Below are 461,373 nucleotides of genomic sequence, written 5' to 3'. Positions count from 1 at the left end.
CGAGATGGGCTAAGGTATGATAATATCTTTTTTTGTTCGTGTAGTTCTTCTCGATTTCAAGCCATAACTGCTCCCACTGTTCTTTGTCGCTCGTGTAGTTTGTGACAAGCGTTATGAATGTTTGTTTGAGGAGCATGCTTCGTGCCTGGTTAGATTATTTCAATCGCAATTTAACATTTTGCTCTCTTTGCTGTGTTGGATTTACCATTAAGAAGCCCGATCAAAGGGCCCGCGACCAGAGTTTTGTACCTTCTGATTATAGCCTTTAACCCTTATCTGCTCTTTGTCTCCCGATGGGAAGGAGGAGCATAGAGAAGTGCGAGATTTTTTCATAATCAGCGAGAGAAACAGATTTCAAAAAAGCAGCGTCTCTTTGGAGACGCTGCTTGGACAAAAAGATGGCAGTTAGTTATGAGAGTTTGCGTAAATTCTGTTTCAGCGCTGGATTCTTTTCTATCCGATCAACCATCAAACTGAATCTGTCATAATCTTTTTTATTCTTTATGACATAGTTAACCGAGACAGTTCTTCCTTTATGTTCGAACTCAATTTTATTATTACCACCATGGTGAATACCAAATAATTCTTTTGGCATACCTAAATACTCATCTACATAGATTACTAAATTGGTCAGTTCAGAAAATGGAATTCTTACATCTCTGACCTCTAAGTATTGTTCAGTAACTACCAGCGTAGCTTTCCTTTCTCCGTGAGCACTGATGCCCATATACTTATCATCATAAAGCTTGATGCCCAGCACAACAATTGAAAAGCCTATTGCGGTTTTAAAACCAATGAAAGGAAATCCTGTGAGGCACAAAACCCAAATGAGACCAATAGATCCGAAAATGCCAAGGTTATATAGTAAGCGCTTTCGACTCTTCTCTTTTGTTTTTTCAAAAATGCTGGCTCTAAACTCTTCCACAGTATATTGTTTTAATAAAGTTTTTTTGTCTGAGGCCACTCATCCAATTGAAGAGGAGCATATACCCACACACAATCTTTCCATTTCTAGAGTAAGAAACAGGTTTCAAAAAAGCAGCGTCCCTTCGGAGACGCTGCTTGGACAAGGACTATCGTTACAAATGATGCTTATAAAGAGATAAGACAAGAAGATCTTTGATTAGTGAATGACTATTTATTAAGTAGCTTCTCTAGCATAGCCACCTTTTCACGCTCAGATTGGAGCAGGGCTTCATATAGCTTTTTATTTTCTTCGAGTGCAGTCAACCATTTATCAACAGGGTTGAAATTTAGTGTGCAATTATTGTTATATGATCCGGCATTATCATGAAGCGTACTGGAGATAATGTTGATAACAGTTTCTTCAGTAAAATTTTTAATTGACTCAGCATTTACACCAAGGGCTTTGGAAACACGTTCCAGCGTTGCATCTTCCAACTGTTCACTTTGTTCCAGTTTACTGACTGCCTGCTGGGTTATACCAAGCTGTTCGGCCAAAGTCTCCTGTTTTACGCCCAGTAATTCTCGAATACGGCCGATCTTACGGCCTATGTGACGTGCCTGCTTTGTTTCCATTATTCAAATATAAAATTTTAGAGCTATGTAAAAAACAACAACTTCTCTCCCTCATAGTTACCCGAAGCAAACGCTGAGGAGGAAAAACTGAATTGTCAATTGAATCAATGCGCTTCCAGCCAATTCAGTCCTACACCTGCCTCCACTTCCATAGGCACTTCTAATTGTATGGCATGTTTCATCAGGCGTACTACGTTTTCTTTTACATGGTCTTTTTCTTCTTTGTGCAGGTCAAACACCAATTCATCGTGTACCTGCATAATCATGCGCGAGCGTACCTGCTCTTTTTTCATCCATTGTTGAATGTTTACCATGGCGATTTTTATAATGTCTGCTGCACTGCCTTGTATGGGTGCGTTGATGGCGTTGCGTTCTGCAAAGCCCCGGGTGGTTACGTTGCGTGAGTTGATGTCGCGCAGGTAGCGTCTTCGGCCTAATATCGTTTCTACATATTCTTTCTCGCGTGCCTGGTTAATCGACTCGTCCATGTAGCGCTTAATACCTGGGAATTCTTTGAAATAGGATTCAATGATTTCTGCGGCTTCCGTTCTTGAGATACCCAGGTTCTGTGACAAACCAAAGGCGGTGCTTCCGTATAAAATACCAAAGTTTACTTCCTTGGCCTTGCGTCTCATATCGGGCGTTACTTGTTCAAGGGGTACACCAAAAACTTTAGCAGCGGTAGTCGCGTGGATGTCACGTTTATTTTTGAACGCTTCAATCATGGTTTCATCTTTCGCAAAGGAGGCGGCTATGCGCAATTCAATTTGCGAGTAATCGGCCGACATGAACAAAAAGTTTTCATCGCGAGCGACAAAAGCTTTTCGGATGGCCCTGCCTTTCTCGGTACGTATGGGTATGTTCTGTAGATTAGGATTATTAGAGCTTAATCTTCCCGTAGCGGCTACAGCTTGTCGGTAGTCGGTATGTATTCTGCCATCACGAACTGAGATCAGTTTAGGCAAGGCATCCACGTAAGTAGAGCGTAATTTTTCATACTCGCGGTAATCGAGAATTTTTTTAGCAATCGGATGTTCATCTGCCAAGGTAGCTAACACTTCTTCGCCCGTGGCATATTGTCCGGTCTTGGTTTTTTTGGCTTTGTCAACGAGTTTCATCTTATCAAAAAGAATCTCGCCTAATTGTTTTGGTGAACCGATGTTGAATTCTGTTCCAGCCAGCTTAAAAATTTCTGCTTGCACTGCTTCAGAAGCCGCACGCAATTCTTCCGACATTTTTGCTAATACTGCTGTGTCAACTTTTACTCCTTCAAATTCCATATCAGCCAGCACACTGAGGAGGGGCATTTCTACATCACTCATCAAACGGGCATGGCCACGTTTTTCTAATTCGCGTTGCAGTTTTTGTTTTAGTTGCAGACTAATATCCACACGTTCGCAGATGCGCTCAGTGAAGTTGTGTGTTTCTTCCAGCAATTGGTACTGCAAATGTTGTCCGCTGAGTAGAGAAAGATCATGACCGATTTCAGGTTCAATCAAATAGTGGGCAATCATCGGATCAAACAGTTTTCCGTCAACTGCTAAGCCAAACTCTTTTAAAGCGAGGAGTGTAGATTTAATATTGTAACCGATTTTGCCAACGGCTTTATTGGACAATACTTCTTCAAAAATTTTCGGCAGTGTAGTATCTGCTTTTGTGAATGGTATATAATTCACTTCACCAGTCTGCATCGAAAAAGCAAGTGTGAATTTTTCGTCAGTCTCTTTACTTAATTCAAGCGAAAACTCTTTTTGCTTGCTAAGTTTATCAGCCAGGTTCTGACATTCATCTTCTCTGCTTACTGTTTTGTATGTTACCTTACTCGCATCAAAACTTTGTGATCCAGTATTCGTCTGTTGATCATTTGCTTCACCACCACCAAACATAGAAAGCTGGGAAGTTTCCGGAGCCTTAATGGTAGCCGGAGCATTACCATCAGTGAAGACACGCGCTGCTAATGTTTTAAATTCAAGATGATCAAAAATTGGTTTTAGTTTTTCTTTATCAGGTCCGGTGTAGACCAGGTCTTCTTCATTAAACTCAACAGGTACTTCTGTAAAAATAGTGGCCAGCTTTTTAGACAACAAAGCTTGTTCTCCATATTGTTCTACCAGTTCTTTTTTCTTGCCTTTTAATTCATGTGCGTTAGCAATGATATTTTCAATGGTGCCATATTTTTTAATCAACTCTGCCGCTGTCTTGGGGCCAAAACCCGGAATGCCTGGAATGTTATCAACACTATCACCCTGCAAGCCGAGTATTTCAATTACCTGCGATACATTAGCAATATCCCATCGCTCACAGATTTCTTTTTCCCCCATAATGTCAACGGTATTGCCGAGAAAAGCAGGCTTGTATAAAAAAATATTTTTGTCCACTAACTGCCCATAGTCTTTGTCGGGTGTCATCATGTATACTTCAAAACCCTGGGCTGCAGCTTTTTTGGATATAGTGCCGATCACATCATCAGCCTCGTAGCCATCTAACTCCAGAATAGGAATATTGAAGCCACGAATAATTTCTTTAACGGTGGGTACACCACTGCGGATGTCTTCGGGTGTTTCCTGGCGATTGGCTTTATATTCTGTAAAAATCTCATCACGAAAAGTAGGTGCCGAAGTATCGAAGGCAATGCCAATGTGTGTTGGTTTCTGTTTAAACAACACCTCCAGCAGCGTATTGGTAAAACCAAAGGGTACAGAGGTATTAATGCCCTTGGAATTGATGCGAGGCGTTTTCACAAAAGCAAAATGTGCTCTGTAGATCAGGGCGTAGGCATCCAACAGGAATAGTTTCTTTTCGCTCATAACTTGTATGGAAATGGATCAGAAAATTATCACAATTAATTCACAATCCGAACAAACAAGACTTATAGTTTAGTATAAGTTACTACTAAAATGTAGATTATCTTCAAGCACTAGATTTTCTTGATATTTGCTTATTGGCCTCACTCCTTCCTCTCTCCATCAGAGAGAGACAATTGAATCAAGAAATCAAGTGCTTGCTTTAAGGTGTTAAATTTCAGTCGGACAATAGTATAGTTTATCTTAGCGGCAAGATGAAGCTGGTAAAGTTTTACAGATTGCTGAATACTTTGAGTATAGACGTTATGTTGGGCTCAGTGTGTGGTGCATTAATGTTTGCCAACATGCTACAGGTAACATTGCTGCCTTATGGTATTGCAGCACTGGCGCTCAGTGTTTGGATCATCTACACCACAGATCATTTGCTTGACGCAAAAGAGGTAAGAGGCTCAGCAGCTACAACGCGGCATCGCTTTCATCAACTACATTTCAATAGACTATTGTCTGCGGTGCTACTCGCAATTGTTGTCGTGATTGTATTATTGTTTTTTATACGTGTACAGGTATTGTATGGAGGCTTGTTGTTGATGGGTGCGGTGGCGCTTTATTTGTTGTTACATCGTTACCTGAAAATCCCGAAGGAAATCTTAATCAGTATCTTGTACACCTGTGGCGTATTGCTACCCTCGTTTATGGTAACAAGTTTATCGTGGCAGGCAATTCCACTGGCTAGTATCACAATGTTTATGCTGAGTGCACTTGCTAATTTGCTGGTTTTCTCCTGGTACGATTATGAGAAGGATCAGCAGGATGGCTTTAAGTCAATAGCCATTACGCTTGGCAAAAACAGGATTAAAATTGTAGTATGGTTAATTGGCCATGTTGGTTTTGGATTGTGCTGGATGGAAAATGACAAGACTGCAGCGTTACTGATTTTCTTTATGATTGCCGTACAGTTGATACTGATCAGTTTCCCCGTGTTTTTTATCAAGCATGAACGTTATCGTTTGTTTGGCGATGCAGCCTTTATGCTTCCACTGCTTTATTTTCTTTTGTAAGTTCTTTCTCCACCTGTTGAACCAGCTCGGCTCGCTCTTCCATTAAAGCAATAATTTTTTTCAAATAGCTGATCTCCTTTGTGGCCAGGTTTAAGTCATCGTTCAGTTTGGTAAGCTGCAAATCCTTTAATGAGTCCTGCTCACCTTCCTGACAATAGTATTGGAAAAAGTTATGCTCCAGCACCTGCGATATGCGCAGCAATAAGCCCGTGTCGAGGTGACGCTTCTTAAAAATCCTGTAAACATTCTGGCGTACAGTGCCTAATTGCTCTGCGAAATCAGAGAGTTTACTGCCTTTTTGCTCGAAAACCTGCTGAATGAGCTCGCCAATATGAACTGATTTAGATTGATTAAGGTTAACACTCATGTGACACTTGTAAATTAAAAGGTTACAAATAAACACAAAAATGTAATAAAATGTAAACATTAGGTTTACTTTTTCGTTACAAAAGCGATTCATCGGCAGAAAGGTCGGAGGTGGCTTTGATTAAGTATTCATTCATGTACAATTCGTTAACCAGGGAAAATGCTTCCCTAAACATTGAAAAGGACAAATCCCTTTTTAACATTTTAAGAGGCTTTGAAGAGTTTATTCTCAATAAAGAAGGGCTAATTATCAGCAGCAACCTGGAGGTGGTTAACATCACTGGCTATGAAGAGTGGGAGGTTATCGGCAATCATATTTCACTTTTTTATAGTTCCGAAGACCGGGAGTTAGCAAAGCCGGAAGCAGAACTGGCCCTGGCAGCAGCACAAGGTCAATTGGTGCTTAGCGATTGGCGCGTTAAAAAACGCAATGCCAGGTTTTGGGCCAAAATGAAAATCAACAGACTGCAAGATGACAACGGTATCCATACTGGTTTTCGTGTGGTTTTAAAAGACACCACCCATAAAGCACTCTACAACCACCGTGTTAAAAGAATTAAAGACGAGTACCTGAATCTTTTCAACAATGCCTACACAGGCATTTTTAAGTTTAGGATGAAGGACCTTCGCATTTTACTGCTAAATGAAAAAGCAGTTGAAATTTTAGAAAGAGACGAATCAGGTGATCTTAGTTTTCAGGATTTGTTTATAGAGGCCGATCGTTGCGCTGTACTATGCCAGACTTTATATGACCAGGCAAAGGTTGAGAATTTTGAATTCCAGATTTCAAATACAGATCGTAATGAAAAATGGGTGGGCATCAGCTGTCGCTATTTTGCTGAGCAGGGTTTTGTAGAGGGCATTCTGATTGATATAACCGAGAGCAAACGTCAGGTAACGGAATTGCAGAAACTTAACCATGAGTTGGATCAATTCATCTACCATGCCTCGCATGATTTACGTTCACCATTAACCACAATTTTAGGATTGGTGAACCTGATTCACTTAGATGAGCCATCACCCCTGATTAAAAACTATGCACAACTGATTAATGAGCGGGTACATCATTTGGATGGTTTGTTGAAGGACCTTGTATCGATTACTTATAACAATAAAACAGAACCTACAGCTGAGAGCATACACATTGAAACAGAAGTGCGTGCCTTGCTTAAAGAGTTTCATCATCAGTACAACCAGGTGCATGCTTACCTGGATGTAAGTGGTGATGCTGTATTTACTACAGATGTAGTGCGTTTCAGAACGATTTTAAGAAATATTATTTCTAACGCACTCAAGTATCACAATCCACAAGCAACTCCTCCGTTTGTAAAAATCAGTGTAGCAGCCGATGCACAGCAAATGTTGCTAACCGTAGAAGACAATGGTTTAGGTATTGATCAGGCTTATATCGATCAGATTTTTGGTATGTTCTTCAGAGCTACGATTCAGGCGAAGGGTACGAGACTTGGTTTGTTTATTACCAAGGCCATGGTAGATAAATTAGGAGGCAAGATCAGTGTGAAATCGCAGATAAAAATGGGGACAACCTTTTTTGTAGAGCTACCAACGTTGATGAGTTGATGTGCTGATGAGTTGATGTGCTGATTCGTTTATTCGGTGATGTGCTGATTGATTTGAGGATTTGATAATAAAGAAATCTGTCATTGCGATGAACGAAGCAGGGGCAGAGCGTTTGGGTGAGGAAGCAATCTGTGCTGATAAGGTGATTCGTTTGTATGTTGATGGATTTGAGAAGAGGATAAGAACACATCGCCAATTTTAAATATTGAGTTTGAAATTTGAAATGATAATATGAACGTAGTATTTGACGAGGACTTTGCTAAGGTATGGAGCGATGGCTACTCACCTTGCATTTTTGCTACCATGTATCACATCCCTTCTTTAACACGCTTTAAAGAAATGAGTGAGGCATATCTTAAATTGGTAAAAAAACTTTCGGGCGAATATCGAGAGGTTTACGGTATCTCCAACCTCTCAGAATCACAACCTATATCGATTGAAGCCCTGTACTTGTACTATAATAGTTACCTGCCCAAGCAGTTTCAAAACGGACTACAGTATAAGGCTTATGTAAAACCGAAAAACCTTTTCTCGCAATTTTCGTTGGAAGAAGTCTTAAAAGGCCTTGATCCCCAAAAAGTGGGTGTATTCAATACGTTTGAGGAGGCTTTACAGGCCGTAAATAATAAAAGATCCGAAAAAAATAAGCGTTTCTATGGTGAAACAGTTTTATAGGGACGATTACGTTACTATTGAATTAGATGATGAGGTTCCCTGTGTAAAAGCTACCGCACAGGGTTTGCCCAAGTTTAGTGAACATTTTCAGCTGGTACAGGTAAAAAGGCTGGAGTTACTCCATCAGGAAATAAAAAACTTTGATCTACTCCATTTATTAACAGACAGCCGGCAAGCTGGCCCGATTTTGGATATTGATGTTGAGTTCTTTAAACAAAGTGTGCTTCCAGAAATTGAAAGCATGGGGGTGAAGTTTTGGGCGATTGTATTACCCAAAAGTAAGTTTACCCGTTTTGCTGTAAGAGAAATGATATCGCAGTCGGATCAGATTGAATTCTCTACCTTCGAGGACATGCGCGAGGCGCGTACCTGGCTGAAAAGCAAATCTGTGCTGGCACTTTAATTAGTTTTCAACTCTCTCAATAAAAAAACCTGTACAGTGCGAATTGTACAGGTTTCCTTTTTTATTGCCCCGCCTTTGCCGAAACGGCTACGTGTAAGCGGTCTCTTTAATCATCCTCTCCTTTGGAGAGAACTGGAGGTGTGGGGCCAGTAAGTTCAGTTTATTTCCTGCTATAGTTCGGTGCTTCGCGTGTAATGGTTACATCATGCGGATGGCTTTCTGTAACACCAGCTGATGTAATTTTAATAAACTTGGCTTGTTTCAACTTTTCAATGTTTTTGGCACCACAGTAGCCCATACCTGCTTTAAGTCCGCCAACCATCTGATACAAGATTTCGGAAGCTTGTCCTTTATAGGCTACGCGTCCGGAGATTCCTTCAGGTACCAACTTCTTAATATCATCTTCCACATCCTGGAAGTAACGGTCTTTCGATCCATCGTCCATGGCTTCCAAAGAACCCATACCACGATAAGCCTTAAACTTACGACCTTCAAAAATGATCATCTCACCCGGTGCTTCTTCTGTACCAGCAAGTAAAGAGCCAACCATAATGCTATTGGCACCAGCAGCAATGGCTTTTACTAAATCACCAGAGAAACGTATACCACCATCAGCAATCACGGGTACATCAGAGCCCTTTAATGCTTTTGCAGCTTCGTATACAGCCGATAACTGAGGAAGACCCACACCAGCAACAATGCGTGTTGTACAAATACTACCTGGGCCCACGCCAACTTTTACAGCATCTGCGCCAGCTTTTACTAAAGCTTTTGCTGCTTCACCCGTGGCAATGTTACCTACGATAAGATCCAGTTCAGGATATTTTTTCTTTACACGCTTGGCTGCGTCCATCACACCTTTAGAATGTCCGTGTGCTGTATCAATACTGATAATATCTACTCCGGAATTTTTAAGTGCTTCAATTCTATCTAATACATCAGCAGTGGCGCCCACCGCTGCCCCTACACGCAAACGACCAAATTTATCTTTGCAGGCATTGGGTTTATTTTTCTTTTTAAGAATGTCTTTATAAGTAACAAGACCTGTCAGTTTGCCCTTCTTATTAACCACAGGAAGTTTTTCGATTTTGTATTGCTGAAGAATCACTTCAGCCTTTTCGAGTGTAATCCCTTCCGGAGCGGTGATCAGGTTCTCTTTAGTCATGATCTGTTCAACAGGAATGCTCATGTCCTTTTGAAAACGCAGGTCGCGGTTTGTAATAATGCCTAACAGCTTTCCATTACCATCAATAACAGGAATGCCCCCGATTTTATACTCACGCATAATTTTTTCAGCATCACGTACAGTCGAGTTGATCAGCAGTGTGATCGGATCGAGGATCATACCACTCTGCGAACGTTTTACTTTTCGTACTTGATCAGCCTGTGCTTCTATACTCATATTTTTATGAATGAAGCCAAGTCCTCCCTCCAAAGCCATGGCAATGGCCATCTCGGCCTCCGTTACCGTATCCATAGCAGCAGATACAATGGGTATGTTCAGCTGAATGTTGCGGCTAAGTTTGGTGGTGGTGTCTGTTTCGCGCGGCAGTACTTCGGAGTAGGCCGGAACAAGAAGCACGTCATCGTATGTGAGGGCTTCAAAAAGGAATTTGGTGCTGTCTAGCGCCATAGCAAATAATATTTACGATCTGTTATTTGCAGGGCAAAAGTAGACTTAATTCTGCAATAAGCCAATGAAGCAACAAATCAATGCTTATTTTTACTCAACAAATCTTGTTTTATGAAAAAAACAGCTTTTTCTATTGTATTATCTTTAGTTGCATCGATTTTATTTGCACAGGTTCAAACCGGCAAGGCATCTTTTTATGCCGATAAGTTTGAAGGCCGCCCTACAGCCAGTGGTGAAAAGTATAAGCACAACAAGCTAACCGCTGCGCACAAGACTTTGCCCTTTGGTACGAAAGTGCGTGTTACCAATACCAGTAACAATAAAAGTGTAGAGGTGGTGATCAACGACCGGGGACCTTACGTAGAGGATCGCGTTATTGACTTGTCTAAGTCTGCAGCAGAAAAACTCGGCTTTATCAACCAGGGTCTTGCCGAAGTTAAGGTTGAAGTGATTGATGCAGGGGATGGCAAAACAAGTGATACCCCAAGGCCCATTGGTAATGTAGTGGTGGAGGAAAAGGAGTTTTACACTTTTGAAGTGGAACGAAGCAAACCATCAGGTTTTGGTGTGCAGATTGCCACTTACCAGGAGTTGGTTAATCTGATGCGACTGACAGATAATTTAAAGAAGTCGTATCAGAAAAAAGTAACGGTACAGGTAAAGGTGCTTAATGGTGTAAAATATTATGGCCTCGTACTCGGTCAGTTTCCTTCTCGTGCCAAGGCTGAGCAATTCAGGGCCAGCGTAAAAGGTAAATTTCCAGATGCATTTATTGTAGATTTTGGGAGATTGTAATTGATGTGCTGATTCGTTAATTCGTTGATGTGCTGATATGCTGATTGATTTGAAAATTTGATGATTTGATAATTTGAAACCAGTGTACTGTCATTGCGAAGAAACAGCAGCGTGCATGGGAAGCGTTGACGAAGCAATCTGAACTGATATGGTGGTGTAATAATTCGTTGATGTGCTGATTGATTTGAAAATTTGATAATATTAAAATCCGTCAGACAGCTGTTCATTTCTGCTTTCAGCTGTCTGACGGATAATCTCTTTTATAGAAGCACTACTTTTTTGAAACTACTAATATCCAAACCGATTAGCGCTTATTAGATGTTCAGCTTAGACCATTGTGTGGCATAAGTAGATGCATCTTACTCCGATCTCAATCCCTTTATCGGGTTCTCCACCACAGCACGCATACCATGTATACTAACCGTTAGTAAAGCAATCAGGAGTGTAGCCATACCCGCTGCGGCAAAGAGCCAAGCTTCTAAACCGATTTTATACACAAACCCATCCAGCCATTGTTTCATCAAGAGGTAAGCGAGTGGTGTAGCAATGACGATAGCAAGTAAAACCAGTCGAACAAAGTTGTTGGATAGAATACTCAATAAGTTCCATGTAGAGGCACCCAATACTTTTCGAACGCTTATTTCTTTGCTGCGTTGTTGTATCATAAAAGAAGATAGACCAAACAAACCAAGACAAGCAAGAATGATGGCTATGCTGGCAAACAAATTCATCATTTTGCCCAGCTGTACTTCGCTGCGATACATTTTTTCATACTCCTGATCCAGAAAGCCGTAATCAAAAGGTCTGTTAGGCAACAATTGTTTCCACTTTGTTTGCAGAAATGCAAGTGTACCCGCCATGTCATCGCCCTTTACTTTTACCATAAAACGATTACCCCACGAGGCCGTAAATAAAACCAGAGGCTGTATGTTTGTGCGCAGGGACTGAAAATTGAAATCTTTGATAACCCCAACAATTTTTCCAGGACTGTTGAGTATCATTTCTCTTCCTATTGCCTCTTCAGGCGAGTTAAATCCCAAACGTTTTACAGCACTTTCGTTGAGGATATAATAGAACTGAGTTTTTTCCCAGTCCATATCAATCGTACCCGCCACTTGCTCTTCAGTAAAATCCGTTCCGGCAATTAATTGCAAGCCTGTTGTTTTAATATAACCCTCATCTACGGGATTGGCATTGGTGGCGATAATTTCATTTTCAGGCATGGATGGTAATCGCATGCTGTAACCACTGGAAATATTGACTGGTGTGCTGGCACAGCGTGAGACATGTATAATGTTGGCGTTAGTTTTTAGTTCGTTCTTCAAGGTCACCATTTGATTATGCGAAGTATTCCACCCAACCGAAAGTGTAACTACATGTTCGCGATCATAGCCCAATTTTTGATTTTGAATAAAACTGAGTTGCCCTTGAATAATACCAGTGGCGATGATAAGAAATACAGAAATAGCAAACTGAAAAACAGTAAGTGATTGCTGTAATATTTTAGCGGAAGAAGAATTTTTAAAAACGCCTTTTAGTACGCGTGCCGGCTGCATTTTTGATAAAATTATGGCAGGGTAACATCCGGCAACAAGACTCAGCAAGAATGTAGCAGCCAGTATGCCTGCCAGAAATGATGGCGTGAAGAGATGGGCAAGGTCAAGCTCTTTATTAATAAGTTCGTTAAATGCAGGTAGTAAAGTAGTGGCTAGTGCTATACTAACCAGTACAGCGAGGCCGCTCAATACAAAAGCTTCACCAATAAATTGCCAGAATAACTGTGAACGCACTGCACCCGAAACTTTACGAATGCCTACTTCACGTGCACGCTCTATTGATTTTGCTGTACTTAGATTGATATAGGTAAAACATACAATAACCATAATCAGTAGGGCCACACCACCGAGTGTGTATAAATAAGTGATGCTGATACTGCCTGTAAAGTCAGGATAAGGAGAACGCAGGTGAACTTCTGTGAAGGGCTCTAGGTAGAAACGAATAAAGGCTCCACTACCCTTCATTTCATTTTCCATAAAGGGATGCAGTTTTTCCTGCAAGGGAGCAAAAGCACGTTCGTTGTTCAGTAGCAGGTAGGTTGTGTAATTGGCATTGAAATATGTTTCTTCCTGATTGGCTTTTAATGAGGAGAAAGAGGCGAGGAAATCAAATTTAATTTGTGAGGTGGAGGGATAATCACGTAAGACTCCGGTTACTTCGTAGGGGGTACTTTTATTACCGACCAATAAAGTTTTTCCTACAGCGGATTCATTCCCAAAGTATTTAAATGCGGTAGACGCAGTAAGTACAACTTTTTCGGGTCCGTTTAATGCCGTGGCAGGATTACCCTCCAGCATATCATAAGCAAAAGCCTGAAAGAAGGACGAATCTGCAAACATGAAATTGCTTTCCAGCATCGGCTCATTATTCAGCTTCACAATCATATCAGCATCTGTCATGCGTATACCCTTTTCCACCTCAGGGAAGGTTCGTGAAAATACAGGCGCTACTTTTGTGCTGGTAAATGTACCCCTGGATTTATCAGTACTGCCTTCAAAACCGTATTCCATAACTACGCGTGCAATTCTATCCTTATTCGGCTGAAAGGCATCAAAGCTCATTTCATGATAAATAAATAAGGTAATTAGCAAGGCAGAGGTAATGCCTGCAGTTAAACCAAATACATTAATAATGGTGGCAACCTTATTTTTCCAAAGATTGCGTACGGCTAGTTTTAAATTATTCTTGAGCATAATACTGTGATAAAATTTTGGAGACTGATCCATTGAACGAATGATGCCAGGGCGAAAAAGCAATAACACATCAACAATGAAAAGTAAATCTGCTTTTAGCTTACTGTAATTTTTGATACGTCTTTCATATACCTCCATCAAATCGCCTTCGATATAATCTGCCAGCTCCGGCTGGCAATACCATTGGAAAAAGCGAAGTGCAAATAAGGGGGGTCTTGCTTTCATAAAGGATTTTAAGCAAGCACTGCCTTCGTAAGTTTTGAATCCAGGATAACAGTAGGAATGGCGTTCCAGAGTTCATCTCTGGTTTGCTTGCTATAACGCATCGCTTTTTTTCCTAAAGCCGTAATTTCAAAATAACGTCTTGGACGGCCAGCCCTGTCCTCCGTGCTCTCGCCTGCAAATGATTTCAAGTAACCCTTTTCTTCAAGTCTTTTCAGTGCAGTATGGAGTGCGCCCATACTTACCGTTCTTGCCAGTCTGGATTCAATTTCATCTTTAATGGCCACGCTGTAGGCCTCACTATTTAATATGCAAACAGTAAGTATGACGATCTCTTCAAACTCGCCCAGTTGATAATTTTTCATATTATCTAAATGTAGGAATAATAATCATGCCAAAACTTTAATCATTAAAATTTTGCATTTAGCAGAATATAAGCTGGTGTAATGTGTTCGCATCCGTACAAAATGGATCGCTGGCGTGCAAAATTTTAAAGTAATTTAAGAACCTGACTTTACAAATATCATCATCTGTAAAGCCAGGTTTTCAATTACACATTTGTATGTAAAGTGTTATGGTAAATTTTACTGCTCTCAGGCAAATCATTCAAGTGTGGCATCTTTCCCCGGTGGTATTCGGTGTAGAGCCTTTTAATATCATCCTGAGTATTACCTATAAATGGTCCATGACTAACTATAGGTGCATGGTGTGGCGTTCCTGCATATAAAATAAATCGAGCACCCTCGTCTTTAGTGTTAAAAGTAATTTCATGGCGATCATCAATCACAGATTTTTCCATCCAGGCAGATTGACCAGCTACTACTTTTGTATCTCCAACCCATAAACTACCGCTAAGCACATAGATGAAAGCTGTTGCATAAGTAAGTGGTTGTACCGCACTTACATCGTCCTTTAAATTAAAATCTACCAGCGTAAAAGGTGTGTAGTTTTGTAGGGGAGACGTTAACCCATGACTACTGCCACTATACACACGAATTTCACTTTTATCTGTTTTCAGGGTAGGCACATTTTCAAGCAACAGCTGTTGAAGCCTGGGTTCAGCCCAACGTTGATCGGGTGGTAAGGCTAACCACAGCTGAAGAATGCGCATCTGAGTTTTTGTTTTGATTTCCTCTGTGTGGATTATTCCTTTTCCGGCAGTCATTAATTCCAGACTTCCCGTTTTCCATTCTTTATCATTTCCCTGCAATACGAGTGTAACGGTTTCGAAACCAGCATGTGGATGTGGCCCGCCCGCAGGTTCATGCCCGGGTAAATCTAATTGATCATCCATGAGCAATATAAAAGGATCGGTTTCCGAAAAATGCTGACCATCTATAATGGCTGCTGCCTGATGCCCTTCACCTAAAAAGCCCTGATGAAAACTACTTGTTTTTATTTTTGATATAAATCTGTTTTTCATCGCTGTAATTTAGTTGCGTTGCATACTTACTCCTCCGGATAACAGACGTTGTAATAACTCAGGAAAGCGCAGCGCCACGGTTATCCAAATGAGTATTTGTACAGTAAGCGCCACAACGATAGGCTGCTGGTGTTCAAGATGGGTTACGATGGCACCGCCCATATAGGCAATCAGTAATAACGAACCCAGTACGCCTGTTCGGGGTATAATGAAGAGCACTACTGAAATAAGTTCGATCAATCCTATAAACCGATAGGTGCCAGCGTCAAGACCTATCGATGCGGCTTGTGCCAGTGCCGATTCATTTTGACTTAATTTAAGGTAAGCACTAAAAGTGAATAGCAGGGCTAATACAATAGTCAATACCCAACCACTTGTTTTGATTATTTTTTGTGTCATGATTATAGTTTTTTAGTAAAATGTAAACTCCTATCCGAACGATATGCTTTTGTAATCTGTTCCTTAAAACATAGCAGTTACCCAAAGGATAGCGGTTACAAAAAGGATACTATGCATACAAAAGAATCTTGCAACAAAGCCATGCTCGCCATACGCGACACATTAGATGTAGTGGGGGGCAAATGGAAATTGGTACTGATTAGAATTCTGTTTAGCGGTAAAAGGCGCTTCAGAGAATTGTCAAGAGAGGCAGGTATAACACCACGCATACTGTCGAAGGAGTTACAGGAAATGGAAATGAATGGTTTGATTACGCGCACTGTCTGTGATACGAAACCAGTAACCGTGGAGTATGCCCTTACACCTTACAGCGAAACATTAAAGGACGTATTAATTGCCATGGAGAAATGGGGACAAGAACACCGGAATAAAATTTTTGCGGAATAAAACCTACCTTATTGCATTTCTACTAAGCTGCATTTATTTACTTGTTGAACAAAGTATGCTGCGAAGCAGTGTAGAAATTTCGCCATACACGATTCATTTCAGAGTCGGAAGTTGCAGCTTTTAATCCGCCATAAGGATAGAGTATATGCATGCAGGACTTCGCTGTTTGTACCAAATCATGGCTTACACGACTGATATCCTTTAAGAGATCTATTTGAATTATTTTCTTTGCTTCCAGTATTTCCCAGGATGCGATTACGGTTTCAAAAAAAACGCTCCTCGACTGATTGATTGAATGATGCAGTTCCTGTAAAGCATGTTCTCTTTTTAAATCACCTGCAGGCGATTTAAAATTTTTTAGCGCAATTTCATGTTCAATTAATTCAATAAAGCGACACGCCATACCTGACATGTTTACGGCAAGGGTTGTTTCTGCAAGTTGTAGAAAAGGATATTGATATACGGGACTATCTAATACAAGATGATCAGTATCAATGATGAATGAACGATTAACAGGTACTGTCAGATCAGTAACTTTAAAAGCATGACTTCCGGTAGCCAGCATTCCCATGGTCTTCCAGGTTTTCATTAATGCCACTTCACTGCTGTGCAGAATGAAAGTAGCTATTTGTGGTGTGCCGTCTCCATGGTAAACTTGCTCATTATTTTTTCGGATGAAGCAATTAACCGTAAAAGCGGTTGCATGCAAGGCACCCGAAGCATAAGGCCATGAACCATTTAAAACAAAACCGTTTTCAGTCAAGTCTGCATAACCATTTATTGCGCCACTACCGGCAATGCATAGCTCTTCGTTTTTAAAAAGCGATTCGGCAATAGACTGTGGTATAAAACCAATAAACCACCCGGCACCTGCACAAAGGGTAACTACCCATCCCAGACTTCCGTCTACCCAGCTTAAGGCCTCTTCAAGTTTTAATGCTTCCGGTAAGGATCGCTGGAGTCCTTCAAATTCAGAAGGCACAAATAATTTGAACCATTGGTGCTCGTATATAATATTGAGTTGTGCCGGATGTAGCATAGCCATTTGTTCGGCATCAGGTGCAAGTGTGCGCAGTATTGTAATGAGTTGCTTATCTATAATGGAAGATGGATGGTGTATGTTATATGCCATGGAGTCTTGATTGTTTACGAGCCGTTGCAGTCCAATCTAAATAACCTTTACAGGCTACAACAAAAAGTATGAGTGTAAGCACTGCAAAAAGTGTAAGCCCTTTTGTAAATAATAATGGTATAGCAAAAGCATTTGAAATGTTAAGTAAAAGCCAGTTTTCGACTTTACGCCTGGCGAGTAACCACATGCCAGCCCAACCTGTTGCACTTACCCACGAATCCCAAATGGGATTTTCAGATGCCGTAAAATGAATAAGAAAAAAGTAAAGCAACAGCCAGCCAAAAGCAACAATACCTATAGTGATGTACCAGTCTTTATGTGTATTGAAAGTAATGTTTACCCTGTTGCCTTGCTGTTTTGCCTGCCAGTAATACCAGCCGTACACACTCATCACCAGGTAGTACATGTGCAGTAAGCATTCTGCATAAAGCTTTACCTGATATAAGCTGTAGATAGAAAGCGTGGTGGCAATTATACCTGCGGGATAAAGCCACACATTATTGGCCCGTGCAAGCAAGACTTCAGTTACACCAAAAACCAATACCGCCAATTGAATGGCATCAATTTTAAGATAGCTCAATAGTTCATTGATCAATTTCATAAGGCAATAATTAAGTTATTGCCCAAGAAGTACAGAACATACTTACTGGTAATCTCTTTCCCTACGCTGGCATTATCCAGATCAGGTTTACAGGAGCTTGTGGTCTCCAAAAGGGTATAATCTCAGCCTTTATTTCAGTTGATTGCTGAACCAACCAGGCACCCCTTGAGCAATGGGTCGAAGGTAAGCACAAATTTTTTATTTGTTAACAAGAACGAGAAGTAGGTTTAACTTTTTGTTATTAATGTTAAGTATTGAGGAAGAAATGTGTTGAAATAGGAATGCTGATGGATAGATGACCATTTCCACTAACTCAAGAATGTAATGATATTTGTTACATTTGGGATAGTATTATACTTGCCCGATGATTCTTACATTGTAAGATCACCCTTTGCAAGCCATTGAAATTCGCCTATGAAAAGACTATTTTATTTTCTCTGCATCGTTTCTGTTTTCTCTCTTACCAGTTGCATCACCATTATTGAAGAAATCTTTTTAAACAAAGATGGATCTGGGAAATTTTTATTGACAATGGATTTAAGCGCAGTAATGGATATGAAGGAAATGCTTATTGGCAGACTGGACGCTGCAAATCAGGATTCATCTAGTTTTTTGCAAGAGAAGTTTGATTCCATCATCTATTTTAGTGACATGAAGGATTCCGTCAGAGCAACGTTGCGGTATCCACATTTAGTAGAGAAGGCTCACTTGCAGCTTAAAGGAGATGAGGAGGCTGGAATATTTCAAGTAACACTTCATTTCCCCTTTGCCAACCTGGAAGAGATAAGTCAGTTTCAAGAGGACATTCAGCGTTATGGAAAGGGTGGTGTGAATAAAGAAATGACTTCGGGTTTTTTAGGATACCAGACTACTTTTAGCAAAACAAAAAAATCTATACAGAGAACTACAGTTTTCATTGAGCCTAAAGAAGTCAAAGAAGAACACAAATTGGCGGAGAGCATGAGCAAGATGATGTTCGCCACAGCCCGTGTTAAAACTATTTACCACCTACCTGGCAAAGTTAAAAGTACCACCATACCCGGAGCAATTATCAAAGGCAATCTATGCGAACTTGAATTACCTTACCCTGATTTCATCAACAGAAAAAAGTCCTTGGACGGGATTATTGTTTATAAGTGATTTTCAGGTCAGCTTATTATTTCTTTTACTAAAGAATCAAGCAAACGGGATTCCGCCCTTTTCAAATTCTTTTTTCACTTTGCTCCTGCAGGTGTATGTTGGCGCGGATCACATTTTGGTGAATGACTTCCTCAAGTTTGGCAGCTGTTTCTTCTAACAACTTGATAATTTCTTTATTTTCTGTGGTCATTGATTCTTTGTCAAGAATACTGACGAGCCCAAGCAGACTGGCCAGCGGTTGCCTGGTTTCGTGAGATTGCGACCAGGCTATGCGCCTGAGCTGAATCTGCTTTTCTTCATTGAGGATTTCGATTTCCTTTCGGTCGCTGATGTTATGAACATTGAGCAACACGCCAATCAACTTACCATCGTCTGCGTATACAGGTGTATATTCCGATCGTACCCAAAAACTCATCTGTGCGTAATGCATTTCACGCTCGCTGATGATGGGTTCTTTTGAATGAATAGTTTGTTCGAAATTTGTTTTGAATGCTTCAAAAATAGCTTCATCTCCTTCTTGCCTGTAATTCAACAGGCTATCGCCAATCACCATGTCGCGATTATACAAGAGCTTGCTGCCATCGCGAGCCCATTTATTAAAAAAGATTATCCGATAATCATCGGCAACTAAAAATATTGAAGACTTGATGCTATCGAAGATAGCTTTCAATATTTGGCGGGACGTCAGTAGTTCTTCGTGTATTTTTTTTAGGGCAATATCGGGTTCTGTACAATGGTCATTGTTCATGGGGTGGATGGGCTTGGATATCTAAAGATAAACATAATCTGATTTGCCTTTTTGATCGAGCGCAATTATTTCGCGGCTTGTATCTTCATTTACAGAAGTGGTCGCAATTTATGTTGAGATATGGAAATAGTATGACGATCTGCCATATACTTCTTCTTTGAAGAGCAACTCCTTATCAGCTGCCAATCTTTGAAAGATTATTTTTTCATCATCTTAAACCATGATAGACTAGTGTTGTCTAAGACTGGCTATGAAAATCTACTTATCGTTCAGTTTACTGTATGTCTGTTTTATTATTGTCGGCTGTGCAGTAGAAACAGGAGCTCAACCTGGCTTGGTATCGAGTAACATTATTGTTGACAACCGGAATAGAACCTATTTGATTAAGCTGCCAGTAAAACCTAATGATGCACCAAAAGCCTTATTAATCGCACTGCATGGCGGTGGAGGAAGTGCTGCACAATGCGAACGCGATTATGGTTGGACAGAAAAATCGCTCTCAGAAAATTTTATTGTAGTCTATCCTGACGGTGTGCCCAGCGACAGACCACTGAAGTTAAGAACCTGGAATGCTGGTAATTGCTGCCACTATGCCAGCGAAACTAATGTTGATGATGTCAAATTCATTTCAACCCTCATCGATCATCTTGCTTCAAAATATACGATCAATAAGAAAAGAGTATATGTTACAGGGATGTCGAATGGCGCCATGATGGCTTATCGGCTCGCCTGCGAGATTCCTGAAAAGATTACAGCAATAGCGACTGTTAGTGGTACCTTAATGACACAATCATGTAGTCCTTCACGTTCGCTCCCCATCCTGCACATACATTCAGTAAACGATGAAAAAGTACCTTACGCAGGAGGCAACGGTATTTTCGATTATAAATTTAACAGCGTTGATTCTACCCTGAACACCTGGACTTCCCTCAACCACTGCAACGATCCATTGCCTTCGGTAACCAGGAAAGAACTTTATACACTTTACGAGTGGACCTCCTGCGACCAGGTGATTAAAAGTTATGTTACAAACGATGGAGGGCATGCCTGGCCGGGTGCTGTAAAATCAAGGTACAGGGCCGATAACCCATCGCAGGCCTTCCAAGCAACGGACATGATATGGGATTTCTTTAAAGAGTTTCAATTGCCATAATTATTATACTATCCACTTTTATGAAAAAAACAGGAACCGTACTTTTTGTTGCACTGCTTACTTTAGGCAACATGGCATTTTCTCAAGACAGCAAAACACAGGCACAGAAAATGACCGATAAGATGAAGACGAACTTAAGCCTGACTGATGAGCAGGCCAAAGAAGTTTTGCCAGTCAATGAAAGCTTTACCGAAACAATGGCAGCACTACGTGTGAGCAATGAAGGCAAACTCGCGAAATATCAAAAGTTTAAAGCAGCGGATGACGAAAGAGATAATGCACTGAAAAAAATATTAAGCAAGGAACAGTATCTGCTCTTTAAAGAACAAAAAGAAGAGAACAGGGAAGCCATGCGGGAGGCAAGGAAGAAAAAAGGAAATTGATCAATACCCTGTTGAAGTAAATTTCCTTAAAAAACCCTTTTTAACAGCGTGGCTCGCATCATAAGCCAGATAAGCTGAAAATATGCTTGTCTCTTAAATCCAAAGCCGGAGCAATACTCGTAAGTATTGAAAATTCAGGAGTATGAATAAGCATAAGAGTATACAGGCCGCCTTTTTGAGTGCTATAAGGAATAACCGTAAAAACAACGCCATGATGATTTTGCGTGCCTATGCAAGAACCTGGGTTTTGCAGGAAGAGAATAAAGGAGTGTAAGATTTAATACCAAGCCTGTTTACAGGCAGCTTATATTATTTTGTAAGTGATTTAAAGTCTAAGGAGATCTCCTTAGACTTTTTTAATTATCAGGTTAAAATCAGTTAAAGCCTTCGCTGAAAAATTTCATAGGCCTTGTATCGATTGCCTTGATAAAAAATATGATTATCTCTTAAATCTTTTTTCAAGACAGAATTTCAAATAAAAAGCTACTTATTAGATCCTACTTAATAGGGGTAACGAATGACGCTGGCATTGATTTGTTTTACCCCATTATAAAAAAACTAAAATGCCAACCGTTATGAGACCCGAATTGGAAAGCAAACAATTTCTAAAGGCTGTGGGGAATAAACTGCAGTCCTTACGGGAAGAGCAAAAGAAAGAACCTGAAGCCGTTGCCAAAGCGCTTAAAATTACGCCCGTGTTGCTCATGCGCATTGAACAGGGCGACTATGACCTACCCCTTGATTTACTAGTAGCGCTCTGTGAGGTTTATAAAATTACTCCCTACCATTTTTTTGAGGATGTAATAAACAACCTTCGTTTGTGATCCGCACGGGAGCCATGGTAAGAATCGAACAGATTGTCAGCAACGATGATGCTGATACCATTAACATATTAAGTCGTTAAGCGGTATAAGACTGAACCTGAAATGCTTCTGCGCCTGTTATGATTGAAGTATCACCTTTTTTAGTTTCCCCTGTCTTGTCTTGGTCAAGAATTGTCTTTGTTGAATAAAAGTTTTTTTATCTGGTATAAGATGCGATAAGAGTTCATAAACATACTTAAGGTTTTCCTTCAGCTGAGGATTACAATTACCAACCTCGACTTTGCTTAATACACCCATAAGTCCATTTTGGTATTTGGCTAATTCTTCCATGTCTGAGATCGGAATCACTATGCGGAAGCTTGAATTTTTAACTTCTTCGATCATGATTTTTACCAGTTTTAGATACTAATTTACCATAAGTAGGTAAATATGCCAATTACTTTTACCAGTTTTATTACTTTTTTTACCAATAACATATATTTATATACCTAAAGTAGATATATGGGACTAACTAAGCTCGGAGAATACTTTGAGAAGAAGTCGATAAACAAGTCAGGGATAACCCGAAAAACTGGCATTGGTAAGAATAGACTAACCAGGCTTTCTAATGATCAAAGTACTCGTTTACTTGCTGATGAACTTTACCTAATTGCATTGGCTCTTGACATAAAGCCAACTGAATTGTTGGAGTATGTATGTGGAGAATTAAAGCTTAAGAAGGGGAAATGATACCACATGCTCAAGGATGTCTTAATAGAAAATTTGGATGTGGTCTTTTGCGGTACAGCAAAAGGTAAAGCATCCACACAACTTGGATACTACTATGCTGGCCCTAATAACAAGTTCTATACAATTTTAAATAAAGCCGGTTTTACTCCGAAAAGATTATTGCCTAGTGAGTGTTATGAAATCAATAAATACAAGATCGGTCTAACTGATCTTGTTCATACACAATCAGGTAACGACAATCAAATTGATGACGAAAGCTACGAAGTTGAGGGCTTCATATCTAAAATGGAAAAGTATAACCCAAAATTCATCGCCTTCACAAGTAAAAAAGCAGCATCTTTTGCTCTTGGATTTCGAGGCGTAACAAGTTTAATCGACTATGGACTGCAGAAAACACAAATAGGTAATTCCAAGGTTTTTGTCCTTACATCTACTTCAGGAAATGCCAGAAGATATTGGGACGAGGCCTATTGGCTGGAATTAAGGGGAATGTTAAAGTGCTGATTATCTGTAGTTTATTATTAATGTAACCTCAAAGCATATATAGTATCAAGTAAAACGAACAAGTGAACTATCAAAAAGTAATATCAGGATTTCAGACTAGTACCAATGAGGGGCTCAAAACCCTTTTTGAGGGGTATGGACAAAAGCTTTTCGGTTTTTCGGTAACCCATTTTCATATTAATGAAGATGAAGGGTATGATGTTCTCTATAAAACAATAGAAACGGTAGGCAAGGTAATTACGCGATATGATTTTAGTTCAGAAAATCATTTTGCCAATTGGCTTTTCAAAATCCATAAGAACAATATCCTTCAATTACTGAGAAGTAAAAAAAGTAAAGAACAAGAATTTCAAACTGTTGACTTGAGTGATTGGGAAAACGAAGTAAGGGAGCTAGAGGATATGGATTTCCAGCTTGATATTTTCAAGCCTGTAATCGAACAAATTTCATCTATCAACCCCTACGATAGTTCTTCGAAAAACAACAAGCTTTTCTTAGCAATGCAGAAAGCATTACAACAACTAAGCGAGGTAGAAAGAGAGTTGCTTTTGTTAAGAATGATTAACTACAGCTACGATGAAATTGCAGCAATGCTGAATATTGAAAATAATCAGCTAAAAGTAAAGTTCATCCGGGCAAAGGCCAAATTGCAAAAGAAAACATTGGAATTACTAAACGACACATACAATGAAACAAAATAAGGAAACAAAACCATTCGAGAATTTGCTGATGGCATACATCACAAAAGAAGGTCAGGAAAACTTTGTTTCAAATACCTCAGACAAAGAAGCGGAGATCGTCTTTGCAAAGCAATTCAGCTCAGCACTCTCTCAAGATAGAGTAAACACTTTGATTTCATCTTTAACTGAATCTTTATCGAAAGATACCTTGGGTTCGTTAATTCAAAATGCATTGGCAAGCAGTGATACAAATATTAGCGAATTACAAGCCAATACTGGCTTAACAACTTCGCTTTTAGAGGACATAAAATCTGATATGGTCTTTACTAACAGTGTGCCGGTGAAGTCTCTTGTGAAGTTATTGAAACTTTTAAATGTTTCGTTAGAAAAGGCACAGTTAGCCATTGACGCCACTTTTGAAAGATTGAGTGCAGAGAGTAAGATGTTTTTGACAATTCCTACGAAGGCACAACCATCTTTCCGAAAAGGGATGTCTAACAACACTGGGGCCTTTGATATGGTAAGATTGAAATCTGATGAGAGTTATTTATATCAGAACAAAGAAGCTTTGGACAAATACACTAAACGTCTATCGGAATTATACAAAGAAATCTAAAGGACAGTAAAATGGATTGGAGCATATCAAAATTATCAGCCCTCAGACAATGTCATAGGAAATTCTACTTCGCCTATGAGTTATCTGATTTCCATTTCACTCATCCTATTAGAAGGAAGGCGTTTGAGTTGGCTCAATCAAAAAACCTAAGAATGTGGCAAGGCACTTTGATTGATAATTTTTTCAGTAAAAAAATAATTCCCCTGTACAAGGATAAAAAAAATATCAATTTCCAAGCCCTAGCAGATGAACTTGTAGCAATAGCAAAAACGCAATTTGCCTTTTCGGAGCAACATCTTTATAGAGATAAATCGGTTACCAAAACGAAAGCTGGAGACGCATTTCAGATATTAGATGTTCATGAATGTGGAGTTCCTTATGAAGAGGAAGATGTACTCAGCGTATATTCTACAATCAAGGAAATAATCTTACAAATACCACAATACCCAAGTCCAGAGGAAGGAAAAACATTGCATGAGTATCTAGTGTCGTCAAACTATTTACAAACCGACATTAAGTATTGGAGCTATGAATTCGAAGGAGTAAAGTTAAACCCTCAAATTGACTTGGTGAGGCATAAGAACAAGGCAATTCATGTAATTGATTGGAAAGTGTCAGATAGCAACACCAGCGATTACTCAAAGCAATTATACCTTGCCGGAATAGTTGCGTTTCACAACATCAAGAAAAGTAATCTTGAAAAACAATGGGCACCGCCCAAATTGGAAGACTTTTCATTGTTTGAAATTAATTTAATGAATGGCAATAAAAGACAACATCCATTTACAAAAGAAAGCGCAGCCGGGGCATTGGATTATGTCTATCAATTTAAAGATGAACAAGAGCAGCTTTCAGGAAGTAAAAAATGGGATGAACTAAATATTGAAGATTACATCACAACGGATAAAAGGGAAACGTGCATGTTCTGTAAGTTCAAGCCGTTGTGCATTCACTTAATTAAAAACAATTTCAAATACGATGAAAACGAATATTATAAATTGGTTTCGCGTCAGCAACTGGTCTGAGTTTAACTTTCAATATCGCTTAGTCGATGTTAAAATTGAAGGAGTAGGCAATGATACAAAATTGTTGAACAAGGCATTTTATAATGCCCTTAATCACCTTGCATATTCCACAAAAGGAGTTGTCGCTACAGCTTACCACGAAAACAAAAGATATGTTGCCGTGAAGGGCGATGCCATATTAAAGCAAGAGACTATTACTGGTAGTCCTATGAATGTCATATTGACACCGTTAGAAGGCGTATTTCAGTTGAACGCCAAAACTATAGATGATCAGAATCTTGACTTGGCTTTAAAGTTTTTAGATAGTGCTATCAACTGGCAACTGAACAAGAATAGAAATCTTTGGGATGCCGGAATAAATACCTTTTTAAAGAAAACGCCTCTACCTCTTTCCAATGAAATTGAAACCGATATTTATCAAGGTTTCAAGTTTAAGATTGTTGCAGCAGATAAAGACAACGTATTTATCTGTCTTGACTTAGCATACCGATATGCTGATAAGAAAACGCTATCTGAGCTTTTGAAAATAATACCTAAGGAAAGACACAATGATTTAGTATCTAATAAAAATTTCCTGTATTTAAATGGTGACGATTGGTACACTGTTAAAGGAAAATCAATTGGCGGTTCTATTTCAGAACACATGATGACCATTAATCAAAAGAATATATCGGTCTATGATTATATAGCCAATGATGGTAAATATGCTAACGCGAAATTTAAAGCGCCACTAAATAAAAACTCAGAAACCCTATTTTATTCTTATGCATCAAATGCAGCAAGTACTTTTGCTAGTGCTGCTTGCTTAGCGAAGCGAATTCGTTTTGCAGAAGACGATTTACACAGAAATTCAATCAACGATCCCAACAAAAGGTTTTACAAAGCGGAACTTTGCATTTCGAACTATTTTCAACATCTCAAATTCAATGGCGTTGAAATAAAAATTGACACTAAACCATATAAAAAGGATTGCAAGGTGTTTGGCCTTCCGGCATTAAAATATGGTAGAGGAGCGGTGCTTAATCCCTATGAAGGCACGGTTAAGTATGGCAAACCAATAGATACATTTCCAAAGCGCAGGCGAGAATTTGTTTTTAGGAATGGAATATTGTCAGAAACACCATTTACAAACCAATACTTATTCATTCCAGATAATGTATCTCTTCCCTTTGGTAAAACACTAAAGTATTATTTTGACAAAGGGATGAAAAATATTGCTCCACACTTTCCGGGCTTTATTATCCATGAATACTCAACCAAGAATGCGCCATTTGCTCACAAAGTCTTTTCTGATTTAAAAAAATATATTGAGCAAAACCGCTTGGCAGGTGGTAGCGCTATTTTTGTGCTCCCTGAAAGTTCCGGTGATGAGGGCACATTCATAAGATCGCTCCACAAGATTATAAAGAAGGAGTTATTTGATACCATTAAAATCAAATGTGTCAGCGCCACGAGCTTAAAACGATATTTAAAATTAGGTGTAAATGAAAGGTATCCTCTTTCCTACGCTGTTCCGGATGGATTAATGCGAAACTTTATTTCGTATCAAACAAATACTTTGTTTGAACATCTTATTATCAATAAGAAGTGGGCTTTTGCATTAGCACAAAATCTCAATCATGATTTGTACATAGGAATTGACGCTCATGAATTTTATGCCGGATTTTGTTTCTTTTTCGGAAACGGTGAAAAGATAGTATTTGAAGTTGATAAGGTTTCTAAAGGCACTGGTACATTCCGCAATGAAAAAATAAATTACAAAGTTATTGCTGATAAGATTTATGCTGTTCTATCCAGGCATTTGTCGGTGGAGGAACACAACCCAAAAAGTATTGTAATTCTTCGTGACGGGGTAAGCTACGGAGAAGAAGAAAAAGCACTATGTGATGCGATGCAGAGACTTTCTGACGCTAAGTTATTGGATAAGGATACCGTTCAAACTGGTGTCATTGACGTAGCAAAGTCTACCGCTGTGCCAGTCAGAGCTGCGGGATTTAACGGAAATTACCGATCTCTGGCAAATCCGGATTGCGGCACCTATTTCATGATGAATAAGAAGGATGCTTTTATTTTCAATACAGGCACGCCATACACTGTTCCTGGATCATCAAAACCAATTCATGTGTCGTTCACTTCCGGTAATATTGACTTCGAAAAGGCTCTCGAAGATATTTTCCGTTTAACTCAGATTACCTTTTCATCACCTGACAGGCCAACCTCATTGCCCTTGCCTCTGAAGCTAATTGACACTTTGATTAGAGATGTAGCTCACGAATATGATTTTGCATTTACGCAAGAGAAGGAGATCAAAGCTTTAGAACCAGTATTAAACTGAAAAAGAAATGAGCGACTTTAGTTTATTGTATAAAAAGTACAATTCTGTATCAAATCTCACAAATGATTTGAATAACTCAGTCATTACACTGAAGCGGAGAAAGGTTTCAACCATCAAAGCGAACAACGAGAAACATCCCCAACTTGCTGTTACGGAAGATGAAGTAGCGAAGGCTAACTCATTGCTCTTAGCTATTCTTTCTCTTTTGGATAGCTTCTACAAAGAGCAGGACACAAAGAACGAGTTGTACGAATTGATGGACAATGCCATGTTTCAAAATCAAATTTTAAAGAATGTTATCTTCAAGAGCGACATCAGCAACACTTTAGTAAAACTTAAATCAAATAAAGATTTAACTGAAAAGGATCTAATAAACATTGATAAATTCATTTCAATACTTGACAATGAAGCAGCGGTTCTTTTTAGAAAATTACGAACCAGCAGAGGATGAATAATTTTATAAAGGCATTGTATGCAGACCTTTTGCATCGGATTGATGTCGTTGCTAGCGACATCAAGAGCATGGAACATCATCAAGATATCAAGGATAGATTTATTGATGATACACTAAACCAATTCACACTTATTCGTAACGAGTTGCAAAGTGCCTTAGATACTGGTGTTTTGGAATTAGATATTTTTTCAGGAAATAATCTTTTTAGATTCAATAGAGTTCATAGAGAATTTAAGGCAATTCATTCTTATCGTTATCTAGCAATAAAGAACTATAAGGGACCGGAGATTTTTTTCTATCAGGTTATTTCTCAAATTTATTCAGAGCATCGAATAAGTGCATTACCGCCAATTGTTTCAACAATTAGTAATCATGACTATTATTATTGGGCAGTACCTTACTTCGAAATTATTGCATTGCCTTCAGGTGAAGAGCATAGCTTGTTGAACCTACCCGATATGTATCATGAGATTGGCCATCTTCTTCATTCAATGTTTGGAGGAAAAAGCTGTGAAGTTTCAGCTTCTGTCATAGACAAGCACTTTGCAAAAGAAATAGTTAGAGTGATTGATGACGGAACAGCCATCCATTTTCAAGAAACATTAGAACTCGCGAAATACTTGTGGCAAGCATCTTGGTTGGAGGAATTTAGCTGCGATTTGGTTGGAACCTATATGACTGGAGCATCTTATGCGTGGACAAATTTAAAGCTACTATCCACAGGACACGGTTCAACAAAGATTTTTGAATACTCGCAATCCCATCCAGCAGATGAAGCTAGAATGAGGATAATAATTTTAATGCTTGAAAAATTGGGGTTAACTGAAGACAAAAATCGTGTAGAAGTTGCCTGGAAAGTCTTCTTGAAAGATACTGAGGTTTTTAAGCCGACAGACTATGCCTTGTTATATCCGCAGAAACTATTACAACACATAGTTGATGAATTCTTTACGTTCTATCAGAATGCGGATTTAGCATCTCACCCCGAACTTCTTCATAAAGGAATTAATTCAATTTCTTGCCTATTAAATAATGCGTGGAACAACGCGCAGACCAATCCTGCTCAATACTTCACCTTTGAAATAGATTCCATAAATCAACTGAGGTCTAATTTTGGACTTCCAAAGATTTAGAATCTGTGAATCGTAATTAGAAAATGTCATACGTTGATTTCGCAAAGCATGGTGGAGTGACCCAGAATAATACCTAGCTGGAAAGGTGAATGATTACATCTGCATCAACGAGAATAAGTTTTTCATGCTTTTCCATTTTCATCGTCCGCACTTTGTTCTAATGGATTAAAACCGATAGCACCCATTAGCTCCAAATAATGGGACTCTGAAATCTTATCTGCTTCTAACAGACTGTTAGCCAATACTCCGTAGTCACCAATTACCTCATTGGCATTTCCGCGCTCGTACAAATAAGTAGAATAGCCATTTTGCGATGCCCCCCGCTTAACACCCACAGTAAGTTCATCGTAGGTAGTTTGCGATATGAATTCCAAGTTGAGCATACGGTAGAGCAAGGCTCTTCGTGATACACTATAAAATTGTTCTATTTTAAGAATGGTCTGCAATGAAATTGTTGCTCCCCTTTTTAATTCCTCATCTGGAATCATCTGCTTGATTCCTTCTTCTGGCAACAATAAAAATGCGGCAAACAAATCGGCTCTATACTCTTCGTGATCTTTGGTTCCATCAAAAGCGCCTACCGAACATTTTTGTGCGGTGAAGTTTTCCTGAATGAAAAGATGGTATAGTTCATGACCTATTGTAAAGTGTTGCTTGCCCAGACTCTGCTCGCAGTTCACCAGCATAAAACGGTTTTGCTCACCAAGTTTTATGGCCATGCCTGAAAAGGATTCAGACAAGGGCTTGAATAAGGTGAGTACATTGTATTTTAGCAATAGGCTTTTCAAGCGAATAGGCTCTGCACTGCTGAGCCCATTCTGTTGCCTGAAAGCAAATGCCTTTTTCTCTATCTCAACTTCTACGGCTCTGTTCCTCCTCATGGCTTAGTCGTTTCAGTTTGAGATAATTTTTTACAACCTTCTGAAAGCTGCCTATGCTTTGAAGGTCTGCTGCTGAAAGCCCATCGGTGCGGAACGCAAAGGCAAACGATGCCTGTTGCTCGGGAGTGGGTTCTTCGGCAGTTAAATCAGCCACTTCTACACAAAACAGATCAGCGAGTTTTTCCAGATGCAATAGTGGTATTTCGCGCTCGGCTGTTTCGTAGTAGCTGATTACCGGTCTCTTTACATCCAGATACAAAGCGACTTCTTCTTGCGAGAGGCCTCGCTTTTCGCGCAATGCAGCTAGATTTTTGCCGATAATTTCATTGAGGTTCATGCCTGCTGGTTAGGTAAGTTTGTTACAAAAAAACACCAATTTTATGTTTTAGTCAATATTTGTAACGTTTAATTCCAATGAAAAGTTGCTTAAAGTGCTGATTTTCAGCATAAATGATCTTTTTAATAAAAAACATTATATCAATCATACTCTTTTGTCTTTAACCAATTCTCCAGAAGCGATCAAATCACCATAAGCTTGATAGCAAAAAATTCCTACTGGCTGCGGGGAGTAAACTACAGTCGTTAAGGCAAGAGCAAAAGAAAGAATGCGAAGCCGTTGCCAAGACACTGCTTATACGCATCGAGCAGGGCGACTATGACCTGCCCCTTGATGTATTAATAGCACTCTGTGAGGTTTATGAAATTACGCCCTATCATTTTTTGAAGATGGAACAAACGATCTAAAGATTTGATCCGCATGTAAGCCATGTTAAAAGTTGAACAGATGATGTAATTTCGTCCACTGTTCTATATGTTATTATAGCACATCTCGAATTACGAATAATGCCAGATTTTAAATTCGGTGGAATAAATTTGCAGATACCATCCAGACAGCTGAGGAAGTACAAAATATAGAACAATGGCAATCACACTTTAAATGATGTAACCAGAACTAACCTGTACAATGCAAATTCAAAAGATCACCACCCGCTTTCTTGCGTATAACCTTTGGGCAAATGAGCGGCTTACATCCTGGCTTTTAACACTGCCAGGAGAAACGCTTTACGAAGTGACCAGCTCAAGCTTTGGAACAATCGATCGTACACTCCAACACATACTGGCAGCTGAAACGTACTGGCATCCTGTTATTGTGAAAGAAGAAATCAATGCGTTCAATCAGGATGTAAGAGAAAACGCTGTGGAGGAAGTGATCGTTGATCTTCTTGCAAGTTCACAAAAGTTGTTAAGCGACTTGTCATCCTTCAATGAGGAGCAGTTGTTGAAAGTTATTTCAGCTGCCGACAGCCAACAAAGTCGCTATGAGTACATCCTGCACCTGGTTAACCACGGCTCTTACCATCGCGGTCAGATTATCAGCCTGTGTCGGATACTGGGTGTAACAGCAGAAGTGCCCGTGACTGACTATGACGGCTATCTTTGGTGGATCGAGAATAGGTAATTTTGCTGGCAACTAGCCCTTCTTCACATAAATAGACTTAAGTGCCATCGCGCCAAAGCCGTCTATCTTACAATCAATGTTATGATCTCCGCTGGTGAGTTTTATGTTTTTTACTTTGGTGCCAGCCTTAATAGGTTTAGGCGCACCTTTCACCGGCAAGTCTTTGATCAGTACAACCGTGTCCCCATCCTGCAATACATTACCATTGGCATCTTTTACCGTTAATGAATCAGCATCTTCAGCAGTCGATACTGTTTCGGTAAGGTTTTCAACACTCCATTCGTGTCCACACTCTGGGCACATCATAGACGTACCGGTAGGGTAACCGTACGGAGACTGGCATTTGGGGCATTGTGCTGATTCTGGCATACGATAATTTTTCGCAAAGATACTCAAAGTGGTATCGGAAAAATCACGTGCAATCATTACCTATCGATTTAACTAATGAGGTCGAGCTTTGAGAAGGACGATAAGTAGACAGCGCTGTAGAGACTGAAAATCTTATTAGAGAAATGTTGAAAAGAAGAATTGACTGAAGCGCTGCCAAATAAAAAACCCTGAAACCATTATGATTCCAGGGTTTTTATTTTTGATGCAGAGGAGGAGGGTGTTTTTTTACTTTTACAACCACCTCACTTATAATGGTTTATTCGCTTCTTAATATCATAGTACCTATTTGGTACCGGGGTGACTAAATCAAAACCGATTCGAAATCCCTTTGATGTATCAAACATACAAAAAGCGAACCGAATTCTGAAATTCAAAATTCAATTCGCTTTTACAACGTGTGAGTTAATACTTAAATGATATGTATCAGACTACCCTTGCCAGGATGATAGGAGGGTTCGTATTTCACATAATTTAGTGTGGCAAGTTCGCTAATCACCTTATGATATGTAGTGATTGATTTAATTTTTGCAGCAGTCATCAATCGCTTTCGCGATACATTAAATGGATTACTTAAATCGCTTTTAATCCAGATGGAAATTAATGCAGTGCATAGACCAATGTGCGATGTTGTAAGGTTAGCATCTGAAGTAATGCGATCAATAAAATTCCCTAACTGTTCAGCGTTGTTCATTGCTTTCAATCAGTTTAGCAATTTGATCGTAGTCGTAGAAGATGATACCACCTACTTTACTATAAGATAATGACCCATTGATTCGCAAGTTCTGCAACGTTCCAGTAGATATTCCTAACAGCTTCTTTACTTCGGATGACTTAAGCCACTTTTTGGCGGGTGTGGCAGTTGCTCCCTTCAAGAGATTTTTAATCTCATTAAGCAGGTCTCGCTTTAAATTTTCAAAATCACCAGCTGTAAGAAGTTGGTCTCTATGTAAACGCTGTCCTTGTTCTTCTCTATTTGTTTTGTTTCCTCCCTCCATAAACTCAGTTCGTTAATAGCCTAAAGATGTAACCACTTATTACGTGAGGTTAATTGTTTTGAACGAATGTTAACGATAGTGAACTATTGTTAATGATTTTGAAAGAATATGTAATTTTAGTATTTTAGCACTTGCTTAAATGCTTTACAATGATTGCTAACACATGTATTCGGGTTCTTGCTGATGTTAACCAGATCAAGGAATGTCGGGAGAAGGTCAAAAAAGTTGATGAGTCTGTTGAGGTTCTTTCTAATGCCCTGGCACTTGCTGGAAATGAAGTCCGCCTTAAAATATTGTTCCTCTTGCAAGAAGAAGGACAGCTCTGTCCTTGTGACCTAAGCGATATTCTTGGAATGACGGTATCAGCTATTTCGCAGCACTTGCGAAAGCTAAAAGACGGACGATTGATTGAATACAAAAAAACTGGTCAGACTATCTTTTACTCGGTAAACCCTGATTACTCGGAAATCCTCAAACCCATGTTCAAACTCATTACGAATAATAAAATTTTAGAGTTGGTATGAAAACACAAATTGTATTAAGTGTCTTTACCGCATTGGGAGCATCTCTTTGCTGTATAACTCCAGTACTTACTATCGCAGCAGGTACGAGCAGTATCGCATCTACGTTTACATGGGTCGAACCCTTGAGGCCATATCTTGTCTCATCAACAGTTTTGATTCTTGGATTCGCGTGGTTTCAGGCCATTAACTCTAAGAAAGAAGATGATTGCGGATGTGAGCAAAAGGTATCATTTTTTCAGTCAAAGAAATTTCTGGGAATCATTACAATTTTCTCTTTGCTACTGATCACTTTTCCTAGCTACTCCAAGTTCTTTTTTAATAACGAGTCTCCGCTTATTATACAAGACCAGAAGAAGAAGAGAGTAGAGTTCGCTGTAAAGGGGATGACTTGCGCAAGCTGTGAATTGCATATAGAAAGTGAAGTGAAAAAACTTTCGGGGGTATCCTCTGTAAAGGCTTCTTATGACCAGGGTTCTGCTATGGTTGAATACGATGAGAAGAAGGTTGACAAGGATAAGATTATTGCCGCCATTAACAGTACAGGCTATAAAGTAGAAGGGGTTCCTTTCAGCACGTTGTTGCAAGGAAGGGAAAACTGTAGCGCAAGCTCATGTCAAATTCCTATGGGAGATCTCCCTAAAGAGGAAAATAGGGATTTAATTGATTTGAAAGATTTAAGTCAAATACAAAAGGCTTTCAATCAGTATCCCGAAAAAACAAAATTTATTGCCATACTTTCCTCTACATGTATGTGGTGCCTGAAAGGAGCTGAGTCTGTTCAAAAGACGATCATTGACAATATGGAAAAGAAGAACTTGTCGGTAATAATCGTATGGACTAACATGCTTCAAAGTGATGGAGAAAAAACTGCATTCCGTGCGGCTTCGCTTTTTAAGAATAAGAGCATTGTTCAGTTCTTTGATGAAGAAAACAAATTTGGAGATATCGCTGCTAAGTCAATTAACCCTGCTGGCGAACAAGCGTGGGATATTTATATGTTCTTCGATAAGGATACTAAATGGACTAAAAGCCTGCCTCGTCCTTTTGAATATGTCCACCAACTAGGGCCAACGAGAACTTGGGTAGATCAGACAAAATATTTCTGCGGGAGCAAGCTGACTGAGCGACTCGAGACGATAACCGCTTCACTATAATGAAACAAAAAAATGAGTACGACAATAGAACTTCAATCTGTAATTAATTGTCCAGTCTGTGGGCACAAGAAGGAGGAAACCATGCCGACTGACGCATGTCAATATTTTTATGAATGTGAAAACTGCAAGACACTCCTAAAGCCCCTGAAGGGAGACTGTTGTGTGTTTTGTTCTTATGGAACGGTTAAGTGTCCACCAATTCAAAAGGGTGTGTCATGCTGTTCATAAACTAAATTACAGCTTTGTGTATGTGAGAATATTCACAGCCTCTCCATCATGCCCCGATTTATAAGTCGGGATGCATCTGATCCAATACCTTGTTCCTGTTTGTTCATTTCCGGAGATGTTAGCATTAATCCAGTTCTGTAATGCGCTTACATTTAAGTGATATGCCCAAGTGCTTGATGTATCAATTCGTGTTTTATAGGATACTGCCGATAGGGCATTTGTAAAGTCGTTAGCTAAGTCTGTAATTTTTCCACGCATAACAAAGCGGTCTCTTCTCAAACTTTGGTTGTGATCGTCATCCCATTGGCTATCGGGAAAGTAAAATTGAAAATTTCGTTGTTTAAGATTAAGTGCTACTAGGGCATCTGCTAAATCTTGGATACGAACAAGGTCTGCATCTGAGAGAATGGCATTTAACTCTTCTAAAGTATCAATGTCTTCTCTTTTGAGTGACTGCATACCTTGAATGATGTTATAAAGCTTCTCCAGTGTATTCGCACTTACAGGAACATTCCCACGCAAAGCCATAATTGTATCGTTGAACTGACTTTGACTAATAAGTTCTCCATCCTCAAGAATGGCATTAAGTTTGGAAAGTGTATTAATATCGTTTGCTGTTAGTCCAGGCATACTTCCTCCCTGAAGCTTTAAATAGATTTTATAAAGCAGCTCATCGGTTCTCGAATAAAATGGTGGAGTAAGTCCTTCCATTAACTATTACTGTTTGGTTTAAAAACCCAGCCCAAAGCGATGGCAGCGAAAACAGTTGTCGCTGTTATTACTCGCTTAAGTGTAATTCTTCTGAGCGATCTAAAATCAATCAGTGTGTAGCTGAATTTATTTCCATAAAGCTTAGCGTGGTTTTTACAAAGCTCCATGAACACCAGAAAGTCATCTGCGCTTTTAAACACCTGGCATCCGGCAGAATATTGGTCAATGGATTTCGTTGTGCCTGAAACAGATGCTCTGTGAATGTTGATACCAAAATGCCCTGTTTGTTTTTCGCCATTGTTAAAGTCCAGAATAGCATCGCGGTCATAATCGCGTATTACGGTAACTGGTTTTTGCTGAACAAGAGCTTCATACTTTCCTCTATGTTTTCCAATGGAATACGCATCCACATTCTGACCCTGTGCAAGAATGGCTGTGCCTTGTGGATAGGCAGGATTATTTAGCCAGAATGTTCCTGGATCAGTTGTGGCCGGATAGATGTGATAATTCCATTTGCCATTGGGCAAAGTGTAAAACACATGAATCTCATCATCAAAGGAATTTGATTCTACGCTTTTACTTCTTAGTCCAACGATGTTAAGCTCATAAGGCCTTGTGTATAACACAAAACCGTACTCTTTCAAAATTCCCTTTATTCTTGATAGCATGTGTTTTACTCTTTACTTGTTAGTGCTTTATGCAGCTTGCTTAAATCGGAATGAATTCACGCGATTCATCCATCCATCGTAGAAGACAATTTGGTCAGGTCTTCTCTTGATGATGTTGTTCAAGAATACCTGACGTTCAATCTTGAGTAGATTGAACAAACGCTCCTGGTCGGCACAGTTGATTGCGCTAAGTGTTTTTGCGCCTACAATTCCATCAACGTCTACCTTAATGACACGCTGCACAATCTTGGCCACTGTCTTCCTTCCTGAATTGTAACCCCAATCGACAATGAACTGAGCTACTGATTCATTTAAGATGAAGTCTCCCTGGAAGTAATCCCAAAAGATTTTCTTTGCAATCCACTTCGCATCTTCTTCACTGAGTTTCTTGATGTCTTCGGCATCAATGTCGCCATCACCATCTTTGTCATGGCCGTGTTCCTTCCACACGGAAAGAATGACTCCGTACTTAGTCGGGCCTCCTTTATCCAATGGATGATTCACATACCCTCCCTCTAATCGCAGGAGCTTCCCTGCGAAGTTTTCAAACTTTGCCATTGTTATTAATTGTTTGTTTTAATTTCCTTTAGGTGTACTTCACGTCCTGCGTTGGGACTTTGAGAATGCTGTTATCAATTGACTTGAACCATGTCATTCCATTAGCGACTTCCAATTCATCTCCAAGTATTGTATTCCTGCGCACAGGTATCCGGTTATTCCTGGCATCCGTTACCACTGTTTCGCGGATAGTGACGAGGTCTTTGTAGAGTCGGATTCCTTGTAGGCTCCATGTTCCCGCAGAGCTTACTTTCAAACCTATGCGCAGGAATTCATTTCGTATCTGCACCTTGGCAGCTTCATTGCTTTTGAAAGCATATTCCAAGAGGTCTGTTACAATGGTCTTTGAGATAAAGCTTTGCTTCTTGTAGTACTCATTCACCGCTGAATATTCTGTCACAGATTTTAGCTGTTTTAAAATATCCATCACTTGAGCAAGATTCTTGGCTTGCGCACCTTTGTAAAGACTCTCAGCTAATGCCGATGGATTGAATACCACCTGGACAGAACCTTTAGTCGATCTGGTGATTTTGTTGAAGAGTGTTTCATCTACAATTTCAGGATACCCCGCTGTCTTTAATGCTCCCGCTGTTTGTGGTCCGAATTGTCCATCAATCATAATGGATGGAGTAGTCTTCGATAAGGCCTGTTGAAGCATGGTAACTCGCGTACCTCTGCTTCCTCTCTTCAAAGGGAAACTGTCACTGGCTGAACTCAGAATTCTTGATGTGATGGTGCTAAACGAAGCTGGTAGTGTGTTATTGATAATGATAGTATCGTTGTTGTCTGAAGGCAACTGATTTTGTTCAGCCAACTTCTTTCTTTTAATCCTATCATATACAAGATACCCACCACCGCCAAGGGCAGCTAGAGCCAATGCGTAGATAAATACCTTCGCAGGTTTAACAGCACTCTTCTTGCCTTGACTCTTTTTTGGTGTTGCTGTCTTTTTTGCTTTCGGCTTTTTCGCTTGTGCTTTCGTCTTCCCCTTCAATGCCTTCTTCGCCATTAGTTCTTCGCGTTTAAAATCCTTATCAGCTCGTTATACTCTTCACTGCTCAACTCGTCTTCCAGGTCTGCATTCAGACTTTTACCATAAAGGTTGGCGTACTCCTTTTGCACTTTTGAGTACATGCTCTTGGATGGTATATCGTTAAATACTTGTATCACCATCTTTTCATTCGTTCCCCAACCTGCGTAATTGTCATTATCAAAGGCCATCTTCAATTGCTTGGCAAATGTTGCCGGATCGCCTACCTCTAAACTTCGCTTTTGAGATACATTCGCTCTTGTCTTTTTGTAAAAGTGACGCGCCAGAAAAAACAGTCCGGTAGCAGTGCCAAGTCCTAGTGTCGAATAGATCACTACGGTCTTGAGATTTTGAACCTTCTGTGCGTCTGCGTTCATGTCTTACTTATCCCTACTTTAATTCTCTATAACCCCAAGGCTTTTTTAGCCAGGGATGTTTTCATTGGGTCATTCTTGACCACATCGGCAAGCTTTGCTATTTCGCGTGCCTTTAACTTCTGCATCAAGATGGATGCTGCTGACAGTTTTACTTCTGCCTCACCTTGCGTTTGCGCCTCAATGCTCACTTCAAAACTGTACTTGTTCATTGTTATGATTGTTTAATGTTTACATGATTTAAGATTAGGTCAATCTTACTCTTGTCATCGGCAAGGGTTTGAAGAATGAGAAGTACTCGCTCAAACTCTTCTTTGCTAAACTGTGACTTAAGCTGATTGACAAACTGGATAGCAGCCTGGTCTTCTTCAGTGAGAGAAGAAGCAGAAGAACTTACCTTTGGTTTGAAGCTGACTTCTGAATCAGGTATTGGTTCTTCGCTTGTTTCTTCATTGTTTGATTGCAATAAACCTGCAAGTGCCTCACCACCTGGAAAGGCTGCCATGAGTTTTGGATTACGCTTGATGAAGCTCTCCACCAGACTTGACCCAACATCACCTAAGAAACTATTCAAAGGAGATTGCTTCATTTCAAGTCGGGCATTGTGCTTCTCTAATTCCTCGACTTCACTCTCCAGGTCTGCGATGTGTTGTTGTAATTTTTTATTGGCGTCTTTCAGCTCATCAAACTCTTTCTCTCGCAGTTTTCGTTGAACTTCTTCATCAACGATATTTTTTACATCAACTCCAGATAAGCCTTCCTTGGGTTGTTCACCAAAATAAAAAATACGCTTTTCGTTGTTATTGCTACTGCCAGTGAAAAGTAGAATTTCAATTGATCGCGTATCCGCAGTTACGAAGTTTTCAAACATCGTAAACATATCAGGGTCACTTGTTCTACGTACCGCCTTGAATCCATCAACCAAGATTTCATAATCAATGGGTTGACCTTTCTCATGGTATAAGCGCAGGTAGTGCAAAAGACTATCAATCTTTTTCTGTTCGTATTTTTCTTTATTCGGTAGTGCCATAACTAATTCACTATGATTGCTTGTATAAATTTTATTCTTCGCTTCGCAGCTCCTGGATTCGTTATCTTGATTTCACCTCGATGAATGTGAATGCTCTCCGGTATAGGATCTTCTGTTGAGTCGTACATTCCATATTCAGAATCAACCACAAGCCCAGGAGGTTCATCAATGATGAAGAACATTTCATTGTAGGCCGGAATGGTCACTGTTGTTCCTGCCTCGATGATGAAGTCCCTGTGACGGAGATGATACTTCGAATAGCCTTGCTGTTTTAATCGCAAGGGCGCAAACTCTAAAATGAATTGCTCGGTCATAAGTGTATCTCTGTTGGTTCAAGAAAATCTGCTTTATCATTCTTGCTCTGTTCTAATCCTTCATCCGCAGTAACTTCCTCAAGCTCTTCAGCCGTTTCACATTCCACATAGACTGTGATGACAAATGGGTGGTCAAACGACTCACCTTTGAACCAAGCATTGATGATGGAAGTATCACCCTCAACATGCACGGGTTTTATCTTCGGTACATTTCCAGTAACCCAAGCCTTGTCACTCTCAAACTGTGAGTCTTCGACTTGAATTATCGATTCGTCTGACGACTCAATACCTTCTTCTTTTAGTCGTGCCACATAAAAGACATCCATCTTGTCATTAGCTTGAAAGCTTACGGTCCCGGTTCCCATGTTGCTGATGTTGTTACGAGTATCCCTGTTACTTTCTTCACATTAGCCGGAAGCCTGATTTCGAATGGCTTGAACCGCTCAAGCTTATTCACTTCAAGTTTGGCTATGATGATTCTCCGTTTGGTCTTTGTGATTATCATTACTTCATCTCACATAAAAGACTGATGATAACTTTGTAAGCCGCAAAGGGAGCGTTTGGATTGGCCGTATCCTTGTACTGGATTTTTAACTCACCGTTTCCGGATACTACTCCATTACCCAACGACTTGTATTTGTTGTCAGGGGCTACTGCCATTCCACTCATGAACATTTTGCTCTCAAAGTCTTCTGGGAAAAGTTCTTCTCCCGAAAGTTCAATCCGTTGAGAGCCTCGGTAGAACAAGAGGTTCGGTCTGTCTGAACTCATCATGATACCGTGTACCACTTTGACGTTCTTATCTAGGTCAAACTTCTTGCTCACCGGCTGCCCTTCCGCGTCCACCAGGAAGGTGTAGATTTTATCCACCAAACGCTTCTCCATGACCTACTAAGGAATGGTTGCAGTTCCTTCAAGGCCTACATACAAAACTGAGTTTGCATCCAGCCCCTTGATGGTTCCAAGTTCAATTTCAAACTCGATGTCCACATCGTCATGAATCAGACGAGGATTTGCAAGCTTGTAAAAACTCTTTGGCACCATGTCAAACTGTGTGGTCACGAACTTCCTGTTAGAAGTATCGCTCACCAGTTGTTTTTTGTTGGCCTTGAGTTTGAACTCACCGTTGGCAAGTGCTCCAATGTTTTCGATGGAATCAAACTTGGTTGTTTTGATGTCATCAATGTCCAATGAATCGGCAACACCATGTAGCAAATAAATTCCAGACACGAGCAAGGCCATATTCTTTGGAAGTTTGGCGTTACTGATGTTACGCAGGTTCACTTCCTTTACGTCCTGACTCTCAAACATCTTGATCGTCTTTGCCCCTTTGATCGGCTTGATGGTATAAATCAATTGATCAGCCAGGCGCAACTTACCTTGAAGCAATTGCTCTTTAATGTGCTTGGGTAGTTCTACAAAGAACTTCTCAAACTCTGCACGTGACCCTTGAGAAGGAATGTGCCGCTTCACAATCTTACTCATCGCCTTTGCCCGTTGCACAGGGTTCAGCGCATTCAGATACCCCATTAACTCAGTATCCATCTCTCCATTCAGACCCAACAACTCCGTTGGGTTTGTGTACTCACTCTCCATGAGTTGTCCTAATGCTCCCAGCATAATTTTACTTTGTGTTTAATTGTTACTCTTTGATTTAAAACTCTCTTTCAGTTTCTTCCACTGCATTCATTCCATTCATGTTCGCGATCTGTTCCTGGATTCTATCAATGGCTGACATATCCAATTCCTTTGAATTGTTGTATGGATTGACGAAGTAGGTTACTTGCTCTTCACCAGCAAGTCCGTTGGTTGCACTTGGTTCTGCTTTGCTGATGTAAAGCTTTTCTGAGAAATTCTTGAAGAATGTTCCCACACGATCTTTTGCCTGTTCAGCAATTTGTTTCATATCAAATCCATCTACACCCTGCACTGTTGTAGTCTTGTTTTGATTTTGAAATCCGTTGCTTAGTGTAAGCCCAAGACCTGCTGCGATGATGTAGGGATTCTTCTTATGGAAACCCACCAATGTCACTGGAATTCCTGCAAGCAGCGAGTGCTTGCCAAGTGCCGCGCCAGCACCGCCTGCTGCGATGGCTGCGAGTAGCACAAGCCCACCTTTAGTTACCGTCTGCGCTATCGGATGTTCCATTACTGGAGCGGTTCCAAAGAGTGCATTCCCTTGTTTGTTTTTCTTCTGCTTAGCCATGCTTATAATAGATTTTGTGCTTTTACTTTTTCTTTTTTGTTCTTGCTATCAGGTTTAGTCTTGCTCTTCGTCTTTTTCTTTTTTGGAGGAACGCCTTCCAATCCATTCGTTCCTGATCCACCCCTCATTGCTCTTATCAAAAGAACTCCTCCTGTGATAATTCCTCCAGCGACAAGCAGAGACTTACCAGGATTTGCTTTTACCCATGTCGTAGTCTTCTGTAAGAAGCCAGCCTTCTCTGAACTATCCTGAGTTTGTAGCGCACTGTCTGATGATGCACTTTCATTTGGTAGAAGCATAGCTCTACTGGCGGTAGATTCATTTGATAGTACAGGCTGAGTAGGCGAAGCAGGTGCTGAATATATTTTTGTTGCTTCATTGGTTTTTAGAGTTGTTGGTGTGTAGGAAGAAGGGATTGATGCACTTGCAATGATTGCCTCTTCATCTTCTGAAATAGTTGCAGGCAATGGTTCTCCACCTCCGTCTGATTCACTTTGAAAGGATTGCTCATCGCCACCACCTTTAGTGAATAAACCTTTGACTTGTTTTAACGCGCCTGCAATAGCTGCCACCGCTGAACTTGCTGCTGCCAATGCTGTACCCGTAGCGATTTCACCTAAGCCCTCAACACCATTGCTATGAATGATATTGTACTCGTCTTCATCTGCATAGACATCATGCGCACCAAAAAATCCTTCGAAGCCACTCAAGGGTACTTTTTTATCCCTGTTACCTTTTCCACCAAGAATCGCTTTTTTTAGATTTTCCTTTTTACCACCTGCTTGCCAGTAAACCGTCTCAGCTCTGTCTTTGATGGATCGCAGTTTCTTTAACTCACTTAGGTTGATTCCCTTTGCCTGTGCTTGCGCATCTGTCATGTAAGCGTAGCGAAGTTTCCCGCCTACATTCATCATGTTATTTTTCATAGCTAATAGGAAACCGTTGCGAAGCAGGAGCGTAGCAGGATTTACATAGCGATTAATAAACCTGATACCATCACCAACTTTATCGCCCACCTTTTGCGCTACTGTGCCCACTTTCTTTGCAACAGTTTTTACTTTGCTTCCAATTTTTTTGAAGATGTTTCCCATTTCATCTTCATCGTAGAGTGAAGCAAGATCAGAGAGGTCAACATTTTCATGTTCTATGAATTGGATTTCCTCTTGTCCTTCATCTTCAACTCCGTCTAAATAATCCAGTCTCATATCGTAGTCTTTACATTCTAAATAAGGTTGTTCATCATTAAACCTGTCCTTCACACAATCAATCACGATGTAACAGTCACGTTCATCAATGTAATCCTCCAGGTGACCAGGCTTCGGCACAATAGGATATACATGCTGCCATCGCGGAACTTCCGGATACCGTTTCGGGTATTTGGTTATTCTAGCCAGGCAAGGAATATTAAGAGAGCGGAGGATGGAGAGAATAAATACGGTGTAACAGTCACAGTCTACTCCCGTCTTCCTATCGCTCCATGCGCGTCTGGGACTTCGTACTTGTTCAACCCCTTCCTCGTCTCTTTTGTATTGAATATGCTGGTACACAAAGTGCCAGATGTTCGAGCACGTTTCTTCCAGCGTTCGCCCTTTCAATACTTTTGCAATCTTTTCCGTTTGCCACAACGTTTGTGGCAATGCCTTGCGAATGAGCTTCATTGTATCTTCTACATCCGCACTCTTTTTTATTGTGGTGTCTCTATCACCTGGTGGAGGAAAGAGATGATCGAACTCCCTCCCATCTTTCAACCTCCTCTTTATGTCTGCTACCATACGCCTCTACCTTTCTTCATCATCTCTCTCCTTGCTGCCATCAGGCAGGTTTCCCTCCACCCAAAGTGATGTTGTCTGTTTTCGTGTAAGGCAAGCTGTCATTGATTGTGGTTATCGTATGAACAATCAGGTTGAGCTTACCAGTTTCCCTGTACTCTTTAATCAATGTCGGCACTGTAGTTGCCAGGCTCAGGAATCCAAGCTTGATTCGGATTGGCTCAAGGTTAACCTCACTATATTTTGGGATAGTGATGTTTGAATCTTTGACCTGTGATGATGCTACCGTTTTGTCACTGTAGATCATTTTCACAAAAGGATGCTTTACAATGATGCTTCCTCCGCTTGGATTCTTAAGCTTCACATTGATCGTTAGCTCGATGCCGCTCAGATTCACATTATGAATAGAAACTTTTGTTTTGGATTCTAATTCATTGGATAATCTGTTTAGCTTCAACAGGTAGCTACCTCCAAAGTAGAATGCTGCCACCGCACCTGCTCCGATCAATATGTGGCTAGTCCTGATCATTGCGCTTCTTTCTTCTGAGCTTAATGCCTTTGATCTTCCTGATCTTTGTGAAATCCTTCACCTTCTCTTTGTGTTTTTCCCAGAGCGGGCTTAGCACATCACCAATTATCTTGAAGGCAAGACAGATGATACCGCCTACAACAGCTTGCAGCGCATATTCCAGAATGAATAAAAGTTTTACATTACCAAGCAGGTTGAATGCTGCCCCGAAAAGGAAGGCAATCCAATTGCCCGACCCATGATTTTGATTTATCTCCGCGTTCATGAATCAAATATGCAGCGATTCAAAGGGGAGAGTTAACGATTGTGAACGTTAGTGAATGAGTGTGTAACTTTATGAAGGATTGTAAAAGGTTGTGAAGGATTGTAAACGATTATGAATGAATGTTCCTTGTGGAACGGCTGATGTTCAGAGTTTTGATTTGCGACCCACTGACTCTTTGAACGGATACCAAAACTGTTTCCAATAAGTGCGTGGAAAATTTGGTTCTTCTTTGATTCCAATTTCGCCAATACCCTCGGTGTGATAGATTTTTGGATTGTCGTATGCGGTCTTAAAAATATGATCCCACACTGTTAGCCATGCGCCATAATTTACTTGCGCATCTTTATAGTCTGCACGGTGATGCCAGCGGTGGAGTTCAGCTACGCAAAAGAACTTTTTCAGAATGCCAGCCTTGTAGTCCAGATTGGTATGTTGCATCATCATGTTGATGGCAAGAATGGCCAAAGCTGCGACCACTACCGGTTGGGGCGTGCCGATTACAAGGCACAAGATTATTCCTGGACTACCTTCCAGAATTTGATGCAAGGCATGCCGCTTTTCTCCATTCAGAAAGTACAAGCGTTCGGAACTGTGGTGAATGGCGTGAAGTTTCCACAACCACCCATAGCGATGGCTCTGCCAATGAACAAAGAATAGAAAGAAGTCGATAATTGTGAGTGCCAATAGTACCTGCATCCAAAATGGCAATGTGGTAGGGAACCATTGTGGAAAGGGTATCCAAACCGCAAGCCAGATGAGTGTAAATTGGGCAGAAACTTTGATGAGGTAATTGACGATGTAATACGTAAAGTCGAGGTTCCAGTCAGTTCCATTTACCCAATTTTTTTCGAATGGCATCCAGCGCTCAATCAGAAGGGCTGCCAAGCCGTACACTGCAATAATGGGTACAGTAGCCAGGTATTGATTAGTGCCGCTTTTCATTAGCCAGATGATAGAGAAGAAGGCGGATAGCATAAAAACAGGGTATATTGAATACTGGAAAAAATTTTTCATAGCCGAAGAATTTGTTGTGCAAAGTCTCCAGAAAGAAATGCCTATGCTTGAATAAACTGGCTATTGTTTCAAAACCGTAGAGGGGTTCACCCCGAACATATCCATAAAAGTGCGGCTCAGATGGGCGGTGTCAGAAAAACCTGCTTCGTGTGCGGCCTGGGTAAGAGTCATGCCCGAAAGCACTGAGGTAACAGCTACGCGCATCCGGCACCAAAGAATAAAAGGGCGTATCGGAATGCCGACTTGGGCTTTGAACAAATGTGTGAAGCGACTGGTGGAAAGGCAGGCTATCTCCGCCAGCATTTCCAGGCTAAACTCATGTGTGGTGATATGAGAGCGAATAAAGTCTGTAGCTGTCTGAATACGGTCGTCAATCAGGTTAAGAGATTTGATTGTTTTTATAAATTTCGAAGGTATGTGGCCCTCGGTAAACGTTTTTCTATCTGCTTCTGATATTCTGTTCACAATGGACTGAACAGATTGAGTAGGTTTAAATGCCGTCAGAATTGCGTTTGCCAAATCGGATTCCGGTTCAATAAAAATAAAGGCTGCTTCGCCCGTGGTTATGGTTTGATGGAGTTGGTCGGGTAATACTACTGCGGCCTGCGAAGTGAAGGTATTTCCAAAAGCGTCTGCGATTTGTATTTCACCTTTCATACTTACAATTACCTCCAGGGCGTGGTGTTTGTGCCTATCAGTATGGATAGCAGGACTGATGAAGGTTGCATGGTCGTCAAAAATCTGAATGTGTATCATGGTATAGGCAGGACTACACCTTCAACATCCGCGCATTGATAGCAACTACTACCGTACTCACGCTCATTAACACGGCACCCATTGCAGGACTGAGCATGACTCCAAAGTTATATAAAACACCTGCGGCCAGTGGTAAGGCAATCACGTTGTAGCCAGTTGCCCAAATAAGATTTTGAATCATTTTCTTGTAGGTAGTTTTTCCAAACAAAATAAGATTCACCACATCTTTGGGGTTGCTGTTCACCAACACAATACCAGCCGTTTCGGCAGCAATGTCGGAACCAGAGCCTACGGCAATGCCAATATTGGCTTGCGCAAGTGCGGGCGCATCGTTTACTCCATCACCCGTCATAGCTACAAATTCACCTTTCTCCTGAAGCTCTTTAATCTTTTCCAGCTTTTGATGTGGAAGTACTTCGGCCATAAAGCCGTCCATGCCCAGCGATTCGCTTACTTTTCTGGCCACCTCTTTGTTGTCACCCGTGAGCAAAAACGTTTTGATACCGTTGGCACGAAGTATTTTAATGGCTTCCGGAGATTCTTTTCTAATTTCGTCAGCCAGAGCAATCACTCCAGCGACCCGATTTTCAATCACTATATATACAACAGTTTCGGCTTCGGAGGATGCCGGTGGCTGAATGTTCATATCATGCTCTTTCAGGTAACCGGGGCTTACTACCCTAACCTGTTTTCCACTCCAGTTGGCCCGTATGCCTTTTCCAGTTATCGCATTAAAGTCGGAAATGGCAGGCAACGAAAGTTTGAGTTCCTTCGCTTTTTCCACAATACCGGTTGCAATAGGATGTTCGGAGTTTTGTTCGAGTGCTGCCGCGATAGCCAATACCTCATCACTATTGTAAGATTCACTTAATGAGTCAAACCTCACCACACTAAATTTACCAAGTGTCAGCGTACCGGTCTTATCAAATACCAAGACTGTAATCTTTCTGGAATTCTCAAAGGCCGTTCTGTTTTTGATTAATAACCCACTCTGAGCACTAATGGCAGTTGAGCGCGCAACAACCAACGGAACAGCCAGGCCCAACGCGTGAGGACAGCAAATTACAATTACCGTAACCATACGTTCCATCGCGAAGGCTAAATCTTTGCCTAGACTCAGCCAGACAATAAACGTTAACGCACCCGATACCAATGCAATGATGGTAAGCCAACCCGCTGCTTTATCAGCCAGCAGTTGCGTTTTGGATTGACTTTGTTGTGCATCCTGTACCAACTTAATTACCTGTGCGAGATAAGAGTCTTTACTTCCATGCGATACCTCTACTCTAAGTGATCCGTTACCGTTGATAGATCCAGCAATTACTTTATCGCCTTTTGATTTCTCTACTGGCTTTGATTCGCCTGTGAGCATGGATTCATTCAGGTAGCTATTACCCTCAGTGATGATTCCATCAGCAGCAATTTTTTCACCCGGTTTAATGAGAATAATATCCCCTGTTTTCAGGTCTTCTGTTTTCACTTCCGTGATGTGCTCGTCATGAATGAGGTGCGCTTCCGAGGGCATAAGCTGCACCAACAGTTCCAATTCACGCGATGCACTCATAATGGATTTCATTTCGATCCAGTGCCCCAACAGCATGATGAGAATTAACGTGGCCAACTCCCAGAAAAAATCCATGCCGGGTAAACCCATGACGATGGCCACGCTATATACATAGGCAACCGTAATCGCGACCGCTACCAGTGTCATCATGCCCAGCGATTTTGATTTCACTTCATCCTTTAAGCCGTTGAGAAATGGCCATCCGCCATAGAAGTAAACGATGGACGAAAGCAACATGAGTACATTCGAAGACCCGGTAAACATCCAATCTACCCCCAACCAATGTTGAATCATAGGTGAAAGTGCCACGATAGGTAGGGTCAGCGACAAGACGATATAGAATCGTCTTTTGTAGTCGTCAATCATTCCGGCATGGTGGCCGTGGCCTGAATGACCCGAGTGTTGATGCTCATGCTGCGAATGCTTTTCAACCTTCATGTGCGGATGTGCGTGTTCACTTTCATGTTGTACATGATGTTGATGATCCACATGTTCCTCTTTTGAATTTGAAAGCGGAACCAAGTCCATTCCGCATTTCGGACATTTGCCGGGTGCGTCCTTCACTACTTCCGGATGCATAGGGCAAGCAAACTGCTGATTTCCGTGTTGATGTTCCATGTACTTTATATTATGGATGGCTTATCATTATCGTTCCTTTTTTAAATCGTACCTCATCCAGGTGTCCCATCTTTTGTCTGTCGGATGTGATCAGGTGCATGTGTAGGTAAGTATCGTGGTGTGTGAAAATGCCTTTATGCGCTGTTGAAAAGAATCCTACTATCTCAACAAGCTGGTGTGCTAATACAAAATTCCTTTGCCCCTGGTGAGCCTCGTCCGGAGAAGTTACCGTTGATCCTTTTGGCAGATTGACGACATGGATGGTAGCTTGTTCAATCTCCCCTGTAAATCGGAACAGAAATGGACGGTTTTGTTTTTTGGTAGTGCGCTCAAGAAATTGCTCCAACTGTTGAGTTGACTGAATACTGTCGGGTAGCATTACTTGTGTCCAGTTCATAATATTTGCGTACGCAAAAAATGGGGCTTTTATCGCATAGGTTTCTTCTACGTTCATAGTGGAGTCGGTTAGCACCGTTGATCTATAAGCCTTTCCATCAATAATCAAGATTTCCCCTGCTAAATACTCAACCGGCCCAAGTCCGAATAAATGTTGTTTGTTCGATAAGGTATCAAGATCAATCGTGCCTGAAAGCTTGCCTTTCCACATGACTTCTTTCATAGCGCCCACAACCTTTACATTGCTTACCACTTCTTGAGCTGATGCATTGCTCCAGAAGAAAAATAACACAGATGCCCAAAGAGTTCTTGAACTAGCACTCATCATATTGCTACTTAGTAAGTAATACCAACTTTACAGTCATATCCACATCATCGTAGACAAGCTTGTCGCCCAGGTTTTCGAAGAACGATTGTGAACCAAACTTCACGTCATACTTACTTCGGTCAAACACCAATGTAGCTTCGGCAATAGTTTGATTACTCATCGTATTGATCTTTGCTGTAAACGTAATCGGATTTGCCTTTCCTTTTATAGTGAGATCTCCGGTTACCAGGTATTCGGTTGCTGATTTGGACTCTGCTTTGGTAATTATAAATGTTGACTTTGGAAAACGTTCCACGGAAAAGAAGTCTTCCGACTTCAAATGATCCACCAACCGCTTGTTTGATTTCGCATCTGTAATATCAACACAGTTAATGCTGGCCATGTCCATTTCAAAAGTACCACCTACCAATTTGTTTTTACTAAACGTAAGGTGACCGGAAGACAGTTGTATGTTACCATAATGTTCTCCGCCTAATTTTTTACCTGTCCACTCCAGTTTGCTTTGCATCAGGTCAATATCAATCTTTTCAGCAACATTTTTTTGCGCCACCGAAGCAAATGACACAGCGGTAATCAGGGTAATCAATACAAATTTCATCGTTCTACTTTTTAGATTTAGTTGCCCATTCAGCGCTCAGTTTTTCGTTTGCCGCAATAATCTGATCAAGTTTTTTGGTTACTGCCAAGTCAGTAGATGCTTTCAACGTTTTCAAAGCCGATGCATAATCATTCATAGCGGCTTCAATCTTAGCTTGCAGTTGTAGATATGAGGCATCCTGCGCTTTACTGTTAGCCACTTGCACCCAGGCATAAGCCTGCTTCAAATCCTTGTTGTTGTTGAAATAGTAGGCGCTCGATTGATAGAAAAGACTTGCACGATCTTCTTTCTTTACATTGATCCGATCATTGATTTCAGCCATCACCTTTTCGTCCACATTCATTTTGATGGTGATCTTCACCTGGGTGTTCTCCCATAATAGAAACAATCCGGCTTCGTCTTTTGAAAGATCATTTACTTCAATGGTGAAGGTCTCATAATAGCGAGCAGATTTTTCCGGCTTGACTGCAAAACGAACGAGGTCTTGCTCTTGCGCATAATCGGAGGTGCCATGCATTTCAGCAATCTTGTTGATTATGATTGTCCACTCATTTTGATTGGGAATGGTGAAGAGAGAATAGGTGCCAGCAGGAATGTCGTTGCCGTTCAATTTTACAGCTTCCGAAAATCGAATGGTGGTGGCATCATGCGCACCGGTTCGCCACATCTGACCGTACGGTTCAAGACCACCAAAGATTACTCTGCCTCGTGCGCTGGGGCGGGAATATTTTATCTCTACTTCTCCAAAACCAATCTGCTGCTTAAACTCGGCATCCGGACTGACCGGTGGGATATTAAGCTGAGCATTCACTGTAGCGGAATGTAGAATTGCAATCGTGAGCACTATGATAATTCTTTTCATGTTGGTTAGTTAAATTTATTTAGCAAAAATCTTTTTAAGCGTGCGTGATGAAATGGTGTACAATACAAAGCCTGACAGCACCGTAAGTAGACCGAATACCGAAAGTATCTTTAATAACCAGTTATTAAAGTTGTCACGTCCAGCATAATCCATCGTGTGGAACATCCAAAGAAAATCAAATGCGCGCCATTGGTCGTGACGAATAGATTGAAACGTTCCTAACTCTGCACTTACATATACAGTGCAATCAGGGTTCTTGAAACTTACTGCCCAGGCAGGTAATGGCTTCTCGCGGTATTCGTGATGACCATCGGTCTGCTGTAAGTATTCCACTTCGCTCACTTCGCTCACTTCTGCACCCTGCACCACTTGTTCTTTGGCTACAGCAATTCCTTCCTCTTTAGTCAATGCTTGTTTCAGTTCACCTGTGGCCGCATCGGCCAGAGCATAATGAAGGTGATGATGCATTCCCGCACCCACATGGCCGGAGAAATAGGCAATCTGGTAAACGGGTTTGTCGAGAACGCGAATGAGGTGAATGGAGTGAATTGAATCAACGGTTTGTGCTTGCTTGAGTTTGTTAATGGCGTCAGTGGGCGCTACTGTCGAAACATTAGCAGAAAGAAACGCAGGTGATTTTCGCAGGTGATCGCCATGTACACTGTCAATGTCGCTCCAGCTAAAAAAAAGTCCGCTGATTGTCCAGCCCAGGAACTGAATGCCAATGAATAAACCAAGGTAACGGTGAATTCTGCGGATGAACAGATTTTTATTTTTGATCATAAATATGTTGAGGTTTAATGATGATGCTCCATTTCCAAAAACTTGCCTTGTGGTCCTATACCTTCAATGTGTACAAGCTGTGCACCATAATGACCAGCATGTGCAACGCAGTAGGCTGAGCTAGCCATTACCAAAGCCACAACCGCTAACGCCCATCGCTTTCCAGAGAACAAAAAGAGATTAAGAGCTTGAAGAATGAATGCAATTATTCCGAGGTTGATTGTCCAATCCGCCCAAAGATCATGTTGTTCCAAGACCAACTTGGCGTGTTCGCTTATGCCGTGTGTATGCGGATGAAAATTTTTACTTGCCAACCAGGCGGTTAAAACTCCGGCAAAGAGAATACCGGTAACAATCCAAGAGATTTCGCGCTTCATCATGAAAACATTCACCAACTGAATAGCCGCTGCTATAATGATAAGAGCAATGGCGAAATGAACGATCAGCGGGTGAATGGACGGGAAGTCTTCAAGGTCGGCTGTTACTTTCTTTTCATCGTGCGCCATGCCCTCGTCATGATGATGAACCGTGTCTCCGACAACATGTTGCTTTGCCATAGCTATGGAGTCGGCTGTTTTAACAGAGTCTTTTTTGTGCTTCTTGCCGCCATGTGCCAGTGCAACTGACAATGACAGCAACAGAATTACGGTACTTAAAAGGATGGTTTTCATAGGTAATTGGTTAGGTGTGGTGGTTTACAGTCTTAGCAATCTTTTCTAAAATGTGATGACTATCACCAAACTTGCAGAGGGCATCACAATGCTCGCGTAAGTCGGAGAACAAAATGTATTTTATTTGAATGTTGGAGTTCTTAATGGAAGGTCGATTCAATTGAATCACCACTTCCTTTTCCCTACTATTAGGCAGGATAATAAATAACGAAGTTTGATGATTAGTGAACGAGAAGGCCAAGTCGCTCAACCGCAGGATGCCTGAATAGATAGACGTGCTCTTTTCTACTTCAAACGCACAAACAGGTTTGTTGGTACTTTTTTCAAACCAGATAACGTCTATAAGTTGAACCGTGCCAAGCGTTTCCTTGTCCAGAGGAAGTTTCGGAAATTCATTGAGACTGATGAACGAGAAGTTTACTTCTCCATAACATTTTCCTCTATCGTTGGCGGCAGCGATGGCATCGTAACCCAATGCTTTACCTACCTTCAGCAGGTGATACTGCATTTCGGTATGCAGGTCTTTTTCATGCTTTTCGCTTAATACTTCTTTATGGCGCTTATCGTATTGCTTCAACAGTTTGGCCTTCTCCTCTTCCAACAACACCTGCCCTTCGATGATGATATTCTTAGAACCGATTTCGAACAACAATCCAGCTATTGCTCCGAGGTCGTTTGACAACTGCGCCTTGTTTTCAGCATTGGCTTTCATAATAACCTCGCGCATTTTCAGGTACTCAGGCCAACTTCCCAGTTTCTTATTATCGCGAAACAGGTAATTGAAACCGTTCACGATAGCAGTGTTAAAAGGTGGAATGATGGTGGGATGCAGGAAATAAAGAATGCTGGCAACAGCCGGGCCAAGTCCTTTTATTTTTAGTTCATCGAGTTTGATAATTTCCCGGATGAGTTGCTCCTCTTTAGTTGCATATAAGCAGTTTTCCAAAAATTGTCCGAATGCTCTCTTGTTTTGTTGGTTCTCATAAATATCCGGTATGCGCATTTTTGGTTTCCAATAAAAAGGATGCGCAGCGCCTTCGAACACCTGCTTTTGTTCAGTGATGGCTGTGAGTACAAACTCAAGGGAAGAGCCCTTGAAGTCATTTCCAAACTTTTCATTTTTAATATCATCAATCACCTGCAACACGCCCCGCCTGATGGCACGAAAGGCTTTCAATCGTTCTTCATTCCCAACAAACCACGTGTTATAGACCGAAGCGGGGTCGTCTTTGTATTGGCGAATAATGCTATTGAAAAGTTTTTGTGTTTCCATCATGTATGCTGGTTCGTTACACTACTTTGGCTTTACTCGTGTCCAAATCTCTGAATCGCTAATCCACCGAAGACCTTTATAGCCTGTTACCTTAAGAGTGTTCGCATCTTTCAATATGAGATAACCTGATGACTTGTGGCCATGCCGTGGCTCAAACACGGTGCCGTTGTTCCATTCCTGTTCTTTTGCATCGAAAACAAAATCTGTAAGAATTAGCGTGTTTAGTTGCGCAGATTGCTTACTATCTTTTATCCAAATGATTTTTCCAAAGTATTTTCCCTGCTCTGTGTAAATCGTTAGACGGGCTTCACCGTTTTGGGTGAGCCACTCACCAACTATCGCTTCACCACTTTGAGCGAAAAGGTCGAAAGAAGCAGTCGTTATTAAGGCAATTAAAAAATACTTTATCATGGTGTGTAGAGTTTAATAAATGCAAGGTGATTCTCCTTCGATTCGAAGTAGCACACCTTGCCGGATTTGTCGGGGTGCAGGCAGATAAAGGCCGTTGCCTTGTTGATACGCTTTTTGCTGATGGGGTCAATGGCATAGCGTTCGCCTTCGTTTGACTGAAGGGCTGCTATGCATTGATGACTACAAGCATAGTATGTGCCACCCAGATTGGGCACCACCATTTGTATATTCCCGTCCATAAATGCATCGGTAGACATACAAACCTTGTTGGGTTCAATCAGTTCATCAGTATCTGGCAGCGATGCTTCATAACCCTTTTTTATCTCAGTATCTTCTTTCTCATAGTTATAAATGGCAACCACTGCCCAGGTTAAAGGAAAGGCTAATGCCACCGCGCCAAGAGAATTGAGAAGAGTGTTTATCCTTTTTTCCTTCTGGCGTTTACTGTTCGTTGCCTTCTGTTTGTCTGGTTTAGCCTTCATTTACTTTTAGTAATGGTTACGGTTTGCGCGATGAGTTGTGCATGTGCACAATTTTCCACACGCCATTTTCTTTTTTCAGAAAGGACGAAGCCACACCTTTTCGTTTGATTTCGGAGTTGTCCTTTTTCAACACAATCGTGTAGTTATAGATCTCCACGGCAAAAGCATAATCACCAGTAACTGTTACAGTCACACTGTAAGGATCAAATTTGAAGGACGCAAAGTCGCCTAACTCAGGGCCGATATGATGGGCGAGATAATCCTGATACGTGCCCTCTACTTTTCCGGATTCAATAATCTGGCTGTTGGCGACAAACAACACGTCTGTCCCTTTTACATCCAATTTTTCAAGAGCGTTTTTATAAGATGATAAAACTTCTTTTACTTTTTGCTCATCGGTCTGCGCGAAGACGAATCCAGAAAACAAAAGCAAGACAAGTGATACAAATAGCTTTCTCATAGTTGATTCTTTACGGTTATTGAATCGTTTCCTTCACACTGCCGCACTTTAACATCTTATCACCGAAGTAGGGATTCTTGATCTGCTTTTCGTTTGATAGCCAGTAAGCGCCTTCGTTACCATTGGCCATTGGGCAGTATTCTAAATACAATGCACCTGTCGAGAGTTGACCGCCTTTAACCAGTGTGGCCATTTCGTTACTTACCGTACTAAATATCTGACGCTGTTCGTCTATAGCATTTGTACTTGCCAGCTTTGTTGTTGCTGCGAGTGCGTCATTAGAGCCTTTAACGTCTCTTAGTGACTTCTGAAGTTCGCCAGCTGCTTTTTTTGCCTCATCGGCATTGGAGGCCACCAAAGCATCTTTCACTTTTAAATACAGTGTGTATGCAGTACCGAGTTTAGCATCCTTGAAAGTTGCTGTTGTTGTTTGTGCTTTGCTCTGATCGTGACCAGCATGGTCGTGTTGTGCGAAAGCCATTGTACAGCCTAGTACAAGTGCGAGTGTTATCATTTTAGTTTTCATAGTTGTATTGTTTAAGTTGTTTTAAATGATTTCAAAATTCAGCATCATACCATCATCCTCATGTTCCAGGTTATGACAATGAAAAACAAAGACTCCGGTGTAAGCGGGAAAGGTCATAATTACACGAACCTTTTCTCCTGGCATTAACAGTACTGTATCTTTCCAGCCCTTTTCAGTCGCGATCAGATTTCCTCTGCCACCCGTCCGTTCCAATATTTGAAATTGTACGCCATGTACGTGCATGGGGTGAATTTCATCACCCATCCGGTTATCGAATTCCCATATCTCTGTCGTGTTGGCCTGAACAGTTTCATCAATTCTATCCATCTCAAAAGTTTTGCCTCCGATGGAATGCCTGCCCATACCTCCATGCCCTCCCATGCCACCGACCAGCGCAGCAATATCGAATGTGCGGGTTGTAACTGCCGAGGCAATAGGAATGTCGGTTATTGTTGAAAGATTTGTAGGAAGAGTAAATGCTGGTACAGTCGCTTGCTTCACCACAAACTTCATAATGTTGTATTGTTGTCTGCCTTGTGCATTATATTGACTGAACTTTTTACTCAGCAGGTATACCGATTGACCGAGTGCTAACCCCGAAAAATCAATCAACACATCGGCACGTTCTCCAGGTGCCAGCATGAGAGTGTTTACACTTTCAGGTCTAGTAAGCAATCCTCCATCGGCACCAATCACATGGAAAGACATTCCGTTAGAAAGGGCAAGGTTAAAGACACGAGCAGTTGACCCATTTAGCACCCTTAATCGGTGCCAACCCTTTGCTACATTTGTATATGGCGCATGAATTCCATTAACAATTATTTGTTCACCCAAATACCCTGTCATGATTTCATCTTGACTTGGTGAATAATCAAGGGAAGAACCAGAGAAACGTTTATCCTGAATAATAAGAGGAATTTCAAAATCGCCAGTCGGAAGATTGAGTGCAGCTTCTTCACTGTCCGTCACAATAAACATTCCGGCCAACCCCATGAACACTTGCCGTGCAGTAGCTTCGTGTGGATGTGGATGATACCAATACGTTCCAGCACGTTGATTAATGGGAAGGGCATAGGTGAATGAACCACCTGCTGCAATCAAATCCTTTGGGTGGCCATCCATATCCTCTGGCACAATCAATCCATGCCAATGAATATTCGTCTCTTCTCCCAAATTGTTTTGCACCTGAACGCTCACTGTTTCGCCACGTGTAGCTTTTATGGTGTTACCCAACAAGCCATTTCGATAAGAGAGGATGGAGGAAGAAGAACCATTAAGTATCTGTCCAGTTGTTGTCTGCACAATTAATTGTGTATTACCTTCTACAGCTACTGGTTTGAATAAGGGTTGAGTAAAACTACCTTCGACAATCCAGTTAGCCTCACCCATCATATCTTCTTCGGTATGGCAGGCACTAAGTAATAACGATGAACCCGCCCATGCTGTCACGACTGAAAGTCCGGTCTGTTTGATGAATTCTCTTCTTTTCATAGAATAGATTGATTGGGTTTTTGTGCACTGAAAATTCGTACAGTACCCACCATTGTTTTGAATACTCCTACTTCGTCTACTTTTGGAAAGCCTGTTTCGCGAAGAGTAGCAGGCAATACATTTTTTACACTGTCTTGCGTAGTCTCGAAACCATCTAAAAGCTGAATTGTATAAAAGCCAGTTCGCTGCAATACATTAGCGGGCTTGGCAAAATCTGCAATGTTCACTGTGCCTGAAGGTTTAAGTACTCGAAAAATCTCTTTCAAGGCACTGTATTTTTGTATTAAGGTGAGGTGATGAAAAACTAGGCTTGACATAACTTTATCAAAAAAGTTATCAGGGTAGGGTAGCCTACCTCCATCGTAAAGTTTCGCTTCAATGGTTAGTCCGGCTCCCGTTACTTTCTTCTTTGCTATTGAGAGAATTTTCTCATCGATGTCTACACCATAAAACTCTGAACGGGTATGTTTTAGAGCAGCCATAATGGATAGTGTTAACGATCCGCAGCCAAAGTCAAGCACTTTATCATTTGCTTGAAGATTCATCTGGTTGATCAATGCGTTTTTAAACTTTCGTTCCGGCATGGTTAGTTGAAGTACAGGATCGTAAATTCGAGTCAGCCAATCATACTTGAGAGCAGGTATATAGTTTTTACTATCGGGCATACCAGGTTGTTTTAATGTTACTTCAACTTTTCTTTCACTTCTCCACACGTAAGCATTTTGTCACCAAAATACGGGTTGCGGATTTTGTCGTCATTACTCAACCAAAACGCACCCTGGTTGTTGAACGCCATCGGGCAAAACTCATAATAGGCATTAGTGCCACCTAAACCGTACGCCTTAATGCTCTTGTACAGATTATCAGAGAGTGCGCTAAATCCTTCTCGCTGAACTTCAATGTCATCTGTTGCCTGAATAGACTGTAGTGATGCGTTAAGTCCGTTTACGAAGTTCATCCAGTCGTTATGTGCAGCACCGGTCAGTAATTTCATATCAACCTTACCAATAGTGGCTAGTGTAGTACCTGCTTCTACTTTTATCTTGTTAACATCAGATGAAACTAGGGCTTCCTTTAGTGTGATATAGGATGTAAACACGCCAGCTAATTGCTGCTGAAAAGCGACATCTACTGTAAACGTTGGTTCGGCTGCTTCTGCATAGTTTGATGTGCTGGATACGTGTTGTGTGCTGTCTTGGTGTTCATGCGCATCGTGATTGTGTGCATCGGCTGATTCTTTTTTACTGCCGCAATTGATTAAGATAAATGAACCAGCAGCAAATAGAAGTGAAGTGAGAATTGAATTTGTTTTCATAGTTGTTGGTTTGTTAAATGATTAATTAAGGTTTAAAAATTTAAATTGACTTAGAGCGGTGATAAGGATAATGACGGAAATGATGAAATAAATGCCACGCCTCGCCCATTTGGCAATGCGGTTAGGTCTATTTTCATATGCTGGTTTACAACACTCCTTCATATTATTATCTAATGCGTATGACCAGCCATCGGGTCTGTGCCTTTTTTTAAAATCAATTCTGAATACAGCAAGTATGCACCACTAACGGCAACAATTTCATTTTCCTCAAGACCAAATGTGATTTCCACTTGCTCAAAATTCTCCACACCAATTTTTACCATTCGCGGCACGAAGGTGTTTTGTTCGGATTGTACATATACATGTGTTCCATTAGCGTCTCGTATAATGGCGTCCACCGGAATGGTTAGTGCTTTACGAGATGAGTGCGTGAAGAGTACCTGTGCCTGCATACCTGGTTTGAAGTGTAAATCTGAATTACTCAAAGAAGCACGCATTACTGTGATTTGTGAATTTGCATTGTACTCTGGACTCAAGAAATTTACTGTTGCTATTATTGATTCTGATTCAAATCCACTAACACGAATACTGATTTTGTCACCAATTTTAATGAAGCGTGTTTCGTTTGGATAGAGTTCCGCTTCAAGCCACAAAGAAGTAAAGTTCTCAATACGGTAGAGTCGGTCACCTTCATTTACATACTGACCTTCGGCCACAGCAATCTCTTCCACGACTCCACTTGTTGGTGCAAGAAACGTGATGCGTTGCTGCACGGATTTGGTTGTTGTCAGTTGTTCCACCTGTTTCTTAGTGAGACCGTAAAGAAAGAGCTTGCTTTCGGCTGCTTTTAAGAAACCTTCGTAACGCTTTTCCACTTTGCCGAGTGTTTCATATTGTTCTAAGGCCAAAAGGTATTCTCGCTGAAGAGTCAGTAAGGTTTCGCTGTAAATCTCATAAAGTGGTTCACCTTGCTTTATTACACGGCCAGTCTCTTTGATAAAAAGCTTTTCGATTCTACCTGTTGTGCGGCTGCTGGCAATGGTTGTCTTATCTTCATCTACTTTAAGGGTGGCATTTACGACTAACGTTTGACCAATGGGCTTAACAGACACTTTTTGTGTGGTGATGTTGGCAAGTTTTATCTGACTTTCGGTTAACATCAAACTATTATCATCTCCGGTACTGGACGTCATTGGAACTAAGTCCATGCCGCATACCGGGCATGACCCTGGCCCCTCTTGCACTACGTTAGGATGCATTGGGCAGGTGTATTTTGTTTCAGTACTTTCCTCCGCGACAGTATGATTTTTGTGGTCTTCTTTTTTCTCGCTCGTACAAGCAGAGAGAATAGCGCCAGTCAAAAAAATATATACTCCAATCTTTGTCATGGCTATTTCGATTTTATAAAACTTTCACTGTCTATCATATACTGTGCATTTACTGCTACTTCATCTGATGAAGCAAGCCCCTGCTTCACTTCGATTAAATCATTGGTGCGAATGCCTGTAATGATTTTCTTTGGCTTAAACACCCCCCGCTCTTTTACAAAGGCAATTTTTTCCATACCCATATCAAGTATGGCTTCTTTTGGCAACCACAAGGTTTCACTGGTTTGAAATTGTAGTGTGGCTGAAACCAACTGACCGATGCTTAGTTCTTCGGTATTTCGTACATACACTCTCACTTTTACAAAGTCCTCACCGTCCGAAAAGAATGGCTGAACAAAATCCACTTTTGCTTCTTCGATTTTGTCATGACCCATATCAAGCAAAATTTTGTCGCCCGATTTTACAGAGCCTGCCTTCGAGATAGCTATGTTAAGTTCTACACGAAGGGCTGATGTATTGACAACATTAAACAAAACCTGACCTGTGGTTACATAGCTGCCTTCCCGAATCAAGTCACCATTAAGCTGTGGGCTGGATGGCGCTGTAGCCTGTGGAGTGGAGCCCATACCAGCATCGCCCATGCCCCCGCCCATTGACGATACTGCTGAGGTAGATGCCGTGCTTATTGCTGGCGCCTGTTGATTTATACTGATTACATAACCATCATAGCCACTGAAAATGGAGAACGTATATACCGCTTCTTTTCTGGCAATAATTTCATTCACTTGATTTTCGGAAGCTCCCAATAGAAGCAACTTGTTCTTGGCTGATCGAATCAATTCTTCATTGTTTTTATCGTTTTCCGTCAGGTACAGAAGCTCACGTTGTGCAGTCAGCAGTTCGGGACTATAGATGTCAGCAACTTTTTGACCTTTTCGAACAGATTGAAACGGATACTTCAAATAGACTTTCTCTAACCGGCCACCGATACGTGCCGGAATGTTATACACGTAGCGTGTGTCGTAGGTAACAACACCCTGTGCCTGTACAGTGGCTGCCACTGACTTATACTCAGCTTTCACTGTTTTGATAGATGCTACAACCACTTCGTTGGGCGATTTTATTAAACGCGCCAGGTCTTCGGTTATCTCTACCTCTTCGCCAGGTCTTGCTTTACGCACCAAATCCATACCACACACAGGGCATGTGCTTGGTCTGTCAGACACTACTGTCGGGTGCATAGGGCAGATGTAAGTATCTGCATTCTCTGCTTGCTTATCACTTGAACAGGCTGTCGCAAGCAACAGCAACATAATTGACAATTGACAAATGATAACTGTCAATCTATTTCTCAAGTTCTTTTTCATAGGCTACTATCATGTTATAGTACTCTTCCATTTTTTCAAGGTATTGCATCTGCGCCATGTTCAACGCCTCCCAAGCATCGATTACAATAGGCAGTTGTTCACGGTTTTCTTCGTAGGCAAGCATCAGGGTTTCATAGTTCCTTCGAAGTGCCGGTATGATCTTAGTATTGTAATTAGTCAACTGTTCCTGCATCCTGTTCAATTGTGCGGCCATGCCAGCTAACATTCCTTGTGCCTCAATCAATATGGCCTCACGACCGCGCTTCATCGCTTCGATGTCATATTGCATTCCGCGTGTTTCCGACTTATACATTTTGGATGACCACGGAGCAATGGGTATAGATACCATTGCCATTGCCGTGAACTGCGTTGGCATGTTGCCCAATGGTTGCATGTGATCGAAGCGAATTTTAAAATCAGGCTTCGCTTGTGATTGTTGCACCTTTTGATTGAACCTCATGGCGTCAATCGTTTTATTGATTTGCATTACATCACTTCGTTGATTACCAAGCGCAGCAGTATCATACATAATCTGATCAGCGTTAAATGAAATTTGGGTAGCCGTATCTACTTGGATGGGAGTATCATGTGGTATACTCATGAGTCCTTTCAACCGAAAACGCTTTTCCTCAATCTCACCAAGTGTCATGGTTTGCATGTTCTTCACTTCATATAAGCGACCTTCTGCTTTATAGATGTTTCCCAAACTTCCTTGGTTATATGGATAGCGGATTCGCGAAATCTTTACCATTAATTCCATGATGCGCTCATTCTCCTTTAGGATACTCATTTTCTTTTCGGAGACTATCCATTGGTAGTAGAGCGATTTTGCTTCTGACCTAAGCATGTTGAATTGCTTTGCCCGACCCTGTTCTTCCACCGAAGCCCGCGATGCGAAATAGTTTTTGTTTGCATTCAATTTGGCCGGGTTAGGGATGTCTTGTTCAAAAGAAATCATCACCGAGCCTTTATCACGTTCGTCCATTAACAACTGGCCTGGATAAGGTGTCATAAACGTACCCGCACCTACCATTGGTGCCATCCAACTTTTTGCACCTTCCGTGTACGTGTTTAATGCTTTCACCTTGTTGTCATACTCCTGGAGCATGGGGTTGCGTAGGTCGATGGTACGCAATACACTGTCCAGGCTAATCACCTGAGCATTGCCCGTGGTGACTAACCCGAAACAGAGCCCTGTAAACAGTTTTGCTATTTTAGTGATGGACTTCATAGACTTCCATTTTTCCGAATTTTCTGAGTTCATATTCTTTAGTCATCAAAAAGATGAGTGGGGTTACGAGCAAAATGTGGGTAGAGGATGTGAGCACACCGCCAATCATGGGTAACACGATGGGTTGCATTACATCACTGCCCACACCCGTTGCCCATAGTACAGGCACCAGGCCAAACAAGGCCACGCATACGGTCATTATTTTTGGACGAAGGCGCTTTGCGGCACCAGCAATTACATACTCCTTCAATTCTTCCATTGAAATGGTTTCGCTAGAGTTACCCCGAAGTTTCACCAATTGTTGCATAGCATCGTTTAGATAGATCACCATCACCACACCTGTCTCCACTGCAATACCAAATAGGGCAATGAACCCAACGGCCACGGCCACAGACAAATTCACACCGTAGAAGTAAACCATATAAGCTCCACCAATCAAAGCAAAGGGCACGGTAATCAAACTGAAGAATGCCTCGCGAATGGATTTGAAGGCGAGGTAAAGCGAAACAAAAATGATAAGTAGCACGATGGGTAAAATCATCATTAATGTTTGTTGCCCCCGAATCAGGTTTTCATATTGACCACTCCATTCTACATAGTAGCCATTTGGCATAGTCCCCATTTTTGAATTTAGGGTTTCAACAGCCTCCTTCACTGTGCTGCCCAAATCACGGTCACGTACATTAAAAAGCACAGCCCCGCGAAGCATGGCGTTTTCGGAGGTAATCATCGGTGGGCCATTTTCAAATTTTAGGGTAGCAACAGAAGAAAGTGGAATGGTTCCTAAAGCAGGCGTTTTAATAGGTATTCTATTGAATTGCTCAATGCTGTTTCGATAATCTTGCGCAAGTCTTACGCTAATGGAAAATCGTTGGCGACCCTCAATAGTTTGGCCGATGGGAGAACCGCCAATGGCAGATTCTACAATCATGTTTACATCGTTCACGCTTAATCCGTAACGACCAAGTGCTTCGCGATTAACGTCAATCGTCAAGTACTTTCCGCCTGTTATAGGATCAACATATAAATCTTTTACTCCTGGAATTCCTTCTAACGCAGTTTTTACTCGCTCTGATAAAACATAGATGCTGTCAAGATTTTGGCCGTATACCTTCACTCCTACATCGGTACGAATGCCCGTAGCGAGCATATTAATGCGATTGATGATAGGCTGTGTCCAGCCGTTTACAACCCCTGGTATTTGCATCTTGGCATCAAGCTCATTAACAATATCCTTTTTGGTTATACCCTCACGCCATTCTGATTTTGGCTTAAGCATGATAATGGTTTCGATCATGCTGATGGGTGAGTTATCAGTCGCAGTGCTGGCACGCCCTGCTTTGCCCAGAACCTTGTCAACTTCAGGCACGGATTTGATAATCTTATCCTGCACCTGAAGAATTCGTTTAGCTTCTTCATTTGAAACATCGGGTAATGTTACAGGCATGAACAATATGGATTGCTCATCCAAAGGAGGCATGAATTCTGAACCGAGGCTCATCAACAGCGGAACACTTACCAACAAGGCAAGTATGTTGATCCCAATCGTTGTCTTGCGCCATTTCATACAGGCACGTATGATGGGTTCGTATATTCTTTCGAGAAAGCGGTTAATGGGATTCTTACTTTCATCTGCGAACTTCCCTTTCATAAAAAAGGAAATGATAACAGGTGCCAATGTTACTACCAGCAGCGCATCTACTAACATGATAAATGTTTTGGTATAGGCGAGTGGATGGAATAATTTACCCTCCTGGCCAGTGAGCATGAATACCGGAAGAAAAGATGTAATGATGATAATGGTTGAATAGAACACCCCGCGAGAAACCTGTTTGCTTGACTTTTCTATTATGTCAAGCCGTTCCTGCTCATCAATTTTATTATAGTTGCGTGAAAATAATTTTTTAATCATAGCTTATTTCTTTTCTTCTGGGTTCAGTTCAGCAAAGCGATGCGATAGGTTTTTGTAGGAGTTTTCGGCCATGATAATTCCATTATCTACAATAACACCAATAGCCAACGCGATACCCGTTAAGGACATGATGTTGGAGGTAATGCCAAAAGCATTCAGCAGAATGAAACTCGTAGCAATTGTAATGGGAATCTGGATGATGATGCTGGCAGCACTCCGCCAATGGAATAAGAAGATGATAACTACCAAAGACACTACAATCATTTCTTCAATGAGTGTGGTTTTGATTGATGAAATTGATTCTTCAATTAGCTCACTGCGATCATACACAATATTGAACTTCATACCGTTTGGGAGTCCTTTCGCCACTTCGTCCATCTTTTTCTTCACTGCTTTAATCACCTCATCGGCATTTTCGCCATAGCGCATAACCACAATGCCCCCAACTACCTCTCCCTCTCCATCTTCATCAAAAATACCGAGACGTGTTTCACCTGTCATTTGTACAGTAGCTACATCTCGTACTTTTATTGGTGTTGCGTTAACTGTTTTGAGCGATATGTTTTCAATCTCCTCTACAGACTTGAGGTAGCCTGTGGTTTTGATGATGTAACCGATGTCATTGATTTCGAATTTACGTCCACCCGCTTCGTTGTTATTATTGCGCACTGCCTGAATAACCTCAGGTACTGAAAGATTGTAGTAGATGAGTTTGTTAGGATTGAGCGTTACCTGATATTGTTTTTGAAACCCACCGAAGGAGGCTATCTCGCTGACACCCGGCACATTCTGCAATCCGAATTTTATGTACCAATCTTGTAGCGCGCGTTGTTCGCCTAAATCCAAACCTGGTGCATCTAGTGTGTACCATAGTATATGGCCAACGCCAGTTCCATCTGGACCAAGCGTGGGTGTTACTCCTTGTGGTAACAAGCGGGTAGCATAATTCAGTCTTTCCAACACCCTCTCTCGTGCCCAATACACATCGGTTTCGTCATTGAAAATCACATAGACAAAACTCATCCCGAACATGGATGAACCGCGTACATATTTAACCTGTGGCAGACCTTGTAGATTGGTGACCAGCGGATACGTAATCTGGTCTTCCATAATCTGGGGGCTGCGTCCCATCCATTCGGTGAAGACAATCACCTGGTTTTCGGACAAGTCAGGAATAGCATCAATTTTATTGACGCGCACTGAATAAATTCCCCAGGCAAACAAGCCAATGGCAACCAACAATACGAGAAAGCGGTTGCGAAGGGAGAATGAGATTAATCCTTCAATCATGATGTAGAAACTTAAGAGAAATTGAAAATCAGGAGCCGCTTAGTTAAAAGACGGACATAGAAAGAGCAGATAGCTCTTAAAAGGGAGAGAAAATCAAATCAGGAAAACCTGGTGCGCAACCGTCAGGTCACACGCTCGCAATGGAGTGTCGTAATTGAAGTGTTTTACCTTCGATAAGTAATTAACAGGGATAATCTCTGAAAGAATGATAGCAGGGGAAGCAAGAGCTACAAAAGAAATTGAAGGGACGCTTACTTCTGAGTAAGAAGCATTGAAATCCTCGCCTTCGTGAACGATTGCTTCATCATCGCAGCAAGGAGCTTTTTCATGACGGTGGCAAGGAGGAAGGTTTCTTTCTTTTTCGCAGCCTTCCGCTTTAGAGAACAACGCAATGTTCTCAATCTTGCCACTGCAAACATGCATACCCACCATAAAACTGGTGGACGAAATGAACACCAGTAAGGTAAGTGAAACAGATGCTATGGAGCGAATGCTTTTCATGGCTTGCCAAATGTAACGGATTTTTCTTGGATTTGGGTTTATATAATGCTGGTAAAGAGTTATACAATTTCTTCCCACGTCTACAACTTTACCAAAAAAGTTTAAAAGCAGTTTAATTTCCGGCTTTTTACTACTAAAAAGTATTCCTATCAACCCCCTTTAACTTAATCCAACAATATTCAACTAAAATCCAACTCTATTTCAAGAATGTCCCACCGAAAAGCCTATAAGGCAGCAGGGAGTTAAATCGTATATAATCATTCACAATGTTTCACAATCCTTTAAAAGCCTTAAGGGTGATTATTGTCGCTGTCGATATTGCTCCCAAAACAGAAGAAATGAAAGTGAAGGAGGCAAGCGAGACTAAAAAAGAGGAGGTGTTTATTTTAAGACCCCTTAACCACAAGCAGTTAGCACAAATGTATGGTGTGAGTTGGTTGACCTTCCAGAATTGGATTAAGAAGGTGGAAAAGGAAGTGGGAAAGAAAACAGGGCACTTTTACCATGTGCCCCAAGTGCGAAAAATCCTTCAACTTTTCGGGATACCAAAGAAAATCAACGTTTCCGTTAATGATGTGGAGGACTTATTTAAGTCAGATAACTAAGATTTCTTGAGTTGTTCCTTTAGCAGCACCATGTCGCCCTCCAGTGCATTAATTCTTTCATACAATCCGGAAGGTTCTGGTGCTTGGCGGGTGAGTTTGATTTTGAATTTCCAAACCTCCTTAATATTCTCAACAGGTAGGGGAAACGTTGGATACTGTGGGTCTTTGTTATCCGATTTACAAATAATCACGCCTCCTTTATCTAGGTAGTTCAGACAACGTTTCAGTACTATATTATCAACCTCCTGGGCATTGTTTACCAAAATGTAAACGAAGCCGTCTTTAATTTCTTCCAGTCTCTCAACATATTCACCAACCACAATATCTCCAGGAAAAAATCCTGTACGATCAGCTAACATGCTGTATCCGCTTACCTCAAAAGCACGGTACGTTCCATGATTCAGACCAGGAAGCCAGAAGGTTGGAAGATGCTCAATGTATTCAGGTTGCTGCGCTCCTTGCAGGTATCCGGCCTGTGCTTTAATTGGAACCAGCACGATGTTATCCCTTCCAGTTTTATCTACAGTAGTAACTAAAGTTCTGACGGTAGATACAGTCATTTCTGCCGACCTTTTTCCCTTTGCATGTCCTACTAGGTTGTCCCAACTTGTTGAGTAATACTTAACTATCTTATCAATTGACTCAAGGGAGGGGTACATTTGGCCACTTTCGATCTGCGATACTGCTGAACGGCTCAAATCTACCGGAGCTCCAAATTCTTCCTGAGAAAGGCCTTTTTCAAGTCTTAAAGCTTTAATTTGGTTTCCTACGACACTCTTTGTCAACATATATTTATTTGTTTAGCATCTCTTGACAATATTAGTAAGTATTACTTAACATTGCAAAAGCAGCAAGGAAAAATAGAAACAAAGTATATGAAGCGAGAGATTACAAAAACCGAGGAAACCGGACACAAACCAGAAATTTTCGTCTTGAGACCATACAATCACAAGCAACTGGCCGACTTCTACGGGGTATGTTGGTTGACGTTTCAGAGATGGGTGAAAAAGAATGAAGACCAGATCGGAAAGAAGACGGGTCACTTTTACAGTATTAACCAGGTACTTATTATCTTCAAGATATTTGGTATGCCTAAGCGATTCAAAGTCTCGTTGTCAGAGGTAGAGGAGATGTTTAAGGCTGCGTGAAATTATGGAGCATGATTGCAACCCTATTGCACTGTTTTTTCGTTTAGATTTGCACTGTGAGAGTAATACGCTTTCTTTTCGCCATGTACCTTATTGCGCTGTCGGTTTATCCGTGCAGCGATAAGGAAACGTGTGCAGATGAGTTAAAGACAAGCAGTATCGCTGTAAATGTGGCCGACCATAATCATAGTGATAGTGAAATGGATTATTGTACGCCATTCTGCATTTGCTCCTGTTGTGCTGCCAATATTCAGCTCAATCACTCTTCTGAAATTACTTTTGCAAACCTGGTTCATAACACACAGTTAGCAACGCTGTACTTCGATAAGGCTTTTCTTAATAATGCAAAAGCAATCTGGCAACCGCCTAAACTTGCATAATACTTCCCTTACGGAATGACGTCCCCGTTATTCTGACAATCTGATTTTTACATTTTAAAGTTTGCGCTATACGCAAGACAAGGCATCGTTCACTATTCTGAACGACAATAGACATTTTAGAATTTAATCAGGCATTTCATCCTTTATCAATTCTAATAGCATTTATGTTAGACAAGATCATTCTATACTCAATAAAAAATAAACTGGTGATTGGTTTACTCACACTGGCATTGGCTGGATGGGGAACGTATTCACTCACGCAGTTGCCCATTGATGCCGTACCAGATATTACGAATAATCAGGTGCAGGTTATCACGCTAAGTCCTTCACTGGCTGCACAGGAAGTAGAGCGGCTTATCAGTTTTCCGGTAGAGCAAACAATGGCCACAATACCGGAGATAAAAGAAATCCGAAGCATGTCACGTTTCGGACTCTCCGTGGTCACGATTGTTTTCCATGACGAGATTGATGTGTATTGGTCAAGGCAGCAGGTAAACGAACGCTTGGCAGAAGCACAAAACCAAATACCCACAGGAATTGGAAATCCAGAAATGGCTCCCATCACAACCGGCCTTGGTGAAATATATCAATACCTCATTCGCACAGAGAAAGGGTACGAAGAAAAGTACGATGCTGCTGAACTCCGAACCATTCAGGATTGGATTGTTAGAAGGCAATTGATCGGTACACCTGGTGTTGCAGATGTTAGTAGCTTCGGTGGCTTTTTAAAGCAATATGAAGTAGCCTTAGACCCCGATAAACTAAGAAGCTATAATCTAAGTATCACAGATGTATTTACCGCTCTTGAAAGGAACAATCAGAATACAGGTGGAGCTTATATTGATAAGAAGCCAAACGCCTGGTTTATTCGCAGTGAAGGGTTGATAAGTTCTATTGAAGACATTGGGAAGATTGTTGTAAAGAATACATCAGCAGGTCTGCCTATTTTGATTCGTAATGTTGCAGAAGTTCGTTACGGAGCCGCAAATCGTTATGGAGCCATGACTTACAATAATGAGGGTGAAGTGGTAGGCGCACTTGTCTTAATGTTGAAAGGCGAAAACTCCAATGCAGTTGTTACACGTGTAAAGGAGCGAATGGAGCAAATCAAAAAAACATTACCAGAAGGTATTGTTATTGAACCCTTTTTAGATCGAAGTAATCTGGTTGATCGTGCCATAGGCACAGTCGAGAAAAACCTGATTGAAGGTGCCTTGATTGTCATTTTTGTTTTGGTGCTTTTCCTGGGTAACCTGAGAGCTGGATTGATTGTGGCCTCCGTTATTCCACTGGCCATGTTGTTTGCAGTTTCGCTTATGCACGCATTTGGTGTTTCTGGAAATTTGATGAGCCTTGGAGCCATTGATTTTGGTTTGATTGTAGATGGAGCTGTGATTATTGTAGAAGCAACCATGCACCAACTTGGTCTGAGAAGTATATCGCGCAGGATGACGCAAGCTGAAATGGATATTGAGGTATATGATTCTGCTTCCAAGATTAGAAACTCAGCCGCCTTTGGTGAAATTATCATTCTGATCGTTTACCTACCCATACTTGCGCTCGTGGGCGTTGAGGGGAAGATGTTCAAGCCAATGGCGCAAACCGTAAGCTTTGCCATACTCGGTGCTTTCATCTTTTCTTTAACCTATGTGCCCATGATGTCGGCACTCTTCCTGAGCAAGAATCCACAGCACAAGCGTAATTTTTCTGACAGAATGATGGACTTCTTTCAGCGTCTGTATCACCCCATTATAAATGGAGCCTTGAAAAGAAAAATGTTGGTGATTGCCATAGCCATTGTACTCTTCATTGGAAGTTTGCTTCTATTTGCGAACATGGGAGGGGAATTTATTCCTACGTTAGAAGAGGGCGACTTCGCTGTCGAAACCCGTGTGCTTACCGGAAGTAGTCTTACACATACGGTTGATGCTTCATTAAAAGCAGGAGAAATTTTGATGCGTGAATTCCCGGATGAGGTGAAGGAGGTAGTAGGCAAAATTGGTGCAGGAGAAATTCCAACTGACCCTATGCCTATTGAAGCGTGTGATTTGATGGTGATTCTGAAAGATAAGAGCGAATGGAAAAAGGCTGATAATCGTGAAGAGCTAGCTGAGAAGATGGGGGAAGCACTGGAGGCAATACCTGGCGTGACATTTGGATTTCAGCAACCTATACAAATGCGTTTCAATGAATTAATCTCCGGAGTGCGGCAGGATGTAGCGGTAAAAATATTTGGTGAAGATCTTGACGTGCTAACAGATTTATCAAAACAAGTTGCAGGCATTGCCGCAGGTATTGAAGGTGCGCGTGACTTGTATGTTGAAGAAGTTACAGGTCTACCTCAAATTGTTGTGCATATTGACCGCGATGAGGTGGCCAGATTTGGACTGGACATCGAAACCATTAACCAAGCCATTAGCACTGCGTTTGCTGGACAGAGTGCGGGCGTGGTGTACGAAGGCGAGAGGCGTTTTGATCTCGTAGTTCGGCTGACAAAAGAAAATCGTCAGGGCATCGAGAACGTACAGAATCTTTTTATTACGACACCAACAGGTAATCAAGTTCCGCTTGATCAAGTTGCCAGTGTTGAATTTAAACTTGGCCCCAATCAGATACAACGCGAAGATGCCAAGCGCAGAATCATAGTAGGGTTCAATGTTCGTGGTCGAGATGTGGCCAGCATTGTAGAGGAGCTTCAGCAAAAAATAGAAAAGCAAATTGATTTTCCTCCAGGATACTATCCAACGTATGGAGGACAATTTGAGAATCTGAAAGAAGCACAGGCAAGGCTTTCGATCGCTGTACCCGTTGCTCTTCTGCTGATTTTAACCTTACTGTTTTTCACGTTCGGTTCATTGAAACAATCCATTCTCATTTTCATGGCTATACCAATGGCAGCCATTGGAGGAGTGTTTGCTTTGTTGTTGCGTGGAATGCCGTTTAGTATTTCGGCAGGTATCGGGTTCATCGCATTGTTTGGTGTAGCGGTACTTAATGGAATTGTGCTTATAGCCGAATTCAATCGGCTGAAGAAAGAAGGGCTTACTGACTTATACGACATCGTAAGAAAGGGCACTCAAATTCGTCTTCGCCCTGTGTTAATGACGGCTGCTGTTGCATCCCTTGGCTTTTTGCCAATGGCATTGGCCACCAGCGCGGGTGCCGAGGTACAGAAGCCACTGGCTACTGTTGTCATCGGAGGATTGATCAGTTCAACTGTGTTGACATTGATCGTACTTCCATGCCTTTATATCTATTTCGAAAAAATTAATATTTCTATGAAAACAATCAGATTGATTTTAATCCCTGTATTGCTTTCTGTGGGTATTTCCACTCAGGCACAAGAGGGAATCAAAGAAGTAAAATTGTATTCAACACACGAAGCCTTTGTTAAGGATAAGCCTTATAAAGTTGTTCGGGTAAAAGATTGTAAAGATGCTTTGAAAGAAACACCGAATGCTAAGCTGACGATTAGTGGAATTGATGAAACGCTAACGATTCAGTATGGATCACTTGCCGGATACAGTATTGGATCAGACCGCTACAGGGCTTTTGGAAACAAGGGTTTTTTCAAATCGTATGGTTACTACAAAATACTGGACGATTCATGTCTGGTGACATACTCAAAGCGGGTCTATCATTACAAAACCGGACGTGGGCTAAATTACTACTATAGTAGGGATTTGGATTCTCCCATTCAGCATCTTTGGATGAAACCCATTCGGGAGGATTTTACCGACAAGCCTAAGTTTGTTCAAAGTGTAAAGACCGTTTTTAAATCTTACTATCCCTCACTCTATTTAAGCGATAAGTCGTCAGGAATGGTACTGTTCAATAAACTCTATTGCGACTCCAATCTTTAAGTTATGAAGAAATATTTTTTAGCAACACTATTCCTGCTTATGACCCTGATAGGGAAGTCGCAGCAATTGCTTACACTCGAACAGGCTATAGAATCAGCACTGCAAAAAAATGAAGGTGTTCAGGCAGCAAGCTACAACATAGAGTCACAAAAAGCCTTGAAAAAAACGGGGTTTGATCTTCCGAAAACAAATGTGTCTTTGCTCTATGGCCAATACAACAGTTATGCAAAAAATGACAATAACCTGACGGTTACACAAACTATTCCTTTTACTGCCTTTGGTAGTCAGGGTGCGTTGAACAGATCCCTTGTGGCATCCAGTGAATTGAAAAAAGCTGCTACGGAGAACGAACTGATTTTTCAGGTGAAGCAGGTCTATTACCAGTTAGCTTTTCTGAGAGCTAAACAAAAATTGCTAGAGCAACAGGATAGTATCTACGGGGGTTTTCTGAAAGCTGCATCACTTAGATATAAAACAGGCGAAGCTAATTTGCTGGAACAAGCTACTGCGGAATCACAACGCAATGAAGTTAGAAACTTGCTGTCAAAAAATCAGGCTGATCAGTTGGTGATTCGTAACCAATTGAAAACACTCATCAATAGCGAAGAGTTGCCAGACATAACCGATGCTGAGTTGAACCAAATTTCGTTTAGCAATGCACCGGATAGTGTAGCCGTTCAAGCCAATCCTTCGGCAAGGTACATGCAACAGCAAATGCAGGTCGCAAAGGATGAGAAGAAAGTAGAGGCTGCTAAGGCTGCTCCTGAAGTCATGCTTGGTTTCTTTACGCAAACGCTAATTGGCATACAGGACACGGAATCTGGTTCAGGGGCAATAGCCTCTTCCAGCGATCGATTCACCGGCTTTCAAGTTGGGCTCTTTATTCCATTATGGTTTGTTCCGCAGCAGGGGCGTGTCAAGGCTGCTGAGTACAACCGACAAGCAGCAGAGAGTAATTACCATTACTATCATAAAACACTGCAAGGACAATACCAGCAAGCCATGCAGGAGTACACTAAAAACAAAAACAGTCTGGAATACTACACTACTTCGGCATTACCCAACGCAGAACTTATTCTAAAGCAAACATTACTTGCCTTTAGCAATGGGGAGATTGGGTATGCTGAATATTTGTTAGGTGTTCAAAAGGCTATCGCCATAAAAGAAGGTCACCTCCAAACACTGAACGATTACAATCAGTCCATTATTTACATTGAATTTTTGTCGGGCAATAAATAACAGAACAAAATGAAAACCATTTATAAATTACTAAGTCTTTTACTATTATTCTATATATCAACCTTGCTGATCTCGTGTGGTAACAATGCCACGGAAGCGGCAGTCGAGGAGCATCATGATGAAGAGGAGAATACCGTAGAACTCACACCTGAACAGATAAAGACCGCAGGTATTCAATTCGGTAAAGTTGACCAAAAACAAATCAGTGGAACCATTAAGGTTAATGGTGTACTCGATGTTCCTCCACAACAACTGGTAAGTGTTTCAGCTCCATTAGGTGGGTTTCTTAAAAGCACAGTGCTGCTCCAAGGTTCAAGAGTTATCAAGGGGCAATTGATTGCAGTAATTGAAAATCCTGAATACATTCAACTACAACAAGACTACTTGGAAGCTAAGAATCAGTTTGATTTTGCGCTGGCTGACTATGAACGGCAGCAAGAACTTGCTAAGGAAAATGTGAATGCGCAAAAAACCTTGCAACAAGCAAAGACAACCTATCAAAGTTGGTTAGCTAAAAAGAACGGTTTATTAGCCAAACTCAAACTAATCAATATTGATATTGTGACCCTTGAAACAGGAACTATCTCCAGCACATCAAATATTTATTCAACAATTACAGGCTACGTTACAGAGGTAAATGTAAACATTGGCATGTTTGTGAATCCCAGCGATATACTCTTTGAGATTGTGGATACAGAGCATTTGCATGCTGAGTTGATAATTTTTGAGAAGGATGTTCGTAAGATTAAAATCGGACAAAAGGTAAGGTTTACGCTTGCCAATGAAATTACGGAACGCATGGCTACTGTGTACTTGATCGGAAGGGAGATTAGTTCTGACAGAACCATTCGTATTCACTGTCATATCGATAAGGAAGATAAAGATTTGTTGCCAGGCATGTACCTAAAGGCTATTGTAGAAACAGGTGGCGCTGCGGTATCTGCGTTGCCGAATGAAGCTATCATCGATTACCAGGGGAAGAAATATATTTTCATTAAAACCAAAGAAGGTCATGAGCATGAAGAAGAAACAAGTACAAACGAATCGCAAGAAGGTGCTGAGCACAAAGAAGAAGGTCAGCACTTTTTAATGCAGGAGATAACCGTTGGCAATAGTGAATTAGGATATACCGAAGTAATCGTATCAGAAGGATGGAATTCTGAAAATGAGGTTGTTGTGAAAGGGGCTTATGCCATCCTTTCAAAAATGAAAAATAGTGAAGAAGAAGGACACGCCCATTAATATGAAGATCAGATTACAATATTGTTTAGATATGCCTCTGGATGAAGTCTGGAGCCGTGTAAAGAAGGTGTCCACGCTCCATTATGTTGCCAACCCAATTTTAAAGTTTGAGGCAGTGAATCCTAAGATTCTTTCGGAGGAATGGATAGATGGAGATTACGAGACATCGTTGTTTCTATTCGGGCACATTCCCTTCGGACGTCAACACATTGTAATTGAAATTCCAAGCACAACATCGAATAATACAAAAGTATTGATTGATCATGGATATGGTTCGATGGTTCGAATCTGGAAGCACACTATTACCCTTACTAAAAAAACAGATGTACAAACGAACTACCAAGATGAAGTAATTATTCAAACTGGAGTGCTGACACCATTCGTATGGGCGTTTGCCTGGATTTTCTATCGTTGGAGAAGACGTAACTGGTTTAGATTAATAAAATCAAAGCAATGAAACTGTATTGGAAAATGCCTGATGGTTTGAAGGTTCATTATCATCAGGAGCTTAACGACTACAAGAGAGAATTATCTAAAGGAAATTTGCAAGTAGCTTGGCGGCACTTGGAACGGGCGCACATTCTTGGGCAACCCTGGCCAATGGAGCATTCCGAAGTACATTGGATCATGCTCAAGTTTGGAATTCGGATAAAAGACACAAGAGAGATCATTGGGCAAATACCAAGGCTTCTGGTTGGTGGGGTAAAATCATTTGTAGGGACTATTCCAGTGGGTAACACAGGTGGTGCCGATGTGCCACCCTTGCGACCTATGGAAATATCGGAAGACTTGCAGGTTATTTTGAAACCCTATCGCACGGATAAATGATAACACTCATTGCAGGAAGTTTAACACTGAGTTTGCTCCATGCACTTATACCTAACCATTGGTTACCAGTACTCGCCATTGCCAGAAAGGAAAACTGGTCGGTAAATAAGGCAACGAAGGTTACATTCATTGCTGGACTGGCACATGCGTTAAGTACCGTACTTATCGGGTTTATTATTGGTGTTGCGGGTATTCAGTTAGCAGCCAATATGAATTACTTCACTGCATACATTGCACCTTCTGTATTAATCGCATTAGGAGTCTTTTTTATTTATCAGCATCACACCCATAAACACTTTCACCTGCACCGTCATAAAGAGATTGTTTCAGACAAAAAAGTAATAGTCAGTTTAGTCGTAGCCATGTTCTTTTCACCCTGCTTTGAAATTGAAGCATATTTTCTAATGGCTGGTGCTCGTGGATTGTGGCTGGTGTCATTGATTGCTTTACTGTACACCGTTGTAACTGTTGGTGGTATGGTTATTTGGGTGAGTATAACCTATAGAGGATTGCTGAAACTTAACTGGCATACCCTTGAACACAATGCAGGAATTATAACAGGTATCACATTGGTGTTAACGGGTATCCTTTCATTCTTCATTCATTAAAATTTTATTTATGGCTGAACATCAACACACAAATATTCAATCGGATGATGGTTGCTGCACCCCCGAACAAAAAACTGTGCTGCAAAACAAACAATCCAACCAAACAGAAAATGAGAAGGACATCAATAAAGAATGGCTGTCGGCCATCGCGAGTTTTATTCTACTAGCCACAGGTCTGCTACTGGACAATTGGATACAACCCTCATGGTTCGAAAATATGTTTCGGTTTATATGGTATGCCCTTGCTTACCTTCCTGTAGGGCTTCCGGTTTTAATAAAAGGAATCAAATATGCATTTCGGGGCGAAGTATTCACGGAGTTTATTCTGATGAGTATTGCGACTATTGGAGCTTTCTATATTGGTGAGTATCCGGAAGGTGTTGCAGTCATGGTTTTCTATGCTATAGGAGAACTATTTCAAAGTGCGGCAGTAAACCGTGCGAAGCGTAGTATCAAGGCGCTCATGGATGTGAGACCGGATGTAGCTTCTGTCTATCGAAATGGTAATGTTGTGAATGTCGACCCAACTGAAGTGAAGGTTGGTGAAACTATTTTTATAAAGGTTGGCGAACGTGTACCGCTCGATGGAGAAATGTTGAGTGAGAGAAGTTCATTTAACACTGCTGCCCTAACGGGCGAAAGCAAACCTACTACGTTAGAAAGAGGTGAAACGGTGCTGGCAGGAATGATCAACGAATCAAAAGTAGTTGATTTAAAAGTCACAAAACTCTTCAACGAAAGTTCCCTTGCCCGAATCCTTGAGTTGGTGCAGAATGCAACAGGCCGGAAAGCAAAAACGGAATTGTTTATTCGAAGATTTGCCAATGTCTATACACCCATTGTTGTATTCCTTGCGGTAGCACTAACACTTTTACCTTTCTTCTTCGTGCAGGAATATGTGTTTGATCAATGGCTTTATCGCGCACTAATTTTTCTGGTTATCTCTTGTCCGTGTGCGCTAGTTGTTGCTATACCTCTGGGCTACTTCGGAGGTATTGGAGCTGGTTCCCGCAATGGAATATTGTTCAAGGGTTCCAACTATCTTGACCTGATGACACGTGTAGATACGGTAGTCATGGACAAAACCGGAACACTTACCAAAGGTGTTTTCAAAGTGCAGCAAGTTGTGAACAAGGGCATGAGTGAAAAAGAATGGATTCCGCTCGTGGCAGCATTGGAATCCAACTCAAATCATCCGGTTGCAAAAGCAGTTGTCGAGTATGCGAATGGGAAATTCGATAAGGTCGGTGTTGATAGCCTTGAAGAAATAAAAGGGCATGGTCTGAAAGGAAATGTACAGGGTAAGGAGGTTCTTGCTGGTAACGTTAGGCTCTTGTCTATGTTTGGTGTTCAAGTAGATCAAGATACTAGTGCCGTAACAGATACAATTGTTGCAGTGGCGGTAGACAAATCGTTTGCCGGATATTTAACAATCGCTGATGAAGTAAAGGAAGATAGCCCAGGTGCAATTAAGCTTATGCACTCTTTGGGGATAAAGACCATTATGCTCAGTGGCGACAAGCAAACAGTAGCTGACAAGGTAGCCAAATCATTAGGCATAGACCAAGCCTATGGCGATCTCCTTCCTCAACACAAGGTTGAAAAAGTCGAAGCAATAAAGAAAGGTAAGAAAGAAGCTGTGGCATTTGTTGGTGATGGGATTAACGATGCTCCTGTCCTTGCTTTAAGCGATGTAGGTATAGCAATGGGTGGCCTGGGTAGTGATGCAGCCATTGAAACCGCTGATATTGTCATACAAACCGATCAACCTTCGAAGATTGTAACCGCTATTAAAATCGGAAAAGCAACTAATCAAATCGTTTGGCAAAACATCGCCTTAGCTTTTGGAGTAAAGGTAATTGTAATGGCACTTGGCGCAGGAGGATTGGCCACCATGTGGGAAGCTGTATTTGCTGATGTGGGTGTCGCATTATTAGCAATTTTGAATGCGGTGAGAATTCAGCGAATGAAATTTTAATGAATATCAAATAGAACTCACAAGTATTTCTTAATTGGGTAAAATTCATTTAAAATCCTTAATTATTGTTTACTATCATTAACAATCCTTAACCCTCACTTTTTCCGCACTCTACATTTGGTGGAGTGAGGGATAATTCAATCATAAAGACACAATTTCTTCAGTACGTTCGAAATGAACTGGATGCAAAGAATAAGCACAATAGGAAATCTATTGAGCGCATTGCCTCGTCTTACGGGATCACTGATAAATCAGAAGTAAAAGAATACACTGAACTTGCAATCGTACTGAAAGCAAGAAGCATTTCGCTTTCATCATTGTCCATTGAAGATAAGTATTGGAGTATTGTTGAGCTTTACAAAAGCCAGGTAAATATTTCTCACCGTACAAGCCAGAGTATCTTATTGCAACAATACAGTACTCCGGCTCCCATTTCATTTCTTGCCGGAATTTTCACTAACGCAGAACAGAATATTTCTGTGTTTGAACCGTCCGCAGGAAATGGTCTGCTTACGATTGCCGCTAATCCTTCCAGAGTTATTGTCAATGAAATTGATGAGCTAAGAAGATCGAACTTAGCTGACCAGGGTTTCAAACAAATATTAAATCAAGATGCCACAAATCCATTCAAAGGTTTTGAAAAGAAGTTTGATGCAGTCATCACGAATCCTCCCTTCGGACTTTTAGATAAGGAAATTAAGTACGAGACCTTTACTATTGAAGTGCTCGATCACTTAATGGCCTTACGTGCCTTGGACTGCATGAAAGATAATGGGAAAGCTGCCATCATTATTGGAGGTCATACACGCTACGATAAGAAAGGAAGAGTTCAAAAGGGGAAAAACCGATTCTTCTTTAATTACCTCTTCAGCAGATATAATGTAGTCGATGTCATTCCCATTGATGGCTCCAAACTCTATTCACGTCAGGGAACTTCGTTCGACACCAGGCTAATGCTGATTGATGGACGAAAATCTCAAACCTCTGGTGCAGCTCCTTTAAAAAATGAAGAACGCGATGCAGTAGTCGATTCTTTTGAAGAGTTGTATGAACGTGTAATGAGCGTAACCCACCTCCGTCAAGACTCAGGTCGGCAGGCAACACATGCCTACGCTGAAGCTTCGGCAGATAAACCAAGACAAGAATTTACAATGACAAAACTTGAATTAGAAGCTCAGGCTCTTGCCCTGGAGCTTGAATTAATGGGCTTCGATGAACTCGGTATGCCATATACCCCTGCATCAAGCAGTTGCTTTGTTCTCAATACGGTAGTACCTGATTCAATGGGCTTCGAGACGCACAGTGCATTGCAGAGAATTAAAGAAGCTGTGGGTGGTGATATAGATGAGTATGTTCGAATCAAGCTTAACTACCGGAGTAATGTAGAACTGTGCAAAGCATTATCAGCCGAGCAAATTGATGCAGTAGCGATGTCAATCTACAACATCGAAGAGAGAGGTGTTGGTATGATCATCGGAGACCAAACCGGAATTGGTAAAGGTCGAATTGCCGCATCTATTATTCGTTATGCAATTGAGCAAGGAGTTCAACCCATCTTTATTACTGAAAAGGCAAATTTGTTCTCTGACATTTATCGTGATTTGTCAGCGATAGGTTCTTCGAACCTTGTTCCTTTCATTGTCAATGGTCGAGAGAGTAAGACCGACATCAAGGATGAAGACGGAAACATCATCTACCAGGCACTTCCTGCCGCAGACCAAAACAGAATATTCGAGGGTCAGCGCATACCGCGAAACTTTCATTTTGTAGTAGCCACTTACTCACAGTTCAATTCGCCAGATAAGAAGCCAATAAAACCTGCATTCTTAAATGCTATTGCAGAAGATAACATTGTCATCATGGATGAAGCTCACAACTCATCCGGCTCTGGCAACACCGGAAACTTCATGCAGTCAGCGTTGTCCAAAACAAGAGGCGTAGTATTCCTTTCGGCTACGTTTGCCAAGCGTCCTGATAACATGCCAATCTATGCGATGAAGACCTCTATTCGCGATGCGAGTATGACCAGGGATGCACTAATCGAAGCTATAACAAAAGGTGGTGTAGCCTTGCAAGAAATTTTGGCAAGCCAGCTTGTGGCAGAAGGTCAGATGATGCGTAGAGAACGCTCATTTGAAGGTGTAGAAGTGAACTACATTACTTTGGAGGATAAAGAGCAAGAGCATAAAGCCATTGCCGACAATATCACTTCAATCATTCGTGACATCATCAAGTTTCAAACTACCTATGTGGATGAGATTGTGGAAGAGTTGGATGACATTGCAGTAGCCGAGGGGAAGCAAGTAGAAATTCGGGAAGGAACCTCCCAAGCAGGAGTTGATAACCTACCATACTTTTCCAAAGTCTTCAATGTGATTAATCAAATGCTTTTTAGCATCAAGGCAGAGGCAGTTGCAGAACGAGCCATAGCGCGATTGAAGGAAGGCAAAAAACCTGTTATCGCTTTTGCCAGCACAATGGGAAGCTTCATTGAACAGATGGAGAATGACGCAGGTCTCGCAGTTACGGATGGAGATACCATAAATGCTGATTTTTCAGTAGTTCTTCAAAAAGGATTAGATGGAATTTTGCGCTACACGGAAACCGACACGGATGGTCAGAAGGTTTTCAAAAAATTTGAAATCTCTGAATTCCCCTTGGAAGCTCAGGCAGAGTATTTCAGAATAAGTGAGCGAATCAAAGAGGCATCTACAGGAATTACCATTTCTCCCATTGATGTGATTGTCCGAAAAATCACCGAAGCTGGATTCAAAGTGGCCGAGGTTACTGGTCGTAAGTATGAGCTTCAGATAAACTCCAGGACAAACAAAGCATTGGTGATGACACGGAAGCGTGTAAATACCAATGATGCTTTCCGACAATTCAATAATAATGAAGTCGATGTTCTCTTAATCAATCAGTCCGGAAGTACTGGAGCTTCCGCTCATGCTATTGTTACTCCAAAAGTTTCGAAGGATAAAGTGAAGCAACGGGTCATGATTGTATTGCAAGCAGAGCTTGACATAAACACAGAGGTTCAGAAACGTGGACGGATAAACCGCACCGGACAAATTTTTAAACCTATCTACGATTACGTTAACTCTGCCATTCCCGCTGAGAAGCGATTGATGATGATGCTCCAGAAGAAATTGAAATCCCTGGATGCTAACACGACCTCAAACCAAAAGTCATCTACGAAAATTCTGGATGTTCCGGACTTCCTGAATAAGTACGGGGACAGGATAGTAGCTGAATACCTAAAGGAGAATGTAGAGGTAAATATGCTCCTCGATGATCCATTGGGACTATCAACACGTGAAGTAGATGGAGCAGAATTGGAAGATGCCGCACACAGAGTTTCTGGAAGAGTGGCAGTGCTTTCAACACTCATGCAGCAAGACTTCTATAATGAAATTGCTAACCGTTACAGTGAGTATGTAGAGTATCTCAAACAGATCGGTGATTACGACCTTGAAGTGGAGGCGATGGATCTTCAGGCAGAAACACAATCTTCCAGAACCGTGATTGTTGGTAAGGGTGGAACAAGTGAGTTTGGGGATGATAGCATTTTGGAGACAGTGATGGCTAACGTTCTCAAGAAACCATTCTCTATGCAGGAGTTAAGCAACTTACTTGCAGAGTCCCTCCAGGGAAAAAATGGAAGAGAATTGCAAAAGGAAGTGAAGCTGGAGTATGAAGGCTACATGGAGTCGCAGCTTCAAAAGGAAATCGCAGATAATGTGGCATACTATGAAGACCTCATGCAAAAGGTTCCTCAAGAGAAGAAGATTCAAAAACTTGTTGAGAAAGGTAATGCTGCTGAAGCACAAGAGGCGATTAAAGCCAGAACTACTGAGCTTCAAAAAGCGATGACCGATTCAGAGGAAAAGATCAAGCGTTCATTCAACAACAGAAGACAATACCTGGAATCCATTTTCACCTCCTTCTATGTAGGGAGAAATCTGAACTATCCTGTAAGCAGTTATGAGGGAGGTCAGGAACTTGTACCTGCTGTATTCTTGGGTTTCATCATTGATAAGAAAAAGAAGAACCCGTATGCGCCAAGTTCTATGCGCCTTCGCTTTGCATTGGCAAGTAGTAACAAGTACATCGCCATTCCTGCAAGCTACGCACAGGACGTAAGAGCAATCATTGGTGCAAGTGTCGGATTACCGCACCTTGAAAAAGAATCACTATTGGCAAAGTGGGAAGCCTCCATTAAAGAGAGTACGGTTGATAGAAAGATACGGCACATCATTACCGGAAATGTGCTTCAAGCTTTCAGTGCTTACAAAGGGAAGCTTGTGAGTTATACTACGATTGATGGAGGAATCAAGAAAGGAATCCTCATGCCGGAATATTGGGAGCCAGGAAATGATGTCGGGCAAAAAACAGTGGTTCCTATTTCCAGAGCAATGAAGATCATCAGGTCTTTAACTATTGGTGCAAGTATCACAACAAAGAATGGAGTATCCATCTTCCGGCAGCCTGGCAAATTCAAGATTGTAGTTTCGTCCTCACGGTCGAAGGGTGGTGATACATACCTTGATCCAGACCTCTTAAAGATTGTTGAGGGGAACAACTTTGAAAAGATTTCTGATAGAATGACGGCATCATTAGGTGAGGGAAGAATAGATGAGTTTGTCCAAGTGCTTCAGGAGAAGTTCAACGATAGCGTTTCGCTTAGTCCTCCACAGTATGATATAATCAAAGGAGAGATTCCGAAAAAGGAACCAAGGACAAAGCCTACCATCGTGATGCTCCCAAAACAATCGCAATCTGAAATGGAGCAACTGGAGCTTGAAGCTCTTGCTCTGGAACTCGAATTAGAACTATTAAACTTTGCAGCGTAATGATAACGGCTAGTAATTATTTTATTGAAGTGGAGCGGATCGGTATAGAGACTTTGCCGGAAACGCTAAAGAAAGGACATGACCTGGTTGTGAAGAGTACATCCAATGGAACAAATTGGGCGAACTATCAAAGCAGCGAAGGCATTAAGAAAGTGATAGACCTGTATTTTCAAAAGTTGAATGAGTATGCAAAAACCGCCAGCCCGAAAAGCATAACCCCTGAGCCATCCAAGGCGAAAAAATCTCCAGTCAAAAAGGCTGAACAAAAAACGAAGGCGAAAGCGGTTAAAGAGACCAAAGAGCCAAAGAATGTAAAACACGTTGAGCATATCCGTGAAGAGGTGAAGTACATTAAAAGGTATGTCGGGTTACACAACAAGGTTAAGTCACCCAATACCATACTTGCTTTCATCAAAGCCTTGCAACGTTCCATCGTTCAAAAGCTCATCCGCAAAACCTCACCATTGTCGGAAGAAATTGAAATGATTCAGAACAAACTTGTTCAGGCATATAACAAGATGAAGGGCGATGAATCTTTTGCTATCAATGATAAAGACCTTAATCATTTGGTAGCAATCGCAGGGGGAGAAAAAGTGTACCAGTCGATTACCGCCATTAAACGCTACATCGGTTTACAAGGAAAGGATGACCAGAAGAAGATTAATGATTTCATTAAGTACCTGGAGAATCTGGTTGATAAGAAGAAGCTTACTAAAGATGACCCGTATGCCGATAAAGTAAATGCTATCTACAAAAGCCTACGACAACGGTCGAGTACTAAAGTATCAATTTCAAAAGCTGAACTGAATGGATTGGAAGGAATCGTAAAGGCTTGTGGATGCAAAAATGAGGTCGGCAGAATCTATGACACTGGCGGTAAGAAGCTAAGGCCATGCAAGAGTAAAACCTACTCGGATGCAAGTCGTGGAGCTTGTTCGCATAACAGGGGACTCAATGGAGTTTTGACTGCTGAAGAAATGGCAACCCGTAAACTTGACTTGCTCAATTTCTTTTCATTCTGGCATTCCCTATTTGGAAATCCGGCAAGGAACTTCACTATGATGTTTCATGGCGAACCTCATAATGGGAAGACCATCTTTCTGCTAAAGCTTGCGCAATACCTTGCTGAGAATTTCGGTGATGTGCTTTACGTGTCATCGGAGGAATTTGCTTCTCCAACCATGACCAAGAAGGTGAACGAATTCTTGAATCCTTTGCCATCAAGGTTGCACTTCGCTGAAAACTTGCAAGACCCTGACCTTTCGGATTATCAGTTTATCATTCTCGATTCAGTGAATGACCTTGGATTGAAAATCAATGAATACAAAGAGCTTCGAAAGGAGCATCCGGACAAAGCATTCATCTTTATCCTTCAGCATACCAAAGCTGGAGATTTCAAAGGTGGAAAGGATTGGGAGCATATCGCAGAGATAGCTGGAGAGGTTCATAGAGGTGTGGTAAACATTACCAAGAATAGGTATGCACCTAAGAGCACTTTGGATTTCTTCCGACAATTCGGCATCCAGTGGCAAGAGCCAATGGCCAAGCAAAAATTAAAACCTTATCCGATCAATGGTGACATGACTACTAAGGATAGTCAGCATTACTAAACAGAATTATCTAACAATTAAACAAACAAACATGGAGGCAAGTGAAGTTGGTAAAAAACCAGCTATTGGAGGATTTTTGTCTAAAATTCTCGGAGCTGGTGTAAAAGAGACAGTCGATTCCATAGGAAATGCAATCGACAAAATCGACAAGTCAGATGAGAAGCTTGAGCTTCAATTGAAGTACAAGGAACTTCTCATGAACATGGAAGGAGCTTGTATTGATTATGAAAGCAAGCTCCTGGAAACGAAATCAAAAATCATTGAATCAGAAACAAAAGGTGAAAGCTGGTTGCAACGAAACTGGAGGCCGATACTTATGTGCATCTGCATGTTTATAGTTTTCAATAACTATGTGCTTGTGCCATACTTCAACCTTCCGGTAACTACTCTTGATGACCACATCTGGACTTTGATGGACTTGGGTGTTGGAGGTTATGTAGCAGGAAGGTCACTTGAGAAGATTAGTGAGAACCTGGGGCCAGTACTTTACAATGTGGGAAAGAAAAAACGCTGAGATGGTGAATCTCAGCGTCCATAATAGTTGAGGTTATAAACTGATACCATTCAAATGGGTTTTGGAATTCTTACCGTTTTCCAAAATCCGTTTGTAGTATTTATGTGCTTTAGAAATATGACCTTCCATTGACCTTTTATTTGGAAACGGTCCTGCTTCACACTCCGGACACCAATACTCAACAACCTTCTCTTTGTCTGCCTTCAATCTCTTGTAGAACAGTTCACTTAACTGCCACACCGCGAGGGAGTGGCAGAAGCATATTAGAAAACTGATCGTTGCTAATTTGATGTTCAGCATTGATGGCTCCTGAATCGCAAGGAACCAATGGTCATAGTAGAAGGCATTTATAAAAAAGCTAACAACTGCATAGAACTTTCCAGTTGTTCTATAACCGTTGATAATGAAAACTAGAATTATGAATTCAATTATACTGGCTAACGCAATTCCATAAACCCAGTTCAAAATTGAGAAACCAAAAATGGTCATATCTAAGTGTTCAAGATTCTTAAAAAGGTGACCAGCATGTGGGACGTAAAGAATGATGAGCATAAGTGCTCCGTGAAAAACAACTTCTTTGCTTTCAAGGTATGTGACAATCTTATTCATTGGAGTAATGGATTAAAGTTGAGGTTTGGAATTTTGAGTTATTGCAGGAGCTACTGATTTTGTATTGAGCCTGTTTCGAAGATTCTTCATGTCTTCGCTCACTTTCAAATCAAGGATTTTTGCATAGTGTTGAGTAGTCTTTAGGTTTCTGTGGCCTAGCATCTTACCCACTGTTTCAATCGGTACACCATTCGAAAGCGTAACAGTAGTAGCAAAGGTGTGTCGAGCTGTGTGGAAGGTCATTTTCTTAGTGATGTCACACGCATCTGCAATCTCTTTCAGATAGGTATTCATCTTTTGATTACTCAAGACAGGTAGCAGTCTTCCTTTGATGACGCATTGAGGATCATCTTTGTATCGTTCAAGAATTTCAAGAGCTTGAGATAGTAGGGGAATTCTGGTCGCAGTGTCAGTCTTTTGTCTGCTTGTCCAAATCCATTTCTCACCATCAATTCCAGTGGTGATTTCTTCGCGGGTTAGTTTTTCAACGTCTGCGTATGCTAATCCGGTATAGCAGCAGAAGATGAAAATATCGCGCACCTGGTTCATGCGTGGTGCTACGAATTGTTTGGCTATAATTCGTTTTAGTTCTTCATCCACCAGAAAGGGACGTTCTACCTCCCGTTTTGTCATTTTAAATCCTACAAACGGATCGCGGTCAAGCCAAGCGTTTTTCATGCAGATGTGGACAATCTTCTTGAAATTAGATAGGTACTTGACTGAAGTATTGTGATCGCACTTTCTCTTCGACTTTAGCCAAAACTCATAATCTGCAATAAATTCATAGTTGAGCTTCTTAATATCGATGTCGTCAATTTTGAACTTCCATTTAAGATAAGCCTCAGTATGTCGGTACGAGGTTTCATAACGTTCCAGTGTTAGCGGTGAGAACTCACGATTGACAAGAGCTTTCATTTGCTCATTGTGTTGTTTGAAAACCTCCATCAGCATTCGTGGCTTTTCGAAAGAAAGGCCATACCATTTTGCCTTGATGTTGTCCAGTGTGACTTCCTTTCCTTCAGTCATCAGTTCGCGCTGATAGTCGAAGGCCTTGAACTTGAATCCTTCAAGTATCTTATTTACTCTCCGCGAGTCCTCCGAGTTGGTTTTTAATTTGGAATTTTGGACAGACCACTCGCTGAGTTTTACCTGAATTTTTGTGGCGATGCTGATTCGCTTTTCACCAATTCCAATTCTCATGAAAACTGGTGCAAATCCCTCATCCGTTGCTCTTCCTTTTCGAGCGAAAAACTTTACTGCAATCGACTTTCTCATATCCCTTAGTATTAAATGGTTAATGTATTCACTACACGGTGCCGAAATCAAGTCGTCCATTATATGAACATCTTGATTATCAGCTATTTAACCTCTTTTTGGTACCAACTTCCCGTCTGGAAGTTTGGTACCAGCTCTGGTACCAAGGGATTGCGATTTTTCGGTTGATTTTGGTATGCCCTAAAAACAAAAAACCCCGAAATCGTGAAGATTTCAGGGTTTTGATTGTCTTTGATTATTAATCAGCAGAGGAGGAGGGATTCGAACCCCCGGACGCTTTCACGTCTCCGGTTTTCAAGACCGGTGCAATAAACCGCTCTACCACTCCTCTGTGTTATTTCCGTGGCCTAAAACCACGAAACGGTCGGTTCACCGATTTTTAAGGAGTGCAAAGGTAGAATTTCAGATGATTCATGCAAAATTCTGAGTGAAGATTCTTACCCAGGACGCCAATTATTCCTCACTAAAATCAATAAAAACTTTGCGTAAGGCTTGTGTATCAACACGGGGCTGATTTTTTTGAAAAGCATCGATCTCCAAAAGCACCAGTTTTTGGTCATTCATAGCAGTGCGCAGCTTATCAATGTCTTTTTCAAATTCTGCATTTCTCCGCGCTGACTTCAGGGCGTACTTCTTGGCGAACTCATCTCCGGCCGCTTGCACCTTATTTCTGATTTCAATAGTTATTTTAATTTTTTCCAGAATAGCCTCCTTAGAACGACCAATAACTTCAGTGGCTTCAAGCGTACCTAAAGTCAACACGGTAGTACCGCCAACGCCCGACACAATTTTTGAATTATCAGGTTCCAACGCCAAAGGCGATAAACCGGTAACACCACCCAAGGTTGCGTTAATAATAGAGCGGTGCTTTTTGCCCTTTCTTGCTTTCTTATAATCCTGATTGAGCTGCTTCTGGTTTGCATCCAGCATATTAATCAGTTGCATGGCCGACAACATATTGTTATAGTACTTCTGATACTGAAGCGCATCCTTCTGAACCAGATTTTCAGCATCATTAATGCGCACACGGATTTTACGTTGCGAACGATTATTAGACTTGTCCAGTGTAAAGAAAATGATCTCGTTAATTAATTGCTTCTGATCTTCGTCTACAAAATCATAACCAGGCGACCATGTAAATTCATACTGCAAGGGTGTATTCTCTTTCAGGCAATTTTCAGGCACGCGCAAATCTTTCGATAAAAAGCCGGCACTCCGAATGTTGTCATCACCATTGGGATCTGAGATGTACAGTTTCAAATTGAGGGTCTCATCTTCTTTTAAAGTAAAAACAGAATCTCCAGGAACAATTAGGATTTCCGGGGGTAAATCTTGTTGCGTCTGTGCAATTTTTAACCTGCCTTTTGTTTCGGCCTTCTCTGGTTGATCTTGTACAATAAACTCTACGAACAAGGGATTCACTTTCAATGCATTGAATTGACCACGCGAAGGTTTCCACAAAAACTGTCCCTGCGATGATAATGAAGACTCCTCGGGCATTTGTGAAGGAATCGCTTTGAAAACCAGTGGATCACCATCGGGGTCATAGGCGTAATCACCGGAAATCTGATAGGTATTATTTGAGGCTTGCTTTACATAAAAAGCGGGCAACTCTTCCACTACTGGCGGGCGGTTAACGTGATTAATGGTGAAGGTAATGGCCTTACGCAAGCGCTGGCCATCTGCTATAGTGGCATGGAAAATAATTGTCAGCTCTTTTGTTTTGGCAATACGATCCACAAGATCGAAAGAAGGCTTCCACCTGAAGTTGCCAGCTGAGTCTAACTGAATGTCTGTAGTCTCCGCATTTTCAAGGGAAAAGCGTGTGGGTAAATTGGCATTGGTTTTAATTACATAATTGAGCTCTTCGCCCTCGTTCACATTCGTCCAGCTTTCGTTAGAGGGGAAAATCCACTCGTGAGTCTGTGCCTGACAGAGATGGACACAGAGAACGAGCAGTAAAGCGAAGCTTAATTTTTTCAAGGCTATAGGTCTCGGTTAAAAATGAGCTGTAAATTTAGCAAGTTGTAAACGTATGAAAAGCACACAACAACAAAAGAAACCACAAGCGTACAATTTCTTCGAGGATGTGTACGAAGTGGTGAAACTGATCCCAAAAGGAAGGGTGAGCAGCTATGGTGCCATTGCCAACTACTTGGGCACCAAAATGAGTGCCCGCATGGTGGGGTGGGCCATGCATGGTGCACCCAAGGGGGTGCCTGCACACCGTGTGTTGAATCGTAACGGTATGCTTACAGGTAAACACCATTTTAAGACTCCAGATGCCATGCAAAAGCTGCTAGAAAAGGAGGGTATAAAGGTTGTAAAAGACAAAGTGCAAGACTTTTCTGAGAAATTCTGGGACCCTGCCAAAGAGTTGGCCTGACGTTTTTGGAATGAAAATTCCCAAAAAAGGAAGAAAATCTTACCAAAAGCTCCAAAACACCTCAATTGAGGCCATTTAGTACATGGCACACTGTTCGTATTATAAAGATTAGGAGTCAACATAAGCTTCGCTTTGGGGAGCGAAGCCAGAAGATATGTGGGGTTGGTTTTAATCGAGAGAGAGGTCGCCTTGAAAAAGGCGGCTTTTCTTTTTTAGGGCCAGAAAATTTAAACAACCACCTTTTTCTCTTCAGACGAAATAAGCCACAAACCCAGGAAGGTAATCAGTCCATTAACAATGAGTATTTCAATTCCGAAGTTATAGCCATTGAATAAGGCTTTTGAGTTAGCGCTGATCAGATAAGAAAACAGGGGCGACAAAACACAAATCAAGGGAACGAGCTTGCCCTGAACATGCCTTTTGTTGGATAGACCAAAAGCAAACAGGCCAAGCAGTGGGCCGTAAGTATAACCTGCTACATTGAGGACTGCATCAATGACAGAGCGTTCATTTATTTCTTTGAACACAAGGATGATGATGAGAAATAACACGGAGAAAGAAACGTGCACAATAAATTTTTCTCTGCGTTTCTGATTTTCGTTTTTGTTTTTAAAGTTGAGAAAATCAATGCAGAAAGAAGTGGTAAGACCCGCCAAGGCAGAGTCGGCACTGGCATAGGAAGAGGCAATGATGCCCAGTAAGAAAAACACACCTGCTACTAATCCAAATTCAGTAAGCGCCAGTTGGGGAAACAATTCATCGGATGCTGCCGGTATGGCAATGCCTTGTTGTGCACTGTATAGATAAAGCAAGGCACCCAGCGTAAGAAAAAGTAAGTTCACCACTACTAAAGTCAGGCTGAACCAAAACATATTTTTCTGTGCTTCACCTACATTTTTACAGGTCAGGTTTTTCTGCATAATCTCCTGGTCCATGCCCGTCATGGTGATGGCAATGAAGGCGCCTCCAAAAAATTGTTTGGGAAAGAAAAGCGTGCTGTTGACATCATCAAAATAAAATATTCTGGAGTAGTTACTCTGTTCAATAAGGGCAACCATTCCACTGAATGAGAGCCCCATACGACTGGCAATAATGTAAACACAAATAGCAACAGCAGAAATCAGAAACAAGGTTTGAAAAGTATCCGTCCACACGATGGTTTTAATGCCACCCTTAAATGTATAGAGCCATATCAACACAATGGTTGTGGCCACTGTAAAAGCAAAGGGCACACCCCAGGCATCAAAAAGAAAAAGCTGTAATACAGTAGCAGCAAGATAGAGGCGCAACGATGAGCCTATGGTTCGTGAAACAAGAAAAAAGAAAGCACCGGTTTTATAGGCATATTGGTCAAATCTTTGCTCCAGGTAAGTGTAAATGGAAATAAGATTGAGTCGGTAATAAAGTGGCATCAACACAAACATGATTACCCAGTAACCAACCAGATAGCCCAGTACAATCTGAAAATAGCCAAAACCAATTTTACCGACATTGCCGGGCACTGAAATAAAGGTGACACCCGACAAGCTGGCACCAATCATACCAAAGGCCACCAGATACCAGGGAGACTTTCTGTTGGCGGTGAAAAAGGTGGTTGTATCCGCTCCTTTCGAGGTAATTAGCGAAATGCCAATCAAAACTGCGAAATACAGCACCATAATGGTGGCTACTAAACCTGGAGTCATAACTCAAATTTGCCCCAAACAATTAGTAAAAAAGGGGAAATCCAAATCTCTTTTTATTTGTTAATACCTTTGTTATTATTTTTGTAGTTATGAAGCCAGATGTTTTGACAGAAGAAGAAGTGGAGCTGTTGGAGGTGATCGAGATCACCGAACAGATGGAGTTGGTTGTTTTCAATGACGACTTCAACACTTTTGAGCATGTAATCCGAACGCTTATTAAGGTTTGCAAGCATACGCCCGAACAGGCGGAGCAGTGCACATGGCTTATTCACCACAAAGGTCGTTGCACAGTTAAGCTTGGTACATTCGATTTTCTAAAACCATACCGCGATGCTATTTGTGAAGAAGGCATCGATGCAAAAATTCTTTAAGTCTAAGACTTTAGACATAAGACACAAGATTTTAGACTTAAGATTTATTATTTAACCCCCTAATGGAATTCCCCTCCAAACTAATTGAAGAAGCTGTCAACCAGGTATCCAAACTTCCGGGTATAGGCAAAAAAACTGCCCTGCGTCTGGTGCTTCACTTAGTAAAAGAGAAACAGGAAAATACTTTTGCTCTTACAGAAGCGCTGTCTAACCTGAGAGCCAACATTCGTTACTGTAACAAATGCCACAATATCTCCGATGCTGAAATATGTGGCATTTGCCTTAGCCACAGACGCGATCCATCGCTGGTTTGTGTGGTAGAGGATACGAAAGATGTAATGGCTATCGAGAACACAGCGCAGTTTAATGGACAGTACCATGTATTGGGTGGTGTTATTTCACCGATTAATGGTGTAGGTCCGGGTGAGTTAAAAATTGAATCGCTCGTAAAGCGAATTACAGATCCTGCCAATGATGTGAAGGAAGTTATTTTAGCCTTGAGCCCGACCATGGAAGGGGACACCACTTCTTTCTACATCCACAAAAAGATTAAGGACCTTCCTATTAAGATCAGTGTAATTTCCCGAGGTGTGCCCATTGGTGGCGACCTTGAATATGCCGATGAAATAACATTGGGCAGAAGTATTTCAGGAAGAACACTTTTTAGTTAAGCAATATTTTTACTTCCCCCTTCTTTGCTCTAACTTACCCCCTTCAATTTTTATTATGAAGAAACTTTCTAACCGCATCGAAGCTATTCAGGAATCGGCTACACTGGCCATGGCTGCCAAAGCACGCGAGTTTAAATCAAGAGGTATTGATGTAATCAACCTTAGCTTGGGTGAGCCGGATTTTAAAACGCCTGCACATATTTGTGAGGCTGCAAAAAATGCAATCGATGACGGTCGCTATTTCTCCTATCCTCCGGTAGCGGGCTACCAGGATTTGCGTGAAGCTTTAGCTGCTAAGTATCAGAAAGAAAACAACGTGCCCTATAAGGCAGAAAATATTGTAGTATCGAATGGCGCCAAGCAATCTATAGCCAATACTATGATTGCCTTGTTAAATCCTGGTGATGAAGTAATTGTTTTTTCTCCGTATTGGGTGAGTTACGATGCCTTAGTACGACTTGCTGAAGGTACACCTGTGCTCGTAAGTGGTAGCATTGAAAACGATTTTAAAGTAACGGCTGCGCAACTTGAAAAAGCCATCACACCTAAAACAAAGGCTGTTATTTTTTCCTCACCATGCAATCCTACCGGATCTGTATTTACTAAAAAAGAATTGCAGGACATCGCCAATGTGGTATTGAAACATGAAAATTTACTAGTCATTGCCGATGAGATTTATGAACACATAGATTTTAGCGGAGAGCAAACCAGTATTGCTTCTTTCCCGGGCATGTTTGACCGCACCATTACGGTGAATGGTTTTGCCAAAGGCTTTGCCATGACGGGCTGGCGTGTGGGCTACATAGCAGCACCAAAATGGATTGCCGATGGTTGTAACAAGGTTCAGGGCCAGATTACATCAGCTAACTGCTCTATTGCACAGCGTGCGGCATTGGCTGCTATTGCTGGCGATATAACCCCTACAAAAAAAATGGTGGAGGAATATCGCAGAAGAAGAGAAGTGGTCTACAATCTATTAAAAGATATACCGGGGGTAAAATCTAACTATCCACAAGGTGCTTTTTATTTCTTTCCGGATGTAAGTTCTTTCTTCGGTAAAACAGATGGTACCACCAAAGTGAAAAATGCTGATGACCTCTGCATTTATCTGCTGGAAAAAGCAAACGTGTCTTTAGTATCGGGTGGTGCTTTTGGCGATGAAAATTGCGTGCGCCTGTCTTATGCTGCTTCAGAGAGTGATTTACGAACAGCACTGCAAAGAATTAAGGATGCATTGGCTTTGCTCAAGTAGTTAAAGTTGAGAATGGTCAATAGTCCATGGTCGGTTGACCATTGTCAATTATCTAGAATTTATAGCTGGAAACTAATCAGCTATTCCGCTTCTTACTTTTCTGAATTTGCAATTTAGATTTTAAAATTTTGGAAATAAGCCGCTCGAATGGCTAATATTTGAGCAGTGACGATGAGCGTCAAATGTTTGTATAAATAGTATAGTAAGAGATCAAGAGATACAAGTTTCGAATTGTGAATTTGGAAGAATTTGCTTTGATATTAATCACCACCCCTTCCCCCGCCTCGCTGGCGGGGGACAAGGCTACGAATAATATTTCACGTTGATTGAATAAATGGTTCTATTATCCATCAACCATCGACTATTGTCCATTGACCATTGATAATTGTCCATTATCAACAATGCTATAAAGCGTTAACTAATTTAGTTTTCCTCAAACTGCTTCTCCAAGGGGCCTGCCTTTTCAAGGTCGGCAATAATTTGTGAATCGAGTGGCGTGCGTTTGATCACGTTATAGCTATCCCAAAAAGCTTTGTTATAGTTAAAATGCTGAAACTGTAAGCCATAGCGTTTCATACTTTCAGTGGCTCCGATTCTGGCTACAGGGTTTGTGTCGATTTTATTAATTAGCAGTTGTTGAAACAATTCAGTTTTAAACTTGAGCTCATCTTTCTCCATGTCGTACCAGTTAATAGCGGAAGTCATCTTCATAAAACTGATATACATTTTCCCCTCATAACGTTTAAACTCCACTACTTTATCGGTACCTGCAAAACGTCCTTCCAGACCTTTTCTTCTACCTACTACATCTTTGGTGTCATTGGTAGTACTGAACTCAAAACGTATAATGGCATAATCCTCTTTATCAATAAAAAAGCGCAAGGTATACTCACCAGCGTAAGCCACTACAAAAATTTCATGCCCGTTATAATAAGAATCTTTTTCTCGACTCATTACGGCAAAGAGCTCCTCTCTCGCTTCAATTTGTCTGTATCGAATATTATTGTTGAGTAATAGATCCTCCAGTAAATTATCCTGATCAAAATAAGTAGTGAACTTGCTTTCATAGCCAAGACTTTGCCTCATTTCTACCAGCTTAACACGCTCTTTTAGTTTATGCTTGTTTCTGGGCTCTTTCGAGTCTTCATCATAAATCTGCACAGCAGCCTCCATGAGTGAAATATAAGTGCCGCCAACCCGCTTGATGTCGCGGTAAAAACCATCCAGTAAAAATGGCTTTTGCGGGAGGTTATCATCCGCCCGGGCGAGCGCTATCCGTAATACATCTCCACCTTTCAGCGAGTCCTGCACGATAAGCTCCTGCAGGTAGGTAGTGGAGCGTTCCATTTCTATACTAACTGAGGGGCTACCGGTAATTGACCAGATCGGAGCTTCGTAGCTTTTATAGCCAAGCATACTTACAACCAAAATCTCGTTTCTGAACTCATTGGGGATATAAAAGTCAAATTCTCCCTGCAGGTTACTGATAACACCCAAAGATTTGCCTTTTATGCCGATTGAAGCAAAGGCAAGTGGCTCCTGAGAGATTTTATCCACCACTCTACCCGACAAGGTAATGGTTTGAGCCTGTCCAAGATTAAAGCAGACAACGAAAAGAATGATCAGGAACCTTCGCATTTTAATTATTGACCTTAAATATGGTGAAGGGCGGTAGTTTTTCAAATGTAACGTAAGATAAACCCTAATATTGAACGTTTATCGCTTTATAGAAAACTTTAACCGGGTTTGCTTTTCCATGACTAACTTTAGTCTCAATTTGTGATTTCTTGGGCTTATTAGACAACATACCGAATATCTGGAAAAGGGCATATGTCCTGTTATGCCTTTGGTATGCCCTTAATTTTGGTGTCAGCACTATTCTGCAATACGAGTTTGAAACGCCTCATGCCTTCATTTTTTGGAATGCGCTATACTTATTTGAGGCCTTGTGTGTACTCATCATCATGATATTTTTGTACGCACGGTTTCTGTTTCAATTCAGTGTCTATGTCCAGGTTGCAGGTCATATTTTTGGCACAACCGTATACTTTTTTTTGATGGGTTCATTGTCCTATTACCTACAAGATTATGTAGAGGGCTATGTTTATTTTGATCATTGGAAAGAACACCTGCTAGGTTTGTTAAAATGGGAGGGTGTCGATTTTCATAATCAGTATGTAATTTCATTAGCAGTTTTTTACATTATTCAGTATTTCTACAACGTACAGAAAAAAGAGCAGGAGAAAAGTGAGCTCACTCTGAAGAACAGGGAGATGCAACTTTCTTTATTGAAATCGCAGATAAACCCTCATTTCCTCTTCAATACTCTTAACTCGATTAATACCCTGGTGGGCTCAAGCAAAGAGCAGGCACGAAAAGTAATTACACAGTTGTCTGATATTTTTCGCTATGCGCTCGACTCACATGGCGACCAAATGGTTAAGCTATTACACGAAATTGATTTCATTGATAACTACATGCGTATTCAGCAAGTACGCTTTGGTGAGCGTTTACGCTTTGTAAAAAATGTTGATTTTACCTGTCTGGGGGTTTCTATTCCCCCCATGATTCTTCAACCCCTTGTTGAGAATTCAGTTAAATACGGTATTGCGCCAAAAGATGAGGGGGGGACCATTGTACTGACGGTTAAGCGTAGCGAGAAAACAATTTTTTTCGAAGTAAAAGACGATGGCCTAGGCTCCAAGGCAAAAAAAGTGATGGACAGCTACACCGGATCTGGTGTAGGCTTAAGCAACACCGATCAACGACTCCGGAGTATTTTCGGACCTGGCTCGGGTTTACGAATACGCTCAAATGAAAATGGATACTCAGTAAGTTTTTTTATACCTGCTGAAATTGATGTGCCAAACACAACAACACACTTGATAAACGAAGAATTAAATAAAGCTGTATGAAAATTAATTGCTTAATAATAGATGATGAACCGCTGGCAAGAGAACTCCTGAAAGAGTTCCTAGAACAGCATCCTGATTTGACCTTAATGGGCGAATGCTCAAAGGGAACCGAAGCAGTTGATAAAATTGATGAACTGAAACCCGATTTGATTTTTCTGGATGTGCAAATGCCAGGCATGAACGGTTTTGATGTACTCGATGAAATTACGCATGATCCCTTTGTTATTTTTACAACGGCCTACGATCAATATGCCATCAAAGCTTTTGAAAAAAATGCTGTTGATTATTTATTGAAGCCAATCGATCATGAGCGATTTAAGCTGGCTGTTGACCGGGCGATCGGACGCATGAACACCGATAACAATGTAGGTGAGCTCTTACGCAATATGAAAACGGAGAACCGTTCGTCATATGACTCGCATATCTTTGTTCAGAAGTCCGAAAAACTCATTAACCTCTCTGTGGAAGAAATTGAGCACCTGGAAGCTTCAGGTGATTACACAATTCTAACAACTAAAAACGATCAATTCGTAAGTTCTTCCGGTATTGGTAAACTCGAAGAAATTTTAAATCCGGATATTTTTATTCGGGTTCACCGAAGCACCATCATTAACATCAATTCGCTTAAAGAAATTGAAAAACATTTTAACGGAGGCATGATTGTGAAAATGAATAATGGCAAAAGCTTTCCGGTGAGTCGCACGTATGCAAAACTGATCAGAAAGAAAGTAGTTTGATGAATGGACAAATTTCAGATTCAAAATTTCAAATTGAGTAAGTAGTTTGAAATTTTGAATTTTGAATTTTGAATTTTGAATTATTTCCCCGGTATCTGAAAATTTAACCTCACCCTTGCTTTGTCACGAATGGCTTGATTATCTTTTTTTGTAGCCACCCAGGCGGGGCCTTGTCTGATCAGACGAATCAGCTCTTCATCACAACCATTGCCAATTCCTTTTACAACCGTGAAATTGCTAAGGCTTCCATCTGTTTCCACGAAAAATTCAACCGTTACTCGTCCTTCTGTTTTATTGTCAAGCGCACTTGGTGGATAAACCAGGTTTTCTTCCAGGTACTTTCGATAAGCTCTGCTACCAATTGCCGGATGTGCCAGATCAACAGTTGGCGTTGTTTCGTTCCTGTCGTTATAGCCATATCCTGTTACCACCACCTCGCTTAGCTGTGTTACATCCGGATCTAAGGCCACATTCAAAGGATTAAAATTGGTGACATTTACCTCTTTGGTTTTCAGACCAATGAAAGAGTAGACCAAGGTGGAGGCAAGGGTGGCACTATCGAGTATAAATCTCCCCTCTACATCAGTAATGGTGCCAACAGTAGTTCCTTTCAATGTAACGTTTACTCCGGGCAAGGGTGTTCCATCTTGCGCAGAAGTTACTACACCACGAATGGGTGATGCTGGTAACGGTGCATTCGGACTTTGATCAGCAAGGCTTCTCTTTGCTTTTTCAGTTGTGGAGGCGCCCCTTACACCAACAGGTATTGATGACTCAGCCTCTTTACTAGCCTCGCTCACAGCAACTGGATCTGTCTTTTTTTCTTGAATTTCAGCAGCACTGCTTACAACAGGTGGCGTTAACTCAGTTTTATTTTCTTCTGTTTGTACTTCAGCTTTGGGAACATCAGCCATCGGTGCGGCAGCTTTTTCAGCTTCCACTACTGGTGTTACTGTAAGATTCTTTTTTCTTTCGATGTCTTTTAATCTACTCTTCTCCTCTTTTTCCTCTTCCCTTTTGTCTTCAACCAGCGCCAATTGATTATTTGATTTTTCACTTGTGGCGGTATCGGTTTTTAATTCATTGGGCGTGGCTTTTTGAAGTTGTTGACTATCGCTCAACTTTGGTACAGAAGTAATCTCTTCACCTAAATTAATAATGAGATAAGTGGCAATAAATAGTATGATCAAGCCTGCAGCAATACGCAGACTCCAGACCAAAACAGTATTGTTCTTTTTGGTTTTTGAATTAATATTCTCATAAAGTGCTTTAATATCTTGTTCAAATTCAGCGGCATTAATTTGTTCTGCTCCTTCCAGGGCTTCCGCAAGAAAAGGATCAGACAAGGACTTCTTTTCCAAGGCATGCCGCTCTGCAGGAGTCATTTCTCCGTTCAGGTAACGTTCAATATCTTTTGAATAATCAGTCATTGCGCTCCATGCAGATTTTAAGATTTCGCTTGCCGTTTTGTATATAGCTTTTCACTTTTAACAAATCATAACCTGTTTGCAAAGACACCTCCTGATAGCATTTCTCTTGCAGGTAAAACAATTGCACACAATTTTTTTGTTCCGTATTCAGTGTTTCCAGACACTTTTCTAATTTACTGATATTACTTTCTAGTTCCTCACCATCTTCCAGATGCGGTTCCTCCACCTTTTCCATAATAAAAGAAGAGATTTCCTGGCTTGATTTGCCTTTGACGCTCCTTAAATACATTAAACAATGATTTCGGGCCGAAACATAAAGCCAGCTTTTGAAATGATTTACCTCGTGGCTTAACAAACTGGTGAGCAGTTTTTCGAAAAGTTGCATAACAGCGTCCTTTGCCAATTCCCTGTCTTTCAGGTATTTCAGACTAAGGCCATATACAAGGTGCGTATAACGTTTATAAAGTTCACCCACCAATTCCTTATTCTGCGAGGTTTTATATGCCTCAATCAGGTCAGAATCGCTCATTTCATGGATGGCTTTGCCTAAAAACATTTTTTAAGATACAATTTTTTAAATGTCGTATGGAATTTCTGAATGTACTGCATCTCAATAGCAAAACAACAAAATAAAGCGTATGAAAATAAAATTGATCACACTCGCCATGGTTTTGTTTTGCTTTTCGGCATTACAAGCCCAACAAAGAAGTATCAGCGGATTAGTTACATCTGCTGAAGATGGTTCTGCACTGCCAGGTGTAAATGTTGTTCTCAAAGGAACAGCCATCGGAACGGTTACTGATCTTGCCGGTCATTACAGCATCAAGGTTCCATCCACAGGGGGTACTTTGGTGTTTTCCTTTATAGGTATTCAGACAAAGGAAGTTAAAATTGGTACTGGAAATACCCTTAACGTTACTATGTCTTTAGACGTAACCCAACTAAGTGAGGTAGTAACAACTGGTAATGGTAAAGAATTAAGACGTAGTAAGAAATTCGACACCGCAGCGCCAAGCAGTACGCATTATAATATGCATATACCTTATCAGGATTATGTACAACAAGAAGTGAATACGGAAGAATATGATGGCGTAACGGAGAATATTTTTAAAGATGTTTTTAAAGATCCGCTTTCAACTTTTTCCATAGATGTTGACGAGGCATCCTATAGCAATGTTCGTAGGTTTATTAACAACGGCCAACAACCGCCCAAAGATGCCGTAAGAATTGAAGAACTGATTAACTACTTTGATTATAACTATGCGCAGCCATCTGCTGAGCATCCTTTCAATATTATTACGGAAATATCCACAGCGCCCTGGAATGAAAAGCATAAGCTGGTACATATTGGCTTGCAGGGTAAAAGTATACCTACAGACAATTTACCATCCTCTAACCTGGTGTTTCTAATTGATGTGTCCGGTTCCATGAGTGATGTAAATAAATTGCCTTTGTTAAAATCATCTTTTAAAATGTTGGTAAATGAGCTTAGGCCACAAGATTATGTGTCTATAGTAGTATATGCAGGTGCTGCTGGCGTAGTGTTAGAACCAACCTCAGGTAAAGACAAAGAAAAAATTATTGGCGCACTAGATAATTTGCAAGCTGGTGGTTCTACGGCCGGTGGTGCGGGTATACAGTTGGCCTATAGTCTTGCCGAAAAACATTTTAAGAAGGAAGGAAACAACAGAGTAATTTTAGCTACTGATGGTGATTTCAATGTAGGCGAATCGAGTAATGAGAGCATGGAAAAACTGATTGAGCAAAAAAGAAAGAGCGGAGTTTTCTTAACAGTGCTTGGTTTTGGCATGGGAAATTACAAAGATTCCAAAATGGAGATACTGGCCGACAAAGGTAATGGTAACTATGCTTACATCGACAATATCACAGAAGCAAAAAAAGTATTGGTAAATGAATTTGGGGGCACCCTGTTCACCATTGCCAAAGATGTGAAGTTGCAAGTTGAGTTTAATCCAGCCAAGGTAGCAGCGTACCGATTGATAGGGTATGAAAACAGAATGTTGAAGAACGAAGATTTTAATAACGATAAGAAAGATGCTGGTGAGTTAGGTTCAGGGCACACCGTTACAGCTTTATATGAAGTAATACCCGTTGGTGTAAAAAGTGAATTCTTCAGTGTTGATGAATTGAAGTATCAAAAAAATGATGTAACCAAGACAGCGCAGGGTTCTGATGAGTTAATGACTGTTAAATTCAGATACAAACAACCTGATGGTGATGTAAGCAAACTCATCGTTCATCCGATGAAGGATAAACAAATCAGCCTGTCGAATACGTCAGATAATTTCAGATGGTCAGCCGCTGTAGCAGCCTTTGGTATGTTACTGCGCGAATCGGAATATGCCAATAGCTATAACTACGAGAAAGTTGTGCAGTTAGCGCAAAGTGCAAGAGGTAAGGATGAGGAGGGCTACAGGGTCGAGTTTATCAACATGGTGAAATCCATGGGCTTGATGGCTAAAAAATAGGGGATTGGTTTTATAAAAATGTAATAGTCAGTTGGGCTGACTATTACATTTTAATCGATACTGTATTGCATGACTTCCCTGTAAACCAGTCTGGTTTTAGCAGCTGTTGTTTCTTTTGAGAAAGTAAGTACAGTTGCATATGCGTTATCGATCACTGTACTGCGCAGTTCTGCTGAACTGATTAATCGTTCAATACAGGCGGCCAAGCCTGCCGAATCTTTTGGTTTTACAATGAGTCCGGTTTTTTCATGTTTAACCATTTCAGGTATACCACCCGCGTAGGTAGCCACTACGGGTACTTTAGAAGCAAAGGCATCTAATACGCTGGTTCCTAAACCTTCTTCTGTTGAGGTAATTAAGAAGATATCAAGACAGGGCAGAATTTCTGTAATATTATCGCGGAATCCTGTAAAAATTATAGTGTCTTTCAGGCCTTTTTGAGCTGCATAATTTTTGAGTTCTTTCTCAAGAGGTCCCTTTCCAATAATAAAAGCAATTACAGGGAGAGACTTTTTCGCCAACACTTCAATGGTGTCAATAAAAGTGAAATAATCCTTATGCCCTGCCAAAGCAGATGTATTTCCGATCAAGATTTTATTCTTTTCAATTTTAAACTCTTCACGTAACAGGTTAATATTACTCTTTACCTTGAATTTTACAATATCTACCCCGCTATGTACTGTTATACATTTCTCCGGATCACGGAGGTGCGGTTTAACGATATTGGCGATTGCATCTGATACACAAAGTATTTTTTTGATCTGAGGATGGTTGTATTTCCAATCTGAGAATAGAGAATTACTAAGCTCAAAGTCAACCCTTCTGCTTAAGATAAGCGGCTTGCGCAGACCAAAGAGTGTTGCTAATACAGCAAGGCTATGTGATTTGGAACTATGTATATGTACAAGGCTTGCTTTTTCTTTTCGTGCAATCCAGCAAAGTTTAAAAACGGTTACAAGGTCTATCGAATTCTGAAAAAGTGACTTATAATAACGAATACCATTCTTTTTGCAGTAATCCTCAAAGCTTGATCCATTTTTTACAAATGCAATAGATTCGATATTATGCTTTTTAAGTTCGCCAATCAGATAAGCAATTTGTTGCTCCCCTCCGCGCCAGGTTGCCTCTGAGCTAAGCTGAATAACTTTAATAGGTTTCTCTGCCTCAATATTTTTATATAGCTCCTTGAGTTTTACATAACGAAGAAAACGCTCGAATGAAGCCATGCGGGCAATAACAAATCCCTTATAGCCATCCAAAAATCCCCGCTGTAGTATGAAGTTTTTGAAAAAGTGAAAACTGGGTTTAGCAATACCGTGAAAAAATATAGAAGGTTTTACACCATTTTGAAAATCCTTTTGAGCTGTGAGTTTACTGTAGAGAAAAATTTTCTGTACGTGATGCTCCAGGCTGAGAATAGAGTAATGCAATAAGTCACCCATAACGATCAGCTGATTGGGTTTTGTTTTGAATTCCAATCGCTCATGGATCTCGCCTACCCATATTGCATCACCCTTTTTAAATAGCCTGATCTTATACTCGGGGTACCACCCACTATGTTTTATCCATGTGCCACAATAATTATTAATCCTTGTAAAAATATAAGCATCCTCTTTTATCGATGGTTTTATTTTCAAGAGGTTGCTGCGAAGCTCAGGGGAAAGCTCTTCATCAGCATCAATAGATAAAATATAGTCGCCCTTCGTGAGTTCATTTGCCTTATTCTTTGCGATGGAATAACCTTCCCAGACAGATTGATAAACAATTGCCCCAAGCTCCTCGCAAATCTCTTTGGTACGATCTGTTGAGTTTGAATCCCAAACAACAACTTCATCTACAACACCGAGTAATGACTTTATACACCGCTCAATGTTTTTTTCTTCATTAAGGGTAATGATAACAGCAGAGATTTTTACCTGAGTTGAGGACATAGTGTTAAAATACCGGACAAAGGTATGGCAAGGACTTTACTATTCATCTATATGGCACCGATATTTTAATTGTAATTAATACATTCCAACTATTATATTTGACTTACATGAAATATATTCCGGAGAACACCTCGAAGAATACCCATAACACTGTTGCTGCGTTACTGCTTGCTGATGGCGATAAGCTGCGTGTACTTGATATCCCCAGCGGAGCAGGGGCATTTACACAACGCCTGCTCACAAAAAATATTGAGGTGCATTCAGGGGACATTGAAAATTTTATGGAAGTTGATAATCCCAACTTCAGAGAGGGCAATATGAATGAACGTCTCCCGTATGACGATGCCTTCTTTGATGCAGTTGTATGCATCGATGGCATTGAACACCTTGAGCGTCCCTTTGACTTTATTACTGAATGTAGTCGGGTGGTAAAAAAGGGCGGGAACGTAATTATTTCAACACCTAATATTAACGCATTGCGTTCGCGCTGGCGTTGGTTTTGGACTAGCCACCACAACAAAAACAAAGTACCACTTAACGAGAATAATCCAACGCCACTGCATCATATTAATATGATGGCTTATCAAAGATTACGTTATATACTGCATACGCGTAATTTTAGAATAACTGCCGTTACTACCAATAGAATAAAGTGGATAAGCTGGTTGTATATCATTTTTGTGCCCTTTGCTTACCTTGTTACAACCTTTGTTTATAGGAGGGAAGAAAAAGATTCAGGACAACGTGCCGTTAACGAGGAAATTAAAAAACACTTATTTTCAAAAGCCTTGTTATTCGGAGAAACAATGATAATAAAGGCACAAAGAATCTAATCTCTTTTTTGAAGCTCTAACAACTTTGAGTACTTCATGAAACGATAATAGGCTCCACTAACAGCAACCTGGAAACCGGTTAGCCCATCCAAAAAACCTAGTTTTAGAAAATAGCTTTTACAAAAAGTCATTAGTGGGTTTAAAATGAGGTGCAACAATATCGAAGTTCGCTTCCCTTTTTTATAAGCTTCTTGTGCGGCAATGCCAGAGAATTTATTAATCTGATTGAGATGATCTGATAAAGTTTTGTAAGTGTAATGCAGCAGATCTCCTTTTAGCTTTTTAACCACAGCTGTAGACTCCATGATAATGCGATCATGGGGATTTACACCACCCCATTTCCCCTTTGTTCTATTCCACAACCTGATCTTGGTGTCGGGGTACCAGCCGCCATGGTGAACAAATTCGCCACAGTAATTATTTAGACGATTGAATTTATAGGCATCTGCTCCGGGGGCTGCCTTTATGTTAAGTATTGATTTTGTAAGTTCTGCACTAAGTTCCTCATCGGCATCTAACGACAAAACAAAGTCATTTTCCGCCAACGCCATAGCATAATTCTTTTGTTCGATGTGCCCTCTGAATTTCTCTTTAGTGAAACGTACATTAAATCGCTTACATATTTCCTCGGTGGTATCTGTTGAGTAAGAATCGACTACAACAATTTCGTCAGCAACAGGCAACACAGATTGCAAACATCGTTCAATATTTTTCTCTTCGTTAAAGGTAATAATGGCTACAGATAACTTCATGAATTTTAAGAGAAGAAACGGTCTAAAGGACCAAGAGGTTTCTGCATGGCTACAGTATTCTCGCCAATATAGGTGATGGCGTAGTTATTCTTGATCAGATGTTGCTTGCAGTCATCCCGATCCTGTACCGATAAATGAGAGTGCTCAAAGGCTATAACATCGGGTTTGGTTTTTTCGATGTTAAACATCTTAATAATCTCATAATCATAACCCTCAGCATCAATTTGAAGCCAGTTTAATTTTTGAACTCTATATTGATGGCAGAGCGTTGGCACGCTGATACATTGGATTTTTTCTTCAGCGATATAGGCATCAAGGTTTGCAGGCAACTTCTCTCCATACCTTTTAGCGCATCGCGCCACATGACCTGATGCGATGGCCTCTTCAATCACATCCTTTTTAAAGGAAGTTAATCCTGTAGCCCAGCGTGACTTAGAAAAGGCAATTTTATAAATGGTTTTTTCTCCGTCAGCAGTATCCAGGGCCGCATTGAGGGGGCATACATTGGGGGTATTTTGGTGTAATCTTTTAAGGAAGGTATTAAAAACATATGTTTGCGGCTCAAGCATTACACCTCTCCATTTATCCCGGATAATGAATTTATAAAGAGGGTCGTGAAAAAAACCATCATTAGCACCCACTTGAACAAAGACAACCTCGGAATGAATACGCGAATAAGCATCCAGTAATTCGGCAAGGGAACCCTTTTTGGGTTTATAAAAATTCTTGTAAAAGAACCTGTTAATTAAACTGGCATTGGCGCTCAAATTGAAAATAAGCTTCTTATAGCCACTTTTTAGGTTAGCAGTTAGCATAGGTAAGGATTGCAACAAAAATACAGTAATTTGCCATCAAAATTTAGTCATTAGTCCTTTCATGGCCATTAAAGTCTTAGTCATCTCCAATTACAGATCCACCGTAACCGTACGCCCTGAGGCAGAAATTTTTATCGGACTTAAGAAACAATTTGACTACGATGTAACGGTAATGACTTTTGGCGATGGTGAATATGTTCCCAAATTTGAGGAAGCAGGTATCCGTGTAATTGACTTTCATCCAGTTAAAAAATTCAGTTGGGCGCAGGTCAGACGCATTAGAAAGGAATTGAAAGAAGGTGGTTATCAAATCATGCATTTGTTTAATAACAAAGCCATGGTGAATGGTATTTTGGCGGCTATGGGTTTGCCCGTGAAAGTGGCTATCTATAGGGGGTACACCGGCAATATTCATTGGTGGGATCCTTTCATGTATCTGAAATATTTAAGCCCCCGTGTTGATAGAATTGTGTGTCTTGTTGAAGCGATTCGGGTATTAATGCGGAAGAACCTTTTATTCAATAAAGACAAGGCTATAACAATAAACAAAGGGCATGATGTTAATTGGTACAACGATGTTACTCCAATTGATTTGAAGGAGCAAGGTGTTCCTGATGATGCTTTTAAAATTGTTTGTGTCGCCAATGTTCGTCCTATGAAAGGGATGAAATATTTATTGGAAGCTACCCATTATTTGCCTGCCGATTCTAACATTCACTTGTTGCTCCTGGGTAATGGCATGGATGCTCCGAAATTCAAAAAAATAATAGATAAAAGCCCTATCAAAAAGCAAATTATAAACCTTGGTTTTCGTAAAGATGCCCTTCGCGTTGTTAAAGCATCGCATGTGTTTGCTTTGGCTTCCATTTATGGTGAGGCCATTACCAAATCCGTTATTGAAGCAATGTCATTAGGCGTTACACCCCTTATAACAGATATAGCGGGCAATGTTGGCCTAGCAATTAACGGAGAAAGCGGCCTGGTGGTGCCTGCACACAATGCTAAAGCTTTGGCAGAAGCCATGATAAAACTGAGCCAGGATCGAGATTTAACTGCCCTTTTGGGTAAAAATGCCCGAAAACATATTGAGAAAAACCTCAACACTAGCAATACCGTAAAGGCTTTTGATGTAATGTATAGGGATTTGGTAAACAGCTAAACATTTTTGCCAGTATATTCGCCTTGTAATGGAAGAAGAATTCATTAAAAATAATTATACAGACGCTCAAAAACAGGAAATTTTTGACAAGGAGTTTATGCCCCAGATAAACGCCATGTACAATTTTGCCTACAGGCTTACCCTGGAGCGCGATGATGCCAAAGATCTTTTGCAGGACACCTATTTAAAGGCATATCGTTTCATCGATTCTTTTCAGCAAGGAACTAATGCAAAGGCATGGCTGTTTCGGATTTTGAAGAACAGCTTCATTAACGATTACCGAAAGAAGAGCAAAGAGCCCTCCAAGGTAGATTATCAGGAAGTTGAAACGTATTACAACTCAGAGGAGGTAGACCGGCAAATTACCCCTGACCTGCGTGTGGAATCTCTCGGTAATATGATTGGCGATGAGATTTCTAATGCATTAAACGCATTGGATGTAGATTTTCGGACTGTAATTATATTGTGCGATCTGGAGGGCTTTAAGTATGAGGAGATGGCTAAAATTCTGGACATCCCCATTGGTACTGTTAGAAGCCGCCTGCATCGTGCCCGCAATCTGCTAAAAGAAAAGTTAAGTGAATACGCTAAATCCATGGGATATAAAACAGCCTAAGCCTCTGAGTTTATGAATACACCTGATAAGAAAAATATGAAACATGAATGCCCTCATCAGCAGGAGTGTTTACAACTACTTCAGTCAATACTGGATGGCGAGGCAACACCTGAGCAAAAGGACAGGTTTATGGGCCACCACCTGGAAGAATGTATGCCCTGCTATCAGAATTACCATTTAGAGGTAGCCATTCGCGACTTACTAAAAAAGAAGTGCTCTAATGAAGCGCCTCAGGATTTAGTAGACAGCATTAAACAAAAGGTTATTCAAAACCTTTCAAAATAATGGCGGGCAAAGCGTTAATTTTTTCTGCACCCTCGGGTTCAGGTAAAACCACCATTGTACGGCATCTGCTACAAAACAATGCTGATCTTGGTTTTTCCATCTCTGCTTCTACCCGCGATAAACGTGGGCGTACAGAGCAGCATGGTAAAGATTATTATTTTCTTTCTCCCGAAGAATTTAAGCAGAAAATAGACGCTAATCAGTTTATAGAGTGGGAAGAAGTATATGAAGGTAACTTCTACGGAACCCTGAAATCTGAAATTGAAAGACTTTGGAATGAGGGTAAGAATGTAATTTTTGATGTTGACGTAAAAGGCGGATTAAGTCTTAAAAAATATTTTGGTGACAAAGCATTGGCCGTATTCGTAAAAGTGCCTTCCATTGAAGTACTCAAAGAAAGACTGAAAGACAGGGGTACAGAATCTGAGGAAAGTCTATCAAGGCGCTTGTTCAAGGCTAAATTTGAAATGGGCTTTGAAGATAAATTTGATGTGGTGTTGGTGAACGAAGACAGGGAACGCTCCTTGCAAGAAGCACAAAAGCTTTACGATGAATTTAAAAAACGAAGCTGAAATTTTTAACAAATGAAAATCGGCCTCTTCTTTGGTTCCTTTAACCCCATCCACACCGGCCACTTAATTATTGCTAACGTAATGGTAGAAACTACCGATCTTGAGAAGATATGGTTTGTTGTTTCTCCACAAAACCCTTTCAAACCCAGTAAAGGTTTATTGCACGAGTTCGATCGTTACGACATGGTTCGAGCCGCCATACACGACAATTATAAATTTGAAGTATCGAACATTGAGTTTAACCTGCCTAAGCCAAGTTATACAATACATACTCTGGTTCATTTAACCGAAAAATATCCAGATAAGGAATTTAAAGTAATCGTGGGTGAGGATAACCTGGAGCGCTTTTCAAATTGGAAGAACCACGAGTTAATTCTTAAAAACTACGGATTATATGTTTATCCACGACCCAACGCGCAACCCTCCGACCTAAAAATGCATCCTAATGTGCGTATGGTCGAAGCCCCGCTGCTGGATATTTCTGCAACCTTCATCCGTAACAATATCCGTTTGGGGAAGTCTGTACGTTATCTAGTACCCGATCCTGTTAATGAGCAAATTCTAGCCAAAAAATTTTATCATTAAGTGAAATTTTTAAGCTGGAACAAGCACTAATGCAGAAGGATAAACCCAACGCTACATGAAGTTATTTTTTTCGTTCCTGCTTTTATTGTTTTCTGTTCAGTTTGCGGCAGCTGGCGGTTTACGTGGAAATATAAAGGCAGATGATGGGTCCAATCTTGGCTATGCCACCATTTATGTTAAACAAACAGGAAGTGGCACAACTACTAATGAAAATGGTGTTTATGACATCTCATTACCAGCCGGCCAATATGAAATTGTTTTTCAATACGTAGGCTATGAAACACAGACCCATGCAGTAACAATAGGTGAGGGCTATTCTGAACTGAACATTGTTATGAAATCGCAAACAGTGGTATTGCAAAATATTACCGTGCGTGCCGGCAAAGAAGATCCCGCCTATACCATAATGCGTAAAGCCATCGCGAAGGCTAAGTACCACTCACAACAATTAGATTTTTACTCGGCACAAGTATACATTAAAGGAACCGGACAGCTAAAGGATTATCCATGGTTGTTGAAGAAAGAAATGCAGAAAGAAGGTGTTGAGAAAGACAGGGTATATATAAGTGAATCGGTAAGCGAAATTGAATACAGAAGACCTAATACATTTAAAGAGAAAACCATTTCAGTATACAGTGATGGTAAAGACAACAATACATCACCCAATGGTTATATTTTTGGAAGTTTCTACTCGCCAGAAATTGTAGAGACTGTTTCTCCTCTTTCTCCGAAAGCTTTTTCTTATTATCGTTTTGAATATGAGGGAACCTTTAAGGATCGAAATTACGAGGTAAGTCGCATTAAGGTTACACCACGATCGAGAGGTGATAATGTTTTTGAAGGTATGCTTTTTATCGTAGAGGATGCGTGGAGTATTCACAGCCTTGATTTTACGACTACCAAGTTGGGTATTGAATTCCATATGAAACAAGTTTATGCTCCTATAGAAGACAAGGCCTGGCTGCCTGTGTCTCATCGCTATCAGGTAGATGCTAAAGTTTTTGGTTTCGAGTTTGAAGCAAATTATCTGGCAACGTTGAGTAATTATAAAATTGAACTCAACAAAGAGCTCTTTGTGGAGAACATGGAAGTGATTGATGAAAAGCTGGAGAAGGCAAAAGCAAAAGAAGTAGAGAGTCGCTTTAGCAAAGAAGCACAAGATTTGCAAAAGCGTATGGAAGGAGGTAAGGAGATTACGCGTAAAGAATTAAAGACGCTTGTAAAAGAGTATGAAAAACAGGAGGCTAAAGCACAGAAGGAGCCTGAAGTAGTGTCAAACTATACACAAGAGCGAGATAGTATCAGTTTTAAGAAAGATACGGCTTATTGGAATGCCATACGTCCGGTCCCATTGACTAAAGCTGAAATTAAAGGCTATATAAAAGTTGACAGTCTGGCTGTTATAGAACAGAAAAAAGAAGCAGGAGACACCACCAAGCAACGCAAACACAAAGGTTTTCAGCCCTGGGATTTGATTACAGGCGATAGCTATAAAGTATCCAAGCATTCTAATTTTAGCATAGAAACGCCTACTGGAGGATTTAATACGGTTGAAGGTTTTAACTTAATCTACAAAGTTCGTTTTGGTACAATCCTGCAAGACACCAATAAGACAAGACTGATGATTACCCCAACCTTTCGCTATGCTTTTTCAAGAGAACGTGCTGCGGGAAAATTGAATTTTTCATTGCGAAATAAAAACTATCGATTCAATGTAGAAGGAGGTCGTTACATCAAGCAATTTAATGCTGACGAAGCTATTCTACCGCCAATCAACACAATCTCTACACTTTTCTTCGAACGTAATTTTATGAAGATATACCAGCGTGATTTTATAGAAGCGCGGTTTAGAAAAAACATTACACCTAAAGTTTCTCTTGATGCAACAGTAGAATGGGCACAACGGAGTGCTATGATCAATACCTCTGATTATAAAATAGTGGATAGAGACCATATTGAAGGCTACACTTCGAATAATCCATTTTCGGCAGAGTTAAATAGTGAAATATTCACGCCTGATCACAATGCACTTGTGGGCACAATCAATTTTTCAGCAAAGCCCTGGCTGAAATACCGTATCCGTAACGGAAGAAAATCGGCAATTGACAATTCATCACCAGTATTACGTCTAAAGTACTCCAAAGGCATAGATGCATTAAGCAGTGATGTAGACTTCGATCACCTTGAAACAGGCATCAGGCATTCTTTTGATATTGGTGTGCGTGGCCGTCTTGATTTTGATCTTAGCGCTGGTATGTTTTTGAATGATCGAAGTTTATACTTCATGGACTATAAACATTTTGCGGGCAATCTCACATTCATTACCACGGCCAGTCCAGTGGGTAGCTATCGTTTGCTGGACTATTATAAGTACAGCACAAGTGATAAGTATTTCACAGGAAGTGTTCATTATCAATTCAGACGATTTATTGCGACAGCGCTACCTTATGCGCGTATGTTAGGTATACGTGAAAATGTTTTTGTCAACCACTTAGCTACACCGAGTTCTCGGCATTACACGGAATTGGGTTATAGCGTTGATGGTATTCTGAGGATATTCAGGGTGGAGGCAGCTGCAGCTTTTGAAAATGGCAAATATATAGATTGGGGTATACGTGTTGGTATTGCAACTAATCTCAGTATTCGTTTTTCTGATAACGATTAGAAAAACAGACAAACCGCGGAGTGCGCAAAGGTTCACAGGGCTCTGCGGACCTCTGCGTTCTTGCAGTTAGAAATTTACAATGTGTATAATCAAGCCAGAACTTTTCGCTTTCTCAATAGAATAAAAATCAGCGTACTAATACCCAATAAGTACGGATAGTATAAGTGCTTCAGTATTTCAAATGGCGATAAGGCTACTGAAGCTGCTGCAAGGGCAGCTAGAATTTGTGCGCCATAAGGCAGAAAGCCTTGTACAAAGCAGGACATAGTATCGAGTATACTGGCACTTCTTTTCGGATCTACATTATTCTTATCTGCGATATCTTTAGCCAAAGGACCGACAATAAGTATCGTGATGGTATTATTAGCCAGCGCTGCATTTACCAGCACAGTTAAAGAAGCAATACCCAATTCTGCACCACGGCTGCTTTTAATCAAGCGGGAAACTTGATAGAGTATATAGTCGATTCCGCCAAAATATTTAATCAGTCCAACAATGCCGCCAATAATTATACAAATCAAACTCAATTCAAACATCGAAGCCATGCCATCATTCATGGCTTGTAATCCTGACCAAAGATCGGTGCTTTGTGTGCCAAGACCAACGATAAATGTTAATACAATACCCAATACCAAGACCCAGATAACGTGCAATCCTGTAAGCGCAGCAATTAAGATGAATAAGTAGGGTGCTATCTTGATTAATGAATATTCAGAAGACATACCCATATTCATTCCGTTGTTGATGGGTGTAAGGATGATGTAAAGAAAAAATGTGATTAATGCCGGAGGTAAGGCAATCCAGAAGTTTATCTTGAACTTATCGCGCATCTCCACTTTTTGAGTACGTGTTGCGGCTATTGTTGTATCGGAAATCATCGAGAGATTGTCACCAAACATACTGCCACCCACAACGGCTGCCAAGGCAATACCCAAAGTACCGGGCACACTTTCGCTAACGCCTACTGCAATGGGCGCCAATGCTACAACGGTACCTACTGAAGTACCTAGTGAAATAGAAATAAAACAAGCGGTAAGAAAGAGCCCGGCTATTAATAAACTGGGTGAGGTATACGATAGGGCGAAGTTAACTGTGGATTGAACAGCGCCAATACTTTTACCCAAACCTGCAAAGGCGCCTGCCAGCAAGAAAATCAGTATCATCAGCATGATCCCTGAATCGCCAGCACCTTTGGAGAATTCATCAATTTTTCTGTGAAAATTTAAGGAAGGAAAAAGCAAAAAACCAGAAAGTGCGGCTACCATAAAGGCTACCAGCATAGGCATCTTATAAAAATCATTAAGAATTAATGACGTTATAAAGTAGACAATGATGAAAATTAGCAAAGGCAATAGTGCCCAGAAGTTACCGCGTTTTAGTTCCATAGCTTGCTTAGTGCCGTGAATATAGAAGACTGGATTGAAATTATTTCTTGATTAATGATAAAAGATGTGGCGACAAGAGTAAACCTGTGATCACGCCTGCGCTATCAGCCAGTAAATCATATACCTCAAAGCTGCGGGCTTCTACAAATAATTGAAAAAGTTCTGTAAGTATACCGAAGAATAATCCTACTAATAAAAGAAGCCATTTTTTCAAAAATGAAAAATCATAGCGTACAGCCACCATCCAGGTAAAGAACATAGTGAAATGTACAATTTTATCGAGCCCAACAATTTTGGGATTAGGTATAGACGATCCAGGCAGGAGTACAACAACAAGAATGCCTAAACTTACTATGGTGGTCAGCCAATATTTCAATGTGTAATTTTTATAGTTTTTGTTTCAATATTACGCATCCTGCCAAAAGGCTTAAGCACAAGGTTGTGGTCCAGGCAAAGTCTTTCAAATGCGTGCTGTGCTTCAGGTTCAACACAAACCAATAAACCTCCACTGGTTTGTGGATCGGAAAGTGTTAAAAATGATTCAGATCCAATGCCCTCAATTTTATCCTGATAGCTGCTCCAGTTGCGCATAGTATTATCCGGATAAATCATATTGCTGGCATAATGAGAAATGTTTTTAAGCAAGGGTATGTTGGCATAATTAACCTCTGCACTGAGGCCACTGCCTTCACATACTTCCACTAAGTGCCCGAGCAAACCAAAACCGGTAATGTCAGTCATGGCATGAATGTAGCCCTGCTTGCCGAAAACTTCGCCCATCATATTAAGCTCTAACATGCTTTGCACGGCCTCATCGAAATCAGCCGCTAAGGCAAGCCCACGCTTATGCGCAGTGCTGATCATACCCACCCCAAGTGGTTTGGTCAGGTACAATAAGTCTCCCGCTTTAGCTGTATTATTTTTTTTCAGGTTGTTTTTTTCAACGAGCCCGCTAACGGCTAAACCAAAAATGGGTTCGGGACTATCAATGCTATGTCCACCCGCCAACGGTATGCCAGCTTTGGCACAAATGCTGCGGCTACCATCAAGCACTTGTTGAGCCAGTTCTGCTGATAATTTTTCTACCGGCCAACCTAATATGGCCAATGCCATTATAGGCTTTCCCCCCATGGCATATACATCGCTGATGGCATTGACAGAGGCGATAGCACCAAAAGTAAATGCATCATCAACAATTGGCATGAAGAAATCTGTTGTGCTGATTAAACAATTGCCATTACCTAAATCCATTACCGCGGCATCATCCTTGCTTTCATTGCCAACCAATAATGAAGAGAAAGCAGTTTTAGGAAAAGAAGTATGCAGGATTTTGTCCAGTACAGCCGGGGCAATTTTACAACCACAACCAGAACCGTGCGAGTATTGAGTTAGTTTAATATTTTCAGCAGACATTGACTTTACTTAAGGAATAGAACATAATTTATCTTTGACAAAAGCTTCAGGATTTTGCCAGTCAAAATCAAGCTGTGCCAATATTTGATTCTGCCGGTTTATAATTGCCTTGTCGTAGGCTTTATCGTAATACGTAAGCAATATAGAAGCCGTTGTGCTTAAATCATTTTGTAAAAGACTTTCTTTGGCCGCTTTAAAATGCTGTCCACCTAGCTTTGTGGTAATTTTTTGTGTGGCTTCAAGTAAATCGGTTGTACTAACATTGCCATAATCAGCAACCAAACGTTTAACGCGAACTTCAGCAGGCACATTTATTTTTACCAACGGACTACTTCTTAGTTTTCTCCATAAAGGTTGTGGCAAAAATATTTTACCGATTGCAATAGACTCGTCCTCAATCCAGATTCTTTTGTTGAGATCAAGTTTTATAATCTCCTCGTAAAGATTGTTTTCGAATTGTTCAGTGCTGGGTTGTTCACCTAAGCCCAATCCACCAAAAGCAGAGCCTTTATGGTTGGCCAGTGTTTCCAGACAGATGATTTGCTCGCCCTGGTTTTTCAATGCCTGCAGTATGTCTGTTTTACCGCTACCAGTACTGCCAGAAACAACCAGAAATCTAAAAGCGTGCTCGAAAGATTTGAGCACTTCAGCACGGTAAGCTTTATAGCCACCTTGTAACGGTTTGGCATTAATACCCAATCTGCTTACCAGCCAGCAGAAATTATTGGAACGCATGCCACCGCGCCAGCAATGCACCAGTACCTCCTGCCCGGCAGAAGCTATTTCAGCTTGTTCAATGATATCATGGAGCCTTGGTCCAACCAGTTTAATGCCCTCTTTAATGGCTTCCTTAGGCCCTTGTTGCTTGTATAGTGTGCCAACAATTTTCCTTTCTTCATCATTGAGGATGGGTATATTAATAGCGCCAGGCACATGCCCCTTAGCAAATTCACTCTCAGAGCGCACATCCAGTACTGGAAGTTTTTTGCGCTGAATAAGGAAATCCTGGACTGAAAGCATGCTGCGAAGATACAGGTTTATGCCTTGTTACTGAGTAGTTTAGAAAATGATTTGTACTTCGATGTTGTTTAGTTAATCTTCCATATTCATCCTCTCCTTTGGAGAGGATTGGAGGTGAGGCTATAAAAAAGATTAACTAAACAACATTGATTTGCAATTGTAGATTTTCTATGTATAACTTTGCCCTGTGCTGGCGAGAGTCAGCACAAGGGGTGCCTTTAATATTTCGGGCTGAGATTATACCCAACGAACCTGATGCCGGTAATGCGGACGAAGGGATAGGCAATTCCGATGGCCATCGGATAAACGTAAGCAAGAGTGCATTCCCCGATGTACTCATATGCATCACGTTAAATTATTTTAAACAATGTTAAACATGTTAAAAGTGGCAGCCTTACTGTTAGTGCTCACCACCAGCGCTTATGCGCAAAGTTTTCGCGGCCTTGTGCGCGATGCAAAAACCAAGCAAGTACTGATTGGAGCAACCATTCAGCTGCAAGACAGCAAACGCTATTTTGTAACCAATGAACAAGGTTATTTCTGGGTAGACAAACTGCCGGAAGGACAGCATACCTTTATTGTTAAGTTTCTTGGATACGAAGATCTTACCAGACAGGTTGATTACAAAAATGGCAGTACCGAAGTATTTGATCTCAAAGAAAGTTTTGTACTTACCGATGAAGTGGTCATTCGGTCAACCCGCGCGGATGAAAATTCCCCGACTACCTTCACCAACATCGACAAGCGTAGCCTTGAAAAACAAAACTTCGGACAAGACATCCCCTTTGTTTTGAACTGGACTCCTTCATTGGTCACTACTTCCGATGCAGGAGCAGGTGTGGGTTACACAGGTGTTCGCATCCGTGGAAGCGATGGAACACGCATCAATGTAACCATCAATGGTATCCCGTATAACGACAGCGAATCGCAGGGAACTTTTTGGGTAAATTTACCCGACATTGCTTCTTCAACACAAAGCGTGCAGATACAACGTGGTGTAGGCACTTCGACCAATGGAGGCAGTGCTTTTGGTGCCTCTATTAATTTAGAGACTAATGGCAAACAGGAAGCTGCGCATGCAGAACTGCTGAATTCATTTGGTTCATTTGGTACCCGCAGACATACACTGGGTTTTGGCACGGGCTTACTCAACAATAAATTTTCTTTTGATGGTCGCCTGTCGCAAATTGTTTCAGACGGATTTATTGACCGTGCCAGTTCAGATTTAAAATCGTACTATTTCTCAGGCGCTTTCTATGCTGATAAAACCATTGTTAGAGCCTTGGCTTTTGGTGGTAATGAAAGAACATACCAAAGCTGGTATGGTGTGCCGGAGTCGCGTTTGAATAATGATGCGGATGCGATGGAAACAACCGTGAGTAATGAAGGATGGAATGCTGAACAACGCGACAACCTCTTCAGCTCCAATAGCCGGACTTTCAACCCCTACACGTACGAGAATCAAGTTGATGATTACTCCCAATACCATCATCAATTGCACGTGTCACAACAATTGTCAGCTGCATTAACCGGAAATATTTCTTTTCACTATACAAGGGGAAAAGGCTTTTATGAAGAGTACCGCTATGACGAAGATTTTACCGATTATGGTTTAAGTCCGGCCATTGTCAATGGAAACCCTGTGGAATCATCCGACATCATCCGCAGACGTTGGTTAGACAATCATTTTTATGGCGCAACGTACTCACTAAGCTACGATGTAGACAGGTTAAGCCTTGTATGGGGCGGTGCCTGGAATCGTTACGTGGGTGATCACTTCGGAGAAATTCTTTCATCAGCTGTGCCTAATGTTCCTGCCGGGTATAGGTACTACTTTAATGTGGGTGACAAGCATGATTTTAACTCTTTTGTTAAAGCGAATTATCAGTTAACTGAGAAAGTAAATGCCTATATAGATTTGCAATACCGAGGTGTAAGCTACAAAACCAGTGGTAAGGAAAATGATCAGTTTGATTTTGTAGTCGATGAAGATTTCAACTTCTTTAATCCAAAAGCCGGATTCCAAATTTCACTGCGTGATAGGGAAGAAGTATATGCCTCATTAGCCATAGCAAACAAGGAACCTGTGCGCAACGATTTTGTAGATAATTTAGGCGCTACACCTAAACACGAAAATTTAAAGAACATCGAATTGGGTTATCGCTACGCCAATGATAAACTGATGCTGAATGTTAATTATTACTACATGCACTACAGAGATCAATTAGTATTAACTGGTGCGCTTAACGATGTGGGTGCTGGAATCCGCACTAATGTAGACAGAAGTTACAGAACAGGTATTGAGTTAGAATTTGGTTATCAGCTGAGTAATAAATTCAGGTGGAATGCCAACACAACTTTTAGCCAGAACAAAATTCTGGATTTCAATGAAGTGTTATACGATTACGGTGTAAACTACGATGAATACATTGAGATAGTAAACACCTACAGCGATACGGATATATCTTTTTCACCAAACGTCATAGCGGGTTCAGTTTTTACGTATACACCGTTTACTGATGTAGAGGTCTCACTACTGACCAAATATGTGGGTAAGCAATATCTTGACAACACCAGCAATGAGCAACGCAGTATTGATGCTTTTCTGGTAAACGATGTTCGCCTTATCTATACATGGCGACCTGCTTTTGTAAAGGAGATCGGTTTCAGTTTACTGATCAACAATATCCTGAACGAGGAATACGAATCTAACGGCTATACCTATGGTTATTTTGGTGGAGGGCAAACCTTTCGCGAGAACTACTTTTATCCGCAGGTTGGAACCAACTTTTTAGCCATGCTAAGCATTAAACTGTAAAAATTTATCCCGTAAAAGGTTATTGAGACCCAATTATGTTCAAAATTGGGTTATGTGGTTAGAAAGCAGGGTGCTATCTTTGACGGATGGCATCCTTCTTTCAATCGCTCTTGCGACTGACACGATTTACTAATCTTTTGATAATTGGCTTAGCGCAGTATTTTACTGCGTATTTTTTAGTGGACACAAGCACACTAACAGACCTCCGTCTTTTAATACTTACATCATCAACTGTTTTAATCGCTGCGGCCGGCTATATCATTAATGATTATTACGATATAAAAATCGATTACATCAATAAACCGGAGCGCGTTGTTATTGGCAAAGGCATTCCAAGAAGATTTGCTATTCTGTTTCATACCCTGTTTTCCTTTATCGGAATTGTATTGGGCTATTTTCTAGGTTGGCAAATTGCGCTGATTAATTTTTTATCGGCCTTCTTGTTATGGTGGTACTCTAACAATTTGAAAAGATTACCTTTTGTTGGAAACTTCTCTATAGCCTTACTAACAGGAACCTCAATTTATATTGTGGCACTTCTTTATCGGGGTGATGATACCCTGATCATTATTTATTCATGCTTTGCATTTTTTATGACATTGGTACGCGAAATCATAAAAGATATGGAAGACCTGAAGGGTGATAGCACCTTTGGCTGTAAGACCCTGCCCATTGTTTGGGGTTTTAGAAAAACAAAGCAGTTTTTATATGCTGTTGTTTTCATTTTCTGCATGACCGTTTTAGTACTTGATTTATTATTTACAGTACTGCCAAGTGTATATTTTGTATTTTTTCTGTTTGCACCGCTGGTGTGGATGGTGTTGCGACTTTACCGTGCCGATACAGTAAAAGAATTTGAATGGCTTAGTACTTTTTGCAAAGTGATTATGCTCTTAGGTATTCTCAGTATGTCATTATTGTGAGTGTAGTGCACATGAAAAAATTCAGACTGGCAATTTTTGCATCAGGTAGCGGGAGTAATGCTGAACGTATTTGTCGGCATTTTTTAAATCATGAAACAATTGAAGTAGTCCTTGTTCTAAGTAACAATGAGAAAGCAGCTGTTTTGGAAAAGGCGCAGAAGTTGAATATTGAGGCTGTTCATTTTACCAAAGACGAATTTAAAGCGGGTGAGCGTGTTGAGAAGTTATTAATTGACAATGAGATCACGCATATAGTACTTGCGGGCTTTCTATGGCTTGTACCGGCCTTCCTTATTCAACGCTTTCCCAATAGAATAATTAACATCCACCCGGCTTTATTGCCGAAGTATGGTGGAAAAGGTATGTATGGACGCCATGTGCATGAGGCAGTACAGAAAGCCGGAGACCACGAAACAGGCATTACCATACATCTGGTCAATGAAAAATTTGACGATGGCAAACATTTGTTCCAGGCTAGCTGTAATGTTGAGTTAACAGATAGCGCAGATACCATTGCCACCAAGGTACAAGTGCTTGAACACAAACACTACCCGGAAGTTATTGAGCAATGGCTTCAAAACGCCTGATTTTTTTAAAATCTCATCCTTAAGTCCTTCAAAATATCAGGTCACTTTTTCATATCTTGCACTAATGTGGAAGGAATCAATCTTAAAACTATTAAAGCTTGATGGCTTTGTGGGGAACCTTACGGGCTACGTGGAGACCCGTATTGAGTTGATGAAACTTGAGATCAAAGAAGAAATAGCGAAATCGCTGGCCAAGGTTAGTGTATTGGTTATTGTCATCGCCTCACTCTCTTTATTCGTTTTGTTTTTCAGTGTGTCTATTGCATTACTCATTGGAGAGCACTTGGGTTTCTTTGAGGGCTTTTTAATTGTGTCTGGTTTCTACTTTTTAATTGCAGTATTGGTACTAATGATGCGCAAGAGCCTGAGCGAAACCATGGAGAAAAAATTAATGGAAAAAATTAAAAAATAGTATGGAATTGCTGGAGTCAGACGATCCTAAGGCACAATTGCTGCGCAAAGCACAACGACAAAAGGATGCCCTTCATGGTGATGTAAAAATAATTTCGGAAAAAACAGAGAAAGTTGTTAAAACAGCACTCATTGTAGGCGGTGCATTGGCTGCCACTTACCTCATTTATAAATTACTTTCTAATGATGGTGGCTCCAAAAAGAAAAAGAAAGTAAAGTTCATCCGCGCTACTACAAATGAAGAGGATGACCATGAAGAAGTAGTGGTAAGGTCCTCACCTTTTACGGGCATCATTAACAAACTGGGTGTTGTGTTGGCCACACAAGCTTCAGCATTTCTGCTTTCATTGGCCAAAGAGAAGATAGGCGAGTACATGGAGAAAAGGGAAGAAGAAAAAGCTAAAGATGCCAACAATCTTTGATTCATTTATAGAGAAACAACAAGCAGGACGTAAATCCATTGCTGTACTCATCGATCCTGATAAGATCGATGATGGTGCTAAATTGCAGCACCTGATTAACCTGGCTACTGAAAATCTTGTTGACTATTTTTTCGTGGGCGGCAGTTTGATTACCACCAATAATCTAGCGGAGGTTGTCAGACAAATAAAGAAGAGTGTTACTATACCTGTGGTATTATTTCCGGGCAACAGTATTCAGGTAGAACCTACGGCAGATGCCATCCTTTTTTTATCACTGATCTCAGGTAGAAATCCGGAGTTATTAATCGGGCAACACGTAATTGCCGCACCCATTATTAAAAACACAAAATTAGAAGTGCTGCCTACTGGCTACATGCTTATCAACTCCGGGCGAATTACATCTGTGGCTTATGTGAGCAACACCATTCCCTTACCCGAAGATAAATATTCATTAGCGGCTTGCACGGCCATGGCAGGAGAAATGCTCGGCTTAAAGCTGATGTATTTAGATGCAGGCAGTGGTGCTGAAAATCCCATTTCACCACGCATGATTACAGCCGTGCGCAAGGCCATCAAGGCGCCTTTACTAGTGGGAGGAGGAATTAACACGAGTCATAAAGCATTGGCTGCTTTGGAAGCCGGTGCAGATACCATTGTTATTGGCAACGCTTTAGAGAAAGATCCGGCACTTTTAACCGAACTGGCTGATAAAGTGTACGAATGGAATCAAGGCTTAGCTAAAAAGTAGGACGCCTCACCCTACTCTCTCCAGAGGAGAGGGTAAATTGAGTTTTATTAAAAGACACTCAGAGTAACTGTGAAAGTGGATGGGCATAAGGGTAAGGACTTGTTACAATAGTCTCAAAGTTCCTTGTGGGTAACTCATAAAGCGTTATTCATAATATCTAGAAGGGAACTCAAAAACACTTCGAAACAAAAATCCTTGTCATTGCGATGAACGAAGCGTTGAATGTGCGCTGGGGTGAGGAAGCAATCTATTTACAAGGATATAGAGCAATGAATGCTTCTCTTATTTTTGAAATTGTCTGTATCAGGATTTTTTGGATTTAAGGATTTACAGAATTGTGTGATGTGCTTGAGAATTTTAGTGAATTCATGTGATTCAATACTGATCCTTGCACTTTTCAATATTACAATGGTATCGTTTGCGTTTGCTTCTAATGGAATAATAAAAGGAGCCTCTAGTAAATCTGTCGAAGTAGAAAGTAAGAACGTATCACGTGCTATATAATCCAAAGCATCCGCCACCTCAAGCCAATATTGCAAGAACGTTTAATAGATTTAACTTCAAAATCGAGTTAGTATGTTGTAGTCAGTTCAATGTGTAAAATTTTTAGTTTAAAAAATATAAAACATTAATTCTGAAGTTGACAAAGTCGGAATCATCATTCATATTTAGGTTAATAAATTTAAAAATTAAGCATTATGAAAACATTAACAAACGGACAAATGGAAAAGATAGAAGGTGGTATTCCATCACTTGATCAAGGATGCCAAATGTACGCAATGGCATTTGCTTCTGATAATGGCGCTACTATTGGTTCTGTAGAATTTGCAATATTGGCAAGTGTTGCATACTCTGTCTGCTGGGAAGGTCTACTAGGTATTTAGTCATTACTTAAACATGAGGATGTTAAGATATACAAAATGCTTACTTAGTAGATTGTTCTTCCAATACACCCTCATGTTCCACTTATGCTTGTAGCTATGAAATTACTTTTTTTAAATATTACTATTTATCTCCTTTCAATCACATCATATGCTCAGAGTGAAGTTGATTTTATAACCAGTTATAACAAGCATATCGATCCAACTGACAAATTAAATGAAATAGCTCTTGTATCTATGCAGGTGAAGACTGATATAAATTATATTCTAAATTCTACCACTAGACAATTAAAAAAACTACAAAACTGTAATTACTATTCTGATGGTAGAACGAAGTGTAGTGATATTGATAATAACTACCAGAATTTTGAGTTTCCAAATATACCTGAAGAGGATGGGGGAAATGCTGTTAGAACACAGCTAAATTTTTTAAAAATAAAAGAAAATGATGTCTTGTCTTTTAAGTTGCAAAACGACTCCATTACAGTTGTCGAAAGAGAAATAACTCCAGTACACAAATACTTGTATACCTTCGATAGCAAAACAAAAGACTTGCTTCAAATCAAAAGGGTGAATCAAGTTGTCGGGAAAGAAATATATATTAGCTATACTGATTTTAAAAGTTATCAAAAAATAGACGGAATTCTTGTGCCAAAAAATATTACCTTCTCAAATAGCTTTAGCCTGGCGAATCTTGAGTATTCCTCCATAGAATTTAAGTAACAAGACGTTCAAAAAAAGCATTAAACTTTGTCACTCAAGCCATTTATGAGATTCTATTCGTTATTACCTTGGATAGCGACAAAAGAACCTTCAGCCAGTCCCATCGAAATGAAGGATGGTTCACAAAGCACATTACAAACGTTTTTAGTAATATGTGGCTTATACTTTTTATTAAGTTTTCTATCAGATCTGTTGTTATTTTCGGATGATTTAGTTTATAATTATCTAAGCGAAAAACTGCCATATAATCAAATAGAAGATTTGATAGAAACTATCAAAAATAGGAAATGGTTGGCTTGGGGGTTGATCCCAATCTTATTGACAAAGAATTTCTTCTTAATTGCAATGTGTTTTACAACAGGAGCATTACTTTATGGATACGAAAGTAATTTCAAGCAATTTTTTCTTATTGCTATAAATGCAGAATTCATTTTTTTAATACCAATATTTTTAAAAATAGTATGGTTTTCATTGTTTGAAACAGATTTCGACCTCGTTGATCTAAGGAATTTTTTACCACTGTCAGTTATTAATCTTGCAAATCTGGAAACTTTAGAGCCCTGGTATGTTTATCCGCTCCGATTACTTAACGTTTTCGAGCTGCTTTATTGGCTTATACTTGCAATTCAACTTAAGAGAATGTTTAACAAGTCATTTGCGAAAAGTTTTGTTTTCGTTGCCACAACATACGGAACGGGTTTATTATTATGGGTGTTGATGGTCATGTTCTTAATAGTGAGTGTTTCTTAATGATTTCTTACAATTATTCTATATTAATATTTTTTAATGATGAAAAGGAGGCTGTTTCTTATTATTGGGCTATCGATATTAGCTGCGAGCATCGTTTATGTAGGATTGAAAACATATCAAAGAATTCAATACAAGAAGTTGGCTCAGTCACAAATGTCTAAAATGCATGAGTTACCACTAGTCGATCTTGATAGCTTATCATATAAGTTTAATAAACATAATCCAACTATTCTTATTTTTTTTAACTCTGCTTGTGATCATTGTCAACACCAGGCCTATAGTATACAAGATACCTTACAAGCATTTAAGGGTATTGATATTGTTTGGGTTTCTTCTGAAAAGATTAGCTTAATTCAGGAATTTTCTAGTACATATAGACTAGCTGGAAAGTATGGTGTATATTTTACAAAAATTGACGAGCGAAAAGTTTTTGAAACATTTGGATCCCTTTCAATACCACATATATTTATTTACAAAAATGGCTTCTTGATCCAAGAATTTAAAGGTGCAGCTACATCTATGGAACTTTTAAATTTTTGTAAGTGACCAAAAAAATTTCAAGGTGTTTTGTTTTGCAACAAGATCAAGCAGATTGCGGAATTGCCTGCCTATTATCAATTATCAAGTATCATGGAGGTAACGGAAGCTTTGATGAATTAAGACGGCTTAGTGGTACGACAAAGCAAGGAACTACGTTACTTGGTCTTAAGCAGGCTGCTGAAACGATAGGCTTTGAAGCTGTAGGAATGGAAGCTGAGCATGTTTCTAATTTAAAAGAGATTAAAAACCCAGCGATTTTACATGTGACACTCCAAAATAAACTTCAACATTACTTGGTGTATTGGCCAGGTCAATTCAGAAGTGGAAATCAGATGTTGACTTTAACAGATCCATCTAAAGGCATTGTTGAAGTTTCTAAAGAAGAATTAGAAAAGATATGGATAACAAAAGCATTATTAGACATCACACCGAATGGAAATTTTAAAGCATCAGTCAGTCAAATAAATAAAAAACGAAAATGGATTCTTGATTTAATTAAAGATGACTTTCATGTCTTAGTTGTATCACTTTTCCTGGGTTTAATTATTGCAGGCCTGAACTTGACAACAGCTCTTTTTTCACAAAATCTAATTGATAATATTTTACCTGAGAAGAATGAAAAAAAACTCCTACTTAGCTTAGTATCGGTATGTCTGCTATTATTTGCTCGTACAGGAATAGGATACTTGCGTGGGTTGCTAATTCTTAGACAAGGAGTAGATTTTAATAATCGTGTTATTAATTGGTTTTACGGCAAGCTTCTTCAACTTCCAAAATCATTTTTTGATACACGGAAAACGGGTGATCTCATTGCTCGCATGCATGATACAAGACGCATTCAAATAGTGCTTAGCCTGGTTTCTGGCAGCATTGCGATTGATATACTAATGATTTTGGTTGCCATAATATTTATTTCGACTTATTCATGGATTTTTACAGTAATGCTCCTCATAGCAATTTTCGTCTACTCAGTAATATCATGGTTATTCCATAGCCCAATAGTTACTGCTCAAAAAGATTTCATGGTTGGGTATGCTCTTGCAGAAAGTAATTTTGTTGATACAGTTCAAGGTGTGGCGGATATTAAGTTGTTTAATCGTCAGCAAGTCTTTGAAAACAGAAACGCAAATATTTATGGGCAGTTTCAGGAGCGATCCAGAAAGCTCGGACACATAAACATACGATTCGGGGTTTCTTCTGAAATCATTTCAACTGCATTTATACTGGCAATATTTGGTGTGGCGTCTAGTCTAGTGTTGTCTAATAAATTGAAAGTTGGTGAACTCGTTGGTCTTTTAGGTATAAGCGGAATATTTTTTCCAACTCTTTCCAGACTAGTTGTTTCTAACATACAATTACAAGAGGCTCTAGTGGCCTTTGATAGAATGTTTGAATTTACCTTCATTGATCCTGAAAACACAACTGCCATTAATGAAAAATCTAAAATTCAAATACATACTGTCAAAGCTGAAAAAATTTCATTTAGATTCCCAGGACGAAAGCAAATCCTTTCGAATGTTTCATTCATACTTCAACGAGGCGAAATAGCATGCCTATTAGGGGAAAGTGGTCGTGGGAAAAGCACATTACTCCAGATTCTTCAAAAGTTTTATAGACCCGAGTCAGGTAATATATTTATAAATGGAGAAGATTTTGAACTAATAAATACTTCGTTGTGGAGAACGACAATGGCTTCGGTCGCTCAATCACCAAAAATATTCAATGGGTCTCTCATCTATAACATTACTTTAAGCGATGAAGTGGACCAGATAAAATCTGCTATTGATTTTTGTGAAACAAATGGATTTGGTAAATATTTTAATGAATTACCGCAAAGCTATAATTGTCTTGTAGGTGAAGAAGGAATCAACTTGTCTGGAGGTCAAAGGCAACTAGTCGCTGTAGTACGTGCGCTGTTTCAAAATCCTCAGCTATTGTTGTTAGACGAAGCAACTACTGCCATGGACAAACAAATGGAAAATTTTATCCTCAACAAACTGAATTCCGAAAAACAAAAAAGAATTACTATGTTAGTTACCCACCGAAAATCGATTGCGGAGTGGTGCGATCGGATAATTGAAATCTAATATAAACATGTCTTGTAGAATGTTTAAAATATACTTCAACCACTCAAATGTCTCAAAGCTCGTAGCTAGCAACTAACCCTACCTATTCAATAGACACTACTTATTCCGTCACTTCTTCCGTCTGATTTTGCTTTTCATACAAATCACGGTACATACCGTTTTTTTCTAAGAGACTTTCGTGTGTACCTTCCTCAACAACATTACCATCAACCAACACAATTATTTTGTTGGCTAGTTTGGCAGAAGAAACACGGTGAGAAATGATAATGGTCGTGCGACCCACCATGATGCGTTTCAGGCTGTTGAGAATTGTGTTTTCAGTTTTTGTATCTACCGCACTAAGGGCATCATCCAACATTAATATTTTGGGCTCGCGCACAATAGCACGGGCAATAGATACACGTTGCTTCTGTCCGCCAGAAAGGGTAATGCCACGTTCACCTACACGCGTGGCAAATCCTGTAGGGAAAGCCATAATGTTGTCATATACATCAGCATCTTTAGCTGCTTGATGAATTCTGTCTTCACTAACATCATCCAGTGCAAAACCAATATTATTTTGAATGGTATCGCTGAAAAGAAAAACATCTTGTGGTACATAACCAATCTGGCTGCGCAGGCTTGTCAAATTGTAATCTTGTATTGCAACATCGTCAATGCGTATTTCTCCTTCACGCACATCGTACATACGTGAAATAAGATTTGATACAGTGCTTTTTCCTGAGCCCGTAGTACCGATAATGGCTAAACTTTCGCCAGGGTTAACGGTGAACGAAATATCTTTTAGTGCCTTAATACCAGTATCCGGATAGGTAAAACCAACTTTTTTAAATTCTATTTTCCCTTGGAGCTCACGTTCAATGTTCTTCTCTGAAACAATGTTGGTGCTGGTGTTTAAAAATTCATTGATACGCTTCTGAGAAGCCTCAGCACGCTGAACCAAACTGGTAGTCCAACCTAAAGAAGTAACCGGCCAGGTAAGTAAGTTTACATAGATGATAAACTCAGCAATATTGCCAAAAGTAAGTGTGCCTTTAATTACTTCCACACTACCGGCATAAACCGTTAACAAAGTGCTCAAACCAATTAAGCCCATAATGAGTGGATAGAACAATGATTGCACTTTAGTGAGCTTGAGTGATTGATTTTTATAATCATCGCTCTCTTTGGTAAAGTTTTTAATTGATTCGTTTTCTCGATTAAAAGATTTCAACACGCGAATACCACTGAAGGCTTCTTGCACAAAGGTGGAAAGTTTCGATTGGTGCTTTTGAATTTGCTCCGACCTGCGTTCGATCTTATTGTTAACTAAAAAAATGCTGAGCGATAAAAGCGGTAAGGGGCTTAAGGCATACCAGGTAAGTGTGCTGCTAATGCTAAACATTACCGGAATTAACATCACAAACAAGGTTACCAATTGTAAACCGTACATAATGGCCGGGCCGAGGTACATACGCACACGGCTCACATCTTCACTGATGCGGTTCATGATGTCACCAGTATTGTTTCTTCTGTAAAAACTTAAGGGTAGTGCCTGGTAGTGCTCGTAGATTTCATTCTTTAAATCATACTCTACCAATCGCGACATTACAATAAGTGTTTGTCTGACAAAATAAAGGAACAAACCACGCAGCAAAGCCATTAATACAATCAGGCCTGCATAGATGAGTATGCCATGTGCAAACACTTCGAAGAAAGTATTCTGTGCACTAACACCATTCAATGATTTGTATACCCGAATATTTTCAACCACAAGATCCAGGGCGCTTCTTACCAATTGCGCAGGAACAATCTGAAATACGTTAGAAATAATAACGAACACCGTGCCCAGGATCAGATGCCACTTGTACTTGAAGAGATATTTGTTGAGATATTTAAGTTCTTTCATGCTTTATCAGTCATTCTTAAGTCAATTTTGGCCTTCCAGCCTTTCCCGCTTTCCCCACATAAAAACGCTGCCAAAGGGCTGTTTCTGGTAAGAAAATTCGGAGCTACCTCACTACAACGAAATATTGTTTTTTATGTTCATGCAAACGTTTGAATTACCCTAACTTTGCATAAATTTCAACATGCTTCGGCATTAGAAAGGTTGTAAAACTAAACATAAATCAAACGCAAAAATTCCATGCAGGTTAAAGAACTTGAAAAGGTGGAGGCTGCCGGCATCTTCGGCACACTTACACAAATGGGTCATGAACAAGTGGTGTTTTGTAATGATGAGGCCACTGGCCTGAAAGCCATCATTGGTATCCACAATACAGTGTTAGGCCCTGCATTGGGTGGTACACGTATGTGGAATTATGCGAGTGAGCAAGAAGCGATTACAGATGTATTGCGTCTTTCTCGTGGTATGACCTTCAAAGCGGCTATCAGCGGCTTGAACTTAGGTGGTGGTAAAGCCGTCATTATTGGTGATGCCAAAACACAAAAGACCGAAGCTTTCATGAGACGTTTTGGTAAGTTCGTAAACAGCTTGGGGGGTAAATACATTACTGCTGAAGATGTGAATATGAAAACAGCCGATATGGAATACATCGGCATGGAGACTAAACACGTAACAGGTTTGCCTGAAAGTATGGGCGGTAGTGGTGATCCTTCACCGGTAACGGCTTATGGGGTATACTTGGGCATGAAATCAACTGCGAAAAAAGTTTATGGCAGCGACTCGCTTGCCGGTAAAAAAATAACAGTACAAGGTGTAGGTCAGGTAGGTATGTACCTGGTTGAGCATTTAGTAAAAGAAGGTGCCAAAGTCACCATCAACGATATTTCTGAAGAAAAAGTAAAAGCACTGGTTGAAAAATTCGGTGTTGCCGTTGTAGATGCTGAAGGGCTCTACGACCTGGATATGGACATCTACGCACCTTGTGCTTTGGGTGCTACCTTAAATGATAACACCATTCCTCGTCTGAAATGTGCCATTGTTGCTGGTGCTGCCAATAACCAGTTAAAAGAGGAGCTGAAGCATGGTTATATGTTGGGAGACAAGAGCATTACCTATGCACCTGACTTTTTAATTAATGCCGGTGGCCTGATTAATGTTTATAACGAGCATCTTGGGAACTATAACCGCAAACGTGCTTTAGAACAGGCAGAGAAAATCTATACAACTAATTTGAGCATCCTCAATTTAGCTGAAAATGAAAAGATCAGCAGTCAGGAGGCGGCCATCAAATTGTGTGAAAAACGCATTGAAGAGGTAGGAAGAGTACGAATTCCGCGTTAAGCGCTTTTCAGCTTTATATAACGTCATTTCGATAGAAGGGAGAAATACTCAGGTAATTCTCTGTCAAGCTTCTGCCGAAATGACGTTTTTATTTTTAATTTTGCACCATTATTTCGTTAAAGTCGTTCTTACCACATGCTTAACCGCCACAGTCTACGCATTAAAACCATGCAGAGCCTTTTCGCTCTACATCAGTGCAAAGAGGCCAATCACGGCCTATGTCTAACCCTTATCACCCAACGTTTTGCTCCTGACCTGAACTCTATGGAAGTTCAGAACAAAGAATTGTTGAAAGAACAGCGCCAGATAGCATTTAAAGTTTTTGAGAAGGCCTTTGCAGCTGAGCACGGCAAAATTGAGCACGAAGAACCCAAAATTGAAAAGGTTGTAAACGAGGCATTAGAATATTATGCCAAGCAAACCAAGCGCGATGTTGAAAACCAGCGTAAGAATCTGGTGCAAGATGCTGAGCGTATTTACGATTACTATATTTCTGTATTAAGTCTGGGCGTGGCCATTGCTGAGGCAGCCGCAACGGATAAAAAATTAACACACACAGGCTTTCTCAATAACCTTTGGGTTAAGGGCTTGCAGAACAGTGAGTCATTGAAAAAAGATTCGCTGAAACTGAACAGACATTGGAACGATAAAATGGATCGCGTACGTGTCTGGTTCCGCGATGTTATTCGTACGGATGATAATTACCTGGAGTCGCTCGACAGAAAAACGCCTACCCTTGAAGAGCAGCGTAAAGTAGTAAGCCATATTTTCAAAAAACTGATTTTGGGTAAGACCATCATCAACGATTACTTTGAAGAAGAAGTATTGCATTGGGCTGAAGACAAAGAAATTGTAAAAGGCATGGTAGAGAAAACCATCAAGACCTATGACCCACAAAAGTCGGATCAATTAGGTTTAATGACGCTTTCGCTGGATTGGAATGATGACAAAGCCTTTGTAGAAAAATTATATAACTATGCCTCAGATCTGCCAGAAGAGCAGAGCAAGCTGATAGCAGATAACACCCGCAATTGGGAAGTTGACCGTTTGCCATTAACTGACCGTGTTATATTAGAAATGGCCATTGCCGAATTGATTACCTTCCCGGGTATTCCGGTTAAAGTTACTATTAACGAATACATAGAATTAGCAAAAGGATACAGTACACCGAAAAGCCGCCAGTTTGTAAATGGTATTTTGGATGTAATTGCTAAAACACTTCAAGAAACGGGCACGCTGAAGAAGAGCGGAAGAGGTTTGATTGATAATAAGTAATACTGCGCATAAGCCGCGTAATCATATTTGATAAAAATAGAAATCAGCGAGAGTATCGCTGATTTTTTGTTTTATATAACACCATTTAACGATAAGCTTTTATCGGATCAGCGTCCTCAACTTGTACACAATCTTCTTTGTTTAAACCATTAGAGCACAGGTTTAATATCAACGACAGGTGTGCCATCTAACAATTCAAGTTGTGATACTTGAATAAGGCAATCATCGACAGCAACTACTTTTACGATGTGCATACCGATGGGATTGGGCCTTGCAGGAGAACGTGTTGAAAATACACCTGTTAATTTAGCAGATTCTTCGTTGCGGGGTTTTGTCTTCAGCACGGTTCTGTCAGCTTGATGAAGCCATGAAAAAACAATTAACTCATCTCCTTTTTCAATATCTGAAATTCCATCTTTGAAATCAGTAAAAATTTCTAAGGTAGCTGCGGGTGCATTTTCATTTTCTTGCAATGGACAATCTTTGATGTCTTTGAGTGATGAATGAATTATGCCGATGGGTTTTATTTTTCGATCCATACATTGAAGGTGTTTCTTGATAATCTCTTTCCCGATTGAAATTTTGGTTGTCTCTAACTTAATCTATTGACAATTTGATTAAGCCAAAAGCTATATAAATCGATCAAGCTTGAATATAGTTTCATTTAATGATGCCCTTTCTTGCAAAGAGAGTAATAACACTTAATAAATCTAAGCGTAAAAGATTAAAAGAGCAAAATCAAAATATAGGCAAAAATGAAGTAGTCATATGAAAGATAAAATTATTGAACAACTGCATGAAGAAACTAAACTCCTTATACAGCAATGTGTAACGAGTAATGACTATATTAAAATCTTTTACGCACTCGAAAACCTACGTAAAACCAGAGATGATGATTTCAAGTCTAAAATTAAATCCTTCAAGTGGGAAATGTTCAAGCCAACGCATCGAATGATCGAATTGTCCATGGAGGACTTATACCGGAAAGCTGCTTTAGCAGCGCGCTCAAAACCTGAATTAATAATACCACTGAGAGATTTTTTCCTTTGCCCCTACACAGACTCACGGGCGCGATATGATTTAATAGCAGCTTTACATGATCAGAAATCAATAGAGCTCGTATTTAAAATAGTGGATGATCAATTCAAACTGGATATTGATGATGACATTGACAAGTTAAGCTTTTATGGACTGGTTGAAATTGCAGAAGTCGCTGGTTTAAAAGAACGCGTATTAAAATTAGTAAGGAATGGCTTTAAGCGTGCTGTCAAGATAAAAGAAGATGATATGGTAAACGATACTATTTTTAATCTTCTTGGCCAGCTTTGCGTAATGCTTAATGATAAAGATGCTAGTCCTGCATTATACAAAGCTTTTAAATTCGCGGGTGATGAAAATCAGGACTATGAAATGAACACGGTAGCTTCGAGGTTAGCCATATACCTGACGGCATTGGATTACAGTGGATCCGTTAAGGAAATAAAAGATTATATTGATTATTTCATGGATTCATATGAAGATGAGGAATTTGTTATTAGGGCATGCTATGCATACTGGTGGTTTAAGAAGGAAACAAATGAAGGATTAGCTTTTCTGAATAATCCAGAGAAAAAGAAAAGTTTGGGGCTGGTGGCTGCACTATTAGCTGACCTCGATGAAAAAAGAGCAATACCCATTTTGGAAAACCGTTTAGATGATTTATCAAATCCAGTAACAAAAGAAGTATTTAAGGAAGCAATTGCCCGGCTGAAATCACAAAATCAAATCCCTACCAATTCGGAAAGAATGATTTGGATGTTTGGTTTTATTTCACAAACTCAGATAGCCCTCGGTGACGAAACAGATAATATTTTTATACAACGAGCAAATACCGCTACATTGCAAGATCATGGTAGGGTATATGAAGTTGACGATGCAACCAAATCGGATATGTAATCATAAAATTGAATCTGTCTGAAATTCTTTTTTCTGATCAGCGTCTCCTCAGGACGCTGATTTTTTATTTCATTCTAGTCCATTATAATTTTCGGTATAAATACTAGTGCTATGGATTGTACGAACATGCCGGGTAAATAAATAAAATTGGTGTAGGATTAACCCAACCGCAGCTTGATTTGTTAATTAATTAAATACTAATGTTACCTTAGATTCAGGATTAACCACGATCAAATGCCAAAAGGTCTTGTATTACTGGGGTGCTGCCTGCTTCCTCTTCTATCTTTTAGTCAGAGTAACATTGATAGCCTCATGACTATTCCGGGGCGACATACTAACTCCGTATTGCTTCAGGAAATTGGTGATTACTACCAGACCGATAATATAGATTCTGTAAAAAAGTACTCGGATCTTTTAAAAGATATTGGGATAAAAAAACAAGACCTGACGCTGGAGCAACTTGCATCATTGAAATGGGCCAGGGCGCTTGCCTATTTTAATCATTCAGATAGTGCGGAACATATTTTATCAACGTTGAGTCTTAAGAAGAATCCATTGTTGTCTATTGAGTACAACCTTGTTCAGGGATTGCTCAACAGGAATAACCGAAAGTATGATATCTCTTTAACAAATTTCTATGAGGCCCTGGCTGCAATTAAACAACAAGGCGTGGATAGAATGCTCCCCTTTGTATATGCAGAAATTGCACACATCCTAACCCAGAATAATGACCTGGAAAACACTAAAAAATATTATTTATATTCCTTTGCCGAGGCACAAAGGAATCGAGATTTCAAGTTACAAGTAAATATTTGTTATCGCTTATGCAGAATTTATAACGGGGGAATTATTGTTAACCTTGACTCATCCATCCGCTATGGCGAACTGGGTATGCGTATAGCCAAAGAAGCTAACTATGAACGGGGCTATGCAGATATGATTAATATTGTAGCGGCCCCCATTATCCGAAACGGTCAGTATCGAAAAGGATTGAAGTTGTCGCAAGAAGCACTCAGCTTTGCAGATACTTATGACTTCTCGCTTCAGACAAAATACTATTTGATTTTAAATCAGGGCTTTGCCTATGAAAGATTGGGTATATATGATTCGGCATGGCAAAAGATGCAAGAAGGATGGAACATGCGACCGATGGGTATTGATCACCATCGACTGAAGTACCTTATTCATAAGGCTAGAAAAGAAAATTATGATGCATTAATAGCGCTGGAGATTTATAAATTCAAAAGCGATTCTGTCATTCAAACACGACATGAAACAAAGCTTTCTTCCCTACAAGCAAGATTAGAGGCCGGAATAAAGGAGGAGGAAATTGAATCGCTAACAGGAAAGGCCGAGCTACAAGCACTTCAGATTACGCAACAACGCTATTTTCTGTTTGTTATTGGTTTAATTGCCCTTTTCACAGTTGGAGGTGTATTTATTCTGTATCGCCAACGCCAACTCAAGCAAGCACAAGCTATCACTAAAATGGAGCTGGAAGAAACACGTAAGCGACTGGAGATAGAAAAGCAGTATCGTGCTTCTGAGTTAAAGGCGATCCGTTCGCAAATGAATCCTCACTTCATCTTTAATGCACTTAATTCTATTCAGGATTTAGTGTTAAAGGGCAATATTGAAAATTCCTATTCTTACATAACTATGTTTTCAAATCTCGTTCGACAAACACTCACCTACTCCGAAAATGAATTTATTGAGTTTGAACAGGAAATTAAGTTATTAGAACTATATCTTTCATTGGAAAAATTAAGGTTTAAGAAGGAATTCAATTTTGAGATAAGTGCAAATAATATAGATGATATTATGCTCCCGCCTTTCTTAATACAACCCTTTATTGAAAATTCACTTGTGCATGGCTTGCTGCATAAAGAGGGTGAGAAAAAACTGAAAATTACTTTTGAATTAAATGAAGATTTGATCTGTACCATAGAGGATAACGGGGTGGGGCGTGAGCGGGCTAAAGCAATTCAGGAACGACAGCGAAAGACTCATGATTCCTTTTCCACCAAGGCCATTCAGAAACGTTTTGAAATACTGAGCAACGTATTTAATGGCAAATTTGGCTATACTTATCAGGATTTATATGAAAATGATGAGCCATCGGGCACACGAATTGTTTTGGTAATTCCGGTGAAACACCAGTTCTGATCCATTGCTGAAGTAAATCAGGTGATTGCTAAAAAAATCGTAAACAACTAACTGCGAATTTCAACATTTGTATTTTGTGAATAAGCTGAAGGCCATTATAGTAGATGATGAAGAAAGTGCAAGAGATGTGCTTCAAAGCCTCTTGATGCGTTTTTGTCCTGAGGTAACGGTTGTTGCCAAATGCGATAACCTGCCAGATGCAGTAAGTATTATAGAGCAAGCGCAACCAGATTTAGTATTTCTGGATATTGAAATGCCCAATTATGCAGGATATGAAATTGTCAATTTTTTTAAATCCATAACATTCGAAATTATTTTTGTTACCGCCTACGACCAATATGCTATCCGTGCTTTTGAGGTTGCGGCAATTGATTACCTGTTGAAGCCTATAGATATTGAACGGCTAAAGAAAACAATTTTACGTGTCCGCGATCATCGCAGCATTGAACAACAAGCTAAACGGCTTTCCTTATTGGGAAACACTCTTGAAAATAAGCAGCTAAAAAATATAGTGGTAAGTGATAAGGGGAATCAACACATTGTTCCTATTGAGAGTATTGTAGCCGTTGAAGCGCAGGAGTCGTACTGTACTATTCATACGACTGAAAAAAAATATACAGCCAGTAAAAATCTTAAGCACTTCGAAACAATTTTTGAAGGACTTCCGCAAATCATCAGAGTCCATAAATCCTGGATTATCAATCTGACTTGCATGCAATCTTACTCAAAATCTGAGATGACTATTCAAATGAATAATGGAATAGTCGCCAAACTATCTAAATACAAAAAGGTAGAATTTGAAGCATCTGTTGGCTAATTCTCTTTAGTCAAGTAAAAGTTTATACACAGATATAACCTGAATCTGCGAAATTCATTTCACCGCTGTCCATTCCTATAGTTAATCTGGCTGTTGCTGAAGAAAAATAATAAGCGTAGGGTGAACTGACTAGTTTTGATCATCAACTAAGAACAGCCCAGATGAAAACCCTAAGCTTGCTCATCCTATTCGGCATTACTGGTTATGCTTATGCACAAGAGAATCAGAATATTGAAATTGCTAAACTTGAATCAGGAAATTTTCCTGTCTATAAAATTATAGATAAGGGGTATCAGGATTATAAAATTGAGGCTGCCACTAAGCCCTGGCCTGTTGAATTTATAAAAGAAGGAACCACCGTTTCAGGCCTGATGCTGAAACGAGCTGGCATTATTGAAGAAAAGTACGAAGCAGATCTCCCTGGTTTTCCAGCCTATTATCAAGCCAGCACAAGCAATATTGTACTTACAGTTATTAACAAAAAAATTTACTACTACAGTTGGTCGGTAAAGACAGGTTCAAAGATTGAATATATACTCACGGCCGATAAGCCGAAAAATTATGCAGATGAGAAAGCAGTTTTAGACGCGTACAGGAATGCTATTAAAGAAAAACAGACCAGTGCCCGTAGTGAACGCATTGAAGAAAATGCTGCACGCGAAGCACGTGAACTTCTTGAGAACACATTAGAAGGTAAAGAAATTAAATCTATTAAAGTGCAAGGCATTAACCTGCCAGCCAATGTGGGTATGCTTACTGTTGTGGCCATTGGTATAGAAGTAGAGCTTACGAATGGTATTATTCTCAAAACAAAAAACCTGGGCGGTAAAACACCCTATACCGATTTTGAAAGCAGTGTAAAAGGTGGCGACTTTGCCGGTGGCGATTTTAAAGTGGCTAATGATGCCAGACAAATTCCTAACGATAAAATTGAGATCAGTGTATGGTCAAAGTTTGACAAGAAGAAAGTTACGGGAACTTTTACACACACCCTCAATTACAAAAGCGACTTATTTTATAATTATCAAGGCGCTTCAGGTTCAATTGGTCGTGCGGCTGTGGTGGGTATTTCACAACATGGTGGTGATGGGAAGGATGGAAAAAGTATTTCCATGCGTGTCGACTCTTACAAACTCGAAGGAAATGTAATTCTGAAGTTGAGCATTACCGATGCAAATTCAGGTCAATTACTTAACGAAGCCAAAATTAACTCGCTTAATAAAATTACCCTCAACGTAAGTGGTGGAAATGGTGGTGACGGTGTAAGCGGCAGAGATGCCTACGAAGGTAATGGCGGAAATGGTGGTAACGGAGGTAATGGCGGTGATGTGTCACTATCAGGAGGTGGTGTGGCTCTGCTGAACATAAACGTACAAAACAATGGTGGACGAGCGGGCAATGGAGGTATAGCTAAAGTAGCAAACATTAATAGCAGAGGCGCGAATGGCTCAGCGGGACAACAAGGAACCTTACTAAAATAACCTAAATAAAAATGCACATGAAAAAAACAACAATCATTTTGGCTATAGTGGCGCTTATGCTCAGTGCTGCGGGTGCCGAAGCACAATTGGCAAAATTAAAGGATAAAGTTGGTGGTAAATCATCATCCAATGCAGGTGGTGGACCATTCGCAGATTTTAATGCAGAGACAGACGACATGGGGGTGACTGGCCAGTACTTTGGCTTAGTAGACAAGAAACCTTTTGGATTACGATTTGTGAAAGAAGAAGGAGGTAAAGTAGTAAACAGCCTTCATTATTTTGAGAAGAAGGGAAGCGAGCCTCAATTAAAACTGAGTTTGAAAGAGAGCTATTACACTAAAAATCAAGTGAAACTTTTCTTTGCCTGGGTAACTGCCAGCGCCAGTGGTTATGTAGAGATAATTGAAGTAGCTCCTGGTGTGCTTGCCCAGATCACTTCCGACAGAAGTATGAACGATGGCCCTGTAGCCCTTGACGCTATGCGTAAAGTAAAAGATGTGTACGCAAAAGATAAAGCAAATTTTGAAACCTGGGATATGGAAACAGCACAAGCTAAAGTTGACATGCTGATTTCATCATTAAATACAGAGGCTATGGAAAAAGAAACAGCCCTGTGGATGAAGAACGAAGTGTTTTCAAAAAATGTGGGTAAGATTATTTTTGCTGATCAGCACTACCATTTGATGAAACAAGGTTATTCAAATAAACCGCCAATGGTGAGTGCAGATAATTTTAAGGCAGAATTAGACATGAGCAGAAATATGAACTACATGGCTTTTTTCAAATATCCACCAAAGGTTAAATACCCTGGTCAAGAGATCAATATTGAATACGCTATGGGTGGACAAATAACCAACCGTGCCGAACTTAGAAAGAAGTCGGCAGCATGGAGTAATATGGTGAAAATTTTAGAAACGAAAGATTTTGATGACAGACAGCATAATCCACGCGCTTTACGCGAATACAATAACTATGCTGGTCAATATGTGCAGGACTATGCCTTCATTAATCTTTTGTATTTGAATAAAGATAAATTCATGATTGGAAAGTCTTACGACCTCACAGTAAAGATGTATGCACACCGCGATGGCGAGAACGGTGAAGTTATTGCCGAGGGCGTTGTGAAATTGAAATATACACCAGAAGCTCATGCCATGTTTAATGGGGATCCTTCAAAGCCTGGAGAAAAAAGTGTTTGGCAACAATTTGAAGAGTTCTTAGAGGAATAATAAATTCTAAACACTTCACAAGAAACCGACTTGGATAAAAATTATCCAAGTCGGTTTTTTTTTGGTAAATACTGTGAAATGAATATTTTTTGAACCTGTTACAATACATGAGACAACAAGTGATAAGTAATATTCAAGTGTGCATTTATATTTTATCTGAGGTTTTGTATCTTAGTTAAGACTTAAACCTTAACCAACTCCACTATGCAAGAATTAGGACTCAGCTATACAGCCATCATTTTGGCTACGATAGCAAATTTTTTTGTCGGATTTTTATGGTACAGCGTAATATTCAGGAATGCCTGGATGAAAGAAATGAAAATACCGATGGACACGAAACCACCTGCCGGCATGATGATTAAAAGCCTTGTCATGAATCTCGTGGGCTGCTTTTTTTTAGCTTATGTATTTGCCCATAATACAGCAGCCTGGTCATTTGTCCCGGGCATTGACCAATTGGGAACGGTCGGTTCCATTGCCAATGCAGCTATTTTTACATGGCTGGGCTTCTTTGTTATTGTGGATCTTAACACAGTTGCCTTCGAGGGTAAATCCTGGAGGCTGTTCTTCATCAATGCTTCTTATCACTTCATGATGGTGCTGGTTTCAGCCATTATACTTCACACACTATAACAACTTCGCTTATTATTCTCATCAACCTCACTTGTCTTCTGGTAAAGCCGATGAGTGGGGTATTACTATGTCGACAAAACATAGGCCTAACGTCTATTTGCTAAGTTCTCAGACTAAATACTATCTTTATCTTTAAAGGATATTCATTTGCAAACTGAAACTTTGAACTCGACCTCCAAGCCTTCAATTAAAGAACTAGGAACTGACCTTCTTAAGCTTTCCAAGTTTAAATTATTTCTTACCATAGTAATGCCTTTATTGTTTTTTGCGCTTTTTTTTGTTTTTGCATTCTATGCTTATTGGCTCTTGGCGATATTTTGCGCCATGGCACTGAGCTTTAGTACTTACGGATCCACGTCTCATGATCTTGTTCACGAGAATTTAAAAATCAATCGAATGCTTAATCTATTTTTACTTTCTTTCACAGAGGCAATATGTTTTAGGAGTGGACATGCTTATAAGCTTAGTCATTTATATCACCATAAAAGATATCCTCACGAAGATGATGTAGAAGGGTCTGCATCCCGTATGACTTTTTTTAGAGCGTTGCTTGAAGGTGTGATTTTCCAGTTCAAAATATACAAATGGTCTGTTAAACAATCCAAAGGGATGGTAAAGTATCGTACCCTAATACTTATTGAAGGTATTATCATAATTTTTCTTATCGTGCTTTGCCTTTATACCCTACAATTCACACATGTTCCTTTTGTATATCTGTGCCTTATGATTTCAGGTAGCTGGATAATACCATTAATAACCTCTTATGCAGTTCATACACCTCATGGTTCAGGAGAGCTACAGCAGACACGATTGTTTCGAGGCACTTTCTTCTCTTTGCTTGCATTTGATCACTTGTATCATTTAGAGCATCATTTGTATCCGATGGTTCCACATAAAAATTGGCCTAAACTGGCTAATCGACTAAATGATTATTTTAAAAGACAGGGAGTAAAGCCCCTTGAATTGAAAATTGAATTAAAGTGAAGGATCAAAACATTAATATAGACCGAAGAACACTTTGGGAAGCAATTTTAGCTGATGGCAGATTTCTCTTGATTTTCAACGCTATCATATTGATTCTTTCTGGATTACTGGTGATCGTTCAGTCAATTACTGGCCATTTTTTACCACACGATGTATCATACCTTGGCCTTGATGCGGCAGAGCTATCAGTATTTAATAATGGTACGATCACTAAATTCATGTTTCATGATCGGGTCTCTTTCGGAGGATCCATTGTTGCTGTCGGCTTTCTGTATATGTGGTTAGCAGAGTTTCCACTAAAGAACAAAGAGTCGTGGGCTTGGTTTCTCTTTTTGTTTTCAGGCATCTTAGGTTTTGGTAGTTTTCTCACATACTTGGGTTATGGTTATCTTGATAGTTGGCATGGCATAGCTACCCTTTTACTTTTACCCTTTTACATAACAGGACTCGTTAAGTCATACTCCCTTATTAAAGATAATGCCTCTGTTAGGGATATTTTCCATCAGAAGGAAAAGGTGAGCATTAAAACCACCTATGGTATAGGAAAACTATTTCTTTTATTCTCCTCTATCGGAATGCTCTTGGCAGGAATAACTATTATGGTTGTAGGAATGACCACTATTTTTGTTCCGCAGGATCTGACATACATGGACATTACTGTTTGTGGTATTGAAAAGATTAATAGTAGACTTAAACCACTAATAGCACATGATCGTGCTGCCTTTGGAGGTGGCCTTGCCACAATTGGATTACTTTATTTTTTTATTATTAGAAGAGCGAGCCCAACTATTAATCTTTGGCAGATTCTTTTGCTGTCTATGACCATAGGATTTTCTACAGCAATTGGTGTTCATTTTATAATTGGATATACAGATTTTACGCACTTACTGCCTGCTTATTTTGGCGTTGTAACAACCTCAATTGGTTTAATTCTTACGCATAAAAAAATGACACAATTGTAGCAGGTAATACAGTAAATAGTGGTGGATACTTTAAACTGCGAACTGTTGTAAATGATTCTCTGGATAAAATTTTGGTTTTATTTATTTTTTGTTCGCACTCATTCTGCTTGTGAATAATGGCAATGAGAACACCTGCAATATTTCCATAATTATCCTTTAAATAGCGCACTATGATTTTCAGTTGCAGACGCTACTGAATTCATCTGGATTTGATTATTTCCTTTTTACAATTTTACCTTCTCTCTTTGCAAGAAAATAGAGGCTCACACCAATAAACAATAAGAAGATTGCTGTAAAAATTGAACCCTCAACACCTACAGCACCACCTGTAAGTAATTCAGGGCCATTCAACTGAGATTGTATGATACTGCCCATATCACTAAGACCGGTAAGATTGGAACCATAAAAGGGTTGAGCAAAATTCCATCCTAAGTGAAAGAAAAATGGAAGCCAAATTCTTTTAGTATAGACAAATAACATGGACATTGTGAAGCCCCAAATCAAAACAAAAAATAAACTAAACAGATTGGCATTAGGATTAAACAAGTGGTCAGTTTCAAATAACATTCCGATGATTAGTGTTGCATTGGTACCCAACCAATTTTCGCACTCCCGTATTATTATACCTCGGAAGAACAGATCCTCAATAAATGCAGCAATCATTAAAAGCGTGAATAACCTTAAAGAATAATGATCTGTCGTAATACTAACCGCTTCGTAATAGCCTAAAAAATATAAAATTGAGATTGATAATGAGATTGTTATAAACCCCAGAAGAAAACCTCCAAGCATTTCTTTTGGTAAATGTTTCAGTGACAATTCTGTTATTTTTCTCCTATCGTATAGACGAAACAGAAGATAATATACAAGTAATAATGTCATTAAAGAGATACAATGAATAATTGGGTCAACAATACGCTTGTCTTGTGTTATACTATAAAGAAACGGTTTTGATACAAAGTTTTGAATTGTAACAAATAAGGAAAAGCAAATGCCGATTCCTACAATAATTTTAGTAATGGGAAAGTACAAGACTTTTTTGAGTGAAGCATTCATAAATTCTTCAGGTTGTTGTAATCTTTTGATTAGACACTATAGAGATATAGTTGGTTACAACCCGACATGTTTTTGATCCTTCACTCGCCTTCGTTGTAATGGGGGAACGATTAGAGAGTACTTCTTCGCTTAACTTTTCACAAGATGTCTTTCAATTCAAAATGAGTGTTGTTTACAGGCTCAGGTTTCCTTAGGCTGTTTTACTGTTTCTCTTTGATAGAAGTGTACTCGTTGTGCTGTAGCATATTCCAGCAAAAAAACTCCACAATAGTCAGTTGTACAGGGCTTTTAAATTGAGCAGTAAAAGTTTAACCCCCTCAGAAAGTATACCGCATGGTTAACCCAAAATTGAATTTTTTAAAATCATCCGTCAGATAAAATTCCGGAACAACGTTTATACGACTACCCCCAATTTCATTGAAGAAATAAAGTTTCATGGTTTTTCCTTTATATATGTTGCCGCTATTACGCACAAGATAAGCAGCACCTATACCTGTCCAGCTTGGGCTTCCCTTTCCCTGACTAAAATTCATTCCATAGCTTAATGAAAGAAAAGAATTGATATTGCCACTATATCCTCCTTCCGTATTGACTTGTGCAAAAAACTGATTCTGATAACCTAATTCAAGACGATGGAGTGGGCGATTATATCGATCGTTGAATTGAAAGCCAGCCGTAACTGTAAGCTCAGGGTACAAGCGCTCTTGCACTAAACCAAGTCCACCATGTAAATTCAACGCCAGCATATCCAGTGGGTGTACAAAACTTATTGATTCGTTCACAATCTCTCCATCCTTGAGTACTACACGTGCGCGCATGAATTTTCTGCCTGGCGATAGGGCTCTCGGATTTTTATTCAGATTTTCAATTACCTTTTCAAAATCTTCAGTGGATACGCCATTTAATCCAGCGAGATGTGCAGCATAAAGTGTTGCGGTATATGTTTTTGTTTTGATGAAAACTTCCCAGCCAGGTGGTTTAAGTTCAACGATCTCGCCTGCTTTTACACGTACGTTTGTCTCTGGCGCAGGTTGTGTAATTTTAATCTCTGTTTTTTCACCAATGGGCCGATAGTTATAGTTCATGGCTCCAAGAAGCATAGCTTCGTCCTCGTGGGTGATGTTAGCGTCAATCTGGTAAGGACCAGTTTCTGAAAATCCGGATGGCATACTCTTTTGCACTTGCTGCAACAGATTCGCCAGGAGTTTAGGGAAATCCCTTACCTGTTGATTACTTCTGGAATAATTTTTCATTTCCATTACTACAATACATTCATGTGTAGGAAATTCAATTCGGATTGAATCTGGTAAATAATCAATTCGGTTTCCTTGCGCACTCACCTTTTTAGTAAGGAACAGTGTTAATAATAGTATCAATATTGTTAATGTTTTTTTAATCATTTTCTTATACTGTTTAATGTTTAAAAATAAGTTCACCAGTTCGCGATTTGCGCTCCAGTGTTTCCTGTTCACTTTCTGTGAACTGAACTTTCAACACCATGCGTTTATCTGCGGAAGAGGGAATAATCATGGTGTTTTTTTCAGAGCCAATGATTGCCGCCACACGCGGGACTGCCGGAGTGGATTGACTTTCCAGTATTATTGGTTCCTTGTGTGCTGCTTCAACAGTCTCTTGTTGCTCAGGTTCAATTTCGGTCAGAAAAATTTCTTCCTTTTTATCTTGAGTTTCAACCGCTTGATCCGGTAACCCTTTTTTCTTTTCTCTTACTTTGACACCGGGTGCTTCTGTTGTACATTTTTCTTCCGGTTTTCTTGATGTCTGATCTCTGTACACAAAAAGCGGCTGGTTACCTTCTTTCATAATGGCCAATTCAAGTTGTGCTAATTGAACATCAAGTTCTCGCTGGTGGGTGCGTTCCAAAGAAAATATAACCAAGGCCGTTGCTAAAAGAACGGATGCAGCTGCATAATAGAATAAAAGTGTGCGTGAGCTGGAGGCTGGTTTCTTGTCAATGGCCTGCCATACGAATTCCTTATTCCAGGCAATCGGTCTGGCATCGGCCAGCTGAATTTTTTTACGGATTTTTTCTTCATCATGTTCCATAGCCGAATCCTTCTTGTGTTAACATTTTTTTTAGCATGGCTTTCGCCTTGAATAATTGTGTGCGCGAAGTGCTCTCTGTTATTGAAAGCAAATCAGCAATTTCCTGATGCGCATAGCCTTCTACCACATGTAGATTAAACACCGTACGGTAACCGGTCGGCAATTGCGTAATCATCTGGTAAATGTCTTCTGCATCCATACTCGACAATGTTTCAAGACTTTCCTCTTCCGTTAGTTCATGTACACTGTCCATCATGGTAAAACTGTGTCTGCGCCTGAGCCACATCAGCGCTTCATTGATCACAACTTTCTTCATCCATCCTTGCAAACTTCCATCGCCCTGATATGAGAAGGAATCAATGCGATTAAAAATTTTGGTGAAGGCTGTAATCAATACATCTTCCGCGTCCTCCCGATTCTTCACATACCGCATGACCATCCTGTAAAAGGTTTCCGCATGTTGCCCATAAATCCACTCCTGGGCCTTAGGGTCAGCCTGTTTACAGCGTTTGATTAATTCGGTTTCGTTCAAGGTACCGGTGTTTACGGATTTATCAGTTAAATGCTTAAGTGTAAGCATTCGTTGCCTGAGCTTCTGATAATTTTTAAGAATAATTAGTTTTAAGCGCATCTAAAACAATTATTAAACTCTCAAAAGGGTCGATTTTGTGTATTCTTCGCTGGTATTACGGTTCACTACACCGATTCTCCCGTTCAGTACAGCCCTTTTGTTTAGCCTGTATCTGTTTACCAGCTTTACACCGTATACGCATACAAATACCATTGTTTATGAAAACTCTACGTTTTTTATCCCTTGCGCTTCTTGTTACGCTTAGCAGCTATAGCGTTATAGCACAGTCTTTGTCAGTATCGGTGTCGTCTTCCAACGATCATAGTAAGATCAGGTATCGCAGCGATAATCCTATGCAAAGCTTTAATGTGGAAACCCGTGGTAAAATTGAATTAACAGATGACGACAAAGACATTAAGAGTATGTCGTCTGACGGCTACCTGGAAATTGAGAAGACTGTATTTGGCAGCAAGCGCAAAATTGTGATTACAGCGGAAGGTAATGTGCTAAAGCGCGAATACTATGAGGGACGCACCTCTTCACCTTTTGAACCCGAAGGCCGCAAGTGGTTGGGAGAGATTTTACCTGAGTTAGTGCGCACAACAACACTTGGCGCAGAAGGCCGCGTGAAAAGGTTTTTTGCCAAGGGTGGTACATCAGCCGTGTTGAGTGAAATAAATTCAATGAGTAGTGATTATGTGATGAGCCACTATGCTGGCCTGTTAATGAAACAAGCAGTATCGGCAAAAGACTATCCGGTAATTATTAAAAGTATTGTTGATGCTGTTGATTCAGATCATTATCGCGCCCAGTTTCTGGAAAATAGCATGGACAAGTTTATGGGCGATCAGGCAGCTATTGATGCCGTATGTCTGGCCAGTGGCCGTATGGAGTCCGATCATTACAAAACACAAGTGATTAAGCGTGCGCTGCGCGATAAAAATGTTTCACCACAAGCAATGAAGTCAATTCTGGCGGCTACAACAAAGATGAGTTCAGACCATTATATTACGGAAGTAATTACAACACTGTTGAAACAAGATGTGAGCGATGTTGTAGTAACGGAGGCAATCAACGCCAGCAAATCCATGAACTCTGATCATTACCGCAGTGTGGTGTTGAGTACAGCACTGAGCAAACCAAATTTGTCGGCAGTATCGTATCAGCAAACCTTAGAGGCGGTTAAGGGAATCAACTCAGACCATTATAAAACAGAAGTGCTTAAACAATTGATGCGTGGCAATTTAGGTAATCAACAGCTTTTTACCTTGGTTGATTTAAGCGCGTCTATCAACTCAGATCATTACCTGACAGAGGTATTTAATGAAGTGCTACAAACGCAACAACTATCCGATGAGGCATTTAAACGTTTGATGGACCGTGTGGGGGATGTTAACAGTGATCACTATGCTTCCGTGATACTTCGTTCAGCCTTGAACAAACCTGGTTTAAACGATGCAAAACTCATCAGTATTTTGGAGAATGCAGGTAATATAAACTCGGATCATTACATAACCGAAGTTCTTACTGCTGCTGCACCTAAAGTGAAAGCGGGATCCTCAGTTGTGAAAGAGAATTACCGTGCTACAGCCAAACGTATCAGTTCTGAGACTTACTACGGCAGGGCATTGAGGGCTATAGAATAATAGCCTCTCCACAGACAATGGATAAATTAAAAAGCAAGTATAGGCATGTACAGTATATATTAAATAATATGATGTGCTTGCCAATGCTGGCTACCTGCATAAAATGTATTGTAGTTCTGGCTGCCTATCCTTATTTCACATCTTTTTCATTTTAAAAATGCCTCACTATATAGCACTGCTTGATGTTACCCATTAAAAATAGTAGCTTGAAACCCAGATGCGACATATTTCAACCTCTTTTACAAACACTACTATGCGCAGGTATGTGATTCTGGTTGTTGTGTGTACTGTGCTGAGTGTACTTTTTTACTTGTACTCACACTATAGCGAAACAGGTATGCTGCCCGTACTGCAGCAACATGCGCAACGTATGGCAGTAGCGGCTCTGCTTACGAATTTGCTTGGTCTTATTCTTTCCCAAGCTGACAGGTTACTTGATAAATTTATTTCGTGGCGCACAGTATTTATGTTGCGCTTTATGACGGGATTTGTTACAAATGTAGCGCTGGCCGTTGGTTTTATCTTTTTCTGCAAACTGTATTTGTTTGAACTTGAGCGGGATGAAATAATTAAACTGAGCGTATTGCTTACCATCAGTATTTTTATTTATGAAATTTTCTATGGATGGTTTTACTCATATCGGTATTATGCCATTACACAGGTAGAACAATTACGTACAGAGCGCTGGCAATTAGAATTACAATTTGAATTGTTAAAAAATCAAATCAGTCCGCATTACCTGTTCAACTGTTTGAATACCATTTCCTCCCTACTCTATAAAGACAGTCATACGGCCGAAAAATTTATCAGACGTATGGCAGACACATTCAGGTATGTGTTGGCTAATCAAAAGAAGAAGTTAGTTACGTTACAGCAAGAAGTAGATTTTATCAAAGCATATTATTTTTTATTACAAGTCCGCTTTGAGCATCATCTGCAATTGGAGATTAACCTGCCTAAAAATATTTTAGATACGCCTATTCCCCCGCTTACGCTACAGCTATTAGTCGAGAATGCTGTGAAGCACAACCAGATTACAAAAGATATGCCGCTGTTAGTTTATATTACTGCCAAAGATAATACGCACATCGTTGTAACGAACACAAAAACTGCCACTCAGCAGCCTGTCTCAAGTTTTAAAGTAGGTATTGAAAATATCAGACAACGCTATCGTTTCTTTTCAGAAGAGGAAATATCAATTCGTGATGAGGATAAGTTTAGTGTGCAATTACCGGTTTTAAAGTTGAACACAAAAAACGCTGATCTGGTTTAGCTTATGACACGCATTTTTGTTCATAGCATTATCTTTCGCATTTGTTCAGCACCATTATTTGGTGTGCTCATTTATTTGCTTATCCTGCTTATCAACAATACGCTACAAGCAGCAGAAGAAATATTCAGCAACCAGGAATTGTATATATGCATTCTTTTAAGCTACATCAGCTTTGAATCCATGCGTATTGTTATTCGTGTGTTGGAATATAAAAGCAAGCCTGACACTTCTTTACAGAGGCGATTGATAGTTCAACTTATATTGTCACTTACACTATCCGTGAGCCTGGTGGGGCTTGCGATCGCGGCATACTTTGAATTTGTAATTGGTTTCAGCATAGCGGTGCGTGAGTTATACGTTTTCCTCTTGATTTTTGGAACGACAGGTCTGTTGTACAATCTCCTGTACTTTAGTCATTATTATTTGCTTCGTGAAAACCGTCAGCGCCTGGAAGAAGAACGGAAAATGCGCGAAAAAGTAGAGGCTGACTTTTCTTCGTTTAAAAATGAAATCAATCCAGATTTATTATATGAAAGTCTGGAGAATTTGATCTTAACACTTCATTATAATGCTGAAGAGGCAGAAGAACAAATCGATTATCTGGCAAGTATTTATCGTTACGGATTAGTAAATCGTCAGAAAGAATTGGTGAGCCTGGAAGAAGAGCTGCAAATTGCGAACAATCTTATCGCTTTGCTAAATGTACCACACCAGGGAGCTATTAGCTTGTTTACTGAAATAAACAATCCTGATGAAATTTATTTAATTCCTGGTTCATTATTGGTCACTATTGATACGGTTGTACGTAACACTTTATTGAGCAAACGATCGCCATTACAATTTCGTCTGTATCAGGAAGACGATGATTATGTGGTCTTTCAACACAATATGAATGATCGCTTGCAGCAACATCAGGAAAGTTTGCATGCTTTTTCCCGCTTGCAGCGCTCTTATAGTTTTTTTAGTGAAAAATCCTTTGTGCAAGTAAAGGCTGGTTTAGAGAATTACATTAAATTTCCACTGGTGTATATAGCCAAAGTGAAAAATTTTACAGAAACAACATGAGCGCGTTGGCTTTAAAGGTACTTATTGTAGAAGATGAAAAACCCGCAGCAGAAAAGCTGGAACGCTATCTGAAGAAATACAGCACAGCCATTAACGTGCTGGGCATGGCCGGATCGGTAAAAGAAGCTGTGCAATGGTTAAGTGAAAATCAATCCACGGTTGATTTGATTTTCATGGATATTCAGTTAACGGATGGCTTAAGCTTTCAGATATTTCAGCAAGTGAAAGTTGAGAAGCCTGTAATTTTTATTACTGCTTATAACGAGTTTGCCTTGGATGCTTTTAAAGTAAACAGTATCGATTATTTACTTAAACCTGTTACGTTTACCGACCTCTCAGCAAGTTTAAAAAAACTTGAATCACTGAGTGTACAACTTCGCTGGAGTGATTCCAAAGCTGAGAAAATTGTAAGTACTTTTGCGGAGAGCACAGCCCGCGTCTATAAAAACCGATTCATGGTAAAGTTGGGTGATCATATCCGCTCACTGACAACAGATCAAATTAGTTTATTTTTTGCTGACGGACGTGATGTTTATCTGGTGACGGATCAGCTCCGTAAATTTATTATTGATTATACATTGGAGAGCCTGGAGGAAGTTTTAGATCCAAGGCAATTTCACCGTATTAACCGCTCGTACATTATCAGTATTCATGCTATTCAGGACGTAGTAGTGTACTCCAGCAGTCGCTTAAAAATTACACCACACATAAAATGGGATGCTGAAGTTATTGTAAGTCGCGAAAAAGTGAATGAATTTAAAGAATGGTTTGATGGCGTACATTAAGACATTTTTTCAAAGGCGTTTAAACCTAAGTGTACCTACAGAACAAAACGGTAAGTAAACTTCAGCAGAAAAATATTATGAGCTTTCTGATTGAAATCAAAATTGTATTGCTTGTGTAAAGGCCCGCCCTGATCAAAAAATTCTCCATTCATTTCCTGTGTCCATACCAGAAAGAAGGTAGACCCGGGAATATATTCCCAGCGAATCACCATGTTGGATCGGAACTGACCAAAATTGAAATCAGGCTTACCAAAGGAATAATCAGTAGTGCCATCTACATTTTCATCTACACCATATTCATTATCATTGAGTGAAATTCCATTGCTTGGAATATGTGCAAAACGCTGTGCATATTCTGCGGCCCCGGGATTGGTGGTGTATTTAAAATTAGAATACTTGCCAGAAGCTCCAAAAGGCTGACCCCAATATTGAATTGAAAGATTGGGCGTAACCATGTAGGTGAGTCGCATGGAAACGCGTGCTACAGTTTGTTCTATTTCTCCGAGTACATATCGTTCACCTCCCTGTGTTGTGCTGGTGCTTACATATTGTAACTGATTAGTTTCTTTGTAAATATTAGGCTGCACTGACAAACGTAAGGCATTAATGGGAGTGTAGTTAAAGGTGATGCCAAGAAAAGTGCTTTTTATAAAATTATTCTCACTCCATTGCCATTCCGGATTAACCTGCACAGAGAATTTTTTACGCGAATCTGAACCCAACCAAAACCAATAATAAAGATTGCCCGAATATCGTATAGAAGGTCCGCCACGCAAATCGGCATTGGATACGTTGTATCTCTGATGAGACGCCCCCATTTCTAAGGACCAGAAATTTTTGAACTCGGCATATCCGTTGATATTATAATTCTGTGAAGTACTCTTTAAATCGAAATCCCAGCTTTGCGATTGATTCAGGTTATATCGCTGCGCTCTGAAGATGCTGACAGGTTTTAAAATACGATATCCTAACCATGTCCACTGTCGCATCTGATCAGTTTGTGAAAGGAAGCCGATATCATTTAATTCAAGCTCAGGAGAAAGCCAATTGTAGCCGAAATCAAAAACAAAATTACCACTGCGTTTGCCTACAATGATGGTTCCCCCTGTTCCAGTAAGCGACTTGCGTGTAGGGTCTACATCGGAGTGCTTGTTATCGGGTCGTTGAAAGTAACGTTCCGATGATTGTTGAGAAGCTGTAATTGCTTCAGGGTTTCCGGCAACATGACTTATTAATGTTTTGGCACTTACATAATAAGTACGCTCTTTCCAGTTGTGGGTCATATCCACACCGCCAGAATAAGCTTTGTCATGTAAAAAATTCAGTCTGGGGTCTTCTATGTTGCGGTTAGTAGCAGTAAACATACCACCAATCAGCGTGTTGCCTTTATTAATATCTTGCTGGGCCCGTGCAACAAAGTAGTTTGTCATAGGCTCTACTACCTGTGTTCTGCGTACTCCGGCACTGTCAATCTTGGCACGTTCTAATCCGGTAACGGTTTCTAAGATCCCCCACGAAAAACCTTTTTTGTTTTTACCTGTAAGTTTTACCGCACCCAGTATCGTGCTTTGATTGTTCACTTTTACATATTCGTTCACATCATCATCTCTACTTTCATCAGTATCCACATAGCCCTGAGGTCTTCTGCCAATGCGTCTCGAGTAAAATAAATTATTGCTGCTGTAATCGTTTACCGGAAAATTAAGTGTGTTACTCCCTTCAATAAAAAAGGGACGCTGCTCTCGAAAGAAAAGTTCGAAGGCAGTGAGATTTACTTGCGATGGATCAGCCTCTACCTGGCCAAAGTCTGGATTAACAGTAAGGTCTAAGGTAACATCGCTTGTAATACCAATCTTGGCATCTAAGCCAAACTCTGCACTGCTTGATTGTCCTGTTACAAAAGGGTTGCCTTCTTCTTTTTCAAAGGTTTCAGTTTTTGCCACCACATAAGGTTGTATCTCTACCTGCTTTTGTGGCTTTATACCTTTTATGCCTTTTAACTCTCCGAATAAATGCACCCAGCCTGGTGAGTTGGGTGGTATGTATTGCCAGTTAGACCGTTCGCCATTACGGAAAAAGCGTCTGGTGATTTGAATACCCCATGTTAGTTCAGGCTTTTCTGCAAAGCGCAACTGGCTTAGGGGTATACGCATCTCGGCTATCCAGCCTTCTGCATTAATACTTGTTTTCATATACCAGATAGGATCCCAGCTTGCATCCCAGTTGTCGCCATTGTTGGAAACATATTCATCACCTTTTACACCCGACACCGATGAGGTAAAAGAGAATGCAGTACGTTTATCATAGTAACTATCAATGTTAATTTCTACCCAGTCACCTTCAAAACCATCTCTGCGCGACATGCGACTTACAATTTTTGAAGGATCGGGATCCAGGTTTTTAAATAAGATGTAAAGATTTTTAGAATCGTATAAAATTTTAAAGAGTGTTTGTACGGTAGCGGGTGCACCTGCATCAGGACTGTTCTGTCGGAAATCGCCTCCACCCCAGGGAACCTGTTCCCAGGCTGCATCATTTAATAGTCCATCAATTTGCGGAGCTTCCCCCACAAGTCGAGCTGTTGTGTAGGTTTTAAGCGAATCACTTTGACCATATGCAATTGTGCAGATGCCAAAGATGGGGATAAGGAATAACTTCACTGGGCTAAGGGTTGCTCAAAGGGTATACTAATTCTGTTATTAAAGGTTACGAAGGGAATTGTTAATTGTTGCCACTGGTTAATAAACGTGATGGCTAGCATGAAATTATACCTTGTTCACCAAGTGTATACTTGTTACGCGGATTTATTGGTATTGAAATGCAGCCCTGGGTAAATACCATCAACAAGCATGTTGTTTCTTCACGCAATCATGCTTACCATGAAAAATGCAGGAGGTAGTCTTAGGTGTTGCAGATATATAGCCTTATCAACTTTTGATTAAAGGGTTTCATTACGAATAAAGCGCACAGAACCATGGACTTGAAGATCTGTTTGATGCATGAAACATAAAAAATGGATACCTTTACAATTATTTGAATTTTGCAAACATGGAAAATCTAAGTATTAAAGCATTTTATAAATCAATCTGTGGCGATAATGCTTCATTGCTTGAGCATTTCTTAGAGCAAAAAAATTCAAATGACCTGGGGCATTTTAATGTATTTGATATTGCCAAGTTCTATTTCAGTGGAAATAAAAGATCTGAAATGACTTATAACCGAAGGCTGTATTATAAAATCAGTTTGATTAAGGGCAAAAACCTGGTAGAATATGCTGATAAAACAGTGTTTATGGATAAGCAAGGAATATTATTTGCTACACCTAAAGTTCCTTACCGATATACACCACAAACGAAAGAGCAGTCAGGATTTTTTTGTGTATTTACAAAAGAGTTTATGTCCAAATCAAAAATAGGTTTACTTATTGATGAATTACCCATCTACCAACCCAATAGCGATTTTGTTTATCAGTTAAATGATGAACAGTATCGGGAAATAGAAGGCATATTCAAGAAAATGGACACAGAATTGTCTTCTGATTATGCATTTAAGTATGACCTACTCCGTAACTATGCACTGGAACTGATTCACACCGGACAGAAGTTAAAGCCGATAGAAAGTACAGCCAACCCCACCAATGCAGCCAGCAGGATTACCTCATTGTTTATTGAGTTATTAGAAAGACAATTCCCAATTGAAAGTGATGCACAAGTGATGAAACTCAAGACGCCCCTCGACTTTGCCACTGCATTGGGCATACATGTTAATCACCTGAATAAAGTCTTAAAAGAAACCACGGGCAGGAGCACCACAGATATTATTAATGGCAGAATCACCGAAGAGGCTAAGATACTGCTGAAGCAAACGCAGTGGAATGTATCTGAAATAGCTTTTGCTCTGGGATTTGACGAAGTAGCGCATTTTTCTAATTTTTTCAAGAAACACGCGGCACTATCCCCACTGAAGTATCGGAATTGATTGAATTTTGTAAATAGTGGATTGTCATTTACAAAGAACTTTTTGTTGAGCCACTGATCTTTGTGTCTCAAAAAAAAGTAAAAATGACAAGTAACTCAAACAAAGTAGCCTTAGTAACGGGCGGTAGTCGTGGACTGGGCAGAGATATGGCCATACAATTGGCCAAGAAAGATTTCGATGTAATCATCACTTATAATAGCAACAAGGAAGCTGCAGCCAGGGTGATAGAAGAAGTAAATGCGTTGGGTAAGAAGGCCATCGCTATGCCACTTGATGTAGCAAAATCCAAAAGTTATGACGCTTTTGTAAACGAGGTGAAGGCAAAATTGACAAGTGATTTTGATGGAAATCAACTTCACGCCTTGGTTAATAATGCAGGTACAGGACTTTATGCTCCTTTTGATGGTACAACTGAAGAGCAGTTTGATGACATGGTGAATGTTCACCTAAAGGCTGCATATTTTCTGACGCAAAAAATGCTTCCTGTGTTATCGGATGGTGGGAGCATTGTTAATATTTCTTCTGGTTTGGCACGCTTCAGTAATCCTAACTATTCTGCTTATGGTATAATGAAAGCGGGTATTGAAAGCTTGACTAGATACCAGGCACTTGAATTGGGTAAAAGAAAAATAAGAGTGAACACCGTAGCACCAGGCGCTATTGAAACTGATTTTGGTGGTGGTATTGTAAGAGATACAAAGGAAGTAAACAATATGATTGCCGGGGCTACAGCCTTGGGTAGAGTAGGCTTGCCTGATGATGTTGGTAGTGTGGTCGCTTTTCTTTGCAGTACGGATGCAAAGTGGGTAAATGCGCAGCGCATTGAAGTGTCGGGTGGTTATTATATTTAAGACTAATGTATTTCGATACCCTTACAATTGAAATAGTAAAAAATTTGAGCGAACACTTGTAGTATTGAAATTCAAAAATGCCGGTCTCATCGATTAACTCCGGTGAGACCGGCTCTTTGTTATGAATGCTTGATTATTTAAGATGATTGACACTCTCAAACAAATCGCTTATCACATGTTGAGAAGCCTCGGGCGTTACTTCTCTGAAATACTCAAGCAAATCAGCGGTGCTTGCATAACGCATTGGTTTTTTTGGATTATTAAAAGAGTGCCAGTCTTTAAGAAAATTCCTCAAGGCCAGATTAACATTCTCTTCACCAATATGACGCTGTAATTCGTATATATTAAGCGCACCTTTGTTATAATAAATGTGCTTTTCATTTTCAACGAAGGCTAAAGGGGGCTCTTCCTTTTTTAATTTTGCATTGGCCTCAAGGTATTCATCCAGTTGAAACTTCAGAAATTGCTGCATTTTTTCTTTCGGATATTTTTCTTTGAGCACCATCATAGCCGAGTATTGTGCGAGTGTTTCCAAAATCATGTCCTGACCTTGCACATTCGCAGCTTCCAGTTGCATGCCCCACCACTGGTGAGCCACCTCATGTGCTGTAATATAAAATGCCATATCAACATCTTTTTCATCATTGATATTCATTATAAAACCAATGGCTTCTGAAAAAGGAATAATGCCTGGCAGGGACTGCGCAAATGAGCGATACCGGGGGAACTCCGCAATACGAAGATGTTTGTACGGATACGGGCTAAAATTTGTGCTATAATAATCCAACGACATTTTCATGGATTCCATCATGCGGGTCAGATTGTATTCATGCCCTTTCTGGTAGTAGATCTCCAGTGCAACAGAGGCATCAGTACCGTTCCCTGAGGGTACATACTTATCACGCCTTACTTCATATTCAGCGGAAAGGAATGGGTAGAAATGAATAATCTTTTGATCTGTTTTATAATGAAAATAATTTCGACCATTCTCATTCCATTGATCCACTAAATCACCTGCGCTTAGCGCTGTTTGTGGCGCTTCAGTGCTGATCAAAACATCTACGGTCAAGCCATTCGAATCGCTACCACTTCGTGCATTTACCAATTCTCTTGCATCATCACGTCTGGCTTTTTGCAAGCGTGGTGCCAGATCAAAATCTTTCCGTTTGTCCTCATCTTCCAGTTCGTATTTTCTCTGGTAGCCAAAACTCGGTAAGACTGCATTATCAAAAAAAGTACCGTTATAGACCACATCCGTATCGGGCTGACCGGTTTCAAATCCCTCTGGTTGTAATGTTTGCACGAAATTCATTTTCATAGTATCGCCAGGTGCCAGCGGCTTACTTAATGCATAGATAGTGTAGTGATATTTTTCAAAGGTATTGTTTATAGTCACAGTTCGATCAAAGACTACATCTTTGAGTCTTACTTTTGATGCGATCAGTTTTTGAATATGAATTTCATCAATTGATGCGTCAGTTGTATTTGTAAGCAAATAAGCACCATTTATTTCATAGCCCCTCTTTGATGGGAATAAATCAACTTTCAAGGTAGCATCAATAATTTTTGGCTGCGGTAAATATTCATACTCTTTCAAAGATTGTTCATATGTTGCTCTGAAATTATCTTGTTCATGCTTTGTCCAGAATTCATTGACAACATTGGTGTTGTAAAAAATGTAGGTACCTATACCAATAAACAGACTTAAGCAGGCTAAACTGAAAGTACGTAACGATTCTCCCATTTGATTAAGTCCGTTTGTCCATCGTTTTCTCAATCCATGCTCCACACCATTCACCATGACAATGCTGGCTAAAATCAAGAGCAGCACACCGAACAACAACCAATATGCTTTCACCCAGAGATAGCCCTTCAGAAAATGCCCGTAACCATTCATATCAGAGTAGGTCGCGAGTGTTTCTCCACCGAAATTGATTAAGGCATGTTCGATACCAAATGTGCTAATGGCTACATTGATGATGGCAAATGCAATGGTCGAGAGCATTCCCATAAACTTGCTACCAGTAAGCGCCTGAAAGAATAAAGCTGCGAAAGTGTATAAGGCCAGGAAGGGGAAAAGCTCAAGGAAAAAGCCAGCGAAATAAGTGCCTGATTCGTAGTGATAATAACCATTGGCTGTTTGAAATGCAATGCCCGCTACAATCAGGGAAAGCATTACAATTGCATACACAAGTAACAAGCCAAGCATTCGGCTACTCATATTTACAAAACGATGGAGAGGTGTGGCATCATATATCAGATCAAACTTTACATCTTTTTCTTTCCACATAATTTCACCTGAATAGAAGACTAAAATGATCATGAAAAAGTAGATTGACATTTCTTGTAATTCCTCTATGATCAGATACGTAGTGGGATAACTATCCACGCCAAAGGAAGTGCCTAAACTCACTGAGTTGATAAGCATCACAATAAAACAACAAACAATAATCGCCCAAAAAGAAGTGAGCTTTAGAATCGATAAACTATGAAACCAGGTATTGAGTAGTAATTGAATGCATTGTGACTGAATACCATATGCGGGTTTAACAGCAGGCAAATGGGTAAGAGAATGATGTGGTAGTACATTAATCCTTTGTTCTTTCTTTTTGTGGAAAGCCTTTTCTGTGACAACGACCAACTGAAACCTGACATAACCGATGATGAGTGCGATAAATCCTAATGATGTCCAGAACAATTTGTTCATCAGCATAATACCAGACAGTGGAATAAGCTGAAGATTTCTATCTTCTACCGTCCAGCCCTTGCTTGCCTGGGTTAGGGTGGTGAGCGAGAAAGGATCCAGAAGCGCTTGAAAAGTTTCATTCGTAATTCCCTTCGTAATCATGAACAAAACAAAGATGACAAGCCCTTGTGTGTATACAACCATTAGCTTTTTGCTTAGTGCGCCCGTTACAAAAAATACAGCAGCACCAAAAAACAAAGTTGGCAATACAACCCAGAGAAAGGGTTGCAGGTAGTTGATAAACCGAAAGGGTAGAAATTCTTTTGGATCATTCCATGGCATAAGTTCTCCCACCATCATGCCCCAGAGCAAGGCACTAAAAATAAAAAGTAAGACAACAAAAGATCCCAAGAAGCGACCGAGTAAGTATTGCTTTTTTGAGATGGGATTAACATAAATAAGCGAACTAATGTCGTATTGAAAGTCGCGCAATACAGGCACCCCCATAATCATCGATGCAATAATCATGGACAAGCCCGTAATGGCTCCCATGGTTTTGGCAATGACAAAGGCTGAGTTTTTCTTGACCAAACCTAAATCAATGCCGTTAAAAATAAATTCAACACCAACAACGGAGAACAGGAAGAGCAGCAGAAAGAAAAAATACGTTTCAGGTCGCTTTAAGCGGTATTTAAGTTCGAATATGAAAAATTCGTTTAGCATGATATATGGAGATTAGGCGTTAAGAATTTGAGACATATACACATCCTCCAGGTTGGCTTCAATAGCTATGAAATTCGATCCCGGATGTTTGTCATGCAGTACATGGATAATTTGCTTCCCTAAATACAAGCGATCGCTGATTACCTGATATTCTTTTTTGTATTGCTCCAGTTCGCTTTTGTGTATCACTTTCTCATACAATTTGCCCTCAAGGTTTTCTATGATTTGTATGGGATTTCCCTGCATAACCACTCGACCTTTGTTAATGATGGCCATCTGAGTGCATAATTCTTTCACGTCATCAACAATATGGGTAGAGAGAATTACAATGGTTTGTTCCCCCACTTCACTGAGCAGATTATAAAATCGGTTGCGCTCAACAGGATCTAGTCCTGCGGTAGGTTCGTCTACAATCAAGAGCTTCGGGTTATTTAGTAGTGCCTGCGCAATGCCAAAACGTTGCTTCATTCCTCCGGAGAATTCACCCAGCCTTTGCTTTCGCACATCGTAAAGATTTACTCTGTGAAGGAGTGCCTGTATAATTTCTTTACGTTCTTTTCGATTTACAATGCCCTTTAAAACGGCCAGGTGATTCAACAACATCTCGGCCGATAGCGCAGGATATACGCCAAATTGCTGAGGCAGATAACCCAGTACTTTTCTTAGTTCGTTGGGTTGTTCTACGATATTAAGATTCCCCAATTGAATGCTGCCCGTATCAACCGCTTGCAGGGTTGCGATGGTGCGCATGAGTGTAGATTTACCAGCTCCATTTGGCCCCAGCAGACCAAACATGCCTTTGGGTATTTGTAAAGAAACATCTTGGAGTGCCTTCACTCCGTTATTGTAGGTCTTGGAAAGGTTTGTTATGATCAGATCATCCATGAGTAATATATTTTGATCCAATACTATGCTACTTGAAAGGTGTAAAAAAAGAATAGGGACGAATGGTACTCGTGCGGGGGTGGATGACCTATCTTCAACAAGAAAAATTTCTGCACCTATAAACTATACATTCGTCCCATGCATAGCTACATCTGCAACAAACTGTTTATTCAGATAAAATTTTGGGTAGTTTTGTGCGATGACTTTTTTTCAACACCGTTCCACGAAGCAGGGCCTTCAAAAGCTGGCACCCTATTTTTTTATAGTCACAACCATTTTGATTATGGTATTCAACGATGTCTTCGGAGACGAAGATGGATTTGTTGTTTTCAGTCTGCTATTCTTTACAGCAATGGCAATCTGGGTGGTGCGTTGGCTTATTACTCAGATTAAATCCATACTAAAACTGAAAAAAGAAAAGGCCCAGGCTGAATTAATGCATTTGAAAAGTCAGGTCAATCCGCATTTCTTTTTCAACACATTAAATAACTTATATGGATTGGTGGAAAAAGATCCCGCTAAAGCACAACAATTAATACTTAAGTTATCTGACATGATGCGTTACAGTATCTATGAAGGACAAAAGGATTGGGTGACCTTAGCAGATGAAATAAGCTACCTTGAGAATTATATGGACCTGCATCGCATGCGGTACCATAAAGAAATTACCATTCGCTTTGATGTAGAAGCAGAAGACCGCAGCATCAAGATCATGCCCTTGCTCTTTATTATTTTGGTAGAGAATGCCTTTAAGCATGGTGTAGAAAAACTTAGAAAAGATGCATTCGTACACATTCGTTTAATGGCCACAAAACAGCTGATTGATTTCGAAATAGAGAATAACTTTGATACGGAGGATACACAACATATCGGTGGCATTGGCCTTAACAACCTGAAGCAGCGATTGGCATTGGTTTATTTAAACAGGCATGAAGTTAACATATCATCACAAGCTGATATTTATAAGATTCGATTAAGACTTAACGTATGAGTATTAAATACATAATTGTAGATGATGAGTCTGTGGCACATGACATTATTAAGAAGTACTGTGCCATGTTGCCCAATATGCAGCTAATGCAGGATTGCTACGATGCGATTGAAGCCATCGAATACCTTAATGGGCATGCGGTAGATTTAATTTTTCTGGATTTGAACATGCCTAAGTTACAAGGCTTTGACTTTTTAAAAACATTGCCCCAGCCGCCCAAGGTAATTGTAACCACTGCCTATAGTGAACATGCCTTGGAAGGTTATGAATTGAATATTGTGGATTACCTGTTGAAGCCTTTTTCATTTGAACGTTTTTTGAAGGCCATCAATAAAACCTTTATAGATAACCCCAAAGCAATAAGCAGTGCTTCACCTGAAGTTGTGGAGGCAAAACCTGAGAGAATTTTTTTACGCGCAAATAACAAACACATCCAGGTGACATTGGATGATATTTTGTTTGTAGAGGCTTCGGGTAATTATGTTAAGGTTGTCTTGAAGGATGATAGTATTATGCTGCGTGGTACTTTATCTTCTATTATGGAGTTGATCTCGACAGAAGGATTTATACAAGTGCATCGATCGTTTATGGTGGTTAAAAAGCAAATCAGGCGTGTAGAAGGAAACCAGATCATACTTGATAAGTACACAGTGCCCGTTGGAAAATTGTTCAGGGCACAGTTAGATCAGCTTTTGAAGTAGATAAGGGATGGACCTGGCATTGGTTTATTAGCATGTAGGTTAGCACTTCGCTACCCAGATTATTACTTCATGGTGTTGCAATGCTTGATAAGTTTTGAATATACAAGTTGCGTATGTTCAGCTAAAGAAGAAGGGTCGTTGATACTTTCCGCGTGATTTTCGAAAAGCTGGTAACAGAAATCGTAGGCCTGGTCTGACTCCAAATCAAAGCCAAGCAGTTTTATAATGAGTTCGTCTACGTGGGGTTGGTATGGGCATCCATCCAAACCCAGATTACGAAGGGTATTAAATACCTTGCGAGACTTTAGTTCTTCTTGGATCAGAGAAAGTATTAATTCAGAGGGCAATTGAACATTTTTAAATGCAGACTCCATGGCTATTACAATTTGTTAAACTTTCGATTACTAGTTTTAAAAATAATGTATTTGGTATTAAAAATAACCATTTACATCAATAAATTGCTTTATATGGTTATTAATACGCTCAAAATCAGCAACTTAAGATATTTATATTTGTTGAACTCTATTTCAACAAATGGCAAAGAAAGTTTTTAACAGGATTAAGGCTGTATTGGCAGAGGAGGGCAGAACTAATAAAGAGTTGGCTGATCAACTGAATGTTGCAGAACCTACAGTTTCCCGGTGGTGTACAAATACCCAGCAACCTTCAATAGAAATGTTGTATGCCATTGCCAAAGTTCTTAAAAGAGATGTAAGAGATTTTTTGATTGGATTGAAGTAGAATTCTCAACCAGCGCATGCGTGCCTCGTGTGCTGAATATTATAAGCCTGTCATTACAGATAATCCATCTCAAGTAATCCTTTTTTATCTAAACAATAGTCAACAGCGCTACTGTATTTCCAATGCCAAGGTTCAGCAACAAATCCGGCAACTACGGGGTTATTATGTATGTAGTTCAGCTTTTGGTCAATAATCTTCGGACCCCAAAGTTCAATTGGTTTGTTGTTATGTTGCCACAATTGTCGGTGCTTCACATTACTACTCTTCATGCCAGCTCTTTCCATCATCCATAACAGCCATTCCCTTCGACTTTCTCGCATATTATTCTCTATTTCATGTTGCAATTTTTTAGAAGTAAATTCTTTGAATCTACCCAGCACAATTTCTGGATTATTGTCTTTGGCTCTTATAATTAAATGAACATGATTAGACATAATACACCAACAGTATATTTCTAGACCTTTATGCTTTCTGCAATAGTCCAGACTGTTAATTATTATTTCGAAATATTGTTCACGAACGAAAATGTCAATCCAGTAAACAGTAGCAAAACTGACAAAGTACAGACCGCCCTTGTCATGAAATTTATACTTCCTACTCATGGTTACAATTAACTAAACCGGATGAGCTTAGTTATTCTTATTAAGATCAATCTATCTATTAACAAGCTCAATTATTTGCAGGTGATTTAAGAACGAATCAGAATACTCTTAATGACTATCACACTTTCAATGTTTGGTTATCCTATTAAGAATATACTGTTTTTATTCGTTAGCACACGCGGCACGCGCACGCTAGGGAAGGATAATTCTGATTTGACTGGTTTATAAAATTTAAAACACAATCACCTCATCCTCTTTTACACTTGTTAAATAAGAGCTGATTAGATTGTGGATGGTGGGAGTTTCAACGCCCGGGCGTACTAATTTCTGCACATCAGTAAAAGTTTCAATGGCTTGTTTGCGTTCTGCAAAACCATGACCGTAGTAACTGCCTTCTTTTACCAACACCAATGATTTTTCATACTGTGTTCTTCCCTTGCCGATTATTACCAGGGACTCACCTTTTTGCTGAAGTGTATCCAGCATTTTTGAAACACGCTTATTATATTTTTTAGCAGTTTCTATTTCCTGGCAGGCACCATGACACTCACCCGTCTGGTGTTGAAAACACAAACCTTTTGTCACTTGCAGGCCGCATAGTTTAGGACACAATTCATAGGCATGTACTTTCTCCCACAAAAAATTCCAGGCATCACCTTTAGTACTGAGGCGCACCAGGGGTTGCGAGCCACGCATCACCGTGTTGACAGAAAAACGCAAATAACCATTTCTGTCTTCGTATGCATAAATGCCCCATTCTTCCACACGGTATTTTTGTGCCTGGTTATATTTAGGCCATAGTCTTCTGATCTCCTGCGATTCGAAAATGAGTGCCAGCATTTCATTGCCAGTTAGCTCATAGCGGATGCGGTGTATTTCGTTGCGAATATTTTGTCGGCTCCACTCGCGTGCATCCCCGGAAAAATGCCCGGCAATTCTTTTCTTAATGTTGGCAGCTTTGCCTACGTAAATAACACTGCCCCGTGCATTCAGAAAATAATACACACCGGCTTTGGCAGGTAGTGAATCAAAATCTTGCTTAGGTAAATTGGGAGGCAAAATAGTTTCACCGCTGTTGCGCTTCAGGGCTTTGGCTATCTGCCCGTCTTTGTCGCGTTGTATCAACACATCAAAAACCTTAACAGTAGCGTCTGCATCACCACTCGCGCGGTGCCTGTTGCTGATTTTTATGCCAAGACTTTCAGCGATGCTGCCTAAACTATAGGAGCGGAGGCCGGGAATAATTTTACGGCTAAGCCTGACGGTGCAAAGTTTTTTCGTTTGCCAGGTAATGCCCGCTTGTTCAAATTCTTTTTTTAGAAAAGAATAATCGAAGTGTGCATTGTGGGCAACAAATACTTTGCCCTCCAGCATGTCCAGAATATCCTGAGCCACTTCTTCAAAGCGTGGGGCGGTAAGCACCATTTCGTTAGTAATGCCCGTAAGCCCTGTTATATAAGAAGGAATGTTCCGCCCGGGGTTTACCAGCGTGCGAAAGCTTTTACCAACCTGGAGTCCATCATGGTGTACGATAGCAATTTCAGTAATGCGATGGTTCTCGGCATAGCCCCCGGTAGTCTCAATATCCACAATCGCATACATGGCGCTAATTTATGGTCAAAGCTGTATTGAAACATTGTTCGGGAGAAAGAAATGCAACATATTTATTGTATGAACTGGATTGTTAAATTTTTGCTGAGTGGTTTAGCTGTTTTGCTGACTGCTTATTTATTGCCCGGTGTAAGTGTTGAGGATTATTGGACAGCCTTATTGGTGGCATTGGTGTTAAGTCTAGTCAATATTTTTGTTAAGCCCTTCTTAATCGTGCTCACCATCCCTATCACTTTTGTTACGCTAGGTCTTTTTCTATTGGTGATAAATGCGTTGATGATTTTGCTAGCCGACTATTTTGTGGATGGTTTTTTAGTGGATGGATTCTGGTGGGCCCTACTTTTTAGCCTTATCCTGTCACTTTTTAACAGTCTTTTTGCCGATTTGACCAAAGATGGACAAAAATCGTAGCAAATTTCCTTCTGCCGACCGCTTGTCAACGACCCCCATACACGCGTTTGGGGCATGTCACAAGTTCGGTTACAAAATTTAATTCTTTTTTAGGAGGTTTTCATGAAATCTATACCTGAAATTTAAGGTGTAAACAGTATAATATTGGTTTGAATTACTATTTTGCCGCCACTAAACCTAAATACATACAAAACCTATGATGAAAAAAGTACTATCTGTAGCAGCGCTCGCAGCAGCGATTGTTATGGTATCCTGCCAGCAGGATGAAAGTTTAATTTCTCAGGAAGTTTCTCAAGTTACACTTGACAGAATTTCTGCCCTGGGATTTGGTACTCAAGATGTTCAACGTGTTGATGGTGGCTACCTGGTTGAAGGTGACATTATCCTTCACGAACATGACCTCGAAGGAGCTGCAGTAAAGAAGCACCTTAATGTCGGTAAGGCAGAACAGTACCGAACCACCAACCTGGTTTCAGGACCAAGAAACATCACTGTAAGCGTGAGTGGTAATAACATACCTGCAGCTTTTTCTACTGCTGTTAACAATGCCCTTGCCCGCTACAATGCTGAAAACATTGGCCTTACTTTTACACGTGTGGCAAGTGGTGGTAACATTGTGATCCGTTTGGTGAACACCAGACAGTACATTGCTTCTGCTGGTTTCCCTAGCGGTGGTAATCCTTACAACCAGATTAGTTACTCAAGAACGTATGCTTCTGGTTACAGCGATGGTTTCATGACAACAGTTGTTGCGCACGAAATTGGTCATTGCATTGGTTTCCGTCATACAGATTACATGGATCGTAGCTATAGCTGCGGTGGTGCAACTGCCAATGAAGGTGCTTCAACTGTAGGTGCTATCCATATCCCTGGTACGCCTACTACAGCTGATCCAGGTTCATGGATGTTGGCTTGCTTAGGTGCATCTACAAACCGTCCTTTCAACAACAACGACAAAACTGCATTGAGCTATTTATATTAATAGTTTTTCAAAAAAATAAAAAGGAGGGTAATGCCCTCCTTTTTTATTTAAGCCTTATGAGTTTGGAGCTTGACCAGAACTTTTTATTCTTAACCAGCGACATTAATTGTTTGGGTGTCGGATCGATGCGATAGTACTTTTCGTTTTCACTCAGCTCAATTACCTGCACGGGTAATTCCTTCTCCAGTTCAGATAATGATTTAACTTTCTCAGAATCATTAATAGCCATCATCATAAAAGTGAGATTACCTTTCTTATCTCTTTTAAGAACGCGTAGCAACCATTCGTTATTTTCTTTAAAACTGATAAAGTACAGCTCTTTATATTTTTTCACTACCAACGAATCGCTTATCTCGGCAGCATCAAGCCAGCTTTTCTCGCTACTGGTTTTACCATTGAGCGTTCTATAACTTTTCTCCTCAATAAGCAGGGTATCTTGAATACTATCCCCCTCTGTTGTCAGATAATAGGCCCTGAGCTCTTTAGGAAATGCTTTGAGTGGTTCTATACCTTTTGGTTGATGCGTTGGAAAGGAAACCTCATTGCAGGAAGTCAAACACAATATTGAAAAAATGCAAAGCAGTGTTTTCATATTTGTTGAGTTAATGTGGTGATTCGGTTATGAGTTGATTCGCTAATGACCGACTATGAAAAGTGAATTTGAACCGACTCAACCGCTTTACAGGTGCGATGAAACCTTACTTGACCAAAAATATAAAGATACCAAGCCCCAACTCTATGTAAATCTGTGCCAGCGGTGGCTGCTAAAGAATAGAGTAGGAAAACGTTACAAAATATTAAAACTCAATCAACACCTGATTCTTTTCAACTGAATCACCTTTCTTCACTTTTATTTTTTTAACAACGCCATCTCCGGGAGATTTTAAAATGTTCTCCATCTTCATCGCCTCCAGAATCAGTAGCTGATCGCCTGCTTTTACGGAGTCGCCTTCTGCTACTTTTAAATTGATAATAAGACCGGGCATGGGTGCCTTCACGTTGTTTACCTTATTGGCAGCGGCATTGCTAATCCCCATTTTTTCCAATAACAGATCAAACTTGTCTTTCACCTCAACAGTGTAGCGATTGTTGTTGATCTTTAAGGTTACACTTTTGGTGGTAGTATCTGTTTTAATCACTTCAGCCTGATAGCTTCTGCCTTCATGTAAAATATGAAAGTGGCCGTTGTTAAGATTTACAACGTCCCAATTAAGCACATTTCCATTCACAAAAAGTTTGTCATCCTGCTGCTCGATTGTAAAGTCTTTCTTGTTAACTGTAGCCTTTTGCATATGATTATTCTGTTACAACAAAGGTGCAAAAATTATAAATAGGTAATGCTAAAATTTCAGGAATCAGCGCTTTCTGCCAACTGGCGCATGCTTCTCACCATATCGGCATCTACCGTTCTGAGTAGAAATTCACTTCCTCCTGCCGAGCCCATACCTGTAATATTACTATTTTGATATTGCATATTACTAGGTACCTGCCTCATGGCTCCAAAGTGTACTTCTTTCACTTTAGTGGTAGAAATTATCTTTACTACATTTTGTTCATTCACACCAGAGCCAGCCATAATGCTGATTCCCCCTTGCGCTTGCTTAACCAGGCGTGCTATGGTATCTATACCCATCTCGGCCTTCAGTTGATGCCCCGAAGTGAGAATGCGATCGAAGCCCAGTGCTATGCAGTCTTCCAGGCTTTGCGAAGGATCTTTAGTCATGTCGAATGCACGATGACAAGTTACCTGCATAGGTCTGGCTAGTTTGATGAGTTCAGCACATCGTAACTTATCAAGTTGACCTTCGGGGGTCAATATGCCAAACACAACTCCGGGTATATTCAGCGTCTTGCATAGTGCAATATCGTGTTTCATGCTTTCAAACTCCTGGTCTGAGTAACAGAAATCACCACCACGTGGACGTATCATTACAAAAACCGGAATGGTCAGAAGTTTTTGTACCTGCTGAATAACCCCCGCTGATGGAGTTGTTCCGCCTTCACCCGGATTGTCGCAGAGTTCAATGCGATCCGCCCCGCCCTCCTGCGCTTTCAGTGCAGCATCTATCGTGTATACTACAACTTCCAATGTCATGTTCAATAAAAACTTTTGGCTTCAAATACTTTGTTGGGTACTTCATTTGAATAAAGCGCATAGGTAAATCCTTTATGCAAAGCATAGGCACCATACTCACCATTTTTATTAATGGCTAAAAAACCAACTTGTATTTGTTTGGATTTTTCGGGTTGCTTTTTCACGATCCTTTTCACGGCTAACTCGCAAGCGCGTTGCGGACTATTTCCTTGCCGCATCAACTCAACAACTAAATGCGAACCCACAATGCGGATTACTTCTTCACCCAAACCCGAAGAGGTTGCTGCACCAATTTCATTATCTACGTACAAACCGGCTCCAATAATTGGGGAGTCACCCAAACGCCCATGCATTTTATAAGCCATACCACTGGTGGTACAAGCGCCAGATAAATTCTGATTAGCATCTAAAGCGAGCATGCCAATGGTGTCATGGTTTTCGATGTTGACGATCGGTTTATATTCCGCTGTTTTCAACCACTCTTTCCAGGCTTTTTCAGAAGATGGTGTTAATAAATTTTCTTTAGTGAAACCATTTGCTAACGCAAATTGAAGGGCACCTTCTCCCACTAACATCACATGCGGTGTAAGTTCCATTACTTTACGGGCAACAGAAATAGGATGTACGATATGTTCCAGACAAGCAACAGCACCACAATTAGCAAACTCATCCATGATGCAGGCATCTAAGGTAACACGCCCGTCACGATCGGGTAAGCCACCGAGGCCTACCGAACTTTCATTTGGATCTGCTTCAGGCACGTGTACACCCTTCTCAACAGCATCCAGGGCGCGGCCATTGGTACTCAAAATCTTCCAGGCCTCTGCATTAGCGCCTACACCGAAGTTCCAGGTGGAAATAACGAGGGGTTTTGTAACGCGTTTTGAAGGGGAGGATACAAAAGATTGTAATGGTAATAGAGAAGCAAGCGCTCCGCTTACCTTAAGAAACTGTCTGCGCGATGTTTTCATAAAAAAATCTTGATTTCAAGGTAAGGCAAAATAAGATCAGGAAAAACGATAATTATATACATAGTGCAATCCACCTATCACCTGCATTCCGTATATAGCAGCATAAAACGAGATTATGAAACTGGAAACAAACGTTGGTGCGCCTCATTTTAAGTTAATGGACATCTACGACAGAGAGATAGACCTGAATAATTATAAGGATAAGCGACTTTTTATTGGCTTCTTCCGCCATGCCGGATGCCCTTTTTGCAATTTGCGTGTGCATGCCCTTACAAAAATTCACGAAGAGTTGAAGAGTAAAGGCATGGAAATGATTTTCTTTTTTGAATCGAAAAAAGAAGTTTTGTTGAGGAGTATTTTCCACAAAGAGGTTTCTCCTATTCCATTGATTTCAGACCCTCAAAAATTAATGTATGCAGCCTATGGTCTGGAGCCCTCTGCGGCTATTGCTACTAAAAGTCATCTTACCTCTTTTGTACAAACGGCCTTTAAAGCCAGTATGGCGGGAGTACCCATTCACTTAATGGCCGATGGTGAATCCATCAATACCATTCCTGCAGAATTTTTAATTGATAAGGGACTTGTTGTCAAGAAAGTACATTACGCAAAAGGCTTAAATGACCGCATTAGTATTGATATTATTAAAGATTTTGCTGATAAAGGCGAACAAGCATTAGATGAATGGAAAATGAGTCAGGGTGTAAAACCTGCTGCCATAACCTTGTCATAACCCCAAAGTAATTTTATCCGTAATTATCGGGTAATGACCACGTATACATCAGTTGATGACATAATTCTTACACTTTCTCAAGATGAACAATTGATTGTTAAAAAATTGCGGTCAATTGTTCTGGATTGCTTACCAAAGGCTCAAGAGAAATTGAATTATGGCGCCCCTTACTATGTACGTAACAGAATGATCTGTTTTATTTGGCCCCCGTCCAATAATTGGGGTGTTCAGACCAAACCCGGTAAGCATGCTGACAAAGGTGTTAGTTTTGGTTTTTGTCAGGGTAATTTAATGGCCAACAAAGATGGCGCGCTTCTAAAAGAAAACCGTAAACAGGTTTATTGCATGTATTTTAAAAAGCTAAGCGAAATTAATGAGCAACAAATCAGGACTTTGCTGTTTGAGGCAGACTTAATCGATCAGACTTTTTCGAAGAAGAAAAAAGCTAAAATTTAAATGCAGCGTATCCCTTTAATTGATAAGTGCTTACCGTTGTCAGCATTGAAGTAGCAATCTTTATTTCAGGCAATAGTTTTTTGCTATCTATTTGCCGGGCAATAAGCGATTGCCCGCAAACAAAGAGTTGCACACCAGCTTCATCCAACGCTTTGTAGAGTGCAATATTAGGATTATCAGTTTTATATTTTGCTTTATATTGATCGTTTTGCATAAGGGTGTAAGCAGCTTCACCATGAATGGCCACTACTACTTTTATTTTTTCTTTAGGTACACCCCCAACAGCATGTAAATTAATAAGACGGGCTACGTTGTTTAGCGCATAATTGAGTTCACCGGCTTTTTCAGATCCTGAGAAAACCTCAATAACGATGTTGTAATTCAGGGAAGGATCGGGTTTTTCTGCAGCATTGGGTATTTCAAAAATACCGCCATAATTTTTTATAATAGGGAATACACGCTCTTGTGCCTGAAGCGAGCTGCATAAGAAAAGTATTACAGTAATGGTCAGCAGATTTTTCATAGGATATTATTTTTCGTCAGTACGAGTTGTTGTTTCTATTTGAAGAATGAAATCCGCACCAAAATATTGGGCAGGGGTAAAATAACCAGCGCGTGGATTTTCCTGTAGTAATCGATGGGCAATAAGTACAGAAGTTTTGGCAGTAAGGCTGTAACCATTGATGGTCTCTAACCGGCACACCTTCGCCTCACCTTTCTCATTCCACACTTTCCCCCACAAATAACTGCGTCCTTGATTTCTTCTTTCTTCAGTCGGGCCGGCAGGCTTTTTATCCACTTGTTTCAGTAAATATTTTTTTAACCATGTGCTACGCAATAACCAATTCAAATACTTACTCCCCTTTGCGCTACGCATCGCAGTTTTGGACACACCACTGTATACTTCAATGTTGGGAATTTTTGTGCTTATCCAGGCTGTGGCGATATCACCCCAAGGAATACACAATGTTTGTCTGCTAAATGTACCAAAGTTGATATCCAAAGTTCTCTCACCTAAATCAATGCTTTTTAATTTACCATTTTCACGGATACAGCTGCCATATCCCATGCCCTCAATCATCGTTTTACTGGTGCCGCGTGAAAGTCCGCCTTTGCCCATGGTAAAAGCAAGTTGTAAGTGTGTGGCGTCCGGCAAGGCATTTTTTAAATACAAGGCCAGACAATCAGAAGGCACAACATCAAAGCCAGCACCGGGCATTACAAGAATATTGGCTTGCTGGGCCTCATTATTTAATGCGGCCAGCTTCTCAAATATTTCATATTCCCCACTAATGTCGGTGTAATGCGTTTGTGCTTCAACACATGCTTTAAACATCGCCAAAGCTGTATGTCGAAAGGGACCAGCGCAATGGATAACTAAGTTGGCTCGCTTGAGTAGTTTAACCAAGGCAGCGTGATCATAGCTTTCAACTACCTGAAATGGATAATTATATTTTTCAGATTGGGCTCTTAATTTTTGCGCATTTCTGCCAGCCAGTAAAACTGTTAAGCCTTTTCGTCTACACTCCTCAGTAATAAGCTCACCGGTGTAACCATACGAGCCATAAATAATGCACTGAAATTCCCTCACGTGTTTTTGGTTTACACGTCAAGGTAAGCTATTTCGAAAAAAGATGTTACTCCTGACCTTTTTCTTTCATGAGCTGAAATTCGCGGTACCTGCGCAGCATGGCGATTGTAAAGCCTGCCATTAACACAAGTGTTCCTATCCAAAGAACGTTGATGAGTGGTTTTTCGAGAGATTTTATTACGACCCAATCTTTTTGACGTGTGTTGGTGCCGATGGTAAATTCGTTGGTTTCTGGATGAATATTAACTAAAGTGAACAGCACACCCAGTTGAGGAATTTCTGCACTGATGCGTCCTACCATTTTGTCGCGGATGAGGAAGTAGGGCTCAGCGATGTACTCTTCTCTGGCGCCCTTTACTTTTATGGTCGCTTTTACCGCTACATCATCTTGCGATAAGATTGTTCCAGGTACTTCGTTTACTTTAACTACGCTGGTTACAGTGCTCACATAATCATTTGCGAAGAAATCTTTATTGATGGCTGTTCTTAACTCCTGCATTTCACTCCATTCTTTTTCTTCATCAGGTTTCATGATAGAAGAAGTGTAGGTATAGAAGTCGGACTTAAGCGTTCTGTGTATATCGGGCGAAGAAAGTATTCCCCCCATATCCGGATTGATCTGTGCTCTTGGATAGAGTTTGTAAACCTTGCCATCTTTTCTGAATTCAATTTCATAGTAAGTATTTTCACCAAACACCTGTAAAGTGTCTTTGGCTTTATAGCCATTACCATCTTTGAGCGCAACCACTTTATCCTCATCGGGTGTAAGTTGTACATCGTATTTATCAATGTAGCTATCACCGTTTCTCAATTCAAGTTTCTGACTGATGTATTCAATATCATAACCCGCCATGGTGCGGGGCTCGTGTAAAAATAAAAGTAAGTTGTCGCGGTTAAATTCTTCACCGGCATCACGCGAATAAAGTAAACCGGTATTGTTTAGTGACACTACAGTTGAGTAGCCTGAGGAGAACAAGATGCCGAGCAACATCATACCCATACCAATGTGGGCAATGGCTCCACCAGATAAGGCGGGACTATTTTTGAGAATAGATAGCAGGATTTTACTGTTGCCAACAATTGTAAAGACAGCAGCGATAATGAGTAAGAGATAAGCCGGCTGTGTTACTTTACCAATGGTGATAATGATAACCGATATCAGCAGGGCAATAAGTACAGGTACTTGTAATTCCTTTTTAAGTTCAGCCTTGTCAATTTTTTTCCACCAGAAAAACTGACCCACGGCAGAGAGTAAACCAATTACGATGGCAAACCAAATTTGAAATTTGGAATAGTAAGCAATCTGGTCTGGTGGAGGTGCCATGTTAGAGCTTGCACCAAAAAGTGTTACAAACTTATTCCAGACAGGAATGGAAGTAGGTAACAATACCTGGAAACCCATAAGGCAAAGCGTAGTAGCACCCATGAAGATCCAGAACTCACGTGAGTAAACCGAAGCTTCTTTATCACTGCTTGGAATTTCTTTCCAGCGAATAACAGCCAGTACAATGGCGCCAAAAAGAAACACCAATAGATAGACAAGCAACTGACCAGACAAACCTAAATCGGTGAAGGAGTGAACAGAGGCATCGCCCAATACCCCACTTCGTGTAAGAAAAGTTGAATACAGAATGAGAATGAAAGTGGCAATTACTAAAATGATTGAAGCCTTTAAAGCAGTCTCGCTATTTTTATACGTGATCATCGTGTGAATAGAAGCCACCAGAATCAACCAGGGTACATAGACAGCATTTTCTACCGGATCCCAGTTCCAATAACCACCGAAGTTCAGTGTTTCATAAGCCCAGTATCCACCCATTAAAATACCAAGACCTAAAACGGCACCAGAGAACAAGGCCCATGGTAATGCTGGCCGCACCCAGTCGCGGTATTTCTTTAACCATAAACCAGCCATGCAGAAGGAGAATGGGATAAGTGTAGACGCAAATCCTAAAAACAAAGTAGGTGGGTGTATCACCATCCAGTAATTTTGGAGGAGCGGATTTAGTCCAGTGCCATCTTCAGGAATAAACTCCGGTTGCATCTTAAATATTGGAGCATCAGCCATCGACTCGCGCAATAAAATAAATGGCGAACTGCCGATTTTGAAATCGATGATAGGTAAAACTACACCCAGAATCATGGAAGCAAGAAAAGCCTGCACTAATGAGAAGATTGTCATGACAGGACCTTGCCAAAACTTATTGGTGTGAATGAGCACAATACCCAATATAGCCTGCCAGAACATCCACAATAAAAAACTACCCTCCTGGCCATTCCAGAAAGTAGAAATCAAATAATGTGTGGGTAATTTTTTATCGGAGTGGCTATACGCATAATGATATTCGAAGTAATGCTTGGCAAGAATGGTAAATAGGGTAATAGAAATACCAAGTACAGCTAAAGCGTGTATATAGAAGCTTATTTTACCATTCAGTAACCAGGCCTCTTTTTCGTTAATGTCTTCCTTGCCTGTTGCTTTAAAGTAAGCAAAAAATGCAGCCAGCGAAGAAATGAAAGTAAGTATAACTAAGAAATGACCAAGGTTACCAATGAAATAATGCATGTTATGTTTTAGAAATTAAAGCGCCATCAGCGTCATGAAAGTTTAACCACAAGCCGAGCGTAGTTTTAAACGTTAACTGTTTCTTCCTGATACTTGGAAGGACATTTGAGAAGAATTTTTTCGGCAACAAAATTGTCGCCCTTGTAGCCGCCAATTACTACCACCTTTTCTGACTTGGTAAAATCGGCAGGCATGGGTTGGTTGTATTGTACTATTTGTTCCTTTTGCTGGTCGTCAATCATGATAAAGGTGAAAGAAACCTTATCAGCACCTTCATAAATACCAACCACATTGCCCAGGTTATCTTTTTTCAATTCACCCACTACATGTATCTGCGAGGTGTTGCCGTTAGAGGCCATTTGGTAGGCATCTTTAAAAGTAACGTAAGTGCTGGCATCATTACCTGTGCTAATAACAATGGCAATGGCTACTGCAATAACAAGGATCAGAAATATGTGTGATTTTTTCATAAGCTTATTAGACTAATTATGGAGACCAAACAACTACACAAAATGGTCAGTTTCTGAAGCCATTTCACCGGTATAAAATCAGTGTCAAAATTACAGTAAAACACTGAAGGCTGGTGTGATTTTTATCACTAAACAAGGCCGATCTTAACAAGTTTTAACAAGCTGAAAACCGCTTACTTCTTAAATTCTTTTTCGAGCCTGTCCAGCTTGCGATCCAGCACAAATAAGTAGGCAATAAAGCCAAGCAGCACGATAAGGATAATGCCAACAACAACATAGATTTTGCCATTGGCACGCATGGTATCAGCCATTTCAACTTCCGCGGCCTGGGCATAAGCTGCAAGGCTGCATAATGACAAGATAGTAAGTATCAGAAATTTTTTCATAAGGTATTATGTAAGGTCACTACTCCAGTTAACAAGCTACTAAGGTGCTTCATTGCCCGTTTGCGCTTATTTTTCTGTTAAATGATTTTGTAAGGTTCTGTAACGTATGCGGATGGAAACTATCCACAGCCCAATTAAAAACCAGGCCGCAACGGCCGGGTAAAAAATAAGCCTCATGCGACTATCCAGGTCGTAAGCATTGAAGCCTGGGTTGCCACCATTACCCGGATGCATAGAGTCGGTAAGACGTGGAATAATGAAAATGAGAGGAATCATAGCAGCAAATGCAAATATGTTATAAACAGCACTGAGTCTGGCCTTTTGTTCCTCATTTTCAATAGATCCCCTTAATACGAAGTAAGCCAGGTAAACCAGGAGGGCGATGGCAGCACCATTTTGTTTAGGGTCGCCATGCCAGGGAGAGCCCCAGGTGTAATTTGCCCATAGCATACCCGTTAGAATACCCAAAATGCCAAAAGCAGTACCAACATGGGCATATTCCACCGATTTTATGTCGGCATCAGATAAGGGATTGCGTAAAAATTTAACAGCATAATAGACTGAAACCATATACAGTAGCACCATACCAAACCACATAGGTACATGGAAATAAAGTGCCCTTACCGTTTCGTTAAGAATGTTTAAACGAGGCGCTTCTAGTAAAAGCCCACCCAAATGGACATAAAGCAAGAGTATAACGGCCAGGTATTTCCACCAGTCTTTTTTCATCGGCACAATTTCAAATTTCAAACAGCTGATTAGCTGCGCCAAATATACGGGAAGAGTAAATAAGCGAGGGCTGTTGCAATACAATTTATTGCAAGCAGGTTGAGTAACTCGTCATAACTGGCGGCAAGATCAATTCCATCGAGGGCATTTTTAGTAATGCGAATAGCCATGAGTAGAATCGAAATTAACACCGGGAAGCTGAGCACAGCCATTAAAATATTACTGTTATTGGCTTTAGAAGCAATGCCGGAGATCAGGCTGAGCGAACTTGAAAAACCAATACTAGTCAACAATAAGGTTACAATAAATAATTTTAGGTCGTGAATAGGATTGCCAATAAGCAGACTAAACAAAAGCAGACCAGCCAGCGACAGGAGAAGCGCCAGTAAGGTATTGTAAATTATTTTTGATAGAATGATAGCTTGAGGAGAGGCAAGACTGTAATAGTATATAGTGAGACCCCTTTTTTCACCAATAAAACTTTTGGCCAGACTGTTAACTACACTGAATAAAACCACCAACCAGAAAAGTGCCGACCAAGTGGCAGCATTGATAGTGTTTTGGCGTAGTGCAAAAGTGATGTAGCAAATAAAAGTGAGGCTAAAAAGATAAAGTCCGATACCAGCGATAACGGACTTTTTTCTTAGTTCGAGCGTAAGTTCCTTTTTAAGGAGCGCTATAATCATGATTGCGCTTCAGCTTTTTTGGATAATGCAGACAAGTAGCGATCAAACTTAAACATACCAAGAATCAGATATCCCAAAATCCAAGAGGCTAAAAATGAGATGGCAAGAATTTTTGGCAAACTAGCACTATCCGGCTCTTTAAAAGATGTCAAACCATCCACAACCTCAAAATCAGGCTTTACCGACAATTGATAATCAATATTTTGAATTTGACTATGCACTTCTAAATCCTGTTTGAATACATCTAAGGGATTGGTTAGATACTTATCACTGAGAATAACATTATTAGAGCCAGGTCGATTGTTTTCTTTTGCCATGGAGGCGAAGTTTTCAAATAGTACAGCCTTTAAACTATCAAGCTTTCTAGACTCCCTTTGAAGTTTGGCCTTGCGTTCAAGTAGGGTTCGCTCATTGGCAGCAATTCTATTTTGAATAAAAGAATTGTCTTTAATATAATTAACTAGCGCTTGCTCCAGATTTTTAATGATTTCCGGGTCAAGTACTTTAACTTCAATTAAAAAAGCATTTTTATTTTCCACTTCTATTTTTGTAATGATCTTATTTACAAGATCTTTTTTCTCCTCAGCTACGTTATTTAGCTGTTCCTTAAGAACTTCTATTTCAACAAGATCTTTCTCAGAGACGAAGGCTCTAGCGTCAAATTCTTGTATGTTTTTAGCTGTTGTAATGTCAATTTTTAACTCTGTAGCTAAGCCGGTCCTCTCTTTTTCATCGCAAAGAAGATTAAGTTTCTCAATTGTATTATCAAGAATGCGATTGTTAAGGTAATCGCAACTTATAATCATTGAGGATGCGTACCTTTTCTCTATGAAAACTTCAGACATTAAAGCACTAATGATTAATCCTGTAGTTATTACCACGCTAAAGAAAAGCTTATTTTGAAAAAACAACAATCTTAGGTCGGCAAGTGCATTAAGGATGCCTTGTCCGAAGTTGCTAAAGCCTTTCCCGATCCATCGAAAAAGCTGAGACAGATCAATTTCATCAGAGCTTGTGCTTTTCACCTTATTATCTTCCATAAGTTCAATTTGGTGCAAATCTAACACAAGAAAACCAGCTTAAAATCAGCTTTTTTTGATAATTTTGCACAATTTTTAATATGAAGATTCAAAATAGGGTTTTAGTAACAGGTGCAGCAGGTTTTATTGGTTTCCACCTCACTCAAAAATTGACTTTATTGGGCTACCATGTGGTGGGGTATGATAACCTTAACGACTATTACGATGTCAACCTTAAGCGGAGTCGTTTAGCAATTTTACAGTCCATTCCCAGTTTTCATTTTGTAGAAGGAGACCTTACAGACCGTGCTAAACTCAACGAACTTTTTACTAAACATGCGTTTGACTTTGTGGTGAATCTGGCCGCACAAGCTGGTGTTCGCTATTCATTGACTAACCCACATGCTTATTTAGAAAGCAATCTTCACGGCTTCTTAAATATCCTGGAAGCCTGCAGGCATAATAAGATTAAACATTTGGTGTATGCTTCATCAAGCTCCGTTTATGGTGCTAATAAGAAGATGCCCTTCTCTGTTCATAATAATGTAGATCATCCCATTTCTTTATATGCTGCATCCAAGAAGTCGAATGAGTTAATGGCCCATACTTATTCTGCGCTGTATAATCTTCCAACTACAGGTCTGCGCTTCTTTACAGTCTACGGCCCTTATGGAAGACCAGATATGGCATTGTTCATCTTTACAAAGGCTATACTGGAAGGTAAACCAATCGATATTTACAATTATGGTAAAATGAAGCGCGACTTTACCTATGTAGATGACATTGTAGAGGGGATAGCCAGGCTTATCCCAACCATCCCGGTACCTGATAAAAACTGGGATGGGTTTACGCCAGATCCGGCATCGAGCTTTGCACCTTACAGGATTTACAACATAGGCAATAATCAACCAGTGGAGTTAATGGCCTTTGTTGAAGCCATAGAGGATAAGCTTGGTATAAAAGCCTTGAAAAATCTACTTCCCCTCCAGGAAGGGGATGTGCCAGAGACCTATGCTGACGTTCAAGCTTTAATGGATGCAGTTGATTTTAAACCGGATACTTCGATCAAACAAGGCATTAGTAATTTCATTGATTGGTATAAGCAGTATTATAAAATTAAATAGTGTATTGTGAAGAAAATTGGAATCATTGGGCTAGGATATGTGGGGTTGCCCTTAGCAGTAGAGTTTGGAAAGGTAATTGAAACGCTCGGCTTTGATATAAATACACAACGTATTGATGAACTTAAAAGTGGTCATGATCGAACACTTGAAGTTGATGTTGTAGAATTAAAGGCCTCATCAAAACTTAGCTATTCTTCTAATGCAGAAGATCTCAAATCAGTGCAATATTTCGTAGTAACTGTTCCAACACCTGTTGACGAATATAAAAAACCTGATTTATCACCACTTGTAAGCGCCAGCAAAACAGTAGGTGCTGTTTTAAAGAAGGGGGATATCGTTATTTACGAATCTACTGTTTATCCGGGCTGTACGGAAGAGGTTTGTGTGCCAGTACTTGAAAAAGTAAGTGGGTTAAAATTCAATGTTGATTTCTTTTGTGGCTACTCACCAGAGCGTATTAATCCAGGAGATAAACTGCATAGAGTAACATCGATAAAAAAAGTAACCAGCGGTAGCACACCTGAAGTGGCAGAGGAGGTTGATGCACTTTACCGAAAAATCATTGTAGCAGGAACACACAAAGCCTCATCGATAAAAGTGGCTGAGGCGGCTAAAGTAATAGAGAACTCACAACGAGACATCAATATTGCTTTTGTTAATGAATTATCGATGATTTTTGAGCGAATAGGCATTGATACTAGTGAAGTATTAGAAGCGGCAGGGACTAAGTGGAATTTTCTACCCTTCAAACCAGGCTTGGTAGGTGGACACTGTATTGGTGTCGACCCCTATTACCTTACCTATAAAGCAGAAAGTCTGGGTTATCATCCAGAAGTTATCTTAGCTGGCCGCAGGATTAATGACAACATGGGAGCGCATATTGCATCAAGGGTTATAAAACTAATGGCGCAACATAAACTACCAATATACAATGCGGATATCCTTGTGCTAGGTATAACTTTTAAGGAAAACTGCCCCGATATCAGAAACAGTAAAGTAGTAGATGTAATTAATGAGTTGAAGAGTTTCGGTACAAATGTAGATGTTTACGATCCGCAGGCAGATGCCGCTGAAGTCAGGCATGAATACGGATTACAGCTTGTCGAGAAGCTATCAAAGAAGTATCACGCGATTGTGTTAGCCGTTTCTCATCATGATTTTCTTAACATAGACTTAAGTAATTTTAAGCAGGCCAACGCAGTACTCTTTGATGTAAAGGGTGTTTGGAAGGGCGAAGAAATAGCTGGAAGATTATGAAAAAACCTGATTCAGTAATTGCCGTAACCGGTGGAGCAGGCTACATTGGTTCGCATACAGTTGTTGAGCTATTAAAAGCAGGCCACAAAGTTATCATCATCGATAATTTGTCGCGCAGTGATAGAACATTATTGTTAGCTATAAAAGAAATTACCGGAATAGAAGTGCCATTTTATCAGGTCGACTGTACTAATGAAAATGATTTAAATATGGTTTTTGCTGAAAACAAAATAGATGCAGTCATTCACTTTGCTGCATATAAAGCCGTAGGAGAATCAGTAGCGAAGCCACTTGATTATTATGAGAATAATTTATTCTCGTTAACGACACTCCTTCGCGTTATGCAAAAGGCGGGAGTAAAAAATCTGATTTTTTCTTCTTCATGCACAGTTTACGGAGAACCTGATAGTGTACCTGTTACTGAGCAGTCGCCAACCAAGCCAGCTAACTCCCCCTACGGTGCAACCAAACAAATGTGCGAGCGAATATTAGAAGATGTAGTGGCTCTGGGCATCAATGCTGTATCACTACGCTATTTCAATCCCATTGGGGCACATCCTTCCGGGTTAATTGGCGAACTGCCTTTAGGGACACCCAATAATTTAGTGCCATTTATTACGCAATCGGCAGCGGGTGTAAGAGGCGCACTAACAATCTTTGGCAATGACTATAATACACCAGACAAAACCTGTGTAAGAGATTATATACACGTCTCGGACCTTGCTGACGCTCATGTTAAAGCACTTGAGTTTATTGGCCCAAATGAAAATCATGGCCTTCATTTTTTTAATGTTGGCACAGGCATTGGTTGCTCAGTACTTGAGGTTATTCAAACTTTTGAAAGTGTGAATGGAACAGAGATCAACTATACATTTGGCGAACGTAGACCAGGTGATGTTGAGAAGGTATATGCAGATCCAACCTTGGCATTTGAAAAACTTAAGTGGAGACCTAAATATAGCCTGAGAGACGCTTTGCAACATGCCTGGCAATGGGAAGTCAATTTTAGAAAGAGTAAAAAAACTAATCATGAATCTTAATAAATAATCAGAGTATAAATCTTTGATTTTCGGAAATAACGTTAGAATAATTTCCCGCATGTATAAAATAAGAAATAGAGCTACGAGAAACACATGAATAAAATTGTAATGGTCGATTTGCATACGCAATACCAGCGTATAAAAGAAGAAATTGATCAGGCTATTCAAGAAGTATTAAATAGCGCTGCTTTTATTCAGGGAGAGCAGGTACAGCAGTTTGCTCAACTATTGGCAAAGTACAATGCCGTTGAACATGTTATACCATGCGCCAACGGGACAGATGCCTTGCAAATAGCGATGATGGCACTGGACTATAAACCGGGCGATGAAGTTATTTTACCTGTCCACACCTATGTGGCCACAGCTGAAGTGATTGCGTTATTGGGTTTAACGCCAGTGTTTACAGAAGTAAACGGGGATACCTTTAACATTGATGTAGCTCAAGTTGAAAATAAAATAACACCTCGCACCAAAGCCATTGTACCGGTGCACCTTTATGGTCAGTGTGCAGATATGGAGCCTCTATTAAATATAGCCGAGCAACACCAGTTGGATGTTATTGAAGATGTAGCTCAGGCCTTGGGAGCAGTATATACTTTCAGTAATGGAAAACAAGCACATGCAGGTACAATGGGCACCATTGGCACAACATCATTTTTTCCCTCTAAAAATCTTGGTTGCTATGGAGATGGAGGAGCTTTATTCACACGTGATGAGCAGCTTGCAAAAAAAATTAGGATGATTGCTAATCATGGACAAAGCATAAAATACCAACACGACATTATCGGGGTTAACAGTCGCCTGGATACCCTGCAGGCAGCCGTACTTAAGGTTAAACTCCAGTACTTAGATCAGTATACTGAGGCAAGAAATAAAGCTGCTGATTTCTATTGCGAACAATTAAAGAATATTAGGGGATTACAAACCCCTGTAAGAGTAAAAAACTCAACACATGTATTTCATCAATATACACTGAAGATTAGCGATGGCAAGCGTGACTTTTTAAAAAAACACCTGGAGGACAAAGGTGTGCCCACCATGATCTACTATCCTATACCTTTGCATTTGCAGAAAGCCTATAAGAAGGAAGGGTTTGGAGTAGGTTCATTTCCACTTACCGAGTCCCTCTCAAAAGAAGTACTCTCCCTACCAATTCATACAGAAATGAAAGAGGAGCAACTAAATTATATAGCGAATAGCATTAAGGAATTTTTTAGCTAATGGAGACCAAGCCTTTTGAAGCACATGCAACTGCAGTAATAGACGAAGGTTGTGAAATAGGATCAGGTACAAAGATCTGGCATTTTTCTCACATCATGCCCAATTGCAAGATTGGCATGAATTGTAATATTGGACAAAATGTAGTCATTTCACCAGAAGTTGTACTGGGTAATAACGTAAAGGTTCAAAACAATGTTTCCATTTACACCGGTGTAATTTGTGAAGATGATGTTTTTCTGGGGCCTTCTATGGTGTTTACAAATGTGATAAACCCACGCAGTGCCATCAACAGAAGAGGTCAGTATGCAAAAACAATAGTAAAAAGGGGGGCCTCAATTGGTGCTAACGCCACTATTGTATGCGGCCATGACATTGGGAGTTTTGCTTTTATTGGTGCGGGAGCCGTAGTAACTAAAAATGTTCCTGATTATGCACTGGTGGTTGGAAATCCCGCTAAGCAAATTGGTTGGATGAGTGAATACGGCACTAAATTGAGATTCGATAAAAACGGAGAAGCTACTTGTGAAGAAAGTGGTGAACGTTATAAGTTAGAAGCTGGCCAAGTAAAGAAAATAGTAAAATGAAAAAATTTGCATTGATAGGCGCTGCCGGTTACATCGCCCCCAGACATCTTCAAGCCATAAGAGACACTGGTAACCTGTTGGTGGCAGCTTTGGATAAATCCGACACCGTGGGTATTATGGATTCATACTTTCCAGAAGCAGATTTTTTTACAGAGTATGAGCGATTTGATAGGCACTTAGACAAATTAAGAAGACAAGGTAACGGAGTTGATTATGTAAGTATCTGTTCGCCAAATTATCTGCATGATTCACATATTCGATTTGCTTTGAAAAACAGTGCACATGCGATTTGTGAAAAGCCATTGGTGCTAAATCCCTGGAATGTAGATGCGCTGGCTGAGATTGAAAAAGAGACAGGAAAAAAAGTTTATACCATTTTACAATTAAGACTTCATCCGGCCATTATCGCATTACGCGAACGCATAGCGAATGGACCAAAGGATAAGATTTATAATGTGAAATTGAACTACGTAACATCCAGAGGGCATTGGTACCACACCAGTTGGAAGGGCGATATTTCAAAATCAGGTGGTATTGCTACGAATATAGGGATACATTTTTTTGATATGCTTATCTGGGTTTTTGGAAACGTAAAAAATATAGAAGTAAGTAAACTGAGCAATGATACGGGTGTAGGCTATCTTGAATTAGAGCGTGCCCATGTACATTGGCATCTCAGCATTAATTATGAAAATGTACCAGATGAGTTAAAAACAAAGGGTAAGAGAACTTACAGGTCACTAGTAATGGAAGGCGAAGAAATTGAATTCAGCGATGGCTTTACAGACTTACATACCCGTAGCTACGAGCAAATTCTGGCAGGTCAAGGTTTTGATCTTGAGGAGGCCAGACCTTCAATAGAATTAGTGCAAAAGATTAGAAATTATGCGCACTAAGAGGATTCATGAATGCTCACAATAAGTGATATAAATTTCAGTGTAAATAATTAAACCAACTATCTTTGCAAGATGAAGGGCATAATTTTAGCAGGTGGATCAGGCACAAGACTTTATCCATTAACCAAGGCAGTTTCCAAGCAAATTTTACCGATTTACGATAAACCAATGATTTATTACCCTCTATCGGTTTTGATGTTGGCAGATATTAAGGAGATTTTGATCATCTCAACACCTACAGATATCGGGTCGTTCCAAACATTGTTAGGAGATGGTGCTGACTTAGGTTTAAAATTGAGTTATAAAGTGCAGCCCTCACCCGATGGACTTGCTCAGGCCTTTTTGTTGGGAGAGGAATTCATTGGCAATGATTCTTGCTGCCTGGTGCTGGGTGATAACATTTTTTATGGTTACAATTTCTCGACATTATTGGAGGAATCCAGCAAATTAAAAGAGGGTGCTATCGTTTTTGGTTATTATGTAAATGATCCTGAGCGTTATGGCGTTGCTGAATTTGATGATAAAGGTAAGGTGCTCTCCATCGAAGAAAAGCCTAAACAACCTAAATCAAACTATGCGGTAACCGGTCTTTATTTCTATGATAACTCCGTTGTTAAAAAAGCTAAGCAAGTAAAGCCCTCACCGAGGGGAGAGCTGGAAATCACAGATTTAAATAAACTTTACTTAGAAGAGGGTTCGCTTCAGGTTAAATTATTGGGAAGAGGTATGGCATGGCTGGATACAGGGACTCACCATTCTATGTTACAAGCATCGAATTTTGTTGAATCGATAGAAGAACGACAAGGTCTTAAAATTGCTTGTCTTGAAGAGATAGCTTTTAGAAAAGGGTATATTTCTAAAGATAAATTACTCGACCTTGCAAAGCCCTTACTTAAAAACCAATATGGTCAATATTTAGTAAAGGTGGCAAACGAAAAGATGCTAATTAAATAACAATGAAGATAACACAAACTGGATTTCAAGATTTGTTATTACTAGAGCCTTCCATCTTTACCGATGAGAGAGGTTACTTCATGGAGTCTTATAATAAACAGACACTAGAGAATCTTGGCGTTAATCTAAATTTTGTTCAGGATAACCAGTCCTACTCACGAAAAGGTGTATTAAGAGGACTGCATTTTCAAAAAAATCCATACGGACAAACCAAGTTGGTAAGAGCCCTTGCTGGTACCATACTGGATGTTGTCGTTGATCTGCGTGCAAACCAACCTACCTACAAGAAAGTGTATATGGTTGAACTTTCAGGTGAAAATCAAAAGCAATTATTAGTGCCAATTGGTTTTGCTCACGCTTTCATCGTTTTGTCTGAAAACGCCTCGGTGCTTTACAAATGTGATAATTATTACAATAAATCAGCTGAAGGAGGATTGCACTTCAACGATCCTGAATTGAATATTGATTGGGGGCTTCCCAAAGATCAGCTTATCATCTCCACAAAGGATTTAGAGTTACCCTTTCTTACTAATTTAAATTATCAGTTTTGAGAAAGCCCGCGGTTTTAGTTACAGGTAGCAAAGGTCAGTTAGGTAGTGAGATTTCCTCAATTGCCTCTAACTATACCTCACTTTCATTTCTTTTTATTGACAAAGACGAAGTTGATATTTCAGATGAGGAGAAGCTTAATCAATACTTGACTCAATTTAAAATTGATTATATAATTAATTGTGCGGCCTATACAGCCGTTGACTTGGCAGAGACGGAACAAGAGCTATCTAAAAATGTTAATGAATTGGCGCCCTTTTTTCTTGCAAAATTTTGCAAGAAAAATAATGCACGACTCATCCACATTTCTACGGATTATGTTTTTGACGGTGAGTCGAACACACCTATAAATGAAAACGCAAACCCGAACCCATTGTCGGTATACGGAAGAACAAAGTTGGCCGGGGAAAAGCGAATACAAGAGTTGCTTTCCAATGCTTACATTTTCAGAACAGCATGGGTTTATTCTGTTTTTGGAAAAAATTTCGTTAAAACAATGCTTAATATTGGTAAGCAAACAGACCAGCTTAATGTAGTTGTGGATCAAATAGGCAGCCCCACAAATGCCCGGGATTTGGGTATAGCTATTTTGGCAGTTATAGAAAATATTGAGAAAGGAAATGATACTCCGGGGATTTATCATTATACAAATGAAGGAGTAACATCCTGGTATGATTTTGCAACGGCTATATTTGAGTTAGCGGGTATTAATTGCAAAGTAAATGCTATACCGAGCGTAGCTTACCCTACTCCCGCCAAAAGGCCGACCTTTTCAGTGCTGGATAAATCTAAAATAAAACAAACCTTTAAACTTGATATTCCTCATTGGCGGGTTAGCCTCTCTAAGACTTTAAAAGAATTAACTAAATGAAAACAATATTAGTGACAGGTGGAGCTGGATTTATTGGCTCAAATTTCGTTCCTTATTTCATTAGTAAATATGAGGACTACCATGTAGTAAATCTTGATCTTCTTACTTATGCAGGCGATCTTAAGAATCTGGCAGAGGTAGAAGCACATCCACGTTATACTTTTGTGAAAGGAGACATTTGTGACAGAGCTTTAGTGGAGTCGTTATTTGATAAATACAATTTTACAGGGGTCATTCACTTTGCAGCTGAATCGCATGTAGACAATTCAATTTCAGGACCTGAGGCATTTGTCAGGACAAATGTTTTTGGAACTTTTACCTTATTAGATGTCGCCAGAAAGAAATGGATGATAGAGCCATTTCGAGTTAATGATGGATACGAATCAAGTAGATTCTTGCATGTTTCTACAGATGAAGTATATGGTACCTTAGGAGAAACAGGTTTGTTTACGGAACACACACCTTATGCCCCTAACAGTCCTTACTCTGCTTCAAAAGCATCTAGTGACATGTTGGTAAGAAGTTATTTTCATACATATGGTCTAAACGTTGTCACCACTAACTGTTCCAACAATTATGGACCAAAGCAACATAGGGAGAAATTGATCCCTACAATTATACGTAAAGCATTAGCAGGTGAACCAATTCCCATTTATGGCGATGGAAAAAATGTAAGAGATTGGTTATATGTTCTTGATCATGGTAAAGGAATTGACCTGGTTTTTCATAAGGGTAATAAAGGAGAAACATATAATATCGGTGGAAGAAACGAAAGAACCAATAATCAAATTGTATCAGCTATTTGTGAAATACTTGATAAAGAAAAACCAAGAACTGATAAAAGATCCTACAAAGAACAAATCAGCTTTGTTAAAGACAGGGCAGGTCATGACAGGCGCTACGCAATAGATGCAACAAAAATTGAAAAAGAATTAAATTGGCTTGCTGAAGAAAATTTTGAGAGCGGTATAATAAAGACTGTAAAATGGTATCTACTCCTTTTAAAATCCCAATAGTATAATAGTACTTCTCATTTCTCTGCTAATTTGTGAAACTTGAAAAAGAAAACTATATCCGTTAATGTTGTAAGCAGTGCTGCCCAGGTTGTTATAACGGGTTTAGTTTACTTTCTTCTATACAAGTTTTTAATTCTAAGTCTGGGTGTTGAAGTACTCGGTGTTTGGTCTGTAGTACTCTCAACTACATCTATGGCCAATCTTGCCAATGTGGGTATATCAACCTCCGTAGTCAGATTTGTTGCACTTTACTCTGAAGAAATTGATAATGAGAAAGTGAAAGATTTGATTTTTACAGCATTCCTTATCCTTCTTATTTTGTTTACGGCAATAGGGGTTTTTATCTTTTTCTTTTCAACCTTTCTTTTAAATCTTGTAATTGATGCAAAATATATTGATCAGGCACTTGAAATATTACCGTACTCAATTGGTTGTTTAATAGTTAATGCCATGGCTGGAGTATACGCTTCAACTCTAGATGGCGTACAAAAAAACTATGTTAGAAATATTATTTTTGCTTTGTCCTCTGTTTTATTTCTGCTACTTACCTACTTCCTTGTGCCGATACATGGTTTATTGGGAGTAGCCCTTGCCCAAGTTTATCAGTCCATATTTTTATTGGCTTCGTGCACCATAATGGTGATGACCTTCTTACCACATAACCCCCTTCAATGGAGGTGGAATCAATCTATTTTTAAAGATATATTCTCATATGGTTTAAAATTTCAATTCTCTTCTTTAATAGGAATGATAAACGATCCGTTAACAAAAATCCTGATTACCAGATTTAGTGGATTGGAGTTTACTGGTTACTACGAAATAGCAAGTAGAATAGCCTCGCAACTAAGGGCGGTTATAGTAAATGCAAATCAAAGCCTTACCCCTGTCATTGTAAAGATAGGCTTGAAATCAGAGGAAGGGTTGATTTTTTATAAGAGAACTTTTACTTATATTTTTATTGCTGCAGTTATTAGTATGACGTTCTTGTCAATATCAGGTCCAACGCTTTCAATTTTATTCATAGACAAAGTTGACCAATTATTTCTGGACTTAACTGTATTATTAGCTTTAGCCTCATGCATTAATTTGCTTACTGGCCCTGCTTACTATTCTTATGTTGCAAACGGGGATTTGAATAGTATTGTCTTTTACAATTTTTATCTTTGTATCACTAATGCAATCTTCGGTTTTGTACTTGGCTATTATTTTGAGGGCATTGGGGTAATCATCGGTTGGATATTGGGCTTAGTGATAAGCTCTGTGATTATGATTACCAGGTTTCATAGACAGTATGACATTAAATTTCCCGAAAATCTCCCATTAAGATATGTGGCCCTGATTCTAATGGCTGTTGTTATAGTGTATTGCTATAACCACACTTTTAACTCAGTAAGCGAAACAGGGCTCAACGCTAACATTATAAGGCTGTTGTTGTGGAGTACACTGTTTTCTTTCGGGGCATTATTTTTACTTAGCAAAGATCTAAAAACATTATTAAAAAAAACCGACATAAACTTTAAACCATGAAGAAAATTTTAATTACAGGAGGAGCTGGGTTCATAGGTTCATCCCTAGCTAAACTACTAATCGATAAAAATTATACTGTAACAGTACTAGATAATCTTTCACCGCAAATACATGGTCAAGATCCAGAAACTAGCTCACCTCTATATAATGCAATTAAGAATAAAGTGAGATTTATTAAGGGTTCAGTCACTAATCAAGCTGATCTGGAGTTAGCGATACAAGAACAAGATGTGATTGTTCATCTGGCTGCTGAAACCGGAACAGGACAATCAATGTATAAGATTAGACATTATACTGAAGTTAATATTGGAGGAACAGCACTATTGTTGGACATACTGACAAACACAAAACACTCTGTAAAGAAGATGATAATTGCATCTTCAAGATCAATTTATGGAGAAGGCCGATACTATTCCAAAGATCTTAACTCATTTGTTTATCCAGAGCATAGAGCAGATACTGATATGAAAAGAGGTGACTTCGAAGTAAAGTATCCTGGGTGTAAGACTCCGCTAGAATTGATCGCCACTGATGAAGAGTCTAAAATTCATCCCTCTTCAGTTTATGGTATCACTAAACAGAATCAGGAGCAAATGATTATGACTGTATGTCCAACTATCAATATTGCCCCTGTAGCATTTAGATATCAAAATGTGTACGGCCCTGGTCAGTCTTTAACAAATCCGTACACAGGTATACTATCTATATTTTCGTCCTTAATTAAGAATGAAAAGGAAATAAATATTTTTGAAGATGGTAAAGAAAGCAGAGATTTTGTATTCATAGATGATGTGATCGAAGCAACTTATCAGGGAATTGTTAGTGATGCTGCTAATGGAAACGTTTTTAATGTAGGCACTGGGGTGCCAACGGATGTTCTTACTGTGGCCAATACTTTAGTTAAATATTATGGTATAAATGTACCCATAAAAGTTTCTGGTAATTACAGGTTAGGAGATATTCGTCATAACTTCGCAGATTTGTCAAAAATTAATAAGTATTTGAATTTTAGTCCAAAGTATTCATTTGATGAAGGAATAAAACTTTTTACTACTTGGGTAAACACACAAGAAGTAAAGCAAGGGAAATACGAAGAATCACTTAATGAGATGAAACAAAAAGGATTATTTAAGTAAGAAATCAAATTCCATTAATTTTAAATTGGTTAAAGCGATTAAAATGTTCGACTTATATAGAAGATATGGGTTTTGGGGGTTACTTAAACTTATAAGGAGTAAAATTTATACGATTTTGTTCTACCCTAAAGCAAGGTTAATCAGGCTTCCGGTGGACATAAGAAACTCCAATAACATAGATTTTGGAACGGAATTAACCACAGGGCCTCATTGCAGAATAGAGGCACACCCATCAAATAAAGGAGACACAAGAAAGCTACTTAAGTTTGGTAACAATGTTCAGATAAACGATTTTGTGCACATTGTTGCAATAGAGTCCGTTACTATTGGTAACAATGTGCTGATAGCAAGTAAGATATTCATATCTGATTCAAATCATGGTGATTATAATGGCGCTCAACAATCTTCTCCACTTGAAGCCCCTTCTGAAAGAAAGCTTAATTCTAAACCAGTTGTAATTGAGGATAATGTTTGGTTGGGCGAGTTTGTAACAGTTCTTCAGGGAGTAACTATAGGCAAAGGATCTGTTATCGGTGCGATGAGTGTAGTTTCACGAGATGTTCCTCCATTCTGCATTGCCGTTGGTAGCCCTGCTAAGGTAATTAAAAAGTTTAACTTCGAAACAAAGCGTTGGGAAAAGTATGAAGCTGATACTTGATAACATTATTTTTTATTTACAGAAATCCGGTGGTGGATCTGTTTATTGGTCAGAGAATATAATAAGGGTTGACAAAATGCCCTTAGATATTAATTACTGTGAACCCAAAAATGAATTCAACAACATCTTCTACACTGACATTCAAAAGAACTTAAAGCATTCAACAATTAAAGAAAACTATAGTGCTAAGATCTTATCATTTTTACCATTTACAAAAAGACTTGGCACAAAATATATATTCCATTCCAGTTATTACAGAATTTCTAGGGAAAAAAATGCAATTAACATTGTAACGATTCACGACTTTATGCCTGAACTTTTTTTTAAGGGCGTGAAAAGAATGGTACATGCCTTTAGAAAGAAAGTTGCTATTAAAAAAGCAGATGCAATTATTTGTGTTTCTGAAAATACTAAAAGGGATTTGCTAAAATTTTACCCTGAAGTAGGTATAAAATCAATTAAGACGATTCATTTGGGTATAGCAAATGATTTTAAACAACTTACGCACAGTGTATCTAAATACGAACATTTAGGAAAGTTTATCTTATTTGTTGGTCGAAGAGGACACTACAAAAATTTTAGCTTCGCAATATCTGTTATGAAAAAGCTTCCCCAATATCAATTAGTCGTTGTGGGTGAAGAATTTTCTGAAGAGGAGAGTGATTTATTAAAACAGATGTCCAATAAGGTAACCCTCATACCTAATCCCAGCAATGAGACACTAAATTTACTTTATAATTGTGCTTTTTGTCTATTATATCCATCGTCTTATGAAGGATTTGGCATACCAGTTATAGAAGCTATGCGTTGTGGTTGCCCTATTGTTGCTTTTAACGCCAGCTCCATACCAGAGATAGCAGGCGATGCCGGAATTTTGATAGACTCATTAGATGCCGTGGATTTTTCAAAGGCTATCATTGACCTTGAGGACACTTTGTATAGAAATTCAGTAATCCAAAAAGGAATAGAAAACTCATTACGGTTTAACTGGGACGCATCTACAGCCTCTCTCGTTTCATTTTATGAAACTATATGGAACGAAATAAACTAAAGTTACTTTACCAGTGAATAGCACCATCCAAAATATAAGTGCAGAATCGTCAGTGATTAATAAGATAGGTCTATTCTTTATTTTGTTAGATAATGTCTATGTACCAATTGATGTAGGATTTGATTTCAGGGTTCAGTATTTGTTATACACATTGTTTGTTTTATTTTATATAACCTATTACAGAAAAGTAAAACTTAGCGCTGAAACCTTTATTCAAATAGTAACATTATTTTTCTTACTGGCTTCGATCCCTATTATTAAAGGTGGAGGTTATGTCCCATTCGTAAAACAGTCAGTATTGATCTTCTTTAATTTAATCTTTGCTTTTCTATTAATTAATGCTTACCGATTCGATATAAGAAAACTATTTCTTGATTACATTGACTTAATTTTTATAGCCTCTGTTGTTGGGGCCGTACAGATGATTTCCCTAGTTATAGGTTTTAAATATGGGGCTGATTTTTCTTATCTCGGATTTGATATGTTCACCTTCAGGATGTACAACTGGAAAATTCAATCTTGGTTTCAGGAGCCATCCTTTTTGGCGTACGCATTTATGCCTGTAATTTTTGTTTGTGTAGCACGCCTGTTTAGCATTACAAATATAATCTCCAGAGGTAAGGCCGTTTTTATTATTTCAGTCCTAATACTTTCTCTTTCTTCTGTTGGTTTAGTTGGCCTATTAATTTGCCTTATAATAGTTATTAATGCGAAATACCCGATTTTCAGAAAACCACATATAGCGACTATACTCTTTGCTGTTGTTGTACTAACTAGTTGGATGTTTTATTCTATACCACAGGTCAAGCCCAGAATCGATGACTCTGCAAAGCTTTTCTTTGATAATCAGATAACAAAAGACGATATAAATAAAGCTAACCTAAGCACCTATGCATTATTCACCAATTTTAGAGTAACCGTTGCGTCCTTTATTGATAATCCTATGGTTGGCACAGGTTTGGGTACTTATGAATCAAACTATGACACTTACATAACTGAGGTTATACCCAAGGGTGATGTGCGAAAAAAATATGAAATGAATAAGAAGGATGCTAACAGTATGCTTCTCAGACTAATATCAGAGGTTGGGCTTTTGGGACTCTTTTTATTAGGTTTATTTTTGGTTAAGAATCGAATTTCAATTAATCTGAAGCGGTCCGAGTATTTTCAAGTCGAATATTGGATGATTAACAATGGAATTTTGGTATTATTCTTTACAAGACTATTAAGACAAGGTCATTATACAATGTTAGGGTTTGCAGTGTTTGTTATATTGTATGTATTATCAAAAACAGAATCTGATAAATTGAGTAAATCAAAGTTGACTGTAAATGTTATAGATTAAAATATTTTATAGGTTTTAAAATGCAAAAATTAACAACTTGGGTTAAAGAGTCGCTAAGGTTAAGAGAGCTTTCAAATCTGCTCCTTATTCTTATTGCAGGATTTCCTGTCTATAAATCAGGAGTGACAACAACACTTCTTATTCTCTTTTCAATTTTATCTATATATAACTGGTTCGTTTCGGACAGACATGGAATAAACCCTTTTAATGTTATTAGGTTAAAATACTTCTTTATCACACTAGGATTTTATTTCGCAATGGTATTTAGCTTAACCTACTCTAGTAATACTAATGCAGGCTTGTCACTAATAATACGAACACTGCCTATTCTAATTTTCCCCTTAACCCTTTTTTTTTTCACAGATAAAATCTCAAATCAATTATTTAATAGGATTCTTTATGCATTCCTTTCTGGATGTTTAATTTATCTTTTTTACCTGCATTGCGAATTCTATAGTGCTGGCTTATATACAGAGTTTAGACCCGCTCAATTTTATGATTTACCATTTAGAGATGTAATATTGAATTTAGAATATGCGCCCACTCATCCTACCTATGCTTCAATTTGGTTTTTATTTGCTGCACTGTTTTTGATTACTAAGCTTTTGAAAAGACTAGAATTTAGTGTTACAAATGTTATATATCTGCTTATTATTACGTTTTTGGTAATTTCTTCAGTTTTACTTTCCTCAAAGATCGCCATACTTGGCTTTTTCGCATCATTAGTAGTACTTATCTTATTCTATATAAAAGGCAGAACTATTAAGCTATTAACCTTTTCGGCAGTCACCGTGTTATTCCTGATTGCTATTTTTAATGTTTCCTTTCTTAAGTCAAGATTTATAGATGAGTATAATGCAACTGAATTAAAGCCACCAGTTGGATTAGCAACAAACTCCTTGAATATACGAGTAGGAATTTATCAGTGTGTGTTACAAATTTATCAGGACAACTGGCTTTTTGGTGTTGGTTTAGGTGATGTCCAGGATGAACTCAATAAATGTTATGAACAATTTGATACCAATGTTTATAAAGAGATTACATTTAATACTCATAATGAGTACCTAAACATTGGTATTTCATGTGGAGTATTAGGGTTGATTTTATTTTTGTTTATGCTCATATTCCATATAGTTGATTCTTTAAAGAATGGTAATTTAATATTCTTAGCTTTTCTAGTTGCACTTATCATTTGGCTCTTTCCAGAAAATTTACTAGTTAGACACCACGGCATTATCTTTTATTCACTTTTCAGCTCATTATTCATAAAACAAAATTTGCAAAACACTGAGAAATATGAATCAATTAGAAAATAAACGCATACTCCTTATTTCTGCTAAGTTTTTTGGCTATGAAGTAGAGATAAAGGAAAAGCTAAGTAAAATGGGTGCAATAGTTGATTATTTTGATCAGCGTCCCTCAAATTCATTTATTGCTAAGGTGTTGATTAGGATAAATAATAAATTATTGGCAAAAAAAATAGAGACCTATTATTTAGATATATTCGAGAGGACAAAGTCTAATCACTATGACTTTATTTTGTTCATTAGTCCTGAAACGATAACAAAAGACTTGCTTGTAAAACTTAAAGATTTACAACGAGGAGCCCAATTCCTCTTGTATATGTGGGATTCTTTCAGAAATAAAAGCAAATCAATTACCGAACTGATTCCACTCTTTGATTCAAGATTTTCGTTTGACAAGGATGATTGTAAAATTGAACAATTCGAACTTAAATACAGGCCTCTCTTTTTTTTGAATGATTACAGGCAAATAGATCTAGATCATAAAAGAAATTTTGATTTATTATTTATTGGCACCATTCATAGCGATCGATTCAAAATTCTAAGCAAAATTCGACATGAGGCCACTGGACTAACAAGTTTTTTTTACATGTATTTTCCAAGTAAACTTCTTTTCTACGCAAAGTTTTTCATGGACAGATCTTTTTGGAATTCAAAAAGAGCAGACTTTCAATTTTCACCACTCAGTAAAAGAGAAGTAGTTGATTATATTTCTAGTAGTAAAATTGTAATTGATATTCAACATCCTAACCAAAAGGGTCTTACTATGAGAACTATTGAGGTTCTAGGTGCAAGGCGTAAATTAATAACTACAAATGCCGACATTCTGAACTACGATTTCTATCATCCTGACAATATTTTACTAATTGACAGAGATAAGCCTAAACTTGATCTTGCATTTCTGCAAAGAACTCAATGCCAGTTGAGCGAATCCATATATGAAAAATACTCTATTGATGGCTGGATTCAAGATATATTTCTTAATGAAGAAGAGAAAGTTAATTAATCCATACTAAATTGCTAAGCAGTCTATTCTTTTTTAGAACATTAAGTGTAAAAAGGAAGACGTAAAAATCGATTTTATGAGAACATTACTTACCGGGGGATCAGGATTTATTGGAAGCCATTTCCACAATAAACTTGATAATAAAAATGTGATAAACCTTGATTTGAATGAACCACTGTTCCCAAACAGTTCTGAATTCATAAAGGGAGATATTCGTAAATTTGAAGATGTTGATAAAGCAATTGCTGGCAGGAATGTAACAAGGATTATTTCTCTTGCAGCAAAACATCATGATTTTGGAATTGGGCATGAAGAATATTTTGACACAAACGAAGCTGGTACGCAGGTGATTTGTGATGTTGCAACAAAATATGGTATAAAGGAGATTGTATTTTATTCCTCAGTTGCTGTTTATGGTAGTAGCGATGAAGTTTCAAATGAAGAGCAGGAGCCAATTCCTGATTCTTCTTATGGAAAGTCTAAACTTGCGGGTGAGAAAGTTCTCTATAAATGGATAATTGAGGATCCTTCGAGAAAGATTCTTATAATTCGACCTGCTCTAGTTTTTGGAGCCAATAACGTGGCAAATATGTTTAAGCTAATACGCCAGATAGATTCTGGTTTATATTTTCATATTGGAAAGGCTGATAATATAAAGTCCATTGCGTATGTTGAAAATTTGGTTAAAGCAACTCTTTTTCAGTCACAGGTACTTAAACCAGGAATTACAATTTTCAATTATGCTGACGAGCCTCAACTCACTTCAAGGGAAATTGCAGAAATAATTTCCGAAGGGTTACAAACAAAGATAAGGCTAAGTCTTCCAAGACCTTTGGCAATTATGATGGGGCTCCCATTTGATTTATTCATTTTCGTGACCGGTAAAAATCTATCAATATCTAGCGCAAGGATTAGAAAACTCAGCACTCAAACCCTTCACTCAGCAAAAAAAATATTTGGTACAGAGTTTAAACCAGATTATACCACCAAAGAAGGTTTACAAAAAATGGTTGAATGGTATAAACAAAACAGGCATTTAAAACCCCTTTAGTGTATTTACAGGGGGTGTTTTGAATTTTTATTAAGAGTAATTTAGTTTAATGTTTCGTATATGGCAATATTTAAAAATATCAGTCAAAAAATCACAAGATTTAAAAGTCATTTATTTCAAACTTTAAGACATTTTAGAGATGAAACAGAACTCTTAGCCCTAGGCCAAATGCTCTCCCAGCAGCAAAATCTCTTAAACCTAGAGAAATTAAGTGACTATGAATTCAAAATTTTCAGTCAGTGGGGTGATGATGGTATTATCCAATATTTAGTTAAGCACGTTGCAATTAAAAATAATGTTTTTATTGAATTTGGTGTTGAGGATTTCGCAGAATCAAATTCAAGGTTTTTAATGATGAATAATAACTGGAGCGGCTTTGTTATGGATGGTTCGGCAGATGCTATGAATAGACTGCGAAACCGTAGTTGGTTTTGGAAGTATGACCTTTCATACAAGACCGTTTTTATAGACAAGGAGAATATAAACTCATTGCTAAGTGAAACTGGTCTATCTGATATTGGGATATTGAGTGTTGATCTAGATGGAAATGATTATTTCATATTTGACGAAATTAACCTCTCAAGATTAAATCCTTCCATAATAATTATGGAATATAATGCAGTCTTCGGAAAAGATCGATTCATATCTGTACCTTACAGAAAAGATTTTATGCGCGGCAAGGCTCATTATTCTTATCTTTTTTTTGGGGCTTCTCTCCCAGCTTTAAACTACGCGGCTAACAAGAAGGGTTATACATTGGTGGGCTGCACATCTGCAGGAAATAATGCCTACTTTGTTAGGAATGATCTTTTGAATAATAAAGTAAAAGCTGTTGACGTACAAACAGCTTTTGTTGATAGTAAATTTAGAGAAGGACGTAATAAAGATTATTCATTGTCATTTATTTCTGGGAACAGAAGGCTGGATGTAATAAGGAATCTTGACGTAGTGAATGTGAAGACAAATATGATTGAGAAATTGTAATTTATTATGATCTAGTAATCATTAACTTAGCGTTTTAGTTTAGTAAGGCGACTACTTTTTTTTTGCATAGTTCAGTTTGAAAGAATGAAGTAAGGCACAAACTTATCTGAATAAAAGTCTCTATCAATTTTTTTTGAAAAAGGCGGCATGTGATCACCAATCACTAATACTTTTGACCAGGTTTCATTATTTGAGTTACGTATAAAGTGTTTAAGAAGCTGTAAAATCCTAGAAATTTGATTTGTTGCCTCCGGTGTTAAGTTTTTGTAAAATTCAATATTGATTGAATCTCTTTTAGCTTCCAGTCTTTCAAGATATGGTAAATGACTGTTTTCTGTAAGCAAGTATGCAAATTTTTTACCTTGCTTATGATTAGCAATTTCCTGCATGTATGAGAAAGAGTCCTCATCATTTAGAGAGATAAAAGGTGTTGCATAATTTAAGCCGTCTCGCTGAATTTTATTTAAAGTTAAGGCATCTTCAAGAAAAAATACTGAATCTAAGCCTATGTTTGGCCACCAAATCGATCGCTCAAACATTTTTTCGGAAAAAGAATGAACTGCCAGCGTGAAGTACCCAGCGCGTTTTTTGTTAGTAAAAATTGTTTCAATCTCTTTAGCTTTTTTTGGATTTAGTAGATATCTATAATCACCCTTTAAATTACAGAGCTCACGCAATTCTGCAGCTGTAGTACTGCCTGTAAATTTACTAGAACCAAAATTTATTCGCCACCCTTCGTGTAGCGCTTCATCAGATAATTCTTTTTGAATAATTTTCCACATTGACTGGTTTACAGGTAGGCCCCATGACTCTACTAAGATTAACAGTTGATTTCCAGATTGATCTTTACTAAAAGTTTCGAAAGTTATTGATTCTGTTATTAAGAGGGGGCGCTCAACGGTCCACATCAAATCAACAATCGTAGAAGAAAGTGTTTTCATGGCTGAGCCGCCAATATTAAGTTTTGTGAATTTGGTTTTGTCAACTCCATCATTAACACCCCATGTATTAAACTGATCTAAACTTACAGCAATCACTAAAATGGATAAGTATGTGATTATCGTTGTGCTTTTCTTAGTCTCACTGATAATTGCTAAGCGATTTATAAAGATCTTATTTAGGTAAATAAAAATAATTAATCCAAACAATGTAAGGTAATGGGGAAACGAAAAATTATATAGAAATGAAAACTCCAGATTGGCAATAAATTCTGGGACACTAAAAAGATACACCAATGATATTTGGTTCAGTACATCAGCCGTAAAAACACAGAGCCAAAACAGCCAAACAATATTCTTTGATATTCTGAACGATAATAATATTGGGATAAGCAAATAGTCATAAATAATTATTGGTCTCAGCACCACCATTCCACTTAGGTGTATTGCGATAAATATTATATTAATCAGATTTGCTTGTAAAAAGCTATAGATTAATAATTGATCGTATCTACATGATATTTTCATAAAATATTATCAATATAATAGTGTAAAGTGCTGCAATGATATCATCTCCTAAATTTCTAATTGTAGCTGAAATATTTGGGAGTTTCTCAACTTTCTTTATACCCAGCGGTTTTAGAATATCAAAGAATCTGAAAAGGATAAAGGCAACAATGAAATGTTGATGAATATTAACAAAACAATTAATGAGTAAAACAGCACAAGTCTCATCCAAAGTATATATCGAGGGATCTTCAAGTTTAAGCTTTTTAACAAAGTAAGGAAAGCAAAAGAAATGCGTAATTGTGGCTAAAACAAATGCCAATAGTTTAATTTCAATTTTGATATCAGACACAAAATATAATATGCTAAAAACCACCAAAGATGTGGATGTTCCAGGTGCTTTTCTTAAAAAATAAGCAGTATACAAAGATGTGCCAAGAAAGAATTTCATTCACTAATCTCCTTTTTGAGGTTGAGCGATAGTATTAAGGAGTAGTAGGTCATAATTATTAAAGAAACTTCAAATAGTATAACCGTACCATCAAAAACGTGATTGCTAAGAAGGTTGAAATTCATCTCAAGAATGACAACAATAATAAACACATATGCCACTGCAGTTTTGACTTTTCCTAGAAAGTTAGAATGTGACACCGATAGATTATAATGACGGAGTGCTAGAATAGCAACTTCTCGACCCAAAAAGAGCGTTGCAAATGTCAAATGGATTACACTTAGACTCCAAAGCCAATAAAGTAGACAAAACTGAAATATCTTATCTGCTATTTGATCAAGTTGAGCGCCAAATTTTGATGTAAGATTATAAGCTCTAGCTAAATACCCATCTAAAAAGTCTGAAACAGCGGCCCAAAGTGTAATGCCCAGCATCCAAATTGGCACATCAGTGATAAATACCGATAAAGCCAATAGAATTCTGGAAATTGTTATTGCATTGATTAGTATGTTCATTTACAAGCTTGTACTTTCAGTTTTATGAGTTTAATATTGTAATTGACTCAAATTCCCTGTTTCGATTGATCAAAGTTACGGTTATTGTTTTGAAGAATGTAACTTAATCTAGGCATATAGAATGACAAAATATTTAATTAAATAAACTTTCTTTCTATCTTTTGCTTGTAACTAACCTCCTTGTGAAGAATTTTAGTAGCGAATCGGTTTTATCAAATACATCTATAGCGCCATTGGCACTAATTATTTTCACAATTCCATGGCCTATTAAATTTCACAACTTGGCAATAATAGGGTATTTTTTCTATGCTGGATTTACTTACATGGTGCATAACCGCCCTTTTTTGAAACCAAGCCTTCAAATTTTACCAATATTAGTTCTTGCCCAGTTCACTTTACAAGTGCTAGGTAGCGTGCACGTTAGTAGCTTTGATGTGGCACTGCAAGACCTCGAGCGTTGTGTTTACCCTATAGTTTTACTGCTGGTTTTTCATCATGCTAAACAATCTAATATTTCATACAATGATCTGATCTTCCCATTCATAATAAGCTGTATGGCTTTAGTACTCTATGGATTCATCCATATTATTTTTACTGACGGCTTCAATACTCTTTTTGGGATTTTCAAAGGAACAATAGATTTCAAGCGACACATTTATATTCAGCCACTTTATTTGGCTATTTACATGATTTTTGCAATTTTTTTTAGCCTTGAATTTTTACGCTTGCACTGGATTACTTTAAGCAGAACGAAGCGCACAAGCCTTTTTGTCTTAATAGTACTGGGAACAGCATTAGTTTTTTTGATGCGTTCAAAAATAGCCTTGGTTCTACTCCCTGTTCTCTTAATATTTTATACCGTGATCGTATTGAAAAAGCGGGGATGGATAGTTGCATTCTCTTTTCTTCTAGTGGCAATGTTAACTTTCCTCTTAGATGAGAGTGAGTTCCCTTTCCAGCTTGAAGACTACGGCTCTACTGTTTCTAAGGCATTTGAGCAACGTTTATCTATCTGGGGTGGAACCGTAGAGGGCATAAAGGAGGCGCCAATATTAGGCGCGGGTACTGGGGAGGCACAGACGCTTATTAACAATGGTTTTAGTAAAATTGGTTTTGAAGAGGGCATAAAAAATGAGTTTAATGCACATAATCAATATCTCCAGTTTCTTGCCAGAAATGGTGTAGTAGAGCTATTGATTTTTTTAGTTCTCTTAACCTATTCGTTTTGGGTGTCTGCAAAATCCAGTAACTACACTTTCCTAATGTTTAATATTTTAGTAGCTTTTGTAATGTTGACAGAATCTTTATTAAGTGTTCAAAAGGGTATTGCTTTCTTTTACTTTTTACTTTTTGCTTTCATCTATCTGCCCGATAAAAAAACAGATCCGTGGTAATTTTTTTAGAAAGTTTGTTTTTATGTAGATTGCATTAAAATGCGCCTATGGCCAATCTTGTAGCATCAGCAGTAACAGCCTTTGTATTCTCTTTTTTGATTCTTCCAGTAGTAATCAAGTATTCACTGAGTAAAAATCTTGTCGATATTCCCGGTAGGAGGAAGATTCATAAAAAGATAACCCCCTCTCTTGGAGGCATTGCTATATTTCTGGGTTTCTTTTGTTCAACCTTTATCTGGAATGATCTTAATGAACTATCAACGATAAAGTATCTATTGGTCCCCCTTTTTATTGTATTCGTGATTGGGGTAAGGGATGATTTGGTGCCACTGAAGGCTACCGTCAAATTAATGGGCCAAATAATTGCTATTGCTATTCTTATATTATTTTTTGATATACGACTAACAGGTCTTTATGGTTTATTCACCATACACGAATTCCCGTTATGGGCGAGTTATTTATTAACCTTGGTGTCCATTGTTGTCATAACAAACGCTTTTAACCTGATAGATGGTTTGGATGGGCTGGCAGGAACGATATCTAGCATCGCTCTGATGTTTTTTGGAATCTGGTTCTACCTGGCGGGTGACCTTATCTTTTCTTTATTAGCTTTCTCGATGTTTGGCGCGCTACTGGCATTTTTAATTTTTAATTGGGAACCCTCTGAGATTTTTATGGGAGATACAGGCGCCTTGGTTATTGGGCTTACCCTATCAGTTTTCGTTATTCATTTCATTAACCTTAACCAAGCCACTCCTGTTGATGCCTATTACAAATTTAAAGCCTCAGTGGCCACTGGTGCTTGCATTATTATAATTCCACTTATCGATACAGCTCGTATTATTATACTCCGTCTTTCTAAAGGTCAATCACCTCTAAAACCGGATAAGAGTCACATTCATCACGCCATCATGCGTTTAGGTATGTCGCATAGTCAAACGACCATAATTTTGGCCATCGTCCATGTTTCATATATTGTATTAGCTATTTTGGCCATGAACTTTGGGGAGAATTGGGTGCTTTTAGGCTTGCTCATTTTTTCAATAATCTTAAGCGTCTTTTTGGATAGACTTATACTGAAGCGCAAGGCCATTAAAGACATTTAAATCAATGGAACAATTAATAACAGCGATAAAGGAAGAGGTTGAGAACTATCAAGTGGCTTCTGCCGAACAATTGGAAGCTTACAGGTTAGCTTTTATTAGTAAAAAGGGTAAGGTTTCCGAACTCTTCGAAACCCTTAAAACCCTCCCCAAAGAAGACAAGCAACGCTTTGGCAAGCCTTTAAACGAGCTTAAACAACTCGCAGAGGGTAAGTTTGCCGAATGGCAGGAAAATCTTCAATCAAGCGCTTCTAAAGCAACGCTGGATATTGACTTCACACTGCCACCTGTACCAGAAAAGTTGGGGAACCAGCATCCCCTTACCCTTACCCGCAACCGAATTATAGAAATTTTCGAACGTCTTGGTTTTTCTGTGGCCGATGGCCCTGAAATAGAGGACGACTGGCATAATTTCTCTGCCCTTAACTTCCCTGAAAACCACCCTGCGCGTGAAATGCAGGATACTTTTTTCGTGGAGAAGAAAGGACAAAACGGAGCTGACCAAGACTTGTTATTGCGCACACACACCAGCAACGTGCAGGTACGCCTGATGAAGGATCAAAAGCCTCCCATCCGTGCCATCATGCCCGGTCGTGTTTACCGCAATGAAGCTATTTCAGCCAGAGCACACTGCTTCTTCCATCAGGTAGAGGGTCTATATGTGGATAAAAACGTAGGTTTTGCAGACCTAAAACAAACACTCTATCATTTCGCGAAGGAGATGTATGGACAGGATACTAAGATCCGTTTCCGTCCATCATTCTTCCCTTTTACGGAACCCAGCGCTGAAATAGATATCTCCTGCCTTATCTGCAAAGGCAAAGGCTGTAACGTGTGTAAACACAGTGGCTGGGTAGAAATTGCCGGCTCTGGCATGGTACACCCTAATGTGTTAAAAAATTGTGGGGTAGACCCTGAAGAGTATACCGGTTTTGCTTTCGGTATGGGTATTGAGCGGATCACTATGTTGCGCTATCAGGTTAACGACCTTCGACTCTATTCTGAAAACGACCTCAGATTTTTACGCCAGTTCAGCACCGTAGTTTAACGGCCCGTTATGAAGGTGCCTTTTGTTGATCTCACCGCTCAGTATAAAAGCATACAACAGGAACTTGATGTCGTGGTGGCAGATGTTATGGCTTCGGGCTATTACATCAAACACAAGTATGTAGATAAGTTCGAAAAAGCTTTTGCTCAGCAACTTAACATGGCAAATTGTATCGGTGTAGGTAACGGTACAGATGCACTGTTACTCTCATTAAAGGCTTTAGGTATCAAATCCGGTGATGAAGTATTGACTCCAGCACTCAGCTGGATTTCTACAGCAGAGGTTATTTCTCAATTGGGTGCAAAACCTGTATTTGTTGATGTTGACCCTGACTATCTTACTATTGACCTGGTCAAAGCAAAGAAGGAATTAAATGCAAAAACTAGAGCGATCATCGCTGTTCACCTCTATGGTCAACCTTGTGACTTGCATGCACTCAGGGATTTTTGTGAAATACATCAGCTTTTTTTAATTGAAGATTGTGCACAGGCACATTTTTCAACTTTTGATGAATCCATAGCAGGATCTGTTGGAGACGTTGCCGCTTTTAGCTTTTATCCAACAAAAAACCTGGGAGCTATGGGTGATGCCGGTTGTGTGGTGAGCAATAACCAGGTATTGGCGGACAAGGTAAGAAGACTGGCCAACCATGGAGGTTTTACAAAAAACGAGCATCTTTTTGAAGGAATGAACAGCAGGTTGGATGAACTACAGGCAGCTATTCTTTCAGTTAAATTGAAGTACATTGATCAGTGGAACTCAGCAAGAATTGAACATGCTGAACAGTATTATGAGGAACTAGTTACCGTTAAAGAAATTCGGTTACCAAAGAAACTTCCAACAGCTAAACACACCTACCATCAATTTGTGATAAAGGCAAACTATCGTAATGCTTTGCAACAATACTTATCGAAGAAGGAAATAGTAACGGACATACACTATGCATTAGCCTTGCCTTTTGAGCCAGCATACAGCTATCTTCAACACAGTGATAAAGATTTTCCAATAGCCTGTCAGTTGCAAAACGAAATACTTTCCTTACCCATATATCCTGAATTGCAGCACGCGCAAATAAATTATGTGTGCGAATCGATTAAAGAATTTTATAGCCTTGAAAATGAAAAACATTAAAACAATTTTAGTAGCAGGTGCCGGCACTATGGGGCAGGGCATAGCTCAGGTTTGTGCGCAAGCTGGTTATTCTGTTTATCTCTTCGATGTGCAACCGGAATTCATACAGCGTGGCTTACTCAACATAGACAAAAGCCTCTCCGTACTTGTTGGCAAGAATAAACTAACACAGGAAGAATCAGTCGCCATTGCAGGCCGTATTAAAGGAACAGAAACAGTTGACGTACCCGCTGATTTAGTGGTTGAGGCCATTGTGGAAGATGCAGAAGCCAAGCGAAAACTATTTGCCGCCATAGAAAAGGTGGTGTCGCCTTCCGCAATTTTAACATCCAACACCTCATCAATTCCAATTACGCAACTGGCAGCTTCTTTGCGCCATCCTGAGCGTTTAGCGGGTCTTCACTTCTTCAATCCTGCTCCGGTGATGAAGCTGGTAGAAATTATCAGTGGTGCCGCAACAGATAGAACTGTAGTAGAAAAACTAGAGGAGTTTGTAAAGGGCATTGGTAAGGTGTCTGTTATTGCCAATGATGCGCCTGGCTTTATTGTAAACCGTGTAGCCAGGCACTTTTATGTTGAAGCTCTAAAACTTGTCGAAGAAGGTGTTGCCAGCCATCAGCAAATTGATGAATTATTGCGCGCCTCTGGTTTTAAAATGGGAGCATTCGAATTGATGGATTTAATTGGGATTGACATCAATTTTTCTGTCACTTCTTCGTTATACAACGGATTCCACCAGGAGCCCCGCTTCCGGCCAAGCCGTGTGCAACAACAAAAAGTATTGGCAGGGCATTTGGGTAAGAAAAGTGGTAAAGGATTTTATGATTATTCGAAGCCTTAAAGAATATCAGATTCTATTAATTGTGCTGTCATTATTTTCTTGCCAGACGCAATTGAGTGATGATCAAATCCCCTTGGTTCCCTTTGAACCAATCATTATTAATATCGCCTTACCTAGTTATTCTACCCTACAATCTGTTGGTGGTTATAAAGAGCTAAGTTCCGGTGGCACCCGGGGTATCATTTTGTACAGACTTAATGCTTCTACAATATTGGCGTTTGAAAGGAATTGCTCTTTTCGCCCACAAGATGCTTGCGCCACGGTTAACGTTCATCCTTCAGGGCTTTATATGAATGATGCCTGTTGTGGATCTACTTTTCGATTTGACAACGGTAACCCTAGTGGCGGCTCTGCCTGGAGGCCCTTAGCGCAATACAGCACTACCCTGATTGGCAATACACTCACCATTACTGATCAAGCAATCAACTAGTTTATTCTGGCAGGTAATCGAACAGTAAAGGTAGATCCTATACCCAATGATGATTCAAGGTGTATCGATCCGGAAAGTTTATCTAATGTTTCTTTCACTATGTACAAACCAAGTCCAGAACCTTGTGACTTCTCGTTGGCTCGATAAAACATATCGAAAACGCGCTGGTGATACTCAGGCGAAATACCCTGACCGTTATCTTCAACTTTTAAATAAAAGCCAAAATCTGTAATCAACACCTGTAAACGGATGAAGCATTGCGCTTTACTTTTATCATGGTAGCGGATGGCATTTGAAATCAAGTTGGATAATATAATTGTCAGTCTGCTTCTGTCTGATAAAACTTCTAAGTCTGCGGGTATCGCTGATTCGAAATGAATGTTTTGTGCTTCAGGGGCATAATGTAAGGTCTCCCATACCTCATTAACCAGATTTGATAAATTGATATTCTCTTTGCCTATATGAAGGCGGTTGTTTCTGGAGTAATCGGTAATGTCTTTAATAAATTTATCAAGGGAAGAAACGCGGTCGCGCATCATACCCAGGTAACGTGAGGCCTCTGCCTTATCATGCGTGTTATCTATAATATTGATCAAACCTAATAATGAAGTAAGCGGAGCACGAAGGTCGTGCGAAGTGCTGTAAACAAATCGGTCTAATTCGTTATTGGCCTTCATAAGCAGCTTATTATTTTGCACCAGCTGCATATCATTATAGTAGTTGAGATTAATAAGTAGATAAACCATCATAGCCCCTGTTGGCAAGCCAATAGAAAAGTTGATGATTACACTAAGCAACAATTCGTCCTGGCTATAATCTCTTTTAGGAAGAAATGAAAAATCAATAAAGTAAGCGAATACAAAAAGTGTATAAGTAAAAGCTGCAAAAAGTATTGACCATAAACGCATGTTATAATCGAACACAACAAAAGAGGCCATACTGGTTAAAAGAAAGAAAATGAAGGCACCAGAGTTAGGAGATTCGCTGGAAGCCAGTAAGTATACTACAATATTTATGGTAGGTAACAGAAAATAGTTGGCTGTGCAATGCTCTCCCTTACGATGATAGTGAATGGAGTAACCCAAAAAAAACAAGGGCACTATGTAAACGAATGCGACAAGTAAACTGACATGACGAAAGCTGATTTCGATGATCAGGTATAAAAGCAAAATAAGCATAGCCATTAACGCAAACTGGCCGGAAAGCATGGCTCTTTTATACTGCCCCCTGGATTCTATGTAATTACCCTCACCAATAATCAGGTTACGAATGGTCTTTTTGAAGTTCACGCGGCTCAATTTCACAATGCAAAGGTATTCAGCCACCGGTGCCGCCTTTCTCCATTTTCGCAGCTCCTAAAATGCATGCAAGGTTTTGTGTAAAAAGCGAATATTGATCCATGCAATCGTTGACTATTCGTTTAATTACAGGATTTTTACTTATTTGTGTTTGATGTCATTTACAAAAATCAGGAAGATTGGACTGGCACTTGCCTTTTCACCACGCATGGAGGCCATTATGGCTGAAGCCATGCGTTTGGTACATCTCTACAATAGCTTTTTGGTGTTAGTCCATGTAGGCGATAAAACCAATGAAGCCGAGGACAAAGTAGCTCAGCTACTTGTAAACTATAATTTGGACAAAGAACGAATTAAAATTCTGTGGAAGAAGGGAGATCCCGCAGAAAGTATTTTGAAAGCATGCCATGAGGAGGGCGTTGATTTGCTCATAGCGGGTGCTTTAAAAAAAGAAAACCTGATGCAGCATTACCTGGGTTCAGTGGCTCGCAAAATTCTAAGGAAGGCAAATTGCTCAGTGCTTATGCTTACAAATCCTGCATCGGCACCTAAACCATTCAAGCATATTGTTGTCAATGCAGAAGATAGTGCCTATGTACTTGAAGCCTTGAATATGGCTTGTAGCATTGCACAGCATGATGATGCTATGTGGGTGCATATTGTACGCGAAGTAAAATTGTATGGATTAAGTATGGCTTCGGTTGATGATTGCACAGAAGAAGAATACAACGAAGTACGCAATGGTTTACTCAAAGCTGAAATTGAAAATGTAGAACAACTGCTGCATAAAATTCCGCACCAGGGTGTAAGAACTAATATTAAATTACTTTCAGGCAAGTCAGGATTCGAGCTTTCGAAGTTTGCACAACGCAAACAGGCTGATTTATTGGTAGTGGGTGCCTCACCGCGTAAATTCTTTTTATTTGATCGTGTTTTTACGCACGACCTTGAATATATTTTTCAAGATTTACCTTGCAATTTACTAGTTGTAAATTCATCGAGCAGAAAGGAGGCAAGCAATGGTTAGATTAGCACATGCTGATGTTGTACAGCTGTTGGTACAACTTGGAGTAATGCTTATAGCTGGCAGATTGTTTGCAGAGATTGCGCGAAGGTTTGGTCAACCGGCCGTGATCGGTGAAATAGTAGCAGGTATATTGCTTGGTCCGACAATTTTGGGCATGCTTGAGCCTGCCTGGTTTGAATCCTTATTTCCGACACCTAGTGGTGCGGGTGTGGTGTTGTCAGGCATAGTCCAGATTTCTGTTGTTATGCTTTTGTTTATTGCCGGACTTGAGGTTGACCTTCATATTGTTTGGCAGCAAGGCAAACAAGCTATTGCGACAAGCTTTATGGGTTTAATTATCCCATTCGGAATAGGTTTTATTTTTCCATATTTCTTTCCTGAATTTTTTGGAATAGCTACTGCTCAAGATCGAATTGTTTTTGCGCTGTTTATGGGTACGGCCATGGCAATCTCTGCACTACCGGTCATTGTTCGTATTCTCATGGATCTTAATATGTTTAAGACTCGCATGGGTATGTTGGTTGTGGCCTCAGCAATGGTAGATGATGTAATCGGTTGGATGATTTTTTCTGTAATACTTGGCATGATTGGTAAAGAGAACAGCATGCCACTGATCAATACCATATTGCTAACTGCAGGATTTACAGCATTCATGCTTACAATCGGAAGAGGACTTTTAAATAGGTTTTTGCCTTGGGTAAATAAAAAACTGGCCTGGCCTGGAGGGGTGTTATCTCTCTCGCTGGCTTTATGTTTTTTAGCAGCGGCATTTACTGAATACATTGGAATACATGCCATATTCGGTGCGTTTATTATGGGTGTGGCACTGGGTGATTCTGTTCATTTTAGTGAGCGAGCTAAAGAAATTGTTCACCAGTTTATTAATAATATTTTCGCGCCATTATTTTTTGTGTCAATAGGTTTGAGGGTTAACTTCATTACAAATTTTGATTTGTTACTTACGGTAATAATCATATTCATTGCCTTTACCGGAAAAATCACTGGCGCAGGTTTAGGTACGCGTTTGGGAGGTTTTAGCTGGAAAGAATCTTTAGCAGCCGGATTCGGATTAAACGCCAGAGGCGCTATGGAAATTATATTGGGCCTGATTGCTTTGGAGAATGGTTTGATCAATGAGAAAGTCTTTGTCTCATTAGTGATTATGGCACTCGTCACCAGCATGACGAGCGGACCATTGATGAAGTGGAGTTTAAGCCGTAAATGGAAAGATTAGCCTATAAAGCAGCATTAAAATTTTTTTAGAGAGGCTGTATCTTTTTTGCAATCTGCCGTTTTGATGGTTGAATGCTTGTATGATACGGACTTTAAAAACACTTGAAAACGAACCAGACCTGATTGAGCAGGCTAAGCTAAGTGCCGAAGCGTTTCGTCCGCTCTATGATCATTATTATAAAACCATTTTCTTATTTATTATTCACCGTGTTGGTGAAAAAGAACTCTGTGCTGACCTCACCTCTCAGGTCTTTTTAAAAGCGCTTCAAAATATAAAACGATACCAGTATAAAGGGCTGCCATTTTCGGCCTGGTTGTATCGTATTGCCATAAACGAAATAAACGATTTTTTCAGAAGTCAGGCAAAACAGCGTTACGTGGCTATTGAAGAAACGCAGTTGCAGGCACTGCACGCTGAGTTGACAGAAGAATTTTCTGTAGAGCATTTACAGATTAGACTTGAAGAGCTTTTACAAAGACTTGAGCCTGACGAACTTCATTTGCTCGAGTTACGCTTTTTTGAAAGCAGGCCATTTAAAGAAGTCGCGGCCATTTTAAATATCTCCGAAGTATATGCGAAAGTAAAAACCTATAGAACGCTGGAGAAACTAAAGAAATATTTTATCAGGAGAACATGAAAACAAAAGTAACAATAATGAATAAGCGTCAGGGATTAGCCGATGAAGAGATAGATCGCTTCAAGAATTTTGATGCTTTGCTTTCAAAGTATAAAACAGCGCCTAGCAGCACTGGAAAAATGCAAGGAGTAAAGTTGATTATGTCAATGGTGATTATAGGAGGAATAGCTTTCTCTGTTTTTTATCTGACTAAAGATAATGCAGAACAAATAACTACTGATAAACAAGCTAATGAGGTAATCAAGGCTGAAGAAAAAGGTAATAATAAGGCTTTAACAGATACGATAACTACCAGTATACAAAATCAAACAGGTAGCGAACAAAAATTTGTACAAAAACAAACATTAAAACAAAATTCAGAGGTAAAGAAAGAAACACCAATACCCTCTACAACACCTGTTTATATTCAAGCTGAACCTGTAGAGGGCTACGCTCATTTATATGAATACTTTAATAAGGAACTTATTTATCCTGCTACAGCACTAAAAGATTCCATTCAGGGTGTGCTCACAGTAAGTTTTACCATTAATAAAGCTGGGCTACCGGAAAATTTGCAATTCACAAACTCCCTTGGACAGCCCTTTGAAGAAGAAGCAACACGTTTAATCCTTAGCATGCCTGCATGGAAGCCTGCAACCTTAAATAATCAACCAGTAACCAGCAGATTATCCCTGCCCTTAACTTTTCAAATCCAAAATATTAAAAAAAATAACTAAAGCGTATGAGATACTTATTTATACTTATGACTTTACTCGTATGTTACCGGGTGCAGGGTCAGCGTTTTGAGCTAATGCAAAATCTACCCTTACCCGATTCTATTCAATCTACCGTAGTTGATTTGGCAGATTTTGATAATGATGGTCTGTTAGATGTATTCATGCTTGCCTCTACAAATAATGATTCACGTTATGTTCTTTTTATTAAGGGTGATACTGTTAACACACCGGGCATAACAGCCAACACAATTGCTGTAGATGATTTCGTGAGTTATACATTAAGAGACTATGACAGTGATAATGATATTGATATTATATTATTTGGATCGCCCACGCGACTTTTACGCAAGTCAGGAAGTTTTTTATTTGTAACAGAAGAAATTGGCCTCCCTCCGTTTACAAAATCAATATTTACTGATCTGAATAATGACGGCAAAAGTGAACTTATTGGAAACACACAGATTTCAGGAGGCATGCACTTGGTTTTTCTGAAAGAAAGTCAGGTAAATACCTGGGAAGCCATAGGTGATACATTAAAATTGGATGCATCATCAATAGATGCATTCGATGCAAACCATGATGGCAACACAGATATTTTTGTTAGTGGCAGGTTTGATCCGGATTCTATTTTTACCGGTTTCTTGATTAATGCTGGGGATTATAAATTTACATCAACAAGTGGTCAGGACTGGATAGGTACTTCTTCTTCAGGAGATTTGAATGGGGATGGTTTTTTTGATATTTCTTTTTCTGGAATTGACAAAACCGGAAATTACATTAACAGGCTCTTACTGAGTAAGAATGGAGCTTACGCTGTAAAGGATAGTATTCTACAACTTTCGGACGCACGCACTTTTATAGCAGACTTTGATTCGGATGGTTTGTCTGACATTCATATAATTGGAAAAAACTTTTCAGGCGAAAACTTAAACCTAATACAGACAAACGGAACTTATGATACACTGCTTTACGACAGTATTATTGAGCAACATTTTGCAGACATGGATCTCGATGGCGATCTTGATGTGGTTCAATTGCTTGAATCAGTTTCACCGGCACTAAGAATACTTCGTAATAATGCAAGTGTAAATGAGGGGCCTCTACCGCCATCAAAAGGTTGGGCCATTCCGATCTTCGATAGATTCTTTCTTTATTGGAATGTAGCCGCAGATGATCATACCGTAAACTCATCGCTAACATATGATATAATGCTTGAGGGCTCGGTGGCACTTCAAATGGGGGAGTTCGATGTATTAAATGAGCGTAGACTAAAAGTTTCGCATGGAAATGCAGGCACTCAAAACTTTAAACTTTACAATAACCTTTCTTCGATACCGCTTTCCTTTGCTATTCAGGCTATCGATAATTCCTTTACCACTTTTTCAAATGATGGTGGACTATGTATATCAGGGGCCTCAATTTGCAGTGATAGTGAAACTGAAATCCTGCAGGCTTGTACGAATGAACAGGTAAGACTCTCCTCACCGCCTCAATCTGTTTGGTTTTCATTCGCACAAGGTTTTTTAGGATTAAAAGATGCTCATGAATTTCTGGCACAAGAGCCTGACACTTTATTTTACTTTGATCCAACTGCTGTTGGTTGTGCAGCCCTTAAAATATTTGTATTAGAAATAGTAAATACAACTAAGAAAGAGTTCTACACCCGTTACGCATGTGAAGGCCAAACAATAAAATTTGGTGCTGAAACTGACTGGGAGTCAGTTGCCTGGAGTAGTTTGTTAAGAGGAGACTTAAGTGGCTAGGATAGTATTGATTATTTAGTTACTACACCAGATAGTCTATTTGCAACTGTACAAAACGATTTAGGTTGTGCGATTTCAAGAAGAACAGCGATTCGTATAAGTAAACCGGTGCTGTCTGTTGCTGAAAATGAGTTTATCATTTTAAAAGGACAAGACGTTCAATTGAATGTATCGGGTGCAGAAAGATGGCAGTGGATACCAGCAGATCGTTTAACGGATGCCACACTTCCTGATCCGGTAGCATCACCAATAGTAACTACAAATTACATCGTAACCGGATATGACTCCTTAAACTGTAGTGCACAGGCATCAATAAAAGTTTTAGTGGAGGATACAGGATTCGTGCCGAGCTTATTTACACCGAATGGTGATGGTAAAAATGATGCGCTTAAAATTTATGGGCTGTCAACAATCTCTTCATTTACCTTTTCAATTCATAACAGAGAAGGTAAGCTCATGTACGAAACAAGTAACATGCAACAAGTTACACAACAAGGTTGGGATGGAACGCGCAATGAGTTACAACAACCCCCTGGTGTGTATTTTTGGAAAGTGACTGGATCAATGGCTTCCGGAGAAAAAGTTAAGCTAAATGGTAAAACTGAAGGGTCAATTGTATTGGTACGATGAGAATGCTGATACAAACATTATGGATTGCTTTGCTATGTTGTTTATTGAATCAAGGGTATGCACAATATTTTCAATTCAGTCAATACAACTTTACCAAGCAGCGAATTAACCCTGCTCTAGTTGCCAATAGTAATTACGCTTCTGCAAGTGTTGATTTTCGCCATCAGCCTACAGCTGCAGGATTTAATTTAAATAGCAATTTTCTAGATGTTTCTTACCCTATCCTTGCCAGAAATGGGAAGCGTTGGTCGGGCGTTGGTCTATCGTTCATGGATGACCGTACAGGACAACAAGCCTTATTTCAAACACAAGAAACAGCTTTATCTTATGCTGTCAATGCAACACTTTCAAAATGGCAAACACTATCTTTAGGAGCAAAAGTCCTGTATCAAAGCAAGCGATTAAATTTAGATGGGCTTTTTACAGGCGCTCAGTTTATACCTGATCGCGGTTTTGACGAATCTGTCTTTAATGGTGAAGACAATGCTACCTTGCGAACCAGCTATGTTTCTTTAAACCTGGGTTTGTATTGGCAGCAAGTTGATAGAAGAGGTAATGTGCAATCATACTTTGGCATATCATTTTTTGATTTTAATAAACCAAACGACTCATTTCTTGAAGAAACCAATACATTAAGCAGTACAGCTGTAGGTACTCTTGGCTTCAGGGCTTATAAAAAAGGGCAACTTAGTGTTATTCCTGAGTTGCTTGTTACCCTAAACGCCAACACCGTTCTGTTTAACACTGGAGCAATTACACGCTATGAGTTAACAACAAAGTCGAAAGGGTTTAATGACCATGTAAACTTTTTAACAAAGTTTATACCCGGAAGATCTGTGATAACAGGAGTGCAGTTTCAACGTGAGACATTGGCTTTAGGTCTAAGTTATGATTTCCCAGCAGGGCGTGGTAGTACAGCCAATACTGGCGCTGTAGAAATTGGTGTAGAATTGAGACGACTGGTACTAAGTAAGGGTAAGCGAAAATCTGTAAACAAAAAATCAGTTACAAAAGCAGCACCAAAAAGCACCGCTCCAAAATTGGTTAAGGCACCTGTTGTTAAAAAGGATTCGACAACACAAAAGCCTGCGAACAAGCCCACTATAGTTGAGTCAGGGCAGAGTCAGGTAGAAACAATGAGTGCACGGTTAAAGCATAAACAAGATTCTCTGGCAGCTTTGGCTCAGGCGGGTTCGCTTAAACATGAACCATACATAATTGAAAAAACTACCTTGCACTTTAATTTTGAATTTAATAGTGCTGACCTGGACGATGAATCTTCGCAATATTTAAAAGATTTATCAAAAGCCTTGCTGGATAATCCTCAATTAAAAATAAAATTGGTGGGGCATACAGATAATGTTGGCTCTGATAAATTCAATTTGAAGCTTTCTATTTATCGTGCTGAAATGATAAGGAATTTCATTGTTGAACAAGGTGTAGCACCCGACCGTATTTTGGCAGATGGTAAAGGTATGCGTGATCCACTGAATGCAAACAAAAATGAAGACGAAAGAGCTTTGAACAGAAGAGTAGAGTTAACGATTATGTACGAAGAGTAGTCTTTGACTTAAAAAATTCTGGTCCATCTGCTCTCTAATAATTCGATGTATTTTAGCCTAAGCTCTTCAGAAAGAAAGCTTGTATGGATGTAATCTTTCCATATTGGAAGAAGTGACTTGAATTTATTAATGGAATTTTCTCGCGCTCGTACAGATATATTCAGTTTAGTTGCAGCCTCTTCAAAATCAGCTTTTTTAATTTTATTTCTCTTACCGTTAAGGGTCAGCGCCAAATCCTCATCATCTTCAGGCATGAGTAGTTTTGTGGCAACATGATCATAAGCAGGGGATAATGTATAGCCGATACCGGGTGCATTCAACAACGAAAAATTCTTTAAATGCATATCTGCATTGCCAGTAAGGAAGCTAAATAGTACTTGTTCAAAAAAGTTGATCGTATCCAATCCTGGATTTTTTGAATAACGTAAAATAGCCTTCCCAACTTGTTCATAGGAACCATGATATTTATGTTCTGTTAATCTTTCGGTTAACTGACACATATCCTCCATGTGCAGTTTACTTTTCTTATCACGATCAATTCTTTTTGTTAAATATGCGAGGTTCCCTGAGCTTAGGCGAATTAGCGTATGTGGCACTGTTCCAATGCCAGTTAATTCAGCTAAGTGCATCGTTAAATCTTCTATCTCGGGTAGAGAAGGAAATTTATTGGTAGGTGGTTTAAGTATATAGTTCCCCCACAATCCAACTATGGTAAATCGAGCAACGGCATCTTTGCGATTCTTTTCTATTTCAAGAGAAAGTTTAGGTTGTACCCCAGTAAGCGCAAACTGACTTCTTACAATCTTTTCTGCTAGCCCTTGCATTTCACTTTCACCAAAATCCAATGTGGGAACAACGGTTCCTCCAAAGATTTTTCGAGCGCAAGCCTTATGAAAATCCACCTCTGAAGAGGTAAGTGTTTTATAGCAGTATAGGCATCGTGCACTCATACTTCTTCTATTATACTTACGGCTCCGATGCAATCGCGACAACATGCTAAAAGAAGGCCCATCCTATCTCGCGATTGTATCTTCCAATTTCTCTCTGCAATTTCAAGTAGCCATCCTTCTGGAATCAAGCCATCAAAAAATGGGAAAAGAATTTTGCTGTAATAAGGTTCACTTGTTATAGGTAAAGTCAGACTAACGGGTATACTAGTTTGATCGGCTAGATAATTAGCATCATAGGTAAAAGTGTAGCCTTCTTCATTTTCAAGGAGTACTCCCGCTAGTTCATTATGCATAAAAACTTTTGCCTTACGCATTGTATTAATGAGATGATTGGTCTATATGAATTGGACCTAATTCATGACCAAATAACTTTAAAACTTCATTTACCTTATCCATTCGCAACGTTGACTTCCCCTGCTCAATCTCTCTTATAAAACGAAGCCCAACTCCTGCTTTTATTGCAAGCTCAGTCTGTGTAAGACCCAAAACTTTGCGTCTTTTTTTAATAAATTCTGAAACCTTATTGACCTCCATTTTATACCTGATGAGGTATAAATATAATTATAATTCATATTTTATACCTTTTAGGGTATAATAATAGTTTGTAGTTATATATTTATACCCTTAAGGGTATAAATATTATAACTTTTTAGCCCTATTCCAGTATTCATCCATCTCGGCCAGGCTCATTTCACCCATTTTCTTGCCGTCTTTAGCTGATTCGATTTCCAGGTACTGAAAACGTTTAATGAATTTTTTGTTGGTGCGTTCCAATGCTTCCTCAGGGTCTATGTCAATAAAGCGGGCATAGTTCACCAACGAAAACAATAAATCGCCAAATTCAGCCATGGCCTTTTCTTTATTAATGGCTTCATTAGTAGCAGCATTAAATTCTTGCTTAAACTCCTGCATCTCCTCTTCAACCTTTTCCCATACCTGTTCTTTCTTCTCCCAGTCAAAACCTACCCCTCTGGCTTTGTCTTGTATGCGAATGGCTTTTACCAAAGCAGGGAGTGATTTAGGCACACCTTCCAGTACCGACTTGTTCCCGCTTTTCAACTTGATTTTCTCCCAGTTGGCTTTTACGGTAGCCTCGTCATTGGCAATCACATCACTATAAATATGGGGGTGGCGCTCAATCAGTTTATCGCAGATGCTGTTAAGCACATCGGCTATATCAAACTTGTTTTGCTCTGAGGCAATGCGTGCATAAAACACATTATGCAACATTAAATCACCCAGCTCTTTTTTTACTTCAGTTAAGTCGCCCTCAAGAATGGCATCGGATAGTTCGTAGGTTTCCTCTATGGTTAAATGCCTTAAACTTTCCAGTGTTTGCTTTTTATCCCAGGGGCAGTTCTCGCGTAACTCATTCATGACGGTGAGTAGGCGATCAAAAGCCTTTAATTTTTCTTCGCGGTTAGGATCTGGAGCTGAATAAGGTTTTTTCATAGGAGATAAACTAATTGAATAAGGCTTTGGTTGTATCTTTACAACGGCTGTAAAATTCGTTATTCAAGTTTCGTAAACCGCTATTATCATGACTGTTTTTCTGCTTACACTCGGGGTTTTTGCTCTCTTTTTCGCTTTAATGTCGGTGAGGCTGTTTTTTGTAAAGAATGGCGAGTTCCGTGGTACTTGTGCCTCGCAAAGCCCCTGGTTAAATAAGGAGGGTGTACAATGCGGATTTTGTGGTAAAACCGTTAATGCAGGCGATGCTTGTGCCAGCCCCTCAGGCCCTCCAGTAGAGATGCCCAAGATCGGGAAGTAATATTTTCATATTGCCCGGCTTATTCACAGTTGTCAATTGAATCTTGTCAACTGTCAACTATTCTTACCCTATCAATTCTATATACTATATACTGTATTCTATACGCTGTATTCTTACTGCTTTATTCTTGCTATTTTTGCGTACAATTTTAACTGACTTTCTGTGACCCTTATTAAATCGATTTCAGGCATCCGCGGCACCATTGGTGGTAAACCTGGTGATAATCTAACACCCATTGACGCAGTAAAATTTGCAGCTGCTTTTGGCACCTGGATAAAATCGCGTAATGGTAAAAAAGTAGTGATTGGTCGCGATGCCCGAATTTCCGGTGAGATGATCAGTGCATTGGTAAGCTCTACCTTACAAGGCTTAGGTTTAGATGTGATTGACCTTGGTCTATCAACCACACCTACCGTAGAAATTGCAGTGCCATTAGAAAAAGCAGGGGGTGGAATTATTCTGACAGCCAGTCATAATCCGATTCAGTGGAATGCTTTAAAGCTATTGAATGAAAAGGGGGAGTTTATATCAGGTGATGATGGTGCTGCTGTATTAAAACTAGCAGAACAGGAAGCTTTTGATTTTGCTGAAGTAACCAAACTCGGTAAGTACACTCAGAATGACACTTACATTAAAAAACACATTGCACTGATTTTAAAAAATAAATTGGTTGATGTTAAGGCCATTCAAAATGCAAAATTTAAAATAGCGGTTGATGCTGTTAACTCAACCGGTGGTATTGCAGTGCCGCTATTATTGAAAGCCCTAGGTGTGAAAAAGATTGTAGGGATGTATACCGAGCCCAATGGTAAATTCCCGCACAATCCGGAACCATTACCTGAAAATATAAAAGCAATTTGTAAGAAAGTAAAAGCTGAGAAATGTCACTTAGGTATCATTGTTGATCCGGATGTTGATCGTCTGGCTTTGGTGCAGGAAGATGGTAAGCCTTTTGGCGAAGAATATACTTTAGTTGCGGTGGCTGATTACATCTTAAGTAAGCGCAAAGGCAATACCGTTTCTAACTTATCCTCTACACGTGCCTTGCGCGATGTAACGGAAAAACATGGAGGAACTTACAAAGCAGCTGCCGTTGGTGAAGTAAATGTGGTAAACGCCATGAAAGAAACGAATGCTGTGATTGGCGGTGAAGGAAATGGTGGTGTCATTTTTGGCGATTTACATTATGGAAGAGATGCCCTGATGGGTATTGCTTTATTCTTAACACATTTGGCTAAGTCAAAGATGAAGGCTTCTGAACTTCGCAAGACTTATCCGGCCTACTTTATTTCTAAAAATAAAATTGAATTAACGCCTCAGATCAATGTAGACAAAGTACTGGAGGAGGTGAAGAAAAAATACGCTGCTGAAAAAGTGAATACCATTGATGGTGTTAAAATTGATTTTGAAGCAGAGAAAGAATGGGTACACTTGCGTAAAAGTAATACCGAACCCATCATCCGCATTTATGCGGAATCGCAAAATGAGAAAAAAGCAGATGCCTTGGCTCAACGTATTATTGACGACATTAAGCGCATCGCCAATTTATAATTTGAAGTTTGAAATATTGAATTCCGGAACATGAGAATCTATCTCGACAACGCTGCCACTACTGCCCTCGATCCTGAAGTATTTGAGGCTATGAAGCCTTTCATGCTGGAGGATTTCGGTAATCCATCATCTACGCATGCCCATGGCAGAAAAGTAAGAGCAGCTATTGAATCGAGTAGAAAGAAAATTGCTGAACTTTTGAATTGCACACCCGGGGAAATTATTTTCACCTCTGGAGGTACAGAAGCAGACAACGCATTAATTGTAAGTGGTGCACAAACCTATGGCATCAAACACGCCATCTCTACACCCATAGAACATCATGCCGTTACACATACTTTAGAAATTTTAGCTAAGAAGGGAATCGTTCAATTGCACCATGTTCAATTGGATGAGAAAGGTCATGTAGACCTGACACACCTTGAAACACTTTTAAAACAATACCCTAACGCACTTATTTCTCTGATGCATGCCAATAATGAAATTGGTAATCTCCTCGATCTAAAACGAGTAGGCGAAATGGCAAAAGAGTACAAAGCTTTCTTCCATTCTGACACGGTGCAAACCATGGGGCATTATGCGCACAACATGAAAGAACTGCATGTGTGTGGCCTGACTGCTGCTGCTCATAAATTTCATGGGCCAAAAGGTATAGGCTTCATGTACATTCAGAAAGATCATAAGATCGAACAGTTTATTCATGGTGGTGCACAGGAGCGCAACATGCGTGGAGGTACTGAAAATGTTTATGGCATAATCGGTATCGCTAAAGCATTGGAAATCGCTTACCGCGAAATGCACGAACATGAGCAATACATTACAAAACTGAAGTCGCGCATGATTGAAAAATTGAAGGCGAATATTCCTGGTGTGTTGTTTAATGGAGACTCCGATAATCTGAATAAGAGTTTATACACTGTACTGAATGTAAGCTTGCCTGAGTCTGAAGAAAACGATATGCTGCTCTTCAACCTCGATCTCCAAGGCATTTCTGCTTCAGGAGGCAGTGCCTGCTCAAGTGGTGCTACAACAGGTTCGCATGTATTAGGTGCACTTTATCCTAATTCAAAGCGTGGCGCTATTCGTTTCTCGTTCAGTAAATACAATACTGTAGAACACATTGACACAGCTGTTGAAAAGCTCACCTCATTCATTAACGTAGCTGTATAAAACGTCCGTATCCGGTCATTTTTGTTCGAATTTGAATTGTTTGAACACAGATTTATACCGTTAGTGCGTAAGAATTTCAATTTTTTGAATTGGCTTTATTCTTGGAATCTGCATACTGCTTTATAGATTAGCATATGCTTAAGAATTACTTTTCAGTTGCCATCAGGAGTTTTTTACGACAAGGCTTTTTCTCCTTTTTAAATGTTGCTGGTCTTGCGGTAGGCCTGGCTTGCACTTTTGTAATCTATTTATGGATTTCTGATGAAATCGGTAAAGACAAATTTCACGCTGACATTGATCGTATTCAGCATGTAGTTTTGAATTTAAACAATCCTGAAGGCACTATTACCTGGCACTCAACACCAGGGCCTTTAGCCGAAGCAATAAAAACCGGTATCCCTGAGGTTGAATATGTAGCACATGTAGCCAATGATGGTCCTCGTTTATTTCAATACAAGGATCTTACCTTTTTACCAGGTGGCTATTTTACTGATCCTGATTTTTTTAAAATTTTCAGTTATAAAATAATAGCGGGAGATGCAAATAACCCATTACCTAACCCGTCTTCAATTGTATTGACCAATAGCCTGGCCAAAAAAATATTTGGTAACGAAGATCCTATTGGTAAAGTAGTGAAGGTTCGATCAGAGAACGACTTGATGGTTACTGCTGTGATGGAGGACGTAACAGATCAATCCAGTATGCAGTTTGAGTTTATTGCACACTTTGACGTACATAAAAAGTACAGACCACAAGACTGGGGAAACAGCGATTATCCCCTTTATTTCAAATTTAGAAGCACTGAGTTCAATATTAAAGAAACACAACAAAAGATAAATGACCATGTGGCCAAAATACTGGAGCTGAAAGATGAAGATAAAAAGAGGCTGACTTACTATGTACAACCCTTTGCCGACAGGTATCTATATAGCTCATTCGAGAACGGATTTCCTGTAAGTGGCAGAATCAAGTATGTACAAATATTTAGTGTAGTAGCTGTATTTATTTTACTGGTTGCTTGTATCAATTTTATGAACATGGCTACTGCGCGGGCTGCTGTACGCCATAAAGAAATTGGCGTACGTAAATCCATTGGTGCACAACGCTGGTCACTCACATTTCAATTCATTGGCGAGTCTGTTTTAGTAGCTGCCTTATCTATGTTGCTTGCATTAGGTATAGCTGAAATTGCATTACCATTTTTTAATTCGCTGGTGAATAAACAAATTGGTATTCATTATTTGCAACCCGAATATTTTATTCCAATTATATCCATTATACTCCTCACCGGCATATTGGCCGGCACCTATCCCGCACTCATACTTTCTGGTGTTAATCCTATTGGTGCTTTAAAGGGAGCATCGGGATCTGCAGCGAGAGGAAGTTCCTTGCGTAAGACATTGGTTGTTTTTCAGTTTGCGATTTCTGTCGTGCTCATTGTTAGCTCACTGGTAATGTATAAACAGATTGATTTTATACAATCTAAAAATCTGGGATACAATAAAGAAAATGTTATTACTTTTTCAGGCAGGGGTGTAAAGGATTTTACATTACTAAAAAATCAGCTTGAAAAAATTCCAGGTGTAAGCGGTGCCGCTACCTCCAATCAAAGCCTGGTTGAAATACCAAATCAGAATAGCTCTTTTTCTTGGCCCGGCAAAAGCGAAGACAGTCGCTTGTATGTGAGAACACTGGTTGTAGGCTACGACTTTATGGAAACCATGAACTTTACGCTGGCAGAAGGGCGCTTCTTTTCTGAAGCACTTAATGATACCGCCAATGTAATTATTAACAAAAAGCTTGCCTCACTCATGAATGTTGAAAATCCTATCGGACTTTCAATCAATCAATGGGGTATAGAGGGAAAAATTGTCGGCATTGTTGAAGATTTCCATGGTCGCTCCTTAAGTGAAGCCATGGATCCGATGGTTTTACTTTGCTACCCCGAATGGACCGGTACTTATTATGTAAGGGTTGAACCGGGCAGAACGCAGGAAGTTTTGGCTTCAATGGAAGGCGTATGGAAGACAGCCAGTCCGCAATTTCCTTTTGAATATACTTTCCTGGATAGTCAATACGAAAAGCTGTACAGACAAGAACAAGTAATAGGCAAACTCTCTGCAGGCTTTACCGTAATGGCCATCTTTATTTCATCACTGGGTTTATTAGGCTTAGCCGCCTACGCAACCGAGCGCAAGAAGAAGGAGATCAGTATCCGCAAAGTATTGGGTGCCACCGTACCAAACCTGATAGCCATGATGAGTAAGGAATTTATACTGCTCACCAGTGTAGCATTGTTGCTTGGATGTCCTGCTGCATACTACCTCATGCAAAATTTTCTGCAAGGCTATGCGTATCATGTAGAGATCGGGTATATGATTTTTGTACTGACGGGTGTTGGATTACTACTGGTAACCCTTTCAGTTATACTGCTTCAGGTTACCAGAGCAGCCGTTGCCAACCCAACCAATAATCTGCGTAGCGAATAATTAACCCATACGGTATTGGTTACTGCCAAAGCGAGCGATAATTTCTTTCTCTAACATTTCCTGATTGGCAGGATGAGCGATCTTCATCAACTCCAGCGCACGTTGGTGAAGATTCTTTCCATAGAGATAGGCAACACCATATTCTGTTACTACATAATGAACGTGAGCCCTTGTTGAGACCACACCAGCACCTGTTTTCAGATGGGGAACAATTTTAGATTCGCCCCTCTTAGTAGCAGAGCATAAAGCAATGATTGGTTTACCATTATCGGATAACGAAGCACCTCTGATAAAATCCATCTGACCACCTACGCCAGAGAATTGATATGTACCAATAGAGTCTGCGCATACCTGTCCGGTTAAATCTATTTCAATAGCACTATTGATTGCCACTACATTTGGGTTTGCCCGAATAACGCGTGTATCATTTACATAATCGGCTTCCAAAAATGCAAAGCTAGGGTTATCATCTATAAAGTGATAAAGTTTGTCGGTGCCTATGGCAAAAGCAGCAACGGTTTTTCCTCTGTGTTTCTTTTTATAGGCATTGGTAACAACACCTTTTTTTACAAGGTCAATTACGCCATCCGAAAACATTTCAGTATGTACGCCCAGGTCTTTGCAATGTGTCAGTGATTGCAGTACGGCATCAGGAATGGCACCAATACCCAATTGCAAGGTGGAACGATCAGCCACCAATTCTGCAATCTTAGCGCCTATAATTTTTTCAGATTCAGAAATGCGATCACTGTAACGAACCTGAGGAAGCACATCATTACATTCTACCATAGCAGCAAACTGATTAATGTGTACAAAACCATCCCCCAAAGTTCTCGGCATGTTCGGATTAATTTGAGCAATAATTTTTTTGGCATGCTTCACTGCCGATTTAGCAACATCCACTGAAGTACCCAAAGAACAGAAACCGTGCTTGTCTGGCAATGATACATGAATCATGGCTACATCTATGGGTAGTATACCTTTTTCAAACAATCTTGATATTTCACTCAAAAAAATCGGGATGTATTCACCATTGGTACCATTAACAGCTTCCCTGATGTTTTCAGATACAAAGAGTGAGTTAAAATAGAAGCGATCCTTAAAAGCTGGCTTGGCAATTTCTAATTCACCTAAAGTACTTACAGCAATTATCTCCACCTGCCTAAGCTGTTCACAATTGGATGCCAGCGCTTTTAACAAGCATTGGGGTGTGGCTGCGCTGCCGTGTACAAATACGCGGTCGCCAGATTGAATATGTTTTACAGCCTCAGCTGCCGAAACGTAGGGAAGTGTATTATTCATAAGACTCAATTTACACACGAAAGATAGGTGCAGCAATTAAATGATAAACTTGACTTTAATCAGTTGACAGCATGCTTTATAACAAGCAATCGATTGTGTAGTGCAATTTGTTACTGAAATTGTATTTTTAAGCCATGCAATCAACTACTTCAGTTTCTTTTGTTGGCGCGGGCAATCTGGCCTGGCATCTGGCCCCGGCTTTAGACAATGCGGGTTACGCTGTACGTGAGGTATATAGCCGCTCTAAAAAAAATGCCCTGGCATTGGTTAATAAATTATATCAGGCCGAAGTAAAAGATGACCTGGATTTTTCTGATAGTGATGCGACCATCTTTATTTTAGCAGTTACCGATGATGCATTACAAGAAGTGCTGCAGGAAATTATACTCCCCGATAATGCTATCCTCGTGCACACATCGGGCAGTCAGCCCTTACTCATTTTATCTACAGCGGCTACTTTAAACACCGGTGTATTTTACCCTTTACAAACATTTAGCAAACAGAAGAAAGTTGATTTTGCAGAGATACCCCTGTTCATCGAATGTATGAATCAGGATGTAGAGAAGCGTTTGTTAAAAATGGGTAAAGCCATTAGTAAAAAAGTGTTAGCGATAGACTCCTCTAAAAGAATGGCCTTGCATGTAGCCGCTGTCTTCGCTTCAAACTTTACTAATCACATGCTCACCATTTCTAAATCGATTATGGATGTAAGTGAGCTTCCTTACGAATGGCTTAAGCCACTGGTGAGTGAGACGATTAATAAATCATTGGCCATTGGTCCGGAGGCCGCGCAGACCGGACCAGCTGTAAGGGGCGATCTGGAAACCCTCGACAGGCACATGGCCTTGCTTCAGGAAGATGAACAAATTGCTGAGCTGTATCAGCTTATTAGTCAACACATTATAGACAGCCACGATCAAGAAGATTGATTTTTGATAAATATTTATTGATTATCAATAAATATTTACTTTAATTCGTGTCATAAATCTTATGATATGAAAACACTCAGTTATAAAATCTTGCTGTGGATTATCAATATTTCCCTCTTTCTATATGCAGTTGGTGGTATCGTAATCCTTTGTCTTTACTTATTTGGTAAACTCGACAGCACACATTTTTTTCTTGGCCTCGATGCCAGACGAAACTATCCACTCAGTCAGGAATTGTCTCTCATTTCATCAAACAACCCTTCTATCATAGCGCCATCGTTAGTGGCAACAGATGTAGCAATAAGCTTTAATACTTCTAGTCCGGTATTACGCACATTGTTTTTGGGGATGACCATCTTTCAAATGCTTTATACAGGTTTGATAATAATCGTGATAAGACGCATAGTGATATCCTTACAAATCAAGAATCCGTTTTCTGCGAAAACAATCCGGGAATTACGCTTGGTGGGTATTCTTCTTTTATTGATTGAGCCACTTCATTGGATTGGTGATTGGATGAAGTATTATGTTATTGACGAGCACTTCACCCATTCAATTGTTGATTCTGGAAGCTCCTTTTACGCTGCCGGATACTGGGTGGGTTTAAATGTTGGGCAAGGTTCTTTGGCATCTTCATGGATAGCGGCAGGCTTAATTGTACTTATACTGGTAGAAGTCTTTAAACAAGGACTTCAAATAAAAGAAGAACAAGACTTAACTATTTAGTGATATGCCAATCATTGTAAACCTCGATGTTATGCTTGCTAAGCGCAAAATGCAATCGAAAGAACTGGCTGAGAAAATAGATTTGTCACTAGCTAACCTCTCTATTTTAAAGACAGGTAAAGCAAAAGCCATACGCTTCTCAACCCTGGAAGCTATTTGCAAGGAACTGGATTGCCAACCCGGTGATATACTGGAATTTCTTAAAGATTAATTCATGGTGGCTGCCGGCATGTGCCTAGAAAGGGGAAATCTTTTCTTACTTTTGTTTCATAACCATGCCCCATGAAAAAGATTTTTGCCCCTATCTTTTTTTGCCTGTTTGTATATGTAACCTCAGCTCAAAGCCAGGATGACGTCTACAAAATTATAGCAAAAGAAACTTGTGAATGTGTAACTAAACGCAATATCGATCTGAGCAAGCGCAAAGAGGTAGAGATGGCCTTGGGACTTTGCATGATTGAAAGTGCACAGCGCAACAACCTGGAGCTTGAAATGACGGATGGTGAGGCAATGGAGAAGCTTGGAGAAAAAGTGGGTTTACAGATGGCGCCTATTTGCCCTGATCTTTTTCGCGCTTTTATAGATGATGAAGAAGTAGAAGCACTGTCTATAACAGGAAAAGTAAAATCCATTGAAACTGGCGATTTTTTGTATATAAATATTAAAGAAGAAGGCGGGAAAGAACATAAATTAATCTGGTTGCGTTACTTTCCTGGTTCGGATGAATTTGTTGATGATCCCAAAAAGTTAATAGGCAAAAACGTAACCATCAGCTATCAAAATATGGAATGTTATTTGCCTAAAGCCAAAGTGTATTATAACAATAAAGAAATCACTGAACTTCAGATTAATTAACTGATATATGTCCGTTCAATCAGATTTTTTACAAAGCAGACCACGTAGAAACAGAAAGAGTGCAGCGATTCGTGATTTGGTAGAAGAAACTAAAGTTACAACGGATGACCTGCTGTTTCCCTTATTTCTGATTGATGGTGTTAATAAAAAAATAGAAGTAGCCTCCATGCCGGGTATCTACAGATACTCGCTGGATTTACTATTGAAGGAAATTGAAGAATGCTTGAAACTAGGGATTAAAGCATTCGATGTATTTCCCGCTGTTGAAGATTCGCTGAAAGATAAGACGGCTACAAAAAGCTATGACCCTGATTTTTTTTATTTACGAGCCCTGCGCGAAATAAAAAAGCAATTTCCGGAAGCCTGCATCATGACGGATGTAGCCATGGATCCGTACAGCAGCGATGGTCATGATGGCTTGGTGAAAGATGGAAAAATTCTTAATGATGAAACACTGGAGATTTTAGGGAAGATGGCAGTGGCCCAGGCAGAAACGGGTATCGACATCATCGGTCCGTCAGACATGATGGATGGAAGAGTGGGTTACATCCGCGAAGTGCTAGATGATCATGGCTTTACCGATGTGTCCATCATGAGCTACACAGCAAAGTATGCAAGTGCTTTTTACAACCCATTCAGAGACGCATTGGATTCAGCGCCAAAATTTGGTGATAAAAAAACATATCAGATGAATCCGGCCAATAAGAACGAAGCCTTAATTGAGGCGGAGCTTGATTTTATTGAAGGTGCTGATTTTTTAATGGTAAAGCCTGCACTCGCTTACCTGGATATCATACAATTACTTAAACAAAATTTTAATCTGCCTATAGCTGCCTATAATGTAAGTGGCGAATATGCCATGGTAAAGGCAGCTGCACAGAGAGGCTGGCTGGATGGTGATCGTGTAATGAAGGAGACACTCTTGAGCATGAAACGTGCCGGTGCCGATATAATCTTAACGTATTTTGCTAAAGAGTTTGCTCAACAAGTGAAGCGATAATTTTTTGAATGCGTTGCATAAATCTGTTAATCGCACTCTGTCTAGGTAGTGCCCTTAAAGCACAACACCTTGCACTGCCGGAATCAGGTCAGTTAGAGGTGAAGGGAAACTTATTGTATCTCGTTGACAGCACCAATGCAATTTCTTTTGATAATATCAGAACAAAGACCTTCACGCCTATTCCTGTGGCAGAGGCTCCCAATTTTGGTTTTAACAGGAACGTTCATTGGTTTAAACTTACAGTAAGCAACTCAACAGATAAAGATCAGTTTCTGCTTGAAGTAGCGTACTCAGTCATTGATTCCATTGATTTTTTCTTTGAGCGTGATGGCAGGTGGCTCAAGAAAACAGCAGGAGACATGCTGCCCATTTCTTCCCGGGATATTGAACACCGTCACCCCACCTTCGAGTTTTCACTTCAGCCAGAACATGAAGCAACATTCTACTTACGGGTAAAAACGATTTCTTCGGTTCAGGTACCCATTCTGCTATGGTCTCGTGATGATTTTTTCACCAGTGCCTTTCATATGCAAATGATTAATGGGCTATTCTTTGGTGCCGTGCTTATCATGATGCTGTATCAATTCTTTTTGTATTTGTCTACCCGCGACAGACTGGCACTTTATTATGCCATTGCGCTAATCACTATGGCCAACATTGTTTCACTTTTTCAGGGTTACGGTTTTCTTTACCTCTATCCAGAAAAACCTTTTCTAAATGATTGGTTTGCTATGTTTAGCGGACCTGCGCTGGTAACAGCTACAACCATTTTAACAAGAGCCTTTCTTAACCTGAGGCGGATAAGTCGTAACCTTGATAATCTCTTGCTGAGTATCATGATAACAAACCTTTTTGCGGCTTTGCTCATGGTTATATTCTTCAGGCAGTTGTCTTATGGCGTACATCATATTTTTATAATCATCCATTGTATTGTCGAGTTAATAAGTGCTGCCTATTGTCTTCATAAAAAGTACAGACCAGCCCGTTTCTATTTGATTGCCTGGTTTGCTATTTTATTAGCCACTGTGCTTTTTACGCTAAGCAACTTGGGTATAGTGCCAGGTTATTTCAGTACAAACTATAGCGGTTTAATGATTGGATTTATTTTGCAAATGCTTTTCATTTCATTTGCCCTTGGCGATCGTATTAATCTTTTGGAACGAGAGTATAAGTCAGCCAAGGAATTGGAGAACGAAAGACTGGAGAAAGAGGTACAAAGCAGAACGGAAGAAATTCAGCAGAAGAGCGAAAGACTGGAGGAAGTAAACCGTGTGAAGGATAAATTATTCTCTGTGGTATCTCACGATATCAAGGGGCCGCTGGGTTCTTTGCAATTAGCATTGGCATTAGTAAAGTCAGGTAAGGTAAGCCAGGAAGAGTTTAAGAAAATATCAGCCTCACTTGAAGTGCGCTTTAATGAGACAACAGAGTTTGTAGAAAATCTTTTGCAATGGGCAACGCTGCAGTTAAAAGGTACTGTCTTTCAGCCAAAACCTGTGGACTTATCAGAACTTGCCAGAGAAACTATTCGCTTGCTGGAACCAGAGTTAGAGAAGAAACAAATTCAACTCACTATGGAACTCCAGAATTTATTGCAGGTACATACTGATTTAAATATGATGAGATCGGTGTTGAGGAACTTGCTCACCAATGCTATTAAATTCACAGATGCTGGTGGAATTATAAGTTTACGCGCAACAGAAGCCTCCGAAAAGGAGGTTATCTTTTCTGTAGCGGATAATGGCACAGGTATTCCGGAAGAAAACCGCGATAAGCTCTTTACCCTGGGCACAATCTCTACACAAGGTACGGAGGCGGAGAAGGGAACAGGTTTGGGGCTAATGCTTTGCCGAGAATTTATTGAGAAAAGTGGCGGGCGTATCTGGTTCGAATCGGCTGAGGGGAAAGGAACCACTTTCTTTTTTACGCTCCCCATTTATCAGCACGATAAACTATCTGCCTAAGTGTTATCTTAGCAGCCATGCCATACCGCATTGATTTATTCGCCATCTTCATTTTTCTAGGCATTGTACAGGCCTTATTTCTTTCGGTTTTCTTTTTCTCTAAGGAAAACAGACGTCAGGCTTTTAATTTATTCCAGGGCTTTTTTCTATTATCAGTAGCGTGTTGCCTGCTCGAGGTTTTTTTGATGTACAGCGGTTATATCAAACATGTTTTATTTCTGGTAGATTTCTCTGAACCCATGGCTTTACTGCTGGGGCCATTCTTCTACTTATTTGTTTTGGCTTTGAAATATGGTAGTGTACCGCGAAAAGTTATTTTTTTACATGTGCTATTTCCTCTTATTTACACACTGGCACTTATACCATTTCTAATTGCACCTAACGATGTTAAGTATAATGCCTGGATGGTGGCTTATCACCCAGGCATGCCTTTGCTGGATTGGAATTTATCCTACGATCCGTGGATGTTTAAATTAACCGAATGGCATACAGGTCTGGTACTCATAAGTTTTCTGTTCTATGTGTTGTTATCAGGTATAGAAATAATAAAATCTTTTAAAGAAAAGAATAACAACTTCTGGAAACCCGAAACCTATACCTTACGCGTGATGCGTGATGGAGTATTCCAGATTTTTACACTGGCTATTTCTATCGTGCTGGTTAAAATTTTCAATAAGAATGATACGGGTGATCACTTGTCTGCAGCATATGGGGCAGTATTGGTTTATGTAACAAGTTTTTTAGTTATAAAACATTCGCATTTCTTTCGTCAAATACCAATAACGGAAGATAAAAAATACAAGGGATCGAGTATGGAGCCCGAGGTGGTAATACAACTTACTGCTTTATTGAAGCAGGTTATGAATGAGCAAAAACCATATTTGCAAATGAGTTTTAGTTTGCCTGTACTGGCGCAATTATGTAAGTCAAATGTGCATCATGTGTCACAAGTGATTAATGAAAGCTTTAATAAGAATTTCTTTGAGTGGGTAGCTGAATACAGAATTGAGGAGGCTAAAAAGCTTTTAAAAGAACAAGCACATTTAAAAATAGAAGAGATTGCCGAGCAGGTAGGGTATAATGCGAAATCATCCTTCAACACTGCCTTCAAACGAATTACGGGCACGACACCTTCTGAATTTAGAAATAGCGTAAAATAACGATTGAATAAATTAACCTTACCTGAACGTAGTCCTTATGAAAAGGATGCAAAACAGAGACATTATTTTTTGAGGCTAAATATTGGGCAACAAAAGTGACAAGCCGATCGTGTAAGCTTTGTTTAGGAGATTCATAATCAATTGCCTTTAAAGAAATATACAAAGCATGCCCCGCTTCTTTTTTTCGTCTTTTCGAGTAGCTGGCTCGTTGTTACTCATAGCGCTAAACACAGTAGCCTTTTCGCAAGACAATTGGTTAATCATTCCCGCTTTTCCAGGTAACGTAAAAACTGCTTTTGCAGGATTGGAGGATTCTATTCTTTTTACAGGAACAAGTAATGGTGTGTGGAGGACTGGTGATGCCGGATTTACCTGGAATAGATCACTTAAATCAGGCACCATTTATTCAGTGCATGCATCCAAATCTGGAAAAGTACTGGCGGGGGGTGAAGGGAAAATATACTATTCATACAACAAAGGCCAAGACTGGGATTCAGTTAAGGTTGATACTGACTATCCGCTTTCTAAAATTGCAGAGATCAGTACTGGAGAATTTTTTTTCATTACAGGCGTAAGCACCTTAGATGGTTACGTGGGTGATGGAATTTTTTATAATAATGGGGATTTGACAGGATGGACAGCACGCAATCAGGGCCTGAATAATAGTGCATTGTATTGCGAACAGATTGCGGTGGATGCATATGACCGCATTTACCTGGGTTTAGGCGATGAGAATGTTAACGGTAGTGGGGGATTATTTATATCAGATAACAAAGGCTTAAGTTGGCAAAAAATAAGTTTAGAAGCAGAAAATTTAGGCACCGTTAAAACAAGCAATGTCTATGGCATCAGTATTACACCAGATGATTCAGTTATCTTCAGTCTGTCTGGTGTAGTAACCAACTTTGCTGTTACGCTTAATATGGTTAAACACCGTGACGATCTTGTTCAACAATCACCCTGGGGATTAATCCGGGCAGGTGCTTCAAATACTTGGTGGTTAACCGGCATACTCAATTCTATACACTTTGCCGCGAATGGTGAATGGTATAGCTCTATTTCTGCTTCTGTATCAAACGGAGGTTCCTATGTTTCAACAGACAAAGGAGCAACGTGGATAAAATTTAATACTGGCCTGGGCATAAGTCAGACATTGCTGTATGAAAATCAAACTTTTTATGAGACTTCTTATGGGAGAATCTTCATGTCGCAGTTTTTAGATGAAAGAATTTATGGTACCAACAGAAGTATGCTGGATCCGGTTTACGTTTCAGGTAAAATTACCGATGATCTTGGTAAGCCATTGATGGCGACACTACACAGTGAGCTATATCAATGCTATAGCAATATGGAAGGAAACTATTCAATTAAACTGCCCAAGAATTTTTCAGGAAGTATACGCCCGCAATATGGTCAGCACACATTTGAACCTCAGACCTTAGTACTTGAGAATATTGCAGAGAATAAAACGGATCAGGATTTTGTAGGAACCTATATTGGTAAACATGCAGTATGGGGCTTTGTAAATGATGTTAATGGCTTTCCTATTGTTAATGCGGAGATAAGAGGCTTTGAAGAAATTTTACATACTAACCAATACGGTGTTTTTGTTGCCGCAGTATCGCATCGCTGGTCTGGCGAAATTCAAGTTGTAGCAGAAGGCATGGATATTAGCCCAGCAAAAAAACAAATACCACCAGTCACTACCAGCATTTATGCCTATCAGTTTACAGCACGTAATGCAGGCACTTTATTAATTCAAGGCGAATTTCTTATTCAACACAATGAACCAATCGTGGTGGATTTACAAGGTTTTCCTGAAACAGTAAGAATGCGTGAAGACAGAAAGTTTGTGGCGCAAATACAACCGGGCTGGTCAGGTACGATCACACCCATAGCTGAAGGTTTTACTTTTACCCCCGCAAGCATCAGTATCACAAATCTGCAAAAAGATTCAGTTGACATATTGTTTGTAGCAAGTATTGCTGAAGATCCTGTTGAATACCATCAGGTAAGTGGTACTATAGTTGAGAATAACCAGCCACTGGCGGAAGTTCAACTCATGGGCTTTCCTGAAAATGTGATTACAAATGCTAATGGTTTTTTCAATATTACGCTTCCTGTTAATTGGCAAGGTACAGTTACACCACAGGCAGTTGGTTACACTTTCACACCTGCTTCAATAGTGATCAATCCGCTCGCAGCAGATATCGAAAATCTTAACTTCATCGCTACATTGATTACAGATATTGATGATGAAGAAAAAATAGGCATGCATGTATATCCTAACCCAAGTGCTGATGGGAGCTTTAAGTTAGCTCTCCCGCCTGACAGTAAAGCTGCGCAAATAACAATAGTGGATAGCAAAGGCAAAACCGTTTGTGAGCGATTGGCTGCTGATGGTGATGATTATCAACTCCACCAACCCGGTCTTTATCTTGTTAGAATTGCAACAGTCGATAAGGTTCAGGTGCTGAAACTATTGGTCGGTCAATAACTACTCCGTTTAACAGAGATTTCTCTCCTTATTACAAAGATTGCAGTAACACATGCTTCGGTTCAACAGCAACTAACCAAAAACGATATGCGTTACAATTCTTTTAATAAAGTGCATAAAGCCTTAAGAACTTTTTTATACGATACGGCTTTAAAGCTTCAACAGACGGATTTCACCAATAAGGAGGCTGGATAAAACCTACTAGTACAGATTGAACAATTACTCGTGCTTTTCGAAAGTCACACGCACAACGAAGATCATTTCTTTAACGAACCCCGGGAAGAGATAAATAAAGAGGTAGCCATGCTTTTTGAAAAAGAACGTGAAGAAGATTATCGCCTGGCAATTGTTCTGAAAATGGCAATAAAAGATTGGAGAGCTGCGAACATAAATCATGATCGCTCAATAGCAGACGATAATTTATTTTATGCCTTCAACGAATTTATTGTTTTAAACCCACGACCTGTATTGTAGAAAAAATCTGGTTGTACAAACGCACAACCAGATTTTCTTAATCTATTGCTTTTTCTCAATTATTTTTTCGATTGGAGGAAGTACGAAGTCATCTAATGCACTAGGTTGTTTCATCAATGCCTCCACCTCATCTGCTTTACGTGGAGCAGAAATTGACAAGTGCTCGTAGCCATCTTTCGTAATTAAATAGTCATCTTCAATGCGAACGGCAATTCCCCACCAACGTTTGTCGCAATTAGCATTCTCCGGAATATAAATACCGGGCTCAATTGTAATTACCATATTCTCGCGAAGCATATCGTATTCGCCATTGTCATGCACATCAAGTCCGATGTGATGACAGCAACCATGCGGATAGTAGAGATGTCTTTCATCTTCACTTTTAATAATACCTAAATCGGCAAGACCCTTATTAATGACTTTACGCGTAGCCAAGGTTAATTCCTGAAAAGTGGCACCTGCTTTAGTCACTTTCATGGCTTCTTCCTGTGCTGCTAATACTAATTCATAAATTTGCTTTTGCTCTGGAGAAAATTTTCCGTTAACCGGAATGGTACGTGTAATGTCGGCTGTATAACCTCTGTACTCTGCACCAAGATCCATCAGAATTAATTCCTTACTGGTAATGTTGGGTTTATAGTTATCTATATAATGAAGAATGCAGCCGTTGTGGCCTGCTCCTACAATACTTGGGTAGCCCAAATCTTCAGCCTGATATTTTTTAAATACAAATTCATGTATACCCTGAATTTCACGCTCTGACATACCAGGCTTCATGGCCTTCATTACCTCGCGTTGCCCCATGCAGGAAATGCTCACAGCCTTTCTGATCATTTCTAACTCTTCTGTGGTTTTAATACCGCGCAAACTGGCCATAATACCATCAAGTGCTTTTGTATTAAGATTATTTTTTACAGGCTCTGTTTTAACAACTAATTTATCTTTTGAAGGATAGTTAGTCTTCATTTTAAATTGCTCAATTAAGCTATATAAATCGGAAGAGTCTCTTGGGTTGTCGCGAACATCGTTTTTGAAATCGAAGAAGAGTACTTCACTGAATTTGCTGAAGTCAACATTATATTTCTTAAACTCTTTATTATTGAAAGCATTTTCGAAACCCAGCTTTACTTTTGTGCCTTCATCGCCCAGCCTCCGGCCAGTCCACATCTCGGCTTGTTCACTTCTGGGCTGAACAAAAATAATTTCGTCATACTGTTTTCCATTGCTTGATGTCTGTTTGTCTTTAAAAATAAGTAATACAGCATCCGGTTCTTTATAACCACTTAAATAGTAGAAGTCAGGATCCTGATGATATACATAGTCAACATCATTACTACGATTTCGTACAGCATTGGCAAAGAAAACAGCTACTGAATTGGCGGGCAGCTTCTCACGTAATTTTTCTCTGCGTGTTTTGTGCCATTCTTTACTCAGAAAGTCTTCTGGTAAGTCGCTATTCTGTGCCGCAACGCATAGCACCAGACATAGGTTTAGAAACAGGATCAGACGTATTCTCATAAAATTATTTAGTAGTTATTTATTTGTAAGTTTCTTCTCTAAGACTAAAAATTCAAGTTTCGATTTGGGCTTACCCCAGCGCTCGTCAGGCACAATAAAGGGTTTACTTTCTCCAGTTAACACATAGCCATGACGTTGGTACCAGTTCAATAGTTCTTCACGAACAGAAATGACCGTCATAAAAATAGAAGCACATCTTTTTTCCTGTGCATATGCTTCTGCGGCCGTCATCAGTTTTTTGCCAATACCCTTGTTTTGACTTAATGGACTTACTGACAGCATACCCAGATATAATTTATAGCCTTCTTTTCTCAGTTCCACACAGCCGAGCAGTTTTTTATCTTCTCTATAAAGTAGCACCGAAGTGTCCTCTCTGTTAATGAGATTGGTAAGAATAGTTTCGTCAATCCGTGTGCCATCAATAAGGTCAGCCTCCGTAGTCCAGCCTTGCCGGCCGCTATCGCCACGATAAGCACCATTTACGAGTGCGTTGATTTCAGGTATATCCGCCAGGGTGGCGGCAAGTATAGATGAGCTCATAACTCAAATATACACTTAGAAGGCGTTCGACTTTATAAAATCGACCTTCTAGACTATAAAAACAGTCTTAATCTGGCTTCCGGCACATCTTTCTTTGTCAAAAGAAATTTTATGAACGCAGAAAGTCTTACAAGTACGCGCAGATATGACCTCGATTGGCTGCGCTTTATTGCCATCTTTATTTTGCTTTTTTTTCATACCGGCATGTGGTTTAACCCGTGGGACTGGCATGTGAAGAACAACGAATTGAGCGGAAGTTTCAGGTATTGGATGATTTGGTCTCATTTCTGGCGCATGCCACTGTTACTCTTTATTGCCGGAGCCAGTACCTACCTGGCGATGGGCAAACGTACTGCACGCATGTTTGCGGTCGAGCGCATTAAACGTTTATTGGTGCCGGTTATCTTTGGTATGTTTGTAGTGGTGCCACCCCAGATTTATTTCGAGCATATTAAGGACTATGTTAATTATTGGGATTTCTATAAAACGGTATTCAACTTCGTTCCATATCCCAATGGAAGCTTCAGCTGGCACCACCTCTGGTTTGTTGTGTATCTTTTGATTTATTCACTGGTAACAATACCCTTACTGGTTTTTCTTAGATCGGCCAAATCCCAACAATTTAAAGAACGCTTGTATATATTATTATCAAGTCCTGCTGGTATTTTATTCGTTCCTGGCATTTTAATATTGATTACTCAAATTATACTCCGCCCTTATTTCCCTGAGGAAACACATGACCTGAAAGACCTAGGATACATGGTATTTTATGGAGCTTTCTTTTTATTCGGTATGCTCTGTTATTCAAATCAGCATATATGGGCAGCCATTGGAGCGAGCAGAAAGTATTTGCTGGTAGCCGCATTACTTATCCTCATTCCTTTTTATGGTACTTACTTTCATTTTCGGGAGATCTATCAACTACCCTGGACAGACAGAACAGTAGAAATCATTTTTGATGTTACTGGTATTTTCCTGAGCTGGTTTACAGTAATTACAATCATTGCCTATGGGCAGCATTATTTAAACAGACCACACCCCTGGCTCGCCAGGATTAACGAGGGGCTTTATCCTTTTTATATTCTTCATCAGACTGTAATTATCTGGATAGGTTATTACATCTGTCAACTGGATTGGAGCATCGCTGGAAAATACTGGAGTATCTGCTTCCTAACCTTAGTAAGTTGTATAAGCTTTTACCTCTTACTGATTCGTCCATTCAAGGTAATGCGATTCTTTTTTGGTATGAAAATGAAATAAGGTTGACGATCGGGTTTATAATTGAAGCATCTAAAAGCAACCAGATAAATATAGAAAATCCGTCAGGCCGCTGAATGCGGAAGTAAACAGCGGTCTGACGGATTTGATGTAAAGACACTTTTTAGTATATTCACCCACCAACCAATTTTATGAAATATTTTCTCACGCCCATCTTAGCACTAGCCATGATTGCCTGTAAAGATTACTCAAATAAGCGAGGCGAGGTAACATGGCAGAGCATAGAAAAAAATCTGCAAACCCAGTTAATCACCCTCGAAGATGGTGACACGATTGATCTGCCCGAAGGTTATTTCATGTTTACAAAAAGTTTGAGCATGGACGGCAAGTCAAACATATTGATTAGGGGCAAGGGTATAGATAAAACTATCTTGTCGTGGAAAAACCAAACGGAAGGAGCTGAAGGTTTAAAAATAAGCAATGGTAAAAATATTGCCTTGCAGGATTTCGCAATAGAAGATGCAAAAGGAGATAATGTTAAAGTAAGCGATGTGAATGGCATTACTTTTTTGCGTATCTCTTCTTCGTGGGCAGATGGCCCTAAAACAGAAAATGGTGCTTATGCACTTTACCCGGTGCTTTGCAAAAATGTATTGATCGATGAATGCATCGCCATGGGCTCTTCTGATGCGGGTATTTATGTTGGTCAATCGGATTCAGTGATCATCCGAAACAGTAAAGCCTATTGGAATGTAGCAGGTATTGAAAGTGAGAATTCAAGATGGGTTGAAATTTATGGAAATGAAGCTTATGAAAACACAGGCGGCATTTTAGTTTTTGATTTACCAGGACTAACACAATACGGTTACAATACAAAAGTGTATAATAACAATGTACATGATAACAACCATGAAAACTTTGCTGCTAAAGGAAATATTGTAGCGAGCATACCGCCCGGCACCGGCTTTATGGTGTTAGCCACGCATGACTTAGAAATAACAGATAACGATATAAAAGATAATACAACCATTGGCATAGGTATTGTAAGTTATGATTTAGTAGCAGCCATGAACGAAGGCGAAGTACAACAGGAAGAAAATATTGGTGGTGTACAAACTGTGGATAACAACTATAAATTAGATACACTATACAATGGTTATCCTTATAAAATAAAAATACATAACAACCGTTTCGCTAACAGCAACTGGTTTCCTGATATGAGCAGTGATTTTGGAAAACTGTTTATGTTAAAATCCTTCATGAGTCCTCCAGACATTGCTTTTGATGGCATAGCCGATCCTAACAATGCCAACCGGGAAATTTGTATCAACGAAAGTGGAGAAATTGTTTTCATGGATTTAGATGCAGCCAATGACTTTGCCAATCTTTCAAAAGATGTAAAGAAATATGCTTGTCAGTAAAATGAAAGATCATTGCTTTCACTTTGCATGTCTCATTTTATTAATCGTAGCATGTTCGCCAAAGAAAGATAAAGAAGTGGTAGCGGTTGTAGAGGAGCAGGTGGATTTATCGCATATAGGTAAAGCAACGCTTTCTGAATACGGTTTTTTTAAAGGTCCTCTAAAAGAATTAAACCCGTCAGAAGGCATAACACCTTATCAATTAAACTCGGCCCTTTTTTCTGATTATGCCTTTAAAGCGCGCTTTGTAAAATTACCTGCAGGAGCCAAGGTGGTGTACAATGCAGACGATGTACTTGATTTTCCAATAGGCACTACGTTAATTAAAAACTTTTATTATCCGGCAGATTTCAGAAAGCCACAAGAAAACATCAGGATTCTCGAGACGAGACTACTTTTACATGAAGCCGATGGTTGGAAAGCACTTCCTTACATCTGGAATGATGAACAAACAGAAGCGTATTTAGACATTGCTGGAAAAAATATTCCAGTAAGCTGGGCGCATTACAATGGAGAATTGAAGAGTATCAGCTATTCAGTGCCTAATATGAATCAATGTAAGGGCTGCCACTTGCGTGGCGATAAAGTAATGCCTATCGGCCCTTCTGCACGACAGCTCAATGGTGAATACACTTATGCAACAGGTGAAGAGAATCAATTGATCTACTGGCAAACACATGATATGATCGATGGTCTTCCTGACTTGTCTTCTATAAAGTTCTTAACAGCTTATGAAGATGAAAAAGCATCTGTCGAATTGAGAGCGAGGGCCTGGTTGGAAATCAATTGTGCCCATTGCCATCGTAGAGATGGCCCTGCTAAAAACAGCGGCTTGTATTTATTGGCCAGTGAAAAAGATACACGTGTGTTGGGTGTAGGCAAGGCACCCGTAGCCGCTGGCAAAGGATCGGGGGGAAGATTGTATAGCATTGTGCCCGGTCAACCCGATCAATCCATTTTACAATTCAGAATTGAATCAACACATCCTGGTATTATGATGCCCGAACTCGGTCGACAACTTACCCATACGGAAGGAGTGGAGTTAGTAAGAAAGTGGATTGCTGAGATGAAGTAATTGATTCGTTGATGTGCTGATGAGTTGATTCGTTGATGTGCTAATTCTTTAATTTAATGCACGTCATTGCGATGAACGAAGGGTTGGTGATGCGTAGGGTGAGGAAGCAATCTGTTTTGATGTGCTGATGTGCTAATGAAGTAATCAATACAGATTGAACAGATGAAGTCTAAGTTATATTTTGGTTGACTATATCCATGACCATTATTATCAAACTCTAACTTCCAATCTCCAGCCTCCAACCTCTAGCTTCTAGATTAAATCTTCCTTAAAATCTCCCCCGCCTTCTCCATAGTCTCATCTTGTTTTGCAAAACAGAAGCGCAATAATTTATCGTCACGCTTATCCTGGTAAAAAACAGAAACAGGAATAGAGGCTACTTTGTGTTTGATGGTTAATTCTTCAGCCATAGCCATGTCGCCTTGTTTCGAAATACCTTCATAAGAAAGCAATTGAAAATAAGATCCGTAACAATTGAGTGGCTGCAGGCTGCTACCTTTGATAAAACTTAAGAACTGATCGCGTTTTTGCTGATAGAATTTACCCAGGCTATTATAATGCTCAGGCGTTTTCATATACTCAGCTAAGGCCACCTGTATAGGAGTGTTCACACTGAACACAATAAACTGATGTGCCTTTCTGATTTCCTTGGTCAGGGCTGGAGGTGCTACAACATAACCAGTTTTCCAGCCTGTAGCATGAAAGGTTTTACCAAAAGAGAATACAGCGATGCTATTATTCGCTAAAGCAGGTCTTGCTAAAACGCTGTAATGTTTTTTATCATCAAAGATGATGCGTTCGTACACTTCATCACTTAATACAATCAAATTGTATTTGAGCGCAATACGCTCCAACTCTTGAATATCTCTTTCGCTAAACACAGCCCCACTAGGGTTGTGGGGTGTATTCACCATGATGATTTTAGTACGGGCATTTATTTTTGTTTCTACTTCCTGCCAGTCAATGCTGAACGATGGTGCCTTTAAATTAAGATGAACAGGCACACCACCACTTAAACGGATAGCAGGGTTATAGGAGTCGTAAGCTGGATCGAAAACAATGACTTCATCACCCGGATGCACCAAGGCTTGCAGAATAGAAAACAGCGCTTGCGTACCACCAGCAGTAATGGTTATTTCACTATCCGCATCAACTGATTTCTGATAGGTGTTTTGTATAACCTGCGCAATCACTTGGCGTAGTGCAGGCAAGCCAGGCATAGGCGCATATTGATTATGACCCTCCTGCATGGCTTTGCTTACCAGGTTAACGAGTTTGCTGTCGAGCGGAAAGTCGGGAAAGCCCTGCGACAGATTGATTGCATTATTTTCTACCGCCATTTTTGACATGACTGCAAAAATGGTAGTGCCTACATCGGGGAGTTTAGAGTGCATCACAGATTGCTTAAGTCTTATTACTTATGTCTTTTACTTTGGGATAGCAATTCTATACTCCGCATTTACCTTACCCTTGGTAATATCAGCCAGCTTGCCTTTCAACAAACGCTTTTTAAAAGGTGACAAATAATCAATAAACAGCTTACCCTCGATATGATCGTACTCATGTTGAATGATGCGCGCCTTCATACCATCATAGGTTTCTTCTTTCAGATTCCATTGCTCATCGTAATAACGTATGCGCACTGTTTCCTGCCTGAAAACCCCTTCGCGTAAATTAGGTATACTTAAACAACCCTCTTCAAACTCCCATTCTTCTCCTTCTTCATCCAGAATCTGGGCATTAATGAAAGCCATTTTAAAATTACCCATGTCTTCATCTTCTTCATCCTCCTTCTCAATGCCGGTTGCATCAACAACAAACAAACGAATGCTCTTGCCGATCTGAGGAGCAGCCAGACCAATACCATTGGCAGCCTCCATGGTTTCGTACATGTCAGCAATAAGCTGTTTCATATCCGTTCCTTTCTCGATGTCCTTAGCCTTCTGGCGCAACACAGGATCTCCGTAAACAACAATAGGGTAAATCATGGGGCAAATTTAATGGTTCTGCTAGACATTAGTAATAAGACTTTAGACATAAGACTTTAGTAGCAAGATCAGAAATTACATCTAATGTCTAAAGTCTCTTAACGTTTGATCGTGTCCATAAACGCCTGTAAAATAATCGTAGCGCTTATTTTATCGACATTACCCTTTACCTGGCGGTCTTTTTTCTTCATACCTCCGTCAATCATGCTTTGCAGTGCCATGGATGATGTAAAGCGTTCGTCAGCCAGATGCACGGTTTTATCAGGGAAAGTCTTTTTCAAATTTTCTACGAATTTGCGCACGAGTGGGGCTATTTCAGAGTCTTCATTACTTAGTGTTTTGGGCATGCCCACCACAAATTCATCCACCACCTCTTTTTGGGTATAAGTTTGAATGAATTTTAACAATTCATGAGAAGCCACTGTTTCCAAGGGGGTAGCAATAATGCGGTTGCTATCGCTTACTGCAATGCCTGTACGTTTGGTACCATAATCTATGGCCATGACTCTTCCCATAATAATTCAAAATTGCACATTTAAAGTTAAAATGATATAAAAAGAAAAGACTGCTCATTTTTTGAGCAGCCTTTCAATTAAGCAGCTTTGCTTTCCAAGCTTTCCCAGAGCTTTAAGAAATATTCTGCCTCAGCATTCATTAAATCTGTGATTTCAGGAGATTTAGTTTTTAGATAATGCAATTTCCCCCTTTCAACATCAAGTATAGCACATTTGTAGCCAGTATGAATACCAGACCCTAAAGTATTTTCCATCATTGATAGGATTAGCTTAACACTGTCTCTTTTAATAGGTGTTTCTTTGAAGTATAACTTAATTAGGTAACTATCTCCGTTCACCGTGATACCAATCTCTGGATTTACCTTCACTGATAAATTTTGATAAGACCAATAAGCAGTTTGTGGGGTGAACCAAGTAGTTCTTTTTCTGCCTACAAATTTTAGATAACCATCGAGTAGAGACTTGTACCTCTTGAATTTCTTTGACCCACTGTAGCCGTTTAAGAATTCAAGTAGTTTCTCCTTACCCAAATTTTTGAAATTAACCTCAATAATTTCTTCTCTAAGATCCTTATAGAAGTCAAATGCGGGATTATAGGATGGCCTTTGAAAAATTGATTTTACTTTACTCGCTTTTGAAAATGAAGATCGACTAATACAATCGATATAATCTGTTAATGAAATGTTTGGCATGTTGATTAATTTGAAGTTTTAAAAAAAATGACAAAAAATATCCTGCCTTCCTTGAAGGGATGGATTAGCTGTTGAAAACAGACATTAAAAAATTGCTTACTAAGCTTTTTAAAAAATTTAAGTAGAGGATTAAACCACAATCCCCAATATTCGACCGATTTTACTCCCAAGAGTTTGTGGAGTTGAAAGAATTCATAACTTTAAATCGCTAAACCAAAAGTTACTGAGGTGCTTAACCTCGGTGATCTTTCAATCACAAACCAGACTGGAGTAATCTTGTCTGGTTTTTTTATAAAAAAACCCCGTCAAAACTGTTTTCACAGCTACTGAGGGGGTTGGTTATTTTTTAAAAGAAGAGGAGATTTCGAGCCTCCAACTTCTAAATTCTAGCTTCTAAATTCTTGCTTCTTAAGATCCACACGCCTCGCATCCATCCGGATCATCCAGTGAGCAGGCCATGTCAGATTTCTTTTGTTCGTAGTCAGCTACGCGTGCTTCGTAGTCGATGCTCTTCTGCATCTGGCCAACAAGTGCAGCTTCAGCCATTACAGGAGCAGCCACACCAGCATCCGCTGTAACCGTTTGCTGACTTGCTGTTTTATCGTGCGTAAACTTAATGGCATCCGCGGCAGAAGTAGAACGCAAGTAGTACATACCTGTCTTCAAGCCTTTCTTCCATGCATAGAAATGCATAGAGGTAAGCTTACCGAAATTAGGGTCTGTAATGTGTATGTTCAAGCTCTGCGACTGACAGATGTAAGCACCCCGCTCAGCAGACATATCAATAATTACTTTCTGAGAAATCTCCCAAACAGTTTTATAAATGTCTTTCAGGTTTTGAGGAATTTCAGGAATGCTCTGAACAGAACCATTAGCACCAATTAATTTCTGGCGCATGGTTTCATTCCAAAGACCTTGTTCAATCAAATCCTTCATCAGGTATTTATTCACTAGGATGAAATCACCAGAAAGTGTTCTGCGTGTGTACAGGTTTGAAGTATACGGCTCGAAGCACTCGTTATTGCCCAGAATCTGTGAAGTAGAGGCGGTAGGCATCGGTGCTAATAACAAAGAATTACGCACACCGTTTTGTTTTACTTCACGCTTCAGGGCATCCCAATCCCAACGATTGCTCTTCGGTGTTACACCCCACATATCAAATTGGAAAATACCTTTTGATACAGGAGAGCCTTTAAAGGTTTCATAAGCACCATCTTTCTTCGCCAATTCCATAGAAGCTTCCATGGCTCCGTAGTAAATGGTTTCGAAAATATCTTCGTTCAGTCTCTTCGCTTCATCTGAATCGAAAGGCATGCGCAACATAATGAAAGCATCAGCCAAACCTTGTACGCCAATACCAATAGGACGGTGACGCAAGTTAGAATAGCGCGCTTCCTCTACAGGGTAATAATTAACATCAATTACCTTGTTCAAATTGCGTGTAATCACTTTCGTGATTTCATATAAACGCTGATGATCGAAAACACCCTCTTCAGTTACAAACTTAGGTAGTGCAATAGAAGCCAGGTTACATACCGCTACTTCATCAGGAGAAGTGTACTCCATTATTTCTGTACATAAGTTACTGCTCTTGATCGTACCCAGGTTCTTCTGGTTCGATTTCTTGTTAGCAGCATCTTTATATAAGATGTAAGGCGTTCCGGTTTCTATCTGTGATTCAAGGATCTCGAACCAAAGGTCTTGTGCTTTTATTTGTCTGCGGGCTTTGCCTTCTTTTTCGTATTTCTCGTAAAGTCTTTCAAACTCATCTCCGTATACATCGGCAAGACCGGGTGCTTCATTAGGATCGAAGAGCGACCACATTTCGTTGCTCTCCACGCGCTTCATGAAAAGATCTGAGATCCACATGGCATAGAATAGATCGCGTGCGCGCATCTCTTCTTTACCGTGGTTTTTCTTTAAGTCAAGGAAATCGAAAATATCAGCATGCCATGGCTCAAGGTAAATTGCAAAGCTTCCTTTGCGCTTACCACCGCCCTGATCAACATAACGTGCTGTCATGTCGAAATTGCGGAGCATGGGTACAATACCGTTAGAGGTTCCGCCAGTTCCTTTAATATAAGAACCCTTCGCGCGGATGTTGTGTATGCTTAATCCGATACCACCTGCTGATTGCGAAATTTTTGCACACTGCTTTAAAGTATCATAAATACCATCAATGCTGTCGTCCTTCATGGTTAACAAGAAACATGAAGAAAGCTGAGGCTTAGGCGTACCCGCGTTGAATAGGGTAGGCGTTGCGTGGGTAAACCACTTCTCAGACATGAGGTGATAAGTTTCAATAGCAGCAGGAATATCTTCTCCGTGAATACCAACGGCCACACGCATAATTAAATGTTGTGGACGTTCGATGACTTTGCCATCGATTTTCATCAGGTAAGATTTCTCCAGGGTTTTAAAGCCGAAATAGTCGTAACCGAAATCGCGGTCGTAGATGATGGCCTCATCCAGTTCGGCAGCATTAGCCTGCACAATGCGCCAGGTTTCTTTAGAAACTAATGGAGCATTTTCACCAGTCTTGGGATCTACATACGTGTAAAGTCTCTTCATCGTGTTGGAGAAAGACTTACTTGTTACTTTATGCAGATTCGAAACAGCGATACGAGCCGCAAGCTTTGCGAAATCCGGGTGCTTTGTCGTCAGGGTGGCGGCAATTTCAGCAGCGAGGTTATCCAACTCTTGGGTGGTAACACCATCATACAGGCCATTGATTACTTTCATGGCCACTTCCACAGGATTTACATAGCGCTGATCTAAACCGTAGCAAAGCTTCTCTATGCGTGCTGTGATCTTGTCAAACTTTACGGACTCGCGGTGTCCGTCTCTTTTGATGACGAGCATGGTTGTTGTTGGGTTGTTAAAAGTTTAAAAAATGATTTAGGTGTTTGAAGATATTAAAAATCTTCGTTCAACGAAAACTTAGGCGCACTTTCTTTATCGGCACTGTTCTTCACGCCTGCTTTTTGGTATTCGCCCACTCTTCTTTCGAAGAAGTTGGTTTTGCCACGAAGCGAGATCATGTCCATGAAGTCGAATGGGTTAGTTGCGTTATAAATTTTCTTGCCGATGAGCTCGATTAACAAGCGATCGGCCACAAATTCAATGTATTGGCGCATTTGCTCGGCATTCATACCAATTAGATTTACCGGCAGTGCGTCCGTTACAAATTCTTTTTCAATCTCTACAGCATCTTTAATGATGTCGATCACCGTTTGTTCCGGCAATTTATTCACTACATGTTGCATGTATAAATGACAAGCAAAGTCACAGTGTAAACCTTCATCGCGGGAAATTAATTCATTGGAGAAGGCAAGCCCCGGCATTAAACCACGCTTCTTCAGCCAGAAGATAGAGCAGAAAGAGCCAGAGAAGAAAATACCCTCAACGGCAGCAAAAGCGATCAAGCGCTCCTGGAAGCTGCCTTTATCGATCCAACGCAAAGCCCATTCTGCTTTTTTCTTCACGCAGTCCATGGTTTCAATGCCATTAAAAAGCTTGTCTTTCTCGCGAGGATCTTTAACGTATGTGTCTATTAAGAGGGAATAAGTCTCAGAGTGTATGTTTTCGATGGCAATTTGAAAGCCATAGAAAAACTTAGCTTCAGTATACTGAACTTCAGATACAAAGTGTTCTGCCAGGTTTTCGTTAACGATACCATCACTGGCGGCAAAAAAGGCTAATACATGTGTAATGAAGTGGCGTTCGCCATCATTAAGGTTGGCCCAATCTTTTAAATCGTGGCTCAGATCAATTTCTTCGGCCGTCCAAAAGCTGGCCTCTGCCTGTTTATAAAATTTCCAGATGTCGTGTTGTTGAATAGGGAAGAGAACGAAACGGTCCTTGTTCTCCTTTAAGATGGGTTCTTCCCGTAATGCTTGACTCATGGCTCTTAAAATGGGTTTTAGATTAAAAAACTAAATATTAATACGTTTGACAGCTGCAGCTTTGCTGCTCCGCCAAACAAAATTTTCCAATAAATTTTTTCTTGTTGACTAGTGATGAAGCACAATCAGGGGAGTGGATGGTACTTCGAAAAGCGTCAAGTCTGCAAAGATGAAAAACGAGCGCCTTTTAGACAACCTTTACTTTAGTGGTGGAGGTAGTGAAAATCATGTAAGGTCGAGGTGCTTTTTGATAGATAAGTAGCTGTTAAATAATCGGTTATTGGCTATTGATGGAGGGTTGTTTGAGGTACTTATCCACAATGAAAATTAACATTGATTTTTTTAAGTGCCTATTAATCAGATTTTTAATTTTTGATGAATTGAAAATACCTTAAAAATAAAGTGACATTTTATGTCGTAAACGTGCCAAACAACTTTCAAAGCGTAAAGTAAGCTGCATTCTTACAGACAAACGTGGTCACATCCTTATGTGTAGTCAACTACTCACCCTAACCTAAATCAGTAAGAAGGGTATCAGTATTTCAGTTAAGATATGGCAAGTCGTGGGTTAACTTCAAGGCCTTATATTTCAATGAATTGTACTAAACCCATATTGTTAAGTAGCTTTATTATAACGGGTTAACAATCTCCGTTTACAGTTTTTGGAATGATTTAATGATAAAAAAGTATGCTGAATTAGTATAAAACAACGTTTTTTGGCATTAAAACGGCATTTTTATAATATTCTGAACTCTATACTCACCATTTTCAATTCTTTTCCTACCTTTGCAGTCCAATTTTTGGAAAAATATGTACGCAATTGTAGACATCGCAGGAAAGCAGTTTAAGGTGGCTAAAGACCAGTTCATCTATGCACCCAAGATGGAAGGCGAAGCCGGAGCTAATGTTAGCTTCGACAAAGTTCTTCTTATCGATAACGGAGGCAAGATTGAAGTTGGCGCCCCAACTGTGAACGGAGCTAAGGTTTCTGGGAGAATCCTTGAGCACGTGAAAGGTGATAAAGTTATCGTCTTTAAAAAGAAGAGAAGAAAAGGGTATACGCTGAAGAACGGACACCGTCAGCAATACACGAAAGTTCAAATCGAGAATATTGGCTAAGCCTCATCCTAACCCTTTCCGGGGGGAGAGGGAACTTAAGATTTGAAATCTGAAATTTGAAATTTGAAATTTAGAATTACAAAGATATGGCACACAAAAAAGGTGAAGGTAAAGTAAAGAACGGCCGTGAATCGGAAAGCAAACGCTTAGGTATTAAAGTGTTTGGCGGTCAGGGTGTAATTGCTGGCAACATCATCGTTCGCCAACGCGGCACCAAACACCACCCTGGTAAAAATGTAGGTATGGGCAAAGACCATACGTTGTTTGCATTAACCAATGGTGTAGTAGTATTTAAAAAAGGCAGAGAAAACAAGTCAACTGTAATAGTTGAGCCTGCTGCTCAAGCATAAGTTAAGCAAAACGAAATTTTGGAAAGCCAACCTTGAAAAAGGTTGGCTTTTTTATTGCAACTAAATTAGTTACACGGTTTAGGTAATGATATGCAGGTTGCTGTAAATCAAATAAATACAGTAAAATTCTTCTTATGTAAGAAAAAGCCCAATAATATTTTAACGTATTAGATTGACGGGGTATTTTGTTTTGTCTCTACATAACGTAAATTGGTGGAAGTTAAACCTAAACTTAAATCTATGAAGAAGTTTCTACTGCTATGTAGTGCAGTGGTCTTTGCGCTTTCTGGCGTAATGGCCCAGGAACGAACCGTGTCAGGGCGAGTAACCTCTACGGAGGATGGCTCATCCTTACCGGGCGTAAACGTGGTGATTAAAGGCACCACAAACGGTACAGTTACCGACTCCGATGGAAATTACAAACTTAATGTTCCAGCGGGAGGCGGCTCACTGATATTCTCATTTATTGGTCTCCAAAGTCAGGAGATTGTTATCGGAGATCGTTCAGTTGTTGATATTTCTCTTGCCCTTGATGTCACCCAACTCTCAGAAGTTGTTGTAACAGCGCTTGGTATAGAGAGGGAGTCAAAAACACTAGGATTCTCAGTTAAGGAAGTAAAGGCTGAAGAACTTACTGTCGGTAGAACAACCAACGTAGTAAACGCATTAAGTGGTAAGGTTGCGGGTGTTCGTGTTGCCGGTTCAAACGGTATGACAGGTTCATCTTCTGCTATCTTTATCCGTGGCTTTACAACCTTTACAGGAAGCAATCAACCCCTATTTGTTGTAGATGGTATTCCGATCAATAACGGTGGTGGTGGAACAGCACTTCAAAATGGTGTATCCAATTCAAACAGAGCCATTGATATTAACCAGGATGACATCGCCTCTTTAACTGTGTTGAAAGGCCCTGCTGCAGCAGCGCTTTACGGTTCTCGTGCGGCCTCTGGTGTTATACTAATTACTACCAAGAGTGGTAAGGGCCAGGGTAAAAACAAAAATATGGTTGAGTACGCGGGTTCATATAACATCAATGAGCCAAACCGTTTACCAGATTACCAAAATACTTATGCATCGGGTACATCACTAAGTGCTGCAGGTGTGCCTATTGCACCGGTTTATCAACCTAATGCTGACCAATCTAACTGGGGCCCAATCATTGCGGGCCAGGATGTACCAAGTGCCTACTCTGCCGCAGATCAAGCACTATTTGGATTGCCTGCAACACATCCTCTTGTTGCCTATCCCGATAACGTAAAGGATTTGTTCGAAACTGGTTACAATGCACAGCACAATATCTCCTTTAAAGGTGCGACCGATAAGTCAAACTTCTTTGTTTCTTATAACAACCTAAGAGATCGTGGCTTTTTGCGTGGTAATTTATTGGAGAGAAACAGTTTCCGATTCAATGGCTCCACTCAAATGACTCCAAAATTCAACGTGGGTGTACAGGCCAACTATGTTAACAGCTCATCAGAAAGAAGTCAGATTGGTAATCAACTTTCTAACCCTCTTTTCCGAGGTTGGTTCATTCCAAGAAATTACAACTTGCAAGGAGATCCATACATAAGACCAGACCGCTCACAGGTATACTTTAACGCAAATACAGATAATCCTTATTGGACATTAGAGCAAAACAAATGGTCTGATGAAGTAAACCGTTTCTTAGGAACTATAAGCATGGCTTATGATTTCAATGATTGGTTATCTGCATCTTATAAAATTGGTACAGATGCCTTTATTCAACGCATTAAAACAGTAGATGCTGTTGGTGCAAGAGGTCAAGTAAATCACTCTGTACAAGGCATTGGTGCCATTGGCGATAGAATGATTTATAACCAGGAAACATCTTCTTACCTTAATGTAAGTGCCAAGCAGGAGTTTGGTGACATCAAGTTAAATGCAGTTGTTGGTAATGAAATCAACTTACGCGTAGGCCAGGATAATGGTTTCTTTGGTAGTGGTACAAATACCCCAGGTTTTGACATTATCACAGATGCAACAACGTATAACCCAATAGCTGGTAGCCGTTTCAGAAGAAACCTAGTAGGTTTTTATGCTGATGTGCAGGCTAACTATAAAGATTGGTTGTTCTTAGGTGTAACTGGCAGAAATGATATTTCTTCTACATTTAAGAAAGGAAGCAACTCTTACTTCTACCCTTCTGTAACAAGTAGCTTTATCTTAACAGAAGCAGTTCCGAGTCTGAAGAATGACATCATTACTTTTGCAAAAGTTAAAGCTAACTGGGCAAAAGTTGGTCGTGAGGCAGATATCTATTCAACAGATACATACTATGGTACCGCTAACCCTGGAGATGGTTTTGGCCCTCAAATCCTTTTCCCATTCAGAGGACGTATTGGTAGAACTTATGGCAATACTGCCGGTAACTCTAAGTTAAGCCCTGAGTTTACAAGCAGCTTTGAAGTAGGTACTGAGGTAGGTTTGTTCAATGACCGTATACGCATTGATGCAACGTACTTCTCAACTCGATCTACAGACATTATTCTGGATGTTCCAGTGGCCTCGGCTTCTGGATTTACATCTCAAACAAAGAATGCTGGTACACTGGAGTCAAACGGTATAGAATTGTCAGCAACGGCTGTACCTGTTAAGGTAAGTGGTTTTACCTGGGCAATTGATGCTAACTGGACACGTGTTAGGAATAATGTAATAGAGCTTGCGCCAGGTGTGCAAAATATTGCTATTGGTGGTTTTACAACTGCTCAGACACGCATTGAAGCGGGTCAGGAGTATGGTGTGATCTATGCTAACTCTTTACTACGTGATGCACAAGGAAGATTGATCATTAACCCTGCCACTGGCAGACCTTCTTCTGCTCCCAATGCTATATTAAGAGGTAACCCGAACCCACGCTGGACTGGTGGTATAACAAATACTTTCTCTTATAAGGGTATTACGGCTTCCTTCTTGTTAGACTTCCGCTATGGTGGTGATATCTTATCTCGTGTAATCAACGACTTACGCAGAACTGGTACAGCGGCAGAAACAGCTGCACAACCTCGCTTTGGTTCTGATGGCTTACCACTGGTTACATATGTAATTGATGGTGTATATCCTGACGGATCAACTAACACTACTCCGGTATCAGCACAAACATACTGGCAAGACCTTTACTCTTTTGCCGTACCTGGCGAAGGTGTATTCGATGCCTCTTGGACAAGATTGCGTGAAGCAAGTATTTTCTACTCTTTGCCTAAAGCATTGTTAGATAAGACTCCTTTCGGCAGAGTGGAGATTGGTGTAAACGGAAGAAACCTATGGTTGAAGACAGATGTGCCACACATCGATCCAGAAACCAACTTAACTGGTGCGACAAACTCGCAAGGTTTAGAGTTTAACACCATGCCAAATGCACGCTCTTATGGTGCTGTATTAAAATTAACGTTCTAACCTTTAAGATGAAGAATATGAAAACAAATCAATATTTAAAGGCTGGGCTATTGGCAGTGATTTTTTCAGTTGCGTCTTCCTGTGATAATTTCATAGACGATAATATTAGCCCTAACCTAACTTCAAGTAACCCGCCTCAGCTCATTATGCCTGCGGTTACGGCCTCACTTGGCTTTACTATGGCCAGCGATTTGCATCGCTACTCAGCATTGTGGTCTCAGCAGTTGGCTGCTCAGAATGGTCGCCAGACAGAGAACTATGATAAGTACGTATTAGCGTCAACAGAAATTAATGGTGTTTGGAGAAATAACCTGTATAGCGGCATTCTTGCTGATATAGAGGAAATTTTGAAAAAACCAGCTTCTGATGTACATCCGCATTATTTTGGTATGGCTAAAGTAATGAAGGCATTCACTTACAGTATTATTGTTGATTACTGGGGTGATGCACCTTTTTCGGAGGCCTTAAAAGGGGAATCTAATCTTCAGCCAGCTATTGATGATGATGCTACAATTTATCCAGCATTAATTACCCTGCTGAATGAAGCCATCGTTGATTTAAATACTACTTCAAGCTTGGCCGCTGTGGGTACTGATGATCTTTTTTATGGTGGATCAGGAAATGTTGTGCGCTGGATCAGACTAGCCAACACATTAAAGCTAAGATTGTATTTGCACATGGCAAATGTTCCTGGTTTCGACACAAACGTGATTACAACTTTTGTGAATGACCCGGCAACTGTTTTTATGGCATCTACAGCAGATGATTTTCAAATGACTTTTGAAACTACATCAGGTCGTCAAAACCCTAATCATCAGTTTATTTTATCCAGAACAGATGATATTTGCACAAGCTCTACGCTTATTAACCTAATGAATTCAAGAGCTGACTTGCGCAGATCAAGGTATTTTACACCATCTCCATTCAGCCCTGCCTTATACGCAGCACCGCCAACAGGTACCACTGGTTATGTGGGTCTGCAGAACGGCTTCGGAAATGGCAGTGTTACTAACGCAATCTCACGTGTGCATACTTTTGTAAGAGGTGCAGTAACCTCTACAACAATCCCAGCAGGTCCAACACTGCCAGTGAGTAATACAACTGGCTTGGCATATAATGGGAATACACCTGTAAACATTCTTACTTTTGCTGAATACAATTTTATTCGTGCAGAGTTAGCTTTACGATACGGTGTTCCAGGGGTTGCTCAAACTTTCTTCCAAGCAGGCATTACTGCCTCTTTTGTTGATACTGGTTTGACAGCGGCTGATGCAACAGCTTACATGGCGGCTGATCCAGATGGTGATCTAGTCACCAACGGAACCTTAGTAGGTACAACAGATGAGCAGTTGAGAAGAATAATTGAAGAGAAGTATATTGCTAACTACCATGTGACTGGTGAGCCTTGGTCAGACTGGAGAAGAACAGGTTATCCTCTTCTTCAACTTCTTCCAGGTACATTGAGCCCTGGAAATGGTGGACGTGTTCCAAGAGTATTATTTTATCCTCAACAAGAGGTTGATGCCAATCCTAATCTGGCAGCAATTCAAAGAACAGATTTGAGTGATAGAAGAGTATTCTGGGATACCAGAACCACAGGTCAAGAGTAATTTAAAAAGAGCCCACGCAAGTGGGCTCTTTTTTTGCTGCTAATCCATAGTAAATTTGCCCTATGAATAGTAATAGTTTGTTCTTAAGGGCAGCAAAAGCGGAATCCGTTAATCAAACCCCCGTATGGCTTATGCGTCAGGCAGGCCGCATTCTTCCCGAATATAGAAAGGTCAGAGAATCAGCCGGTGACTTTAAAACATTGGTAACTACCCCAGCACTGGCAGCAGAGGTAACCATTCAACCTGTTGATATACTGGGGGTTGATGCCGCCATTATATTTTCGGATATCCTGGTTATCCCTGAAGCAATGGGCTTGACCTATGAAATGGAAGAGAAAAAAGGGCCGGTTTTCCCCAAAGTCATCCAATCGGCAGCAGATGTTCATCATCTAAGAATTGCTCAGGCTGGAGACCTGCAATATGTGCTTGATGCCATTAAAATAACCAAGCAAGAGCTTAATGGACGCGTTCCCTTAATCGGTTTTGCTGGCGCCCCCTGGACTATCTTCTCGTATATGATTGAAGGCGGAGGCAGCAAAACATTCAGTAAGGCAAAAAAAATGCTTTACACGAATCCAATGCTAGCCCATCAGTTGCTCGACAAGATTACCCAAAGCACCATCAACTACCTGAAAGGACAAATCGCGGCCGGTGCCGACCTGATTCAGATATTTGACTCATGGGCGGGAATACTTAGTCCAGATCAATACAATGAGTTTTCTCTACACTACATTCGACAAATCTGTGATGCCATTAACGAGGTGCCAGTAACCGTATTTGCAAAAGGAGCATTTTTTGCGAGAAAAGAGATGAACTTACTCCCTTGTCAGGTTGTAGGTTTGGATTGGAATATGGATATTCAAGAGTCAATCACAATGCTGCCCAATAAGGTTCTACAAGGCAATCTTGATCCATGTGCACTTTATGGAAGCCTTGATGATGTGCGCAGAGAAACAAAGAGGATGCTGGATGCATTTGGAACACATCCACACATTGCCAACCTGGGTCATGGTCTATACCCAGATACGGAAGTTGATAAAGTGAAGTGTTTTATTGACACTGTGAAAGAATATAGTGTAACATTGAGAGCAGGAAAATAACAAAGTATAAAACAGTCTTTATGAAAAGTGTTGGCATCTTCATACTATTTCTACTCAGTGCAATAACACTTCCTGCACAACAGGAATTAAAAACACCTGAAGATTTGAAAGCATGGTTGCCTGCCGAAATTGCGGGTTACCGCGAGGACGCAGACAATCATTCATCCGAACAACAGCTTCAGGGTAGCGTTTACTTTATTGCTGCTAAACAATATAAGAAAGCCCAGGAGGCAATCAGTATAGTGGTAATCGATTATCGCAAAAGTGCTGCTGCCATCACTTCAGTAACATCTGTTTGGGAAGAGGGTAAGGAGGTTAACAATGATTTAATTCAGTCAAAAAATACCGCCATTGCTAATAATAAAGCCAAAGAAGTTTACGACAAGAAAAATAATACTAGCCAGGTCTACGTATATCATGCAGACAGATACCTGATTACCGTTTCAATGAAAGGTAACGATTTTGGTTTACTGAAGGAAATGATAACAAATTTGCCATTTAGCCGTTTACCTTAGCACATAAGCAAGGTGATAAAGCTAACAGTCTTAGTGGTTTTAATAGTATTGTCAGTACAAACACTGTCAGCACAAAAACTATTACAGCCCGAAGCACTCTCTAAACTCATACCCAATAAAATCCTCGGCTTTCATGAAGATGGGGATATGCGTGGTTCGCAAAAAGCAATCGGAGATGTTCGTTACTCTGTTTGCGAGCGCAGATTTTCTAAAGGCAAACAAAAAGTAAAGATTCTACTCTTCGATTATAAAGATGCTCAAATCATGTTTAAGCAAGCGATGAGGGGTGGGAGAAATGATGCTGTATTAGAAACCGATTCATTAATCTCCAGGAATATTGAGGCAGCCAATTATGTTGGATGGGAAACCTATAGCAGCAGTTCTGCATCCTCTCAAATTTTTTTAGGTATTGCTGATCGTTTCTTTTTAATGTTGTCTGCCGAGAATGTTGACCTTGTAAGCTTACAGAATTTCCTTTCCAATTTCAATTTCGAAAATTTTTCGGAGCAGACCGGGCGCTGATCTGTAGTGCCCTAATCCCCTAATACATTTTCACTAATTCACTCTTTACATTTTGTATGCATAAGACGTGAATTGCTTTCATCAGAAAGTATTTCTATTGTGTGCAGCTCTATTATTATTCACTAAAGTCTATTTACGTCTTTCAACTCATTCTCAAAAAGATTTTAAAACCTTATCTTCTTCACCGCCAGTTCTGCTTCCAGCATAACTGCTTTATCTATAGCCTCTCTTTGTTCAGTAATATCTCTGCTCACCACAGCACATCCAATTACTTCTTGTTTATCATCTAAGATTGGTTCTACAAAAACTTCCAGATACAGAGTTTTTTCACCTGTTCTGCTCTCTTCTGTAAAGTGTTGTCGTTCTCCGGAAAGTCCTTTGTCGTAGCGAAGCTGCCATATTTTTAAGTCATCTGCCGAAAGCACTTCTGTAATTTTTGTGCCTTCACTCAATTCAATGCCAGATGCTTTAAAACGATTCTTCAACGTATTATTTGCAATCAGAATTTTATATTCCTTGTCAATGGCAAAATATGAATCGCTAGTAAAATTGATCAATGCATTAATAATAAAACCTCTCCGCTGTGTCTCGCCCTCGGCTTTATGTCTTTGTGTTGCATCACGCGAAACAACTGATAAGCCAAACACAGCCCCTTTCGCATCAATCATCGGATTGATAAAATACTCTCTAAATGAATCCTCTCCTTTCACAGAACTCTTCAGTACAAACTGTAAATGTTCTCCAGCCAAGGCACGGTCATAATGCGCTTTCCACTCATCACGTACTGCCCCTAAAGTTTGTAAGGCATCCGCACCAACATCCAATCCCTCGTACTGTGTGCCTTTATAGCGTTTGCGCAGGGTGTCGTTCATCACAATAATTCGATAATGCTTATCCATCGCAATAATTGAATCACTGGTTGCGTTAATCAGGGCATTTAAATTATTCTGCTTTTCATTGACCTCGCGTGCCTGCTCAGCAAGCATGCGCTGTGCGCGCTCCATCTCTTCCTGTGTAGCCTGCATCTCCTCCATATTCTGGCGCATCTCCTCCTCTTGTGCCTTCATCTGCTCCGTCATCATACCAGACTGTTCGAGCAATTCTTTGTTGCGTTCATTGCTGCGTGAGTTTAAAATAGTTGAAGCAATGCTTTCTCCTACCTTCTCTAAAAACGCAATCTCATAACTTTCAAATTTTTTAAATGAGGCTAATTCCAACACGCCAACAACACGCTCTTCATTTTTCAGCGGTACAATAATGATGGAACGAGGATTTGCTTCTCCCAATCCTGAGGTAATAACCACGTAGTTTTCTGGAACATCGGTCATGTAAATAGTAGATTTTTCTATGGCCGCCTGCCCAATAAGTCCCTGACCGATTTCAATTCTTTTCTGTTGAAACTTTTTTCTGTTCCAGGCACGTGAGCTCATTAACAAGAGATGTTCGTTAGACGTACCCTCATGCTCAAGTGTAAAAATACTACCCTGATTGGCTTTCATGTAATCAATAATTTCAGCCAACACAGTATCGCAAAGTGTTTGCAATTCATTAACATGGGTACGGAGCAGCTCGCCAATGTTAGCTAGTCCGAGTGTAGTAAATTTTTCCTTTTCTTCACGTTCGTTTGCCTGCAACAAACTTTTACGCATCGCCAGCAACGATAAGCCTAAACTATCGGGATTATCAGAAGGGTATGCTGCACTTAATTTGCCCTCACTGATACTTTCTGCAAATTGTTGATTGCTCTCAATCAAGGCCAGTTGTTTTTGCATTTGTGCTGCTTGTCGCGCAGACTCTCCTGTTTGGCGATGCTGTAGCTCAGACCACATGGCACAAAGTACTGTGTAGGCAGCTACAATCAAGACATGTAAAGTAAAATCGCCTATACTTAAAGTACCGCTTTGTAGCACAAAAGGTTGTACCCAGGTATGATCACTTTTAAAGTGTAAAAGCGATACAAAGATTAAGTGCAATAAAGCAGCTGGTATCAGCACTTTCCAGTCTTCGTAAAAGAGTAGAATGGTTAGCACAACAAAGTAAAAGAAGTGCGAAGCCTGCAAACCCTGCAACTGATAATGAAACTGAATGGTAAAGCCAGCAAGAATGAAACTATTCAAAAAGCGATTGTAGGCGCCCATAGCCAGGGGGACAAAGAATAATGCCAACAGTACAACACCACCAAAAAATGCGGCAGACCAGGTATTATAAAATGCAGCGAGTAATATACCGATTAGAAAAAAGGAGAAAGTCGCTCGTTTGGCAATGGCGTTGGCCTGATCCGTTACTTTCTGATGATAAGGAGCAAGCTCAACTCCTGTGAGTTGGTTCATGGTTGGTCTGGGCTAATTTACAAATGAAAAGAAAGATCAAATGACATGAAAGCCATCGATCAAAAAAGTTAGTCCACCCTAGTCCAATTTTTGTAGTTTCCGGAGACTCGGTGCTTTCCAGGCGGTTATGCCCACGGTTAGTAAAGTCATACACCCACCAAAGATGACGGAAGGCACCAGACCGATCAAACGGGCAGCAAGGCCAGACTCAAACATGCCAATTTCATTTGATGAACCAATAAAGATATTGTTTACGGCTGAAACACGTCCCTTCATATTCTCCGGAGTAAGCGTCTGTAACAGCGTGCTTCTGATGATAACACTCACACCATCAAAGCAGCCGCTAAGCATTAATATAGCAAGTGAAAACCAAAAACTGGTTGAGAGTGAAAAGGCAATCATACAGATGCCAAAGCCGGCTACGGACCACAATAGTTTTTTCCCCATATTACTATTGATGGGATGATGTGCAAAATAGAAAGCGACAAGCAAAGCACCTACCGGGGGCGCAGAACGCAATAGACCAAGAGCCTCAGCACCGGCATGTAATACTTCCTTGGCAAAGATGGGAAGCAGCGCCACAGCGCCACCAAATAATACAGCAAAAAGGTCGAGTGAAATGGCGCCTAAAATTATTTTGTTGCCAAAAACAAATTTTAAACCGGCTTGTATTTTCTCTTTAGTGCCTTGCTCGCTCGTGGCTGGTGGTAATGGTTTATATGAAACAAAAGCAATGAGCAACAGTGCTAAGCAAGTAAGGCTTACATCAACGATGTATGCAGTTTGTAATCCAAAAAAACCATAGACAAATCCACCCAAAGCAGGTCCGGCAATCAAGGCTGTTTGCCAGAAGCTGCTATTCCAGGTAATTGCATTTTTGAAAATTTCTCGGGGCACTAATTGTGGCATGTAGGCAAAGTTGGCTGGCGTTAAAAAACCGCGTGCGATGCCACTCAGAAAAATTACTGCATAGATGGGTATAACACCATATTGAATAGTGAGTGCATTGGCGTTTAAACTGAAAAGTAGGAGTGCGATTGAACAAAGAACCAGTATGGAAATGCAAATCAGTATGATTTTTTTGCGCTGCACCATGTCAGCTACGTGTCCGGCATATAAGGAAACAGCAATGGAGGGTAGGGCTTCCGCAAGACCAATCAAGCCAAGTGACAAAGGGTCGTGGGTGATGTCGTACACCTGCCAGCCAACAATTACGGCCTGCAGATTAATGGCCAGGGTTATAAAAAACCGGGCTGACACAAACAACCGGAAGTCTTTTACTTTTAAAGCTGCATAAGCATCATGTTTAGTCATGCTACATTTCTTTTATAGCGGCCATTGCTTTTTCAATGCGCGTTTCCTCATTACCTGAAAGTTGTATATATTTTACCTTCATGTCGGTTAGTGCCTTTTTATATAAACCGAAAAGCTCCTCACGTTGTTCAGGATTTTCTCTCTGAGGATCTTCCTCCCACGGCATGTCAATATCTGTTAAAAAATATAAATCGTAATTCCGATTCACAACATTCTCTGATATCCATGGATGGCAGGTGTTATATTTAAATTCACTCCATATTTTTATCACTAGGAGATTAGTATCACAGATCAGCCAATGATTGGCATTCTGTGCCAGGCTGTCTTCCAGATCTGCCTGCCCTTTTGCAATATCCAACAAATCTGTAATAACATAAGGTCTTCCGAGGGTTTCCAGATAAGTGCGGGCAAACTCGGGTACCCAGGTAGTTTTACAGATAGTGGCCAGTTGCGTGGCTAAAGAAGTCTTGCCGGTGCATTCCGGGCCTACGATCGCTATTCGCTTTAACTTTGTTACTTGAAGGGAATGATCGACATTCATGGAGCGAAAATGCTTGTAATTTCTTTAAAACTATAACGTTCTTTATCTTTCCATTAAATATTTACACGTGAATCGAAGATCAGCACTTAAACAACTTGGTTTTGGTATGTCAGCAGGACTTCTCCTGCCAAGTATGTTGTCTTCTTGTGTTAATAACGACCCAGGGCCGGAAATAAAGTATGATGGCGTGGTGGCTATTATTGGCGCAGGGGCGGCAGGGCTATTTGCTGCGGATATTTTAAGAAGCAAGGGTGTTAAGGTCAGGGTTTTTGAAGCGAATAATCGCGTGGGTGGCCGTATTTACTCTATTCGTGCCTTTAACACAGAGTTTAATGCTTTTCCACGACAAGATTTTCCCGTTGAGATTGGTGCAGAGCGAGTATTGGGTACTAATGGTGCCTGGGCGGAAGCAATTGATTTATTGCGTGTACCTACGCTTCCGTATCAAAGCCAATCTATAAAAAAATATATTATAGATGGTGCGTTGCGCAGTGAAGCTGAAGCAGTGTTGGATAGTGAATTTCTGGCAGCACAGAATTTCTATAACAATTTATCAAGTGCCTCAGGCAGCACAGTGCAAAGTGCCATCAGTGCCCAGGGCATCACCAGCCGGATGCAAACCATTCTTAATTCACAGATCGGTAATGCCTATGGCACTAGCAATGCAACGCTAGGTGCGGACGCTGTAGCAGAGGCACTTTCTAAGCGGGAAAGAAATGATGAAGAACTGATCATGCTTAACAATCCGATGCAGGATATATTAATTTCACGCTTTGCACAAACAGTAGATCTTGTTGAGTTAAATAGTAAAGTAACCAGAATTGATAATCAGGGTGAAACGATCGACTTAACAATTACCAACACACTAGATCAAAGTCAGGAGGTAGTAACTGTTAATAAAGTAATTGTAGCTGTTCCGATTTCTATTTTGAAAGGCGGAGATATTCAGTTTAATCCGGCATTACCTGCTGAAAAAACCACAGCCATGTCTAAGATAGGAATGGATGCCAGTTTAAGAATGGTACTCGATTTCAGACAAAATTTATGGGGCGATGACACTTCATTTATTCTAGGAGGAAGCGATGGCCCTCTTTACTTCAATGCTGGTGTTGGCAGAAGTGAGTTTAACAAAATCTTGTCAGTAACGATTAATGGACCAAAGGCTATTGAATTGGGAGCGTTAGGGAACAATGCCATTAATGAAGTAGTGCTTGAATTGGATGGTATTCTTGATAACAGGGCATCAGCAACGGTTAAGGATGCTTTTATCATTAAAGACTGGGCGGCCGATCAATTCATAAAAGGGGGTTACTCTTACCCCTTGCCTGGAGGAAGTGAAGCGGACAGGGTTGCTTTAGCTGAGGCAGTGAATGATAACTTGTTTTTTGCAGGTGAGGCAACTGACTTAATGGGCGATTGGGGAACAGTAAATGGAGCGTTGAATTCAGGCGAGCGTGTTGCCTTAGAGGTGATTGAAACAATAGTCAATCCTGTAGTTTAAAGGTCACATTAATCAAAAGGTAATAACTCCGGCTCCAGGTATTCGCCTTTGGCTTTCTCTGATTTAAAGATATCAGTTTTATAATGACTGAAGAGTAAATCCTTAAACTGATGCTTAAGCCTTGGATTTTCTTCTATAAACTCCTGGAAAGAATTTGTGTTTGATTTTAGCATAAAGTGATAGACTGCCCTAATTGCAGCAGTAGTTACTGTCTTATTAAATTTATCACCTGCCCCCAGTGCATTGACAAAATAAAACAACTGCTTATTGATGGTATCTATTGCTTTTTCCACACCCGATTGACGGATGTGAATCCAGGCCAATCGCAGGTGTGCTTCATGGGTAAAAAGTTTTGGGTCGAGTGTACACTGTGCAAATTGTGTTGAAAACGCAGTATCACTGAATTGAAAATGATGCTCCATAATCTAAGCTTTTGTTTTCCAAACGCATAACCTGTAAAAGGGTTGCGATTTACAAGTAGAAGACTTTATGGTACTTAGCGAACATCCTTATTTTTTACGAAGTTCAATGTAAGCCACCACAGGATTAATCTTTTTTGCCAGATCCGAATCGCTCATAATTTCCATATCACCTTCTATGTCTGGTATTCGATTTTTTTCAGGAACTCTTAAACTTACATATATTCCCTTTGCATGCCTTTCAGGATTAGTCCAGATCACCTGTCCTTCAAAATCCCATGAAAAGCCGTAGAAACTGAAGGGACCGTTATTGAGTTTTTCAAGCTCAGCCAGCGAGGTACCCAAACGAATGCCCTCAGTGGTTTTCCAATCTGAGACATATTTATGATTAGCTGAGCCGATGTGATAAACTTTATTCAAAGTTTCAAAGTTTTGAGCATCGGACCATAAAAATATGACTTCGTTTTTTTTGCCAGCCCATAAAACAGAAACCCACCATGATCCTTCTACTTCAGCACTGAATTCTTCAACTCTTGTTACATTAGATTTACCAAATGCTTTAATTAAATCTTCTTCAGAATCGAATGCAAAAAGATCGTCTAGTAGAAAGCTATCGCGCATTAATTCACTAGTAATAACGCTATCCTTACTTTTTTCTATTGTATTATCGAGGCTATCAGTTGGTGTTGGTTGCAGGCTGGATTTTTTGTCACTTTTTGTTGAGCACATTGTTAAAAATACGAACAGCACAGAAAGAAATAAGTATAGAAAGCATTGTCGCATAGCAAGTTATTTAACCGAAGATCCTTCAAATTGAATTCGCTTATCGTTAACGCTTACTAATTCATTTAGCTCATAAATATTGTGATAACCATAACCATATAGATTGATGTATGTAGGGATGTTAAGTGCTAACATAATTGGTTTTCTGTTGGACAGAATTTGTGTCTCCATATTTCTTATTGGATTTGCTACTTTGGAAGCAAAATCAATTTGATCTCCATCAAAGTTATTGTTACAATAAATTAATATGGTCGTGTTTGTATCCGGAATTAATTTTCCGAGATTCTCCTGTGTGTAGTCAGTAAAGTCTAAATGAACGGCTCCTTTCAAGTGTTTTCTTTCAAATCGATAATCAGAACGGCTATCCAGTACAATAACGTTTTCTTTTTTACTCATTGCTAAAAAAGTATTCAGATCAATCAAGCGTTCTTCTCTGTGCTTCTCGACTACTTCAACCAGGTTTTTAAAATCCTCAAAACTTACTAATGCTTTTGGATACACCTCTTTTGAATTCACACCATTTTCTATTATCTGCGAAAAGCAAAACTGAAATGAGCTGCATAGTACGCATATCAAAATTATTCTTTTCATAATAGTTGTTTTTATTCCCTAAATATAAAGATAGAATAAATCTATTGCCCTTTTATTGACTTAAAAGAACAATAGATGAACTACATAAAACATCTTCTGGAAATAATAGCGTTAAAGGATAAACAGAAAATTAGATTAAATAGCCTGTTTACAAACCGAGCTTATATTTTACTTCTCAAAACCGAGTTGACTTACTCCGGCTGACCAATAGAGCAATGCTTTACTTTTTTCGTATTCGCTCAGCATTTTTAAAAATTTGGCCTGCGCATTGATTAATTTTTCTTGCTGAATGTTTATTTTAAATAGGTCACTCTCACCATTTTCGAGATTCATAAATTCTGCCGCAAGCAAGCGCTCATAGTTTTCAACCATGAAAGAGAGTTGAGCAATCATACTGCCTGTAACATCTAAAGTGTTGTAGGCAGTTTCTATTTGATTGATTACATCCCGCTCTGCTAGACCTCGTTCGAATGTTGTAGACGAAATCTTAATCTTGGTCTGCGCCAATTTGGCTCTTTCTTTTCTTAGAAAAATTGGAAATGAAAAGTCGAGACCAAGTTTGTAGTTTTCTCCCACATTAAAAGAAGAATTCCATCTCGGGTCAAAAGGTTGATTTAAAAAGGTATAGCTTGCATCAAGCGTTGGTTTTAAAAATTCTACTGCCAGTTTTCTCTCAACTTCTAATTGGTCCAGTTTAACAGTTAATTTTTTTAACTCAGGATGGTTCGCCCTGGCTTGATTCTTTAATTCTTCCAGCGCACCTTTTGTTAAGCTCCAATTTTCGCCTGGTCTTACTGGTGCAAAGTTGAGCGAAAGTACCAATGGGTTACCAAGACTGTCCCATAAATAAGTGGAAAGCTGTATACCTGAATTTCTAAAATCAAGTAATGCCTCTTGTTGCTGTACTAAGCGTTCTTGTAATGTTATTTGTGCTTGTACGGTATCAATGGTTGCAGCTTCACCTTGCAATGCATTTATCTTTACCCTTCTGAATACTTCTTCAGCCAAACGCACGCCATTATTCTGTATTCTGTAATTGTAGTAAGCAAAATACCACTGCCAGTATTCTTTTGTTGCTTCTAATAACAATTTATTGATGAGCTTTACTTGCTCAGCCTCTGTCATGTCATTGAATAATTCGGCCTGACGAAGAGCCGCTCTTCGCTCATCGGTGATTAAACCACGGCCAAGCGGAATACTTAGGCCTGCATAAAATTGCTGAAAGTTAAACTCATCTGATATGTAATTTTCTGGATTGACATACTGTCCCTCATTGCGTTGTATACCTAACTTAGGGTCTACTGGAAAGATGGTTGGGAATTTGATTGACCCATCCAGTAAGTCGTAATACTCTGTATTGTTTAGATTTTTTTGTTGATATGACAGCTCTAGTTTAGGATCAAAATTGCCGCGGGCTAAACGTATTTCCTGCCTGGCCAGATCCGTTAGTAAATAGGTTTGTTTTGCTGTAGGATGGTTTTCTAAAATCAGATAGTAGAAATTCTCCAATGTGAAAGCCTTAACTGTATCGGGTAAAACAAAAAGAGAATCTTGCTGTGCCTGCACCGTAGTTGTGCAGAGCACAGCTAAAGTGAGTGACACAGTGCGCATTAAATTCAATAAAGCATTTTTACTACACCTCATCTTCAGTTTGCTTTTTCGTGGTATTATCTTTCTTCTCAATGACCTCGTCTAGCGGTTCTTCATATAAGCTTGGCGGGAAGCCGTTGAGCTGTCGCCATAATTCATACCAGACCGGCACATCATTGAGCATCACCCAGGCTTTAATGCCGGAACCCACCCGCAGCTGCTTAGGCCATTGTTCATCTTTATCATCAGGGAGCACAATCAGACGAAATTCTCCAGGCTTTGAACTTACATAGTCAATTACTTTTACTGTACCTCCAAAGGTACCCACAGACACACTGGGCCAGCCTGAAAATTGAAGTGCCGGCCAGCCATCAAATTGAATACGAACATTTCTTCCTTTTTCAACCAAGGGGACATCCATCGCTTTTACATAAAGCTCAACAGCGAGATCGGATACATCAGGCATAATGGTGCAAATCGGATCGCCTTCTTTTACGGTTTCGCCAATACCGGCCTGCAGTGTTTTAACAATAAATCCACTCTGAGGGGCGAGAATCTGGTAGCGTTCATTTCTGATCTGCATGTTAGCATACTCATTTCTTAATTTTGATATCTCCCCTTCAGTATCAAATAAATCAGCACGTGTTGAACTCAAATCTGATTCTGCTTTGCTGATTTTATCCAGGTACTCTGCTTCAACCCTGTCTAATTCAATTTGTGCATTCAGGTAATCGGATTGAGCACCTTGATATTTATATTCTATATCCTGAAACTTGGTAAGGGCAATATTACCTGCTTCAAAAAGTTTCTTGTTACGTTGATATTGATTTTCTGCATTTTGAAAACGAACTTTTTCAGCATCGCGTTTGGCTTTGCTCTGCTCAAGTTTGTTTGAAAGCGTTGAACGCAATGCCTGAATCTGTCTTTGAAGTGCCTTTGCTTTACTCTCTTTAGAATCCAAACTGCTCACCTTCGCATCGAGTTGCTCCTGAAGTCTTTGTAATAACTGTGGATCAAAATATTTTTCTTTCACTTCTCGTATGGTAATGATCGTATCACCTTTTACTACGAATTCACCTTCGCGTACATGCCAGGCCTGTATTTGTCCGGCAATAACAGACTCAATGGTTTGTGGGCGATTAGCAGGATTAAATGCAGTAACCTTGCCAGTACCTCTTACATTTTGTTGCCAAGGCAAAAACAAAATGATGAAACCAATAATACCTAACCCTGCCAGTATCTGGGCTAAGGTCTTTCCTGTGTTGGGAGTTTTTAACGCTCGTAATGAATACAAGCGGTCTTGCATAATAACTTTCTCAACTCTGTTTTTTGATAGATTCAGCATATACTTACTCTATATAATTTCCTAACAAACCCTGTTGCATTAACTCATCAAACTTTCCTTCACCTAACAAACTGCCTTCTCTTATCACAACAACACGATCGCAGGAAGCCATCACGAGTGGATCATTGGAGACAACAATGAATGTCCATTTATTTTCTTTGCTCACCAAGCGCTCTATTAACTGCACCTTATCAGATTTCTTCATAAAGTTGAAGTAATCATTTAATATGATCATCTCCGGTTTTTTGGCAATACAACGCGCCAGGATTAATCTTTGATTGACAGAGCTTGAAAAGCCCTTACCGCCACTGAGTATGTGCGTGTTGAGACCTTCGGGTAAGCTATTTACGAAATCACTCAACCCTACTTTTTCAATGGCATCAATAGCGTCTTCTATACCCTCCGTTGGTTTGCCCACAGTGATATTTTCCAGAAGGGTACCATCAAAAATATCGTCTAGTGAAATATTCTTGGCGATCTTATCGCGCAAGTGCGTTAAATCAAGATCGCGTATTGAATAGTTGTTGATGGTGACGATACCGGTAAACCCACCCTGAAGCCCAGCGATAATATTGGTGAGTGTAGTCTTGCCACTTCCGCCAGGGCCCGAAATGCAAACTCTTTCACCGGCTTCAATGGATAAATTCAATTTATTCAAACCATGATCCCCACTTGGATATTTGTAAATCACATCCTTTAAGTTGACAGCATAACCCTTTACTAATTTTTTGGGAAGATCAATACCACCAACTTTTTCTAACGGAAGATCTGTTACCGTAGCCACCTTATCAACAGCCGTTAATAAATCATACACTACATCCATGTAGGTAATAATTTTTTCAACTGAGTTCAAAATTAAAATGATGATGACTTCTGACGCCACAAATTGGCCTAGTGTAATTTGCCTGTCTACGACCAGAATTGTACCCATAATCAACAGACCACCTGTTACTGCTGCTTTAAACAGGATAATAAATGACAGTTGACTGATTAAAACATTAAAGTGGGTTTTTCTATATTTTAAATAGTTGTTTACGTTAATGTCTGTCCGCTTGATGGGCAGATCGGTATTTCCAGCCAGCTTAAATGAGTTAAGCGCTCTCGCCAATTCTTCTAACCACTGCGCTACTTTGTATTTATACTTCGATTCATTAATGGATGACTCCAGACCGCGAGGCCCTGTGAAATAAAAAATCATGACTAACACTGTAACCAGCACCATGCTGAAGAAAACGAAGAAGGGGTGATACAATGAAAGGAGTAGAAGACCAAAAAATATTTGGATGGCAGCAGATGATAAATCAATGAGCAACTTTGGAAGGCCTTTCTGAATGGTCATGATATCAAAGAAACGATTGACCAATTCAGGCGCATAATTACCCATGATGCTTTCAGTCTTAATACGCGGTATGCGATAAGCAAATTCAAGAGAGGCTTTAGCAAATAACCTTCTTTGTAAATACTCTACAAGACTAATCTGAACCAGTTGCAACCCTCCGGTAAGTAATACAGCTAAGATGAGTAAAGCGATTAATACATAAATAGAACTAAAAAATACACCACCCGATACTAATTCTATAGTAGTTTGAATACCCAAAGGCAAGACTAAACCCAAACCACCGACTACCAGTGCATAGAAGAAAATATAGTATATGTCTTTTCTTTCCGTTGAGAGTAGACGTAAGAATCTGCGCACAGGACTCATCTTTTCGCCAGACAAATCCTGATCGTAACCGTATTCACTTACTAAACCCCGGTATGGAACGACTACAAAAAATGTTATTTCTCCATCATTGTTTAAGAAAAGTCTGGAGGCATCATCCGTATTAAATTGAGTTTGCGTTGATTCTTCATTGCCGATGATGATTTGTGTAAGCTTCCTTTTTTGTTTACGGATAATCCAGGGCATCAAAGTATCACCACTGTCATCAAACACAATAACAGAGTCCTCTTCCTTAGTAATAAATTGCTTGAAGTCCTCAACAGGAAGACTGTATTCCAGTAGCATCAGCCGTACCTTGCTGCCAGCTTCAACTAGGTCTCTTTTAAATTCCTGGAAATCTACATCAGAATAGGTACGCTTGTTTGCTTCGGCAAAGCGCAAGTCCATTGGGTTGAAATCATGCTTCATCAACAAAGCAGACTCCCGAAGTATACGTACGAGTTGATCGTTATTTAACATATCCGACTTACTTTATTGAATTGAAAATGAGTGCTTCACAGAATTCATACAACTTTTGATAAGGCACCTGCTTTTCGCCTTTGATATCAGTCAGGGAAGGCAGGTGCTTTGCATAAAAAACCTGGTGGTTTGCCGACAACATCGTGGTGCTGATCAGGGTGTGGGGATGCGGATAGGCAGGATTTATTTTTTGTACCTCACAAGCCAGTTTGTTGCATACCGTTTTATATGGCAGGAATAATCCTTCCTTATTATCTACATCAACTTGCTTGGTTAAATAAGTTTTGTCGAATTCGGCCATCACAATTCTTTGAAGTGCCTGTTCGTCTACAAAACCAAAACTGGGGTCCATTTTTTTCTCCTCAACAATTATTTTTAAACCTGCGCGCAAGCGCTCTTCTGGTGTTGATAAGTTTTGCATAGCAAAATCCATTTTGTAATCTAGCCAGGTCCAATACCAGTCGATTAGGTAAACTAGTAAGCGGTGTTTGTTTTCGAAATAGCGGTACACCGAAGCCTCGGCTGAATCAATTTTTTCAGCCAGCTTTTTGAAGGTAAATTGTTCAAAACCGATTTCATCGATCAAGTTGATGCTGAAGCGAATGATGTTTTGCCCCAGCTCTGAGTTCTGGGGATCCCTTAAAAAGAGGTTTTCGTTTAAACGAAAGGATATAATAGCCATTGCTCGCAAATGATAGTAATACTATCAAAAACGAAAGTGATCATAAAATGTTTAGAAGTTTTACTTAAAAAACTTCAAAAAGCTGTTTTTAACCCTCTACGTAGCCTTTTAGGTAGTCAAAATAAGGGCTTAAGCTGCCATTTTGGGCAATAGTGGCTCTTTCAATAACACCCTCAGCGTCTTCTCCGAAAAGGGGCTTTAGGATTCTGTCAATGAGATCTCTGCCAAATTCTTCAGATGCACTGCGGGGTAGCTCGCAAGGTAGATTGTCTATCGCCATTACCGTAATGTGCTTGGTGTTACTTAAGGCTGGTTTTTCTGAATGCGTAAAGGGATCGTAATCATACAAGGGATCATCTATGCTGGTAGCACGCAAAGTACTAGGCACAGAACCATTAATGTCGCAAGTAATATCAGCAATGACCTGAATCTTAAAGGCAGTAGATTGCATGTCTTCTTTAGTAAAGAGTACCGGAGCTTTAGGATTCCAGTAGGCACCAGCCATCAGGATGTCGGCAACTTTTGTGTAAAGTAAAAAATGCGATTCGTAGCGTTCTGGATTTTTATGAAACTCATCACGAATGAAATGTCCACCCTCTTTTCTGGTGTGATAATCGCCACTGCCTAATTGCACATAAACAGGCTCATCAAATTGTTTTGTTAAAAAATCATGTGGATTTACTTTACGAATGCCCGCAGTATCCAATGTTTCCATAGAGCCCTTACCCACACGGCCGCCACCTGTTAAAATTATTTTAACGGGTGGTAGTTTTACTTTGCGCAATTCAAGCTTTAAATCGTTAATGTCAAAGCACTCGTGCGCTCTGCGCATTGTAAAAAGATTAGTGCGTTTACCGTAAGTCCACAAGCCATTGTAGGCACCCACAATACCGGCAAATCTCCCAAAGGCGACCAAACGATTTCCCAGGCGATCGCGCAATACCTCGTAATCAATGAGCCTGATTTTTTTTTGAAGAATGGCCTGCAGTAATTTTTTATTATAGGGTTGTTTCTTAATGGTATGTGAAAAAAAGAGATATGTTTTATTGGCAATTAATTTATCGACAGGTACTTCTTTAATACCCATTAATACATCGCAATTGCTCATGTCATCAGCCAACTCAACACCAACTTTAGCATATTCGTCATCCTGATAGCAACGAATAGGACTACGCTCGCAAATAACTTTAACTGTTGGGAACAGATCGCCAATTTCTTCGGCCTGCTTCGGAGTAAAAGGAACGCGTTTATCAGGAGGATTTTTACCTTCGCGAATGATGCCTAGTTTCATGAATTGCTATTAAAAATAAAATTCATCTTAAGAATTCGGTCATCAGATCTTTTCACCTTGTATTAGTAAGTGAAAAGTATTGATCCGAAACTATTTTTTCTTTTTGGTTTTGGGCTTTTTTATCTCCTCGTAATCATCCCGCTCCGCTAGTTTCTTATCATCAACATTTTTATCCAGAAAGGCATTCAGCTTCTCAATGTCGAGACTAGAATTAATTTCTCCGAAGGAATTGATAGACATTTCAAAGCCTTCAAGTTCTTTGTGAACCTTGGGCTTTTTTTTCGATGACGACTTTTCTGACTTAGCCATAGGCCTAAGCTACTTTAACTTTTAATGTTTGCAAAGCAAAATCGAGACGTTTTACAACTTCCTCCTTGCCTACAATCTCCATCACCATCATTAAATCAGGCCCTGCACCTGCACCTGTAATGCTTAAACGGAGTGCCTGAAGAATTTTACCGGTACCAATGCTCAGTGCAGCAGTTACGCTTTCCAGTGTTGTTTTGGCAATAGTGGCATCAAAAGAAGGTAAAGCAGCAATACTATCGCGATACGCAGTAAGTACGGTAACGGCTTCGTTATTCCATTTTTTGTCGGCTACACCTTGATCGAACTGTGTAGGAGTAAAGAACAGAAACTTACCATGTTCCCAAATATCTTTAGGAAAGGTGATGCGTTCTTTCATGATGGAACAAATCTTGATGGCTGTCTCTAAAGAACAAGTTACATTTTCCTTCTTAAGGAGAGTGAGTAAATACTCAGCCAAATCTTCATTGCTTTTGGCTTTTAAATATTGCTGGTTAAACCACTGCGCTTTTTGTATATCAAAACGAGCACCAGCTTTACCAATACGTTCAATGGAGAATGCCTGAATCAGTTCTTCCATTGAAAATATTTCCTGTGTTGTACCCGGATTCCAACCTAAAAAAGCAAGGAAGTTCACCAAGGCATCGGGCAGGTAACCCGACTCTCTGTAGCCTGGTGCTTTTTCATTTGTGTTTGGATCTATCCAGTCAAGTGGGAAAATTGGAAAACCCATTTGATCAGCATCGCGCTTGGAAAGTTTTCCATCGCCACTTGGCTTCAGCAGTAAGGGCAAGTGGGCAAACTGTGGCATGGCTTCTTCCCAACCTAAAAACTTATATAAGAGTACATGCAAGGGCGCTGATGGCAACCATTCTTCACCCCGTATTACATGTGAGATTTCCATTAAATAATCATCGACAACATTTGCCAAATGATAAGTAGGCATGCCATCAGATTTCATCAATACTTTGTCATCAATCTGTGATGAGTGCACCATCACCCAACCCCTGATCAAATCGTTTAGTCTTACCTCTTCTTTACGCGGTACTTTTAAACGGATCACGTAAGGCGTCCCCTGATCCATCAAGGCTTTCACTTCTTCTTCAGTAAGCGTGAGTGAGTTGCGCATTTGCATGCGGGTAATGCTGTTGTACTGTTGCTGATCTACTCCTGCAGCTTTTAGGCGTTCGCGCATTTGCTCCAGCTCTTCTTCTGTATCGAAGGCATAGTAGGCATGACCGTTGTCGATGAGTTGCTTGGCGTATTTAGCATAAATATCTTTTCGCTCCGATTGACGATAGGGTGCATGAGGTCCGCCTACCCCCACACCTTCATCTATTTTTATCCCAACCCATTCTAATGATTTAACAATGTATTCTTCTGCACCAGGTACATAGCGTGTCTGGTCAGTATCTTCAATTCTTAATATCATGGTGCCGCCCTGCTGGCGAGCCAGTAAAAAATTATAAAGGGCTGTGCGAACACCTCCGATATGGAGTGCTCCTGTGGGACTGGGTGCAAAACGTACTCTAACTGCTTTCATCGCTAAAAAATAGGACTGCAAAGTTAAAGCTTTTAAAGCTTAATCAGGCCAATAATTTGAAAAGTGCAGTGCGCATTGGCTTTAGCTGCTGCTTAAAATTGGCCCAGGCGATCAAATGAAAAAGCAGCATAATCCCTAGTGCAACCAGGATCGGCCAATAGTTCGTTTTTACGAAGCTCATGACTGTACCAGCGATGAGTAAAAAAAATGACCAAAAGATGAGTAAGGCCCTTGTTAAGACAAAGAGCTTGAAATTCAGAAAAACAATACTACCACTGGCAGCACCTTCAATTTTGCCATACATCATGGGTGTGAAGGCAAGCAAACGCATGTTGCGCAGTGCCAATTGAAAATTGCCATTGTGCACAAAGCCGTAGAAAACTTTGTCGCTGGCAATTTTATATTCCTGATCCCAAACAACAGTATTGGCTGTGCTTTTAGTTAAGCGCGCATTGATCTCATCCATCTCCAGACTGGTTACTATGGTTTCAGAAGAAGAGGGCAGGAGATTTATCACTTCACAGCTATACAGGAAATTTCGATATTCACATCTTTTGGCAAGCGGCTTACTTCTACCGTCTCACGTGCTGGTGGTGCTGTTGTAAAACGTTTTCCATAGATTTCGTTCACCTTAAAAAGGTCGTTAAAATCTTTTAAAAAGATGGTACACTTTACTACATGACTAAAATCCATGTCGGCAGCCTTTAATACATCAACAATATTTTACAACACTTGTTCGGTTTCTACTTCAATGGAATTGGTAATAAGTTTACCTGTTGATTTTTGTATAGCAATTTGTCCGCTTACAAAAAGCATATTTCCGGCTTGTATTGCCTGGCTATAAGGACCAATCGGTTCGGGTGCAGTAGAAGAATAAACAACAGTTTTAGACATACAAATTAATTTAGCATTTTCGTGGTCTAAATATCTGCAAACTATCCGACTTTTCGAATGAACCTCATTGTAATTGGCACCGAACAGAACTTAACTGAGTGCAAGGCCAAATTTGGCGATAATCATACATATTCAGGGGCCGATACTTACAGAGAGGCAGGAAGGCTTATAGAGACAAATACAGTTATTTTCGATTTTTTGATTGATGAGATTCCCACAGAGATAAGCTTCTATGAGGATTTAAACATTGTGGCTTTTCTAAACACAGCTAAGCGTTCCTTGCTCGATTTAACGTACGGTCTACTGAAAAGCCCCAAAGCAACGCTATTCGGATTTAACGGTTTGCCCACTTTTCTGAATAGATCTTTATTAGAGGTTGCTGTATTGCATGTTGATGATAAAAGTGTTTTAGAAAAAACCTGCCAAGAATTAAACACTGCCTTTACACTGGTGGAGGATCGCGCAGGCTTAGTGACACCACGCATTATCTGCATGATTATTAACGAAGCTTATTTCACCGTACAGGAAGGCACTGCCACCCGCGAGGATATTGATATGGCGATGAAGCTGGGAACCAATTATCCTTACGGACCTTTTGAATGGTGTAAAAGAATAGGCATCAAAAACGTGTATGAGTTGCTTGAAGCGGTGTATGAAGACACAAAAGACGAGCGCTATAAAATTTGCCCGTTGTTGAAGAGGGAATATCTGCAACAATAAAAAAACCGGAGCGATGCTCCGGTTTTTATGGTTACCTTAAATTCTAGTCTCAATAAATTGCTTCCTCACCCCATCACACATTCAACGATTCGTTCATCGCAAAAATAAGATTATTTTGTTTGAAGTATTTTGAGATGGCTTCTGTTTTTTTACTGAAGCATTTTCAATAAAGTTGTCAGTCTGCTTTTGATGCTTCTTCTGTCAACAATAAAATCAAGGAAGCCGTGATCCAGTACAAACTCTGCACTTTGGAATCCTTTTGGCAAATCTTTTCCGATTGTTTCGCGAATAACACGTGGCCCCGCAAATCCGATCAGTGCTCCTGGTTCCGCTATGTTGAAATCGCCTAACATGGCGTAGGAAGCAGTAACACCACCCGTTGTCGGGTCTGTCATCAAAGATATGTAAGGCACTTTTGCCTGATCGAGTTGAGCGATTTTAGCAGAAGTTTTTGCCATTTGCATCAATGATAAACCAGCTTCCATCATACGCGCACCACCGGAGCGTGAAATCATCAGGAATGGTTTTTTGTGTTTTAAGCTGTGATCCATAGCACGGGCAATTTTTTCACCTACTACAGAACCCATAGAGCCTCCAATAAAAGCAAAGTCCATACAGGCTACCACAATATCCAGTCCGTTCATTTTACCATAGGCAGAACGGCAAGCATCTTTTAACTCAGTTTTAGCCTGCGTTTCTTTAATGCGTTTTGGATACGCTTTAGTATCAACAAACTTCAATGGATCACCGGATTCCATATTCGGATCTAATTCGGTGAACTCATTGTTGTCGAAGAGTACTTCAAAATATTCTGCAGAACCGATGCGCACATGGTAATCCTCTTCAGGCACTACGTAAGCATTGTTTTTTAATTCACGGGTGTGAACAATTTTACCGGCAGGTGATTTGAACCAAAGTCCATCAGGCACTTCGCGTTTCGCTTCTGTCGGAGTAAGAATTCCTTTGTCGCTACGTTTAAACCAAGCCATAATTTGATTTGATGATTTGATAATTTGAAAATTAGCCGATGCTTATGCTCCGGCTAATTTTAAGATTTAGGCTAAGTCAACAGACTTATCCAGATACACATCCTGAATAGCATTCAGAATTTCGATACCATCTTTTAACGGTTTTTGGAAAGCCTTACGACCAGAGATTAAGCCCATACCTCCCGCACGCTTATTGATAACGGCTGTACGTACAGCATCTGCCAAATCGCTTGCACCTTTCGACTCACCACCTGAGTTGATAAGCCCCGCACGGCCCATGAAGCAGTTAGCTACCTGGTAGCGGCATAAATCAATAGGGTGTTCTGAAGTAAGGTCAGTATAAATTTTTTCATCGAGCTTACCGTAGCTGCTTCCACCTGTGTTCAAGGCTTTGTAACCACCGTTGTTCTCGGCTAATTTTTGCTTAATAATATCCGCCTGAATAGTTACACCCAGGTGGTTGGCCTGCCCAGTTAAGTCAGCCGATACGTGGTAATCAACACCATCTTTTTTGAAGGCACTATTACGTGTATAGCACCAAAGAATGGTAGCCATACCTAATTGGTGAGCACGTTCGAAAGCTTTGGCAACCTCTACGATTTGTCTGGTAGCATCGGCAGAACCAAAATAAATGGTAGCACCCACAGCCATGGCACCTAAGTTCCAGGCATCGTCTACTGAACCGAACATAATTTGTTCAGCCTTATTGGGGTAAGTAAGTAATTCGTTGTGGTTAATTTTTACAATGAATGGAATTCTGTGTGCGTATTTGCGCGACATCATGCCCAATACGCCAAAAGTAGTAGCCACACCGTTGCAACCGCCTTCAATGGCAAGTTTTACAATGTTTTCGGGATCGAAGTAAGCAGGATTTTTAGCGAAAGAAGCACCAGCGCTGTGCTCAATACCCTGATCTATAGGAAGAATTGAAACGAAACCAGTGCCACCTAAGCGACCTGTGTCCATCAACTGCTGTAAGCTGCGAAGTACTTGCGGACTTCTGTTGCTCTGGGTAAACACCTGGTCCACAAAATTCGGGTTGGGCGTGTGAAGTTGATCTTTAGAAATGGTTTTGCTTTTGTGGCCGAGCAGATATTCTGCGTCTTTGCCAAGAAGTTCTGAAATGTTTCTTGCCATGATTTTAGTTTCTGAAAGGTGACAAAGTTATCAATTATTCGATAAGACGGATGGTGATTTGCCGGTAATTGCAACAACCGTTTGCAATGTTGATGAATGGTCAGTAAACAAAAAAATCCGCCTTTTGAGCGGATTTTAAAGTTTTTATAGAAAGATTATAATTTCTCTTTGATACGAGCAGACTTACCTTGACGACCTTTCAGGTAGTTCAACTTGGCTCTGCGCACTTTACCAAACTTTACAACTTCAATCTTGTCGATAGTAGGAGCGGTAATAGGGAACACACGCTCAACACCAACACCGTTAGAAATTTTACGTACTGTAAAAGTTTCTCCGTTGCTGTTTGTGCCTCTGCGCTGCATAACAACGCCTTGGAACTGCTGAATACGCTCCTTGTTACCTTCTTTTATTTTCACGTGAACGTTCACGGTATCGCCTGCTTTGAAAGACGGCATAGACTCACGAACCTTCGCGAATTCCTGCTCTACAAGTTTGATAAGATCTGCCATAACTCGATGGTGTTTTGAAAATGGACTGCAAATGTAGGGAAAGAATCGGGATTTCGATTCGAAGACACCAAAAAATGTCATCAAATTTATGCTTTGTGTACGAATTTTGTATTTTCGTGTGTATAGAGAATTAAAATGAGGACAAATATTGACATTGACGATGATTTACTGGCCAATGTGATGGAAAGAAGCGAGGCCAAAACCAAGAAGGAAGCAGTAGAAATGGCGCTTCAACTGTTCAGACGTATGCTTGCCCAACGCGATTTGCTTGAGTTGAGGGGTAAGGTGAAATGGAATGGTGACCTGGATGAATTAAGAAACACGAACACTAAATAATATGCTGCCCATTTTAGTGGATTCGTCAGTTTGGATAGCATTTTTCAATAATCTGGAGAGCCGAGAAACAGCATTACTGACTGACTTGATGACCGAAGAAAATACCATAAGCACCTGTCCGCTCATTTTTCAGGAAGTGCTGAATGGTATTGCAGACGACAAGAATTTTGAACGGATCAAAAAGAATTTGGAAACTTTTGATTTGTTGTATGCAGAGCCATTTACTGCGGCTATAGAGGCTGCCAATATTTACAGGTTACTAAGAAAGAACGGAGTGCCTATTCGTAAATCGAATGATTGTCTTATCGCGTATTATGCGCTGTTTAATAATGCCTATATACTTCATCAGGATCGCGACTTCGAGCACATCGCGAATTACTTTCCACTGAAATTACTCTAATAAGCCAGGTCTTCTTTTTCGGGTTCGTTCAATTGCCTGTTCCTGTTTCCAAGTGTTAATTTTTGCTTCGTGCCCGGACAAAAGTACATCCGGAACATTCCAACCCTTGTAGGTTGCTGGTCTGGAGTAGACAGGAGGCGCTACCAATCCATCCTGAAAGGAATCACTTAAGGCAGAGGTTTCATCATTGAGCACACCGGGTAAAAGTCTGATGACGGAATCGGCTACGACTGCGGCTGCCAACTCACCCCCTGAAAGCACATAATCGCCAATGCTGATCTCACGCGTGATTAAATGCTCGCGCACTCTTTCATCAACACCTTTGTAATGCCCACACAACAAAATCAAATTCTCTTTCAGGCTTAATTCATTACTCACTTTTTGGGTAAGCAATTCTCCATCCGGACTCATGTAAATGATGTCGTCATATTGACGCTTACTTTTTAAATCACTAATGCAGCGATCAACTGGTTCAATCATCAACACCATACCTGCGCCACCACCATAGGCGTAATCATCAACTGACTTATGCTTATCAGTCGCGTAGTTGCGCAGATCAATGATATCCACCGTTACCAAACCCTTTTGCTGCGCACGCTTTAGGATGGAGTCGTTAAAAGGACTTTCGATCAGTTTGGGTAGACAAGTGATGATATCAATGTGCATGAGATTAATTTAAAATTTAAAATTTAAAATCTCTGTAATTCTATTGCTTACAAGTTGAGGTGTGATGCGCGTCATACAGGCAAAGTCACCTCGTGCACAAGTTTCCTTTCCATACACTGAGCAAGGGCGGCAAGTCAATTCTTCACGATTTATCTGGATAATGAAATTTTCGTCACGTTGAAAAGGGCCAAAGCCAACATCAGGGTGTGTACCTCCCCAAATAGATAAAATCGGGGTTCCTGCTAAAGTCGCGAAGTGCATGTTGGAAGAATCTACACAAAGCATCAAATCAAGCTTTTGCATCAGAGCAATTTCTTTATTGAGTTTAAGCACACCCGCTACTATTGTGACTTGACTTGGAAACTCATTTTTCAAGGTATTGAAAAAATCAATTTCTTTTGGCCCGCCACCAAAGAGGAAGAAGCGGCAGTTTTTTTGCTCGAGTATGAGTCGAAATAATTGAGCATAATTTTCAACTGGCCAGATTTTGGAACGGTGCATGGCGAAGGGTGCTACACCAATCCAGGGTTCGCTTTTTGTCAAATCTTCCGCTTGCAGCCACTGTGCTACTTCATTTCTGACATCAGGTTCGCTAATCAAATGCGGGCCATGCAAAAGTGAAAAGTGGAAACCAGCTTTTTTAAAAGCATCACTGTAACGTTCAACAGTATGCGGTAAAGGTTTTGTTATCTTGTTTTCAGTTCGTGTAAATTTCTTTTTATCGCTTCTGCCTTTATCGAAAACAAGTGTTGGTGTGCCTGCTAAGAAAAACAGCGTACGTAAAAATTTTGTCCGTAGGTGATCATGCTCGTCAATCACCAAATCGAATTTCTCTGTCTTTAGTTTTTTGAACAAACGCCATAATCCACCAAAGCCTTTGAATTCTTTATCAACATCAGCAGCAATTACTTTTACATTAGATAAATGGTGGAAGAAAGAAGTAAACTTTGGTCTTGTAACTACACTGATTTGCAGCTCAGGATATTCGGCCAACACCGAGCGTAGCACAGGTACTATCAGCACCACATCGCCCATGGCCGAGAACCGAAGTATCAATATTTTTTTTGGAAGCATCTTCTCTAAAAATCTTACCCTTGGTCTGTGTCCCTACAGACCATATTTGTCTCTTTATTTCTTATATAGCCAATACCAAATACCTTGGTTCTTGTCTTCGCAAACTACATTTTATTCAAATTTTCGATCTGCGGGGACACAGACCGAGGAGGACCTAATCAATGTCTTTACAATTTCAAATTTCAAATTTGAAATTTCTATTTTTTCTGATAAAGCATAGGGTTCAATGAAGCATCATTGTACATCTTCATCTGCCTGTAAACTTTAAATCTACGATTACCACTTCCGATATCCTCCATCAGCTCATCAAAAGCCAATTGCATATCTGTTTTTTGCTCCATTAAAATATTCAGCTTTAACTGACATTTAGTGATATGCTCTGCACTGGCATCCTTACGTTCCGTCTGCTCCTGCATGTGGTATATCTTCAACATGAGAATACTCATGCGGTCTAATAGCCAGGCAGGTGTCTCAGAGTTAATGCGTGTACCTGCTTTGGGCGTTACATTTTTAAATGCTTCCAGAAAAAAGTCATCGATTTGTTCCACACGATCCGTGCGGTCCTGATTGCTCTTATCAATCCTCCTTTTAATAGCCAGGGCTTCTGTTGGATTAATGTCTGGCAAACGAATAATGTCTTCCAAATGCCATTGTACAGTATCAATCCAGTTTTTGTGATAGAGTAAGGCTTCAAAAGAATTTGCCGGATATGGATTTTCAATAGGTGTATCTACATGATCCTTCTTATGGTAATCGTCAATACTTTTATTGAAGATGGTGTAACACTGGTTGGCACTTAGCATAAAAAAATTTTTGGCAAGTTAAGCAAAGAATTCGTTGAGTGTTTGACTGAGCAATGTCAAATTTACGCGTTCAATCATGTGTGGTGTTTCCTTTATGATCTTAAAAGAAGCATTCGTCAATAATTTGGAGACTTCCTCACTATGAAAACGATTCACCATATCGTCAGCATCACCAACGGCTATGCAGGTTTTTGTATTAATGGAACACAAAACTTCCTGGTGAAGCAAGGGCTCGCGCCCTAATTCGCGCATCAAGTCGGCAGTGTTTAGCATCACTGCTTTCCAGTCAAGGGGTTTATGACGTTCATCCAGCACTTTAGCAAAGGCAGGAACCTTCTCTAGTATTTTATCAGGATTGAGTTTCTTGGTTTCTTGTGCTGCACCCGCTTCACTCCAGTCGAATTTTGTACCTAGTGTAAAAATTCTATTAATTTTTTCCGGATGATGAGCGGCTAACCATAAAGCGACATAACCCCCCATGCTATAGCCAAAAATGTCTACTTGTGATAAAGCGTTTTGTTCCAGAAACTCAAAAACCTCATCAGCAAATACCGGAATGTTGAATCCCTTGTCAGAGACAGGTTTACCACCATGACCACTGAAATTTATAGTATATACTTTTTTTCCTTGTGCCTCCAGTATCTGCTGAAGGGAATCAAATTGCGAAGCCGCCCCAAGGGCTCCGTGCAGTAATAATAAAGGCTTACTCATCTGCTGGCGGTTACTATTCTTTCTTTGCCAAAAAGGTCTTTAACAATACTGGTTTTTGTATAACCGAAACTTTCAAACATTTCGCACATCATGTTGCCGAGCTGCTCATTGATTTCAACAAAAATTTTTCCATCAGGGACTAAGGCTTCTAATCCCTGTCTCGCAATTTCTTTATAGAAAATTAAAGGATCAGTATCCGGTACAAACATGGCTACATGTGGTTCGTATTTAAGTACATTATTGCGCATCAGGTTTTTTTCTGAATGCATGATGTAAGGCGGATTGCTGACAATGGCTGATAAACTTTTATGTTGCGTTTTCTGCTCTAGAAAATTCACGCGATCAAAGTAAACAGTTGCCTCTAACTTATCAGCATTTTTTCGTGCAGTGTTCAGGGCTTCTTCGCTTACATCGATGGCAAATACTTCTGCCCCAGGCATTTCTTTAGCCAGCGTAACGGCTATGCAGCCACTGCCGGTGCCTACATCTAAAATGGACACATTTTTTTTATGTGCGTATTCGGCCACCACCAATTCAATCAGTAATTCTGTTTCGGTGCGGGGTATTAATACAGAGGCATCTACAAAAAAAGTGCGTCCATAAAAATATGCTTCATTTAAAATGTATTGAACAGGCTCTTCAGTGTTTACACGTTTAAGGATGGCATCTAAAACACTTTTTTGAGGATCGTTGATCTCCTGTTGTGCAAGAATGCGTGTTCTGTCTGTTCTGTAAAGCTTTTCCATAATCAAGAATGCAATACTTTGTATCTCATCCGGAGACTCAGGAATGGTAATTTCCTTTACAATGTTGTCGAATAATACTTTGGCGTTCATTAGTTTTGCAATACTAACGATTGTCCATGACATCTCCCGAAGTCTACATGCAACGCGCCCTGGAATTAGCCCAATTGGGTCAGGGAAGGGTGAGTCCTAACCCCATGGTGGGTTGTGTTATTGTGCATGGAGGAAAGATAATCGGTGAAGGCTGGCATCATCAATTTGGCGGACCGCATGCCGAAGTAAACGCCATCCATGCTGTAGCGGACAAAAGTTTGTTGTCAGAAAGTACGGTCTATGTTACACTGGAACCATGTTCGCACTTTGGCAAGACCCCACCTTGCGTTGATTTACTACTTGAACATCGTGTAAAGCGTGTAATTGTTTGCAATAAAGACACACATAGTTTGGTTGCAGGTAAAGGCATAGAAAAACTCAGGGCTGCCGGTGTTGAAGTAACTGTGGGTGTTGAAGGTGAAAAAGGGCTTCGCTTAAACAAACGTTTTTTTCATGCCATTGAAAAGGAAAGACCTTATATCATTTTAAAATGGGCAGAGACCGCTGATGGCTTTGTTGCCAAAGAGAATTATGATTCTAAATGGATCAGCAATGAATATTCCAGACAGCTTGTACATAAATGGCGAGCCGAGGAGGATGGCATTTTAGTAGGACGCAATACGGCTGCCCACGACAACCCGCAACTGAATGTGCGCGATTGGACTGGTAAGAATCCTGTACGAATTGTTATCGATCGCTTTCTGAAGCTTTCAGAGAGATTACATATTATGGATGGTACACAACCGACTATTATTTATAATGTATTAAAACATGAGGAGCATCCTAACCTTACGCTAATGCGCATTGAAGAACAGGGTTTCTTATGGCATTTATTGAAGGACCTGCATAAAAGGGGCATTCACTCACTTTTTGTTGAAGGGGGTGCGCATACTTTACAGTCCTTTATCAACGAGGGGCTATGGGAGGAGCTCAGGATTTTTAAATCACCCAAATTATTTAACAAAGGCATCAAAGCACCTCACTTTCACGGGAACCTTCTGCACACAGAAAACGTAATGGGTGATAACCTGTTTACGTATAAAAGACCAGATACTTAAATCAGTAGTTTTAAATTAACATCCAGACATGGCAGAAGAACTCATTATCGCACAAAGTGCTGATAAAGCTGAAAGATATAGAACACTTGTTCCTCAAATCGAGGCCTTGGTGCAAGGTGAAAATGATGTTGTCGCCAACCTTTCTAACGTAACGGCAGCATTAAAACAGACCATGAATTTTTTCTGGGTTGGTTTTTATCTGGTGAAAGATAATCAATTGGTGTTGGGGCCATTTCAGGGGCCAATCGCCTGTACACGTATCAATTTTGGCAAGGGTGTTTGTGGCGCCTCCTGGAAAGAGAAGAAAACAATTCTTGTTCCGAATGTAGATGAATTTCCAGGGCACATTGCCTGTAGCTCGGCCAGCAAATCAGAAATTGTATTGCCTGCTTTTAAGAATGGCGAAGTAGCTTTGGTGCTGGATGTCGACAGCGATCAGCTTAACGACTTTGATGAAACCGATGCAAAGGCATTAGAGCAAGTGATGCGTATCATTGAGAAATTTCTTTAATTTTTTTAAATCAAATTCTTTCCTGTTTTTCATGCGTCTGACCGATGATTGCTAAAGAATAAATCGGTCTGACGCATTTGTCTTTTAAATATGAGAGAACGTGTTAGCTAATTAATTTTTCATGACAGCTTACGAGAGACTGCCTATCTACGAGCAGCGTAAAAAAGATTTCTTTGTTCAACTGGCTAAGCAAGAAAAAGAAATTGCCCGCATTGCCGTGTTCAGGCTACTGGCTGGCCTTGCCATAGCGGCTTGCGTTTATTTATCTTTTAAAGATCAGTGGTTTGTAGCGGCCACTTTAGGTGTGGTGTTTATTTTTGCCTGGCTGGTAAGACTCCATAGCAAACTTTTTAATGAAAAGGTGATCACCACCAATTTGCTGCAGATCAATGAACACGAATTATCAGCTGCAAAAGGTGATTTCAGTAAACAAGAAACGGGAGCTGCTTTTATAGATACCCATCATGTGTATGCTTACGATTTGGATATTTTTGGAGAAGGTTCTCTTTTTCAATTCATCAATCGGGCAGCAACCCATTCAGGTAAAAAACAATTGGCCACACACTTAAAAAATCCCTTAACGTCAATTGGTGACATTATAAAGCATCAGGAAAGCGGTAAGGAGTTAAGTGAACGCATTGACTTGCGACAAATGCTCCAGGCTGTTGCCATGAACTCGCTAGAGACGGCAGAAAGCAGAACGCAACTACTGGATTGGTTGCAACACAAGCCCATGTTGCCTAATAAAAAAGCGTGGCGTGCTGTCCTGGTGCTTGTACCAGCACTGACCCTTGCCTTGGTTACTGCTGCTTATTTTTCTCCGGTCTTCAAACCTTTCGCCAGTCTATTTGTATTCGGACAACTCGCACTTATTGGTAGTTATTTTAAACGCACTACCGCTTTTCATGATTATGTAAGCAGAAAGCATACAATCCTTAAACAATATGCCTCTTTGCTAAAGGTTTTTAATCTTGAAAAATACAAATCAGATCACTTAAAAGATTTGTCGAGTATAACACATGAAGCTGAAGTGAAGATCACGAAGCTTGCTTCACTTCTATCTGCATTGGATGCACGCCTAAATTTCATGACCAACCTTGTAGTGAATGGCTTGCTGCTGTACGATTTGCAATGTGTGTATCGGTTAGAAAAGTGGCGGGAAGAAAATGGTGAATTGTTAGAAGAATGGTTGGATGCCCTGGCTGAAATAGAAGTAACAAATAGTCTAGCCACCTTTACCTACAACCATCCGAACTATACTTTTCCTGTTTTTAGTGAAAAACAACATATTAAAGCCGAAGCTTTGGGACATCCTTTGCTTGCTGAAGGCGTTTGTGTCAGCAACGATTTTCGTGCAGGTGATCCGCAAAGTGTTTTACTGATTACCGGTGCTAACATGGCTGGTAAAAGTACTTTCCTGCGCACCTTGGGCATTGCTATGGTACTGGCTTACAACGGGGCTCCTGTTTGTGCCAAAAGTTTTTCATGTTCTGTTATGCACTTGCGCACAGGTATGCGTACTGCCGATTCGTTGAAAGATCAGCAATCTTATTTTTATGCTGAACTCAACCGACTCAAATCCATTACCGAGGAACTCAGAACTAAAAAGCCTCTACTGATTTTGCTCGATGAAATTCTTAAGGGCACCAACTCAACAGATAAGCAGGCAGGTTCTATGGCGCTTGTAAAACAGCTTATTGACCAACCTTGTCTTGCCCTGGTGGCCACGCATGACCTGGCGCTGGGTGTATTGGAAGAAAACTTCCCGCAACAAATAAAAAATTATCACTTTGAACCGACCATCGAAAATGATGAACTCACTTTCGATTACAAGTTGAAAGAAGGTATAGCCGAAAAGATGAATGCTACTTTTTTAATGAAGAAGATGGGCATTATTCCTTCCTAACCGAACAGATAATTCCACTTGTGTTTATTTAGTACAAAGTGTACCTTCCTTATGAAATGTATCGGTATGGAAAATGTATCACGCAGAAATTGGTTTAAATCAGCAGCAGGTTTAACAGTAGGTTTTGTCTCACTTCCTTCGCTCGTGGACCAATTAATGGCTGCTCCTGTCAGCGAAGCTGAGCGCTTACATACTTCATCAATTGTAAAAGACCGTCTTATCAGGTTGGGATCAAACGAAAATCCCTATGGCCCATCACCCAAGGCACGTGAGGCTGTTGTTGCCTCGCTGAGTGAGGGCAACCGATACGCTTTTGATGCCACCACTTCATTCAAGAAATTTTTGGCCGAAAAGGAAGGGGTAACTCCTGACCATATTATGATTGGTAATGGTTCGAGTGAGCTGCTTTGTGTTGCTGGTATGGGTGTTGGTTTAGAGGGCAAGCGTGTGGTATCACCCTTTCCAACTTTCCGTCTGCTCATGGATTTTGCTGAGAGAATGGGTGCTACCTGGGATCGTGTTGACGTAAACGAAAAACTGGAACTTGATTTAGAAAAAATTGCCACTGCAGTACGTACAGATACAAAAATGATTTTCCTGGTTAACCCGAATAATCCAACGGGAACCCTCATCGATTTTACTGCTTACCAGAACTTTTGTGAAGAGATGGCTAAGAAGACTACGGTGTATTCAGATGAAGCTTACCTTGAATTTGTGGAGCCATCGCAACAGCGTAGCATGGTCGACTTAATAAAAAAAGGGAGTGATGTAATTGTATCACGCACCTTTTCAAAAATATATGGTTTGGCAGGTTTGCGTTTAGGCTATGTTATTGCACAACCCGATCGCATTAAGCAAATGAGTAAGTATCACATGGGTGGGGGAGTAAATATTAATCAGGCGGTATTGGCTGCCGCTAAGGCTTGTGTTGATGATACTGCGTTTATGAAAATGACCAGAGAAAAAAATGCCGCTTCAAGAAAAGTACTGGAAGATTATTTGACGAAGAAAAATATCTCTTTCGGAAAGTCGCACATTAACTTACTATTCTTTCCGGCCCCTGTTGATGGTAAAACTATCTTAGCCAAAACAGAAGAAGCGGGTTATCAAATCAGGGTATGGGATTATGCTGGAAAAGAATGGTGTCGGGTAAGTATAGGCACACAGGAGGAGATGCAGGGCTTTGTGAAGGCGTTTGATAAAATTAGTTAGAAGTTAATTGTACATATACTAAAAAGCCCGACAGTTGAATAGCTGCCGGGCTTTTGAATTTTGAACTTGAAATATTGAATTACTTAAGCAATTCTCTTGAGATTACCATTTTCTGAATCTCAGTAGTGCCCTCGTAAATCTGTGTGATTTTTGCATCGCGCATTAAACGTTCTACATGGTACTCTTTAACATATCCATAACCTCCATGTATCTGAACCGCTTCCGTGGTTACCTCTTGTGCAATTTGTGAAGCAAATAATTTGGCCATGGAAGCGGCCTTCACAAAATCTTTCTTCTCATCTTTCAAGTAGGCAGCTTGCCATAAAAGTAAACGTGCTGCATCAATTTTAGTAGCCATCTCTGCTAACTTAAATTGTATAGCCTGGTGCTCAGATAATTTTTTATTGAATGCTTTTCTTTCTTTAGCATATTTTAAAGCTAATTCATAAGCACCAGAGGCAATGCCCAAAGCTTGCGCAGCAATACCAATACGTCCTCCGTTAAGGGTCGTCATGGCGAAGGTAAAACCAAAGCCATCTGCGCCTATCCGATTTGCTTTGGGCACTTTCACATCTGTAAACATCAACGAATGGGTATCAGAACCACGAATACCCATTTTGTCTTCTTTCTTACCGACTACAAAACCTGGCATTCCTTTTTCAACAATCAAGGCATTGATACCCTTATGTCTTTTTTCAGCATCTGTTTGTGCGATAACAATGTATACGCTCGCTGTACCACCATTTGTGATCCAGTTTTTAGTACCATTCAATAAATAGTAATCGCCCTTATCTTCTGCTGTTGTGCGTTGACTGGTTGCGTCCGAACCGGCTTCTGGTTCTGATAAGCAGAATGCGCCATGAATCTGACCTGCAGCCATCGGCTTTAAATACTTTTCTTTTTGTTCTTCCGTACCAAAGGTTTCAATGCCCCAGCATACCAATGAATTATTGACTGACATCACTACTGAAGCAGAGGCATCCACCTTAGAGATTTCCTCCATGGCCAGCACATAAGAGATGGTATCCATACCGCCACCGCTGTATTTTGGATCCACCATCATACCCATAAATCCGAGTTCACCCATTTTTTTGATTTGGGCGGCTGGAAATTTTTGATGCGTATCGCGCTCAATCACTTCAGGCAATAGTTCAGTTTGGGCGAAATCGCGGGCGGCCTGCTGCACGGCTATTTGCTCTTCGGTCAGTTCAAAATTCATAGCATTCTCAATTTTGTCTCTTTAACAACAATTTTCCGTTTCGGTTTTCTTTACTGTTTTGGCTGAGGAGACCATGAGCAGCAAAAAAAGAGGCCCCGACATTGCTGTCGAGGCCGCAAAAATAAACAGTATTTTCAGGTTACAAACGTTAGCATAACGTTTGAGGCGAATTATTCATCGCGATTTGCACCTAAAAACATCATAACATAGTAAAGCAGGGTAGTTACCGCACCTACGGCTGCAACCACATAAGTCATGGCAGCCCACTTTAAAGCATCTTTGGCCATATCGTGTTCCTGGCGGGTAACAATGCCACGGGCATCCACCCAGGCCAAAGCACGCTTGCTGGCATCAAATTCTACCGGTAAAGTGATCAATGCGAAAAGCGCAAATACTGCATAACACACAATGATGATTAACAAAGCTGTCTTCATTGGCAAAAAGCTGGAAGCCGTAAAGGCACCAAACATCATCGCCATCATCACAAAGTTAATCACCTTGCCACTTACGTTTTGCACTGGCACCATTGCTGAACGCAATTGCAAAAAGCTGTATGCTGTTGCATGTTGCACCGCATGGCCGCATTCGTGAGCCGCAACGGCAGTAGCTGCTGCGTTACGTCCGTGGTACACATCCTGGCTTAGGTTAACTGTTTTGTCCATTGGATTGTAGTGGTCAGTCAGTTGCCCATCCACACAAATCACCTTCACATCCTGAATACCACTATCGGCTAACATCAGGCGCGCGATTTCCGCACCGGTTAAGTTTTTTGTTAGCTGAATCTGTGAATATTGCTGAAACTTACTTTTTAAACGGCTGCTTACGATCATGCCTATGACCATAAAGAACACCCCGATAATTAATGCGCCAAATCCCATAGTTGTTTGTTGATTTTCTGTAAATCTCTTAAGAAACAATCAACGCACCAAATCTTTAAAAGTGACAAAAAGACATGATTTATTTTATGTATCTCAATGCCATTTGATAAGCTTCCATATCCACACCCCTTTTGAAAAGGATTGGAGGTAAACTCAGGATCATAAAGCTCCTTCGGCAAAGGCGATGCTACAGCGCTTTACTAAACCGCACTAAGGCGTGATTTACAGTTTTTTGGCCAAAAAAGAGCTGTGCATTAAGGCGATGGCTCCTGCCACAATCATAATAAGGGTTTGCCAGGCATGAAAGACAAAAACAAAGGCTGTGGCGTCATTGATGGAAAGGGCATATAAAAATGTAATACCAGCGGGAACCAATGTATGATAGGCACCTGCCCCACCAGGCAGGGGCGCTGCCATGGCTATAGCACCCAAGGCAAAAATGCTTAAGACTGCTCCGAGACCTAACGTATGGGTCGCAGGGAAAGCAAGCATCACTGTATAGCTCATGATAAAATACAAAATCCAGATGGCAATTGAGTAGATGATAAAGAACCCCGGACGTTTCAGTTTCAAGACAGAGAGCAAGCCTTCTTTAAATCCAATAAATATTTTTTGAAGCCATGCCTTTACCTTGGGCATTCTCCAAAGGAACCATGCCAGAACGCCAAAAAAAATGGCAGCAATAGTCAGTACAACGAATAATTTCCCAACATTGGAGTTGCCACCACCTAAAGGCAGTGAGTTAATAAAGGCGAAGAGTCTGTCGGCTTGAAGCAAAAAAGTAATGGTGAGTACAACCAGCAGGCACAACACATCAATAATGCGTTCCATCACTACTGTGCCTAACGAAACCTCAATTGAGGTTTTATTGAGTTGCTGAATATTATAGCAGCGACTGATTTCTCCTCCACGTGGAATGACGAGGTTAACCAAATAACCGATTAATAATGACAAAAAAGATTGATGCAAAGTAGTATTACTTCCGGCAGAGACGAGCAACATGCGCCAACGCTCAGCACGAATTAAGTGACTGATCATGGAAAGACCAGCCATCAACAACAACCAACCTTTATCAGACAGTTGCCATGTTTTATATAAGTACGACCATTTATCTGTTAAGGTATTCTCAGTGCCGGCTACACGAATACCACGCAAGGAAAACCAAACTAAGAAAACGGTTGCTCCCAGCAGTAGCGCATATTGAAGTACAGACCGGAAGCGTTTCGTCATGATAGCCTAGGCTAGTTTATTATCGGGTGTTGGGAAAACAAGCGTTGGTTTAAATTGCTTAGCTTTTTCAAACTCCATTTGGGCATAAGAGAAAATAATCACTAAATCACCAACGGCAGCTTTGCGCGCAGCAGGACCGTTTAGACAAATTTGCCCGGAGCCACGCTCGCCTTTGATAACATAGGTCTCTAAACGTTCACCATTGTTTACATTCACTACCGTTACCTTTTCTCCTTCAATGAAGTTGGCGGCATTCATCAGGTCTTCATCAATGGTAATGCTACCAACATAGTGAAGTTCCGCCTGTGTAAGTTTGGCCCGGTGAATTTTAGATTTTAAAACTTCTATTAACATACAAGAAAAATCATTTTGTTTTAAAGCAAGATGTTGTCAATTAAGCGGACATCACCCACAAAACCAGCAATGCAAAGCACAGCGCGGTTTGGTTCTTCAACGCTATTTAAGGAAGATAAGTTTTCGCGATTGGCTAATTGTAAATATTCGAGGCGCAACTCTGCATCCTGCTCAATTTTATTTTTGATTGACGGAAGGATCTTATCAAGCTTTTCACCATCTCCCAATCTTGACTGGCAATCCAGTAAAGCTTCGTAGAAGATTATTGCCTTAGTTCTTTGTGCTTCTGTGAGACGTTGGTTGCGTGAAGACATGGCCAGTCCGTCATGCTCTCTGAGTGTTGGAATAGGATGAAGCTGAATGTTGAAATTCAGATCCTTTACCAATTGGTTGATAATGGTAAATTGTTGCCAATCCTTTTGACCAAAAAAGGCGTGATCAGGTTCTACAATATGAAAGAGTTTAGAAACTACTAATGCTACCCCGCTGAAGTGTCCCGGTCTGAACTCACCTTCCATAGTAGTACCTAATGATCCAAAATCGAAGTGCGTATTGCTTTTGTGTGGATAGACTTCCTCCGCAGTTGGTGAGAACAACACATCACATTTAACCTCTTTCAGTAATTTAACATCCTCTTCAATGGTGCGCGGATACTTTTTCAAGTCATCGGCATTATTGAATTGAGCGGGATTAACAAAAATAGAACAGACTGTAAAACAGCCTGCTTTTTTCGAAGCTTCAATAAGGGAAAGGTGTCCTTGGTGTAAAGCACCCATGGTTGGCACAAAACCGATAAGAAAACCGGCTTTATTCTTTTCGCGTAAAAAGGCCCTCAGTGGCTTTATTTCGCGGAAAATGTCCATATGGGGCTGGTTTTAAAGGCCGCAAATATAGGCTTATTTAGAACTTATCTTGAACGAGGGGCCCTTTTTTTGTACTTTTGTACCTCAATTTCCCGTTCTGGTACGTGTTGTAATTAAATAGTGTAGTATGTCAAAAATTCGAATCCTTTATGTGGCTAGTGAGATTAATCCTTTTTTGCAGACCTCAGAGGTTGCTGACTTTGTCCGCAAATTACCTCAGGCTATGCAAGAGAAGGGTATGGAGATCAGGATTCTGGTGCCTCGTTTCGGCATCATTAATGAACGTAAGAACAGACTTCACGAAGTTGTACGTTTGTCAGGTATAAATATTCCGGTGGGCGATGAAGAAAAACCCCTTATTATCAAGGTGGCTTCTATTCCTAATGCCAAGCTGCAGGTTTACTTTATTGATAATGAAGATTACTTCCATCGCAAATCTGTTTTCCACGATAAGGAAAACAAGTTTTATGCAGATAACGATGAGCGTGCCATCTTCTTTTGTAAGGGCGCCATTGAAACCGTGCGTAAATTAGGATGGTCACCAGACATTGTTCATTGCAATGACTGGATTACCAGCTTTATTCCATTGTATTTAAAAACAACCTATAAAAATGATCCGTTGTTTAAAAATGCAAAAACAGTTTTCACCATATACAATAATAGCTTCACCCATAAGTTTAATGAAGATATTATGGACAAAGTGAAAATGCTCGACATTGAAGATGCTATGTTGGGTTCGCTTAAATCAGCGGACTTTGAAGGATTCATTAAAATGGGTGTTGAGTTTTCGGATGCAGTTATTGTAGCCGGAGAAAACAAAAAACTCGATGATCTCTTCAAAAAAATGAAAGAGAAGAAAGTAGAAACAATAGGTAAAGATCAAGATTACACCGAATCATACTTCAATTTATATAATGAACTTGTGGGTTAAACGTATAGCGCTGGGACTGTCTGCAGTCGTGGCGCTATTTCTTTTTGCGTGCCTGGATGACGACAGCATACTGGGTTTCCGAAATCAAAATCAAAAATTTAAAGTCGCTTATATTGAAATTCCCATTGAATCGAGTGTAGTGCTCTTCGATTCATTACGGACTTCTAATTATGCCAGCGATCCAACCAATCGCCTGCTCGTGGGAAGTTATGAAGATCCTGTTTTTGGTCGGATTACGGCAGAAGCGTATGCACAAATAAGACCCTCAAGCACCGCTACAGTAAAGCCAACGGGGGCCGTGTATGATTCTGTCACCTTACATCTTCGACTGGATTTATATCACTATGGAAGTGCTTCTTCCAGCACAGAATCATTTTCAGTGCATAGATTAACGGAAGTTATGACCTTTCGTAATGGTAACGATTATTATACAGTATCATCCGTGGCATATGATCCGACACCATTAGGCGTTGGTAGCGAAATTATAAAACCTGCCTTGTTCAATGAAGAACTTGATGATCCCTTCACCGCAGATACGATTATTACAGCGGATGTCAGGATTGATCAGAATTTTGGACTTGAACTTTTTAATAATTGGGATGTCACCAATAGTAATTTCACTGATTTCGATGACTTCTCTAAAATATTCAAAGGCCTGGCAATCATAGGTAACAACAACAGTAAGGTATTCGGTATATCCCTATCTGATTCTACTCGTATAGCCTTACACTATCACACCACCACAGATACACTGGTTTATAATTACTACATCAACAGCACAGCTGCTCTTGGGCTTGCCTCTGCCAGTAGAGTTATGGCAGATCGTAGCTCATCTTCTCTTGCGGGATTAACGACTCCTTATACTGAGTTTGTGCCATCGAACCCTAGTAAATTATTCATTCAATCGGGCGTTCCTGTAGTTACTAAACTTGATATTTCTAAATTTTTAGAATTCAGTGATACCATTGAAAACCTGGTTATCAACTCTGCAGAATTATCTATCGGAAGCATTGATGAGCCTCAGTCTTTCAGGCCTCCACAATCGCTTTATCTTCAGGCTTTAAACGATGTCAACAGATTGAAGACATATGATCAATCAAAACAGGATAGTCTCGATCTGGTGTTCTATAATAACAAGGTAAGGTCGTTATCCACCGCTATTTCAGCAGATGAGATTACTTCTAAAATAAGCAAAGCCAATGCCCTTGGCATAGTGGATGACAGGCAAGATCGCTTTGCTCAACTAACGTATAACAGTACCACAAAAAGCTACAGTAGCTTTATAACATTGTTTATGCAGGAGTTGGCCGAACAAGAATCGAATACAGATCTTAACATAACTAAATCAAGATTTGTAAATTTTGTTCTTTACCCCGGGAATCCATTTGCTGCAAAAAGTGTTAACAGACTTTCCTTCAATAAGGAAAACCTTAAGCTTAAAATTTTCTACACGATTCCAACCCAAAACGAATAATTTATGTGCGGCATAGTTGCATATGTAGGCCAGCGTCAAGCGGCAGAAATAATTATAAAAGGTTTAAAAAGACTGGAGTATCGCGGCTATGACAGCACAGGTATAGCTTTGCTGAACAAGGGTCTTAACGTATATAAGAAAAAGGGAAAAGTTGCTGAGTTAGAGTCTTTTTTAAAAGACAAAAATCTGAACAGTACCATCGGTATGGGACATACACGTTGGGCTACCCATGGTGAACCCAATGATGAAAATGCTCACCCGCATTATTCTGCAACCAAGAAGCTGGCCATTATTCACAATGGCATTATAGAGAATTACAGCTCACTAAAACAAGAGCTCATCAGAAAAGGCCATGTTTTCGAAAGTGAAACTGACACAGAGGTTTTCATTCACTTCATTGAAGATATTAAAGAAAATGAAAAGTGCTCTTTAGATGAAGCCGTGCGACTTGCTTTAACCAAAGTAGTAGGAGCTTATGCAATTGTTGTAATGTCACTTGAAGATCCGGATCTGCTAATTGCTGCTCGTAAAGGAAGCCCCTTAGTTATTGGTGTTGGTAAGGATGAATTCTTCATGGCTTCTGATGCAACTCCTATTATTGAATATACCAATGAGGTTATCTATTTGAATGATCAGGAAATTGCCATCATCAACAATGGCAAGTTAACAGTAAAGAACACTGCCAATCTTCCGCTGACACCTTATGTGCAAACAGTTGATTTAGAACTGGAAGCAATTGAGAAGGGTGGCTATGATCACTTCATGATCAAGGAGATTTTTGAACAGCCACGCTCTATTCATGACTGTATGCGTGGAAGATTAGACTCTACCTCTGGTCGTCTCATCCTAGGCGGTTTGCGTGAGTACATCAATAAGCTGGTTAATGCAGACAGAATTCTGATTGTAGCCTGTGGTACTTCATGGCATGCTGGGCTAGTAGCAGAATATTTCTTCGAAGAATTCTGCAGGATACCTGTTGAAGTTGAGTATGCATCCGAATTTCGCTACAGAAATCCGGTTATTCGCGAGGGTGATGTAGTGATTGCTATTTCTCAATCAGGGGAAACAGCCGATACCTTAGCAGCAATCGAATTAGCTAAATCCAAAGGCGCCATCATTTTTGGGGTATGTAATGTCGTGGGTTCTTCTATACCGCGTGCTACACATGCTGGTGCCTACACACACGCAGGGCCTGAGATTGGTGTAGCCAGCACCAAGGCATTTACTGCGCAGCTTACTGTGTTGAATATGATCGCACTTAGTGTAGCACATAAGAAAGGAACCATCACTGAACAGAAGTATCACGAGATGCTTACTGAGATGGAGAATATTCCATCTAAAGTTGAAACTGCCTTAAAGCTCAACGAACAGATTAAAACAATTGCTGAAGCATTTAAAGACTCTACCAACTTCCTGTACTTAGGTCGTGGGTACAATTTCCCTGTTGCACTGGAAGGTGCATTAAAATTAAAAGAGATTTCGTACATACACGCAGAAGGCTATCCGGCTGCAGAAATGAAACACGGCCCGATCGCTTTGATTGATGCCGAAATGCCTGTTGTATTTATTGCCACCAAAGACAGTTCTTACGAGAAAGTTGTTTCAAATATTCAGGAAGTGAAAGCAAGAAAGGGAAGGGTAATTTCTGTAGTGACAGAAGGTGACACCCTTATTCCTAAAATGTCTGATTATGTAATTGAGGTTCCGGCTACTTTAGATCCATTAATGCCACTGGTATCAGTAGTGCCGCTACAGTTACTTTCTTACCACATTGCTGTTATGCGTGGTTGCAATGTTGATCAACCAAGAAACCTGGCAAAGAGTGTAACGGTAGAATAATTTGAAGATGATCTTGATTCGTTGATCTGATGATGAGTTAATTCATTGATTACAAACGCTGAAATAAAAAATGCTTCTTCCGATAAATCGGGAGAAGCATTTTTCGTTTAGTAAATAGTTAGATATCTGCTTAGGTTAAAGTTTCTTAACAAGTAGCTATTCTCTCGGATGTACTACAAAAAATCTTCTTCAAACTCACCCTGTTCAATGGAGAAATCATCACCATCCAGGTAAGCAGGAAATTTATCGCGGAAAGATAATAGTGCATTCGCGCTCAACTCTATGGTCTTCTCGGCTTCAACACCGTCAATAGAAAAAATCGTATCGCCTTTAGGACCAATCACAGCTGAGTTACCGTTGTACTCCATGCCATCAGCATCTGTACCTACGCGGTTTACACCTACTACATAACTCAGGTTTTCAATAGCACGTGCTCTCAATAAAGTTTCCCAGGCATTGATGCGGATTTGCGGCCAGTTGGCTACATACAGTAGCACATCGTAATTTAATTTTTGTGTTTCATGATCGAAACGATTGCGACTCCACACAGGGAAACGCAGATCGTAACAGATTTGCGGACAAATTCTCCAACCCTTCCAGGTAGCCACCAGGGTACTCTCTCCAGGAGAATATACTTTGTGTTCATTCGCCATTCTGAAAAGGTGGCGCTTATCGTAACTCTTATGCTGGCCGTTGGGTTCCATCCACAACAGGCGGTTGTAATAACGATCGTGTACGTTGCAAATGTAACTGCCTAAAATTAAGGCCCCCGTTTGTTCAGCCATCTGGCGCATCCATTTGGAGGTACGCATGTTCATCATTTCTGCATGCTTAGCGGCATTCATGGTGAAGCCAGTGGTAAACATTTCAGGAAGCACAATAATGTCTGTTGGACCGGAAATTCTCCAGATTTTCTCTTCAAACATGGCCAGGTTAGCACCAACGTCTTCCCAATTAATATCGGACTGAATAAGTGAAATCTTTAAATCCTGCATAATTATCTTGTTTTAAGCGCACCGATTGGTGAAAAGAGACGCAAAGAAACGAAAGCAAGGGCAAAAAGTCTAACAAAAATTGCCTGCCGGCCTATTCAATTTTGCACTGGTGTGCCAAATCAGCAATCTAATTCCCGTATCTCGAAATCAGGCCCTTTGCCGTAGCGGATTAAATCTTTAAGCAAGTAGCGCTCCAGGGTGTGAATATCTTTTACCCGAAAATCACCATTGGATAAAATATCTTCAATGATAAAATCGTGGCGCTCTCCATAATTGATCAGCTTATACTTTTTAGCCGTGCGCAAAACATCGAATGACAAACCTTTCATTTTACTACAGGTCTTCTTCGCGTTCTAACATGAGGATAGAGGCTTGTGGTACAATGAAGTATTTCTCCTCTTCATACATAACCTCAATGGCACCTTTTTGTAAGAAAATAGCCAGGTCACCTTCCTGTGCTTGCAAGGGCAAATATTTTATCTGATCCTCTTTGCCTTTCCAAAGATCGTCATCGTCTGCCGGCAAAGGAAGCGGATAGCCGGGGCCGACTTTAATAACATAACCGCTTTGGATTTTTTCTTTTTCTTGTACGCTGGGTGGCAGGTATAAGCCACTGGCTGTTCTCTCGGCATTTTTTGCCGGCTTGATCAGCACACGATCGCCAACAACAATTAATTTTTTAAGCTTTATGTCAGGAGTGAGTTTCATGTCAGCACAAAATTATTGATCTCTTTGAAAACCAATAAAAAAATATTTTGTTCCCAGCGTATTAATCTTTTGCTCCATACAACTGGAGTGCTCCGCGGTAAAAGACATAAGCCGCAAGCGCCATTAGCGTATGACTGATATCGAGGTGGTTGAACCAGGTGTGCAGAGCAATTTTATTCATAAAAACCAACGCGGCTACTGAAGCAATGGCAACTGCAATGATGATGGTGCGACTACCTGTATTTTTTGTTTTGTAATACACATATGCATGAAAAGGAAAAACAATGGCGAGCAAGCCATAACCAGAATGAAACTCAACCCACTTAAAATTAAGTGTGTAAAGTGTTATAGACATGATGGTGATCAGTTCTGCAATATTTAAGTTGAGAAAGAACTTACCCACTTTTTCAGGCACATGCGTTTTCGCATAATCGATTGCCGAGCGCTCGATAAGTGCAACCGAAAACATACTCACAATCCAACCCGGTAATTTCCAGCTGAAACTGAAGGCATACAAAAAAGCATGACCAATTAAACCACCGAGCAGTGTGGCCAGGGCCATCAATAAAAAATAATAGCGAAAGTAAATCAGGCTTTTTGTTTTAGCGGTATGCTTACCTAGTTTGTACCAGGCATAAAAGCAAACGGCACTCACTAGCAAGTCTGTCAGTGTTGTGATGGGTTCATCGATGCGTAAGCCCAGCCAGTATATGGAAGGTTGTGGATCAACCATTATGTTGCATTTATCTCCTGCTAAGATAAGCCATTGCTGAATGAACATTAGCAAGTTTTCGGTTGAGAAGATGCTAAAATCTCATGATTTTTGATGCCATAATTGTATAGCTTTAAGTATGGCTACCCAGGAAGAAGTAAATTATCAGCGCATAGAAAAGGCCATTGTATACCTGGAAGAAAACTTCCTGAAACAGCCCAGTTTGCTTGAAGTGGCCGAGGAGGCCGCGGTGAGCCCTTACCATTTTCAGCGTTTGTTCAGCGAGTGGGCGGGCATTAGTCCGAAACGCTTCATGCAATTTTTAACGGTTGATTTTTTAAAAGCAAAACTAACTGAGTCGCGTAATTTAATTGAACTCGCTGAAGAGGCCGGACTCTCCGGACAGGCGCGTATCTACGATCTCTTCACTTCTTTAGAAGCGGTAACGCCCCAGGAATATAAACAGAGCGGAGCAGGGTTGCAGATTGACTATGGATTTCATGAAACCACTTTTGGCCTGGCACTGATTGGCGTAACCAAACGCGGTGTGTGCTGGCTTTCTTTTGTGGAGGCAGATGCCGATCGTTCAGTGGCCATAGCAAGCATGCAGGCACACTGGCATCAGTCCGTGTTGGTAGAAAACAGGAATGCCACACAGATTTTTGCAGATACTATTTTTGCACAAAACAGAAATGAACAAAAGCTGCACATGCTGGTAAAAGGCACCAACTTTCAGGTAAAAGTGTGGGAGGCTTTGTTGCGCATTCCAGTGGGTGCGGTAACCACGTATCAGCAAGTAGCAGCAAGTGTGGGCAATCCAAATGCTTTGCAGGCAGTTGGTTCTGCAGTAGGGGCAAATCACATTGCCTACTTAATTCCCTGCCACCGTGTTATTCGCAAGGATGGTATTTTAGGAGAATACCGCTGGCAGCCTGTGCGTAAGAAGAGCATGATTGGTTTAGAAATGGCGCGTTATGCAAATCACTCACTCACCGAGAGATAAGGTTTCATCTTGTCGAAAGCATTCTGATCAATCACTTTTATGTTGAGCAGTTCTTCCACACTTGTAAAACTTTTGTGCTGGTAACGATACGCTACAATCGCTTTGGCATTTTTGTATTTGATGTAGGGATGTTTGGCCAGCACTTCTTCACTGGCCGTGTTAATATTGATTTTGTTAGGCTCAACTGCATCGGGTACAAAAAAGTGTTGCAGTATTCTGTCTACTACTACACTATCCAGCCCGTAAACTTCGCGCAGCTGACTTACTTGTATAAAACCACCCAGGCTATTTCGGTAATTAATAATACGAAGCGATAGTTTTTCACCGATGCCATATACTTTTTTAAGCGCACTGGTATCTGCCTGGTTCAAATCACTTTTTACTTTTTCGATTCTAGCAGTGCTTTTCTTTTCAGCGATAAACTTTTCCGGCTTCGCCAGGCTTTCGGGTAGAAGCACATAAGGCTGTAGTTGCAGGTATAAAGTGCTGTCCATGCCGTAAAGCCTGAGCAAGTCTTTTTTTACACGGAATTCACCGCCCTTATTCCGATAGTTTTCGATGCGGGCTGCCAGTGTTTTACCAAACCCGAGGGCAAGCAACTCGGCTTGTGTGGCCTTGTTCGGGTCGAATGAAAATAGCGTAGGGGATACCTTGCGTGTAGCTTCCGTTTTTGTCATAGCCATCAGCTGTACCAGGCTGTCAAGCTTGTAGGTTTCGTCTTTCAGGTCGAGTGGTGCGCGTGCACGCCAGTTTCGGTAGAGCGGTTCGGAGAAAATGACAAAGATCATGAGCGGCATCAGCACCAGAAAGCCATTGGTTTCGGCCCGGGAAAAGCCGAAGAAGTTGCGCACGATTTTCTGAATTTTCATAGTGTAAAGTATCCCACCCGACAACTAAAATAACAAGCCCGCATTGCTATACAAAATCTTCATTTTCAGCTTGTTTAAACTAATTCTAAATAATGTTTCTTGTGATTTTCGTCACGCTGAATAGCGTCACAGACCTTACTTTTGTGCTTCGATGAACGGGAATTTTAAATCTTTAGTGCTGACTTACAAGACTGCCCCGGTGGCAGTCAGGGAATTGGTGTCGTTGAATGAGGCTGGCGTAAAGCAATTATTGAAATTTGTACGCGAATTCACCACCGCCAGCGATGTTTTGGTGGTTTCTACCTGCAACCGTACGGAGATCTATTATAATTCTGAGAAAGACCATGCCACTGAAATTTTTAGTGGCTTAAGCCTGATTAAAGGCCTGGCAATTGATTTGGCTCCATACTTTCAAAAATTAAGCGATAAGGAAGCGGTTCAGCACCTTTTTGAGGTGTCTATCGGCCTGGACGCCCAGGTAGTGGGTGACTTGCAGATTTCTGGTCAGGTAAAAAATGCCTACCAGTGGACAGCTGATGAAAACATGGCAGGGCCGTTTTTACACAGGCTTATGCACACCATATTTTTTGCCAACAAGCGCGTGGTGCAAGAGACTGCTTTCCGCGATGGGGCAGCTTCAATTTCCTATGCAGCCAAAGAACTGGCAGAAGATGTTACCACGGGCTACCGCGATCCGAAAGTATTGGTAGTAGGTGTGGGTGAAATTGGTCAGGATGTGTGCCTGAACCTGCAGGAGTCGAGCTTTAAAAATGTGACTGTACTTAATCGCACGATTGATAAGGCTGAAAAGCTGGCAACGAAGTGTGGTTTTAAATTTGGTGGCCTTGAAAACCTGCTGACTGAAATTCAACAGGCCGATGTGATCGTTAGCTCGGTATCAGGCGAAAGCCCGCTGATTAATAAAGAATTGTTGAAGCAAGTGAATATTGTTTCGCACAAGTTCTTCATCGATTTATCGATGCCCCGCAGTGTGGAGGCAACGCTGGAAGAAATTCCGGGTGTGATTGTCTATAACCTTGACGACATTCAGGAGAAAACCAACGAGACGGTAGAGCGCAGAAAAGCTTCTATTCCTATGGTACAGGGCATCATTGCCCAGGCAATGGCCGACTTCGAAGACTGGTCAAGAGAAATGGTAGTATCGCCTACTATTCAGAAGCTTAAGCAAACACTGGAGCAAATCCGCAAAGAAGAAATTGCCCGCTTCTTAAAAAATGCCAAACCTGAAGAAGCAGAGAAGCTCGAAGAAATGAGCCGCTCGCTGATGCAGAAAATATTGAAGTACCCTGTGCTTCAACTCAAGGCTGCCTGCAAGCGTGGCGATGCCGAATCGCTTACCGAAGTGCTGAACGACCTGTTCAACCTGGAACGCGTAGAAGAGAAAAAGCATTAAGCCCCAATCCAAAAATTCTCAATTGTACATTGTCAATTGTCAATTATAAGGATCACTGTAATTTTCTTTAGTATCTTTCGACATATCAACTTGAATCGCATAGCTGCGTGGTCGAAACAGAAAAACCTTTCGTAAATCTTATTAACGAAAATCAGGGTCTTATCCATAAGGTCTGCATGATGTATGCGAACGACCGTGATGCGCGCAACGATCTCTTTCAGGAAATTGTACTGCAATTGTGGCGCTCTTTCCCAACATTCAGGGGTGAAGCGAAGATTACCACCTGGATGTATCGCATTGCCCTGAACACCGCCATTTCAGGTTTACGCAAGCAAGGCAGGTCTATTAAAACAGAAGATATCCGCGAGAGGCATTTTAACTTTTCGGATGATAGTGACGATACGCTTGAAGAGAATTATCAAAAACTGCAGTGGGCCATACGCCAGCTTACTGAAATAGAGCGTGCCATGATTATGATGGCGCTGGACGAAATACCCTACGAAGAAATTGCTGAAACGATAGGGATAACGCAGAACAATGTACGCGTGCGCATGAACCGCATACGCGAAAAAATAAAAAAATTGATGACTCCGTAAAATGGAACTGGATGATTTAAAATCGATATGGCAGAAAACGCAAAGCTATCCCGCCAAGGAGGCTGATGAAATTGCGTCCATGATTAAGGGTAGCAGTAATTCTATTGTAGCCAAATTGAAACGGAGCGTTTGGTTTGAGTTAACCATCACCATTGTATTTGGGGTGATCATGCTTTACTTTTCTTTTACACTGAAAAGTGGTGCCATGAAGTGGTCCATTGTTTCTTTATTGCTTTTGTTTTTAGCGTACCTGGTGTATTACGTTAAAAAAATTCAGTTACTCAACCATTTTGATCCCTCGCAACAAAACATCCGCGAAAATCTGGAGAACCTGATCAAGGACTTAAAAGCCTACCTGCAATTTTATAAAAGCAGCTATCTCGTATTGTATCCGGTTTATTTAGCACTGGGTATTTTATTTGCAGCCATTGAAAGAGGCTTCGATAATTTTCTGCATCGCTTAACAGAACCTGAAATTATTATTCGGCTTTTGATTGCCACAGCCGTTATCATGACCACCTCCCTGCTGTTTACCAAATGGTACCTCAAAAAATTATACGGGAATCATTTAGTAAAGCTACAAGACTTATTGCGCGATCTTAAAGACTCAGCTGCGCAGGAGAGTTAAGGCTTTGCTCAGTTGTTCTGTAAGCACCAACAAATTTTCATGCGTGCTTAGCAGCGGATGAACCACCAAAGTAATACCTGCATAAGCCTCATCATCAAAGCGGGTGCGCAGGTATTGTACAAAACCTGCATCAGTAAGACCGGCTACATCCTGAAAAGCGAAGGGAATATTTTGCGGTGCATGTTGTAAAGCTTCCATCAGTATCTCAACAGCTTCCCTTTCCAGCAATCGCTCACTGTTAAAAACAATCACCACATCAGCACCTTGAATTGCCGAAGTATGCATGGAAACATGCAGCAAAGGCTTGTCGCTCATGGCAACGGTATTTTCTATGCGCAGGCGATAGGGAAAATAATAGCGTTCCAAAATACTTTGCCTGTCAGCATCGCCCAGCAATGAAGTACTCAAACCAAATAAAGACTCACTGCCCAGCGACAGATCAACGTCTACCAATAAACGCGAAGTCTGGTGTGTAAAGCAGGGCACATCCATGTTTTCAGCAAGTGAAAGTGCAAGGTCCAGTGCACCTTCATCCCAGGCATTATTTTTTTGTAAACTGCTTTCATCAAAAAGCGTGCGGTAGCGTACAGGCATCTGGTTGCCCCCATGCTCGCAGGTAATCATTATGTTTTTAATGATGGCCATTAAAATAAGTGAAGTACTTTACTGATGATCAGATCGAACACTTCAAATAAAATCAGGATGATGATGATCCACTCCAGGCGACTGCTTTCTTTCTGGTTATAGATTTCTCTGAATACAGTCAGGTTATCTTCTATAATGCGCAGCGTGTATTCCAGTTCGGAGAAACGCATGCGCAAATCAAAATGCTTGGTGAGACCCTGATTTAATTTATCCAGGTACTCATCGTCCCACACCAGTTCGGGGGCATCAAAAATGTAAATGTTTTCGGCAATGTCGTTTTGGGTGTTGAGGGCACGCCCTAAAAAACGCAGCATGTTTTTTCTGCCGATTTTTAAAGTACCTGTTTGCTCCAGCTGGGTGGCAAAGCCCTTCACTTCGCGCAATAAATTTTCGGCAACAATGTGGTGATGGTCTATGGCCAGCGATTGTGCCAGGTTAAACATGGCAATGCGAATAACCTGATCGTCAATGCGGCTCACCGTCATCTTGTCGAACTCAAACTTGGTGGTGCCTGCTGTTTCTACTTCAATCAGAAAATCATCGCGCAGTGAAGACGCCAGGGGTGTGCGCTGAAAAGCATGAATGGTTTTAACGGCATACTTCATTTCCTCTTCGGCAAATCCGCAGAAAAGCACTACACCGAAATTGAAATAGTATTGGTATTTGTGCTCGCTCAGTTTATAAAAAAGTTCTGAGGAACTGTCTGAATTAGGCTTTACTTCCAAAAAAGCTTTAATACCCTTTATGTCCAACTGGTTGGCCACAAGAAAGGCACTGAGTTTAATGGTTTGCGACATAACTATATTGTTTATGAAATGCCCCTATAAATAGTATTCACCAGCAAATCTTAGTCGGGCCTTGCGCCCGTTCTTAAGGTAAGATGATAAACACATGAAATATAAGTTAATTTATGTGGAGTGGTTTTGCATTACTGACTTTTAGTAGAAATTTGCATGATGAAACCGGGTAAAGCAGCGTTCTGACCTAGTGTATAACGATGCGGAGGTTCCGGTTGCTCTTACCGCTAAATTGATTTACCGATGAAAATGTGTATGCGTATTCTCCTTTTGGTCTTCGTTTCCCTGCAGGCTTTTGGCTGGGGACAAACGGGGCATCGTGCTATGGGCTTGCTGGCTGAAAGGCACCTTTCTAAAAAAGCAAAGAAAGAACTTAACCGGATTTTAAAGGGCGAGTCATTAGCCATGACCAGCACCTGGATGGACGAGATCAGGTCGGATACCTCTTTCCGCTACGCCAACGACTGGCATTGGGTAACAGTGCCCGATGGACAAAGCTATGAGCAAAGTGAGAAAAACCCTAAGGGGGACGTTATCGCTGCCATAGAACAAATTATTGCTGAGCTGAAGTCGGGCAAGTTTAGTGGTAAAGAAGAAACGATACGCGTAAAAATGCTCGTGCATTTAGTAGGTGACATACACCAGCCTTTGCATGTGGGTATTGGCCCCGACCGTGGAGGCAATAATGTAAAAGTAATGTGGTTCCGTGCCGACAGCAATTTGCACCGCGTGTGGGACAGCGATATGATTGACGACAAAAGCCTGAGCTACTCTGAACTGGCCAACTGGATAGGTTCACCGGCAGCCAACGATTTAAGCAAGTGGCAGGCCGCCAGCGTGCGCGATTGGGCGAAAGAAAGCATCAGTTACCGCAAGCAGGTTTACGATTATGGCGATGGCAAAATGGGTTACGAATATGCCTACAAGTATTTTGATATAGTAAAGCTACGCCTGCAACAAAGCGGTGTACGTTTAGCCAAAGTGCTTAACGAGATCTACGGATAAGATTGATTGAAGATTTATAGAAAGGCGTTTTATGCGAAAGCATAAAGCGCTTTTGTTTTTTGTGGCTATGCCTGAATTAAAAGTTACAGATTTGCAGAAGTGAATAAAAGTTGGCGATATTAGTAGTACAACAAGCAGGTGGGCTCGGGAGGCAGTGTTGAATAAAAGGTTTTGATGGTGTTGTGTATGTATACCTTTTGGAGTTGAGATAAGTGAAATATGTATAACAGTTGAGTATATATGGGCGTTGTGTGCCATTTACCAGAACGACACAGAACTAAGAACAAGAAAAGTGACCAATGACTGAATATATTAGTATTTCGTGGGTGGTACGACTAGGGAATTGGATATTCAGTCCGTTAATAGACTTTTATTTCAGTCGCCCGAAACTATATATTTATTTGGATAAAGTAGCACTTAAAACGATTGTTCCTAAAATTCCGAATGCAATTGACGAAATTGCATGGAGAGGAGAACTTGTTATTAAAAATAACTCAAAGCACGATTCATACAATTTAGTCATTGACTACCCAAAAGGTGTTGTTTTTGATGCAGTAGAAAAACTCCCCCAGCATAACAATCTCTCAGCTAAACAGGAAATCCGACTAAAATTTTCTTGGTTAAGAGAATATGTTAACGAACCAACGGGACTACAATTTAGAAGAGGAGAAATTGATACACAGTATCCATTAGATAAAAGAGAATTCATTTTGATATTGGAGTATCGAAACGAAAAAGGAAAGAAGTTTTATTCGATATTCAATAAAAATGAGGCCAACTTACAAAACGCTTTGTTTATTTTCAGACCAAAGATTAAGTAGTGTAACTAACACCAATAAAAGCTATAATCAATAAAAGCTGATTAGTAAGTATAAATTTTTATCTTCGCAATCACGTTTAGTAATGCTGGACAATTACAATTTCTAAAGCCGCCACTACAAATTGCTAAACGTTAGGCACAATACAAACAAACATATGCAAAATGAATGTATTTGGACTAAATGAACAATTGACTTCTGAAGAAGCAAAAAAATTAAGGAAAAATGATTTGAAAAACCTACTTACCTCTTACGCAGATGAAGCAGACGTTTTTTCAGAGATTATTCAAAATGCATTTGATGCCACTCTTACGGCTATTAGCTCTAAGAAATACACAAATAAAGATCAACCAATAATCAAAATATTTATTGGTAGACGTATAAACGATACGCATTACTTTGCAGTGAATGACAATGGAATTGGAATGAACCCAGTTACAATGTCAAAATTTACAATCCCAGGATTTTCCCATTTAAAACAGATGGGAAAATCAATTGGCTATAAAGGTGTTGGCGCTTCCTTTTTTTTCGCGAGTTCAGAGAGAATATCTGTAAAATCAAAAGATGCAACTGGTCAGACATCCTCATTTTCTGTCAAGGGTAGTTATTCCTGGATTATGAATGAGACAGAACCAGAACCAGTCGTTTCTAATAAAGTAGATTTTCCAGAGAATGTTCTTTCAAATATTGTAGACGAGCAAGGAACAACAGTTTGTTATTACTTGCATAATTCTCTAAAACCAAAATCTCTAAACAATATTGTAATTGTTGGGGAGTCATACGAAAATGAATTAAGTAATTGGGTAAACTTTTTCTGCATAAAGACTGCAATCGGTCAAATAAAGGACATTTCGCACTTAAATATTAAAGTAAAGTTTATTTTAGATACTGGAAGGGAGACCTATGAAACTGAATGCACTTTTGGTGACTTTAATAGGGAGGCTAAAACGCTTGGATATCCTTTTCCTTGGAAAGTTTTTGCCGTTCAGCAGGAAGTATCAGTTATAGACTCTACTTCACCAAGTCAATCATTTAAGCATAAAAGCAAATACCAGGCTCTTCACACTACGTGGAGTAAGAACGATATTCAAGCAATGGAGATCGATTTTAATGAGGAAGAGAGTGAACTAATTAACGCTCACCTTGATTTTGTTGATTTATTTTTTTCATATTCAACGGAAGTCCTTAAAGAAGTTCATCGAAGACTTGGAACTAGAACAGCTCTCTTACGATACGGAATCAGAATAGTTGTTGATAATGTCCCTCAGGGTAGAATGATGGATTTTGATTTAACAAGTTTACAAGGACTGAATAGACAGACTCACGCTGTGATAGCCTTTAAGGGTTTAGAATTAGACACTGGCCGAAAAATTCCCTCAAATGAAATCATAACAGAAGTAATCAGAAAAATCGGGGTTAGGATAATGAATAAAATATCCGACTACAGGTGGTGCTTACGAAAGAAAGATAGACCTCCAATCTCGTCTGATCTTGATGAATGGCGAAATTCTGTAAGAAGTAAAACAACTACTTCTACTGTACGAAAATTATTTGAGAATAAGGGATTAATACCACCAATTTTCATTGATCCTGAAAGTGAAAATGATGTGATTGCCCTATTCACATCTTGCGTTTGTAATAAAATGTTGAAGGGATATAAGTTGTTCGCTCTTTCTGGTTTCGCACGATATGATGGCTTAGTTGATATTGAGAAGGATGACCTTAAACTTAAAGATATTAAGGACATTTTTAGTTTCAGAGATAACGAAAGAATGCAGGCAGGACAATTAAAAGTTATAGAGTTTAAGCACCAATTTGCTGATTTAATAGATGACTTTGAGCAACGAAAGAAGAACCCAACAGAGATCGATTTATTGGTTTGCTGGACATTACCTGCAATGAACGTTAATAGGGGTGAAATCACCTATTGCTACAACGATCGTAAGGACCACAGACCTTTGTACGGTGTAACTCACATATGGACGGATGAAAATGAAACTAGCACTATCCCTATTATTTCTCTTAGGCATTTTGTTGCTGAGTTTCTAAAGGAGATTGAATCCGAACCTGGATTGGGAGTGGCCACCTTTAATACCCTTCTTCAGCAAGATAAAGACAGTACTATTTAAATAAATGTACTGTGCCTAACTCCAGCCATAACCAATGACGGGTTGAAGTTTAAGTATAAGTTTTTCTCTCCTTCTCAGCGTCAATTGGTAAGTGTGGAGGAGGAGCGTAAGGACTCTGAGAACCATATCTAGAGCATATCAAGCTCAGCGTTCCCTGCGGGTAACGCTGAGTAGGATTAAGTAATTTTTTAACTGATAAAGGCAACGGTTCATAGCCAAGTGTTGTAGGCAATAATCAATTATGACAATTAGGAATACATATCATGTGATGGAAGTTTCTGACGAGAGTGCCGCTGAGTTTCCTCAGACATATGATTGGGACAGCGAAAGATCACAAAGCTACTTCAGAAAACACATTGAAGAAAATAAATCATTCCCAGACAACGAGCCGTTTTTGGAGCAAGAACTATCTCATAATAATGAATTCAACAAACGTAATGATTTTGTTTTTGGGCCTATAGATAAATATTGTGTTTCCGAAAGAACAAAACGACTTCTTGAGGAATTTAACCTTCCAGTACACAGATTTTATAAAGTGACTTTGTACAGAACTTTTGGGATTCTATGGATGAAACTGTTCCGGATAAAGTTGAATAAAAAATACTACGCTTTTTCTTATGATTTTATTAAACTGAACGACAGTCTAGATTGGATTGATTTCGAAAAAACAGAAATCTATGCAAAAATAGGATTTGATGAAAAGATTAAATTAAACATTCGAAGTGCAGAAGAATTCAAACAAATACTCATAAAGAATAGACAGATAAATCAACGACTGACAGAGATAACTGATTACAATGATCCGAGTTTTAAACCAATAAAAGGTTTTGAGTCGGAATATGGTGAGTTACAAAAATCTCAAATTGGACACTTTGAATCGGAACAAATTTTCTTCAATAACAATTTTGATCACTCACTTGACGTCTTCGAAATTCCATCCCTTTCTTGGATGACATATATTTCTGATCGCCTTGTAGAGAAGTTTAAGGCTAATAATATTACGGGACTGATAATTTCAAAGCCTGGAGAAAGACAATATAAAGTAAAGAGACCCAATCCGAAATTGAGTTGGTAGAATTCTCTTATTCTCGGAGTCACTTGGTAAGTTTGGAGGATGCGTATAAGGATAAGGAGAGCATATCAAGCTGAGAGTTCCCTACGGGTAACGCTGAGTGGGAGTAATCCACAACGGTGACGGAAAAAATAAAGTGGAGAAAATAAGCATACATAAACCTTGTAAGGAATTGCATGAGCATATGAGATCTGAAATCAAAACATGGGTTATTATTACAAATCTTCTTTGTGTTGTATGTGGGCTATTTTTAGGTCTGGTAAGTGTCGGGTTTGTGGTGGCGCTTACAATAGATTTTAGTGGACTTGGATTCTTTGGATTAATCTTTATTGGAGCTTTGGCCATTCTTACATTGTCTATTGGTCTGACCCTATTTAAAATTGTCTCAATTGACGAAGCCAAAGGGAATATCGGACTTACTTACTTTGGGCTCTATACAAGATACTGGAAGATCAACGACATTAAAGGCTACAAAACTTATTCCTTGTGGACTCACTATGGGACATTTGAACAGACTTTTGTGGTAACTAATGACGGAAAACAAATCAGCATATCTGAAGGAGCCCTGAAAAACTACCATGAAATGCGCGATCGGATTCAAATACTCTGTAAAGAAAACAATGATCTAATCAGGAATGAATGGTCAGTAATTAATAAAACGCTATTCTTATTTGGAGCTGTGTGTTTGTTAGTTGCTATAACTACTAAAATACTGAGTTAATGCAACTACCTGCACCAACCGCTACTTTCTCCTTCTCAGCGTCACTTAGCAAGTGTGGAGGATGAGCGTAAGGACTCTGAGAATTATAGGGAGGCCATATCAAGCTCAGAGTTCCCTGCGGGTAACTCTGAGTAGGAGTAAACCTACATTCTTAGTTATTGGGATTCTTTGCTTTTTTATTTTTATTTATCTTTTAATAAAGGCCATTTGACATATGTTATATCGAATGGACAATTTCCTCTTCTTCTCCTTCTCAGAGTCACTTGGCAAGTGTGGAGGATGAGCGTAAGGACTCTGAGAACCATAGGGAGCGCATATCAAGCTCAGGGTTCCCTGCGGGTAACGCTGAGTAGGAGTAAAAATGCTTCATAATCAAGCGTTAGCAGCCATTTTTTTGACGACATCCAAATCCTTCAACACGTGAGACGATTAACTTTTACCGTTATTAATGCATTGATTCTTTTTTCATCATGTAAAGAGACTGACGATTTCTACGGCACAAATCGATATTTTACTTTGAATAAATCAGAATACTGTCCTAACGATACAATTGAATTGACCGTTAACATAACAAGTCAGAAGGAGAAAAAAATTAAGCTTTATTCAAACTACAGAAACCTGGCAATTTGGTCAAGACTAAAGATGCCATGTAAAAGCGATTCAATAGAATTTTGTGCCGAACTACTAGCTGAAAATATCGGCAGACGTGAAGAGAAAGAAATAGTAGAAATAATTATTAAACCTAACAGACCATTCAAAAAAACTTTCAACGGATATCTTAAACTGGAAGAAGGTTATTATACGGTTTCTTTTCCAGAGATAAATTACAATGTGGTAATCCCAACAGACAAGCTTCTAAACGATTCGACAAAGCTTGAAATACATGGACATTGTAACCCTATAAATCCCGAATTTGGAGCATCATTAGAGGAATTTATTTTACCGAAAGAATTAAAAATTAAAAAGGACTGCCTATAAATAAATTGTGATGAAAGAACGACTACTGTCAACGCCTTCCATGAATAATTCCTACTTCTAATTATTAACGAATTTTTCTCAGCGTCACTTGGCAAGTGTGGAGGATGAGCGTAAGGATCGAGAGCATGTCAAGCTCAGCGTTCCCTGCAGGTAAGGCTGAGTAGGAGTATTAACAGAGTATTTATATTTGACACAAACTAACTGAAACGAATGAAAGCGAAATCCTTACTAACAACACTGACCGTGATTTCAATATTAGCCGCTTGCAATACCTACAAGGAGTATAACAAAGAATCCTTCCCTAACTATACTTGGGACTATGGACAAGAAATTGTATTTAAACCAGTTATTGAAAATATTGACAAATCTTACAATGTAAGTCTTGGAATAAGACATATTTATGGATTTCGTTTAAGCAATTTACTTGTAACAGTTAAGTCAATTTCTCCGTCTGGTAAAGAGGAAATAAAGGAGTATGATTTAAAAATCATGGACGAACCCGGAAAATATGTTGGGAGCTGTGCTGGTGATATGTGCGACCTTGAGACACTAGTGAATGAGAACATAAAGTTTACTGAGGCAGGAGAATATAAGTTTATAGTAACTCATAATGTGCAAATAGACAGAATTCCGGGAGTAATGGAGTTTGGACTTATCATTGACGAAAATTGAGAGAATACTGTTGGCAACTAACATCACTGTTACCTAATTAACTGAGATTAAAAGAATGTTTTCCGTTTCATCCTTCGTAGCCTTGCTTGGCAAGAGTGGTGAATTTCTCCTTCTCAGAGTCACTTGGCACGTGTGTAGGATGAGCGTAAGGACTCTGAGAACTATAATGAGAGTATATCAATCTCAACGTTCACTGCGGGTAACATTGAGTGGTCAGTGGCCAGGTGAAGACCAAAAATAAAGCTTTATCTTCGCTATTACATTTGGTTACAATAGACAATAATGGCTCAAAAGCGGCCAAAGCATCAAAATAAACGTTGATGACTTTGTAACAAACAGCAGTAAAACAAAACAATGGAAAATCTACTATTTGACTTTATATCAAAATACGTTTCTCTGACAGATGAAGAGAAAAATGCACTCGTTTCTTTGGACTTGTTTCACTCAGTAAAGAAAGGGACGATCTTACTTAAAGAAGGACAAAAATCGAAAGAAAGCTACTTCGTTTTGCAAGGCTGCATTCGTACCTATTATGTTGTAGATAGCGAAGAAAAAACTACAGCCTTCTACACAGAAATGGAAGCATTAACACCTCCTTGTGTGGTAAAGAAAACTCCCTCTGATTATTATGTAAGCACCATAGAAGACAGCATACTTTTAATCTCCAATGCAGATATGGAAGAAGAAGTAAACAGTAAATTTCCAAAGTTCGACATCATGTGTAGAAAATTTTCGGAAGAATTGCTAGCCAAGGAGCGAATAGACTTTGACGAATTTAAAACTTCTTCTCCTGAGCAACGATATTTGAACTTACTACAAAAAAGACCTGACCTTATTCAACGCGTGCCCCAACACCAGTTAGCGAGCTATCTGGGTATAACACCACAATCCTTAAGCAGGTTAAGGGGAAGGATCACAGAGAAAGATCGCGGTTAAGATTCCTTACTTAACTTTAGTGAACAAGTTATAGCATTTCGCCAATCTACTTTTGCATTATCGTTTCACAAAAAAGAAAAGAAATGCAAAAGAAATTTTTATGGATTGGACTTGCCTGCGTGTGGGCATGCAGTTTACAGGTGAATGCACAAGATCACAGACAGGACAGCACCTTTAAAAGGTGGTATGTCGGAAGTTCGTTGTTGATGCTTGGAAATTTTTCCAAAGTAAACAACCCTGAGTATATACAATTAAATGTTGGATACAGGATAACACCTAAGGATGTTGTTTCCTTCGAGTTTAAAAGATCCATTTATTCCTGGCCCATCGGTATCCCTTTTGGACCATCCTTTGATGCACCGGGCAAAAACTATCCTGGCCACGCACGCATACTGGCACCAACGGTAGGCTATCAGCGTTTTTGGTGGAAAGGAGTTTATACCTCCCTTCACGCATTAAATGCTTTTGAAAAATATATAGATGAGAATAAAAAGAAGATTGGAAATGGATACACCTTGTATCTGAACTTCCATTTGGGTTACCAGTTTAGGTTTTTTGAAAACCGCTTCTTTTTTGAACCCGCTATTGGGTGTAGTTACTGGCCTGTAAGAACGAATGTTCCGGAATCATTTAAATCGTTAGAAACAAAATGGCCTAACTACTTTATTCAGCCAGGGCTTCATTTTGGGTATAACTTTTAAAACGACAACGATTGTTTTTGCACTAACCCGCCTTGTGGTATAAAGCCACAAAACCTGCATAGTATAAGGATACATACTTTGGAAAAAAGCCAAAGCGCAAACCGTTTATTAACTTAAGTGAACGATGTTAAATCTATGGCCAATCTACTTTTGCTGTATCGTTTAACATAACAAGTAAGGAAATGCAAAAGAAAATTTTATTGTTAGCTTTTACCGTAATGATGGCAAGTGCGCTCCAGGTCAAGGCACAATATGCCAAACAGGACAGTACATACAAAAAGTGGTTTGTCGGTAGCACGCTGTTTTTATTAGGTAATTTTGACAAAACAAATCCTCCCGGCTTCGCTCAGCTTAATGCAGGCTATCGGATTACAGGAAAGGATGTGATTTCACTTGAACTCATAACCTGGAAACATGCCTGGCCCCTTGGTATCAACCCTTTTTATAATAAGGCATATGGAAAACCGGACGAGAAATTTCCTGGTTACATAAGAGAGTATGGAATTGGCCTGGCTTATCAACGGTATTTTTGGAAAGGTCTTTACGCAGCAGTACACGCAACGCCTATGTGGCAAACATATAAAAATGAAGGCGGTAACAAGGTGGGTGATGGTTTCATTATTTTCAACACTTATCGCGTGGGCTATCACGTTAAACTTTTTAAAGACAAGTTTTTTATAGAACCATCTCTTGGGGTTGCCGGCCGCCCTTACTTCACTAAAATGCCCGATGGTTTTAAAGAAAAAGATGATAAATGGCCAAAATGGACACCTGAACCAGGCCTGCATTTCGGATATAATTTTTAGCACTAAGCTGTTTCTTTAACACTAAGTTGAAAGCATTAAAATTTCAACTAACCATACGATCCGTCAGGCCGCTGTTTCGAAGTAAACATCGGTCGGATGGATTTTAGGTAAAGACACGAATTAACGCTTAATTTTTAGTCGATAATTTATGAGTACACAAAAAATACCAAAAAATGCACTGGAAGATATTAAAGTCAGTGTGAAACTAAAGCTTGCAGCGCTATGGGCGAGCTTAATGTTTCTTATTATCTATCTTGATTATTTCCACTTATACATGCCAGGTAAGATAGCGGATATTCAGACAGGGAGGGTGTTTGTATTTGATATTACGCAAGGATTTCTTTTGGCAGCACTCACCGTAGTGACAATACCGGCACTGATGATTTTCCTCTCTGTTGCACTCCCGGCTAGTGTAAATCGTTGGACTAATATCATTATTGCTGCGGTGAATATTCCCTTGATACTGTTTAATTTGGCAGGAGAGGCCTGGATACACATGGTATTTGGCGCTGTTGTAGAAGTTCTGCTTCTTTGTCTGATTATCTATTATGCATGGAAGTGGCCTCGCATGGTAACATGAAAAGGTATGAGTGTAAAATTTTGATGCGTGGGGACACGAATCAAGGTGGCTTTAGCAATGAGAGAAATATATTTATTAAGCGGACTTGGTGCTGACAAAAGAGTATTTGACTTTGTTGACTTTTCTTATGTCAGTGTAAATCATATTGAATGGATTCCACCTATTCATAACGAATCATTAGCGAGTTATTCAAAAAGACTATCGGTACAAATTAAAACAAATCGACCCATTCTACTTGGGGTTTCATTCGGTGGTATCGTAGCTGTAGAAATTGCAAAGCTAATTGATACAGAAAAAGTAATATTAGTATCATCAGCAAAGAATAAGTTTGATATTCCCTTTTATTTTAGAATTGCAGGACTATTGGGGTTAAACAAAGTAGTACCCAAAAGTATTTTTAAAAGCACAAACCTGTTGACTTATTGGTTCTTTGGAACAACAACTGATCAGGAAAAGAAATTGTTGAAAGAGATAATAAAGGATACAGATGGCCAATTTTTATATTGGGCCATTGATAAGATTGTGAACTGGAAAAACACAAGGGTACTAGCTAATTTGATTCATATTCATGGAACGGACGATAAAATATTGCCTGTCAGGACTTGTGACTTTGAAGTTGAAAAGGGAGGACACCTTATGATTGTGAATAAAGGGATGGAGATTAGTGAAATTTTAAAAAGAATATTAAGCTGACAAATGACTGTTGTCGTCAGTCGTGGCTCTCCATTCTTGGTTCGATCCTTCACAAACCAGCATTATAAAAAAACAGTATAAACAATTGCCTCCAAATTGATAATTTTACAAAATGTATTATAAAATAACATGTACAGAATACTTCATCTCTGGATTTTAGGTCTTTAATTCCGTTTTTGGCAATATTATTCAAGTCACATTTAAATAAAAAAGAAGTTAACTATATGAATAAACTACAATTTGCTTTTTTAATTCTATTTTTCATCACCAGCAATAGTTGGGCTCAGGAACCAAGCAATGGCGTAGTAAATCAGGATAAGTACATAATAAATGCAGCAGTTTACAAAAAGGGCGTATACACAACTTTTGAAGAGTTTAAGTTAAATGAACCATCTCTTACCAATGACTTTACCTTTACAAAAAATAAGCTGAGTGTATTGGATAATAAGACAGGTGTCTACAAAAAATTGAAGAATAGAAATGTGTGGGGATTTTGTGATGGTGAAAAGATATTTGTAAAAAGGAGTAAATACAATGAAATTGTAGTGTTGGGGAGGTACTGTTACTTTAAAGAAGAGGGTGTCAGAGTCGGATCTGTACTGACTTCATTTCCAGTCATGCTTTTGCCTATACCGCGTCCCTACAAAGATGAATTAATTATAAACTTTAACACTGGCAAAATCTATTTGTTAACGAAGGACATAATGAATACAATCTTAAAGACAGATGATCCTGAATTGTTAGTGGAATTTGAGAATGAAAAACAGAAAAAAGAAAAGTACCTCGATTACATAGTTAAGTACAATCAAAGAAACACAAAAAAAATTAAATGATTGCCAGCCTGATTCGTGGAGACACAAACCAAGCCGTAACTTTACATAAATCTATCCACAAAAAATTGACCTGACCATCGCTCTATTATTTTACGCCAAAGAATACACCAATCCATCTAACTCTTCGGATAATCAGCTCGTATAGTAACATTGTAAAAGCGAAGGTCCCTGTTACAATGAGTAAATATTTGGTTGGTATGCTCCATTCAGTTTTAATCACATAAAACCCAAGCACTATCAGAACAGTCTGATGAAGAATGTAAAATGGATATACCGCTTTACTGGTGTATTGCAGGCTACGGTTATTGTGCGAAAGGTAATGTCTGGCATAACCCAGTAGACAAAATATCCAACATACGATATTAAGGCATTTGAATAAATCAAAAATGTAGCTGCCCAGGGCAAATGTTTCTAGAAAATTTATTCCTGGTTGATGCCACCCGAAGTAAATCAGGCAAAACGAAAACAAGCCCAACACCAGGTAAATGCTCCGGTTGTTCTCTAAGGTGATCCAAAACAGTTTGGCGCTGGCAAAAAAGTAACCATAGATTAACAGTAAAAAATAGAAGGCAAAGTTGTACCAGTCACTCACAAGGTTGCGATTGTCGGGCCAGCCATCGCGAAGAAAAATCTCAATAAGAAAAAGTGGTAAAGCGAATAAAATCAGGGTTCGGCTTTTTATAAGACGCGATGAAAAAGAGGCGATGGCAGCCGTTGCGCTTTCACTGCGGAGATATAAAAACAAGGGCAAGGCCAGAAGGCTGAATGCAAATAAATAGGTAAGAAACCAGAGATGATTCCAGGTAATGTTGCTGAAGTATAAGGGATAGAAGTCGAGATAAGTGCCTGTGAACGTTTCGTGGTGTAACCACTCAAAGTACACCTGAGGGGGAATGACTACAAACATGCCGAATACCAGCGGAATAAAAATGCGCACAAATCGCTCCTTGGCAAATACACCTGCAGTTCTATTTCCCAGCGCAAAATAGATGCCTGCACCCGACACAAAAAATAATAAAGGCAACCGCCACTGGTTTACAAATAACATCGGCAATTTTAACCACTCACTCAGGTCATGGTTCTGAATATGAAAGCCCCAGTCTATGAAAATAAGCCCTGCATGGTAAAACACTAAGAGTGAAAAAGCCAGGACACGCAACCAATCCAAAAAGTAAATTCGGGGTTTTAAAGATGCTTCGTTCATTAATCAAGTTTAAAATAGGAAACAATGTTTAAGAGTAGGGCTGCATTGTTAGCTTGTGGCTTGTGAGGCACGCGCGTCAATCCTCTATCCAGTTGCTAAAACGGTAAATGTAGTGTATTAATATATGGTTAAAGACAACAGCGCACTTTATAATTGAACAGCAGCGACAAGCGCTATTTAAGCAAGAAGGTGCATGCATAAAGTACATGGCAGATACTTGAATTTAAGTATACTGTGTAACTGAATTGGCAACAACATATCAGTACGGATGTCACCACGCGATACTGACACCCGCAGTAGATGATCTGAGGAATGGCTAACCAAAGTGTGTGAAAACATAAGTAAATTTTTATACTTGTTAGCTATATTTGACCTGAGCATCCTGGCCATGAAAGCACAAGGTAAAACTGTTAAGGAGATTTTATTAAACCTGCCAGCGGATAGACTTGAGCCGTTTAATAAACTACACGAAGTAATTGTAAAAAACCTTCCTAAAGGATTTGAACCTGCCATCAGCTACGGTGGACTAGGCTATGTGGTGCCCCATAAAATTTACCCCGCTGGTTATCATTGTAAGCCAGAAGAGCCACTACCTTTTGCTGGTATTGCCTCGCAAAAGGGATCCATTAATTTTTACCACATGGGAATTTATGCTGACCCCAAATTGTTGAAATGGTTTGTGAGCGAATACCCTAAACACAGCAAGCAAAAACTCGATATGGGTAAAAGTTGTGTTCGGTTTAAAAAGATGGAAGAGATTCCTTACAAACTCATTGGTGAATTAATGAAAAAAATATCGGTTAAAGAATGGATTGAATCCTATGAGAGAAGATTCCTTTTAAAAGCGAAGCAGTGAAAATATGCACCCATCAATGGGTTGATTGACAAAAAGTAAATTGCAAACAAACAGACAAATCGAAATGTCCATAACAAAAGAATCAGAATTAGTCGGTATGCAGAAAGCGAGTGAAGCTGTTGCGTACACCTTGAAGGAGATGAGAAACTATGCGCAAGCCGGTATAACAACGAAACAATTAGACAAGTATGGTGCAACGATACTGGCGGATTTTGGTGCGAAGTCGGCTCCCCATGAAACCTATGGTTTCCCAGGTTGGACGTGCATCAGTGTGAATCATGAGTTTTGCCATGGTATTCCTTCTGAGAACAGAACCCTTCAAGACGGTGACTTGATTAATATTGATGTCTCAGCTGAGTTGAATGGTTTTTGGTCTGACAACGGAGGCTCTTTTGTGTTAGGAGAAGATATTCACCAGCGACAAAAACTTGTTGACGCTTCAAAGCAAATTTTACACAAAGCAATCTTCAATATAAAAAGTGGTGTGCGCATTGCCGATATCGGGCATTTGATAGAAACAGAAGCAAAAAAACGTGGCTATAAAGTAATCAAAAACCTTACCGGGCACGGCATAGGCAGGAGCCTGCACGAAGAGCCGAGTGAGATAGCGAATTACAGAGATCGATTTAATCAGACCAGGTTCAGGAAAAATACGGTTGTGGCCATTGAAACCTTTATATCAACTACCTCTACTTATGCTGAAACGCAGGAGGATGGCTGGACGATGGTTGGCAATAAGGGTGGTTTTATGGCACAACATGAACATACCATTGTAGTAACTGACGGCCAACCGATGATACTGACTGCAATGAATGAGATCTGGAATTAACGCCCAGGTATTGCCTTATAAAGGATAGTTGTAGACTGCATTTAGTGATGGCTGGCATGTAAGCATAGGCTTTGATTGATCTGCTCATACCAACACAGAGCTTATTTTTAATTGAACTTGTTTGTGGTTTGTAAAAACACGAACGACACATGTGATAAATTCAACCCGCATAGTAAATGAATATAATTGAAATAGGTGGTGACTGGATAGGCTATTACACTTTTGGTGAGGGCTATACGGAAGAACAACAACAAACGAAGGTGCCTTTTCGGTTAACCATTAAAAGAGGAATAAACGAATTTGTTGGACAAATTTTTGAGGAAGTTGCCTATGGCGGAATTGATGATGAAATCCTGATCAAAGGAAATCAGAATGGTGACGAAATAGAATTCACCAAGTATTATAGCATGGAACATTATGTAGATGAGAACAATGAATCGTTTTCGATTGAAAGTGAAACACCAACCATTGTTTATTATAAAGGTAAGTTTGACGCTTTGGATAATAAAATTAAAGGTGAATGGGAGATACCCATGCTACTGGAAGATGAGGACGGTGTACTCCATGCTGAGAATTCTTCAGGCACCTGGGCAATTTGGAGAGAAGAATAGCCAGACAAGTTCGATGACAATTCATCAGCTGCTGAAGCAAGGCATGGTTATATCATTGCCTCTTTATTGTACTTACTCCTATAGACAAGCGGTGGCATCCCGGTAATTCTTTTAAATACTTCGCGAAATGCTTTAACATCAGCGTAGCCGACTGCATACATAACTTCATTTACAGTTTTTCTGCTGCTTTCAAAAGCTTTTTTAGCCGCTTCAATTTTTACCCGCTGTGCGTATTCAATGGGTGTGTTGCCGGTAGCTTTAATAAATCTTCTGTCAAAGCTTCTTCTTCCTACTGCAAATTTTGAAGACAGTTCCTCCACGGATATTTTTTCATGCAGTTTGCTTTCAATAAAACTTTGCGCCTCTTTTATCAACTCATCACCATGTGTTTTCTGACCTGTAAAAATGGCAAACTCAGATTGACTATTCCTGTCCATTTCAATCTGAAACACTTTTGAACAAAAAATGGCCGTTTGCCTGTCATAATATTTTTCAACCAGGTAGATAATCAAATTCAGAAAAGAATAAGCCCCTCCATTAGTGTAAAGGCCATGTTCATCAGTAATTAACTTATCGGCTTGTAAATTTATTTGAGGGAACATTTCTCTCAGGTTCTCAGCGGCAGACCAATGCGTAGAACAACTTTTGCCATCTAATAGACCACTGGCAGCTAATAAAAAAGCTCCTGTACAGATAGAGGCGATTTCAGCACCTTGCTTATGCTGTTTCACAATCCAGGCAATAAGTTTTTTGTTTTCTTTAACGGCTTGCAGGTAGTTGTGATTAAGTGAAGGAATAATAATGAGATCCGTTTTGGCAACAGCAGTAATGTGAATATGCGGCTTAACACTAAACAGTCCATCGTAGAAATCAATTTTTTTAGAAGTGCCCGCGATCTGTATTTTAAAAATCGTTTGCTTGTTATGTTGTTTCCAATATGTATTAGCTCTTGAAAATATTTTGTAGGCACCAACAATACTACTCAGGTTATTGCCCTCACCTTCAGGTACAAGTATGGTAATGTGTTTCATTGGGTAAATTTTTAACAAAGGTATAGCAGCATTATGTCCAAATCAACCCACTATAATGTCTATTTTGCCACCTCTTAAAATGGAATTTCAGTCATAATTTTGTATTCCACAATCTCGGAAGGCATACTGTTCAGGCAGTAATCTAACAATAAGAAAAAACACTATGACATCTCAACACTTCACCCTTGTACTATCAACAAAGCAATCACCACAAAACGTTTTTAAGGCAATTACCAATGTTCGCACCTGGTGGCACGGTTATTTTGCTGAGGAAATTGAAGGCGCTTCAGAAAAACTAAATGACGAATTTACTTTTCGTGCTGGTGAAGGCGCTCATTACTCTAAGCATAAACTGGTAGAGGTAATACCCGAGAAGAAAATCGTGTGGCTGACAACAGAGAGTGATTTTAACTTTATAGAGAAAAGAAACGAATGGACGGGGAGCAAAGTGATTTTCGACATTACGAAAAAGGGAGCAGAGACCCTGCTCACTTTTACACACGAAGGGCTGACGCCTGAGGTTGAGTGTTATCATGCCTGTTCTCCTGCCTGGACAGCCTATTTGGAGAATAAATTATTACCCTTAATCAATACAGGTAAAGTATAATAAATAATTCAAGAGAATGAAAAGTACCTTGTTTTTAGCAAGCATCGTATCAATGCTTGCGCTTAGTTGCCAGCAGAAGGCCAATAACGATTCCCTGCAAATTGATTTAGCCAATACAACCAAAACAAATAGTAAAATCATGGATAATAAAAGTTTTACCACGGTGATCTGGGTCGAACAAAGCCCGGCAGTAGCATTTAATGCTATTAAAAATTTTCGTGCCTGGTGGTCTGAAGAAATTGAAGGTAATACAGATCGACTTAACGAAACCTTCTTTTATCACTATAAGAACATTCATTTGTGTAAGATGAAACTTATAACACTTGTTCCTGATCAGAAATTGGTTTACAGGGTATTGGAGAACGAGTTTAATTTTGTAGAAGATAAAACTGAATGGATAAACACAGAGCTGATTTTTGAAATTAGTACTGAAAGTAATAAAACAAAAATTCAGTTTACTCACAAAGGCTTAGTTCCTGAGTATGCCTGTTATAACGTTTGTCATGATGCCTGGAGTGGATATATAAACAAGAGTCTTTACAACCTGATAACTACTGGTAAAGGAGAGCCCAACCCAAAAGATAAAGACGGCTTCAATGCTGCTTTAGCAGAGAAATGGAAGTTGAAATCTGGAGAATAGATTTGTAAAAGCCTTGTAATAGTTCATTGACTGCCGGAGGGCTTTCAAAAGGAATTTTCAGTATTCAAAATTCCTTTTTTTATTTAATAAGCATTGCATGAATGCCTGTTTAGTTATGAAAAAGTCTTTATTGTGTGTATTGCTCTTGTTTGTTTCATCCAGTATAGTGGCATGTACATGCGGCACTAAGCCAGCCCTTCGCTCAAAAGCAGATTTGGCTGAATTCAGTTTCATAGCTTTAGTGCACATTTTAGCAATAGACAGCGTTAGTTGAGATACTTCTTTGAATCGTTCAGTTCATAAAACCACCTTTGAAATGCTTGAAACATTTAAAGGAGAAAAAGAGACCTCGGTTTTAGTCGATGGTGGTCATGCTTCACTCAAGGGAATAAGAACTTCTTGGAATCTTGGCGAAAGTGTAGATGAAGTGTGAGTAATATTTGCTTATATCGATTCAGCATCCAAAAAAACTGTTTGCACACAGTTGTATCAGAACTTTTTGCTATAAAAAGATTAATGGTTATCGGTATAAAGGTTATGGCGATGAACAAACAAGTCTTGAGAAACTGCAATTTATTTTTGATCCCAAAAAGCAAGCAAATAAAACGGATGAAGGCATGCAATGCACTATAATTATGATGCCAAAGGCAGGCAGATAAAATCCATAATACTGTTAAATGATTAAGCCATGTGGTATTTATCCTGCGTGTCCGCATATTGATATTCGCACATCGCTTTAATATAGAGCAGCCGCGTTTGCACAATAGTTTATAAAAAACACAGACGCTTTGCATTGAATGAGATTTCTGTTGAGGGACGCCACAAGCAGTACCTTAATAATAAGGTATATATTAGAGTTAACTTGGTTGATCAGGAATAAGTCTGTGCAAACACCTGCAGGGGTATCCTTTTTGAGAGCCGAGAAAAACATATCATAAGTACTTTTCATACGCTGTGCCCAATAAGCTCACAGCATCTATCAACAAATAGTACTCCTTCATGTGAAATTAAGGGCTTTGCATTAGTTTTGCGGACTATTTTTTTATACCTTAATTCAGCACAACGAGAGCAAATGAACCGATTATTAACCGGTTGCCTTTTATTTATCATCTCTGTCAATAGTTACTGTCAACATCAAAGGAAAACCCTTGATAGTCTGATCCAACTGTTTCCGACAGTGACTGCGCGGGAAAAACAAGAAAGCATATTTGAAAAGTTGAACCATGAGCTGACTTCACGCGAAAAGGAGGAGGCGTTTGAGTGGGCGTTCAAAATCCGAAAGCTTGCAGAGGAAAGTAAGGTACCTTATGCTTATTTCTTTGCGTCTCAGAATCTGGCAAAGCTGAGTAATCGTTTTCAGGATCAGGACAACACCCTGCGCTATATGTTAACGGGTATTTCCTATACCATTAACAACGAAGACCCTACTGTAACCTCTCATGTTTACTATTATGCTGCTGAATATTTTCGATACCTTAACATGTTGCCGCTGGCACTCGAGCATTGCTTAAAAGCGGCAGGCGCCTTTGCTGAATTAGAAAACTACACCTTCGCTTCCAGAAGCCATTCATTAGCCTCCCATTTGTATCACAGTGTTCGTAATTATAGCCAGTCAGTAGAAGAAGGCTTGGCTGCATTAGAGCAGATCAAAAAGGCACCTTATAATGAACTAACATTTCTAGACAAGTTTACCCTGATGTCTACGCACAATACTATTGGCCTCAGTTCATATAAAACAAAAAACTATGAACAATCTTTGTTTCATTATGACCAGGCTGAAAGAATGGCAAAAGAATTGGGCGATGAATTTTGGGTGGCATTGGTAAATGGAAACCGTGCCAGTGTTTATATCGAGCTGAAGCAATATGAAAAAGCTTTGGCGGGACTTAAACTTGATTTGAAAACCAGTAAGTTGCATAAAGAATACGAGAGTGCTGCCAGGGCCAGTATTCTAATCGCTTCCATCTATATTGAATTACAAAACCTGAATGCGGCCACTTCATATTTTGACTCAGTCAGGTATTTGATTAAGGATCCACATGCTTTTCGTTTTTCAACCTATTGGTTGATTCAGGCTAAGTTGAGACAAGCCAAAGGTGATTTACTGGGTGCACTGGAGTCGCAGGAAATTCATTTAAAAATGATAGACTCTATCAATTACCAGAAAGAAGCACTCAACCTGGCAAGTGTTAAATCATCGTATGAACTGCAGAAAAAGCAAAAGGAAATTGAGTTGCTTGCTGCCAAGGAAGAACAAAATCAAGCTCAGATTAAAACACAAGGAATTATCATTCTCTCCTCTATCATTATTCTGATTCTTCTGCTGTCGTTGATATTCGTATATGTACGTTATGTAAACCGGTTAAAAAATAACAATCATATCATCATGCAACAACGCGATGAAATTGAGAGCAAAAATGAAGAGTTGGAAATGCAGAGTAAAAACCTGAAAGAAATTAATGATTTAATGCTGGCACTTAATAACCAGTTAGAACTAAAAGTAAGTGAACGCACCCATGAATTAGAAAAGACCATGGAAGAACTGGATACTTTCTTATACAGATCTTCTCATGACATGCGCAGGCCGCTCTCTACTTTATTAGGGCTTGAGAACATTGCTAAAATTGAAGTGAAGGAAGAAAGTGGCTTAAAACTCTTTCATATGGTAGCCGAAACTGCCTTGCAAATGGATAGAATGCTACTGAAGATGCAAATGGCACATGAGCTTGATCAAATGGAAGATAAGACAGAGCTTGTTACACTTTCCTTTTTGATAAAAGATCTTATTAAAAGAGCACAGCAGCTGGGCACAAATACAACAATTCTTTATGAAGGGCCACAGCACTTAGAGATTTTCTCTAATGCACGTTTATTACACATCATTTTTTACAACCTCTTCGAGAATGCTATCAATTTCAGAAGGCCAGATAATCAGGATCAGCCGCTAATCAACGTACAATTGAAAGAAACAGAGAAATGGATTGTTGTTACTATCGAAGATAACGGTATTGGGATTGAAGCCGATTTTCTGGACAAAATTTTCGATCAATATTTTAAAGGAACACAGATTTCAAAGGGAAATGGTCTGGGTCTTTACCTTGTCAAAAAGGCCGTTGCTAAATTGCGTGGAAAAATTGAAGTAAAAAGTACGCTGAATGTCGGTACAAGCTTTACAGTTTTCTTGAGAAAAAAAGCATAAATCAACTTGTAGATATAAAGGAACTCTTATCTGTTTTGAATGGAGCTTAACGCAATTTTGTTCAACAGAGAAAGTTAATTAAGCTGATAAAATGAGGGGTGAAGAAATTTGTAAGAGAAAGGGTAGCAAAGATTCTTGAGCTAGCAGTAAATATTGAGCGTAAAATTAATCTTAGAAATTTCGCTCCTTTAATTCCGCTTCAATTTTATTAAAATCCACAGCTGTACACTTATTGCAGCCACTGGCACAAGCTGATTTTACCTGAAATTGCTTATAGAACAGACGGCCGATGTATGCGAGCGCCCCTGTAAAAAGGAAGAGTATGATAATTTCCTGGATCATGTTGCAAATTACTATGCTTTAGCTAAAACCCAATTGTCAGGGCTAAAGTTCGATAATAGCCGTCCATTTACGGACAAATTCTTGCATATCTGCACACCAAATGCTCCATAAACGGCCAATTCAAGCCAATTTCCATGTGGCGTGGATTATGCAACCAAGCATGTTTTAAGGAAACTTATGCTTAAAAATATACTGACCATCGCCCTTCGTAACATTTACCGCAACCGAACTTTTTCGCTTATTAACCTCATCGGGCTTTCGGTAAGCATGTCCTTGAGTATGCTGATTATCCTGATTGTTAAAGAACAATACACTTACGATAATTTCCATTCAGACAGCGAACGCATCTATCGTGTAAACACCCGCGCCCTGCGTGTAGACGGTGGCATAGAACCTTATGCTTCTACACCCATGCCGCTTGGCCAAGTGATGAAGGAAGACTACACCTTTGCCGAAAGTGTGGTGCGTATCAATAGAAGATTTAATGGTGATGCAACGTATGGCAATGTGAATGTACCAGTAAATGGTTTGTTTGTTGATCCTTCTTTTTTAACAGTTTTTAATTTCCCGTTTGCAAAAGGCAATCTCGCCACGGCACTTAAGGAACCAAACAGTTTAGTGCTTACACAACAAACAGCCGAGAGAATTTTTGGAACAACAGAACCATTAGGGCAAACAATCTCCATCAACGGCTATGGTGACTATACGATAACAGGCGTGCTGGAGGATTTTGTAAGTAAAACACATTTCGAATTTCAAATACTGGGCTCACTCACAGCACTGCCTGCCTTAGAGCAAGCAGGCGTACTCAGCCCTACAATAGACAACTGGAATAACTATTATGGGAACTATCTTTATTTTAAACTGAAAGATGGGAGTACTGTGCAGGAAGTAGAAGAGGCTTTGGCCACCATTAGTAAAAAATACTATGCCGGATTAAAATTAGAAACGCGCGATAAAGGATATGAGTTTTATTTGCACCCCTTAAGCGAGATCACACCTGGGCCAGAGCTCTCCAATCAAATGGGGCAAGGAATGCCCACCTTCTTTTTACTATTCTTAGGCACACTGGCAGCTGTAGTATTGCTCATGTCTGTGTTTAACTTCACCAACCTGATGATTGCTAAATCACTTTCGCGTGCACGTGATATAGGTGTAAGAAAAGTGATTGGCGCCCAACGCTATCAATTGTTCGTTCAATTTGTAAGTGAAACAGTTGTGTTCTCACTTATTGCATTGGTATTTTCCTATGTATTACTTCAATTTTTAAAAACAGGATATTTACAACTTCCGCTGAATGAAGAGTTTGCCATGGAGTTAAAAGAAGATGGATTTCTTTATTTTATTTTTATAGGCTTCGCCATAGCGGTTGGAATAATAGCAGGACTTTTACCTGCTGGATATCTTTCGGCTTTTCGCCCTGCCCGCGTGTTAAAAGATGCGGGAAATTTAAAAATATATTCACGACTTACCCTCCGTAAGGTGTTGATGGTAACGCAATTCTCCCTATCAGTTGTTTTTGTTATAGTCGTATTAGTGATCTATACACAAATTGATTTTATGCTCTCATCAGATTACGGATTTGATCAAAAAAATAAAATAAATGTACGACTGCAAGGTGTGCCTTTTGAAAAAATGGCGAACGAAGTCCGTAATTTATCCGGTGTGGTGAGTGTCGGTGGAGTATCTCATAAATTAGGCACATGGAGTGATCGCTCAAGCGATTACAAGCGCTATCAAAGCGATGAACCTTTTGTGATGCGTGATTTCTTAGTTGACGATAATTATATCAATAACCTAAACTTAATTTTTCTGGCTGGTAGAAACTTTGCAGCCAACGAACAGGGTGAAAAAGAGAAGCATATAATCTTGAATGAAACTGCATTAACCAGCTTCGGATTGACAAATCCTGTAAATGCCATCGGACAAAGTATTTATGTAGATGATTCTGTTATGCTTACCGTGATTGGTGTGGTAAAAGATTTCCACTTCCGGCCAATGAATAATAAGATTGGCCCCCTGGCACTTCGTTATACTGCGAACAACTTTGGTTACCTGACTGCACAAATCGTCCCCTCACAAAAAGAAGAAGTAATGGCGTCAATAGCAGCCATCTGGAAAAAGCTGGATCCAATCCATACAATTGATTACATGACAATGGAAGAGGAAATTGACGATGCATACCGCCAGGCAGGGATGCATGACATTTTAGTAATTGTTGGATACATTACATTTTTGGCAGTAACACTCGCATGTTTAGGTATGTTGGGGATGGCAATGTACGCAACACAAATACGTGTAAAAGAAGTAGGCGTTCGTAAAGTGATGGGCGCCTCTGTATCAGCGCTCGTATTGCTGCTGAGTAAATCTTTTATGATGTTAATCGGTATAGCATTACTCATAGGCACACCAGTGAGCATACTGCTGAGCGGGTTATTCCTTGATTTGTATGCATATAAAATTGAGATTACGCCTTTACTTGTCGGTACAGGAGCAGTAATCATTAGTGGATTAGGATTACTGATTATTTGTTCACAAACAATGAAGGCCGCCATAACAAACCCTGTTAACTCTTTGCGTTACGAATAAATATTTTACACAACTTTTTGAATTCTTCAGACATCTATAAAACTTAAAAAATTAATTATCATGCTTAAAAATTACCTGATCACTGCCATTCGCACTTTGCTACGCCAGCGAAATACGGCAGTTATTAACATTTTAGGATTAACCATTGGTACAGCAGCCAGTTTTATTCTTTTTGTGCTGATCCAGTACCACTATAGTTTTGATAAATTTCAAAGCAACTACGACAGAATCTACAGAGTAGTAACCACTTCTGACGGCAATACAGGAAGTTTCCACACACCCGGTATTCCAACGCCTCTACCACCGGCTTTTAAATTGGATTTTCCGGAGGCAGAAGAAGTATTATTCACCCAATATCAGTCGGGTGCACTTATCCTCATTCCACAGGCAAATGGCGAAAGTAAAAAGTTTGAGGAAGAGCGAGGTGTAGTTTTTACAGACCCTGCGGTATTTAAAATTTTTGATCGGTCTGTATTAATTGGTGATGCAGAAAAAGGATTGGATGAACCAAACGAAGCAGTCATCAGTGTTTCGCTCGCTAAAAAATATTTTGATAAAGAGGATGCAGTAGGTGAAGTAATAAAGTTTGACAGTAAGGAATTTAAAATCGCAGCAGTAGTAGCAGATCCGCCCAATAATACGGATATGCCATTTACATTATACTTGTCCTATGAGACCATACGTAAGGAAAATGAAGAAAAAGGATGGGGTGGAATCTGGAGTGATGAGCAATGTTACTTTTTGTTGAAGGAGGATGAACCTGTTGGGAAAATAGAAAGCAGAATGGATGCTTTCTATAAGAAATACAATCCAGAAGAAAATTATGATAACCAGCGTTTTGTTATTCAGCCGCTAGCGGAAATTCATTTTGACGAACGCTATGGCAATTATAATTACGATACTGTTCCGAAGGTGGTACTCATCGCCCTGGGCGTAATAGCTTTGCTATTGATTATAACTGCGAGCATTAACTTTATCAATTTAACAACAGCAGAAGCAATCAAACGTTCTAAAGAAGTTGGTATTCGTAAAACATTGGGTAGCTCAAGAAAACAATTAATGTTTCAATTCCTGGGCGAAACTGGAATTGTAACTGCTATGGCTATTCTGATCGGCTTTGGTATTGCCCAGATCGCTTTGAGTTTTTTGAATCCCTTTCTTGAATTGGAATTAACACTCAATCCTTTAACCAATATACCTTTCGTGATATATGGTATATCGTTGTTTGTTGGTGTATCGCTATTCTCTGGTTTATATCCTGCATTTGTTATTTCAGCCTTTAAACCTGCACTCGCACTGAAAAACTCCATGGGAAACAAGAACTCTTCAGGCTTCTTTCTACGAAAGGGTTTAGTAGTTACACAGTTCTTCATTTCACAGTTTCTGATTATCGGTACCATAACACTGATTACCCAAATGAATTATTTTAAGGATAAAGATTTGGGTTTTCAACGCGATGCGATTGTAACCATACCCATCCCGGAGCGTGAAGGACCCGCGACTGATAGTACTAAATCAAGCAAAATGAGAACGTTGGCAGACAGAATTTCCAAACTTTCGGGTATTGAGAAATATTCACTGTCCAACACCGCACCTTCTTCAGGTAATGTAAACGGAACCGGTTTTCTCTTTGAAGGACAAACAGATGATCAAAGAAAAGACACACAACTTAAACTGGTGGATGGAAACTACATTGATCTCTATGGTTTGAAAATACTGGCAGGTGAAAATCTTGATGATCTGGATACGGCACGCAGTTTCGTGGTGAACAGACGACTTACCGAAATAGCAGGCTTCACCAACCCAAGCGAGATTATAGGTAAGCGTATGCTTGTGTGGGGAAGAACACTTCCAGTAGTGGGCGTAGTGGAGGATTTTCATACTACATCATTGGAAAGTGAAATCGAGCCAACAATATTGATGAATAGAATTTCTAATTATCGTACACTTTCCCTAAAAGTAAATGCGCAATCATTTCAAAACACATTACCGCAGTTGCAACAGATGTGGGAAGACACTTACCCCGAACATTTATTCTCCTATGAATTTTTAGATGAATCCATCCGTGGTTTTTACGAAGGTCAGGAGAGAACATCAATTTTACTTACTGTATTTACTTCCATTGCCATTTTTATTGGATGTCTTGGACTGTTTGGCCTTGCCACTTTTATGATCAACCAGAAGAACAAAGAAATTGGTGTTCGCAAGGTACTAGGCGCTTCAGTAGAAGGCATTGTGTTTCTATTCTCAAAGGAATATGTGAAGCTGATCGGTATTGGTTTTGCGTTGGCAGCACCCTTTGCCTGGTTTGTAATGAATCAGTGGCTTGATGGTTTTGCTTATCGCATCAGCATATCAGCGTGGATTTTCCTGTCAGGACTTGGACTTACACTCTTGGTCGCAGTGTTTACTGTAGGTTACCGTTCTTTAAGGGCCGCCACAGCAAATCCGGTAAAGTCATTGAGGTATGAGTAAAATACAATAAATCAGGATCAGAATTTAAGAAATTGCTGGATGAACAGGATTTGCCAAAGTTAATTTATGTCAGATCTTGTTCATCCTTAAATCCTGACCATCTTGATACCGACAGTATTGTGCTTATTTCACCATCGCTCTTGTATTACCTGAAGCATTTCAGCATGGATGCGGTGCGTAGCACAACACAACTCGCCACCAAACAGAAAATTATCACCACCTTTAAAATCGGTAACAATCCCACCGGCTTGCTGAACAATGAAGGTGCCTGCCGCCACATCCCAGGGGTTTAAGTTATATTCAAAGAAACCATCAAGTCTTCCACAGGCTACATAAGCAAGGTCAATGGCGGCACTGCCTAGCCTTCTGATGCCATGTGTTTTATCAAGAAAAGTTTTGATGATATTGAGGTAGGCCTCCATTTTTTCAAATTGATAATATGGAAAACCCGTTGCCAGTAAACTCTCATTAAGACCCTTGGCAGTTGAAACACGTATAATCTTATCGTTGCAATAGGCAGCCTCGTTTTCTATGGCATGAAAACATTCCTTACGTGTTACTTCATACACTACACCAAGTATAGGCTTGTTATTTTTAACCAGACCAATACTAATGGCATACACTGGCAAGCCATGCATAAAATTAGTGGTGCCATCCAGCGGATCGATTATCCAATTGTATTCGTGTGACTTACTTTGTTCTACAGTGCCTTCTTCTGTAATAAAGCCTGCTTGCGGGAGCAGCTTTTGCAAAACCTTAACAATTTTTCTTTCTGCTTCTTTGTCAACATAAGAAACCAGGTTGTTGAATTTACCCTTCTCTTCAATGTGACTCAAATCGAAATTCTCACATTCGTGTTGAATAAAACTACCAACTTCAGCTGATATGCCAATTACTTCTTGTTGAATTGTCTGCAGATTCATGTTCGCTAAGATACAAATCAATCCTCCTCTTCCGAATGATATTTTGATGACTTTTCACCAGCCGCATGCTTACTTTTTCCGGCTACAATAAGAACAATTTCCCCCTTCACTTCTTTTTGACTGAAGTGTTGGAGTACTTGCTGTAAAGTGCCATTAAAAGTTTCTTCAAATTTTTTGGTAAGTTCCCGTGAGACAGAAGCCTGTCTGTCATCACCAAAATATTCGCAAAATTGTTCAAGTGTTTTTGTCAGGCGGTAAGGCGACTCATAGAATACAAGTGTGCGTTCTTCGTCTACTAAAGATTTTAGCAGCGTTTGCCTCCCTTTTTTAACGGGAAGGAAACCTTCAAAAACAAAACGGTCGCAGGGTAAGCCTGATTTTACCAATGCCGGAACAAATGCAGTGGCGCCTGGTAAGCATTCAATCTTTAATCCGGCCTGTACGGCAGCGCGACTGATCAGAAAACCAGGATCGGAAATTCCTGGTGTGCCTGCATCAGAGACTAAAGCAAAAGTTTCGCCTTGCTGCATGCGTTCTACCAGTGTGCTTACTGTTCTGTGTTCATTAAAATTGTGAAAACTTTTTAAAGGCTTATCAATACTATAGTGCTTCAACAAAAAACCAGAGGTGCGCGTGTCTTCGGCCAGGATAAGATCAACAGATTTTAATACCTCTAATGCTCTTAGTGTAATATCGCCAAGATTGCCAATCGGTGTGGGAACCAGGTAAAGTGATGTGTGCTCCATTAAACTAATGCATCAATGGCAGCTGCCAATGTTCTATCTTTTTCAGTAACAATATTGCCGGCATCATGTGTGTTCAACTCAAAGTTTACTTTGTTGTAAACATTGTTCCAGTTAGGGTGATGATTCATTTTTTCGGCAATAATGGCCACCTTACTCATGAAACCGAAGGCTTCTATAAAGTTATTGAAGGTGAATGTTTTTACGAGTTTGTTGTTCTCTTCTTTCCACATAAGCCTTTGATTTAGGTGCCTGTAATACTAAGCGAAGGTAAGTAATTTGAAGCAGCCTTTTTACCTGGATAACGGAGCTCTATAATGCAATCAAGCCTTTTATGCTACTTGCTTGCTGGTAAATGGCTATAACTTCTTCAGCAGTATTCATACTCAGTTGAACCGTAACGCTGGTGTATTTGCCATTCGCTGATAATTTTTCTGTCAGACTTTCATGAGAGAACATGGCTTTAACTTCAGGTTCCTTACCGGAAGGCACAATAAACTTAAACATGTATACTGTCGGCCATTGGTAATGCTGATTTAGTTTCTCCCGGAAAGAGTCTGCCCATTGTTGCTGTTCCATATAACAAAAAATGCCGCCTTGATCAGATCAAAGCGGCATTTGGTTTAAGGTTAATGATTAAAAGAAGTTGTAACGCTTATCCTCAATGTTTGATCTGTCTTTAATAGCTTCTGCAATAGAATAGTTCCTGTTCTGTGCAGCTTGCTGTAAGCTAAGTTTATACGGTGCGTAATCACCAAGCGCAGGTGCTATTGTTTTGTTCTTTGTTTCTACAATAACAACACCAGTTTCGCTGATGAATGGCTTTGAACGCTTACCGTTCTCTAATGAGAAGGCAAGACCTACTGCAACAGGATCGAAACCAACATTGGGTAGTGAGTTGCTGTTTAGACGAACATCGCTGCTTGAGTAAACTGAGGCATCGTTACCAAAAGCCGCTTTCACTTCTTCCAGTGTTCCGGTAGCCTTATTTAATTTTTCAATGATAAGATTACCTTTCAGTTCGTTCTTAACCAAAGGAGTGATTTCATCTTTCACCATGTCTAAAGGCTTGTAACCTTTTTCAACTTCACCAGTCATTACAGCAACAACATAATTTTCTTGCAGATCGAAAACTGTTGATACATCACCCTTACCAGCATCGCGGAATAACCACTGTACTAATTGACGGGCATCGCCAAGTGAGCTAACATTACGATCGCCCGCTAACAGCTTTTTAGCATCGCGGATTACCAGGTTTTCAGCTTTAGCAGCGGCTTCAAACGACTCAAGGTCGCTTACTTCGCTGGCAAAAGCTTCTGCCTTGCGCAATGCTTCATTAATAGATGCATCACTGGCAGTAATTTCTCTCTCGATGCGTGCTACGTAATAAGCCTTATTAGTCTTAGTGTTGGTAACATCAATCAAATGATAACCAAATTCAGTTTCTACAACGTCATTCAATGATCCGGTTTTAGTAGCATCAAACACAGCCTTCTCAAAAGGCTTCACCATTTGGCCACTGGTAAACCAACCTAAATCTCCACCACGACTGGCTGTACCATCTGTACCATGCTCTCTTGCCTTCACAGCGAAATCAGCACCAGCTTTAATCTCTTTTAAAATATTTCTTGCCTTTTCTTTAGCAGCCTTCTTGTCAGCATCGCTATCCGAATCCCACTTAATCAGAATGTGTCTTGCTCTTGCACTGAAAACAGTATCGTCTACTAATTTAGAAACTTTAGAAACCGTTAAAGCACCGTTTTCAATCTCAGGCCCGATCAATTCGCCCACTACTAAATTTTTATCGCTTAATGAAGCAGGTAAATTAGCGGCTGTGTATTTTACATAGGCATTGCTGTTATCTGAATTGCGGGTTACAAAAGCTGAGTCTTCAGTACTGATTTTCAACTCACCAGCTAACTTGATTAGGTCCTGGAAAATAGCCAGTGTATCATCAGCAGAGGCTACCACAGGAAATGCCACAAACTTGATGTCTCTGGTATTTTCAGTCTTATATTTTTCTTTGTTTTTGTTGTAATAGCTTTTCAGGTCTGTATCACTGACTTTTATAGCAGAGTCGCTCATGGCAAAGAATGGAACATACAGATAAGAAGCTTCTACCACATCAGATTGGCTATGGTATTCGCGTTCAGCTTCGGCACTGGTAACATAATCTCCCTTAATTAAAAGATTTTCATATTTCATACGAGTGCGGCTGGGAGCCAGGTCACGCTCGAACATTTTCCAACGAATACGTGGCTCAGAATCTTCAGGCATGTCTTTTAATTGAGCGAGGTAAGAAACCACGCGATCTTTCTCAAATTGACCCGTCTCAGGATTGGTGAAAGATTGTCTTACGTTTTCGTCAACGTTTTTACCCCAAAGTAAGTCTTGCACTTCGGCAGCACTCACAGTTACGCCAACTTTTCCATATTGTTTTTCAATAGCATGGCGCACAATCAACAATTCCCAGGCTTGCTGTCTTATCGTTGTCATTTCGCGCTCACCCGGACTGCGACCAAAATTCATCGCATAGTTGGCTTCACGCTCCTGAATGGCAGCTTGATACTCTTCCAAAGAAACTTCGTGTCCTGCGATTTCGCCAACAGTATTGCGGCCCATCAGAACACCATTATTACCAAATAAATCGCCTAGAATAAAAGCAGCGATAGCAACAAATACGAACACCACTACCCAGGTGCCCATTTTGGTGCGCAAAGTACCAATCAACGCCATGATCTTTAAATCGTTTTAAGCTGAAAATAAATGAGTTACACTAAAAATAAGTCCGCAAATTTAAGCGCTTAGGCGGATTAGAAAAATTGTGCTGCTAAAATTAACCCAATAAGGGTTAAGTGCCTGATTATCAAAGCATAGAAAAATATCCAATCCACCACTAAACGCTTAATTCTACTATCTACCCCAAAACCTTACACGAATCAGAACGGGCTGATGCTTGTAACGGTTAGATCGATCACAATAGACATCTTTGGTATATGACAGCAAGTAGAAGTTGGATCTCCATAAGACTGATGCTCCTTATTCTGATGATTATTGTGGCCGTTTGTTCCGCGCGCGCCTCAGATCAAATAATGGAGGCTGAGGTTTCTGCCATTGTTGATGGTAACACCTTTACCATAAAATTCAAAGACGGTGATGCATATGATATACAGTTGTCAGGCATTGATAGCCCGGAGCTGGGACAGGATTTTGGTGAGGAGGCAAAGCAGTTTTTACAGAAAAAAATATTAAACAAGCGTGTAAAAGTGCAGTTGCTGGGTAAAGACAGGTGGGGAAATCGATTAGCGGTTGTATGGTTGAAGGGAGAGGTTGATTTGCGCGTTGAGTTGCTAAAGGAAGGACTTGCCTGGACAGCCGAACGCAATCCATTACCTGAACTTGAAAATGTGCGAATGGAAGCTAAGAATAAGGGAAAAGGCCTTTGGAAGACAAGTGAACCAACACCACCCTGGGTTTTCCGCAGACAGCAGACTATGCTGGAGGCTAAAGGCAGCTAAAAATATTTTTTACAACACTTCGTTAAAGCCTCAAACATATGGTATGAGGTTTTTTCATTTTAAAGTAAGGCCATTTCATTTGGTATTGATTGGCATTTTTCTTTCCCCTGCAACAGTGGTAGCACAAAACTATCCAACAGGCCCCACCTCACTTTCTCCTGCTGTGCAACCTGTTTATAAAGTAGACAAGCGCACGAGAGAAGTGAAAAGAGTTCAACCTAAGGTAAAGCACTCGGCAGAATATGCTTTTTATGACCGCGTGCAGAAGGCTGCAAAAATGAAAAAGAAAACACTGAGGAAATTGGCAAAACCGCAGTATACCAATCCTCTGTATTTCGGTCATAAAAATCCACCCAAGAAGCGAGAACCCCATAAAATGCGCTACTGCCATGAGTGCGGTATCAGACATTAACTTGTAAGGACGATTTTTTATCTTCCTTAAAATAAACAGTAGGCAATTGACCGTTGACAAAGTGTGCATGCCTACAATAGCTTTCAGCGTTTGGTCAATTGTCCAATTAAAATGCGATAGAATTTCAGCAGAATGGATTTTGATGCAGACTTGTTTATGATGCATGTTAATAATCACTATTTTTGACTATGCTTTTTCGTTTAATACTTTGCTTGATGCTTATTTCAACCTTTGCTTTTGCGCAACGCAAGAAGAAGGGATCGAAAGCACCTAGTCAGGTAACATCAGTGGGACCCTATTACCCTGATGCCAACAAATATGTGCCTAAAGCAAAACGCACTAAGAATAAGAGCAAAGACGGTATCAGTCGCCAGGCACAACAGCATGCGATAGAACGAAGAGCGTTAACAGCCAAGCAAAAACGAAAGGCAGAAAGAACCTTAGCAGGTACAAATTACAGCAGCACCAATTACTTTGGTCATAAACGGCCACCCAAAAAACGCAAACCCGAGGATATGAAGCTCTGTGAAGTTTGCGGTATCAAGCACTAATAGGATTTATAAATTCTTATTGTGGGTCATTGCTTACTAAACAGCATTAAATTACTCGATAGCAGACATCACTCCCTCTTTTATGGATCTGCATTTTAATTTATTTTCATAAAAAATTAATAATAGATTTTGCTGCTGACACTGGGTTGTCATACGCCCGATTGAAATTTGGTTTATCATTTAACCAAAACACAATCGTATGAATACAACCGAAAGCTATCCAGTAATTACCTCAGAAGATTTGTTAACACATTGGCAAGGTCACCGAGGCCTGACACGCAGACTGCTTGAAGCATTTCCGGAAAAAGAGTTTTTCACTTTTAATATTGGCGGCATGCGTACCTGCTCAGCACTTATGCAAGAGTTAATTGCCATTGCAGTGCCGGGCCTCCGACAAATTGCTATGAACAGCACAGAAGAATTGAAGGAGCATTTGAACTACACCAGTAAAGCGGAATTTTTAGCAAGATGGGATGAAGATACTGCGGAGATAAATCGCCTGTGGTCCTTAATACCGGATGAAAAATTCCAAGAGCGAATTAAGACTTTTGGTCAGTATGAAGGGACAATCTGGTCATCAATTTTCTACTTTGTCGACAATGAAATACACCATAGGGCACAAGCCTATGTTTATTTACGGGCTTTAGGTATTGAGCCTCCTTTTTTTTGGGAGCGTTAAACTCCTGTAAATTTCCTCAGGGTCTTTACTACTGACCCTGAGGAAAATAATTCATTCTTTCTTCATTCCCACCTTGTTGATTTCCTGCCGGACATCGTACTTTTAGTTCATGAACCTGGCAGCTTACCTTGAACAAACCAACCTTAGCCCTACGCTAACTATTCACGACATCGACAAATTGGTAGCAGAGGCGAAGCAATACAATTTCTTTGGCATTTGTGTGCCACCTTTTTGGGTTAAACGCGCCCACCGCGAAATAGGAACAGCACCCATTACCCTTGTTTCTGTGGCTGGATTTCCGCTAGGCTACAACATGACTGAAACCAAACTGGATGATATCAAACGCGCGATTGATAATGGTGCACATGAGGTAGACGTAGTCTGGAATATTTCTTCTTTTAAAACAGATCATGAATGGACCAAGATAGAACTGGCAAAATGTGGTAAGCTAACGCACGACAACCAACGTTTACTAAAGGTTATCATTGAAACAGCTTATCTTTCTGATGAAGAGATTATCAAGGCCTGTAAAATGTGTGCTGATGCTGGTGCTGATTTTGTTAAGACCTCAACAGGTTTTGCTCCTTCTGGGGCCAAGGCAGAACACATCCGTTTGATGAGAAGTGTGTTGCCAAAAGAAGTTGGTATTAAAGCTTCGGGTGGAATTAAAACGAAAGAACAAGCCTTAGCCATGATCGAAGCCGGAGCCGACAGGATAGGCACTTCTTCCGGCATACAGATAGTCAGCCAATAAATGAACTTAAGCAACTCAACACATCGTTAATCTTTTTAAAGACAAATTATTTTTAACATGATTCAAGCATTGATCAATAACCTTTTTCCGGATGAAACAGCCATTCCGCCAGCATACCAATTACCTGAAAAAATTGAGCAGTATGAATATTTAATTGGTGGTAAGCTCAAACATTGGAAAGGCGAGCAGAGTCCTGTTGTGAGTCCGGTTTTTACAAAAACTGCAAAAGGTTTAGAACAAAAAATTATCGGGAGCACACCTTTACTTACAAAAGAGGAGGCATTGGTCGCCCTTGATGCTGCGGTAAAAGCCTATGATCGTGGTCATGGACAATGGCCAGCCTATACCGTGAGTGAACGCATTGAGCATGTAGAGAAATTTCTGATACAGATGCGTGCCAAGCGCACTGAAGTTGTTAATCTTTTGATGTGGGAAATAGGAAAGTCATTGAAAGATTCAGAAAAGGAATTTGATAGAACCTGCGATTATATTGTAGATACAATTAATGAATTGAAGGCAACGGACAGACGTTCGGCTACTTTTCATAATGAGCAAGGTATTATGGCGCAGATCAGACGTGTGCCGCTGGGTGTTGTACTCTGCATGGGGCCATACAATTATCCGCTCAATGAAACCTTTTCAACTTTATTACCGGCACTGATTATGGGTAATACAGTAGTGTTCAAACCTGCCAAGTACGGAGTGCTTTTGATCAAGCCTTTAATTGAAGCCTTCAAGGATTGCTTCCCGCCCGGAGTAATCAACATCATTTATGGTAAAGGTCGCGATACGGTTGGGGCATTAATGGAAACTGGTAAGCTTGATGTTTTTGCTTTCATCGGCACCAACAAGGGTGCGAACGAAATTAAACGCTTACATCCTAAGCCGCATAGACTAAAATCGATTCTAGGTCTGGATGCAAAAAATCCTGCGATTGTTTTGCCTGATGCAGACTTGGATAATGCCATTAGTGAATGTGTGATGGGTTCATTGTCGTTTAACGGCCAGCGGTGTACAGCCTTGAAGATTTTATTTGTTCATAAAACTATTGTGGATGAATTCATCAAAAGATTTAATGCGGAGGTTGCTAAACTAAAAATTGGTATGCCATGGGATGCCGGTGTCAGCGTAACACCACTACCGGAACCAGGTAAAGCAGATTATCTGAAAGGTTTAGTGGATGACGCTAAGCAACATGGTGCCTCGGTTATGAATGAACATGGTGGCCTTAGCAATCATACTTTCTTTTACCCTGCGGTTTTGTATCCGGTCAACAATAAGATGCGTGTATACTACGAAGAGCAGTTTGGTCCTGTAGTACCGATAGTGCCTTTCGATAAAGTAGAAGAGACCATCGACTACGTACTTGACTCCAATTTCGGTCAGCAGGTAAGTGTATTTGGAAAAGACTCTACAGTAATTGCCGGTTTGATAGATGCTTTTGCTACCCAGGTGGGTCGCATAAACCTGAATGCACAATGCCAACGGGGTCCGGATATTTATCCTTTTAATGGAAGAAAAGATTCAGCAGAAGGTACCTTGTCTGTATCCGATGCGCTGCGTGTATTCTCCATACGCACACTTGTTGCGGCAAAGAGTAATGAATCCAACAAAGCTATTATAGGAAAGATTATACGCAACCGCGAATCCGGATTTTTGAGTACTGATTATATTTTTTAGAAACTGATGTTGACTTAATCAATAAGGGAATGGATGTGCGTATAAAATTTCTAGGCGCAGCAGAATCGGTAACCGGTTCCCGCTTTTTAGTAGAGATTAATAATTTTCGATTCTTATTTGACTGCGGATTATTTCAGGGTCTGAAAGAGTTACGCCTGCGCAACTGGGATGAATTCCCGATTGATCCGTCCAGTATAGATGCCGTTGTAATCAGCCATGCGCACATTGACCATACAGGTTATTTGCCAAAAATGGTAAAGGATGGTTTCAGCGGACCAGTGTATTGCACCACACCAACCGCAGATTTGATGGAGATCATGTTGCTTGACTCAGCCAAGCTTCAGGAAGAAGAGGCCAATTATGCACGTAAAAAGGGGTACTCAAAGCATGCTAATCCTTTGGCGCTTTATGAAGAAAAAGATGTGAGGGAAACGCTTACATTAATCAGAACGATCGGTTATAAGGAACGCCTGTCCATCCACCCCAATGTAGAGATTGTATTTCATGATGCAGGTCATTTATTAGGGTCTGCCATTACTGAAGTATTTATTAAGGGAGATATGCAGACAAAAAAACTTGTTTTCTCCGGAGACATCGGCCGTTATCAGCAGGCCGTATTACGCCAGCCGAGCGCTATTGAGCAGGCAGATATTTTAATTGTAGAATCTACCTATGGTAATAAGCCTAACCCCTTTGTTGATCCTGAAAATGATCTGGCACGCATTGTCAACGATGCCTTTGATCGCAAGGGTGTGCTGGTGATACCTGCTTTTGCTGTTGGAAGAACACAGGGCTTGCTCTATTATCTGCGTAAGCTCATGAAAGAGAATAGAATTCCTGACGTGCCCGTATATGTTGACAGTCCGATGGCAATTTCCTCTACCTATCTCTTTTTTAAACATCTGTCTTATCATAAAATGGGAGATGCAGTAAAGGAGTTTGCACAGGAAATAGAAACCAACATGTTGGTATTTGTAAAAACAGGAGAGCATTCCAAAGCACTCAACGATCTAAAGAGTCGAGCAATTATTATTTCTGCCAGTGGTATGATGACGGGTGGTCGTATTCTTCATCATATGTTTCACCGTCTTCCGAATGCACAGGATACGTTTTTAATAGCAGGTTACCAGGCAGAAGGCACAAGAGGGCGTGATATTCTTGAAGGCAGAGACAGTGTAAAAATTTTTGGTGAATTAGTTCCTGTAAAGTGTAAGATTGAGACTATTACCTCCATGTCAGGCCATGCTGATCAGGAGGAGCTGTTTACCTGGCTGGGTAACTTTAAGGATAAGCCTAAACAAACCTTTACTGTGCATGGGGAAGGGGAGGATTTGCACAATTATGCAAAAGCCATACACGAGCGACTGGGATGGAACGTGACCGTTCCCAAGTACCTGGAAAGTTTTGAGTTGTTCAGGGGAATTTAAGCCATCTTTTTTACGATGCCTTTTTGGGGATGAATCTTTACATCAAAATGTTGATTCAAAAAGGCATGCATGCGATTGTCAACCATCAAAAGCGGGCTTTCGGCTGGGTAGAAAACCGTCAGGTCCAGCACAGCACGAATGAAATTATCATGACGACAAAATTCCTTTATCCATTTCTTAAAGGCAATTGTCCATTCCTCACAATAGCAATCAAAAGGATCGCGGCCGTCAAAAGTGAATTCTAATTGATTATGCTGGTAGTTTTTGAAACGAAATACGCCTGCCAGGTTTAAGTAGAAATCATGGAGGTGCCGAAAATCACTGCCGGTATGCTGCTGAATTTTCTCAGCTACATCATCTTTAATTCCCAGGGGATTGGTTCTGAGCAGATACTCGACTTTAGCAAAGTCTACCAGGTAGTGAAGCAACGATGCTTCCAGCGAAAGCTGGGCGGACTCGAGAACATAGTTTTTATCTAAGGGGAAAAACTTCCGAATCACACTTATCTATTTTGCTACAAAGATAAAAATTTCTGTTTAACCTTTTTAACGTTCCAGTGTATGATTCTTAATAAAAGTTAAAGGCTGTAGTTTGAGACACAGACGATGCAAAAATTGAAATTAAACCAAAGATGGCTCAAGCTTAGTAAACCATCTTTGGCTGAAAATTAAAACTTATCTGCGCTTGCCTTGGCCAGGTAGCTATCGTACTCAAAAGGCGAGTCCCCACCTTCCAGCAAACATCCATCCGGAACAGGCGGATAAATTTCTTCGTATGTCTTTACCATGTTCATGAATACACGTCTGTATACATGGGTGCGGTTAATTTCATCGGGCGTGGCTAAGCCTGCACAAGAGAGTAACTCCACAAATGAGCCTACGGTATTCTTATGATAATTGGCAACGCGCACTTTTTTATCCTCTACAACCAGACCTTTAGCGAAATATTGATCCTGAGTAGCAACACCTGTGGGGCAGGTATTTTTGTGGCACTCTAATGCTTGGATACATCCCAAGGCCATCATCATTGCCCGGGCAGTATTACATGTGTCTGCACCCAGGGCCATAGCCCTTACTATATGGAAGCCTGTTAAAATTTTTCCTGATGCAATCAATCGTACATGTTCACGGATTCCAAAGCCCCTCAATGCATCATCAGCAAAAGCTACGGCATCCAACATAGGCATACCCACAAAGTTGGTAAACTCAGGAGGGGCTGCACCTGTGCCTCCTTCACCACCATCAATGGTAATGAAATCAGGATACAGGTTGAGTTGAACCATGGCTTTGCAAAGACCGAGGAACTCACTTTTACGACCTATGCACAACTTGAAGCCTACTGGTTTTCCTCCGGAGAGTTCTCGCAATTGATCTACGAATTTTATCAGTTCAATGGGATTACCAAAAGCGCTGTGATAAGGGGGGGAGAATACAGTGGTTCCAACTTTAACACCCCTGATGGCGGCAATTTCAGGGGTATTTTTCTTGGCAGGTAAAATACCGCCATGGCCTGGTTTGGCACCTTGCGATAATTTGATCTCGATCATTTTAACCTCAGGCCTATGCGCATTTTTCTGGAAGGCATCCGGTGAGAAAGTACCATCTTCATTTCGGGCACCAAAATAGCCAGTACCAATTTGCCAGATCAAATCGCCACCATGTTTTAAGTGATAAGGGCTTATACCACCTTCTCCGGTATTGTGTGCGAAACTTCCGATTTTGGCTCCGGCATTGAGTGATTCAATGGCATTTGAACTGAGTGAACCAAAACTCATGGCTGAAACATTCAACACACTTGCCAGATAGGGTTGCTTGCATTTGCTACCACCAAACTTAATGCGGGGGTTATGATCTAATAAATTATGATCTAAAGGTTTTATGGAATGGGTCATCCATTCGTAACCCTCAGCATATACGTTAAGCTGGGTACCAAAAGGTACCGTGTCGATTTGTTTTTTGGCACGTTGGTAGATTACCGAACGCTCATTTCTATTAATGGGCGAACCATCGGTATCAGACTCAACAAAGTATTGCTGAATTTTAGGGCGAAGGTCTTCGAAAACATAACGCAGTCTGCCCAATACTGGGAAGTTGCGCTTAAGCGATTGTTTAGTTTGCACCATGTCTTGTATCCCAATAACAATGAGGGGGCCAACAATGACAAACAGCAGCAGCATATCAATCCAGAAGTACGACCATACAATGATGACGGCCGAAACCAGAATACTGGTGATGACGAATATTTTTCTCATAGGGTTTTTTGTATGTAATCAAATATACTAAGGTTTTTATAAGTATAACCATGCCTTGAGGGTCTTATTACGCTATCAGAATAACCTTCGAGAAGTGATAAAAATCATGCTGCAATAGTTTACAATATCCCGATAGAAGAAAAGACGTTTTTCTATCTTTATAAAGTTGAAACATTGTATCTTCATAAAAAGAATATTATGGTTAAGAAAATACTGATTGGCTTGCTTGCCGTGCTGGTCATCATCCAATGTATACGTCCCTCAAAAAATGAAGGCAGCGGTCTGGCAGCCAATGATATTTCTTTTGTTTATACAGACATGCCCCAAGAAGTGCAAACGCTACTTCAGCAGAAATGCTACGATTGCCACAGTCATTCAACTAAATATCCGTGGTATGCTAACATTCAACCAGTAGCCTGGTGGTTGGCTGATCATATTGAGGAGGGTAAAGAGCATTTGAATTTTTCAGAATTTAAAAGTTATGATGCTGAAAAAGCCGCTCATAAATTGGAAGAAGTTGTAGAAGAAGTCGCAGAAGGGGAAATGCCTTTGAAATCGTATACACTAATACATAGAGATGCTGTGGTGACTGCTGAAGAACTCGCCTTACTGCGCGATTGGGTAGCAAGTAAGGGAGTTGAACTAGAAGAGTAAGCTTAGTTATAGCTCACAAAAGAGGGAGCCCTTACAAAAGTTGAGGTGTATTTAAGTCGCACATTGGTACTGACACGAATACTGTAAGGTTCTATTCCGCAAACTTTTACAGGAAAATAAAATCCACGGACTTCAATAGTACCAAAAATTAAATTTTCATTTCTGATGCGGAAGCCACCATTTACACCCCACACAAATTTTTGAAAGGCATCTTTGCCTGGGTCTTGTTGGTAGAAGGCACTTTCAACTGCTGCAAATCCGGCAAAATTAAAACCTAATATTTTCCAATGAGTAAACACTGTTGTTTCCGTACGTAAAAAAGTTCTTTTGAATGCAAACAAGCTATCGGGCCTAAAGCCTTGTAATTGATTGTTAAGTGTAAGCAGAGGACGAATAGTGTTACTAAAAGCCTGTGCATGCCCGCCTTCAATTTGTTGCCGGATTTTGATATTGTTTTTCATTAATAATTTGCTGTAATAAAGCGCACTGACAAACATAAAAGCATCTTCTGATTTTTCTTCTCTGAAGTAAGAACCTGCACCTGCTGCCAATCGGTAGAAATTACCCTTTCTACTAACAAATTCACGTGCTGTATTCATCCCTGCATAAGACCGATCTAGCCCAAATTCGTTCGACCAACCTGCTGTTAATGTGAGTGTTTTGCCATAGGGAATATCTTCTGTACGACCAAAGCCGTACACGTATTGTGTTTTGTAAAAATTCTGTTCATAAAAAGTAACAGAACCGAGTAAGAATTTTTGATTGTTGTAAACAGGATTAACAATCTCGGCTGGTTGAGAGGGTTTTCTCTCAAAAGATTGATTGAAGTAACGGAGTGCAACAAAATGTCGTTCGCGACTATTCACTGTATTGTAGATCCCCATGTTGTAGCCTGCCCAGACGTCTTCAAGATGGTAGCGGTAGTCACGGAAAGTGCTGTCGGGTAAGCGATAGTTGTTTATAGAATAATTCTTACTGATTTCAAGACTGCCAGCCAGACGCGAATACGGTGAAACTAAAGGACGATCGAGGCGCAAGTAATAAGCGTGCTCGTTTTCTATGCCATAACTTCTACCAGTGTTGATTTGCGTATAGCCAACAGTGGGGTTGATTAATGTTCCACCAATACTTGATTTTCTATAGCTCAACTCCATACCCGCCTGCGGGTTTCGTGTAGCATCAAATAAAGTATTCACCTGTATTCGTTGCCCCTGCCCGAATAGGTTGGCATCATATACATCGAGGCGGTAAGCGTCAAATTCTTCCGGCTCAAATTTGATCCCCAAACTAAATACATCACGCGTAAATACTTCAACATCCACAGAGTCTTCGGAGCCATCAACAAGACAAACCTCAATTTTTGAGTCGAGAATAAAGTCGAGGTCACGCAGATGACGTTCATTGTCGGCCAGGCGGTAAGGGTTAAGGGGCTTATTTTTGCGGAAGAAAAGATTGTCTCTGATTACACCCTCTTTAGAATTAGCGTGCAAACTATTGGCAATTTGTGTTGCTGTACTTCTGAAAGTACGACTGCTGTCATAAATTGATTTTTCGAAACCTACTTTATTAATAATAATGTTCCGGATAATTTTTCCTTCAAAAGGAAGGAAAGGGTCCTCACTTTTTGCCGTAATCACACCCTCAGGCTTGGGGCTGCGCTTCACTGAGCTAATGGCTTTTTGTGTAAGTTTATTATTTAGAAAGGTTTTACTGGTGTCCGTCTGCGCCAGCGTTGCATGAACTGAAAGAAAGAGCAAGAGTATCAGCATAAATACTTTTGCTGATATTAAGGCATACTTCACTCCGGATAATAACACTGAGTATAACATCTATACAATAGAAAACGCTGCGATCATGCTATGTAACGCAAAGATCGCAGCGTTATGGTATAAATGTATACTTTTTACAAGTTAACGTGAGGAAGCTCCACTAATAAATGGACCATAATAGATGGCGTTCATCAGCATTTTATTGGACCCAAACCAAAAAGCACGGAAACAAAGGTTGTCGGTGAAGGCAATTGCCCGACCTTGCCCGATAGAGGACACACCTATTACCGAAGCTTCTTTAATTTTAACATAGTTTTCTTTGGAGATATATCCACTTAACAAAGGAGATGAGGTAAATACCAGGGGATTAGCATACGGATTTTTAGACTTTTCCATAAACAAGTTGTTGGATTTGAAAACCGGCATCTTAGCGTTGTAGTATCCGAATAGCAGCGGATGACTTAAATCAGCATTCGCTTCAAAAATTGCTCCGCTGGTTTCTTGCGCACCACTGTATTCATCAATGTCTGCATAAGGTTTTGCTTTTACTGCCTCCTTCTTTTCTTCGTCTTTTTTCATATCAAACTTACCCAGTCCAGCACTGCTTAGCCAGTTAACACCATTTTCAAGGCCAATGATAATTCCACCATTTTGTACCCAGGTCTTCACCTTCTCTTTAAGGGCATCATTGCCAGATAGGTTGCCCCAGGTTGGCGGAACTATAATGGTATTGTATTTATTGAGGTTGATTCTTGCGAAAACTTCAACAGGTAAGAGTGTAACAGGAATTTGAAAACGTGTATCCAGTACATGCCATACTTCACCAACATCCGTAGCAGAAATGCCATCACCCACTAGCATAGCAATGGTTGGCTTACGTACATTCATAAAAGATCCGCTACCCAAGCTTACACCTTTGTAGTCAAGCCCTGTATTGAAGGCATAAACATCAATGCCATCTTTGGTGGCGATATCATTGATCAGGTATTCAATTACTTCAGGGTTTTTCTCTTGCCCTGCTACTTGCACTAAAATACTACCTGCCTCAAATCTTTTTCCATCGCTGTGATAGAAAGGATTGGTAGCAACCTTAACGCGTAAACCTGCATCTAATAATTTATACAACGCACGCGGTGTGTAGTAGTTGGAGGATTCAAATACGTAGGCGTATTCACTCTTACCACCGATACGCTTGCCTGCTGGTAATTTGGCTTCAATTACTTTTTCTCCCAGCGAAGGCATGGTTTTAAGTTCTTCGTACTCTAAACCAAACGCGAGTGGCATGGTCCAACTCGAGATATCATAAAAAAGACTGTCTTTAAATTGTGTTCTTTTCTCGAACATACCTTTTATCAGGCGGTAGTTAGCCTGATTCATTGGAACGATATAACTACTTTCCGCATCAAAAGCTTTTCCGTTAATGGTCTGACTTGATGAAATCTTATAGATATCAATGTGCTGACGTGCAATGATTTCTGCCAGGTGAAATCCTTTGGCTTTATCTTTCGCTGAACCAAAAACAATAGCTTTTACAGGATCCTTGGCAGCTTCTGCAATAGCATCTTTAAAGAACTGACGTTGATAATTTAAAAACTCCTCACGCATTTCGTTCACTGCCTTTAATGAACTTAAGCTGGTAACGAATTGATTACGCACTGTAAATGGGAAAGTAAGTAAACCATTAACACTTTCCTGCACATGGCCACGCGAGCTGGCTTGTTCAAAGAGAATACCGATAGCACCCTGCACATCGGGGAAGGTTGAACCCTTGCCGTAATAAAAATCATCGAAGCCTTCTTGTGTATAATAAAAAGAGCCGATGCCATCCAGTGCTTTCGCATGGAATTCACCCATTTTTCTGGTGAGGTCTAAGTTTTTATCTGGTGTAAGGGGATGGTTACGGGAAGGTACACCCGGTTGAAAAAAGAAAGTTGAATTGGTACCCATTTCATGATGATCCGTAAGTACGTTTGGTTTCCATTTATGGAAGCTACGAACGCGGGCCTGCGACTCAGGATGTTGCGCTACAAGCCAGTCGCGGTTCAGATCGAACCAATAGTGGTTGAAACGCCCACCGGGCCAGGCTTCATTGTGTTCTGTGTCGTAAGGGTCTGTGGAGGTCACCTTGCTTTTGCGTGAGTTTACCCAGGTGCTGAAGCGTTGCATGCCATCCGGGTTATAACTTGGGTCGAAAAGCACAATGGTATTGTCAAGGTATTTTTCAATTTCTGCGCCTTGCGCTGCAGCATAGTGATAAGCCATTAATAAAGATGCGTTTACACCACTGGCCTCATTGCCGTGTATGCTATAGCCCTGATAGAAAACAATGGGCATATTTTTTATGTCTAGTGAACCGGACTTTCCAGGGTCTGTAAGTTGAACATGATGGTTACGGATGCTTTCCAGATTCTGATGATTTTTAGGTGAGGTAATCGTAAGAAGTACCAAGGGACGTGCTTCGTGGGTGTAACCAGTCACCTCCATCGAAATGCGGTCTGAGGCCGCATCCAAAGCCTCCATGTATTTAATGAGCCGGTCGTGCGTTACGTGCCACTCACCCACCTCATGGCCAATAATCGATTTAGGCGATGGAATGGCAGGATTATACGTGGTTTTTTCAGGTAAATAATAAGATAAATCAGGTTGTGCCCAAACACTTGTTAGGTTGAAAATAAACAGGGCTGAGAAAATTAGTTTTCGCATAGGTTGTCTGGATTACTGCAAATTGCTTGAAATTAAGCCATTCTTTTTCAGGCATTTAGTGTGATTTTTATAAGCGGTTTACAAAAGGAATGTTAAGTTCGTGTTAAGATATTTTAGGAAGCTTAAATGTAAGATAAATGCCTAAATGGAATTTAGGATTACTTTTGCCGGTCTCCTAATAAGCGACAACAGATACTAAACTAAACAAACATCTATGAGAAAACTTGTACTACTAACAGCCTTTGTGCTTGGTTCGGTCGGAGCCTGGGCCCAAGGGGTTACAACAGCTACCTTGGTGGGTTCTGTAACCGCAGCCAGTGATGTGCAGACACCTGAAAGAAAGGTAAGCACAGAAGAATCTTTGCCAGGTGCAACAGTTTTGGCGCTCCACGTTCCTTCAGGTACCCAATACGGTACTTCAGTAAATGCCAATGGACGATTCTCCATACTTAACATGCGTGTTGGAGGACCTTACAAAATCACCGTTAGTTTTGTTGGTTATCAAACACGTGAAATTAACGATATCTATCTTAAATTAGGAGAGCCCTATAACCTTAATGTATCCTTAGCTGAAGATGGTAAAACGCTTGAGGAGCTTGTTATCTCGGGTGTTCAAGACAGGTTACTTAACAGTGATAGAAACGGAGCAGTTACCAGCATCAGCACTCGTGAAATTCAAGGTATGCCTACGATCAGCCGTAGTATAAATGACTTTACACGTTTTACTCCTCAGGCTTCATCCAGCAGCAATGGTGCTATCGGTGGTGGAAATTACCGTCAAAATTATGTTACGGTAGATGGTTCTGATTTTAATAACACTTTTGGTATTGGTTCTAACCTGCCAGCTGGTGGTTCACCGATTTCGTTAGATGCATTGGAAGAAATTTCTGTAAACATCACACCTTACGATGTGCGTCAGGCTAATTTTATAGGTAGCTCAATCAATGCCATTACGCGTTCTGGTACAAATGATTTTTCAGGATCCGTTTATACATTCTGGAGAAACCAGCGTCAGCAAGGTAACGATGTGGGTTTTAACACACCTTTTGTTCGTCAAAGACAAAGTATTTTAACAACAGGTTTTAGAGTAGGTGGCCCAATTATCAAGAATAAGGTTTTCTTTTTCTTGAACTATGAAAATACAGATGAAACAAGACCTGGACAAACAAGACGCGCAGCAACAAGTGCTGTCCCTGGCTCACCCGGTTCTTTTGGATCTTCTCCTGAAATTTCAAGACCTCTTGCCACTGAGTTAGATGCGATAAGCCAATTCCTGCGCGAGACTTATAATTATGAAACTGGTCCATACGAAGGTTATGATAACGAAAGCAATAACAGACGTTATGTTGCGCGTTTGGATTGGAATATTAATCAAAATCATCGTTTAAGTGTCCGCTATAGCCAGGTAGAAAGTAAATCACCATCCTTCCCAAGTGGTTCAACCACTGGTTCTAACTTTAACTTTACCGGTGGTCAGGGAAGAACAACCAACAATGCATTGTTCTTTCAAAATGCAGGCTATTTCCAGGAGGCAAACTTTTACTCTGTAGCCGTAGAGGCAAACTCATTATTCGGTAAAATTGCTAACACCTTCCGTGCAACTTATACTAATCAGAATGACCCTAGAAGTTCTGGTGGTGGAGTGTTCCCATTTGTTGATATTTTGGATGGTACTGGTTCATACAACGCCACTGCTAATACAACTTCAGGCGCTGGTTTTACTTCTTTTGGTTATGAGCCTTTTACCTTCGGAAATCTTCGTGATGTAGAAACTTATTCTATTGTTGATTTCGCTACGATGAATATGGGCATCCACACAATTACCGCGGGTATTCAAGCTGACTTCCAAACAACAAAGAATGGTTTCCAACGCTTTGGTACAGGCTATTATGTTTTCAATACCTGGAATGATTTTGTGAATGGTGCCAATCCATTGAACTACGCAATTACATATTCACTTCTTCCAAATTTTGAGCAAGCTTTCCCCAACATTAAATACAACCAATACTCTGTTTATGGTCAGGATGAAATAGCATTAAATGACCGTATCAAAGTCACCGCTGGTATACGTTTTGATCTTCCTACCTTCCCTTCCACAGAAGGTATTAAAACACACCCGCTCGTAGAGCCATTAACTTTTGCGGGTGATAGAAAACTAGACTCTGGCGTACTACCAAAATCAAGAGTGATGGTATCTCCTCGTGTTGGATTCAACTGGGATGTATTGGGCGACCGCTCACTTCAAGTACGTGGTGGTACAGGTATCTTTACCGGTCGTGTGCCTACTGTTTGGTTAGTAGCACAATCAGGCGATGCTGGCTTACTGCAGTTTACACAGAGCTATTCTGGTCAGGCTAATACGCCTGGTCCTTTCCGAGTAGAGCCTTACCGCCCTGCCACACCGCCTGCAGCTGGCACAGCCATCCCAGCTACATTCAGTACAATCGATCCTGACTTTAAATATCCTCAAGCCTGGAAAAGCAGTTTAGCAATTGATAAAAAATTGCCTGGTGGATTTGTAGCTTCTTTGGAAGGTATTTACACAAAGGATCTAAATATCGCCAAAGGTGTTAACTACAACCTAAAGGATCCGACACCACTTAATGTTTCTGGATATCCAGACAACCGTCCTATTTACTCTGCGGTAATAGCTGATAGATATTATAATAGGCTTACACAACAAGGCCAAGTCACAGCAACTGCACCATTAGCTTGGAATCCTATAACTTTAGGTAATGCAAGTGAGGGTTACTATTGGTCTATTACTGCAAAGCTTGAGAAACAATTTGAGAAAGGATTTTCTGGTTTTATTGCCTATACAAAAAGCGATGCACAAGTCTTATATGATGGTCAGGGCGATCAACTTTTCAATACCTGGTCACTTAATCAAACTTCAGGAAACCCTAACAATCCTCAATTAAGTGTTGCTAACTACATAGTCCCTGATCGCATCATTGCTTCAGTTTCTTACAGAAAAGAATTCCTCAATAAGCTTGCTACCACAGTATCTCTTGTCTTGGAAGGAGCCATTCAGGGCCGTTACTCTTATACATACAGCGCTGATTTTAATCGCGATGGTCAACCTAACGATTTGATTTACGTTCCGAACGATCCTTCAGAAATTGATTTTGCAGATCAGACTTACGGTGGAGTTCTGTGGACGGCTGCACAACAGGAAGCCTTGTTCTTCCGTATGGTAGAGCAAGATAAATACCTAAGCTCAAGAAAAGGTAAATATGCTGAACGCAATGGTGCTAAATTGCCATGGAGAAATCAGGTAGATGTGAGATTTGCTCAGGATATTTTTACCGACATTGGTGGTAGAAAAAATACGCTTCAGTTTACCCTAGACATTAACAATTTCGGAAACTTGTTAAACCCAAGCTGGGGTATAACCAGATCTGTAAATGCAACAGGTATTTTGGTGCCACGTAACGCGGGTGCTGTAGTTTCAGGTGGAGCTGTACGCCCAACATTTAGTTTGGCCAATGACAGAAATCAACCTGTAAGTTCTTCTTTCCGTGAGAACAATGACATCGGTTCAACTTACTTTATGCAATTTGGTTTACGTTATATCTTTAACTAAATCAACATAATCTTAATTAAAAGCCTTTCCACACTGTGGGAAGGCTTTTTCTTTTCCACTACTTTCTGTATTTTGAAACTACAATGAAACAAAGACTTGCTCTGCTGTATACTATTTTGCTGGTCATTCTTTTTTCATGTGAGCACATCAATGAAACTGAAACGGCCCTAACCACCCCGAAAGTCAATGTCGATTTGGATTCCATAAAAAGGCGCGGTTACATCACTGCTTTGGTCGACAACAATTCTATTAGTTATTTTCTCTACAAAGGTCAGTCCATGGGATATGATTATGAATTACTTCAACTCATGGCCAATGATTTAGGTGTGAAACTAAAGCTGAGGAGAATTTCGGGGGTTGAAAACGCCATTCGAAAATTAAATGCAGGCGAAGCCGATGTACTTGCGTTTCCACTGACCATAACAAGCGAGCGAAAAAATTATGTGCGTTTTACGCAACCTCATTTTAATTCTCATCAGGTACTGGTTCAACGTAAACCCGCTGGTTGGGAGCGCATGACAAGAGATGAGATAAATGCTGCAATGATTAGAAGCCCCCATGACCTTGTAGGTAAAACGGTTCATGTGCTTAATAGATCCAGTTTTGTAGGTCGACTAAAAAACTTGAGTGAAGAGATCGGAGGTGAAATAATAATTGTTGAAGATAGTGCTGATGCACAAAGTGAATCATTAATTCAAAAGGTAGCCCTGGGAGAAATAGATTTTACAGTTGCTGATCAGGTGATCGCCTCAGTCAATCTAAACTATTATCCGAACCTTGATGCGTCTACAGTGCTGAGCCTTCCACAACAAATTGCCTGGGCGGTTAGAAAAAACTCCCCTGAACTACAATCCTCGATCAATGATTGGCTGACTAAAACTAAAAAGAAAGCAACCTTTATGGTTGTCTATAACCGTTATTATAAAAGCCCGCGTACTTCACTTTTAAGAGCGAATAGTCGTTACGCTACCATTAATGGTGATAAACTATCACCCTATGATAACCTGATAAAAGAGGGTGCAGCAATTTTAAACTGGGACTGGCGATTATTGGCTGCGATGATTTACCAAGAGTCACGGTTTAATCCATCAGATCAATCATGGGCGGGCGCCAGGGGGCTTATGCAATTAATGCCTGCAACTGCACAGCGCTTCGGTGTTTCAAATCCGGATGACCCCAGACAAAGTATAAAAGCCGGAGTGCGCTTTCTAAAAAATCTTGAAGATTACTGGGTGAAGAAGGTGTCGGATTCAACCCAAAGAATAAAATTTGTTTTGGCTTCTTACAACGTGGGGCTTACGCATATTACCGATGCCAGAAAGCTGGCCATCAAATTTCAGGAGAGCCCCGCTCAATGGGAAGTCGTTGAAAAATACCTGCTGAAAAAATCAGACCCTGAATTTTATAAAGCACCTGAAGTAATAGCGGGCTACTGTAAATGCGAAGAGCCTGTTCGTTATGTGGAGGAAGTGATAAACCGCTTTGAAGAGTACAAATTGCACATCAACTAATTTCAAACTTGAAATTGTGGATTATAATCTTCCAACAATCTCAGTAAAGTTTAGACTTTCCCATGTTTCCTCAATGTTTGGTCTCGCCATTACCTCGTCCATAATCTTTTTTTGTTTTTGGCCGGTGTTGTAGGCATCACTGTAGCGAATATTTTCATAAAACGTAACCATTGAATATTGCGGAATCCACTGCGTAGGGAATAACGTATGAAGTTTAGCTTCAATTTTTTTACGAAGCAAAAACTCCTTATCTGCAACTAAATCACGCATCTCAATAAAATTATCCAATGCCAATTGTGCAATGGCATCACCATCAGGTTTACGAAGTTCTTGAAAGACAGGCAGCACCATTTCCCAGTTGTCCTCATACTCATCTAAAAGCTTATTGAGTACACGGCAATCTTCGAAGCCTGCATTCATACCCTGACCATAAAAGGGAACAATGGCGTGCGCAGCATCTCCAATTAAAAGCGTATTGTTTTTAACCCATGGATAACACTTGACAGTGACCAAAGATGATGTAGGGTTGTGTTCGAAATCATTTAAATGTTCTGGCATCAGTGCTACGGCATCCGGAAAGGTCTTCTCCAGAAAGTCTTGAATGGCCTGCGTGGAATTAAGACTGGCAAATGAAGGATTGCCTTCAAAAGGGAAGAAAAGAGTTAAGGTAAAGCTGCCGTCAGGATTTGGTAAAGCGATCAGCATGAAACTTTCGCGAGGCCAAATGTGTAAGGCATTTTTCTCTAGTTGAAAAGCCCCACCTGTTCCAGCCGGAATTGATAATTCTTTATAACCGTGTTGAATATAGAATTGCTGGTAATCAAATCGATCGCTAATCCGGAAGGCATCACGTATAGCAGAGAAGGCACCATCAGCACCAATAATCAAATCAAATTTCTTTTCTGAGATTTTTTGATTTTTATCCTCAATGGTAAGTGTTGTTTTTTGAAGATCTGTTTTTTCAATTTTTTGATCAAAGTAGAACTGAACACTAGTTTTTTCAGCCTCATTCATTAAAGCGATGTTTAATGCACTGCGTGAAATTGAATTGATATATTGACCATCTTTTCCGTAAGCCTGATAACTTAAGTTGCCCTTGATGTCGTGCATCATTCTGCCGTGCATAGGAATGGCTATACGCTTTAATTCTTCGGCCAGCCCAACCTCTTCTAAAGCCCTGATGCCTCTATTGCTTAAGGCAAGGTTGATAGAACGCCCGCCAACATAATCACTGCTTCGCATGTCGCTTCTGCGTTCATATACACTAACTGTATAACCACGTTTTTTCAGGTATATGGATAGGAGAGATCCTACAAGACCGGCTCCGGCAATGGCGATGTGTTTTTTTTGTGAATTATTCATATTTAAAGATTTCTTCCGATTGTATTATTGTATAAGATTGTTTGTAAAATAATTCCTTATCAGTAGGGAGATCAAGAACCTGGACTGCCTGATTTCTATCACAGAGACCATCTCGATTCGAGCTGTATTCATTAAATGATGAAAATTGCCAATCTTCTAGACGTGAGACAAGTTTTGCTTTAAATGGATTTTGATGGATATAATGAAAGCAAATTAGTGAGTAATCTTTTTTTGTAAGCTCTTTGCTTTTTGTTTTTGGTTGAAAGAGCGACCCATTCCTCTTGTTTTGTTTGTTAAAGGCCTGTGTATAAGAACTCAATACAGTTCCAATTTTTCTAGGCAACACTTTTAATTCAGGAGAGATTATTTGTTGCTTTTCATTTATATCAAAAGTGGATATGAGTAAGTGAAAATGATTAGGCATTAAACAATATGCCAGAATTGAGCAACATGAATTTAGTGATTTTAATTTTTTAATAAAAAAGTTATAGTTTTCTTGATTTAAAAAGATTGGTGTTTTTTCAAAACTCCTGTTGTAAATATGATAACATTTTCCTGCTTCAAAATTCATAAACCTCTTAAGCTAGTTGGGCAGGCGTCTGACCGCTGATTGCGAATGTATACAGCGGTCTGACGCCTTAAATCCATTAGAGCGATTTTCTCAAAATTTCCGAAAAAAGGAATACATCTTCAAAAGTATTGTATAAAGGTACTGGAGCAATACGTATTACACCAGGTTCGCGCCAGTCGGCAATAACTCCAGCCTTAGTAAGTTTTGAAAATACTTTTTTACCATCTCGCTTTACTGAAATAGAAAGCTGGCAACCTCTTTCTTTGCTATTTTTAGGTGTAAACACAGTAAAGTATTTTCCGTCTTTATCAATTTCAGTCAATAGTGATTCGAGAAAGCCAGTCAGTTGTATGCTTTTCTTTCTAAGATTCTTGATGCCTGCTGCCTGAAAAATTTCTAATGATGCAAGGTGTGCTGCACCAGATAACACAGGAAAATTAGAAAGCTGCCAGCCATCGACCCCCCGCATAGGAATGAATCCCTTTTTCATCTGAAAACGCTCCCCTTCATGATGGCCCCACCAACCAGCAAAACGTGGTAAAGTTTTATTATCGGCATGGCGCTCATGCACAAAGGCACCTGCAATACTTCCTGCACCAGAGTTTAAATATTTATAACTGCACCAAACAGCAAAGTCAACATTGTTTTTATGTAGATCAAGCTCCACATTACCAACTGCATGGGCACAATCAAAGCCAGCGTAAGCGCCCACCGCATGCGCAGCATCCGTAATTTTTTTAATATCAAAAAATTGCCCGGTATAATATTGCAGAGCTCCGATCAATACTAAGGCTACTGTATCTCCGTGTTGATTTATGGTGTTAACAATATCTTCCGTTCGAATGGTTGTTTCTCCATCGCGTGGCTTTAGTTCAACGATCGCATCGTCTGGATTAAGTCCATGGAATTTTGTTTGCGATTCAAATGCATATTGATCGGAGGGGAATGCCCCAGCCTCTACAATTAATTTATAACGTTTTGCGCTTGGTTTATAAAACGACACCATCATTAAATGAAGATTGACGGTGAGTTGATTCATCGCAACAACTTCGCTTGGTTTGGCGCCCACAATCTGAGCAAGTGCCTTTTTAGTAAATTTATGGTAATACAACCACGGGCGCTTGGCATGAAAATGACCCTCAACACCCAGCTTAGCCCAATCAGTCAACTCCTGGTCAATAAATTTTTTTGTTGATTTTGGTTGTAATCCTAATGAGTTACCAGTAAAGTATAAAGCTGTTTTTCCGTTTACTTTTGGTAGATGAAATTGAGTACGAAATTTTTTTAGCGGATCGTTGCGATCCAGTTTGCGCGCGAAGGAAAGTGTGTGTTCAAATATCATGTTGGGATGTAGACAGGTGCTATTTCAATAATTTCTGGTGATGCTGAACATGATAGATTGTGAAATAAATCATTTCACGATAGGTAAGTTTACCAAGCAACGGATGAGGTAAAATGAATTTATCTAAATCTTGTTCTGTGAATTTACTTAATTGATTTGCAAGCTTTTGTGCTGTGTGGGACAGTCGTTCGATCAGTATTTTTTTGTCTTTATACCTCACTGTTCCTGGAATAAATCTCCCTGAGGCTTTCCCACCCGCATTCAGACGGCTTAGGTATTTTGTTACCAGCAATTCATATGTCATGGAAGCTCTGTTAGCTTTTCCAAACATAAGCAATGGGACAATAGTTGGTAATTTAAAAGCAAGTAATACTGGCGATGTACTTCTCACAATATGATCGAGGTGTTGTCCGGCAGACCACTTCCCATTTTTTGAATGAACGAAATCCGATTCATTCAACAAGGCAATGTTTTCATTGAATGCTTTGTGATGGATAATCAATTGTTGCTGGAGTTCAGCCTTCGTCATGTTTATACAAATCTTGGATCAGCCTCCATTACAGTACCGCACTTTTTACATGTTCGCAGATCCTGTGATGCATAATATTCGCGGAAACGGGGCAGAAAATCTTTCTCAATATTTTCAAGATGGAAAATGTATTCATGCAGTTTGTTATTGCATTTTTCACAATACCACTGTAATCCGTCCATCATGCTTGGGTCTGTGCGTTTTAACTCAATCACTAAGCCAATTGAATTGGGAGTGCGTATGGGTGAATGCGGCACGCGGGCTGGTAACAGAAACATATCTCCCTGTTTGATGGGTACGTCAACGGCCTTACCGTCTTCCTGAATTTTAACATTGATGTCACCCTCCAACTGGTAGTAAAGTTCTTCGGTTTCATTGAAGTGATAATCTTTACGGGCATTAGGACCTGCTACAATCATTACAATATAATCGCCCGCATCAGCGTATAGATTTTTATTACCAACCGGTGGTTTGAGCAGATGTCGGTTTTCCTCAATCCATTTTGTCAGGTTAAACGGTCTGCGTATGGCCATAATTGATTTGAAATTTTATTGATTGGAAGATTTGCCAATTTAAGAACATTTCGAACCACTTTTACACTTTATCTTAGCATTATGAATTTGGATTTGAAAGGAAAAACAGCCCTGGTCTGTGGAAGTACACAGGGCATAGGAAAGGCATCAGCAATTGAACTGGCACTATTGGGAGCAAACGTTACCCTGGTAGCCCGGAATGAGGAGAAACTAAAAGCCTGTCTGGATGAATTAGATAAAAGCCAAGGCCAGCTGCACCAATATTTGGTTGCTGATTTTGAGAAACCTGAGGAGGTGAAACAGCAGATTACAAAGTACACAGCCAACCATCTTGTTCATATCCTGATAAACAATACCGGAGGGCCACCAGCAGGCTTGGCTATTAATGCAAAAGAAGAAGATTTTGTAAAAGCATTCTCAAGCCACCTTTTATGCAATCACATTTTAGTACAGGCTTGTGTGGAGGGTATGAAGCGCGAAAAATTCGGACGCATCATTAATGTGATTTCTACTTCGGTTAAAATTCCACTGCGCAACCTGGGCGTTTCAAATACCATTAGGGGTGCCGTTGCAAATTGGGCTAAAACACTTTCGGTAGAATTGGCTCCCTTCGGTATCACGGTAAACAATGTATTGCCAGGCGCTACCATGACGGGCCGATTAGAGACAATCATTAACAATCAGGCAAGCAAATCAGGAAAGAGTTTTGAAGAGTCGAAGGAAGAAATGACAAAAGAAATACCTGTGGGTAGAATAGGTGAAGCACATGAAGTGGCGGCTGCCATAGCATTTTTAGCAACACCTGCCGCTGCCTACATCAATGGTATAAATGTACCGGTTGATGGTGGCAGAACAGGAAGTTTATAACTACTTTGAAACAGTTGAAGCAGGAATGGGCATGCGGATCATAATACTGGTGCCGCTGCCTGGCTGGCTGCTGATTTCAATGGTTCCATTCAGACTTTCGGTACGTACCTTCATATTCTGAAGACCAATGCCCGAAGCATTTTTTGAAGTATCGAAACCGCGACCATTGTCTTCAATAGTGAGTACGAGCTCATTTTCGTGTGCAAAAAATTGTAAATCAACTTCTGTAGCCTGGGCGTGCTTCACAATATTGTTAAGTCCTTCCTGAACAATTCTAAAAAGGTGATGAACGGTTTCTCCATTCAGCGTATCTGGTAAATCATAGTATTGTGCTTCAATGATTAAACCGGTCTGCTTACTAGTCTCCTCTGTTAGTTGTTGTACGAGTTGCCTCAGCCCACTAACCTGCATGGACGGTGGTGCTAATTGATGTGACATGGTTCTCACATCTCTGCAAATAATATCAATCTGGTTTTCTAATTCCGCATTTCGCTCTTTCGAATCTATAAAACGTTTGAGACTGCCCAATCTACTGCCTATATCATCATGCAGTTCTCGCGCAATTCTTTCTCGTTCTTTTTCGGTTCCTTCTACATAGGCCTTTAGCAGCTCTTTTTGCTGCCTTGCCATGCTGAGCGATAATAAATTACGTTCATTATAGATTTTTCTAACCTGATAAGTAAGTCCTATAGAGAAAATAAATATTTCAAGTGAAGAGCCAATAAGTACTGGATTAACAGGCAAATTCTCTACAGCAATAACACCGAACTCACTGGCAGTCATAATTAAATAACCCATTAACAAGGAGCCCCATGCCATAAAGTAAATGGCCACGGTTGTTCTTTGATGGACAAATGAACGAAAGGCACCAAAAATTAAAAGTAATCCGCCTAATAACATGAGCGTGTTAATGATTGGAATTATCCATAATCCATTACGCGTCATAAAATCTATGGCCACCACACCACCAAGAGCCATAACACCCAGTGTAACAAGAATGGAGTTAACAAGCTTGTTAATAAGTGGCTGATATTTAGGAAGGTTTAGAAAGTTTTGTGAGAATTTTGCAACAAATAGAAAAAGCGCAGCAATTAAATAAACTCTGAAGTAACTGTTAAAATCTAATACGTTTGGATAAACATATTGAAATGAATAACCTAAAGCGGTGAATAAATAAGTAGCTGAAGTAAAAACAAGCATAAAGTACCAGCCATACAAGGCTTTTCTTAAAAAGATAAAAGCCATGAATGCATAACCCAAGCAGAGAATGATGGTGCCAAAAAAAATTCCAAACCATAAATTCTCACTGTATGATTTTTCATGAAAAGCCTTTTCACCCCATAAATAAATCGGGAAAGTTAGAGAGCTGTTGCGTTTGTCAATTTTTACAAGAATGGTCTTTGTTTCATTGGCTGAAAAGAGGATCGGGATTGCAAAATTTCTGTGTAATAATGGCCGCTGCGCAAATAAATACTTATCACCAGTTTCGCTTAACAAAGAGAAAGAATCTGTAGATATTGCCTCATAAATATGCAGCCAGTCAATTTGTGGATTGTCAACTTCCAATATACCCCTATGCGCCTCCGGTTGATCATTTATGATGGTTAGTGCAAGCCAGAAAATATTAGATGTAAAACCAACCGTAACTACTTTTGGATTAGCAGTTGCTGCTTGTAATTCTTTCCAGGCTTCTTCAACAGTAAGATCATGAGTAGTGGCTAACAATAATGAAGATTCAATCACTGAGAATCTTTCTGGCAGATCACTTAGTGTAATGGTATCAGGAAGTTCTGTCGCTGTTACATTCAACGCAGCAAAACAAACCAGCAAAAAAATCTTAAATGATTTTTGTGTCATGAGCAAATCTTACCAGATCGGCAATATTGTTGATCTTCAGTTTGCGAAAAATATTCTTACGGTGTGTGTCAACAGTGTGTGGGCTGATGGTAAGCGCCACTGATGCCTGTTGAGAAGTATTGCCCATGGCTAACAAACGTATTATTTCTATTTCGCGTCTTGTGAGCTTCATTTTTTGTGAAAACTCATCTTTGAAAATGTCCTGATGCTCGCCTTCTGTTTGTAATTCGCGTGTAACAAAAAATGTTTTATGGTTTACTTGCCGAAGTGCCTCCAGCAGTTCTTCATTAGAAGCATTTTTTAATAAATAAGCATTGGCTCCCTCATCTTTGGCTCGCTGAATAAGGTGGAGGTCTTGATACATAGTAAGGATGATAACAAAAATATCCTTGTTAACTTCTCTCACAGACTTGAGTAAAGAAAATCCATCGGTATCAGGTAGATTTAAATCCAGGATAAGGATGTTGGCCTTGCTTTCTTCAAGCAAGGAGAGTAATTCCTTGCCACTTTGGGCATGGCCTACTATTTTAAAATCGAGTGATTGATCTAAAATGAGTTTGAGACCAGTGTATACGATTTCGTGGTCTTCGCAAATAACAACGCTACTTCTCTGTTCGGGCACGGTTTAGTCAATTGGTCACGTTAAAATACCAAAATCTTGGTATTGACAAACAATTATATTTGATGGATACTTTATTTGACAAAATGGAGACTATTCTCAATTACATCAACGGCACTTTGCTGCCACCTTCTTCCGGTCAATACCTGGAAAACATCAACCCGGCTATAGGGAAAGTGTTTAGCAAAATCCCTGATTCCGATAAAAAAGATGTCCAATTAGCTGTAGATGCTGCCCAGGCAGCATTTGACAACTGGGCCAACATGGCTGTAGAGAAGCGCCAGGCCATTTTATTAAAAATTGCAGACCTGATCGATCGGGATTTAGCGACTCTTGCGTTGGCAGAAAGCGAGGATCAGGGTAAGCCAGTGAAATTGGCCATGGCAGCCGACATTCCGCGTGCTTCGGCCAATATTCGCTTTTTTGCAACAGGCATACAACATTTTGCCAGTGAGGCACACATCACAGGAAATGAGGCAATCAATTATACCACACGCACACCCGTTGGCATAGCAGGTTGTATTTCACCTTGGAATTTACCGCTTTATCTTTTTACGTGGAAAATTGCCCCGGCACTGGCAGCAGGTTGTACAGTAGTGGCCAAGCCATCAGAGCTTACTCCAATGACGGCCTATTTATTTTCTAAACTATGTATGGAAGCAGGTTTACCAAAAGGAGTATTAAACATTGTGCACGGTTTAGGACCTAAAGTAGGTCAGGCTATTGTGGAGCACCCGCAGATACCGGCTATTTCGTTTACAGGCGGAACAGTAACAGGTAAGCGCATTGCCGCAACAGCAGCACCTATGTTTAAAAAACTCTCGCTGGAACTGGGTGGAAAAAATCCAAATATCATTTTTGCAGATTGTAATTGGGAGCAGGCCTTGAGTACATCGTTGCTCTCCTCTTTTTCCAATCAAGGAGAAATTTGTTTGTGTGGTTCCCGCATTTTTGTGGAACGATCAGTATATGATCGTTTTGTACGTGAGTTTACAGATCGCGTTAAGGTATTGACCGTAGGAGATCCGTTGGATGAAAAAGTAAAAATCGGGGCTGTAAATTCTGAAGCGCACATGCATAAGATTTTATCCTACATTAAACTGGCGCAGGAAGAAGGTGGTAAGATTGAATGTGGAGGAAATCGAGTTACTGTAGGGGGGCGTTGTGCCGAGGGTTATTTTATAACACCAACCGTCATCACAGGTTTACCTTTTGATTGTCGTACGAATCAGGAAGAGATATTTGGCCCCGTTGTAAGCATTATGCCCTTTGATACGGAAGAAGAGGTATTGAAGTATGCCAACAGTACTGCATATGGTTTATCTGCAACACTCTGGACAGAAAACCTGACACGCACGCATAGAATGGCAGCACAGTTAAAAAGCGGTATTGTATGGGTAAACTGCTGGCTCTTCCGCGACTTGCGCACACCTTTTGGCGGTATGAAGCAAAGTGGTGTTGGGCGTGAAGGTGGCTGGGAAGCATTGCGATTTTTTACAGAGACTAAGAACGTTTGTATAAAACTTTAAATAGGTCTGGTGAATAAGTGTTTTTAGCTGCTGGTTACGAGTTGTGAGCCACTAGCCCAGTGAGAAATGTTTTGACTTTTTAACAGTTTTAGGTATTCATAAAACTGTCTTCTGAAAAATATTTCTTTTGAATGAACAGAACACCACCAGCACAAAAAGCAATGGACACTAAAACCAATGCATAATAGAGTTGATCGTTTGCGACTAAGTCAATCAAGTTGGAGTCAATTTCTTCCCTGGGCACAATAAGCATCCCCACACAGCTAATGCTGTTGTTGATAAAATGTAAAAGAATGGGTAAATAAAGTGATTTGGTTTTCCAATAAAGCCAACCCATAAATACACCCATTAAAAAAGCCCCCAGGCCTTGTGCCACATTACCATGAATAAGGGCAAAAAGTAAAGAAGAGAAAGCAATAGAAAGACCGGCACTATAATTTTTCAACAAGCCGTGCAAAATAATACCCCTGAAGAGAATCTCTTCCAAAATGGGTGCTGCTATGGCAATGGTAGCTATGCTGGCAACTGGATTTTCATAAATGCCTTCTAAGATATTTTTTAACGATTCGGGCACTGGAAATAGAGCAACAATGGGGTCGATGGCAATGTGCAAAGGGATCATCAGTAGAGAACCTATAATGGCAATACCCATGGGAAACGCATTAAACTCAAGGCTGTAGTTTTTTCTAAGTGCAAAACCAGCAAAAACAGTAATGGTCATAGATAGAGTATAGGAGAAGAACAAACCAATGCCTGAGGTAACATTGATGAAGGGCATGAGAGCAATGACAACACCGAAAGTAACGACCAGCCAGATGCCAATTAAGCCGAGGGATTGTAGTAAGGTAGGATAGTGTTTGACGGGTACGACTTCATTTTCAGGTGCGGCATCGATTATTTCCATGGCAGAAATTAGGTAGTGATTAAAGTAATAAGGTTAATATTCAGACAACGAGAAACCAATTGATTGACTTATTTTTGTTTTTGCTAAATAAGCATGGATTTCTTTAATATCAATAATATTTTTTTCACAGTACTGGGCTATCCCATGAGCTACATAGAGTTCTTTGGAACCATAGCTGGTGCAGTAGCGGTGTGGCTTTCAGCCAGAGGTAACATCTGGAGTTGGCCTATTGGCATTGTTAACGTCACCCTGTTCTTTTTCCTTTTTTATCAGGTGCAACTGTACCCCGATATGTTTTTGCAAGCTTTTTTCTTTGCCACCAACCTGGCGGGTTGGTGGCGCTGGTCGCACCCAACGCACGCTGAAGAAGACAAAAAACATGAGCTAAAGGCAAGCTTAATACCGCTGCGACTATTAATGATTTTCCTGATGTTAGGTTTTATTGGAACCTACATCATGGGCGCATTTGCTGAAAACCTTCATGTGCAGTTTCCTAAACTATTCAGTCTGCCCAGTGCATTTCCTTATGCCGACTCTTTTGTAACAGTGATGAGTATTGTGGCTACTTACCTGATGGTACAAAAGAAAGCAGAGTGTTGGTTAATCTGGTTAGTAGTGGATGTGGTGGCTACTTACCTGTATTTTAGTAAGGGAATTTTGTTTGTTGGGATAGAGTATCTGGCCTTTTGTTTTATTGCTGCTTATGGTTTTTACAAATGGTTTAAGGATTCAAAAATGTCTGATCCCTCATGAGCGGAATTAAACTATTTTGTTTGTACGGACCTGAAAGCACCGGTAAATCGGTAATGGCAGAAGTACTCGCCAAAGATTACAATACGGTGTGGGTTCCTGAAGTGGCCAGAGAAATTGTTACCTCTAACCATTTTAGCAGAGAAGATATCATTGAAATAGGAAGAGCGCAGACTGAGCGGATTTTCCAACTAAAGCAGCAGGCAAACAGACTTTTAATTTGTGATACCGATGTGATCACTACTCAGATTTATTCCCGCCACTACCTCAAAGTTGTGCCACCTGTATTGTACCAAATGGAAAATATGGTGCATTACGATCATTATTTTTTATTTGATATTGATGTGCCCTGGGTAGCAGATGGTATGCGGGATCTAAGCCATCAGCGCGAAGAAATGTTTAAGATCTTTAAACAAGCGTTAGATAGGAGAAGAATAGACTATACAATTGTACAAGGAGATTGGGAGGAACGCCTCATGTGTGTTAAGAGAAAAATAGATGAGTATCTTAAGATTCCGGTTATTAGCGCTTAGGAAATAATTTTACATAAGTCAGCTTATAGGTAATAACTGAATTGCCACTATTTTCAGTACGCACTGCCTCCAGTATATCATAGGATTTATCAAAGCTGAAAGTGTAGGTTGTAAACTGATCACGCTTATCTAATTGCTTGTATACGGCAAAAGAATTTTCGGTAAACTGAGAGAACTCCCCTTTGATTGAGTAAGAGGGGAACAAACCCTGATCGATGGTTAACTCGATAAATTCACGATGCATGTTTTTGACATCTTTGATGATGGCCACTTGCTTGAAATTGTCACGCCTGTCTGTTACGCGTTCCCGGTCGCTATTAGACAAAAATGTTCTTCCTTTTTTTGTAGTCAGGAGCGACACAGCGTAGATGCCTTCAAAACTTGCTTCTTCCTGAGCAGTTTTGTTGAGATAAGCTTTTAAAAGATCGTTAAAATTCACTTGTTCAAAAGAATACACCTTGTGTTTTTGACGCATGGTGTACTGCTTCTCTATTGAGCAGGCCGCACTTAATAATATGACGCCTATCATTAAAAAAGGCGTTTTTTTTATGATTATTTTTCGATGAGATTTTAACATATTGTTAAATGTAAAAGTAGGTAATTAGTAGATTCGTATAAAATATGGATTATTGTAATTCCGTTGTATTTTTACATCATTCTTAGAATCAATAAATATGGGCAACAATAAAGACATCACACTTTTAGTATTGGCAGCAGGTATGGGTAGCCGTTATGGAGGAATAAAGCAAATTGATGGTTTCGGCCCAAGTGGTGAAACGATCATGGATTATTCACTTTATGATGCCATCAGGGCTGGCTTTACCAAAGTAGTTTTTATTGTAAGAGACGAAATACTGGAGACCGTAAAAGAGCGTTTTGAACCTAAGCTTAAGGGCAAAATGAAGGTTGATTTTGTGATACAGGCGCTCTCTACTTTCGTTCCGGAAAAATATCAACATGGCGGACGCACAAAACCATGGGGTACATCACATGCGGTATTATGTGCAAAGGATGTTATAAAAGAACCCTTTGCAGTAATTAATGCGGATGATTTTTATGGAAGATCTGCTTTTAAATCGTTAGCAGATTTCTTCAATGCAGATAAGGAAGGCGCACATGCTATGGTCGGTTATACATTGAAAAATGTATTATCAGAGCATGGAAGTGTTTCGCGTGGTTGTGGTGAGCAAGATGCCAATGGCTATTTAAAATCTGTCGTAGAGCGGACAACTATTGTAAAAGAAAACGGAAAAATTATTGCTAAGGAGAAAGATGGCGACTTGGAGCTGAGTCCGGAAACACCCACTTCCATGAATTTTTGGGGTTTTCAACCTGACATTTTCCCCTTAATTGAAAACATGTTCGAGGAGTTTCTGAAAGAGAATTCAGATAATCCAAAAGCAGAATTTTTCATTCCGCTGGTGGGCAATAAAATGATTCAGCAGGGCAAGGGTAAGGTAAAAGTGTTAGGTGGAGGTGATATTTGGTTTGGAGTTACTTATAAAGAAGATAAAGAAGAAGTAACAAGAAAGATACAAGAGTTGGTAGATAAGGGAGAATACCCTGCCAAGCTTTGGTAATACATCAGTAGATATTCATATGCTTCATTACAGCATACTCAGGCAACGCATTATGCTATCTTTGGCCTGGCCATGGAATGTGCGGATAGCATACAGCGTTGAATGAGTATGCGAGGCCATGCGGCCTGAGAGCAAAAACTCACATATTCCATTTATTGTAATAATTAGTTTATAATTCGTTTAGACGCAAAAGTGATAGACCATAGTCGCATTCAATATTAGATATGATTTAATGTTTGCTTCTATTAATCTAAGAAGGGTTATAATACTTCTAATTTATAGCCTATTCCATGTATGTTGGTAATCTGTACACTTGGATCTTTACATAGTTTTTTACGCAGCTTAGAAATAAACACATCAAGACTACGGCCTACGATTACACCCTCATCTTCCCATCCCTCTTTCAATAATTGATCCCTTGTAATAGGCTCGTTAATTCTTGAGGTAAATATTTTTAAGAGTTTACTTTCTTTGTCAGACAATTCAATGATGTGTGTATTGTATTGCAGTATCTTTTTTTCTGCTGAGAAGAAGAAACTGCCGATTTTTATCATGTTGCTATCGCTGCTAATCGGATGATTCTTTTTCTTAGGTAATAAAAGTAGACCACCCGTCAGTAAAAGTGCAAAACCCAGTATAGTAAACATATAATTATACTCAGCCTTTACTTCTGATGAGGGTAGCATTGAAAGTTCTATTTGATAACAGCCCATTAATTGCTCACGACCTATACAAGGAATTAAAGTTGTCGTTTCTGCTGAACCTATTTTAAAACCATAGATAACTTCTTTTTTGTCGCAATCCTGAACATTGACAATATAGGGCAGCTGAAGATTAGTCTGATCAAGGCTCGACCTGACAATCTTAACCAAAGAATCAGGCACAAAGCTAAAGGGACTTTGAAACTGTAGTAAAAAGGTGCTTTCATTGCTTTGTGTTACTGGTAGTACGCGAGAAGATGAATCGCCCGACTGCAATAAAAGATTATGTCCGATTTGTCTGATGGCAATTTCTATTTCCGACTTTAAAGGCTTATGGTGCTGACGTTCGCTAACCATAGAGATAGCCGAAATGAGCACAAGCGCTAACCCCACGCACGCTACTGCAATAAACCACCACTTTTTCATTCCTGCTTTGTTAACCTTTAAACTAAATGATTATTTAAAAGCCTAAAGGTAAAGTGCTTTTAAGCCTTTATGTAAAGATTTACATTCATTTAACACTTTTTTACATACCTTTTAGCTGTGCCAGTATGTTCATTTTTAAGGTTGATACAAGTATTGTATTGTTAGAAGGCTACGGCCAATTCCAAAACTTCTCAACTTAACCTCGAACCTCTAGCTTCTAATCTCAATCCCCCATTTTCACGGGTTGGCATCTATAAATACAATACATTAAACCTTAAGTCGAACGGATCGAAGTGGTGTAATAAGTGTTTAATAAAATCAGGATGTTGTTGATAGAAGTTTAGGAAGTTGTCCGTACGCTCCTGCAGACTGTCGTTTGGGAATAAACTATTTTTGATGGCTTCTACCTGACCGAGTTTGTCGGATTGCTTACGTTTTTCTGCTTTAAGGAATTTGCCTTCTATTTTCTCCAGGCTCTTTTGCATTCTGCGTGTTTCGGCAGCAACCATAGTGTCTAAGCTTTGATCAATAATTGAAGCTTGTGATTTAATGGCTTCAAATTGTTTTTCAATCAATTCTTTCTGACCATTTAACACAATTTTCTCTCTTGACAATTTCAGAACAATGTGATTAAACAAGTAGTTTTTTTCCAGAAATAATTCCTCTAACACTAAACCGGATTTTTCAATTTTGCGTTGTGTAGGTTCATCTATCACCAAACCGAATGTGCGGGGAAGGAGAATAGGAAAGCTGGTATTGAAATGTTGGAAAACATCTTTCAGTTGTAGCCAGTAAACAATTTCTGCAGGGCCACCACAGTAAGCGATGTTGGGTAAAATGATTTCTTCGTATAACGGCCGGAGAATTACATTAGGGCTGAACTTTTCAGGATTGCTTTCAATTAATTTTTCGATTTCCTGTCTAGAGAATTTGAGGTCTGTATCCAGGACTTCATAGACATCTCCTTTCTGTTCAATTCTACTACGTAAGCCCTTATCGAGGTAAAAGAAATTTATTTCTCTACAATAAATCTGTGGCTTATAACCCAGAGCTTCTAGTTCGGCATTCGTCTTGTCTACTTTTGTTTTAGCTGTGTGGTTGAAGATATCGTCTTTGATAACTTGTTTGAATAAACTTTTAAGCGAAGGATCATCACCATCCACCACCACTAAGCCTTCATCGCCAAAAAGTTCGTTTACATAATAACGCACTGCATCAGCTAAATTATCGTACTGCGTGTAGGCTTTTTTGAAAAGATCAATGGCGCCAGGGACTTCAGTTAATAGTTGCTTAAAATCTTTTGTGTGAAAACGGCCTACAGCTCCTTGTTGTTTTGTTTCCCAACTATATTTTTTGCCGTAGAGTCTGAACGATTTTATTTCATCGTAATCATGATCTTCAGAGGCCATCCAGTAAACAGGCACAAAATTGTAGGCAGGGTATTGTACTTTTAATTGTTTACAGGCATTGATTACGGCAACAATTTTATAAATGAAGTAAAGAGGCCCGGTAAAAATGTTTAGTTGGTGACCAGTGGTTACAGTAAAAGTTTTTGTATCCGCCAGTGAAGTAAGGTTGTGGGCAACAGCTTCACTTATGGTAAGCGTATGATATTGCTGTTGAATTGCCTTTGTTAAAACAGTGCGATTGTTTACACTGTAATTTTTGGCCTTCTCTTCGACCTGACCAGCAAAAGCATTCTTTTCAGGAAAACGATTGTAGAATTTTTTAAGTCCCTCTTTTTGGGCTACAAAATCAAGAAAGAAAGGAGTGAAAGCATTCGTTTGTTCGAGGGGAAGTTTTTTAAGCGTAGAAGACATAAACGAAGTTAGCAAGTAAGAAGCTTATACCGATACATTTTAATTAAACCGCTCTGCCAGGCATGAGCACGGTAAATTATATCCTCTAACGGTTTTACCTGCTCAAAGTTCAATTTTGCAGTAATTTAACAATTGAGCTCACGCTTACATGGAGCAGTATTAAACTACGCTTCCGTTCAAATCAAACTCGCTCGCATCTTCAATTTTCACGTTAACAAAATCGCCAATGCGCAGGTAATTATCCTTGGCAGAAATGATCACTTCGTTATCCACTTCCGGTGAATCGTGCTCAGTTCTGCCAATAAATTCTCCCCCTTCTTTGCGATCGATCAACACCTTATAGGTATTGCCAATTTTCGCCTGGTTCAGTTCATAAGAAATGCCTTGTTGCAATTCCATTACTTCATCCACACGTTGCTGTTTCACCTCATCAGCTACATCGTCCTGCATGCTGCCTGAATGTGTATTGTCTTCATGTGAATAAGCAAATACGCCTAAGCGATCAAAACGAGAACGTTCAATAAAAGTCATCATCTCATCAAACTCAGCCTGTGTTTCTCCCGGGTGGCCGGCAATCATGGTTGTGCGAATAGCAATGCCAGGCACTTTTTCACGAATGGTGTCCAGCAATTCTTCTGTTTTTTCACGGGTAATACCCCTGCGCATGAGTTGCAGCATCCGTGTTGAGCCGTGTTGCAGGGGAATGTCGATGTATTTGCAAATGTTAGGACGCTCTGCCATTACTTGTAAAGCATCCATTGGGAACCCTGAAGGAAATGCATAGTGCAGGCGAATCCAGTCTATACCTTCTACATCCGATAAATTTTTGAGCAGGTCGGCAAGATTTCTTTTCTTGTATAAATCAAGACCATAGTAAGTAGAATCCTGGGCGATGAGTAATAACTCTTTTGTTCCGTTTTTTGCCAGATTCTTCGCCTCCTTTACCAACTCTTCAATGGGGCGTGAAATATGACCACCACGCATGAGGGGTATAGCGCAAAAAGAACAAGGCCTGTCGCAACCTTCAGAGATTTTTAAATAAGCAAAATGGCTTGGGTTAGTCAGAATACGCTCGCCCACCAGTTCATGTTTGTAATCAGCTTTGAAGGTTTTAAGCAAACGCGAAAGATCGCGGGTACCAAACCAGGCATCTACCTGTGGTATTTCTTTCTCCAGATCGTCTTTATAACGTTGCGATAAGCAACCGGTAACATATACTTTATCAACAATGCCCTCTTCTTTGGCATCTACGTAGCGTAAAATGGTATCAATGGATTCCTGTTTGGCGTTATCAATAAAACCGCAGGTGTTTATGACCACCACACTGGCATCATCATTGTTAGCTTCGTGTGTAACATCAATGCCATTACCCCTTAATTGGGTTAACAATACTTCAGAGTCTACTACGTTTTTAGAGCAGCCCAATGTAACAATGTTAACTTTTGTGTTTTTAATCCCCTTGGTTTTCAATGAATCCCCCCGTTTTTAACAAGTGCAAAAATACTAAAAATAATGCGATGGGTTTGTGCTTAACAGCCTTCCCTTATCTTTGCCAATTATTAATGATTAAAGTGAGAAAAAGCACTGTTATTCTTGTGTTATGGGCCTTGTTTGCGGCTTGTCTGGATCAGCCAGATTGCTATAACTTAACCAATAACACTGTTAACATCTCTTACCGCAAAATTTTTGATGGGGCTCTGGATTCAGTGGCGATGGAATCTGTGACAATTGCTGGGTTTGATAGTCTCTTTTCGATTGACAGCAGGACTACTAAAATTCCACTTGATTTTACCACAAATGGAGTTTCGGTTGTCTTAGATGGGGTAGAAGGCACGCGTCTTATAGACTTGGGTTACAAGGTGCAACCTCAGTTTGTATCCGAGGAATGTGGTCCACGATTTGCCTTTTCACAACTCACAGCCTCCAGTCCATCAGGTGATTCAGTTCGTGTTTTGTCAAGTACCCCGGGTGGCGATGCCAGTCATGTGGCCATTTACCGTTGCCCTAGAAATAATTTTGTAAGGCTTGCTTTTAAGCAGGTAGTAGATGAGGACGATGTAAAGGATACTGTTTCAGTAACCAGCACTGCTGCAGATTTTGAAACACTTCCTACGTTTTATCCTACGAATGGATCATTAAGCTACATGAATCTCCCTTTAAACTTGAACGCCACATCAACACAGATAACATTAAATCTCTCCAATCCTGCGCGTGTAGCAACGCTTACATTTACCTATGCCTTGGTAAGAAAGACAGTTTTCGAGATTTGCGGAGAACAAACCTTTATTGCTAACGTGCAGGTAAGTTCAGATGTTTTTGAATTTAAAAAAATTGCAACAACTCGCTATGTTGCAGATAGTATTTACGATCCACCAAAAACAAACTTTGCGGCTTTTCAATAACATATTGTTAATCCTGATCGGCTTGTGTCAGGTGGCCTTGGCACAGCAGAAAGATTCTGTTGATGCGAAGGCATTCATCCCTACGGGCATTCGTGCAGGCTGGGATTTAGTTTCGCCTGCTCGTGCAGAATTAGTAAATACTTTTAAGGGCTACGAAGCAAGTTTTGATATTGACTTATACCGATACTACCCAACCTTTGAAATTGGCAACAGTGCGAGAAACTACTTGTCAGAAAACGGCAGCAGTTATCAGAATGATGGCAGCTTTTGGCGTGTTGGCATTGATGTTAATTTCATGAAAAAGGACCCTGAAAAAAATATGTTCTTTTTGGGCGCGCGCTATGCCAGGTCTGCGTATTCAGAGGAGGCCAGGATTATTACAACGGATCCCTTATGGGGAGATTATGATCAGGTTTTACAAAACAATAATCTTACAGCCAGTTGGATGGAGTTAACTACCGGAATGCGCATTAAAGTATGGAAGATTTTCTGGTTGGGGTATACGGCACGTTTTAAGTTTGCTAAAAACCTGAATGATAATGTTAACCTGCTGACAACCGATGTGCCAGGTTATGGCGCTACTGATAGACCTACTACCTGGGGCTTTAGCTATTATGTAATGGTGAAATTGCCAGTACGAAAAGTAAAAACCGGCAGCTAGAGGCTCGAAGCTCGATGCTGGAAGCTAGAGGTTCGAATGTGATGCTTACATCCACAGCGTGTATCTTGCAGCCGGCAGCGTGAAGCCAACAACTACATACGATCAACCATCAACGAAAAACCAGCAACGATCAACTTAACCTCTCTTAAAAAGCGAATCCACAAATTCCTTTTTATTAAAAACCTGTAAGTCTTCTACCTTTTCGCCTACACCTATGTAGCGCACGGGTATTTGAAATTCGTCTGAGATACCGATTACAACGCCACCCTTAGCGGTGCCATCCAATTTAGTAATGGCCAAAGAACTCACTTCCGTTGCTTTTGTAAATTCACGAGCCTGAACCATCGCGTTTTGTCCGGTGCTGCCATCGAGTACCAGCATGACATCATGTGGAGCATCGGGCACTACTTTTTGCATTACACGCTTAATCTTGGTTAGCTCACTCATTAAATTTACTTTGGTGTGCAAGCGACCTGCCGTGTCAATGATAATCACATCAGCATTTTGCGCAACACCGGCTTGTACTGTTTCAAAGGCAACCGCAGAAGGGTCAGTGTTCATGCCTTTGGCAATTACCGGAACGCCAACACGCTCACCCCATAATTTTAATTGATCTACAGCCGCTGCACGGAAGGTATCAGCAGCACCTAAGACTACAGTTTTACCCGCCTTTTTATACTGAGCCGATAACTTGCCAATCGTTGTGGTCTTACCAACCCCATTTACACCTACCACCATAATAACATAAGGTTTCACATTGGGCGGAGTTTCAAATTCTTTCAGGTCAGTATCGCTTGTGTCGGATAGTAAGGCGACCACCTCTTCACGTAAAATAGCATCCAACTCAGCAGTGCCCAGGTATTTGTCTTTGGCTACCCGGTTTTGAATACGCTCAATAATTTTTACAGTGGTATTGATGCCCACATCGGAAGCCACCAGAATTTCCTCGAGGTTATCGAGTACTTCATCGTCAACGGTAGATTTGCCAACAAGGGCTTTACCAAGCTTGCCGAAGAAACTCTCCTTGGTTTTTTCTAAACCTTTATCGAGCGACTCTTTTTTTTCTTTATTAAATAAACCGAACATAAAATCCTCTAATCAACTGACTCATTCAATTTTAAAAAGTCGCCATCAATAATCAGTAGCTTTACACCGTTCGCTGAAATTGATCTATGTGAGCTCAGTTCATCGGAAACCACATACGACATGCCCTTACTGAGTTTAAAGCTCTCCCCACTCTTTAACTCACTTTCAAATTCACCGGCTAAGCAGTAAACGACATGACCTTTTTCACACCAATGGTCAGCCATATAATTTGCTGAGTACTCAACGATTCTTATTCTTAAACCCTCAAACTGAATCGTTTGCCAAAAGGAAGTTCCTGTTTGACCTTTGTGCTCCGACTTTTCGATCGTTGACCAATCGATTGTTTGAAAAGGTATGTTCATGTATCTGTCAGTTTGATGACGGGACATCGAACCACAAGGGTTTGATGAACGTTCATGGCTTAACAGACACCAATTTAAACAAAAAAAGTCCCGCGAGGGGACTCTTTAATTCATTCAACCTGACTGATTACTTCTGAGAAAGAGTTTCTTTCACCAGTTCTGCAGGTACAATTTCTTCTCTGAAAGAGTAAGCACCAGTCTTTTCAGACTTCACTGCACGAATTACTTTCGCGTAGCTCTTGTTATCACCTTTCTTTAACGTTGCAACTACCTTCTTTGCCATGACTTTATCGGTTTAAGGGTATTACTTAATTTCTTTATGAACCGTCATTTTCTTCATTACCGGATTGTATTTTTTTAATTCAATACGCTCGGTAGTGTTTTTACGGTTTTTAGTGGTGATGTAACGGCTCATGCCCGGCATGCCGCTAGTTTTGTGCTCAGTGCACTCGAGTATCACCTGGATTCTATTGCCTTTCTTAGCCATTGCCTTGTGTCTTTAATATTAAGCCATTAAAGTGCCTTTTTGGGCAGCTTCTTTCAATACTGCATAAATGCCGTTCTTATTGATCGTCTTGATGACTTTAGTTGTAACCTTTAAGGTAATCCAACGATCTTCTTCAGGCAGGTAGAAACGCTTCTTTTGAAGATTTGGGTAAAATCTTCTTTTAGTCTTGTTGTTAGCGTGGGAAACATTGTTTCCTACCTGAGGCCTCTTGCCTGAAATTTCGCAAACTCGTGCCATAATCTCTTGATTTTTAAGCCCTTCTTGAAAAGGGACTGCAAATATCGCTAAAAGCCCTGCAATATTCAAAAGTGATTTAGAAAAATGTGGATAAATCCTTTCAGAAAAGCTTCTTAATCAGCGATAAGGCATTAATTCCTTCAAAATCGGGTATAACCAGGTCGCTTTCGCTGAGTTCTGCAGCACTGTGGGTAGTGCTAATGCCCACAACTTTACATCCGGCAGCCTTTCCAGATGATACACCCGACAAAGAATCTTCAAAAACCACACAATTTTTAGGGTCGAAGCCCAAGGCTGCTGCTGTCTTGAGGTAGATTTCAGGATCAGGCTTGCCTTTGCTAACGAAGGATTCGTCTAAAATGGTGTCGAAGTAAGGACCTATGCCTGTATACTTTAGTGTGAAGTCAACATTGGCCCTGGGAGCGGAGGTGGCAATAGCCCTCTTTATAGTATAGACATCCAGCTGATCCAGAAAACTTATCAGCCCATTTAAGGGTTGCACATGGTTTTGGTAGATGTCTCTGAAAAGCTGCTCTTTTTCATTCGCATAGGCCTTCAGTTGTGCTTCTGGCAAAACGCCAAATACATTGGTGATCCAGTCGCGGTTGGTGCGGCCATATATTTTAGCGTGAAGTTGTGCTTCACTTAAATCCTGTCCGTATTTTTTACAAAAATCTTTCAGTGCAATTTTATGAAAGGGGTTGCTATCGATCAGCACACCATCCATATCAAAAAGGAAGGCAATCGTATTCATGAGGAGTAGTGCCGGTTTATGCCGGTGTCTAGTAAATTATCAATCTCCGGGTAATAGTTGAACCACTACCAAAGAAGCGCAGCAAATATACACCCGCTGACAACATGGGAAAGGATAATTCGCTTGTTCCCTTCTGCGTGGTTGTTGATGAGATAAACTGGCCCTGTGTGCTATAAATATGCACAACACCTGCTACAGTACTTTCTATGAACACTGATTGATGCTTGCTTGCAGGGTTAGGAAATACAGAAAAATTATTTTCCAGTACTTTTGCTCTTAATAATTGTAAGCCACCTAAATGATTACCGATCACTAAAAAATTTTGTTGAGTGGTGCTTAGGGAGGAAGTCCATATTGGGCCACCAAAATTTCTGACTTCAAACTGTCTGCTTAGTGGATTAAAAGTCAATTCTTCTTCAGCATTGTCAAAATTCACAGCCGTAGCAAAGTCAGATAAAATTTGCAGCGTGCCATCTTGTAAACCGATGATAAGGTCTTGTTTAGCATCTTTATTCAGATCGCTGATAAGTATGGATGGATTTTGTCTTAAGAAACTCTGGCCTATACCTAGAAAAGCAGCATTCTCTCTTAACCATGATGGTGCAGCACCATTGCCATTGTTCCTCCAATATTCAACAGCACCATTGGCTTTGCCCACCAAAGCATCAGGTAAGCCATCCTTATTAATATCGTAGATGTGAATGTTCTCATTGAAGAAAACCGAGAGGTTTGTGGCGGCAAGCCCACTTTGCAGACTTAGGCTAATGGTGCTGGCATTTAGTATATAATGGAGTAATGTTTGTCCGCTCTGATTGGTAGCCGTGAGTATTAAATCAATCGTACCATCTTGATTGATGTCAGCAAACTGAGGCTTTAAATTGTATACGCCATATATCGATAGATTTGCAAAATCAGTAGTTGCCAATTTAAAAGCTGGTTGTTGTTGACTGCCTGTATTTTCGTATAGTGATAAAGTTGAGCGAAAAAGACCACCTTGCTGAATCCCGAGAGAACCAATAAAAAGATCATCGTCTCCATCTCCATCATAATCGAAAAAAGCAGGGCAGGCATTTTCGCCTACATCAATCATTTTGTTTTGCAGGAAATCAGATGGAGTTGCGAATAATGGATTATTGTTGCTCTGTATATTTTTATAAAGTTGAAGTGATTTTGAAAAATTGGTGACATCATCACTTCTTTCAAATACACCCGGTGAGACCATAAGGTCTTTAATGTTATCAAAATCGAGGTCTTCGTAAAAAGCTATGGGATAGACGCCATTACCTTTCAGGTTGTCGGGAAAAACAGCCGCTTGGGTAAACACTGCATTTTCAGAAGTGCCTTCATTGATAAGCAGATAAAGCTTATCGCATTCAGATTCAGAAAAAATCAAATCCATTTCATTGTCAGCATTCACATCTAAGGCAAGTAAAAACTTACCGCCAGCGTGTTGCACTCTGCCATTACTTACACAGCCCGTATTGTTAAAAGCAAACTCACCGCAGCCACATTCTGTTAAACCTCCCCAGGTTTGTGTTATGCGTACAAAATCGGGTGTCGCATTACTACCAACATTTTTATGATACTCTATTTTCCCATTGCCTGAAAAGTTCATGCAGAGTATGTCCAGGTCTCCATCACCATCCATATCTGCAATAGAGGGCACATCATCGGCCTGAAGTTGTACATTGGTTTTTCCTGAAAAACCTGTGCTGAGTATTACATTACTGTTTTGAAAAAGCAGGTGTTGCCACTCAGGTTTGTCTCCAGTACTGCTGTTGAGGTAAACTTTTATGCCAAAGGGATTGCCTGTAAAAATATCCTTGCGTCCGTCACCATTCAAGTCGCGTAACAAAAGGAAGTTGGCCAGGTCAGCAGGGAAAAAAGCTTCATATTCAGGTGAATAAATGTATTGTTGTGCCTGAACCAGGTAGGTTACTATTTTATTTGCAGTGCGGTCGAAAAGTATAAGGTCTTCAACACCATCATTATTAATGTCCAGTTTGTTTACTTGAACTGCATTGAGGCCTCCTGCCCAGGCTTGCGCCAGCAATTCATCATCGGCATTGCTTACTGGAATGGAAAAGTCGGCTTCATAGGCATACTGACCCCAGGCGCTGGTAGATATAATAAGTAAGAGTACTGTAAATCGCATGATATTTATTCTGCAGGACTAACGATAAAGGCTTTGCCTCTGTTATCTTGTGGCTTCATTTTTTGTGAAATTAAGCATGGATATTCAAACCCTTTATAAAAGATTTTTAGCGTGTGCCAAGGTATCAACCGATACCCGTCAGATTTTGCCCGGTTCCCTCTTCTTTGCCCTGAAAGGGCCAAAATTTAATGCCAACCAATTTGCTGAAGAAGCATTAAACAAGGGTGCGCGTTATGCTGTGGTGGATGAAGCCGCTTTTGTAAAAGATGAACGATACCTGCTGGTGGAGGATGGACTAACGGCATTACAGGATTTAGCCAGATACCATCGTGATCAATTAACTATTCCAGTTATAGGGCTTACAGGCTCCAATGGAAAAACAACCAGTAAAGAATTGGTGCACGCAGTGCTGAGTAAAAAGTTTGTAACTTTTGCTACCAAGGGTAATCTGAATAATCACATTGGTGTTCCCTTGTCCATCTTGTCTATTGATAAAAGTATAGAAGTAGCTGTGATTGAAATGGGGGCCAATCATGTGGGTGAGATTGCGCTACTTAGCTCGATAGCAAAACCCACTCATGGTTTTATCACCAACATAGGCAAAGCACATATTGGCACTTTTGGAGGTTTTGATAATATCATTCGCGGTAAATCAGAATTGTACCATCATTTGATTACAACAAAGGGTACAGTTTTTATCAACTCGCTAAATCCGATTCTGAGTAACATGGCTAAGCGTTTTGCCAAGCCAATTTTTTATCCGCAACCAGGTGATTATTACCATTGCGAATTAGTAGGTGCTGATCCTTTGGTGAAAGTAAAAGCAGAAAATGGGGAAGAAGTACAGAGCCACCTGGCAGGGGCTTATAATTTTGAAAACATAGCTACTGCTTTATGCATCGCAAAGTTTTTCGGTGTGGAGGAGAATAAAGCAAATGAAGCCATTGCTGAATACAAGCCAGGCAATATGCGTTCGCAGATTGTTGTTAAAGGTTCAAACACCATAGTGTTAGATGCATATAACGCTAACCCCAGTTCCATGCAGGCAGCTATCGAAACCCTTGCAAGCATGAAAGCTGGAAAAAAAGTTGCTATTATTGGGGATATGTTTGAGTTAGAGGAGGAAGCAGAGAAAGAGCATGCGGCCATTGGGGCGCTGTTGGCAGAGAAAAAATTTGACGAAGTTTATTTATGTGGCACTTTAATGCGCGCAGCGGCAAGTCAGTTACCGAATGCCTTTTACTTTGAAAAGAAAGATGAATTAGTGAAACAATTGCAGACTAAACCAATTGAAGGCGCTACGATTCTGATCAAGGCCTCTCGTGGTATAGGTTTGGAAACAGTGCTGGATTATATGTAAAGATTAGCATAACCTATTTTGAGCAAAGATATTTCAGCGTGGCTTTTAACGGATTTACCCTCTTCCATTTCGGAGAGTGAGTTAAAGCGTTTACGCCTGACTGTTTATTTATGCATAACCTCCATGGCGGTATCGCTTATATACACCACACTGGATCTTGCCAATGGTGTTTACTTTGCACTGCCTTTTTATTCAGTCATTTTTATTGCGCCCATCATTTCACTGTGGCTTATAAAAATTGGAAAATTTCTGGCTGGAAAAATTCTGGTTTTGATGGGCGCCAGTGTCGCTATTTTCTTTGCTTCTGTGAGCGACCCTTTTGAGACAGGTGTTATTTTAATTTTTGTGCCTTTAAGTATTGTTCCTTTTGCCATCATAGGTTTTAGAAATATATGGGCAAGCATTAGCATTGTGTTAAGCACCTTTTTTCTGTTTCTGATTTCTAGATTCACTGATTTATTTGCCTCCTATGTAAAAGAGCTCCCCATGGCCTACATACAGATGAGCCTGGCATTAAATTATCTTATCGCAGTAACCATCTCCATACTGATTGTATATTTTCTGGCACGCTTGCACCGACAATCAGAAATCAGGTTGATTGAAAAAGAAAAAGCAGTTAGTGACAAAAATATTCAACTTACCAAACTCAACCAGGAGTTAGATGGATTTGTTTACAGTGTATCTCATGATTTGCGATCGCCCTTAAGTTCTATTTTAGGACTAACCAATCTGGCCAAGTTTTCAACCAGTAAAGAGGAGCTGGTGGAGTACATGGCCATGATTCAGGATCGCATCAAAACACAGGATGCTTTTATTAAAGATATCATTGAGTATTCGCGTAATACACGAACGGAATCTCTTGCCGAAGCTGTGAACCTTTTTGCATTAACACAAGAAATTATTGAAAGTTTGAAGTTTAATGACGGAGCGAGTAAAATAAAATTTGAGATTGAATTACCTCCCGATTTTGTTGTAATCACTGACAGGCATAGATGGAAAACCATGTTGAGTAATCTTATTGGGAATGCAATTAAGTACCATGATGGCTCTAAACCCGATCAGTATATTAAATTATCAGCCAACCAGTCTAACGAAAAAGTGTTATACACAGTTACAGACAATGGCACTGGTATATTAAGCCAACATTTGGATAAGATTTTTGATATGTTTTACCGTGCATCCGATACTTCTTCCGGTAGTGGTTTAGGTTTATTTATTACTAAAGAGGCAGTACAGAAACTAAATGGTACAATAAGCGTTACTTCACAACGTCATGTGGGAAGCGTTTTTGAGATAACTATTCCCTTGTTAAGATAGAATTAGGCAAGAATAAAAAGTAACCCGAGCATGGAGACAGTTGTTATACTTAAATTTTTAAAAGCCATTGCTAAAAACAATGATCGTGAATGGTTTGAAAAAAACAAACCTAAATACCTGGAGGCAAAAGCGCAGTTCGAAGATTTTTTGGAAGAATTTCATAAAGAATTGGTAAAATTCGATGAGAGCCTTGGTGGTTTAAATCCGCGTAAGATGGGGTTTAGAATTTACAGAGATGTTCGTTTCAGTAAAGACAAACGTCCCTATAAGGTAAACATGGGTGCAGGTTTTTCACCTAAAGGAAAAATGGATCAGGAGCCTGGCTATTACATTCACCTGGAGCCTGGCAATAAAAGTTTCATTGCCGGTGGTGTGTACATGCCCGATGCAGAAAAATTAGCCAAGATCAGACAAGAGATAGATTATAATCCTGATAAATTATTAGGCATTATGAAACGCAAGTCGTTTAAAAAGTACTTCGAGGACCTGGATGACTTTGATAAATTAAAGACTGCACCAAAGGGATATCCGAAAGATCATGAAAATATCGACTTACTTCAACACAAGAGTTTTGTGGTTTCGCATGCCTTTACTGATGCGCAGGTTACAGACAAAAAATTTGTTAAAAACCTCGCTGCTGCCTGTAAAGAAATAATGCCTTTGAATACTTTTTTAAAAGAGGCCATTAGCTAGCTGTCTACCCAGATCACGGTATTTTTAGTAAGCAAATTCTTTTTTCATCCAACAATATACCCTGGGCACGGTATATTAAATACCCACGTATGGGCATTTAGTAGGCTATTCGCTAACCCTACATTAGCGTAACATTAAACAGCTACTGTATGAGAACCCAAGTCACGCTCGTGTTGCTATTGCTTAGCATCACAACTTTTGCCCAAACCGTTGATATCGAAAAGACTCATGAAGTTTCGAAAGAAGCTATGAAGGGGTTTATCCAGTTGGTAGAAAATGATGAGGCAAAACAACAATTAAGTTTTGTCTACCGTGTAAGAGCCAAACGCAATCAGGCTAAGTTCATTACTTACACTTTCGATTACAATTTTAATCTGGTTAATGAATCCGAAGAGGTAGTTAACCTGGAGAAGGATATGCCTGCCAAATACAAGCCAAAACGTTATAAAGGTGAAGCGTATGAAGTAGAAGGCTTGTATGTAGAACCTAATATGATGGGTACGCTAGTACTGAAAAGAAAAGTTACACGTTTTTCCTTTAACTGGCTTAAGTTGATGTACGACTTCAATGTAAGTGTTGAGGGCAAGTTGAAAGCGAAAACAGATGATGATAAGAAATTATTCTATCATGATCACATCGAAAACCAGAATGATGGAACAGCCATGATTTTGGCTGGTGAAAAAGGAACTGTTAAAGAAGGCCCTTACAACCACATGATGAATTTCCATGTATTGAAGTACGATATTAACCTGACCAAGCTTGCTGATGTAACTATTAATTTTGAGACACCACAGGCTTTAGTAGCTTCTTACGGCTATCCTTCAGAAGAAGATGCAGATAAAACAGACTACATCGCAGTGTTTGCCACTTTTAAAGAGAAGCGTTATGCGGGGCCTAAAATTTGGGGCAAGTCTGCAACGGAATATACTTATGTACGTGTTTCTTACGAAGGCAAACTCCTTGACAAAATTACCTTCACTTCACCGAACAGTATCTGGAAAATAGATGACTTCCTGTTGGCAGAGGATGGTGCTGTTTATTTCTATGGTCCTTCTAATGATGAGGCAGACGATTTTTACCACAACAAGCTTGATTACATTGATGAGAAGAAAAAATGGCCTCGTTTCCAATTGGCCAAGGTAAAAAACAATAAGGTTGAATTTGTTTCCAGCACTTCGATGGAGGAGTTCAAAACAAAACTGAAGGCACAACCTGATGGTAAAAAGGGTGATCCTTATAATGGAAGACGTATTGTATTTACGAAAGCTTCCATTGGCCCAACAGGAGAAATGATTTTGGCAGGTCAGAATTACGGTATGATGCGTAACCCTAAAGGACAGGTAATCGGTCGTGAATACGAAGATTTAGTAATGTTTCATTTTGACGGCAAAGGTCAGTTGATTTCGCAATACACGATGAACAAAAAACAAAAGAGTTCTTCGCCTGATGGTCAGTTTTTCGAATTCACTTCGGATGGTAAATCTTTATACTGGTCGTACTTCGATAACGTTGCCACGAAGCAGGTAAAAGAGTTAGACCTTATTGTAGAGAAGCCACTGGCTGTTCCAAAAATGGGTAAAATCAACTTGACAACGGGTACTTTCGATAAGTACACCGAGTATGGTAAAGGCGATAACTTCGTTCACTACAACACCTTAAACTATTTGAAATTTACAAACACAAATCAGGTAACCTTTCTTGGCGAGAATAAAAAGGGCAGCGTGCTTTGGTTCGTGCGTGTTAATCTAGATAAATAAATAAGACTCCCTCTTAAAGACGCTGTTGACTTGGCAACAGCGTCTTTTTTAAATTTCTACGAACGTCATGGTAGTGAAACGATGAAAGTAATTGCAGGCATTTTTTTATTATTCGCATCATTCGCAACCGATGTACTCAGGGCCCAGGGTAGTGAGCCGTACTTACTTGAAGGATTTAAGTCTAATGAACAAAATTGGCCATTCATAGGCACAAGCAACGATTACAGTATTGTAATTGAAAAGGGTCATTTAGTAATGCATGCCAGGGCAACAGCCATTCATACATATAAATCAATTAACATCAGCCAAGATGATGATGTAGCCTATTATACCAACATGATTTTTATGGGTGGTGATCATACTGCCTGGATCGGTCTGCACTTTAGTATGAACACAGGTGCAGATAAGTATTTCTCTTTCGTATATAATAACGATAAAGAATTTTTAATTTCAGAAAGAACTGGCAAAAAATACGAGGTACATCGCCAATCAAAATCGCAGGTAATTAAACCCTACGATTATAATTCACTCACCATCATTAAGAAAGGCAGCACCTATAAATTCTTGATCAACGACAAGCAGGTACACGAGCTTAAGATTAAAAATGCTTACGGGTCACTGTTAGGGATTACGACCAACAGCAATACACAGATAAAAGTTGATGAGGTGCAGGTGTATGATCCCGCCAACGGAAGACAAGAAATGTATGACGATGAGTCTGCTTTTTTAGCAGCCGATGTGAATGCCAGTACCAAGCGAGAAACTACACCTGAGTTTCAGGAATTGTTGAATCAGTTTGCCCGCGTTGCTTTTCCTTATTACTTCGATCCGAAAAATGCGCAAGGAGTAGATGTATCATCTTACCCCATTGTGCAAAAGACATTCTATAAATATGTATCAGAGAATGTGCGTAATAAACAAATGTGGGCTATGTGCCAGCTAAGCGATTGTGGTGAAGGTTACGCTTTATTAATGATGAACCGCTATCAGATTAATCAGCAGGATATTTCACGCTTCTTTGTTGCCGTATTCGATCCAGCGGGTAAACTCTTGCAGGAACGAGAAATTGGTGAGATGGTGAAAGAAGGTGGTTCTTTTTTTAAAGTTATTGAGTTCAAAGCTTATAAAGAAGGAAGTGTGATGAACATTGAAGCGACCGAAACATTCAGTAATGGCAATAGGAGTCGCAACAGCGTTCGATTCAATACGGTATTGTGTAACTAAGAGGCTATGCGAAAGATTGTACTCGGTTTGATCATCATTTTTTTATCTACTACACTGAAGGCCCAGTATTATGACAGTCTTATACAAAAGGCCTTTAGTCTGTCGCAGGAAGAAAAATATGCAGCTTCGCAGGAATTAGTAGAAAAAGTACGAGGGGCATTACCTGAAACACTGAATGTTTATATTCTGGCTTCGCATAATTTATTACACCTCGGTCAGGTCGACAATGCAGGACCTTACATTACCATTGGGTTACAACTCGACCCGAGTTCCTATGCCATGTTTGTAAACTGTGCTTTATATTTTGCAGCAAAAGGGAATGAAGCATCAGCACAAAGCTATTTGAAAGAATCCCTTAAGGTATTTCCAGCTAACTATACCATGCAGGAAGCCCGGCAGGATATTGTCTCTGTTGGTAAAGTGCTTAATCAAACTACGGTTTTCAATAATTTGGCTAGCTGGTATGAGGCGCAGCAAAGTGTAATCACACAGCGCTATGTTTCACTGGATGAAGTCAATAATCATTATGCACAGCTGGCTGCCCAAAATTCGGCTGGCCTAATGAAAGAAGCACAGCGTTATGCTTCAGTATATAAACAACAAGGCTGGCATGAAATGGCTCTGGCTGCTTATGGTCATGCAGCAAACTGGTTACGCGCTTATGGAAATTTAAGTCAGGCGCTGGAAGTAGCACAAAGTGGTTATGCTTATTATTATAAAAATGGCTATAGGCAAAATGCATTGCTGGCTTCTTTCATGTTGTACCAATTAATAAAATCATACGAAGCTGTAGGCAACTTTGAACGCGTAATACAATATGTGGAAGAGCTCACCACAGTGGCTACGAAGTGCGATTTGCATGTGTACGATGTACTTGGTTTGCTTTCAGCCAGTGCTGCCTATGATGGTTTAAATAAACCCGAAGAAGCCAAAACACTAGCAGGGCTTACTGTGCAGTTTGCGCAAAAATATGGTTTTGGTTATGCGCTTGTTTTGGGTTATGAAGCTGTATTCGTCAATGCCTTTAAGGTGGGTAATTTCTCTGCCACTGAAACGGTAAACTATGGAGAGATGGCGCAACGCTATGCCTTCAGTTATCATTTTGAAGATGTGGGCTACCGTATGTACAACTACCTGGCTATTGCTTACCTGCGCTTGAATACCCTAGACGGACAAAAAAAGTGCTTTACAACGCTGGGAGGATTAGTTAAGTATTATAAAAGTATAGGTGCCTATAACCGTGCAGCAGAAACCCTGAATAATTATGGCGCTATTATTTATCACACGGGACAAGATTACGCAGAAGCAGCAAAGACCTTTGAAGAATCAATACGATTGGCCGAAAGAGAAATCGGTAATTTATCCTACGATGACAAGCTGAGTTTCTATCAGGCCCAAGCGAGTGCTTACGAATTTTTAACTGCCAGTTATGCCCACCTCAATCAGCCGGCTAAAGCTTTTCAAAGTATGGAAGGAAGTCGCAGCCGTATTTTAACTGAGCGTTTGGCAGGAGGAAAGCTTGTGAAAAAGGCAAGCATCAATGATTTACAGAATATGCTGGCACCCGATGAAGCTTGTCTGATGTATTCACTTTTTTCTGGACATGAGGTGATAATTTTAGTAGTCACTAAAAAGGCTGCTCAAGTTGTTTTTCACACTGACAATACCTTTATAGGCGACATCAAAGACAAGTACCTCGATCGCATGAATAAAGAGCATGGCGAACGCACAGGTGTTGAGCAGGCAGAAGAGTATGATCCGGAAAGAAGGGTGCAGGTTTCTGATTTCAACAAGGTAACGCAGCTTACACGCAAATTCTTTGAACGCCCTGGTATGGCGGATAATGTATTACAAGAATATTTGCGCGGTTACTATCGCTTTCTGGTCGTGCCTGTCATCAATAGATTGACTGGTATTAAGAAACTTCTAATCTCACCGGATGGTGTATTAAACTTTTTGCCTTATGAAGCCTTGATGACACACGATGGGAAATACTTGGTGGAGAAATATGATGTCAAGTATTTGCACTCAGTGGGTGCATTACAACAATTACAGCAACGAAATTATAGCGTCAATAGAAAAAATATGTTGGCTATGGGCGGGGCTGTTTTCGAAAACATGAATGCCAAGCCAATGCCATATGAGACGCAGAAGGATATGAATCAACTGCAAATTGATGTAGCAGAGAACGTAAAAAAGCAAACCTCGCAACGCAGGGCGTATGCAACAATTTTTGGTACAGAAGCCATGACTGCACTGCCGGGCACTTTAATTGAAGTAAAGAATATCGCAGCGGTTGTTCCCGGGGCAGAGGCATTTACCGGAGCACAAATGACAGAAAACAGAATAAAAGAAATCTCAAACAACGGTCAGCTGGGAAATTATAGAATACTGCACCTGGCAACACATGGTTTTGTAGTAAATGATATTCCTGATTTGTCTGGAGTTGCGATGAGTATTTTTGCCAATGAGCAAGGAGGAGAAGATGGCTACTTAACAGTTAATGAATTGGCAAACCTTAAAATACAAAGCGATTTAACTGTATTGTCTGCTTGTCAGACAGCCTTGGGGAAAATTTATTCTGGTGAGGGTGTAACAGGACTAACGCAATCCCTATTGGTAGCAGGTTCCAATGCAGCACTGGTTTCGTTATGGCCGGTAAACGACAACTCTACCATGCAGTTTATGACAGGCTTGTACAAAGAGAGTGTGAAAGGAAAAGAGTACGTTCCTGTTATCAACGACTTAAAAAGAAAGTTTATTAAAGGTGAATTTGGCGATCAGTTTAAACACCCTAATTATTGGGCGCCTTTTGTGTATTATGGAAGGTAAAATGTCTATTGTAAATTGTCAACACCAATAGTTTGTTGTTTTTTCTTGGGACAAGAGCGACATAGTGGGACGTTGTCATTCGAGTCGCTACTGCCCCGAGATTAACTTCTGCTTAATTTTTATTTCTTCCTTCTCTCTTCTGCTCTTGCTTTTGTCATTCTCTCTCGTAAACCACCTTCTTTGATAAAAGCAATTTCCAATTGCTTTATCTGCTGTTTTAGCAAATAGGTGCAAATTTTAATTAATGAAATCATAGTGTTTGCACAAATCTCAGGACTTTCGTGCTCAATGGCTTTCTGAAAGGTTTCGTAAGTGGGTTTTGGAGTACTTTTGTTGAGTTCGCGCAAACGATTAACCAGGCGATGTTCTTTTTCCCAAAGCGGTAATTTTTGAGTGCGCAAAAAATCTTCGTAATCTATTTGTAACTCCTCTAAGCTGGCACGAGCAACATTGGTTAGTTTTATTTCAGTCTCTTTAGAAGTGCCTGACGCCATACTTGCTTCTGCAATGTTTTGTTTACCACTGCGTGCCGCCTGCACCATTTGCCCTACAGTACGGTCATATTTATTAAAAAAGCGATTGGTGAAATAGACAGTACCATCATAAATGATCTCAGCTTTCTGATAACTGAACAGGCTTCGATAACCACCATGTGCGGGAATAAAACCTTTAACATTTTCTTCTTTGCCACTCACTTACCTTTGTTATCCGTTAAGTTCCACTACACAATTACACTTAACATAACTATCACTTAATAACTCTGGGTTTTAGATTCTGTATGGATAATAGAAATAAAACTGTTGAATAGTGTCAATGTATAATAGTAGCTGGGCACAGAATACTAAAGAAATGATTTAACTCCAAAGAATGAGTGGTTTTACCGTAAAGATTGGACTAATGAGGATGTGTAACGATGTAGTATAACTACTTCTCCCAATCAAACTCCTCATCAGATACTTCAAGTTCTTTTTTCTTTTGTTTGCCCTTCAGACGGAAAGCATCTTTCAGTTCTTGTACTTCTTTCTTTAAATCGTTAGCTAATTTTTTCTTAACAGCTTCTGTGTCGTATTGTACTTTGTAATCATCTGTGGTACCAGTAATTTTTAAATAAATTTTTGTTTTACCTTCCATTTCCTCTAAGGCACTTCCCGCTTCTTCTATGTTGATTTTCTTTTTGTTGCGAAGTGGTGCCACTACACGGTAGTTCAATTGCTGATCGAAAGTGTGCGTGCCACTCAATTGCATAGCGGTTACGTTGCTTCGTATTTCCATTTGTGGAATATAAATGGTTTTATTTTCGATGTGTATATCATTTTTCAGTTCTGCAAAACGAAGCTGTGCCAATCCTTCGTCATCTAAATATTTATTCATGGCCTGTAGCGGCTCAAAATTATTGAGTTCTCCCTTGCGGATAGTGGCGCTGATATCGGCAATCAAGGTTTCGGAGAAAAGTTGTAAGTGTTGGTCGAGGGTCATTTCGAGTTCAACACTGGCGGTGGTAAGCCCTTTTAAATGTTTCGCCTGAATAAAATCCTGACCAAAATCTTCAAATACATAAAAGATACTGTCCACTGCAATATCTGTTAACGAAAAAGAACTGACTACATCAATGGCTTTAGCATTGGTGGCATCCATAATGCCATTCATGGTCATGCTTCCATTCATGGTTTTCAGTGCAAGACTGCGTGATACAGCCACCTGATTTTTAACCAACAGATCACCTTTTATATCACGTGCATTAAAACGTTTATAATTAAGCAGGTCTACTTCACAATTAAAATTTAAATAAATATTAGGTGATATGCTGAACTCGTATTCTTTACCTGCCTGTTGTGTACTAAATCCAAATGAAAATAATTCATCAAGGTCAATGTAGTGTGCCTGTAAATCGGTTTCAATGCCAATGGGTTGGTTTTCGAATAGGAGGAAGGTGATGATGTTTTTGAAAAAACCGTCCATTACGAAATCACTACTGCCAACACTTCCACGTAAACCACTCAAGGCAAGGTCATTGTTGGTAAACTGTAAAGTGCCATTCAGATTTTTAACAGGCACTTTACCTTCGCCATAGGCAAAACTTAAATCATTTAATTCTATGGAACCGGTTGCCGTAGCTTTTTGTGCTGTGGCTTTCGACTTTAACCATTCGGGTTTTCCTTCAAAGGCAATATTGGCTAAGACACTGCCACTGGCTTCACTTATGGCAGGAATAGGGTAGAAGCTTATAATGGCATTGGCATCAAGTCTTCCATTAAATTGGAGAATCACATCCGGGCTTTGCAGATTTTGAAAAATCAGTTTAGCGGTAAACTTTTCACCATTCAATGAACCACTGATGTCATTGAGCACAAGTGCAGCCTGAGCAGTGTTGAGTATGTCATCGCTGGCATAAGAGCCATTGAGTGTTGCTCCTTCTATTTTTACATTGTATGCGGGATGCGAAATGGTGGCATTGTTAAAGCCAAACTCCACCGAAACGGCTGGGCTTTTGTTTTCACTGATTTCGCCACGCAAAGCACCCTTAAAGTAAACATCTCCAGCACTTTGGTATTGCTTCAATGCCTCAGTACTCTGTTGTGGCAGTAGCGATAAGAGTGTCTGGATATCTGTCTGCTGACCTTCAACCTGCAGATCAATATTGTTTTTAGTTTTCCAGGCATACTCACCTTTTACCAGAAACGATGCCAGACCAAGTTGCAGCGTACTCGGATCGATATACAATCGCCTGTCTGCATCTAAATAACGGAGTATTGTTTCAACAATGAAGTCCTTGTTGGTGAGCAGTTCAGTTTTACCTACCCTGAATTTCCCGGTGGATAGATCTCCTTTGGCGGCAATCAAATAGATATCATCTTTGGTTTCAATATTGGCCTGCAGTTGCGTTGTGATAAATTCAAACTCCTGATCAGATTTTTTATCAGCATAAGACACTTCGCTGCTAATAAGCCTTACATTTTTTAAAGAAAGCTGTATGCTTCCGCCCGCTTCTTCAGTTTTTTGTTCTTTAATAATATTGAAGTTCGTCTCACCTTTCCGGTTGATTTTTAAAAAGGTCTCGCTTTCGCGGATGGTAAGCCCCTTAATGGTGTAGTTACCTTGCCATACTTCCCAGGGGTCTAACTGAAAGGCGACAGATTTGGCTTTGAAAAGCGCTTCCTGACCGGGGTAGCTGTCTTCGATGGTCACCTCCAGGCAAACAATGCTTAGGTTGGGGAAATCTTCCAGAAAAGTGACCTCAATTTTGCCGATGTTGACAGGCGTATTGAGATTTTTATTGGCTTCGCGGATAAATTGCTGAATTATCCTGTCTTTAAAGAGGTAAACAGATATGGCTAGCCCCAGCGTTACGGTAAGTAACAGGACAGATAAATACAGAAAAATTTTCTTTACGATCTTCAAAGCTTAAAAAATGGCTAGTAAAGGTAGTTTTTTTAAAAAAATTATTGGTTAAGCTGGGCAAGATTTGTACAAATCAAAAACTGTACTACTTTTGCAGTCCCAAAACGAAGGGAGTTTAGCTCAGCTGGTTCAGAGCATCTGCCTTACAAGCAGAGGGTCGGGGGTTCGAATCCCTCAACTCCCACAACAGCCTCAGGAAACTGAGGCTTTTTTTATGTTCATATAGTTCTGCACACTATTTATTAGTGTTAGTAGAACGGCAATTTCTAAGGACTTGATATGTTCAATCTTATCACATTTCAGGAAAATTGAGTGGTGTGCGTTTAAGCTCATAACAAGGAGTATAGCATCTTTTTGATAAAAGTTTCAGGGGTTTCTCCCGATCAAAATCGGGACTCAATTCCCACAGAAGCCTCAGGAAACTGAGGTTTTTTTATTTCCCCAAATCTGGGTTAGTCGCATGTCAATGCTGAATTGTATCTTAGTTTTCCTATTAGTTAAAACGATTTCCCCACCTTTATTATATGAGACTTTGGATTAATTTATTCCTCATGGTAACACTGGCTGGCTTTCAGCTGAAAGCGCAGAGTCAACCGGCACAGGACAGTTTATACATCGTTACCTATACCACCGGTAGCGCCTGGGATGTTGGAAAAAAACCAAATGAGCAGAATTACTTTAAAGATCACTCCTCCAATCTTTCTGAATGGCGCAAGAACGGCACTATTAAACTGGGTGCTCGGTATGCTGAAAAGGGAATAATCATTATTGCAGCAACCACGCTCCAGGCTGCCAGAGAACTCATTTTTACTGATCCGGCAGTAGTGAATAAACTTTTTAACGCTGATGTACAAAAACTAAACCTCTTTTACGAAGGCTGTCTGGAGAAGTAGGTTTTATACAGAACGAATCAGCTCATGGCGGTACCTCGCCAGTAAAGAAGACTTTGATACAAAACCCACATAGCGCTTCTTATCTACAACTGGTAAATTCCAAAGTCCTGTAGTGTCAAACTTCTTTAGGGCTGTCTGCAAATTATCTTGCAGGCATAATTCGCCTGTAGGGATGTTCATCATGTCTTTTACTAGCGTATCAGGTGCATCGTTAGAAAAAATGATCTGGCGCACATCATCCAGTTGTATAATGCCAACCAACTCCTGCGCATCATTTACAACAGCAAATGTATTTCGGGTAGAAGCCGCGATAACCTTACGTAAGGCTGCAAGGTTTTCATTCGGCTTAATTGTCAGGAAGTTTGTTTCAATCAGTTGCGACAAGTCCAGGCGACTTAATAAATACTGATCGCGATCATCAATGGATGCATTCAGGAGTTTAGCCAGTTTTTTGCCCTCCATACTTTTTGGTTGGAAGTAATTGGCAACGGCCAGGCTTATGGCCGAGACAATCATGAGGGGTATAATTAACCCATAGCCTCCCGTTATTTCAGCAATCAGGAATATAGCAGTAAGGGGTGCATAAAAAACTCCACTGAGCATACCCGCCATACCCACCAGTGCGAAATTTACTTCTGGAATATCAGTACCTAACAGCATGTTAAGTAAACGTGCAAAGACATAACCCAGGTAAGCGCCCATAAAAAGTGAAGGACCAAAGCTGCCTCCGTTACCACCGCTACCAATGGTAATGGCTGCTGCTACCGATTTAAGTAAAACAACCAAACCTAAAAACAAAAGAATAGCATATTCACTGCTCACCCAATGGGAGATAATACTTCTATCAAAAATGGTTTGGGTATTCAGATTAGATAAGCTTTTGATTGATTCATAACCCTCACCCAATAAGGAAGGGAACAACACCACTAAACCTGCCAAGAGTATACCACCAATCAAAACCCTGAGCCAGATTCTTTTGATATTCTTCATTATATCATGTACAAACTCAAATGATTTGGCATAATATAAAGCAACAAAACCGGATAGAAGTCCGAGGAGTAAATAGTAATGTGTGTTGTGATAATCGAAGGGCGATACCAGGGTAAAGGTGAGCAAAACGCCTTCCGTTAAAACAATCTTAGCCAACAAAGCGCCTGTTGCAGCAGCAATAATTAAAGGAATAAAAGCAGCAGCGCTGATATCTGCTAACAATACTTCAATGGCAAACAACACACCGGCTATGGGCGAATTGAAGGCAGCAGCAATACCGGCTGCCGCGCCACAAGCCAATAATATTGTTTTTTCTTTATACGATAAACGAAAAGCGCGCGCTACATTGGAGCCTATGGCAGAACCTGTGCTTACCATCGGAGACTCCAAGCCGGTGGAGCCCCCAAAGCCAACGGTAATGGCACTGGTGATGATGTGTGAATAAGTTTGACTTATGGGTAACTGACTTGATTTTTTAGTGATGGCATAGGTAATTTCAGCGCTGCCTTTTTTGAAAGAGTTTTTCCAAACAGTGTTGATGAGCAAAACGGTGAAAGCAATGCCCACAAGCGGGAAGAAAATCACCAGAAAAAAATCTTCATACGAATAACGCTCAATCCAGTGTTGAATGCTGTGCACAAAAGACTTAAGAATAACAGCAGCGCCACCCGATAAGAGCCCCACCACAATACTGCTGACAATCAGAAATTGTTTGTCACTCAGGTGATGCCTTAAAAAAATAATACCGCGTGCTAACCTGTTAAACCGTTCTATCAAAACTTCATCAATTATCCTTCAAAAATGAAATGATCTGAGCAGCAATGCAAGGATAATTCGGTCTAAATACTTGTATGTACAACAATTACTTGTATTTTCACGTTATTGAAATATGTCACTAGAGGAGGATATCAAGCAGGATAAGTTTCACAGCGAGCAGCATAAGGCTGCTATCAACATCATGTTTACCAGCAGTTGGTTGCATAGTATAAACGCCTCCTATCTAAAAAAATACGACATCACACCGGAGCAGTTTAACGTGCTGCGTATACTTCGCGGCAGTCATCCAAAAAAACTCATGCTCTCCGAAGTGGCCAGTCGCATGATTGATAAGAGCAGCAACTGCACAAGGCTTGTAGAAAAACTGAGACAGAAAAATCTGGTGCAACGAGAAATATGTGAGGACAACCGCAGACAAGTAGATATTTCTATTACAGACAAAGGCTTGACTTTACTCAAGAAGTTGGATGCTGAGGCAGGTTTGATGAAAGGCATCATGGATAAGTTGAGCAAAACCGAAGCTAAGGAACTTAACCGCATGCTGGATCAGTTGCGTGAACACAACTAAGATTATCAACGAATCAGCACATCATCGAATCATTAATTAATTTAATCTGCTCTCAACGTCTTTACCGGATTTTCCTTTACCACTCTCAATAGCTGAGAAATAATAGTTAAAGCCAATGAGATAAGCATTAATACAAATGTTGCCAGCACTGGCCAGGATTTTAGCGGAATGTGATCCGGGTAAACGGCCACATTTAGTGCTGAAATGAGGTAATAGCCAAGTACTGTACCCATCATAAAGGCAAAAGCAATTACGATCATATATTCCTGACTCATTAATCTGAAAATCGTAAAAGAGTTAGCACCAAAAATTTTTCTTATGCTAAACTCTTTCATTCTTCTGGAGAGATTGTAAGAGATTAATCCGAATAGTCCCATGCAGGCCAGCACAAGGGCAATCATGGAAATAAAATACATAATCTTGCTGTCCGACTTGTTGCTGTTATAGAAACTGGCGAAAACTTCTTTTTGTGTTGCCCCAAGATAAGGATCATCGGGTGCGAGAGTGCTCCAATTACTTTGAACGAGTTTTACAATTTTATCAGAGCTTCCCTGCTCACTACTCACCACAAAGAAATTAAAATTTTCCTCTGTGTCTATGTGAAGGATTGCCGGGTCAAGTGGTTTATCAAAATCTTCATAATAGAAATTGTAAGTCACACCAATAACGGTAAAATTCATTCCATGAAAAGTAATTTGCTGCCCTACAGGATCAGCCCAGCCTATTCTCTTAACAAAGGCTTCATTGACCACAACGCCATTATGCCGATCAGCTTCATTAGCAGCGTTAAAAAACCTGCCTTCTTTTAATCGTATGTTCATCGTTTCCAAATAGTCAAACCCTATTGGAAAGCGGGTAGCCTGAAAATTAATATCATTTCCCTGTACATTAGTCAACTCATCATCAACACCGATATGTGAAGCAGCTCCGGCAAAACGAATAACATCCTTTTGCTGCGACAACAAATCACTCAACGCCAGATATTGTTTTTTTCCATGAATAGGAAAATAACTCAAATCGTGGTAATCATATCCCCAATCCTTCTTCTCAAAATAATCTTTATTGCTGATGCTGAGTAGGGAGAAAATAATGGTGGTGAAAGAAATGACAAACTGAAAACCCAGCATGCCCTTACTGAAAAGACTTTTACTTCCGAATTTTTCTTTCCCTTTTAAAATATGAACGGCATTAAACGAAGAAACATACAATGACGGATATGCACCTGACAGTAAAGCTATACCTAGTAACACACCACCAAAAAACAAAATCATGGTTGAGGTAGAAGAGAAAGAAAAGGGAATGGTGATGGGATACAATGAGTTAAAGGCGGGCACAAGAAATAAATAGGCAAGTGCAAGGCCAGTGATCAAAGAGATTGTGCAAAGCACAAGATTTTCTACCATATACTGAAGAATTACCTGCGATTTATTACTGCCAATCATTTTACGAATACCAATTTCTTTTAATCGAAGGGACACCGATGCGATGGCTACATTCATATAATTGAAGCAGGCCAGAAGCAAAAGAAACACTGCGATGGTGCCCACTGCAATAATAGTTACGGGGTGTAAATCCCAGGATAAACTATCAACGATGGCATAACTTTCTGCAGCCATGTCTGAGATAGGGATAAAATTCATATCCTTAACCTGAAATCTGGTGTTAGCTTCATTTTGAAGTTTTTGATAGGGGACAAGCGATTTTTCTAAGGAAGAAGGGTCATGTCCTTCTTTCATCACAACAAAAGTGGATCTCGACCAGGATGCCCAATTAATAAAGCCTTCACTTTTCTGTTCCTCCCAATATTCGATAGGGATCAGAAAACCAAAATGCATACTTGCTTTATCGGAGAGGTTGTCCACAACGGCACTCACTCTGAACGTGATAATTTCTCCTGATGAGAATTTGACAGATAGTTCTTTATCAATCGCATCCCTTGTGCCAAAGTATTGAATGGCTTTTTCGTGACTCAACACTATACTTTTTTTATCAGCCAGCGGCTTCGTAGCGCCAGATAAAACCGGATAACTAAAAACATCAAAGAAAGTGCTATCGACAGCCCAGACGTTTTCAGAGAATACATGCTCGTTATAGCGTACACTCAAATCACTGATGCGCTGTATACGCACGATTGATTCAACACCAGTCTGCCCGATTTGCAGGGCAGGCCCTAATAGATAAGGTGTTCGCGCCCAAGTTTCAGTTTCGTCACCTGACTTAACTTCGCTGGTTAACAAAAAGAGTCTGTCACCTTTTTCATGGAAATTATCTAAGTTATAAAATGAATCGATTAATAGAAAAATGCTGATGGCGCAACCAATAGCAAGAGAAAGCCCTGCGATATTGATGGTGGAGTGCGTAAGGTGACGCGTTATATTACGTAAACCAGACCGAAAATAACTTTTAAGGATAATCATAAAATGAATCAGGTTAACGTATGAGCTATGGGTCTTTCGCTTTCGAATATTCTTTAATCTGAAAAATCGCATCACATTCCAGCAGTACATAAGGTCAGCAAACCGCTTGTTGTTTTTAGCCTGCCTATAGTAGATTTCATAAGCATCGCCTTGTATTTCTTCTAACAAATCAACACGGCAATACCATTGCAGAAATTTATCAGCCCATACTGGTGGTTTGTATTTCATTCCGAACGAAGGGTTTTAGCAGGATTCTCTTCTGCCACACGTTTCATTTGCGAACCAATGGTGATAGCCACAGTCACAATCATCAGTAATACGGCTATGACAAAAGGTGCCGGACCTGCCGTTTGAGGGTCCTTGTAAATATGATGTATCAGGGCATCCATCAAAAAGAAACCTGTAGGGGCTCCGATGATGCAAGCAATAGAGAGTATCCATACATAGTCAAGACTCATTAACCGGAATACTTGTATGTATTGGCACCAAAAATTTTGCGTACACTAAACTCTTTTAATCTACGGGTAATATTATAAGATACCAAACCAAATAAACCAAGACAAGAGAGGAGTGTAGCCAGCGTGGCTATGAAACTTAGTAATTTTAATTCCTGACCGTTATTACGCTTCCAGTTGGAAAACGCTTTGTCTTGCAGTGCACCTTCATAAGGATCATCCGGGGCTACTTTTTTCCAGGCTTCACGCAACCAGGTTTCTGTGGCCAGCGTGTTTCCCGCTTCAACCTTTATGCTCATGTAATTGTAGTTTTCTTCTGGTGCTATGCTGAACATAACAGGAAGGATATCGCGGTAGAAATCATCGTAATGGAAGTTTTGCACCACACCAATAACTACTCGCTTGATGCTGTCATACTCAAAGAGTTGGCCAATGGGTTTTTGCCAACCCATGGTTGAAACAAATTTTTCATTCACCACTACCGACTCAACAGCATCAGACTGGATCTCTTTATTAAAAAGTCGCCCTTCTTTCAGACGAACATTCATGGTTTCGAGATAATCAAAACCTACTTTATAGGAAACAATTTCGTATCGCTGACCGGCTTGCTCCACAGACGAACGGGGATTCCACCAGGCAATATGATCTTTTGAGCCAGCGTAATTCACTATATGCTTTTGTGTATTCAACAGATCCCGTAAAGGCAGGTATTGTGCTGATGATGCAAGCGGAATCACAATATTTTGATCATGGTTGTAACCCCAATCTTTTCTGCTCAGATAAAAACTGTTATCAATAAAAACAAAGCAGCCTACAATGGTCATGAAAGAAAGTACAAATTGTACTGTGAGTAACACACGACTAAAAATACTGCGTTGTCCGAATTTTTCTTTTCCTTTCAAGATGGAGACCGGTTTGAAATTGGATATATAGGCTGCAGGATAAACCCCGGAGACAATAACGATTAATAACAAAAGGGAGGTGAAAAAATAAACCAAGGATTTAGCAGAGGAGAATGCAAAAGGAATCTCATAATCCATGATTGCATTAAGCCAGGGCATAAAGAAGAAGTAAGCGATTACAAGTCCGATAAGCAAGGAGAAAGTACAGAGCATAAAACTCTCGATTATAAATTGCTTCATAATTTCCTGCCGTGAACTGCCAATCACTTTACGAATGCCAATCTCTTTTAATCGTGTGCTGACAGTCGCTACAGATATGTTCATGTAGTTGAAACATGCCAGCATGAGTAATACAAAAGCAATAACACATAAAACATATACGCCTTCGGGATTGCCAGGACCAGCCAAACCGCTTTCTATTTCATGTGCCTGATTACTGAGTGACTCGTACGAATACACCTTAAACTTTTCCGTCAGCCATTCTGGAGATGATGCATGTTGTAGGCTTACCAATCGTTGTAGTGTACTTTCCATCTCCTCACCTTTGTGATTAGGCTGCATTAATACAAATAAACCATCGCTTAAATACCGCCAATCGTTTACCTGCTCCTTGCGTAAGTCAAAGTATACATCAATGGGTAATAGAAAATTGAAGTAGATCGTATTATTGGCTGGTTGATCCACCACTGCAGTAACCGTAAACTCTTCCACATGATCGGCATCGAATTTTATGGACAGGGTTTCCCCAAGACAAGCTTTGTCACCAAAATATTTGGTGGCCATTTTTTGTGTAATCACAATGCTTTTTTTGCGATCCAATGCACTTGCATCTCCTTCAACAAAAGGAAAATTGAATACAGAAAAGAATGAGCTGTCAACAAAATAAAGTTGCTCAGAAAACACAGTGTTAGCTACCCGAACAGCTCCATCACCTAACTCCATACGCACTATCTTTTCAATGCCGGGAACATCGTTTTGCAAGGCTTCACCCAAGGCCATGGGTACATCGCCTAGTGTTACGGTGTGGCTGTCGCGGTTTACTACATTGGTAACCTGGTATATTCGATCGCGCTTAAGTTGAAAATCGTCTGTGTGAAGAAACTGATCAGCAAAAATGAAGATCGTAATAGCGCCTGCTATGCCCACTGCCAAACCGAAAGAGTTGATGAAGGAAGTAACACCATTGCGCAGAGCATTACGTAGTCCGATGAGAAGGTAACTTTTTAACATAATTCCTGGGGTTGTACTTTTTATCTTTGCAATATTTTTGATTCGAAAAAAACGCAGCACATTCCAAATGAACTGAAGGTCAGCCTGAAATTTATTTTCCTTTACCTTTCTGGCATATAGTTCATATGCATCACCTTGAATTTCTTCCAATAAATCAGCCCTGCAGTACCACATTAGAAAACGATCAGCCCATTTGGGTGGTGAGCTTGATCGTTGTTGGTCATTACTTAGTCGTGATTTCATTAAATGATTGTTATGTAATTAGCTACCATCAACTAATAACTAAATTGTAATGCGATTTTTGGTATCTGATTGAAAAGTTGGTTTCGCATTTCGTTTGCTTCTTCAAGCGCCTTTTTTCCGGCTGCTGTTAAGAGAAAGATTCTTTTTCTACGTCCGCCCCGCTCTTGCGAAGGATCTCCCATTTTTGATTTCACATAACCCTTCTCTTCTAAACGGGTGAGCACAGCATGTACTGCACTGATATTGAGACTTCGTCCGGTTTGATTTTCCAGTTCGTCCATAACGCCAACACCATAGGCTTCAGGATAGAGCACGCCCACGGTTAACAAAACCAATTCTTCTAACTCACCAAGATAATTTCCTTTCATGACTGAGGATTTATAAGTTCTACAAACGTGAAAGTAATTAATATGTTTCAGTTTTGTAGAATATATGCCCTAAAATCTTTTTAGTGTATCTTTTAGCGCAGAATGAACCATGAATTAGTTTTTCATCCTTTGGGCGATCAGGCCGTTTTAGTCAGTTTTGGCAACAGCATAAGCCAGGAACTGAGCCAGGTAATTTATTCACTTTACCATGCCTTACGTAAAAATGCCGATCCATCCTGGCTGGATATCATTCCGGCTTATGCTTCGGTAACTATTGTGTTTGACGCGAAGCAACTGGCTGGACAGTCCGGATCACCTTATGAAGTACAAGTGAAAAAAATAAGGACGGTTGCTGAACTTGCCACGGAAACTCAAATTAGGGAATGCAGAAAAGTGCGTATTCCCGTTTGTTACCACCCTGATTTTGCTCTAGATAGTGCAAACATTTGTAAGTGCATGAAACTTACTGATGAAGCGTTGATAGCCTTGCACACTGAAAGAAGTTACTTTGTTTATATGATTGGTTTTCTGCCGGGCTTTGCATACATGGGTAGTGTTGATCCTCGCATAGCATCACCCAGATTGGATAAGCCGCGAACATTAGTACCCAAAGGCAGTGTAGGCATTGCAGGTTTTCAAACGGGTATCTATCCATTTGATTCACCGGGTGGCTGGAATATCATCGGACGAACACCTTTGAATATGTTTGATCTTGAAAAAGAAGAACCTGTATTATTACAACCTGGTGACGAAGTTCACTTCTATGCAATCGATAAAGACATATTTAACGAAATGCAGCAACAACAACCAGTTTCTATTCAGGCATGAGTCTACTTATTCATAAGGCAGGTATACAAGACAGCTTCCAGGACAAGGGTCGCTTTGGATGGCAACACGTAGGCATTAATGTAAGCGGTGCTATGGATCTGGCAGCGATGCAAGTGGCCAATGCATTAGTAGGTAATCATACAACGGAAGCGGTACTGGAATTTTCCTTTCCAGCCCCGGTAATCTATTTTAATCAAGCTGCTTTATTGTGTTTAGCAGGAGCAGATTTTGGGGCCGTGCTCAATGATAAGCCTTTGTCTGTACATAAGCCTTTTGTAGTGGTGGAGGGATGTGTATTGTCATTTACAAAATGGAAAACAGGAAGCTATGCTTACCTGGCCGTACAAGGTGGCTTTGTATTAGACAAGTGGAAGGCTAGCTACAGCACCAATTTAAAAATAAATGCTGGTGGGTGGCAGGGGCGAAGGTTAAAAAAAGGAGACAAGATTTATTTCAAAACAGTTTTCAATAAAATAACGGAGACGCGCCTATTACCTTGGTTAGCTAATACCAGTGGGTTATCTTTTTCAAAAGAAAAGATCAGGGTGATTACAGGAAGGGAATGGAACTGGCAAACGAAAGCCTCTCAAAAAATATTTACTAAACATGCGTATGTGCTTAGTAAGGAAAGTGACCGCATGGGTTACCAGTTAAAAGGAGAAAAACTAAGCAGACAGGTAAAAGATGAGTTAATCTCTTCAGCCGTTAGCTTTGGTACTTTACAACTTTTGCCTGACGGGCAACTCATTATTTTGATGGCCGATCACCAGACAACAGGTGGTTATCCGCGCATTGCGCATGTAATCAGTGCAGACCGCAGTGCTGTTGCACAATTACGACCTGGTGAAATATTTTCTTTTGAAGTAGTTTCTTTGGCAGTGGCAGAAGAAGCCTATCTTGGACAAGTGCGATGGCTTCAACAATTAGCCAGCGGAGCAATGTATCAGTTAAAAGCAAACGATTTGATTGCATGACAACATTGAGCATAGATCTCAATTGTGATTTAGGTGAAGGTATGCCAAATGATAAGGCGCTGATGGCGTACATCAGCAGTGCTAATATTGCCTGTGGATACCATGCCGGTGATGAAAGCACTATACAACGTACAATTGAATACTGCCTGCAGCATAAGGTGGCCATCGGGGCACATCCGGGTTTTCTCGACAGAGAAAATTTTGGAAGAACAGAAATGCATCTTGCTGATGATGAATTGTATGACTTGATAGCGGATCAGCTTGTGTTGATTCAAAAGTATTGTGACGTTATGCAGGCGAATCTTCATCACATTAAGCTACACGGTGCGCTCTATAATATGAGTGCAAAAAGTGAACGCATGAGTGAGGTGCTTATACGCGTAATTAAAGACCTGAATCCAAATTTAATTGTATATGGTCTTAGCGGTAGTTTAACCATAACGCTGGCAAAGTTGGCAGGCCTACATGTTGCCAATGAAGTTTTTGCTGACAGAACATATCAGGATGATGGAACGCTTACCCCACGCACCGCAAAGCATGCACTGATAAGTGATCAGGGAGAATCTCTTCGACAGGTTATGCAAATGGTGAAGCATAAAAATGTTTTATCGTATACTGGTAAATCAATTCCTTTAGCGGTTGATACAATTTGTTTACATGGTGATGGACAACATGCCTTGCCATTTGCCAAGGCTATTCATGATTTTTTATTAAGTAATCTGATTTATATTCACACACCACAACTTGACTAAAGCAAAAACCTCATCCGCTATTTTGGGAGCCGCTTTTCTGATGGCCACTTCAGCTATTGGGCCGGGCTTTCTTACGCAAACCACTGTGTTTACTGAGAAATTATTGGCCAGTTTCGGCTTTGTTATTTTAGTTTCTATACTCCTTGATATTGTTGTGCAGTTAAATATCTGGCGGGTATTAACCATGACAAAAAAACGTGCTCAAGATTTAGCAAATGAAGTAGTCCCTGGATTGGGTTATGTATTGGCAGGTTTAATTGTGTTTGGTGGTTTAGTTTTTAACGTGGCTAACATGGGTGGCTGTGGATTAGGATTGAACGTGATCAGCAGTATGCCGGTAACCTATGGTGCTTTAATAAGCGGAGCTGTGGCACTTTTTATTTTTTGGTTGAAAGAATTTGGAAAAGCCCTTGATGTATTTACCAAAACGTTGGGTGTCGTTATGATTTTATTGACACTCTACATTGCTATTTCATCGAATCCACCCTTGGCAGAGGCCGCGAGAAATTCCTTTGTGCCTGCGCAAATTGATCTGCTGGCCATTGTAACGCTTGTGGGGGGTACAGTAGGCGGCTATATCAGTTTTGCGGGCGCGCATCGTCTATTAGACGCAGGTATTAGCGGAGCTGAAAATCTTACAGAAGTAACAAGGAGTGCTGTAAGTGGTATTGTGATTACGGGTGTGATGCGTATCATTTTATTTCTTGCAGTACTTGGTGTAGTAGCGGGTGGTGTAGTCTTAGCAAAAGAAAATCCGGCCGCTGCCGTCTTTCAGGAGGCTGCAGGCAGTGTTGGTTATAAATTTTTTGGAGTAGTTATGTGGAGTGCCGCCATTACTTCAGTGGTGGGTTGTGCTTACACTTCGATATCATTTTTAAGAAGCTTGCATCCTTTTATTGAAAGGAACCAGCGTTACTTTACTTCTGGCTTTATTTTCATTTCGACAATTATTTTTATGTTGGTTGGACAGCCGGTTAGTTTGCTGATTATTGCAGGAGCGGTGAATGGATTTATTTTGCCGATTGCACTTACTATTGTATTAGTAGCAGCTAGCAAAAAGCGCTTGGCGCAAAGTGCTTATCAGCACCCTGTTTGGATGAAGATACTGGGTTGGGTTGTTGTTGTAATGATGGCCGCGATGTCGACCGTTAGTATTTACAAATTATTGTCGCTTTAAAAAAAAATTTAATTCGAAATACAAAAAAATGGACTGGTAATACCAGTCCATTTTATTTATTAGATCAGTTTTTTATTCTTTAATCAACTTTCGCGTTCGTGTTACTGGCCCTGTTGATGCCTTTAGAATATACATTCCTTTAGGGTACATGGAGAAATCTATTTCTGTAGTTCGATTTGTCATCGCTTCCAAATTGATGATTGCCTCGCCTTTGGTGGTATAGAAAGTAAGTTGCAGCGCTTCATTGTGTGGCGTTGAAACCAACACACTTACTTTATCTTTAACGGGATTAGCCCATACCTGGAACTCGGGATCATCATTGCCTTCTCTTAATAAATCAATGTCTTCAAATGTCTCGCTTGTATTGCTTCTTACACCAGGATCGTTGAATTGAACATACTCACTCTGACGAACATAAACCGCATAGCTGCGGGGTGGTGCCGAGAAATACGCACGGCCATCTGAATAAACGATAACCGTTTCTGCATTGTTAAATGCATTCACCAATGTTTGATTGCTCCAACTGCCCCAACCAGAAGGGGCTACATCTACCCAGATGCCCTTTGTTTGCGAGTCGTGGTTATTAATCACTACGATCGCTCCGCTCTTAGTTCCGTTGCCTGCTCTGCGTGCTACATATACATTGTAGGCATCGCCAGAAGGATACGGATTGCCTACCTGACTAAGCACAGTAAGTGAGCCGCCTAAATATGTTTTGCGAACATGAATAAGCTTGCGAATGTCTGTGTCAAGGTTAGCATCAGGTGTTACAGTTAAGGCTGAGTTATGTGAGTCTGTCATTACATCACCGAAATAATGATTATAAAATACGCAAGGACGACCTTCGTGTGTTAGAATGTAAGCGTATCCCATTTTCCAGTCTTTCGTAATCCACTTATCGTGCTCTTTACCTGTGTCATGATTTTCCAGCCAGGTAACTACGGATGTTCCGGGGAGTGCGTGGCCTCCATTATTGCGTACCATACCCGCGTGATTTAACCAACGCATATCAAAACCACTACCATTTCCATTACACAAAGAGGTAAGAGAATTTTTCAGAGGGAAGTCAAATCCATCCACATCGGCTCCATAACCAGCTACAGCATTTACCCAATCGTTAATTCTGGAATCTGAACCCCAATACTCTCCTACAATAAATCGTTGACTACCATTTTTCAAAGGGAGGTTATTCACCCAGGCGGCAACATAACTCTCCTGAAATCCTCGCACGAAATCCATCCGGTAACCATCAAAACCAATTTGATTGGAGAGCCATACTCCCCAGTCTTTATAACGATTAGCCACCGTTGTATTGAATGTGTTGAGGTCGTTACCAAAAAATTTAGTGTTCGTAATAATTTCATCAGAGCCAGGATAGCCCAACCAATCATTATTATCTACCGGATGAAAATCGCTATACGTCCAGCTGAAATTAGCTTCACCTGTTCCGGTGTGATTAACGTAACTTACACCAGTGTTGGTGTGTGCCTCTAACTGTGATGTAGTAGCAATATTGGTTCCGTTTTTCCAGATGGCTTTCGGATAATAACCATTGGTCTGGTCTGCCCAGGCCCACTCCCAGGGACTTGCAATTTCTTTGCGAGATGTTAGTTTAATAATTACATCGCGCATACCGCTTACCGTTATTTTGTACTCATCAAAATCGCCAACTTCTATATGGCCACGCACAGTATTACCAGAGGCAGGAAACGTATTAAAATTTCCACCTCCGTTATTGGGTTCCGCTTCCCAGCTATTGGTGCTGTTAAATCCGGTGCTGTTAAAGTCAATTTGCAAATCATAACCGCGTTCTGCCTTTGCTGTACTCGCTAAATGATAACCATGAATTTGAATGTAATAATCACCAGCCGTAGCATTTTTAATTACCCAACGTATTTCATTGGTGGGGTATGGTGAGAACTGCTGACTATTGCGATAGGCTTCATCAAAAACATATTGCTTTACAGCAGGATTCGACTGGTCTTCGCTGTCGCCTGTATATAAATGGTTTAAAACGATATCGGCATAGACATCAATTCCATCTGTATGAAACTGACTTATCATTTGTTCTAATTCAGTTCTGGATCCAAAGCGGGTTTCTGTAGTTCCTTTCTGATTATAATTGCCTAAATCATAAAGATCGAAGATACCGTAGCCCATATCATAGATACCGAAATTACCTTTGGCAGGTGATGGTACCCAGATGCCTTTAATACCAGCATTTTTAAGCGTTGTTGATTTGTTTTTGAGGTTGTTCCACCAATTTCCATTAAAGTTTGCAGCATCTACAGGTACATCCCAGTAGAATCCCTGCATCATCACATCATTTTGTGCCACTAACCAGCATGGAAGTGACACAGCAAATACAATTAAGATTGTTCGTAATTTTCTAATATTCATACGTTCTTGGGTTTTCATGTTCTCAAATTTTGCAAAATACTAGCCCGTAAAACGACCGAAATATGAAAGCAAGACCTATTTGAACATGGGTAGATGTCCTATTTTTAAAAGTAGGCGCTTTAAAGGGGGAATTTTACTCCAGATTCTCGTGGCTTTTGAAGAAGTCGCGGGGACTTTGATCCGTAACCTTTTTAAAAGCTAGATTGAAGGTTGACTTTGAATTAAAGCCCACTTCTTGAGCTAAAGCCAGAAAAGTAAAATGTTTGTAGTCTTTAGTATTCGCTAAAGCAATAAATTCTTCAACACGGTAGGTATTAACAAAATCTCTAAAGTTTTTTTTATAATGATCGTTGATGATTCGGGAAAGAATGTGTGATTTAGTATCCAACATTTCGGCCAGGTCAGAAATAGTAAGGTCAGCTTTTTTATAAGGCCTAACCTCGAGCATGAATTTATTTAATCGCGGTATCCACTCCTGCAGATTTTCTGAAGCAGGGGCGCTAACTTTTTCTTCTTCAATTATCTCAGGATATCGCCACAGGAAATAGGTTTCAATAAAAATTAATAAGGTGAGGAGCAGTGCTGTTGCATGAAAATCTTCAAAAAAAGAATGATGCCCACCGTTGGCAAGAATAATCAATGTAAAGAGCATAGAAGCAAGGGCCAATGCATTCACCCAATAGAAACGAGCGAGAAAAGTAGATGCCGGATTTTTACTGCTGAAATGCAAGGATTTGAAGTTGGGAAATTTCCTTAGTATGTGAAGTAAGACATAGAGCGTAAATACAATACTGCCTGAAAAAATGAAAGAATTGCCAACAGTAAGTGCAGCACTAACAGGCATGGCTAAAAAACTAAAGTATTGGATATTTAAAATACGGATAAGAATGATGCATACGGCTATGCTTGCCGGTATCAAATAGAGTCTGAATCTTTTTGGCAAAGGTTGAGCTTGCATTGCATGAAAAAAATAGATTAGAATAGGTGGCCAACAGAATAAGCCAAAGTGAAAGAGGAAAACACAATAACTCTGCCATATCCGATTACTGATTTCATGGGTAACGCCCAGGAGCAAGAAAAGGATTAGCATTGTAGTTGTGAAAATCATGGCCTTCAATTTCTGAGACATTTTTTCACGAACCCGATACACCAGAAAGAGCAGTAGCAGCGCCTGAGAAGCACATGCAAAAAAATAAAACACGATGTAGTTTAATGATCGGGCTCCACCAAGATCTAACCAGTTATCAATTCTTACATACACTTTCTTTTCCCCTACTTGAAATTTTCTATTGTCGATATAATTATTATCTATATCTGTTTCTACTTTAGTCCAGCTGCCGCGCGTAAATTTATATTCGTGATTAAGCGTATTTAAATCCAATGTAATCGCTAGTTGACCATTGAGTTGCTTTTGCAGGGCATACTGAATTTCATTCGGTTTCCAGTCATTAAAACTTCCACAGATGTATATGGTGTCAGTGCTGGAAGTAGCGGGAGGCAAGGACTCGATAATTATTTGCACTTGCGCAGCCGTAGTGTTGTGCAGACACAAACAGATAATGCCGCAAAGAAATGTGCGTTTAAACATGGAGGTAGAAAATTGGATCACATCAAATATAAAAAGAAGGAGCTGACTTCCGGAAAAGGATATACTACTAGAAAATGTGGGTCAAAAATTTGAATGCATTGTATTTACAGACTATTCAATTTACAAAGAGGAATTAGGATAGTATTTCAGGCAGCTTTCCTGTAAATTGAGCTTAGATTATGGATTTGGATACCTTAATTTTAAGGTATACACTACTCATGGGTTTGTAAAGTACCTTGTCTAAAACACAAGCTTTTGGTAGCGTAAATCATCCTCATTTTTTTATGAACCAAATCAGGTAACTATTGAATGAAATTTCACATGAAAAAGAGAAAATAATTCAGCCAGAATGTAAGGATGTGTGTAATGGTTAAGCATACCCGCCTAGTAAACGGGTATGCAATTCAAGAATATGAACCAGCTTTTCTTATGAAAAGCCAATAGTTAATACACAGAGGATTAATAAAATTACAATGAAGTAAAAGAACCAAAGCCTTTTGATGCTTTCTATAAATGATTTCATAAAATAATTGATGCGTGAAAAATTGGAACAATACAACACCAGTTGAATGGTTGCATTCAATGCAGATGATGGCGTTAAAAAGGAATAGTTGCTAAGGTGCGTTTATTGTCGGATTGACATAAAACGTATTTCGGATAAATGCATTTACCTGTAAAAATGTTTTTAAAAAATTACAAACTGAATCGAGGTTCAAATTCAGCAAGTCATTTTCTACAGCGTAATTACTTTCCTTTGCATGAGAATTAAAAGTGTTTTGCTTACTTAAATCAAGGTTAAGCAAAATTTGTTCGCTCCCTGATTTGTAGATTTTATTTTGAATGGGAGAATAAGCATGACCCTGCTCAGGTGTAATTAACCAAGTAAGTAAGATGAACAAAACCAGCCTGGAAACCAGTTTTGCTTCACTTCTCATTAGAGTCATTACAATTTTCATTGCTTCAAAAATAGTAAAAACTTATCATTTTGAATGATCATGTTTATGGCAGAACTATGCTATTAGTTGACAATTATTTCATTGAGCTTCTCCCAGATATCATCCTGAAACAAAAAGGGTACTAAGGAGTTGTCGGGCACGTCACCCATTCTGATCATGATTAAATTTTGTGAAGGCACTATGTTAATTAACTGACCATTCTTACCCATAGCCGCAAACATATCTGGTGGTGCGGCAGGTGTTACAGACGAAGGAATGATCAGTTGTGAACCGGGCGCCATAAAGGAGGCTTTACCATTCAGCCAGGTGAGGTAACCATAAGAGAGATTGAGATTTTGAGAAGAAGCTGAGAGCAGTTCCACATACTCCTTTGGTACTACTTGAGTGTCGTTCCACTTGCCTTTGCTTAATAGTAGCAGGCCAAAGCGAGCCATGGATCGTGCTGTACTGTAGTATACATTGTTATCACCGGTTTGAATATACTGTCCATCCATGCCTATGGTGATTTTTAAATTGTCGTTTAAAAAAGTATTCAGGCTTTTGCCGGTGCTGCTTGCGATTACCTCGTCAAGTAGTGTATAGGGTGCGTTGTGATATGCCCAGCGTGTACCGGGTTCTGCTTTAAACACAAGGCAGGCAGGTGTAGTACAATCAGGATTAGCCACACCATCATCCAGTCCTGTAGTCATGGTGAGTTGGTGACGTACTGTAATTTTATTTTCTTGTGTTGGGGTGAGAGAGGTCCAACCCATGCCTAGATAATCAGATGTTTTGGCATCAAAGTTTAATGAACCTTGTTCTTCTGCAATACCAGCCAACACAGAAGTAAGTGTTTTGCCAGCAGAAGCCCAGTACCAATTACTGCTTGCTGAAAAATTGGTTACATTATCAAACTGTTTTCCATAATACTCTTCAACAACAATTTTCCCATCTTTTAAAATGATAAAAGCACGGGTGTTATTCGCTTCCAAAAAAGTATTCAAGGCCTCCAGCTTAGCAACATCCCAACCCAAAGATGTGGGACTTGTGCTTTCCCAGCTGCTGTTATTGGTTGGAAAATAGAGTTTAGCAGGAGTGGGATCTTCTTTCTTATTGCAACCGAGTAAAAATAGAGCAATAAGGGGCAGATATTTCATGGCAAATCAATTTCAGTTTTGATAGTATTGCTAATAAACTTTAGCAGCTACGAAATATCGGAATATTTTTTAATATGTCGAGGCGAATTTGTCACTACATAAAGTGTACACTACTGTTGACTAGTAGCGGCTGCTCGGTAAATTCCCCCTCTTCTTTCAGCAAAAACATCTGCGGTAAGCATCAGTGTACCTTGTAATAGCAAACCCACCCCAAGGCCAAGCCAGAATTCTTTTGATGGGGACAGCATTATGAGTAGAAGTCCTGCAATAGTAAAGGCGATCTCTATTTTTTTATAAATAGAAAAATTAGTCATCACCTTATTCATGCGATCAGACTCAGTGCTTACAAAATCTGTTTTACTTTTTTGATACAATGCCTCGAGTGTTGCTATTTGTTGATCACTCCTGAAGAAGACAGTTCCGCCTACTGCTAGTTGAATCAATCCTATAAGTATGGCAGGTATAGCAAATCCCTTATAGAATGTTTCGCCCCATTTAATGAGGGCATAGGTTGAAAATCCTATAAGTATAATGCCTATTGCCATAAATATCAGGCTTTCTGATTTTTCAGCGTTGAAGTAAGTCTTGATAAATTCCATATACTTAGTTTTAATTGAATTAGATCTTATAGCTTTGTTTAACCAGCCAGAAGAATAAGCGTTCGGGCAGAATTCTTTTTAAAGGCAATAATACATTGGCGGGATAAGCAATAGGATAACGCATTTTTGTTGAATGATCGTTAGCAGCTTTGAAAATTACTTTAGCTACCACATCAGCAGAGGCACCTTTCTCACCGGCATCCATGCTAACCGCTTCGCATTGCTTCACTAAAGTATCATAGGCATTGGTATAAGCTGGTTTAGTAAAGGCCCTGCTTCTACCATAAAAATCTGTTTTAATAGCACCGGGCTCAACTAGTTTAAGTTTGATATTGAATTGCCCAAGCTCGTATTGTAAGGATTCAGTAAAACCCTCTACTGCCCACTTGGTACCGTGGTAAATGCTGTACAACGGAAAGGCTACCCGACCCCCAACACTGGCAATCTGTACGATACTACCGCCCCTTTGTTCGCGCATAATTTTGATGGCTTCACGAGTCACGCGCATTAAGCCAAATACGTTGGTATTAAATTGCTTCTCAATAAATTCATCACTCATTGACTCAAATACCCCATCAGCACCAAAGCCGGCATTGTTCACAACCACATCAATTCTGCCAAAATCTTTCTGAATTAATTTTAATGCATTTTCAACGCTAGTACTACTGGTAACATCCAGGGCATAGAGCTTTACATTGCTGATTTTTGTAAGCTCATTTTCTTTTTCCGGAGTACGAAGGGTTGCGGCTACATTCCATCCTTGCTCAGCAAAATAAAGTGCGGTCGCTTTTCCGATGCCGGAAGAACTACCGGTGATGACAACTGTTTTTTTCATAATGAGTGAATTTTTGTTCATTTATCGTTTAAATTTTTTTAAATACTTATTCCCCGTAAAGCAATGTCGTATAGGTCTTCTTTTATATTTTTATTTATAACTAATTTTTTATCCATATGGAGCTTTACGATTTCATAGATCGGCCCCATTAACTGGCTCAACAAGAGTTGAATCGGTAACTTCCTTACTTTTTTTTGTTTGATACCCTGTTGTAGAAATTCTTCAAGTGGTTTTAATAACTCGTCCCCAAGTGCTTTCGTTTTTTTTGTTAAATAAGAAGTATGTGCGAATTGTTCAATAAAAAGCATACGCTCAGGCTCTTTCAAACTGAGCTCTAAATAATTGAACCAGAGATTTCTGAAATTTACTTCAAAGCTGTCTTTAGCATTGTATACTGAAAGCAAACGGTGTGTTTTGGCTGTTTTTAGGGATAGAAATAGCTCGTTAATCAATACCTCTTTGTTTTTAAAATAGATATAGAGTGTGCCCGTAGCCAGACCGGCAGCTTTGGCCACATCGGCCATTTTTAGTCCATTAAAGCCAGTTTTTAGCACAATTTTAAGCGTGGCTTCAAAAATGACTTCAATTTTGCTATCGTCTTTGGGTCGTGCCATGGCACAAAAATAACTGAATATTTATTCATTTATAGCCTAATCTCAGGTATTTAAGAAAATTGTCCATGTAAGTGCGCCCTTTGTCCATGTTAGCTAGCCTTAGACTCCACCACTTTTGTATCGTCAATAGGGACAAAAAATTAAGCAAATCAATATGGAAAACTTAATCGCGTTAAATCCTGACCAAGCATCAGGAAAAACCAAGGAATTATTCAATGCTGTACAACAAAAATTAGGAATGGTGCCGAACATGATGCGCACCATGGGCAACTCTTCCGCTGTGCTGGAAGGCTACCTGAATTTTAGTGGTGCCTTGAGTGCCGGTAAGCTGGGTGCTAAAACCAGCGCCTTACTTGCACTCACCGTTGCAGAATTGAATGCCTGCAATTATTGTCTTTCTGCACACTCTTTTATAGGTGAGAAACTGGTGGGCCTCGACAAGGAAACCTTAACAGCCGCCAGAGAGGGTAAAAATGCTTCACCCAAAATACAAGCAGCTTTAAATTTTGCCACTGCGCTTGTTATTAAAAAAGGTGGTGTTTCTACAAATGACATACAAGCAGTAAAGGACGCTGGTTATGCTGATGGAGAAGTAAGTGAGATTATTGCTCAGGTAGCGCTAAACATTTTTACCAATTACCTCAATAAGGCTGCCAACACACAAATCGACTTTCCTGAGGTGAATGCTTACGCAGAAGTCGCTTCAGTTTAATTAGTAACAACTTAAATTTAAATAATATGAAAAATCTACAATCAGTACTCGTTTTTATTTTCTTTCTAACCATTATCAGTACCTATGCACAAGTAGCGCCTGTTGATGATAAGGGTATCGCCATTGGTGGCTATGATGTTGTGGCCTATTTTTCGAATAAAGCAGTGAAGGGTAATGCCTCAATTAAGGCAACACACGAAAAAGTAACCTATTTATTTTCTAGTAAGGAAAACAAGGAAGCATTTGTTAAAAACCCGGCAAAGTACTTACCCGAATATGATGGTTATTGTGCCTGGGGCGTAGGAGCGAAAGCCACAAAATTTCCTATTAACCCTGAGACCTTTAAAATTGTTGATGGAAAATTGTATTTGTTTTTCAACGGACCTTTCAACGGATCTAACTTCAATACCTTGGAGGCCTGGAATACTGACGAACCAAACCTATTAAAGGCCGCAGAAAAAAATTGGCCTCAGGTTAAACAGTAAGTAGTAAATTCAAGTGAGCATATTGGTATGGAGAATTAGGATAGTCCAGTTCTCCATACCTATGTTTACTTAAATGGTTACGAACTAAAATGATTTACTATATTTTATTAATCATTATTTCTATTCTACCATAAAATCGCTATGCAAAATCAAACTGTTTTTACCATGATCAACGAACAAAATGGAAATCTGGCTTTCAAGATTTTTTCATTTGAAGATGCGCATGCCTTTGATCATGTACAGCGACAAAATTACTTCACCCTGATCTGGATTACAGAAGGCCGGGGGAAACTAAAAGCAGATTTTGCAGACTATGCCTTTGAAGCCGGAGCGCTCTTGTCCTTTTCACCTTACCAGCCTTTTATGATTTACGATAGCACAGACGTTAAGGGGCACGCTATTCATTTCCACTCAGATTTCTTCTGCATACTCAAGCACCATAAAGAAATATCCTGCAATGGCTTATTGTTTAATAATGTTTACGATCCACCCATTACCTTAATTACTGAAAGTACTGCTGCACAGCTAACAACATTGATTAAGCAGATTAAAGCAGAAATGCAAAATCCTGCTTTAGCCCAATACGAATTGTTAGTTGCTTATCTTAAAATATTGCTGATTAACGTTACGCGATTAAAATCAGAACAGCTACCAGCGAGTAAAGAACTGAAAGCTGATGGAGAACCTTTTGTTTTGCAAAAACTCAAGGATGCCATTGAAGAACATTATAAAACAAAACATTCGGCAAGCGACTATGCTGACATGCTACATGTGAGTCCCAAGGCGCTTGGGAAAATCGCTAAAAGCTATTTTAACAAAACGCTTACCGATTTAATTGCTGAACGCATTATTATTGAAGCCAAGCGCGAACTTTATCTGACTAAAAAGCCGGTGAAAGAGATAGCAGCTGCTTTGGGTTACCAGGATGAGTATTACTTCAGTCGTTTTTTTAAAAATAATGCAAACATTTCACCTCAAGTGTACCGTGATACAGTAGGCTTTGGCAGGGGCGAAGCCTGATTAAATGGCTAATCACCCGAAGCATTTGCAAATAATCCTCATGCCAAACTTGTCTTACGCTTTATGCAGAGACTAATTTTTCCTGTTTTACTTTTTCATTAATAACATACTTCAATCCCCACTCTTTTAGCGAGTCCACAACCTTAAGCAGGGCCATGCCTTTGGGTGATAAAGCGTATTCTACACGGGGTGGTATTTCCGCATAAATGGTTCGCACTATGATGCCATCACTTTCCAGTTCGCGCAACTGTGTAGTAAGCATCTGTTTGCTGATGTCTTTTAACATCATACTCATCTTACCGAAACGCCTGACATCGTTATTGATCAGATGAAGAATAAGGAGTTTCCACTTGCCACCAATTACTTCCATGGTGGCTGTAACGGGGCAGTTTTCCAGATCATTCAATGATTTATTTTTCATAAGTATCTGTAAATCAATATTAGTCTAAAATTTATGACTATATCATAATATTATAACTAGACGCAATATACAGACTTTAGTACTAACCTTGTAGCGTAAAAAAAGAAAAACAACACATATGAAAAAGTATCTCATTACAGGATCGTTAGGAAACATCAGTAAGCCGATTGTAGAGGGTTTAGTGAAGGGTGGAAACTCAGTATCAGTGATAACAGGCTCGCGTGATCGCGTGGCGGACATAGAAAAGCTCGGAGCAAAAGCACTCGTGGGCAATTTGTTTGATGCATCATTCGTTATCAGTGCCTTTCAGGATATTGATGTTGCCTATACTATGATTCCGCCCATTTGGCAGACAACAGAATGGCGTAAATCTCAAAATGAAATCGCCAATCATTATTTTAATGCCTTACAAAACAGCAATGTTAAATATGTTGTAAACTTGAGCAGCATAGGGGCAGAATTAGGCAAGGGTGTTGGTCCGGTAGATGGACTTTATGACTTTGAGCAACTGCTCAATAAATTACCCCAACTTCATGTGAAGCATTTAAGGCCATCTTTCTTTTTTCAAAACTTTTACACTCAGGTGCCACTCATTAAGCAAGCAGGCATTATGGGTGCTAATTTTGGTGAAGGAGAAAAAATGTTTTTAGTACACACAAAAGATATTGCTGCTGCTGCCCTGGAAGAACTTTTGTCGCTGAACTTTACAAATAAATCTGCGCGTTACATTATTAGTGATGAGCGAAGTGGACAGGAAGTTGCTGCTGCCATAGGTAAGGCAATAGGGAAGGAACTTAACTGGGTAGTGTTTAGCGATGAACAACAGAAATCCGGTATGCTACAAGCTGGCCTTTCTGAAACACATGCCGATAGTTACGCCACGATGGGTAAGGCCTTACGTGAGGGTACCATTCAGGAAGGAGCCAGAAAAAATTTACCTGCTTTTAGTAAAACCAAATTGGAGGACTTTGCTAAAGAGTTTGCCCTGGTTTTCACAGCCTAATACATGAATGAAGCAGCTTGCTTATCGAGCTGCTTTCATTTTTATTTAATGATGAGTTCACCATTCTGATTGGTTGTCAGAATCTCAGTCGTGTAATCGAAGAAGGGTCTTATGGCTTTGAAATCATTGTTTACCTGTTTAAGAAAATCTTTTGACAAGACCTCTTTATCGGTGTATGATTTCTCAAACCAAAATTGTTTATGGCGTAATAGATGTATGGCTTCATGATCTTTGGGGAATCCCTTCGGTGCAGTTTTAACCGTTTCACCCTGCATGGCGCCAAAAGTATTGTTCAGCTTTTTATTCTTCAAGAGCTTGTACCAATCTTCATAGTTGATAGCAATGTCCTGACGGATACGCAGCAGGTCTTCAGCATTTGGATAAGTAAAACCACAGCCTATCCGTGATGCACCGGGTTTAATCCAGAAGTAATAGCCACCGCGTAAGAAGGGTTTTAACCTTTTAAAATTACCCGCAAAGCGTGGATTATATGGAGCCTTGTCTTTTGAAAATCGAACATCATTATAAATTCTGTACAAGGCTTCTTTGCCAGTAGCCGTTTTAAGTTGATCGTGCTTGCTAAGCTGAGCTAATAATACATCAAGCCATTCCATCATGTTTTCTTGCGAAGCCAGATAACGTTCTTTATTTTTTTGAAACCAATCACGGTTATTATTACGTGCTAAGGCTTTAAGAAAGTCGAGTGTAGATTTTTGGATAGTCATACGAAGTAATTATTTCTTATTCACTTTTACCATCTTACCATCTTTTTGAGCTTTAGTTCTTCCCCACAAAGCCATGGCTTCTAATACAGGAATTAGCGTTTTTCCTTCTTTAGTTAATTCATACTCAACTCGAGGCGGTACTTCTGGATAAAGGGTGCGTTTAATAAAACCATCTTCTTCGAGAGCACGTAATTGCAGGGATAACATTTTATCTGTTATGTCAGGAATAAACTCTTTTAATTCGCTGAATCTTTTTTTGTTATTTCTCAAATACCAAAGTACAACGGTTTTCCATTTACCTCCTACAAATGCGGAAGTAATGTCTAAAGCACAGTGGTATTCCTCGCCTTTGATGATGAATTTGTATTGCTCTTGATTTATTTTCATATTTTTTTTATATCTATTTTATTCGATTCAGACTCATTTTTCCAATTCGGTCAATCTTGACAGTAGCTGTTATGCCTGATATGATATTGCAAAGTGCCCCTGTAAAACTATACTTTTGAAAGTAAATAACTAGAAGAAATATGAAAATTAGCGTATTAGGAACAGGGATGGTGGGGGATACCATCGGTTCGCGTTTAATAGAATTAGGTCATGAAGTAATGATGGGCTCACGTTCAAGCTCTAATGAAAAGGCACTTGCATTCGTGGCTAAGCATGGCGCACGGGCAGGAACATTTGCTGATGCAGCTGCTTTCGGAGAACTTATTTTCAATTGTACTAAAGGTGATAGTACAATTGATGCTTTGAAACTGGCAGGTCCTGTCATGAACGGTAAAATTTTAATCGATGTTGCTAACCCACTAGACTTTAGCAATGGCGCTCCTCCCTCTTTAATTCCTTCATTATCCAACACGAATTCGCTTGGTGAAGAAATTCAAAAAGAATTTCCAGCAATAAAGGTTGTTAAGACATTAAACACTATGTGGTGTGGTTTAATGGTTAATCCTTTAATGATTGGTGAGGGTAATCATACAAATTTTATTTGTGGTAATGATGCTGAGGCCAAAGCAAAGGTAAAATCTTTATTAAATCAGTTTGGATGGAAGAATGAAAACCTTTTAGACCTTGGTGATATTAGCAATGCCAGAGGCACTGAAGCTGTGTTGCCAATTTGGTTGAGGGTTTGGTCTGCAACTAAAAATGGTGCTTTTAATTTTAAGATCGTTAGTTAAGGAATGGTAAGCTTTAGCTGTTGATCCGCTTAGGTACAGATGGCCTTATCAAAAGTAGATATTCTAAAAGAACTATCCTTCTGGCCGTTGAAAGCGGAAGCAAGCAGCGGTCAGATGGATTTGGGTAAAACGCGGATTAGCAGATTAATTAATGATAATTGCCTTTTCATTCACAAATGATCTAAAGCCCAAGTCACCTAACTCCCTACCAAAGCCCGAATTTTTAATGCCACCAAAAGGAATGCGTGGATCTGATTTGGTGTAATCGTTAATCACCACAGTACCGGCTTCAATGCTATGCGCCCAGGCAATAGCTTGTGCTTCGTCTGTAGCCCAAACAGAAGCAGCTAATCCAAAATTTGTATTGTTGATATCAGCAGCTAAAGAGTTTTCATTTTTGTAGGGGATAAGATTAATTACAGGCCCAAAAATTTCTTCCTGATTCATAGGGTTGCTGGCTTCACTCACGATGATGCCTGGTGTAAAAAATACACCTTGTACTTCAGCCCCGGTAATTCTTCGTGCACCATACTGTATGGCCTGTTTTACCTGTGCATCTAATTGTTGTACAAATTCAAACCTGGCAACAGGCCCCAGGTTAATGCCCTCTTCCAACGGATTGCCTAAGCGCAAGGTCTTTAACTTATCCTGCAGGTAAGTAATAGCTTCATTAAGTTTTTGCTCTTGCACAAAAATACGCTTGGCAGCAATGCATGATTGTCCGGCATTAAATGTTCGCGACTGAAAAGCACCATCAAGTGCTTTATGGAAAATAGCATCATCTAAAATAACCAGGGCGTCAGCACTGCCCAGTTCCAGCACTGTTTTTTTCAGGTATTTTCCGGCCAATGCACCCACCGCACTTCCTGCCTTAACACTGCCTGTTAAACAAACACCTTGCACAGCATCATGCGCAATTACCTGTTCTACCTGAGGGATGTCTATTATAAGTGATTGAAATATGTTGGGAAATTCTACTGAGGTAAACAACTCATGTAAGGCAAGAGAGCAGGCACTTGTGCTTGGCGCATGCTTGAGTAAAACAGTATTACCTGCCAGCAGGTTAGGAATAGCATATCGAAATACTTGCCAGAAGGGATAGTTCCAAGGCATGATGCCAAAAACTGTTCCCGTGGGGGCTAGTGTATAAATAACCTTTTTATCCGGATACGCTTCTTCTCGTGCTTGCAAGAATACAGGTGCTTTTTCAATATAATAATCGCAGAGTAAGGCACATTTATCAAGTTCAGCTACGGCCTGAATTAAAGGCTTTCCCATTTCTGAGCTGATAAGTCTAGCGTAGGTATCGCGCTTATTGATCAGCTTGCTTTTTATACTGCTTATATAATCTTGTCTTGCAGAAACTAGGGTGTTTTTCCAGGTTTGGAAAGCTAAATTGCTCTTTAACAGACATTGATCAATTTCTTGATGCGATTGAAAAGCATATGTTTCAATGATTTGTTGTGTAAAAGGGTTGACTGTGGAGAATGTATTCATATAAAGGAAACCTTGCCAAGCGCTTAGGTAGATGCTAAACGTCAGGAATTAAATTTGGTTTAATAGATCAATACAGAAAATTTCCTGTAAAATTGATCATAAATTTCTGCTTATGGAAAGAAAAGTAATACTGGTGACAGGCGCTAACAAAGGCATCGGTTTTGAAATTGTTAAACAACTGGCAAAGCTTGGTCATGAAGTATTTTTAGGGGCCCGAAATGAGCAAAATGGAAGAGAGGCACTTAAAGTATTAGAAATGGGTAACCTCACGGCCCATGTGCTGCAATTAGATATCGCCAATGAAGCCAGTATAAAAATGGCAGTAAGCCAAGTGCAACATCAATTTGGCAGACTGGATGTACTCATTAATAATGCAGCAATTCTTTTAAAAGAAGACCAGTCTTTATTAAACAATAGTTGGGCAGTTATTAAAGAGAGTGTACAAACAGATGCTATGGCACAACTTGAAGTAACAAGGCACTTTCAAACTCTGCTCCGTAAAGGTAGTCGCATCATCATGACTTCAAGTGAAGGCGGCAGCATGAGCGATCCGGTTGGTGGCTGGTCGCCCGCGTATTGCGTTGCCAAATCATTATTGAATGCCATTACGCGACATCTGGCTTACGAATACAGTTCGCGACAAATTAGTGTAAATGCTTTTTGTCCGGGTTGGGTTAAAACCGATATGGGTGGAAAATCTGCGCCACGCAGTGTGCAACAAGGCGCTGATACTGCTGTTTGGTTAGCTACAGCGGAGAAGATTTCTAGCGGCAAGTTTTTCAGAGATCGGGTGGAAATTCCCTGGTGACCTGTACTTTTATAATTACTTATCGTATAAAACTGTAATGGATATAGAACATAATTTTGGAAGGTACATCGGGCGCATAAATTATTTATTAAGCCGAAAGCTTACACAATTAAATGAGAAATCAGGCAATGGCATAACAGCCGACCAATTCAGACTATTAACCCATTTATGGAAACAAGATGGTACTACACAGCAGTCCTTGGCGCAATTGTTGGGGCGAGATCGCGCCAGTGTTACCCGTATGGTAGATATACTGGAGGCACAAGGTGTACTGAAGCGGATAGCCGATAATAGCGACCGCAGGGTAAAGCGGATCGTACTTACACGCGAAGGAAAATTATTGAAGACAAAGGCCTACAAAGCAGCCGGGAAATCGCTTGAAGTTGCCTTGAAAGGCATTTCAAAAGCGGACCAAACCGTGCTTATGTCCCACCTAAAAAAAGTTATTCATAACCTTAAAAGCTGATTTTTTTAGCCAATTTGTTGCGTAATCAACAATTGTATAAGCAACTATATAATTTTTAACCGTTTGTTGAATCTTTTTTAATTGTTCATGGTTTTTAAATAGATCAAATAACCTAATATGGACAGCAATTTTAAAAAAATAACTACCGTCAATCAGCTAGCCTTCAAACAGGCATTTCCGGGATTAAGAGGTGTCGACATTTTTGCACACCAATATCCGATAGAACCTTTTCTTGTTTTTACAGAGTACTACATGGATAAACCTGTGTTTGGACCACATCCGCATGCAGGTATATCAGTGCTCACGTACATGCTTCCTGATAGTAAGGAGAGTTTTATTAATCGCGATAGCAACGGGGATTTCAGTACGATAGAACCGGGAGGCTTGCACATTACACAAGCAGGCAGCGGTATTCATCACGATGAATTTCCAACAGGAAATGGTCATGAAGCACACGGATTTCAAATCTGGATTAATCATACTGAAAAAGACAGAATGGTTGAACCTAAAGCTATACACGCCAATGCTAATCAGGTAAAAGAAGTACACTTACCAACTGCAACAGTAAGAATTCTCCATGGTGCCTTTCAGCATGAGCGTACCACTTACCAATTAAAGACAGATGTTACTTTACTTCATGTACTTGTCAAGCCTAAGCAGTCTATAAATCTTGATGCAAAGGAGATGGCATTTATCTATACACTTGCCGGTAATGGAAAAATTGAGGATACAAACTTGAAGCCACAACAACTAATCAATTTTTCAGAGGAAGGAACTAGCATAAAGTTGAGTGCAGGCTCAGAAGGTCTTTCATTGATGTTCGCAAGTGCGCAACCTCTTCATGAACCCATTGTTTATGGCGGCCCATTTGTGATGACAAGCCATGAACAAATGAATGAAACAAAAAGAAATTACGCAGCAGGTAAAATGGGTCACTTGGCACCTTATCAAATAAAAAAATGAAAATATTACTAAGACGCTCTCAAGACCGTTGGCATAAAGAAGATGCCATGAAAAAAAGTGCTTATGCCTTTGTTCCTTATCAAACACATTTTGGTGAACTCTGTGGTTTTGCGGATGACATAGTTTTTCCAGGCCAGGGATTTGGCATGCATCCCCATCAGAATATGGAGATCAGCACAATTGTAATCGATGGAGCACAACATCACAAAGACAATACAGGAGCTGAAGGATTTATTGATCCAACGGCTGTGCAAACAATGAGCGCAGGCACAGGTATTATGCATAGTGAGTTTAATGCCTCAACAACAACCTCTTTTCACAGTTATCAGATTTGGGTGTATCCGAAGAAACTAGACGTCAAGCCTCTTCACCATAAGTTCAGCTTTAAACCTTCAGATAAATTGAACAAAGTACTGCTGACCATATCACCTGACGGTAGAGAGAATACGGCTGTGATTAATCAGGATGCATTTTTTAGTCTTACTTCATTGTTGAATGGCGTTTCTATTGACTATAAAATGCAAATGCCTGGCAATGGTGTTTACGTACATTGTGCAAAAGGCTCAGTACAAATAGGAGAAACATTACTTCAGGAAGGTGATGCTCTCGGTGTTTATGAAACCGATATGATTAGCCTAATGGGCAAACAAGACAGTGAACTCATTTTTGTGGAAGTGCCCATGCAAAGAGGTATTAAGATTTAGCCGGTTGCAGTGAATCACTGCTCCTGCTCAATCAAGATGTTACTGAGTAATCGTATGAGAAAATAGCAATGTTCTAAAAAAAATGGACTTGAAGTATTAACTGAACAAGGAACATCAATAATCCAACATTACTCTAAAATGAATACCCTTACATCGGGGGTGTGCAGGTTGAAAAATCCATAGCCACCTTGCACGTTGGTTGGGTAGTTAATCGGTTCACCCGCAAACTCCACAAAGCTAAATCGATTATCACTTCTTACTTTTAAGAAATCGTAATAGGCTTTACTAATGTTGGCCATGGAAACGGCTATCGAGTCGCCTTCAGAAAATTCCTGAAAAAGTACATTAAAGGTTTCGGCTTTTTCCTGGCCATCAAATTCCTTGTCGTCAAAAAGTTTAGTGAAAATCCTTGGGTTTACCAGACTGCTCAATTCCTGCGATGACCTGAATCGCTGCACATTAATCATGTAATAGTTGTCGCTCACAGGATCGGTTAGGCGATAAGCTATTTGTGCAAGCGAATCGAATCCATTATCAAAAATGGTGGCACTTACTTCATCAAAGGAAACGAAATCCGGAATGCGTGTTACGGCACTAACCGATCCTAATAAAGTGGTATTGACAGTTAAGGTGTAGTCTACATTGTTTTGCCAATCCAATATGATATTCCCGTATAGACCATTGCCAAGATTTTCAAGGGTGTCAAGGTTTTCATTTACCTTGAGTGTTACCAATGCATCACTAATGGCAATTTGTTCAATAAGGCTTTCCGGATCGCTGTCATCTCCGGCATCCAGCGCTCCAATACTTTTAGAAACAAAGACAACTAAACCCGTATTAGGAATAATTTGTGAAGACACAACAATTTTTGTTTCAAGTTTTGGAATATCATCCACAGGAAGGGGCTCGGGTAAGCAACTTGACAACAAAAATGTTGCTATTAAAATGTATAAGTAGGTAAATGCTTTTACAGTCATCGCTTAAAATTTAAATCCATAACTGATAAAGGGTAATAAACCGAAAAGTCCTGGTTGTTCATATCGGAAAGAACCATCGGGATTCGGCACAATGTTAATACCAAGGGGTGTGGCTCTATTGTAAGTATTGTACACACCTACAAACCACTCACTCCTAAATTTTTTTGTTGCTAATGATTGATACTTTAAACCAAGATCTAATCTATGCGTATCTGCCAACTTTACTGAGTTAATGCTGGCATACACTGGAATTAACTGAACACCACCCAAGGTAGTGCTGGGTACAATGTATTGACCAATGATGGGTGTAAAACGAGAGCCTGAAATAAATTCGAACACACCGGAAAGTGAGAAACGTTTTCCTAGTTCATAATTAAGTACAAGAGCTCCGTTGTGTCTGCGGTCGTACCGTGCTAAAAACCAATTACCTTGATTTATCTCATCATACTGTCGTAGCGATTTGGAAAGTGTATAACTGATCCAACCTGTAAATTTTCCTTTTTCTTTTTTGATGAGCACTTCAAAACCATATGCTTGTCCGGAACCTTGTATCAACTGATCTTCAAAAGAAGTATTGAGAAAAAGATTAGTGCCCTCTCTGTAGCCAATCAAGTTATTTAAGTCTTTGTAATACGTCTCCAGACTGATGAAGAGATTTTGTTTAGGTAAGTTTTGGTTGAAGGCAAGTGTAAATTGGTCTGCAGTTTGCGGCACCACACGATTCGTTACAGGATACCAGATGTCGGTAGGGAAAGCAACGGCTGCACTGGAGACTCTGTGTATGTATTGCGCCATGCGTGAATAGCTGGCTTTGAGTGCGGCATTCTCTTTTAGTTGATAACGGATGGCTAGGCGCGGCTCCGGATTCAGGTAGAATGTATTGTTAACCGTTACTGATGACAGGCGTAAACCACTACTCCAGCTCCAATCTTTACCTAATTTGCCATCTGCCTGGTAGAATAGTGAGCTTTCGAAACTTTTTTGTGCTTGTGTATTACTACTTTCCAGTAACTGAGAGATTTCACCTGAAGTGGTAATCACATTCGGGCTCACCTGGTGCTGTACAAGGTCAAAGCCAACGGTTTGACTAAAAGCATCTGTCAGCTTTTGTGTTAGCGTCCAGTTGGCACCCCAGTCCAGTATATTCGAATTGGTGAAGAGCCTGCTTTCTTCAAATTGATTTTCGATAGTGTAACGAAAGGAAGTTCTGTAAAGGCGAAGCGTAGAATTAAGTGCTTCGTTCATTTTTCTTTTCCATAAAAAAGTTTGTCCACTGTTGGCAATGGTAAAGTCGCTGGTGAATCGGAAGTTACTGGCAGTGTCTCTTCCTGTTCTTACAAAATTCAGCACGTCTTCGCCTACATAATGTGTAAACTCAAAGCGGTCTTTTTTATTAGCCTGATAAATGATTTTGGCGTTGATGTCATAAAAGAAATAAGGCAGTGTTTCGCCTACAGCCTTTACCACCTGGTCCACATAGGTTCTGCGGCCAGCTACCCAAACCTCCAATTTATTTTTAAGAATGGGTTGGCGTATCATCAGTCTGGATGCCAATAGCCCAACGTTGCCCGACACCATGGTTTTCTCTGCCATTCGTGATTTGGTATTCACATTTAAAATGGAAGAAAGTCGTCCGCCATAGTTAGCCGGAAAAGCGCCATTGATAGATTCAACCCCCTCCAATATGTCGGGGTTGAAAACCGATAGAAAACCAAAGAGATGGCCGGTATTATAAACAGGAGCACCATCTAACAACACCAGGTTCTGATCCGCAGCACCACCACGTACAAATAAATCAGTGGTGCCTTCTACACCCTTTGAAACCCCTGGTAATAATTGAATAGTTTTAATTAAATCGGCTTCACCGCCCAAAACAGGAATAGCGTTAATCTCTTTTTCACTTAAGGTAAGTGTACTGGATCGGGTGGAGATTAATTGATCGGATTGTAAAATCTGACTTGACTTAATCACTACCTCATTTAATTGTTCACTGATCAACTGAAGCGTAAATAGCAGGGTAGTATCTCTTTTTAATTGGAGTGTTTGCCTGAGTGTTGCATAACCTGTATACCTGATTTCTAAGCTAAGACTACCAGCTGCATAAGTAAATGAGAATTTACCATTGACATCTGTTACAAAAGCTTTATTGGTTTCGGGTATCAGGATGTGTGCAAGCGGCAAAGCTTCCCCCTCACTGTCAAGCACTTTTCCTGCAATCGTGTACTGCTGAGTAAAAGCGGAAAAGCTGACCAGGTTTAATATCAATACTACTACGCATCGCATGCCATAAAAACCAAAATCCAGTACTAAAGTTCGTAAAAATTATTTTTATACCTCAGTAAACGTAGCTCTCCGGATAATATTGGCTTTCTGGCATTAAATCGGATGCCTGCCATGGCAGTGCAAGCAAAGTATGCACTTACCCTGGCGGCATCGGTTTAAGGCCTTAGCTGATATAAAATAGTTGTGCTTTTATCATAGAATTGAATTGAAATGTTGGAGAAAGGAATGTAAGCCAGCGTACTAGCATGCATTATTTCACTTACATATTCGTGGCGAGTTTCACTTTATAGCGTGTACCCATACCAAAGTCTTCCTCCATTTTAATAACCTCTCTATTTTTTTTGCTGATATAGAAAACCGCATATGATTTAGCATTATAATCAATGCGTAGTTTCCAGCAGTCGATTTGTTTACCATCAATAGTATTTACTTTTTCCGACCCTGTAACTTTGTACTCATAAAATTGCGGGTTGCTTCTGCCACCAGGATGATAAAAGTTAATGGCAAAACGCTTGCCCTCTTTTAAATCCAGTAGTGTAAAGGTTTCTAAATCCAATTCCCAGTTAAGTGGTTTTTGGGTAATTAATTCAAAAGCTGCTTTTTTATTATTCGCAACTGAATCGGAACCTTTTATTTTATTATCGTAAAAATCAAAAGCTTCAATGCCCGTTCTTGATAAGATGGTTTTGTGGTAGGTGGGTAAGTAGTTTTCTTTATCCACCAAAGAATACACATAACGGTAATCAGTGCTGTCAGCGCCATACCAATGCTGCACAACTTCAATGTGATCTTTACCATTTATTTGTTTAATGGCGACTTTCCGGTCCCAGACAAATGTTTTGCTTTGTTTAGGCATTTGTTTAAACTTAATAAACACCAGGTACTGGCTTGTGCCTTGCTTTAACGAAGCCTCTATTAACTTTTTCGGGATAGCATAAATGGTATCAACCTGTGCTTTCAATGTTGAGAAATAGAGTGTCAGGCTCAGTGTAAGGATAAATTTTGTCATAACTTTTTATTGGTAGTTACGAATGCGTTAGAGTTCCGTTAAAAAATATCAATGGACTGCATAGAAAAATCATCGAAATGAACTGATCCATCAACAGCCTCAATCCGTTGAATGAATCTTATATTTTGTTGATCCGTTGAAAGGCTTGATTGAAGTTTTACAATCATTGATCAGGTTTAGCTATATTAACCCAGCATGAAGTCATCATTTTTCTCCCGGCATCGGATGTTGATGCTGCACCTATCTTTCTGGCTTGCTTACTTCACCTACAGCATTTACGATCTCCAGGCTTATTTAGGCCTGGTTAAAGGCGCTGGGTATATTTCTCTTCGGTTGAGTTTTTTGGTATTGGCAAGTTACCTGCATTACTTTTTGATTTTGCCTTTTTGGCTGACGGAGAAGAAGATCTGGCAATACATCAGCTGGTTATTGTTGCTGATTGCTGGAGTGGTGAGCCTCAGAATTTTTGCAGAGAATTTAATCTTACCACAGATCGTGAAGAATGAAGCCTACTACCAAACAGTAAAGCTTAGCCGGATTGTTAGTACCTTTTGGGATACAATAGTGTTTATGATGTTTACCGGAATGATTCGATTTACAGTTGATCGTTTTGATTTTGAATCGAGACAGAAACAATTGGAGAATGAAAAACTGGTAGCCGAGCTTAATTATTTGAAAGCACAAATCAATCCTCACTTTTTATTTAACACCTTGCATAATTTAAATTACCTGGTGTATACCGGTTCTGCCAAAGCAACTGAGGTAATCATTAAGCTGTCGAATATCATGCGTTACATGATTTACGAAGCGAATAAAACAGAAGTTCCTTTGAAACACGAGGTTGATTACCTCCATGATTATATTCACCTCGAGTCAATCAGACTCAGTCAGGTGCTGAATCTTACTTTTGAAAAAGAAGGAGATATGGATAATGTGAATATTGCACCCCTTACCCTCATTACCTTATTGGAAAATGCTTTTAAACATGGTGTGCGGGATACGGAACAGGATTGCTGGATAAAACTGAAACTGAAAATTGAAAAGGGTGTCATTTACTACCAAGTATCCAACCGTATTCTTGGTATCGATCCTACCCGACAGGCATCAGGTTTTGGCTTAGAGAATTTGCGAAGACGTTTACAACTAGGCTACCCCAATCGGCACAGTTTGCAAATCACTAAACAAAATGAAGTATATACCGTTCAACTACAATTGAGATAATATGATTCGCTGCCTGATTGTTGATGATGAGCCCTATGCGCGTAAGCTTCTGGAAGAGTTTATTCAGAAAACAGAAGAGCTTACCCTCGTGGCTTCTGCTAAAAATGCGCTAGAGGCGCGCACCATGCTGACTAAGCAAAAGATTGATCTTATTTTTCTGGATATACAAATGCCCGAATTAACAGGTATAGATTTCCTGAAGTCAAGTTCCCATACACCCCTCGTTGTTTTCACTACTGCTTACGCAGAATATGCCTTGCAAGGTTTTGAGCTTGATGCTGTTGATTATCTATTGAAGCCTTTCGATTTCAACCGCTTCTTAAAGGCAGTAAACAAAATTACAGAGCGATTCCAACTAAAAACTTCGCATACGCCACCGGTTCAAGGAAATGACAAGGATTATATTTTTGTAAAAGACGGTACACGTTTGGTTAAAATAGATTTGGGTTCAATTCTTTATATTAAAGGTTCTCGTGAGTACGTTACTTTTGTAACCAAGACAAGTAAAACCATGACTTTGATGTCGATGAAGCAGCTGGAGCAAGAACTACAGGATGATTTTGTTCGCATCCATAATTCTTTTATTATACGCTTGGGTGCTGTTGATGAGATTACTAAAGACGAAGTAATTATCAATGGTGAAACATTGCCTATTGGTGCTACTTATAAGAAACTATTGCTGCAGAAATTATAGGATTACTTTTCTTAACAAACTTTATTCATAAAAGCTTTTTATGCTTTCAGCCAGATTCAGGTAGCTAGATTGTCCAGTTAAAGCATACATGTAATAAAAGGAAAGTAAGGTGTCAATCCACGCCATTTTTTTTTCTTCTCCTAGAAAGTCTTCACCTCCGGGATATACGCGTGTATTACCCTCAGTGCTTATTTCTCCAGTTGTTAAAACACGCGAAGCTTGCCAGGATGCGCAGCAGACTATTGCTTGTTGCAGTGAAGCGTAGATTGTTTCTGTTGGTTCTATAATGCCAAGTAGTAGAATACCCAGACGAAGTGATACCCCATTATAGCTGCTATCGAATCCATCTCCTTCAATCAGGTAGCCAAGCTCATCTTGTTTCGTTAAAGCGAGTTCAATGAAATCTAGTCCTACTGATTTCGCTTCCTCATTATTTAAGTAAGTGCCCAATGAATAATAGGCCAATGCATCAAAGAGTAAACGATTAGGTGCATTTTGATCGTAGATTTTGAGTATTTCTTTTTGTGATAATAAATAGAGTAACCCCATTTCAATTTTTGGTCGAAGTAAAGCCAATCGCTCACTTAGCAAATCAGGCGGCCTGTTTTGAAACCAGGCAGCTTGCTCAAGCTGGATTAATGAATGCCCGAGTGCAGCTGTAAAAAAGGCGATGCCACTTGACAGATCTCCCTCAGCTGGTTGTCCTTGGTCAGCAAGATTTTCTGGAATGACTAACTCAAAATCACCTGCTGGCTTTTGATAAGCATAGGAATATTCAACTGCCTTAATAAACTTTTCCAAGGCCTCATCACTTTCATACTGCACAGCATAGGAAGCCAGGAACGCAATATCTAATTGGAAGCGTACATGAAAATACGCTTCACGATTTCGACCTAAGGCACCTTCAGGTGTTGGATCTTTGACTAATGCGCTTGTAACCGCTGTGGGCAAAGCCTTGGTCAGGTTGACAAGGTTTGTATGAAGTAAGGGTGTAAACTCACATTTAGCTGGTGTAAAGGGAGATTCAGTTTGGCAGGCTATAGAAAGCATTGCACAAGTGATTAAGGGCAGTACGATTTTCATATTCTTTAGACCTTCGAAATACACCATGGTTTAATGGAAGATTTTAAATCCTTAGGTATTGATGAGCTTTTGCTGTTCACAGAATCAACACCTGCTTAATTTATCTTATTATCTTCTAAAGAACACCCCAAACAATTCGACAGATCTGGATGAGATTAACCCATCAAAATCTTCCCAGCCTCCTGTAATTCGTCCATCACTATCGTATGCGGCCTGTCGTGGTAAACTTTTACTGTAACCTTAGCCCCCATTTTCTCCATCAATTTTTTTGAATCTTCGCTGCGTGTTAGGGGAACATGCGGATCATTCTGACTATTGGCAATAAATACTTGAGTGCCCGCGAAATCACCTTGATAATGTTCAGGATAAACTTTGTCGCCAATTAAACCTCCTGTCAGCGCGAACACTCCCCCCCAGCGTTGGGCATTGCGTGTGGTAAACTCCAAGGTGAGGCAAGCACCTTGCGAAAAACCACCGATGTAAATGTGTTCAGCTGGAATACCTGCTGCCTGAATGTCGTCAACAATACTTTTTACATAAGCCAAAGCACTGCTGAACCAGGGTTCGTTTTGTTGTATGGGCGCTAAAAAGCTCAATGGATACCAGGAGTTGTTGGTCGCTTGTGGGGCAACAATGTAAAAATCATGTACAGGCAGATGTTCGCGCAAGGTTAAAATATCTTCTGCGCTCCCACCCCTGCCGTGCAATAAGATCAAGGCTTTCTTTGCCTGAGGTAATGGTAAGCCTGCTTCTATTATCTTTTTAATATGTGTCATTAGTCCATGAATTTATCCGTATTCACTTTAATGGGTTGTAAGCCCTTTTCAATGCTTGAGCGCGAAGCTTCCTGCCAGGGTGGTAACTTTAAGGCTTCACCTAAATGAGCAGGATGCTCATCGATTGCAAATCCTGGTGGATTGGTAGCAACTTCAAAGAGTATACCCCCGGGTTCGCGGAAATAAATACTATGAAAATATTGTCTGTCTAGCACGGGGGTTACGTTGTAACCTTTCGATAATAATTTTTCACGCACTTCCAGTTGTGAGTTATCATCTGTTGTGGCAAAGGCCAGGTGATGGATAGTTCCGCTACCTCCTACACCACGATCACTTTCCGGTGTGTTGACTATGTCAACAAAATCTCCAGCTACACCACTGGCAGATAGACGAAAACGATTTCCTTTTTCTTTGAGTAATTGATGATCCATGCCGTGCAACAAGAGTGCTGCTGTTCTTTCATAACCCTCTTCCGCAAGTGTTACCCCGTGAAATCCTTTCACAGCATGTTCAATTGGAATTTGTCCATACGTAAAACCAGGCCGCTGATCGTCTTTATTAAAGACTAATTCTAAACCAAGACCATGTACATCTTCAAAGTAAATGAAGAGTTCATCATCAAATCTTTGTTGTGGTGCTTTATGTTGAATGTTGAATTTCTTGAGACGCTTAAGCCAGTAATCAAGACTTGTATCCGGTACAGAAAAGGAGGTGGCTGTCATCTGACCCTTACCATGTCTGCCTTTCATCATTCCCTGAAAAGGGAAGAAAGTCATGATGGTGCCAGGGCTACCCGTTTCATTTCCATAATATAAGTGGTATACATCGGGTGCATCGAAGTTTACCGTCTTCTTCACCATACGCAGGCCTAAAATACCTGAATAAAAATCTACATTCTTTTGAGCATCATCGCCCAGAGCTGTAACGTGGTGTATGCCGTTGATCAGTTGGTTTTTCATAAAATCTATACTTTACATGAATTTTCGCACTTTTTGGAGCAAAAAGCCCTAATCCATGCGCTAATGTCCATATAAACGAGTTAAGATAAAAATAGTTGTATATACAATAATTGTTGTAACTTTAATTCAGCATTCGCGTGTATATGATTAGTTATAACCTATGAAAACTTATAAGAACAGCATTTTGATGCTTTTGTTAATGGCCGCCACATTGGTTTCAAATGCACAAAAAACAAAAACCATGAAAACAGTATATCATAAAGCCGATAGTCGCGGTCATGCTTACCACGGTTGGCTAGACGCACACCATACTTTTAGTTTTGCTAATTATTACGATCCACTCCGCATGCAATTTGGTGCTTTGCGGGTATTGAATGATGACATCGTACAGGGGGGAAGAGGTTTTGGTCAGCATCCACATGATAATATGGAGATCATCACCATTCCTTTGCGTGGTTCCCTGGAGCATAAAGATAACACAGGGGGGCATGGGATTATCAAAGCAGGAGAGGTGCAGGTAATGAGTGCCGGTACGGGGGTGCAACACAGTGAAGTAAATGCATCAGCCACAGAAGATGTAAATCTTTTACAAATCTGGGTTTTCCCCAGACAAAAAAATGTACAGCCACGCTACGATCAAAAGCAATTCTCAGTAGAAGGTCGCACAAATAAATGGCAGAACATTGTGTCGCCTGCCAAAGACACGGAGGCGCTATGGGTAAATCAGGACACCTGGTTTTCACTCGGAAAATTCACAAAAGGCTTTAGTAAAGAATATTCACTTAACAAAACGGGTAATGGTGTTTATGTTTTTGTGATTGAAGGTGATGTAAGTGTTAACGGACAAAAATTGAATAAGCGTGATGGCTTAGGCATTTGGGATATTGATAAACTTACTCTTGTGGCCGATAGCGATGCTGAAGTTTTGCTGATGGAGGTTCCGATGAAATAAAGTATGATTTAAGAATTTAGAATTTAGAATTTAGAATTTAGAATTTTTGCTGTGGAGGCAAACTATAAATTAAGTTATGAAAACAAGATCTGTTTCTCATTTATTGTATGCTCACCCCATGGATATGGGAGGCTTGCCCATTCGGCAACCCTTGCCAACCCAGCAGGTGCAGCAGGTAGATCCATTCTTATTATTACACCATGCTAACATAAAAGTGCCTGTGCACCGTTCCCCTTTGCATAGTGGTGTAGATCCACATCCGCATAGGGGCTTTTCTCCAGTTACTTTTGTTTTTGAAGGTGGTGTACACCATCGTGACAGTCGAGGTAATAATAGTGTAGTGTATGCAGGAGGTGCGCAATGGATGAATGCCGGTATGGGCATTATACACAGCGAAAGACCCGCGCCAGATATTCATGAGATTGGTGGTCGGCAAGAGATTATTCAATTATGGATTAACACACCTGCTAAACATAAAATGGATCAGCCATCTTACTTTCCCTTACAGGCGAGTGAAGTACCTTCATTTGCCTCAACAGATGGATTGATCAGCACAAATGTATTTGCCGGTGAGTTGCAAGGTGTAAAAGGAAAAGTGAATACACTGAGCCCTGTCAATGCAGCAACAGTTTATGCAAAGCAGGGTGGACGTATTGCCTATGAGTTACCCAAAAATCATCATGCGTTGTTATACCTCTTGGATGGAAAGATAAAACTGGATGGTTATGGGTTAGTTGAAGGGTTGCATCTGATTTACTTTAAACAAGATGGTGAGGGCATCAGTTTCGAGGCTAGTGAAGATACTCGATTACTTTTATTGAGTGGTGAGCCTTTGAATGAACCGGTAGTGTCGCACGGTCCTTTTGTAATGAACAATCAAACACAAATCATGGAAGCCATGCGCGATTATCAGCTAGGCAAGATGGGGATATTGGTGGAGGAGTAGTTTTAATTTTAGCTTCGAGCTTCGAGCCTCTAGCTTCTAAATTCTAAATTCTAAATTCTAAATTCTAAATTCTAAATTATGTCAAACAACCAACTAACCTTAGTCAAAGCCTTAAAGGCTGGTCTAATTGCCGGAGTTATCGGAGCCGGCATTAATAATGTATGGAGCTTAATCGCCAGTGCACTGGGTGCTACTATTCCTGCGGGGTTTTTTATGGCAGTAACCATCTCATCCATCTTACCTGTATTGATCGGTGCATTGCTGTTTTTTGTCTTCGTGCGTTTTGTGCCCAAAGGACAGCTACTATGGCTAGTGCTTAGTGTTGGTTTCACTTTATTTAGCTTCTACCCTGTGTTTACAACACCTCAGCTACCAGATGGCACAGTCCTGGACAGCACCTTTCCACTTTTAGCCGCACCCATGCATGCTTTTTCAGGTTTTTTGGCGATTTGGGGTATTCCTAGGTGGAGCAAGTAAACCGAATGCACATGAATATTGTTTGTAAGCGATGATCGATGAATTAACCGCAATGACTAAATCAGCCAATATTGAATTTGAAGTGGCCGACCTGATTAAACATAGGAAAAGTTCAAGGGCTTTTTCTACAAAATTGGTAGAGCCTGAAAAGATAAACTCCTTGTTTGAAGCTGCACGCTGGTCTGCCTCCAGCATGAATGAGCAACCCTGGCAATATTTATTTGCTACGAGAGACCAAACAGAATTATGGAATAAATTTTTCAGCGTACTGAATGAAGGTAACAGAACCTGGGTTCAACAAGTACCACTGTTAATTTTTAGTGTAACCCGAAAAGTATTTAAACGCTTTAATTCACCTAACGCTTATACATTATATGATTTAGGGGCAGCCAATACACTGCTTTCTTTACAAGCGGTGGACTTAGGGTTGCAGGTGAGACAAATGGCGGGTTACGACCACCAAAAAGCAAGAGCACTTTTTAATGTACCGGATGATTTTGAACTAGGCGTGATGATGGCGGTTGGCTATCCTGCACCAATAGAGGAAATGCCTGAAGAGATTCGTAAAAAAGAATTGGCTGCCAGAGAGCGGTTGCTTCAGGAACATTTTGTAAAAAATGGTATCTTTTAGCATGGAAGAAAAAGTAGCAGTAGCCACCATTGGCCAGGATGTTTATAAAACGGAATTAGTCGCCAGAACGCACACTGTTATTGCTGACGAACCGCTGGATGTGGGAGGAAAGGATTTGGGACCCCGACCCGGTGATTTCTTAAGAATGTCACTGGCTTCATGCACTGCGATTACTTTGCGTATGTACGCTAACAGGAAAAATTTTGACGTGCAGGAAATAAAAGTAACCGTAGTTTCGAAAGATGTGGAAGGCGGAACGGCCTTTGAAACCCATGTTGAAGTAAAAGGCAAGCTTGACGAACAGCAACACCAACGCATGTTGCAGATTGCTAAATTGTGCCCTGTGCATAAGGTGCTGACAAATCCAATTCAAATAAACACCAGTCTTTCATTGGTTAACTAAATAAAGCCCATGGATAAAAAAGACATAACCAAAAAGTACAGCAATGGTGAAGTCACTATTGTTTGGAAACCAAGCGAATGCATACACTCAACAATCTGTTTTCGCGGTCTTGGTGAAGTATTCGATCCACATAAGCGACCTTGGATTACACCCGAACATGGTACCACAGAAAAGATAATAGAACAAGTTAAAAAATGCCCCAGCGGTGCCCTCAGTTATTACATGAACAGCGACACTGAACAAAAGCATGTGCAAGTACAATCAGAAACCATTGTTGAAACCAGTATGAATGGTCCCTTATTGGTATATGGAAATGTGGTGGTAAAAGATAAAGAAGGTGTGTTGACTAAGAAAAATAATGTGACTGCTTTTTGCCGTTGTGGTGCATCAGCGAATAAACCTTACTGTGACGGTTCTCATAGAAAGATAAATTTTATTGGCTAGGCCAGCGGGAGAGTAAAAGTAATTTCAGTACCTGCACCTGACTCACTCTTTACATAAATCTGTCCATCGTTGTGCTCGACAAATTCTCGACAAAGTAAAAAACCGAGCCCTGTTCCTTTTTCCTGTAAGGTGCCAATCTTGGTGAAGTGATCCTTGGTAAGCTCAAGACGTTCTATTTCACTCGCTGTCATACCAATGCCTTCATCTTTTACAATGATGTGGCAATGTTTATCCAATATTTTTGCCGATACGTAAACAGTGGTGCCTGATTTAGAAAACTTGATTCCATTGTGAATGAGGTTACGCAATACCACCTGCACCTGATCAGGATCAGCGTAGACGAGTATTGTGTCCGCAATATTATTTTTTATGTGAACCTCTTTACGATTGGCAATGTCGTGTAATAAACGGGCGGCTTCGTCTATAGTACTTTTAATATCGATAATGGCAGGTCTGGTCCTTATACCTTCCATCTGACTCATGGACCAATTTAATAGATTTTCAAGAGTGCGTTGTGTAACATTTACATTGGCCTTTAACTTGTCGGAATGTTTGATAAACTCTTCTTGCGTTAATAAGTTTTTTGAAAACAGGTCTAACAGTGACTGAAGATTATTGATAGGCCCTCTCAGGTCATGACTGATTACAGAAAAGAGTTTCGATTTCAATTGATTCAGATCATGCAATTTTTCAGCTTGTACCTGCATTTCTTCTTTTTGTTGTTCAATCGATTTGTTTTTTGAAGAGAGCTCTTCATTTGCTTTTCTATGCGCTCTTTTAGCATTCATTTGCATGAATAATAGCGCCCATAACAGCACAATGATAATTACCAGTGAAAATACAATGATGCGTTGATTGTTACTTTGCTGTTGTTTGAGCGCATTTTCTTTTTCTAATAATGAAATGGTATTATCCTTTTGCTCGGTTTCATACAAAATCTTCATCTCCTCGATCTGACCTGATGAGGTTGCATTAAAGAGACTATCCTTAAATCGGGCAGCCAGCTGAGTATGTTCGAGTGCTTTGTAGGGTTCTTTTTTAGCAAGGTAAACCTCGCTAAGCTTTTCATGCGCTTTGAAGAGTGCCTGCCAATTGTTTATCTCATAGCTTGTGCTTATAGATTTTTTTAAATACCCGATAGCCTTGTCGTATTGCTGCAAACCAATTAAGGCTGAAGCAAGCTGATAATTACTAATACCGTATGCACGTTTATTCTTCACCAGACTATCTAATACTATTGCTTTACCCGCAAGCTGTAAGGCTTCCTGAAACTTATTTTCCGACAACAAAATGCGGGTCTTTCTTCCGTAAAGAACACTTTTGTTAAGCGAATCATTTAAGAGTTCATAGATTTCAATGCCTTTGTCTGAAGCATAGACAGCGGAATCGTTTTGGTTAATAGCAGCATAATAGAATGAAAGTTCTCTGTAATAATTCGCAAGTACTTTTGGTTCTTCCGGATGGAGAATGGCTATATCATAAACCCTTTTGAGGTATTTCCTTCCTTCTTCAGGATTTTTCAGATCGAGGAACGTTCGGCAAAGTTCCAGGAGTACAAGCGACTTTTCATAATCATACGGGGTGGTCTCTATGAACTTGAGGGACCGGTAACCATATTCTGCACTTAGTTTATAATTAGCCTTAACCCAGTTGCTGTACGCAAGTGTATAATAGGCAAAGCCATTGAGGTAGTTATTTTTTGGCTTAAGCGATGCAATAGTTTGTTTGCAATAATAGATGGCACTGTCAGGATTATTAAGCCTGATGCTTTGCGCTCTATAGAGGACAGAGATTATTTTCAAACTGTCTTGTTCACTTTGTGCTGGGGAAGGTGTGTAAACAAACAGCAGAAAGAATAAGATGATTATTTTACCTTTCATGCACTCCGAAAAGTAAGGAACTCCTATTACTTAGAAAAGCGTTAACCTAATTAAACTTTTTAGACAGAAATAAGGCACGAACAAATGGATTTAAATAGGCGAATTTTCTTGAATATCAGTTAAAATTGACTTTTCAGGACATTTTTCCTCTATTAAGTAGAAACTTCTTTTTCGCGTATACCCAGTTCGTGGCGAAATGGATTCGGCTAAAAGATTGATTTTCTCCAAAATAAAATCGGTCGCTGATGTAGCGACCGATCCATTATTGTTAAATAAAATAAGCCCTTAAATGCTTTTTGTTAAGGCAGCGATGCGTTGCTCCGCTTCGGCATAACCCAGGGTAGCTGCTAATTTGTATAATTCAAGTGCTTCTTGTTGGGTAGCTTTTTTCTTACGAGGTGCCAGCTTGGTTCGTTTTGCTGCAGTCTCAAGTGCCTGCGCTTGTTTAAAGTATGATTCAGCCTGCGTGTTGGAAGCCTCGAGGATCAACCCATCTACTTTTTGTTGCAGGGAAACAATGCTCTGTTGATTCAACTGTATCATTTCAGTTTTTTCAAAAAGCGCTTCATCCTTCTGCTTTACAACTAAGGCCAGTTCACTATTTTCCAATCTCACCTTTTCTACCTCTTCCTGTAGGGCAACTAATTGAGCAGTACTTAATTCAAGATCATGCTTCAGCTTTTTAATGGTATTGGCATAATACCGATTATCCGCTTTCGACTTTTTAATAGTTGCCTCCATAGTTGCCAGTTTGTCAAATGTTTGCTTAACATAATCATTGATATTATTAAGTCTGTCGGTGTAATTAGCATAAGAGGTGCCTTCAACCATATGCAGACTCAATGAATTCCTGCTCAAATCAATTGAATCGATCAGCACACCTACATCATTCAAGGTCTGTGCAAGCTCAAGGCTTGTCTGTAGCTCCGATTGAAGGGAATCAACAGTTGTTCTCAACTGCTTATTTTCTTCCATATGGCAACTGCTTAGCATCGCTGCTGCAGCGATACCTGCGGTGATGATGAATAATTTTAGTTTCATGTGTTAGGTTGTTTTGTTTAGCCTATATAACGCATGAAGATGAAGTAAAAATTGATTTTGCTGATGAGCGACATCATGTTTCGTTAAAGCAACGAATGGTTCAACCAACGTTATACTAAAATGAAACCAACACTGTTAAAAACATTAAAGGTCATGATCTGCATCATGACCTTTAATATACTTACTACGATTAAGTAAATTTTATTTGGCAGCTTCAGTCTTTATTTCAACATGTGGAGGAATCAGTTTGTACACAACGGGTGTCACCACTCTTGAAAGTAAGGTTGAGCTGATTAATCCACCGATAAGCACAATAGCCAAAGGTGATATTAAAGGATTAGATGACCAGGCTATCGGTAATAATCCACCAATGGCAGTCATAGAAGTTAAGATGATCGGGAGGAAGCGTACTTCACCTGCTTCGCGTATGGCATCTTCTAATGATTTACCCTGCTCTCTTAATTGGTTCGTGAAATCTACCAGAAGGATTGTATTCTTTACTTCAATACCAGCCAACGCGATAAGTCCGATGATGGCAACAAATGAAAGTGAATTACCCGTGATGAGTAAAGCAAGTACAGCACCGACTATGCCCAAAGGAATAACCGATAGTACAATTAAGGTACTTTTAAAGGTGCCGAATTCAAGAATAAGTACAGCGATAAATAAGAAGATGGTGACAATGATAACACTTTCAAATCCACCAAAAGATTCCTGCCTGCTTTCAACTTCACCCCCCATGCCATAAGTATAACCCGCTGGCAAGGACATCGCATCCATTTTAGTTACTACATCATTAATAATGTTGTCTACTAAAAATCCTTTACCCACAAAGGCAGTAACTGAAACCATGCGGATCTTATCGTAGTGATTAATATTAATTGGCGATGACTCTAACCGGAGATCAGCTACTTGCTTGAGTGGTATAGCCCGGCCTTGTTGGTTGTTGACATATAAATTTTCTAATGCATCGAGTGTAGACTGACCCTGATTCGCTTTTGTTAAAAGAATTTCAACGTCATCTCCGTTTTCATCCGAGAATTTACCAACGTTTAATCCGGCTACTGCCAAACGCACCGTGCGATCAATCGTAACGGTAGGAATGCCCAACATCTGCGCTTTCTCTTTGTTGATATCCACTTTAATATCAGACTTGAGGTGGGTAACAGGATTGGTTATATACAGCGTGCCTTCAGTTTGTTCTAAAGTTTGTTCTACTTTTACAGCAAGACTTCTCAGGGTGTCTAAATTATCGCCAAACAACCGCACCTCTACTGGAGCATTGATCGGTGGCCCTTGCTCGAAGTTTTTTACTTCAACCTTGGCACCGGGGTATGGTGTCCACTTACTGCGCAAGGTTTCAATCAAGGCAAGCTTTTTAAAGGGAGGTGTATCTTCATGTAGTTGAACAAAAAGCTGAGTGTAATCTGTCCGCTCATTTTCAGGAATTACATTATAATAGATGCGCGGATTACCTTTACCTACATTGGTAGCCACATATTGTATTTCTTCATACTGACTCAGTTCTTTTTCAATCGCTTTTGTAATACTATCGGTGTAAGCCAGGTTTGATTGCAAGGGCGTAGTGATCTCTACCAGAAACTGTGGTTTTTCCGAGGCAGGGAATAAACTAAAACCAATAACAGGAAAAAGTTGAAGCGAAGCGATAAAAATAATCAAGGCAATCCCTATAGTCCACCAGGGTTTGCCTAAGGCTTTATCTAGTAATACTGAGTAGCTGCCGTTGATTAATTTCTTAAGTCCACGCATGAAAATATTTCCGTCAGGATGGCCATGTGGTTCTTTTAATAAACGACTCGACAAGAATGGAATGATGGTAAGTGAAACCAACATAGAAGCCAGTACGGAAGTAATCACACCCATCGGCAAACTTCTGATAAACTCACCGGCTGCTTCAGGTAGAAACACCAAGGGTAAAAATGCAATGATGAGTGTAGCTGTACAGCCAACTACTGCCAAGCCTATTTGTTGTGTAGCTTTTAAGGTGGCCTCCATTCTGCTATGACCGTCTCGCAACCAGCGCTCAATATTTTCCACTACTACAATACTGTCATCAACCAATAAACCAAGTGCAACCACTAGACCAACAATGCTTAATTGATTAAGTGTGTAGCCCATGGCATTCATTAATACAATACCAATAGCCAAAGAAAGTGGAATGGAGATCATTACAATAATGGCGGCACGTTGCCCGAGGGGAAGCAGGGTAATCGCTACTAATAGAATAGCGATGATAAAATCCATTCCTAAACCACTCAATCTTTTATTTACGTTATCTGCCTGATCGAAGTGATGTACAAGATCAATATTAGCAGGGAGCGTCTTTTTAAATTCTTCAATAACAGGCGCGTATATTTCCTGGGTTTTGGAAATATTTTCACCTGGTTTTTGTGCAGCAGTTATAAAAATACTTCTGTAACCATTAAGCCTGGTGATGTGTGTTTCTTCTTCATATGTTGAATAAACAGCAGCAATATCTTTTAATAGAATATTTTTATTGTTGGAAGAAAGCACAATGGTATTGCGTATCTCCTCTGCGTCTTTATAGTTACCACTGGTTTTAATGTTAAATGATTTGGTGCTGGCATCAACACTACCACCAGGAATGTTGGCAATTTCACTTTGCAGATTACCGATGACAGCTTCCAGTGGAATACGTAACTGCGCCATTTTTTCCAACTGTAGGTCTATGCGTACTATGCGATCGGGCAGGCCATGAATTTTTACATTTTTAAGTTGCTTGATTTGCTCAAGCTTATCCTGTAAATCTTCAGCAGCCTCTTTCATTTTATCGCGTGGTGCGCTTTCAGAGACCAGGGCAATCTGAATAATGTTTACATCCGATGGCAGTACCCTTCGCACTTCAAGACTCGCCAGGTTTTGTGGTAGCTCGCTGCGTAAGGCGTTAACCTCCCTGACCAACTCAGAATACTTGTCATCTACATCACTTTCGTAAATGTATTCTACAAATAGAACGGCTACACCATCAGAAATATTGGTTTTGATGCGTTTGATACCCTCGAGTCCAGAAATTTTTTGTTCTAGTGGTTCAACCACGAGCTCTTCCATGTCTTTAGGACTGGTTCCTGGGAAAACAGCTACGATAGGATATTGTGGTGCATGAAGTTCAGGATCTTCAGAGCGTGGCATCGTAAGGATGGTGGTCGCTCCAAGTGCTATTATCATTAGAAAGATCACCAGCGTAAACTGATAATTCTTTACTGCATAGTCTGATATTTTCATAGTAGTATTGGATCTGTTGAGATCGTAGTACGTGATTAAAGATTAAGCTACTGGATAACTTTTATGGATGAACCGTCCTTTAAGTAGGCACTACCCGATACGATCAGGAGTTGTTTATTTTCCAAACCAGACAAAATGATTACTTCATCTTTGGTGATACTGCCAATGCTTACTATTGTTTTTTCTACCGTCTTTGAATCGTTGGTGGTGTATACATAACCTGTTTGCGCGTCACCATCTAAAAGCGCTGTATATGGAATGCGCCAGCCACTTTGTTGTTTACGAGTGGTGATACTTACTTTAGCAAACAGACCACTCGCCAGGTTTTCACTTTTATCTTTGAGCGTAAGTTCTATATTGAATGCACCTCCAAGACCATCAGTTGCTTCTGATTTTCTGCTAACCAAAGCTTCGTGCAGTTGATCAGGTGTAGCATCTGTGCTCACTTGTGCTACATCACCCACATTGATTAAAGCCCACTCCCGATCGCTCACACCTACTTTTACCTTCCATTGGTTTTGTGAAGCGCCATTGGTTTGAAACACGGCACTCCCCGAAGTAATCACTTGCCCTTCATTGGCAATTTTGCGAAGGATAAAACCATCGCTGAGCGCTTTTATTTCAGAGTAGCTGAGATTAAAATTGGCAGCATCCATTTGTTGTTGTGCTAACTGCATACCTGTTTTGGCATTTTGATATTGCTCAAGGGTAGCTACGCTGTCTTTATATAAATTTTCAACACGGTTGTAGTCGCGCTTGGCTTTTTCATAAGCTAGTTTGGCTTGCGATACTTGCGCAGCAATTTCAGTAAGGTTTAAGCGTGCCAATGTTTGCCCCTTCTTAATGGCATCACCTTCTTTTACAAAGATCTTGTCAATAACACCACCGGTTTTAAAGGATAAAAAGGTCTCATCATCTGTAGTGAAAACACCAGAACTTTGAATAGTGGAATTAAGCTTTTCTTTGGTAATGGTTTTAACGGTAACAGGAATAACATCCTTGGCAAGTTGTTTTTCATTATTGCCTTCGCTGGTGCTGCAGGCCTGAAGAATAACCAGGGCCGCTAACATGAGTAATAGGGAGTTTCGTTTCATGGTGTTGTATAATTTCCGGGGTCGTTTAATAATTTTATTTGAGAGCGTAAGCAGCTGTTTCCCTTTCCAGGTTGGCAGCAGCGATGAGTACTTTATATCGATTAATATTCAGTAAGAGCTGTGTGGTGGTTAATTGATTACGGGCATCAATGCTTTCAATAAAAGTGCTCACGCCTTCTTTGTAACCCTTGTCGATTAATTTTTGATAGCTGAGTGATGCCTCATATTGTTTCTGAGCTGATACATAGTTCTGATAAGCACTGCTTACACTATTGCGGGCAAACTGTATACTCATTTTTAGTTGATTCGAGACAAGACTGCGGTTGAGTTCAGCATTTCTCACATCAAGCTTCGATTGCTGTATGCGATGACGATTGGTAAAGCCTGCGAATAAAGGCATGTCAAGCTGTAAACCAATTAAATAATAGTTAGCATCATTATTATATTTTAAATTCTCGGCCTGCGCACCAAGGTCAACGAAGCCACTTAGTTTCGGCATCCAGAAAGCCTGCTTCATATTTAACACGGTAGTATTGAGTTCCACTGCGCTTTGCAGCTGCAATAGCTCCTCGCGTTCGCGCAAAGTATTTTCATTTTGAAAAGTACCGCTTACTGCGTTGACAGCCTCTACTGCATTAAAATCTGCATTGATGCTTGCATTGCTATCTCTGTTAAGCAGGAAATTAAAATAGAGCTTGGCATTGTTTACTTGTTGTTCCGCTTCAGTGGCTTGGGCTTTAATGCTTTCAATTTCACTTTCAGCACGCAGTACATACGCGGGTAAGCCTTTCCCATTCGCCAATAATGATTCATTGACACGCTTGCTTTCCAGCGCTCTGTTCATGGCACTTTGGTAGATACCTTGTGCTTCCAGGGCATTCAAATAATTATAGTAGGCTGTTTTGATATTTTTTACGAGCTCACGTTTATAAATAGTAACTTCAAATTCTTGCAACATTTTTTGTTGTTGCTGAATTTTCTTGTTGTACAGAAGGTCTGTGTTAATCAGCGGCATGGAGGTGCGTACGCGCACATCATAAAAGTTTTTAGGGAAGAAGTTCTGGTTTACATTTTCGATTTGTGGAAATTGATCGCTGGTGGTGAGTTGGTTGAGTGTGGCATATACCAGATTGAGTAAATCGCCCACAGGCAGGGCAATGCTTCGGCCCCCATCGCCCGTGGTATAGTTGCCGATAAGACCAACGGAAGGCGCAAACATGCCATTGGCAATCTTGAGGGCAAGCATGGCTTTGTCTAACATGACTGTTTTTTGTTGCAGCACCTGATTGGAATCAATGCCCTGTCGGATATAATCATCAAGGCTTTGTGCGTATAGCGACTGCGTTGTAAACAATATTACCAGTAGCTGGAGGGTTATTAATGGTGTTCTCATACTGAACAGTGTTAAGTGAGAGGGTAAAAAATTTTAGTTTTTAAGTTTTTCTAAAAGCTTTATAAATGTTTCGAAGTTGTGTTCTATCAGGGTATTTACATCCATGTTCAACGCGGTTACTTCAGCACAGGAGGCAGCCATGTGTTCTAAATGTCCACTGGTGTGAAGCGTGCAGAGTCCATGCATGCTGCTCCAGATCATAAAAGACAAACCAACAGGCTCCAGTCCATTGAAATAACCTTCTTGCTTGCAATCTTCTACAGTCTTGTATAGTAATGAGAAAGCGCGATCACCTTCATGCCATTCTTTTTCACAATCCGTTACATGCTGCATGGGCTCCTTCATCGAAAAGATGAGTGCATAAACGTCAGGATGGTCAAAAGCAAATTGCATATAAGCTCTGCCCAGGGCTTTCAGGCGCGAAAATGCAGGTTGTTCAAAATCAATTTTGCTGAAATGTTGTAATAGCAAGTTGAAACCATCTTGATGGAGGGCATGAACAATTTCATTCTTGTCTTTATAGTAGAGATAAATGGTGGCAGGAGAGTATTCGATTTTCTCCGCGATGGCGCGAATAGAGGTTGCTTCGAAACCTTTTTCTGTAAACAGTTGCTTCGCTGCGGTGAGGATATCTTTTTTCAGATCTTCCTTATGTCTCTCTTTTCTTTCGGCTACTCCCATATCGTGCACAAAACAACGAAAATATTCTGAACAGTGTTTAGTATACTGGTATTATTTTTCTCATATTAACCATAAGTAATTGATAATGAGGAATATAAATTTTATCCTGACGTTTTATTACTTATTTAAAAATGGATAGAAGTATGCTTTGTTTGAAGGGAATTCCTTTTTGTCATCATCAGCAAGGCAGAGCAGAGGTTCGTTTTTTTATAAACTTCCTTTAAAACCTGCCAGGTAATAATCCAGATCGCGTAGAGAAGCCCCCTTTCTCCCAGGTTTTACTTTGTTAACTTCTTGCAGGATATATGTTCAAAAAGAGGGGATATATTTCAAAAAATTGCATCTTACTGATACAATAATGAAATGGGCATTAACTCGTAAAAAGCCCTTTACTTCTGCTTTTAAGTACTTACTTATTTTGTTCAAAATAATCCAAAATCGTATGGAGCAGATTACTGAATTCTTTTCTAAACTATTTCAGACCGATGATTGGCCAGCACGTTGGGTGTGTGGAACGTGGTCATCGTTTCATGGGTGGTTATACATCACCAGCGACATTGCTATCTGGCTAGCCTATTTTGTGATCCCTGCTATTATCATTTTTTTTATTCAAAAGCGGCACAATTTGCCATTCTTACCGGTCTTCTGGCTATTCGGTGCATTTATCATTTTATGTGGGAGTACCCACCTTATTGATGCATTGATGTTTTGGTGGCCAGGATATCGCGTAAGCGCACTTCTACGGGCGTTGACGGCCTTTGTGAGTTTGGCCACTGCCTTTGTGCTTATCAGGGATTTACCTAAACTTATTGATGTACAATCCGATGATGAGTTAAAAACTTATAAGTTAGAAAAACAATTGAAAAAGTATGAGACCGAGATCGCTGAATTAAAAATGCAGTTGAACAATAAGACTGACGAATGACGACTCAACAAGGATACATGATCTTTCTTCAGAATGCCGTCTTGATTTTTATGGCGACATTAATTGCGAGTATTGTTTTCGTAGTGGATTTAAACACCGATAGCACAGTAGCGGTGGCCAGTATGTATGCCATAGTAATCCTATATAGTTGGCTCTTGCCTGGAAAACGTTCTACTACTTATACAGCAATAATCTGTACCGTACTCACCATTATTTCTGCATCACAGTCAGAAGAAATGGCTGTCAATCCGGGCGAATTATCAAAAGCAAATTTCGTTATATCATTAGTGGTCATTTGGATTTGTGTGGTCATGGTATTTATCGCTAAAAGTGGTTTTTCAAGTCTTGAAGGAATTAACAAACGACTTACAGAAAGTTCAGGTGAATTACTGGATAAAGTAAGAGAATTGGATGAACAGCAGCAGCAGTTATCAGATCACAAGTTAAAACTCGAAAATCTGAATGCGGATTTAATAGTTAAAAATAGGGAACTTGAACGTTTCACAAGTATTACAAGTCATGATTTACAAGAACCACTGCGCACCATCGGTAACATGACCCAACTCATTACACGTGAATACTACGCAAGTTTTGACGATCAAGGAAGAAAAATACTGGACTATATAATTTCTGCAACCAACAGGATGACGATCATGATTAAAGGATTGTTAGATTTTAGCAGAATTGGTAGCAAGCGAGAAACGGAAATGGTTGATTGCCCGCAGTTGGTACATCATATTATGTTGGACTTTGATGCAGCTTTAAAAGCTGCCAATGGTTCTATTACTATCCGTTCGCTGCCGATGGTTAAAGGTAATCCAGTTGAATTACGTATGCTCTTTCAGAATCTGATCAGTAATGGATTAAAATTCAGAAGCGCTGATGTAGCACCCAGCATTGAAGTGTCTGCGCATAGCACGAGCACTCATATAGAATTCTGTGTAAAGGACAATGGTATCGGAATTGATGAGGCTGACTACGAAAAAATATTTTACATTTTTCAGCGCCTGCATCCTGCATCACAATACGAAGGAACGGGTCTGGGGCTGGCCTACTGTAGGAAGATAGTAGAGTTGCATGGCGGAAAAATTTGGCTTAAATCCATTAAAGGTGTCGGGACTTCGTTTTATTTTACTTTATCAAAAATTGTATGAGCGAAAAAATTAATAAACTGGAATGTGTTTTACTTATTGATGATGATGAGGCGACTAACTTTTATCATAAAATTATATTGAAGGAAGAATGCACTCAAGTGCATATACAAACTGTAAGCTCAGCTAAAGAGGGATTGGATTTTTTGTTATGCAGAAACGCTTTTGCTGATTGTCCTCAACCGGGTATTATTTTTCTGGACATCAATATGCCGGGTATGGACGGTTGGGATTTTCTGGATAAGTATAACGAACTCTCAGTAGATATTCACAAACGGGCAGTAATAGCCATGCTAACAACGAGTGTTAATCCAGACGACAGGGATAGAGCTGCTGCAATACCTGTAGTGAAAGAATTTATACATAAGCCCTTAACAACTGAAGTTTTTAAGAAAATAGTGCAGGAAAATTTTGTCTAGAACTTTTTTTATCGCCCACTGAATAATGTATTATATCATTTACTGAACCTTATTGTGTAGATTTTCTGCTTTCCAGCAGACAGCACCAAAAAACAGCATCTGTTGCGCGATACGATACATGAAATTTTAAATTAATTTTTCTGAGTTCTTCTACCTACCTCTTTCAAAGTCCTGGCAGCCCTGGCTAATTCAAAAAGTTGATAAACATCATTTCGTATTGATTTTAGTTGATCTTTCCATTGTTCTGATGGTGGGTGCTGCTCTAATTCATGCAAAGTATAATTGAAGAAGAGCTCTCCCAGAAATTCGTAAGTCTGCAGTGTGACTGGAATTTCGCAAAGATGATCAATGATGGCTTCATGATCTTTGTACTGCTTGCGCAGGTCGCGGTGATCTTGCAGATGCATCGACTGCTCGATATTGTTTTTTACGGCTTGGCTGGTTTTTTTCTTTTTCATGACTATTTGACTAAAAGACCTGAAAGTATGAAGATAAGATCGTTTTGATCTCATGTCCAAGTTGGTCTTAGAACTATTTTCGGTGCATGGCTAAAAAGAAGTCAGCAAGACCTAAAAAATACAATAGAATCGCTGAAGTCCTGGAAAATGAGGGGAAAACGCAGGCATGGCTCGCTGGCGAACTGGAACTGGAATACCGTACCGTAAACCGCTATGTCAATAATCACCGTCAGCCAGCAGTAGAAGTACTTTTCGAAATCTCAAAAGTACTCAAGGTGCCTGTTCAGGATCTTTTAGAAAAAGATAAACCCGCTTAACTAACCGACATGTATTAACCTTCAAGACAACTTGCCAAAAAATGACAAGGGTCACTTGAATCTGTACGTAAAGGATTCAATATTTTTTTCAGATGCCTCAGGCACTACTCACTCCTTAAAGCCCCAATCGGATTTTGTATGGCTGCCTTGATAGATTGATAGCTTACCGTAATCCAGGCTATGAGAAGAGCGGCTCCACCGGATAGTATAAAAATGCCGGCATCCATCGGAATGCGAAAGGCAAAATTCTGCAACCACCAATGCTCCATTACATACCATGATACAGGCACTGCCAGTACAAAAGCTAATAAAATCATTTTGGTAAAGTCTGTTGACAATAGAATGACAACCTCGCTTACAGAAGAACCCAATACTTTACGAACACCGATTTCTTTGGTGCGCAAACTGGTAATGTAGGCCGACAAGGCAAACAGGCCAATGCAAGAAACAAAAATAGCCAAGCCTGAAAAGACTGCGAATAATTTTGCAGATTGTTGTTCACTTACATATTGTGCTTCCAGGTTTTGATCGAGAAATGAAAATTTGAATCCTTGTTCTGGAGCCAGTGATTTCCACCTAGCTTCAATAGCTTGAATACCTGCTTGAATTTGATCTGGTTTTAAACGCACAGCAATATATTGATTGGCTCCTCCATACGATTCATTACTTTGTAATACCAGTGGGGTTATTTCATCGCGCAGCGACATAAAATTGAAATCCTTAACAACACCTATTATTTTTATAGGCAGGAAAATATTACCGTCCGGTCCTTGTCGTACTTCCATTAAAGTACGCCCCACAGGATTTTCAATGCCCATTACTTTTACAGCCGCTTCATTTAAGATCAAGTGCAATGAATCATTTGTTTCCTCAGCAAACCACCTGCCTTCCGATAATGTCATGCCCAATACTTCCGGAAGTTGATCGGCTACCACCATTGCTTTGGTAGTCAAAATTTCAGACGACCCTTCCGGTTGAAATTGTATACCAAAAAAATCGCCCTCCTGCCCGGGTATGGCAAAAGCTCCGGAGGCACCAATCACTTCGGGTAAATTTCTGAATTCTTCTATCATGGTGCGTGATAATGGACCTAATGCAAAAGCTCTATCAACAACCAGTACCTGTTCTCTGTCAAAGCCCAATGATTTCTCTGACATAAATTTCATTTGCTTTTGTATAACCAAAGTGCCAATCATGAGCATAATCGAAATCCAGAACTGGAACACAACTAAACCATTGCGTATCCATTTACCACTTTGGCTACCCGTAAATTTTCCTTTAAGAACTGTTACCGGATTAAAAGAGGATAGGATAAAAGCAGGGTAACTTCCGGCCAATAAACCTACCAGCAAAGCCAACGCGAATACTAAACCAACTGCACCATAGGTGAAAGGCAGTATGAGTTGTTTTTCAGTGAGTTCATTGAAATATGGAAGCAGTGCATAGAGTATCAACACGGCTAACAACACACCAACAAAACTGAGTAGGAATGATTCAGTAAGGAATTGGTAAACAAGTTGCTGTCGGAAAGAACCCATTACTTTACGAACCCCCACTTCTCTGGCACGCTCAGCAGAACGTGCGGTTGCCAGGTTCATAAAATTAATACAGGCAATAATCAAAATCAGGATGGCTACAGCAATCATGATATAAACAGACGTACTGTTTCCAGGAGCCTTCATCTGTCCTTCAAGATTGGTCGGATCAAGGTGAATAGTGGAGAGTGATTGTAAAAAATACCGATAACCATTACCTTCTTTTGTATAATCAACCCACGACTTACCCAGATTGCGTTCAATTTGTGCAGCTGCATAAGTATCGACTATTGCAGGCATTTTAGCTTCGAAATTCTCAGGTAGTGCACCGGGTCTCAGCTTCACATAGGTATAGGTTGAAAAACTTGTGAAATTTTCCTGCCTTGTAAAAGGATAAGTGCTGGAAGATAGAATGGCGCTAAACCTGAAATGCGAATGCTCCGGAATATCGGCAAGTATACCGACTACTTTAAAAGTCTGCTGTCTTGCATTCAGTATTTTTCCGATGGCTTCATTTTCACCGAAATAACGTGAGGCGAATTCTTGTGTTATAACAATTTCATTTGCCTGCGTAAGTGCGGTATTCCTGTTTCCTTTTAACAGCGGGAAGCTGAACATCCTGAAAAAATTTGAGTCACTTGCTAAGACAAAGTCCTCATCAAATTCTTTTACCTCATCTGTTTCATTTTTATAGCTGAGTGTAAATTTATTAAAAGCAAAAACATTAGCCGACACCTCCACTTCAGGAAGCTCTCTGCTAATAACACCCTCAAAAGAATTTGGAATGATCGCGTAGTAAGTAGCATGTGTGGGATATTTTCTTTCCAGCACCATTCGGTAAATACGTTCATGATCCTGAAAAAAACGGTCGTACGAAAACTCATGCTGTACATACAACATAATCAGCAGACAGCTGGCTATGCCTACCGCAAGGCCTGCAATATTAATACCGGTGTAAATCTTTTGCTTGAGCAGGTTGCGTAGTGCAATTTTCAGGTTATTTCTAAACATAAGAATGGGTTTAGGCCTATCTTAAGATACTTCTTTTATCAAAGATGGTTAAAACAACTGTTTAGTTTTATTTGCAGCGTAGGAATTATGATGCAGGAGGTTCAAACTATAAGGCAAGTGGTTTTAGGGCTGCATTGTAAATGATAGCAGCACAAGTTATAATCAGCATTTCTTCAACATCTGTGCATTTCTAAACTACCTGATCAATACGAAGGATTAATTTTTAATTCCCATGTTGCGGAGTCTGCCATCAGATATTTGAAACGCAAGTTTACCTAAGATTTATGATCTCTAGTTAAAGCTTAGGCAAACTACAATTGATGATGCAAGGAGGGATGCTTACAATTTTAAGTTAATTGGCCGGGAATTTGATGACGAATTCGCTACCCTTACCTGAAACAGTATTGAGAATAATTTCACCCTGAAGACGATCGACAAGTGTTTTGACAATGGCCAGTCCTAATCCATTCGAGCTTTCGCCACCAGTAGGTCTGGCACTGAGGCGCTTGAATTTCTGATAGATTAATGTTTTGTCGAAATCCTGAAAGCCTGGCCCCTGATCTCTTACTGAAATCCAGGCCATGTTTCCTTCTCTGCCAGAGGCCATGTGGATGATGGAGCCCTTCGGAGAAAATTTAATAGCGTTAGACAAGAGGTTATCTAAAATTCTGCTGAGGTATTCAACATCCGATTGTACTTCTCCCACCTGACCGTTATCCAGTTTAATATCGATGCCTTTGGCAATGGCAACAGAGCGGAAATTATCCAGTCTGTTGCGTAAGAAGGATGGGATGTCGATGCTTGCTTTTAACACATTCCGGTTTTCCTCGATCTCGTGCACATCCAGTAAATCTGTAATCAGATCTACACCAGCTTGTGTTGAGGTCTCAATCATTTTAAGGAGCTTGAGTTGATCTTCATTCAGTCCGTTAGGTTCTAAACGAATTACTTCTACCAGGCCTCTGATTCTGTTGAGTGGTGATTTTAAATCATGCGCAACAATACTCATCAAGGTATCTTTCTCATGATTCAATTCTGATAATTTTAAATTTTGATTAGCCAGTTCTTCATTTTGTTTTAAAATCTCTACCCGCTGGCTTTCTATTTCTGCATTCTGTTTAGCGAGTGCGTCATTGGCTACAGCTTTCCTTCGGCTGTTTCTCCAGATCAGCGAGCCGACAATAAGCAGCGAAAAAACAACTGCAAAAAGTGCAATGTTCTGATAGCGTTGTTGTGTAATGATGGCGTTATTACGCTCTTCATTAATCTTTAGTAGTTTATTCTCCTGGTCTTTCTTCTCTATCTGCAATTCAAATTGTAATCTCTCTACCTGACGTGCCACGTCAAGGTCTTTAAGTGAATCTTTTAAGATCAGATATTTATTGTAGTTATTAAGTTGGGCTGATGGATTGGCTTGTTTTTCTGCCACTTTTGATAAGTACAAATGCGCCTCCATTTGTAGGGCAATGTCTTTAATATCCCTGGCAACTGATAAACCTTTTTCAAACTCTGCTTTTGCCCCTTTATAATCGCCTTTCAGAAAATCTATTTTACCAAGTGTAATATGCGCACGGGGCTGAAAGCGTATCACATTGCTTTTGCTGATAACCTCATATCCTCTTTTGAAAACTTCATCCGCTTCTTTTATTTTATTATCCTCAATGTAGTTCTCTGCCAAAAAAATTCTTGTCTCAGCCAGGTTGATTTGGTCATTCGTAGAAGAGTAACCAGAGTCTGCTTTTAGATAACACTCAGTTGCTTTAGCATAATTGCCGGACTCATTGTACAAGCGCCCCAGGTAAGTGTAAGCAGACATGATGTCGCGCGTTCTTTTCAACTTTAATCGAATGGCAAGGGCTTTTACAAAGAACTCTTCAGACTTAGTATAGTCGCGTTGCGTTCTGTAAAGATTAGCAAGGCTTTGGTAGCCATAGGCCATGCCTGTAGAGTCCTGCAAAGCTTCAAACATGGGAATGGCATCTAAGAAATGATCATAGGATCTTGACAGCAAACCCTGGTCGAAGAAAACCCTGCCTATATTATTTTCAGCATGTGCTATCTGTAGTGTATCATTCTGCTCCTTTGCAAGTTCAAGCGCCTTTGAATACGCCTCATAAGCGGCCAGGCGGTCTCCTTTATAGTTATAAGCAACACCCATGAAATTGAAGGGGCGTGCCAGGCCAAGCTTAAGATTTAACTTTAGCCCCAGGTCGTAGGCTTTTTGGCTGAAATAAATAGTGGAGTCGGGGTGAGCAAAACGGTATTCAAAAGCCAGATCGCCCAATAACTGAAACTGCTCCGTTCCTTCCGATGTGGCCGACAGTTTCTGCTTGATTCCCGCAATACGGTCATAATCCTGTGCTAGCACCTGAAAAGACAGTAGTGCAAGCAGAAAAATGCAGAAAAAGATCCCCCTATAAGCCATTGTACAAAACTACCTAAAATCTTTACGTGCCAAGTCAGCTCGCTCGGCTAAAGTTGTGTTTATTTTTTTTACAACTGCATCCAGTTCCTCCCCTGATTTCTTCAGGTAGTCAATCAGTTGCAAGTCTTTTTTATCTGTCATTTCCATCAAGTGAATCAGCCCCAGCATACGACTCAGGGGCGCACGCAAAACATGCGAATTAATGAAGGCATATTCAGCCAGTTTCTCATTTTGGCGCTCTAATTCTTCTGTGCGTCTTCGCACGCGGTCTTCCAATCCTTTATTTATCTGCGAAATGGCCTCATTCTGTTCTCGTATTTTCTCTTCATACTCACGCCTCCACGCAGATTCTATGGCCAGGGTTACAATGTCAGCCAATGCTTTTGCAAAATTTTTGTCCTGGCTCGTCCATTTCCGTGTTTCCCCATGATTCTCAAAGCTTACCGTGCCTCCCAGATTACCGCCAATGTAGTAGGGCACATCCATGCATGATTTAATATTTTGTGGAATAAAGTAATCGTCAACATTCTGTCGAGTAAGGTCGTGTAAAAAAACATCTTCCACCGCTACAATTTTTTCAGCGTATAAAACCTCGTAATACAGTTGGTAGCCTGCCACTTCAAAACTGATACCTGATGTAAATTGATTAGTGAGGGCGTTGTAACTCATGATTGCCTTCAGCCTGTCCTGGGTGTCATTTACACGCCATACAGTTACTTGCGAAATGCCCATGGCTTTGGAGGCCAGCAGGGCTACCTCTTTCAGCGCTCCTTGCAATTCGCCCTCTTTTATCCACCTGCATTTTGTCAGGTGCATCAGTATTTCTCGTTGTTCTTCCAGCACATCATTAATGCTGGCGATCTCATTCAATTTATCTTTTAATTGTTCGTTAATCTGTTTTATCTGTTCCTGCTGCAGCTCAATAACATCCCGTTGTTTCTTTAACGCCTCATTTTGTGTTTGCAGTTCATCCTGGTTTTCAGAAAGCAAATGGTTACGCTCTTTCAGCAAGTTGATAAAACGTGTTTGTGTATTATGGTAGAAGGTGGTAAAGAAAAAAAGCAATGAAGCCAAACCTGTATAAGATATTAAGGCACGCCAAGGATCGTCTGAAAAAGTGAGGACAGGTATGCGATCGTCCACTAAAGCAAAAAACAAAACAGTAACTACAATTATTCCAAACCAGGCAATGGCATTTTTATAATTATTAAAAACATTGGCAACAAAAGGCAAGAGCGTAAGCCAGGGTAACACTACTGAATGAATGCCCCCTGAAAAATAAACACCTAATGAAAAAATAATCCAGTAAAAGAGCAGCATTACATTTGTAAGTAAGTCAAGGCTGAGTTTTGACCGGAGTAAAAAAGCAATGAAAAATAAAAAAAGTGGTGTGATTAAATAGATATAGGTTGGAATGTTGGTGTTAAAAAACTGGTAGGCAATAAAGAAGATAACACTAATGAAGGATGTAATAAGAACAAAGCTTAGTAAAAGTCTTGCACGAGTAAAGTCAGGATCGAGTGTGGCGCTGTAGCGTACCAGAAAGAACCGGTACGTTCTAGGAAAAATTTTAGCTGGTGTCATTGCGATCATCTCCTGTCCACGTTTATTCAAGGTACCACTTAATCTTCTTCCAAAAAATTAAGATCGCGTGCAAATGTTTCATTCAGGTATTTTAAAGCAATAAGGGAGATGAAAATAGTAAATGAACCCACTACAAATGCGCCCCAGGTAATACCTAAAACCGGGCGTAACAAACTAAATAAGGCTACCAGCGGTACAACGGTACCCCTGATGAAATTCGGTACCGAAGTGGCCACCGTAGCGCGCAGGTTCGTGCCGAATTGTTCTGCAGCAATGGTAACAAACAAAGCCCAATACCCAGTGCCAACACCCAGTCCAAAACAAATCAGATAAAATACGACCGCTGAATCGGAAGGATTAAACAAATACAACAGGATGAAGACAAGTGTTAGCAAAATGTAGAGCAATACTACTTTTCTACGCGACTTCAGCCACTGGCTGATCAAACCACTGCTTAAATCGCCTACAGCCAGACCAATGTAACTGAACATGACGGCATCACCCGCGATAATAGTGCCCGAAACACCTAATGCTTTGGCAAACTCAGGCGAGAAGCTGATGAGAATACCGATCACAAACCAAATGGGTAAGCCAATAAAAATACAAGAAACAAAACGCTGCAGCCGGTCGCGGTTAGTGAAGAGCTGAAAGAAATTGCCACGCTTTACATTTTCCGTTTTCACTTTTTCGTACATGCCCGACTCGAAAATGCTGACACGTGCCACCAGCAACAATAAACCTAATCCACCACCAATGAAGTAAGCGATCTGCCAATCGAACTGACGTGCTACAATATTGGCCAGCACGGCCCCCATTAATCCCACAGAGGCTACTATGGTGGTGCCATAGCCACGCAATTCTTTCGACAATACTTCAGAAACCAGGGTTATACCGGCACCTAATTCACCCGCCAGACCTACTCCTGCAATAAAACGCAGCAAAGCATACTGATCTACCGTAGTCACAAAACCATTGCCGATGTTGGCCAATGAGTACAGGAGGATAGAACCAAACAAAACAGAAAGCCTTCCACGTTTGTCGCCCATGATGCCCCAGATAATACCACCTACCAGCAGGCCAAACATTTGCGACTGAATCAGAAATTCTCCTGTGCTCATCAAATCTTCTTCGGCAACACCCAGGCTGCGCAAGCTGGTAATGCGCACAATGCTAAACAGTAGTAAGTCGTAAATGTCAACGAAGTAACCCAGTGAGGCTACTACGACAGGAACAGAGTAAAGCGAACGATAATCTTGTTTCATGATATCAAAAAATTAAATAAAGCCAGAAGCTGTTGAAGTGTTATTTCACGCCTTCACCAACCTAAAGACTTCTACGTGTTGAAGTAAACACTCCCAAAAAACGAAATTAACCTTTCATAAAAAAGCGCAAGTGCGTTTGGTGCATAATTAGTAACTCATTATCCCTTAAAAACCGATAATACGGAAACATTAAATCTATGAAGAAATTACTTCTACTCAGTTTTGTGCTCTTCACTGCAACATTTGCAGGTCTGGCACAGAAAAAAGGCAGTGCACCCGCCAAGGCCACTGTCACTTACGATGATAAACTTTATGCCGGCATGGAATGGCGCAACATTGGCCCCTTTCGCGGAGGCCGTTCGTCAACAGTAACAGGCGTACCCGGCAAAGCCAACCTCTTCTACATGGGATCAGTGGGTGGTGGTGTGTGGAAAACTACGGATGGTGGTGGTACCTGGGAAAATATTTCTGATGGCTTTTTCGGAAACTCTATCGGAGCAGTAGCTGTAAGTGAGTGGGATAACAATGTATTGTATGTAGGTGGAGGTGAAAAAACTGTTCGCGGTAACGTCTCCTTTGGTGAGGGTGTGTATAAATCACTAGATGCCGGAAAAACCTGGAGCCATGTAGGATTGAAAGATTCTAAACACATAGCACGTATCCGTATCGATCCTAAGAATCCTGATCTAGTATACGCTGCCGTTATGGGCGACTTGTTCAAATCTTCGGAAGAACGTGGCGTTTATAAAACGACTGACGGTGGTAAAACCTGGAAGCGTGTTTTGTTTGCCAATGCAGATGCCGGGGCGGTCGATTTATGTTTCGATCCTAACAATGCACGTGTATTATATGCTTCTACCTGGCGCATCCGCAGAACACCGTATAGTTTAGAGAGCGGGGGAGAGGGTTCAGCCCTTTGGAAAAGTACAGATGCCGGGGAAACCTGGACGAATATTTCCAAAAACAACGGACTTCCTAAAGGCATTTGGGGTATTTCAGGTGTTACGGTATCGCCTGTTAATTCAAACCGTGTTTATGCCATTATTGAAAACGATAATGGTGGTGTGTACCGTTCTGATGATGCCGGTACTACCTGGAAAAAAATGAATGACGACCGCGCGCTGCGTCAGCGCGCCTGGTACTACACCAGAATTTATGCTGATACAAAAGAAGAAGACATGGTATATGTGCTGAATGTTTCCTATCACCGTTCCAAAGATGGTGGAAAAACATTTCAGGCTTTTAATGCTGCCCATGGCGACCACCACGATTTGTGGATAGCACCAGAAGATAACCAACGCATGGTTATGGGCGATGATGGTGGCGGAAGTATTTCGTATGATGGAGGCATGAACTGGTCGACTTATCATAACCAACCTACGGCACAGTTCTATCGCGTCATTACTGACAATCATTTTCCTTATAGAATTTACGGTGCGCAGCAAGACAACTCAACGGTGCGTATCTACCACCGCACCGATGGCAATAGCATTGGCGACCATGATTGGGAAGAAACCGCAGGGGGTGAAAGTGGTCACATTGCTGTAGACCCTACTGATCTGGATATTGTGTATGGTGGCAGCTATGATGGTTACTTGTCACGCTTAAATCACCGCACCAAAGAAGAGCGCAGCATCAACGCATGGCCTGATAACCCGATGGGACATGGTGCAGAAGGTGCGAAGTATCGCTTTCAGTGGAACTTCCCGATTTTCTTTTCACCACACGACAATAAAAAACTGTACGCAGCCTCTAACGTATTGCACATGACACGCAATGGTGGCGAGAGCTGGGAAATTATCAGCCCTGATTTAACCCGCAACGATGTTAGTAAAATGGGGCCCAGTGGCGGACCTATTACAAAAGACAACACCAGCGTTGAATACTACTGTACTATTTTCGCGGTGGGCGAATCGCCTTATGAAAAAGATTTGATTGTTGCCGGCTCTGATGATGGTCTATTGCACATTACTAAAGATGGCGGTAAAAACTGGGAGAAGATAACACCTGCAGGCATGCCTGAGTGGGTTATGTTTAACAGTGTTGAATTTGATCCGCATACCAAGGGCGGTATTTATGTGGCGGGTACACGTTATAAGTCAGGCGACTATGAGCCTTACTTATATAAATCAAAAGACTATGGAAAAACCTGGACTAAAATTACCGATGGCATTAAAGCGCCACACTTTACCCGCGTAGTACGTGTTGATCCGAAGCGTGCAGGTCTGTTGTATGCCGGTACTGAATTTGGTATGTATGTTTCTTTTGATGATGGTGCAAGCTGGAAACCTTTTCAGTTAAACTTACCAAAAGTACCTATTACAGATTTAACTATTAAGAACGACAATTTGATTGCTGCTACACAAGGTAGAAGTTTCTGGATAATTGATGACCTTACACCACTGCATCAATTAAACGAAACAGTAGCCAAAGCAGATTTTCATTTGTTTAAACCACTGCACAGCTACCGCATGAATGGAGGCCAGGGTGGTCGTGGAGGCGATTCTAAAACAGAAGGTAAGAACCATCCCAACGGTGTGCTAATTCATTACTATGTAAAAGATACGGCCAAGCTCACAGCTTCTTTGGAGATTATGGAAATGAGCGGCACGCTGATTAAGAAATTCAGTACCAAGCCAAATAAAAAAGCCAAAGAAGAAGACATGGCGGTGAAGCCTGGATTTAATCGCTTTAACTGGAATATGCGTTATGCCAATGCCGATGGCTTTGATGGTTTGATTATGTGGGGTGGGGGATTGATGGGACCTAAAGCCATACCAGGTAAATACAAGGCTAAGCTCACCATTAACGGCCAAACACAGGAAACAGAATTTGAAATTGTAAAAGATCCACGTACTGAAGGTAGTGTGGAGGATATTAAAGCACAATTTGATTTTCTGATGTTGGTGAGAGATAAACTGAGCGAGACCAACAATGCAGTGAAACGCATTCGCACCGCGCGCGAACAGATTAACCGTGTTACCGAACCGATGAAAGGAAAAGAAGACATGAAGGATGTAACAGAACTTGCCAAAACCATTTTAGCCGATATGAAGAAAGTGGAGGAGGCTTTGTATCAGACTAAAAACAGAAGTGGACAAGATCCACTGAACTTCCCGATTCGATTGAATAATAAACTGGCCGGACTTTCACGCGAAGCGAGTGGCAGTGACTACCGACCTACCGCCCAGGTTAAGGCAGTATATCAGGAAATCAGTGGGAAAATAGATGAACAACTGGCAACACTTAATAAAATAATCACACAAGAAGTGCCCAAGCTGAATGCTTTAGTGAAGCAGAAGAATGTTGATGCGATTGTGCTGACTGAGTAGAGATTGCAAATTTCAAATTCAAAATTATAGCGTATTGGATTTTGAAGGGAGAGAGGAGCTGTAGGAATACAGCTCCTTTTTTGTTTTACAATTCAGACACTAATACAATCAAGCAATTTTATATAACAGGCCGCATGCTATCCCATGTTTTTTGAGCATTGCTGCTATTTCGTATTGTACATGTTGCTCAAGACGTATTTTATGCATGTTCAGGGCTAGTAGCTTATATACCTTTACTTTCTGGTTAGTTGATGTGGGTTGTAAGATAGATTTAAGCTCTTCAGCAAATGTTTTAAAATAACTTCTCCTTTCAGTCAAATCAACCACACCTGAATATGTGTCAAGCATCTTCAGTGCGTGCATTAAGTAGTCAAAATTAAGTTCTATGAAGGCATGCCGGATCATTGCAACAATCTCTAAACCACGACCTGCTTTTCGGTTAAGACCATCAACCGTTTCTGCCCATTGACGAATGTGATCAATTACTGTAGATGTAAGCATGATGGGTGAATCTGATGTGTTGTGCAATGGGGCTTCGGGTGTATGTGTAGCAAATTTTACCATATTATGAATGGCTATTGCATGCAGGGTGTCTCTTAAGATTTTGGCCAATACATCTTTTGCGTATTTCTCATTTAATTGTTTTTGCAAGCGATCTACATCCTCATAAGCAAGCCGGATGAGCAAATCTGTATAGGTTTTGTCATCATATTCAATAAAAGTGTACAGCAGTTTAATGCTTGTGTGCCAATTTAATTCGCGCTGCTGCAGACATGCTTTGAAAGCATCACCTGTGGTTTTCCATTCTTTGGCGGTAAGCATGTTTATTTGATTGACAGCATTCTCAATGCGTTCATTCATCGTTGATGACAAGTCATCTTTCAGCCGGGCAAGCCAAATAGAACGAACAATTCTTTCCATGTTGTTACTCGCCCAAACATCAAAGTCTTTACGGAAAGCATAAGGCATGCTTGCCTCACACTGTTCAATCAATTTGGTCCCGCGCTTGCGTTTTGTCATCTGAAACTTTAAAATTTCCAGTAAATTTTTAAAAGTCTTTACATAGATAACCCTGCTGAAAGCACAAGGTATAAGAGCTTCCATTCCAGCGACCAGTTCTTTTTCGAGAAATACAGCCTCGCCCTTTTGCCACCAAGACAATAGAAAGACTAATGGATTTGATTCGAAGCGTGTAAAGTATTTGGTAACTAAGGCATGATGAACATTATTGATATGGTGTCGATGCCATGGCTTATACTCAGCACGCACCATTATAAAAATGCGAAGGGCAGTATATTGGGCTCTTTTATCTTTTCTCCGGATAAACTCTTCCGCCAAGAGCAGCGCAATGTTGTAATTATCTGTTTGTTTTCGAAAACAGGCTTCAAATAATTTAATTAAAAAAGAAGAGGATAAATGGCTGATATTTTTTACCAGGACATTTTCCAGCACGGGTATTGTGCAGGTATCACTTACCGACTTCTTGATTTTGAATATTTCCGCTAAAGATTTTCTCTTATCGGCTATCAATACGCTTAACGTATGCTCAACGATGGTTAGATCGTCAGCGTTAATTTGTTTCAGTATTGCCTTGCTAATCACAACGGAAATATTTTACCGGGATAGTGTATAGCAACAATAAATTTGTTTCAGAAACTAAACTATTCAGTTAAGTCCATTTTGTATTGTAAAACATTTTTGTGGTATGGGCATTCAATTTATTTATAGAAATATGTTTGAATAAAACATACTAACTAAGTGTGTGGCGTGTAGTGGTATTGATCTATTGGCGCAAGATTTAACCCAGCCAGATCTAGTATTGCGATTAACAAAACTAAATACAGCAAGAATCAGGTTTCAGAATCTCATCTTCTTTAAAACCTTTGCCGTATGCAATACAGCGCCTCACCTTCTATACTTTCCAGCATACACAGTACTGACTGGCCAAGCATTATACAACAGCTTCACCAGCATGGTTATGCCATCATTCCACAACTGCTCACCGCACAGGTGTGCGACAACCTGAAAGAATGTTATACTAACCAACATCTATACCGCAAAACCATTGTGATGGAACGTTACCGGTTTGGTTTGGGTGAGTATAAATATTTCAACTATCCGCTGCCTGATGTTTTGCAGCAACTACGGGAAAACCTTTATCCTTATCTGGCGCCCGTTGCCAATATGTGGATGGAACAACTTAAGCTACCTGCTATTTTTCCAAAAACACATGAGGCTATGCTGAAGCAATGTCATGCCAAGCAACAAACAAAGCCTACACTCCTGATACTTAAGTATGGCGAAAAGGGTTTTAACACCCTGCATCAGGACTTATATGGCGAAGTTTACTTTCCCTTGCAATGCGTACTTTTTTTAAGTGATCCTGTGCAGGATTATCGCGGTGGTGAATTTGTAATGATACAGCAAACTCCCAGGGCACAATCCAAGGCCATCGTGCTCAAACCTGACAAAGGTGATTTACTAATCTTCACTACCAATTTTCGCCCTATTAAAAGCAGCAGAGGTTATTACCGCGCAGCAATGAAACATGGTGTGAGCGAAGTGCACAGTGGTGAGCGCTATACGATAGGTATTATTTTTCATGATGCACTTAGCTAAATGCATGCACACAGCGCGTTGACGGATCAGCAAGTGCGAAGTTTACTTCGGAAGAAAAAGATTTTGTGGGCAGGAAACCGAAAGTTAAAAATATACGGAATGCTTTCCTGCAAGTCGGGCAAGCGCATGAAGCGTGAAAACAGGGTATTTTTTTCTGCTGAGCAGAAAGCCATACAATCAGGTTTCAGGCCTTGCGCACATTGCTGTCATCAATCCTATAAACAATGGAAGTATCATTGTTACTACACACTTCTCAACGATTTTCTCAGTTGAAAATTGGCAAGATTAGAGCACTGGTGATTAAAAAAATCAGCACCTCTTGCAAGACGCTGATTCTACAGATTGTTTTATTTAAACTTTATTGCTTACGAAAACACATTGCTTCTCCCGATGAAATCGGGAGAAGCAATTACCTGAGTTTATTTTCAAATCATCAAATTCTCAAATCAATGAATCAGCTCATCATCATATCAGCACATCAACAAATCACCGGATCATCTGTTTCGCTGCATCTTCATGCACTTGTGCATCCACCACAGCTATGGCTGCAATGTTTACAATTTCGCGTATTGAACTACCCAATTGTAAAACATGGACAGGCTTTTTCATACCCAGTAAGATTGGTCCAATGGTTTCTGCTCCACCAATCTCCATTAATAGTTTGTAAGCAATATTGGCTGCGGCCAGGTTAGGGAAAATAAGTGTATTGGCTCCGTCTTTTGCCAGCTTGCTGAAGGGATACATTTCTTGCTGTAACTCTGTGTTCAGCGCTACATTGGCTTGTATATCGCCATCAATAATCAGTTTAGGATTAATTTCCTTTACCATCCGCACGGCTTCTCTTACCTTCTCAGGTATTTCACCCTTGCTTGATCCGAAGTTAGAGTACGACAAAGCGGCCACACGTGGTTCTACATCAAAGAATTTGGCACCATTGGCTGTTAACTTGATGATCTCTGTCAGTTCTTCTGCAGTAGGGTCTACGTTGACAGTACAATCGCCAAAGAAATAATTCCCTTTTTTGGTCATCACAATGTACATACCGGCCACGCGCTTTACGCCTGGAGCAGTACCAATAATCTGCAAGGAAGGAAGTATGGTTTTAGGATAATCTTTAGTAAGACCTGATACGAGTGCATCGGCTTCACCCATCTCCACCATCATGGCAGCAAAGTAATTTCTGTCACGCATCAGCTTAACACAGTCGCGGTAGGTTAATCCTTTACGCTGGCGCTTCTCATATAACTTTTGCGCATAACGCTCCAGTGTTTCTTTTTCCTTGCGTGGATAGATAATCGGGCAATCTAAATCCAATTTATGTTCTTCAATCAGGGCTTTAATTTCTTTTGGATCGCCCAACAAAATAGGTTGTGCAATTCCTTCATCCACCAGCACTTGTGCAGCCTTCAGAATTTTATGATGTGTGGCCTCCGCAAAAACTACACGTTTAGGATTTTGTTTGGCGCGATCAATAATTCTGTTCATGAATTTCTGATCGATACCAATACGCTTTTGTAATTCTACGTGGTAGGCACCCCAATCGGTAATTGGATTTTTAGCTACACCACTGTCCATGGCTGCTTTGGCTACAGCCGGAGAAATGGTGGTGATCAACCGAGGGTCTAGTGGTTTTGGTATTAAATAGAAACGACCGAAGTTCAGCCGCTCAATATTATATGCTTTGTTAACAATGTCGGGTACAGGCTCTTTTGCTAAGGAGGCCAGTGCATGCACAGCAGCCAGTTTCATGGCTTCGTTAATTTCTGTAGCGCGCACATCCAACGCACCTCTGAATATATACGGGAAACCTAACACGTTATTCACCTGGTTAGGATGATCGCTTCTTCCTGTTCCCATAATCAAATCAGGGCGCGTTTTCATTGCGATGTCGTAGGCAATTTCCGGATTAGGATTCGCCAGGGCAAAAATGATGGGATCTTTTGCCATCGACTGAATATCTTCTGGTTGCAGAATATCTGCCACGGATAACCCAACAAAAACGTCTGCACCTTTCAATGCTTCCTGCAGTGTGGTGATGTTGCGTGTAGTAGCAAACTCAGCTTTGGTACCGTCCAGGTTCGGTCGATCTTTTCTGATCACACCTTTGCTGTCGCACATGATTACATTCTCTTTGCGTAAGCCCAAGGCTACATATAAACGTGTACAGGAAACAGCGGCAGCACCTGCGCCATTCAATACCAATACAGCATCTTCTATTTTCTTGCCCACTAACTCAAGTGCGTTTAACAGAGCAGCACTCGAAATGATGGCAGTACCGTGCTGATCATCGTGCATGATGGGAATGTGCATCATGCCGCGCAGTGCGGTTTCAATTTTAAAACACTCAGGTGCTTTAATGTCTTCCAGGTTAATACCTCCGAAAGTCGGCTCCAGTGACTTTACAATTTTAATAAAGGCATCAGGATCTTTCTCATCAATCTCTAAATCGAAGCTGTCGATGCCAGCATACTTTTTAAAGAGTACTGCCTTACCTTCCATTACCGGCTTTGATGCTTCAGGGCCGATATCACCCAAGCCCAATACCGCTGTACCATTGGTAATAACTGCAACAAGATTTCCCTTGGCAGTATACTTGTACACATCATCTTTATTGGCAGCAATTTCCTTGCAGGGTTCAGCCACACCGGGTGAGTAGGCCAAAGCCAGATCCAGTTGCGAGCTTAACACTTTTGTAGGAACAACTTCAATTTTACCAGGCTGGCCTTGCATGTGGTAATTAAGGGCGTCCTGCTTTCTTATTTTAATAGACATAGGCTCAAAATTGATCAGCAAATATAAGAGACAAATTGGAACACAAATTTTTTAAGGATGGTCGGTGTCTTATCTATAATCCGTCTGACCGCTGTTTGTTTCCACTTTCAGCGGTCTGACGGATGCTTCTTTTATCAAATCGCTAATGTTTTTATAACGACTGATATCCAAACAGCTTAGTCGACAATTTTTTAACGCAGCACCAAACTGACTACATTTTCAACGTGGGTGGTATGGGGAAACATGTCAACGGGCTGAATATCTACTACTTCATATTTTTGCGCCAGTATTTTTAAATCTCTGGCTTGTGTAGCCGGATTACAGCTTACGTAAACAATCTTTTTGGGCGCAGCTTGTAACAGCATGTTGCAGACATCTTCATGCATACCGGCACGTGGCGGATCGGTAATAATTACATCGGGTCTTCCGTGTTCCTTCAGGAAAGATTCGTTCAACAAATCTTTCATATCACCGGCATAAAAATCGGTGTTGGTGATACCATTTAAAGACGCATTGATTTTAGCATCATCAATGGCAGCTTTTACATATTCAAGCCCTACTACTTTTTTAGCATTTGCTGCTACAAAACTTGCAATCGTACCAGTGCCTGTATATAAATCGTATACAAGTTCATCACCTTTCAAGTCAGCCATTTTCCAGGCTACTTCATATAAGGTGTAGGCTTGTTTAGAATTGGTTTGGTAAAAAGATTTGGGTCCTACTCTGAATTTCAGCACACCACTTCCATCGGGCTTCTTCATCTCTTCAGTAATGTAAGGCAGGCCCTTCCAACAAACGATTGAAAGATCGTGAAACGTATCATTTCGCTTTGCATTGATTACATAATTGAGTGAAGTAACCTGCGGAAAATGATCGGCAATGCCCTGAAGTATTTTTTCATGCCATTCAGGTTTATCGCTGGTCACTTGCAAGATCACCATCATCTCACCGCTGCTGGCAGTGCGCAGCGTAATGGTGCGCAGGTAGCCAGTTTGGTTGCGCAGATCAAAAAAATCCATCTGATGTTCCAGTGCAATTTTTTTAACCAATAAGCGAATGGCGTTGGATGGTTCGGGTTGCAAGAAACATTCCTGAACATCAAATACTTTATCGAAAAACGAAGGCAAATGATAACCCAGTGCTGGTTCGAAAGGCAGGATGTTATCAGGTGTGAGTGCTTGTTTTGCTTTTCTTTCCTGTAGCTCGTCTCGGGTTAGCCAGCGTTGTGCCGAGAAGGTATAGTCCAGCTTATTTCTATAATGCTTAATATCAGCAGAGGGGAGAATGAGGCGGATACTTTTGGCAGAAATGCCCCCGATTCTTTCCAGATTATCAACAACCTGCTGCTGTTTATAGAGCAGTTGCTGATCATAATTGAGGTGTTGCCATTTGCAGCCACCGCACATGCCAAAATGTTTGCAAAAAGGATCAGTGCGGTGCGTAGAAAACCTGGTAATGGCCACCGCTTTGCCTTCTAAAAAATTACTTTTGATCCGGGTGAGCTCTACATTTACAGTATCGCCAGGGGCAGCACCATCAATAAATAACACACGGCCTTCTGCTAAGCGCGACAAGCATTTGCCCTCTGCGGCCATGGTTTCAACAACGATATCCGCTAAAATGTCTCCCTTTTTCATGTGGCCGCAAATTACACGCGATCCGGATTATAGCGTAAGCGGAAGAAGTTTTTCTTCTTTTAAATAAACATCCTGATCGCGCCAGCTTGCCTTTATCCATACATCTTTTTTGCCTGTAATGGTAAGTTTGTGGCCTGCATCAATTATTTCAATCAGGTTAGCACCAGCCGAAGGGCCACTCATCAGGTAGGTATTGGGTTGTATAACAATGCAGCTTTCTTCTGCTTGCAAGGCATAAAAGCTGATAAATAAGATAGTGGCACAGGCTACAGTGCTGATAAATGGAGCCAAGGGTCTTTTTTCTGTTCGATGGGCATATACCAACCAGGACAAACTGAGTAACAACAAGGCAGCGAGTAGCCAAAAGAGGTAATGTGCATTTTGTTTAATGATGATCATGAGCCGATCAGCCTCATTTAATTCATAGCCACTCAAGCCATGTTTATCGGCCAGTTCCGACATTTTATCAAGTACAGAAGCATCGTTGGTGGATAGAAAATATAGATTAAGAAAATATTGTGTCTTGGCGATATTGCCCAAGCCTTCGTGTATGTAGGCCATTTTCAGCAACATAGCCGGAGTGTATTCATTGTTTTGTAAGACACCTTCGAACTTGCTGAGGGCCTGTGTGTAGCGTTTGGCTTCAAAAAGGGAGTCGGCAGTATGCAGGCGATATTGCGATACTTGCGCAAAGAGCGTAATAGAGGAAAGAAAAGATATTAAAATAAGTACAATAAATTTTCGCATTCGCTTTTGCATATTTTTTATATCCTGTTACCTTTGTGCCCTCAATTACGGAAATGCTATTTATAATGGCAAATTCGCTAGTCGAGAAAATGAAAGGTTGTCTTTACCAGAGGGCAATTTAAATTTTAAGATTCCGTAGCTCAGCTGGTAGAGCAATACACTTTTAATGTATGGGTCCTGGGTTCGAATCCCAGCGGGATCAC

General features: G+C 40.1%; 442 protein-coding genes, 3 tRNA genes, 2 pseudogenes and 2 riboswitches (1 of these 449 only partly in view). Of the genes and pseudogenes, 229 read left to right on the top strand and 218 right to left on the bottom strand.

Features of this window, described 5'->3' with window-relative positions; all coding sequences use genetic code 11:
* From ACO1XM_RS10545 to polA, 4 genes are all read right to left on the bottom strand, one after another.
* Positions 1–136 carry the 5' end (the start) of an HD domain-containing protein gene (locus ACO1XM_RS10545; protein WP_486228653.1) on the bottom strand. The gene continues 488 nt to the left of window position 1, outside the view, so only the first 136 of its 624 coding nucleotides appear in the window; its start codon is at positions 134–136; the stop codon falls past the left edge of the window.
* Between the two features lie 273 nt (positions 137–409).
* The gene (locus tag ACO1XM_RS10540; RefSeq protein WP_486228651.1) at positions 410–925 is read right to left on the bottom strand and encodes a hypothetical protein; all 516 of its coding nucleotides are present in this window, start codon (positions 923–925) and stop codon (positions 410–412) included.
* Between the two features lie 209 nt (positions 926–1,134).
* Positions 1,135–1,539, bottom strand: coding sequence for a helix-turn-helix domain-containing protein (locus ACO1XM_RS10535; protein WP_486228649.1), 405 nt, complete (start codon positions 1,537–1,539; stop codon positions 1,135–1,137).
* 104 nt (positions 1,540–1,643) lie between these two features.
* A complete protein-coding gene (gene polA, locus ACO1XM_RS10530) occupies positions 1,644–4,346 on the bottom strand; it encodes a DNA polymerase I (protein ID WP_486228647.1) in 2,703 nt (900 codons plus the stop codon).
* A gap of 251 nt (positions 4,347–4,597) precedes the next feature.
* Here polA and ACO1XM_RS10525 point away from each other — a divergent pair, with 251 nt between their 5' ends.
* Entirely contained in the window at positions 4,598–5,401 is an 804-nt protein-coding gene (locus ACO1XM_RS10525; protein WP_486228645.1) for a UbiA prenyltransferase family protein, read from the top strand.
* Here ACO1XM_RS10525 and ACO1XM_RS10520 read toward each other — a convergent pair.
* Positions 5,370–5,768: a hypothetical protein gene (locus ACO1XM_RS10520; RefSeq protein ID WP_486228643.1), complete on the bottom strand. Its 399-nt coding sequence runs from the start codon at positions 5,766–5,768 to the stop codon at positions 5,370–5,372. The genes ACO1XM_RS10525 and ACO1XM_RS10520 overlap by 32 nt on opposite strands.
* Before the next feature lie 134 nt (positions 5,769–5,902).
* On the opposite strand from ACO1XM_RS10520, the gene ACO1XM_RS10515 reads away from it, so the two are divergent.
* From ACO1XM_RS10515 to ACO1XM_RS10505, 3 genes are all read left to right on the top strand, one after another.
* The gene (locus ACO1XM_RS10515; RefSeq protein WP_486228641.1) at positions 5,903–7,348 is read left to right on the top strand and encodes a sensor histidine kinase; all 1,446 of its coding nucleotides are present in this window, start codon (positions 5,903–5,905) and stop codon (positions 7,346–7,348) included.
* A gap of 231 nt (positions 7,349–7,579) precedes the next feature.
* Positions 7,580–8,023 (top strand): hypothetical protein, encoded by a 444-nt coding sequence (locus ACO1XM_RS10510; protein ID WP_486228638.1) that lies wholly within the window; start codon positions 7,580–7,582, stop codon positions 8,021–8,023.
* Positions 8,004–8,426 (top strand): hypothetical protein, encoded by a 423-nt coding sequence (locus ACO1XM_RS10505; protein ID WP_486228636.1) that lies wholly within the window; start codon positions 8,004–8,006, stop codon positions 8,424–8,426. The genes ACO1XM_RS10510 and ACO1XM_RS10505 overlap by 20 nt, the downstream gene beginning before the upstream one ends.
* A 160-nt stretch (positions 8,427–8,586) precedes the next feature.
* Here ACO1XM_RS10505 and guaB read toward each other — a convergent pair whose 3' ends face one another.
* Entirely contained in the window at positions 8,587–10,059 is a 1,473-nt protein-coding gene (guaB, locus tag ACO1XM_RS10500) for an IMP dehydrogenase (RefSeq protein ID WP_486228634.1), read from the bottom strand.
* Between the two features lie 111 nt (positions 10,060–10,170).
* Here guaB and ACO1XM_RS10495 point away from each other — a divergent pair, with 111 nt between their 5' ends.
* On the top strand, positions 10,171–10,854 hold the full coding sequence (locus tag ACO1XM_RS10495) for a septal ring lytic transglycosylase RlpA family protein (RefSeq protein ID WP_486228632.1): 684 nt from the start codon (positions 10,171–10,173) through the stop codon (positions 10,852–10,854).
* 359 nt (positions 10,855–11,213) lie between these two features.
* On the opposite strand, the gene ACO1XM_RS10490 is transcribed toward ACO1XM_RS10495, so the two are convergent.
* The 4 genes from ACO1XM_RS10490 to ACO1XM_RS10475 form a co-directional block, all read right to left on the bottom strand.
* Positions 11,214–13,829: an ABC transporter permease gene (locus ACO1XM_RS10490; protein WP_486228630.1), complete on the bottom strand. Its 2,616-nt coding sequence runs from the start codon at positions 13,827–13,829 to the stop codon at positions 11,214–11,216.
* 8 nt (positions 13,830–13,837) lie between these two features.
* The gene (locus ACO1XM_RS10485; protein ID WP_486228628.1) at positions 13,838–14,191 is read right to left on the bottom strand and encodes a PadR family transcriptional regulator; all 354 of its coding nucleotides are present in this window, start codon (positions 14,189–14,191) and stop codon (positions 13,838–13,840) included.
* A 185-nt stretch (positions 14,192–14,376) separates the two neighbouring features.
* On the bottom strand, positions 14,377–15,249 hold the full coding sequence (locus tag ACO1XM_RS10480; RefSeq protein ID WP_486228626.1) for a pirin family protein: 873 nt from the start codon (positions 15,247–15,249) through the stop codon (positions 14,377–14,379).
* Between the two features lie 9 nt (positions 15,250–15,258).
* Complete coding sequence (locus tag ACO1XM_RS10475) at positions 15,259–15,648, bottom strand: DoxX family protein (RefSeq protein WP_486228624.1); 390 nt, start codon at positions 15,646–15,648, stop codon at positions 15,259–15,261.
* Between the two features lie 111 nt (positions 15,649–15,759).
* On the opposite strand from ACO1XM_RS10475, the gene ACO1XM_RS10470 reads away from it, so the two are divergent.
* Positions 15,760–16,095 carry a winged helix-turn-helix transcriptional regulator gene (locus ACO1XM_RS10470; protein ID WP_486228622.1) on the top strand — a complete coding sequence of 112 codons (336 nt, stop codon included), beginning with the start codon at positions 15,760–15,762 and terminating at the stop codon, positions 16,093–16,095.
* 37 nt (positions 16,096–16,132) lie between these two features.
* Here the strand turns inward: ACO1XM_RS10470 and ACO1XM_RS10465 are convergent, their stop codons facing one another.
* Positions 16,133–17,227, bottom strand: coding sequence for an acyl-CoA dehydrogenase family protein (locus tag ACO1XM_RS10465; protein ID WP_486228620.1), 1,095 nt, complete (start codon positions 17,225–17,227; stop codon positions 16,133–16,135).
* Entirely contained in the window at positions 17,217–17,828 is a 612-nt protein-coding gene (gene pnuC, locus ACO1XM_RS10460) for a nicotinamide riboside transporter PnuC (protein ID WP_486228618.1), read from the bottom strand. Before pnuC (ACO1XM_RS10460) ends, ACO1XM_RS10465 begins: the two co-directional genes overlap by 11 nt.
* A gap of 40 nt (positions 17,829–17,868) precedes the next feature.
* Positions 17,869–18,004, bottom strand: a riboswitch (TPP riboswitch).
* 238 nt (positions 18,005–18,242) lie between these two features.
* Here pnuC (ACO1XM_RS10460) and ACO1XM_RS10455 point away from each other — a divergent pair.
* Complete coding sequence (locus tag ACO1XM_RS10455; RefSeq protein ID WP_486228616.1) at positions 18,243–18,968, top strand: hypothetical protein; 726 nt, start codon at positions 18,243–18,245, stop codon at positions 18,966–18,968.
* Between the two features lie 61 nt (positions 18,969–19,029).
* On the opposite strand, the gene ACO1XM_RS10450 is transcribed toward ACO1XM_RS10455, so the two are convergent.
* Entirely contained in the window at positions 19,030–19,716 is a 687-nt protein-coding gene (locus tag ACO1XM_RS10450; RefSeq protein ID WP_486228614.1) for a PAS domain S-box protein, read from the bottom strand.
* Positions 19,717–19,966: 250 nt separating this feature from the next.
* Here ACO1XM_RS10450 and ACO1XM_RS10445 point away from each other — a divergent pair, with 250 nt between their 5' ends.
* From ACO1XM_RS10445 to ACO1XM_RS10430, 4 genes are all read left to right on the top strand, one after another.
* Entirely contained in the window at positions 19,967–20,869 is a 903-nt protein-coding gene (locus ACO1XM_RS10445; RefSeq protein WP_486228612.1) for an extracellular catalytic domain type 1 short-chain-length polyhydroxyalkanoate depolymerase, read from the top strand.
* Positions 20,870–20,889: 20 nt separating this feature from the next.
* On the top strand, positions 20,890–21,252 hold the full coding sequence (locus ACO1XM_RS10440) for a hypothetical protein (protein WP_486228610.1): 363 nt from the start codon (positions 20,890–20,892) through the stop codon (positions 21,250–21,252).
* Positions 21,253–21,394: 142 nt separating this feature from the next.
* Positions 21,395–21,526 carry a hypothetical protein gene (locus ACO1XM_RS10435; protein ID WP_486228608.1) on the top strand — a complete coding sequence of 44 codons (132 nt, stop codon included), beginning with the start codon at positions 21,395–21,397 and terminating at the stop codon, positions 21,524–21,526.
* A 301-nt stretch (positions 21,527–21,827) separates the two neighbouring features.
* A complete protein-coding gene (locus ACO1XM_RS10430; protein ID WP_486228606.1) occupies positions 21,828–22,076 on the top strand; it encodes a helix-turn-helix domain-containing protein in 249 nt (82 codons plus the stop codon).
* Between the two features lie 117 nt (positions 22,077–22,193).
* On the opposite strand, the gene ACO1XM_RS10425 is transcribed toward ACO1XM_RS10430, so the two are convergent.
* On the bottom strand, positions 22,194–22,460 hold the full coding sequence (locus ACO1XM_RS10425; protein ID WP_486228604.1) for a hypothetical protein: 267 nt from the start codon (positions 22,458–22,460) through the stop codon (positions 22,194–22,196).
* Positions 22,461–22,577: 117 nt separating this feature from the next.
* On the opposite strand from ACO1XM_RS10425, the gene ACO1XM_RS10420 reads away from it, so the two are divergent.
* The 8 genes from ACO1XM_RS10420 (at position 22,578) to ACO1XM_RS10385 (ending at position 29,552) form a co-directional block, all read left to right on the top strand.
* A complete protein-coding gene (locus tag ACO1XM_RS10420) occupies positions 22,578–22,805 on the top strand; it encodes a helix-turn-helix domain-containing protein (protein WP_486228602.1) in 228 nt (75 codons plus the stop codon).
* Positions 22,806–22,811: 6 nt separating this feature from the next.
* On the top strand, positions 22,812–23,309 hold the full coding sequence (locus tag ACO1XM_RS10415; protein WP_486228600.1) for a mismatch-specific DNA-glycosylase: 498 nt from the start codon (positions 22,812–22,814) through the stop codon (positions 23,307–23,309).
* 62 nt (positions 23,310–23,371) lie between these two features.
* Entirely contained in the window at positions 23,372–24,010 is a 639-nt protein-coding gene (locus ACO1XM_RS10410; protein ID WP_486228598.1) for an RNA polymerase sigma factor, read from the top strand.
* A complete protein-coding gene (locus ACO1XM_RS10405; RefSeq protein WP_486228596.1) occupies positions 23,997–24,605 on the top strand; it encodes a hypothetical protein in 609 nt (202 codons plus the stop codon). Before ACO1XM_RS10410 ends, ACO1XM_RS10405 begins: the two co-directional genes overlap by 14 nt.
* Before the next feature lie 11 nt (positions 24,606–24,616).
* Positions 24,617–25,630 (top strand): PD-(D/E)XK nuclease family protein, encoded by a 1,014-nt coding sequence (locus tag ACO1XM_RS10400; protein ID WP_486228594.1) that lies wholly within the window; start codon positions 24,617–24,619, stop codon positions 25,628–25,630.
* On the top strand, positions 25,584–27,965 hold the full coding sequence (locus tag ACO1XM_RS10395; RefSeq protein ID WP_486228592.1) for an argonaute/piwi family protein: 2,382 nt from the start codon (positions 25,584–25,586) through the stop codon (positions 27,963–27,965). The genes ACO1XM_RS10400 and ACO1XM_RS10395 overlap by 47 nt, the downstream gene beginning before the upstream one ends.
* Before the next feature lie 7 nt (positions 27,966–27,972).
* Positions 27,973–28,416 carry a hypothetical protein gene (locus ACO1XM_RS10390; RefSeq protein ID WP_486228590.1) on the top strand — a complete coding sequence of 148 codons (444 nt, stop codon included), beginning with the start codon at positions 27,973–27,975 and terminating at the stop codon, positions 28,414–28,416.
* Positions 28,413–29,552 (top strand): hypothetical protein, encoded by a 1,140-nt coding sequence (locus tag ACO1XM_RS10385; protein ID WP_486228588.1) that lies wholly within the window; start codon positions 28,413–28,415, stop codon positions 29,550–29,552. The genes ACO1XM_RS10390 and ACO1XM_RS10385 overlap by 4 nt, the downstream gene beginning before the upstream one ends.
* Positions 29,553–29,674: 122 nt before the next feature.
* Here the strand turns inward: ACO1XM_RS10385 and ACO1XM_RS10380 are convergent, their stop codons facing one another.
* Together ACO1XM_RS10380 and ACO1XM_RS10375 are read right to left on the bottom strand one after the other, a co-directional pair.
* Positions 29,675–30,433 carry an ImmA/IrrE family metallo-endopeptidase gene (locus ACO1XM_RS10380; RefSeq protein WP_486228586.1) on the bottom strand — a complete coding sequence of 253 codons (759 nt, stop codon included), beginning with the start codon at positions 30,431–30,433 and terminating at the stop codon, positions 29,675–29,677.
* The gene (locus ACO1XM_RS10375) at positions 30,405–30,770 is read right to left on the bottom strand and encodes a helix-turn-helix domain-containing protein (protein WP_486228583.1); all 366 of its coding nucleotides are present in this window, start codon (positions 30,768–30,770) and stop codon (positions 30,405–30,407) included. Before ACO1XM_RS10375 ends, ACO1XM_RS10380 begins: the two co-directional genes overlap by 29 nt.
* Positions 30,771–31,397: 627 nt before the next feature.
* On the opposite strand from ACO1XM_RS10375, the gene ACO1XM_RS10370 reads away from it, so the two are divergent.
* Positions 31,398–31,892 carry a DinB family protein gene (locus ACO1XM_RS10370; protein ID WP_486228581.1) on the top strand — a complete coding sequence of 165 codons (495 nt, stop codon included), beginning with the start codon at positions 31,398–31,400 and terminating at the stop codon, positions 31,890–31,892.
* A 12-nt stretch (positions 31,893–31,904) separates the two neighbouring features.
* On the opposite strand, the gene ACO1XM_RS10365 is transcribed toward ACO1XM_RS10370, so the two are convergent.
* The 3 genes from ACO1XM_RS10365 to ACO1XM_RS10355 all read right to left on the bottom strand — a co-directional run bounded on the left by ACO1XM_RS10365 (position 31,905) and on the right by ACO1XM_RS10355 (position 33,277).
* Entirely contained in the window at positions 31,905–32,261 is a 357-nt protein-coding gene (locus ACO1XM_RS10365; RefSeq protein WP_486228579.1) for a zinc ribbon domain-containing protein YjdM, read from the bottom strand.
* A 430-nt stretch (positions 32,262–32,691) separates the two neighbouring features.
* A complete protein-coding gene (locus ACO1XM_RS10360; RefSeq protein ID WP_486228577.1) occupies positions 32,692–32,973 on the bottom strand; it encodes a hypothetical protein in 282 nt (93 codons plus the stop codon).
* Positions 32,960–33,277 (bottom strand): helix-turn-helix domain-containing protein, encoded by a 318-nt coding sequence (locus tag ACO1XM_RS10355; protein WP_486228575.1) that lies wholly within the window; start codon positions 33,275–33,277, stop codon positions 32,960–32,962. Before ACO1XM_RS10355 ends, ACO1XM_RS10360 begins: the two co-directional genes overlap by 14 nt.
* Before the next feature lie 149 nt (positions 33,278–33,426).
* On the opposite strand from ACO1XM_RS10355, the gene ACO1XM_RS10350 reads away from it, so the two are divergent.
* The 3 genes from ACO1XM_RS10350 to ACO1XM_RS10340 are packed head-to-tail and all read left to right on the top strand — an operon-like array spanning position 33,427 to position 35,183.
* Positions 33,427–33,801: an ArsR/SmtB family transcription factor gene (locus tag ACO1XM_RS10350; protein WP_486228573.1), complete on the top strand. Its 375-nt coding sequence runs from the start codon at positions 33,427–33,429 to the stop codon at positions 33,799–33,801.
* Positions 33,798–34,955 (top strand): mercuric transport protein MerTP, encoded by a 1,158-nt coding sequence (gene merTP, locus ACO1XM_RS10345; protein ID WP_486228571.1) that lies wholly within the window; start codon positions 33,798–33,800, stop codon positions 34,953–34,955. Before ACO1XM_RS10350 ends, merTP begins: the two co-directional genes overlap by 4 nt.
* Positions 34,956–34,967: 12 nt before the next feature.
* Positions 34,968–35,183 carry a GDCCVxC domain-containing (seleno)protein gene (locus ACO1XM_RS10340; RefSeq protein WP_486228569.1) on the top strand — a complete coding sequence of 72 codons (216 nt, stop codon included), beginning with the start codon at positions 34,968–34,970 and terminating at the stop codon, positions 35,181–35,183.
* A 6-nt stretch (positions 35,184–35,189) separates the two neighbouring features.
* Here ACO1XM_RS10340 and ACO1XM_RS10335 read toward each other — a convergent pair whose 3' ends face one another.
* The 36 genes and pseudogenes from ACO1XM_RS10335 to ACO1XM_RS10160 form a co-directional block, all read right to left on the bottom strand.
* Positions 35,190–35,894, bottom strand: a complete 705-nt coding sequence (locus ACO1XM_RS10335) for a hypothetical protein (RefSeq protein WP_486228567.1) — start codon at positions 35,892–35,894, stop codon at positions 35,190–35,192.
* On the bottom strand, positions 35,894–36,562 hold the full coding sequence (locus tag ACO1XM_RS10330; RefSeq protein WP_486228565.1) for a hypothetical protein: 669 nt from the start codon (positions 36,560–36,562) through the stop codon (positions 35,894–35,896). The genes ACO1XM_RS10335 and ACO1XM_RS10330 overlap by 1 nt, the downstream gene beginning before the upstream one ends.
* 27 nt (positions 36,563–36,589) lie before the next feature.
* A complete protein-coding gene (locus ACO1XM_RS10325) occupies positions 36,590–37,120 on the bottom strand; it encodes a glycoside hydrolase family 108 protein (RefSeq protein ID WP_486228563.1) in 531 nt (176 codons plus the stop codon).
* A 28-nt stretch (positions 37,121–37,148) separates the two neighbouring features.
* Positions 37,149–38,129, bottom strand: coding sequence for a peptidoglycan-binding domain-containing protein (locus ACO1XM_RS10320; protein WP_486228561.1), 981 nt, complete (start codon positions 38,127–38,129; stop codon positions 37,149–37,151).
* Positions 38,129–38,527 (bottom strand): hypothetical protein, encoded by a 399-nt coding sequence (locus ACO1XM_RS10315; RefSeq protein ID WP_486228559.1) that lies wholly within the window; start codon positions 38,525–38,527, stop codon positions 38,129–38,131. Before ACO1XM_RS10315 ends, ACO1XM_RS10320 begins: the two co-directional genes overlap by 1 nt.
* Positions 38,528–38,553: 26 nt before the next feature.
* A complete protein-coding gene (locus ACO1XM_RS10310) occupies positions 38,554–38,736 on the bottom strand; it encodes a hypothetical protein (protein WP_486228557.1) in 183 nt (60 codons plus the stop codon).
* Positions 38,737–38,738: 2 nt separating this feature from the next.
* Positions 38,739–39,554: a hypothetical protein gene (locus ACO1XM_RS10305; RefSeq protein WP_486228555.1), complete on the bottom strand. Its 816-nt coding sequence runs from the start codon at positions 39,552–39,554 to the stop codon at positions 38,739–38,741.
* 2 nt (positions 39,555–39,556) lie between these two features.
* Entirely contained in the window at positions 39,557–39,868 is a 312-nt protein-coding gene (locus ACO1XM_RS10300) for a hypothetical protein (protein ID WP_486228553.1), read from the bottom strand.
* On the bottom strand, positions 39,865–40,233 hold the full coding sequence (locus ACO1XM_RS10295) for a hypothetical protein (RefSeq protein WP_486228551.1): 369 nt from the start codon (positions 40,231–40,233) through the stop codon (positions 39,865–39,867). Before ACO1XM_RS10295 ends, ACO1XM_RS10300 begins: the two co-directional genes overlap by 4 nt.
* A gap of 139 nt (positions 40,234–40,372) precedes the next feature.
* Positions 40,373–40,753: a hypothetical protein gene (locus ACO1XM_RS10290; protein WP_486228549.1), complete on the bottom strand. Its 381-nt coding sequence runs from the start codon at positions 40,751–40,753 to the stop codon at positions 40,373–40,375.
* 6 nt (positions 40,754–40,759) lie between these two features.
* Positions 40,760–41,488: a hypothetical protein gene (locus tag ACO1XM_RS10285; protein ID WP_486228547.1), complete on the bottom strand. Its 729-nt coding sequence runs from the start codon at positions 41,486–41,488 to the stop codon at positions 40,760–40,762.
* A 34-nt stretch (positions 41,489–41,522) separates the two neighbouring features.
* A complete protein-coding gene (locus ACO1XM_RS10280; protein ID WP_486228546.1) occupies positions 41,523–42,074 on the bottom strand; it encodes a hypothetical protein in 552 nt (183 codons plus the stop codon).
* Between the two features lie 2 nt (positions 42,075–42,076).
* Positions 42,077–43,846 (bottom strand): transglutaminase-like domain-containing protein, encoded by a 1,770-nt coding sequence (locus tag ACO1XM_RS10275; protein WP_486228544.1) that lies wholly within the window; start codon positions 43,844–43,846, stop codon positions 42,077–42,079.
* 40 nt (positions 43,847–43,886) lie between these two features.
* Entirely contained in the window at positions 43,887–44,372 is a 486-nt protein-coding gene (locus ACO1XM_RS10270) for a hypothetical protein (protein ID WP_486228542.1), read from the bottom strand.
* A complete protein-coding gene (locus ACO1XM_RS10265) occupies positions 44,359–44,637 on the bottom strand; it encodes a hypothetical protein (RefSeq protein WP_486228540.1) in 279 nt (92 codons plus the stop codon). Before ACO1XM_RS10265 ends, ACO1XM_RS10270 begins: the two co-directional genes overlap by 14 nt.
* A 144-nt stretch (positions 44,638–44,781) precedes the next feature.
* On the bottom strand, positions 44,782–45,651 hold the full coding sequence (locus ACO1XM_RS10260; RefSeq protein WP_486228538.1) for a sterol desaturase family protein: 870 nt from the start codon (positions 45,649–45,651) through the stop codon (positions 44,782–44,784).
* A 60-nt stretch (positions 45,652–45,711) separates the two neighbouring features.
* Complete coding sequence (locus ACO1XM_RS10255; protein ID WP_486228536.1) at positions 45,712–46,407, bottom strand: AraC family transcriptional regulator; 696 nt, start codon at positions 46,405–46,407, stop codon at positions 45,712–45,714.
* 13 nt (positions 46,408–46,420) lie between these two features.
* Entirely contained in the window at positions 46,421–48,589 is a 2,169-nt protein-coding gene (locus ACO1XM_RS10250; protein WP_486228534.1) for a copper-translocating P-type ATPase, read from the bottom strand.
* Between the two features lie 10 nt (positions 48,590–48,599).
* A complete protein-coding gene (locus ACO1XM_RS10245) occupies positions 48,600–49,310 on the bottom strand; it encodes an acetolactate decarboxylase (protein ID WP_486228532.1) in 711 nt (236 codons plus the stop codon).
* Between the two features lie 7 nt (positions 49,311–49,317).
* On the bottom strand, positions 49,318–49,911 hold the full coding sequence (locus ACO1XM_RS10240; protein ID WP_486228530.1) for a YceI family protein: 594 nt from the start codon (positions 49,909–49,911) through the stop codon (positions 49,318–49,320).
* A 4-nt stretch (positions 49,912–49,915) separates the two neighbouring features.
* A complete protein-coding gene (locus tag ACO1XM_RS10235) occupies positions 49,916–50,773 on the bottom strand; it encodes a DUF2911 domain-containing protein (RefSeq protein WP_486228528.1) in 858 nt (285 codons plus the stop codon).
* 15 nt (positions 50,774–50,788) lie between these two features.
* A complete protein-coding gene (locus tag ACO1XM_RS10230) occupies positions 50,789–51,556 on the bottom strand; it encodes a PepSY domain-containing protein (RefSeq protein WP_486228526.1) in 768 nt (255 codons plus the stop codon).
* Between the two features lie 14 nt (positions 51,557–51,570).
* The gene (locus tag ACO1XM_RS10225) at positions 51,571–52,227 is read right to left on the bottom strand and encodes a DUF2231 domain-containing protein (protein WP_486228524.1); all 657 of its coding nucleotides are present in this window, start codon (positions 52,225–52,227) and stop codon (positions 51,571–51,573) included.
* A 10-nt stretch (positions 52,228–52,237) separates the two neighbouring features.
* Positions 52,238–53,503 carry a hypothetical protein gene (locus ACO1XM_RS10220; RefSeq protein ID WP_486228522.1) on the bottom strand — a complete coding sequence of 422 codons (1,266 nt, stop codon included), beginning with the start codon at positions 53,501–53,503 and terminating at the stop codon, positions 52,238–52,240.
* Positions 53,504–53,521: 18 nt separating this feature from the next.
* Positions 53,522–53,911 (bottom strand): DUF2147 domain-containing protein, encoded by a 390-nt coding sequence (locus ACO1XM_RS10215; protein ID WP_486228520.1) that lies wholly within the window; start codon positions 53,909–53,911, stop codon positions 53,522–53,524.
* Entirely contained in the window at positions 53,908–54,393 is a 486-nt protein-coding gene (locus ACO1XM_RS10210; protein ID WP_486228518.1) for a hypothetical protein, read from the bottom strand. Before ACO1XM_RS10210 ends, ACO1XM_RS10215 begins: the two co-directional genes overlap by 4 nt.
* Before the next feature lie 16 nt (positions 54,394–54,409).
* A complete protein-coding gene (locus tag ACO1XM_RS10205) occupies positions 54,410–54,853 on the bottom strand; it encodes a YybH family protein (protein ID WP_486228516.1) in 444 nt (147 codons plus the stop codon).
* Between the two features lie 16 nt (positions 54,854–54,869).
* Positions 54,870–55,379, bottom strand: a complete 510-nt coding sequence (locus tag ACO1XM_RS10200) for a DUF3347 domain-containing protein (RefSeq protein ID WP_486228514.1) — start codon at positions 55,377–55,379, stop codon at positions 54,870–54,872.
* Between the two features lie 21 nt (positions 55,380–55,400).
* On the bottom strand, positions 55,401–56,870 hold the full coding sequence (locus tag ACO1XM_RS10195; protein WP_486228512.1) for a multicopper oxidase family protein: 1,470 nt from the start codon (positions 56,868–56,870) through the stop codon (positions 55,401–55,403).
* A complete protein-coding gene (locus ACO1XM_RS10190; protein WP_486228510.1) occupies positions 56,867–57,535 on the bottom strand; it encodes a class I SAM-dependent methyltransferase in 669 nt (222 codons plus the stop codon). Before ACO1XM_RS10190 ends, ACO1XM_RS10195 begins: the two co-directional genes overlap by 4 nt.
* Before the next feature lie 17 nt (positions 57,536–57,552).
* Entirely contained in the window at positions 57,553–58,185 is a 633-nt protein-coding gene (locus ACO1XM_RS10185) for a DUF3347 domain-containing protein (protein WP_486228508.1), read from the bottom strand.
* Between the two features lie 170 nt (positions 58,186–58,355).
* Complete coding sequence (locus tag ACO1XM_RS10180; protein WP_486228506.1) at positions 58,356–59,573, bottom strand: efflux RND transporter periplasmic adaptor subunit; 1,218 nt, start codon at positions 59,571–59,573, stop codon at positions 58,356–58,358.
* A gap of 2 nt (positions 59,574–59,575) precedes the next feature.
* Entirely contained in the window at positions 59,576–60,880 is a 1,305-nt protein-coding gene (locus ACO1XM_RS10175) for a heavy metal-binding domain-containing protein (protein WP_486228504.1), read from the bottom strand.
* A complete protein-coding gene (locus ACO1XM_RS10170) occupies positions 60,858–62,111 on the bottom strand; it encodes a TolC family protein (RefSeq protein ID WP_486228502.1) in 1,254 nt (417 codons plus the stop codon). The genes ACO1XM_RS10175 and ACO1XM_RS10170 overlap by 23 nt, the downstream gene beginning before the upstream one ends.
* Positions 62,095–65,313, bottom strand: a pseudogene (locus ACO1XM_RS10165) (efflux RND transporter permease subunit). The gene ACO1XM_RS10170 and the pseudogene ACO1XM_RS10165 overlap by 17 nt, the downstream one beginning before the upstream one ends.
* A 93-nt stretch (positions 65,314–65,406) precedes the next feature.
* Positions 65,407–65,814: an HYC_CC_PP family protein gene (locus ACO1XM_RS10160; protein WP_486228500.1), complete on the bottom strand. Its 408-nt coding sequence runs from the start codon at positions 65,812–65,814 to the stop codon at positions 65,407–65,409.
* 266 nt (positions 65,815–66,080) lie between these two features.
* On the opposite strand from ACO1XM_RS10160, the gene ACO1XM_RS10155 reads away from it, so the two are divergent.
* The gene (locus ACO1XM_RS10155; RefSeq protein ID WP_486228498.1) at positions 66,081–66,419 is read left to right on the top strand and encodes a hypothetical protein; all 339 of its coding nucleotides are present in this window, start codon (positions 66,081–66,083) and stop codon (positions 66,417–66,419) included.
* On the opposite strand, the gene ACO1XM_RS10150 is transcribed toward ACO1XM_RS10155, so the two are convergent.
* Positions 66,416–67,207 (bottom strand): XRE family transcriptional regulator, encoded by a 792-nt coding sequence (locus ACO1XM_RS10150; RefSeq protein ID WP_486228496.1) that lies wholly within the window; start codon positions 67,205–67,207, stop codon positions 66,416–66,418. The genes ACO1XM_RS10155 and ACO1XM_RS10150 overlap by 4 nt on opposite strands.
* A gap of 416 nt (positions 67,208–67,623) precedes the next feature.
* On the opposite strand from ACO1XM_RS10150, the gene ACO1XM_RS10145 reads away from it, so the two are divergent.
* The 11 genes from ACO1XM_RS10145 (at position 67,624) to ACO1XM_RS10095 (ending at position 84,682) form a co-directional block, all read left to right on the top strand.
* A complete protein-coding gene (locus tag ACO1XM_RS10145) occupies positions 67,624–67,947 on the top strand; it encodes a DUF6660 family protein (protein ID WP_486228494.1) in 324 nt (107 codons plus the stop codon).
* Positions 67,948–68,111: 164 nt separating this feature from the next.
* Positions 68,112–71,810, top strand: a complete 3,699-nt coding sequence (locus ACO1XM_RS10140) for an efflux RND transporter permease subunit (protein ID WP_486228492.1) — start codon at positions 68,112–68,114, stop codon at positions 71,808–71,810.
* Positions 71,811–71,813: 3 nt separating this feature from the next.
* Positions 71,814–73,049: a TolC family protein gene (locus ACO1XM_RS10135; RefSeq protein WP_486228491.1), complete on the top strand. Its 1,236-nt coding sequence runs from the start codon at positions 71,814–71,816 to the stop codon at positions 73,047–73,049.
* Positions 73,050–73,058: 9 nt separating this feature from the next.
* Positions 73,059–74,291, top strand: coding sequence for an efflux RND transporter periplasmic adaptor subunit (locus ACO1XM_RS10130; protein ID WP_486228489.1), 1,233 nt, complete (start codon positions 73,059–73,061; stop codon positions 74,289–74,291).
* A complete protein-coding gene (locus ACO1XM_RS10125; RefSeq protein WP_486228487.1) occupies positions 74,266–74,748 on the top strand; it encodes a hypothetical protein in 483 nt (160 codons plus the stop codon). The genes ACO1XM_RS10130 and ACO1XM_RS10125 overlap by 26 nt, the downstream gene beginning before the upstream one ends.
* Entirely contained in the window at positions 74,745–75,119 is a 375-nt protein-coding gene (locus tag ACO1XM_RS10120; RefSeq protein ID WP_486228485.1) for a DUF3703 domain-containing protein, read from the top strand. Before ACO1XM_RS10125 ends, ACO1XM_RS10120 begins: the two co-directional genes overlap by 4 nt.
* On the top strand, positions 75,116–75,727 hold the full coding sequence (locus ACO1XM_RS10115; RefSeq protein ID WP_486228483.1) for a hypothetical protein: 612 nt from the start codon (positions 75,116–75,118) through the stop codon (positions 75,725–75,727). Before ACO1XM_RS10120 ends, ACO1XM_RS10115 begins: the two co-directional genes overlap by 4 nt.
* A 10-nt stretch (positions 75,728–75,737) precedes the next feature.
* Complete coding sequence (locus ACO1XM_RS10110; RefSeq protein WP_486228481.1) at positions 75,738–77,705, top strand: heavy metal translocating P-type ATPase; 1,968 nt, start codon at positions 75,738–75,740, stop codon at positions 77,703–77,705.
* Positions 77,706–77,830: 125 nt separating this feature from the next.
* Entirely contained in the window at positions 77,831–82,558 is a 4,728-nt protein-coding gene (locus ACO1XM_RS10105; protein WP_486228479.1) for a strawberry notch-like NTP hydrolase domain-containing protein, read from the top strand.
* Positions 82,558–84,168 (top strand): ATP-binding protein, encoded by a 1,611-nt coding sequence (locus ACO1XM_RS10100; protein WP_486228477.1) that lies wholly within the window; start codon positions 82,558–82,560, stop codon positions 84,166–84,168. The genes ACO1XM_RS10105 and ACO1XM_RS10100 overlap by 1 nt, the downstream gene beginning before the upstream one ends.
* 31 nt (positions 84,169–84,199) lie before the next feature.
* Positions 84,200–84,682 (top strand): 3TM-type holin, encoded by a 483-nt coding sequence (locus ACO1XM_RS10095; RefSeq protein WP_486228475.1) that lies wholly within the window; start codon positions 84,200–84,202, stop codon positions 84,680–84,682.
* Positions 84,683–84,715: 33 nt separating this feature from the next.
* On the opposite strand, the gene ACO1XM_RS10090 is transcribed toward ACO1XM_RS10095, so the two are convergent.
* From ACO1XM_RS10090 to ACO1XM_RS10075, 4 genes are all read right to left on the bottom strand, one after another.
* Positions 84,716–85,291, bottom strand: coding sequence for a hypothetical protein (locus tag ACO1XM_RS10090; protein ID WP_486228473.1), 576 nt, complete (start codon positions 85,289–85,291; stop codon positions 84,716–84,718).
* 12 nt (positions 85,292–85,303) lie between these two features.
* A complete protein-coding gene (locus tag ACO1XM_RS10085) occupies positions 85,304–86,566 on the bottom strand; it encodes a site-specific integrase (protein ID WP_486228471.1) in 1,263 nt (420 codons plus the stop codon).
* A 246-nt stretch (positions 86,567–86,812) separates the two neighbouring features.
* Positions 86,813–86,897, bottom strand: a tRNA-Ser gene (locus ACO1XM_RS10080).
* A 122-nt stretch (positions 86,898–87,019) separates the two neighbouring features.
* Positions 87,020–88,549 carry a hypothetical protein gene (locus ACO1XM_RS10075; RefSeq protein ID WP_486228469.1) on the bottom strand — a complete coding sequence of 510 codons (1,530 nt, stop codon included), beginning with the start codon at positions 88,547–88,549 and terminating at the stop codon, positions 87,020–87,022.
* A gap of 52 nt (positions 88,550–88,601) precedes the next feature.
* On the opposite strand from ACO1XM_RS10075, the gene ACO1XM_RS10070 reads away from it, so the two are divergent.
* A complete protein-coding gene (locus tag ACO1XM_RS10070; protein WP_486228467.1) occupies positions 88,602–88,952 on the top strand; it encodes an MGMT family protein in 351 nt (116 codons plus the stop codon).
* 227 nt (positions 88,953–89,179) lie between these two features.
* On the opposite strand, the gene ACO1XM_RS10065 is transcribed toward ACO1XM_RS10070, so the two are convergent.
* Positions 89,180–90,637: a sodium:solute symporter gene (locus ACO1XM_RS10065; protein WP_486228465.1), complete on the bottom strand. Its 1,458-nt coding sequence runs from the start codon at positions 90,635–90,637 to the stop codon at positions 89,180–89,182.
* Positions 90,638–90,726: 89 nt separating this feature from the next.
* Here ACO1XM_RS10065 and ACO1XM_RS10060 point away from each other — a divergent pair, with 89 nt between their 5' ends.
* From ACO1XM_RS10060 to ACO1XM_RS10050, 3 genes are all read left to right on the top strand, one after another.
* Positions 90,727–91,008 (top strand): ATP-dependent Clp protease adaptor ClpS, encoded by a 282-nt coding sequence (locus ACO1XM_RS10060; protein ID WP_127121958.1) that lies wholly within the window; start codon positions 90,727–90,729, stop codon positions 91,006–91,008.
* 62 nt (positions 91,009–91,070) lie between these two features.
* Positions 91,071–91,679 carry a recombination mediator RecR gene (gene recR / locus ACO1XM_RS10055; RefSeq protein WP_486228463.1) on the top strand — a complete coding sequence of 203 codons (609 nt, stop codon included), beginning with the start codon at positions 91,071–91,073 and terminating at the stop codon, positions 91,677–91,679.
* Positions 91,680–91,734: 55 nt separating this feature from the next.
* Positions 91,735–92,931, top strand: a complete 1,197-nt coding sequence (locus ACO1XM_RS10050; RefSeq protein ID WP_486228461.1) for a pyridoxal phosphate-dependent aminotransferase — start codon at positions 91,735–91,737, stop codon at positions 92,929–92,931.
* 423 nt (positions 92,932–93,354) lie between these two features.
* Here the strand turns inward: ACO1XM_RS10050 and ACO1XM_RS10045 are convergent, their stop codons facing one another.
* On the bottom strand, positions 93,355–94,569 hold the full coding sequence (locus ACO1XM_RS10045) for a carboxypeptidase-like regulatory domain-containing protein (protein ID WP_486228459.1): 1,215 nt from the start codon (positions 94,567–94,569) through the stop codon (positions 93,355–93,357).
* A 326-nt stretch (positions 94,570–94,895) separates the two neighbouring features.
* On the opposite strand from ACO1XM_RS10045, the gene ACO1XM_RS10040 reads away from it, so the two are divergent.
* Together ACO1XM_RS10040 and ACO1XM_RS10035 are read left to right on the top strand one after the other, a co-directional pair.
* Positions 94,896–95,846 carry a sensor histidine kinase gene (locus tag ACO1XM_RS10040; protein ID WP_486228457.1) on the top strand — a complete coding sequence of 317 codons (951 nt, stop codon included), beginning with the start codon at positions 94,896–94,898 and terminating at the stop codon, positions 95,844–95,846.
* Positions 95,843–96,583, top strand: coding sequence for a LytR/AlgR family response regulator transcription factor (locus ACO1XM_RS10035; protein WP_486228455.1), 741 nt, complete (start codon positions 95,843–95,845; stop codon positions 96,581–96,583). Before ACO1XM_RS10040 ends, ACO1XM_RS10035 begins: the two co-directional genes overlap by 4 nt.
* A gap of 80 nt (positions 96,584–96,663) precedes the next feature.
* Here ACO1XM_RS10035 and ACO1XM_RS10030 read toward each other — a convergent pair whose 3' ends face one another.
* Together ACO1XM_RS10030 and ACO1XM_RS10025 are read right to left on the bottom strand one after the other, a co-directional pair.
* Positions 96,664–98,013: an energy transducer TonB gene (locus tag ACO1XM_RS10030; protein WP_486228453.1), complete on the bottom strand. Its 1,350-nt coding sequence runs from the start codon at positions 98,011–98,013 to the stop codon at positions 96,664–96,666.
* Positions 98,006–98,569 carry an RNA polymerase sigma factor gene (locus tag ACO1XM_RS10025; protein ID WP_486228451.1) on the bottom strand — a complete coding sequence of 188 codons (564 nt, stop codon included), beginning with the start codon at positions 98,567–98,569 and terminating at the stop codon, positions 98,006–98,008. Before ACO1XM_RS10025 ends, ACO1XM_RS10030 begins: the two co-directional genes overlap by 8 nt.
* An 82-nt stretch (positions 98,570–98,651) precedes the next feature.
* On the opposite strand from ACO1XM_RS10025, the gene ACO1XM_RS10020 reads away from it, so the two are divergent.
* Positions 98,652–100,502: a vWA domain-containing protein gene (locus ACO1XM_RS10020; RefSeq protein WP_486228449.1), complete on the top strand. Its 1,851-nt coding sequence runs from the start codon at positions 98,652–98,654 to the stop codon at positions 100,500–100,502.
* A 50-nt stretch (positions 100,503–100,552) separates the two neighbouring features.
* Here the strand turns inward: ACO1XM_RS10020 and ACO1XM_RS10015 are convergent, their stop codons facing one another.
* Positions 100,553–102,433, bottom strand: coding sequence for a glycosyltransferase (locus tag ACO1XM_RS10015; RefSeq protein WP_486228447.1), 1,881 nt, complete (start codon positions 102,431–102,433; stop codon positions 100,553–100,555).
* A gap of 107 nt (positions 102,434–102,540) precedes the next feature.
* On the opposite strand from ACO1XM_RS10015, the gene ACO1XM_RS10010 reads away from it, so the two are divergent.
* A complete protein-coding gene (locus tag ACO1XM_RS10010; protein WP_486228445.1) occupies positions 102,541–103,266 on the top strand; it encodes a class I SAM-dependent methyltransferase in 726 nt (241 codons plus the stop codon).
* Here the strand turns inward: ACO1XM_RS10010 and ACO1XM_RS10005 are convergent.
* Both ACO1XM_RS10005 and ACO1XM_RS10000 read right to left on the bottom strand, forming a co-directional pair.
* Positions 103,263–104,018, bottom strand: coding sequence for a glycosyltransferase family 2 protein (locus tag ACO1XM_RS10005; RefSeq protein ID WP_486228443.1), 756 nt, complete (start codon positions 104,016–104,018; stop codon positions 103,263–103,265). The two genes, ACO1XM_RS10010 and ACO1XM_RS10005, sit on opposite strands and share 4 nt — an antisense overlap.
* 5 nt (positions 104,019–104,023) lie before the next feature.
* Positions 104,024–104,833: an FkbM family methyltransferase gene (locus ACO1XM_RS10000; RefSeq protein ID WP_486228441.1), complete on the bottom strand. Its 810-nt coding sequence runs from the start codon at positions 104,831–104,833 to the stop codon at positions 104,024–104,026.
* A 61-nt stretch (positions 104,834–104,894) separates the two neighbouring features.
* Here ACO1XM_RS10000 and ACO1XM_RS09995 point away from each other — a divergent pair, with 61 nt between their 5' ends.
* The 6 genes from ACO1XM_RS09995 to ACO1XM_RS09970 are packed head-to-tail and all read left to right on the top strand — an operon-like array spanning position 104,895 to position 110,715.
* Positions 104,895–105,992, top strand: a complete 1,098-nt coding sequence (locus ACO1XM_RS09995; RefSeq protein WP_486228440.1) for a glycosyltransferase — start codon at positions 104,895–104,897, stop codon at positions 105,990–105,992.
* 28 nt (positions 105,993–106,020) lie between these two features.
* Complete coding sequence (locus tag ACO1XM_RS09990; RefSeq protein WP_486228438.1) at positions 106,021–106,608, top strand: sigma-70 family RNA polymerase sigma factor; 588 nt, start codon at positions 106,021–106,023, stop codon at positions 106,606–106,608.
* A 12-nt stretch (positions 106,609–106,620) separates the two neighbouring features.
* Entirely contained in the window at positions 106,621–106,893 is a 273-nt protein-coding gene (locus tag ACO1XM_RS09985) for an anti-sigma factor (RefSeq protein WP_486228436.1), read from the top strand.
* Positions 106,890–107,465 (top strand): guanylate kinase, encoded by a 576-nt coding sequence (gene gmk, locus ACO1XM_RS09980; RefSeq protein ID WP_486229536.1) that lies wholly within the window; start codon positions 106,890–106,892, stop codon positions 107,463–107,465. Before ACO1XM_RS09985 ends, gmk begins: the two co-directional genes overlap by 4 nt.
* Positions 107,466–107,477: 12 nt before the next feature.
* Positions 107,478–108,050, top strand: coding sequence for a nicotinate (nicotinamide) nucleotide adenylyltransferase (gene nadD / locus ACO1XM_RS09975; protein WP_486228434.1), 573 nt, complete (start codon positions 107,478–107,480; stop codon positions 108,048–108,050).
* Positions 108,051–108,105: 55 nt separating this feature from the next.
* On the top strand, positions 108,106–110,715 hold the full coding sequence (locus ACO1XM_RS09970) for a DUF5686 and carboxypeptidase regulatory-like domain-containing protein (RefSeq protein ID WP_486228432.1): 2,610 nt from the start codon (positions 108,106–108,108) through the stop codon (positions 110,713–110,715).
* Positions 110,716–110,804: 89 nt separating this feature from the next.
* Here the strand turns inward: ACO1XM_RS09970 and ACO1XM_RS09965 are convergent, their stop codons facing one another.
* Genes ACO1XM_RS09965 through mnmH form a run of 4 tightly spaced genes read right to left on the bottom strand, consistent with a single transcriptional unit; the run spans position 110,805 to position 114,533 of the window.
* Positions 110,805–112,100, bottom strand: a complete 1,296-nt coding sequence (locus ACO1XM_RS09965) for a Na+/H+ antiporter NhaC family protein (protein ID WP_486228430.1) — start codon at positions 112,098–112,100, stop codon at positions 110,805–110,807.
* 40 nt (positions 112,101–112,140) lie between these two features.
* Positions 112,141–112,476 carry a VanZ family protein gene (locus tag ACO1XM_RS09960; RefSeq protein WP_486228428.1) on the bottom strand — a complete coding sequence of 112 codons (336 nt, stop codon included), beginning with the start codon at positions 112,474–112,476 and terminating at the stop codon, positions 112,141–112,143.
* Positions 112,473–113,513 (bottom strand): selenide, water dikinase SelD, encoded by a 1,041-nt coding sequence (gene selD, locus ACO1XM_RS09955; protein ID WP_486228426.1) that lies wholly within the window; start codon positions 113,511–113,513, stop codon positions 112,473–112,475. Before selD ends, ACO1XM_RS09960 begins: the two co-directional genes overlap by 4 nt.
* A 9-nt stretch (positions 113,514–113,522) precedes the next feature.
* A complete protein-coding gene (gene mnmH, locus ACO1XM_RS09950; RefSeq protein ID WP_486228424.1) occupies positions 113,523–114,533 on the bottom strand; it encodes a tRNA 2-selenouridine(34) synthase MnmH in 1,011 nt (336 codons plus the stop codon).
* A gap of 198 nt (positions 114,534–114,731) precedes the next feature.
* A riboswitch (TPP riboswitch) is annotated at positions 114,732–114,829 on the top strand.
* 80 nt (positions 114,830–114,909) lie between these two features.
* Between mnmH and ACO1XM_RS09945 the strand changes: the two genes are divergently transcribed.
* The 11 genes from ACO1XM_RS09945 to ACO1XM_RS09895 all read left to right on the top strand — a co-directional run bounded on the left by ACO1XM_RS09945 (position 114,910) and on the right by ACO1XM_RS09895 (position 125,423).
* On the top strand, positions 114,910–117,351 hold the full coding sequence (locus ACO1XM_RS09945; RefSeq protein WP_486228422.1) for a TonB-dependent receptor: 2,442 nt from the start codon (positions 114,910–114,912) through the stop codon (positions 117,349–117,351).
* Between the two features lie 86 nt (positions 117,352–117,437).
* Positions 117,438–118,274, top strand: coding sequence for a geranylgeranylglycerol-phosphate geranylgeranyltransferase (locus tag ACO1XM_RS09940; protein ID WP_486228420.1), 837 nt, complete (start codon positions 117,438–117,440; stop codon positions 118,272–118,274).
* A gap of 11 nt (positions 118,275–118,285) precedes the next feature.
* Entirely contained in the window at positions 118,286–118,861 is a 576-nt protein-coding gene (gene purN, locus ACO1XM_RS09935; protein WP_486228418.1) for a phosphoribosylglycinamide formyltransferase, read from the top strand.
* A 64-nt stretch (positions 118,862–118,925) separates the two neighbouring features.
* Positions 118,926–119,273 (top strand): phage holin family protein, encoded by a 348-nt coding sequence (locus ACO1XM_RS09930; protein ID WP_486228416.1) that lies wholly within the window; start codon positions 118,926–118,928, stop codon positions 119,271–119,273.
* Between the two features lies 1 nt (position 119,274).
* The gene (locus tag ACO1XM_RS09925; protein WP_486228414.1) at positions 119,275–119,694 is read left to right on the top strand and encodes a hypothetical protein; all 420 of its coding nucleotides are present in this window, start codon (positions 119,275–119,277) and stop codon (positions 119,692–119,694) included.
* Positions 119,678–120,442 carry a phosphoglycerol geranylgeranyltransferase gene (locus ACO1XM_RS09920; RefSeq protein ID WP_486228412.1) on the top strand — a complete coding sequence of 255 codons (765 nt, stop codon included), beginning with the start codon at positions 119,678–119,680 and terminating at the stop codon, positions 120,440–120,442. Before ACO1XM_RS09925 ends, ACO1XM_RS09920 begins: the two co-directional genes overlap by 17 nt.
* 698 nt (positions 120,443–121,140) lie before the next feature.
* On the top strand, positions 121,141–121,326 hold the full coding sequence (locus ACO1XM_RS09915) for a hypothetical protein (protein WP_486228410.1): 186 nt from the start codon (positions 121,141–121,143) through the stop codon (positions 121,324–121,326).
* A 96-nt stretch (positions 121,327–121,422) separates the two neighbouring features.
* Positions 121,423–122,046 carry a hypothetical protein gene (locus ACO1XM_RS09910; RefSeq protein ID WP_486228408.1) on the top strand — a complete coding sequence of 208 codons (624 nt, stop codon included), beginning with the start codon at positions 121,423–121,425 and terminating at the stop codon, positions 122,044–122,046.
* A gap of 45 nt (positions 122,047–122,091) precedes the next feature.
* Entirely contained in the window at positions 122,092–122,796 is a 705-nt protein-coding gene (locus ACO1XM_RS09905; protein ID WP_486228406.1) for a hypothetical protein, read from the top strand.
* 36 nt (positions 122,797–122,832) lie between these two features.
* On the top strand, positions 122,833–123,342 hold the full coding sequence (locus ACO1XM_RS09900; protein ID WP_486228404.1) for a peroxiredoxin family protein: 510 nt from the start codon (positions 122,833–122,835) through the stop codon (positions 123,340–123,342).
* Positions 123,339–125,423, top strand: a complete 2,085-nt coding sequence (locus ACO1XM_RS09895; RefSeq protein WP_486228402.1) for a peptidase domain-containing ABC transporter — start codon at positions 123,339–123,341, stop codon at positions 125,421–125,423. The genes ACO1XM_RS09900 and ACO1XM_RS09895 overlap by 4 nt, the downstream gene beginning before the upstream one ends.
* A 100-nt stretch (positions 125,424–125,523) precedes the next feature.
* Here ACO1XM_RS09895 and ACO1XM_RS09890 read toward each other — a convergent pair whose 3' ends face one another.
* Entirely contained in the window at positions 125,524–127,311 is a 1,788-nt protein-coding gene (locus tag ACO1XM_RS09890; protein ID WP_486228400.1) for an ABC transporter ATP-binding protein, read from the bottom strand.
* 237 nt (positions 127,312–127,548) lie between these two features.
* Here ACO1XM_RS09890 and ACO1XM_RS09885 point away from each other — a divergent pair, with 237 nt between their 5' ends.
* Together ACO1XM_RS09885 and nusB are read left to right on the top strand one after the other, a co-directional pair.
* Positions 127,549–128,649 carry a Glu/Leu/Phe/Val family dehydrogenase gene (locus ACO1XM_RS09885; RefSeq protein ID WP_486228398.1) on the top strand — a complete coding sequence of 367 codons (1,101 nt, stop codon included), beginning with the start codon at positions 127,549–127,551 and terminating at the stop codon, positions 128,647–128,649.
* A 264-nt stretch (positions 128,650–128,913) separates the two neighbouring features.
* On the top strand, positions 128,914–129,924 hold the full coding sequence (gene nusB / locus ACO1XM_RS09880; RefSeq protein WP_486228396.1) for a transcription antitermination factor NusB: 1,011 nt from the start codon (positions 128,914–128,916) through the stop codon (positions 129,922–129,924).
* Positions 129,925–130,073: 149 nt separating this feature from the next.
* Here the strand turns inward: nusB and tsaA are convergent, their stop codons facing one another.
* Complete coding sequence (gene tsaA / locus ACO1XM_RS09875; protein ID WP_486228394.1) at positions 130,074–130,463, bottom strand: tRNA (N6-threonylcarbamoyladenosine(37)-N6)-methyltransferase TrmO; 390 nt, start codon at positions 130,461–130,463, stop codon at positions 130,074–130,076.
* A 229-nt stretch (positions 130,464–130,692) separates the two neighbouring features.
* On the opposite strand from tsaA, the gene ACO1XM_RS09870 reads away from it, so the two are divergent.
* From ACO1XM_RS09870 to ACO1XM_RS09835, 8 genes are all read left to right on the top strand, one after another.
* Positions 130,693–131,859 (top strand): hypothetical protein, encoded by a 1,167-nt coding sequence (locus tag ACO1XM_RS09870; RefSeq protein WP_486228392.1) that lies wholly within the window; start codon positions 130,693–130,695, stop codon positions 131,857–131,859.
* Between the two features lie 234 nt (positions 131,860–132,093).
* Positions 132,094–134,025 carry a sensor histidine kinase gene (locus ACO1XM_RS09865; protein WP_486228390.1) on the top strand — a complete coding sequence of 644 codons (1,932 nt, stop codon included), beginning with the start codon at positions 132,094–132,096 and terminating at the stop codon, positions 134,023–134,025.
* 76 nt (positions 134,026–134,101) lie between these two features.
* Positions 134,102–134,842 carry a LytR/AlgR family response regulator transcription factor gene (locus ACO1XM_RS09860; protein ID WP_486228388.1) on the top strand — a complete coding sequence of 247 codons (741 nt, stop codon included), beginning with the start codon at positions 134,102–134,104 and terminating at the stop codon, positions 134,840–134,842.
* A 161-nt stretch (positions 134,843–135,003) separates the two neighbouring features.
* Positions 135,004–136,323, top strand: a complete 1,320-nt coding sequence (locus ACO1XM_RS09855) for a hypothetical protein (protein ID WP_486228386.1) — start codon at positions 135,004–135,006, stop codon at positions 136,321–136,323.
* 17 nt (positions 136,324–136,340) lie between these two features.
* Positions 136,341–137,552, top strand: coding sequence for a hypothetical protein (locus ACO1XM_RS09850; protein ID WP_486228384.1), 1,212 nt, complete (start codon positions 136,341–136,343; stop codon positions 137,550–137,552).
* A 204-nt stretch (positions 137,553–137,756) separates the two neighbouring features.
* Positions 137,757–138,185 carry a DUF1761 domain-containing protein gene (locus ACO1XM_RS09845; RefSeq protein WP_486228382.1) on the top strand — a complete coding sequence of 143 codons (429 nt, stop codon included), beginning with the start codon at positions 137,757–137,759 and terminating at the stop codon, positions 138,183–138,185.
* Between the two features lie 147 nt (positions 138,186–138,332).
* The gene (locus tag ACO1XM_RS09840) at positions 138,333–139,169 is read left to right on the top strand and encodes a fatty acid desaturase family protein (RefSeq protein ID WP_486228380.1); all 837 of its coding nucleotides are present in this window, start codon (positions 138,333–138,335) and stop codon (positions 139,167–139,169) included.
* Entirely contained in the window at positions 139,166–140,131 is a 966-nt protein-coding gene (locus ACO1XM_RS09835; RefSeq protein ID WP_486228378.1) for a hypothetical protein, read from the top strand. Before ACO1XM_RS09840 ends, ACO1XM_RS09835 begins: the two co-directional genes overlap by 4 nt.
* 213 nt (positions 140,132–140,344) lie before the next feature.
* On the opposite strand, the gene ACO1XM_RS09830 is transcribed toward ACO1XM_RS09835, so the two are convergent.
* From ACO1XM_RS09830 to ACO1XM_RS09815, 4 genes are all read right to left on the bottom strand, one after another.
* Positions 140,345–141,187 carry a CPBP family intramembrane glutamic endopeptidase gene (locus ACO1XM_RS09830; RefSeq protein WP_486228376.1) on the bottom strand — a complete coding sequence of 281 codons (843 nt, stop codon included), beginning with the start codon at positions 141,185–141,187 and terminating at the stop codon, positions 140,345–140,347.
* Between the two features lie 317 nt (positions 141,188–141,504).
* The gene (locus ACO1XM_RS09825; RefSeq protein ID WP_486228374.1) at positions 141,505–142,587 is read right to left on the bottom strand and encodes a hypothetical protein; all 1,083 of its coding nucleotides are present in this window, start codon (positions 142,585–142,587) and stop codon (positions 141,505–141,507) included.
* A gap of 13 nt (positions 142,588–142,600) precedes the next feature.
* Entirely contained in the window at positions 142,601–143,251 is a 651-nt protein-coding gene (locus ACO1XM_RS09820) for a hypothetical protein (protein ID WP_486228372.1), read from the bottom strand.
* Complete coding sequence (locus ACO1XM_RS09815) at positions 143,241–143,831, bottom strand: RNA polymerase sigma factor (RefSeq protein WP_486228370.1); 591 nt, start codon at positions 143,829–143,831, stop codon at positions 143,241–143,243. Before ACO1XM_RS09815 ends, ACO1XM_RS09820 begins: the two co-directional genes overlap by 11 nt.
* Positions 143,832–144,040: 209 nt before the next feature.
* On the opposite strand from ACO1XM_RS09815, the gene ACO1XM_RS09810 reads away from it, so the two are divergent.
* From ACO1XM_RS09810 to ACO1XM_RS09795, 4 genes are all read left to right on the top strand, one after another.
* Entirely contained in the window at positions 144,041–145,468 is a 1,428-nt protein-coding gene (locus ACO1XM_RS09810; protein WP_486228368.1) for a hypothetical protein, read from the top strand.
* A 217-nt stretch (positions 145,469–145,685) separates the two neighbouring features.
* Entirely contained in the window at positions 145,686–146,741 is a 1,056-nt protein-coding gene (locus ACO1XM_RS09805; RefSeq protein WP_486228366.1) for a sensor histidine kinase, read from the top strand.
* 3 nt (positions 146,742–146,744) lie between these two features.
* Positions 146,745–147,806, top strand: coding sequence for a histidine kinase (locus tag ACO1XM_RS09800; protein ID WP_486228364.1), 1,062 nt, complete (start codon positions 146,745–146,747; stop codon positions 147,804–147,806).
* Entirely contained in the window at positions 147,803–148,591 is a 789-nt protein-coding gene (locus ACO1XM_RS09795) for a LytR/AlgR family response regulator transcription factor (protein WP_486228362.1), read from the top strand. Before ACO1XM_RS09800 ends, ACO1XM_RS09795 begins: the two co-directional genes overlap by 4 nt.
* A gap of 35 nt (positions 148,592–148,626) precedes the next feature.
* On the opposite strand, the gene ACO1XM_RS09790 is transcribed toward ACO1XM_RS09795, so the two are convergent.
* Entirely contained in the window at positions 148,627–151,251 is a 2,625-nt protein-coding gene (locus ACO1XM_RS09790; RefSeq protein ID WP_486228360.1) for a DUF5916 domain-containing protein, read from the bottom strand.
* A gap of 388 nt (positions 151,252–151,639) precedes the next feature.
* Between ACO1XM_RS09790 and ACO1XM_RS09785 the strand changes: the two genes are divergently transcribed.
* The gene (locus ACO1XM_RS09785) at positions 151,640–152,569 is read left to right on the top strand and encodes a helix-turn-helix domain-containing protein (protein WP_486228358.1); all 930 of its coding nucleotides are present in this window, start codon (positions 151,640–151,642) and stop codon (positions 152,567–152,569) included.
* Between the two features lie 83 nt (positions 152,570–152,652).
* A complete protein-coding gene (locus ACO1XM_RS09780; RefSeq protein WP_486228356.1) occupies positions 152,653–153,420 on the top strand; it encodes an SDR family NAD(P)-dependent oxidoreductase in 768 nt (255 codons plus the stop codon).
* Between the two features lie 133 nt (positions 153,421–153,553).
* Here the strand turns inward: ACO1XM_RS09780 and ACO1XM_RS09775 are convergent, their stop codons facing one another.
* Together ACO1XM_RS09775 and ACO1XM_RS09770 are read right to left on the bottom strand one after the other, a co-directional pair.
* Positions 153,554–156,829: an ABC transporter permease/M1 family aminopeptidase gene (locus ACO1XM_RS09775; protein ID WP_486228354.1), complete on the bottom strand. Its 3,276-nt coding sequence runs from the start codon at positions 156,827–156,829 to the stop codon at positions 153,554–153,556.
* A gap of 12 nt (positions 156,830–156,841) precedes the next feature.
* On the bottom strand, positions 156,842–157,714 hold the full coding sequence (locus ACO1XM_RS09770; protein WP_486228352.1) for an ABC transporter ATP-binding protein: 873 nt from the start codon (positions 157,712–157,714) through the stop codon (positions 156,842–156,844).
* Between the two features lie 283 nt (positions 157,715–157,997).
* Here ACO1XM_RS09770 and ACO1XM_RS09765 point away from each other — a divergent pair, with 283 nt between their 5' ends.
* Positions 157,998–158,705 (top strand): sensor histidine kinase, encoded by a 708-nt coding sequence (locus ACO1XM_RS09765; RefSeq protein WP_486228350.1) that lies wholly within the window; start codon positions 157,998–158,000, stop codon positions 158,703–158,705.
* Complete coding sequence (locus ACO1XM_RS09760) at positions 158,702–159,406, top strand: LytR/AlgR family response regulator transcription factor (RefSeq protein WP_486228348.1); 705 nt, start codon at positions 158,702–158,704, stop codon at positions 159,404–159,406. Before ACO1XM_RS09765 ends, ACO1XM_RS09760 begins: the two co-directional genes overlap by 4 nt.
* Before the next feature lie 62 nt (positions 159,407–159,468).
* On the opposite strand, the gene ACO1XM_RS09755 is transcribed toward ACO1XM_RS09760, so the two are convergent.
* The gene (locus tag ACO1XM_RS09755) at positions 159,469–159,780 is read right to left on the bottom strand and encodes a hypothetical protein (protein WP_486228346.1); all 312 of its coding nucleotides are present in this window, start codon (positions 159,778–159,780) and stop codon (positions 159,469–159,471) included.
* Between the two features lie 160 nt (positions 159,781–159,940).
* Between ACO1XM_RS09755 and ACO1XM_RS09750 the strand changes: the two genes are divergently transcribed.
* Positions 159,941–160,147: a helix-turn-helix transcriptional regulator gene (locus tag ACO1XM_RS09750; protein ID WP_486228344.1), complete on the top strand. Its 207-nt coding sequence runs from the start codon at positions 159,941–159,943 to the stop codon at positions 160,145–160,147.
* Positions 160,148–160,200: 53 nt separating this feature from the next.
* On the opposite strand, the gene ACO1XM_RS09745 is transcribed toward ACO1XM_RS09750, so the two are convergent.
* Together ACO1XM_RS09745 and ACO1XM_RS09740 are read right to left on the bottom strand one after the other, a co-directional pair.
* Complete coding sequence (locus ACO1XM_RS09745) at positions 160,201–160,749, bottom strand: REP-associated tyrosine transposase (RefSeq protein WP_486228342.1); 549 nt, start codon at positions 160,747–160,749, stop codon at positions 160,201–160,203.
* Positions 160,750–160,980: 231 nt separating this feature from the next.
* Positions 160,981–162,351, bottom strand: a complete 1,371-nt coding sequence (locus ACO1XM_RS09740) for an exonuclease domain-containing protein (RefSeq protein WP_486228340.1) — start codon at positions 162,349–162,351, stop codon at positions 160,981–160,983.
* A gap of 69 nt (positions 162,352–162,420) precedes the next feature.
* On the opposite strand from ACO1XM_RS09740, the gene ACO1XM_RS09735 reads away from it, so the two are divergent.
* Complete coding sequence (locus ACO1XM_RS09735; protein WP_486228338.1) at positions 162,421–162,771, top strand: phage holin family protein; 351 nt, start codon at positions 162,421–162,423, stop codon at positions 162,769–162,771.
* A gap of 196 nt (positions 162,772–162,967) precedes the next feature.
* Positions 162,968–163,753: a M57 family metalloprotease gene (locus ACO1XM_RS09730; protein ID WP_486228336.1), complete on the top strand. Its 786-nt coding sequence runs from the start codon at positions 162,968–162,970 to the stop codon at positions 163,751–163,753.
* A gap of 43 nt (positions 163,754–163,796) precedes the next feature.
* Here the strand turns inward: ACO1XM_RS09730 and ACO1XM_RS09725 are convergent, their stop codons facing one another.
* From ACO1XM_RS09725 to ACO1XM_RS09710, 4 genes are all read right to left on the bottom strand, one after another.
* Positions 163,797–164,345: a hypothetical protein gene (locus tag ACO1XM_RS09725; protein ID WP_486228334.1), complete on the bottom strand. Its 549-nt coding sequence runs from the start codon at positions 164,343–164,345 to the stop codon at positions 163,797–163,799.
* Positions 164,346–164,550: 205 nt separating this feature from the next.
* Positions 164,551–165,045, bottom strand: coding sequence for an acyl-CoA carboxylase biotin carboxyl carrier protein subunit (locus ACO1XM_RS09720; protein WP_486228332.1), 495 nt, complete (start codon positions 165,043–165,045; stop codon positions 164,551–164,553).
* A gap of 56 nt (positions 165,046–165,101) precedes the next feature.
* Positions 165,102–165,848, bottom strand: coding sequence for a copper homeostasis protein CutC (locus tag ACO1XM_RS09715; protein WP_486228330.1), 747 nt, complete (start codon positions 165,846–165,848; stop codon positions 165,102–165,104).
* Between the two features lie 2 nt (positions 165,849–165,850).
* Entirely contained in the window at positions 165,851–166,819 is a 969-nt protein-coding gene (locus tag ACO1XM_RS09710) for an isoaspartyl peptidase/L-asparaginase family protein (protein WP_486228328.1), read from the bottom strand.
* A 115-nt stretch (positions 166,820–166,934) separates the two neighbouring features.
* On the opposite strand from ACO1XM_RS09710, the gene ACO1XM_RS09705 reads away from it, so the two are divergent.
* Positions 166,935–167,549 carry a redoxin domain-containing protein gene (locus ACO1XM_RS09705; RefSeq protein ID WP_486228326.1) on the top strand — a complete coding sequence of 205 codons (615 nt, stop codon included), beginning with the start codon at positions 166,935–166,937 and terminating at the stop codon, positions 167,547–167,549.
* Between the two features lie 33 nt (positions 167,550–167,582).
* A complete protein-coding gene (locus tag ACO1XM_RS09700; RefSeq protein WP_486228324.1) occupies positions 167,583–168,005 on the top strand; it encodes a DUF1801 domain-containing protein in 423 nt (140 codons plus the stop codon).
* Here the strand turns inward: ACO1XM_RS09700 and ACO1XM_RS09695 are convergent.
* The 8 genes from ACO1XM_RS09695 to ACO1XM_RS09660 form a co-directional block, all read right to left on the bottom strand.
* Positions 167,995–168,528 carry a DsrE family protein gene (locus ACO1XM_RS09695; protein WP_486228322.1) on the bottom strand — a complete coding sequence of 178 codons (534 nt, stop codon included), beginning with the start codon at positions 168,526–168,528 and terminating at the stop codon, positions 167,995–167,997. The genes ACO1XM_RS09700 and ACO1XM_RS09695 overlap by 11 nt on opposite strands.
* Positions 168,529–168,534: 6 nt before the next feature.
* Positions 168,535–169,596, bottom strand: a complete 1,062-nt coding sequence (locus ACO1XM_RS09690) for a saccharopine dehydrogenase family protein (protein ID WP_486228320.1) — start codon at positions 169,594–169,596, stop codon at positions 168,535–168,537.
* A gap of 46 nt (positions 169,597–169,642) precedes the next feature.
* Complete coding sequence (gene ccsA, locus ACO1XM_RS09685) at positions 169,643–172,162, bottom strand: cytochrome c biogenesis protein CcsA (protein ID WP_486228318.1); 2,520 nt, start codon at positions 172,160–172,162, stop codon at positions 169,643–169,645.
* 65 nt (positions 172,163–172,227) lie between these two features.
* On the bottom strand, positions 172,228–172,632 hold the full coding sequence (locus tag ACO1XM_RS09680; RefSeq protein ID WP_486228316.1) for a cytochrome c maturation protein CcmE domain-containing protein: 405 nt from the start codon (positions 172,630–172,632) through the stop codon (positions 172,228–172,230).
* Positions 172,633–172,805: 173 nt separating this feature from the next.
* A complete protein-coding gene (locus tag ACO1XM_RS09675) occupies positions 172,806–173,018 on the bottom strand; it encodes a CcmD family protein (RefSeq protein ID WP_486228314.1) in 213 nt (70 codons plus the stop codon).
* Between the two features lie 66 nt (positions 173,019–173,084).
* The gene (gene ccsA / locus ACO1XM_RS09670) at positions 173,085–173,747 is read right to left on the bottom strand and encodes a cytochrome c biogenesis protein CcsA (RefSeq protein ID WP_486228312.1); all 663 of its coding nucleotides are present in this window, start codon (positions 173,745–173,747) and stop codon (positions 173,085–173,087) included.
* Between the two features lie 29 nt (positions 173,748–173,776).
* Positions 173,777–174,433, bottom strand: a complete 657-nt coding sequence (locus ACO1XM_RS09665; protein ID WP_486228310.1) for a heme exporter protein CcmB — start codon at positions 174,431–174,433, stop codon at positions 173,777–173,779.
* A complete protein-coding gene (locus ACO1XM_RS09660) occupies positions 174,430–175,473 on the bottom strand; it encodes a hypothetical protein (RefSeq protein ID WP_486228308.1) in 1,044 nt (347 codons plus the stop codon). Before ACO1XM_RS09660 ends, ACO1XM_RS09665 begins: the two co-directional genes overlap by 4 nt.
* Before the next feature lie 80 nt (positions 175,474–175,553).
* Here ACO1XM_RS09660 and ACO1XM_RS09655 point away from each other — a divergent pair, with 80 nt between their 5' ends.
* The 19 genes from ACO1XM_RS09655 to ACO1XM_RS09565 all read left to right on the top strand — a co-directional run bounded on the left by ACO1XM_RS09655 (position 175,554) and on the right by ACO1XM_RS09565 (position 195,026).
* Entirely contained in the window at positions 175,554–176,576 is a 1,023-nt protein-coding gene (locus ACO1XM_RS09655) for an NAD-dependent epimerase (protein WP_486228306.1), read from the top strand.
* Between the two features lie 3 nt (positions 176,577–176,579).
* Complete coding sequence (locus ACO1XM_RS09650) at positions 176,580–177,833, top strand: nucleotide sugar dehydrogenase (RefSeq protein WP_486229534.1); 1,254 nt, start codon at positions 176,580–176,582, stop codon at positions 177,831–177,833.
* On the top strand, positions 177,830–178,873 hold the full coding sequence (gene galE / locus ACO1XM_RS09645) for a UDP-glucose 4-epimerase GalE (protein WP_486228304.1): 1,044 nt from the start codon (positions 177,830–177,832) through the stop codon (positions 178,871–178,873). The genes ACO1XM_RS09650 and galE overlap by 4 nt, the downstream gene beginning before the upstream one ends.
* Positions 178,874–178,966: 93 nt before the next feature.
* Positions 178,967–180,094 (top strand): DegT/DnrJ/EryC1/StrS family aminotransferase, encoded by a 1,128-nt coding sequence (locus ACO1XM_RS09640; protein WP_486228302.1) that lies wholly within the window; start codon positions 178,967–178,969, stop codon positions 180,092–180,094.
* Positions 180,094–180,678, top strand: coding sequence for an acyltransferase (locus ACO1XM_RS09635; RefSeq protein WP_486228300.1), 585 nt, complete (start codon positions 180,094–180,096; stop codon positions 180,676–180,678). Before ACO1XM_RS09640 ends, ACO1XM_RS09635 begins: the two co-directional genes overlap by 1 nt.
* The gene (locus ACO1XM_RS09630) at positions 180,675–181,574 is read left to right on the top strand and encodes a Gfo/Idh/MocA family oxidoreductase (RefSeq protein WP_486228297.1); all 900 of its coding nucleotides are present in this window, start codon (positions 180,675–180,677) and stop codon (positions 181,572–181,574) included. Before ACO1XM_RS09635 ends, ACO1XM_RS09630 begins: the two co-directional genes overlap by 4 nt.
* A gap of 72 nt (positions 181,575–181,646) precedes the next feature.
* Positions 181,647–182,528, top strand: coding sequence for a glucose-1-phosphate thymidylyltransferase RfbA (gene rfbA / locus ACO1XM_RS09625; protein WP_486228296.1), 882 nt, complete (start codon positions 181,647–181,649; stop codon positions 182,526–182,528).
* Between the two features lie 2 nt (positions 182,529–182,530).
* Positions 182,531–183,079 (top strand): dTDP-4-dehydrorhamnose 3,5-epimerase, encoded by a 549-nt coding sequence (gene rfbC, locus ACO1XM_RS09620; protein WP_486228294.1) that lies wholly within the window; start codon positions 182,531–182,533, stop codon positions 183,077–183,079.
* Positions 183,076–183,948 carry a dTDP-4-dehydrorhamnose reductase gene (gene rfbD, locus ACO1XM_RS09615; protein WP_486228292.1) on the top strand — a complete coding sequence of 291 codons (873 nt, stop codon included), beginning with the start codon at positions 183,076–183,078 and terminating at the stop codon, positions 183,946–183,948. The genes rfbC and rfbD overlap by 4 nt, the downstream gene beginning before the upstream one ends.
* Positions 183,945–184,964 carry a dTDP-glucose 4,6-dehydratase gene (gene rfbB / locus ACO1XM_RS09610; RefSeq protein WP_486228290.1) on the top strand — a complete coding sequence of 340 codons (1,020 nt, stop codon included), beginning with the start codon at positions 183,945–183,947 and terminating at the stop codon, positions 184,962–184,964. Before rfbD ends, rfbB begins: the two co-directional genes overlap by 4 nt.
* 39 nt (positions 184,965–185,003) lie before the next feature.
* Positions 185,004–186,491 (top strand): lipopolysaccharide biosynthesis protein, encoded by a 1,488-nt coding sequence (locus ACO1XM_RS09605; RefSeq protein ID WP_486228288.1) that lies wholly within the window; start codon positions 185,004–185,006, stop codon positions 186,489–186,491.
* Positions 186,488–187,627: an NAD-dependent epimerase/dehydratase family protein gene (locus tag ACO1XM_RS09600; protein ID WP_486228286.1), complete on the top strand. Its 1,140-nt coding sequence runs from the start codon at positions 186,488–186,490 to the stop codon at positions 187,625–187,627. The genes ACO1XM_RS09605 and ACO1XM_RS09600 overlap by 4 nt, the downstream gene beginning before the upstream one ends.
* A 43-nt stretch (positions 187,628–187,670) precedes the next feature.
* Positions 187,671–188,285 (top strand): DapH/DapD/GlmU-related protein, encoded by a 615-nt coding sequence (locus ACO1XM_RS09595; RefSeq protein WP_486228284.1) that lies wholly within the window; start codon positions 187,671–187,673, stop codon positions 188,283–188,285.
* Positions 188,269–189,336 (top strand): glycosyltransferase family 4 protein, encoded by a 1,068-nt coding sequence (locus ACO1XM_RS09590; RefSeq protein WP_486228282.1) that lies wholly within the window; start codon positions 188,269–188,271, stop codon positions 189,334–189,336. Before ACO1XM_RS09595 ends, ACO1XM_RS09590 begins: the two co-directional genes overlap by 17 nt.
* Before the next feature lie 13 nt (positions 189,337–189,349).
* Positions 189,350–190,681 (top strand): O-antigen ligase family protein, encoded by a 1,332-nt coding sequence (locus ACO1XM_RS09585; RefSeq protein WP_486228280.1) that lies wholly within the window; start codon positions 189,350–189,352, stop codon positions 190,679–190,681.
* Positions 190,682–190,701: 20 nt separating this feature from the next.
* Complete coding sequence (locus ACO1XM_RS09580; protein ID WP_486228278.1) at positions 190,702–191,997, top strand: O-antigen ligase family protein; 1,296 nt, start codon at positions 190,702–190,704, stop codon at positions 191,995–191,997.
* Entirely contained in the window at positions 191,978–192,991 is a 1,014-nt protein-coding gene (locus ACO1XM_RS09575) for a WaaS/CpsH family glycosyltransferase (RefSeq protein WP_486228276.1), read from the top strand. The genes ACO1XM_RS09580 and ACO1XM_RS09575 overlap by 20 nt, the downstream gene beginning before the upstream one ends.
* Before the next feature lie 76 nt (positions 192,992–193,067).
* Positions 193,068–194,042 carry an NAD-dependent epimerase/dehydratase family protein gene (locus tag ACO1XM_RS09570; RefSeq protein WP_486228274.1) on the top strand — a complete coding sequence of 325 codons (975 nt, stop codon included), beginning with the start codon at positions 193,068–193,070 and terminating at the stop codon, positions 194,040–194,042.
* Between the two features lie 60 nt (positions 194,043–194,102).
* Positions 194,103–195,026, top strand: coding sequence for an FkbM family methyltransferase (locus ACO1XM_RS09565; RefSeq protein ID WP_486228272.1), 924 nt, complete (start codon positions 194,103–194,105; stop codon positions 195,024–195,026).
* Between the two features lie 71 nt (positions 195,027–195,097).
* On the opposite strand, the gene ACO1XM_RS09560 is transcribed toward ACO1XM_RS09565, so the two are convergent.
* The 3 genes from ACO1XM_RS09560 to ACO1XM_RS09550 are packed head-to-tail and all read right to left on the bottom strand — an operon-like array spanning position 195,098 to position 197,437.
* Positions 195,098–196,492 (bottom strand): sulfatase-like hydrolase/transferase, encoded by a 1,395-nt coding sequence (locus ACO1XM_RS09560; RefSeq protein ID WP_486228270.1) that lies wholly within the window; start codon positions 196,490–196,492, stop codon positions 195,098–195,100.
* Entirely contained in the window at positions 196,476–196,922 is a 447-nt protein-coding gene (locus tag ACO1XM_RS09555) for a phosphatidylglycerophosphatase A (protein ID WP_486228268.1), read from the bottom strand. Before ACO1XM_RS09555 ends, ACO1XM_RS09560 begins: the two co-directional genes overlap by 17 nt.
* A complete protein-coding gene (locus ACO1XM_RS09550) occupies positions 196,919–197,437 on the bottom strand; it encodes a CDP-alcohol phosphatidyltransferase family protein (RefSeq protein WP_486228266.1) in 519 nt (172 codons plus the stop codon). Before ACO1XM_RS09550 ends, ACO1XM_RS09555 begins: the two co-directional genes overlap by 4 nt.
* 554 nt (positions 197,438–197,991) lie before the next feature.
* Between ACO1XM_RS09550 and ACO1XM_RS09545 the strand changes: the two genes are divergently transcribed.
* From ACO1XM_RS09545 to ACO1XM_RS09520, 6 genes are read left to right on the top strand one after another with little or no spacing between them, the layout of a single operon-like run.
* Complete coding sequence (locus ACO1XM_RS09545; RefSeq protein WP_486228264.1) at positions 197,992–198,831, top strand: O-antigen ligase family protein; 840 nt, start codon at positions 197,992–197,994, stop codon at positions 198,829–198,831.
* 47 nt (positions 198,832–198,878) lie between these two features.
* The gene (locus ACO1XM_RS09540; protein WP_486228262.1) at positions 198,879–199,937 is read left to right on the top strand and encodes a glycosyltransferase family 4 protein; all 1,059 of its coding nucleotides are present in this window, start codon (positions 198,879–198,881) and stop codon (positions 199,935–199,937) included.
* Between the two features lie 4 nt (positions 199,938–199,941).
* Positions 199,942–200,982 (top strand): phenylalanine--tRNA ligase subunit alpha, encoded by a 1,041-nt coding sequence (pheS, locus tag ACO1XM_RS09535; protein WP_486228260.1) that lies wholly within the window; start codon positions 199,942–199,944, stop codon positions 200,980–200,982.
* Between the two features lie 9 nt (positions 200,983–200,991).
* Positions 200,992–202,113: a DegT/DnrJ/EryC1/StrS family aminotransferase gene (locus ACO1XM_RS09530; RefSeq protein ID WP_486228258.1), complete on the top strand. Its 1,122-nt coding sequence runs from the start codon at positions 200,992–200,994 to the stop codon at positions 202,111–202,113.
* Positions 202,100–202,954, top strand: a complete 855-nt coding sequence (locus tag ACO1XM_RS09525; RefSeq protein ID WP_486228256.1) for a 3-hydroxyacyl-CoA dehydrogenase NAD-binding domain-containing protein — start codon at positions 202,100–202,102, stop codon at positions 202,952–202,954. The genes ACO1XM_RS09530 and ACO1XM_RS09525 overlap by 14 nt, the downstream gene beginning before the upstream one ends.
* A 22-nt stretch (positions 202,955–202,976) precedes the next feature.
* On the top strand, positions 202,977–203,384 hold the full coding sequence (locus tag ACO1XM_RS09520; protein ID WP_486228254.1) for a hypothetical protein: 408 nt from the start codon (positions 202,977–202,979) through the stop codon (positions 203,382–203,384).
* Here the strand turns inward: ACO1XM_RS09520 and ACO1XM_RS09515 are convergent.
* Entirely contained in the window at positions 203,381–204,673 is a 1,293-nt protein-coding gene (locus tag ACO1XM_RS09515) for a sensor histidine kinase (protein WP_486228252.1), read from the bottom strand. The two genes, ACO1XM_RS09520 and ACO1XM_RS09515, sit on opposite strands and share 4 nt — an antisense overlap.
* A 163-nt stretch (positions 204,674–204,836) precedes the next feature.
* Between ACO1XM_RS09515 and ACO1XM_RS09510 the strand changes: the two genes are divergently transcribed.
* From ACO1XM_RS09510 to ACO1XM_RS09480, 7 genes are all read left to right on the top strand, one after another.
* Positions 204,837–205,709 carry a universal stress protein gene (locus ACO1XM_RS09510; protein ID WP_486228250.1) on the top strand — a complete coding sequence of 291 codons (873 nt, stop codon included), beginning with the start codon at positions 204,837–204,839 and terminating at the stop codon, positions 205,707–205,709.
* Positions 205,702–206,943 carry a cation:proton antiporter gene (locus ACO1XM_RS09505; protein ID WP_486228248.1) on the top strand — a complete coding sequence of 414 codons (1,242 nt, stop codon included), beginning with the start codon at positions 205,702–205,704 and terminating at the stop codon, positions 206,941–206,943. Before ACO1XM_RS09510 ends, ACO1XM_RS09505 begins: the two co-directional genes overlap by 8 nt.
* A gap of 79 nt (positions 206,944–207,022) precedes the next feature.
* Positions 207,023–207,580, top strand: coding sequence for an RNA polymerase sigma factor (locus ACO1XM_RS09500; RefSeq protein ID WP_486228246.1), 558 nt, complete (start codon positions 207,023–207,025; stop codon positions 207,578–207,580).
* Positions 207,577–208,296: an energy transducer TonB gene (locus ACO1XM_RS09495; RefSeq protein WP_486228244.1), complete on the top strand. Its 720-nt coding sequence runs from the start codon at positions 207,577–207,579 to the stop codon at positions 208,294–208,296. Before ACO1XM_RS09500 ends, ACO1XM_RS09495 begins: the two co-directional genes overlap by 4 nt.
* 5 nt (positions 208,297–208,301) lie before the next feature.
* Positions 208,302–210,059: an FG-GAP repeat domain-containing protein gene (locus ACO1XM_RS09490; protein WP_486228242.1), complete on the top strand. Its 1,758-nt coding sequence runs from the start codon at positions 208,302–208,304 to the stop codon at positions 210,057–210,059.
* 108 nt (positions 210,060–210,167) lie between these two features.
* On the top strand, positions 210,168–210,689 hold the full coding sequence (locus tag ACO1XM_RS09485) for a T9SS type B sorting domain-containing protein (RefSeq protein ID WP_486228240.1): 522 nt from the start codon (positions 210,168–210,170) through the stop codon (positions 210,687–210,689).
* Complete coding sequence (locus ACO1XM_RS09480) at positions 210,686–212,251, top strand: PorP/SprF family type IX secretion system membrane protein (protein ID WP_486228238.1); 1,566 nt, start codon at positions 210,686–210,688, stop codon at positions 212,249–212,251. The genes ACO1XM_RS09485 and ACO1XM_RS09480 overlap by 4 nt, the downstream gene beginning before the upstream one ends.
* 8 nt (positions 212,252–212,259) lie before the next feature.
* Here ACO1XM_RS09480 and ACO1XM_RS09475 read toward each other — a convergent pair whose 3' ends face one another.
* The 4 genes from ACO1XM_RS09475 to mazG all read right to left on the bottom strand — a co-directional run bounded on the left by ACO1XM_RS09475 (position 212,260) and on the right by mazG (position 214,653).
* Entirely contained in the window at positions 212,260–213,201 is a 942-nt protein-coding gene (locus ACO1XM_RS09475) for a HipA domain-containing protein (protein WP_486228236.1), read from the bottom strand.
* Complete coding sequence (locus tag ACO1XM_RS09470; RefSeq protein WP_486228234.1) at positions 213,198–213,515, bottom strand: HipA N-terminal domain-containing protein; 318 nt, start codon at positions 213,513–213,515, stop codon at positions 213,198–213,200. The genes ACO1XM_RS09475 and ACO1XM_RS09470 overlap by 4 nt, the downstream gene beginning before the upstream one ends.
* A gap of 4 nt (positions 213,516–213,519) precedes the next feature.
* Complete coding sequence (locus ACO1XM_RS09465; RefSeq protein ID WP_486228232.1) at positions 213,520–213,735, bottom strand: helix-turn-helix transcriptional regulator; 216 nt, start codon at positions 213,733–213,735, stop codon at positions 213,520–213,522.
* Positions 213,736–213,840: 105 nt separating this feature from the next.
* Entirely contained in the window at positions 213,841–214,653 is an 813-nt protein-coding gene (gene mazG / locus ACO1XM_RS09460) for a nucleoside triphosphate pyrophosphohydrolase (protein WP_486228230.1), read from the bottom strand.
* Between the two features lie 88 nt (positions 214,654–214,741).
* Here mazG and ACO1XM_RS09455 point away from each other — a divergent pair, with 88 nt between their 5' ends.
* The 4 genes from ACO1XM_RS09455 to ACO1XM_RS09440 all read left to right on the top strand — a co-directional run bounded on the left by ACO1XM_RS09455 (position 214,742) and on the right by ACO1XM_RS09440 (position 220,182).
* On the top strand, positions 214,742–214,972 hold the full coding sequence (locus tag ACO1XM_RS09455) for a hypothetical protein (protein ID WP_486228228.1): 231 nt from the start codon (positions 214,742–214,744) through the stop codon (positions 214,970–214,972).
* 162 nt (positions 214,973–215,134) lie between these two features.
* Positions 215,135–216,523, top strand: a complete 1,389-nt coding sequence (glmM, locus tag ACO1XM_RS09450; protein ID WP_486228226.1) for a phosphoglucosamine mutase — start codon at positions 215,135–215,137, stop codon at positions 216,521–216,523.
* 30 nt (positions 216,524–216,553) lie between these two features.
* On the top strand, positions 216,554–217,693 hold the full coding sequence (locus ACO1XM_RS09445) for a cysteine desulfurase family protein (RefSeq protein ID WP_486228224.1): 1,140 nt from the start codon (positions 216,554–216,556) through the stop codon (positions 217,691–217,693).
* Between the two features lie 134 nt (positions 217,694–217,827).
* Positions 217,828–220,182 carry an ABC transporter permease gene (locus tag ACO1XM_RS09440; RefSeq protein ID WP_486228222.1) on the top strand — a complete coding sequence of 785 codons (2,355 nt, stop codon included), beginning with the start codon at positions 217,828–217,830 and terminating at the stop codon, positions 220,180–220,182.
* Here the strand turns inward: ACO1XM_RS09440 and ACO1XM_RS09435 are convergent, their stop codons facing one another.
* On the bottom strand, positions 220,183–221,484 hold the full coding sequence (locus ACO1XM_RS09435) for an acetyl-CoA hydrolase/transferase family protein (protein WP_486228219.1): 1,302 nt from the start codon (positions 221,482–221,484) through the stop codon (positions 220,183–220,185).
* Positions 221,485–221,618: 134 nt separating this feature from the next.
* On the opposite strand from ACO1XM_RS09435, the gene ACO1XM_RS09430 reads away from it, so the two are divergent.
* From ACO1XM_RS09430 to ACO1XM_RS09390, 9 genes are all read left to right on the top strand, one after another.
* On the top strand, positions 221,619–222,413 hold the full coding sequence (locus ACO1XM_RS09430) for a Rossmann-like and DUF2520 domain-containing protein (RefSeq protein WP_486228218.1): 795 nt from the start codon (positions 221,619–221,621) through the stop codon (positions 222,411–222,413).
* Positions 222,414–222,479: 66 nt separating this feature from the next.
* Positions 222,480–223,139 (top strand): DUF2975 domain-containing protein, encoded by a 660-nt coding sequence (locus ACO1XM_RS09425; RefSeq protein ID WP_486228216.1) that lies wholly within the window; start codon positions 222,480–222,482, stop codon positions 223,137–223,139.
* A 4-nt stretch (positions 223,140–223,143) separates the two neighbouring features.
* A complete protein-coding gene (locus tag ACO1XM_RS09420; protein ID WP_486228214.1) occupies positions 223,144–223,350 on the top strand; it encodes a helix-turn-helix domain-containing protein in 207 nt (68 codons plus the stop codon).
* A gap of 71 nt (positions 223,351–223,421) precedes the next feature.
* Positions 223,422–223,994 (top strand): hypothetical protein, encoded by a 573-nt coding sequence (locus ACO1XM_RS09415; protein WP_486228212.1) that lies wholly within the window; start codon positions 223,422–223,424, stop codon positions 223,992–223,994.
* Positions 223,995–224,001: 7 nt separating this feature from the next.
* Entirely contained in the window at positions 224,002–224,994 is a 993-nt protein-coding gene (gene hemB / locus ACO1XM_RS09410; RefSeq protein ID WP_486228210.1) for a porphobilinogen synthase, read from the top strand.
* An 8-nt stretch (positions 224,995–225,002) separates the two neighbouring features.
* Positions 225,003–226,958 carry a sensor histidine kinase gene (locus ACO1XM_RS09405; RefSeq protein ID WP_486228208.1) on the top strand — a complete coding sequence of 652 codons (1,956 nt, stop codon included), beginning with the start codon at positions 225,003–225,005 and terminating at the stop codon, positions 226,956–226,958.
* Between the two features lie 17 nt (positions 226,959–226,975).
* Positions 226,976–228,118: a helix-turn-helix domain-containing protein gene (locus ACO1XM_RS09400; protein ID WP_486228206.1), complete on the top strand. Its 1,143-nt coding sequence runs from the start codon at positions 226,976–226,978 to the stop codon at positions 228,116–228,118.
* A 166-nt stretch (positions 228,119–228,284) separates the two neighbouring features.
* Complete coding sequence (locus tag ACO1XM_RS09395; protein ID WP_486228204.1) at positions 228,285–230,615, top strand: T9SS type A sorting domain-containing protein; 2,331 nt, start codon at positions 228,285–228,287, stop codon at positions 230,613–230,615.
* A 225-nt stretch (positions 230,616–230,840) separates the two neighbouring features.
* Positions 230,841–231,089, top strand: a complete 249-nt coding sequence (locus ACO1XM_RS09390; RefSeq protein WP_486228202.1) for a hypothetical protein — start codon at positions 230,841–230,843, stop codon at positions 231,087–231,089.
* 42 nt (positions 231,090–231,131) lie between these two features.
* Here the strand turns inward: ACO1XM_RS09390 and ACO1XM_RS09385 are convergent, their stop codons facing one another.
* Both ACO1XM_RS09385 and ACO1XM_RS09380 read right to left on the bottom strand, forming a co-directional pair.
* Complete coding sequence (locus ACO1XM_RS09385) at positions 231,132–232,607, bottom strand: aminopeptidase P family protein (protein ID WP_486228200.1); 1,476 nt, start codon at positions 232,605–232,607, stop codon at positions 231,132–231,134.
* A gap of 15 nt (positions 232,608–232,622) precedes the next feature.
* A complete protein-coding gene (locus ACO1XM_RS09380; RefSeq protein WP_486228198.1) occupies positions 232,623–233,147 on the bottom strand; it encodes a GNAT family N-acetyltransferase in 525 nt (174 codons plus the stop codon).
* A gap of 111 nt (positions 233,148–233,258) precedes the next feature.
* Between ACO1XM_RS09380 and ACO1XM_RS09375 the strand changes: the two genes are divergently transcribed.
* From ACO1XM_RS09375 to ACO1XM_RS09365, 3 genes are all read left to right on the top strand, one after another.
* Complete coding sequence (locus ACO1XM_RS09375; protein WP_486228196.1) at positions 233,259–234,407, top strand: acyltransferase family protein; 1,149 nt, start codon at positions 233,259–233,261, stop codon at positions 234,405–234,407.
* Positions 234,408–234,556: 149 nt separating this feature from the next.
* Positions 234,557–235,786, top strand: a complete 1,230-nt coding sequence (locus ACO1XM_RS09370; RefSeq protein ID WP_486228194.1) for a parallel beta-helix domain-containing protein — start codon at positions 234,557–234,559, stop codon at positions 235,784–235,786.
* A complete protein-coding gene (locus tag ACO1XM_RS09365; protein ID WP_486228192.1) occupies positions 235,773–236,861 on the top strand; it encodes an SO2930 family diheme c-type cytochrome in 1,089 nt (362 codons plus the stop codon). The genes ACO1XM_RS09370 and ACO1XM_RS09365 overlap by 14 nt, the downstream gene beginning before the upstream one ends.
* Before the next feature lie 257 nt (positions 236,862–237,118).
* On the opposite strand, the gene ACO1XM_RS09360 is transcribed toward ACO1XM_RS09365, so the two are convergent.
* The 6 genes from ACO1XM_RS09360 to ACO1XM_RS09335 all read right to left on the bottom strand — a co-directional run bounded on the left by ACO1XM_RS09360 (position 237,119) and on the right by ACO1XM_RS09335 (position 243,961).
* A complete protein-coding gene (locus ACO1XM_RS09360) occupies positions 237,119–238,255 on the bottom strand; it encodes a methionine aminotransferase (protein WP_486228190.1) in 1,137 nt (378 codons plus the stop codon).
* Between the two features lie 33 nt (positions 238,256–238,288).
* Positions 238,289–238,849, bottom strand: a complete 561-nt coding sequence (def, locus tag ACO1XM_RS09355) for a peptide deformylase (RefSeq protein WP_486228188.1) — start codon at positions 238,847–238,849, stop codon at positions 238,289–238,291.
* Positions 238,850–238,947: 98 nt separating this feature from the next.
* On the bottom strand, positions 238,948–239,364 hold the full coding sequence (ruvX, locus tag ACO1XM_RS09350; RefSeq protein ID WP_486228186.1) for a Holliday junction resolvase RuvX: 417 nt from the start codon (positions 239,362–239,364) through the stop codon (positions 238,948–238,950).
* Between the two features lie 77 nt (positions 239,365–239,441).
* Positions 239,442–240,056, bottom strand: a complete 615-nt coding sequence (locus ACO1XM_RS09345; RefSeq protein ID WP_486228184.1) for a hypothetical protein — start codon at positions 240,054–240,056, stop codon at positions 239,442–239,444.
* A 408-nt stretch (positions 240,057–240,464) separates the two neighbouring features.
* Positions 240,465–242,918 (bottom strand): ribonucleoside-diphosphate reductase subunit alpha, encoded by a 2,454-nt coding sequence (locus ACO1XM_RS09340; RefSeq protein ID WP_486228182.1) that lies wholly within the window; start codon positions 242,916–242,918, stop codon positions 240,465–240,467.
* Positions 242,919–242,971: 53 nt separating this feature from the next.
* Complete coding sequence (locus ACO1XM_RS09335) at positions 242,972–243,961, bottom strand: ribonucleotide-diphosphate reductase subunit beta (protein WP_486228180.1); 990 nt, start codon at positions 243,959–243,961, stop codon at positions 242,972–242,974.
* Between the two features lie 810 nt (positions 243,962–244,771).
* On the opposite strand from ACO1XM_RS09335, the gene rplU reads away from it, so the two are divergent.
* From rplU to ACO1XM_RS09300, 7 genes are all read left to right on the top strand, one after another.
* Positions 244,772–245,080 (top strand): 50S ribosomal protein L21, encoded by a 309-nt coding sequence (rplU, locus tag ACO1XM_RS09330; protein WP_486228178.1) that lies wholly within the window; start codon positions 244,772–244,774, stop codon positions 245,078–245,080.
* Between the two features lie 86 nt (positions 245,081–245,166).
* Complete coding sequence (rpmA, locus tag ACO1XM_RS09325) at positions 245,167–245,430, top strand: 50S ribosomal protein L27 (protein ID WP_127123172.1); 264 nt, start codon at positions 245,167–245,169, stop codon at positions 245,428–245,430.
* 240 nt (positions 245,431–245,670) lie between these two features.
* Positions 245,671–248,844 carry a SusC/RagA family TonB-linked outer membrane protein gene (locus ACO1XM_RS09320; RefSeq protein WP_486228175.1) on the top strand — a complete coding sequence of 1,058 codons (3,174 nt, stop codon included), beginning with the start codon at positions 245,671–245,673 and terminating at the stop codon, positions 248,842–248,844.
* 17 nt (positions 248,845–248,861) lie between these two features.
* On the top strand, positions 248,862–250,454 hold the full coding sequence (locus tag ACO1XM_RS09315; RefSeq protein WP_486228173.1) for a SusD/RagB family nutrient-binding outer membrane lipoprotein: 1,593 nt from the start codon (positions 248,862–248,864) through the stop codon (positions 250,452–250,454).
* A gap of 62 nt (positions 250,455–250,516) precedes the next feature.
* On the top strand, positions 250,517–251,554 hold the full coding sequence (gene hemE / locus ACO1XM_RS09310) for a uroporphyrinogen decarboxylase (RefSeq protein WP_486228171.1): 1,038 nt from the start codon (positions 250,517–250,519) through the stop codon (positions 251,552–251,554).
* Between the two features lie 20 nt (positions 251,555–251,574).
* A complete protein-coding gene (locus tag ACO1XM_RS09305) occupies positions 251,575–252,069 on the top strand; it encodes a hypothetical protein (RefSeq protein ID WP_486228169.1) in 495 nt (164 codons plus the stop codon).
* A 12-nt stretch (positions 252,070–252,081) separates the two neighbouring features.
* Positions 252,082–252,591 carry a hypothetical protein gene (locus ACO1XM_RS09300; protein WP_486228167.1) on the top strand — a complete coding sequence of 170 codons (510 nt, stop codon included), beginning with the start codon at positions 252,082–252,084 and terminating at the stop codon, positions 252,589–252,591.
* A gap of 164 nt (positions 252,592–252,755) precedes the next feature.
* Here ACO1XM_RS09300 and ACO1XM_RS09295 read toward each other — a convergent pair whose 3' ends face one another.
* The 3 genes from ACO1XM_RS09295 to ACO1XM_RS09285 all read right to left on the bottom strand — a co-directional run bounded on the left by ACO1XM_RS09295 (position 252,756) and on the right by ACO1XM_RS09285 (position 256,776).
* On the bottom strand, positions 252,756–254,921 hold the full coding sequence (locus ACO1XM_RS09295; RefSeq protein WP_486228165.1) for a PAS domain-containing protein: 2,166 nt from the start codon (positions 254,919–254,921) through the stop codon (positions 252,756–252,758).
* Positions 254,922–254,999: 78 nt separating this feature from the next.
* The gene (locus tag ACO1XM_RS09290; RefSeq protein WP_486228163.1) at positions 255,000–256,235 is read right to left on the bottom strand and encodes an MFS transporter; all 1,236 of its coding nucleotides are present in this window, start codon (positions 256,233–256,235) and stop codon (positions 255,000–255,002) included.
* 1 nt (position 256,236) lies between these two features.
* Entirely contained in the window at positions 256,237–256,776 is a 540-nt protein-coding gene (locus ACO1XM_RS09285; protein WP_486228161.1) for an AAA family ATPase, read from the bottom strand.
* 67 nt (positions 256,777–256,843) lie between these two features.
* Between ACO1XM_RS09285 and ACO1XM_RS09280 the strand changes: the two genes are divergently transcribed.
* Positions 256,844–258,277 carry a flavin monoamine oxidase family protein gene (locus ACO1XM_RS09280; protein WP_486228160.1) on the top strand — a complete coding sequence of 478 codons (1,434 nt, stop codon included), beginning with the start codon at positions 256,844–256,846 and terminating at the stop codon, positions 258,275–258,277.
* Positions 258,278–258,285: 8 nt separating this feature from the next.
* On the opposite strand, the gene ACO1XM_RS09275 is transcribed toward ACO1XM_RS09280, so the two are convergent.
* The 12 genes and pseudogenes from ACO1XM_RS09275 to ACO1XM_RS09220 form a co-directional block, all read right to left on the bottom strand.
* Entirely contained in the window at positions 258,286–258,699 is a 414-nt protein-coding gene (locus tag ACO1XM_RS09275) for a hypothetical protein (protein ID WP_486228158.1), read from the bottom strand.
* An 87-nt stretch (positions 258,700–258,786) separates the two neighbouring features.
* A complete protein-coding gene (locus ACO1XM_RS09270; RefSeq protein ID WP_486228156.1) occupies positions 258,787–259,425 on the bottom strand; it encodes a hypothetical protein in 639 nt (212 codons plus the stop codon).
* 60 nt (positions 259,426–259,485) lie between these two features.
* Positions 259,486–260,070 (bottom strand): rhodanese-like domain-containing protein, encoded by a 585-nt coding sequence (locus ACO1XM_RS09265; protein WP_486228154.1) that lies wholly within the window; start codon positions 260,068–260,070, stop codon positions 259,486–259,488.
* Positions 260,071–260,238: 168 nt separating this feature from the next.
* Positions 260,239–261,714: a TolC family protein gene (locus ACO1XM_RS09260; protein ID WP_486228151.1), complete on the bottom strand. Its 1,476-nt coding sequence runs from the start codon at positions 261,712–261,714 to the stop codon at positions 260,239–260,241.
* The gene (locus ACO1XM_RS09255; RefSeq protein WP_486228149.1) at positions 261,704–263,005 is read right to left on the bottom strand and encodes an HlyD family secretion protein; all 1,302 of its coding nucleotides are present in this window, start codon (positions 263,003–263,005) and stop codon (positions 261,704–261,706) included. The genes ACO1XM_RS09260 and ACO1XM_RS09255 overlap by 11 nt, the downstream gene beginning before the upstream one ends.
* Before the next feature lie 4 nt (positions 263,006–263,009).
* Positions 263,010–265,187: a peptidase domain-containing ABC transporter gene (locus tag ACO1XM_RS09250; protein ID WP_486228148.1), complete on the bottom strand. Its 2,178-nt coding sequence runs from the start codon at positions 265,185–265,187 to the stop codon at positions 263,010–263,012.
* 7 nt (positions 265,188–265,194) lie between these two features.
* Positions 265,195–265,869, bottom strand: coding sequence for a TetR/AcrR family transcriptional regulator (locus ACO1XM_RS09245; protein WP_486228146.1), 675 nt, complete (start codon positions 265,867–265,869; stop codon positions 265,195–265,197).
* Positions 265,870–265,957: 88 nt separating this feature from the next.
* Positions 265,958–267,160: an NAD(P)-dependent oxidoreductase gene (locus tag ACO1XM_RS09240; RefSeq protein WP_486228144.1), complete on the bottom strand. Its 1,203-nt coding sequence runs from the start codon at positions 267,158–267,160 to the stop codon at positions 265,958–265,960.
* A gap of 90 nt (positions 267,161–267,250) precedes the next feature.
* Positions 267,251–267,469, bottom strand: coding sequence for a hypothetical protein (locus tag ACO1XM_RS09235; protein WP_127123201.1), 219 nt, complete (start codon positions 267,467–267,469; stop codon positions 267,251–267,253).
* Positions 267,470–267,473: 4 nt separating this feature from the next.
* On the bottom strand, positions 267,474–269,009 hold the full coding sequence (gltX, locus tag ACO1XM_RS09230; RefSeq protein WP_486228142.1) for a glutamate--tRNA ligase: 1,536 nt from the start codon (positions 269,007–269,009) through the stop codon (positions 267,474–267,476).
* Positions 269,010–269,052: 43 nt separating this feature from the next.
* Complete coding sequence (locus tag ACO1XM_RS09225; RefSeq protein ID WP_486228140.1) at positions 269,053–269,526, bottom strand: hypothetical protein; 474 nt, start codon at positions 269,524–269,526, stop codon at positions 269,053–269,055.
* Positions 269,523–269,903, bottom strand: a pseudogene (locus tag ACO1XM_RS09220) (Rid family detoxifying hydrolase). The gene ACO1XM_RS09225 and the pseudogene ACO1XM_RS09220 overlap by 4 nt, the downstream one beginning before the upstream one ends.
* A gap of 57 nt (positions 269,904–269,960) precedes the next feature.
* On the opposite strand from ACO1XM_RS09220, the gene ACO1XM_RS09215 reads away from it, so the two are divergent.
* The gene (locus tag ACO1XM_RS09215) at positions 269,961–270,623 is read left to right on the top strand and encodes a 3-hydroxyacyl-CoA dehydrogenase family protein (RefSeq protein WP_486228138.1); all 663 of its coding nucleotides are present in this window, start codon (positions 269,961–269,963) and stop codon (positions 270,621–270,623) included.
* Between the two features lie 149 nt (positions 270,624–270,772).
* On the opposite strand, the gene accD is transcribed toward ACO1XM_RS09215, so the two are convergent.
* From accD to rplS, 3 genes are all read right to left on the bottom strand, one after another.
* Complete coding sequence (accD, locus tag ACO1XM_RS09210; protein ID WP_486228136.1) at positions 270,773–271,612, bottom strand: acetyl-CoA carboxylase, carboxyltransferase subunit beta; 840 nt, start codon at positions 271,610–271,612, stop codon at positions 270,773–270,775.
* A gap of 66 nt (positions 271,613–271,678) precedes the next feature.
* Positions 271,679–272,749 (bottom strand): class I fructose-bisphosphate aldolase, encoded by a 1,071-nt coding sequence (locus ACO1XM_RS09205; RefSeq protein WP_486228134.1) that lies wholly within the window; start codon positions 272,747–272,749, stop codon positions 271,679–271,681.
* 155 nt (positions 272,750–272,904) lie between these two features.
* Positions 272,905–273,258 carry a 50S ribosomal protein L19 gene (gene rplS, locus ACO1XM_RS09200; RefSeq protein WP_486228132.1) on the bottom strand — a complete coding sequence of 118 codons (354 nt, stop codon included), beginning with the start codon at positions 273,256–273,258 and terminating at the stop codon, positions 272,905–272,907.
* Positions 273,259–273,393: 135 nt separating this feature from the next.
* Between rplS and ACO1XM_RS09195 the strand changes: the two genes are divergently transcribed.
* A complete protein-coding gene (locus ACO1XM_RS09195; RefSeq protein WP_486228130.1) occupies positions 273,394–273,594 on the top strand; it encodes a type II toxin-antitoxin system VapB family antitoxin in 201 nt (66 codons plus the stop codon).
* A gap of 1 nt (position 273,595) precedes the next feature.
* Positions 273,596–273,994, top strand: a complete 399-nt coding sequence (gene vapC, locus ACO1XM_RS09190; RefSeq protein WP_486228127.1) for a type II toxin-antitoxin system VapC family toxin — start codon at positions 273,596–273,598, stop codon at positions 273,992–273,994.
* Here vapC and trmD read toward each other — a convergent pair.
* The 5 genes from trmD to prmC all read right to left on the bottom strand — a co-directional run bounded on the left by trmD (position 273,986) and on the right by prmC (position 278,084).
* On the bottom strand, positions 273,986–274,660 hold the full coding sequence (gene trmD / locus ACO1XM_RS09185) for a tRNA (guanosine(37)-N1)-methyltransferase TrmD (protein ID WP_486228125.1): 675 nt from the start codon (positions 274,658–274,660) through the stop codon (positions 273,986–273,988). The two genes, vapC and trmD, sit on opposite strands and share 9 nt — an antisense overlap.
* Positions 274,661–274,669: 9 nt before the next feature.
* Complete coding sequence (locus tag ACO1XM_RS09180; RefSeq protein ID WP_486228123.1) at positions 274,670–275,734, bottom strand: glycosyltransferase family 9 protein; 1,065 nt, start codon at positions 275,732–275,734, stop codon at positions 274,670–274,672.
* 197 nt (positions 275,735–275,931) lie between these two features.
* Complete coding sequence (locus tag ACO1XM_RS09175; protein ID WP_486228121.1) at positions 275,932–276,537, bottom strand: DUF4254 domain-containing protein; 606 nt, start codon at positions 276,535–276,537, stop codon at positions 275,932–275,934.
* An 18-nt stretch (positions 276,538–276,555) separates the two neighbouring features.
* Positions 276,556–277,248 (bottom strand): alpha/beta fold hydrolase, encoded by a 693-nt coding sequence (locus tag ACO1XM_RS09170; RefSeq protein ID WP_486228119.1) that lies wholly within the window; start codon positions 277,246–277,248, stop codon positions 276,556–276,558.
* Positions 277,245–278,084, bottom strand: coding sequence for a peptide chain release factor N(5)-glutamine methyltransferase (gene prmC, locus ACO1XM_RS09165; protein WP_486228117.1), 840 nt, complete (start codon positions 278,082–278,084; stop codon positions 277,245–277,247). The genes ACO1XM_RS09170 and prmC overlap by 4 nt, the downstream gene beginning before the upstream one ends.
* Before the next feature lie 26 nt (positions 278,085–278,110).
* On the opposite strand from prmC, the gene ribD reads away from it, so the two are divergent.
* The 4 genes from ribD to ACO1XM_RS09145 all read left to right on the top strand — a co-directional run bounded on the left by ribD (position 278,111) and on the right by ACO1XM_RS09145 (position 282,771).
* Positions 278,111–279,142 (top strand): bifunctional diaminohydroxyphosphoribosylaminopyrimidine deaminase/5-amino-6-(5-phosphoribosylamino)uracil reductase RibD, encoded by a 1,032-nt coding sequence (gene ribD, locus ACO1XM_RS09160; protein ID WP_486228115.1) that lies wholly within the window; start codon positions 278,111–278,113, stop codon positions 279,140–279,142.
* 28 nt (positions 279,143–279,170) lie between these two features.
* Complete coding sequence (locus tag ACO1XM_RS09155; RefSeq protein ID WP_486228113.1) at positions 279,171–279,653, top strand: GAF domain-containing protein; 483 nt, start codon at positions 279,171–279,173, stop codon at positions 279,651–279,653.
* 121 nt (positions 279,654–279,774) lie between these two features.
* Entirely contained in the window at positions 279,775–281,559 is a 1,785-nt protein-coding gene (locus ACO1XM_RS09150; protein WP_486228111.1) for a MutS-related protein, read from the top strand.
* Between the two features lie 66 nt (positions 281,560–281,625).
* Positions 281,626–282,771 (top strand): pyridoxal phosphate-dependent aminotransferase, encoded by a 1,146-nt coding sequence (locus ACO1XM_RS09145; RefSeq protein WP_486228109.1) that lies wholly within the window; start codon positions 281,626–281,628, stop codon positions 282,769–282,771.
* A 79-nt stretch (positions 282,772–282,850) separates the two neighbouring features.
* On the opposite strand, the gene ACO1XM_RS09140 is transcribed toward ACO1XM_RS09145, so the two are convergent.
* The 5 genes from ACO1XM_RS09140 to panC form a co-directional block, all read right to left on the bottom strand.
* Positions 282,851–283,990 carry an acyl-CoA dehydrogenase gene (locus tag ACO1XM_RS09140; RefSeq protein WP_486228107.1) on the bottom strand — a complete coding sequence of 380 codons (1,140 nt, stop codon included), beginning with the start codon at positions 283,988–283,990 and terminating at the stop codon, positions 282,851–282,853.
* 170 nt (positions 283,991–284,160) lie between these two features.
* Positions 284,161–284,868, bottom strand: coding sequence for a zinc metallopeptidase (locus ACO1XM_RS09135; RefSeq protein ID WP_486228105.1), 708 nt, complete (start codon positions 284,866–284,868; stop codon positions 284,161–284,163).
* A gap of 222 nt (positions 284,869–285,090) precedes the next feature.
* The gene (locus ACO1XM_RS09130) at positions 285,091–286,098 is read right to left on the bottom strand and encodes a lysylphosphatidylglycerol synthase transmembrane domain-containing protein (RefSeq protein ID WP_486228103.1); all 1,008 of its coding nucleotides are present in this window, start codon (positions 286,096–286,098) and stop codon (positions 285,091–285,093) included.
* Between the two features lie 6 nt (positions 286,099–286,104).
* Positions 286,105–286,452: an aspartate 1-decarboxylase gene (gene panD / locus ACO1XM_RS09125; protein ID WP_127123224.1), complete on the bottom strand. Its 348-nt coding sequence runs from the start codon at positions 286,450–286,452 to the stop codon at positions 286,105–286,107.
* 20 nt (positions 286,453–286,472) lie between these two features.
* Complete coding sequence (panC, locus tag ACO1XM_RS09120; RefSeq protein ID WP_486228100.1) at positions 286,473–287,315, bottom strand: pantoate--beta-alanine ligase; 843 nt, start codon at positions 287,313–287,315, stop codon at positions 286,473–286,475.
* A gap of 127 nt (positions 287,316–287,442) precedes the next feature.
* Here panC and ACO1XM_RS09115 point away from each other — a divergent pair, with 127 nt between their 5' ends.
* Genes ACO1XM_RS09115 through glmS form a run of 3 tightly spaced genes read left to right on the top strand, consistent with a single transcriptional unit; the run spans position 287,443 to position 291,559 of the window.
* Positions 287,443–288,246: a glycogen/starch synthase gene (locus ACO1XM_RS09115; RefSeq protein ID WP_486228098.1), complete on the top strand. Its 804-nt coding sequence runs from the start codon at positions 287,443–287,445 to the stop codon at positions 288,244–288,246.
* Entirely contained in the window at positions 288,230–289,720 is a 1,491-nt protein-coding gene (locus ACO1XM_RS09110) for a DUF4270 family protein (protein WP_486228096.1), read from the top strand. The genes ACO1XM_RS09115 and ACO1XM_RS09110 overlap by 17 nt, the downstream gene beginning before the upstream one ends.
* Positions 289,721–289,723: 3 nt before the next feature.
* The gene (gene glmS / locus ACO1XM_RS09105; RefSeq protein ID WP_486228094.1) at positions 289,724–291,559 is read left to right on the top strand and encodes a glutamine--fructose-6-phosphate transaminase (isomerizing); all 1,836 of its coding nucleotides are present in this window, start codon (positions 289,724–289,726) and stop codon (positions 291,557–291,559) included.
* 173 nt (positions 291,560–291,732) lie between these two features.
* On the opposite strand, the gene ACO1XM_RS09100 is transcribed toward glmS, so the two are convergent.
* The 4 genes from ACO1XM_RS09100 to ACO1XM_RS09085 form a co-directional block, all read right to left on the bottom strand.
* Positions 291,733–292,554, bottom strand: a complete 822-nt coding sequence (locus ACO1XM_RS09100) for an amidohydrolase (protein WP_486228092.1) — start codon at positions 292,552–292,554, stop codon at positions 291,733–291,735.
* 119 nt (positions 292,555–292,673) lie between these two features.
* Complete coding sequence (locus ACO1XM_RS09095) at positions 292,674–292,874, bottom strand: hypothetical protein (RefSeq protein WP_486228090.1); 201 nt, start codon at positions 292,872–292,874, stop codon at positions 292,674–292,676.
* A gap of 13 nt (positions 292,875–292,887) precedes the next feature.
* Positions 292,888–293,262 carry a co-chaperone GroES gene (locus tag ACO1XM_RS09090; RefSeq protein WP_486228088.1) on the bottom strand — a complete coding sequence of 125 codons (375 nt, stop codon included), beginning with the start codon at positions 293,260–293,262 and terminating at the stop codon, positions 292,888–292,890.
* Positions 293,263–293,323: 61 nt separating this feature from the next.
* On the bottom strand, positions 293,324–293,995 hold the full coding sequence (locus tag ACO1XM_RS09085) for a DUF6962 family protein (RefSeq protein ID WP_486228086.1): 672 nt from the start codon (positions 293,993–293,995) through the stop codon (positions 293,324–293,326).
* A gap of 118 nt (positions 293,996–294,113) precedes the next feature.
* Between ACO1XM_RS09085 and ACO1XM_RS09080 the strand changes: the two genes are divergently transcribed.
* A complete protein-coding gene (locus tag ACO1XM_RS09080) occupies positions 294,114–294,977 on the top strand; it encodes a methylated-DNA--[protein]-cysteine S-methyltransferase (RefSeq protein WP_486228084.1) in 864 nt (287 codons plus the stop codon).
* Here ACO1XM_RS09080 and ACO1XM_RS09075 read toward each other — a convergent pair.
* On the bottom strand, positions 294,956–295,846 hold the full coding sequence (locus ACO1XM_RS09075) for a ComEA family DNA-binding protein (RefSeq protein ID WP_486228082.1): 891 nt from the start codon (positions 295,844–295,846) through the stop codon (positions 294,956–294,958). The two genes, ACO1XM_RS09080 and ACO1XM_RS09075, sit on opposite strands and share 22 nt — an antisense overlap.
* Positions 295,847–295,997: 151 nt before the next feature.
* On the opposite strand from ACO1XM_RS09075, the gene hemA reads away from it, so the two are divergent.
* The 3 genes from hemA (at position 295,998) to ACO1XM_RS09060 (ending at position 298,484) form a co-directional block, all read left to right on the top strand.
* The gene (gene hemA / locus ACO1XM_RS09070; RefSeq protein ID WP_486228080.1) at positions 295,998–297,260 is read left to right on the top strand and encodes a glutamyl-tRNA reductase; all 1,263 of its coding nucleotides are present in this window, start codon (positions 295,998–296,000) and stop codon (positions 297,258–297,260) included.
* Positions 297,261–297,367: 107 nt separating this feature from the next.
* On the top strand, positions 297,368–297,856 hold the full coding sequence (locus tag ACO1XM_RS09065; RefSeq protein ID WP_486228078.1) for an RNA polymerase sigma factor: 489 nt from the start codon (positions 297,368–297,370) through the stop codon (positions 297,854–297,856).
* 1 nt (position 297,857) lies between these two features.
* Positions 297,858–298,484, top strand: a complete 627-nt coding sequence (locus ACO1XM_RS09060) for a hypothetical protein (protein WP_486228076.1) — start codon at positions 297,858–297,860, stop codon at positions 298,482–298,484.
* On the opposite strand, the gene ACO1XM_RS09055 is transcribed toward ACO1XM_RS09060, so the two are convergent.
* Positions 298,464–299,129, bottom strand: coding sequence for an N-formylglutamate amidohydrolase (locus ACO1XM_RS09055; RefSeq protein WP_486228074.1), 666 nt, complete (start codon positions 299,127–299,129; stop codon positions 298,464–298,466). The two genes, ACO1XM_RS09060 and ACO1XM_RS09055, sit on opposite strands and share 21 nt — an antisense overlap.
* On the bottom strand, positions 299,129–299,926 hold the full coding sequence (locus ACO1XM_RS09050; RefSeq protein ID WP_486228072.1) for an RMD1 family protein: 798 nt from the start codon (positions 299,924–299,926) through the stop codon (positions 299,129–299,131). The genes ACO1XM_RS09055 and ACO1XM_RS09050 overlap by 1 nt, the downstream gene beginning before the upstream one ends.
* A gap of 255 nt (positions 299,927–300,181) precedes the next feature.
* Between ACO1XM_RS09050 and ACO1XM_RS09045 the strand changes: the two genes are divergently transcribed.
* The 13 genes from ACO1XM_RS09045 to ACO1XM_RS08985 all read left to right on the top strand — a co-directional run bounded on the left by ACO1XM_RS09045 (position 300,182) and on the right by ACO1XM_RS08985 (position 311,870).
* Positions 300,182–300,931, top strand: a complete 750-nt coding sequence (locus ACO1XM_RS09045; RefSeq protein ID WP_486228070.1) for a S1/P1 nuclease — start codon at positions 300,182–300,184, stop codon at positions 300,929–300,931.
* Between the two features lie 401 nt (positions 300,932–301,332).
* A complete protein-coding gene (locus tag ACO1XM_RS09040) occupies positions 301,333–301,752 on the top strand; it encodes a hypothetical protein (protein WP_486228068.1) in 420 nt (139 codons plus the stop codon).
* A 161-nt stretch (positions 301,753–301,913) separates the two neighbouring features.
* Positions 301,914–303,878 (top strand): ATP-binding protein, encoded by a 1,965-nt coding sequence (locus tag ACO1XM_RS09035; protein ID WP_486228066.1) that lies wholly within the window; start codon positions 301,914–301,916, stop codon positions 303,876–303,878.
* Between the two features lie 268 nt (positions 303,879–304,146).
* Positions 304,147–304,953: a hypothetical protein gene (locus ACO1XM_RS09030; RefSeq protein WP_486228064.1), complete on the top strand. Its 807-nt coding sequence runs from the start codon at positions 304,147–304,149 to the stop codon at positions 304,951–304,953.
* A gap of 181 nt (positions 304,954–305,134) precedes the next feature.
* The gene (locus ACO1XM_RS09025) at positions 305,135–305,671 is read left to right on the top strand and encodes a hypothetical protein (protein WP_486228062.1); all 537 of its coding nucleotides are present in this window, start codon (positions 305,135–305,137) and stop codon (positions 305,669–305,671) included.
* Between the two features lie 516 nt (positions 305,672–306,187).
* Positions 306,188–306,649: a hypothetical protein gene (locus ACO1XM_RS09020; RefSeq protein WP_486228060.1), complete on the top strand. Its 462-nt coding sequence runs from the start codon at positions 306,188–306,190 to the stop codon at positions 306,647–306,649.
* Between the two features lie 210 nt (positions 306,650–306,859).
* Positions 306,860–307,321, top strand: coding sequence for a gliding motility lipoprotein GldH (locus ACO1XM_RS09015; RefSeq protein ID WP_486228058.1), 462 nt, complete (start codon positions 306,860–306,862; stop codon positions 307,319–307,321).
* Between the two features lie 354 nt (positions 307,322–307,675).
* Positions 307,676–308,257, top strand: coding sequence for a Crp/Fnr family transcriptional regulator (locus ACO1XM_RS09010; protein WP_486228056.1), 582 nt, complete (start codon positions 307,676–307,678; stop codon positions 308,255–308,257).
* Between the two features lie 83 nt (positions 308,258–308,340).
* Positions 308,341–308,958 (top strand): hypothetical protein, encoded by a 618-nt coding sequence (locus ACO1XM_RS09005; protein ID WP_486228054.1) that lies wholly within the window; start codon positions 308,341–308,343, stop codon positions 308,956–308,958.
* A 182-nt stretch (positions 308,959–309,140) separates the two neighbouring features.
* Positions 309,141–309,764 carry a hypothetical protein gene (locus ACO1XM_RS09000; RefSeq protein WP_486228052.1) on the top strand — a complete coding sequence of 208 codons (624 nt, stop codon included), beginning with the start codon at positions 309,141–309,143 and terminating at the stop codon, positions 309,762–309,764.
* A gap of 148 nt (positions 309,765–309,912) precedes the next feature.
* Positions 309,913–310,344 carry a DUF6326 family protein gene (locus ACO1XM_RS08995; RefSeq protein ID WP_486228050.1) on the top strand — a complete coding sequence of 144 codons (432 nt, stop codon included), beginning with the start codon at positions 309,913–309,915 and terminating at the stop codon, positions 310,342–310,344.
* Between the two features lie 27 nt (positions 310,345–310,371).
* A complete protein-coding gene (locus tag ACO1XM_RS08990; RefSeq protein WP_486228048.1) occupies positions 310,372–311,037 on the top strand; it encodes an alpha/beta hydrolase in 666 nt (221 codons plus the stop codon).
* Positions 311,038–311,261: 224 nt separating this feature from the next.
* Complete coding sequence (locus ACO1XM_RS08985) at positions 311,262–311,870, top strand: hypothetical protein (protein WP_486228046.1); 609 nt, start codon at positions 311,262–311,264, stop codon at positions 311,868–311,870.
* An 85-nt stretch (positions 311,871–311,955) separates the two neighbouring features.
* Here ACO1XM_RS08985 and ACO1XM_RS08980 read toward each other — a convergent pair whose 3' ends face one another.
* Positions 311,956–313,074: an acyltransferase family protein gene (locus ACO1XM_RS08980; protein ID WP_486228044.1), complete on the bottom strand. Its 1,119-nt coding sequence runs from the start codon at positions 313,072–313,074 to the stop codon at positions 311,956–311,958.
* Between the two features lie 355 nt (positions 313,075–313,429).
* Between ACO1XM_RS08980 and ACO1XM_RS08975 the strand changes: the two genes are divergently transcribed.
* The 3 genes from ACO1XM_RS08975 to ACO1XM_RS08965 all read left to right on the top strand — a co-directional run bounded on the left by ACO1XM_RS08975 (position 313,430) and on the right by ACO1XM_RS08965 (position 315,370).
* The gene (locus ACO1XM_RS08975) at positions 313,430–313,930 is read left to right on the top strand and encodes a DUF1801 domain-containing protein (protein WP_486228042.1); all 501 of its coding nucleotides are present in this window, start codon (positions 313,430–313,432) and stop codon (positions 313,928–313,930) included.
* A 64-nt stretch (positions 313,931–313,994) separates the two neighbouring features.
* The gene (map, locus tag ACO1XM_RS08970) at positions 313,995–314,759 is read left to right on the top strand and encodes a type I methionyl aminopeptidase (protein ID WP_486228040.1); all 765 of its coding nucleotides are present in this window, start codon (positions 313,995–313,997) and stop codon (positions 314,757–314,759) included.
* A gap of 176 nt (positions 314,760–314,935) precedes the next feature.
* Positions 314,936–315,370, top strand: coding sequence for a hypothetical protein (locus tag ACO1XM_RS08965; RefSeq protein WP_486228038.1), 435 nt, complete (start codon positions 314,936–314,938; stop codon positions 315,368–315,370).
* Between the two features lie 47 nt (positions 315,371–315,417).
* Here ACO1XM_RS08965 and ACO1XM_RS08960 read toward each other — a convergent pair whose 3' ends face one another.
* Positions 315,418–316,401: a GlxA family transcriptional regulator gene (locus tag ACO1XM_RS08960; RefSeq protein WP_486228036.1), complete on the bottom strand. Its 984-nt coding sequence runs from the start codon at positions 316,399–316,401 to the stop codon at positions 315,418–315,420.
* Between the two features lie 163 nt (positions 316,402–316,564).
* On the opposite strand from ACO1XM_RS08960, the gene ACO1XM_RS08955 reads away from it, so the two are divergent.
* Positions 316,565–317,008: an SRPBCC family protein gene (locus ACO1XM_RS08955; protein WP_486228034.1), complete on the top strand. Its 444-nt coding sequence runs from the start codon at positions 316,565–316,567 to the stop codon at positions 317,006–317,008.
* A 16-nt stretch (positions 317,009–317,024) separates the two neighbouring features.
* Positions 317,025–317,648, top strand: coding sequence for an SRPBCC family protein (locus ACO1XM_RS08950; protein WP_486228032.1), 624 nt, complete (start codon positions 317,025–317,027; stop codon positions 317,646–317,648).
* 57 nt (positions 317,649–317,705) lie between these two features.
* Here the strand turns inward: ACO1XM_RS08950 and ACO1XM_RS08945 are convergent, their stop codons facing one another.
* Positions 317,706–317,882, bottom strand: a complete 177-nt coding sequence (locus tag ACO1XM_RS08945) for a hypothetical protein (protein WP_486228030.1) — start codon at positions 317,880–317,882, stop codon at positions 317,706–317,708.
* 943 nt (positions 317,883–318,825) lie between these two features.
* On the opposite strand from ACO1XM_RS08945, the gene ACO1XM_RS08940 reads away from it, so the two are divergent.
* A complete protein-coding gene (locus tag ACO1XM_RS08940) occupies positions 318,826–320,847 on the top strand; it encodes a sensor histidine kinase (protein WP_486228028.1) in 2,022 nt (673 codons plus the stop codon).
* A 171-nt stretch (positions 320,848–321,018) separates the two neighbouring features.
* On the opposite strand, the gene ACO1XM_RS08935 is transcribed toward ACO1XM_RS08940, so the two are convergent.
* Positions 321,019–321,189, bottom strand: a complete 171-nt coding sequence (locus tag ACO1XM_RS08935) for a hypothetical protein (RefSeq protein WP_486228026.1) — start codon at positions 321,187–321,189, stop codon at positions 321,019–321,021.
* Between the two features lie 177 nt (positions 321,190–321,366).
* On the opposite strand from ACO1XM_RS08935, the gene ACO1XM_RS08930 reads away from it, so the two are divergent.
* Together ACO1XM_RS08930 and ACO1XM_RS08925 are read left to right on the top strand one after the other, a co-directional pair.
* Positions 321,367–323,778, top strand: coding sequence for an ABC transporter permease (locus ACO1XM_RS08930; protein WP_486228024.1), 2,412 nt, complete (start codon positions 321,367–321,369; stop codon positions 323,776–323,778).
* 60 nt (positions 323,779–323,838) lie between these two features.
* Positions 323,839–326,253 (top strand): ABC transporter permease, encoded by a 2,415-nt coding sequence (locus tag ACO1XM_RS08925; RefSeq protein WP_486228022.1) that lies wholly within the window; start codon positions 323,839–323,841, stop codon positions 326,251–326,253.
* 128 nt (positions 326,254–326,381) lie between these two features.
* Here ACO1XM_RS08925 and ACO1XM_RS08920 read toward each other — a convergent pair whose 3' ends face one another.
* The 5 genes from ACO1XM_RS08920 to ACO1XM_RS08900 form a co-directional block, all read right to left on the bottom strand.
* Positions 326,382–327,176, bottom strand: a complete 795-nt coding sequence (locus ACO1XM_RS08920) for an inositol monophosphatase family protein (protein ID WP_486228020.1) — start codon at positions 327,174–327,176, stop codon at positions 326,382–326,384.
* 17 nt (positions 327,177–327,193) lie between these two features.
* Positions 327,194–327,922 (bottom strand): 16S rRNA (cytidine(1402)-2'-O)-methyltransferase, encoded by a 729-nt coding sequence (rsmI, locus tag ACO1XM_RS08915; protein WP_486228018.1) that lies wholly within the window; start codon positions 327,920–327,922, stop codon positions 327,194–327,196.
* Complete coding sequence (locus ACO1XM_RS08910; protein ID WP_486228016.1) at positions 327,922–328,152, bottom strand: 4a-hydroxytetrahydrobiopterin dehydratase; 231 nt, start codon at positions 328,150–328,152, stop codon at positions 327,922–327,924. The genes rsmI and ACO1XM_RS08910 overlap by 1 nt, the downstream gene beginning before the upstream one ends.
* Positions 328,153–328,231: 79 nt before the next feature.
* Positions 328,232–328,498, bottom strand: coding sequence for a DUF493 family protein (locus ACO1XM_RS08905; protein ID WP_486228014.1), 267 nt, complete (start codon positions 328,496–328,498; stop codon positions 328,232–328,234).
* A gap of 57 nt (positions 328,499–328,555) precedes the next feature.
* Positions 328,556–330,655, bottom strand: a complete 2,100-nt coding sequence (locus tag ACO1XM_RS08900; protein ID WP_486228012.1) for a peptidylprolyl isomerase — start codon at positions 330,653–330,655, stop codon at positions 328,556–328,558.
* 260 nt (positions 330,656–330,915) lie between these two features.
* Between ACO1XM_RS08900 and ACO1XM_RS08895 the strand changes: the two genes are divergently transcribed.
* The 7 genes from ACO1XM_RS08895 to ACO1XM_RS08865 all read left to right on the top strand — a co-directional run bounded on the left by ACO1XM_RS08895 (position 330,916) and on the right by ACO1XM_RS08865 (position 336,940).
* On the top strand, positions 330,916–331,437 hold the full coding sequence (locus ACO1XM_RS08895; protein ID WP_486228010.1) for a thermonuclease family protein: 522 nt from the start codon (positions 330,916–330,918) through the stop codon (positions 331,435–331,437).
* A 43-nt stretch (positions 331,438–331,480) separates the two neighbouring features.
* The gene (locus ACO1XM_RS08890) at positions 331,481–331,849 is read left to right on the top strand and encodes a hypothetical protein (RefSeq protein ID WP_486228008.1); all 369 of its coding nucleotides are present in this window, start codon (positions 331,481–331,483) and stop codon (positions 331,847–331,849) included.
* Between the two features lie 215 nt (positions 331,850–332,064).
* The gene (locus ACO1XM_RS08885; RefSeq protein WP_486228007.1) at positions 332,065–332,400 is read left to right on the top strand and encodes a hypothetical protein; all 336 of its coding nucleotides are present in this window, start codon (positions 332,065–332,067) and stop codon (positions 332,398–332,400) included.
* 199 nt (positions 332,401–332,599) lie between these two features.
* Positions 332,600–333,079, top strand: coding sequence for a DinB family protein (locus tag ACO1XM_RS08880; protein WP_486228005.1), 480 nt, complete (start codon positions 332,600–332,602; stop codon positions 333,077–333,079).
* A gap of 109 nt (positions 333,080–333,188) precedes the next feature.
* Entirely contained in the window at positions 333,189–333,833 is a 645-nt protein-coding gene (gene deoC, locus ACO1XM_RS08875) for a deoxyribose-phosphate aldolase (protein WP_486228003.1), read from the top strand.
* 57 nt (positions 333,834–333,890) lie between these two features.
* Positions 333,891–335,513 carry an NADP-dependent glyceraldehyde-3-phosphate dehydrogenase gene (locus tag ACO1XM_RS08870; protein ID WP_486228001.1) on the top strand — a complete coding sequence of 541 codons (1,623 nt, stop codon included), beginning with the start codon at positions 333,891–333,893 and terminating at the stop codon, positions 335,511–335,513.
* 29 nt (positions 335,514–335,542) lie between these two features.
* Positions 335,543–336,940, top strand: coding sequence for an MBL fold metallo-hydrolase RNA specificity domain-containing protein (locus ACO1XM_RS08865; protein WP_486227999.1), 1,398 nt, complete (start codon positions 335,543–335,545; stop codon positions 336,938–336,940).
* Here the strand turns inward: ACO1XM_RS08865 and ACO1XM_RS08860 are convergent.
* Complete coding sequence (locus tag ACO1XM_RS08860) at positions 336,937–337,440, bottom strand: hypothetical protein (protein ID WP_486227997.1); 504 nt, start codon at positions 337,438–337,440, stop codon at positions 336,937–336,939. The two genes, ACO1XM_RS08865 and ACO1XM_RS08860, sit on opposite strands and share 4 nt — an antisense overlap.
* A 167-nt stretch (positions 337,441–337,607) precedes the next feature.
* Positions 337,608–339,191, bottom strand: coding sequence for an FMN-binding glutamate synthase family protein (locus ACO1XM_RS08855; protein WP_486227995.1), 1,584 nt, complete (start codon positions 339,189–339,191; stop codon positions 337,608–337,610).
* Between the two features lie 198 nt (positions 339,192–339,389).
* Here ACO1XM_RS08855 and ACO1XM_RS08850 point away from each other — a divergent pair, with 198 nt between their 5' ends.
* Entirely contained in the window at positions 339,390–339,845 is a 456-nt protein-coding gene (locus ACO1XM_RS08850; protein ID WP_486227993.1) for a heme-binding domain-containing protein, read from the top strand.
* 2 nt (positions 339,846–339,847) lie between these two features.
* Here ACO1XM_RS08850 and ACO1XM_RS08845 read toward each other — a convergent pair whose 3' ends face one another.
* Together ACO1XM_RS08845 and ACO1XM_RS08840 are read right to left on the bottom strand one after the other, a co-directional pair.
* Complete coding sequence (locus ACO1XM_RS08845) at positions 339,848–341,614, bottom strand: hypothetical protein (RefSeq protein ID WP_486227991.1); 1,767 nt, start codon at positions 341,612–341,614, stop codon at positions 339,848–339,850.
* A gap of 141 nt (positions 341,615–341,755) precedes the next feature.
* Positions 341,756–344,317, bottom strand: a complete 2,562-nt coding sequence (locus ACO1XM_RS08840) for a M14 family metallopeptidase (protein WP_486227989.1) — start codon at positions 344,315–344,317, stop codon at positions 341,756–341,758.
* A 214-nt stretch (positions 344,318–344,531) separates the two neighbouring features.
* Here ACO1XM_RS08840 and ACO1XM_RS08835 point away from each other — a divergent pair, with 214 nt between their 5' ends.
* Together ACO1XM_RS08835 and ACO1XM_RS08830 are read left to right on the top strand one after the other, a co-directional pair.
* Complete coding sequence (locus tag ACO1XM_RS08835; RefSeq protein ID WP_486227987.1) at positions 344,532–347,903, top strand: TonB-dependent receptor; 3,372 nt, start codon at positions 344,532–344,534, stop codon at positions 347,901–347,903.
* A gap of 83 nt (positions 347,904–347,986) precedes the next feature.
* Entirely contained in the window at positions 347,987–349,414 is a 1,428-nt protein-coding gene (locus ACO1XM_RS08830) for an MltF family protein (RefSeq protein ID WP_486227985.1), read from the top strand.
* Positions 349,415–349,435: 21 nt separating this feature from the next.
* On the opposite strand, the gene ACO1XM_RS08825 is transcribed toward ACO1XM_RS08830, so the two are convergent.
* From ACO1XM_RS08825 to ACO1XM_RS08805, 5 genes are all read right to left on the bottom strand, one after another.
* Positions 349,436–350,776 (bottom strand): FAD-dependent oxidoreductase, encoded by a 1,341-nt coding sequence (locus tag ACO1XM_RS08825; protein WP_486227983.1) that lies wholly within the window; start codon positions 350,774–350,776, stop codon positions 349,436–349,438.
* Positions 350,769–351,347 (bottom strand): transposase, encoded by a 579-nt coding sequence (locus tag ACO1XM_RS08820; protein WP_486227981.1) that lies wholly within the window; start codon positions 351,345–351,347, stop codon positions 350,769–350,771. Before ACO1XM_RS08820 ends, ACO1XM_RS08825 begins: the two co-directional genes overlap by 8 nt.
* 76 nt (positions 351,348–351,423) lie before the next feature.
* Positions 351,424–352,689 (bottom strand): kynureninase, encoded by a 1,266-nt coding sequence (kynU, locus tag ACO1XM_RS08815; RefSeq protein WP_486227979.1) that lies wholly within the window; start codon positions 352,687–352,689, stop codon positions 351,424–351,426.
* 19 nt (positions 352,690–352,708) lie between these two features.
* Complete coding sequence (locus ACO1XM_RS08810) at positions 352,709–353,218, bottom strand: DinB family protein (RefSeq protein WP_486227977.1); 510 nt, start codon at positions 353,216–353,218, stop codon at positions 352,709–352,711.
* Positions 353,219–353,220: 2 nt separating this feature from the next.
* Positions 353,221–353,751, bottom strand: coding sequence for a 3-hydroxyanthranilate 3,4-dioxygenase (locus ACO1XM_RS08805; RefSeq protein ID WP_486227975.1), 531 nt, complete (start codon positions 353,749–353,751; stop codon positions 353,221–353,223).
* 81 nt (positions 353,752–353,832) lie between these two features.
* Here ACO1XM_RS08805 and ACO1XM_RS08800 point away from each other — a divergent pair, with 81 nt between their 5' ends.
* Positions 353,833–354,618, top strand: coding sequence for an SDR family oxidoreductase (locus ACO1XM_RS08800; RefSeq protein WP_486227973.1), 786 nt, complete (start codon positions 353,833–353,835; stop codon positions 354,616–354,618).
* Here the strand turns inward: ACO1XM_RS08800 and ACO1XM_RS08795 are convergent, their stop codons facing one another.
* Positions 354,619–356,475 (bottom strand): 7TM diverse intracellular signaling domain-containing protein, encoded by a 1,857-nt coding sequence (locus ACO1XM_RS08795; RefSeq protein ID WP_486227971.1) that lies wholly within the window; start codon positions 356,473–356,475, stop codon positions 354,619–354,621.
* A complete protein-coding gene (locus ACO1XM_RS08790; RefSeq protein ID WP_486227969.1) occupies positions 356,456–357,097 on the bottom strand; it encodes a response regulator in 642 nt (213 codons plus the stop codon). Before ACO1XM_RS08790 ends, ACO1XM_RS08795 begins: the two co-directional genes overlap by 20 nt.
* 62 nt (positions 357,098–357,159) lie before the next feature.
* On the opposite strand from ACO1XM_RS08790, the gene ACO1XM_RS08785 reads away from it, so the two are divergent.
* A complete protein-coding gene (locus tag ACO1XM_RS08785) occupies positions 357,160–358,623 on the top strand; it encodes an aldehyde dehydrogenase (RefSeq protein WP_486227967.1) in 1,464 nt (487 codons plus the stop codon).
* Positions 358,624–358,711: 88 nt separating this feature from the next.
* Here ACO1XM_RS08785 and ACO1XM_RS08780 read toward each other — a convergent pair whose 3' ends face one another.
* Positions 358,712–359,527: a CPBP family intramembrane glutamic endopeptidase gene (locus ACO1XM_RS08780; protein ID WP_486227966.1), complete on the bottom strand. Its 816-nt coding sequence runs from the start codon at positions 359,525–359,527 to the stop codon at positions 358,712–358,714.
* 93 nt (positions 359,528–359,620) lie between these two features.
* On the opposite strand from ACO1XM_RS08780, the gene pnuC (ACO1XM_RS08775) reads away from it, so the two are divergent.
* Both pnuC (ACO1XM_RS08775) and ACO1XM_RS08770 read left to right on the top strand, forming a co-directional pair.
* Positions 359,621–360,280 (top strand): nicotinamide riboside transporter PnuC, encoded by a 660-nt coding sequence (gene pnuC, locus ACO1XM_RS08775; protein WP_486227964.1) that lies wholly within the window; start codon positions 359,621–359,623, stop codon positions 360,278–360,280.
* Entirely contained in the window at positions 360,277–360,810 is a 534-nt protein-coding gene (locus ACO1XM_RS08770) for an AAA family ATPase (protein ID WP_486227962.1), read from the top strand. The genes pnuC (ACO1XM_RS08775) and ACO1XM_RS08770 overlap by 4 nt, the downstream gene beginning before the upstream one ends.
* On the opposite strand, the gene ACO1XM_RS08765 is transcribed toward ACO1XM_RS08770, so the two are convergent.
* A complete protein-coding gene (locus tag ACO1XM_RS08765; RefSeq protein ID WP_486227960.1) occupies positions 360,800–361,339 on the bottom strand; it encodes a hypothetical protein in 540 nt (179 codons plus the stop codon). The two genes, ACO1XM_RS08770 and ACO1XM_RS08765, sit on opposite strands and share 11 nt — an antisense overlap.
* A 145-nt stretch (positions 361,340–361,484) precedes the next feature.
* Between ACO1XM_RS08765 and ACO1XM_RS08760 the strand changes: the two genes are divergently transcribed.
* Complete coding sequence (locus ACO1XM_RS08760) at positions 361,485–362,390, top strand: nucleotidyltransferase family protein (protein WP_486227958.1); 906 nt, start codon at positions 361,485–361,487, stop codon at positions 362,388–362,390.
* A gap of 260 nt (positions 362,391–362,650) precedes the next feature.
* Here ACO1XM_RS08760 and ACO1XM_RS08755 read toward each other — a convergent pair whose 3' ends face one another.
* From ACO1XM_RS08755 to rimO, 3 genes are all read right to left on the bottom strand, one after another.
* On the bottom strand, positions 362,651–363,517 hold the full coding sequence (locus ACO1XM_RS08755; protein WP_486227956.1) for a winged helix-turn-helix domain-containing protein: 867 nt from the start codon (positions 363,515–363,517) through the stop codon (positions 362,651–362,653).
* A 251-nt stretch (positions 363,518–363,768) separates the two neighbouring features.
* On the bottom strand, positions 363,769–365,337 hold the full coding sequence (gene bshC / locus ACO1XM_RS08750) for a bacillithiol biosynthesis cysteine-adding enzyme BshC (RefSeq protein ID WP_486227954.1): 1,569 nt from the start codon (positions 365,335–365,337) through the stop codon (positions 363,769–363,771).
* Positions 365,338–365,496: 159 nt separating this feature from the next.
* A complete protein-coding gene (gene rimO / locus ACO1XM_RS08745; RefSeq protein ID WP_486227952.1) occupies positions 365,497–366,807 on the bottom strand; it encodes a 30S ribosomal protein S12 methylthiotransferase RimO in 1,311 nt (436 codons plus the stop codon).
* Between the two features lie 92 nt (positions 366,808–366,899).
* On the opposite strand from rimO, the gene ACO1XM_RS08740 reads away from it, so the two are divergent.
* Together ACO1XM_RS08740 and ACO1XM_RS08735 are read left to right on the top strand one after the other, a co-directional pair.
* Entirely contained in the window at positions 366,900–367,739 is an 840-nt protein-coding gene (locus ACO1XM_RS08740) for a hypothetical protein (RefSeq protein WP_486227951.1), read from the top strand.
* 4 nt (positions 367,740–367,743) lie between these two features.
* On the top strand, positions 367,744–368,400 hold the full coding sequence (locus ACO1XM_RS08735) for a DUF6048 family protein (protein ID WP_486227948.1): 657 nt from the start codon (positions 367,744–367,746) through the stop codon (positions 368,398–368,400).
* Between the two features lie 135 nt (positions 368,401–368,535).
* Here the strand turns inward: ACO1XM_RS08735 and ftsY are convergent, their stop codons facing one another.
* The 7 genes from ftsY to ACO1XM_RS08700 form a co-directional block, all read right to left on the bottom strand.
* Positions 368,536–369,486: a signal recognition particle-docking protein FtsY gene (gene ftsY, locus ACO1XM_RS08730; RefSeq protein WP_486227946.1), complete on the bottom strand. Its 951-nt coding sequence runs from the start codon at positions 369,484–369,486 to the stop codon at positions 368,536–368,538.
* An 8-nt stretch (positions 369,487–369,494) separates the two neighbouring features.
* On the bottom strand, positions 369,495–369,848 hold the full coding sequence (locus ACO1XM_RS08725) for a DHCW motif cupin fold protein (RefSeq protein ID WP_486227944.1): 354 nt from the start codon (positions 369,846–369,848) through the stop codon (positions 369,495–369,497).
* A 127-nt stretch (positions 369,849–369,975) separates the two neighbouring features.
* Complete coding sequence (locus tag ACO1XM_RS08720) at positions 369,976–370,131, bottom strand: DUF4295 domain-containing protein (protein ID WP_486227942.1); 156 nt, start codon at positions 370,129–370,131, stop codon at positions 369,976–369,978.
* Between the two features lie 21 nt (positions 370,132–370,152).
* Entirely contained in the window at positions 370,153–370,335 is a 183-nt protein-coding gene (gene rpmG, locus ACO1XM_RS08715; RefSeq protein WP_486227940.1) for a 50S ribosomal protein L33, read from the bottom strand.
* A gap of 18 nt (positions 370,336–370,353) precedes the next feature.
* On the bottom strand, positions 370,354–370,593 hold the full coding sequence (gene rpmB / locus ACO1XM_RS08710; RefSeq protein ID WP_486229532.1) for a 50S ribosomal protein L28: 240 nt from the start codon (positions 370,591–370,593) through the stop codon (positions 370,354–370,356).
* A gap of 100 nt (positions 370,594–370,693) precedes the next feature.
* Positions 370,694–371,347: an HAD family hydrolase gene (locus ACO1XM_RS08705; protein ID WP_486227938.1), complete on the bottom strand. Its 654-nt coding sequence runs from the start codon at positions 371,345–371,347 to the stop codon at positions 370,694–370,696.
* A 28-nt stretch (positions 371,348–371,375) separates the two neighbouring features.
* A complete protein-coding gene (locus ACO1XM_RS08700) occupies positions 371,376–373,502 on the bottom strand; it encodes a T9SS type A sorting domain-containing protein (RefSeq protein ID WP_486227936.1) in 2,127 nt (708 codons plus the stop codon).
* Positions 373,503–373,578: 76 nt separating this feature from the next.
* Here ACO1XM_RS08700 and ACO1XM_RS08695 point away from each other — a divergent pair, with 76 nt between their 5' ends.
* The 6 genes from ACO1XM_RS08695 (at position 373,579) to ACO1XM_RS08670 (ending at position 382,685) form a co-directional block, all read left to right on the top strand.
* On the top strand, positions 373,579–374,862 hold the full coding sequence (locus ACO1XM_RS08695) for a UDP-N-acetylmuramoyl-tripeptide--D-alanyl-D-alanine ligase (RefSeq protein ID WP_486227933.1): 1,284 nt from the start codon (positions 373,579–373,581) through the stop codon (positions 374,860–374,862).
* Positions 374,863–374,880: 18 nt separating this feature from the next.
* Positions 374,881–376,179 (top strand): sensor histidine kinase, encoded by a 1,299-nt coding sequence (locus ACO1XM_RS08690; RefSeq protein ID WP_486227931.1) that lies wholly within the window; start codon positions 374,881–374,883, stop codon positions 376,177–376,179.
* Between the two features lie 30 nt (positions 376,180–376,209).
* Complete coding sequence (locus tag ACO1XM_RS08685) at positions 376,210–376,872, top strand: DUF2461 domain-containing protein (RefSeq protein WP_486227929.1); 663 nt, start codon at positions 376,210–376,212, stop codon at positions 376,870–376,872.
* Positions 376,873–377,021: 149 nt separating this feature from the next.
* On the top strand, positions 377,022–378,629 hold the full coding sequence (locus ACO1XM_RS08680; protein ID WP_486227927.1) for a hypothetical protein: 1,608 nt from the start codon (positions 377,022–377,024) through the stop codon (positions 378,627–378,629).
* An 81-nt stretch (positions 378,630–378,710) separates the two neighbouring features.
* Entirely contained in the window at positions 378,711–379,853 is a 1,143-nt protein-coding gene (locus ACO1XM_RS08675) for a LamG domain-containing protein (RefSeq protein ID WP_486227925.1), read from the top strand.
* Between the two features lie 6 nt (positions 379,854–379,859).
* Positions 379,860–382,685, top strand: a complete 2,826-nt coding sequence (locus ACO1XM_RS08670) for a CHAT domain-containing protein (RefSeq protein ID WP_486227923.1) — start codon at positions 379,860–379,862, stop codon at positions 382,683–382,685.
* Between the two features lie 119 nt (positions 382,686–382,804).
* On the opposite strand, the gene ACO1XM_RS08665 is transcribed toward ACO1XM_RS08670, so the two are convergent.
* Together ACO1XM_RS08665 and ACO1XM_RS08660 are read right to left on the bottom strand one after the other, a co-directional pair.
* Positions 382,805–383,380, bottom strand: a complete 576-nt coding sequence (locus ACO1XM_RS08665) for a four helix bundle suffix domain-containing protein (protein ID WP_486227921.1) — start codon at positions 383,378–383,380, stop codon at positions 382,805–382,807.
* A gap of 229 nt (positions 383,381–383,609) precedes the next feature.
* Entirely contained in the window at positions 383,610–386,084 is a 2,475-nt protein-coding gene (locus ACO1XM_RS08660; protein ID WP_486227919.1) for a hypothetical protein, read from the bottom strand.
* Positions 386,085–386,193: 109 nt separating this feature from the next.
* Here ACO1XM_RS08660 and ACO1XM_RS08655 point away from each other — a divergent pair.
* Positions 386,194–386,268: transfer RNA gene (locus ACO1XM_RS08655), tRNA-Val, on the top strand.
* A 340-nt stretch (positions 386,269–386,608) separates the two neighbouring features.
* Entirely contained in the window at positions 386,609–386,977 is a 369-nt protein-coding gene (locus ACO1XM_RS08650; protein WP_486227917.1) for a YciI family protein, read from the top strand.
* A 3-nt stretch (positions 386,978–386,980) separates the two neighbouring features.
* Here ACO1XM_RS08650 and ACO1XM_RS08645 read toward each other — a convergent pair whose 3' ends face one another.
* Positions 386,981–388,744, bottom strand: coding sequence for a chloride channel protein (locus tag ACO1XM_RS08645; protein ID WP_486227915.1), 1,764 nt, complete (start codon positions 388,742–388,744; stop codon positions 386,981–386,983).
* Positions 388,745–388,856: 112 nt separating this feature from the next.
* Here ACO1XM_RS08645 and ACO1XM_RS08640 point away from each other — a divergent pair, with 112 nt between their 5' ends.
* A complete protein-coding gene (locus ACO1XM_RS08640; RefSeq protein WP_486227913.1) occupies positions 388,857–389,312 on the top strand; it encodes a MarR family winged helix-turn-helix transcriptional regulator in 456 nt (151 codons plus the stop codon).
* A 41-nt stretch (positions 389,313–389,353) separates the two neighbouring features.
* On the opposite strand, the gene ACO1XM_RS08635 is transcribed toward ACO1XM_RS08640, so the two are convergent.
* From ACO1XM_RS08635 to ACO1XM_RS08620, 4 genes are read right to left on the bottom strand one after another with little or no spacing between them, the layout of a single operon-like run.
* The gene (locus tag ACO1XM_RS08635; protein ID WP_486227911.1) at positions 389,354–391,957 is read right to left on the bottom strand and encodes an ABC transporter permease; all 2,604 of its coding nucleotides are present in this window, start codon (positions 391,955–391,957) and stop codon (positions 389,354–389,356) included.
* Positions 391,954–392,187, bottom strand: coding sequence for a hypothetical protein (locus ACO1XM_RS08630; RefSeq protein ID WP_486227909.1), 234 nt, complete (start codon positions 392,185–392,187; stop codon positions 391,954–391,956). The genes ACO1XM_RS08635 and ACO1XM_RS08630 overlap by 4 nt, the downstream gene beginning before the upstream one ends.
* Positions 392,187–394,559 carry an ABC transporter permease gene (locus ACO1XM_RS08625; RefSeq protein WP_486227907.1) on the bottom strand — a complete coding sequence of 791 codons (2,373 nt, stop codon included), beginning with the start codon at positions 394,557–394,559 and terminating at the stop codon, positions 392,187–392,189. Before ACO1XM_RS08625 ends, ACO1XM_RS08630 begins: the two co-directional genes overlap by 1 nt.
* A gap of 32 nt (positions 394,560–394,591) precedes the next feature.
* Positions 394,592–394,927, bottom strand: coding sequence for a PadR family transcriptional regulator (locus ACO1XM_RS08620; RefSeq protein WP_486227904.1), 336 nt, complete (start codon positions 394,925–394,927; stop codon positions 394,592–394,594).
* Positions 394,928–395,029: 102 nt separating this feature from the next.
* On the opposite strand from ACO1XM_RS08620, the gene pxpB reads away from it, so the two are divergent.
* From pxpB to ACO1XM_RS08600, 4 genes are read left to right on the top strand one after another with little or no spacing between them, the layout of a single operon-like run.
* On the top strand, positions 395,030–395,755 hold the full coding sequence (pxpB, locus tag ACO1XM_RS08615) for a 5-oxoprolinase subunit PxpB (protein ID WP_486227902.1): 726 nt from the start codon (positions 395,030–395,032) through the stop codon (positions 395,753–395,755).
* Positions 395,752–396,729 (top strand): 5-oxoprolinase subunit C family protein, encoded by a 978-nt coding sequence (locus ACO1XM_RS08610; RefSeq protein ID WP_486227900.1) that lies wholly within the window; start codon positions 395,752–395,754, stop codon positions 396,727–396,729. Before pxpB ends, ACO1XM_RS08610 begins: the two co-directional genes overlap by 4 nt.
* Positions 396,726–397,481, top strand: a complete 756-nt coding sequence (locus ACO1XM_RS08605) for a 5-oxoprolinase subunit PxpA (protein WP_486227897.1) — start codon at positions 396,726–396,728, stop codon at positions 397,479–397,481. The genes ACO1XM_RS08610 and ACO1XM_RS08605 overlap by 4 nt, the downstream gene beginning before the upstream one ends.
* Complete coding sequence (locus ACO1XM_RS08600; RefSeq protein ID WP_486227895.1) at positions 397,474–398,658, top strand: NRAMP family divalent metal transporter; 1,185 nt, start codon at positions 397,474–397,476, stop codon at positions 398,656–398,658. The genes ACO1XM_RS08605 and ACO1XM_RS08600 overlap by 8 nt, the downstream gene beginning before the upstream one ends.
* A gap of 72 nt (positions 398,659–398,730) precedes the next feature.
* Here ACO1XM_RS08600 and ACO1XM_RS08595 read toward each other — a convergent pair whose 3' ends face one another.
* The 7 genes from ACO1XM_RS08595 to ACO1XM_RS08565 form a co-directional block, all read right to left on the bottom strand.
* A complete protein-coding gene (locus ACO1XM_RS08595) occupies positions 398,731–401,076 on the bottom strand; it encodes a T9SS type A sorting domain-containing protein (protein ID WP_486227893.1) in 2,346 nt (781 codons plus the stop codon).
* A 115-nt stretch (positions 401,077–401,191) separates the two neighbouring features.
* A complete protein-coding gene (locus ACO1XM_RS08590; RefSeq protein ID WP_486227891.1) occupies positions 401,192–402,646 on the bottom strand; it encodes a helix-turn-helix domain-containing protein in 1,455 nt (484 codons plus the stop codon).
* A 614-nt stretch (positions 402,647–403,260) separates the two neighbouring features.
* Positions 403,261–403,581: a hypothetical protein gene (locus ACO1XM_RS08585; protein WP_486227889.1), complete on the bottom strand. Its 321-nt coding sequence runs from the start codon at positions 403,579–403,581 to the stop codon at positions 403,261–403,263.
* A gap of 83 nt (positions 403,582–403,664) precedes the next feature.
* Complete coding sequence (locus ACO1XM_RS08580) at positions 403,665–404,738, bottom strand: serine hydrolase domain-containing protein (RefSeq protein WP_486227887.1); 1,074 nt, start codon at positions 404,736–404,738, stop codon at positions 403,665–403,667.
* Between the two features lie 110 nt (positions 404,739–404,848).
* Complete coding sequence (locus ACO1XM_RS08575; RefSeq protein ID WP_486227885.1) at positions 404,849–405,337, bottom strand: hypothetical protein; 489 nt, start codon at positions 405,335–405,337, stop codon at positions 404,849–404,851.
* A 19-nt stretch (positions 405,338–405,356) separates the two neighbouring features.
* On the bottom strand, positions 405,357–406,172 hold the full coding sequence (locus tag ACO1XM_RS08570) for an SDR family oxidoreductase (protein ID WP_486227883.1): 816 nt from the start codon (positions 406,170–406,172) through the stop codon (positions 405,357–405,359).
* 38 nt (positions 406,173–406,210) lie between these two features.
* Positions 406,211–406,786, bottom strand: coding sequence for a TetR/AcrR family transcriptional regulator (locus ACO1XM_RS08565; RefSeq protein WP_486227881.1), 576 nt, complete (start codon positions 406,784–406,786; stop codon positions 406,211–406,213).
* Between the two features lie 154 nt (positions 406,787–406,940).
* On the opposite strand from ACO1XM_RS08565, the gene ACO1XM_RS08560 reads away from it, so the two are divergent.
* The 3 genes from ACO1XM_RS08560 to ACO1XM_RS08550 all read left to right on the top strand — a co-directional run bounded on the left by ACO1XM_RS08560 (position 406,941) and on the right by ACO1XM_RS08550 (position 409,003).
* A complete protein-coding gene (locus ACO1XM_RS08560) occupies positions 406,941–407,498 on the top strand; it encodes a carboxymuconolactone decarboxylase family protein (RefSeq protein WP_486227879.1) in 558 nt (185 codons plus the stop codon).
* Positions 407,499–407,524: 26 nt separating this feature from the next.
* Entirely contained in the window at positions 407,525–407,983 is a 459-nt protein-coding gene (locus ACO1XM_RS08555) for a YHS domain-containing (seleno)protein (RefSeq protein ID WP_486227877.1), read from the top strand.
* A gap of 141 nt (positions 407,984–408,124) precedes the next feature.
* Positions 408,125–409,003, top strand: a complete 879-nt coding sequence (locus tag ACO1XM_RS08550; protein WP_486227875.1) for a helix-turn-helix domain-containing protein — start codon at positions 408,125–408,127, stop codon at positions 409,001–409,003.
* Between the two features lie 61 nt (positions 409,004–409,064).
* On the opposite strand, the gene ACO1XM_RS08545 is transcribed toward ACO1XM_RS08550, so the two are convergent.
* Positions 409,065–409,424 (bottom strand): winged helix-turn-helix transcriptional regulator, encoded by a 360-nt coding sequence (locus ACO1XM_RS08545; protein ID WP_486227873.1) that lies wholly within the window; start codon positions 409,422–409,424, stop codon positions 409,065–409,067.
* Between the two features lie 118 nt (positions 409,425–409,542).
* On the opposite strand from ACO1XM_RS08545, the gene ACO1XM_RS08540 reads away from it, so the two are divergent.
* On the top strand, positions 409,543–410,427 hold the full coding sequence (locus ACO1XM_RS08540; protein ID WP_486227871.1) for an NmrA family NAD(P)-binding protein: 885 nt from the start codon (positions 409,543–409,545) through the stop codon (positions 410,425–410,427).
* Between the two features lie 41 nt (positions 410,428–410,468).
* On the opposite strand, the gene ACO1XM_RS08535 is transcribed toward ACO1XM_RS08540, so the two are convergent.
* Positions 410,469–411,152, bottom strand: a complete 684-nt coding sequence (locus ACO1XM_RS08535; RefSeq protein WP_486227869.1) for a DUF2461 domain-containing protein — start codon at positions 411,150–411,152, stop codon at positions 410,469–410,471.
* 9 nt (positions 411,153–411,161) lie between these two features.
* A complete protein-coding gene (locus ACO1XM_RS08530; protein ID WP_486227867.1) occupies positions 411,162–411,539 on the bottom strand; it encodes a winged helix-turn-helix transcriptional regulator in 378 nt (125 codons plus the stop codon).
* 140 nt (positions 411,540–411,679) lie between these two features.
* Between ACO1XM_RS08530 and ACO1XM_RS08525 the strand changes: the two genes are divergently transcribed.
* Positions 411,680–412,330 (top strand): NADPH-dependent F420 reductase, encoded by a 651-nt coding sequence (locus ACO1XM_RS08525; protein WP_486227865.1) that lies wholly within the window; start codon positions 411,680–411,682, stop codon positions 412,328–412,330.
* A 144-nt stretch (positions 412,331–412,474) separates the two neighbouring features.
* On the opposite strand, the gene ACO1XM_RS08520 is transcribed toward ACO1XM_RS08525, so the two are convergent.
* Positions 412,475–413,827, bottom strand: coding sequence for an aldehyde dehydrogenase family protein (locus ACO1XM_RS08520; RefSeq protein WP_486227863.1), 1,353 nt, complete (start codon positions 413,825–413,827; stop codon positions 412,475–412,477).
* Between the two features lie 112 nt (positions 413,828–413,939).
* Between ACO1XM_RS08520 and ACO1XM_RS08515 the strand changes: the two genes are divergently transcribed.
* From ACO1XM_RS08515 to ACO1XM_RS08500, 4 genes are all read left to right on the top strand, one after another.
* Positions 413,940–414,635: an SDR family NAD(P)-dependent oxidoreductase gene (locus ACO1XM_RS08515; RefSeq protein ID WP_486227861.1), complete on the top strand. Its 696-nt coding sequence runs from the start codon at positions 413,940–413,942 to the stop codon at positions 414,633–414,635.
* Positions 414,636–414,672: 37 nt separating this feature from the next.
* Complete coding sequence (locus ACO1XM_RS08510) at positions 414,673–415,101, top strand: MarR family winged helix-turn-helix transcriptional regulator (RefSeq protein ID WP_486227859.1); 429 nt, start codon at positions 414,673–414,675, stop codon at positions 415,099–415,101.
* A gap of 117 nt (positions 415,102–415,218) precedes the next feature.
* A complete protein-coding gene (locus tag ACO1XM_RS08505; RefSeq protein ID WP_486227857.1) occupies positions 415,219–416,064 on the top strand; it encodes a pirin family protein in 846 nt (281 codons plus the stop codon).
* Positions 416,061–416,768, top strand: coding sequence for a pirin family protein (locus ACO1XM_RS08500; protein ID WP_486227855.1), 708 nt, complete (start codon positions 416,061–416,063; stop codon positions 416,766–416,768). Before ACO1XM_RS08505 ends, ACO1XM_RS08500 begins: the two co-directional genes overlap by 4 nt.
* A gap of 128 nt (positions 416,769–416,896) precedes the next feature.
* Here ACO1XM_RS08500 and ACO1XM_RS08495 read toward each other — a convergent pair whose 3' ends face one another.
* The 3 genes from ACO1XM_RS08495 to ACO1XM_RS08485 all read right to left on the bottom strand — a co-directional run bounded on the left by ACO1XM_RS08495 (position 416,897) and on the right by ACO1XM_RS08485 (position 421,037).
* Positions 416,897–417,745, bottom strand: a complete 849-nt coding sequence (locus ACO1XM_RS08495; protein WP_486227853.1) for a DUF4249 domain-containing protein — start codon at positions 417,743–417,745, stop codon at positions 416,897–416,899.
* Between the two features lie 3 nt (positions 417,746–417,748).
* The gene (locus tag ACO1XM_RS08490; RefSeq protein WP_486227851.1) at positions 417,749–420,028 is read right to left on the bottom strand and encodes a TonB-dependent receptor; all 2,280 of its coding nucleotides are present in this window, start codon (positions 420,026–420,028) and stop codon (positions 417,749–417,751) included.
* 259 nt (positions 420,029–420,287) lie between these two features.
* Positions 420,288–421,037: a DUF3108 domain-containing protein gene (locus ACO1XM_RS08485; RefSeq protein ID WP_486227849.1), complete on the bottom strand. Its 750-nt coding sequence runs from the start codon at positions 421,035–421,037 to the stop codon at positions 420,288–420,290.
* 195 nt (positions 421,038–421,232) lie between these two features.
* On the opposite strand from ACO1XM_RS08485, the gene ACO1XM_RS08480 reads away from it, so the two are divergent.
* Together ACO1XM_RS08480 and ACO1XM_RS08475 are read left to right on the top strand one after the other, a co-directional pair.
* On the top strand, positions 421,233–422,258 hold the full coding sequence (locus ACO1XM_RS08480) for a sensor histidine kinase (RefSeq protein WP_486227847.1): 1,026 nt from the start codon (positions 421,233–421,235) through the stop codon (positions 422,256–422,258).
* Position 422,259: 1 nt separating this feature from the next.
* The gene (locus tag ACO1XM_RS08475; RefSeq protein ID WP_486227845.1) at positions 422,260–422,952 is read left to right on the top strand and encodes a LytR/AlgR family response regulator transcription factor; all 693 of its coding nucleotides are present in this window, start codon (positions 422,260–422,262) and stop codon (positions 422,950–422,952) included.
* A gap of 21 nt (positions 422,953–422,973) precedes the next feature.
* On the opposite strand, the gene ACO1XM_RS08470 is transcribed toward ACO1XM_RS08475, so the two are convergent.
* From ACO1XM_RS08470 to ACO1XM_RS08460, 3 genes are all read right to left on the bottom strand, one after another.
* A complete protein-coding gene (locus tag ACO1XM_RS08470; protein ID WP_486227843.1) occupies positions 422,974–424,035 on the bottom strand; it encodes a hypothetical protein in 1,062 nt (353 codons plus the stop codon).
* Positions 424,036–424,190: 155 nt separating this feature from the next.
* On the bottom strand, positions 424,191–424,811 hold the full coding sequence (locus tag ACO1XM_RS08465) for an alpha/beta hydrolase (RefSeq protein WP_486227841.1): 621 nt from the start codon (positions 424,809–424,811) through the stop codon (positions 424,191–424,193).
* Complete coding sequence (locus ACO1XM_RS08460) at positions 424,811–425,770, bottom strand: ring-cleaving dioxygenase (RefSeq protein WP_486227839.1); 960 nt, start codon at positions 425,768–425,770, stop codon at positions 424,811–424,813. Before ACO1XM_RS08460 ends, ACO1XM_RS08465 begins: the two co-directional genes overlap by 1 nt.
* Positions 425,771–425,930: 160 nt before the next feature.
* On the opposite strand from ACO1XM_RS08460, the gene ACO1XM_RS08455 reads away from it, so the two are divergent.
* The 6 genes from ACO1XM_RS08455 to ACO1XM_RS08430 all read left to right on the top strand — a co-directional run bounded on the left by ACO1XM_RS08455 (position 425,931) and on the right by ACO1XM_RS08430 (position 429,623).
* Positions 425,931–426,722, top strand: coding sequence for a pirin family protein (locus tag ACO1XM_RS08455; RefSeq protein ID WP_486227837.1), 792 nt, complete (start codon positions 425,931–425,933; stop codon positions 426,720–426,722).
* A 76-nt stretch (positions 426,723–426,798) separates the two neighbouring features.
* Positions 426,799–427,668, top strand: a complete 870-nt coding sequence (locus tag ACO1XM_RS08450; RefSeq protein ID WP_486227835.1) for a pirin family protein — start codon at positions 426,799–426,801, stop codon at positions 427,666–427,668.
* A gap of 78 nt (positions 427,669–427,746) precedes the next feature.
* Complete coding sequence (locus ACO1XM_RS08445; RefSeq protein ID WP_486227833.1) at positions 427,747–428,145, top strand: hypothetical protein; 399 nt, start codon at positions 427,747–427,749, stop codon at positions 428,143–428,145.
* Positions 428,146–428,197: 52 nt separating this feature from the next.
* Positions 428,198–428,776 carry a nitroreductase family protein gene (locus ACO1XM_RS08440; protein WP_486227831.1) on the top strand — a complete coding sequence of 193 codons (579 nt, stop codon included), beginning with the start codon at positions 428,198–428,200 and terminating at the stop codon, positions 428,774–428,776.
* Between the two features lies 1 nt (position 428,777).
* The gene (locus tag ACO1XM_RS08435) at positions 428,778–429,179 is read left to right on the top strand and encodes an OsmC family protein (RefSeq protein ID WP_486227829.1); all 402 of its coding nucleotides are present in this window, start codon (positions 428,778–428,780) and stop codon (positions 429,177–429,179) included.
* Between the two features lie 9 nt (positions 429,180–429,188).
* On the top strand, positions 429,189–429,623 hold the full coding sequence (locus ACO1XM_RS08430) for a (4Fe-4S)-binding protein (protein WP_486227827.1): 435 nt from the start codon (positions 429,189–429,191) through the stop codon (positions 429,621–429,623).
* On the opposite strand, the gene ACO1XM_RS08425 is transcribed toward ACO1XM_RS08430, so the two are convergent.
* From ACO1XM_RS08425 to ACO1XM_RS08400, 6 genes are all read right to left on the bottom strand, one after another.
* The gene (locus tag ACO1XM_RS08425; protein WP_486227825.1) at positions 429,620–431,503 is read right to left on the bottom strand and encodes a tetratricopeptide repeat-containing sensor histidine kinase; all 1,884 of its coding nucleotides are present in this window, start codon (positions 431,501–431,503) and stop codon (positions 429,620–429,622) included. The two genes, ACO1XM_RS08430 and ACO1XM_RS08425, sit on opposite strands and share 4 nt — an antisense overlap.
* 285 nt (positions 431,504–431,788) lie before the next feature.
* A complete protein-coding gene (locus ACO1XM_RS08420) occupies positions 431,789–432,544 on the bottom strand; it encodes a hypothetical protein (RefSeq protein WP_486227823.1) in 756 nt (251 codons plus the stop codon).
* Positions 432,545–432,745: 201 nt separating this feature from the next.
* Complete coding sequence (locus tag ACO1XM_RS08415) at positions 432,746–435,808, bottom strand: efflux RND transporter permease subunit (protein WP_486227821.1); 3,063 nt, start codon at positions 435,806–435,808, stop codon at positions 432,746–432,748.
* A gap of 47 nt (positions 435,809–435,855) precedes the next feature.
* Positions 435,856–436,902, bottom strand: a complete 1,047-nt coding sequence (locus tag ACO1XM_RS08410) for an efflux RND transporter periplasmic adaptor subunit (protein ID WP_486227819.1) — start codon at positions 436,900–436,902, stop codon at positions 435,856–435,858.
* Between the two features lie 34 nt (positions 436,903–436,936).
* Complete coding sequence (locus tag ACO1XM_RS08405; RefSeq protein ID WP_486227817.1) at positions 436,937–438,295, bottom strand: TolC family protein; 1,359 nt, start codon at positions 438,293–438,295, stop codon at positions 436,937–436,939.
* A 33-nt stretch (positions 438,296–438,328) separates the two neighbouring features.
* On the bottom strand, positions 438,329–438,976 hold the full coding sequence (locus tag ACO1XM_RS08400) for a TetR/AcrR family transcriptional regulator (RefSeq protein ID WP_486227815.1): 648 nt from the start codon (positions 438,974–438,976) through the stop codon (positions 438,329–438,331).
* Positions 438,977–439,418: 442 nt separating this feature from the next.
* Between ACO1XM_RS08400 and ACO1XM_RS08395 the strand changes: the two genes are divergently transcribed.
* The 3 genes from ACO1XM_RS08395 to ACO1XM_RS08385 are packed head-to-tail and all read left to right on the top strand — an operon-like array spanning position 439,419 to position 441,471.
* Complete coding sequence (locus ACO1XM_RS08395) at positions 439,419–439,901, top strand: hypothetical protein (RefSeq protein WP_486227813.1); 483 nt, start codon at positions 439,419–439,421, stop codon at positions 439,899–439,901.
* 50 nt (positions 439,902–439,951) lie between these two features.
* Positions 439,952–441,055, top strand: coding sequence for a sensor histidine kinase (locus tag ACO1XM_RS08390; RefSeq protein ID WP_486227812.1), 1,104 nt, complete (start codon positions 439,952–439,954; stop codon positions 441,053–441,055).
* Positions 441,052–441,471, top strand: coding sequence for a response regulator (locus tag ACO1XM_RS08385; protein ID WP_486227810.1), 420 nt, complete (start codon positions 441,052–441,054; stop codon positions 441,469–441,471). Before ACO1XM_RS08390 ends, ACO1XM_RS08385 begins: the two co-directional genes overlap by 4 nt.
* Positions 441,472–441,602: 131 nt before the next feature.
* Here ACO1XM_RS08385 and ACO1XM_RS08380 read toward each other — a convergent pair whose 3' ends face one another.
* On the bottom strand, positions 441,603–441,929 hold the full coding sequence (locus tag ACO1XM_RS08380) for a hypothetical protein (RefSeq protein ID WP_486227808.1): 327 nt from the start codon (positions 441,927–441,929) through the stop codon (positions 441,603–441,605).
* A gap of 86 nt (positions 441,930–442,015) precedes the next feature.
* On the opposite strand from ACO1XM_RS08380, the gene ACO1XM_RS08375 reads away from it, so the two are divergent.
* Positions 442,016–442,246 (top strand): helix-turn-helix transcriptional regulator, encoded by a 231-nt coding sequence (locus tag ACO1XM_RS08375; RefSeq protein WP_486227806.1) that lies wholly within the window; start codon positions 442,016–442,018, stop codon positions 442,244–442,246.
* 104 nt (positions 442,247–442,350) lie between these two features.
* Here ACO1XM_RS08375 and ACO1XM_RS08370 read toward each other — a convergent pair whose 3' ends face one another.
* The 4 genes from ACO1XM_RS08370 to ACO1XM_RS08355 all read right to left on the bottom strand — a co-directional run bounded on the left by ACO1XM_RS08370 (position 442,351) and on the right by ACO1XM_RS08355 (position 450,063).
* Entirely contained in the window at positions 442,351–444,792 is a 2,442-nt protein-coding gene (locus tag ACO1XM_RS08370) for an ABC transporter permease (protein WP_486227804.1), read from the bottom strand.
* Between the two features lie 352 nt (positions 444,793–445,144).
* Entirely contained in the window at positions 445,145–447,160 is a 2,016-nt protein-coding gene (locus tag ACO1XM_RS08365; RefSeq protein WP_486227801.1) for a tetratricopeptide repeat-containing sensor histidine kinase, read from the bottom strand.
* 66 nt (positions 447,161–447,226) lie between these two features.
* Entirely contained in the window at positions 447,227–448,831 is a 1,605-nt protein-coding gene (locus ACO1XM_RS08360; RefSeq protein WP_486227799.1) for a GAF domain-containing protein, read from the bottom strand.
* Between the two features lie 8 nt (positions 448,832–448,839).
* Positions 448,840–450,063: an MFS transporter gene (locus ACO1XM_RS08355; protein ID WP_486227797.1), complete on the bottom strand. Its 1,224-nt coding sequence runs from the start codon at positions 450,061–450,063 to the stop codon at positions 448,840–448,842.
* Positions 450,064–450,260: 197 nt separating this feature from the next.
* On the opposite strand from ACO1XM_RS08355, the gene ACO1XM_RS08350 reads away from it, so the two are divergent.
* Positions 450,261–453,395, top strand: a complete 3,135-nt coding sequence (locus tag ACO1XM_RS08350; protein WP_486227795.1) for a WD40/YVTN/BNR-like repeat-containing protein — start codon at positions 450,261–450,263, stop codon at positions 453,393–453,395.
* A 108-nt stretch (positions 453,396–453,503) separates the two neighbouring features.
* Here ACO1XM_RS08350 and ACO1XM_RS08345 read toward each other — a convergent pair whose 3' ends face one another.
* Positions 453,504–454,997: a hypothetical protein gene (locus tag ACO1XM_RS08345; RefSeq protein ID WP_486227793.1), complete on the bottom strand. Its 1,494-nt coding sequence runs from the start codon at positions 454,995–454,997 to the stop codon at positions 453,504–453,506.
* Between the two features lie 288 nt (positions 454,998–455,285).
* Here ACO1XM_RS08345 and ACO1XM_RS08340 point away from each other — a divergent pair, with 288 nt between their 5' ends.
* Both ACO1XM_RS08340 and ACO1XM_RS08335 read left to right on the top strand, forming a co-directional pair.
* Positions 455,286–456,014, top strand: a complete 729-nt coding sequence (locus tag ACO1XM_RS08340; RefSeq protein ID WP_486227791.1) for a 2OG-Fe(II) oxygenase — start codon at positions 455,286–455,288, stop codon at positions 456,012–456,014.
* A complete protein-coding gene (locus ACO1XM_RS08335) occupies positions 456,015–456,287 on the top strand; it encodes an Ada metal-binding domain-containing protein (protein ID WP_486227789.1) in 273 nt (90 codons plus the stop codon).
* A gap of 213 nt (positions 456,288–456,500) precedes the next feature.
* On the opposite strand, the gene ACO1XM_RS08330 is transcribed toward ACO1XM_RS08335, so the two are convergent.
* The 3 genes from ACO1XM_RS08330 to ACO1XM_RS08320 all read right to left on the bottom strand — a co-directional run bounded on the left by ACO1XM_RS08330 (position 456,501) and on the right by ACO1XM_RS08320 (position 461,170).
* A complete protein-coding gene (locus ACO1XM_RS08330; protein WP_486227787.1) occupies positions 456,501–458,786 on the bottom strand; it encodes an NADP-dependent malic enzyme in 2,286 nt (761 codons plus the stop codon).
* 191 nt (positions 458,787–458,977) lie between these two features.
* Positions 458,978–460,423 carry a 23S rRNA (uracil(1939)-C(5))-methyltransferase RlmD gene (gene rlmD, locus ACO1XM_RS08325; RefSeq protein ID WP_486227785.1) on the bottom strand — a complete coding sequence of 482 codons (1,446 nt, stop codon included), beginning with the start codon at positions 460,421–460,423 and terminating at the stop codon, positions 458,978–458,980.
* A gap of 27 nt (positions 460,424–460,450) precedes the next feature.
* Complete coding sequence (locus tag ACO1XM_RS08320; protein ID WP_486227784.1) at positions 460,451–461,170, bottom strand: hypothetical protein; 720 nt, start codon at positions 461,168–461,170, stop codon at positions 460,451–460,453.
* A gap of 129 nt (positions 461,171–461,299) precedes the next feature.
* On the opposite strand from ACO1XM_RS08320, the gene ACO1XM_RS08315 reads away from it, so the two are divergent.
* Positions 461,300–461,372, top strand: a tRNA-Lys gene (locus ACO1XM_RS08315).
* The last annotated feature ends 1 nt before the right edge of the window (position 461,373 follow it).

The organism is Chryseotalea sp. (assembly GCF_057350905.1).
The sequence above is the reverse complement of the archived record's forward strand: the minus strand, read 5'-3'. Positions and strand labels throughout refer to the sequence as shown.

Coding starts and splice junctions, on each gene's coding strand:
- ACO1XM_RS08850 (WP_486227993.1), top strand. CDS start 339,390: ATGGTTAAGAAAATACTGATTGGCTTGCTTGCCGTGCTGGTCATCATC.
- ACO1XM_RS09845 (WP_486228382.1), top strand. CDS start 137,757: ATGCAAGAATTAGGACTCAGCTATACAGCCATCATTTTGGCTACGATA.
- ACO1XM_RS08695 (WP_486227933.1), top strand. CDS start 373,579: ATGGATATTCAAACCCTTTATAAAAGATTTTTAGCGTGTGCCAAGGTA.
- ACO1XM_RS08530 (WP_486227867.1), bottom strand. CDS start 411,539: ATGAAAATAAATCAAGAGCAATACAAATTCATCATCAAAGGCGAGGAA.
- ACO1XM_RS08830 (WP_486227985.1), top strand. CDS start 347,987: ATGAAACAAAGACTTGCTCTGCTGTATACTATTTTGCTGGTCATTCTT.
- pxpB (WP_486227902.1), top strand. CDS start 395,030: ATGAACCATGAATTAGTTTTTCATCCTTTGGGCGATCAGGCCGTTTTA.
- ACO1XM_RS08400 (WP_486227815.1), bottom strand. CDS start 438,976: ATGGGAGTAGCCGAAAGAAAAGAGAGACATAAGGAAGATCTGAAAAAA.
- ACO1XM_RS08895 (WP_486228010.1), top strand. CDS start 330,916: ATGACAGCAAGTAGAAGTTGGATCTCCATAAGACTGATGCTCCTTATT.
- ACO1XM_RS10320 (WP_486228561.1), bottom strand. CDS start 38,129: ATGGCGAAGAAGGCATTGAAGGGGAAGACGAAAGCACAAGCGAAAAAG.
- ACO1XM_RS08630 (WP_486227909.1), bottom strand. CDS start 392,187: ATGAGTCTTGACTATGTATGGATACTCTCTATTGCTTGCATCATCGGA.
- ACO1XM_RS09275 (WP_486228158.1), bottom strand. CDS start 258,699: ATGGAGCATCATTTTCAATTCAGTGATACTGCGTTTTCAACACAATTT.
- ACO1XM_RS09725 (WP_486228334.1), bottom strand. CDS start 164,345: ATGAAAACACTGCTTTGCATTTTTTCAATATTGTGTTTGACTTCCTGC.
- ACO1XM_RS08565 (WP_486227881.1), bottom strand. CDS start 406,786: ATGGCACGACCCAAAGACGATAGCAAAATTGAAGTCATTTTTGAAGCC.
- ACO1XM_RS10035 (WP_486228455.1), top strand. CDS start 95,843: ATGAAAATTAATTGCTTAATAATAGATGATGAACCGCTGGCAAGAGAA.
- ACO1XM_RS08465 (WP_486227841.1), bottom strand. CDS start 424,811: ATGACACATATTAAAAAGATAATAGAAGCAGGCTTACCATTACCTCAG.
- ACO1XM_RS09270 (WP_486228156.1), bottom strand. CDS start 259,425: ATGTGCTCAACAAAAAGTGACAAAAAATCCAGCCTGCAACCAACACCA.
- ACO1XM_RS08920 (WP_486228020.1), bottom strand. CDS start 327,176: ATGAATCTGCAGACAATTCAACAAGAAGTAATTGGCATATCAGCTGAA.
- map (WP_486228040.1), top strand. CDS start 313,995: ATGTCCATAACAAAAGAATCAGAATTAGTCGGTATGCAGAAAGCGAGT.
- ACO1XM_RS08330 (WP_486227787.1), bottom strand. CDS start 458,786: ATGTCTATTAAAATAAGAAAGCAGGACGCCCTTAATTACCACATGCAA.
- ACO1XM_RS10255 (WP_486228536.1), bottom strand. CDS start 46,407: ATGATACACATTCAGATTTTTGACGACCATGCAACCTTCATCAGTCCT.
- prmC (WP_486228117.1), bottom strand. CDS start 278,084: ATGAACGCCAAAGTATTATTCGACAACATTGTAAAGGAAATTACCATT.
- ACO1XM_RS09735 (WP_486228338.1), top strand. CDS start 162,421: ATGAACTGGATTGTTAAATTTTTGCTGAGTGGTTTAGCTGTTTTGCTG.
- ACO1XM_RS09550 (WP_486228266.1), bottom strand. CDS start 197,437: ATGAACATACTAATCAATGCAATAACAATTTCCAGAATTCTATTGGCT.
- ACO1XM_RS09695 (WP_486228322.1), bottom strand. CDS start 168,528: ATGAAAAATCTGCTGACCATTACTGTAATACTTTTCTTATGCAGCTCG.
- ACO1XM_RS09245 (WP_486228146.1), bottom strand. CDS start 265,869: ATGGCTATTATATCCTTTCGTTTAAACGAAAACCTCTTTTTAAGGGAT.
- ACO1XM_RS08825 (WP_486227983.1), bottom strand. CDS start 350,776: ATGAATAATTCACAAAAAAAACACATCGCCATTGCCGGAGCCGGTCTT.
- ACO1XM_RS09045 (WP_486228070.1), top strand. CDS start 300,182: ATGCGTATTCTCCTTTTGGTCTTCGTTTCCCTGCAGGCTTTTGGCTGG.
- ACO1XM_RS09675 (WP_486228314.1), bottom strand. CDS start 173,018: ATGAAAAAATTTCTGATACTTACTATCTTGTCATTATGCAGCCTTGCA.
- ACO1XM_RS08635 (WP_486227911.1), bottom strand. CDS start 391,957: ATGAAATACAAACCACCAGTATGGGCTGATAAATTTCTGCAATGGTAT.
- ACO1XM_RS10140 (WP_486228492.1), top strand. CDS start 68,112: ATGTTAGACAAGATCATTCTATACTCAATAAAAAATAAACTGGTGATT.
- ACO1XM_RS09870 (WP_486228392.1), top strand. CDS start 130,693: ATGAAAGATAAAATTATTGAACAACTGCATGAAGAAACTAAACTCCTT.
- ACO1XM_RS09175 (WP_486228121.1), bottom strand. CDS start 276,537: ATGCTAAGTGCCAACCAGTGTTACACCATCTTCAATAAAAGTATTGAC.
- purN (WP_486228418.1), top strand. CDS start 118,286: ATGAAAAAATTCAGACTGGCAATTTTTGCATCAGGTAGCGGGAGTAAT.
- ACO1XM_RS09420 (WP_486228214.1), top strand. CDS start 223,144: ATGCCAATCATTGTAAACCTCGATGTTATGCTTGCTAAGCGCAAAATG.
- ACO1XM_RS10330 (WP_486228565.1), bottom strand. CDS start 36,562: ATGCTATCAAGAATAAAGGGAATTTTGAAAGAGTACGGTTTTGTGTTA.
- recR (WP_486228463.1), top strand. CDS start 91,071: ATGGAATTCCCCTCCAAACTAATTGAAGAAGCTGTCAACCAGGTATCC.
- ACO1XM_RS08680 (WP_486227927.1), top strand. CDS start 377,022: ATGAGAACCCAAGTCACGCTCGTGTTGCTATTGCTTAGCATCACAACT.
- ACO1XM_RS08935 (WP_486228026.1), bottom strand. CDS start 321,189: ATGATCCAGGAAATTATCATACTCTTCCTTTTTACAGGGGCGCTCGCA.
- ACO1XM_RS09640 (WP_486228302.1), top strand. CDS start 178,967: ATGAATAAAATTGTAATGGTCGATTTGCATACGCAATACCAGCGTATA.
- ACO1XM_RS08390 (WP_486227812.1), top strand. CDS start 439,952: ATGGCGACATTAATTGCGAGTATTGTTTTCGTAGTGGATTTAAACACC.
- ACO1XM_RS08535 (WP_486227869.1), bottom strand. CDS start 411,152: ATGACTATCCAAAAATCTACACTCGACTTTCTTAAAGCCTTAGCACGT.
- ACO1XM_RS08430 (WP_486227827.1), top strand. CDS start 429,189: ATGGATAAAAAAGACATAACCAAAAAGTACAGCAATGGTGAAGTCACT.
- ACO1XM_RS09405 (WP_486228208.1), top strand. CDS start 225,003: ATGCGTTGCATAAATCTGTTAATCGCACTCTGTCTAGGTAGTGCCCTT.
- hemE (WP_486228171.1), top strand. CDS start 250,517: ATGAATAGTAATAGTTTGTTCTTAAGGGCAGCAAAAGCGGAATCCGTT.
- ACO1XM_RS09010 (WP_486228056.1), top strand. CDS start 307,676: ATGGAAAATCTACTATTTGACTTTATATCAAAATACGTTTCTCTGACA.
- ACO1XM_RS09945 (WP_486228422.1), top strand. CDS start 114,910: ATGTTAAAAGTGGCAGCCTTACTGTTAGTGCTCACCACCAGCGCTTAT.
- ACO1XM_RS10200 (WP_486228514.1), bottom strand. CDS start 55,379: ATGAAAACTAAAATGATAACACTCGCACTTGTACTAGGCTGTACAATG.
- ACO1XM_RS09545 (WP_486228264.1), top strand. CDS start 197,992: ATGGCTTTAGTACTCTATGGATTCATCCATATTATTTTTACTGACGGC.
- ACO1XM_RS08700 (WP_486227936.1), bottom strand. CDS start 373,502: ATGCGATTTACAGTACTCTTACTTATTATATCTACCAGCGCCTGGGGT.
- ACO1XM_RS10455 (WP_486228616.1), top strand. CDS start 18,243: ATGAAAAGACTATTTTATTTTCTCTGCATCGTTTCTGTTTTCTCTCTT.
- ACO1XM_RS08650 (WP_486227917.1), top strand. CDS start 386,609: ATGAGACTTTGGATTAATTTATTCCTCATGGTAACACTGGCTGGCTTT.
- ACO1XM_RS09990 (WP_486228438.1), top strand. CDS start 106,021: ATGGAAGAAGAATTCATTAAAAATAATTATACAGACGCTCAAAAACAG.
- ACO1XM_RS09005 (WP_486228054.1), top strand. CDS start 308,341: ATGCAAAAGAAATTTTTATGGATTGGACTTGCCTGCGTGTGGGCATGC.
- ACO1XM_RS08795 (WP_486227971.1), bottom strand. CDS start 356,475: ATGACACAAAAATCATTTAAGATTTTTTTGCTGGTTTGTTTTGCTGCG.
- selD (WP_486228426.1), bottom strand. CDS start 113,513: ATGTCTGCTGAAAATATTAAACTAACTCAATACTCGCACGGTTCTGGT.
- ACO1XM_RS10000 (WP_486228441.1), bottom strand. CDS start 104,833: ATGCTAACTGCTAACCTAAAAAGTGGCTATAAGAAGCTTATTTTCAAT.
- ACO1XM_RS10290 (WP_486228549.1), bottom strand. CDS start 40,753: ATGGAGAAGCGTTTGGTGGATAAAATCTACACCTTCCTGGTGGACGCG.
- ACO1XM_RS09890 (WP_486228400.1), bottom strand. CDS start 127,311: ATGAAAGAACTTAAATATCTCAACAAATATCTCTTCAAGTACAAGTGG.
- ACO1XM_RS08960 (WP_486228036.1), bottom strand. CDS start 316,401: ATGAAACACATTACCATACTTGTACCTGAAGGTGAGGGCAATAACCTG.
- ACO1XM_RS09755 (WP_486228346.1), bottom strand. CDS start 159,780: ATGGAGTCTGCATTTAAAAATGTTCAATTGCCCTCTGAATTAATACTT.
- ACO1XM_RS09805 (WP_486228366.1), top strand. CDS start 145,686: ATGCGACATATTTCAACCTCTTTTACAAACACTACTATGCGCAGGTAT.
- ACO1XM_RS08720 (WP_486227942.1), bottom strand. CDS start 370,131: ATGGCAAAGAAGGTAGTTGCAACGTTAAAGAAAGGTGATAACAAGAGC.
- ACO1XM_RS09435 (WP_486228219.1), bottom strand. CDS start 221,484: ATGAATAATACACTTCCCTACGTTTCGGCAGCTGAGGCTGTAAAACAT.
- ACO1XM_RS10205 (WP_486228516.1), bottom strand. CDS start 54,853: ATGAGAAAGCTATTTGTATCACTTGTCTTGCTTTTGTTTTCTGGATTC.
- ACO1XM_RS10405 (WP_486228596.1), top strand. CDS start 23,997: ATGAAACAAAATAAGGAAACAAAACCATTCGAGAATTTGCTGATGGCA.
- ACO1XM_RS09705 (WP_486228326.1), top strand. CDS start 166,935: ATGAAACTGGAAACAAACGTTGGTGCGCCTCATTTTAAGTTAATGGAC.
- ACO1XM_RS08740 (WP_486227951.1), top strand. CDS start 366,900: ATGATTAAAGTGAGAAAAAGCACTGTTATTCTTGTGTTATGGGCCTTG.
- ACO1XM_RS10415 (WP_486228600.1), top strand. CDS start 22,812: ATGCTCAAGGATGTCTTAATAGAAAATTTGGATGTGGTCTTTTGCGGT.
- ACO1XM_RS08540 (WP_486227871.1), top strand. CDS start 409,543: ATGAAAAAGTATCTCATTACAGGATCGTTAGGAAACATCAGTAAGCCG.
- ACO1XM_RS09115 (WP_486228098.1), top strand. CDS start 287,443: ATGTCAAAAATTCGAATCCTTTATGTGGCTAGTGAGATTAATCCTTTT.
- ACO1XM_RS10485 (WP_486228628.1), bottom strand. CDS start 14,191: ATGAAAAATTATCAACTGGGCGAGTTTGAAGAGATCGTCATACTTACT.
- ACO1XM_RS10190 (WP_486228510.1), bottom strand. CDS start 57,535: ATGCCCGATAGTAAAAACTATATACCTGCTCTCAAGTATGATTGGCTG.
- ACO1XM_RS08520 (WP_486227863.1), bottom strand. CDS start 413,827: ATGAATACATTCTCCACAGTCAACCCTTTTACACAACAAATCATTGAA.
- ACO1XM_RS08855 (WP_486227995.1), bottom strand. CDS start 339,191: ATGAGAAAAATATTCGTCATCACCAGTATTCTGGTTTCGGCCGTCATC.
- nadD (WP_486228434.1), top strand. CDS start 107,478: ATGAAAATCGGCCTCTTCTTTGGTTCCTTTAACCCCATCCACACCGGC.
- ACO1XM_RS08485 (WP_486227849.1), bottom strand. CDS start 421,037: ATGACAAAATTTATCCTTACACTGAGCCTGACACTCTATTTCTCAACA.
- ACO1XM_RS09260 (WP_486228151.1), bottom strand. CDS start 261,714: ATGAGGTGTAGTAAAAATGCTTTATTGAATTTAATGCGCACTGTGTCA.
- ACO1XM_RS08620 (WP_486227904.1), bottom strand. CDS start 394,927: ATGAAAGGAAATTATCTTGGTGAGTTAGAAGAATTGGTTTTGTTAACC.
- ACO1XM_RS10070 (WP_486228467.1), top strand. CDS start 88,602: ATGAAAAGCACACAACAACAAAAGAAACCACAAGCGTACAATTTCTTC.
- ACO1XM_RS08835 (WP_486227987.1), top strand. CDS start 344,532: ATGAGAAAACTTGTACTACTAACAGCCTTTGTGCTTGGTTCGGTCGGA.
- ACO1XM_RS10425 (WP_486228604.1), bottom strand. CDS start 22,460: ATGATCGAAGAAGTTAAAAATTCAAGCTTCCGCATAGTGATTCCGATC.
- ACO1XM_RS10235 (WP_486228528.1), bottom strand. CDS start 50,773: ATGAAAAGAATTATCATAGTGCTCACGATTGCAATTCTACATTCCGCT.
- ACO1XM_RS09570 (WP_486228274.1), top strand. CDS start 193,068: ATGAGAACATTACTTACCGGGGGATCAGGATTTATTGGAAGCCATTTC.
- ACO1XM_RS09910 (WP_486228408.1), top strand. CDS start 121,423: ATGAAATTACTTTTTTTAAATATTACTATTTATCTCCTTTCAATCACA.
- ACO1XM_RS08675 (WP_486227925.1), top strand. CDS start 378,711: ATGAAAGTAATTGCAGGCATTTTTTTATTATTCGCATCATTCGCAACC.
- ccsA (WP_486228312.1), bottom strand. CDS start 173,747: ATGAAAAAAGACTGGTGGAAATACCTGGCCGTTATACTCTTGCTTTAT.
- ACO1XM_RS10435 (WP_486228608.1), top strand. CDS start 21,395: ATGAATAAGCATAAGAGTATACAGGCCGCCTTTTTGAGTGCTATAAGG.
- ACO1XM_RS10380 (WP_486228586.1), bottom strand. CDS start 30,433: ATGAGGAGGAACAGAGCCGTAGAAGTTGAGATAGAGAAAAAGGCATTT.
- ACO1XM_RS10305 (WP_486228555.1), bottom strand. CDS start 39,554: ATGGCACTACCGAATAAAGAAAAATACGAACAGAAAAAGATTGATAGT.
- ACO1XM_RS10490 (WP_486228630.1), bottom strand. CDS start 13,829: ATGAAAGCAAGACCCCCCTTATTTGCACTTCGCTTTTTCCAATGGTAT.
- ACO1XM_RS10225 (WP_486228524.1), bottom strand. CDS start 52,227: ATGAAAACCATCCTTTTAAGTACCGTAATTCTGTTGCTGTCATTGTCA.
- ACO1XM_RS09000 (WP_486228052.1), top strand. CDS start 309,141: ATGCAAAAGAAAATTTTATTGTTAGCTTTTACCGTAATGATGGCAAGT.
- ACO1XM_RS09915 (WP_486228410.1), top strand. CDS start 121,141: ATGAAAACATTAACAAACGGACAAATGGAAAAGATAGAAGGTGGTATT.
- ACO1XM_RS10360 (WP_486228577.1), bottom strand. CDS start 32,973: ATGAACAACGCTGAACAGTTAGGGAATTTTATTGATCGCATTACTTCA.
- ACO1XM_RS10525 (WP_486228645.1), top strand. CDS start 4,598: ATGAAGCTGGTAAAGTTTTACAGATTGCTGAATACTTTGAGTATAGAC.
- ACO1XM_RS08885 (WP_486228007.1), top strand. CDS start 332,065: ATGCTTATTTCAACCTTTGCTTTTGCGCAACGCAAGAAGAAGGGATCG.
- ACO1XM_RS09240 (WP_486228144.1), bottom strand. CDS start 267,160: ATGAAACTAGGCATCATTCGCGAAGGTAAAAATCCTCCTGATAAACGC.
- ACO1XM_RS08625 (WP_486227907.1), bottom strand. CDS start 394,559: ATGAAATCACGACTAAGTAATGACCAACAACGATCAAGCTCACCACCC.
- ACO1XM_RS10010 (WP_486228445.1), top strand. CDS start 102,541: ATGAAATATATTCCGGAGAACACCTCGAAGAATACCCATAACACTGTT.
- ACO1XM_RS10040 (WP_486228457.1), top strand. CDS start 94,896: ATGATATTTTTGTACGCACGGTTTCTGTTTCAATTCAGTGTCTATGTC.
- ACO1XM_RS09580 (WP_486228278.1), top strand. CDS start 190,702: ATGCAAAAATTAACAACTTGGGTTAAAGAGTCGCTAAGGTTAAGAGAG.
- ACO1XM_RS09055 (WP_486228074.1), bottom strand. CDS start 299,129: ATGGCCATCATTAAAAACATAATGATTACCTGCGAGCATGGGGGCAAC.
- ACO1XM_RS08515 (WP_486227861.1), top strand. CDS start 413,940: ATGGAAAGAAAAGTAATACTGGTGACAGGCGCTAACAAAGGCATCGGT.
- ACO1XM_RS09050 (WP_486228072.1), bottom strand. CDS start 299,926: ATGTCGCAAACCATTAAACTCAGTGCCTTTCTTGTGGCCAACCAGTTG.
- ACO1XM_RS08395 (WP_486227813.1), top strand. CDS start 439,419: ATGGAGCAGATTACTGAATTCTTTTCTAAACTATTTCAGACCGATGAT.
- ACO1XM_RS10015 (WP_486228447.1), bottom strand. CDS start 102,433: ATGTCCTCAACTCAGGTAAAAATCTCTGCTGTTATCATTACCCTTAAT.
- ACO1XM_RS08560 (WP_486227879.1), top strand. CDS start 406,941: ATGGAAAACTTAATCGCGTTAAATCCTGACCAAGCATCAGGAAAAACC.
- ACO1XM_RS09540 (WP_486228262.1), top strand. CDS start 198,879: ATGGCCAATCTTGTAGCATCAGCAGTAACAGCCTTTGTATTCTCTTTT.
- ACO1XM_RS09785 (WP_486228358.1), top strand. CDS start 151,640: ATGGAAAATCTAAGTATTAAAGCATTTTATAAATCAATCTGTGGCGAT.
- ACO1XM_RS09375 (WP_486228196.1), top strand. CDS start 233,259: ATGAACGCAGAAAGTCTTACAAGTACGCGCAGATATGACCTCGATTGG.
- ACO1XM_RS08320 (WP_486227784.1), bottom strand. CDS start 461,170: ATGCGAAAATTTATTGTACTTATTTTAATATCTTTTCTTTCCTCTATT.
- ACO1XM_RS08470 (WP_486227843.1), bottom strand. CDS start 424,035: ATGAAAATCGTACTGCCCTTAATCACTTGTGCAATGCTTTCTATAGCC.
- ACO1XM_RS10240 (WP_486228530.1), bottom strand. CDS start 49,911: ATGAAATTTGTATTGATTACCCTGATTACCGCTGTGTCATTTGCTTCG.
- ACO1XM_RS08770 (WP_486227962.1), top strand. CDS start 360,277: ATGAGCGGAATTAAACTATTTTGTTTGTACGGACCTGAAAGCACCGGT.
- ACO1XM_RS08685 (WP_486227929.1), top strand. CDS start 376,210: ATGGAGACAGTTGTTATACTTAAATTTTTAAAAGCCATTGCTAAAAAC.
- ACO1XM_RS09290 (WP_486228163.1), bottom strand. CDS start 256,235: ATGACTAAACATGATGCTTATGCAGCTTTAAAAGTAAAAGACTTCCGG.
- ACO1XM_RS09425 (WP_486228216.1), top strand. CDS start 222,480: ATGAAAACACTCAGTTATAAAATCTTGCTGTGGATTATCAATATTTCC.
- hemA (WP_486228080.1), top strand. CDS start 295,998: ATGAACGGGAATTTTAAATCTTTAGTGCTGACTTACAAGACTGCCCCG.
- ACO1XM_RS08890 (WP_486228008.1), top strand. CDS start 331,481: ATGAGGTTTTTTCATTTTAAAGTAAGGCCATTTCATTTGGTATTGATT.
- bshC (WP_486227954.1), bottom strand. CDS start 365,337: ATGTCTTCTACGCTTAAAAAACTTCCCCTCGAACAAACGAATGCTTTC.
- ACO1XM_RS08440 (WP_486227831.1), top strand. CDS start 428,198: ATGACTAAATCAGCCAATATTGAATTTGAAGTGGCCGACCTGATTAAA.
- ACO1XM_RS09340 (WP_486228182.1), bottom strand. CDS start 242,918: ATGCTCGTCATCAAAAGAGACGGACACCGCGAGTCCGTAAAGTTTGAC.
- ACO1XM_RS09780 (WP_486228356.1), top strand. CDS start 152,653: ATGACAAGTAACTCAAACAAAGTAGCCTTAGTAACGGGCGGTAGTCGT.
- ACO1XM_RS09365 (WP_486228192.1), top strand. CDS start 235,773: ATGCTTGTCAGTAAAATGAAAGATCATTGCTTTCACTTTGCATGTCTC.
- ACO1XM_RS09530 (WP_486228258.1), top strand. CDS start 200,992: ATGAAGGTGCCTTTTGTTGATCTCACCGCTCAGTATAAAAGCATACAA.
- ACO1XM_RS09155 (WP_486228113.1), top strand. CDS start 279,171: ATGGCAGAAGAACTCATTATCGCACAAAGTGCTGATAAAGCTGAAAGA.
- gltX (WP_486228142.1), bottom strand. CDS start 269,009: ATGAAAGCAGTTAGAGTACGTTTTGCACCCAGTCCCACAGGAGCACTC.
- ACO1XM_RS09380 (WP_486228198.1), bottom strand. CDS start 233,147: ATGAGCTCATCTATACTTGCCGCCACCCTGGCGGATATACCTGAAATC.
- ACO1XM_RS10495 (WP_486228632.1), top strand. CDS start 10,171: ATGAAAAAAACAGCTTTTTCTATTGTATTATCTTTAGTTGCATCGATT.
- ACO1XM_RS09090 (WP_486228088.1), bottom strand. CDS start 293,262: ATGAAACTCACTCCTGACATAAAGCTTAAAAAATTAATTGTTGTTGGC.
- ACO1XM_RS09510 (WP_486228250.1), top strand. CDS start 204,837: ATGTCATTTACAAAAATCAGGAAGATTGGACTGGCACTTGCCTTTTCA.
- ACO1XM_RS10185 (WP_486228508.1), bottom strand. CDS start 58,185: ATGAAAACAAATTCAATTCTCACTTCACTTCTATTTGCTGCTGGTTCA.
- ACO1XM_RS09905 (WP_486228406.1), top strand. CDS start 122,092: ATGAGATTCTATTCGTTATTACCTTGGATAGCGACAAAAGAACCTTCA.
- trmD (WP_486228125.1), bottom strand. CDS start 274,660: ATGCACATTGATATCATCACTTGTCTACCCAAACTGATCGAAAGTCCT.
- ACO1XM_RS08420 (WP_486227823.1), bottom strand. CDS start 432,544: ATGAAACTAAAATTATTCATCATCACCGCAGGTATCGCTGCAGCAGCG.
- ACO1XM_RS09770 (WP_486228352.1), bottom strand. CDS start 157,714: ATGGATGATCTGATCATAACAAACCTTTCCAAGACCTACAATAACGGA.
- ACO1XM_RS09470 (WP_486228234.1), bottom strand. CDS start 213,515: ATGCGTAAGGCAAAAGTTTTTATGCATAATGAACTAGCGGGAGTACTC.
- ACO1XM_RS10085 (WP_486228471.1), bottom strand. CDS start 86,566: ATGAGAAAGTCGATTGCAGTAAAGTTTTTCGCTCGAAAAGGAAGAGCA.
- ACO1XM_RS08810 (WP_486227977.1), bottom strand. CDS start 353,218: ATGACGAAGGCTGAACTCCAGCAACAATTGATTATCCATCACAAAGCA.
- ACO1XM_RS09740 (WP_486228340.1), bottom strand. CDS start 162,351: ATGTATGCGATTGTGGATATTGAGACTACCGGGGGCTATGCCGAGAAC.
- ACO1XM_RS10210 (WP_486228518.1), bottom strand. CDS start 54,393: ATGAAGGCTAAACCAGACAAACAGAAGGCAACGAACAGTAAACGCCAG.
- ruvX (WP_486228186.1), bottom strand. CDS start 239,364: ATGGGAAGAGTCATGGCCATAGATTATGGTACCAAACGTACAGGCATT.
- ACO1XM_RS08410 (WP_486227819.1), bottom strand. CDS start 436,902: ATGAAACGAAACTCCCTATTACTCATGTTAGCGGCCCTGGTTATTCTT.
- ACO1XM_RS09440 (WP_486228222.1), top strand. CDS start 217,828: ATGCTTAAGAATTACTTTTCAGTTGCCATCAGGAGTTTTTTACGACAA.
- ACO1XM_RS08435 (WP_486227829.1), top strand. CDS start 428,778: ATGGAAGAAAAAGTAGCAGTAGCCACCATTGGCCAGGATGTTTATAAA.
- ACO1XM_RS08640 (WP_486227913.1), top strand. CDS start 388,857: ATGTCACTAGAGGAGGATATCAAGCAGGATAAGTTTCACAGCGAGCAG.
- ACO1XM_RS09865 (WP_486228390.1), top strand. CDS start 132,094: ATGCCAAAAGGTCTTGTATTACTGGGGTGCTGCCTGCTTCCTCTTCTA.
- ACO1XM_RS09750 (WP_486228344.1), top strand. CDS start 159,941: ATGGCAAAGAAAGTTTTTAACAGGATTAAGGCTGTATTGGCAGAGGAG.
- ACO1XM_RS09665 (WP_486228310.1), bottom strand. CDS start 174,433: ATGATTATAGCGCTCCTTAAAAAGGAACTTACGCTCGAACTAAGAAAA.
- ACO1XM_RS08980 (WP_486228044.1), bottom strand. CDS start 313,074: ATGAACGAAGCATCTTTAAAACCCCGAATTTACTTTTTGGATTGGTTG.
- ACO1XM_RS08930 (WP_486228024.1), top strand. CDS start 321,367: ATGCTTAAAAATATACTGACCATCGCCCTTCGTAACATTTACCGCAAC.
- ACO1XM_RS09285 (WP_486228161.1), bottom strand. CDS start 256,776: ATGAATGTCGATCATTCCCTTCAAGTAACAAAGTTAAAGCGAATAGCG.
- ACO1XM_RS10300 (WP_486228553.1), bottom strand. CDS start 39,868: ATGACCGAGCAATTCATTTTAGAGTTTGCGCCCTTGCGATTAAAACAG.
- ACO1XM_RS09080 (WP_486228084.1), top strand. CDS start 294,114: ATGGCTACCCAGGAAGAAGTAAATTATCAGCGCATAGAAAAGGCCATT.
- ACO1XM_RS09800 (WP_486228364.1), top strand. CDS start 146,745: ATGACACGCATTTTTGTTCATAGCATTATCTTTCGCATTTGTTCAGCA.
- ACO1XM_RS08580 (WP_486227887.1), bottom strand. CDS start 404,738: ATGAAATATCTGCCCCTTATTGCTCTATTTTTACTCGGTTGCAATAAG.
- ACO1XM_RS09025 (WP_486228062.1), top strand. CDS start 305,135: ATGAGATCTGAAATCAAAACATGGGTTATTATTACAAATCTTCTTTGT.
- ACO1XM_RS10180 (WP_486228506.1), bottom strand. CDS start 59,573: ATGACAAAGATTGGAGTATATATTTTTTTGACTGGCGCTATTCTCTCT.
- glmS (WP_486228094.1), top strand. CDS start 289,724: ATGTGCGGCATAGTTGCATATGTAGGCCAGCGTCAAGCGGCAGAAATA.
- ACO1XM_RS10465 (WP_486228620.1), bottom strand. CDS start 17,227: ATGGCATATAACATACACCATCCATCTTCCATTATAGATAAGCAACTC.
- ACO1XM_RS09430 (WP_486228218.1), top strand. CDS start 221,619: ATGCAATCAACTACTTCAGTTTCTTTTGTTGGCGCGGGCAATCTGGCC.
- ACO1XM_RS10260 (WP_486228538.1), bottom strand. CDS start 45,651: ATGAAAAATTTTTTCCAGTATTCAATATACCCTGTTTTTATGCTATCC.
- ACO1XM_RS10365 (WP_486228579.1), bottom strand. CDS start 32,261: ATGCCAGAATCAGCACAATGCCCCAAATGCCAGTCTCCGTACGGTTAC.
- ACO1XM_RS09110 (WP_486228096.1), top strand. CDS start 288,230: ATGAACTTGTGGGTTAAACGTATAGCGCTGGGACTGTCTGCAGTCGTG.
- ACO1XM_RS08525 (WP_486227865.1), top strand. CDS start 411,680: ATGAAAATTAGCGTATTAGGAACAGGGATGGTGGGGGATACCATCGGT.
- rfbC (WP_486228294.1), top strand. CDS start 182,531: ATGAAGATAACACAAACTGGATTTCAAGATTTGTTATTACTAGAGCCT.
- ACO1XM_RS09415 (WP_486228212.1), top strand. CDS start 223,422: ATGAAAAAGATTTTTGCCCCTATCTTTTTTTGCCTGTTTGTATATGTA.
- ACO1XM_RS10340 (WP_486228569.1), top strand. CDS start 34,968: ATGAGTACGACAATAGAACTTCAATCTGTAATTAATTGTCCAGTCTGT.
- ACO1XM_RS09825 (WP_486228374.1), bottom strand. CDS start 142,587: ATGATTAAAAAAACATTAACAATATTGATACTATTATTAACACTGTTC.
- ACO1XM_RS09815 (WP_486228370.1), bottom strand. CDS start 143,831: ATGCTTACACTTAAGCATTTAACTGATAAATCCGTAAACACCGGTACC.
- ACO1XM_RS10005 (WP_486228443.1), bottom strand. CDS start 104,018: ATGAAGTTATCTGTAGCCATTATTACCTTTAACGAAGAGAAAAATATT.
- ACO1XM_RS10155 (WP_486228498.1), top strand. CDS start 66,081: ATGTTTCACAATCCTTTAAAAGCCTTAAGGGTGATTATTGTCGCTGTC.
- ACO1XM_RS08800 (WP_486227973.1), top strand. CDS start 353,833: ATGAATTTGGATTTGAAAGGAAAAACAGCCCTGGTCTGTGGAAGTACA.
- ACO1XM_RS09925 (WP_486228414.1), top strand. CDS start 119,275: ATGGAATTGCTGGAGTCAGACGATCCTAAGGCACAATTGCTGCGCAAA.
- panC (WP_486228100.1), bottom strand. CDS start 287,315: ATGGACATTTTCCGCGAAATAAAGCCACTGAGGGCCTTTTTACGCGAA.
- rpmB (WP_486229532.1), bottom strand. CDS start 370,593: ATGGCACGAGTTTGCGAAATTTCAGGCAAGAGGCCTCAGGTAGGAAAC.
- ACO1XM_RS09970 (WP_486228432.1), top strand. CDS start 108,106: ATGAAGTTATTTTTTTCGTTCCTGCTTTTATTGTTTTCTGTTCAGTTT.
- ACO1XM_RS10275 (WP_486228544.1), bottom strand. CDS start 43,846: ATGGTAGCAGACATAAAGAGGAGGTTGAAAGATGGGAGGGAGTTCGAT.
- ACO1XM_RS10350 (WP_486228573.1), top strand. CDS start 33,427: ATGATTGCTAACACATGTATTCGGGTTCTTGCTGATGTTAACCAGATC.
- ACO1XM_RS08995 (WP_486228050.1), top strand. CDS start 309,913: ATGAGTACACAAAAAATACCAAAAAATGCACTGGAAGATATTAAAGTC.
- ACO1XM_RS10110 (WP_486228481.1), top strand. CDS start 75,738: ATGGCTGAACATCAACACACAAATATTCAATCGGATGATGGTTGCTGC.
- ACO1XM_RS10515 (WP_486228641.1), top strand. CDS start 5,903: ATGTACAATTCGTTAACCAGGGAAAATGCTTCCCTAAACATTGAAAAG.
- ACO1XM_RS08340 (WP_486227791.1), top strand. CDS start 455,286: ATGCAATACAGCGCCTCACCTTCTATACTTTCCAGCATACACAGTACT.
- ACO1XM_RS08585 (WP_486227889.1), bottom strand. CDS start 403,581: ATGAGAAGTGAAGCAAAACTGGTTTCCAGGCTGGTTTTGTTCATCTTA.
- ACO1XM_RS08455 (WP_486227837.1), top strand. CDS start 425,931: ATGAAAACTTATAAGAACAGCATTTTGATGCTTTTGTTAATGGCCGCC.
- ACO1XM_RS08590 (WP_486227891.1), bottom strand. CDS start 402,646: ATGTTTAAACGCACATTTCTTTGCGGCATTATCTGTTTGTGTCTGCAC.
- ACO1XM_RS08670 (WP_486227923.1), top strand. CDS start 379,860: ATGCGAAAGATTGTACTCGGTTTGATCATCATTTTTTTATCTACTACA.
- def (WP_486228188.1), bottom strand. CDS start 238,849: ATGATTTACCCTATTGTTGTTTACGGAGATCCTGTGTTGCGCCAGAAG.
- ACO1XM_RS09480 (WP_486228238.1), top strand. CDS start 210,686: ATGAGAATGCTGATACAAACATTATGGATTGCTTTGCTATGTTGTTTA.
- ACO1XM_RS09215 (WP_486228138.1), top strand. CDS start 269,961: ATGAACCTCATTGTAATTGGCACCGAACAGAACTTAACTGAGTGCAAG.
- ribD (WP_486228115.1), top strand. CDS start 278,111: ATGACATCTCCCGAAGTCTACATGCAACGCGCCCTGGAATTAGCCCAA.
- ACO1XM_RS10045 (WP_486228459.1), bottom strand. CDS start 94,569: ATGCGAAGGTTCCTGATCATTCTTTTCGTTGTCTGCTTTAATCTTGGA.
- ACO1XM_RS08550 (WP_486227875.1), top strand. CDS start 408,125: ATGCAAAATCAAACTGTTTTTACCATGATCAACGAACAAAATGGAAAT.
- ACO1XM_RS08495 (WP_486227853.1), bottom strand. CDS start 417,745: ATGACTGTAAAAGCATTTACCTACTTATACATTTTAATAGCAACATTT.
- pnuC (WP_486228618.1), bottom strand. CDS start 17,828: ATGAAATTGATCAATGAACTATTGAGCTATCTTAAAATTGATGCCATT.
- ACO1XM_RS08755 (WP_486227956.1), bottom strand. CDS start 363,517: ATGAAAAAGTGGTGGTTTATTGCAGTAGCGTGCGTGGGGTTAGCGCTT.
- ACO1XM_RS09575 (WP_486228276.1), top strand. CDS start 191,978: ATGAATCAATTAGAAAATAAACGCATACTCCTTATTTCTGCTAAGTTT.
- ACO1XM_RS10470 (WP_486228622.1), top strand. CDS start 15,760: ATGCATACAAAAGAATCTTGCAACAAAGCCATGCTCGCCATACGCGAC.
- ACO1XM_RS10175 (WP_486228504.1), bottom strand. CDS start 60,880: ATGAAAAAGAACTTGAGAAATAGATTGACAGTTATCATTTGTCAATTG.
- ACO1XM_RS08355 (WP_486227797.1), bottom strand. CDS start 450,063: ATGAAACAAGATTATCGTTCGCTTTACTCTGTTCCTGTCGTAGTAGCC.
- ACO1XM_RS09345 (WP_486228184.1), bottom strand. CDS start 240,056: ATGCCAAACATTTCATTAACAGATTATATCGATTGTATTAGTCGATCT.
- ACO1XM_RS10510 (WP_486228638.1), top strand. CDS start 7,580: ATGAACGTAGTATTTGACGAGGACTTTGCTAAGGTATGGAGCGATGGC.
- ACO1XM_RS09830 (WP_486228376.1), bottom strand. CDS start 141,187: ATGAATGCTTCACTCAAAAAAGTCTTGTACTTTCCCATTACTAAAATT.
- ACO1XM_RS09400 (WP_486228206.1), top strand. CDS start 226,976: ATGCCATACCGCATTGATTTATTCGCCATCTTCATTTTTCTAGGCATT.
- ACO1XM_RS08780 (WP_486227966.1), bottom strand. CDS start 359,527: ATGGAAATAATCGATGCCGCACCTGAAAATGAAGTCGTACCCGTCAAA.
- ACO1XM_RS10215 (WP_486228520.1), bottom strand. CDS start 53,911: ATGATAAAGTATTTTTTAATTGCCTTAATAACGACTGCTTCTTTCGAC.
- ACO1XM_RS10095 (WP_486228475.1), top strand. CDS start 84,200: ATGGAGGCAAGTGAAGTTGGTAAAAAACCAGCTATTGGAGGATTTTTG.
- ACO1XM_RS10100 (WP_486228477.1), top strand. CDS start 82,558: ATGATAACGGCTAGTAATTATTTTATTGAAGTGGAGCGGATCGGTATA.
- kynU (WP_486227979.1), bottom strand. CDS start 352,689: ATGATATTTGAACACACACTTTCCTTCGCGCGCAAACTGGATCGCAAC.
- panD (WP_127123224.1), bottom strand. CDS start 286,452: ATGTTAATAGAAGTTTTAAAATCTAAAATTCACCGGGCCAAACTTACA.
- ACO1XM_RS08425 (WP_486227825.1), bottom strand. CDS start 431,503: ATGAAAGGTAAAATAATCATCTTATTCTTTCTGCTGTTTGTTTACACA.
- ACO1XM_RS09900 (WP_486228404.1), top strand. CDS start 122,833: ATGATGAAAAGGAGGCTGTTTCTTATTATTGGGCTATCGATATTAGCT.
- ACO1XM_RS09560 (WP_486228270.1), bottom strand. CDS start 196,492: ATGAAAATATCATGTAGATACGATCAATTATTAATCTATAGCTTTTTA.
- ACO1XM_RS09075 (WP_486228082.1), bottom strand. CDS start 295,846: ATGAAAATTCAGAAAATCGTGCGCAACTTCTTCGGCTTTTCCCGGGCC.
- ACO1XM_RS08490 (WP_486227851.1), bottom strand. CDS start 420,028: ATGCGATGCGTAGTAGTATTGATATTAAACCTGGTCAGCTTTTCCGCT.
- ACO1XM_RS09475 (WP_486228236.1), bottom strand. CDS start 213,201: ATGAGTGCACGATGCCTATACTGCTATAAAACACTTACCTCTTCAGAG.
- ACO1XM_RS10160 (WP_486228500.1), bottom strand. CDS start 65,814: ATGAAAAGCATTCGCTCCATAGCATCTGTTTCACTTACCTTACTGGTG.
- ACO1XM_RS09940 (WP_486228420.1), top strand. CDS start 117,438: ATGGCATCCTTCTTTCAATCGCTCTTGCGACTGACACGATTTACTAAT.
- ACO1XM_RS09730 (WP_486228336.1), top strand. CDS start 162,968: ATGATGAAAAAAGTACTATCTGTAGCAGCGCTCGCAGCAGCGATTGTT.
- merTP (WP_486228571.1), top strand. CDS start 33,798: ATGAAAACACAAATTGTATTAAGTGTCTTTACCGCATTGGGAGCATCT.
- ACO1XM_RS08350 (WP_486227795.1), top strand. CDS start 450,261: ATGAAGAAATTACTTCTACTCAGTTTTGTGCTCTTCACTGCAACATTT.
- ACO1XM_RS08925 (WP_486228022.1), top strand. CDS start 323,839: ATGCTTAAAAATTACCTGATCACTGCCATTCGCACTTTGCTACGCCAG.
- ACO1XM_RS08955 (WP_486228034.1), top strand. CDS start 316,565: ATGACATCTCAACACTTCACCCTTGTACTATCAACAAAGCAATCACCA.
- ACO1XM_RS08610 (WP_486227900.1), top strand. CDS start 395,752: ATGAGTCTACTTATTCATAAGGCAGGTATACAAGACAGCTTCCAGGAC.
- ACO1XM_RS08450 (WP_486227835.1), top strand. CDS start 426,799: ATGAAAACAAGATCTGTTTCTCATTTATTGTATGCTCACCCCATGGAT.
- ACO1XM_RS10115 (WP_486228483.1), top strand. CDS start 75,116: ATGATAACACTCATTGCAGGAAGTTTAACACTGAGTTTGCTCCATGCA.
- ACO1XM_RS09930 (WP_486228416.1), top strand. CDS start 118,926: ATGTGGAAGGAATCAATCTTAAAACTATTAAAGCTTGATGGCTTTGTG.
- ACO1XM_RS10315 (WP_486228559.1), bottom strand. CDS start 38,527: ATGAACGCAGACGCACAGAAGGTTCAAAATCTCAAGACCGTAGTGATC.
- rfbB (WP_486228290.1), top strand. CDS start 183,945: ATGAAAACAATATTAGTGACAGGTGGAGCTGGATTTATTGGCTCAAAT.
- ACO1XM_RS09385 (WP_486228200.1), bottom strand. CDS start 232,607: ATGAGAATACGTCTGATCCTGTTTCTAAACCTATGTCTGGTGCTATGC.
- ACO1XM_RS10250 (WP_486228534.1), bottom strand. CDS start 48,589: ATGGAACATCAACACGGAAATCAGCAGTTTGCTTGCCCTATGCATCCG.
- ACO1XM_RS09490 (WP_486228242.1), top strand. CDS start 208,302: ATGAGATACTTATTTATACTTATGACTTTACTCGTATGTTACCGGGTG.
- ACO1XM_RS09455 (WP_486228228.1), top strand. CDS start 214,742: ATGACTGTTTTTCTGCTTACACTCGGGGTTTTTGCTCTCTTTTTCGCT.
- ACO1XM_RS09495 (WP_486228244.1), top strand. CDS start 207,577: ATGAAAACAAAAGTAACAATAATGAATAAGCGTCAGGGATTAGCCGAT.
- ACO1XM_RS08945 (WP_486228030.1), bottom strand. CDS start 317,882: ATGAAACTGAATTCAGCCAAATCTGCTTTTGAGCGAAGGGCTGGCTTA.
- ACO1XM_RS10310 (WP_486228557.1), bottom strand. CDS start 38,736: ATGAACAAGTACAGTTTTGAAGTGAGCATTGAGGCGCAAACGCAAGGT.
- ACO1XM_RS09170 (WP_486228119.1), bottom strand. CDS start 277,248: ATGAGTAAGCCTTTATTATTACTGCACGGAGCCCTTGGGGCGGCTTCG.
- ACO1XM_RS09465 (WP_486228232.1), bottom strand. CDS start 213,735: ATGGAGGTCAATAAGGTTTCAGAATTTATTAAAAAAAGACGCAAAGTT.
- ACO1XM_RS08510 (WP_486227859.1), top strand. CDS start 414,673: ATGGATATAGAACATAATTTTGGAAGGTACATCGGGCGCATAAATTAT.
- ACO1XM_RS09265 (WP_486228154.1), bottom strand. CDS start 260,070: ATGAAAAGAATAATTTTGATATGCGTACTATGCAGCTCATTTCAGTTT.
- ACO1XM_RS09525 (WP_486228256.1), top strand. CDS start 202,100: ATGAAAAACATTAAAACAATTTTAGTAGCAGGTGCCGGCACTATGGGG.
- ACO1XM_RS10295 (WP_486228551.1), bottom strand. CDS start 40,233: ATGGGAACCGGGACCGTAAGCTTTCAAGCTAATGACAAGATGGATGTC.
- ACO1XM_RS08900 (WP_486228012.1), bottom strand. CDS start 330,655: ATGGCGTTGATTGGTACTTTGCGCACCAAAATGGGCACCTGGGTAGTG.
- ACO1XM_RS08705 (WP_486227938.1), bottom strand. CDS start 371,347: ATGAATACGATTGCCTTCCTTTTTGATATGGATGGTGTGCTGATCGAT.
- ACO1XM_RS10520 (WP_486228643.1), bottom strand. CDS start 5,768: ATGAGTGTTAACCTTAATCAATCTAAATCAGTTCATATTGGCGAGCTC.
- rlmD (WP_486227785.1), bottom strand. CDS start 460,423: ATGAAAAAGGGAGACATTTTAGCGGATATCGTTGTTGAAACCATGGCC.
- ACO1XM_RS08445 (WP_486227833.1), top strand. CDS start 427,747: ATGTCAAACAACCAACTAACCTTAGTCAAAGCCTTAAAGGCTGGTCTA.
- ACO1XM_RS08570 (WP_486227883.1), bottom strand. CDS start 406,172: ATGAAAAAAACAGTTGTCATCACCGGTAGTTCTTCCGGCATCGGAAAA.
- ACO1XM_RS08785 (WP_486227967.1), top strand. CDS start 357,160: ATGGATACTTTATTTGACAAAATGGAGACTATTCTCAATTACATCAAC.
- ACO1XM_RS08845 (WP_486227991.1), bottom strand. CDS start 341,614: ATGCTGATACTCTTGCTCTTTCTTTCAGTTCATGCAACGCTGGCGCAG.
- mnmH (WP_486228424.1), bottom strand. CDS start 114,533: ATGCTTTCAGTCCAGGATTTCCTTATTCAGCGCAAAAAACTTCCAGTA.
- ACO1XM_RS09180 (WP_486228123.1), bottom strand. CDS start 275,734: ATGCTTCCAAAAAAAATATTGATACTTCGGTTCTCGGCCATGGGCGAT.
- ACO1XM_RS08555 (WP_486227877.1), top strand. CDS start 407,525: ATGAAAAATCTACAATCAGTACTCGTTTTTATTTTCTTTCTAACCATT.
- ACO1XM_RS09445 (WP_486228224.1), top strand. CDS start 216,554: ATGAGAATCTATCTCGACAACGCTGCCACTACTGCCCTCGATCCTGAA.
- ACO1XM_RS10020 (WP_486228449.1), top strand. CDS start 98,652: ATGAAAATAAAATTGATCACACTCGCCATGGTTTTGTTTTGCTTTTCG.
- ACO1XM_RS09720 (WP_486228332.1), bottom strand. CDS start 165,045: ATGCAAAAGGCTACAGTTAACAAGAAAGACTTTACAATCGAGCAGCAG.
- ACO1XM_RS09715 (WP_486228330.1), bottom strand. CDS start 165,848: ATGACATTGGAAGTTGTAGTATACACGATAGATGCTGCACTGAAAGCG.
- ACO1XM_RS09140 (WP_486228107.1), bottom strand. CDS start 283,990: ATGAATTTTGAACTGACCGAAGAGCAAATAGCCGTGCAGCAGGCCGCC.
- ACO1XM_RS09150 (WP_486228111.1), top strand. CDS start 279,775: ATGACAGCTTACGAGAGACTGCCTATCTACGAGCAGCGTAAAAAAGAT.
- ACO1XM_RS09250 (WP_486228148.1), bottom strand. CDS start 265,187: ATGTTAAATAACGATCAACTCGTACGTATACTTCGGGAGTCTGCTTTG.
- ACO1XM_RS09135 (WP_486228105.1), bottom strand. CDS start 284,868: ATGGGATTTGGCGCATTAATTATCGGGGTGTTCTTTATGGTCATAGGC.
- ACO1XM_RS09700 (WP_486228324.1), top strand. CDS start 167,583: ATGACCACGTATACATCAGTTGATGACATAATTCTTACACTTTCTCAA.
- ACO1XM_RS09795 (WP_486228362.1), top strand. CDS start 147,803: ATGAGCGCGTTGGCTTTAAAGGTACTTATTGTAGAAGATGAAAAACCC.
- ACO1XM_RS08415 (WP_486227821.1), bottom strand. CDS start 435,808: ATGAAAATATCAGACTATGCAGTAAAGAATTATCAGTTTACGCTGGTG.
- ACO1XM_RS10370 (WP_486228581.1), top strand. CDS start 31,398: ATGCAAATTCAAAAGATCACCACCCGCTTTCTTGCGTATAACCTTTGG.
- ACO1XM_RS08595 (WP_486227893.1), bottom strand. CDS start 401,076: ATGAAAACCCAAGAACGTATGAATATTAGAAAATTACGAACAATCTTA.
- ACO1XM_RS09100 (WP_486228092.1), bottom strand. CDS start 292,554: ATGCAGGATTTAAAGATTTCACTTATTCAGTCCGATATTAATTGGGAA.
- nusB (WP_486228396.1), top strand. CDS start 128,914: ATGGAAGTTCAGAACAAAGAATTGTTGAAAGAACAGCGCCAGATAGCA.
- ACO1XM_RS08905 (WP_486228014.1), bottom strand. CDS start 328,498: ATGGAACAGCAACAATGGGCAGACTCTTTCCGGGAGAAACTAAATCAG.
- ACO1XM_RS08480 (WP_486227847.1), top strand. CDS start 421,233: ATGAAGTCATCATTTTTCTCCCGGCATCGGATGTTGATGCTGCACCTA.
- ACO1XM_RS09500 (WP_486228246.1), top strand. CDS start 207,023: ATGATACGGACTTTAAAAACACTTGAAAACGAACCAGACCTGATTGAG.
- ACO1XM_RS09595 (WP_486228284.1), top strand. CDS start 187,671: ATGTTCGACTTATATAGAAGATATGGGTTTTGGGGGTTACTTAAACTT.
- ACO1XM_RS10335 (WP_486228567.1), bottom strand. CDS start 35,894: ATGGAAGGACTTACTCCACCATTTTATTCGAGAACCGATGAGCTGCTT.
- rfbA (WP_486228296.1), top strand. CDS start 181,647: ATGAAGGGCATAATTTTAGCAGGTGGATCAGGCACAAGACTTTATCCA.
- ACO1XM_RS09320 (WP_486228175.1), top strand. CDS start 245,671: ATGAAGAAGTTTCTACTGCTATGTAGTGCAGTGGTCTTTGCGCTTTCT.
- ACO1XM_RS08370 (WP_486227804.1), bottom strand. CDS start 444,792: ATGTTTAGAAATAACCTGAAAATTGCACTACGCAACCTGCTCAAGCAA.
- rpmG (WP_486227940.1), bottom strand. CDS start 370,335: ATGGCTAAGAAAGGCAATAGAATCCAGGTGATACTCGAGTGCACTGAG.
- ACO1XM_RS08840 (WP_486227989.1), bottom strand. CDS start 344,317: ATGCGAAAACTAATTTTCTCAGCCCTGTTTATTTTCAACCTAACAAGT.
- ACO1XM_RS10285 (WP_486228547.1), bottom strand. CDS start 41,488: ATGCTGGGAGCATTAGGACAACTCATGGAGAGTGAGTACACAAACCCA.
- ACO1XM_RS09295 (WP_486228165.1), bottom strand. CDS start 254,921: ATGAACCAACTCACAGGAGTTGAGCTTGCTCCTTATCATCAGAAAGTA.
- ACO1XM_RS09885 (WP_486228398.1), top strand. CDS start 127,549: ATGCAGGTTAAAGAACTTGAAAAGGTGGAGGCTGCCGGCATCTTCGGC.
- ACO1XM_RS09985 (WP_486228436.1), top strand. CDS start 106,621: ATGAATACACCTGATAAGAAAAATATGAAACATGAATGCCCTCATCAG.
- ACO1XM_RS09765 (WP_486228350.1), top strand. CDS start 157,998: ATGGTATTCAACGATGTCTTCGGAGACGAAGATGGATTTGTTGTTTTC.
- ACO1XM_RS09130 (WP_486228103.1), bottom strand. CDS start 286,098: ATGACGAAACGCTTCCGGTCTGTACTTCAATATGCGCTACTGCTGGGA.
- tsaA (WP_486228394.1), bottom strand. CDS start 130,463: ATGGATCGAAAAATAAAACCCATCGGCATAATTCATTCATCACTCAAA.
- ACO1XM_RS10445 (WP_486228612.1), top strand. CDS start 19,967: ATGAAAATCTACTTATCGTTCAGTTTACTGTATGTCTGTTTTATTATT.
- pheS (WP_486228260.1), top strand. CDS start 199,942: ATGGAACAATTAATAACAGCGATAAAGGAAGAGGTTGAGAACTATCAA.
- ACO1XM_RS10050 (WP_486228461.1), top strand. CDS start 91,735: ATGAAGAAACTTTCTAACCGCATCGAAGCTATTCAGGAATCGGCTACA.
- ACO1XM_RS09555 (WP_486228268.1), bottom strand. CDS start 196,922: ATGAAATTCTTTCTTGGCACATCTTTGTATACTGCTTATTTTTTAAGA.
- ACO1XM_RS10280 (WP_486228546.1), bottom strand. CDS start 42,074: ATGGCTAAGCAGAAGAAAAACAAACAAGGGAATGCACTCTTTGGAACC.
- galE (WP_486228304.1), top strand. CDS start 177,830: ATGAAAAAACCTGATTCAGTAATTGCCGTAACCGGTGGAGCAGGCTAC.
- polA (WP_486228647.1), bottom strand. CDS start 4,346: ATGAGCGAAAAGAAACTATTCCTGTTGGATGCCTACGCCCTGATCTAC.
- ACO1XM_RS09655 (WP_486228306.1), top strand. CDS start 175,554: ATGAAGATTCAAAATAGGGTTTTAGTAACAGGTGCAGCAGGTTTTATT.
- ACO1XM_RS09660 (WP_486228308.1), bottom strand. CDS start 175,473: ATGGAAGATAATAAGGTGAAAAGCACAAGCTCTGATGAAATTGATCTG.
- ACO1XM_RS09360 (WP_486228190.1), bottom strand. CDS start 238,255: ATGCACTCTAAACTCCCCGATGTAGGCACTACCATTTTTGCAGTCATG.
- ACO1XM_RS09060 (WP_486228076.1), top strand. CDS start 297,858: ATGGAACTGGATGATTTAAAATCGATATGGCAGAAAACGCAAAGCTAT.
- ACO1XM_RS09995 (WP_486228440.1), top strand. CDS start 104,895: ATGGCCATTAAAGTCTTAGTCATCTCCAATTACAGATCCACCGTAACC.
- ACO1XM_RS08820 (WP_486227981.1), bottom strand. CDS start 351,347: ATGAATTTTGAAGCAGGAAAATGTTATCATATTTACAACAGGAGTTTT.
- ACO1XM_RS10090 (WP_486228473.1), bottom strand. CDS start 85,291: ATGAATAAGATTGTCACATACCTTGAAAGCAAAGAAGTTGTTTTTCAC.
- ACO1XM_RS09255 (WP_486228149.1), bottom strand. CDS start 263,005: ATGCTGAATCTATCAAAAAACAGAGTTGAGAAAGTTATTATGCAAGAC.
- ACO1XM_RS08385 (WP_486227810.1), top strand. CDS start 441,052: ATGAGCGAAAAAATTAATAAACTGGAATGTGTTTTACTTATTGATGAT.
- rsmI (WP_486228018.1), bottom strand. CDS start 327,922: ATGGAGCACACATCACTTTACCTGGTTCCCACACCGATTGGCAATCTT.
- ACO1XM_RS09145 (WP_486228109.1), top strand. CDS start 281,626: ATGGAAAATGTATCACGCAGAAATTGGTTTAAATCAGCAGCAGGTTTA.
- ACO1XM_RS09315 (WP_486228173.1), top strand. CDS start 248,862: ATGAAAACAAATCAATATTTAAAGGCTGGGCTATTGGCAGTGATTTTT.
- ACO1XM_RS08505 (WP_486227857.1), top strand. CDS start 415,219: ATGGACAGCAATTTTAAAAAAATAACTACCGTCAATCAGCTAGCCTTC.
- ACO1XM_RS10390 (WP_486228590.1), top strand. CDS start 27,973: ATGAGCGACTTTAGTTTATTGTATAAAAAGTACAATTCTGTATCAAAT.
- ACO1XM_RS09745 (WP_486228342.1), bottom strand. CDS start 160,749: ATGAGTAGGAAGTATAAATTTCATGACAAGGGCGGTCTGTACTTTGTC.
- ACO1XM_RS09820 (WP_486228372.1), bottom strand. CDS start 143,251: ATGGAACATGATGAAGAAAAAATCCGTAAAAAAATTCAGCTGGCCGAT.
- ACO1XM_RS09590 (WP_486228282.1), top strand. CDS start 188,269: ATGAAGCTGATACTTGATAACATTATTTTTTATTTACAGAAATCCGGT.
- ACO1XM_RS09710 (WP_486228328.1), bottom strand. CDS start 166,819: ATGAAAACATCGCGCAGACAGTTTCTTAAGGTAAGCGGAGCGCTTGCT.
- ftsY (WP_486227946.1), bottom strand. CDS start 369,486: ATGTTCGGTTTATTTAATAAAGAAAAAAAAGAGTCGCTCGATAAAGGT.
- deoC (WP_486228003.1), top strand. CDS start 333,189: ATGAACCTGGCAGCTTACCTTGAACAAACCAACCTTAGCCCTACGCTA.
- ACO1XM_RS08375 (WP_486227806.1), top strand. CDS start 442,016: ATGGCTAAAAAGAAGTCAGCAAGACCTAAAAAATACAATAGAATCGCT.
- ACO1XM_RS10265 (WP_486228540.1), bottom strand. CDS start 44,637: ATGAACGCGGAGATAAATCAAAATCATGGGTCGGGCAATTGGATTGCC.
- ACO1XM_RS10130 (WP_486228489.1), top strand. CDS start 73,059: ATGAAAACCATTTATAAATTACTAAGTCTTTTACTATTATTCTATATA.
- ACO1XM_RS09565 (WP_486228272.1), top strand. CDS start 194,103: ATGGCAATATTTAAAAATATCAGTCAAAAAATCACAAGATTTAAAAGT.
- ACO1XM_RS09030 (WP_486228064.1), top strand. CDS start 304,147: ATGGAAGTTTCTGACGAGAGTGCCGCTGAGTTTCCTCAGACATATGAT.
- ACO1XM_RS10375 (WP_486228583.1), bottom strand. CDS start 30,770: ATGAACCTCAATGAAATTATCGGCAAAAATCTAGCTGCATTGCGCGAA.
- ACO1XM_RS08870 (WP_486228001.1), top strand. CDS start 333,891: ATGATTCAAGCATTGATCAATAACCTTTTTCCGGATGAAACAGCCATT.
- ACO1XM_RS09195 (WP_486228130.1), top strand. CDS start 273,394: ATGAGGACAAATATTGACATTGACGATGATTTACTGGCCAATGTGATG.
- vapC (WP_486228127.1), top strand. CDS start 273,596: ATGCTGCCCATTTTAGTGGATTCGTCAGTTTGGATAGCATTTTTCAAT.
- ACO1XM_RS09015 (WP_486228058.1), top strand. CDS start 306,860: ATGAAAGCGAAATCCTTACTAACAACACTGACCGTGATTTCAATATTA.
- ACO1XM_RS10325 (WP_486228563.1), bottom strand. CDS start 37,120: ATGGCAAAGTTTGAAAACTTCGCAGGGAAGCTCCTGCGATTAGAGGGA.
- ACO1XM_RS08725 (WP_486227944.1), bottom strand. CDS start 369,848: ATGAACATACCTTTTCAAACAATCGATTGGTCAACGATCGAAAAGTCG.
- ACO1XM_RS09760 (WP_486228348.1), top strand. CDS start 158,702: ATGAGTATTAAATACATAATTGTAGATGATGAGTCTGTGGCACATGAC.
- ACO1XM_RS10535 (WP_486228649.1), bottom strand. CDS start 1,539: ATGGAAACAAAGCAGGCACGTCACATAGGCCGTAAGATCGGCCGTATT.
- ACO1XM_RS10025 (WP_486228451.1), bottom strand. CDS start 98,569: ATGTTTTTAGGCAAAGCCATCCATGAAATGAGCGATTCTGACCTGATT.
- ACO1XM_RS10440 (WP_486228610.1), top strand. CDS start 20,890: ATGAAAAAAACAGGAACCGTACTTTTTGTTGCACTGCTTACTTTAGGC.
- ACO1XM_RS10505 (WP_486228636.1), top strand. CDS start 8,004: ATGGTGAAACAGTTTTATAGGGACGATTACGTTACTATTGAATTAGAT.
- ACO1XM_RS10450 (WP_486228614.1), bottom strand. CDS start 19,716: ATGAACAATGACCATTGTACAGAACCCGATATTGCCCTAAAAAAAATA.
- ACO1XM_RS09680 (WP_486228316.1), bottom strand. CDS start 172,632: ATGAAAAAATCACACATATTTCTGATCCTTGTTATTGCAGTAGCCATT.
- ACO1XM_RS10170 (WP_486228502.1), bottom strand. CDS start 62,111: ATGAAGTCCATCACTAAAATAGCAAAACTGTTTACAGGGCTCTGTTTC.
- pnuC (WP_486227964.1), top strand. CDS start 359,621: ATGGATTTCTTTAATATCAATAATATTTTTTTCACAGTACTGGGCTAT.
- ACO1XM_RS09810 (WP_486228368.1), top strand. CDS start 144,041: ATGAAAACTCTACGTTTTTTATCCCTTGCGCTTCTTGTTACGCTTAGC.
- ACO1XM_RS10270 (WP_486228542.1), bottom strand. CDS start 44,372: ATGATCAGGACTAGCCACATATTGATCGGAGCAGGTGCGGTGGCAGCA.
- ACO1XM_RS09850 (WP_486228384.1), top strand. CDS start 136,341: ATGAAAAAAACAACAATCATTTTGGCTATAGTGGCGCTTATGCTCAGT.
- ACO1XM_RS10220 (WP_486228522.1), bottom strand. CDS start 53,503: ATGATGGAAACACAAAAACTTTTCAATAGCATTATTCGCCAATACAAA.
- ACO1XM_RS08475 (WP_486227845.1), top strand. CDS start 422,260: ATGATTCGCTGCCTGATTGTTGATGATGAGCCCTATGCGCGTAAGCTT.
- ccsA (WP_486228318.1), bottom strand. CDS start 172,162: ATGCATTATTTCATTGGTAACCTTGGTCATTTCTTAGTTATACTTACT.
- ACO1XM_RS08405 (WP_486227817.1), bottom strand. CDS start 438,295: ATGAGAACACCATTAATAACCCTCCAGCTACTGGTAATATTGTTTACA.
- ACO1XM_RS10395 (WP_486228592.1), top strand. CDS start 25,584: ATGAAAACGAATATTATAAATTGGTTTCGCGTCAGCAACTGGTCTGAG.
- hemB (WP_486228210.1), top strand. CDS start 224,002: ATGTCCGTTCAATCAGATTTTTTACAAAGCAGACCACGTAGAAACAGA.
- ACO1XM_RS08965 (WP_486228038.1), top strand. CDS start 314,936: ATGAATATAATTGAAATAGGTGGTGACTGGATAGGCTATTACACTTTT.
- ACO1XM_RS09370 (WP_486228194.1), top strand. CDS start 234,557: ATGAAATATTTTCTCACGCCCATCTTAGCACTAGCCATGATTGCCTGT.
- ACO1XM_RS08865 (WP_486227999.1), top strand. CDS start 335,543: ATGGATGTGCGTATAAAATTTCTAGGCGCAGCAGAATCGGTAACCGGT.
- ACO1XM_RS09635 (WP_486228300.1), top strand. CDS start 180,094: ATGGAGACCAAGCCTTTTGAAGCACATGCAACTGCAGTAATAGACGAA.
- ACO1XM_RS09505 (WP_486228248.1), top strand. CDS start 205,702: ATGGTTAGATTAGCACATGCTGATGTTGTACAGCTGTTGGTACAACTT.
- ACO1XM_RS08605 (WP_486227897.1), top strand. CDS start 396,726: ATGACAACATTGAGCATAGATCTCAATTGTGATTTAGGTGAAGGTATG.
- ACO1XM_RS10385 (WP_486228588.1), top strand. CDS start 28,413: ATGAATAATTTTATAAAGGCATTGTATGCAGACCTTTTGCATCGGATT.
- ACO1XM_RS09600 (WP_486228286.1), top strand. CDS start 186,488: ATGAAGAAAATTTTAATTACAGGAGGAGCTGGGTTCATAGGTTCATCC.
- ACO1XM_RS10400 (WP_486228594.1), top strand. CDS start 24,617: ATGGATTGGAGCATATCAAAATTATCAGCCCTCAGACAATGTCATAGG.
- ACO1XM_RS08910 (WP_486228016.1), bottom strand. CDS start 328,152: ATGTGGAAAGAAGAGAACAACAAACTCGTAAAAACATTCACCTTCAAT.
- ACO1XM_RS09335 (WP_486228180.1), bottom strand. CDS start 243,961: ATGAGTCAAGCATTACGGGAAGAACCCATCTTAAAGGAGAACAAGGAC.
- ACO1XM_RS10135 (WP_486228491.1), top strand. CDS start 71,814: ATGAAGAAATATTTTTTAGCAACACTATTCCTGCTTATGACCCTGATA.
- ACO1XM_RS08985 (WP_486228046.1), top strand. CDS start 311,262: ATGAATAAACTACAATTTGCTTTTTTAATTCTATTTTTCATCACCAGC.
- ACO1XM_RS09920 (WP_486228412.1), top strand. CDS start 119,678: ATGCCAACAATCTTTGATTCATTTATAGAGAAACAACAAGCAGGACGT.
- ACO1XM_RS10065 (WP_486228465.1), bottom strand. CDS start 90,637: ATGACTCCAGGTTTAGTAGCCACCATTATGGTGCTGTATTTCGCAGTT.
- ACO1XM_RS09395 (WP_486228204.1), top strand. CDS start 228,285: ATGCCCCGCTTCTTTTTTTCGTCTTTTCGAGTAGCTGGCTCGTTGTTA.
- ACO1XM_RS08805 (WP_486227975.1), bottom strand. CDS start 353,751: ATGGCCATACGCAGACCGTTTAACCTGACAAAATGGATTGAGGAAAAC.
- ACO1XM_RS08545 (WP_486227873.1), bottom strand. CDS start 409,424: ATGAAAAATAAATCATTGAATGATCTGGAAAACTGCCCCGTTACAGCC.
- ACO1XM_RS08500 (WP_486227855.1), top strand. CDS start 416,061: ATGAAAATATTACTAAGACGCTCTCAAGACCGTTGGCATAAAGAAGAT.
- ACO1XM_RS10245 (WP_486228532.1), bottom strand. CDS start 49,310: ATGAGTGCTAGTTCAAGAACTCTTTGGGCATCTGTGTTATTTTTCTTC.
- ACO1XM_RS08380 (WP_486227808.1), bottom strand. CDS start 441,929: ATGAAAAAGAAAAAAACCAGCCAAGCCGTAAAAAACAATATCGAGCAG.
- ACO1XM_RS10480 (WP_486228626.1), bottom strand. CDS start 15,249: ATGAAAAACAGATTTATATCAAAAATAAAAACAAGTAGTTTTCATCAG.
- rpmA (WP_127123172.1), top strand. CDS start 245,167: ATGGCACACAAAAAAGGTGAAGGTAAAGTAAAGAACGGCCGTGAATCG.
- ACO1XM_RS10420 (WP_486228602.1), top strand. CDS start 22,578: ATGGGACTAACTAAGCTCGGAGAATACTTTGAGAAGAAGTCGATAAAC.
- ACO1XM_RS08880 (WP_486228005.1), top strand. CDS start 332,600: ATGAATACAACCGAAAGCTATCCAGTAATTACCTCAGAAGATTTGTTA.
- ACO1XM_RS10030 (WP_486228453.1), bottom strand. CDS start 98,013: ATGACTGATTATTCAAAAGATATTGAACGTTACCTGAACGGAGAAATG.
- ACO1XM_RS09205 (WP_486228134.1), bottom strand. CDS start 272,749: ATGGCAAGAAACATTTCAGAACTTCTTGGCAAAGACGCAGAATATCTG.
- ACO1XM_RS09085 (WP_486228086.1), bottom strand. CDS start 293,995: ATGGTTGATCCACAACCTTCCATATACTGGCTGGGCTTACGCATCGAT.
- ACO1XM_RS10060 (WP_127121958.1), top strand. CDS start 90,727: ATGAAGCCAGATGTTTTGACAGAAGAAGAAGTGGAGCTGTTGGAGGTG.
- ACO1XM_RS10355 (WP_486228575.1), bottom strand. CDS start 33,277: ATGGAGGGAGGAAACAAAACAAATAGAGAAGAACAAGGACAGCGTTTA.
- ACO1XM_RS10430 (WP_486228606.1), top strand. CDS start 21,828: ATGAGACCCGAATTGGAAAGCAAACAATTTCTAAAGGCTGTGGGGAAT.
- ACO1XM_RS10195 (WP_486228512.1), bottom strand. CDS start 56,870: ATGAAAAGAAGAGAATTCATCAAACAGACCGGACTTTCAGTCGTGACA.
- ACO1XM_RS09965 (WP_486228430.1), bottom strand. CDS start 112,100: ATGGAACTAAAACGCGGTAACTTCTGGGCACTATTGCCTTTGCTAATT.
- ACO1XM_RS08335 (WP_486227789.1), top strand. CDS start 456,015: ATGCATGCACACAGCGCGTTGACGGATCAGCAAGTGCGAAGTTTACTT.
- ACO1XM_RS10150 (WP_486228496.1), bottom strand. CDS start 67,207: ATGTTGACAAAGAGTGTCGTAGGAAACCAAATTAAAGCTTTAAGACTT.
- ACO1XM_RS09630 (WP_486228297.1), top strand. CDS start 180,675: ATGAAAAAATTTGCATTGATAGGCGCTGCCGGTTACATCGCCCCCAGA.
- ACO1XM_RS09035 (WP_486228066.1), top strand. CDS start 301,914: ATGAATGTATTTGGACTAAATGAACAATTGACTTCTGAAGAAGCAAAA.
- rplS (WP_486228132.1), bottom strand. CDS start 273,258: ATGGCAGATCTTATCAAACTTGTAGAGCAGGAATTCGCGAAGGTTCGT.
- ACO1XM_RS09305 (WP_486228169.1), top strand. CDS start 251,575: ATGAAAAGTGTTGGCATCTTCATACTATTTCTACTCAGTGCAATAACA.
- ACO1XM_RS10475 (WP_486228624.1), bottom strand. CDS start 15,648: ATGACACAAAAAATAATCAAAACAAGTGGTTGGGTATTGACTATTGTA.
- ACO1XM_RS10230 (WP_486228526.1), bottom strand. CDS start 51,556: ATGATCAAAAATAAAAATCTGTTCATCCGCAGAATTCACCGTTACCTT.
- accD (WP_486228136.1), bottom strand. CDS start 271,612: ATGGCTTGGTTTAAACGTAGCGACAAAGGAATTCTTACTCCGACAGAA.
- ACO1XM_RS09775 (WP_486228354.1), bottom strand. CDS start 156,829: ATGCTAAACGAATTTTTCATATTCGAACTTAAATACCGCTTAAAGCGA.
- ACO1XM_RS08460 (WP_486227839.1), bottom strand. CDS start 425,770: ATGAAAAACCAACTGATCAACGGCATACACCACGTTACAGCTCTGGGC.
- ACO1XM_RS08760 (WP_486227958.1), top strand. CDS start 361,485: ATGGGCAACAATAAAGACATCACACTTTTAGTATTGGCAGCAGGTATG.
- ACO1XM_RS09855 (WP_486228386.1), top strand. CDS start 135,004: ATGAAAACCCTAAGCTTGCTCATCCTATTCGGCATTACTGGTTATGCT.
- ACO1XM_RS10120 (WP_486228485.1), top strand. CDS start 74,745: ATGAAACTGTATTGGAAAATGCCTGATGGTTTGAAGGTTCATTATCAT.
- ACO1XM_RS08765 (WP_486227960.1), bottom strand. CDS start 361,339: ATGATAGGCGTCATATTATTAAGTGCGGCCTGCTCAATAGAGAAGCAG.
- guaB (WP_486228634.1), bottom strand. CDS start 10,059: ATGGCGCTAGACAGCACCAAATTCCTTTTTGAAGCCCTCACATACGAT.
- ACO1XM_RS09235 (WP_127123201.1), bottom strand. CDS start 267,469: ATGGCTAAGTCAGAAAAGTCGTCATCGAAAAAAAAGCCCAAGGTTCAC.
- rplU (WP_486228178.1), top strand. CDS start 244,772: ATGTACGCAATTGTAGACATCGCAGGAAAGCAGTTTAAGGTGGCTAAA.
- mazG (WP_486228230.1), bottom strand. CDS start 214,653: ATGAAAAAACCTTATTCAGCTCCAGATCCTAACCGCGAAGAAAAATTA.
- ACO1XM_RS08575 (WP_486227885.1), bottom strand. CDS start 405,337: ATGGAATTTATCAAGACTTACTTCAACGCTGAAAAATCAGAAAGCCTG.
- ACO1XM_RS08950 (WP_486228032.1), top strand. CDS start 317,025: ATGAAAAGTACCTTGTTTTTAGCAAGCATCGTATCAATGCTTGCGCTT.